Annotated in this window: 427 protein-coding genes, 5 tRNA genes, 1 other RNA gene, 3 pseudogenes and 1 riboswitch (1 of these 437 running past the window's edge); of the genes and pseudogenes, 199 read left to right on the plus strand and 237 right to left on the minus strand. The window is 60.1% G+C overall.

Annotated elements, in window-relative coordinates; all coding sequences use genetic code 11:
* The 5 genes and pseudogenes from JJB09_RS05245 to JJB09_RS05265 form a co-directional block, all read right to left on the minus strand.
* A pseudogene (locus JJB09_RS05245) lies at nucleotides 1-193 on the minus strand (ABC transporter permease); the annotation flags it as partial.
* 200 nt (nucleotides 194-393) lie between these two features.
* On the minus strand, nucleotides 394-1,194 hold the full coding sequence (locus JJB09_RS05250) for a transporter substrate-binding domain-containing protein (protein WP_201654235.1): 801 nt from the start codon (nucleotides 1,192-1,194) through the stop codon (nucleotides 394-396).
* Between the two features lie 30 nt (nucleotides 1,195-1,224).
* The gene (locus JJB09_RS05255; RefSeq protein WP_201654238.1) at nucleotides 1,225-2,028 is read right to left on the minus strand and encodes a dimethylarginine dimethylaminohydrolase family protein; all 804 of its coding nucleotides are present in this window, start codon (nucleotides 2,026-2,028) and stop codon (nucleotides 1,225-1,227) included.
* A 32-nt stretch (nucleotides 2,029-2,060) separates the two neighbouring features.
* A complete protein-coding gene (gene ctlX / locus JJB09_RS05260) occupies nucleotides 2,061-3,032 on the minus strand; it encodes a citrulline utilization hydrolase CtlX (protein ID WP_201654241.1) in 972 nt (323 codons plus the stop codon).
* Between the two features lie 3 nt (nucleotides 3,033-3,035).
* Nucleotides 3,036-4,094, minus strand: coding sequence for an ornithine cyclodeaminase (locus JJB09_RS05265; RefSeq protein ID WP_201654244.1), 1,059 nt, complete (start codon nucleotides 4,092-4,094; stop codon nucleotides 3,036-3,038).
* A 128-nt stretch (nucleotides 4,095-4,222) separates the two neighbouring features.
* Here JJB09_RS05265 and JJB09_RS05270 point away from each other — a divergent pair, with 128 nt between their 5' ends.
* Nucleotides 4,223-4,648, plus strand: coding sequence for an Lrp/AsnC family transcriptional regulator (locus JJB09_RS05270; RefSeq protein WP_201654247.1), 426 nt, complete (start codon nucleotides 4,223-4,225; stop codon nucleotides 4,646-4,648).
* A 40-nt stretch (nucleotides 4,649-4,688) separates the two neighbouring features.
* Here JJB09_RS05270 and JJB09_RS05275 read toward each other — a convergent pair whose 3' ends face one another.
* Nucleotides 4,689-5,543 carry a MurR/RpiR family transcriptional regulator gene (locus JJB09_RS05275; RefSeq protein WP_201654250.1) on the minus strand — a complete coding sequence of 285 codons (855 nt, stop codon included), beginning with the start codon at nucleotides 5,541-5,543 and terminating at the stop codon, nucleotides 4,689-4,691.
* Nucleotides 5,544-5,600: 57 nt separating this feature from the next.
* Nucleotides 5,601-6,692, minus strand: a complete 1,092-nt coding sequence (locus tag JJB09_RS05280; protein WP_246748593.1) for a polyamine ABC transporter substrate-binding protein — start codon at nucleotides 6,690-6,692, stop codon at nucleotides 5,601-5,603.
* Between the two features lie 160 nt (nucleotides 6,693-6,852).
* Between JJB09_RS05280 and JJB09_RS05285 the strand changes: the two genes are divergently transcribed.
* The 4 genes from JJB09_RS05285 to JJB09_RS05300 are packed head-to-tail and all read left to right on the plus strand — an operon-like array spanning nucleotide 6,853 to nucleotide 10,847.
* Nucleotides 6,853-7,959 (plus strand): ABC transporter ATP-binding protein, encoded by a 1,107-nt coding sequence (locus JJB09_RS05285; RefSeq protein WP_201654253.1) that lies wholly within the window; start codon nucleotides 6,853-6,855, stop codon nucleotides 7,957-7,959.
* A complete protein-coding gene (locus tag JJB09_RS05290) occupies nucleotides 7,956-8,852 on the plus strand; it encodes an ABC transporter permease (RefSeq protein ID WP_201654256.1) in 897 nt (298 codons plus the stop codon). The genes JJB09_RS05285 and JJB09_RS05290 overlap by 4 nt, the downstream gene beginning before the upstream one ends.
* A 10-nt stretch (nucleotides 8,853-8,862) precedes the next feature.
* Nucleotides 8,863-9,696 (plus strand): ABC transporter permease, encoded by an 834-nt coding sequence (locus JJB09_RS05295; protein ID WP_201654259.1) that lies wholly within the window; start codon nucleotides 8,863-8,865, stop codon nucleotides 9,694-9,696.
* A 26-nt stretch (nucleotides 9,697-9,722) separates the two neighbouring features.
* Entirely contained in the window at nucleotides 9,723-10,847 is a 1,125-nt protein-coding gene (locus JJB09_RS05300) for a DmpA family aminopeptidase (protein ID WP_201654262.1), read from the plus strand.
* Nucleotides 10,848-10,917: 70 nt separating this feature from the next.
* Here JJB09_RS05300 and JJB09_RS05305 read toward each other — a convergent pair whose 3' ends face one another.
* Nucleotides 10,918-11,790 (minus strand): DMT family transporter, encoded by an 873-nt coding sequence (locus JJB09_RS05305; protein WP_281431818.1) that lies wholly within the window; start codon nucleotides 11,788-11,790, stop codon nucleotides 10,918-10,920.
* 179 nt (nucleotides 11,791-11,969) lie between these two features.
* Here JJB09_RS05305 and JJB09_RS05310 point away from each other — a divergent pair, with 179 nt between their 5' ends.
* Nucleotides 11,970-12,860, plus strand: a complete 891-nt coding sequence (locus tag JJB09_RS05310; protein ID WP_201654268.1) for a LysR substrate-binding domain-containing protein — start codon at nucleotides 11,970-11,972, stop codon at nucleotides 12,858-12,860.
* A gap of 15 nt (nucleotides 12,861-12,875) precedes the next feature.
* On the opposite strand, the gene JJB09_RS05315 is transcribed toward JJB09_RS05310, so the two are convergent.
* Complete coding sequence (locus JJB09_RS05315) at nucleotides 12,876-13,970, minus strand: DUF937 domain-containing protein (protein ID WP_201654271.1); 1,095 nt, start codon at nucleotides 13,968-13,970, stop codon at nucleotides 12,876-12,878.
* A 437-nt stretch (nucleotides 13,971-14,407) separates the two neighbouring features.
* Nucleotides 14,408-15,013: a helix-turn-helix domain-containing protein gene (locus JJB09_RS05320; protein ID WP_201654274.1), complete on the minus strand. Its 606-nt coding sequence runs from the start codon at nucleotides 15,011-15,013 to the stop codon at nucleotides 14,408-14,410.
* Nucleotides 15,014-15,238: 225 nt separating this feature from the next.
* Between JJB09_RS05320 and JJB09_RS05325 the strand changes: the two genes are divergently transcribed.
* The 3 genes from JJB09_RS05325 to JJB09_RS05335 all read left to right on the plus strand — a co-directional run bounded on the left by JJB09_RS05325 (nucleotide 15,239) and on the right by JJB09_RS05335 (nucleotide 18,176).
* Nucleotides 15,239-15,592 (plus strand): cupin domain-containing protein, encoded by a 354-nt coding sequence (locus JJB09_RS05325; protein WP_201654277.1) that lies wholly within the window; start codon nucleotides 15,239-15,241, stop codon nucleotides 15,590-15,592.
* Nucleotides 15,593-15,640: 48 nt separating this feature from the next.
* Complete coding sequence (locus JJB09_RS05330) at nucleotides 15,641-17,599, plus strand: oxidoreductase (protein ID WP_201654279.1); 1,959 nt, start codon at nucleotides 15,641-15,643, stop codon at nucleotides 17,597-17,599.
* Between the two features lie 307 nt (nucleotides 17,600-17,906).
* Nucleotides 17,907-18,176 (plus strand): cyclase, encoded by a 270-nt coding sequence (locus tag JJB09_RS05335; RefSeq protein ID WP_201654282.1) that lies wholly within the window; start codon nucleotides 17,907-17,909, stop codon nucleotides 18,174-18,176.
* Nucleotides 18,177-18,234: 58 nt separating this feature from the next.
* On the opposite strand, the gene JJB09_RS05340 is transcribed toward JJB09_RS05335, so the two are convergent.
* Genes JJB09_RS05340 through JJB09_RS05350 form a run of 3 tightly spaced genes read right to left on the minus strand, consistent with a single transcriptional unit; the run spans nucleotide 18,235 to nucleotide 20,572 of the window.
* Nucleotides 18,235-19,587 (minus strand): ATP-binding protein, encoded by a 1,353-nt coding sequence (locus tag JJB09_RS05340; protein ID WP_201654285.1) that lies wholly within the window; start codon nucleotides 19,585-19,587, stop codon nucleotides 18,235-18,237.
* Nucleotides 19,587-20,252 (minus strand): response regulator transcription factor, encoded by a 666-nt coding sequence (locus JJB09_RS05345; RefSeq protein WP_201654288.1) that lies wholly within the window; start codon nucleotides 20,250-20,252, stop codon nucleotides 19,587-19,589. The genes JJB09_RS05340 and JJB09_RS05345 overlap by 1 nt, the downstream gene beginning before the upstream one ends.
* Nucleotides 20,252-20,572 carry a PepSY domain-containing protein gene (locus JJB09_RS05350; protein ID WP_201654290.1) on the minus strand — a complete coding sequence of 107 codons (321 nt, stop codon included), beginning with the start codon at nucleotides 20,570-20,572 and terminating at the stop codon, nucleotides 20,252-20,254. Before JJB09_RS05350 ends, JJB09_RS05345 begins: the two co-directional genes overlap by 1 nt.
* A gap of 134 nt (nucleotides 20,573-20,706) precedes the next feature.
* On the opposite strand from JJB09_RS05350, the gene JJB09_RS26895 reads away from it, so the two are divergent.
* A complete protein-coding gene (locus JJB09_RS26895) occupies nucleotides 20,707-21,177 on the plus strand; it encodes a calcium-binding protein (RefSeq protein ID WP_201654293.1) in 471 nt (156 codons plus the stop codon).
* 91 nt (nucleotides 21,178-21,268) lie between these two features.
* Here JJB09_RS26895 and JJB09_RS05360 read toward each other — a convergent pair whose 3' ends face one another.
* The gene (locus JJB09_RS05360; protein WP_201654296.1) at nucleotides 21,269-22,252 is read right to left on the minus strand and encodes an aldo/keto reductase; all 984 of its coding nucleotides are present in this window, start codon (nucleotides 22,250-22,252) and stop codon (nucleotides 21,269-21,271) included.
* Nucleotides 22,253-22,262: 10 nt separating this feature from the next.
* On the minus strand, nucleotides 22,263-22,658 hold the full coding sequence (locus tag JJB09_RS05365) for a (R)-mandelonitrile lyase (protein ID WP_201654299.1): 396 nt from the start codon (nucleotides 22,656-22,658) through the stop codon (nucleotides 22,263-22,265).
* A 118-nt stretch (nucleotides 22,659-22,776) separates the two neighbouring features.
* On the opposite strand from JJB09_RS05365, the gene JJB09_RS05370 reads away from it, so the two are divergent.
* Entirely contained in the window at nucleotides 22,777-23,670 is an 894-nt protein-coding gene (locus tag JJB09_RS05370; RefSeq protein ID WP_201654302.1) for a LysR family transcriptional regulator, read from the plus strand.
* Nucleotides 23,671-23,756: 86 nt separating this feature from the next.
* Here JJB09_RS05370 and JJB09_RS05375 read toward each other — a convergent pair whose 3' ends face one another.
* Complete coding sequence (locus JJB09_RS05375; RefSeq protein ID WP_201654305.1) at nucleotides 23,757-25,373, minus strand: AMP-binding protein; 1,617 nt, start codon at nucleotides 25,371-25,373, stop codon at nucleotides 23,757-23,759.
* 207 nt (nucleotides 25,374-25,580) lie between these two features.
* On the opposite strand from JJB09_RS05375, the gene JJB09_RS05380 reads away from it, so the two are divergent.
* The 7 genes from JJB09_RS05380 to JJB09_RS05410 are packed head-to-tail and all read left to right on the plus strand — an operon-like array spanning nucleotide 25,581 to nucleotide 33,726.
* Nucleotides 25,581-26,627: a 2,5-dihydroxypyridine 5,6-dioxygenase NicX family protein gene (locus JJB09_RS05380; RefSeq protein ID WP_201654308.1), complete on the plus strand. Its 1,047-nt coding sequence runs from the start codon at nucleotides 25,581-25,583 to the stop codon at nucleotides 26,625-26,627.
* Nucleotides 26,624-27,988 (plus strand): acyl-CoA dehydrogenase family protein, encoded by a 1,365-nt coding sequence (locus JJB09_RS05385; protein ID WP_246748595.1) that lies wholly within the window; start codon nucleotides 26,624-26,626, stop codon nucleotides 27,986-27,988. The genes JJB09_RS05380 and JJB09_RS05385 overlap by 4 nt, the downstream gene beginning before the upstream one ends.
* Nucleotides 27,989-28,007: 19 nt before the next feature.
* Nucleotides 28,008-29,300 (plus strand): alpha/beta fold hydrolase, encoded by a 1,293-nt coding sequence (locus tag JJB09_RS05390; protein WP_201654311.1) that lies wholly within the window; start codon nucleotides 28,008-28,010, stop codon nucleotides 29,298-29,300.
* Nucleotides 29,293-30,003 (plus strand): TetR/AcrR family transcriptional regulator, encoded by a 711-nt coding sequence (locus JJB09_RS05395; protein ID WP_201654314.1) that lies wholly within the window; start codon nucleotides 29,293-29,295, stop codon nucleotides 30,001-30,003. The genes JJB09_RS05390 and JJB09_RS05395 overlap by 8 nt, the downstream gene beginning before the upstream one ends.
* Entirely contained in the window at nucleotides 29,972-31,324 is a 1,353-nt protein-coding gene (locus JJB09_RS05400) for a glutamine synthetase family protein (RefSeq protein WP_201654317.1), read from the plus strand. The genes JJB09_RS05395 and JJB09_RS05400 overlap by 32 nt, the downstream gene beginning before the upstream one ends.
* Before the next feature lie 17 nt (nucleotides 31,325-31,341).
* Entirely contained in the window at nucleotides 31,342-32,502 is a 1,161-nt protein-coding gene (locus JJB09_RS05405) for a LysR substrate-binding domain-containing protein (protein WP_201654320.1), read from the plus strand.
* 27 nt (nucleotides 32,503-32,529) lie between these two features.
* Nucleotides 32,530-33,726, plus strand: a complete 1,197-nt coding sequence (locus JJB09_RS05410) for an MFS transporter (RefSeq protein ID WP_201654323.1) — start codon at nucleotides 32,530-32,532, stop codon at nucleotides 33,724-33,726.
* A 93-nt stretch (nucleotides 33,727-33,819) separates the two neighbouring features.
* Here JJB09_RS05410 and uxuA read toward each other — a convergent pair whose 3' ends face one another.
* Nucleotides 33,820-35,010 (minus strand): mannonate dehydratase, encoded by a 1,191-nt coding sequence (uxuA, locus tag JJB09_RS05415; RefSeq protein ID WP_201654325.1) that lies wholly within the window; start codon nucleotides 35,008-35,010, stop codon nucleotides 33,820-33,822.
* Nucleotides 35,011-35,148: 138 nt separating this feature from the next.
* Here uxuA and JJB09_RS05420 point away from each other — a divergent pair, with 138 nt between their 5' ends.
* The 6 genes from JJB09_RS05420 to JJB09_RS05445 all read left to right on the plus strand — a co-directional run bounded on the left by JJB09_RS05420 (nucleotide 35,149) and on the right by JJB09_RS05445 (nucleotide 40,216).
* Nucleotides 35,149-35,886, plus strand: a complete 738-nt coding sequence (locus JJB09_RS05420; protein WP_201654328.1) for a FadR/GntR family transcriptional regulator — start codon at nucleotides 35,149-35,151, stop codon at nucleotides 35,884-35,886.
* Complete coding sequence (locus JJB09_RS05425; protein WP_201654331.1) at nucleotides 35,873-36,658, plus strand: SDR family NAD(P)-dependent oxidoreductase; 786 nt, start codon at nucleotides 35,873-35,875, stop codon at nucleotides 36,656-36,658. The genes JJB09_RS05420 and JJB09_RS05425 overlap by 14 nt, the downstream gene beginning before the upstream one ends.
* A gap of 108 nt (nucleotides 36,659-36,766) precedes the next feature.
* Nucleotides 36,767-37,867: a Gfo/Idh/MocA family protein gene (locus tag JJB09_RS05430; RefSeq protein WP_201654334.1), complete on the plus strand. Its 1,101-nt coding sequence runs from the start codon at nucleotides 36,767-36,769 to the stop codon at nucleotides 37,865-37,867.
* A complete protein-coding gene (locus JJB09_RS05435) occupies nucleotides 37,867-38,688 on the plus strand; it encodes a sugar phosphate isomerase/epimerase family protein (protein WP_201654336.1) in 822 nt (273 codons plus the stop codon). Before JJB09_RS05430 ends, JJB09_RS05435 begins: the two co-directional genes overlap by 1 nt.
* Nucleotides 38,685-39,512 (plus strand): alpha/beta fold hydrolase, encoded by an 828-nt coding sequence (locus tag JJB09_RS05440; RefSeq protein WP_201654339.1) that lies wholly within the window; start codon nucleotides 38,685-38,687, stop codon nucleotides 39,510-39,512. The genes JJB09_RS05435 and JJB09_RS05440 overlap by 4 nt, the downstream gene beginning before the upstream one ends.
* Nucleotides 39,509-40,216, plus strand: coding sequence for a ribulose-phosphate 3-epimerase (locus JJB09_RS05445; protein ID WP_201654342.1), 708 nt, complete (start codon nucleotides 39,509-39,511; stop codon nucleotides 40,214-40,216). Before JJB09_RS05440 ends, JJB09_RS05445 begins: the two co-directional genes overlap by 4 nt.
* Before the next feature lie 12 nt (nucleotides 40,217-40,228).
* On the opposite strand, the gene JJB09_RS05450 is transcribed toward JJB09_RS05445, so the two are convergent.
* From JJB09_RS05450 to JJB09_RS05470, 5 genes are all read right to left on the minus strand, one after another.
* Nucleotides 40,229-41,044 (minus strand): DeoR/GlpR family DNA-binding transcription regulator, encoded by an 816-nt coding sequence (locus JJB09_RS05450; RefSeq protein WP_201654345.1) that lies wholly within the window; start codon nucleotides 41,042-41,044, stop codon nucleotides 40,229-40,231.
* An 84-nt stretch (nucleotides 41,045-41,128) separates the two neighbouring features.
* The gene (locus JJB09_RS05455) at nucleotides 41,129-41,875 is read right to left on the minus strand and encodes an ATP-binding cassette domain-containing protein (RefSeq protein ID WP_201654348.1); all 747 of its coding nucleotides are present in this window, start codon (nucleotides 41,873-41,875) and stop codon (nucleotides 41,129-41,131) included.
* On the minus strand, nucleotides 41,868-42,932 hold the full coding sequence (locus JJB09_RS05460; RefSeq protein ID WP_201654351.1) for an ABC transporter permease subunit: 1,065 nt from the start codon (nucleotides 42,930-42,932) through the stop codon (nucleotides 41,868-41,870). Before JJB09_RS05460 ends, JJB09_RS05455 begins: the two co-directional genes overlap by 8 nt.
* A gap of 112 nt (nucleotides 42,933-43,044) precedes the next feature.
* The gene (locus tag JJB09_RS05465) at nucleotides 43,045-44,034 is read right to left on the minus strand and encodes an ABC transporter substrate-binding protein (RefSeq protein ID WP_201654354.1); all 990 of its coding nucleotides are present in this window, start codon (nucleotides 44,032-44,034) and stop codon (nucleotides 43,045-43,047) included.
* Between the two features lie 169 nt (nucleotides 44,035-44,203).
* Complete coding sequence (locus JJB09_RS05470) at nucleotides 44,204-45,115, minus strand: sugar-binding transcriptional regulator (protein WP_201654357.1); 912 nt, start codon at nucleotides 45,113-45,115, stop codon at nucleotides 44,204-44,206.
* A 258-nt stretch (nucleotides 45,116-45,373) separates the two neighbouring features.
* Here JJB09_RS05470 and JJB09_RS05475 point away from each other — a divergent pair, with 258 nt between their 5' ends.
* The 4 genes from JJB09_RS05475 to JJB09_RS05490 are packed head-to-tail and all read left to right on the plus strand — an operon-like array spanning nucleotide 45,374 to nucleotide 50,005.
* Nucleotides 45,374-46,291, plus strand: a complete 918-nt coding sequence (locus JJB09_RS05475; protein ID WP_201654360.1) for a tagatose-bisphosphate aldolase — start codon at nucleotides 45,374-45,376, stop codon at nucleotides 46,289-46,291.
* A 15-nt stretch (nucleotides 46,292-46,306) separates the two neighbouring features.
* Nucleotides 46,307-47,758 carry an ROK family protein gene (locus tag JJB09_RS05480; protein WP_201654363.1) on the plus strand — a complete coding sequence of 484 codons (1,452 nt, stop codon included), beginning with the start codon at nucleotides 46,307-46,309 and terminating at the stop codon, nucleotides 47,756-47,758.
* Complete coding sequence (locus JJB09_RS05485; RefSeq protein WP_201654366.1) at nucleotides 47,755-48,738, plus strand: tagatose kinase; 984 nt, start codon at nucleotides 47,755-47,757, stop codon at nucleotides 48,736-48,738. Before JJB09_RS05480 ends, JJB09_RS05485 begins: the two co-directional genes overlap by 4 nt.
* A gap of 1 nt (nucleotide 48,739) precedes the next feature.
* Complete coding sequence (locus JJB09_RS05490) at nucleotides 48,740-50,005, plus strand: D-tagatose-bisphosphate aldolase, class II, non-catalytic subunit (protein WP_201654369.1); 1,266 nt, start codon at nucleotides 48,740-48,742, stop codon at nucleotides 50,003-50,005.
* 19 nt (nucleotides 50,006-50,024) lie between these two features.
* Here the strand turns inward: JJB09_RS05490 and JJB09_RS05495 are convergent, their stop codons facing one another.
* The 5 genes from JJB09_RS05495 to JJB09_RS05515 form a co-directional block, all read right to left on the minus strand.
* Nucleotides 50,025-50,747, minus strand: coding sequence for a FadR/GntR family transcriptional regulator (locus JJB09_RS05495; RefSeq protein WP_201654372.1), 723 nt, complete (start codon nucleotides 50,745-50,747; stop codon nucleotides 50,025-50,027).
* The gene (locus JJB09_RS05500) at nucleotides 50,744-51,748 is read right to left on the minus strand and encodes a dihydrodipicolinate synthase family protein (protein ID WP_201654375.1); all 1,005 of its coding nucleotides are present in this window, start codon (nucleotides 51,746-51,748) and stop codon (nucleotides 50,744-50,746) included. The genes JJB09_RS05495 and JJB09_RS05500 overlap by 4 nt, the downstream gene beginning before the upstream one ends.
* A gap of 10 nt (nucleotides 51,749-51,758) precedes the next feature.
* Nucleotides 51,759-53,474 carry an IlvD/Edd family dehydratase gene (locus JJB09_RS05505; protein WP_201654379.1) on the minus strand — a complete coding sequence of 572 codons (1,716 nt, stop codon included), beginning with the start codon at nucleotides 53,472-53,474 and terminating at the stop codon, nucleotides 51,759-51,761.
* A 218-nt stretch (nucleotides 53,475-53,692) separates the two neighbouring features.
* Nucleotides 53,693-54,472 (minus strand): SDR family oxidoreductase, encoded by a 780-nt coding sequence (locus tag JJB09_RS05510; protein WP_201654382.1) that lies wholly within the window; start codon nucleotides 54,470-54,472, stop codon nucleotides 53,693-53,695.
* Nucleotides 54,473-54,515: 43 nt separating this feature from the next.
* Nucleotides 54,516-55,280, minus strand: coding sequence for a FadR/GntR family transcriptional regulator (locus tag JJB09_RS05515; protein ID WP_201654384.1), 765 nt, complete (start codon nucleotides 55,278-55,280; stop codon nucleotides 54,516-54,518).
* A gap of 218 nt (nucleotides 55,281-55,498) precedes the next feature.
* Here JJB09_RS05515 and JJB09_RS05520 point away from each other — a divergent pair, with 218 nt between their 5' ends.
* The 3 genes from JJB09_RS05520 (at nucleotide 55,499) to araH (ending at nucleotide 59,015) form a co-directional block, all read left to right on the plus strand.
* Nucleotides 55,499-56,482 (plus strand): arabinose ABC transporter substrate-binding protein, encoded by a 984-nt coding sequence (locus JJB09_RS05520; protein ID WP_201654387.1) that lies wholly within the window; start codon nucleotides 55,499-55,501, stop codon nucleotides 56,480-56,482.
* A gap of 65 nt (nucleotides 56,483-56,547) precedes the next feature.
* Nucleotides 56,548-58,053, plus strand: a complete 1,506-nt coding sequence (gene araG, locus JJB09_RS05525; protein WP_201654392.1) for an L-arabinose ABC transporter ATP-binding protein AraG — start codon at nucleotides 56,548-56,550, stop codon at nucleotides 58,051-58,053.
* Nucleotides 58,054-58,064: 11 nt separating this feature from the next.
* Nucleotides 58,065-59,015: an L-arabinose ABC transporter permease AraH gene (araH, locus tag JJB09_RS05530; RefSeq protein WP_201654395.1), complete on the plus strand. Its 951-nt coding sequence runs from the start codon at nucleotides 58,065-58,067 to the stop codon at nucleotides 59,013-59,015.
* A gap of 341 nt (nucleotides 59,016-59,356) precedes the next feature.
* Here the strand turns inward: araH and JJB09_RS05535 are convergent.
* A tRNA-Thr gene (locus tag JJB09_RS05535) sits at nucleotides 59,357-59,432 on the minus strand.
* Between the two features lie 157 nt (nucleotides 59,433-59,589).
* Nucleotides 59,590-60,549, minus strand: a complete 960-nt coding sequence (locus tag JJB09_RS05540; RefSeq protein WP_201654398.1) for an NAD(P)H-dependent flavin oxidoreductase — start codon at nucleotides 60,547-60,549, stop codon at nucleotides 59,590-59,592.
* A 241-nt stretch (nucleotides 60,550-60,790) separates the two neighbouring features.
* Here JJB09_RS05540 and JJB09_RS05545 point away from each other — a divergent pair, with 241 nt between their 5' ends.
* Nucleotides 60,791-62,071 (plus strand): hypothetical protein, encoded by a 1,281-nt coding sequence (locus tag JJB09_RS05545; protein ID WP_201654401.1) that lies wholly within the window; start codon nucleotides 60,791-60,793, stop codon nucleotides 62,069-62,071.
* 21 nt (nucleotides 62,072-62,092) lie between these two features.
* Here JJB09_RS05545 and phoB read toward each other — a convergent pair whose 3' ends face one another.
* The 7 genes from phoB to phoR form a co-directional block, all read right to left on the minus strand.
* Entirely contained in the window at nucleotides 62,093-62,776 is a 684-nt protein-coding gene (phoB, locus tag JJB09_RS05550; RefSeq protein ID WP_201654404.1) for a phosphate regulon transcriptional regulator PhoB, read from the minus strand.
* A 64-nt stretch (nucleotides 62,777-62,840) separates the two neighbouring features.
* Complete coding sequence (gene phoU, locus JJB09_RS05555; RefSeq protein ID WP_201654407.1) at nucleotides 62,841-63,554, minus strand: phosphate signaling complex protein PhoU; 714 nt, start codon at nucleotides 63,552-63,554, stop codon at nucleotides 62,841-62,843.
* A 39-nt stretch (nucleotides 63,555-63,593) separates the two neighbouring features.
* Complete coding sequence (gene pstB / locus JJB09_RS05560; protein WP_201654410.1) at nucleotides 63,594-64,412, minus strand: phosphate ABC transporter ATP-binding protein PstB; 819 nt, start codon at nucleotides 64,410-64,412, stop codon at nucleotides 63,594-63,596.
* A 12-nt stretch (nucleotides 64,413-64,424) separates the two neighbouring features.
* Entirely contained in the window at nucleotides 64,425-65,741 is a 1,317-nt protein-coding gene (gene pstA, locus JJB09_RS05565) for a phosphate ABC transporter permease PstA (protein WP_201654413.1), read from the minus strand.
* Nucleotides 65,738-67,216, minus strand: a complete 1,479-nt coding sequence (gene pstC, locus JJB09_RS05570; protein WP_201654416.1) for a phosphate ABC transporter permease subunit PstC — start codon at nucleotides 67,214-67,216, stop codon at nucleotides 65,738-65,740. The genes pstA and pstC overlap by 4 nt, the downstream gene beginning before the upstream one ends.
* A gap of 85 nt (nucleotides 67,217-67,301) precedes the next feature.
* Entirely contained in the window at nucleotides 67,302-68,336 is a 1,035-nt protein-coding gene (locus JJB09_RS05575; RefSeq protein ID WP_201654419.1) for a PstS family phosphate ABC transporter substrate-binding protein, read from the minus strand.
* A gap of 192 nt (nucleotides 68,337-68,528) precedes the next feature.
* Nucleotides 68,529-69,755 carry a phosphate regulon sensor histidine kinase PhoR gene (gene phoR / locus JJB09_RS05580; RefSeq protein ID WP_201654423.1) on the minus strand — a complete coding sequence of 409 codons (1,227 nt, stop codon included), beginning with the start codon at nucleotides 69,753-69,755 and terminating at the stop codon, nucleotides 68,529-68,531.
* Between the two features lie 143 nt (nucleotides 69,756-69,898).
* On the opposite strand from phoR, the gene ppk2 reads away from it, so the two are divergent.
* Both ppk2 and ubiA read left to right on the plus strand, forming a co-directional pair.
* The gene (gene ppk2, locus JJB09_RS05585) at nucleotides 69,899-70,777 is read left to right on the plus strand and encodes a polyphosphate kinase 2 (protein ID WP_201654425.1); all 879 of its coding nucleotides are present in this window, start codon (nucleotides 69,899-69,901) and stop codon (nucleotides 70,775-70,777) included.
* A gap of 198 nt (nucleotides 70,778-70,975) precedes the next feature.
* Nucleotides 70,976-71,890 (plus strand): 4-hydroxybenzoate octaprenyltransferase, encoded by a 915-nt coding sequence (gene ubiA, locus JJB09_RS05590; RefSeq protein WP_201654428.1) that lies wholly within the window; start codon nucleotides 70,976-70,978, stop codon nucleotides 71,888-71,890.
* A 191-nt stretch (nucleotides 71,891-72,081) separates the two neighbouring features.
* Here ubiA and JJB09_RS05595 read toward each other — a convergent pair whose 3' ends face one another.
* Nucleotides 72,082-72,621 (minus strand): GcrA family cell cycle regulator, encoded by a 540-nt coding sequence (locus tag JJB09_RS05595; protein WP_201655558.1) that lies wholly within the window; start codon nucleotides 72,619-72,621, stop codon nucleotides 72,082-72,084.
* A 422-nt stretch (nucleotides 72,622-73,043) separates the two neighbouring features.
* On the opposite strand from JJB09_RS05595, the gene JJB09_RS05600 reads away from it, so the two are divergent.
* The 3 genes from JJB09_RS05600 (at nucleotide 73,044) to JJB09_RS05610 (ending at nucleotide 76,304) form a co-directional block, all read left to right on the plus strand.
* Nucleotides 73,044-74,234, plus strand: coding sequence for an aspartate aminotransferase family protein (locus tag JJB09_RS05600; RefSeq protein WP_201654431.1), 1,191 nt, complete (start codon nucleotides 73,044-73,046; stop codon nucleotides 74,232-74,234).
* A gap of 61 nt (nucleotides 74,235-74,295) precedes the next feature.
* Nucleotides 74,296-75,210, plus strand: coding sequence for an ornithine carbamoyltransferase (gene argF / locus JJB09_RS05605; RefSeq protein WP_201654433.1), 915 nt, complete (start codon nucleotides 74,296-74,298; stop codon nucleotides 75,208-75,210).
* 92 nt (nucleotides 75,211-75,302) lie between these two features.
* Nucleotides 75,303-76,304 (plus strand): Hsp33 family molecular chaperone, encoded by a 1,002-nt coding sequence (locus JJB09_RS05610; protein ID WP_201654436.1) that lies wholly within the window; start codon nucleotides 75,303-75,305, stop codon nucleotides 76,302-76,304.
* On the opposite strand, the gene apaG is transcribed toward JJB09_RS05610, so the two are convergent.
* Entirely contained in the window at nucleotides 76,297-76,689 is a 393-nt protein-coding gene (apaG, locus tag JJB09_RS05615) for a Co2+/Mg2+ efflux protein ApaG (protein ID WP_201654439.1), read from the minus strand. The two genes, JJB09_RS05610 and apaG, sit on opposite strands and share 8 nt — an antisense overlap.
* Nucleotides 76,690-76,809: 120 nt before the next feature.
* Nucleotides 76,810-77,508 carry an orotate phosphoribosyltransferase gene (locus JJB09_RS05620; protein WP_201654442.1) on the minus strand — a complete coding sequence of 233 codons (699 nt, stop codon included), beginning with the start codon at nucleotides 77,506-77,508 and terminating at the stop codon, nucleotides 76,810-76,812.
* Nucleotides 77,509-77,675: 167 nt separating this feature from the next.
* Between JJB09_RS05620 and JJB09_RS05625 the strand changes: the two genes are divergently transcribed.
* Nucleotides 77,676-79,040, plus strand: a complete 1,365-nt coding sequence (locus JJB09_RS05625) for a M24 family metallopeptidase (protein ID WP_201654445.1) — start codon at nucleotides 77,676-77,678, stop codon at nucleotides 79,038-79,040.
* Here the strand turns inward: JJB09_RS05625 and JJB09_RS05630 are convergent, their stop codons facing one another.
* The 3 genes from JJB09_RS05630 to JJB09_RS05640 form a co-directional block, all read right to left on the minus strand.
* Nucleotides 79,041-79,601, minus strand: a complete 561-nt coding sequence (locus JJB09_RS05630; RefSeq protein ID WP_201654448.1) for a dihydrofolate reductase family protein — start codon at nucleotides 79,599-79,601, stop codon at nucleotides 79,041-79,043. It lies immediately after the preceding gene.
* 90 nt (nucleotides 79,602-79,691) lie between these two features.
* Nucleotides 79,692-80,582 (minus strand): LysR substrate-binding domain-containing protein, encoded by an 891-nt coding sequence (locus tag JJB09_RS05635; protein ID WP_201654451.1) that lies wholly within the window; start codon nucleotides 80,580-80,582, stop codon nucleotides 79,692-79,694.
* Between the two features lie 264 nt (nucleotides 80,583-80,846).
* A complete protein-coding gene (locus JJB09_RS05640) occupies nucleotides 80,847-81,200 on the minus strand; it encodes a DUF805 domain-containing protein (RefSeq protein WP_201654454.1) in 354 nt (117 codons plus the stop codon).
* A 453-nt stretch (nucleotides 81,201-81,653) separates the two neighbouring features.
* Here JJB09_RS05640 and JJB09_RS05645 point away from each other — a divergent pair, with 453 nt between their 5' ends.
* Nucleotides 81,654-81,959, plus strand: coding sequence for a hypothetical protein (locus JJB09_RS05645; RefSeq protein WP_246748596.1), 306 nt, complete (start codon nucleotides 81,654-81,656; stop codon nucleotides 81,957-81,959).
* Between the two features lie 18 nt (nucleotides 81,960-81,977).
* Here the strand turns inward: JJB09_RS05645 and sthA are convergent, their stop codons facing one another.
* The 5 genes from sthA to JJB09_RS05670 form a co-directional block, all read right to left on the minus strand.
* The gene (sthA, locus tag JJB09_RS05650) at nucleotides 81,978-83,399 is read right to left on the minus strand and encodes a Si-specific NAD(P)(+) transhydrogenase (protein WP_201654460.1); all 1,422 of its coding nucleotides are present in this window, start codon (nucleotides 83,397-83,399) and stop codon (nucleotides 81,978-81,980) included.
* 201 nt (nucleotides 83,400-83,600) lie between these two features.
* The gene (locus JJB09_RS05655) at nucleotides 83,601-84,626 is read right to left on the minus strand and encodes an esterase-like activity of phytase family protein (protein ID WP_343228985.1); all 1,026 of its coding nucleotides are present in this window, start codon (nucleotides 84,624-84,626) and stop codon (nucleotides 83,601-83,603) included.
* A gap of 44 nt (nucleotides 84,627-84,670) precedes the next feature.
* Nucleotides 84,671-86,569: a cobaltochelatase subunit CobT gene (cobT, locus tag JJB09_RS05660; RefSeq protein ID WP_201654463.1), complete on the minus strand. Its 1,899-nt coding sequence runs from the start codon at nucleotides 86,567-86,569 to the stop codon at nucleotides 84,671-84,673.
* A gap of 17 nt (nucleotides 86,570-86,586) precedes the next feature.
* Entirely contained in the window at nucleotides 86,587-87,579 is a 993-nt protein-coding gene (gene cobS / locus JJB09_RS05665) for a cobaltochelatase subunit CobS (protein ID WP_201654466.1), read from the minus strand.
* Nucleotides 87,580-87,645: 66 nt separating this feature from the next.
* The gene (locus JJB09_RS05670; RefSeq protein ID WP_201654469.1) at nucleotides 87,646-88,272 is read right to left on the minus strand and encodes a J domain-containing protein; all 627 of its coding nucleotides are present in this window, start codon (nucleotides 88,270-88,272) and stop codon (nucleotides 87,646-87,648) included.
* An 82-nt stretch (nucleotides 88,273-88,354) separates the two neighbouring features.
* On the opposite strand from JJB09_RS05670, the gene JJB09_RS05675 reads away from it, so the two are divergent.
* Nucleotides 88,355-88,627, plus strand: coding sequence for a BolA family protein (locus tag JJB09_RS05675; protein WP_201654472.1), 273 nt, complete (start codon nucleotides 88,355-88,357; stop codon nucleotides 88,625-88,627).
* A 2-nt stretch (nucleotides 88,628-88,629) separates the two neighbouring features.
* Here the strand turns inward: JJB09_RS05675 and pyrC are convergent, their stop codons facing one another.
* From pyrC to JJB09_RS05695, 4 genes are all read right to left on the minus strand, one after another.
* Nucleotides 88,630-89,667: a dihydroorotase gene (gene pyrC / locus JJB09_RS05680; RefSeq protein WP_201654475.1), complete on the minus strand. Its 1,038-nt coding sequence runs from the start codon at nucleotides 89,665-89,667 to the stop codon at nucleotides 88,630-88,632.
* A 122-nt stretch (nucleotides 89,668-89,789) separates the two neighbouring features.
* On the minus strand, nucleotides 89,790-90,566 hold the full coding sequence (locus JJB09_RS05685) for an ATP-binding cassette domain-containing protein (RefSeq protein WP_201654478.1): 777 nt from the start codon (nucleotides 90,564-90,566) through the stop codon (nucleotides 89,790-89,792).
* Nucleotides 90,566-91,612 carry an ABC transporter permease gene (locus JJB09_RS05690; protein ID WP_201654481.1) on the minus strand — a complete coding sequence of 349 codons (1,047 nt, stop codon included), beginning with the start codon at nucleotides 91,610-91,612 and terminating at the stop codon, nucleotides 90,566-90,568. Before JJB09_RS05690 ends, JJB09_RS05685 begins: the two co-directional genes overlap by 1 nt.
* A gap of 107 nt (nucleotides 91,613-91,719) precedes the next feature.
* Nucleotides 91,720-92,745 carry a sugar ABC transporter substrate-binding protein gene (locus JJB09_RS05695; protein ID WP_201654483.1) on the minus strand — a complete coding sequence of 342 codons (1,026 nt, stop codon included), beginning with the start codon at nucleotides 92,743-92,745 and terminating at the stop codon, nucleotides 91,720-91,722.
* A 231-nt stretch (nucleotides 92,746-92,976) separates the two neighbouring features.
* Here JJB09_RS05695 and JJB09_RS05700 point away from each other — a divergent pair, with 231 nt between their 5' ends.
* The 4 genes from JJB09_RS05700 (at nucleotide 92,977) to JJB09_RS05715 (ending at nucleotide 96,109) form a co-directional block, all read left to right on the plus strand.
* Nucleotides 92,977-94,209: an ROK family transcriptional regulator gene (locus JJB09_RS05700; protein WP_201654486.1), complete on the plus strand. Its 1,233-nt coding sequence runs from the start codon at nucleotides 92,977-92,979 to the stop codon at nucleotides 94,207-94,209.
* Nucleotides 94,209-94,640 carry an RbsD/FucU family protein gene (locus tag JJB09_RS05705; protein WP_201654489.1) on the plus strand — a complete coding sequence of 144 codons (432 nt, stop codon included), beginning with the start codon at nucleotides 94,209-94,211 and terminating at the stop codon, nucleotides 94,638-94,640. Before JJB09_RS05700 ends, JJB09_RS05705 begins: the two co-directional genes overlap by 1 nt.
* Nucleotides 94,641-94,976: 336 nt before the next feature.
* Entirely contained in the window at nucleotides 94,977-95,393 is a 417-nt protein-coding gene (locus tag JJB09_RS05710) for a MarR family winged helix-turn-helix transcriptional regulator (RefSeq protein ID WP_201655564.1), read from the plus strand.
* 158 nt (nucleotides 95,394-95,551) lie between these two features.
* Nucleotides 95,552-96,109 (plus strand): fasciclin domain-containing protein, encoded by a 558-nt coding sequence (locus JJB09_RS05715; RefSeq protein WP_201654492.1) that lies wholly within the window; start codon nucleotides 95,552-95,554, stop codon nucleotides 96,107-96,109.
* A 51-nt stretch (nucleotides 96,110-96,160) separates the two neighbouring features.
* Here the strand turns inward: JJB09_RS05715 and yihA are convergent, their stop codons facing one another.
* From yihA to rpmH, 5 genes are all read right to left on the minus strand, one after another.
* Entirely contained in the window at nucleotides 96,161-96,820 is a 660-nt protein-coding gene (gene yihA / locus JJB09_RS05720; protein ID WP_201654495.1) for a ribosome biogenesis GTP-binding protein YihA/YsxC, read from the minus strand.
* A 56-nt stretch (nucleotides 96,821-96,876) separates the two neighbouring features.
* Nucleotides 96,877-97,848 carry a DMT family transporter gene (locus JJB09_RS05725; RefSeq protein ID WP_343228986.1) on the minus strand — a complete coding sequence of 324 codons (972 nt, stop codon included), beginning with the start codon at nucleotides 97,846-97,848 and terminating at the stop codon, nucleotides 96,877-96,879.
* A gap of 136 nt (nucleotides 97,849-97,984) precedes the next feature.
* Nucleotides 97,985-99,772 (minus strand): membrane protein insertase YidC, encoded by a 1,788-nt coding sequence (gene yidC, locus JJB09_RS05730; protein WP_201654501.1) that lies wholly within the window; start codon nucleotides 99,770-99,772, stop codon nucleotides 97,985-97,987.
* Nucleotides 99,756-100,151, minus strand: a complete 396-nt coding sequence (gene rnpA, locus JJB09_RS05735) for a ribonuclease P protein component (RefSeq protein WP_201654503.1) — start codon at nucleotides 100,149-100,151, stop codon at nucleotides 99,756-99,758. Before rnpA ends, yidC begins: the two co-directional genes overlap by 17 nt.
* A 21-nt stretch (nucleotides 100,152-100,172) precedes the next feature.
* Nucleotides 100,173-100,313, minus strand: coding sequence for a 50S ribosomal protein L34 (gene rpmH, locus JJB09_RS05740; protein WP_201654506.1), 141 nt, complete (start codon nucleotides 100,311-100,313; stop codon nucleotides 100,173-100,175).
* A gap of 251 nt (nucleotides 100,314-100,564) precedes the next feature.
* On the opposite strand from rpmH, the gene JJB09_RS05745 reads away from it, so the two are divergent.
* The 11 genes from JJB09_RS05745 (at nucleotide 100,565) to JJB09_RS05795 (ending at nucleotide 113,747) form a co-directional block, all read left to right on the plus strand.
* Nucleotides 100,565-102,013 carry a sensor histidine kinase gene (locus JJB09_RS05745; protein ID WP_425523686.1) on the plus strand — a complete coding sequence of 483 codons (1,449 nt, stop codon included), beginning with the start codon at nucleotides 100,565-100,567 and terminating at the stop codon, nucleotides 102,011-102,013.
* Nucleotides 102,014-102,167: 154 nt separating this feature from the next.
* A tRNA-Arg gene (locus tag JJB09_RS05750) sits at nucleotides 102,168-102,244 on the plus strand.
* Nucleotides 102,245-102,385: 141 nt separating this feature from the next.
* Entirely contained in the window at nucleotides 102,386-102,673 is a 288-nt protein-coding gene (locus JJB09_RS05755; RefSeq protein WP_343228996.1) for a glycoside hydrolase family 3 protein, read from the plus strand.
* Between the two features lie 442 nt (nucleotides 102,674-103,115).
* Nucleotides 103,116-104,762, plus strand: a complete 1,647-nt coding sequence (locus JJB09_RS05760) for an arylsulfatase (RefSeq protein WP_201654508.1) — start codon at nucleotides 103,116-103,118, stop codon at nucleotides 104,760-104,762.
* 69 nt (nucleotides 104,763-104,831) lie between these two features.
* Nucleotides 104,832-107,381 (plus strand): fused MFS/spermidine synthase, encoded by a 2,550-nt coding sequence (locus JJB09_RS05765; protein WP_246748597.1) that lies wholly within the window; start codon nucleotides 104,832-104,834, stop codon nucleotides 107,379-107,381.
* On the plus strand, nucleotides 107,378-108,355 hold the full coding sequence (locus JJB09_RS05770; RefSeq protein ID WP_201654512.1) for an AAA family ATPase: 978 nt from the start codon (nucleotides 107,378-107,380) through the stop codon (nucleotides 108,353-108,355). The genes JJB09_RS05765 and JJB09_RS05770 overlap by 4 nt, the downstream gene beginning before the upstream one ends.
* Before the next feature lie 10 nt (nucleotides 108,356-108,365).
* Nucleotides 108,366-109,337, plus strand: coding sequence for a DUF58 domain-containing protein (locus JJB09_RS05775; RefSeq protein ID WP_201654514.1), 972 nt, complete (start codon nucleotides 108,366-108,368; stop codon nucleotides 109,335-109,337).
* A 1-nt stretch (nucleotide 109,338) separates the two neighbouring features.
* The gene (locus JJB09_RS05780; RefSeq protein ID WP_201654517.1) at nucleotides 109,339-109,851 is read left to right on the plus strand and encodes a DUF4381 domain-containing protein; all 513 of its coding nucleotides are present in this window, start codon (nucleotides 109,339-109,341) and stop codon (nucleotides 109,849-109,851) included.
* Complete coding sequence (locus tag JJB09_RS05785) at nucleotides 109,838-110,857, plus strand: vWA domain-containing protein (RefSeq protein WP_201654520.1); 1,020 nt, start codon at nucleotides 109,838-109,840, stop codon at nucleotides 110,855-110,857. Before JJB09_RS05780 ends, JJB09_RS05785 begins: the two co-directional genes overlap by 14 nt.
* A complete protein-coding gene (locus tag JJB09_RS05790) occupies nucleotides 110,854-112,419 on the plus strand; it encodes a vWA domain-containing protein (RefSeq protein ID WP_201654523.1) in 1,566 nt (521 codons plus the stop codon). Before JJB09_RS05785 ends, JJB09_RS05790 begins: the two co-directional genes overlap by 4 nt.
* Entirely contained in the window at nucleotides 112,416-113,747 is a 1,332-nt protein-coding gene (locus tag JJB09_RS05795; RefSeq protein WP_201654526.1) for a BatD family protein, read from the plus strand. Before JJB09_RS05790 ends, JJB09_RS05795 begins: the two co-directional genes overlap by 4 nt.
* A 195-nt stretch (nucleotides 113,748-113,942) precedes the next feature.
* Here JJB09_RS05795 and JJB09_RS05800 read toward each other — a convergent pair whose 3' ends face one another.
* Entirely contained in the window at nucleotides 113,943-114,413 is a 471-nt protein-coding gene (locus tag JJB09_RS05800; RefSeq protein WP_201654528.1) for an aminoacyl-tRNA deacylase, read from the minus strand.
* Nucleotides 114,414-114,625: 212 nt separating this feature from the next.
* Between JJB09_RS05800 and JJB09_RS05805 the strand changes: the two genes are divergently transcribed.
* Together JJB09_RS05805 and JJB09_RS05810 are read left to right on the plus strand one after the other, a co-directional pair.
* A complete protein-coding gene (locus JJB09_RS05805) occupies nucleotides 114,626-115,288 on the plus strand; it encodes a peroxiredoxin (protein WP_201654530.1) in 663 nt (220 codons plus the stop codon).
* 210 nt (nucleotides 115,289-115,498) lie between these two features.
* A complete protein-coding gene (locus JJB09_RS05810) occupies nucleotides 115,499-117,454 on the plus strand; it encodes an elongation factor G (RefSeq protein WP_201654531.1) in 1,956 nt (651 codons plus the stop codon).
* 33 nt (nucleotides 117,455-117,487) lie between these two features.
* Here the strand turns inward: JJB09_RS05810 and JJB09_RS05815 are convergent, their stop codons facing one another.
* A complete protein-coding gene (locus JJB09_RS05815; protein WP_201654532.1) occupies nucleotides 117,488-118,315 on the minus strand; it encodes a class I SAM-dependent methyltransferase in 828 nt (275 codons plus the stop codon).
* A gap of 212 nt (nucleotides 118,316-118,527) precedes the next feature.
* Here JJB09_RS05815 and JJB09_RS05820 point away from each other — a divergent pair, with 212 nt between their 5' ends.
* A complete protein-coding gene (locus tag JJB09_RS05820; RefSeq protein ID WP_201654533.1) occupies nucleotides 118,528-118,833 on the plus strand; it encodes a hypothetical protein in 306 nt (101 codons plus the stop codon).
* Between the two features lie 47 nt (nucleotides 118,834-118,880).
* Here the strand turns inward: JJB09_RS05820 and JJB09_RS05825 are convergent, their stop codons facing one another.
* Together JJB09_RS05825 and JJB09_RS05830 are read right to left on the minus strand one after the other, a co-directional pair.
* Nucleotides 118,881-119,903: a GntR family transcriptional regulator gene (locus JJB09_RS05825; RefSeq protein ID WP_246748598.1), complete on the minus strand. Its 1,023-nt coding sequence runs from the start codon at nucleotides 119,901-119,903 to the stop codon at nucleotides 118,881-118,883.
* On the minus strand, nucleotides 119,890-120,870 hold the full coding sequence (locus tag JJB09_RS05830) for an alpha/beta hydrolase (RefSeq protein WP_343228987.1): 981 nt from the start codon (nucleotides 120,868-120,870) through the stop codon (nucleotides 119,890-119,892). The genes JJB09_RS05825 and JJB09_RS05830 overlap by 14 nt, the downstream gene beginning before the upstream one ends.
* A gap of 166 nt (nucleotides 120,871-121,036) precedes the next feature.
* Here JJB09_RS05830 and JJB09_RS05835 point away from each other — a divergent pair, with 166 nt between their 5' ends.
* From JJB09_RS05835 to JJB09_RS05850, 4 genes are all read left to right on the plus strand, one after another.
* A complete protein-coding gene (locus JJB09_RS05835; RefSeq protein ID WP_201654535.1) occupies nucleotides 121,037-122,071 on the plus strand; it encodes a sugar ABC transporter substrate-binding protein in 1,035 nt (344 codons plus the stop codon).
* Nucleotides 122,072-122,176: 105 nt separating this feature from the next.
* On the plus strand, nucleotides 122,177-123,196 hold the full coding sequence (locus JJB09_RS05840; protein WP_201654537.1) for an ABC transporter permease: 1,020 nt from the start codon (nucleotides 122,177-122,179) through the stop codon (nucleotides 123,194-123,196).
* Nucleotides 123,193-124,149, plus strand: a complete 957-nt coding sequence (locus JJB09_RS05845) for an ABC transporter permease (RefSeq protein WP_201654540.1) — start codon at nucleotides 123,193-123,195, stop codon at nucleotides 124,147-124,149. Before JJB09_RS05840 ends, JJB09_RS05845 begins: the two co-directional genes overlap by 4 nt.
* Before the next feature lies 1 nt (nucleotide 124,150).
* On the plus strand, nucleotides 124,151-125,689 hold the full coding sequence (locus JJB09_RS05850) for a sugar ABC transporter ATP-binding protein (RefSeq protein ID WP_201654542.1): 1,539 nt from the start codon (nucleotides 124,151-124,153) through the stop codon (nucleotides 125,687-125,689).
* A 51-nt stretch (nucleotides 125,690-125,740) separates the two neighbouring features.
* Here the strand turns inward: JJB09_RS05850 and rnk are convergent, their stop codons facing one another.
* A complete protein-coding gene (gene rnk / locus JJB09_RS05855; protein ID WP_201654546.1) occupies nucleotides 125,741-126,163 on the minus strand; it encodes a nucleoside diphosphate kinase regulator in 423 nt (140 codons plus the stop codon).
* 409 nt (nucleotides 126,164-126,572) lie between these two features.
* Here rnk and JJB09_RS05860 point away from each other — a divergent pair, with 409 nt between their 5' ends.
* A complete protein-coding gene (locus JJB09_RS05860; protein WP_201654549.1) occupies nucleotides 126,573-128,195 on the plus strand; it encodes an ABC-F family ATP-binding cassette domain-containing protein in 1,623 nt (540 codons plus the stop codon).
* Nucleotides 128,196-128,335: 140 nt separating this feature from the next.
* Here the strand turns inward: JJB09_RS05860 and JJB09_RS05865 are convergent, their stop codons facing one another.
* The 8 genes from JJB09_RS05865 to JJB09_RS05900 are packed head-to-tail and all read right to left on the minus strand — an operon-like array spanning nucleotide 128,336 to nucleotide 135,842.
* Nucleotides 128,336-129,481 (minus strand): fumarylacetoacetate hydrolase family protein, encoded by a 1,146-nt coding sequence (locus JJB09_RS05865; RefSeq protein WP_201654552.1) that lies wholly within the window; start codon nucleotides 129,479-129,481, stop codon nucleotides 128,336-128,338.
* Complete coding sequence (locus tag JJB09_RS05870) at nucleotides 129,466-130,347, minus strand: aldose epimerase family protein (protein ID WP_201654554.1); 882 nt, start codon at nucleotides 130,345-130,347, stop codon at nucleotides 129,466-129,468. The genes JJB09_RS05865 and JJB09_RS05870 overlap by 16 nt, the downstream gene beginning before the upstream one ends.
* Before the next feature lie 3 nt (nucleotides 130,348-130,350).
* Complete coding sequence (locus JJB09_RS05875) at nucleotides 130,351-131,094, minus strand: SDR family oxidoreductase (protein WP_201654557.1); 744 nt, start codon at nucleotides 131,092-131,094, stop codon at nucleotides 130,351-130,353.
* 10 nt (nucleotides 131,095-131,104) lie between these two features.
* Complete coding sequence (locus JJB09_RS05880) at nucleotides 131,105-131,836, minus strand: ATP-binding cassette domain-containing protein (protein ID WP_201654560.1); 732 nt, start codon at nucleotides 131,834-131,836, stop codon at nucleotides 131,105-131,107.
* A gap of 3 nt (nucleotides 131,837-131,839) precedes the next feature.
* Nucleotides 131,840-132,817 (minus strand): ABC transporter permease, encoded by a 978-nt coding sequence (locus JJB09_RS05885; protein WP_201654563.1) that lies wholly within the window; start codon nucleotides 132,815-132,817, stop codon nucleotides 131,840-131,842.
* 60 nt (nucleotides 132,818-132,877) lie between these two features.
* Nucleotides 132,878-133,858, minus strand: coding sequence for a sugar ABC transporter substrate-binding protein (locus JJB09_RS05890; RefSeq protein WP_201654566.1), 981 nt, complete (start codon nucleotides 133,856-133,858; stop codon nucleotides 132,878-132,880).
* A 43-nt stretch (nucleotides 133,859-133,901) separates the two neighbouring features.
* Nucleotides 133,902-135,110: a mandelate racemase/muconate lactonizing enzyme family protein gene (locus JJB09_RS05895; RefSeq protein ID WP_201654569.1), complete on the minus strand. Its 1,209-nt coding sequence runs from the start codon at nucleotides 135,108-135,110 to the stop codon at nucleotides 133,902-133,904.
* A 9-nt stretch (nucleotides 135,111-135,119) separates the two neighbouring features.
* Entirely contained in the window at nucleotides 135,120-135,842 is a 723-nt protein-coding gene (locus JJB09_RS05900) for a FadR/GntR family transcriptional regulator (protein WP_201654572.1), read from the minus strand.
* A gap of 105 nt (nucleotides 135,843-135,947) precedes the next feature.
* Here JJB09_RS05900 and JJB09_RS05905 point away from each other — a divergent pair, with 105 nt between their 5' ends.
* Nucleotides 135,948-136,874 (plus strand): SMP-30/gluconolactonase/LRE family protein, encoded by a 927-nt coding sequence (locus JJB09_RS05905; protein ID WP_201654575.1) that lies wholly within the window; start codon nucleotides 135,948-135,950, stop codon nucleotides 136,872-136,874.
* Between the two features lie 131 nt (nucleotides 136,875-137,005).
* Here JJB09_RS05905 and eno read toward each other — a convergent pair whose 3' ends face one another.
* From eno to JJB09_RS05925, 4 genes are read right to left on the minus strand one after another with little or no spacing between them, the layout of a single operon-like run.
* Nucleotides 137,006-138,301: a phosphopyruvate hydratase gene (eno, locus tag JJB09_RS05910; protein ID WP_201654578.1), complete on the minus strand. Its 1,296-nt coding sequence runs from the start codon at nucleotides 138,299-138,301 to the stop codon at nucleotides 137,006-137,008.
* Complete coding sequence (locus JJB09_RS05915; RefSeq protein ID WP_201654581.1) at nucleotides 138,294-139,316, minus strand: phosphotransferase family protein; 1,023 nt, start codon at nucleotides 139,314-139,316, stop codon at nucleotides 138,294-138,296. The genes eno and JJB09_RS05915 overlap by 8 nt, the downstream gene beginning before the upstream one ends.
* Nucleotides 139,317-139,324: 8 nt before the next feature.
* Nucleotides 139,325-140,176, minus strand: coding sequence for a fumarylacetoacetate hydrolase family protein (locus JJB09_RS05920; protein WP_201654584.1), 852 nt, complete (start codon nucleotides 140,174-140,176; stop codon nucleotides 139,325-139,327).
* Between the two features lie 15 nt (nucleotides 140,177-140,191).
* Entirely contained in the window at nucleotides 140,192-140,938 is a 747-nt protein-coding gene (locus JJB09_RS05925; RefSeq protein WP_201654587.1) for an SDR family oxidoreductase, read from the minus strand.
* Nucleotides 140,939-141,255: 317 nt separating this feature from the next.
* Between JJB09_RS05925 and JJB09_RS05930 the strand changes: the two genes are divergently transcribed.
* The 8 genes from JJB09_RS05930 to JJB09_RS05965 all read left to right on the plus strand — a co-directional run bounded on the left by JJB09_RS05930 (nucleotide 141,256) and on the right by JJB09_RS05965 (nucleotide 149,249).
* Entirely contained in the window at nucleotides 141,256-142,026 is a 771-nt protein-coding gene (locus tag JJB09_RS05930) for an SDR family NAD(P)-dependent oxidoreductase (protein ID WP_246748599.1), read from the plus strand.
* Between the two features lies 1 nt (nucleotide 142,027).
* A complete protein-coding gene (locus tag JJB09_RS05935) occupies nucleotides 142,028-143,272 on the plus strand; it encodes an enolase C-terminal domain-like protein (RefSeq protein WP_201654591.1) in 1,245 nt (414 codons plus the stop codon).
* A gap of 4 nt (nucleotides 143,273-143,276) precedes the next feature.
* The gene (locus JJB09_RS05940) at nucleotides 143,277-144,380 is read left to right on the plus strand and encodes an ABC transporter ATP-binding protein (RefSeq protein WP_201654594.1); all 1,104 of its coding nucleotides are present in this window, start codon (nucleotides 143,277-143,279) and stop codon (nucleotides 144,378-144,380) included.
* Between the two features lie 26 nt (nucleotides 144,381-144,406).
* On the plus strand, nucleotides 144,407-145,645 hold the full coding sequence (locus tag JJB09_RS05945) for an ABC transporter substrate-binding protein (RefSeq protein ID WP_201654597.1): 1,239 nt from the start codon (nucleotides 144,407-144,409) through the stop codon (nucleotides 145,643-145,645).
* A gap of 70 nt (nucleotides 145,646-145,715) precedes the next feature.
* Nucleotides 145,716-146,669 (plus strand): carbohydrate ABC transporter permease, encoded by a 954-nt coding sequence (locus tag JJB09_RS05950; protein WP_201654600.1) that lies wholly within the window; start codon nucleotides 145,716-145,718, stop codon nucleotides 146,667-146,669.
* Nucleotides 146,670-146,677: 8 nt separating this feature from the next.
* A complete protein-coding gene (locus JJB09_RS05955) occupies nucleotides 146,678-147,559 on the plus strand; it encodes a carbohydrate ABC transporter permease (protein WP_201654602.1) in 882 nt (293 codons plus the stop codon).
* Between the two features lie 32 nt (nucleotides 147,560-147,591).
* Nucleotides 147,592-148,335: a GntR family transcriptional regulator gene (locus tag JJB09_RS05960; RefSeq protein ID WP_201654605.1), complete on the plus strand. Its 744-nt coding sequence runs from the start codon at nucleotides 147,592-147,594 to the stop codon at nucleotides 148,333-148,335.
* Entirely contained in the window at nucleotides 148,332-149,249 is a 918-nt protein-coding gene (locus JJB09_RS05965) for an SMP-30/gluconolactonase/LRE family protein (protein ID WP_201654608.1), read from the plus strand. Before JJB09_RS05960 ends, JJB09_RS05965 begins: the two co-directional genes overlap by 4 nt.
* Here JJB09_RS05965 and JJB09_RS05970 read toward each other — a convergent pair.
* A complete protein-coding gene (locus tag JJB09_RS05970) occupies nucleotides 149,246-150,253 on the minus strand; it encodes an aldose epimerase family protein (RefSeq protein ID WP_201654611.1) in 1,008 nt (335 codons plus the stop codon). The two genes, JJB09_RS05965 and JJB09_RS05970, sit on opposite strands and share 4 nt — an antisense overlap.
* A 223-nt stretch (nucleotides 150,254-150,476) precedes the next feature.
* A tRNA-Gln gene (locus JJB09_RS05975) sits at nucleotides 150,477-150,550 on the minus strand.
* A 405-nt stretch (nucleotides 150,551-150,955) separates the two neighbouring features.
* On the opposite strand from JJB09_RS05975, the gene JJB09_RS05980 reads away from it, so the two are divergent.
* The 3 genes from JJB09_RS05980 to JJB09_RS05990 are packed head-to-tail and all read left to right on the plus strand — an operon-like array spanning nucleotide 150,956 to nucleotide 153,566.
* Nucleotides 150,956-152,458, plus strand: a complete 1,503-nt coding sequence (locus tag JJB09_RS05980; RefSeq protein WP_425523687.1) for a Ppx/GppA phosphatase family protein — start codon at nucleotides 150,956-150,958, stop codon at nucleotides 152,456-152,458.
* Nucleotides 152,459-152,460: 2 nt separating this feature from the next.
* The gene (locus JJB09_RS05985; RefSeq protein ID WP_201654617.1) at nucleotides 152,461-153,180 is read left to right on the plus strand and encodes an RlmE family RNA methyltransferase; all 720 of its coding nucleotides are present in this window, start codon (nucleotides 152,461-152,463) and stop codon (nucleotides 153,178-153,180) included.
* Between the two features lie 2 nt (nucleotides 153,181-153,182).
* Nucleotides 153,183-153,566, plus strand: a complete 384-nt coding sequence (locus tag JJB09_RS05990) for a VOC family protein (RefSeq protein WP_201654620.1) — start codon at nucleotides 153,183-153,185, stop codon at nucleotides 153,564-153,566.
* Nucleotides 153,567-153,571: 5 nt separating this feature from the next.
* Here JJB09_RS05990 and JJB09_RS05995 read toward each other — a convergent pair whose 3' ends face one another.
* The 3 genes from JJB09_RS05995 to JJB09_RS06005 all read right to left on the minus strand — a co-directional run bounded on the left by JJB09_RS05995 (nucleotide 153,572) and on the right by JJB09_RS06005 (nucleotide 155,798).
* Nucleotides 153,572-154,972 carry an MDR family MFS transporter gene (locus JJB09_RS05995; protein ID WP_201654623.1) on the minus strand — a complete coding sequence of 467 codons (1,401 nt, stop codon included), beginning with the start codon at nucleotides 154,970-154,972 and terminating at the stop codon, nucleotides 153,572-153,574.
* Between the two features lie 114 nt (nucleotides 154,973-155,086).
* Nucleotides 155,087-155,380 carry a TfoX/Sxy family DNA transformation protein gene (locus JJB09_RS06000; RefSeq protein ID WP_201654626.1) on the minus strand — a complete coding sequence of 98 codons (294 nt, stop codon included), beginning with the start codon at nucleotides 155,378-155,380 and terminating at the stop codon, nucleotides 155,087-155,089.
* A gap of 4 nt (nucleotides 155,381-155,384) precedes the next feature.
* Nucleotides 155,385-155,798 carry a tellurite resistance TerB family protein gene (locus JJB09_RS06005; protein ID WP_201654629.1) on the minus strand — a complete coding sequence of 138 codons (414 nt, stop codon included), beginning with the start codon at nucleotides 155,796-155,798 and terminating at the stop codon, nucleotides 155,385-155,387.
* Between the two features lie 211 nt (nucleotides 155,799-156,009).
* On the opposite strand from JJB09_RS06005, the gene gshB reads away from it, so the two are divergent.
* Nucleotides 156,010-156,957, plus strand: a complete 948-nt coding sequence (gene gshB / locus JJB09_RS06010; protein ID WP_201654632.1) for a glutathione synthase — start codon at nucleotides 156,010-156,012, stop codon at nucleotides 156,955-156,957.
* 204 nt (nucleotides 156,958-157,161) lie between these two features.
* Nucleotides 157,162-158,694, plus strand: coding sequence for a YifB family Mg chelatase-like AAA ATPase (locus JJB09_RS06015; protein ID WP_201654635.1), 1,533 nt, complete (start codon nucleotides 157,162-157,164; stop codon nucleotides 158,692-158,694).
* 37 nt (nucleotides 158,695-158,731) lie between these two features.
* Here the strand turns inward: JJB09_RS06015 and cysK are convergent, their stop codons facing one another.
* From cysK to JJB09_RS06040, 5 genes are all read right to left on the minus strand, one after another.
* Complete coding sequence (gene cysK, locus JJB09_RS06020) at nucleotides 158,732-159,700, minus strand: cysteine synthase A (RefSeq protein WP_201654638.1); 969 nt, start codon at nucleotides 159,698-159,700, stop codon at nucleotides 158,732-158,734.
* A 130-nt stretch (nucleotides 159,701-159,830) separates the two neighbouring features.
* On the minus strand, nucleotides 159,831-160,448 hold the full coding sequence (locus tag JJB09_RS06025) for a LysE family translocator (protein ID WP_201654641.1): 618 nt from the start codon (nucleotides 160,446-160,448) through the stop codon (nucleotides 159,831-159,833).
* Nucleotides 160,449-160,604: 156 nt separating this feature from the next.
* Nucleotides 160,605-161,504 carry a GNAT family N-acetyltransferase gene (locus JJB09_RS06030; RefSeq protein WP_201654644.1) on the minus strand — a complete coding sequence of 300 codons (900 nt, stop codon included), beginning with the start codon at nucleotides 161,502-161,504 and terminating at the stop codon, nucleotides 160,605-160,607.
* 12 nt (nucleotides 161,505-161,516) lie between these two features.
* Nucleotides 161,517-161,822, minus strand: coding sequence for an NIPSNAP family protein (locus JJB09_RS06035; RefSeq protein WP_201654647.1), 306 nt, complete (start codon nucleotides 161,820-161,822; stop codon nucleotides 161,517-161,519).
* Between the two features lie 52 nt (nucleotides 161,823-161,874).
* The gene (locus tag JJB09_RS06040) at nucleotides 161,875-163,428 is read right to left on the minus strand and encodes a VOC family protein (RefSeq protein ID WP_201654650.1); all 1,554 of its coding nucleotides are present in this window, start codon (nucleotides 163,426-163,428) and stop codon (nucleotides 161,875-161,877) included.
* A 70-nt stretch (nucleotides 163,429-163,498) separates the two neighbouring features.
* Between JJB09_RS06040 and JJB09_RS06045 the strand changes: the two genes are divergently transcribed.
* Entirely contained in the window at nucleotides 163,499-164,065 is a 567-nt protein-coding gene (locus JJB09_RS06045) for an NADPH-dependent FMN reductase (protein WP_201654653.1), read from the plus strand.
* A gap of 15 nt (nucleotides 164,066-164,080) precedes the next feature.
* Here the strand turns inward: JJB09_RS06045 and JJB09_RS06050 are convergent, their stop codons facing one another.
* The 7 genes from JJB09_RS06050 to dut form a co-directional block, all read right to left on the minus strand.
* Nucleotides 164,081-164,347 carry a hypothetical protein gene (locus JJB09_RS06050; RefSeq protein WP_201654656.1) on the minus strand — a complete coding sequence of 89 codons (267 nt, stop codon included), beginning with the start codon at nucleotides 164,345-164,347 and terminating at the stop codon, nucleotides 164,081-164,083.
* A gap of 7 nt (nucleotides 164,348-164,354) precedes the next feature.
* A complete protein-coding gene (locus tag JJB09_RS06055) occupies nucleotides 164,355-165,047 on the minus strand; it encodes a hypothetical protein (protein ID WP_201654659.1) in 693 nt (230 codons plus the stop codon).
* Nucleotides 165,048-165,103: 56 nt separating this feature from the next.
* On the minus strand, nucleotides 165,104-166,501 hold the full coding sequence (locus tag JJB09_RS06060) for an APC family permease (protein ID WP_201654662.1): 1,398 nt from the start codon (nucleotides 166,499-166,501) through the stop codon (nucleotides 165,104-165,106).
* A gap of 10 nt (nucleotides 166,502-166,511) precedes the next feature.
* Nucleotides 166,512-166,679: a hypothetical protein gene (locus JJB09_RS06065; protein WP_201654665.1), complete on the minus strand. Its 168-nt coding sequence runs from the start codon at nucleotides 166,677-166,679 to the stop codon at nucleotides 166,512-166,514.
* Nucleotides 166,680-166,689: 10 nt separating this feature from the next.
* Entirely contained in the window at nucleotides 166,690-167,070 is a 381-nt protein-coding gene (locus tag JJB09_RS06070; protein ID WP_201654667.1) for a hypothetical protein, read from the minus strand.
* A 14-nt stretch (nucleotides 167,071-167,084) separates the two neighbouring features.
* The gene (locus JJB09_RS06075; protein ID WP_201654670.1) at nucleotides 167,085-167,396 is read right to left on the minus strand and encodes a hypothetical protein; all 312 of its coding nucleotides are present in this window, start codon (nucleotides 167,394-167,396) and stop codon (nucleotides 167,085-167,087) included.
* 224 nt (nucleotides 167,397-167,620) lie between these two features.
* The gene (gene dut / locus JJB09_RS06080; RefSeq protein ID WP_201654673.1) at nucleotides 167,621-168,082 is read right to left on the minus strand and encodes a dUTP diphosphatase; all 462 of its coding nucleotides are present in this window, start codon (nucleotides 168,080-168,082) and stop codon (nucleotides 167,621-167,623) included.
* Between the two features lie 103 nt (nucleotides 168,083-168,185).
* On the opposite strand from dut, the gene JJB09_RS06085 reads away from it, so the two are divergent.
* The 3 genes from JJB09_RS06085 (at nucleotide 168,186) to JJB09_RS06095 (ending at nucleotide 171,722) form a co-directional block, all read left to right on the plus strand.
* Nucleotides 168,186-169,769, plus strand: a complete 1,584-nt coding sequence (locus JJB09_RS06085; protein ID WP_201654676.1) for a peptide chain release factor 3 — start codon at nucleotides 168,186-168,188, stop codon at nucleotides 169,767-169,769.
* 151 nt (nucleotides 169,770-169,920) lie between these two features.
* Nucleotides 169,921-170,703, plus strand: coding sequence for a 3-hydroxybutyrate dehydrogenase (locus tag JJB09_RS06090; RefSeq protein WP_201654679.1), 783 nt, complete (start codon nucleotides 169,921-169,923; stop codon nucleotides 170,701-170,703).
* Nucleotides 170,704-170,846: 143 nt separating this feature from the next.
* Nucleotides 170,847-171,722: a dienelactone hydrolase family protein gene (locus JJB09_RS06095; protein ID WP_201654680.1), complete on the plus strand. Its 876-nt coding sequence runs from the start codon at nucleotides 170,847-170,849 to the stop codon at nucleotides 171,720-171,722.
* A 39-nt stretch (nucleotides 171,723-171,761) separates the two neighbouring features.
* Here the strand turns inward: JJB09_RS06095 and JJB09_RS06100 are convergent, their stop codons facing one another.
* The 6 genes from JJB09_RS06100 to JJB09_RS06125 form a co-directional block, all read right to left on the minus strand.
* A complete protein-coding gene (locus JJB09_RS06100; protein ID WP_201654682.1) occupies nucleotides 171,762-172,727 on the minus strand; it encodes a VOC family protein in 966 nt (321 codons plus the stop codon).
* A gap of 101 nt (nucleotides 172,728-172,828) precedes the next feature.
* Complete coding sequence (locus JJB09_RS06105; RefSeq protein WP_343228988.1) at nucleotides 172,829-173,068, minus strand: sulfurtransferase TusA family protein; 240 nt, start codon at nucleotides 173,066-173,068, stop codon at nucleotides 172,829-172,831.
* Nucleotides 173,068-174,531, minus strand: a complete 1,464-nt coding sequence (locus JJB09_RS06110; RefSeq protein ID WP_246748600.1) for a L,D-transpeptidase family protein — start codon at nucleotides 174,529-174,531, stop codon at nucleotides 173,068-173,070. The genes JJB09_RS06105 and JJB09_RS06110 overlap by 1 nt, the downstream gene beginning before the upstream one ends.
* A gap of 178 nt (nucleotides 174,532-174,709) precedes the next feature.
* Nucleotides 174,710-175,657, minus strand: a complete 948-nt coding sequence (locus JJB09_RS06115; protein ID WP_201654686.1) for an acetyl-CoA carboxylase carboxyltransferase subunit alpha — start codon at nucleotides 175,655-175,657, stop codon at nucleotides 174,710-174,712.
* Between the two features lie 51 nt (nucleotides 175,658-175,708).
* The gene (locus JJB09_RS06120; RefSeq protein ID WP_201654688.1) at nucleotides 175,709-176,650 is read right to left on the minus strand and encodes a site-specific tyrosine recombinase XerD; all 942 of its coding nucleotides are present in this window, start codon (nucleotides 176,648-176,650) and stop codon (nucleotides 175,709-175,711) included.
* A gap of 10 nt (nucleotides 176,651-176,660) precedes the next feature.
* Entirely contained in the window at nucleotides 176,661-176,813 is a 153-nt protein-coding gene (locus JJB09_RS06125; RefSeq protein WP_201654690.1) for a hypothetical protein, read from the minus strand.
* A gap of 178 nt (nucleotides 176,814-176,991) precedes the next feature.
* On the opposite strand from JJB09_RS06125, the gene JJB09_RS06130 reads away from it, so the two are divergent.
* The 4 genes and pseudogenes from JJB09_RS06130 (at nucleotide 176,992) to pgi (ending at nucleotide 181,222) form a co-directional block, all read left to right on the plus strand.
* Entirely contained in the window at nucleotides 176,992-177,576 is a 585-nt protein-coding gene (locus tag JJB09_RS06130; protein WP_201654692.1) for a shikimate kinase, read from the plus strand.
* Nucleotides 177,573-178,691 carry a 3-dehydroquinate synthase gene (aroB, locus tag JJB09_RS06135; RefSeq protein ID WP_201654694.1) on the plus strand — a complete coding sequence of 373 codons (1,119 nt, stop codon included), beginning with the start codon at nucleotides 177,573-177,575 and terminating at the stop codon, nucleotides 178,689-178,691. Before JJB09_RS06130 ends, aroB begins: the two co-directional genes overlap by 4 nt.
* Nucleotides 178,692-178,857: 166 nt before the next feature.
* A pseudogene (locus JJB09_RS06140) lies at nucleotides 178,858-179,526 on the plus strand (transporter associated domain-containing protein); the annotation flags it as partial.
* A 79-nt stretch (nucleotides 179,527-179,605) separates the two neighbouring features.
* Nucleotides 179,606-181,222 carry a glucose-6-phosphate isomerase gene (pgi, locus tag JJB09_RS06145; protein WP_201654705.1) on the plus strand — a complete coding sequence of 539 codons (1,617 nt, stop codon included), beginning with the start codon at nucleotides 179,606-179,608 and terminating at the stop codon, nucleotides 181,220-181,222.
* 36 nt (nucleotides 181,223-181,258) lie between these two features.
* Here pgi and JJB09_RS06150 read toward each other — a convergent pair whose 3' ends face one another.
* Complete coding sequence (locus JJB09_RS06150; protein WP_201654708.1) at nucleotides 181,259-182,473, minus strand: polyhydroxyalkanoate depolymerase; 1,215 nt, start codon at nucleotides 182,471-182,473, stop codon at nucleotides 181,259-181,261.
* A gap of 112 nt (nucleotides 182,474-182,585) precedes the next feature.
* Here JJB09_RS06150 and JJB09_RS06155 point away from each other — a divergent pair, with 112 nt between their 5' ends.
* Nucleotides 182,586-183,242: a glutathione S-transferase gene (locus tag JJB09_RS06155; protein WP_201654711.1), complete on the plus strand. Its 657-nt coding sequence runs from the start codon at nucleotides 182,586-182,588 to the stop codon at nucleotides 183,240-183,242.
* On the opposite strand, the gene JJB09_RS06160 is transcribed toward JJB09_RS06155, so the two are convergent.
* A complete protein-coding gene (locus tag JJB09_RS06160) occupies nucleotides 183,239-184,165 on the minus strand; it encodes a carbohydrate kinase family protein (protein ID WP_201654714.1) in 927 nt (308 codons plus the stop codon). The two genes, JJB09_RS06155 and JJB09_RS06160, sit on opposite strands and share 4 nt — an antisense overlap.
* A gap of 131 nt (nucleotides 184,166-184,296) precedes the next feature.
* Nucleotides 184,297-184,755, minus strand: a complete 459-nt coding sequence (gene rirA / locus JJB09_RS06165; RefSeq protein WP_201654717.1) for an iron-responsive transcriptional regulator RirA — start codon at nucleotides 184,753-184,755, stop codon at nucleotides 184,297-184,299.
* 220 nt (nucleotides 184,756-184,975) lie between these two features.
* On the opposite strand from rirA, the gene JJB09_RS06170 reads away from it, so the two are divergent.
* Complete coding sequence (locus JJB09_RS06170) at nucleotides 184,976-185,980, plus strand: Fe(3+) ABC transporter substrate-binding protein (RefSeq protein WP_425523692.1); 1,005 nt, start codon at nucleotides 184,976-184,978, stop codon at nucleotides 185,978-185,980.
* 133 nt (nucleotides 185,981-186,113) lie between these two features.
* Here JJB09_RS06170 and JJB09_RS06175 read toward each other — a convergent pair whose 3' ends face one another.
* Entirely contained in the window at nucleotides 186,114-187,610 is a 1,497-nt protein-coding gene (locus JJB09_RS06175) for a CoA-acylating methylmalonate-semialdehyde dehydrogenase (RefSeq protein WP_201654723.1), read from the minus strand.
* Between the two features lie 149 nt (nucleotides 187,611-187,759).
* On the opposite strand from JJB09_RS06175, the gene JJB09_RS06180 reads away from it, so the two are divergent.
* From JJB09_RS06180 to JJB09_RS06200, 5 genes are all read left to right on the plus strand, one after another.
* Complete coding sequence (locus JJB09_RS06180; protein ID WP_201654726.1) at nucleotides 187,760-188,638, plus strand: LysR family transcriptional regulator; 879 nt, start codon at nucleotides 187,760-187,762, stop codon at nucleotides 188,636-188,638.
* Between the two features lie 83 nt (nucleotides 188,639-188,721).
* Entirely contained in the window at nucleotides 188,722-189,171 is a 450-nt protein-coding gene (locus JJB09_RS06185; protein ID WP_201654729.1) for a host attachment protein, read from the plus strand.
* Nucleotides 189,172-189,304: 133 nt separating this feature from the next.
* The gene (locus tag JJB09_RS06190) at nucleotides 189,305-189,853 is read left to right on the plus strand and encodes a glutathione peroxidase (RefSeq protein ID WP_201654732.1); all 549 of its coding nucleotides are present in this window, start codon (nucleotides 189,305-189,307) and stop codon (nucleotides 189,851-189,853) included.
* 51 nt (nucleotides 189,854-189,904) lie between these two features.
* Nucleotides 189,905-190,474, plus strand: a complete 570-nt coding sequence (locus tag JJB09_RS06195) for a helix-turn-helix domain-containing protein (protein ID WP_201654735.1) — start codon at nucleotides 189,905-189,907, stop codon at nucleotides 190,472-190,474.
* Between the two features lie 4 nt (nucleotides 190,475-190,478).
* Nucleotides 190,479-191,024, plus strand: a complete 546-nt coding sequence (locus tag JJB09_RS06200) for a GNAT family N-acetyltransferase (RefSeq protein WP_201654738.1) — start codon at nucleotides 190,479-190,481, stop codon at nucleotides 191,022-191,024.
* Between the two features lie 64 nt (nucleotides 191,025-191,088).
* On the opposite strand, the gene JJB09_RS06205 is transcribed toward JJB09_RS06200, so the two are convergent.
* Nucleotides 191,089-191,862: an ABC transporter substrate-binding protein gene (locus JJB09_RS06205; protein ID WP_201654741.1), complete on the minus strand. Its 774-nt coding sequence runs from the start codon at nucleotides 191,860-191,862 to the stop codon at nucleotides 191,089-191,091.
* Between the two features lie 133 nt (nucleotides 191,863-191,995).
* Between JJB09_RS06205 and JJB09_RS06210 the strand changes: the two genes are divergently transcribed.
* From JJB09_RS06210 to JJB09_RS06240, 7 genes are all read left to right on the plus strand, one after another.
* A complete protein-coding gene (locus JJB09_RS06210) occupies nucleotides 191,996-192,931 on the plus strand; it encodes a LysR family transcriptional regulator (RefSeq protein WP_201654744.1) in 936 nt (311 codons plus the stop codon).
* A gap of 94 nt (nucleotides 192,932-193,025) precedes the next feature.
* Complete coding sequence (locus JJB09_RS06215; protein WP_201654747.1) at nucleotides 193,026-194,141, plus strand: NAD(P)/FAD-dependent oxidoreductase; 1,116 nt, start codon at nucleotides 193,026-193,028, stop codon at nucleotides 194,139-194,141.
* 108 nt (nucleotides 194,142-194,249) lie between these two features.
* A complete protein-coding gene (locus JJB09_RS06220; RefSeq protein ID WP_201654750.1) occupies nucleotides 194,250-195,329 on the plus strand; it encodes an alkene reductase in 1,080 nt (359 codons plus the stop codon).
* Between the two features lie 15 nt (nucleotides 195,330-195,344).
* Nucleotides 195,345-195,809 carry a MarR family winged helix-turn-helix transcriptional regulator gene (locus JJB09_RS06225; RefSeq protein WP_201654753.1) on the plus strand — a complete coding sequence of 155 codons (465 nt, stop codon included), beginning with the start codon at nucleotides 195,345-195,347 and terminating at the stop codon, nucleotides 195,807-195,809.
* Nucleotides 195,810-195,858: 49 nt separating this feature from the next.
* The gene (tam, locus tag JJB09_RS06230; RefSeq protein ID WP_201654756.1) at nucleotides 195,859-196,626 is read left to right on the plus strand and encodes a trans-aconitate 2-methyltransferase; all 768 of its coding nucleotides are present in this window, start codon (nucleotides 195,859-195,861) and stop codon (nucleotides 196,624-196,626) included.
* Nucleotides 196,627-196,817: 191 nt separating this feature from the next.
* Nucleotides 196,818-196,894, plus strand: a tRNA-His gene (locus JJB09_RS06235).
* A 244-nt stretch (nucleotides 196,895-197,138) separates the two neighbouring features.
* Nucleotides 197,139-197,390 (plus strand): helix-turn-helix domain-containing protein, encoded by a 252-nt coding sequence (locus JJB09_RS06240; RefSeq protein ID WP_201654759.1) that lies wholly within the window; start codon nucleotides 197,139-197,141, stop codon nucleotides 197,388-197,390.
* 58 nt (nucleotides 197,391-197,448) lie between these two features.
* Here the strand turns inward: JJB09_RS06240 and JJB09_RS06245 are convergent, their stop codons facing one another.
* The 3 genes from JJB09_RS06245 to JJB09_RS06255 form a co-directional block, all read right to left on the minus strand.
* Nucleotides 197,449-197,682, minus strand: coding sequence for a BrnA antitoxin family protein (locus JJB09_RS06245; RefSeq protein ID WP_201654762.1), 234 nt, complete (start codon nucleotides 197,680-197,682; stop codon nucleotides 197,449-197,451).
* Nucleotides 197,683-197,715: 33 nt separating this feature from the next.
* Nucleotides 197,716-199,497 carry an IlvD/Edd family dehydratase gene (locus JJB09_RS06250; RefSeq protein ID WP_201654765.1) on the minus strand — a complete coding sequence of 594 codons (1,782 nt, stop codon included), beginning with the start codon at nucleotides 199,495-199,497 and terminating at the stop codon, nucleotides 197,716-197,718.
* Nucleotides 199,498-199,575: 78 nt separating this feature from the next.
* Complete coding sequence (locus tag JJB09_RS06255; RefSeq protein ID WP_201654768.1) at nucleotides 199,576-200,760, minus strand: O-succinylhomoserine sulfhydrylase; 1,185 nt, start codon at nucleotides 200,758-200,760, stop codon at nucleotides 199,576-199,578.
* A 46-nt stretch (nucleotides 200,761-200,806) separates the two neighbouring features.
* Nucleotides 200,807-200,886: riboswitch (SAM riboswitch) on the minus strand.
* A gap of 70 nt (nucleotides 200,887-200,956) precedes the next feature.
* Here JJB09_RS06255 and JJB09_RS06260 point away from each other — a divergent pair.
* From JJB09_RS06260 to JJB09_RS06270, 3 genes are all read left to right on the plus strand, one after another.
* Complete coding sequence (locus JJB09_RS06260; protein WP_201654771.1) at nucleotides 200,957-202,048, plus strand: 2'-deoxycytidine 5'-triphosphate deaminase; 1,092 nt, start codon at nucleotides 200,957-200,959, stop codon at nucleotides 202,046-202,048.
* A 93-nt stretch (nucleotides 202,049-202,141) separates the two neighbouring features.
* Nucleotides 202,142-202,215, plus strand: a tRNA-Gly gene (locus JJB09_RS06265).
* 277 nt (nucleotides 202,216-202,492) lie between these two features.
* The gene (locus JJB09_RS06270) at nucleotides 202,493-203,185 is read left to right on the plus strand and encodes an outer membrane protein (RefSeq protein WP_201654774.1); all 693 of its coding nucleotides are present in this window, start codon (nucleotides 202,493-202,495) and stop codon (nucleotides 203,183-203,185) included.
* Nucleotides 203,186-203,278: 93 nt separating this feature from the next.
* Here JJB09_RS06270 and JJB09_RS06275 read toward each other — a convergent pair whose 3' ends face one another.
* The 4 genes from JJB09_RS06275 to rocF all read right to left on the minus strand — a co-directional run bounded on the left by JJB09_RS06275 (nucleotide 203,279) and on the right by rocF (nucleotide 210,226).
* Nucleotides 203,279-206,626: an efflux RND transporter permease subunit gene (locus JJB09_RS06275; protein ID WP_201654777.1), complete on the minus strand. Its 3,348-nt coding sequence runs from the start codon at nucleotides 206,624-206,626 to the stop codon at nucleotides 203,279-203,281.
* A 14-nt stretch (nucleotides 206,627-206,640) separates the two neighbouring features.
* Nucleotides 206,641-207,837, minus strand: coding sequence for an efflux RND transporter periplasmic adaptor subunit (locus tag JJB09_RS06280; RefSeq protein WP_201654779.1), 1,197 nt, complete (start codon nucleotides 207,835-207,837; stop codon nucleotides 206,641-206,643).
* Between the two features lie 404 nt (nucleotides 207,838-208,241).
* The gene (locus JJB09_RS06285; protein ID WP_201654782.1) at nucleotides 208,242-209,306 is read right to left on the minus strand and encodes an ornithine cyclodeaminase; all 1,065 of its coding nucleotides are present in this window, start codon (nucleotides 209,304-209,306) and stop codon (nucleotides 208,242-208,244) included.
* Entirely contained in the window at nucleotides 209,303-210,226 is a 924-nt protein-coding gene (gene rocF, locus JJB09_RS06290) for an arginase (protein WP_201654785.1), read from the minus strand. Before rocF ends, JJB09_RS06285 begins: the two co-directional genes overlap by 4 nt.
* A gap of 126 nt (nucleotides 210,227-210,352) precedes the next feature.
* Between rocF and JJB09_RS06295 the strand changes: the two genes are divergently transcribed.
* The 3 genes from JJB09_RS06295 (at nucleotide 210,353) to JJB09_RS06305 (ending at nucleotide 212,959) form a co-directional block, all read left to right on the plus strand.
* Nucleotides 210,353-210,790, plus strand: coding sequence for an Lrp/AsnC family transcriptional regulator (locus tag JJB09_RS06295; protein WP_201654788.1), 438 nt, complete (start codon nucleotides 210,353-210,355; stop codon nucleotides 210,788-210,790).
* 88 nt (nucleotides 210,791-210,878) lie between these two features.
* On the plus strand, nucleotides 210,879-211,970 hold the full coding sequence (locus JJB09_RS06300) for a CobW family GTP-binding protein (RefSeq protein WP_201654791.1): 1,092 nt from the start codon (nucleotides 210,879-210,881) through the stop codon (nucleotides 211,968-211,970).
* Nucleotides 211,970-212,959, plus strand: a complete 990-nt coding sequence (locus JJB09_RS06305) for a WD40 repeat domain-containing protein (RefSeq protein ID WP_201654794.1) — start codon at nucleotides 211,970-211,972, stop codon at nucleotides 212,957-212,959. The genes JJB09_RS06300 and JJB09_RS06305 overlap by 1 nt, the downstream gene beginning before the upstream one ends.
* A gap of 102 nt (nucleotides 212,960-213,061) precedes the next feature.
* Here JJB09_RS06305 and JJB09_RS06310 read toward each other — a convergent pair whose 3' ends face one another.
* Nucleotides 213,062-213,445 carry a VOC family protein gene (locus JJB09_RS06310; RefSeq protein WP_201654797.1) on the minus strand — a complete coding sequence of 128 codons (384 nt, stop codon included), beginning with the start codon at nucleotides 213,443-213,445 and terminating at the stop codon, nucleotides 213,062-213,064.
* A gap of 171 nt (nucleotides 213,446-213,616) precedes the next feature.
* Between JJB09_RS06310 and JJB09_RS06315 the strand changes: the two genes are divergently transcribed.
* Together JJB09_RS06315 and JJB09_RS06320 are read left to right on the plus strand one after the other, a co-directional pair.
* A complete protein-coding gene (locus tag JJB09_RS06315; protein ID WP_201654800.1) occupies nucleotides 213,617-214,477 on the plus strand; it encodes a hypothetical protein in 861 nt (286 codons plus the stop codon).
* A gap of 173 nt (nucleotides 214,478-214,650) precedes the next feature.
* On the plus strand, nucleotides 214,651-216,678 hold the full coding sequence (locus JJB09_RS06320) for a DEAD/DEAH box helicase (RefSeq protein ID WP_201654802.1): 2,028 nt from the start codon (nucleotides 214,651-214,653) through the stop codon (nucleotides 216,676-216,678).
* A gap of 177 nt (nucleotides 216,679-216,855) precedes the next feature.
* Here JJB09_RS06320 and JJB09_RS06325 read toward each other — a convergent pair whose 3' ends face one another.
* The 9 genes from JJB09_RS06325 to JJB09_RS06365 all read right to left on the minus strand — a co-directional run bounded on the left by JJB09_RS06325 (nucleotide 216,856) and on the right by JJB09_RS06365 (nucleotide 226,046).
* Nucleotides 216,856-217,299 carry a glyoxalase superfamily protein gene (locus JJB09_RS06325; protein ID WP_425523693.1) on the minus strand — a complete coding sequence of 148 codons (444 nt, stop codon included), beginning with the start codon at nucleotides 217,297-217,299 and terminating at the stop codon, nucleotides 216,856-216,858.
* 191 nt (nucleotides 217,300-217,490) lie between these two features.
* Nucleotides 217,491-218,939: an aldehyde dehydrogenase gene (locus JJB09_RS06330; protein WP_201654808.1), complete on the minus strand. Its 1,449-nt coding sequence runs from the start codon at nucleotides 218,937-218,939 to the stop codon at nucleotides 217,491-217,493.
* A gap of 19 nt (nucleotides 218,940-218,958) precedes the next feature.
* Nucleotides 218,959-219,744 carry a coniferyl-alcohol dehydrogenase gene (locus JJB09_RS06335; RefSeq protein WP_201654811.1) on the minus strand — a complete coding sequence of 262 codons (786 nt, stop codon included), beginning with the start codon at nucleotides 219,742-219,744 and terminating at the stop codon, nucleotides 218,959-218,961.
* A gap of 1 nt (nucleotide 219,745) precedes the next feature.
* Entirely contained in the window at nucleotides 219,746-220,783 is a 1,038-nt protein-coding gene (locus JJB09_RS06340) for a branched-chain amino acid ABC transporter permease (protein WP_201654814.1), read from the minus strand.
* Nucleotides 220,780-221,676 (minus strand): branched-chain amino acid ABC transporter permease, encoded by an 897-nt coding sequence (locus tag JJB09_RS06345; RefSeq protein WP_201654816.1) that lies wholly within the window; start codon nucleotides 221,674-221,676, stop codon nucleotides 220,780-220,782. Before JJB09_RS06345 ends, JJB09_RS06340 begins: the two co-directional genes overlap by 4 nt.
* Entirely contained in the window at nucleotides 221,670-222,401 is a 732-nt protein-coding gene (locus tag JJB09_RS06350) for an ABC transporter ATP-binding protein (RefSeq protein ID WP_201654819.1), read from the minus strand. Before JJB09_RS06350 ends, JJB09_RS06345 begins: the two co-directional genes overlap by 7 nt.
* Nucleotides 222,398-223,141: an ABC transporter ATP-binding protein gene (locus tag JJB09_RS06355; protein ID WP_246748601.1), complete on the minus strand. Its 744-nt coding sequence runs from the start codon at nucleotides 223,139-223,141 to the stop codon at nucleotides 222,398-222,400. Before JJB09_RS06355 ends, JJB09_RS06350 begins: the two co-directional genes overlap by 4 nt.
* Before the next feature lie 17 nt (nucleotides 223,142-223,158).
* Complete coding sequence (locus JJB09_RS06360) at nucleotides 223,159-224,460, minus strand: ABC transporter substrate-binding protein (RefSeq protein WP_201654825.1); 1,302 nt, start codon at nucleotides 224,458-224,460, stop codon at nucleotides 223,159-223,161.
* Nucleotides 224,461-224,513: 53 nt separating this feature from the next.
* Nucleotides 224,514-226,046, minus strand: a complete 1,533-nt coding sequence (locus tag JJB09_RS06365; RefSeq protein ID WP_201654828.1) for an aldehyde dehydrogenase — start codon at nucleotides 226,044-226,046, stop codon at nucleotides 224,514-224,516.
* Nucleotides 226,047-226,178: 132 nt separating this feature from the next.
* On the opposite strand from JJB09_RS06365, the gene JJB09_RS06370 reads away from it, so the two are divergent.
* Complete coding sequence (locus JJB09_RS06370; RefSeq protein WP_201654831.1) at nucleotides 226,179-227,069, plus strand: helix-turn-helix domain-containing protein; 891 nt, start codon at nucleotides 226,179-226,181, stop codon at nucleotides 227,067-227,069.
* 15 nt (nucleotides 227,070-227,084) lie between these two features.
* Here JJB09_RS06370 and JJB09_RS06375 read toward each other — a convergent pair whose 3' ends face one another.
* Nucleotides 227,085-228,101 (minus strand): LacI family DNA-binding transcriptional regulator, encoded by a 1,017-nt coding sequence (locus tag JJB09_RS06375; protein ID WP_201654834.1) that lies wholly within the window; start codon nucleotides 228,099-228,101, stop codon nucleotides 227,085-227,087.
* Nucleotides 228,102-228,533: 432 nt separating this feature from the next.
* On the opposite strand from JJB09_RS06375, the gene JJB09_RS06380 reads away from it, so the two are divergent.
* The 5 genes from JJB09_RS06380 to JJB09_RS06400 all read left to right on the plus strand — a co-directional run bounded on the left by JJB09_RS06380 (nucleotide 228,534) and on the right by JJB09_RS06400 (nucleotide 234,924).
* Complete coding sequence (locus JJB09_RS06380; protein WP_201654837.1) at nucleotides 228,534-229,895, plus strand: ABC transporter substrate-binding protein; 1,362 nt, start codon at nucleotides 228,534-228,536, stop codon at nucleotides 229,893-229,895.
* A gap of 123 nt (nucleotides 229,896-230,018) precedes the next feature.
* Nucleotides 230,019-231,029: a carbohydrate ABC transporter permease gene (locus tag JJB09_RS06385; RefSeq protein ID WP_201654840.1), complete on the plus strand. Its 1,011-nt coding sequence runs from the start codon at nucleotides 230,019-230,021 to the stop codon at nucleotides 231,027-231,029.
* Nucleotides 231,029-232,174, plus strand: coding sequence for a carbohydrate ABC transporter permease (locus tag JJB09_RS06390; protein WP_201654843.1), 1,146 nt, complete (start codon nucleotides 231,029-231,031; stop codon nucleotides 232,172-232,174). Before JJB09_RS06385 ends, JJB09_RS06390 begins: the two co-directional genes overlap by 1 nt.
* Before the next feature lie 67 nt (nucleotides 232,175-232,241).
* Nucleotides 232,242-233,888: a beta-galactosidase BglA gene (bglA, locus tag JJB09_RS06395; RefSeq protein ID WP_201654846.1), complete on the plus strand. Its 1,647-nt coding sequence runs from the start codon at nucleotides 232,242-232,244 to the stop codon at nucleotides 233,886-233,888.
* A 25-nt stretch (nucleotides 233,889-233,913) separates the two neighbouring features.
* Nucleotides 233,914-234,924, plus strand: coding sequence for an ABC transporter ATP-binding protein (locus JJB09_RS06400; RefSeq protein WP_201654849.1), 1,011 nt, complete (start codon nucleotides 233,914-233,916; stop codon nucleotides 234,922-234,924).
* A gap of 92 nt (nucleotides 234,925-235,016) precedes the next feature.
* Here the strand turns inward: JJB09_RS06400 and JJB09_RS06405 are convergent, their stop codons facing one another.
* The 5 genes from JJB09_RS06405 to JJB09_RS06425 all read right to left on the minus strand — a co-directional run bounded on the left by JJB09_RS06405 (nucleotide 235,017) and on the right by JJB09_RS06425 (nucleotide 243,842).
* Nucleotides 235,017-236,249, minus strand: coding sequence for an aromatic ring-hydroxylating oxygenase subunit alpha (locus JJB09_RS06405; RefSeq protein WP_201654852.1), 1,233 nt, complete (start codon nucleotides 236,247-236,249; stop codon nucleotides 235,017-235,019).
* A gap of 62 nt (nucleotides 236,250-236,311) precedes the next feature.
* Nucleotides 236,312-237,850 (minus strand): trimethylamine methyltransferase family protein, encoded by a 1,539-nt coding sequence (locus JJB09_RS06410; RefSeq protein WP_201654855.1) that lies wholly within the window; start codon nucleotides 237,848-237,850, stop codon nucleotides 236,312-236,314.
* Nucleotides 237,843-238,685, minus strand: a complete 843-nt coding sequence (locus tag JJB09_RS06415) for an isocitrate lyase/PEP mutase family protein (RefSeq protein WP_201654858.1) — start codon at nucleotides 238,683-238,685, stop codon at nucleotides 237,843-237,845. The genes JJB09_RS06410 and JJB09_RS06415 overlap by 8 nt, the downstream gene beginning before the upstream one ends.
* Nucleotides 238,686-238,941: 256 nt before the next feature.
* Entirely contained in the window at nucleotides 238,942-241,398 is a 2,457-nt protein-coding gene (locus JJB09_RS06420) for a GcvT family protein (protein ID WP_201654861.1), read from the minus strand.
* A complete protein-coding gene (locus JJB09_RS06425) occupies nucleotides 241,395-243,842 on the minus strand; it encodes a GcvT family protein (RefSeq protein WP_201654864.1) in 2,448 nt (815 codons plus the stop codon). The genes JJB09_RS06420 and JJB09_RS06425 overlap by 4 nt, the downstream gene beginning before the upstream one ends.
* A gap of 250 nt (nucleotides 243,843-244,092) precedes the next feature.
* Between JJB09_RS06425 and JJB09_RS06430 the strand changes: the two genes are divergently transcribed.
* The 5 genes from JJB09_RS06430 to JJB09_RS06450 all read left to right on the plus strand — a co-directional run bounded on the left by JJB09_RS06430 (nucleotide 244,093) and on the right by JJB09_RS06450 (nucleotide 250,060).
* Entirely contained in the window at nucleotides 244,093-244,998 is a 906-nt protein-coding gene (locus JJB09_RS06430) for an NAD(P)-dependent oxidoreductase (RefSeq protein WP_201654867.1), read from the plus strand.
* A 5-nt stretch (nucleotides 244,999-245,003) separates the two neighbouring features.
* Nucleotides 245,004-246,623, plus strand: coding sequence for a GMC family oxidoreductase N-terminal domain-containing protein (locus JJB09_RS06435; protein WP_201655585.1), 1,620 nt, complete (start codon nucleotides 245,004-245,006; stop codon nucleotides 246,621-246,623).
* 62 nt (nucleotides 246,624-246,685) lie between these two features.
* Entirely contained in the window at nucleotides 246,686-247,597 is a 912-nt protein-coding gene (locus JJB09_RS06440) for a LysR substrate-binding domain-containing protein (RefSeq protein ID WP_201654870.1), read from the plus strand.
* Nucleotides 247,598-247,779: 182 nt separating this feature from the next.
* Nucleotides 247,780-248,538 (plus strand): hypothetical protein, encoded by a 759-nt coding sequence (locus tag JJB09_RS06445; protein ID WP_201654873.1) that lies wholly within the window; start codon nucleotides 247,780-247,782, stop codon nucleotides 248,536-248,538.
* Between the two features lie 307 nt (nucleotides 248,539-248,845).
* The gene (locus tag JJB09_RS06450; RefSeq protein WP_201654876.1) at nucleotides 248,846-250,060 is read left to right on the plus strand and encodes an aromatic ring-hydroxylating oxygenase subunit alpha; all 1,215 of its coding nucleotides are present in this window, start codon (nucleotides 248,846-248,848) and stop codon (nucleotides 250,058-250,060) included.
* 3 nt (nucleotides 250,061-250,063) lie between these two features.
* On the opposite strand, the gene JJB09_RS06455 is transcribed toward JJB09_RS06450, so the two are convergent.
* The 3 genes from JJB09_RS06455 to JJB09_RS06465 form a co-directional block, all read right to left on the minus strand.
* Nucleotides 250,064-250,294, minus strand: a complete 231-nt coding sequence (locus tag JJB09_RS06455) for a hypothetical protein (RefSeq protein ID WP_201654879.1) — start codon at nucleotides 250,292-250,294, stop codon at nucleotides 250,064-250,066.
* A gap of 126 nt (nucleotides 250,295-250,420) precedes the next feature.
* Nucleotides 250,421-251,068: a TetR family transcriptional regulator C-terminal domain-containing protein gene (locus tag JJB09_RS06460; protein WP_201655588.1), complete on the minus strand. Its 648-nt coding sequence runs from the start codon at nucleotides 251,066-251,068 to the stop codon at nucleotides 250,421-250,423.
* A 49-nt stretch (nucleotides 251,069-251,117) separates the two neighbouring features.
* On the minus strand, nucleotides 251,118-251,903 hold the full coding sequence (locus tag JJB09_RS06465) for a class I SAM-dependent methyltransferase (protein ID WP_201654882.1): 786 nt from the start codon (nucleotides 251,901-251,903) through the stop codon (nucleotides 251,118-251,120).
* Between the two features lie 160 nt (nucleotides 251,904-252,063).
* Here JJB09_RS06465 and JJB09_RS06470 point away from each other — a divergent pair, with 160 nt between their 5' ends.
* From JJB09_RS06470 to JJB09_RS06485, 4 genes are read left to right on the plus strand one after another with little or no spacing between them, the layout of a single operon-like run.
* Nucleotides 252,064-253,683 carry a phytoene desaturase family protein gene (locus tag JJB09_RS06470; RefSeq protein WP_201654885.1) on the plus strand — a complete coding sequence of 540 codons (1,620 nt, stop codon included), beginning with the start codon at nucleotides 252,064-252,066 and terminating at the stop codon, nucleotides 253,681-253,683.
* Nucleotides 253,670-255,193, plus strand: coding sequence for a phytoene desaturase family protein (locus tag JJB09_RS06475; RefSeq protein ID WP_201654888.1), 1,524 nt, complete (start codon nucleotides 253,670-253,672; stop codon nucleotides 255,191-255,193). The genes JJB09_RS06470 and JJB09_RS06475 overlap by 14 nt, the downstream gene beginning before the upstream one ends.
* On the plus strand, nucleotides 255,190-256,422 hold the full coding sequence (locus JJB09_RS06480; RefSeq protein ID WP_201654891.1) for an aminomethyl transferase family protein: 1,233 nt from the start codon (nucleotides 255,190-255,192) through the stop codon (nucleotides 256,420-256,422). Before JJB09_RS06475 ends, JJB09_RS06480 begins: the two co-directional genes overlap by 4 nt.
* A complete protein-coding gene (locus JJB09_RS06485) occupies nucleotides 256,422-256,670 on the plus strand; it encodes a hypothetical protein (protein WP_343228989.1) in 249 nt (82 codons plus the stop codon). The genes JJB09_RS06480 and JJB09_RS06485 overlap by 1 nt, the downstream gene beginning before the upstream one ends.
* Before the next feature lie 178 nt (nucleotides 256,671-256,848).
* On the opposite strand, the gene JJB09_RS06490 is transcribed toward JJB09_RS06485, so the two are convergent.
* The 5 genes from JJB09_RS06490 to bcoG all read right to left on the minus strand — a co-directional run bounded on the left by JJB09_RS06490 (nucleotide 256,849) and on the right by bcoG (nucleotide 263,980).
* Nucleotides 256,849-257,634 (minus strand): carnitinyl-CoA dehydratase, encoded by a 786-nt coding sequence (locus JJB09_RS06490; protein WP_201654897.1) that lies wholly within the window; start codon nucleotides 257,632-257,634, stop codon nucleotides 256,849-256,851.
* A gap of 153 nt (nucleotides 257,635-257,787) precedes the next feature.
* Nucleotides 257,788-259,854, minus strand: a complete 2,067-nt coding sequence (locus tag JJB09_RS06495) for an acetate--CoA ligase family protein (RefSeq protein WP_201654899.1) — start codon at nucleotides 259,852-259,854, stop codon at nucleotides 257,788-257,790.
* Nucleotides 259,855-260,010: 156 nt separating this feature from the next.
* Nucleotides 260,011-261,171, minus strand: a complete 1,161-nt coding sequence (locus JJB09_RS06500; RefSeq protein WP_201654902.1) for an acyl-CoA dehydrogenase family protein — start codon at nucleotides 261,169-261,171, stop codon at nucleotides 260,011-260,013.
* 228 nt (nucleotides 261,172-261,399) lie between these two features.
* Nucleotides 261,400-262,890: a carnitine 3-dehydrogenase gene (locus JJB09_RS06505; protein WP_201654905.1), complete on the minus strand. Its 1,491-nt coding sequence runs from the start codon at nucleotides 262,888-262,890 to the stop codon at nucleotides 261,400-261,402.
* 187 nt (nucleotides 262,891-263,077) lie between these two features.
* Entirely contained in the window at nucleotides 263,078-263,980 is a 903-nt protein-coding gene (gene bcoG / locus JJB09_RS06510; RefSeq protein ID WP_201654908.1) for a 3-dehydrocarnitine:acetyl-CoA trimethylamine transferase BcoG, read from the minus strand.
* A 108-nt stretch (nucleotides 263,981-264,088) separates the two neighbouring features.
* Between bcoG and JJB09_RS06515 the strand changes: the two genes are divergently transcribed.
* The 4 genes from JJB09_RS06515 (at nucleotide 264,089) to JJB09_RS06530 (ending at nucleotide 267,506) form a co-directional block, all read left to right on the plus strand.
* Nucleotides 264,089-265,057 carry a GlxA family transcriptional regulator gene (locus tag JJB09_RS06515; RefSeq protein WP_201654911.1) on the plus strand — a complete coding sequence of 323 codons (969 nt, stop codon included), beginning with the start codon at nucleotides 264,089-264,091 and terminating at the stop codon, nucleotides 265,055-265,057.
* A gap of 175 nt (nucleotides 265,058-265,232) precedes the next feature.
* Entirely contained in the window at nucleotides 265,233-266,645 is a 1,413-nt protein-coding gene (locus JJB09_RS06520) for an aminotransferase (RefSeq protein WP_201654914.1), read from the plus strand.
* A 75-nt stretch (nucleotides 266,646-266,720) separates the two neighbouring features.
* Nucleotides 266,721-267,167 (plus strand): tol-pal system-associated acyl-CoA thioesterase, encoded by a 447-nt coding sequence (gene ybgC / locus JJB09_RS06525; protein WP_201654917.1) that lies wholly within the window; start codon nucleotides 266,721-266,723, stop codon nucleotides 267,165-267,167.
* 111 nt (nucleotides 267,168-267,278) lie between these two features.
* Complete coding sequence (locus tag JJB09_RS06530; RefSeq protein WP_201654920.1) at nucleotides 267,279-267,506, plus strand: hypothetical protein; 228 nt, start codon at nucleotides 267,279-267,281, stop codon at nucleotides 267,504-267,506.
* Between the two features lie 105 nt (nucleotides 267,507-267,611).
* Here the strand turns inward: JJB09_RS06530 and ssrS are convergent.
* The 3 genes from ssrS to JJB09_RS06540 form a co-directional block, all read right to left on the minus strand.
* Nucleotides 267,612-267,766: non-coding RNA, 6S RNA (ssrS, locus tag JJB09_RS27100), on the minus strand.
* Nucleotides 267,767-267,831: 65 nt separating this feature from the next.
* Complete coding sequence (locus tag JJB09_RS06535) at nucleotides 267,832-268,203, minus strand: cell division protein ZapA (protein WP_201654922.1); 372 nt, start codon at nucleotides 268,201-268,203, stop codon at nucleotides 267,832-267,834.
* A gap of 26 nt (nucleotides 268,204-268,229) precedes the next feature.
* Entirely contained in the window at nucleotides 268,230-268,502 is a 273-nt protein-coding gene (locus tag JJB09_RS06540) for a DUF4164 domain-containing protein (protein ID WP_425523689.1), read from the minus strand.
* Between the two features lie 325 nt (nucleotides 268,503-268,827).
* Between JJB09_RS06540 and tkt the strand changes: the two genes are divergently transcribed.
* The 5 genes from tkt to JJB09_RS06565 all read left to right on the plus strand — a co-directional run bounded on the left by tkt (nucleotide 268,828) and on the right by JJB09_RS06565 (nucleotide 275,740).
* Nucleotides 268,828-270,804, plus strand: coding sequence for a transketolase (gene tkt, locus JJB09_RS06545; RefSeq protein ID WP_201654928.1), 1,977 nt, complete (start codon nucleotides 268,828-268,830; stop codon nucleotides 270,802-270,804).
* Nucleotides 270,805-270,880: 76 nt separating this feature from the next.
* Nucleotides 270,881-271,882, plus strand: coding sequence for a type I glyceraldehyde-3-phosphate dehydrogenase (gap, locus tag JJB09_RS06550; protein WP_201654930.1), 1,002 nt, complete (start codon nucleotides 270,881-270,883; stop codon nucleotides 271,880-271,882).
* Between the two features lie 253 nt (nucleotides 271,883-272,135).
* Nucleotides 272,136-273,929, plus strand: coding sequence for a potassium/proton antiporter (locus tag JJB09_RS06555; RefSeq protein ID WP_201654933.1), 1,794 nt, complete (start codon nucleotides 272,136-272,138; stop codon nucleotides 273,927-273,929).
* A gap of 89 nt (nucleotides 273,930-274,018) precedes the next feature.
* A complete protein-coding gene (locus JJB09_RS06560; RefSeq protein WP_201654937.1) occupies nucleotides 274,019-275,218 on the plus strand; it encodes a phosphoglycerate kinase in 1,200 nt (399 codons plus the stop codon).
* A 69-nt stretch (nucleotides 275,219-275,287) separates the two neighbouring features.
* The gene (locus tag JJB09_RS06565) at nucleotides 275,288-275,740 is read left to right on the plus strand and encodes a hypothetical protein (RefSeq protein ID WP_201654940.1); all 453 of its coding nucleotides are present in this window, start codon (nucleotides 275,288-275,290) and stop codon (nucleotides 275,738-275,740) included.
* Between the two features lie 7 nt (nucleotides 275,741-275,747).
* Here JJB09_RS06565 and JJB09_RS06570 read toward each other — a convergent pair whose 3' ends face one another.
* Nucleotides 275,748-276,509 (minus strand): creatininase family protein, encoded by a 762-nt coding sequence (locus tag JJB09_RS06570; protein WP_201654943.1) that lies wholly within the window; start codon nucleotides 276,507-276,509, stop codon nucleotides 275,748-275,750.
* A gap of 80 nt (nucleotides 276,510-276,589) precedes the next feature.
* Between JJB09_RS06570 and JJB09_RS06575 the strand changes: the two genes are divergently transcribed.
* The 4 genes from JJB09_RS06575 to JJB09_RS06590 all read left to right on the plus strand — a co-directional run bounded on the left by JJB09_RS06575 (nucleotide 276,590) and on the right by JJB09_RS06590 (nucleotide 279,738).
* The gene (locus tag JJB09_RS06575; RefSeq protein WP_201654946.1) at nucleotides 276,590-277,096 is read left to right on the plus strand and encodes a MarR family winged helix-turn-helix transcriptional regulator; all 507 of its coding nucleotides are present in this window, start codon (nucleotides 276,590-276,592) and stop codon (nucleotides 277,094-277,096) included.
* 125 nt (nucleotides 277,097-277,221) lie between these two features.
* Nucleotides 277,222-278,244: a LacI family DNA-binding transcriptional regulator gene (locus JJB09_RS06580; RefSeq protein WP_201654949.1), complete on the plus strand. Its 1,023-nt coding sequence runs from the start codon at nucleotides 277,222-277,224 to the stop codon at nucleotides 278,242-278,244.
* Between the two features lie 12 nt (nucleotides 278,245-278,256).
* Nucleotides 278,257-279,204 (plus strand): 2-hydroxyacid dehydrogenase, encoded by a 948-nt coding sequence (locus JJB09_RS06585; protein ID WP_201654952.1) that lies wholly within the window; start codon nucleotides 278,257-278,259, stop codon nucleotides 279,202-279,204.
* 129 nt (nucleotides 279,205-279,333) lie between these two features.
* Nucleotides 279,334-279,738, plus strand: a complete 405-nt coding sequence (locus JJB09_RS06590; RefSeq protein WP_201654955.1) for a hypothetical protein — start codon at nucleotides 279,334-279,336, stop codon at nucleotides 279,736-279,738.
* Between the two features lie 15 nt (nucleotides 279,739-279,753).
* Here the strand turns inward: JJB09_RS06590 and JJB09_RS06595 are convergent, their stop codons facing one another.
* Together JJB09_RS06595 and JJB09_RS06600 are read right to left on the minus strand one after the other, a co-directional pair.
* Complete coding sequence (locus tag JJB09_RS06595; RefSeq protein WP_201654958.1) at nucleotides 279,754-281,373, minus strand: DHA2 family efflux MFS transporter permease subunit; 1,620 nt, start codon at nucleotides 281,371-281,373, stop codon at nucleotides 279,754-279,756.
* A gap of 103 nt (nucleotides 281,374-281,476) precedes the next feature.
* The gene (locus tag JJB09_RS06600) at nucleotides 281,477-282,697 is read right to left on the minus strand and encodes an HlyD family secretion protein (protein ID WP_201654961.1); all 1,221 of its coding nucleotides are present in this window, start codon (nucleotides 282,695-282,697) and stop codon (nucleotides 281,477-281,479) included.
* A 138-nt stretch (nucleotides 282,698-282,835) separates the two neighbouring features.
* On the opposite strand from JJB09_RS06600, the gene JJB09_RS06605 reads away from it, so the two are divergent.
* From JJB09_RS06605 to lysS, 3 genes are all read left to right on the plus strand, one after another.
* The gene (locus tag JJB09_RS06605) at nucleotides 282,836-283,516 is read left to right on the plus strand and encodes a TetR/AcrR family transcriptional regulator (RefSeq protein ID WP_201654964.1); all 681 of its coding nucleotides are present in this window, start codon (nucleotides 282,836-282,838) and stop codon (nucleotides 283,514-283,516) included.
* Nucleotides 283,517-283,721: 205 nt separating this feature from the next.
* On the plus strand, nucleotides 283,722-285,176 hold the full coding sequence (gene gltX / locus JJB09_RS06610; protein ID WP_201654967.1) for a glutamate--tRNA ligase: 1,455 nt from the start codon (nucleotides 283,722-283,724) through the stop codon (nucleotides 285,174-285,176).
* A gap of 16 nt (nucleotides 285,177-285,192) precedes the next feature.
* A complete protein-coding gene (gene lysS, locus JJB09_RS06615; RefSeq protein ID WP_201654970.1) occupies nucleotides 285,193-286,689 on the plus strand; it encodes a lysine--tRNA ligase in 1,497 nt (498 codons plus the stop codon).
* Between the two features lie 54 nt (nucleotides 286,690-286,743).
* Here lysS and JJB09_RS06620 read toward each other — a convergent pair whose 3' ends face one another.
* From JJB09_RS06620 to JJB09_RS06630, 3 genes are all read right to left on the minus strand, one after another.
* Nucleotides 286,744-287,499, minus strand: coding sequence for a L,D-transpeptidase (locus tag JJB09_RS06620; RefSeq protein ID WP_343228990.1), 756 nt, complete (start codon nucleotides 287,497-287,499; stop codon nucleotides 286,744-286,746).
* A gap of 189 nt (nucleotides 287,500-287,688) precedes the next feature.
* Nucleotides 287,689-288,507, minus strand: a complete 819-nt coding sequence (locus JJB09_RS06625; protein WP_201654973.1) for a hypothetical protein — start codon at nucleotides 288,505-288,507, stop codon at nucleotides 287,689-287,691.
* 169 nt (nucleotides 288,508-288,676) lie between these two features.
* Nucleotides 288,677-288,868: a hypothetical protein gene (locus JJB09_RS06630; RefSeq protein WP_201654976.1), complete on the minus strand. Its 192-nt coding sequence runs from the start codon at nucleotides 288,866-288,868 to the stop codon at nucleotides 288,677-288,679.
* 241 nt (nucleotides 288,869-289,109) lie between these two features.
* Between JJB09_RS06630 and amaB the strand changes: the two are divergent.
* A pseudogene (amaB, locus tag JJB09_RS06635) lies at nucleotides 289,110-290,576 on the plus strand (L-piperidine-6-carboxylate dehydrogenase); the annotation flags it as partial.
* Between the two features lie 82 nt (nucleotides 290,577-290,658).
* On the opposite strand, the gene ygiD reads toward amaB, so the two are convergent.
* The 9 genes from ygiD to JJB09_RS06680 form a co-directional block, all read right to left on the minus strand.
* Nucleotides 290,659-291,468 carry a 4,5-DOPA-extradiol-dioxygenase gene (gene ygiD / locus JJB09_RS06640; RefSeq protein ID WP_201654982.1) on the minus strand — a complete coding sequence of 270 codons (810 nt, stop codon included), beginning with the start codon at nucleotides 291,466-291,468 and terminating at the stop codon, nucleotides 290,659-290,661.
* Nucleotides 291,469-291,624: 156 nt separating this feature from the next.
* Entirely contained in the window at nucleotides 291,625-292,878 is a 1,254-nt protein-coding gene (locus JJB09_RS06645; protein WP_201654985.1) for an SfnB family sulfur acquisition oxidoreductase, read from the minus strand.
* Nucleotides 292,879-292,966: 88 nt separating this feature from the next.
* Nucleotides 292,967-293,779, minus strand: coding sequence for a MetQ/NlpA family ABC transporter substrate-binding protein (locus JJB09_RS06650; protein WP_201654988.1), 813 nt, complete (start codon nucleotides 293,777-293,779; stop codon nucleotides 292,967-292,969).
* An 18-nt stretch (nucleotides 293,780-293,797) separates the two neighbouring features.
* Nucleotides 293,798-294,457: a methionine ABC transporter permease gene (locus tag JJB09_RS06655; protein WP_201654991.1), complete on the minus strand. Its 660-nt coding sequence runs from the start codon at nucleotides 294,455-294,457 to the stop codon at nucleotides 293,798-293,800.
* On the minus strand, nucleotides 294,447-295,469 hold the full coding sequence (locus tag JJB09_RS06660; protein WP_343228991.1) for a methionine ABC transporter ATP-binding protein: 1,023 nt from the start codon (nucleotides 295,467-295,469) through the stop codon (nucleotides 294,447-294,449). Before JJB09_RS06660 ends, JJB09_RS06655 begins: the two co-directional genes overlap by 11 nt.
* A gap of 62 nt (nucleotides 295,470-295,531) precedes the next feature.
* Entirely contained in the window at nucleotides 295,532-296,764 is a 1,233-nt protein-coding gene (locus JJB09_RS06665; protein WP_201654997.1) for an acyl-CoA dehydrogenase family protein, read from the minus strand.
* A 51-nt stretch (nucleotides 296,765-296,815) separates the two neighbouring features.
* Nucleotides 296,816-298,240, minus strand: a complete 1,425-nt coding sequence (locus tag JJB09_RS06670; protein WP_201655000.1) for an LLM class flavin-dependent oxidoreductase — start codon at nucleotides 298,238-298,240, stop codon at nucleotides 296,816-296,818.
* 167 nt (nucleotides 298,241-298,407) lie between these two features.
* A complete protein-coding gene (locus JJB09_RS06675) occupies nucleotides 298,408-300,087 on the minus strand; it encodes an ABC transporter permease (RefSeq protein WP_201655593.1) in 1,680 nt (559 codons plus the stop codon).
* Between the two features lie 88 nt (nucleotides 300,088-300,175).
* Nucleotides 300,176-303,769 (minus strand): ATP-binding protein, encoded by a 3,594-nt coding sequence (locus JJB09_RS06680; RefSeq protein WP_201655002.1) that lies wholly within the window; start codon nucleotides 303,767-303,769, stop codon nucleotides 300,176-300,178.
* Nucleotides 303,770-303,991: 222 nt separating this feature from the next.
* On the opposite strand from JJB09_RS06680, the gene JJB09_RS06685 reads away from it, so the two are divergent.
* Nucleotides 303,992-304,444: a phasin family protein gene (locus JJB09_RS06685; protein ID WP_201655006.1), complete on the plus strand. Its 453-nt coding sequence runs from the start codon at nucleotides 303,992-303,994 to the stop codon at nucleotides 304,442-304,444.
* A 97-nt stretch (nucleotides 304,445-304,541) separates the two neighbouring features.
* Here JJB09_RS06685 and JJB09_RS06690 read toward each other — a convergent pair whose 3' ends face one another.
* Nucleotides 304,542-306,032 (minus strand): outer membrane beta-barrel protein, encoded by a 1,491-nt coding sequence (locus tag JJB09_RS06690; protein WP_201655009.1) that lies wholly within the window; start codon nucleotides 306,030-306,032, stop codon nucleotides 304,542-304,544.
* Nucleotides 306,033-306,297: 265 nt separating this feature from the next.
* On the opposite strand from JJB09_RS06690, the gene JJB09_RS06695 reads away from it, so the two are divergent.
* The gene (locus JJB09_RS06695) at nucleotides 306,298-307,293 is read left to right on the plus strand and encodes a KpsF/GutQ family sugar-phosphate isomerase (RefSeq protein WP_201655012.1); all 996 of its coding nucleotides are present in this window, start codon (nucleotides 306,298-306,300) and stop codon (nucleotides 307,291-307,293) included.
* Between the two features lie 51 nt (nucleotides 307,294-307,344).
* On the opposite strand, the gene JJB09_RS06700 is transcribed toward JJB09_RS06695, so the two are convergent.
* The 9 genes from JJB09_RS06700 to JJB09_RS06740 form a co-directional block, all read right to left on the minus strand.
* A complete protein-coding gene (locus JJB09_RS06700; protein WP_201655015.1) occupies nucleotides 307,345-307,803 on the minus strand; it encodes an NfeD family protein in 459 nt (152 codons plus the stop codon).
* Nucleotides 307,800-308,846 (minus strand): SPFH domain-containing protein, encoded by a 1,047-nt coding sequence (locus JJB09_RS06705; RefSeq protein WP_246748602.1) that lies wholly within the window; start codon nucleotides 308,844-308,846, stop codon nucleotides 307,800-307,802. Before JJB09_RS06705 ends, JJB09_RS06700 begins: the two co-directional genes overlap by 4 nt.
* A gap of 156 nt (nucleotides 308,847-309,002) precedes the next feature.
* Complete coding sequence (gene hemH / locus JJB09_RS06710) at nucleotides 309,003-310,037, minus strand: ferrochelatase (RefSeq protein ID WP_201655018.1); 1,035 nt, start codon at nucleotides 310,035-310,037, stop codon at nucleotides 309,003-309,005.
* A 126-nt stretch (nucleotides 310,038-310,163) separates the two neighbouring features.
* Nucleotides 310,164-312,035: a 5'-nucleotidase C-terminal domain-containing protein gene (locus JJB09_RS06715; RefSeq protein ID WP_201655021.1), complete on the minus strand. Its 1,872-nt coding sequence runs from the start codon at nucleotides 312,033-312,035 to the stop codon at nucleotides 310,164-310,166.
* A gap of 145 nt (nucleotides 312,036-312,180) precedes the next feature.
* On the minus strand, nucleotides 312,181-312,558 hold the full coding sequence (gene omp10, locus JJB09_RS06720) for an outer membrane lipoprotein Omp10 (protein ID WP_201655024.1): 378 nt from the start codon (nucleotides 312,556-312,558) through the stop codon (nucleotides 312,181-312,183).
* Between the two features lie 155 nt (nucleotides 312,559-312,713).
* Nucleotides 312,714-313,343, minus strand: a complete 630-nt coding sequence (locus JJB09_RS06725; RefSeq protein WP_201655027.1) for an HAD-IA family hydrolase — start codon at nucleotides 313,341-313,343, stop codon at nucleotides 312,714-312,716.
* Between the two features lie 57 nt (nucleotides 313,344-313,400).
* Nucleotides 313,401-314,846: a homospermidine synthase gene (locus tag JJB09_RS06730; RefSeq protein WP_201655030.1), complete on the minus strand. Its 1,446-nt coding sequence runs from the start codon at nucleotides 314,844-314,846 to the stop codon at nucleotides 313,401-313,403.
* A gap of 130 nt (nucleotides 314,847-314,976) precedes the next feature.
* The gene (locus JJB09_RS06735) at nucleotides 314,977-315,879 is read right to left on the minus strand and encodes a heme-dependent oxidative N-demethylase family protein (RefSeq protein ID WP_201655033.1); all 903 of its coding nucleotides are present in this window, start codon (nucleotides 315,877-315,879) and stop codon (nucleotides 314,977-314,979) included.
* A 9-nt stretch (nucleotides 315,880-315,888) separates the two neighbouring features.
* Nucleotides 315,889-316,173 carry a YciI family protein gene (locus JJB09_RS06740; RefSeq protein WP_201655036.1) on the minus strand — a complete coding sequence of 95 codons (285 nt, stop codon included), beginning with the start codon at nucleotides 316,171-316,173 and terminating at the stop codon, nucleotides 315,889-315,891.
* A gap of 147 nt (nucleotides 316,174-316,320) precedes the next feature.
* Between JJB09_RS06740 and trhO the strand changes: the two genes are divergently transcribed.
* From trhO to JJB09_RS06765, 5 genes are all read left to right on the plus strand, one after another.
* Nucleotides 316,321-317,265, plus strand: a complete 945-nt coding sequence (trhO, locus tag JJB09_RS06745) for an oxygen-dependent tRNA uridine(34) hydroxylase TrhO (protein ID WP_201655598.1) — start codon at nucleotides 316,321-316,323, stop codon at nucleotides 317,263-317,265.
* 27 nt (nucleotides 317,266-317,292) lie between these two features.
* Nucleotides 317,293-318,474, plus strand: coding sequence for an amino acid aminotransferase (locus tag JJB09_RS06750; protein ID WP_201655039.1), 1,182 nt, complete (start codon nucleotides 317,293-317,295; stop codon nucleotides 318,472-318,474).
* Nucleotides 318,475-318,592: 118 nt separating this feature from the next.
* Nucleotides 318,593-319,066 carry a MarR family winged helix-turn-helix transcriptional regulator gene (locus JJB09_RS06755; RefSeq protein WP_201655042.1) on the plus strand — a complete coding sequence of 158 codons (474 nt, stop codon included), beginning with the start codon at nucleotides 318,593-318,595 and terminating at the stop codon, nucleotides 319,064-319,066.
* Complete coding sequence (locus tag JJB09_RS06760) at nucleotides 319,063-319,524, plus strand: hypothetical protein (protein ID WP_201655045.1); 462 nt, start codon at nucleotides 319,063-319,065, stop codon at nucleotides 319,522-319,524. The genes JJB09_RS06755 and JJB09_RS06760 overlap by 4 nt, the downstream gene beginning before the upstream one ends.
* A 166-nt stretch (nucleotides 319,525-319,690) precedes the next feature.
* Nucleotides 319,691-320,650, plus strand: coding sequence for a S1C family serine protease (locus tag JJB09_RS06765; protein ID WP_201655048.1), 960 nt, complete (start codon nucleotides 319,691-319,693; stop codon nucleotides 320,648-320,650).
* Here the strand turns inward: JJB09_RS06765 and JJB09_RS06770 are convergent.
* The 8 genes from JJB09_RS06770 to JJB09_RS06805 form a co-directional block, all read right to left on the minus strand.
* Nucleotides 320,628-321,197, minus strand: a complete 570-nt coding sequence (locus JJB09_RS06770; RefSeq protein WP_343228992.1) for an NADPH-dependent FMN reductase — start codon at nucleotides 321,195-321,197, stop codon at nucleotides 320,628-320,630. The genes JJB09_RS06765 and JJB09_RS06770 overlap by 23 nt on opposite strands.
* Nucleotides 321,194-321,589 carry a GFA family protein gene (locus JJB09_RS06775; RefSeq protein WP_201655053.1) on the minus strand — a complete coding sequence of 132 codons (396 nt, stop codon included), beginning with the start codon at nucleotides 321,587-321,589 and terminating at the stop codon, nucleotides 321,194-321,196. The genes JJB09_RS06770 and JJB09_RS06775 overlap by 4 nt, the downstream gene beginning before the upstream one ends.
* 31 nt (nucleotides 321,590-321,620) lie before the next feature.
* On the minus strand, nucleotides 321,621-323,003 hold the full coding sequence (locus JJB09_RS06780; RefSeq protein ID WP_201655056.1) for a GH1 family beta-glucosidase: 1,383 nt from the start codon (nucleotides 323,001-323,003) through the stop codon (nucleotides 321,621-321,623).
* A gap of 110 nt (nucleotides 323,004-323,113) precedes the next feature.
* Entirely contained in the window at nucleotides 323,114-324,283 is a 1,170-nt protein-coding gene (locus JJB09_RS06785) for a Gfo/Idh/MocA family protein (RefSeq protein ID WP_201655059.1), read from the minus strand.
* A 185-nt stretch (nucleotides 324,284-324,468) separates the two neighbouring features.
* On the minus strand, nucleotides 324,469-325,521 hold the full coding sequence (locus JJB09_RS06790; RefSeq protein ID WP_201655062.1) for a sugar phosphate isomerase/epimerase family protein: 1,053 nt from the start codon (nucleotides 325,519-325,521) through the stop codon (nucleotides 324,469-324,471).
* Between the two features lie 151 nt (nucleotides 325,522-325,672).
* A complete protein-coding gene (locus JJB09_RS06795) occupies nucleotides 325,673-326,617 on the minus strand; it encodes a substrate-binding domain-containing protein (protein ID WP_201655065.1) in 945 nt (314 codons plus the stop codon).
* Nucleotides 326,618-326,682: 65 nt separating this feature from the next.
* Nucleotides 326,683-327,693 carry an ABC transporter permease gene (locus JJB09_RS06800; protein ID WP_201655601.1) on the minus strand — a complete coding sequence of 337 codons (1,011 nt, stop codon included), beginning with the start codon at nucleotides 327,691-327,693 and terminating at the stop codon, nucleotides 326,683-326,685.
* A gap of 82 nt (nucleotides 327,694-327,775) precedes the next feature.
* Nucleotides 327,776-329,302 (minus strand): sugar ABC transporter ATP-binding protein, encoded by a 1,527-nt coding sequence (locus JJB09_RS06805; RefSeq protein WP_201655068.1) that lies wholly within the window; start codon nucleotides 329,300-329,302, stop codon nucleotides 327,776-327,778.
* Nucleotides 329,303-329,468: 166 nt separating this feature from the next.
* Here JJB09_RS06805 and JJB09_RS06810 point away from each other — a divergent pair, with 166 nt between their 5' ends.
* Complete coding sequence (locus JJB09_RS06810) at nucleotides 329,469-330,500, plus strand: substrate-binding domain-containing protein (RefSeq protein WP_201655071.1); 1,032 nt, start codon at nucleotides 329,469-329,471, stop codon at nucleotides 330,498-330,500.
* A gap of 71 nt (nucleotides 330,501-330,571) precedes the next feature.
* Here the strand turns inward: JJB09_RS06810 and JJB09_RS06815 are convergent, their stop codons facing one another.
* The 8 genes from JJB09_RS06815 to JJB09_RS06850 form a co-directional block, all read right to left on the minus strand.
* Entirely contained in the window at nucleotides 330,572-330,856 is a 285-nt protein-coding gene (locus tag JJB09_RS06815) for an acylphosphatase (protein ID WP_201655074.1), read from the minus strand.
* 222 nt (nucleotides 330,857-331,078) lie between these two features.
* Nucleotides 331,079-332,386, minus strand: a complete 1,308-nt coding sequence (gene xylA, locus JJB09_RS06820; protein ID WP_201655077.1) for a xylose isomerase — start codon at nucleotides 332,384-332,386, stop codon at nucleotides 331,079-331,081.
* 32 nt (nucleotides 332,387-332,418) lie between these two features.
* Nucleotides 332,419-333,873 (minus strand): xylulokinase, encoded by a 1,455-nt coding sequence (gene xylB, locus JJB09_RS06825; protein WP_201655080.1) that lies wholly within the window; start codon nucleotides 333,871-333,873, stop codon nucleotides 332,419-332,421.
* Between the two features lie 21 nt (nucleotides 333,874-333,894).
* Nucleotides 333,895-334,923, minus strand: a complete 1,029-nt coding sequence (locus tag JJB09_RS06830) for a LacI family DNA-binding transcriptional regulator (RefSeq protein ID WP_201655083.1) — start codon at nucleotides 334,921-334,923, stop codon at nucleotides 333,895-333,897.
* Between the two features lie 250 nt (nucleotides 334,924-335,173).
* Nucleotides 335,174-335,680 carry a DUF1993 domain-containing protein gene (locus tag JJB09_RS06835; protein WP_201655086.1) on the minus strand — a complete coding sequence of 169 codons (507 nt, stop codon included), beginning with the start codon at nucleotides 335,678-335,680 and terminating at the stop codon, nucleotides 335,174-335,176.
* Between the two features lie 91 nt (nucleotides 335,681-335,771).
* Nucleotides 335,772-336,854: a nickel/cobalt transporter gene (locus tag JJB09_RS06840; RefSeq protein WP_201655089.1), complete on the minus strand. Its 1,083-nt coding sequence runs from the start codon at nucleotides 336,852-336,854 to the stop codon at nucleotides 335,772-335,774.
* Entirely contained in the window at nucleotides 336,854-337,492 is a 639-nt protein-coding gene (locus tag JJB09_RS06845) for a DUF1007 family protein (protein WP_201655092.1), read from the minus strand. The genes JJB09_RS06840 and JJB09_RS06845 overlap by 1 nt, the downstream gene beginning before the upstream one ends.
* Before the next feature lie 92 nt (nucleotides 337,493-337,584).
* Nucleotides 337,585-338,478, minus strand: coding sequence for a LysR family transcriptional regulator (locus JJB09_RS06850; protein ID WP_201655095.1), 894 nt, complete (start codon nucleotides 338,476-338,478; stop codon nucleotides 337,585-337,587).
* A gap of 587 nt (nucleotides 338,479-339,065) precedes the next feature.
* Here JJB09_RS06850 and odc2 point away from each other — a divergent pair.
* Complete coding sequence (gene odc2, locus JJB09_RS06855; protein WP_201655098.1) at nucleotides 339,066-340,199, plus strand: ornithine/lysine decarboxylase; 1,134 nt, start codon at nucleotides 339,066-339,068, stop codon at nucleotides 340,197-340,199.
* Between the two features lie 82 nt (nucleotides 340,200-340,281).
* A complete protein-coding gene (locus JJB09_RS06860; RefSeq protein ID WP_201655101.1) occupies nucleotides 340,282-340,881 on the plus strand; it encodes a GNAT family N-acetyltransferase in 600 nt (199 codons plus the stop codon).
* A 180-nt stretch (nucleotides 340,882-341,061) separates the two neighbouring features.
* On the opposite strand, the gene JJB09_RS06865 is transcribed toward JJB09_RS06860, so the two are convergent.
* Together JJB09_RS06865 and JJB09_RS06870 are read right to left on the minus strand one after the other, a co-directional pair.
* Nucleotides 341,062-342,447, minus strand: a complete 1,386-nt coding sequence (locus JJB09_RS06865) for an SNIPE associated domain-containing protein (protein ID WP_201655104.1) — start codon at nucleotides 342,445-342,447, stop codon at nucleotides 341,062-341,064.
* Nucleotides 342,448-342,647: 200 nt separating this feature from the next.
* Complete coding sequence (locus JJB09_RS06870) at nucleotides 342,648-343,466, minus strand: MerR family transcriptional regulator (protein WP_201655107.1); 819 nt, start codon at nucleotides 343,464-343,466, stop codon at nucleotides 342,648-342,650.
* 176 nt (nucleotides 343,467-343,642) lie between these two features.
* Here JJB09_RS06870 and JJB09_RS06875 point away from each other — a divergent pair, with 176 nt between their 5' ends.
* Together JJB09_RS06875 and JJB09_RS06880 are read left to right on the plus strand one after the other, a co-directional pair.
* Nucleotides 343,643-344,923 carry a 4-aminobutyrate--2-oxoglutarate transaminase gene (locus tag JJB09_RS06875; RefSeq protein ID WP_201655110.1) on the plus strand — a complete coding sequence of 427 codons (1,281 nt, stop codon included), beginning with the start codon at nucleotides 343,643-343,645 and terminating at the stop codon, nucleotides 344,921-344,923.
* 3 nt (nucleotides 344,924-344,926) lie between these two features.
* Nucleotides 344,927-346,405: an NAD-dependent succinate-semialdehyde dehydrogenase gene (locus tag JJB09_RS06880; RefSeq protein WP_201655113.1), complete on the plus strand. Its 1,479-nt coding sequence runs from the start codon at nucleotides 344,927-344,929 to the stop codon at nucleotides 346,403-346,405.
* A 107-nt stretch (nucleotides 346,406-346,512) separates the two neighbouring features.
* Here JJB09_RS06880 and dgoD read toward each other — a convergent pair whose 3' ends face one another.
* The 4 genes from dgoD to JJB09_RS06900 all read right to left on the minus strand — a co-directional run bounded on the left by dgoD (nucleotide 346,513) and on the right by JJB09_RS06900 (nucleotide 349,845).
* The gene (gene dgoD / locus JJB09_RS06885) at nucleotides 346,513-347,661 is read right to left on the minus strand and encodes a galactonate dehydratase (protein ID WP_201655116.1); all 1,149 of its coding nucleotides are present in this window, start codon (nucleotides 347,659-347,661) and stop codon (nucleotides 346,513-346,515) included.
* Nucleotides 347,662-347,708: 47 nt separating this feature from the next.
* Nucleotides 347,709-348,467 carry an FCD domain-containing protein gene (locus tag JJB09_RS06890; RefSeq protein ID WP_201655119.1) on the minus strand — a complete coding sequence of 253 codons (759 nt, stop codon included), beginning with the start codon at nucleotides 348,465-348,467 and terminating at the stop codon, nucleotides 347,709-347,711.
* A gap of 122 nt (nucleotides 348,468-348,589) precedes the next feature.
* Nucleotides 348,590-349,315 (minus strand): anti-sigma factor, encoded by a 726-nt coding sequence (locus JJB09_RS06895; RefSeq protein ID WP_201655122.1) that lies wholly within the window; start codon nucleotides 349,313-349,315, stop codon nucleotides 348,590-348,592.
* Nucleotides 349,312-349,845, minus strand: coding sequence for a sigma-70 family RNA polymerase sigma factor (locus tag JJB09_RS06900; protein ID WP_201655125.1), 534 nt, complete (start codon nucleotides 349,843-349,845; stop codon nucleotides 349,312-349,314). Before JJB09_RS06900 ends, JJB09_RS06895 begins: the two co-directional genes overlap by 4 nt.
* A 159-nt stretch (nucleotides 349,846-350,004) precedes the next feature.
* Between JJB09_RS06900 and argB the strand changes: the two genes are divergently transcribed.
* The gene (argB, locus tag JJB09_RS06905; RefSeq protein WP_201655128.1) at nucleotides 350,005-350,892 is read left to right on the plus strand and encodes an acetylglutamate kinase; all 888 of its coding nucleotides are present in this window, start codon (nucleotides 350,005-350,007) and stop codon (nucleotides 350,890-350,892) included.
* A gap of 55 nt (nucleotides 350,893-350,947) precedes the next feature.
* Nucleotides 350,948-351,679 (plus strand): glycoside hydrolase family 16 protein, encoded by a 732-nt coding sequence (locus JJB09_RS06910; RefSeq protein WP_201655131.1) that lies wholly within the window; start codon nucleotides 350,948-350,950, stop codon nucleotides 351,677-351,679.
* A gap of 9 nt (nucleotides 351,680-351,688) precedes the next feature.
* On the opposite strand, the gene JJB09_RS06915 is transcribed toward JJB09_RS06910, so the two are convergent.
* A complete protein-coding gene (locus tag JJB09_RS06915) occupies nucleotides 351,689-353,182 on the minus strand; it encodes an MFS transporter (RefSeq protein WP_201655134.1) in 1,494 nt (497 codons plus the stop codon).
* Nucleotides 353,183-353,419: 237 nt separating this feature from the next.
* On the opposite strand from JJB09_RS06915, the gene pyrF reads away from it, so the two are divergent.
* The 4 genes from pyrF to JJB09_RS06935 all read left to right on the plus strand — a co-directional run bounded on the left by pyrF (nucleotide 353,420) and on the right by JJB09_RS06935 (nucleotide 355,943).
* Nucleotides 353,420-354,112, plus strand: a complete 693-nt coding sequence (gene pyrF, locus JJB09_RS06920) for an orotidine-5'-phosphate decarboxylase (protein WP_201655136.1) — start codon at nucleotides 353,420-353,422, stop codon at nucleotides 354,110-354,112.
* A 50-nt stretch (nucleotides 354,113-354,162) separates the two neighbouring features.
* Entirely contained in the window at nucleotides 354,163-354,450 is a 288-nt protein-coding gene (locus JJB09_RS06925; RefSeq protein WP_201655139.1) for a DUF1330 domain-containing protein, read from the plus strand.
* A gap of 110 nt (nucleotides 354,451-354,560) precedes the next feature.
* Nucleotides 354,561-355,541, plus strand: a complete 981-nt coding sequence (locus tag JJB09_RS06930; RefSeq protein ID WP_201655142.1) for a complex I NDUFA9 subunit family protein — start codon at nucleotides 354,561-354,563, stop codon at nucleotides 355,539-355,541.
* Between the two features lie 240 nt (nucleotides 355,542-355,781).
* Nucleotides 355,782-355,943: a hypothetical protein gene (locus JJB09_RS06935; RefSeq protein ID WP_201655145.1), complete on the plus strand. Its 162-nt coding sequence runs from the start codon at nucleotides 355,782-355,784 to the stop codon at nucleotides 355,941-355,943.
* Between the two features lie 79 nt (nucleotides 355,944-356,022).
* On the opposite strand, the gene JJB09_RS06940 is transcribed toward JJB09_RS06935, so the two are convergent.
* Nucleotides 356,023-356,826 (minus strand): undecaprenyl-diphosphate phosphatase, encoded by an 804-nt coding sequence (locus JJB09_RS06940; protein ID WP_201655148.1) that lies wholly within the window; start codon nucleotides 356,824-356,826, stop codon nucleotides 356,023-356,025.
* A gap of 251 nt (nucleotides 356,827-357,077) precedes the next feature.
* On the opposite strand from JJB09_RS06940, the gene JJB09_RS06945 reads away from it, so the two are divergent.
* The 10 genes from JJB09_RS06945 (at nucleotide 357,078) to JJB09_RS06990 (ending at nucleotide 367,870) form a co-directional block, all read left to right on the plus strand.
* On the plus strand, nucleotides 357,078-357,770 hold the full coding sequence (locus JJB09_RS06945) for a glutathione S-transferase family protein (RefSeq protein ID WP_201655151.1): 693 nt from the start codon (nucleotides 357,078-357,080) through the stop codon (nucleotides 357,768-357,770).
* 10 nt (nucleotides 357,771-357,780) lie between these two features.
* On the plus strand, nucleotides 357,781-358,926 hold the full coding sequence (gene queG, locus JJB09_RS06950; RefSeq protein WP_425523690.1) for a tRNA epoxyqueuosine(34) reductase QueG: 1,146 nt from the start codon (nucleotides 357,781-357,783) through the stop codon (nucleotides 358,924-358,926).
* Nucleotides 358,923-359,792, plus strand: coding sequence for an SDR family oxidoreductase (locus JJB09_RS06955; RefSeq protein ID WP_201655606.1), 870 nt, complete (start codon nucleotides 358,923-358,925; stop codon nucleotides 359,790-359,792). The genes queG and JJB09_RS06955 overlap by 4 nt, the downstream gene beginning before the upstream one ends.
* A 321-nt stretch (nucleotides 359,793-360,113) precedes the next feature.
* Complete coding sequence (locus tag JJB09_RS06960; RefSeq protein ID WP_201655154.1) at nucleotides 360,114-360,479, plus strand: septal ring lytic transglycosylase RlpA family protein; 366 nt, start codon at nucleotides 360,114-360,116, stop codon at nucleotides 360,477-360,479.
* A gap of 80 nt (nucleotides 360,480-360,559) precedes the next feature.
* Entirely contained in the window at nucleotides 360,560-361,849 is a 1,290-nt protein-coding gene (locus tag JJB09_RS06965; RefSeq protein ID WP_201655157.1) for an RsmB/NOP family class I SAM-dependent RNA methyltransferase, read from the plus strand.
* Between the two features lie 87 nt (nucleotides 361,850-361,936).
* Nucleotides 361,937-363,217, plus strand: coding sequence for an imelysin family protein (locus JJB09_RS06970; RefSeq protein WP_201655160.1), 1,281 nt, complete (start codon nucleotides 361,937-361,939; stop codon nucleotides 363,215-363,217).
* A 43-nt stretch (nucleotides 363,218-363,260) separates the two neighbouring features.
* Nucleotides 363,261-364,784: a di-heme oxidoreductase family protein gene (locus JJB09_RS06975; protein WP_201655163.1), complete on the plus strand. Its 1,524-nt coding sequence runs from the start codon at nucleotides 363,261-363,263 to the stop codon at nucleotides 364,782-364,784.
* The gene (locus JJB09_RS06980; protein ID WP_201655166.1) at nucleotides 364,784-365,866 is read left to right on the plus strand and encodes an imelysin family protein; all 1,083 of its coding nucleotides are present in this window, start codon (nucleotides 364,784-364,786) and stop codon (nucleotides 365,864-365,866) included. Before JJB09_RS06975 ends, JJB09_RS06980 begins: the two co-directional genes overlap by 1 nt.
* A 2-nt stretch (nucleotides 365,867-365,868) precedes the next feature.
* Nucleotides 365,869-366,948, plus strand: coding sequence for a DUF1513 domain-containing protein (locus JJB09_RS06985; RefSeq protein ID WP_201655169.1), 1,080 nt, complete (start codon nucleotides 365,869-365,871; stop codon nucleotides 366,946-366,948).
* A gap of 112 nt (nucleotides 366,949-367,060) precedes the next feature.
* The gene (locus JJB09_RS06990; protein ID WP_201655172.1) at nucleotides 367,061-367,870 is read left to right on the plus strand and encodes a hypothetical protein; all 810 of its coding nucleotides are present in this window, start codon (nucleotides 367,061-367,063) and stop codon (nucleotides 367,868-367,870) included.
* Between the two features lie 6 nt (nucleotides 367,871-367,876).
* Here JJB09_RS06990 and JJB09_RS06995 read toward each other — a convergent pair whose 3' ends face one another.
* The 8 genes from JJB09_RS06995 to pcaD form a co-directional block, all read right to left on the minus strand.
* Complete coding sequence (locus JJB09_RS06995) at nucleotides 367,877-368,929, minus strand: 3-carboxy-cis,cis-muconate cycloisomerase (protein WP_201655174.1); 1,053 nt, start codon at nucleotides 368,927-368,929, stop codon at nucleotides 367,877-367,879.
* A gap of 1 nt (nucleotide 368,930) precedes the next feature.
* A complete protein-coding gene (gene pcaF / locus JJB09_RS07000) occupies nucleotides 368,931-370,133 on the minus strand; it encodes a 3-oxoadipyl-CoA thiolase (RefSeq protein WP_201655177.1) in 1,203 nt (400 codons plus the stop codon).
* On the minus strand, nucleotides 370,126-370,935 hold the full coding sequence (locus JJB09_RS07005; protein WP_201655180.1) for a CoA-transferase subunit beta: 810 nt from the start codon (nucleotides 370,933-370,935) through the stop codon (nucleotides 370,126-370,128). Before JJB09_RS07005 ends, pcaF begins: the two co-directional genes overlap by 8 nt.
* Nucleotides 370,932-371,789, minus strand: a complete 858-nt coding sequence (locus JJB09_RS07010; protein ID WP_201655183.1) for a CoA transferase subunit A — start codon at nucleotides 371,787-371,789, stop codon at nucleotides 370,932-370,934. The genes JJB09_RS07005 and JJB09_RS07010 overlap by 4 nt, the downstream gene beginning before the upstream one ends.
* A 76-nt stretch (nucleotides 371,790-371,865) precedes the next feature.
* Nucleotides 371,866-372,489, minus strand: a complete 624-nt coding sequence (gene pcaG, locus JJB09_RS07015) for a protocatechuate 3,4-dioxygenase subunit alpha (protein ID WP_201655186.1) — start codon at nucleotides 372,487-372,489, stop codon at nucleotides 371,866-371,868.
* Nucleotides 372,490-372,491: 2 nt separating this feature from the next.
* On the minus strand, nucleotides 372,492-373,232 hold the full coding sequence (gene pcaH / locus JJB09_RS07020) for a protocatechuate 3,4-dioxygenase subunit beta (RefSeq protein WP_201655188.1): 741 nt from the start codon (nucleotides 373,230-373,232) through the stop codon (nucleotides 372,492-372,494).
* On the minus strand, nucleotides 373,229-373,639 hold the full coding sequence (gene pcaC / locus JJB09_RS07025) for a 4-carboxymuconolactone decarboxylase (protein WP_201655191.1): 411 nt from the start codon (nucleotides 373,637-373,639) through the stop codon (nucleotides 373,229-373,231). The genes pcaH and pcaC overlap by 4 nt, the downstream gene beginning before the upstream one ends.
* Nucleotide 373,640: 1 nt before the next feature.
* On the minus strand, nucleotides 373,641-374,429 hold the full coding sequence (gene pcaD, locus JJB09_RS07030; protein ID WP_201655194.1) for a 3-oxoadipate enol-lactonase: 789 nt from the start codon (nucleotides 374,427-374,429) through the stop codon (nucleotides 373,641-373,643).
* A gap of 89 nt (nucleotides 374,430-374,518) precedes the next feature.
* Here pcaD and pcaQ point away from each other — a divergent pair, with 89 nt between their 5' ends.
* Nucleotides 374,519-375,445 (plus strand): pca operon transcription factor PcaQ, encoded by a 927-nt coding sequence (gene pcaQ, locus JJB09_RS07035; RefSeq protein ID WP_201655611.1) that lies wholly within the window; start codon nucleotides 374,519-374,521, stop codon nucleotides 375,443-375,445.
* 3 nt (nucleotides 375,446-375,448) lie between these two features.
* On the opposite strand, the gene JJB09_RS07040 is transcribed toward pcaQ, so the two are convergent.
* The 3 genes from JJB09_RS07040 to ubiE all read right to left on the minus strand — a co-directional run bounded on the left by JJB09_RS07040 (nucleotide 375,449) and on the right by ubiE (nucleotide 378,253).
* Nucleotides 375,449-375,829, minus strand: coding sequence for a DoxX family protein (locus tag JJB09_RS07040; RefSeq protein WP_201655197.1), 381 nt, complete (start codon nucleotides 375,827-375,829; stop codon nucleotides 375,449-375,451).
* 68 nt (nucleotides 375,830-375,897) lie between these two features.
* Complete coding sequence (gene ubiB / locus JJB09_RS07045; protein WP_201655200.1) at nucleotides 375,898-377,472, minus strand: 2-polyprenylphenol 6-hydroxylase; 1,575 nt, start codon at nucleotides 377,470-377,472, stop codon at nucleotides 375,898-375,900.
* A gap of 4 nt (nucleotides 377,473-377,476) precedes the next feature.
* On the minus strand, nucleotides 377,477-378,253 hold the full coding sequence (gene ubiE, locus JJB09_RS07050; protein WP_201655203.1) for a bifunctional demethylmenaquinone methyltransferase/2-methoxy-6-polyprenyl-1,4-benzoquinol methylase UbiE: 777 nt from the start codon (nucleotides 378,251-378,253) through the stop codon (nucleotides 377,477-377,479).
* 248 nt (nucleotides 378,254-378,501) lie between these two features.
* Between ubiE and mutM the strand changes: the two genes are divergently transcribed.
* From mutM to JJB09_RS07075, 5 genes are all read left to right on the plus strand, one after another.
* Nucleotides 378,502-379,392 (plus strand): bifunctional DNA-formamidopyrimidine glycosylase/DNA-(apurinic or apyrimidinic site) lyase, encoded by an 891-nt coding sequence (mutM, locus tag JJB09_RS07055; RefSeq protein WP_201655206.1) that lies wholly within the window; start codon nucleotides 378,502-378,504, stop codon nucleotides 379,390-379,392.
* Nucleotides 379,393-379,402: 10 nt separating this feature from the next.
* A complete protein-coding gene (locus JJB09_RS07060; RefSeq protein WP_201655209.1) occupies nucleotides 379,403-380,176 on the plus strand; it encodes an enoyl-CoA hydratase in 774 nt (257 codons plus the stop codon).
* A gap of 203 nt (nucleotides 380,177-380,379) precedes the next feature.
* A complete protein-coding gene (rpsT, locus tag JJB09_RS07065; RefSeq protein WP_201655214.1) occupies nucleotides 380,380-380,646 on the plus strand; it encodes a 30S ribosomal protein S20 in 267 nt (88 codons plus the stop codon).
* 904 nt (nucleotides 380,647-381,550) lie between these two features.
* Entirely contained in the window at nucleotides 381,551-382,990 is a 1,440-nt protein-coding gene (gene dnaA, locus JJB09_RS07070; RefSeq protein ID WP_246748616.1) for a chromosomal replication initiator protein DnaA, read from the plus strand.
* Between the two features lie 23 nt (nucleotides 382,991-383,013).
* Nucleotides 383,014-383,820 (plus strand): phosphate/phosphite/phosphonate ABC transporter substrate-binding protein, encoded by an 807-nt coding sequence (locus JJB09_RS07075; protein ID WP_201655220.1) that lies wholly within the window; start codon nucleotides 383,014-383,016, stop codon nucleotides 383,818-383,820.
* On the opposite strand, the gene JJB09_RS07080 is transcribed toward JJB09_RS07075, so the two are convergent.
* From JJB09_RS07080 to rph, 5 genes are all read right to left on the minus strand, one after another.
* Nucleotides 383,802-384,800, minus strand: coding sequence for a fatty acid desaturase (locus JJB09_RS07080; RefSeq protein WP_201655223.1), 999 nt, complete (start codon nucleotides 384,798-384,800; stop codon nucleotides 383,802-383,804). The genes JJB09_RS07075 and JJB09_RS07080 overlap by 19 nt on opposite strands.
* 163 nt (nucleotides 384,801-384,963) lie before the next feature.
* Nucleotides 384,964-386,142 carry a radical SAM family heme chaperone HemW gene (hemW, locus tag JJB09_RS07085; protein ID WP_201655227.1) on the minus strand — a complete coding sequence of 393 codons (1,179 nt, stop codon included), beginning with the start codon at nucleotides 386,140-386,142 and terminating at the stop codon, nucleotides 384,964-384,966.
* A gap of 3 nt (nucleotides 386,143-386,145) precedes the next feature.
* Complete coding sequence (rdgB, locus tag JJB09_RS07090) at nucleotides 386,146-386,790, minus strand: RdgB/HAM1 family non-canonical purine NTP pyrophosphatase (protein ID WP_201655230.1); 645 nt, start codon at nucleotides 386,788-386,790, stop codon at nucleotides 386,146-386,148.
* A complete protein-coding gene (locus JJB09_RS07095) occupies nucleotides 386,777-387,217 on the minus strand; it encodes a VOC family protein (protein WP_201655233.1) in 441 nt (146 codons plus the stop codon). Before JJB09_RS07095 ends, rdgB begins: the two co-directional genes overlap by 14 nt.
* Nucleotides 387,218-387,229: 12 nt before the next feature.
* Nucleotides 387,230-387,946, minus strand: coding sequence for a ribonuclease PH (gene rph, locus JJB09_RS07100; RefSeq protein WP_201655236.1), 717 nt, complete (start codon nucleotides 387,944-387,946; stop codon nucleotides 387,230-387,232).
* 171 nt (nucleotides 387,947-388,117) lie between these two features.
* Here rph and hrcA point away from each other — a divergent pair, with 171 nt between their 5' ends.
* Together hrcA and grpE are read left to right on the plus strand one after the other, a co-directional pair.
* Nucleotides 388,118-389,170, plus strand: coding sequence for a heat-inducible transcriptional repressor HrcA (hrcA, locus tag JJB09_RS07105; protein ID WP_201655614.1), 1,053 nt, complete (start codon nucleotides 388,118-388,120; stop codon nucleotides 389,168-389,170).
* Between the two features lie 139 nt (nucleotides 389,171-389,309).
* Nucleotides 389,310-389,927: a nucleotide exchange factor GrpE gene (grpE, locus tag JJB09_RS07110; protein ID WP_201655239.1), complete on the plus strand. Its 618-nt coding sequence runs from the start codon at nucleotides 389,310-389,312 to the stop codon at nucleotides 389,925-389,927.
* Nucleotides 389,928-389,939: 12 nt separating this feature from the next.
* On the opposite strand, the gene ybaK is transcribed toward grpE, so the two are convergent.
* Nucleotides 389,940-390,413 (minus strand): Cys-tRNA(Pro) deacylase, encoded by a 474-nt coding sequence (gene ybaK, locus JJB09_RS07115; protein WP_201655242.1) that lies wholly within the window; start codon nucleotides 390,411-390,413, stop codon nucleotides 389,940-389,942.
* 6 nt (nucleotides 390,414-390,419) lie between these two features.
* Nucleotides 390,420-390,770, minus strand: coding sequence for an ArsC family reductase (locus tag JJB09_RS07120; protein WP_201655245.1), 351 nt, complete (start codon nucleotides 390,768-390,770; stop codon nucleotides 390,420-390,422).
* Between the two features lie 183 nt (nucleotides 390,771-390,953).
* On the opposite strand from JJB09_RS07120, the gene JJB09_RS07125 reads away from it, so the two are divergent.
* Nucleotides 390,954-391,529, plus strand: coding sequence for a methylated-DNA--[protein]-cysteine S-methyltransferase (locus tag JJB09_RS07125; protein WP_201655248.1), 576 nt, complete (start codon nucleotides 390,954-390,956; stop codon nucleotides 391,527-391,529).
* A 56-nt stretch (nucleotides 391,530-391,585) separates the two neighbouring features.
* Here the strand turns inward: JJB09_RS07125 and JJB09_RS07130 are convergent, their stop codons facing one another.
* From JJB09_RS07130 to JJB09_RS07170, 9 genes are all read right to left on the minus strand, one after another.
* The gene (locus JJB09_RS07130) at nucleotides 391,586-393,112 is read right to left on the minus strand and encodes a trimethylamine methyltransferase family protein (RefSeq protein WP_201655251.1); all 1,527 of its coding nucleotides are present in this window, start codon (nucleotides 393,110-393,112) and stop codon (nucleotides 391,586-391,588) included.
* 176 nt (nucleotides 393,113-393,288) lie between these two features.
* Complete coding sequence (locus tag JJB09_RS07135; protein WP_201655255.1) at nucleotides 393,289-394,845, minus strand: ABC transporter substrate-binding protein; 1,557 nt, start codon at nucleotides 394,843-394,845, stop codon at nucleotides 393,289-393,291.
* Nucleotides 394,846-394,890: 45 nt separating this feature from the next.
* Nucleotides 394,891-395,904 (minus strand): oligopeptide/dipeptide ABC transporter ATP-binding protein, encoded by a 1,014-nt coding sequence (locus JJB09_RS07140; protein WP_201655258.1) that lies wholly within the window; start codon nucleotides 395,902-395,904, stop codon nucleotides 394,891-394,893.
* Nucleotides 395,901-396,863, minus strand: a complete 963-nt coding sequence (locus JJB09_RS07145; protein ID WP_201655261.1) for an ABC transporter ATP-binding protein — start codon at nucleotides 396,861-396,863, stop codon at nucleotides 395,901-395,903. Before JJB09_RS07145 ends, JJB09_RS07140 begins: the two co-directional genes overlap by 4 nt.
* Complete coding sequence (locus JJB09_RS07150; RefSeq protein WP_246748603.1) at nucleotides 396,860-397,768, minus strand: ABC transporter permease; 909 nt, start codon at nucleotides 397,766-397,768, stop codon at nucleotides 396,860-396,862. Before JJB09_RS07150 ends, JJB09_RS07145 begins: the two co-directional genes overlap by 4 nt.
* A 1-nt stretch (nucleotide 397,769) precedes the next feature.
* On the minus strand, nucleotides 397,770-398,714 hold the full coding sequence (locus JJB09_RS07155) for an ABC transporter permease (RefSeq protein WP_201655264.1): 945 nt from the start codon (nucleotides 398,712-398,714) through the stop codon (nucleotides 397,770-397,772).
* A 229-nt stretch (nucleotides 398,715-398,943) separates the two neighbouring features.
* A complete protein-coding gene (locus JJB09_RS07160; RefSeq protein WP_210341671.1) occupies nucleotides 398,944-400,965 on the minus strand; it encodes a CocE/NonD family hydrolase in 2,022 nt (673 codons plus the stop codon).
* Nucleotides 400,962-402,230 (minus strand): MFS transporter, encoded by a 1,269-nt coding sequence (locus JJB09_RS07165; protein ID WP_201655267.1) that lies wholly within the window; start codon nucleotides 402,228-402,230, stop codon nucleotides 400,962-400,964. Before JJB09_RS07165 ends, JJB09_RS07160 begins: the two co-directional genes overlap by 4 nt.
* Nucleotides 402,231-402,238: 8 nt before the next feature.
* Nucleotides 402,239-404,341: an oxidoreductase gene (locus JJB09_RS07170; protein WP_201655270.1), complete on the minus strand. Its 2,103-nt coding sequence runs from the start codon at nucleotides 404,339-404,341 to the stop codon at nucleotides 402,239-402,241.
* A gap of 247 nt (nucleotides 404,342-404,588) precedes the next feature.
* Between JJB09_RS07170 and JJB09_RS07175 the strand changes: the two genes are divergently transcribed.
* The gene (locus tag JJB09_RS07175; protein ID WP_201655274.1) at nucleotides 404,589-405,227 is read left to right on the plus strand and encodes a TetR/AcrR family transcriptional regulator; all 639 of its coding nucleotides are present in this window, start codon (nucleotides 404,589-404,591) and stop codon (nucleotides 405,225-405,227) included.
* Between the two features lie 43 nt (nucleotides 405,228-405,270).
* On the opposite strand, the gene JJB09_RS07180 is transcribed toward JJB09_RS07175, so the two are convergent.
* The 4 genes from JJB09_RS07180 to JJB09_RS07195 all read right to left on the minus strand — a co-directional run bounded on the left by JJB09_RS07180 (nucleotide 405,271) and on the right by JJB09_RS07195 (nucleotide 409,418).
* Nucleotides 405,271-406,437: a winged helix-turn-helix domain-containing protein gene (locus JJB09_RS07180; protein WP_201655276.1), complete on the minus strand. Its 1,167-nt coding sequence runs from the start codon at nucleotides 406,435-406,437 to the stop codon at nucleotides 405,271-405,273.
* 275 nt (nucleotides 406,438-406,712) lie between these two features.
* On the minus strand, nucleotides 406,713-408,275 hold the full coding sequence (gene guaA, locus JJB09_RS07185; RefSeq protein WP_201655278.1) for a glutamine-hydrolyzing GMP synthase: 1,563 nt from the start codon (nucleotides 408,273-408,275) through the stop codon (nucleotides 406,713-406,715).
* Nucleotides 408,276-408,333: 58 nt separating this feature from the next.
* Nucleotides 408,334-408,972, minus strand: a complete 639-nt coding sequence (locus JJB09_RS07190) for a 5'-methylthioadenosine/S-adenosylhomocysteine nucleosidase (protein ID WP_201655281.1) — start codon at nucleotides 408,970-408,972, stop codon at nucleotides 408,334-408,336.
* Nucleotides 408,969-409,418 (minus strand): PaaI family thioesterase, encoded by a 450-nt coding sequence (locus JJB09_RS07195; protein WP_201655284.1) that lies wholly within the window; start codon nucleotides 409,416-409,418, stop codon nucleotides 408,969-408,971. The genes JJB09_RS07190 and JJB09_RS07195 overlap by 4 nt, the downstream gene beginning before the upstream one ends.
* A gap of 171 nt (nucleotides 409,419-409,589) precedes the next feature.
* Here JJB09_RS07195 and JJB09_RS07200 point away from each other — a divergent pair, with 171 nt between their 5' ends.
* Nucleotides 409,590-410,540, plus strand: a complete 951-nt coding sequence (locus JJB09_RS07200; RefSeq protein WP_201655287.1) for an AEC family transporter — start codon at nucleotides 409,590-409,592, stop codon at nucleotides 410,538-410,540.
* Here the strand turns inward: JJB09_RS07200 and JJB09_RS07205 are convergent.
* The 7 genes from JJB09_RS07205 to JJB09_RS07235 form a co-directional block, all read right to left on the minus strand.
* Nucleotides 410,537-411,220 carry a glutathione S-transferase family protein gene (locus tag JJB09_RS07205; protein ID WP_201655290.1) on the minus strand — a complete coding sequence of 228 codons (684 nt, stop codon included), beginning with the start codon at nucleotides 411,218-411,220 and terminating at the stop codon, nucleotides 410,537-410,539. The genes JJB09_RS07200 and JJB09_RS07205 overlap by 4 nt on opposite strands.
* 28 nt (nucleotides 411,221-411,248) lie before the next feature.
* Nucleotides 411,249-411,713 (minus strand): PTS IIA-like nitrogen regulatory protein PtsN, encoded by a 465-nt coding sequence (ptsN, locus tag JJB09_RS07210; RefSeq protein ID WP_201655293.1) that lies wholly within the window; start codon nucleotides 411,711-411,713, stop codon nucleotides 411,249-411,251.
* A 77-nt stretch (nucleotides 411,714-411,790) separates the two neighbouring features.
* The gene (gene hpf / locus JJB09_RS07215) at nucleotides 411,791-412,363 is read right to left on the minus strand and encodes a ribosome hibernation-promoting factor, HPF/YfiA family (protein ID WP_201655296.1); all 573 of its coding nucleotides are present in this window, start codon (nucleotides 412,361-412,363) and stop codon (nucleotides 411,791-411,793) included.
* Between the two features lie 390 nt (nucleotides 412,364-412,753).
* Entirely contained in the window at nucleotides 412,754-414,346 is a 1,593-nt protein-coding gene (gene rpoN / locus JJB09_RS07220; protein ID WP_201655299.1) for an RNA polymerase factor sigma-54, read from the minus strand.
* Between the two features lie 177 nt (nucleotides 414,347-414,523).
* Nucleotides 414,524-415,303 carry an LPS export ABC transporter ATP-binding protein gene (gene lptB / locus JJB09_RS07225; protein ID WP_343228997.1) on the minus strand — a complete coding sequence of 260 codons (780 nt, stop codon included), beginning with the start codon at nucleotides 415,301-415,303 and terminating at the stop codon, nucleotides 414,524-414,526.
* Nucleotides 415,304-415,343: 40 nt separating this feature from the next.
* Nucleotides 415,344-415,886: an LptA/OstA family protein gene (locus JJB09_RS07230; protein ID WP_201655304.1), complete on the minus strand. Its 543-nt coding sequence runs from the start codon at nucleotides 415,884-415,886 to the stop codon at nucleotides 415,344-415,346.
* Nucleotides 415,883-416,557: an LPS export ABC transporter periplasmic protein LptC gene (locus tag JJB09_RS07235; protein ID WP_201655307.1), complete on the minus strand. Its 675-nt coding sequence runs from the start codon at nucleotides 416,555-416,557 to the stop codon at nucleotides 415,883-415,885. The genes JJB09_RS07230 and JJB09_RS07235 overlap by 4 nt, the downstream gene beginning before the upstream one ends.
* Nucleotides 416,558-416,751: 194 nt before the next feature.
* Between JJB09_RS07235 and sppA the strand changes: the two genes are divergently transcribed.
* From sppA to JJB09_RS07250, 3 genes are all read left to right on the plus strand, one after another.
* Nucleotides 416,752-417,711, plus strand: a complete 960-nt coding sequence (sppA, locus tag JJB09_RS07240) for a signal peptide peptidase SppA (protein WP_201655310.1) — start codon at nucleotides 416,752-416,754, stop codon at nucleotides 417,709-417,711.
* Nucleotides 417,712-417,747: 36 nt separating this feature from the next.
* A complete protein-coding gene (locus tag JJB09_RS07245) occupies nucleotides 417,748-418,056 on the plus strand; it encodes an integration host factor subunit beta (protein ID WP_201655313.1) in 309 nt (102 codons plus the stop codon).
* Between the two features lie 94 nt (nucleotides 418,057-418,150).
* Nucleotides 418,151-418,492, plus strand: a complete 342-nt coding sequence (locus tag JJB09_RS07250) for a DUF1049 domain-containing protein (RefSeq protein ID WP_201655316.1) — start codon at nucleotides 418,151-418,153, stop codon at nucleotides 418,490-418,492.
* Nucleotides 418,493-418,507: 15 nt separating this feature from the next.
* On the opposite strand, the gene JJB09_RS07255 is transcribed toward JJB09_RS07250, so the two are convergent.
* Complete coding sequence (locus JJB09_RS07255; RefSeq protein WP_201655319.1) at nucleotides 418,508-418,969, minus strand: SRPBCC family protein; 462 nt, start codon at nucleotides 418,967-418,969, stop codon at nucleotides 418,508-418,510.
* A 103-nt stretch (nucleotides 418,970-419,072) separates the two neighbouring features.
* Between JJB09_RS07255 and JJB09_RS07260 the strand changes: the two genes are divergently transcribed.
* The 5 genes from JJB09_RS07260 (at nucleotide 419,073) to olsB (ending at nucleotide 424,893) form a co-directional block, all read left to right on the plus strand.
* The gene (locus JJB09_RS07260) at nucleotides 419,073-420,215 is read left to right on the plus strand and encodes a class I SAM-dependent methyltransferase (RefSeq protein ID WP_425523691.1); all 1,143 of its coding nucleotides are present in this window, start codon (nucleotides 419,073-419,075) and stop codon (nucleotides 420,213-420,215) included.
* A complete protein-coding gene (locus tag JJB09_RS07265) occupies nucleotides 420,212-421,075 on the plus strand; it encodes a TrmH family RNA methyltransferase (RefSeq protein ID WP_201655321.1) in 864 nt (287 codons plus the stop codon). The genes JJB09_RS07260 and JJB09_RS07265 overlap by 4 nt, the downstream gene beginning before the upstream one ends.
* Nucleotides 421,068-421,568: a signal peptidase II gene (gene lspA, locus JJB09_RS07270; RefSeq protein WP_201655324.1), complete on the plus strand. Its 501-nt coding sequence runs from the start codon at nucleotides 421,068-421,070 to the stop codon at nucleotides 421,566-421,568. The genes JJB09_RS07265 and lspA overlap by 8 nt, the downstream gene beginning before the upstream one ends.
* A gap of 58 nt (nucleotides 421,569-421,626) precedes the next feature.
* A complete protein-coding gene (locus JJB09_RS07275) occupies nucleotides 421,627-423,942 on the plus strand; it encodes an ATP-binding protein (RefSeq protein ID WP_201655326.1) in 2,316 nt (771 codons plus the stop codon).
* Between the two features lie 117 nt (nucleotides 423,943-424,059).
* Entirely contained in the window at nucleotides 424,060-424,893 is an 834-nt protein-coding gene (gene olsB / locus JJB09_RS07280; protein ID WP_246748618.1) for a l-ornithine N(alpha)-acyltransferase, read from the plus strand.
* Between the two features lie 118 nt (nucleotides 424,894-425,011).
* Here the strand turns inward: olsB and JJB09_RS07285 are convergent, their stop codons facing one another.
* On the minus strand, nucleotides 425,012-425,254 hold the full coding sequence (locus JJB09_RS07285; protein WP_201655332.1) for a hypothetical protein: 243 nt from the start codon (nucleotides 425,252-425,254) through the stop codon (nucleotides 425,012-425,014).
* Between the two features lie 100 nt (nucleotides 425,255-425,354).
* Between JJB09_RS07285 and JJB09_RS07290 the strand changes: the two genes are divergently transcribed.
* The gene (locus JJB09_RS07290) at nucleotides 425,355-426,263 is read left to right on the plus strand and encodes a LysR substrate-binding domain-containing protein (RefSeq protein WP_201655335.1); all 909 of its coding nucleotides are present in this window, start codon (nucleotides 425,355-425,357) and stop codon (nucleotides 426,261-426,263) included.
* Nucleotides 426,264-426,449: 186 nt separating this feature from the next.
* Here the strand turns inward: JJB09_RS07290 and JJB09_RS07295 are convergent, their stop codons facing one another.
* Nucleotides 426,450-428,735, minus strand: coding sequence for an NADP-dependent malic enzyme (locus JJB09_RS07295; protein ID WP_201655338.1), 2,286 nt, complete (start codon nucleotides 428,733-428,735; stop codon nucleotides 426,450-426,452).
* Nucleotides 428,736-428,861: 126 nt separating this feature from the next.
* Between JJB09_RS07295 and mutS the strand changes: the two genes are divergently transcribed.
* Nucleotides 428,862-431,576 (plus strand): DNA mismatch repair protein MutS, encoded by a 2,715-nt coding sequence (mutS, locus tag JJB09_RS07300; RefSeq protein ID WP_201655341.1) that lies wholly within the window; start codon nucleotides 428,862-428,864, stop codon nucleotides 431,574-431,576.
* On the opposite strand, the gene JJB09_RS07305 is transcribed toward mutS, so the two are convergent.
* The 3 genes from JJB09_RS07305 to dnaN all read right to left on the minus strand — a co-directional run bounded on the left by JJB09_RS07305 (nucleotide 431,569) and on the right by dnaN (nucleotide 434,007).
* Nucleotides 431,569-432,183, minus strand: a complete 615-nt coding sequence (locus tag JJB09_RS07305) for a histidine phosphatase family protein (RefSeq protein WP_201655344.1) — start codon at nucleotides 432,181-432,183, stop codon at nucleotides 431,569-431,571. The genes mutS and JJB09_RS07305 overlap by 8 nt on opposite strands.
* A 2-nt stretch (nucleotides 432,184-432,185) precedes the next feature.
* Nucleotides 432,186-432,782, minus strand: a complete 597-nt coding sequence (gene pmtA, locus JJB09_RS07310) for a phospholipid N-methyltransferase PmtA (RefSeq protein ID WP_201655347.1) — start codon at nucleotides 432,780-432,782, stop codon at nucleotides 432,186-432,188.
* Nucleotides 432,783-432,888: 106 nt separating this feature from the next.
* Nucleotides 432,889-434,007: a DNA polymerase III subunit beta gene (gene dnaN / locus JJB09_RS07315; protein ID WP_201655349.1), complete on the minus strand. Its 1,119-nt coding sequence runs from the start codon at nucleotides 434,005-434,007 to the stop codon at nucleotides 432,889-432,891.
* Nucleotides 434,008-434,189: 182 nt separating this feature from the next.
* On the opposite strand from dnaN, the gene rsmI reads away from it, so the two are divergent.
* From rsmI to JJB09_RS07350, 7 genes are all read left to right on the plus strand, one after another.
* A complete protein-coding gene (rsmI, locus tag JJB09_RS07320) occupies nucleotides 434,190-435,098 on the plus strand; it encodes a 16S rRNA (cytidine(1402)-2'-O)-methyltransferase (RefSeq protein WP_246748604.1) in 909 nt (302 codons plus the stop codon).
* 3 nt (nucleotides 435,099-435,101) lie between these two features.
* Nucleotides 435,102-435,467 carry a YraN family protein gene (locus JJB09_RS07325; RefSeq protein ID WP_201655355.1) on the plus strand — a complete coding sequence of 122 codons (366 nt, stop codon included), beginning with the start codon at nucleotides 435,102-435,104 and terminating at the stop codon, nucleotides 435,465-435,467.
* 153 nt (nucleotides 435,468-435,620) lie between these two features.
* On the plus strand, nucleotides 435,621-436,631 hold the full coding sequence (locus tag JJB09_RS07330; protein WP_201655358.1) for a sugar ABC transporter substrate-binding protein: 1,011 nt from the start codon (nucleotides 435,621-435,623) through the stop codon (nucleotides 436,629-436,631).
* A 62-nt stretch (nucleotides 436,632-436,693) separates the two neighbouring features.
* Nucleotides 436,694-438,244, plus strand: a complete 1,551-nt coding sequence (locus tag JJB09_RS07335) for a sugar ABC transporter ATP-binding protein (protein WP_201655361.1) — start codon at nucleotides 436,694-436,696, stop codon at nucleotides 438,242-438,244.
* Nucleotides 438,234-439,268: an ABC transporter permease gene (locus JJB09_RS07340; RefSeq protein ID WP_201655364.1), complete on the plus strand. Its 1,035-nt coding sequence runs from the start codon at nucleotides 438,234-438,236 to the stop codon at nucleotides 439,266-439,268. Before JJB09_RS07335 ends, JJB09_RS07340 begins: the two co-directional genes overlap by 11 nt.
* Nucleotides 439,265-440,251, plus strand: a complete 987-nt coding sequence (locus tag JJB09_RS07345) for an ABC transporter permease (RefSeq protein WP_201655367.1) — start codon at nucleotides 439,265-439,267, stop codon at nucleotides 440,249-440,251. The genes JJB09_RS07340 and JJB09_RS07345 overlap by 4 nt, the downstream gene beginning before the upstream one ends.
* A 28-nt stretch (nucleotides 440,252-440,279) precedes the next feature.
* The gene (locus JJB09_RS07350) at nucleotides 440,280-441,494 is read left to right on the plus strand and encodes an SfnB family sulfur acquisition oxidoreductase (RefSeq protein ID WP_201655370.1); all 1,215 of its coding nucleotides are present in this window, start codon (nucleotides 440,280-440,282) and stop codon (nucleotides 441,492-441,494) included.
* A 73-nt stretch (nucleotides 441,495-441,567) separates the two neighbouring features.
* On the opposite strand, the gene JJB09_RS07355 is transcribed toward JJB09_RS07350, so the two are convergent.
* Nucleotides 441,568-442,779, minus strand: a complete 1,212-nt coding sequence (locus tag JJB09_RS07355; RefSeq protein WP_201655373.1) for an MFS transporter — start codon at nucleotides 442,777-442,779, stop codon at nucleotides 441,568-441,570.
* A gap of 119 nt (nucleotides 442,780-442,898) precedes the next feature.
* Here JJB09_RS07355 and JJB09_RS07360 point away from each other — a divergent pair, with 119 nt between their 5' ends.
* On the plus strand, nucleotides 442,899-443,462 hold the full coding sequence (locus JJB09_RS07360; RefSeq protein WP_201655376.1) for a TetR/AcrR family transcriptional regulator: 564 nt from the start codon (nucleotides 442,899-442,901) through the stop codon (nucleotides 443,460-443,462).
* 25 nt (nucleotides 443,463-443,487) lie between these two features.
* On the opposite strand, the gene rutB is transcribed toward JJB09_RS07360, so the two are convergent.
* From rutB to JJB09_RS07380, 4 genes are all read right to left on the minus strand, one after another.
* Nucleotides 443,488-444,237: a pyrimidine utilization protein B gene (gene rutB, locus JJB09_RS07365; RefSeq protein ID WP_201655379.1), complete on the minus strand. Its 750-nt coding sequence runs from the start codon at nucleotides 444,235-444,237 to the stop codon at nucleotides 443,488-443,490.
* Nucleotides 444,238-444,293: 56 nt separating this feature from the next.
* Nucleotides 444,294-444,959, minus strand: a complete 666-nt coding sequence (locus JJB09_RS07370) for a LexA family transcriptional regulator (protein WP_201655625.1) — start codon at nucleotides 444,957-444,959, stop codon at nucleotides 444,294-444,296.
* A gap of 124 nt (nucleotides 444,960-445,083) precedes the next feature.
* Complete coding sequence (locus tag JJB09_RS07375) at nucleotides 445,084-445,734, minus strand: response regulator transcription factor (protein WP_201655382.1); 651 nt, start codon at nucleotides 445,732-445,734, stop codon at nucleotides 445,084-445,086.
* An 84-nt stretch (nucleotides 445,735-445,818) separates the two neighbouring features.
* Nucleotides 445,819-446,169 (minus strand): hypothetical protein, encoded by a 351-nt coding sequence (locus JJB09_RS07380; protein WP_201655385.1) that lies wholly within the window; start codon nucleotides 446,167-446,169, stop codon nucleotides 445,819-445,821.
* A 96-nt stretch (nucleotides 446,170-446,265) separates the two neighbouring features.
* Between JJB09_RS07380 and JJB09_RS07385 the strand changes: the two genes are divergently transcribed.
* Together JJB09_RS07385 and JJB09_RS07390 are read left to right on the plus strand one after the other, a co-directional pair.
* Nucleotides 446,266-446,613: a DUF952 domain-containing protein gene (locus JJB09_RS07385; protein WP_201655388.1), complete on the plus strand. Its 348-nt coding sequence runs from the start codon at nucleotides 446,266-446,268 to the stop codon at nucleotides 446,611-446,613.
* Complete coding sequence (locus JJB09_RS07390) at nucleotides 446,610-447,695, plus strand: quinone-dependent dihydroorotate dehydrogenase (protein WP_201655391.1); 1,086 nt, start codon at nucleotides 446,610-446,612, stop codon at nucleotides 447,693-447,695. The genes JJB09_RS07385 and JJB09_RS07390 overlap by 4 nt, the downstream gene beginning before the upstream one ends.
* On the opposite strand, the gene JJB09_RS07395 is transcribed toward JJB09_RS07390, so the two are convergent.
* Genes JJB09_RS07395 through JJB09_RS07405 form a run of 3 tightly spaced genes read right to left on the minus strand, consistent with a single transcriptional unit; the run spans nucleotide 447,671 to nucleotide 449,820 of the window.
* Nucleotides 447,671-449,008: an MATE family efflux transporter gene (locus JJB09_RS07395; protein ID WP_201655394.1), complete on the minus strand. Its 1,338-nt coding sequence runs from the start codon at nucleotides 449,006-449,008 to the stop codon at nucleotides 447,671-447,673. The two genes, JJB09_RS07390 and JJB09_RS07395, sit on opposite strands and share 25 nt — an antisense overlap.
* Nucleotides 449,009-449,554, minus strand: coding sequence for a CAP domain-containing protein (locus JJB09_RS07400; RefSeq protein ID WP_201655397.1), 546 nt, complete (start codon nucleotides 449,552-449,554; stop codon nucleotides 449,009-449,011).
* Nucleotides 449,551-449,820 carry a DUF6460 domain-containing protein gene (locus JJB09_RS07405; protein ID WP_201655400.1) on the minus strand — a complete coding sequence of 90 codons (270 nt, stop codon included), beginning with the start codon at nucleotides 449,818-449,820 and terminating at the stop codon, nucleotides 449,551-449,553. The genes JJB09_RS07400 and JJB09_RS07405 overlap by 4 nt, the downstream gene beginning before the upstream one ends.
* A 91-nt stretch (nucleotides 449,821-449,911) precedes the next feature.
* Between JJB09_RS07405 and JJB09_RS07410 the strand changes: the two genes are divergently transcribed.
* Nucleotides 449,912-450,859: a class I SAM-dependent DNA methyltransferase gene (locus tag JJB09_RS07410; RefSeq protein WP_201655403.1), complete on the plus strand. Its 948-nt coding sequence runs from the start codon at nucleotides 449,912-449,914 to the stop codon at nucleotides 450,857-450,859.
* A gap of 109 nt (nucleotides 450,860-450,968) precedes the next feature.
* On the opposite strand, the gene JJB09_RS07415 is transcribed toward JJB09_RS07410, so the two are convergent.
* Nucleotides 450,969-451,775, minus strand: the 3' portion of a protein-coding gene (locus JJB09_RS07415; protein WP_201655406.1) for an SDR family oxidoreductase. Its footprint extends 102 nt past the window's final position; 807 of the gene's 909 nt are visible here — the last part of the coding sequence; its start codon lies beyond the right edge, outside the window — the gene reads right to left on this strand; its stop codon occupies nucleotides 450,969-450,971.

The following is a 451,775-nucleotide window of genomic DNA, read 5'->3' on the forward strand; positions in this document are numbered from 1 at the left end:
CGGTGGTATAGAGATCCGCAAGGATACGGAGATATCGGTTGTTCGACAGTTTGCCGGCAGCACCGAGAAATCCGAAGACCACCGATACGGCGTAGGAAACCAACGAGACCTGCAGGGTCATCAGCAGACCCCAGGCGAATTCATCGCCCCAGCCCTCTCCTCCCCAGGCAAGCAAGTGCCAGTATGCGTCCATGCGTTGTTACCTGATTGATACGGCGTTGCTCACTGCAATCGCCAAGGTGGCGCACGCGCCGCCGATGTCCCGATAATCCATGTCATTCGTGCCGTCGGCATGCACTTGTGCAGCCCCCTCCCGGACAGCGCACGAACATTTCCATCGGCCGGGTTTCGGCGGGCATCGCAATATACGGCGCCCGCCTAACGATGAGTCGATTACTTCTTGGCGAAGATCCACTGGTCGACAAGCTTCTTCAGCGTGCCGTCCTTGTCGAGTTCGGCAAGCGCCGTGTTAAGCTTGCCAAGCGTTTCCGCATCGCCCTTGCGCACTGCGTAGGCCACACCTTCGCCGAGCACTGCACTCTTCGGCGCTTCGAGCTTGACTTCGAAGTCGGCGCCCTCCGGCGTCTTGAGGAAGGCCTTGATGTAGATGTCAGGGATCAGCACATAATCGACGCGACCGGCGACCAGATCGGCAACCGAGTTATCGGCAGTGTCATAGCTCTTTGCTTCGGCACCCGAAAGGTACTTGGCAACATAAGCCGACTGCACGGACGATGTCTGGACGCCGATGATCTTGCCGGCAACAGTTTCCGGGTTGATGATCTTGCCCGAGCCATCGGGCGCATCGACGACATCGATCTTGGTCTCGTCGGCCTTTGCGCCGACGAAGGACGTGCCTTCGGTGTAGTATGGGATGGAGAAATCCACCACCTTGCGGCGATCGTCGGTGATCGAGAACGCACCGATGATGAAATCGACCTTGTTCTCCTTCAGCGACGGGATGAGACCGTCCCAGGCCATCTGCTTGATCTCGCACTTGATCTGCATTTTGGTGCAGACGGCGCGCGAAAGATCAGCTTCGAGGCCTTCCCATTCACCGGCAGTGTTGATCTGCGTAAACGGCATGTAGGGCTCTGGTGTCATGCCGAGACGGATGGTGTCTTCAGCGTGCGCGACGCTGGCCGAAAGGCACAGCATGACGCCGGCGACGATCCTGGATTTCAAAGTGTTCACGTTCCCATACTCCTTTTATGCAATTGCGGATTAGCGAGCGTCGCGGAACCAACGCAGCGACATGCAGGACAGACCCGCGTCGATCTTGCCGATTTCGGTGGTCTTCATCGGGACGACCTTGTAGCCAAGCTTGTCGAGCATCTCGATGGTGCGCGGGAAATCCGAGCCGACCATGACGACGTCGTTTACGCGCAGGGCATTCGCAGCCGGCTCTTCGCCTTCCGGGATGATGATCTGCTTGAAGTTCTTGAAAACGCCGGACTGGGCCAGACGCGCGGTCGACAGAACGTTTTCGTCGTCGAGCAGCGAGCAATCGGTCTTGAAGTGCAGGACGCCCTTTGGCGTGGCAACCACTTCGCCCTTCAGGCCAAGCTTGTCAAGGCAGCCGATGAGTGCTTCGGCGCCGGCCTTGTCGGTGCGAGCCGACAGACCGATCATCACGCTCTTCGGCGTAGTCAGCACGTCGCCACCATCAGCAAAACCGGGGCTCGGCAGGTCGAGCACAGTGTCGAACATCTCGCGCAGCGTCGGCGTGATTTCGGCAGTTTCCTTGACGCGGGTTTCGGCGCCCGGACGCAGCAGGATCGCGCCCGATGTGAAGACGAGCGCCGGATCTTCCACGAAGATCGAGTCCGGAAACTCTTCCAATGCCGGCAGCACCGTCACTTCGACACCGGCAGCGCGCATGGCGTCGATGTAGGCGTCGTGTTCGGCCTTGACGCCTTCATAGGTCGGGTTGCCGCGATCGTCGGCGCGAAGTCCGTTGACGACCGAGCGCGACGGCGTACGCACGATGACGGAATTGAAATTGTAAACTGCTCTCGTTTGCGACATTTCAGGATACCTTTATATTTGCTGGGGCTTCTCTAAACGGCTCGCTCGGCCGCGTAAAGCAATTGTGTGGCAGGAATCTCGCGGCGCGACAGATGAATGCCTGCGAGCATGCAGCGCACCGACCCACCGGCGAGCTCGATGGTCGAGACATCGAAAGGTAGCAGCGTCGCGCTTTGTTCAATCGCTTCGATCTGCTGCCGGTCGAGTGCGGCATGTGCCCTGGCGGAGAGGACGACCACCCGGCCGTCCTTGCCGTCGAGCTCAATGGCATTGCCGGCGAAGTTCTCGATCTGCTCGATAGAAAGATCGATCACCTTGCGCCCGGTCTCTTCAAGGCGGGCGACGATCTCCCGGCGACGCTTTTCGTCCGGGATCATCTGCATACCCAATAGCGCAAACTCGGTGCCTATGCACATCAACACATTGGTGTGGTAGATCGACTTGCCGTGACGATCGACGGCGTCAAACACCATCGGTTCGAAGTTGAAGTGCGTGCAGAACCGCTCCAGGGCCACTTCGTTGGTGCGGTTCGAGCGCACCGCATAGGCAACGCGACCGATATGATCGAGCACCATCGCGCCCGTGCCCTCGAGATAGAAACCGTCCTTCTCCAGGCCGGAATAGTCGATCACGTCCTGAACCCGATAATCGTTCTTGAGCATCTCGATGATATCGGGGCGGCGCTCGCTCTGGCGGCTTGCCGAAAACATCGGATAAATCGCCACGTGGCCGCCGGAATGGGTGGAGAACCAGTTGTTGGGAAACACCGAATCCGGGCGGGTGGCCGTCTCGTCCTCGAAGACATGCACGGTGACGCCGGCTGCGGCCAGCCCCTCGGCCATCTCAGTCACCTCATCGAAGGCGGCGCGGGAAATGGCTTCTGCGGCGCGCTTTTCGTCATTGGACTGGAACGAATTGTCCTTGGCGGTCATCGGATTGGGGGTGAAATGATGCGGACGGATCATCACCACCGACTTCGGCGCCTGTACGGAAAGTCTGGTCATGGCTCAGGCAAAGCTCCCTTCGAGAACGGCAAGCGGGGCGACCGGCGCCGGCTGCCGGAACAGCCCGTAGAGATTGCGGGGATCCTTCGGCTGGGTTGTCAGGTCGAGCTCGGTGAAGAAGCTGGTGCCCTGAACGGCATCGCGGAGGTAACGCAGCGCGGAGAAATCCTCCGTTGCAAATCCAACGGAATCGAAAATGGTGATCTGGGCGTCGGAGCGACGGCCGGCAGCCCCGCCCGTCATCACCTGCCAGAGTTCGGTGACCGGGAAATCCGCTTCCATCTGCTGGATCTCGCCTTCGATGCGGGTCTGCTCGGGAAACTCAACGAACACGTCGGCCCGGCGCAGGATCTCGCCCTGCAATTCGGTCTTGCCGGGGCAATCGCCACCAACGGCGTTGATGTGCACGCCGGCGCCGACCATGTTGTCGGAAAGGATCGTGGCATTGCGCTTGTCAGCGGTGACGGTGGTGATGATATCGGCGCCGGAGACGGCGTCCTCGGCGGTCTCGCCGACAACGATCTCGATATCCGTATCGGCAAGGTTGTCGCGGAACTTGGCGGTTGCCGCCGGATCGATGTCGTAGACGCGCAGCTTCTTGATGCCGAGCAGTGCATGAAAAGCCAGCGCCTGAAACTCAGATTGCGCCCCGAGCCCGATGATCGCCATGGTGCGAGCATCCTTGCGGGCCAGGTATTTTGCCGCGAGCGCCGAGGTTGCCGCCGTGCGAAGTCCCGTCATCAGGGTCATCTCGGACACCAGGCAGGGATAGCCCGTGCTGACGTCGGAAAGCACGCCGAAGGCCGTGACCGTCTGCAGACCGTCATTGGGGTTCTTGGGATGGCCGTTGACGTATTTGAAACCGTAGAGCTCGCCGTCGGAGGTCGGCATCAGCTCGATAACGCCTGACGTCGAGTGGCTGGCAACGCGCGGCGCCTTCTCGAACTGCTCCCAGCGGCGGAAATCCTCTTCAATATAATCCACGAGACCAAGCAGGAATGTCTCGATGCCGGTTGATCTCACCAGCTCGATAACATTGCCCACACCCACATACTGTACCACGTCTGCAGCTCCATCCGGAAATTCGTTGAGATCAGCCTAGGCAGGCGTAACGCCACTTGAAATCTGAAAAATGTTCGAAGCACTGCAATACTTCTGGCAAATTGCTAGGCGGAACTGTACAATTTGCCATGCACATTTTTGACGAGTTGGACCACAAGCTTATCTCCATCCTGCGCGAGGATGGTCGCGCGCCGCTGTCAAAACTGGCGGAGATATTGGGCGTGTCCAGAGGTACCGTTCAGTCGCGGCTGGATCGCCTGCTGCAATCCGGCGCGGCTCTCGGATTTACGATTCGGGTGCGCCAGGATTATGACGAGGGGGCCATCCGCGCGATCATGATGATCGAGGTGCAGGGACGTTCGACAACGAAAGTCATCAAGTTTCTCCGTGGCTTGCCCGAGCTTTATACGCTGCACACCACCAATGGCTCGTGGGATCTGGTGGCGGAAATTCGCGCCGCGAACCTGCACGAATTCGACCGTGTGCTCCGAGAGGTCAGAACGGTCGAGGGCGTACTCAACAGCGAGACGAGCATCCTGCTGAGCAGCGTGTAGGATATTCTCTCCAGTCCGCCATCGCGGGACTGGCAAGCGCTTACGGCTCGAAATCCCCGAACATATCCTGAAGTCGCGTCAGCTGCTGGACACGTTCATCGACCTGGCTGCCCAGCAGCACGATGATGTTGCTGATCAACAGGTCGATCACGATGGTCGAAACCGCAGCTCCATCCCAGAGCGGCCCCTGCGTCGACGGCTCCATCAACGTGATATCAGAGACTTCATGCGCCCAGGTGCAGGAATCGTTGGTGAGCAGCACGACCCGGACGCCGGCGCGTTGCGCCTCTGCCGCCAGCGGGCGTGCTTTCGAGGCAAACCGGCGCACATCGAGCAAGAACAGACAACGCCCTTCCACCGATCCATCCAGCAATTCGGCAAACGTGCCGTTCAGACCATCGACGAACTGCACGCGCGGGCGGGCATAGGAAAGCTGGGCGGCGAAATACTGGGCGATGCCACGAACATTCTGAAAGGCGACGACGTAGATCTCGCTCGCCGCGATCAAGGCATCGATGGTTTCCTGCCACTGCCTGGAGGCAGTCAACTCATAGATATGACTCAGGCTGTCGATATGCTGATGCAGCAGGTTGGCCAGCAGCTTTCCGTCACGAATGTCGGCCTGAAACCGGTCCATCTGCCCCTTGACCTGCCAGGCCGGATTGGACCGGCTGTTGCGCAACTCCGCCTTGAGCTCTTCGAGCCCCTCGAAGCCGAGGCGCCTGAGATAGCGGCTGATGGTCATTGGGCTGACGCCGACGCGTTGGGCAATCGAGCGGGCGGTCTCGAACGGCGTGTCGGCCAGATTGCGCTCGAGATAATTGGCGATCATCTTGTCGGATGCGGAACGCCGCATCTCGTCACTTTTCAGACGCGCGATGATGTGCCTCGACATGGTCCGCCCTCCCGGCAGTTGCGCCCCGGTACAAAAGCTGAACCGGGGCGGGTATGCTTATTCCGCCGTCTTGACCTTTGTCCAGACCCTGTCAACGACACGGATCTTGGCACCGAGGTCTTCGAAGATCTGCAGGCGGGTCATCGTTTCCGCAGGCGGATTGATTTCCTTGCTGTCCCTGATCTTCTCGGGCGTCATCGTCCGTGCCGGAACGTTGGCCGTGCCATTGGTCTGCTGCGACACATTGAGCGCCACAACCTCGGGCTGGGTATAGAACTCGAGGAATTTCTTGGCATTTTCCTTGTTCGGTGCCGATTTCAGCACGCAGACGTCTTCCTGATACATCGTCGCGCCTTCCTCGGGAATGACATAGCCGAGATCGGCCTCATTGCCGAACACGTCGACCATGGCGCCGACGAAGAAATGCGCAGCCGCGACATCGCCGGCCTGCACCATCGGGCGCGAATTGTAGGTGAAGGAGGCCACATAGGGCTTCATCTCGGTCACCGTCGCGGCGGCTTTCTGTAGCTCCTCGGGATCAGTCGAGTTGACCTTGTAGCCGTTGAGGATCAGGCCGACGGCGAGCACTTCGCGCATGTCGTCAAGCAAGGTGATCTTGAGGTTCTTTTCCTTGACTGTGGCGAGGAGGTCCTTCCAGCCGGTCACGTCCTTGCCGAGAACCTTCCTGTTGTAGAAAATGCCGACCGTTCCCCAGGCATAGGGCAGGCAGTATTCGCCATTCGGGTCGCTCTTGGCGCGCAGGAACGAAGGATCGATATTCTTGAAGCCTTCGTACTGGTTGATGTCGGTCTTTTCCAGGAGATCAAGCTTGGCCATGATGTCCTGCATATGCACGGACGGAAACACCACGTCATAGCCGGTGGCGCCGCTCTGGATCTTGGCCAGCATTTCCTCGTTGGATGCATAGGTCGACAGGTTGACCTTGATGCCGGTATCCTTCTCGAATTTCTTCAGCACATCCGGATTGATGTACTCACCCCAGTTGTAGACATTGAGCTCGCCGCCGCCGGCTACGGCCGGTGTCTGAGCCATCAGCGTCATAGACATCCCGGCCAGAAGCCCTGCGGCGAGCAGCCTGGGCAAGGATGTCCTGGCGCGCGCTCTATCCCCGTTCTTGCAGTCATTCATGTCGTTCACTCCTCATTGTTTCGATCATTCTTGTCGGTGATCCGTTGCAGGCTTGGCGCCCTTTTGGTTTTGATTGGCCCGTGTTGACAGCAGCAAAGTTATGATATTCAAATACCAAAAACGCGCAATGGTTATTTGCGTAACAAAAAGAGGCGAACAGATGAACAATGCCATCGTCAGGATGGAGCAGGCCAGCAAGGCCTTCGATTCCCCGGAAGGCGGAAAGGTCCACGCCCTCCGCAGCGTCAATCTCGAGGTCAGGCGCAACGAATTCCTGACGCTGCTCGGGCCATCGGGCTGTGGCAAGACCACGCTTCTGCAGTCGATCAACGGATTTGCCGAACTCGATGGCGGCGCGGTCCATATCGACGGGGAGGACGTGACCAAGGTTCCGCCCTATCGCCGCAAGGTCAACACCGTCTTCCAGAACTACGCGCTCTTTCCGCATATGACGATCGGCCAGAACGTCGGCTACGCGCTGGAAGTCGAGGGGGTCGGCAAGAGCCAGCGGCTCAAGCGTATCGCCGATGTGCTCGCTCTTGTCGGCCTCTCCGGGCTCGAAGACCGCGGGCCACGACAGATTTCCGGCGGCCAGCAGCAGCGCGTCGCTTTGGCGCGCGCCATCATTGCCCGGCCAAAACTGCTGCTGCTCGACGAGCCGCTGTCCGCACTCGACAAGAACCTGCGCCATTCCATGCAGATCGAGCTGAAGACGCTGCAGAGCGAGCTCGGCATCTCCTTCATCTTCGTCACCCACGACCAGCAGGAAGCGCTGACGATGTCGGACCGCATCGCGGTGCTGCAGGGCGGCATCATCCAGCAGCTCGACGCACCGCGGGCGATCTACGACCGGCCCGACACGATCTTCGTTGCCAACTTCATCGGCACCAGCAATCTGTTCGAGGGCAGCATCGACGGCGCCGCTATCAAGCTAGCTGACGGCTCGGCAGTTGCATTCGACGGCGCCTGTTCTCCGCAAGAAAACGGCCGCGCGACCGCGTTGATCCGGCCGGAGAACTTTTCGCTCGTCGGCTCGTCACGATTTTCGGGGGCACTTGATATCATCCGCGAGCAGGTGGTGTTTGCCGGTTCCAGCTTCGAAATCCTTGGCCGAACACCATCGGGCCGCAAGGTCACCGCCACGGTTCCCGGCAGCGAACGCGCCCGCATTCCGGCAATCGAGGAAAACAGCGCGGTCACACTCCATTACGACCCGGCGACCGTACACCTGATCTACGATACGGCCTCCCAGGGAGGCAGGGCATGACCATCGCCTGGCTTCGCCGCCTGCAACTGACGCTGCTGCTCGGACCGGTCACCGGCTTCCTGGCCGTGTTTTTCCTGGTGCCGCTGATCATCATGGTGGCGATCAGCTTCATGGCGCCCGGGCTCTACGGCGGCGTCGAATATTCCTATTACCCCGACAATTACGGACGCATCTTCGGCTTTGCCGACCCGATGTTCGAGGAATACGACCCGGTCTATCTGGCGATCTTCCTCCGCTCGATCCGCATCGCCGTCATCACCGTCGTGCTGTCGCTCGTGGTCTGCTATCCGGCCGCTTTCATGATCGCCCGGATGCCGGAAAAGTGGAAGAATTTCTGCCTGTTCCTGATCACCCTGCCCTTCTTTGCCAGCGTCATCGTGCGGCTTTTCATCTGGGTGCTGATCCTCAGACCCACTGGCTTCATCAACGCGATCCTGCTCGGCATCGGCATCATCGACCGGCCGCTGGAGCTGATCTACACAGATGGTGCGATCATTCTTGGCATGGTCTATGTCTTCATTCCCTTCATGTTCATGCCGCTTTATGCCAGCATCGAAAAGCTTGACTGGACGCTGATCCAGGCTTCGGAAGATCTCGGCGCCGGCCCGATCCGCACCTTCTTCCGGATCATCCTGCCGCTGACCATGCCCGGCATCATCGGCGGCTCGATCATCGTCTTCATCCCGGCACTCGGCAATTTCGTCGTGCCGACCCTGCTGGGAGGGGCCAAGGTGCAGATGCTGGGTAACCTTATCGAGCAGCAGTTCCTGTCTGCCCGCAACTGGCCGTTCGGCTCGGCGCTGGCGATGATGGTCATGGGCACGATGCTGGTTGTGCTGTTCTTCTATGTCAGACTCGACAGCCGCCAGCAGGCTGCGAGCGGCGTACGGTGAGGAGCGCATCATGAACTGGTTCATTCCCATCGCCCGAGGTGGCCTGAAGGTCTATCTCTTCGCCTTCTTCGCCTTCGTCTACGTGCCGCTGGTGCTGATCGTCGTCTATTCCTTCAATTCCAACCCGATCAACATGATGACCTGGTCCGGCTTCACCACGGACTGGTATGCGCAGGTGCTCGGCTTCAAGACGAAAGTGGCGACCGACGCCTTCTACGTCGAATCCACCGACCAGTTGCTGGCGGCGGTACGCAATAGCCTGGTTATCGCCCTGGTCACCACGACCGTCGCCACCGTGCTCGGCTCGGCTGCCGCAATTGCCGTCTACCGGTATTCTTTCTTCGGCCAGCGCTTCTATCGCACCATGCTGTTTTTGCCGATGCTGATGCCGGATATCGTGCTCGGCATCGCGCTGCTGCTGTTCTTCGTCAGTCTCGGCATGAATCCCGGGCTGCTGACGATCATCATCGGCCAGTGCACCTTCCTGATCTCCTATGTGTTCATCGTCGTCTCGGCCCGGCTTGCCGGCATGGACCGGACGCTGGAACAGGCGTCCGCCGATCTCGGCGCGGGCGAATGGATGACCTTTCGGCGGATCCTGCTGCCGCAACTGATGCCCGGCATCATCGGCGGCGCGCTTCTGGCCTTCATCATCTCGATGGACGACCTGGTGATCACCTACTTCGTCGCCGGCGCCGAAGTGACAACGCTGCCGATGTACATCTTCGCGATGCTGCGCCGCGGCCTGAAACCGGAAGTCAACGCCATCGCGGTGATGATGCTGTCCTTCTCCTTCGTACTCGCCTCGACCGGGCTATATCTCCGCTCGCGGCGCAGTCTCTAGCTTTCTGAATTGCGGATGATCCACACATGACCAAGGTTTCAATACCCCTCGCCAAGCGCGCCCGCGACTATGACGTGCCCTTTTCCGGAAACACCGGCCCGCTGAATGCCATCACCGATGTCGAGGGCATCCATGTCGGTTTCTCGACGATTCGCGAGGAGACCCCGCGGCCGGGGCGCAAGAGGCCGGTGCGCACCGGCGTGACGGCCATCGTGCCGCATGCGCAATCGGATGTGCCGGTTCCCGTGTTCGCCGGTGTCCACCGGTTCAACGGCAATGGCGAGATGACCGGATCGCACTGGATCGAAGACGGCGGCTATTTCCTCGGACCGGTTCTGATCACCAACACCCATGGCGTCGGCATGGCCCATCACGGTGCGGTGGAGTGGATGCTGCAGCGCTATGCCAGCACCTATGACAGCGACGATTTCCTCTGGATCATGCCTGTGGTGGCCGAGACCTACGACGGCGTGCTCAACGACATCAACGGCCAGCATGTCACCGTGCAGCATGCGCACGAGGCGTTGAATTCGGCGGCGTCAGGCCCCGTGGCCGAAGGCAATGTCGGCGGCGGCACCGGCATGATAACCTATGGCTTCAAGGGCGGCACAGGCACGGCATCACGGGTGGTCGAGATCAACGGGAAGCGCCATGTGATCGGCGCGCTCGTGCAGGCCAATCACGGGCAGCGCGAATGGCTCACCATCAGCGGCGTCCCGGTTGGGCCCGAGATGATGGACAAGAGCCCAGCCAGCCAGATGCAGGAGCGTGGCTCGATCATCGTCGTCATCGCCACTGATCTGCCCTTGGCACCGCATCAGCTGACACGGCTTGCCCGTCGCGGCGCTATCGGCATCGGCCGCAACGGGACTGTCGGCGGCAACAATTCCGGCGACATCTTCCTGGCCTTCTCGACCGCCAACGCGCTGCCGATGCGGCACAAGGCAGCCCAGGTGCTGTCGATCGACATGGTCAACGACGATATCCTCGATCCGGTCTACCAGGCGGCGATCGAAAGCGTCGAGGAAGCGGTCATCAATGCGATGTTTGCGGCAGAGACCACTGGCGGCACACCCTATGACCGCTTCACCGTAGAGGCGATCGACAAGGAAAGACTGATGGCGATCCTGAAACGATATGGCCGGGTCTGACGTCGGGACCCGGCTTGCCACATGGATTTCAGCCTTGATCAAGGCCGCGACCGGCACCGCTGGTCGCGTCTTACGTGATCGCCTCGGCTATGTCATTGGCCGTTCTTTCCGTCAGGACGATTGCCACTCCTGCGAGGATGATCAGCCCGCCAAGCAATTGCAGCAGCGTTGGTCGCTCGCCCAGCAGCAGAACGCTCCCTAAGATGGAGATTAGCGGGACGAGCAGCAGAAACGGCGCAAGTCTTATGACCGGGACACGGCCGAGAAGTTGATACCAGATCCCAATGCCGAGAGCCGTCATGACGACACCCAGATAGATGACGGCAAGCCAGCTTCCGGTGGACGCCGTGCTGATTACGGCCGCATGGCCCGTCTCGAGCACGAACGAGATCAACAGCAATTGCGGCACGGCAAACAGCGATGCCCAGGCGAGGGTGCTGAAACCTCCGATGCCCGTTAACGTTCGAACCTTGATTTGTCCTAGTGCCCAAACCACGGTACTCGCCAGCGAAAGAACGACCGCCAGGACGTTTCCCTGCCCGAAAACAACACCGATGAGCAAAACAACTCCAACCAGCGCCAGGCCGATGCCGAAAGCCTGCCGCGTCGTTGGCGTTTCACGCAACAGGATTGCCGCAACAAGGATCAACGCTGGCGCTTCCATCTGCGCCAGAAGTACGGATGTCGATACGTCTAGGTCTTTCATCGCGGTGTAGGACAGACTGTAGGGAATGCCAAAGGCGAAAATGGAGATGAATGCCACGTCGCGCCATTTTCCCGTTGGCATCCTCACGAACCAGACGAGCACAAGGGCTGTGACGGCAAAACGAAACGCCGCGAGCAGGACGGGCGGGAAGTGTGACATAGCCCCCTTGGTGAATACCCAACCTAGCCCGAATATTATGGCCATCAAGCATGCGAGTAAGAAGTCACTAAATTTCATTGAACTGATGACCCATGAAGAAAGACAATCTAATCTCCGCAACGGAGCTGAATAAACACTAATTCATAAAATTCACGCTGTTGCTCTATTCATAAACTCACTCGTGCTGATACTCTAACCAGATGATCTTATGTCTTGGGTTAGATTTCATGCCTGGAAAATCAGCTTGGATGCCGTCGTTGAATGCTCTCAGAGCATTTGATGCGGTGGCGCGACACGGCAGCTTTCAAAAGGCTGCAGATGAACTGAACGTCACGTCGCCTGCGATCCAGCAACTCGTGCGCTCTTTAGAAGAAGCAGTCGGCCAGCCGCTGATCACGCGGCAGAACCGTAAGCTTGGCTTGAGCGGGGCAGCGGCTTCAGCTATGCCATTCTTGAGCATGGCTTTTGAAAACTTGGCCGCCGCAGTGGCAGGGATGCGGTCCTATGCACGACCGAAGGGTATTACTGTTTCTGTCGAACCGTCTTTCGCAGCAGCATGGCTGTTGAACCGCCTGCAAGATTTTCAGGAACGCCATCCAGACATCGATGTGTTTATCGACGCATCATTGCGTCTCGTCGATATCGAGCGCGATGCCGACGTTGCAATTCGATATACGCGACCCGAGACCGGCGATTATGCGTCCAGTCAACTTTTCGAAGACGAAACAATTGCCGTCTGTGCGCCAAATCTGGCCGATAAATTAGCTGACGTGCGATCATGCACGTGCGACTGGCCAAGCGATGTCTGCCTGATCCACTATGAAAGCCCGCGTCGTGTTGGCCTGCAGCCGGACTGGCGGACCTGGCTTGCCGCCAGCAATATCTCGTCCGATATGCCTTCGAAGGGACTGCGGTTCTCGGACTACAACATGGTGCTCCAATCAGCGATAGCCGGACACGGCATAGCACTGGCGAGCAAGCCCTTGATCGGGGACGCCATGAGGGTGGGGTTGTTGAAAGATGCATTTTCAAAAAGCATCAAGAACGGGTTCGTATACCGTGTGATGACGACAAAGGCTGCAGCCTCTCGCGTAGAGGTTGCAGCCTTTGTTGACTGGCTGGTCGAAGTCGTCAAAGCGGACACATAGGTTCCGTGCGAACTCTCAAGCTGCCAATGTTGCAAGCTTTGCCCTGATGGCATCGATCGTCGGCTTCAGCACTTCCGAGACACCCGGAATAGCCAGCACCTTGTCGAACAATCCGTTGAGCGTCGGCACCATCGGCTTGACCACGGCAGCGAGCGCGGTTTTCTGCGCAGCCGAGAGCTGGCCGAAGCCCGTGGCGATCTTGTCGATATCGGCCTGGGCCGCTTGCAGTTTCGGCAATGCAGCCTGTGCAGAAGCGGCGTCGGTAATGCCGCCAACTGCCGTTTGCAGGCTGGTCAATGTATCGCCGAGCTGCTTGCCGACATCCATTGCGGCTGGCGCCACTTCCTGAGTGGTGGTCGTTGCCGGTGGCGTCGCGGCTTGCTGTCTCGGTCGTCCGAGATAGTAGTAAAGCGCGGCAGCGACGATCAACAGGGCAATCAGCCATAGCAGCCACCGTGACGACGAAGGCGCAGCCTGCGCGACGGACTGCTGGGCAGTGCTGGCAGCGGAAGAGGCTGCTGCGGTCGTGCGGGCGGCTGTCTGGCTGGCGGTGCGTACGGTCCCACCGAGCGCGCCCAGCAAGCCGGTTCCGGCAAGCATTTCGCCTATGCCGGACGGCAGTGCCGCAGCGATATTGTCCTTCTGGCTTGCCAAAAGGCCGGCAATGTTGCCTGGGCTGAGATCGCCGTCACTCTTGTCGGCCAGACCGTTCAGCACAAGAGGCGCAAGCATCCCCAGCAACGAGGTGCCGGCGTTCTTGTCCAGCCCCGCATGGTTGCTGATGGCATTTGCAAGCATTCCGCTGTCTCCCGTACCGAACAGCGACGAGAGTATCTTTGATCCGTTTTGAATAAGCGGCGCCTGGTTGCCTGCACTGAGCATGTTGGTCAGGTCGCTAAGAGTCGCGCTTTGCTGGCCAACCGCGTCAGCGATTTTTTCGGCGCCCCCGGGCTGCGCCGCGACACCGCCAAGACCAGCGAGCAAAGTCGGCACGGCTGCGGCAATCGCCCCCTGGACCTTGTTTGCATCGAGGCCGAGCGCACCAGCGACGCGGCCAATCATATCCGGTGTGAGAAATTGAAGGATGTAGGAAACGAGGTTGCCTGCCATTGAGTTTTCCTCCGCATTTGCCCGTTGCGAAAAGCGATGGGGAAATCGAGTTCAAAAAGGTCTGGCTACTAGGGCCTTCCGGCTACGTCGAAAGGAGACGTCACACTGATAGTACGCAAACTGCATCGACGCACGAAGACGAAAGACCTCATGCAGCTCTTGGTAATTTAGCAAACACTACCATTCGGCGAAACGCTTGGCTAGGCACAAAGTTGCGCCCGATTGGCGAAGCGCTGCGCATTTGGCACGCTTTGCAATGGTTATCAGGGTCGATTGTCACATCCGTACTATCAATTCGCAACAATTGCGCCAATTTATAGTAGGTGGCACATGCGAAGCGTGCACCATGCCGGTGCAATCCAAGCGCACCGGCACAACCACAGAGATGCAGCCTACCGCTACGCTCAGTACGATCCCTGCGTTCAGATCCTGGACTTCTAGAAGCTCGGCGGGCTGATAGCCCACATGACGATTGCTTCACCCGGGCCCGGATTCCTATACCGGTGAGGCTCGCCAGAGGAATAGGAGCAGCTGTCGCCCTCATGGAGGTGGAAATGGCGTTCTCCGACCCAGATCTCAAGTTCGCCCGAGATGACAAACCCGACGCCGTCACCATCATGCGTATAGCTTTGCGCGCTTTCGGTCCCTGGCGGTAGACGCGTATAGATCATCTCGACCTGCAAGCTCATCTTCGGCGTGACCAGTTCGTCGATGATGCCGTGCTCATATTGAATGCGCAGGCGGTTGCCGCGACGTATGACATATCCGTGCTCATCGGGCGGAACGGGAGATGCGCCGGCAAAAAACCACTGCACCGTCACGCCAAGACTTTTGGCGATGTTCACCAGAGCCGGAATGGACGGGAAAGCAAGGTTGCGCTCGATCTGGCTGATATAGCCGGTGGACAGGTTGCAACTCTCCGCCAACTGCGCAAGCGTCATCTTGCGCCGTTTGCGCAGGCCGCGAATGCGCTCGCCGAGGACGAGGTCCTCGCCCGAAGATTCCTCTTCGATTTCGGGTTCAAGATCGCCCACAGGGGACATGTCCGCTTTCTGTTTCGTTTGGAATAAAGGCGCCGCCTTGCGACCGCATACCCACTTGAGCCAAGGCGATGCCCGCACTTGTTACCGATCGCGCATTCCGGCGCAAGACATTCGCAGAGAAAATCCGAAATCGATCGCAATTTGTTCCCACAGTAAAATTTTGTCTCGCTTTTTTACTTTAGATAAAATATTCAATCCTCAATTCAGGTCGATGGGAGGAGCCAAATGACCGACGTCGTACATTTCAAAAAGTCCGAGCGGGCCTTCGAGGCCTATGGAGACGATCCCCGCCGCGCGACGATTTCCAGGCTTGTCGGCCCGGAGCTGAGCAAGACGATGGGCGCCGGTATTGCGCGCTTCGATGACTGTTCCATCGAATGGACGGTTCTCTATGATGAGCTGATCGTTACACTTGAGGGCAAGTTTCGCCTGCGGGTCGGCGAACAGGTGTTCGACACCGTGCCTGGCGACGTGCTGTGGGTGCCAAAGGGAACCTCGCTCGCCTACGAAGGCGAAGGCGCGACCGTATTTTATGCGCTCGATCCCGTCGACTGGAAGTCACGCCAGATCAAAGCCTGACAACCCGCTATGTTCGGGCGCAATGCAACTGGGAGCTCCGCACTCGCGATGACCACCAATCCGTTTCCAAACCTCTTCGAACCGCTGCAAATTCGCGGCGCACGCCTGAAAAACAGGATCATGTCCACCGGACATGACACGACCCTGCCGACCGACGGCCTGGTCAACGACGCGCTGGTTGCTTATCACGAGGCACGCGCCCGCGGCGGCGCCGGACTGATCGTCAGCCAGGTGGCCGGCGTACACGAGACGGCCCGCTATACGTCCCACATGCTGATGGCGACCGAAGACGAATGCATCAACGGCTATCGCCGGCTCGCCGATACCTGTCATGCGCATGGCTGCATGATTTTTTCCCAGCTCTTCCACCCGGGACGGGAGATCATGGAAGGCGGCGATGGGTTACTGACGGTGGCCTATGCGCCGTCGGTTTCGCCCAATGAGCGTTTCCGTGTCATGCCGAGAGAGCTCGACAGGAAACTGATTGCCCAGATTGTCGAAGGCTATGGTCAGGCGGCGCGCCGCATGCACGAAGCTGGCCTTGACGGCGTCGAATTCGTGGCAAGCCACGGCTACCTCCCCGCCCAGTTCTTCAATCCGCGCGTCAATCGCCGGACGGACGACTATGGTGGATCGCTGGAAAACCGGCTTCGCTTTGCCATCGAGTGTCTAGCAGCCATGCGCGCGGCGACATCCGACGATTTCGTCATCGGCATGCGCATCAGCAGCGGCGAACGCGATGAAACAGGACTCGTGCCTGATGAAGTCATGGATTGCTGTCGGCTGCTCGAACCGCTGCTCGACTATGTAAACATCACGGCGGGAACCTCCGCGTCTCTCGGTGGCGCGGTACATATCGTCCCGCCTATGGCCTATCAGAGCGCCTATCTCGCCAATGACGCCGCAGCATTCCGCAAGGCGCTTGGCATTCCTGTCTTCGTGGCAGGGCGGATCAATCAGCCGCAGGATGCCGAAACCATTCTGGCCAGCGGCTCCGCCGATGTCTGCGGCATGACGCGCGCGCTGATCTGCGATCCCGATATGCCCGAGAAAGCCGAGGATGGGCGTACGGACGACATCCGCGCCTGCATTGCCTGCAATCAGGCCTGCATCGGACACTTCCATCGCGGCGTTCCGATATCCTGCATCCAGCATCCCGAAACCGGGCGCGAGCTGAAATACGGCTCGATGCAAGCCGCGGCTCGCTCGAAAACGGTCATGGTCATCGGCGGTGGACCGGGCGGCATGAAGGCGGCCGTCATCGCGGCAAGTCGCGGCCACAAGGTCACGCTCTACGAGGCCGCCACCCAGCTTGGCGGGCAGGCATTGCTTGCCCAGCAATTGCCGCGCCGCGCCGAATTTGGCGGAATTGTCACCAATCTGTTGCGCGAGCTGGAACTTGCTCAGGTCCGCGTGGTCAAGGGCGTTCGGGTAGACCAGGCGCTGGTCGAAAGCGAAAAGCCGGATGCGGTCATCATTGCAACCGGTGCACGCCCCTATATTCCTGAGATACCGCAGGACGGCCAGATCCAGGTCGTCGATGCCTGGCAAGTGCTGCGCAACGAGGTCAAGGTCGGCCGGCGCGTGGTCGTCGCCGACTGGCGCTGCGACTGGATCGGTCCTGGCATCGCAGAATTGCTCGTCAAGGACGGATGCAATGTCGAGCTTGCCGTCAACGGTACCCACCCCGGCGAGCTTCTGCCTCTTTATGTCCGCGACAATATCGCCGCAGAACTGCACCGCAACGAAGTTCGCGTAACACCCTATGCCCGCCTCTATGGTTGCGATGGCAGCACGGTCTACATGCAGCACAGTGTCAGCGAGCAGCCGATCATGTTCGAGGATGTCGACACGCTGGTGCTCTGTCTCGGGCATGAGCCGGTCGACGATCTCGGCGCCTTGCTCAGCGACCGCGTGCCCGAAATGCACAGGATCGGCGATTGCATGGCCCCCCGGACTGCTGAGGAGGCGGTCTACGAGGGCTTGAAGGCCGCCTGGGCGCTGTAGTCGGGAGCCGTCCGGTCTGCGAGCTTGGTGGCTGTTCTTCAGTCACCAGGCTTACGGCCCGCAAGCCCAAGCCATGCTGCGACCAATGGCATTTGGTGCTATAGTATCGTGTTGACCCGGACGCGTGGAGAGTGTTCTGCGGTCACATCTGATGAAAATCATTCCACCGAACGTCGTCGTGCGTGTTCATGCAACACGCAGCGCGGTGCGCATCCGGCATCGAATGCCGTCTCATTCCACGATCGACCAGGCTTCTGCAACGACGGGGCACCAGAACGGAGATTGCAACCCAAAGAAGGAGCGTGCCATGACCACGTTGTTCGTGAGACATTCGGTCACCGACTACAGGACCTGGCGGAAGACCTACGATGCGTTTTCAGAGATGCAGAAAGCAAACGGGGTCACGGCAGAGGCAGTGTATCAATCCACCGACGACCCGAACGACGTGACCGTGACGCACGAATTCGCGACACTTGAAGCGGCCAAAGCCTTTGCCAAGCTTGATGCGCTGGCCAAGGCGATGCAAACCGGTGGCGTTGTCGGGACACCGACTGTCTGGTTTACCCAGAAAGCATAACCCCCGCGGCAGCGGCGCGAGTTACGCCGTGAGCATAAAGACCGGTCTTGGCGACAGATCAACTGCCTGCCGCCTGCAGGCGGATTGTGACCCTCAGTCCCCGATCGAGATTTTCAAGCCGCAGCGAGCCGCCGACCGCATTCGAAATATCGTTCGATATGGCAAGGCCGAGACCGGCGCCGCCGCTCGTTCGATCAAGCTGGCCGCCGCGTCGCAGAACCTGCGGAATCTTTTCCTCTGGTATCCCCGGTCCGTCATCGATGATTTCCATCACGATATCCGCCCCGGCCCGACGCGCCGAGATTGTGACCTCGCTCGTCGCATAGCGCGCGGCATTGTCGAGGAGATTGCCGAGCATCTCGGTAAGATCGTCCTTGTCGATGCGTGCCTTGAGCTCTGGCGGGACATCCACGGTCCATTCAAGAAATTGTCCGCGTGGCGTCCGCTGCAGGACCGCAACCAGATGTTCGACAGACAGGCGCAGCGCCGCGGTCGCATTCGCCCGTCCAGCCATGCGCGCGCGCGCAAGCTGATGATCGACATGCTGTCGCATGTCGCCGATCAGGCTCTGGATTTCAGCAGCGATCTCGACTTCGCCTCGCTCCTTCAGTCGCCCGACATCCCCGGCAAGTGCTTGTAGCGGTGTCTTCAGCCCATGGGCGAAATCCGCGGCATGTTCACGAGCACGCTTGATCTGCATTTCTCGGTCGGCGAGTAGCTCGTCGACTTCCCGTGTCAGCGGAAGAATTTCGCGGGGAAAGACGTCCCCTATACGCTGCGTTTCGCCTTGGCGCACGCTAGCGACCCGTGATTGCAGGGCCTTGAGCGGGCTGAGCCCCAAACGAATCTGGATCCAGTTGCCGGCAATGAAGAGCAGTGCCAGTAAACCCAGGTAGGGCGCGATGTCGCGCTGGAATGCCGCTGTCGCGGCGTCGATTTCCGTTCGATCCACCGCCACGGCGGCGATGACCGGCCTGCCGCCGAACCTTTTGTTGGCGGCGATCTCCCGCATCACCAGCACGAGCGATGTGCCGGACGGGCCAGCCAGATCCAACCGGACCGGCGCACCGGGATCGAGCGCTGGCAGATCCAGATCTTCGTCCCACAGCGAGCGCGACCGTAGCGCATGACCGCCGCTCTCCACCTGCCAGTAAAGACCGGAAAGCGGCTGCGTGAATCGTGGATCGACTGGCTGTTTTTCGAGATTTAGCTGCCCATCGGGACCGAGTCGCAGACCAGACACTATCTGCTCGAGATGCGTGGTCATCTCCGCGACCACACGCCTTTCGACGTGGCGCTGAAACAGCAATGAGAACCCGAAAAAGGCGACCACCAGAGCAACGACGAGCAAGGCGAGGCCAGCGACTGCCAATCGCAGCCGGATCGATTGCCCGCCAGCGGGACTATCCACTAGGGAGCCTCCGCGCCGATATAGTAACCAAAGCCACGCTTGGTGCCGACGATATCCGGACCAAGTTTTTTCCTGACACGGGTAATCAGGACTTCAAGCGTATTGGCGTCCCTGGAAAAATCGTCGCCATAGAGATGGCTTTGCAATTCCGTCGCCGGGACGACGCGGCCATGGTGGTGACCAAGGTAACTGACCAGGCGATATTCGAGCGGGGTCAACGGTTGCGGCACCCCGTTCAGGCTCACCCGCATGGCACGCGGGTCGATCTTGATGTCACCGATGCTGATGATCGCCGCACCCATGCCCACCGAGCGGCGAATCAGCGCCCTTATGCGGGCAATAAGCTCCTCGAACTGGAATGGCTTCGGCAGATAATCGTCCGCACCCGCATCGATGCCTTCAACCCGTTCGGCCCAGCTTCCCCGCGCCGTCAGCATGATGATCGGCATATGACGATCATTGGCGCGCCAGCGCTTGAGGATCGACAGTCCATCGAGCCCCGGCAGGCCGATATCGAGGATAATCGCATCGTAATCCTCGGTATCCCCGAGGAACCAGGCCTCCTCTCCATTTGCAACGGCTTCGACGTTGTAGCCCGCAGTGGTCAATGCAGCGACAATATCGCTGGCAATGCGGCGATCATCCTCCACCAGCAAAAGCCGCATCAATCGTCCTCTATTTCAACCACGGCCAGCGTCCTGGCATCAATCTTCACCTCGACAAGATGCCCGTCGGGTCGGATGAGTTCAATCTCGTAGACGTATTGGCCGTTGTGCTTTTCAAACTCGACCTCGATAATGTCACCCTTGAAAGTCTTGCGGACCTCCACCAGGATCTCCTCGAGCGGGCGCACAAGCTTCTGCCTGACGGCTTCGCGCGCCTCTTCCTGTTGAAGGTCATCGCTGGAGGAAGGCTCCGCCGAATCCTCCGCAGTGACGGGAGATATGCCACCGAAAAGAACGACAACGATTGCTAAAATTGACAAAGGGGGGGATCTTTTTCTCATCAGCCGACTTTATGCGAGCATACCTTACAAAATGCTGACTTCAGCTGTCAGGCATCTGTCAGCGGGCCTGTGCAATAGGCATGACATAGCAACGGAAAGGAAGGAACCGGCCAATGGCAATCCGACACGGCAACAAGAACGACAACATCCTCAAGGGAACCAACCAGAACGATGAGATCGAAGGCAAGGGCGGCAACGACACGCTCTTCGGCTATGGTGGAAATGATGACCTCGAGGGCGATGCCGGCAATGACAAGCTATATGGCGGCGCCGGCAACGACGACCTGGAAGGCGGATCGGGCAGAGACCTTCTCGATGGCGGCACCGGCCGGGACGATCTTGAAGGCGGCTTGGGCAACGATACTTTCATCTTCCGCAAAGGTCTGACCGAAATCGATGATTTCGGCGTTGGCAACGATCTTATCCGTATTGATGACGCGCTCGGCGTCGATACCTTCGCGGAACTGAAAGCAACAGCTCGAAATGTCGGCGAAGATCTGGTCTTCGACTTCGGCAAGCACGAGCTACGCCTCGACGACACCAGGCTTGCAGACCTGAAGGCTTCGGATTTCGACTTCTTTTAGGACTGGCGATCAGGGCCACCTGTCCTCAACGGGCATGAAGAAGGCGGCCCGCCGGGCCGCCGTCTCGCTCAATCGAGCAATGACCAGGAGCTCAGCGGCCGACCCTTGCCTGCAGGTGAGCCGGGTAACGATCGCCTTCTACCGTGATCCTGGAAACAGCCGCTTCGATGTCAGCAAGTTCGTCGGTTGAAAGCTCCACGGCAGCTGCTCCAAGATTTTCTTGGAGACGGTGGATCTTGGTGGTGCCTGGAATGGGAACGATGAACGGCTTCTGGGCCAGCAGCCAGGCAAGCGCGATCTGGGCGGATGTCCGCTGCTTTTCGGCCGCGATCCGTCCCAGAAGATCGACCAGGGCCTGGTTGGCTTTGCGGGCTTCGGGTGTGAAACGCGGCACGACATTGCGGAAATCCGTGCTGTCAAAGGCCGTGGTGTCACTGATCGCACCCGTGAGGAACCCTTTGCCTAGGGGGCTGAAGGGCACGAAGCCGATGCCAAGCTCCTCGAGCGTCGGCAGGATTTCGGCTTCCGGTTCGCGCCACCACAGCGAATACTCACTCTGCAAGGCGGTGACCGGCTGAACCGCGTGGGCCCGGCGAATGGTCTGCGCGCCCGCCTCGGACAAGCCGAAATGGGTGACCTTGCCCTCTTGGATCAGGTCCTTGACCGCACCAGCGACGTCCTCGATCGGGACATCAGGATCGACGCGATGCTGATAGAACAGGTCGATCACGTCGGTCCGCAGCCGCTTGAGCGAGGCTTCGGCGACCTGCCTGATGTGCTCGGGTCGGCTGTTGAGGCCGTCCTGTACGTTTCCGTTGTCAAACCCGAATTTGGTGGCGATCACGACATGGTCGCGGTACGGCGACAACGCTTCGCCGAGCAGCTCCTCGTTGACGAACGGCCCGTAGGCTTCGGCGGTATCGAAGAAGGTGACGCCGCTGTCGACCGCTGTCCGGATCAGTTTGATTGCCTCACTGGTGTCCGTCGCCGGACCATAGCCATAGCTCAGCCCCATGCATCCAAGCCCGATGGCCGAGACTTCCAGTCCGCTATTGCCGAGTTTGCGCTTTTGCATTGTCTTCTCCCTATGAGCTGTACTGCTCGTCAGTGACTTTTTCCAACCAGTCGACGGCCTTGCCATCGAGAGACTCCTGGATGGCAATGTGGGTCATGGCCGTAGCCGGCGATGCGCCATGCCAGTGCTTTTCACCGGGTTCGAACCATACGACGTCACCCGGATGAATCTCCTCGATCGGACCACCCTCCCCTTGCACACGCCCGCAACCGGATGTGACGATCAATGTCTGGCCGAGCGGGTGGGTATGCCATGCTGTGCGGGCACCCGGCTCGAACGTGACGGCATTGCCGGCGGCGCGCGCCGGACGGACGACCCCAAATAGCGGATCGATCCGCACTGTGCCGGTGAACCATTCTTGCGGCCCCTTGCCGGAGGCCTGCGAGCCCACTCGCCTGATTTCCATGATATCGTCCTTCCGTTTAAGAGGGCGCCGGGAGCCGCCTCTGCTGAAGAACTTAGCAACTGGGATTGGTTCCGATTAGCTGGTAAAAGCCGCATGGACCTATGAGGAAGATTCATGAATGTCGCGCCAATCCTATAACGACCTCGTCGCCTTCCTGGCCGTCGCCCGCGTGCGAAGCTTCACCAAGGCCGCCGCCCAACTCGGTGTCTCACAATCCGCGCTCAGTCATACGATCCGGGGCCTCGAGGCGCGTCTCGGCATTCGGCTGTTAACGCGGAGCACCCGCAGCGTTTCGGCGACGGAGGCAGGCGAACGCTTGCTCGCATCCATCGGCCCCAAGCTCGACGAGATCGAAAGTGAACTCGCCGCGCTGAGCGAATTTCGCGATAAGCCATCGGGCACCATCCGTATCACGGCCGGGGAGCATCCGGCGGGAACGTTGCTCTCGCCTGCGCTGGAGAGGTTCCTGCCTGATTATCCGGATATCCACGTCGAAGTCATTGTCGACTATGGCCTGACCGATATCGTTGCCGAACGTTACGATGCGGGCATCCGCATCGGCGAACAGGTGGCGAAGGACATGATCGCAGTGCGGATCGGGCCGGACATGCGTATGGCGGTGGTCGGGGCGCCGAGCTATTTTTCCACTCGCACCCAACCCCTCACACCGCAGGGTCTGACCGATCACGTCTGCATCAACATACGCCTGCCGACCCATGGCGGAATTTATGCATGGGAATTCGAGAAAGACGGTCGGGAACTGAAAGTCAGAGTCGAAGGCCAACTGGTATTCAACAATATCGCGCTCCGGCTGAATGCCGCCCTGGCAGGGTTGGGCCTGGCCTATCTTCCCGAGGATATCGTGCAGGCACATGTCGAGAGCGGCAAGCTGGTGCGGATCCTCGAAGACTGGTGCGAACCGTTCACGGGATATCACCTGTACTACCCGAGCCGCAGACAGTCGTCGCCCGCATTCGCCCTGTTGGTGAACGCTCTACGTTATCGGGCGTGAACGGCGCATGGCAAACCTGAGAGGGCGACGGCAAGGCGGCGGGTGTCCCCCTGACAGGCAACAGGCCTTTCATTCGACCCCGGCCATCATGTCGCCTTCAGCACGAAGCGCTGGATCTTGCCGGTCTGTGTCTTCGGCAATTCGGCGATGAACTTGATCGAGCGGGGATATTTGTAGGGCGCAATCGTCGCCTTGACGTGATCCTGCAGGATCTTGCGCGTCAGATCGTCGGCCGCTACACCGTCCACCAGCACGACATGTGCCTCGACGATCTGGCCGCGATCCGTATCGGACACGCCAATGACGGCACACTCCTTGACGTGGGCATGCGAAAGCAATGCGCCTTCCACTTCCGGCCCGGCAATATTGTAGCCTGACGATATGATCATGTCGTCCGACCGCGCGGCGAAATGAAAGAAACCCGCCTCATCCTGGATGAAGGAATCGCCCGTCAGATTCCAGCCATCGCGGACATACTTGCCCTGCCTGTCGTCCGCGAGGTAGCGGCAACCGGTCGGGCCACGCACGGCAAGCCGGCCGACTGAACCGCGCGGCAATTCCCTCATCTCCTCATCGACGATCTTCGCCTCATAGCCGGTCACCGGCCGGCCAGTGGTGGCGGGCGCCATGTCCTCCAGCCGGTTCGAGATGAAGATGTGCAGCATCTCGGTCGCGCCGATTCCGTCCAGGATCGGCTTTCCCGTCTTTGTCGTCCAGGCCTCGAACACCGGCGCGGGCAGCGTCTCCCCCGCTGAGACGGCGATGCGCAAGGAGGAAAGATCGGCACCCTCCTCCATTGCCGCCAGCATGGCGCGATAGGCTGTTGGCGCGGTGAAACTGATCGTCGCGCGATATTTCTCGATGATTTCGATCATGTTCGGGGGCGAGGCATTTTCCAGCAAGGTCGCTGTCGCGCCAAAGCGCAGCGGAAACACCGCCAGCCCGCCAAGTCCAAAGGTAAAGGCAAGCGGCGGCGAACCGACGAACACATCGTCCGGCGTCACGCCCAGCACTTCCTTCGCATAGCCATCCGCGATGATGAGGATGTCGCGATGAAAGTGCATCGTTGCCTTGGGCACACCAGTCGTGCCGGATGTAAAGCCGAGTAAGGCCACGTCGTCGCTGCCGGTTGCGATCGCCTCGAACCGCACTGGTTTGTCGAGCGCCACCCTGTCGAGTTCGGCATCGTGATTGGCTGTGCCGTCGAAGCCGACGACCTGCTTGAGAAACCGGCTGTCTTTGGCACAGGCGATCATGTCATCCATCAGCCGCGTATCGCAAAGGGCAAGCGAAACCTCAGCCTTGTCAACAATTTGGGAAAGTTCCCCCGCCCGCAGCATCGGCATAGTATTGACGACGACTGCACCGGCCTTGGTGGCCGCCAGCCAGCAGGCGACCATGGCGGGATTGTTGGCAGAGCGGATCAGCACGCGGTTGCCAGGCTTGACTCCATAGGTCTCGACCAGCGCATGGGCGAGCCGGTTCGTCCAGTCGGAAAGCTCCTTGTAAGTTCGACGCCGACCGTTGCCGATCAACGCCACATGATCGCCGAAACCGCGTTCGACCTGCCGATCGGTCAGTTCGACACCGATATTCAGCCGCTCCGGGTAATCGAAGCCATCGAGAAGGATATCCGGCCACTGGTGCGGCGGCGGAAGGTTGTCGCGCGCAAATGTGTCGGTATGTGCTGACGGTCCGAGCATATCCTGGTTCCTCCCCTGCTGCCCTTCGGCTGCCGCATCGATGCTGGCCGCGACCTGACATTATCGCTACCCGCTCCTCCGGCAAAGCTCCTCACAAGCAAAGGAGTAAACTAAACTGTTTAGTAAAAAAAGTGCTTGAAGAATGAAATTTCCGTGCTAGCGTTTGGGGTGAGGAGCCCGAGACGAACGGGCATGGGAGGAATATCGATGCTGCAGGAGCGGATCGAAGGGAAGTGGTTGGCTTCCTTTCGCAGGGTACTTGCGCTGAACGGAATAGGTCCGGGCACAAGCGCCATCATCATCGCGGAAACGCAATCGCGTCCCGTTCTCGTTCATCTGGCGGAACTTGCCTGCTACGATCTCGGCGCCGACTTCTCCATCATCACCCTGCCGACGCCGAAGCTCGATGCGCCGGTGCCCGTGCGCTCCACCGGTGCCTGCAAGGCGATCCGCGGCATGCGGCACGTCATCGAGGCACTCAAGGCCGTCGAGATCGTTGTCGATGTCACGGTCGAAGGCCTGCTGCATGCCCCCGAATGGCAGGAGATCGAAGACGCGGGCACGCGCCTGTTCGTCATCTGCAATGAACACCCGGAAATTCTCGAGCGGACCGAGCCGACGATCGAACTTGCCGCCAAGGTCGAGCTCGGCATTGCTGCGCTCAAGCAGGCAAAGACGATGCGGGTCACCAGCCGCGCCGGCACCGACCTCACCATCGATGTGTCGGGCGCACCCTGTGGCGGCACGCCGGGTTTCACCACCAGGCCGGGTGGCGTCGCGCACTGGCCGGGGGGGCTGTGCCTCTGCTTTCCCGGCAAGAACACGATCAACGGCCGCATCGTCATGGATGCCGGCGACCAGAACCTGACCTTCAAGACGTTCCTCAGGGATCGCGTCATCCTCGAGGTCCGCAACGATTATGTCACCGAGATCATCGGCGACAATCTCGACGCAGAACTGACCCGCGAATACCTCGCGGCCTGGAACGATCCAGTCGCTTACGGCTTCTCGCATGTCGGCTGGGGCGTCAATACGGGCGCCAAATGGGTCTCCATGGCGCTCTACGACAAGCGCGACATGCAGGCGACCGAGTTTCGTGCCTTTGCCGGCAGCTTCCTGTTTTCCACCGGCGCCAACCAGTATGCCGGCCGCTTCACCGAGGGCCATTTCGATTTCCCGCTCCGAAACTGCACCATTACCCTCGATGACGAGGTCGTGGCCAGGGACGGCATTTTGCAAGGACGTTTCGCATGAACCAGCACGCACATGACGCACAGATGCACCGCGCAGCGATCTCCGAGGCAGGCAACATGAGTTTCTCGAACTATTACGATCTCGAATGTCTTTCGAGCGATCTTCGTACGATGATGGAAAAGGCCAATCTGCTGGGGCGCGAAGGCTTCGCCGCCCGCGCTTTTGCCCATGACCGGGACGCCTCCTTCCCGACCCAGAATTATGATGATCTCCGCGCGCATGGCTTCCTGAAACTGGTCGTACCGAAGGAATTCGGCGGCTACGGATTCACGGTCGGGGAATACGCGACAGTGGCCGCGGAAATCGGCAAGTATTGCGGTGCGACCGCGCTGACTTTCAACATGCATACATCGGCCATGCTGTGGTCGAACTTCATGTTCGACATGCCCGATCTGACCGAAGAGGAACGCACGGCCTTCGCCCGGATGCGCGAACGCCAGTTCCGGCGTGTCGTCGAGGAAGGCGCGATCTATTCCCAACCGATCTCGGAAGGCGGACAGAACTGGACCTCCAAGCCAATCCAGACCAACTGCCGAAAGGTCGACGGCGGCTATCTGATTAACGGCTTCAAGAAGTTCGCGTCGCTGGCCGGAAACTGCGACTACTATTGCATCGTCTGCACAGAGCATTTCGCGGGCATCGAACCCCGCCACGAAGACACGATGATCTTTGCCGTGCCGAAGGATGCGCCCGGCCTCACGGTGGTCGGCGATTGGGATCCGATCGGCATGCGTGGAACCGTATCGCGCGATCTCATTCTCAAGGATATTTTCGTCACCGACGAGGACTTGATGATGCCGCGCGGCGTGTTTTCCAAGACACTGCCGAACTGGCCGCACATGATGGCGCTGCTTTCTCCGACTTACATGGGTGTCTCGCAGGCGGCTTACGATTACACCGTCGCCTATCTGCGCGGTGAAGCCGAAGGCAAGGGCATCGACCGCCGGATATACCCGACCAAGCGGATTGCCGTCGGGCGGATGTACCAGAAACTGATGGAAATGCGCTCGCTCTGGCACCGTGCGATGATGGAAGCCAAGGCTTACCCTTCCAAGGCCGAAGTGATGCGCCTCTACGCCGCGCAATATGCTGTCATGGAAGGCGTACAGGAAATGACCGCGCTGGCGATCCGGACCTGCGGTGGGCAGTCCATGCTCAAGAGCCTGCCGCTGGAGCGGCTTTACCGCGACAGCCGCTGCGGCGCGCTCATGCTGCCCTACACCTCCGAAATCATGGAGGACTACCTGTCGGTGCTGACGCTCTATGACATGGACGAAATCGACAATGTCGGCACCGATACGGAATCCGCCCGCACCTCGCTCTGGCGTGGCGGGCACGGATCCTCCAAGGCCCTGCGCTGACTCTGAGCAAGGCAATCCGATGACCGATACGCCAGCCGAGACAAGCCCCGCAATCCAGGTCCAATGCACCGAATGGATCGATGCGCCAGCGGATCTCGTCTGGACCGTGGTCGGCGACTTCGGTTCGGGTTGGCATCCAGCAATGGAAACATGCCGGCTCGAAATGACCAATGGGGCGGCAGAGCGCGTCTTCACCGTTGCCGGCGTCTCGACGGTGTTTCGGGAGAGAATGCTGTTTCACAGCGACACGGAGCGCATGCTGTCTTACCGCATGATGGCCGGCAGCACCGTTCTTGACCGCTATGACGCAACGGTTCGCGTCGTCGCCGATGGGGATGGCGCCAAAGTCGTCTGGAGCGCAGTACTCGCGGGCCAGGATCCGGACGCCGTCGCCGAAAGTGCGTCCGAGACACGCGAGATATTTGCTGCTGGACTCGGCTTCCTGAAGCATCGCATCGAAATGCGCAGCCTTGTAGCCGAACTGCCCCACCGGATCGGCCAGCTGTCGGCCGGCGAAGGCGAGCTGGTGCTGTTCCTGCACGGCATCGGCGGGCGCAAGGAAAACTGGCGCCAGCAGATCCAGGCGCTCGCACCTCATGCACATGCCGTTGCCTTGGACCTTCGTGGATACGGCGAGAGCGATCTGGCTTTTGGCGAACTGAGGCTCGAAGATCATTTCGCCGACATCCATGCAGTCATGGCCGCTTACGGCGTCGAACGCGCCCATCTCGTCGGCATGTCCTACGGCAGCTGGATGGCCGCAAGTTTTGCCCATGCCTATCCGGATCGAGTGACAAGCCTTCTGCTGAGCGGCGGCTGTACCGGCATGTCCGAGGCCGAACCGGAAACGGTGCGGGCCTTTCGCGAGGCGCGCGAAGCGCCGCTCGACCGGGGGCTGACGCCAGCAGATATCGCGCCGGATGTCGTGCGCATGTTGAAAGGGCCGCAATGCCCGCCGACAGCGGAGGCGGAACTGCTTGCGTCGATGAGCGCCATTCGGCCGGAAGCCTATCGCGCTGCGGTCCGGTGCTTCACGTCGCCGCCCTTCCGGCTCGATTTTGCGCGCTTCGTCATGCCCGTGCTGATGATGACGGGAGAGCACGATCGCCTGGCGCCACCTGCGGAAATTTCCGGCGTGGCAAGGCGCATCGCAGCAGCCCGAGCCATGCACAAGTCTCCAGCGGAAGTACGGTTCGAAGTCTTGCCTGGGGCAGGTCATCTCTGCAATCTGGAGGCGCCCGAAAGCTATAACCGGCTTTTGACGGGATTTCTTTCCTCGCACCTCAGTAAGGCGGAGGCTCACATTGACTAAACAGCCAGGCAAATCGGCCGCCAAACGTGGCCGCATCCTTGATGCTGCCTTCGAAATCTTTGCCGCACGCGGCTTCTCCGGCGCGTCCATGGACGAGATCGCTAAACTGGCGGAGGTCTCCAAACCGACGCTCTACACCTATTTCGGTGACAAGGAAGGCCTGTTCACCGCCCTGCTCGACCTGCAGAAGGCCGATCTGCTCATCCCGTTCGAGCGGACAGAAGGCCACGACATGGTGGAGACCATGCTCGACTTTGGCATGAAATATGCCGTCTTTGCGCTGGATCCAAAGGTCATCGCTTTCGGCCGCATGGTCATTTCCGAAGCCGGGCGTTTTCCCGGCATCGGCCGGCTCTACCTGGAAGCGGGACCCGATCGGGCGCTCAACGGGATCGTCCGGTACATGGATGCGATGCGCGAGCGCGGCCGTCTGGCCTTCGATGACCACGAACTGGCGGCAGACGACTTCTGGTCACTGATCCTGTCGACGCCGCGCGGCAAGGCCCATCTGCGTCCGGAGCTGACATTCGAGGAGCTGCAGCCCGAACGCCACGTCATCAACGGCATCAGGGTGTTCCTGAAGGCCTACTCCACCAATGCCGAAGCCGACCTCGCCCTGCTGGGCCGGCTCAGCGAAGACCAATCAAGAATCAAGTTCATCGGGAGGGAACATGAGCGAACTGGAAAGCCTGCTGGAGGATAAGCACTGCCAATTCGCCACGATCGCGGCATCGGATACGAATGGCTTCCTTCGGGGCCAGCTCGTATCGCGCAAGGCGGTTTTGTCGATCGCGGAAAGCGGCATGGGGATGTCGCCCGTCACACTGGCGCTTGATCCGACGGATGTGGTGCTCCCGATGCCGGGGGTGTCGGATGACAACTCGGATTTCCATGACGCCAAGCTGCGTCTCGATCCGGGCTCCTGGCGTGAAATCCCCTGGCATGGCCAAGGCAAGCGCCTGCTGTTCCTGGCCGATTTCGATGGTGGCGAGGCGGCCATCTGCCCCCGCGCCCTGCTCAAGAAAATCATCGCCGAGGCGCATGCCGAGGGTTTTTCGCCCAAATATGGGTTGGAGCTGGAATACACCCTTTTCAACGAGACGCCGCAGTCGGCCAAGGACAAGGGCTACCGCGACCTGACACCCGCCACCACATTCGCCAGCCACGATCTCGTTCTCTACCAGAGCACGCAGAGCGAGTGGTACGATGCGCTGATCGACATGTGCGCCGATCTCCGGATCGATCTCTACAAGGCGCATGAGGAAATCGGCGCGGGCTTCATGGAAGTCTGCATCGGGGCGGGACGCGATCTCGGCCCGGCCGATCAAGCCGTCGTCCTCAGAACATTCCTCAAGGCTCTGGCAATCCGCAACGGCAAGATGGTGACCTTCATGCCGCGCTGGAGCGAGGCCGCCGACAGCCAGTCGACGCATATCCACCTTTCGCTGGTCGACAAAACCACAGGCAAGCCACTTTTCTGGCGGGAGGGCGACCCACGCAACATGTCGCCACTGTTCCGGCATTTCCTCGGCGGTTTGCAGGCCTATCTCGGCGACCTGATGCTGATCTTCGCGCCGAGCGTCAATGCCTATCGCCGTTTTGCGCCGGGTACGTTTGCGCCGCCGTCGCTGAACTGGGGCTATGAAAACCGCACCGCGAGCTTGCGCGTGGTCGGCGACGATCCAGGCTCCCTGCGTTTTGAAAACCGGCTGCCGGGCTCGGATTCCAACCCCTACCTTTCGACGGCCGCGACGCTTGCCGCTGGCCTTGCCGGCATCCGCGGGAAGATCGAACCGCGCGAGGAGCTTCTCGGAAACGGTTATGCACAGGAGATCGATCCTGCCCTTCTGTTTCCGCGCACCATGCACGAAGCGATCGATCGCTTCCGCAATTCGGCCTTCGCTCGAAAGGCGCTCGGGGACCGCTTTGTCGAGAGCTTCGCGGCGACCCGGCAGGCGCAATTGGACGAGTTTGCCAGAAAGGTGCCCGACGTGGAGCTTGCCCGGTTCTTCGAACTCGGCTGACAACAAGGAGGACGCGCATGATCATGCAACCCATCCAGACCGAACTGCGCCAGCTGTTCGTCGAGGGCATGAGCAGGGTGGCATCGGCCGTCACTGTCGTCACCACGGATGGCGAGGCCGGTCGACACGGGGTCACCGTCAGTTCGATGACCTCGGTTTCGGCCGACACGACCAAGCCGTCGCTGCTGATCAGCGTGCACCACCTGAGCCCGGCCTGCGAAGCGATCCGCAAGAACGGCCGCTTCTGCGCCAATGTGCTGAGCGGCAGCCAGAGTGGACTGTCCGACCTGTTTTCGGGCCGACTCAAGCCGGAAAGCGGCGACAGGTTTGCCGAGACGGCCTGGCATGCCGGGGCAACCGGCGCCCCGGTGATCGAGGGGGCCATCGTTTCCTTCGATTGCGCGCTTCGCACCGCGCTCGTCTGGGGCACGCATTGCATCTTCATCGGCGAAGCTGAGAACATTGAAATGTCCGAGCAGCGCTCGCCGCTCGTCTATGCCAATCGCGGCTACCGGCGGGCGGTACCCATCGCGACCCCAGAGCAGGCGGTTCCAGTCGTTGAAGAAGAACTGCGCGTCGGCTTTTTCATGACGCTAGCACCGCAATTCCTTCCGTCGCTGATCGCCGAGTTCTCCAGTCTACATCCGACCACCGGCATACGGCTGCTCGAAACGGATCACGAGGATCTCGTCGAGCAATTGCGCGCCGGGCGCATCGACGCCGCGATCAGCTACCGGCTGGCCATGCCTGCGGACCTCTCGATCGAGACACTGCGCCGGGCGCAGCCGCATGTCCTGCTGCCAACCGATCATCTCCTGGCCGCAAGCGCCGGGCTCGGCGTTGCGGATCTTGCCGACCTGCCAATGGTTCTGCTCGATTATCCATCGGTGCGAACCGCTATCAACGCCCTGTTCCAGCGGCATGGCCATAAACCCGCGATCCGCTTTCAGTCACCCTCTTTCGAGATGGTGCGGGCACTGGTCGCGCATGGTCTGGGCTATTCGATCGCGCCGCATCTTCCCAGCGATCTGGCCTCTCCGGACGGCAAGCAACTGGTGGCGATCCCGCTGATGGAAACATTTGCCGAGGCCGACATCGTCGTCCTGCTTCGGCCCGGCACCAAGCTGGCGAGCACCATGGACGCCTTCCTATCACAGTGCAGAAAACTCATTGAATAAACAACGAACTTCGGAGGGGAAGTCACAATGACGTTTCAGAAAAGCCAAGAAAATCCAATCGACAAGACATCCGTCTATGTCGCCGCCGGACTGATATCCGCCGCCGGCGCATTGCTTCTCAACGTGTTGCCGGTTCTGTTCGGGACGCTGGCGGAGGCGTTCGGCCTGGGAGAGGCCGAGCTCGGAAATCTGGCCTTCAGCGCCAATATCGGCTTTGCGCTGCTCGGCATCATCTCGCTCGCCTGGGTGCGCAAGACAAGCTGGCGGACCATTTCGATCATCGCGTCGGCCGTGGTCACGCTGGCCATCCTCTACATCTGGACCAAGCCATCCTACGGCGGATTGCTCGCGGCCATGGCAGTTGCCGGTGCTGGCACCGGCGCGCTCTACGCGCTTGCCATGGTGATTTTCGGCGACAGTTCGCAGCCGGAACGCGCCTATGGCTTCAAGCTCGGCATGGAAACGCTGCCGGGCGTGGTGCTGCTGGTGCTGCTGCCGGTCGTCATTGCGCCGGCATGGGGTTTCGGTGGCGTAATGATCACGCTGGCGCTGGCCGCTGTCCTGATGGGCATCGTGCCCTTGCCATGGGTTCCGGCTCGCGGTCTCGACCGTTCGGGTGACGCCTCCCCGACGCACGATCACGTTCCGCACGGCTCTGCTTCAACGACCGTCTGGCTGAGCCTGCTCGCCAGCCTTATCTTCCTGATGGGTATCATCGCGATCTGGGCGTTCCTCGAACTTATCGGCAAGCAGACAGGGCTTTCGTCGGATACGATCGGCATGGTCCTTTCAGCCGGCTTCTTCGTCAACGCCATTGGCGGTTTCATCGCAGCCGGACTGGGCCTCAAGGTCGGCCGTATCACGCCGGTGGTTATTGTCATCGCGGCGGAACTTCTCGGCCTCGTATTGATCGGGCAATTCGCTTCCGTCACCACATTTGCAGTCGGTGTGATGCTGTTTCTGTTCTCGATCAACTTCGTGCTCGCCTACACATTCGGCCTGATGGCGGAATACGACCTTTCGGGCAAGCTCGTGGCGCTGGGTTCCGTATGCCTGTCGCTTGGCGGCGCGCTCGGTCCAATGATTTCCGGTAACATCATCGAATCCTCTGGATATACGGCCGCGCTGGTCTTTTCCGGTGGCTGCTCGTTGGTGGCGCTTGCCATCTACGCCTCACTGGCACGACGGGCTAGCCAGCTGACGCTCGCGCCCTCGCAACCCTAATGTTGCCGAAGCCGGGACGCTGATAGTGAGAGCGCGTCGCGCTCTCACACCTGTTCGACAACGATCGAGAACTGTTCGTCTGCCCGATTTCTGCTATATGCTGCTGTCGAGAAACCGGTGGGCCATGCGCATGGCGCCCCGGAGTTCGGCGAGTCCCTTGAGACGGCCAATCAGTGAATAGCCTGGGTTGATCCGCGACTTGCCGATATCATCGGCGAGCAGATGGCCGTGATCGGGCCGCATCGGGATTTTCCAGTCACTTCGTCCCTCGCGCCGACGGCGGAGTTCTTCCCGGGTCAGAGCGATCACCACCGCTTCCATATCCGTGGAGCCATCGAGATGATCCGCCTCATAGAACGAACCATCCGGCTCCAGCGTCACATTGCGAAGATGGGTAAAATGGATGCGGCTTGCGAACTCCTCTACCATAGCCGGCAGGTCATTGTCCGGTCGCGCGCCAAAGGAACCGGCGCAGAACGTCAATCCGTTTTCCCGAAGATCGACCGCCGCCAGGATTGCCCGTGCGTCTGCCGCCGTAGACACCACCCGCGGCAGGCCAAACAGTGAAAACGGCGGATCGTCGGGATGGATGCACATGTTGACGCCGCATTCCGCGGCGACCGGGATGATCTCGGACAAGAAGTCAAACAGGTTGGATCGCAACGCGTCGGCATCGATGTCGCGATATTCGGCGAGTGCGGATCGGAATGCGGGCCGGTCGTAGACACGCTCGGTTGCCGGCAGCCCGGCAATCAGGTTCCTCTCGATCCGCTCTGCGGTGTCGTTATCCATGGCCTTGAAGCGCATTTCAGCTTCTGCCACACGGCCATTGTTGTAATCGTCGGCCGCATTGTGTCGTTCGAGGATGAAGATGTCATAGGCGGCGAAATCGACCGCATCGAACCGCAACGCATAACCAGTTGATGGCAGCCGGTACATGAGATCCGTGCGCGTCCAGTCGACCACCGGCATGAAATTGTAGCAAACCGTGCGAATTCCGGCTTCCGCCAGTGCGTGGATCGTCTGCTTGTACTGATCGATATAAACGCGCCGCTCGGGCGACCCGATTTTGATCGAATTTTGCACCGGAATGCTTTCGACCACCGACCATGTCAGGCCGGCAGCTTCGATGGTCCTTTGATGTGCGGCAATTTCGGACGCCGGCCACGCCGAGCCGTCATAGATGTGGTGCAAGGCCGTGACGATGCCGGTGGCACCCGCCTGCCTGATGTGATCGAGCGGCACCGGATCCGTTGAACCATACCAGCGAAAACACTCCTGCATCATGCGCCTCCCGTTTTATTTGTTGGACCACAGTGCAAGATACTTTGCAATATCGCAGCGAGATAGGCAGAAGGATTGACAACTTTTGTGATCCAGTCCAACAATTAGCCAGTTTATAGACCCAGCCAACGGGTAAGCATGGAAACCATCGAAACGCCAGAGCCGAAGGATGTCCCGCGCGGCTCTGCCGTCGAGCGGCTGGTTGAAAGCGTGCAGGAAATGATAGCCGAGCGTGGCCTGGCTTTCGGCGACCCACTGCCAACCGAGCGGGAACTCGGGCAATTGTTCGGGGGTAGCCGCAACACCGTGCGCGAAGCGCTGCAATATCTGCGGGCTTACGGCATCATCGACATTAGGCCCAAGACCGGCGCGGTTCTAGCCAATCGGCAGAGCCACGCCGTTGCCCGGCTGATGACGCTTCACCACAAAATCTCGCCGGCCTCCTTCCGGGAGGTTCAAGGGTTTCGCAAGATTGTCGAGTCGGCAGCGGGCGAAGCGATAATCATGCGGGCGAACGAAGGCGATCTGCTGCGGCTGGAGCAAACAAACCGGCAACTGCTCGAATGCAGCGATGTTGAAGGGTCCGCCCACCAGGATTTTGCGTTCCATGACTTGCTGGTCAGCCTTGCCGGCAACAGCGTGCTGCACGCTAGCTATCTATATCAGCACAATGCGATCCTCGACATCATGACGCTCGGCAAGGAAAACCGCCCGATCAACGAGGCGACGTTCGATGCGCACCAGGAAATCATCGATGCACTAAGGGCGCGCGACCGTATCGCCTTTGCCTATCTACTCAATCGCCATCTGGATTTCGGCATGCAGTTCGTAGAGGCGGAAAACCATTCACCGGGAGACATTGATGGCGGAGTTTGAAGGTAAGGTCGCGCTGGTTACCGGAACGTCCGGTATTGGGCGCGCCTCAGCGCTGGAACTGGCAAGATCCGGCGCGCGCGTTCTATGCCTTGGTATAGACGACGGCGCCAATGGCGAGCTCACTGCGATCGGTAAAGCAGAAGGGTTCGATATCGTTGTCCGCAAAGCCGATGTCTCGCGGCCAGACGAAGTGCAGGCGGCAATCGTCACTCTTGAATCAGACTTCGGAGGGCTGGATATTATCGTCAATTCGGCGGCCATCCACCCCTATGGCACGGTCGTGGATACCGATCCCGAAGTGTTTCTGCGTGCCTATGCGGTCAATGTCGGCTCCATCCAGCTTACCGCGCGCTACGGCATTCCGCTGATGAGAAAGCGCGGTGGCGGGGCGATCATCAATATCGCCTCGGTTCAGGGGCATGCGTGCCAGAAGAATGTCGCGGCCTATGTCGCGACCAAAGGCGCGATCCACGCGCTGACCCGTGCCATGGCCATCGATCATGCGAGCGACAAAATCCGGGTGAACTCGGTCAGCCCCGGCTCGGTTCGCACCCCGATTCTGGAATTGGCCGCCCGGACGTTCGATGGCAACAATGCCGACATAGAGGATGTCTTCAAGCGATTTGGCGCCGCCCATCCCATCGGTCGGATCGGCGAGCCGGAAGAGATCGCAGCACTCGTTGCATTTCTTGCTTCCCGCCGCGCCGGCTTCATTACAGGGGCCGACTACAGCATCGATGGTGGTCTACTGGCCGGACTGGGGGTGCAGTAAAGGCAGGGCGGCGAAATCGAAGGCAGCGGCATAGATGCGTTATCTTGCGTTTTTACGCAGCTTTATGCGCTTTCAATATTGACATGCGGCACAAAAGCGCCGACGCTTATGGACGTCATCGCATGGGAGGTTCGCGTGAAGAAACAGGATCGGCAGCTCCGCGTCGGCGTGCTCGGCTGCGGACCGATCGCGCAGTTTGCGCATTTTGAATCGAGCACCAAAGCCCGCAATGCATGCCTCTATGCCATCTGCGATGCAGCCCCCGATCTGGCTGCCCGGATGGGCGCGACTTACGAACCGGACAAGATATATTACGATTATGACGACATGCTTGCGGATCCCGCGCTCGAGGCGGTGATCATCGCCACATCGGATGCGTTTCATGTTCCTGCTGCCATCAAAGCCCTCGAAGCCGGCAAGCACGTGCTTTGCGAAAAACCGGTCGGCACAAACGTCGAGGAGGTCGAGGCGCTTGCCGAAGTGGTGCGCCGGAGCGGCAAGGTTCTGCAGATCGGCCATATGAAGCGCTTCGATCCCGGCATCGAGGCGGCCAAGCAATTCATCGACGAGGAAATGGGCGCGCGCCTGGCGCTCAAGGCTTGGTATTGCGACAGCACCCACCGCTACACAATGACGGATGCCGTACAGCCGCTGCCTGTTCTCAGCAAGGCGGCACTGAAGCCTGCGGGCAATCCCAAGGCCGACCTCAAGCGCTACTACATGCTCGCGCATGGCAGTCATCTCGTCGATATTGCTCGCCATCTGTGCGGCGAGATCGAATGGGTACGGGCCCGCCTGCTCGAACGGTTCGGCGCCTATTGCTGGTTCGTCGAAACAGGATTTGCAGATGGCACTCTTGGCCATCTCGACCTCACCGTCGCCGTGCGGATGGACTGGCATGAAGGCTTCCAGCTCTATGGCGAGAACGGCAGCGTGCTCGCCAAGACCTATAACCCCTGGTACTACCGGTCGAGCGACGTCGAGATCTTCCGCGAGAAGACGGCCGCATACGAACGCGCGCTCGGCGCCGATGGCCACTTCTATCGCCGGCAACTGGAGGGATTCGCAGACACCATCCTGGATGGCTCGCCGATGCGCGGCGCCGACATCGAGGACGGCCTTGCTTCGGTCCGGGCAATGGCCGCCATCGCGCGATCAGTGGAGACGGGAACAAGCGTCGACGTCGCATCGATGACCGGGGCGATCTGATGCAGGTGGGGATCTTTGCCAAGACCTTTGCGGGCGCCGACCCGAAGACGGTGCTGTCTCATTCCGCTGCCGCCGGTTATGGCTGCGTGCAGTATAACTTCGCCTGCTCCGGTCTGGCCTCCATGCCGGATACTGTGCCCGAAGAGGCCATGCACGCCATCGTGTCGGCAATGCAGGCGACCGGCATGGAGATCGCGGCACTTTCCGCCACCTACAACATGATCCATCCCGACAGGTTGGTGCGCGAGGCAGGGATGGCACGGCTCGAGGTCGCGCTCAAGGCTGCGGCCCGGCTGGCGATCCCACTCGTCACCCTGTGTACCGGAACCCGCGATTCCGACGACCAGTGGCGACATCATCCGGACAACGCCAGCGCGGAGGCTTGGCGCGATCTGGTCACGGAGATGGAGAGGGCAGCCGCAAAAGCTGAAGCGCTGGGCATCCATCTGGGCATCGAGCCGGAACAGGCCAATGTCGTGCAGGATGCGCAATGCGCCGTGCGGCTGATGCGCGAGGTGCCGTCGCAATCCCTCCGGATCGTGTTCGATCCCGCCAATCTGTTCGAACATGCGAGCCAGAACGAGGCGCGCAGTATCGTGACGCGATCCATCGATGTGCTGGCAGACCGCATCGCTATGGCCCACGCCAAGGACAGGGATGCGGCGGGACAGTTTGTCACTGCCGGTCAGGGCATAGTCGATTTTCCCGACTTGATTTCGCGGTTGAAGCAGGCCGGCTTCGACGGACCTGTCGTCACCCACGGACTTGAGGAACATGAAGCGCCGGAAGTCGCCCGCTTTCTGGCTGGACTCATCGCATGAGCGAGGCAATGACCCAACTGCCGGACGGAACTTCGCTCAACGTCGTCGATGTCGGCACCGGCTATCCGGTGATCTTCCAGCATGGTCTTGGCGGCGACAGGCATCAGGTCGCCGACAGCTTTCCCGAACCCATCGCTTGCCGGCGCGTAACGGTGGAATGCCGTGGCCACGGCCTTTCCGACAAGGCGGCGGTCGAACGTTACTCAATTGCCGGTTTCGCGGACGACATCATTGCTGCCGCCGACAGCCTGGGCCTTCAACGGTTCATCGTGGGCGGGATATCGATGGGCGCGGCGATTGCGCTGAGGCTCGCGATCACCAGGCCAGAGCGCATCGCCGCCCTTATGCTCGTCCGCCCCGCATGGTTGACCGAACCGGCGCCCGACAACATGCGGCCTTTTGCCGAAGCGGCAACGCTGCTGCATACCCACGGCCGCGAAGGCCGCGAGATCTTTGCCAGTTCACCCACCGGTATTCGCCTCGCTACGGAGGCCCCAGACAATCTTGCATCGCTTCTCGGATTTTTCGAGCGCGACGATCTCCACGCGCTTGGCGATCTGCTCGGGGCAATTGCGCTGGATGGCCCAGGCGTGACCGAGGAACAGGTCCGTGCCTTGAGTATCCCGGCGCTCGTCGTTGGCCACACGCATGACCTTGTCCATCCATGGGCCTATGCCCGCCAGCTTGCAGGAATTATCCCCGGCGCTCGCTGGGCCGAGATCACACCGAAAGCGGTCGACAAAGCCCGCTACGCCGCCGACCTGCGCGCCGTAATGGACGCGTTTCTGAGAAAATTCGCTGCTTCCGAGGAGACCCGCACATGAGCACCGCTTCAAACCCGCCGGCCGGCTGGCTGGATACCCTTCCGCGGAACCGGTTGCTCGGAGAATTCTCCCTCTGGTCCGCCGATCTTGCAAATCTGGAAAATGAGATCCGCCGGGTCGACCAGCATGTCGATCTCTATCATGCCGATGTGGCGGATGGGCGGTTTGCACCCTCCTTCCTGTTCTTTCCCGACCAGCTTGCACGCATTCGCAAGCTGACGAAGAAGCCGATCCACGTGCATCTGATGGTGGAGGGCGACATCGTATTAAGCCAGATCCGCCAGTTTGCCGAAGCCGGTGCCGACCTAATATCCGTTCATCCAGAAAATGGCGCAGTGACCGGCGAAGCGCTGGACCTGATCCACTCGCTTGGTCTCAAAGCTGGCGTCGTGCTGCGGCTGGAGACACCTGTCAAGACGATCGCGCCGCTGGTAGAGCGGCTGTCCTTCGTCACCCTGCTCGGCACGGCAATCGGGGTGAAAGGACAGGGGCTATCAGAGCAGGCTTGCCCGCGGCTTCGCGAAGCCCGCCTCCTTCTCAACGCAGCTGACCGCAGCGACATCATACTGGCGGCGGATGGCGGCATTCGCGACAACACCGTCCCGGCGCTGCGCAGCGCGGGCGCCGAAACCGTCGTGCTCGGCTCGCTGGCTTTCGGCGATCCGGATCTCGCTACGCGCATGGCCTGGCTCAAAGCGCTCTGAGGCGAAAAAGCCTCAGCAGACGATCAGTTGCGTTCCTGCCTTCTTCATCGCCGTGACGATGGCGTCCGGCGGCCAGGCGTCGGTTACCACAAAGGTGATCTGGCTGAATGTCGCGACCCGGGCAAAGGCAGTTGTATTGAACTTGCTTTGATCGAGCAGCGCGATCGTCCGGGAAGCAACCTTGATCATCGCCGTGGTCTCAGACGCCTCCTCGAGACGTCCCATCGACACACCGCCAGCCGCGATGCCGGTGGCACCGATAACCGCAGTGTCGGCACTGATACCGGACACCTCGGGAAACCCGACGGGGCCGATCGTCACCTGCGAAACGGGCCAGTAGGCGCCGCCTAGAATGTGGATCGAGCGCAACGCGCTTTCCGGCGTCACCGGCGGCAGGCGCAGGTTATTGGTGATGATGGTGAGGTTCTGTTTATCGCCGAGGGCTGCGGCGAAGAAACAGGTGCTGGACCCGCCATTGACAATCAGGGTTTCGCCATCCCGGATGAGGGCGGCAGCCGCCTTGCCGATCCGCTGCTTGGCTGACGTGAAGGCGTCCATCCGCGAACCAAGCGTCGTATCGACGCGGACAAGCGTGTCGTTGTAAATTGCGCCGCCATGGGTACGGAGGATAAGCCCGCGACCTTCCAACTGGTCGAGGTCCCGACGGATCGTGTCGCGGGAAACCGAAAGCTGTTCGACCATCTCGTTGACGGTCATCTGGCCGTGCTCGCGCAGAAGTTCGACCAGCCGGTTGTGACGGACGGCGGGCAGCGCGGCACTGCCTGTCATCGGGGTTGGCGATTTGGCGCTTTCCGGCTCGTCTACCATTGGGTCCCATCATTGTCGAAAAAGGGCCAGCTATTTGACCGCCCCTTCTCATAGATGCTCATGCATGGCATGCCAAGGCGTGCCTCACCCACCAATCATCAGCTTGACGACTTCATCGTGGTTGGTATCGGCGATGTTTCTCTCGCCGGCGACGATGCCGCGCCGCAGCACCACGATCCGGTCCGATACCGCGAAAATATCCTGGAGATTGTGGGAAATGAAGATGACCCCGCGGCCCTGCGCCTTGAGCGACTTGATCAGGGAAATCACCTTGCGTTGCTCCGGAACACCTAGAGCCGCGGTCGGTTCGTCCATGATCAGGATCTTGGCGTTCCAGTAGACGGCCCGGCCGATTGCCACCGCCTGCCGCTGGCCGCCCGAGAAGTTGCTGACCGGTGCGTCCAGCCGCTTCACATGGAAATCCAGCAGCGCCATGGTTTCGGCAGCGGCCTTGGACATCGTTTTGCGATCGATCACCGGCAAGAAGCCGAATGCCTTGCGCATCGGTTCGCGGCCAAGGAAGATATTGGCGCCGATCGTCAGGTTGTCAGCGAGCGCCAGGTCCTGATAGATCGTCTCGATGCCGAGTGCTCGCGCCTCCTGCGGCGACGAAAACGTCACGGGCTTTCCCTCAATCAGGATCTCGCCTGAGGTCGGGGGATAGACACCAGAGATCGCCTTGATCATCGTGGTCTTTCCGGCGCCGTTGTCGCCTGCGAGGGCAACGACTTCACCCGGACGGACCACCATCGAGCAGTCATCGAGCGCACGCACGGCGCCAAAATGCCGCGACAGGTTGCGGACTTCCAGAAGCGGGGTCTGACTATTCATCTTGCTTGCCTCCGCTGAACCGGCGTTGCGCCTGATCGATCAGCACGGATATGATAATGACGACGCCGACCGCGATGAACTGCCAGAAGGGCTCGACATCGAGAAACACCAGTCCGTACTGGATGACGGCAATAACGAGGGCTCCCGCGACAGTGCCGATGATCGAGCCTGAACCGCCGAACAGGCTGGCGCCGCCGATCACCACGGCTGCGACGCTATCGAGAAGCAGGGGTTCGCCGGCCTGCGCTGCACCGGCTGTGAAGCGAGCCGCATAAAGCGCGCCGCCGAGGCCGGCGCACATGGCCGAAAGCACATAGAGGCGCAGGATATGGCCCTTGATGTCGATACCCGCACGTCGCGCCGCCTGGACGTTGGCACCGATCGCATAGTTATGCTGACCAAACCGGGTCTGGCTGAGGATGTAGTGCATCACGAGCACGAAAATGGCGGTCACGATTACCAGGTAGGGAACGCCGAAGATGCGTCCATTGCCGAGCATGGCGAAATAGGAATTGGAAACCGGCACCGTGGTGCCGCCCGCAAGCAGGAAAGCCGCACCACGCGCAACACCGAACATCCCGAGAGTGCCGATGAAAGGAGGGACTTTCAGCCGGGAAATCAACAGGCCGTTGACGAGGCCGGGAATACCCGCGGCGAGAATCGCGCAGAGCATGCCGAAGAGCATGGCAAACGGCAGGGGCATGTAAAGCCCGGCGATGTTGGTCAAATGAGCCGCGACCACGGCGGCAAGCCCCATGATGAAGCCGGTCGACAGATCGATGCCACCGGAAATGATCACGAATGTCTGTCCGACGGCGATCAGCAACGGCGCGACCGCGAAGACGGCGACCGATTGCCAGTTATAGGACGAGAACACGAACGTGCCGCCAAAATCCACGCGAGCCCATATTTCGAAGGTCACAATCAGGGCGGCAAGAAACAGCCATGCCCGCAACTGGGCAATGCGCTGTACGATGGACTTTGCGGTTTCGCCATGGTCCGCCTGGGGCGCCACGTGCTTGGTCGCATCATCTAGGGATAGTTGTTGTTCTGACATCACGATTTCCGGACAGCGGGACAGGCCGGTGCAGGCCGGCATGCCTCCGTCTCAAGAGCCAAAAGAGGTGGCATCCGGCCTGTGCCGGATGCCTTGGTCGTCGGGAGGATGCTTAGTCGGAGTAGATGAACTTGGCGACGTTCGGATCGGCAACGTTCGACTTGTCAATGACGGTAAAACCGGTGCCGATCGCGGTCGGAACGGAGTTGCCGGTCAGGTGCGCATAGGCCGCCATGACGCCGAAATAGCCGATTTCAGCCGGATGCTGGGCAATCGCCATATCGACGAGGCCGGTATTGATGTTGTCGACGATGCTGGTCGGCGCATCGAAGGCAACTACCTTAACCTTGCCATGCTGGCCGGCCTGCGACACGCCGTTGGCCGCGCCGAGAGCCGAAAACAGATTGGCGCCGAACACGCCTGCCAGATCGGGATTACGAGCAAACACCGCCTGCAGCTGTGACGCCGCCTTGTTGGCATCGTCCTCGTTGAACTGGGTTTCCAGAACCTCGATGCCCGGATGCTTGGCCATTTCGCGCTTGAAGCCTTCTTCGCGCTGATCGGTGGTGGAGATCCCCGGCTTGACGTTGGAGACGTAGACCTTGCCCTTGTCGCCGATGGCGGTGGCCAGCGCACGCGCGGCAATCTCGCCACCCAGGATGTTGTCGGAAGCGATGTAGGAAAGCGGGAAGTCCGCGTCACCGGCGCCAGTCTGATAGACGCCCGTGCCAATGAAGGTGTCGACCGTGAACACCGGAATGCCGGCATCGGCAGCCTTCTTCAGCGGCTGAACGAGCTGGGTCTTGTCGGTCGGCGCGATCAGGATCGCATCGGGATGCTTGGCGATCACCGCATCCAGAACCGGAACCTGGGTAACCGGGTTGAAATCGGGAGCGCCCTGGAAAACAAGCTCGGCGCCGACGGCCTTCGCAGCCGCTTCAGCACCCTTGCGCATGGTAATATAGAAAGCGTCGGTCGTCAGACCGGGCACAAGTGCGATGGTGAATTTCTTGTCCTGTGCGCTGGCGTGACCTGCGGTCAATGCAGCTGTTGTAGCGACTGTCGCTGCTGCGGCAATCTTGAAAAATGAACGGCGCTCCATAGTCTCCTCCTGATGTGAGCTGGTCCCTCTACCATTACCCGGCAACTCCTCCTGAAACCGGTTGGAACCATATTCACGCCCAGAATGAGCGTTCGTCAAGTGAAATTTCTTCCTGAAACGAATTTCGTGCGTTTTTCTGCACGTTTAACAAATGTCAAAGCTTGGCTGATTAGCTTTCTCGAACGCCGCGAACGATATCCAGAATTGCCTGCGCAGTCGCCGTGTCTGTCACGACAGCGTTGATCATCCCGGAACGCACTGCGCCGACTATGCCTGCCGCCTTCTCCACCGTTGCCGCAACGCCGATCGAAAGCTTCGTACGACGCAATTGTTCAGGCGATGCTGCGATCATCCGCTCCTCGCCTTCCCAGTGAAGGATCGCTCCTTCGATATCGACGTAGTGGCGGATGACGTCGCCGACCGCACTCAACGCTTGTTCATTCACCGTGGCGGCGCTGGCTTCGGGCGGATTGATCGCGTGCGGCAGGCCGATCCCTACGATGCAACAGTCCATCCGATCCCAGAGGCCAGTCGTCTCCTGCACATCGGGATCGCTCAGGAACGCCTCTCGCAATTCCGTCGAGGAAACATAGGGCGCATGCAAAAAATGCGGTGTACCGCCGAGTTGCTCTGCAGCCTGGCGCGCGAATTCGTTGATCTGGAAATGCGCTGCCGCCTGCTGCATGCCTCCATTCATGGGAACGGCCAGCACCCCGGGAATGCGCGGCAAGCCGGCCATCAGCACCTCGCGCACGGCGCGGCCCCATCCGATTCCCAGAACCGACCCGGTGCCAAGCCCCTCCTCCCTGAGAAGGTTGCCCAGGGGTGCTGCAAGTGCACCAAGCACTGCCGTACCCGGCGTATCGATGACAGCCGCCCTTTTCAGTCCCAATGCTTCGATCAGCTCGAGCGTGATCTCCTCGGGAGAGGCGAGATCGAGCACTTCAATCCGCACGATGCCAACGGCGCGCGCCTTTTGCAGCAGACGCGACACTGTGGCGGTCGAAACACCCAGCTTTCGGGCAATATCGACTTGCGCCATGTCTGACTGGTAATGCAGCTTGGCGACCATGTGCAGCATCGCCCGCGACGCGGGAGTTTCCTGGGAGGGTTGCGGAGGCAGCTTGCAATTCCTTTCTGAAACGTGTTACATGAACGCGACTTGGAGGAGTTATCGCTGAAAAGCAGCAAAATCGCAATGCGCTTGAATGCCTAAATTCCCGGCTGCTTCAGACGTGCCTAACATAAGGCGCGCCGCGCTAAGATATTGCCTTTTTTCCGGTCTCCCCGGGCACTTATCAACAGCCGCCACAACCTGGGCGGAGCGGGAGTATACACGATGGCAGCAATGACGACAGCCGAACGGCGCGGATACCAGCAGATCTGTGGCGCAAGCGGGGCAATGATGGTGATCGCCTGCGACCAGCGCGGCGGCATGCGCAGTTTGCTCGCCGCAAGCCCCGAAGATCAAGCAAAGATCAGTAACGACACATTGGGCGACACCAAAGCTGATATCACACTGCATCTCGCCTCGCACGCCGGCTGCGTGCTTGTCGATCCGATGTGCGCGGTGCCAAAACTGGTGGACGACGCCATATTGCCGCGCGACACGGCCCTGCTGATCGGCATCGACGCATCGGGCTGGGATACCTCCTCAGAAGGCTACCGCATTTCCAAGATGGTAGAAGGGGTGGATGCGCGACGCGTTCGCGAACTTGGGGGCACTGGCGGCAAGATCATGGTCTATTTGCGTATGGATGTGCCCGCAGCCAACACCCAGAACCTGGAAACGCTCAAGGCGAGCATCGAGGATTTCTCCCGTGAAGATCTCCTGCTGGTGGTGGAATTCCTGACCTACCGCCTTCAGGGCGAGAGCGCCGAAGAATATGAGGCAAAGATCCCGATGCTGATCCAGGAGGGTTCGCGCGCCTGCCTCGAGCTCGGCTCCAAGGTGCTGAAGATCCCCTATCCCGGTTCCGAGGAATCCTGCGCCGAAATCACTCGCATTGCCGGCGACGTTCCCTGGGCCGTTCTTTCGGCTGGCGTAGATCATCAGACGTTCCTCGGTCAGGTCGAAGCCGCCATGAAGAATGGCGCGTCCGGCGTCATTGCCGGCCGGTCGCTGTGGAAGGATTGCATCTCGCTCGACAGGGACGTTACGAAGGCGAAGCTTTCGACTGTGGCGGTTTCCAGATTGCGGGATATCCAGGCGCTGATTGCACGCTATTATCGGCCCAGTGACAGCAAGGCAGCATGAGGCCCGGCGGCAAACATGGACACGCAACATTGCACCATCGGCGTGGATATCGGCGGCACGAACATTCGCGCCGCGCGGATCTCGCGGTCAGGCGACATTCTGCGCAAGAAGATCGTTGCCGGCAGCCGTGATCGGCAGACGGCAATCGGCCTGATTGCCGATCTGATCCGGGAGATGGATGGCCCGGATGTGGTCGCGATCGGCATCGGCGTGCCGGGCCGGGTCGATGCCGGAACCGGCATGGTCCTGTCGGGCGGTTATCTCGACCTTTCGGGCTGCGACTTCAAGCAATTGATCGAACAGACATTTGGCAAGCCCGTGGTGCTTGCCAATGATTGCAGCATGGCGCTGATCGGTGAAACCGGCGTCGGTGCCGCCCGCGGCGCCGAAAGCGCCGTCATGCTGACCATCGGCACCGGTATCGGCGGGGCGGCCATGGAAAGCGGGCGCATCGTCAACGGCAAGCAGAGTGCCGGGCAATTGGGGCACCTGATAATCAATCATGCCGGGCGGCAATGTGTTTGCGGACAACGCGGCTGCGTCGAGACGGAATCCTCGGGCACATCGTTGCGCCGCCATCTCGACGAGGCCGGTTATTCAGCCGAAACGCGTTTCGAAGATATCCTGCCGCTCGCTCGCGCCGGCGACGAGCTTGCGCTGTCCGTCATGACGCGCTGGGCTGGACCGCTAAGGGCAGCCATCGGAACTCTCTCGGCAACATTCGACCCCGCCGTGCTGCTGCTGGGCGGAGGCATGGGGGCTGCGGCAATGGACGCACTCGGCTTTTTGCCGAAGGTGGAAGGCTGGTACAATACCGACGTACGGCCGGCAGCACTGGGCGACGACGCCGGCGTGATCGGGGCCGGTCTCGCGGCCCGCGACGCTGCAACGGCAGCCAATGCCGGTTCTTCCGCCCCGTTAGGCGGCAAACGCGTGTTGATGGTCAACGGCATCCCGGCGTCGGGTAAAAGCCGCCTGTCACACGCGATATCGGAACGCACGGGCTGGCCTGTCCTGGCGCTGGACACTGTCAAGAACCCGTTTCTCGAACATATCGAAGGCGTCGATCGCCTATTCAACCGCACCCTTGGCAAGGCAAGTTACCAGGCGATTTTCGCCGTCATCGCCGATGCGCCCGACGGCTCCACTTTCATCGTCGATGCCTGGTTCGGCTTCCAGCCTATCGAGTTGCTGCAACAGCACATCGCTTCGTCCGGTGTAACCGGCATCGCCGAGATCTGGTGTCATGCCCCCGGAGAGGTGCTTGCCGAGCGCTATGCCGCCCGGCTCGACCAGCGACTTGCCGGCCATCCCGGAGCAGCCTACATCCCCGAACTTGTGGAACTCGCCAAACATGCCTCGCCCGCGCGATTGGGACCAGTCTATGATGTCGACACAACCTTGCCGCCTGCCGATGATGCGGTCGTGAACTGGGTGAGAAAGACTTTGCAGGGAGAGACCGCATGAGCCAGGCCGAACGACCCGCCATAGCCCCGGAAGCCCTCGGCCCGGCCATCACCATCGGCGAAATCCTGGTCGAGATCATGGCAGATGCACCGGGGCTGGGTTTTCTGGAACCGTTGGCTCTGACAGGTCCCTTTCCATCGGGGGCTCCGGCGATCTTCATCGACCAGCTCGCCCGGATGGGCGCTTCGGCCGGGATCATCGCCGCTGTGGGCGCCGACGATTTCGGCACGGTCAATATCAGGCGGCTCGCGGATGATGGCGTCGATGTTTCCGCCATCGCAATTGCTCCACAGCACCCCACCGGCACGGCCTTCGTTCGCTACAAGCCGGATGGCGGCCGTGATTTTGTGTTCAATATCGCCCTGAGTGCCGCCGGCGAAATCCACCCGACAGAACAGGCTCGTGCTCTGATTGGCCGCGCTGGCCATCTGCATCTGATGGGAACCGCGCTCACTATCCCTCATGCCTGGCCGGTTATCCAATATGCCATGGATACCATCCGCAGCCGCGGTGGCAGCTTCTCCTTCGATCCCAATGTCCGAAAGGAACTGCTTGCCAGCCCTGATTTCCGCGAACGCTTCGCGGCCGTGCTGGCGCGTGCCGATGTATTGCTGCCTTCTGGTGACGAGTTGTTCGCGGCAGCCCCCGCGGCAAACGAGCCCGAGGCTGTAACAAAGCTGCTGGACCTCGGCATCAGCGAAATCGTGTTGAAGCGGGGGGCTTCAGGCGCCACCGTGTTCACGCGTGCGGGTCGGTACGACGCCACTGCCTATGGCGTGGAGGAAATAGACCCCACTGGCGCAGGCGACTGCTTCGGGGGCGCCTATATTGCCTGCAGGCGACTTGGCCTGCCTATCGAGCAGGCGCTTGATTACGCCAATGCCGCCGGCGCGATCGCCGTCACCGCACGCGGCCCGATGGAAGGAGCCTCGACCAGGGACATGCTTGAGGCGTTCATGAACAATGCAGGGAGAATGTAGCATGTACCCCGCACTGAAGCGCCTTGCTGAAAGCCGCCGCAGCGGAAAGCCGCGCGGAATCACATCGGTCTGCTCCGCCCACCCTCTCGTCATCCGTGCTGCGATCCGCCGTGGCGTTGCCACCGGCGAGGCAGTGCTGATCGAGGCGACCTGCAACCAGGTCAATCAGGATGGCGGCTATACCGGCATGACGCCCGCCGATTTTCGCCGGCTGGTGCTGGGGATCGCCAATGAAGAAGGCCTTGCCTCCGATAACCTCATTCTAGGCGGCGACCATCTTGGCCCCAACCCCTGGAAGTCGCTTGCGCCCGACATGGCAATGGAGAAGGCCAGCACCATGATCCGCGCCTATGTCGAGGCTGGATTCGAAAAACTGCACCTCGACACGAGCATGGGTTGCGCGAACGAACCGCCGGCTCTCGAAGATACCCTGGTGGCCGAACGTGCCGCCGCCCTTGCCCGCATCGCCGAAACCCATGCGCCCGACAACAAACGGCTTGCCTATATCATCGGCACCGAGGTGCCGGTGCCGGGTGGCGCCGACCATCTGCTCGACGTGGTGACGCCGACCACTCCCGAGGCCGCCATGGCCACCATCGCCATCCACCGGCAGATTTTTCGAGAGGCAGGCCTCGCGGAGGCGTTTTTGCGCGTCATCGCCGCTGTCGTCCAGCCAGGCGTGGAGTTCGGTCACGAGAACGTCGTCGCCTATCAGCCCGAGCAGGCAAAAAGGCTTTCCGCAGTGCTGGACCAGACCGAGGGGCTGGTCTTCGAAGCACATTCCACCGACTACCAGTCCGTCGATGCGCTGACTTCACTGGTGCGTGATGGCTTCCCAATCCTCAAGGTCGGCCCCGGCCTGACTTTCGCATTGCGAAGGGCACTCTACGGGCTCGATCTGATCGCGAGCGAACTCGATGCCACCTACGGTGCGCGCCCGCTTGCGCGCATGATGGAACACCTCCTCCAAAACGACCCCGGCCATTGGCAAGGGCACTATCGTGGGCCGGAAGCGACGCTGCGCGCACTACGCCATTATTCCTATTCCGATCGCATCCGCTACTACTGGCCGCTTCCCGAGGCACAAGCGGCGATCAAGAGGCTTGCATCGGCGCTTGAGGGCAAAACTATTCCCGACACTCTGTTCAACCAATTCCTGCCGGGGTTGCCCGCAGGTCTGAACGACGCTTCGACGGAAAGAATCCTGATCGCGGCTGTCGACAAGGTGCTGGCAGACTACGCCGTCGCGACCCGGAGCAGCGATTGACACTGGCACGCCTGAGTGACTACTCGGGCGCTGATTGGGAAGTGTGAGTAAAATTTCTTCGATAGGTTGCGCCGATCAGGATCTCTGCGGCTTCAGCCGCGGCCTTTTCGTTGCGAAGTTCGATGGCGTCGATGATTGCTTCGTGCATTTTCAGCGACTGTTGAAGGCCACCGAAAGATTTGAGCGTTTTTGGGATGCTGATCGTCAGCGCAGCGCGGATGACGGATGAAACCGGCAGCAGAAACCTGTTATGTGCGGCCTGGAAGATCTGCAGGTGAAAGCTGATATCCGCCTCGATCGCCGCCGCTGCCGTCTCATGGTCTGCGGCCATACGGGCAAACGCCGCTCTGATCAGCCCGTGCTCCGTGGTCGAGCCGCGACGGGCGGCCAGTTTTGCTGCGAGCGGCTCGACAGCAAGGCGAATCTCGAACAATTCTTCGGCCAGCGCCTCCTGATCATCCGCGTCGCCTTGCCAGGCAAGCACCACCGGATCGAGCGTGTTCCAGAATTCCGGCGATCGAACACGCGTGCCGAGACGCGGCTTGGCCTCGATGAAGCCTTTTGTAGACAGGATCTTCAACGCCTCACGCAATGTGGTGCGGCTGACTTGCAGACCGGAGAGAAGCTCGGTTTCCTTCGGCAGGATCTCACCGACCTTCAACTCTCCGAGCGTGATACGACGCCCGATCTCGCCGGCGATCCGTGCCGGTAATCCGCGGTCTCCAAGTGCGATCGTTTTCATGCGTTATCCGTTCGAGAGTGTCCGGTCGCATGTTCCATAGTGGAATTCGAAGCCGCTTGCACCTGCTGCATGCAATCGCCGCTGCATTCCGACAGTGTCCCGTCGAAGACGCCGAGCTCTGCCGCATAGCGCCTTGTCATCTCCAGCCCTGCCTGGCTCGGACGAAGCGCTGGTGCACGGTCGAATATCGGCATTCCTGCTCGTTCGCCGAACAGGCGCTTTCCGTAGCAAAGAAGGTTCTCGATACCCTGCATGGTGAAGACGACCGCGGGCAACATTTGCCGATAAGCCTCTTCTGCTTCCTCCTTCCAGCCGTCCATGAAGAATTCATAGGCACGCACGGCGTAATCGATGCAATCAGGAGCGAGGATCAGGCCGCGGCAGCCCGCGCGCAGATTGTCGGGTAATTCCAGCCCGGCTCTCCCGTTGAAGACCGGGAGCTTTCCGTCTGTCACCTCGATGAGGGCAGCGATATCGACCACCGGGCCTTCACCCTTGACAAGCCTGATATTGGGATGCTGCTGCACGAGATCGCGAATGTCGACGGCCGTCAATCCACGGCCCATCAGGGCCGGGGCATTCTGGATGGCGACCGGAAGATCGGTCTGATCGGCCACGCGCCCGAAGAATTGCATGTATTCTCGTGCCGCAAACTGCCCGATCATCGGCGGCTGGAGGATCAGCCAGTCGGCCCCGACGTCGGTGGCATGACGGGCCTGGCGCACTTGCTCTTCGACCGAAGATCCAAAAATCGTCAATGCGACCGGCACGCGCCCGTCGGTATCCTGGACGACCCATTCCATGACTGCTATGCGCTCGTTCTCGCCCAGCTTGGAGGCTTCCGTGGCAAGGCCAAGTGCTGCCATTCCATGCACGCCGGCTGCCAGGCAAATGTCCACCTGCCGGCGCATGGCATTGCGGTCGAGCTTTTCGTCCTTGTCGAACAGCGCGTAGAGGATGGCATGGATGCCGTGCAGATCCTCGGCCCGGAAATCGTTCACGCCCGCCTCCTCAATGGCTTTCGCGGGGAACCGCATGGCCGCGGCATCCCACGAGGAAGTCGAGATCGGCGCCCTTGTCCGCCTGCATGACCCGTTCGACATAGAGCCCCTGGTAGCCTCCGGGCATGTCAGGCACTGGAGCGACCCAGCGTGCGTGACGGCGGCTCAATTCAGCATCATCGACATCAAGGTGCAGCTTGCGGTTTTCCACATCGAGTTCGATGAAATCGCCATCCTCGACCAGCGCCAGCACGCCGCCGACGGCCGCCTCGGGCGCCACGTGCAGAACGACCGTGCCAAAGGCTGTGCCGGACATGCGGGCATCGGATATCCGGACCATGTCGCGCACGCCCTTTTTTAGCAGTTTCTGCGGCAGCGCCATGTTGCCGACCTCCGCCATGCCCGGATAGCCTTTCGGCCCGCAGTTCTTCAGGACCATGATGCAGGTTTCGTCGATATCCAGATCGGGATCATCGACACGGCTTTTGTAGTGATCGATGGATTCGAAGACAACGGCGCGGCCACGATGCTTCATCAGGCCGGTTGTTGCCGCGGATGGTTTCACAATCGCGCCCTGCGGGGCAAGGTTGCCCCTGAGCACAGCTATTCCGCCCTGCTGGGTCAGGGCCTTTTCACGGGGCAGGATGACGTCGGCATTGTAATTCTCTGCACTTTCGATATTGGCGCCGATTGTTTTGCCGGTCACCGTCATGCAGTCGAGATCGAGCAAGTCGGAGATCTCCTTCATCACGGCAGGCAGTCCGCCCGCATAACAGAAATCCTCCATGAGATAGGCCCCGGAAGGCATCAGGTTGAGGATTGTGGGCACGTCGCGACCGAAACGATCCCAATCATCCAGCGTCAGTTCCGTGCCAACTCGCCCGGCAATCGCCAGAAGATGCACGACGGCGTTTGTCGAGCCGCCGATCGCGCCGTTGACGCGGATGGCGTTGGCGAAGGCTTCGCGCGTGAGGATATTCGACAGGCGCAAGTCCTCGGCGACCATATCGACAATCCTGCGACCCGTCAGGCGTGCCAGCCGGGCCCGGTGCGCATCGACCGCCGGGTAGGCTGCATTGCCTGGCAGCGCCAGGCCAAGCGCTTCGGCCATCGAGGCCATGGTGGACGCTGTACCCATGGTCATGCAATGGCCGGGCGACCGTGACATCGCGCTTTCGGCCGCCATGAAATCAGCCGGCGACATGACCCCTGCGCGGACATCTTCGGAGAATTTCCACACATCGGTACCAGAGCCTATCGCGCGGCCCTTGAACTGACCGTTCAGCATGGGGCCACCCGATATGACGATCGACGGCAGATCACACGAGGCTGCCCCCATCACCAGCGAGGGCGTGGTCTTGTCACAGCCTGCAACGAGCACGACACCGTCAATAGGATTGCCGCGGATCGCTTCCTCGACGTCCATCGATGCGAGGTTGCGAAACAACATTGCCGTGGGGCGGAGATTGGATTCGCCGCAGGAGAAGACGGGAAACTCCAGCGGCAGTCCACCAGCTTCCAGTACACCCGCCTTGATCTGTTCGACCAGGCCACGGAAATGCGCGTTGCAAGGCGTCAATTCCGAAAAGGTGTTGCAGATGCCGATCACCGGGCGGCCGTCGAATGCATCGTCGGGCAGGCCGTTGTTCTTCATCCAGCTTCTGTGAATGAAGGCATCCTTGTCCAGCCCGCCGAACCAATGCTGCGATCTCAACTTTCTGGACATGGTCCATTCCTCCACTCATAATCCGATTTTATTCTCATATAATCGGAGTTAATCACAGTCAAGCCATCATGAGCAGAGAGGAACCGGCTTCCGAATGACACCGGTCAGGTCAATGGAAAGCGGGCAGCCCTAGCGATGGGGTCGCCGCGAGTGGCGACCCCATCGCTAGCTGGCCTTGAAGGAAGGAGTTTTGGGCAGAAGTTAAATGAACGGCAGCTTCAGACCGGATGATGCAGCACGCTGAGACCGCCATCGACCGTGAGGCACGTCGCGTTCATGAAGGTGCACTCGTCCGAGATCATGAAAAGCGCGGCGCGGGCGATTTCTTCCGCCTCGGCAATACGGCCGCCCGGATGCAACTTCATCGTGGCGGCTCTGGCCGCCTCGGGATCCGAAAAGCTGTTCCAGTATTCAGTGGCTTTCTGCGTCATCACATAGCCCGGCGCGATTGCGTTCACCCTGACGCCATCAGGCGCATATTCAATGCCGAGCGACTTCGTCATGCCAAGCAATGCATGCTTTGCCACCGGATAGGGAAACGTATGCGGAATAATGGTGAAGGCATGCGTCGAGGCAATATTGAGGATTGCGCCACCGCCGGCCGCGATCATTCCGGGCAGCACGGCCCTGCAGCAGTTCCATGCACCCTTGAGGTTGATGTCAAAGCAGCGTTGCCATTCCGCGTCGGATATCTCAAGCGGTTTGCCAAAGACATTTACACCGGCGTTGTTGACGAGCGCATTTGGTTGTCCGATCGTGGACGCGGCGTCAGCGACCGCGCGGCCAATTGCGTCGACATCCGTGATATCGGCTTCGCAAAAAGCAAGGGTTCCACCGCTTGCTTGCAAACGCTTCGCCTCTCTTTCAAGCAACGGCCCGTCCCGATCGATCAGATAAAGGCGCGCGCCCTCCGCCAGAAACACCTCCGCAATGGCAAGGCCAATTCCCTGCGCCGCTCCCGTCACCACAATGCGCTTGCCTGCGAGCCGTTCGCCCATATCGACCTCCAAATCTGTAAATGTATCCGCTTTTCCGTATGTGTTACGGATCGATCGCCGTCGCGCCGCCAAGCGCCTTCTGCGCCACTGTGATGTCGCGGGCGGCCAGATCGAGCATCTTGTTCGAACAGGCCCGGGCTCCCTCCTTGTCGCGCATGCGCAGGGCCTCGACCAGTTCGCCATGCAGTACCACTGCCTCCTCGCGGTTTTCGACGGCGACGTTGGAGGCATGCAGGGTGTATTTCAACGCTGCGTGGATCGCGCTGGAGAGCCGGCGAAAGACCTGGTTGTGGCTCGCAGCGAGCAATACCGAGTGATATTGCACGTCGGCTTCGGTAAACTTCTCCGGATCGTTGGCGGCAGCCTGCATCTGGCGCCATGCGCGGTCGAGGTCAGCCAGTTCCTGTACCGTTGCGCGCTCGGCAGCGTATTCTGCGGCAACCGGCTCCACTGCACGGCGTGCTTCGAGAATGCAGCCGAGCAGGTCGAAGTTGCGAATGTCGGGGCCCATCCACTCGAGGACATCGGCATCAAGGATGTTCCAGTCGTCCTTGTCGCAAACCGTGGTGCCGATCTTCGGCTTGCCACGGATCAATCCCTTGGACTCCAGGACCTTGATCGATTCACGGATAACGGTACGGCTCACCCCATAGAGGTCGCAAAGGTCGCTTTCACGCGGCAGCGGCTGCCCTGCCGGGTAGCGGTCCGCAAAGATCTCCTGCGCAATCGCGGCGGTGACATTTCGCCGAACCCGCGGCCTTCGCTCCACCGTCGCCCTCCCTGTTTCATGGTCTTCGACCGCTTGCAACTTGCACCTCTTTGCATGGCCATCCGGCTTTCGAATCTCGTCCTGTCGAGTTCGATCCACCTTATGACATTCCTCCCAATACGTCGCGTCGACGTTTGAAATACTCTTTTATCGGAAGGATCATACATTGGCAATTGACGTGTATGATGATTTGAAATATTTCATTAGACACTGCCAGGGAGGCAGTTGCTCGTTTAGTGACTTAGGGAGAGAGAGACATGCGCTTGTTCCGCGCCGCCATCCTGGCTGGCACCGTCGCCGTTATGGCCGCCAGTTCCGCATTTGCCGCCGACGTGAAGATCGGCTTCATCGTAAAGCAGCCCGAAGAACCCTGGTTCCAGGACGAATGGAAATTCGCCGAGCAGGCCGGCAAGGAAAAAGGCTTTACCGTCGTCAAGATTGGCGCCGAAGACGGCGAAAAGGTTCAATCGGCGATCGATAATCTGGGCGCCCAGGGCGCGCAGGGCTTCATCATCTGCACCCCCGACGTCAAGCTTGGCCCCGGCATCGTGGCCAAGGCCGAAGCCAATCAGCTGAAGATGATGACTGTTGATGACAGGCTGGTGGGCGCTGATGGCCAGCCGATGGCAGACGTTCCGCACATGGGCATTTCCGCCACCAAGATCGGCGAAACTGTCGGCCAAGCGATTGTCGATGAAATGAAGAAGCGCGGCTGGGACATGAAGAATGTCGGTGCGATCCGCGTCTCCTATGACTCGTTGCCGACCGCCGTGGACCGCGTCGAGGGTGCGATTTCGGTACTCAAGGCGGCCGGGTTCCCGGCCGACAACATCTATGATGCGCCGCAGTCCAAGACGGATACCGAAGCAGCCCTCAACGCCTCGACGACCGTTCTGAACAAGCATGCTGATGTGAAGTACTGGATTGCCTTCGGTCTGAACGATGAAGCGGCGCTCGGTGCTGTTCGCGCATCGGAGTCGGTCGGCATCCCGGCAGAGAACGTCATTGCCGTCGGAATCGGTGGCGCGGAATCGGCAATCAACGAGTTCAAGAAAGCTGACGCGACCGGCTTCTACGGCACCGTGATCATCTCGCCGAAGCGTCATGGCTACGAAACGGCGATGAACATGTATAACTGGATCGCCGAAGGCAAGGAGCCGGAAAAGGTGACCCTGACCTCTGGTTCGCTCGCACTGCGCGGCGATTACGAGAAGGTTCGCAAGGATCTCGGCATCGAGTAACCTTCTGGCCAATGACTATCCCCGGTGGCGGCTGATGTCGCCTCCGGGCTTCGGGCGGGGGGATCATGGCATTTCTTGAATTCAATCACATTTCCAAGGGTTACCCCGGCGTCCAGGCTTTGAAGGACGTTTCCTTCGGGGTCACCAAGGGTGCCGTACACGGCCTCATGGGCGAAAACGGGGCCGGCAAATCAACGCTGATCCGCGTGCTGTCGGGCGACCAGTCCGCCGACGAGGGCGCTATCTTCATCGACGGCGTCGAGCAGAAATATGCATCCGTGCGCGACGCCTTTCACGCTGGCGTGATCGTCATCCACCAGGAATTGCAGCTGGTGCCGGAACTGACGGTCGCAGAGAATCTGTGGCTCGGACGATTTCCGGCCAAGGGCGGGGTCATCAGCGGCCGCTTGCTCCTTGAGACCGTCAAGCAGAGACTTGACGACATCGGCATAGATGTCGATCCGAACGCCAAGGTCGCAACGCTTTCGATTGGCGAGCGGCAGATGGTGGAAATCGCCAAAGCCGTCATGCTGGACGCACGCGTGATCGCGCTCGACGAACCGACCTCATCGCTCTCGTCGCGCGAAAGCGAGATCCTGTTTGCCTTGATCGACAAGCTGAAGGCGAAGGGTACGGTCATTCTCTATGTCTCGCACCGCCTTGACGAGATTTTCCGGCTTTGCGACAGCCTGACGGTTCTGCGCGACGGCAAGCTCGCCGCCCACCATCCAGCCATCGCCGACGTGACCCGCGAGCAGATCATCTCCGAAATGGTCGGCCGCGAAATCAGCGATATCTGGAACTGGCGTGCACGTCCGCTCGGCGACGTCAGGCTCGACGTGAAGAATCTGGCCGGAGCCAGCCTTCCCACGCCAATCAGCTTTTCAGTTCGTCGTGGCGAAATTCTCGGCTTCTTCGGCCTGATCGGGGCCGGGCGCAGCGAGATGGCACGGCTGCTTTATGGTGCCGATCATCGGAGCCAGGGTTCTGTCAGCATCGATGGCGTTGCAATCGCCCCCAGCAGTCCCGGAGCAGCCATCCATGCCGGCATGGTGCTTTGCCCGGAGGACCGCAAGCATGACGGCATCATCCAAGGCCGTTCGATCGAGGAAAATATCGCCATTTCCTCGCGCCGGCATTTTTCGCCGTTCGGAATACTGAGCCTCAGGAAGGAAGCCGCACTTGCGGACCAGTTCATTGCCAAGCTGAGGGTAAGAACGCCCTCGCGCAAGCAGGACATCATCAACCTCTCTGGTGGCAATCAGCAGAAGGTCATTCTCGGCCGCTGGCTGTCCGAACAGGGGATCAAGGTACTGGTGATCGATGAGCCGACACGCGGAATCGATGTCGGTGCCAAGTCGGAAATCTATGAGATCCTCTTTGAACTGGCCGCCGATGGCATGGCGATCGTGATGATTTCCAGCGAGCTTCCGGAGGTCATGGGAATCTCCGACCGTATCATCGTCATGTGTGGCGGCAGCGTCGCCGCGACAGTCGAGCGCAGCAATTTCAACGAGCACAGCATTCTGACCGCGGCGCTGCCCGACAAGAATGCGGCCGGCAACGTCTAGGATCGATAGCAATGAATTCGTTGAAAAAACTCTTTCTCGGCGAGCAGGGGCTGGTGGTGATCTTCGCGGCCGCCTTCGTGATCGTCTCGATCCTCGTGCCGAACTTTCTTACTGAGCGCAATATGCTCGGGCTTCTACAGTCCGTCGTGACGATCGGTATCGTGTCCTGCACGATGATGTTCTGTCTCGCTTCGCGGGATTTCGACCTTTCGGTCGGCTCGACCGTGGCTTTTTCGGGCATGATTGCGGTGATGGCCTCCAACGCCACGGGCTCGATTGTGCTCGGCCTGTTGTCGGCTGTCATCTGCGGCGGCATTGTCGGCCTGCTCAACGGGGTTATCATCGCCCGCTTCCGTATCAACGCCCTGATCACCACGCTTGCCACCATGCAGATCGTGCGCGGCCTGGCGCTGATTGCGTCGGACGGCCGCGCCGTCGGCATCAACGATCCAGCTTTCTATCAGCTGGCGCTGTCGAAGTTCCTGACCGTACCGACGCCGATCTGGGTCATGGCTGTGCTATTCATCTTCTTCGGCTTCGTGCTCAATCGCACCGTCTTCGGCAAGAACACGCTGGCGATCGGCGGCAATCCGGAGGCCTCAAGACTCGCGGGCGTCAATGTCGCCAACATGCGCATCTGGATCTTCGCACTACAAGGCCTGGTCTGCGGAATAGCCGGCATCCTGCTTGCCTCCCGCATCACGTCCGGCCAGCCGAATGCTGCGACGGGGCTCGAGCTGTCGGTGATCTCTGCCTGCGTACTCGGTGGCGTCTCGCTGGCCGGTGGCCGTGCGGCGATGAGCGGCGTGATTGTCGGGGTGCTGATCATGGGCATTGCCGAAAATGTCATGAACCTGCTTAATATCCAGGCATTCTATCAGTACGTCGTGCGCGGGCTGATCCTCCTCGTTGCCGTCCTGCTGGATAACCTCCGCTCCGCTGCGGCCGGAAGACGAAGCTAGTCCCGCATCTGCGCAATGCACAGCTTTCGGTAGGGTGAGCCGCTTCGGCGGCTCACCCCTTGCAGCACGTTGCCGCGGAATACCTTTCCATCAACTGACCCGGAACGAGGGCTCACTGAGCGGCGCCGGTTGTGCGGACGAGCTTCCCGCAGGAGCCGTTCATGCCTGGGCGATGCCGTAATTTCGGGCGCCATCAACTGCCTTGGATTCAGCTCGAAATCAGTAAATCGCTTGAGCTCTCTGGAGGTCTCGAATTTTTTGCGCTTCATACGAGTACTGGAGCGCCGAACGCCAAAACCGGCGATTCAATGCACTCACATACCATTGATTTCACAAAAAAATGGTGCCGCTTGCAGGACTCGAACCTGCGACCCCATCATTACGAATGATGTGCTCTACCACCTGAGCTAAAGCGGCAACCGTGCGCCGGCGATGCCGGGACAGCAGTTATGCGGGCGCTGATACCGAAAATGTTTCGTCTTTGCAAGTCGATATCGGAGAATTCCTCATCACAAATGCAACATTCCCAAATCGCCACCTTTGGGAACGCTCCTTGTGCTGCGCGATCGCCATGTCAGCCGCAAAGCCGGCTCCTGGCTGCCCGGTATTCCGTTTCAAGGCGACCGACCAGAACCTCGACGGGCTCCACGGCCTTGACGGCCGAAATCCCCTGCCCGCAGCCCCATATTTCCTTCCAGGCCTTCGGACCTGATTCGGTCTTGTTGAAATCCATCTTCTTCGGATCCGCTTCCGGCAGCTTCTCCGGGTCCATACCCTGGGCGACAATCGAACCCCTGAGGTAATTGCCATGAATGCCGGTGAAGTAGTTGGAGTAGACGATATCGTCGGCGCGACCCTCGACGATCATCTGCTTGTAGGCATCGGTCGCGCGGGCTTCAGGTGTGGCAATGAAGGGTGAACCGATATAGGCCATGTCAGCGCCCATCGCCTGGGCAGCGAGAATCGCGCCGCCATTGGCAATCGCACCCGACAACAGCAGCGGCCCGTCGAACCATTCGCGGATTTCCTGCACAAGTGCGAATGGCGACAACTTGCCGGCATGTCCCCCTGCCCCGGTCGCCACCGCTATCAGCCCGTCGGCACCCTTGCGAATTGCCGAATTGGCGTGGCGATTGTTGATCACATCGTGCAGCACGATGCCTCCATAGGAGTGGACTGCGTCGTTGACCTCGGGCACCGCCCCCAAAGACGAGATGACGATCGGCACCTTGTATTTGACGCACATTTCCAGATCGTGCTGCAGTCGCGTGTTGGTCGCATGGACAATCTGGTTGACGGCAAATGGCGCCGCCTTGCGATCGGGGTTTGCTCTGTCATGGGCTGCAAGCGTCTCGGTGATCTCCGCAAGCCATTCATCGAGCTGGCTTTCGGGCCGGGCGTTGAGCGCCGGAAACGAGCCGACCACACCTGCCTTGCATTGCGCAATGACGAGTTCAGGATGAGAGATGATGAACATCGGCGACGCGACAACCGGTATGCGCAGATTGTCCGCGAGAATGGAAGGCAAAGTCATGAACACTCCCTATGCAAGCCGAAATGCGGCGATCCTCGCGACGTACTATTGGGCATCGGGCAAGATTGTTCAACCTTGAATTTCCTGTGGCAACTGACCGGGGAGGTTTTTGCCGATCATGGGGATTTTGCCGGGGAGAGGTTCCATCCCGGGGCCGCCAAGCGCTTGCCAAGCAGGAAATGAAAGATTACCGAAGTATGAAATGCGGCCGCCAACAACGGCGTTACCAGGGTAGATTTTATTGAGCGGACTGGAACAGGCTATTCGAAATGCGTTGGAACGGGCCGAGCGGACCGATCCGGATATTCGTGCGCGCATCTACCAGTCCGCGCGCAATGCGCTTGATGCCGGACTGCGCAAGCAGGAAATCGTCGACGCAGACGTGATCGGTCGACAGCGGCAGCGGCTGGAGGCGACGATCCGCGCCATTGAGGTAGAGGAACTCCAACGACCGGGCAGCCTTGCGCGCGTTGACAAGGCGATCTTCGAGCCCCCCTTGGAAGAGCCGGAGGAAGACACCCATCCGGTGTTCACGTCCTCGCCCGATGTCGTTGCGATGGAGCCCGAACCCGAGCGCTCTCATCACGCGCCTGCCGCACCGTCTGTATTTCGTGACGATGCCCCCATTGCCCGGTCCAACGATCCACACGACGACGATGGCTCCCTGGGGGACATGTCCGCCACGCGTGACGGTCGCCCGAGAGGCAAGGCCCTGATAGGCGATCTGGCCGGATTGACGCGCGAGGAACGGCGCTCGTCCCGCAAACAGAAGCGGGCCCGCCATGAGGAAGAAGATCCCGCCTGGGCCGATCCATCGACCCCCGCGGGCAAAAGCGTTCCAGCCGCAAAGCGCTCGCGTCGCCGCCGGCGCGGTTCCTTCCTGGTGTCGCTGTTCGTCTATTCCGTGCTTGTGGGCGTGGTCGCTGTCGGTGTCTGGTGGGTCTATGCGACAGGTATGCTCGATGCAGCGCTCAAGGGAAGCAGCGAATTCGATCTCGTGCCGAAGGAACTGAAGGGTGAAGACTTCGAGCCACAGCGCAAACAGACCCGCCTTGACCCGCTGCGTGGATTTTCGGGCGACTGGGTGGATATCTACAAGCCGAACGGAACGTCCGGGGTCACGCCGCGCTCATCGGCAACCGTGACGGCCGCCAACGACAGCGATGGCGCCGCAGTCAGCATCGCCTCCAATGCACCTGATCAGGATGGCGAGGTTCTGATCGAGGTCCCCGCCAGCATCCTGCAGGAGCTGGCCGGCAAGACATCGACACTCGCCGTCACCCTGCGCGCCGATGGCGACAAGCCCTCGCAAATCTACATCCAGTGCGAGTTCACGACGCTGGGCGATTGCGGCCGCCATCGTTTCACCGTTTCCAACGAACGAGTGGACGAGCTGATCCAGATGAAATTCGACGGCAAGCTTGGCCCGACCGAGCCGGGCCACATCGTCATCAACAGCGACCTGACCGGCCAGGGCCGCGCCATCCGGCTTTATGGCGTCCGCGTACTGCCCGGCTCCTGACGCAGCCGTCGGGACGCACTGTCAGACTTCCATGGCGTAGCCGGCGCCCCGCACCGTGCGGATGACATCCGGCATGGTCGAAAGATTGAGCGCCTTCCTCAGGCGCCCGACATGCACGTCGACGGTCCGTTCATCGACGTAAATGTCGTGCCCCCAGACGCCATCGAGCAACTGCGAGCGCGAGAAAACGCGGCCGGGCGAGGCCATGAAGAATTCCAGTAACTTGAACTCGGTCGGCCCGAGGCGGATCTCGCGCGAGCGGCGGTGGACCCGATAGGTTTCCCGATCGAGTTCGACATCGCCGCATTTGAGCAGCGACGAGATCGCATTCGGCCGCACGCGGCGCAGCATCGCCTTGACCCGCGCCATCAGCTCCGGCGTCGAGAATGGCTTGACCACGTAGTCGTCGGCGCCTGTGGACAGGCCACGCACCCGTTCACTTTCCTCGCCGCGCGCCGTCAGCATGATGACCGGCAACCTCTCGGTCTCGGGACGCATACGCAGGCGACGGCAAAGTTCGATTCCGGAAACACCCGGCAGCATCCAGTCGAGCAACAGAAGATCGGGAACCCGTTCCTGCAAGCGGATGTCCGCCTCGTCGCCGCGTGGGATCACTTCGACTTCATAGCCTTCGGCTTCGAGATTGTAGCTGAGCAGAGTACCCAGCGCTTCTTCATCTTCGACAACCATAATCCTTGGCTGCATTTAATAGTCGCTCCATTTCGATGGACATCCGCGCGCTTGGGAGGACGCGCGGATGTTCGATGGTTTATTCGGCGGGCTGCACCACGGTCGCGGTATTGTCGTCCTTCGGACGTTCGCCCGCGGGCTGCTCGCCGGTCTTCATGTAGTAAATGGTTTCGGCGATGTTCGTGGCATGATCGCCGATGCGCTCGATGTTCTTGGCGCAAAACAGCAGATGCGTGCAGGGCGTGATGTTGCGCGGATCTTCCATCATATATGTCAGCATCTCGCGAAACAGCGAGGTGTACATCGCGTCGATCTCTTCGTCCCGGCGGCGGATCGCCTCGGCCTTTTCCGCCGAGCGCGTGGAATAGACGTCCAGCACATCCTTGAGCTGGGAAAGAGCGAGTTCCGCAAGATGCTCGATGCCGCGGGCCAGCGGCCGGGGAATGCCAGAGCTCTGCACCGCGATGACGCGCTTGGCATTCGACTTGCCGAGGTCGCCAACGCGCTCGAGGTCGGCGGCGATACGAAGCGAGCCGATGATTTCGCGCAGGTCCGACGCAACAGGCTGGCGCTTGGCGATCATCAAGATTGCGCTGTCGCCGATGTCACGCTCGGTTTTATCGACCAGGACGTCCTGGGAGATCACCCGCTGCGCCAAAGCCGCATCGGAGGTGACGAGTGCGCGGATCGAGTCCGAGACCATCTGCTCGGCCATGCCGCCCATTTCGGCGATGCCGCGGGCAAGGTGTTTCAGCTCGTCGTCGAATACGGAATAGATATGTGATGTAACCATGACAGGAACTCCAGGCCCGCAAGAGCAGGCGAAATATGATCAACCAAAACGGCCCATGATGTAATCCTGGGTGCGCTGGTCATCCGGATTGGTGAAAATCTTGTCGGTATCGTTTTCCTCGACGAGATAGCCGAGGTGGAACATGGCGGTGCGCTGGGAAACGCGCGCCGCCTGCTGCATCGAGTGGGTGACGATCACAATCGTGAAGTTCTCGCGAAGTTCATGGATTAGTTCCTCGACCTTCGCGGTTGCGATGGGATCGAGTGCCGAGCAGGGTTCGTCCATCAGGATGACTTCTGGGCTGACAGCAACCGCGCGGGCGATGCACAGGCGCTGCTGCTGGCCGCCGGACAAACCGGTGCCCGGCTCATGCAAGCGATCCTTTACCTCATTCCACAAGCCGGCGCGCTGCAGGCTCGATTCGACGATCTGGTCGAGCTGGGCCTTGTTGCGGGCAAGACCGTGGATGCGGGGACCATAAGATACGTTCTCATAGATCGACTTCGGGAAGGGATTGGGCTTCTGGAACACCATGCCGACGCGGGCGCGCAGTTCCACCACGTCGAGGTTGGGCAGGTAGATATCCTGGCCGTCAAGTGTGATCTTGCCGGTAACCCGGCAACCGTCGATCGTGTCGTTCATGCGGTTGAGGCTACGCAGGAATGTCGACTTGCCGCAACCGGACGGACCGATGAGCGCGGTCACGGTGTTCTTGCGGACATTGAGATTGACATCGTAGAGCGCACGCTTCTCGCCGTAATAGACGGATACGTCCTTGCCGACCATTTTCAATTCGGGTTGGGTGCTCATGGTTTTCTGCAGTGCCTTTTCGACTTCGATATCTGTAACCATATTCATTGGAACATCTCCTTACCAGCGGCGCTCGAAGCGCCGGCGCAACAGAATGGCGCCAAGGTTCATGATGATGAGAAACGCGAGCAGGATGATGATGGCACCCGAGGTCCGCTCGACGAATGCGCGCTCAGCCTCGTTGGCCCACATGTAGATCTGCACCGGAAGCGCGGTGGCGGGATCAAACGGGGTGGCGGGATAGTTGACCACGAAGGCTACCATGCCGATCAACAGCAGCGGCGCAGTCTCGCCGAGCGCATTTGCGAGACCGATGATGGTGCCCGTCAGGATGCCCGGCATGGCGAGCGGCAGCACGTGGTGGGTCACCGTCTGCATCTTCGACGCGCCAAGCCCGAGCGCTGCCGCGCGGATCGACGGCGGAACCGCCTTCAGAGCGGCACGCGTCGCGATGATGATCGTCGGCAAGGTCATCAGCGCCAGGACAAAGCCGCCGACGATGGAGGCCGAGCGCGGCATGCCGATGAAATTGATGAAAATCGACAGTCCCAGCAGACCGTAAACAATCGACGGAACGGCGGCGAGGTTGTTGATGTTGACCTCGATCAGATCGGTCCAGCGGTTCTTCGGGGCGAATTCCTCGAGGTAGATCGAGGCGGCAACTCCGATCGGCAAGGCAAGCGCCAGCACGATCAGCATCGTATAGATCGAGCCGATGATGGCCACGCCGAGACCTGCCGCTTCCGGTCGGCTGGACGCGCCTGCGGTGAAGAATGCCGGATTGAAGTGGGTCTTGAGTGCGCCCGCCTCGACAAGCTTGTTCATGACCGCGACCTGGGCATCGTTGACCTTGCGGTCGGCCTGGGGAACGGTCAGGTCGATCTGTCCCTTGTGCGCAGAGTCGATGTTGGCCGAAGCCAGGAACGTGACCGGCACCGTCTTGCCGATCAGCTCTGGATTGGCGATGACCATGTCGCGCAACTGGGCACGCACGCCGTCGGAGACGAAGCCCTTGAGCTTGGCGAGCGCCGGCTTGTCGGAGAGATCGATGCCGGCAGCCTTCGCTACCGCATCACGCGCCAGGACCGGATAATTGGCGGTGACCAGCAGTTTTGGATTTTCTGCCCGTTTTCCGGTCGGGTCGATGACCTTTTCGGAGAACTCCACGGGGACTGTGATCATCGTCTGAAAAAACGCGGTGTAGCCCTTGGAGACGATAGATGTCAGCAGGACCACCAGAAAGAACAGGCCCAGCGTGATGGCGACGACGCCATAGGCGCGGAAGCGTTTCTCCGCTGCGCGCCGACGCTTGATGCCGATGTCGCGCTTGTCCTGGCCGGCCACAATGCCGGCCGGATTGAAGATAGCGTCGGTCATTCGTACTGCTCCCGGTACTTGCGGACGATGTAGAGGGCGTAGATGTTGAGTGCCAGCGTGATCACAAAGAGCGTGATGCCCAACGCGAAGGCCACCAGCGTCTGCGGAGAGTTGAATTCCAGATCGCCTGTCAGCTGATTGACGATCTTGACGGTAATCGTGGTCATTGGCTGGAAGGGCGAGAACTGCAGGTTTGCAGCGACACCCGCCGCAAGCACGACGATCATGGTTTCGCCGATAGCGCGGGATGCGGTCAGCAGGAGCGCTCCCATGATGCCAGGCAGTGCTGCCGGCAGGATGACGCGCTTCATGGTTTCGGAGCGCGTCGCGCCGAGACCGAGCGAACCGTCACGCATCGCCCTCGGAACCGCCGTGATGATATCGTCGGACAATGACGAGACGAACGGAATCAGACGGATGCTCATGACAAAACCCGCCACCAGGACGCTCTGCGCCTCGATGAAATTGGTGTGGTTGCCGGTGAGCGCGCCCCAGAGGCTGGCGGAGAAGTCGCGGAACAACGGGCCGATGGTGATAAGGGCAAAGAAGCCGTAGACGATCGTCGGAATGCCGGCGAGGATCTCCAGCAACGGCTTTACAATGGAGCGCACCCTCCGAGAGGCATACTCCGCCATATAGATGGCTGCAAACAGACCGATCGGCACCGCGATCAGCATGGCGACAAGCGCGATATAGAGCGTGCCGAGCAGCAGCGGAATGAGGCCAAACTGGCCGACCGAGTTGCCGTCGGTCGAGAAACGCGGATCCCAAACCGTTCCGAAGAAGAAATTGAGCGGCGAGACGACACTGAAGAAGTGGTATGTTTCCGTGACCAGCGAACCGATGATGCCGAACGTGGTCAGGATGGCGATGGTCGACGAGATGACCAGTGCGGACAGCATGATCGTCTCGACCCGGTTGCGGGCCCGATAGGTCTGCGAGACACGCGACAGGGCGAAATAGGCGCCGGCCAAAGCAACCGAGATCGAAACCAGCCCGACGATCAGGCTGGTCGTGCCAGCCATGTTCATGAGATGCTGGGCAGCATCGACCATGTAAGGCTGCGGTTGCTGCGCGAGCGGGACGCCCTTGCTGCCGAGCACTGCCTTGAGTTGGGTAATGTCTGAACTCACGGTGGCCGTTTCGGCCGGTGTCATCCTGGCCAGGCCGTCGGCGATCGCCGATACCATCTGGTAGGCGACGTTCTGCTCGCTCTGCGGCTTGGCAAGTACCTCTGCCGGCAGCGAAGAACGGATGGAGTTCTCGACGACGCCAGCGCCGATCACCAGACCGGCGATCAGGACCAGCGACGCTGGAAGAATGGAAAGTATGGCGGCATAGGAGCCGAAATAAACGGGCCGGGAATGAAGCTTGCGAATATCGCCATCGACGACAGCCGCGGCCCTGGCACGCGCCAGAAAATACGCTGCCAAGCCAATGACCAGTATAGTGAGGAAAGTAAGGGCGCTACCCATTTGTAGATCCTGACCTCGGGCGTCATGCCCATGAAATTCATAAAGGAAAGCCGGCGGACATCAGCCCGCCGGCTCCGTGGAACAGTTACATGTTCTTCCAGGACGTGACGGCGGCGCGGATTTCTTCGCGTTCGGCATCCGGAGCCGGGATCAGGCCGTATTCGGCAAGCGGAGAATCCGGGCCGATCATCTGGTCGGAGGTGAAGAACTCGACGTATTCCTTGAGGCCGGGAACGGCTTCAAGATGTGCCTTCTTCACGTAGAAGAACAGCGGACGCGAAACCGGGTACTCGCCCTTGGCGACGGTTTCGACGCTCGGGGTCACGCCGCCGACGGTGGCGACCTTCAGCTTGTCGGCGTTGTTTTCATAGAAAGACAGGCCAAATACGCCGACAGCCTTCTTGTTGGCGTCGATGCGAGCAAGGGTCTCGGAATAATCGCCATCGATATCGACTGCCTTGCCGTCCTTGCGGACTGCCTTGCACTTCTTTTCGGCGTCCTTCTCGTTGATCCCCGACTTGGTCATCAACTCAAGTGCGCCAACCTTCTTGCAGCCGGCGATGAGGAGCTTTTCCTCGAAAACTTCGCGGGTGCCATGCTTTTCGCCAGGGATGAAGGCCTGGATGTCGAGATCCGCGAACTTGGCGTTGACGGTCTTCCAGTTGACGTTCGGGTTGGCAGCCATCTTGCCATCGACAGGAACTTCAGCAGCAAGCGCGAGGTAGACATCGGCCGGGTCCAACGCGAAGTCCGGAGCGGACTTGTCGAGCGCGAAGACGATGCCGTCGTAGCCGATCTTGACTTCGGTGATGTCGGTCACGCCATTGGACTTGCAGGTTTCGATCTCGGAATCCTTGATCTTGCGCGACGCGTTGGCGATGTCGATGGTTTCCGGCCCAACGCCCTTGCAGAATTCCTTCAGGCCAGCACCGGTACCACCGGATTCAACGACCGGCGCCTTGAAGTCCGGATAGGTCTCGGCGAAAGTTTCGGAGACGATCTTGGCATAGGGAAGCACGGTCGAGGAACCGGCAACGTGGATCTGCTCGGCAGCATAGGATGCGCCGGCGAAAGCGGCAGAGGCGATCAGCGCCGCCAGCGTGGATTTTACGAGTTTCATAATCTTCTCCCGTTCGGGCTGGATTTGCAGCGCCAACTGCGGCGCTTCTGGCCTTTTTTTGTCCGGCCGCACTCTCATTAGACCGCCGACACCCACGCTTTTATGTCATTTCAACGAAAGATTTGTGACAGCTTATGCATTTGAATTTATACATGTTTTCCAAATTCACCCGAAATCCGGGCTGCATTTGTGTCAAAAACGAACCGTAAAAGTACTCCCTTTGCCCATTTCCGAGCGAATATTGAGCCTTGCCCGATGACGCGTGAGGATGTGCTTGACGATCGCGAGGCCCAGCCCGGTTCCCTTCTTCGATACGCTGCTTTCGACATTGACGCGGTAGAATCGTTCCGTCAGACGCGGCACGTGATCCTCGGGAATGCCTGGCCCATGATCCGTGACACTGACCTGAACGGTTCCGTCCTCTTCCTTTGTCAGCGCCACCTCGACGAGATGACCTTCCTGTCCATATTTGCAGCCATTTTCGATCAGGTTTTCAAACACCTGGGTCAGTTCGTCCCGGTCGCCACCGACGATGATCGGCTGCGCCGGAAGCTCCCTTCGGATCTCGACGCCGAGTTTGTCGGCGAGTGGCGCCAGTGCGTCACAGACCGAACCGATAAGCGGCACAAGGTCGACTGCATCGCCCGGAGCGAGGCTGGCCTTGAGCTCCAGCCGCGACAGCGACATCAGATCGTCAACCAGGCGGCTCATCCGTGTGACCTGATCGAGCATGATGCCAAGAAACTTCACATGCGCATCGGGATCGTTGCGCGCCGGCCCCTGCAGCGTCTCGATAAATCCTCTCAGGGATGCAAGCGGCGTCCTGAGCTCATGCGAGGCATTGGCAACGAAATCAGTCCGCATTCGGTCAATGCGCCGCGCCTCTGAGATGTCACGAAAAATGAGCACGTAAAAGTCAGCCACGCCCGAAGCGCCATCGGCCTTGATGCAGCGCACCTGATAGACGCTCTCGGTGGGCAGCGTGGTGGAATATTCGACCAAGCCGTTGCGTTGGTTCGCCATAACATCCCGGATCATCTCGGTCACCACGGGTGATCGAATGCGGGCAGACAGATGCTGACCGGGATCGATCACGCCGAAGACGTGCTGCGCAGCCGGGTTCTGGTAGAGGACATTGCCCTCGATATCCAGCAGCAGTGCCGGACTGTCGAACCCCGCAAACGCCGATTTCACTTCGGCCAGCTGCACTTTTTCAGCACTATGCGGCGTGTCGGCAAAGCTCGTCTCAGCCTTCTGCGGCCTGCTTCTGACCAATACGGATGGCAAGATCGCGGCAAGCATGACGAGTGCCGCGATCCACGAATTGGTCCCGGCGGCGATCAGCGCCGCAAACCCGGCGACAGCGGCGGCTAGATTGAATTTGTATTTGGAAAGCCAGCCGAAAAATGCCTGCAGCATACCTGTCCCCAGAACTCCCACTCAGATGTAACTGTCTGTTCTAGCGCCAAATTGTAACAGCTTTTTCACGCAATGCTTGAATTCACAAGCTGGTTGTGCCCTCCTCTGGACAAAAGCAGAAACGCAAACTGGAGGATACAGCGGTGGATGAAACTGAAATTGCGCCGGTGGAAATCGCAATCAACGGCACAAAGCGCATTTTCGACATCGACGATCCCGTACTTCCCGAATGGATCGACAAGAAGGCGCTGGAGTCCGGCAATTACCCGTACAAGAAAAAGCTCGAGCAAGCGGCGTATGAGAACACACTCGAGCGTCTGCAGGAAGAACTGGTCAAACTACAGTCCTGGCAACAGCAAACCGGCGAGCGGGTGATTTGCCTGTTCGAAGGACGCGATGCGGCTGGCAAAGGCGGCGCCATCCACGCCATCATGTCCTATATGAATCCACGCACGGCCCGCACCGTGGCGCTGACCAAACCCACCGAGACCGAGCAGGGCCAATGGTACTATCAGCGCTATATCTCGCAATTTCCAGCCAGAGGCGAGTTCGTCAATTTCGACCGCTCCTGGTACAACCGGGCGGGCGTCGAACCCGTCATGGGCTTCTGCAAGCCCGAACAGTATGAGAAATTCCTGAAGAGCACGCCACGTTTCGAGAAACTGATCGTCGACGAAGGCGTTCGGTTCTTCAAGTTCTACATCGACATCGGCCGCGAGATGCAACTGAAGCGGTTCCACGACCGTCGCCACAGCAAACTCAAGTCGTGGAAACTCTCGCCGATGGATATAGCCGCCCTCGGCAAGTGGGACGAATATTCTGGCATGCGCGACCGGATGCTGAAGGAAACACATACGGATGACGCACCCTGGACCGTGGTGCTCGGCAACGACAAGCGGCGAGCCCGCCACAACATCATCCGCCATATCCTCGACAAAATCGACTACGAAGGCAAGGACAACAAGGTGATCGGAGAGGTCGATGGAATGATCATCGGCAAGGGTGCCGGCATTTTGAAATGAAGCGAATGGACGAACAACAGGCCGGGAACGACCCCATCCGTTAACTGAAATGTGGAGTTAAGGCAGGTAACGAGTTGAACCGCTTGCCACACGGAAGTCGTGGCGGTTTTCCCTGCCGGAGATATCTTCGTGAAGCATTCTGCACACTCAACTGTCGCAGAATGCCCATTTTCACGACAACGAGCTTGAGATTATATCATGACGACCTTAAATCGCCCGGACCTGAGCGACATCCACCGGGGCGACTGGGTGGACCGCCGCTTGCCGATTGCATGGCGACCATACACCCGACTTGCACGGCTGGATCGCCCGGTGGGAATTTGGCTGACACTTTTACCCTGCTGGGCTGCGCTTGTCCAAGCATCGCACGGTCTTCCGGACATTCGACAGCTGGTCATCTTCTCCATCGGAGCTTTACTGATGAGAAGCGCCGGCTCAACGGTAAACGACATCGCAGATCGGAAATTTGACGGCCACGTAGAGCGGACCCGCTTTCGGCCCCTGGCAAGTGGACAGATCGGCACCCAACAAGCCTTTGCTTTTCTGGCGCTTCAGCTTGCGCTCGCGGCTTCGCTGCTGTTCTTCCTTACGCCCTACACGCGCTTGGTCGCGATATGCGTTCTGCCGCTGGTATTCATCTACCCACTCTGCAAACGTTTCACCTATTGGCCCCAAGCAGTCCTGGGCGCAGCGTTCAATTGGGGGATGCTCATGGCCTGGGCGGAGGTTGCCGGACACATTCCGGTAGGCGCGTTGCTTATGTGGGCCGGGGCCATCGCATGGCAGATCGGCTACGATACCGTTTATGCCTATGTTGACGCGAAAGATGATACTCGCCTCGGCCTGAAATCGACGGCAATCCTGTTCGGCCAGCATGGCAGGACCTGCATCGGCCTGTTTTACGCCCTGACGGTCGGGGCGTGGTCGCTAGGGGGCTGGTTGTTGGGCATGTCGTTGCCCTACGCCGTTGGAATGCTGGTGATCGCCGCGCACCTTGCGTGGCAGACAGGGCGGGTTGATCTAGCTCGTCCGGAGGTGAATTTTCGCCTGTTCCTGGCCAATGTTTTGACTGGCGCGCTATTGGCCTGCACGGCAGTCATTGGAACATGGTGAGAGGTTCAAGCTAGCCGCAAATGCCCAGAGTCTTGCGGCTAAACCGCTCTTCTTGAACCTTATGGGAAATAATGCCGCACGCGATCAGTCGCATAGCTTCGAATTTGCGGCCTATTTCTGCGTCGGCAGGTCTTCCACATTTTATCAAAGGCCGGGAAAATGACCCGGCCTCCGAGTGGAACTGTGACTGGTTACCGTACGCGGCGGCGCTCTGCCGTCGGCTGATAAGCCATCTTCTGATGGAAATTGCAGTAGGGAGATGTGTCCGGAGAATCATTGCCACAGAAGCAGAAATCTTCCTTGAGCGGGTCCCCGATCGGCCACTTGCAGGTCCGCTCGGTAAGCCTGATCAGCGGAACCCGACGGAAGATCGGCACGACGACGTTGTCGCTCGAGGTCGTCTCCATCACTTCCATGATGTCGACTTCCATTTCCTCTTTCAGCATCGTGGCGCCGGCGGCGCGGGTGACCGTACGGGTCACCATCGTGCGCGGAGCGAAGCTCGCGGTACGCGTCTGCGTGACACTGCTGGTGGCGACGGTGGCGCGCTTCTGCGAACGAGGCGCGGTGGTTCCGCCTGCTTTCGCCCGACCCGGAAGGCTGAGACGATGGACCTTGCCGATCACCGCGTTGCGGCTGACGCCGCCCAGTTGGGCCGCGATCTGACTTGCGCTCAACCCTTCGGACCAAAGCTTCTTAAGCCTCTCGACGCGATCATCGGTCCAATTCACGGTATTATCCATAGAAATGTTCCTTCTTGCGGAATCCCTCACCGAACTCCGACATGTACCGAAGTGTAGCTCGCCAGTAATTTCGGTGACTAGTTCCGCCGCATGCAGTCTAGTATTTGCGATTAACCTAAAGAGCCAGCGACTCCGTGACAAGAGAGGAGGGAATCTGCGGGAATCGATTTTGGAGTTATCCCCAAGATTGATTTGTCAACCATCAAACAGGAATGAAATCCCGCGGCGCCACTCACTCTCACATAGGCGCCGTCGGTAGCCACCAATTGCGGGTTTTTGTTGACGGCTGAGCGAGAAATGACGATAGTGTCGCTGCCGCCCGTTGGGGCGGCTTTTTGATTTATGCACGCCTGCCGGAAATGGCCCCAAGCGGTAATGCTCCAGCAGCAGGAATACCAGGGAAGACCGAAATGACGGATGCCACCCCCCTTTACGAGACTTATGCACGCGCACCGATGCGGTTCGAGCGCGGCGAAGGTGTGTGGCTGATTACCGAAGGCGGCGAACGCTACCTGGACTTCGCAGCTGGCGTCGCCGTCAATTCGCTTGGCCACGGCCATCCGCATCTCGTCGAGGCGCTGAAAGCTCAGGCCGAAAAGCTCTGGCACACCTCCAATCTCTATCAGTCACCGGGCCAGGAAAAGCTCGGTGCCCGGCTGATCGACAACACGTTTGCCGACAAGGTGTTCTTCACCAATTCCGGCGCTGAAGCACTGGAATGCGCGATCAAGACCGCACGGCGCTACCATTATGCCAAGGGCCATCCGGAGAAATTCCACATCGTCACTTTCGAAGGCGCCTTCCATGGCCGCACGATTGCCACGATCGCGGCCGGCGGCCAGCAGAAGTACATTGACGGTTTCGGCCCCAAGGCTCCGGGCTTCGACCAGGTGCCATTCGAGGACATGGACGCGCTGAAAGCCGCAATCACCGATACGACCGCGGCAATCCTGCTGGAACCGGTTCAGGGCGAAGGCGGCCTCCGAGCCTTCTCGGTCGACTTCCTCAGGGCAGTGCGGGCACTCTGCGACGAGAACGGCCTGCTGCTGATCCTTGACGAAGTGCAGTGCGGCGTGGGTCGGACAGGCACATTGTTCGCGTATCAGCATACAGGCGTCACCCCGGACATCATGGCCGTTGCCAAAGGCATCGGCGGCGGCTTCCCGATGGGCGCCTGCCTGGCAACCGCCGAGGCGGCCGCGGGCATGGTCGCCGGCACCCACGGCTCGACCTATGGCGGCAATCCGCTGGCTATGGCAGTAGGAAATGCGGTGCTGGACGTCATGCTGTCGGAAGGTTTCCTGCAGCACGTCAATGACGTCGCACTGGTTTTCCGCCAGGGACTGGCATCGATCAAGGACCGCTTTCCCGGGATTATCGAGGACATTCGCGGCGAAGGCCTTATGATCGGCATCAAGGCGAAAGTCCCTGCGGCCGACCTGCTACAGGCCATGCGTGACGAAAAGCTGCTGAGCGTCATGGCCGGTGACAATGTCATCCGGCTGTTGCCGCCTCTTATCACCACCGCCGAAGAGGCCCGTCAGGGACTCGCACTCCTCGAAACGGCCGTCGAGAAACTTGAAGCCAGCCGTCTGCGATGAAGCTCGCACAGACACCGGAACAGGCATCGATTTCTCATTTGGTTTGACAAGGAATACAGGCATGGAACCCAGGCACTTTCTCGATCTTTCGGCAGTTTCCGCAGACGCATTGCGCCACATCATGGATGACGCGAAGACCCGCAAGACCGCGACCAAGGACGGCACGGCAGGAAAGCCTCTCGCCGGCAAGATGCTCGCGATGATCTTCGAAAAGCCCTCGACGCGCACGCGCGTGTCTTTCGATGTCGGCATGCGCCAGCTCGGCGGCGAGACGCTATTTCTTTCTGGCACGGAAATGCAGCTGGGCCGGGCTGAAACGATCGGCGACACCGCCAAGGTTCTATCCCGTTATGTCGATGCGATCATGATCCGCACCACCGATCACAATCGCCTGCTGGAACTGGCCGAGCATGCCACCGTTCCCGTGATCAACGGATTGACGGATTCCACCCATCCTTGCCAGATCATGGCCGACATCATGACGTACGAGGAACATAGAGGCGCCATCAAGGGCAAGACCGTCACATGGACCGGCGACGGCAACAACGTGCTGCATTCGTTGATCGAGGGTTCGGCCCGGTTCGGCTACCGCATGAACATGGCGGTGCCGCTCGGCAGCGAGCCTGATGACAAATACCTCAATTGGGCGCGCAACAATGGCGGCCAGGTAATGTTGTGCCATGACGCCGAAAAGGCGGTCGACGGCGCAGATTGCGTCGTCACAGACACCTGGGTTTCCATGAACCAGGAGCACAAGGCGCGCGGCCACAATGTCTTCATGCCGTTCCAGGTCAACAGCGCGTTGATGAAACGGGCAAATCCGGATGCATTGTTCATGCACTGCCTGCCAGCGCACCGTGGCGAAGAAGTGACCGATGACGTGATTGACGGGCCGCAGTCCGTGGTTTTCGACGAGGCCGAAAACCGCCTGCATGCCCAGAAATCGGTGCTCGCCTGGTGCTTCGGCGCGATCTAGGGTCGCCTGACAGCCTTGAATCTGGTACGTAACCCCTTATCTGTGTCGCTTGTAGAGGCATGGATTGCATGCCCGTATTTCCGAGAAAAGATATGACGCCCGATACTCTTCATGCCGGGGAGCCCGGCTTTGCTGGTGATGACCACGTTGTGCCCTTCCAGGTCGAAGGGCTCGACATTCGCGGTCGCGCCGTGACGCTGGGACCCCTCACCGACGCCATACTCAGCCGGCACCAGTATCCCGGACCGGTCGCCCGTCTGCTTTCCGAGACCATTGCGCTGACCGTTCTGTTAGGAACCTCGCTGAAATTCGAGGGCAAGCTGACCGTGCAGACCCAGAGCGATGGCCCGGTCAACTTTCTGGTCGCCGATTTTGCCGCGCCCGATGGCGTTCGGGCGTACGCGCGATATGACGACGAGGCGCTTGAGCAGGCCGTCAAGGCAGGCAAGGCAGAGCCGCACGAACTGCTCGGCAAAGGCATACTCGCGTTCACCATCGACCAAGGCCCCAATACCCACCGTTATCAGGGGATCGTGCAACTCGACGGCGAAACCCTGGAGGAAGCAGCGGCAGCCTATTTCCGTCAGTCCGAGCAGATCCCGACACGGGTGAGGCTTGCTTCCGCAGAGCTTTTCGACCGTGACGAGAACGGCAAGCTTCGCCACACCTACCGTGCCGGCGGACTGGTCGTGCAGTTCCTGCCGGAAGCGCCGGACCGGATGCGCCACCGCGACCTGCATGGCGGCGATGGCGACGACGGCTCACACAGCTTCGAGGAAGACGACACCTGGGCAGAAGCGCAGATGCTCGCTTCAACAGCGGAAGCGGAAGAACTGACCGACCCGAACCTCGGCGTCGAGAGGTTGCTTTTCCGGCTGTTTCATGAGCGTGGCGTGCGCGTCTACGACGCCCAGCCGGTGCATGACCGATGCTCATGTTCCGAGGACCGGATTCGCGGCGTGATATCGGGCTTCTCCGCCGACGAAATCGTTTCCACGATCGAGGATGGAGAAATCAGAGTGACTTGCGAATTCTGCTCGACGCAGTATCGCTTCGCACCGTCAGAGTTCATCGTGCCGACAGAACCTAATTGAGGGTGCGCTGCAGGCCGGGAGAATCCAGGGAAAAGGCCGGGATGGTGACGTCGAACGTGTCGCCCGTCTCGGTCTGCATCTGGTAATGCCCGTACATCATGCCTGAGGGTGTATCGAGCGGGCAGCCGGAATTGTATTCGAACGTATCGCCGGGACCAAGCACGGGCTGTTCGCCGACGACGCCCGGCCCCGTCACCTCATCGACCTGCCCGTTTTCATCCGTGATGTTCCAGTAACGGTGCAAGAGTTTCACCGTCTGATCGGAGTGATTGGCAATGACTATGCGATATCCCCAGACATAACGGCTGTCGGCGGGTTCTGACTGCTCCGCGAGATAATAGGGCTCGACCGAAACCTCGATATCCCGTGTGGTGGCTTGGTACATGCCGTTCCTTCCCAGTCGGCGGGCATTTTCCCGAGTCCCTATCCCTTAAGACGGGGCATGGTCAAGAATAGTCTCTAAATCCTGAACAACAGGTGAGCGAAACGTCCGATCTTGAGACATTCATGCGGTGGGCAGTTCGGAAACGCCACCATGCGCTGCCGACCAGGCCAGCGGACTGTCCAGAAACGCTTCGACCGAATTCAAGGTCGCATCATCGAACAGGGCCTGATCGCGTGCGACCTTGAGCACTTCGCGCCAGGTGGCGATATGGTGCAACGCGACCTTGCCGCTGGAAAAGCGCGCTTCTGCCTCGGCAAAGATGCCGTAGTAGAAGAGAGCCATGCCATGATCGACGATGCCGCCAGCAGCGCGGATGGCATCGATGAACTTGAACATCGATCCACCCGCCGTGGTCAGGTCTTCGATCACCAGCACGCGTGCGCCTTCCTTCATCTCACCCTCGATCTGGGCGTTGCGGCCGTGGCCCTTCGGCGCCTTGCGCACATAGATCATCGGCAATGAGAGACGCTCGGACAGGAACGCGGCAAAGGGAATGCCGGCCGTTTCTCCGCCGGCGATGCAATCGAACTGTTCGAAGCCGGCTTCCGACATGATGGTGGCGGCGGCAAAATCCATCACTGCCGAACGGATGCGCGGATACGAAATCAGCTTGCGGCAATCGATATAGACCGGGCTCATCATTCCGGACGCAAGCTTGTAGGGTTGGTCGGCACGAAAATGAACGGCCTTGATCTCCCAGAGCATCTTCGCCATCAGCGCGGCCATGGTGGATTTGTCGGTGAAGGCATTCGAGAACATGGGCAGACTCCGGGCTAGCGTTTCAGAGCGCTTAGCAAGAAGTGACCCATGAGAAAAGGACTCTTCGGGCTTTTCCGCTCAAGTTCAGCCTCTGCGCATGCGCGGGAGGCTACTTGGCGGCGCGGCCATTCCCGCTATAGTCGCTGTGCATCGCTTGAGGAGGAAACATGTCGATCGATCTTCGTCCCGTTCGTATTCCCGATTTCGGAGTCCCGCAAGTCCGCCCGGCTATCCCACCGGCGATCTACGAGACGCGAGCAACCGAAGCCTACCGGCGCGCTGGCGCAGACTGGCTTGTTGTTTATGCCGATCGGGAACATCTGGCGAATATCGCTTTCCTCACCGGCTTCGAGCCGCGTTTTGAGGAAGCCTTGTTCATCATGGGCAAGGACGGCAGGCGATATTTGGTGACGGGTAACGAAAGTGTCAGCTACGCACCGATCGCGGGCTTGGCCGACATCGAGGTGTTGCTGTGCCAGACCATGAGCCTGATGGGCCAGACACGCGCGAGCAAACCCAATCTTGCGGAAGTTCTTCGCGGCATTGGCCTGACGAAGGGCTGCACCATCGCGCTCGTCGGTTGGAAGTATCTCGCTGCCGATGAGTGGACCGGGGCGCTGCCGACTTTCCAGGTTCCCGCTTTCATTGTCGATACGCTGAAGATGGTGGCAGGCGACCCCGCCGCGATAAAAGATGCGACGGCCGTTCTCATGCATCCGCAGGACGGGCTGCGCTCGGTCGTCGATGTCCATCAGATCGCAGCCATCGAGTGGGGTGCTGCGCGTGCTTCCGCCGCTGTGCGGAGGATCTTCGAGGGCGTGCGCGAGGGCGACGATGAATTCCTAGCCGCCAGCCGCATGGGCTATGCCGGTGAGGAACTGAGTTGCCACGTCATGCTCGCGACAGCATCCCGGGGCAACCCGGTGATCGGACTCCGCAGTCCCAATGGGCGGAAAATCACTCGCGGCGACGGCATCACCACCGCCGTCGGCTACTGGGGTGGATTATCATCGCGTGCCGGCTTGTTCGCCGATCACGACGACGTGTTTCTGGAAACTGCCAAATCGTATTTCCGCGGGCTTGTCGAATGGTATGAGACCGTCGACATCGGTGTGGCAGGTGGAGAGATCTTCGCAAGGACCGTCGCCAAGCTCCGTGAAGGGGGGCTCGATTCCGCGCTCAATCCCGGCCACCTGATAGGCCACGACGAGTGGAGCCATACGCCGATCCGGCCCGGCTCGACAGAAACCATTCGCTCCGGCATGCCAATTCAGGTCGACGTCATCCCTGTGCCGATGCCCGACAACTGGGCGCTCAACAACGAGGACTCCGTCGTCATCGCCGACGAGACCTTGCGTGCGGATATCGCCCGGCTCTACCCGGATGTCCATGCCCGAATGATGGCGCGGCGCACGTTCATGAGGGACGAGATCGGCGTCGACCTCAATTCCTCGATCCTGCCAACGTCGAACATTCCGCTCTGCCTGCCACCCTTCTGGCTGGACTCCGGCAAGATGCTGACACTTGGCTAGTCAGCGGACGGCGTAGCTGAGGAATACCTTGCCGCTGCTGAAGATCCGGGAATTGCAGAGCTTCATGTCGGCGCGGGCCCGCAGTCCTTCAAACGGCGTGCGACCATCGCCCAACACCACAGGATTGATCACTAACTGATATTCATCGATCAGCTGCGCCTCGGCGAGTTGCTTGATGATGCTGCCGGAACCGAGGATGGCGATGTCGTCGCCCTCCTCCTGCTTGAGCGCTGCGATTTCCGCGACGAGCTCGCCTCTGAGGATGCGGGTATTTTGCCATTCCGGCTGTTCAATCGAGCGGGAGGCAACGAGTTTGGGCATGGCATTCATGCGTTCCGCGACCACCGGGTCGTTCTGGGCCGCAAACGGCGTTGGCCAATAGCTTGCCATCAGGTCGTACGTGACACGGCCCATCAGCAATGCGCCCCCGCTCCGGGCATTGTCGGCCACGAAATTGTTGAACTCCTCGTCCTCGCCGTCATGGGCCCAACTGAAGTCACCATCGGGGCCGGAGAAATAGCCATCGAGCGTTATGTTGGTAAAGGATGTCAATCTGCGCATCGCTTTGCTCCCTGTTGCCTCAGGCAAGGACGCATGTCGGCCCTGCTGCTACTACACACATTGCAAACTTTTCTCTCCCGCGATCAGCCGTCACCGCCCCTCGAATTGCGTCTGGATCCAGTCCGCAAAGATCCTCGCACCCGGCGACAATTTCGAAAAATCCCGCGCGACGAGATAATAGGCCCCATGAGGCAGTGCGAGATCGAAGGGAGCAACGAGGCTCCCAGCCGCAATCTCTTCGGCGGCGAATTGCCGATCGCACAACCCCACCCCATGCCCCCGCAACACGGCCTGCATTACCAGCGCGCCATCGGCAAAGACCGGACCGCGGTCCGGATCGCGGCTGTCGGTCGCGGAAAGGGCAAACCAACGCCCCCAGACCCGCCGGCTTTCCTCGTGCAGCAAGCTATAGGCAAGCAGATCGGGTGGTTCTTCTATCGCCGGCCCCGTCGCCATCAGGGACGGCGCGATCATCGGGGTCATCTCGACACCGGCCAGCCGTACCGATTGCGTCCGTGGCCAGCGGTTCACAACATCGCTGTGGCGGATGGCAAGTTCTGCTTCGCTGGTGCGGAATTCCACAAGCCTTGGATCGGATTCGACCGTGACATCGACATCCGGATGGAGGCCCCGGAATGCAGCAAGCTGTGGGACCAGCCAGAGAGCGGCAAAGGTCGGTTCGCTGCTGATTGTGAGAGATGAGGACGAAACCAGGCGACCAATACGGGTAAGCGCTGCATCGAAGCTGTCAAAACCGGCTGTCAGTACCGCCAACAGCCTTTCGCCCTCATCCGTTAGGGCGACGGCGCGATGCAGCCGATCAAACAGTGGCTGGCCGATCAGGGCTTCCAATTCCCGCACCTGCCGGCTGATGGCGGCCTGCGAGACGAAAAGCTCTTCGGCAGCCGCCGTGAAACTCTGCAAACGCCCGGCAGCTTCAAAGCTCCGCAATGCCGTCAGGGGTAATCGTCCGCGCTTCATGCATAACCTCAGGTCATGTGAAGCCGGCACTATACTCGTTTGAGCAATCAGCACAATCGGCGTCCAATGCCCCCAACAGAAAGGATAGAGCCATGATTGCCGCTATTCTCCAGATCTATCTCAACGTTGCAATGATCGTCACCATGCAACATGTGCCGGCTCGCAGCGAGGGCCAGCAATGCAGGGATTTTTGACATCGTAACAGCCAATGGAAGGCCCGGCAGCGGGATGCGCGACCGGGCCTTCGAATTCAGGATTGACAGATCAGGCGACCGGTTCGTTGCCGAACTGGTTATCGCCAGGCGTTCCTTCTGTCGCATACCAGTAGATCAGCAGGATTCCGCCGATAAGCGGCACCAGGCAGATCAGGATCCACCAACCAGACTTATCCTTGTCATGCAGGCGGCGGATGCTGACAGCCAGACCCGGTATCAGGGTCGCCAGCGAGAACAGCAGGCCCACAAGCGGTATGCCGATAAGGTTATCGACAATGCCGAGAACGACCGAGGCGATGATCACGAAAAGCACATACCACCAGAATTCCGAACGGCTCGCCCGACCTCCGAAATCGGCATATTTGAGCGTGAGAACCGTTTTAACTGCATCAGTAAAATTCATTGAAGCCCTCGAATGGATCAAAATGTTTGTCATGCGTCCGGCCCTGCAGGCTGGACCGCTGCCCTGAATACGGGCTGGCCGCCGACTTTATTCATTGACGGATCGATCAGTTGAGACGCGACACAGCCCATCTACAGTGCAAAAGTATGAAGAACCGATCGACTTGCAAGTACTTTTCTCACTGCAGGGAATAAATGACCCGCCAAAACCGTCTGACTGAAGCTGGAATGAGCAGATAAAGCACCATCCGGCCGCGTATGCCTGCAGCGCCTTATTGACACATAGGCGGATCTGCGCAGTTTCAGAGTGTTACAGCCGCCGTCGGATAGATTCCTATATGCGATGGCCGCAGCATCACTTTTTCATGAACGAATGGAGCAAGTAATGATTTCACAATGGTTTCTTCGTTTCGGCGTGTTATTCGCGCTGATCGGAATGTGTCTTGGGATCTACATGGCAGCAACCCACGATCACACGCTTTCGCCTGTGCATGCCCATATCAATCTGGTCGGATGGGTGACGATGTTTCTTTCCGGCTTATTTTACGCGACATATCCCGGCAGCCAGGGCCGGCTGGCCGGTTTCCATCTCGTGCTGTCCGTCCTGGGGCTCCTGATCATGGCGCCCGGCATCGCAGGCGTTCTGCTCGGGTACCCCTGGGGTGAACCACTCGCCGGCGTCGGATCGCTGATGACCCTGATAGCAATCGTCATCTTTGCGCTGATCGTGTTTTCGGCACCGGGTCGCCAGCGCGCCTGATGCAGAGACGAAGCGGCCCTATTGGGCCGCTTCGGCGGTCCTTTCGTCGATCTCGCCCATCCGGTTCCAGGCATCGAGGCCGGCAATCTTGTAGGCTTCCGCGAGCGTCGGGTAGTTGAACGTGTTTTCGACGAAATAGTCGACCGTGCCCTTGAGATTGAGAACGGCCTGGCCGATGTGGATCAGCTCCGTCGCCCCTTCGCCGATGATGTGCACCCCAAGCAGCCGGCGTGTTTTCAGAGAGAAGATCATCTTCAGCATGCCGTTGTCGAGGCCCATGATATGGCCGCGCGAGGTTTCACGCAAACGGGCTATACCGCACTCGTATGGAATATGGCGGGTCTTGACCTCTTCCTCGGTCAGGCCGCAGGTCGAGATTTCAGGCACCGAATAGATACCGTAGGGGAAATATTGCGGCGGCTCAGATGTCGGCGCCCCGACAGCGTGGCGGGCCGCAATCCGGCCTTGCTCCATCGCAGTCGACGCAAGGCTCGGAAAGCCGACGACATCGCCGGCGGCATAGATGTTGGGAACGTCGGTCTGGAAAGTATCCGGATTGACCTTGATCCGGCCGCGTGCATCCGCTGCCAGCCCACAGGCTTCCAGATTGAGCGAGGCGGTCGCTCCCATGCGCCCGGCAGCATAGAGCACCATATCAGCGACGACCGCGCGACCGTTCGACAAGGTCACCCGGCATTTGCCGTTCGGCTCGCGCTCGATCTTGTCGGCAGACTGGCCGAACAGCAATTTCATGTTTCGGTCACGAAGCTGGTAGGCGAAATCCTCGACAATTTCCCGGTCGATGAAGTCCAGCATTGTGGCGCGCGGCTCGACCACGGTCACCGAAGTGTCGAGCGCGCTGTAGATCGTCGCATACTCGATACCGATGACACCCGCGCCGATGACGATCATCGAACGGGGGATTTCCTTGATCTCCAGCAACTCGTCACTGTCGATGATCTTTTCGCGGTCGAATGGAACGTTGTCGGGACGAAATGGCTTGGTACCGATCGCCAGCAGGATCGACGTCCCGGTCACCCGCATGACCTCACCATCGTTCTTTTCGATCTCGAGCGTGTTCTTGTCGACGAAATGCGCCTTGCCCTTGATATGGTGCACGCGGTTGCGGGAGAACTGGTGCTCAAGCACATCGACCTCATGGTCGAGGGTGATCAGCAGGCGACGACGCAGATCCTCCGACGAGATCTCCTGCTTGACGCGATAGGATCTGCCGTAGAAGCCGCGTTCGCGCCAGCCGGTCAGGTTGAGCGCGGTTTCCCTGAGCGTCTTCGATGGGATCGTACCAGTATGAACCGAAACCCCACCGACGCGGGAGCCTTTCTCGACCACGAGCACGCGCTTGCCAAGCTTGGCGGCCTGGATAGCGCCCCGCCTTCCGGCCGGCCCGCTGCCGATCACGATGAGATCATATTGTGTCATGATGCTGTCCCGATATTCGAATTTTATGCTGCGCCGCATTCACCCGCAGCTATGGCACTTTACCAACGCGATGTTACTGATTCATAGCAGCAGAATGCCTGGCCGAGCTTGCGCCGCGACGTTTGTCCGGCACAAATGAATGCCAGATGTAACGTGTTTTCGCGGTGCAGTATATCCGCATTGCGGCCACACCGGCAACGGCTACGGCAGCAGCTTGAATTCCAGCATCAGATTGCGCTCCAGAAGCGAATGATTGTCGTCGGAAATGACGATCAGCCGCGTCGAGCCATCTGCTGCCTTGTAAGCATCGATGCCTTCCATGTTGTCGATCTGGTGGGAGAAATCGGCTTCCATCAGGGTTTCACCCTTGATGGTCGCGCCGGGCGCAATATCGGCCTGCGAAAACCTGCGGATGCGCATGCCGATACCGTCGCGAAGGCCGAACTTCCGCTCTAGCAGAAGAAAGGAGCCGTCATCGAGAAAAACCCCGTCCGTCACGTCGTAAGGCGCAAGCCTTTCGACATAAAACGTGCCTTTCCTAGGGCCTGACTGCACGCCGGCAATGAAGTTACCCTTGCTGTCGTAGCTCCGCTCGGCAACAAACACTAGCGCGCCGGCAAGTGGCCCGTCGTCCGGCGCCTTCAGCAGCGCCTCGATGCCGCCATTGGGCCGCAGCGCTTCGCCCCTGGCCAGAATGGGTTCCTGCACGTCCAAAGGCATCGAAGACTCGAAGCCCGGATAGGGATAAGCGGCGATACGGTGAATGCGTTCGAAGCTGACATAAACCCTGTCCTTGGCGAGCACCATGCCCTCGGCATCCGTATTTTCCTTGTGGTCGCCAACATTGCCTCCGGGATCGCGCATGTCGAAGATGCGGTAATCCTTGACGCCCGCAAGCTTGCCGTCCTTGTCGCGCTCGATGCTGCCGGTGGCCCAGTGGCCGGTGTCCATCACGGAAATGAAGTTCGTCCCGCCATCCGTCAGGCGGATGGAGGAAACAGCCCCCATCTCGCCGCCCTTGGTGGCGAGAACCAGACCACTCAAAAACCCAAGCTTACCGAAAATAGGCCCAGCGCCGCGCTTGAACTCGCCAAGCTTCAAGGCATTGACGACAAACGTCTCCCCACTGGCCATTGGTGCCTGCCCGCCGAAGGCGACGGGATAGGCTATGCCGAATGCGAGGAAGGGCAGAAAGGCAAGAAATGCCCATCCCTTTTTCGATGCCACGCCCTCATCCTTTTCTAAAATACGTGAGAGGTCGGCAGCCCCGGTTATCCCCGACGGCGCTTCCGGCCGGAGGATTGTTCCGCTTCGTCGGCAAACAGGCTGGCAAGCTGCTCCGTCATCGCGCCTGCCAATTCGTCCGCATCGATGATGGTGACCGCCTTGCGATAATAACGCGTCACGTCGTGGCCGATACCGATCGCCAGCAATTCTACCGGAGACTTGGTCTCGATCTCCTCGATGACCGCCCGCAGGTGCCGCTCCAGATAGTTGCCCGGATTGACCGACAGCGTGGAATCATCGACCGGAGCGCCATCCGAGATCATCATCAGGATGCGGCGCTGTTCGGGCCTGCCGAGCAGGCGGTTGTGCGCCCAGATCAGCGCCTCGCCGTCAATGTTTTCCTTGAGCAGGCCTTCGCGCATCATCAAACCGAGATTGCGCTTGGCGCGCCGCCAGGGCGCGTCGGCGGACTTGTAGACGATGTGGCGCAGGTCGTTCAATCGGCCCGGTGTCGGTGGCTTGCCGCCCGCCAGCCACTTCTCGCGCGACTGGCCGCCCTTCCACGCCTTGGTGGTGAAGCCGAGGATCTCGACCTTGACGCCGCAGCGCTCAAGCGTACGCGCCAGGATGTCGGCGCACGTCGCTGCAACCGTGATCGGCCGGCCGCGCATGGAGCCGGAATTGTCGATCACCAGCGAGACGACCGTGTCGCGGAACTTGGTGTCACGCTCCATCTTGAACGACAGCGGCTGCATCGGATCGATGACCATGCGGGTGAGCCGCGCGCTGTCGAGATAACCTTCCTCTAGATCGAAATCCCAGGACCGGTTCTGCTGCGCCATCAGGCGGCGTTGCAGCTTGTTGGCAAGACGGCCGACGGCGCCCTGCAAATGGGCGAGCTGCTTGTCGAGAAAGGTGCGCAACCGGTCGAGTTCGGCTTCATCGCAAAGCTCGTCGGCGGAAATCACCTCGTCGAATTCCTGGGTGAAGATCGAGTAGTCAACCTTGAGATCGAGATCCGAAAGAGGGTTGTTCGGGCGTTTGACCTCGCCGGGCGTCTCGGAATCCTCATCGGATTCATCGACCAAATCGTCGTCGGAAATCTCCGCGCCGTCGGTCTCGCCCTCTTCCATCTGCTCGTCGGCCGCTTCGTTTTCCTCAGCGGGCGCTTCTTCGGTGCCCTCTTCGTCGTCAGAAGCGTCGTCGTTTTCTTCCTGGCTGCGTGGCTGATCTTCCTCGGTCGAGGTATCCTGATCCTCGTTGTCCTGGGAATTCTCGCTGATATCTTCGGCCAGATGCATGGAGGCGAGCATGTTGCGCACCAAACGCGCAAACGTTTCCTGATCGCCCATCGCGCCTTTCAGCGAACCGATTTCCTTGTTGGCGGTTTGGTTGAAGAATTCGCGCCAGAGATCCAGCACGCTGCCGGCGCTTTCCGGCGGCTTTTCGCCTGTCAGTGCCTCGCGCACCAGCAGAGACATCGCCTCCTCGATGGGCGCATCTTCCCGGTTTTCGACGCCGCGGAAATTGGCCTTGGAATATTTATCCGCCAGCATGGATTTCAGGTTGCCGGCCATGCCGGCCATGCGGCTGGCACCGATTGCCTCGACGCGAGCCTGCTCGACGGCATCGTAGATGGCGCGCGCATCCTGCCCCTGAGGGGCGAATGCTGTATGGAGGCGCTCGTCATGGCAGGCCTTGCGCAACGCCATGGAATCGCCAAGCCCGCGCAGCACCGAAAGTTCGGCGGCACTTGGCTTCTTGGAAAGTTCCGGCAGCCGCATGCGATCGCCGGCGAAGCCGGGGCGGTCGTTGGCAAAGGTCACTTCCACGTCGGGGCTTGCGGCCACCGAGCGAATACAGCCGGTCAGCGCCCGGCGGAAGGGCTCGAGGTCGACTCCCAGCCCTGCCTTAGCCCTTGAATTGTCGCCCGGTCCCGCCATTTCATGTTCTCCGGATATCAAACGCCGAGAACGAGATTGGCGGCACTTTCCTTGAGTTCGACGCCAAAGACGCGCTGATACTGCTCGGCCACCAGGGCACGCTCGAGATCGTCGCACTTGTTGAGGAACGTCACCCGGAACGCAAATGACACGTCACCGAAGATCGAGGCGTTTTCCGCCCAGGTGATGACCGTACGCGGGCTCATGACGGTGGACAGATCGCCGTTGATGAAGGCGGCGCGTGTCAACTCGGCCACGCGCACCATCTTGGCGATCGTGTCGCGACCCTTTTCGGTTGCCGAGATCGCCTTGACCTTGGCGGACACAATACCGACTTCGTGATCGTAGGGCAGGTAGTTGAGCGTGGTGACGATCGACCAGCGGTCCATCTGCGCCTGGTTGATCTGCTGCGTGCCGTGGTAGAGGCCGGTCGTGTCGCCGAGGCCGACCGTGTTGGCGGTCGCAAACAGCCGGAACGCCGGATGAGGACGAATGACGCGGCTCTGGTCAAGCAATGTCAGGCGGCCCGAAGATTCGAGGACACGCTGGATGACAAACATCACATCCGGACGGCCGGCGTCATACTCGTCGAACACGAGTGCGATGTTGTGCTGATAGGCCCAAGGCAGGATGCCGTCCTTGAACTCGGTGATCTGCTTGCCGTCCTTGAGGACGATGGCATCCTTGCCGACGAGATCGATACGGCTGACATGGCTGTCGAGATTGACGCGGACACACGGCCAGTTGAGGCGGGCGGCAACCTGCTCGATATGCGTCGATTTGCCGGTACCGTGATAGCCGGAAACCATCACGCGACGGTTGTGCGCAAAGCCGGCGAGGATGGCCAGCGTCGTGTCGCGGTCGAAGAGATAGTCCGGATCGAGGTCCGGCACATGTGCATCGGCTTCCTTGTATGCGGGCACGCGAATATCGGAATCGATGCCGAAGACCTCCCGAACAGAAACGCTGGTGTCGGGAAGCTTGGCAATATCAACGTCTATCTTGCTCATAATATCTCCAGCGCGGCTTGATGGGTCGAGCCGCAGAATTTTCCGGCAATGTCCTATAACTTGTTCTCAGCAAAAGCCAGCCTGTTTCAGCAATTGATAGGCCTGAATTACAGCGCGAAATCGCTCTTCCGAGCCACGGTCTCCACCGTTTGCGTCAGGGTGGTGAATTTTGACCAATTCCTTGTAGCGCGACTTGATATCGGCCGATGTCGCGTTGGCGGCGAGGCCCAAAGTCTCGAAGGCTTTTCCCTCCAGTGGCTTCAGTCGCCGTTGGCGCACCTCTTCCTTCGGATTGTTCATGCGCCAGCCAGCGAAACCGAAGGGATCGCGCATCTTCGAAGCGCCGGCTCGTGCCTGGTTCATCGCCGGCGACCACTTGGCGTTCTTGTTGACGCCCATGCTCCAAGTTGGCCGGTTTCCAGTCACCGCCTCCTTCTGGTAGCGCGCGACCTCGGTGTCGGAAAGGCCGGAGAAGAAGTTGTAGCCCTTGTTGTATTCCTTGACGTGTTCAAAGCAGAACATGAAATACTGGTCTTCAGCATTGCGGCCGACAGGCGCGCGATGCACCCCCGCCTTGTCGCAGCCGTCCCACTGGCAGCTCGGCTTGGCTGGCTTCTCCTCCGCACGCACCGATTTGGTGCGCTTGCTGCGGATGGAATCAAAATATTTGGAATCGAGCTTCATGTCTCCCATTATGGGTCCCGCATTCATTTGCTTCAAGAATTGACAAAGCGAAAAGTTCTTGTCTTTGTGAGAGTTTTTGCGGCGGAGCAGCATGACACTCGAAAACAAGATCCAATCCGCGCTTATTGATGCGTTCGCGCCGGATACGCTCGACGTCATCAACGAGAGCCGGCTGCATGCCGGCCACAACCGGGAGGCGGCGGCCACCGGCCAGACGCATTTCCGGATCAGGATCTCATCCCCGAAGTTTACCGGCGTCAGCCGTGTCAATTGTCATCGGGCGATCAACGAGGCGTTGAAATTCGCTTTTGACGAAGGGCTGCATGCGTTGGCGATCGAGATCATCGCGCCGCCGCAGTCCTGAGATCAGGCCACCGCCCAGTGGAGCGGATACATCGGATCGAACACCGTCACCGGCCCCGCCCCGGTGTCGATCCTTGTGGGATAGTCGACCGGCTTATCCATCTTTGTCAATGTAATCGTCTCCTCGTTCGGCGCCAGGCCATACCAGGCCGGACCGTTCAGCGATGCAAACGCTTCAAGTTTGCCCAGTGCCTCGTCCTGCTCGAAGACATGCGCCAGGCACGATAGCGTGTTGATCGACGTGAAGCAGCCCGCGCACCCGCAGGCGCATTCCTTGAGCGGATCGACATGCGGCGCGGAATCCGTCCCAAGGAAAAACCTCGGATTGCCCGACGTCGCGGCCGTACGCAATGCCTGACGGTGGCTTTCGCGCTTGGCGACCGGCAGGCAATAATAGTGTGGACGAATACCGCCCGCAAGGATCGCATTGCGGTTGATGATCAGATGGTGCGTGGTGATCGTTCCCGCAAGGTTTGCCTTGGATTGCTTAATGTAGTCGACGCCATCGCTGGTGGTCACATGTTCCATGGTGATCCTGAGTTCAGGCAGCCGCCGCCGGATCGGATCGAGCACGGCCTCAATGAAGGCCGCCTCACGGTCGAAAATATCGACCTCCGGGCTCGTCACCTCGCCATGCACACAGAGCGGTAATCCGATTTTCGCCATCCGCTCGAGAACCGGCATGGCATTGTCGAAATTGCGCACGCCGGACTGCGAGTTGGTGGTCGCGCCAGCCGGATAGAGCTTTACGGCCGTGATCAATCCGGATTTTGCGCCATCCTCCACATCATCAGGCGACGTGCCCTCGGTGAGGTAGAGGGTCATCAGCGGCCGGAACGCATGCCCGGCCGGCAGCGCCGCCATGATGCGCTCGCGATATGCTCTGGCGTCGGCCGTTGTGACCACCGGCGGCACCAGATTGGGCATGATGATGGCGCGGGCGAAATGCGCCGAGGTATACGGCAGGACGCCCTCAAGCATCGCACCGTCCCGGAGATGCAGATGCCAGTCATCGGGGCGACGGATCGTAAGGGAGGTCATCGGCTTCATTCCTTGCACTGGTTCCCAGAGCCCATACCCCCGGACAAGCTCATGTTTCAACCAAAAAAGCCGGCGGACGAGGTGTCCGCCGGCATTTGCCAGGCTATTTTCTTGGAGGAAACTCAGGCCGCAATGGATTCCGCCGGCGGCGCCTTCGCACCGGTCATGAAGGCGACCGCATCCGACATCGTGTAGTCCTTCGGGTTGATCACGCAAAGCCGCTTGCCGAGGCGATGGATGTGGATCCGGTCGGCGACTTCGAAGACATGCGGCATGTTGTGCGAGATCAGTACGATCGGCATGCCACGCGATTTCACGTCGAGAATCAATTCGAGCACCTTGCGTGATTCCTTGACGCCGAGTGCGGCCGTCGGCTCGTCGAGGATGATGACCTTTGATCCGAATGCTGCGGCACGTGCGACCGCCACGCCCTGTCGCTGACCACCTGACAGTGTTTCGACAGCCTGATTGATGTTCTGGATAGTCATCAGGCCAAGTTCACTGAGCTTGCCGCGAGCAATCTTCGCCATTTTCGGCCGGTCGAGCATGCGGAAGACTGAGCCAAGCAGCCCCTCGCGGCGAATTTCTCGGCCCAGGAACATATTGTCGGCGATGGACAACGCCGGCGACAGTGCGAGATTCTGATACACAGTCTCGATGCCAGCTGCCCTGGCCTCCATGGGATTGGAGAAATGGACAACCTTGCCGTCGAGACGGATCTCGCCTTCATCGGGCCTGACGGCTCCAGAAATCGCCTTGATCAGTGATGACTTGCCGGCGCCGTTGTCGCCGATCACGGCGAGGATTTCGCCGGGATAGAGATCGAAGTCGGAATTGTCGAGTGCGGTGACGCGGCCATAGCGCTTGACGATGCCGCGTGCGGTGAGAAGAGGTTCCATCAGCCTGCCACCTTTCTGATCCACTGGTCGATCGCGACCGCCGAGATGATGAGGACGCCGGTCAAGCCCACCTTCCATTGCGGGTCCGCACCCAGCATGTTGAGACCCATGGAAACCACTCCGACGATCAACGCGCCGAACAGGGTGCCGAGGATCGAGCCGCGACCGCCGAAAAGCGAGATGCCGCCTATCACCGCTGCAGTGATCGATTGAAGATTGTAGTCCGTCACCGCCCATGACGGCGAGATCGAGCCGTTGCGGCCAATCGAGACCCAGGCTGCGAGGGCCGCGATGAGACCGGCCAGCGCATAGGTGCCGAGCAAAACCCGGTCGGTGCGTATACCCGACAGCTTGGCCGCTTCCGGATCGTCGCCGACCGCATAGAGGTGCCGGCCCCAAGCCGTGTGGTTCAGTGCGTACCAGAGCACGATGACCAGAACCACCATCATGATCACACCGAGCGTCAATCCGGAAAGGCTGTAGCCGAACAGGCTCAGGAACGGCGCGTTCGCCGCGATGTCGGCGGCCCTTATGGTTTCGTTGGCGGAGTAGATATAGTTCACCGCCGCGAAGATACTCCAGGTACCGAGCGTGACGATGAAAGGCGGAAGCTTCACTCGCGCCACGAGGAAGCCATTGATCGCGCCACAGATACCGGCAACGACGAAGCCAATCGCGACCGCAATCGGTGCAGGCAGACCGTAGGTCACGGCGCAATTGCCCATGATGACCGCCGAAAGCACCATGATGACGCCGATCGAAAGATCGATACCGGCTGTCAGGATAACGAGTGTTTGACCAGCGCCGAGGATACCCACCACGGCAATCTGCTGGAGGACCAGCGACAGGGTGCCGGGGGTGAAGAAGCGCTCTCCCTTGAGCACTCCAAATACGAGGATGGATAGCACCAGCACGATCGCCGGCACCGCAGCTGGCGTGGAGTGCAGAAAATGCTGGACTCGCCTTAAGAGAGACTGGTCTTCAAATGAAGCAACCGATTTGTCGCTCTGGTCGAGTGTTTTCTCGAACTCTTGCATGCTTGCCATGGCAATGCCTCCCTCCCCGAAGGTTCCGGCCTTTTTTGTGTCGGGTTTTGAAAAGGGCGGCCGGAACCGCCCTTTACGAATGATTGTGTACTCAAAGACCTAGGCGATCAACCCCAGCACTTGTCGGTGCCGGTCTTGACGTCGATCGACTCGACGCCCGCAGCCGGCTTGTCGGTCACCAACGCCACACCGGTATCGAAGAAGGACTTGCCCGGGGTCGGCTTCGGCTTGGTGCCATCCTTGGCATACTGGGCAATTGCCTCGATCCCGAGCGAGGCCATCAGCAGCGGATATTGTTGCGACGTCGCACCGATGACGCCTTCAGCAACGGATTTCACGCCAGGGCAACCACCGTCGACGGAGACGATGAGCACGCCCTTTTCCTTGCCGACAGCTTTCAGGGCTTCATACGCCCCGACGGCAGCCGGTTCGTTGATGGTATGGATGACGTTGATGTCTGGATCCTTCTGGAGAAGGTTTTCCATGGCTGTACGTCCGCCTTCTTCATTGCCGTTGGTCACGTCATGACCGACAATGCGCGCGTCGTCCTCGTCGCCGATCTTGTTCGGATCCTTCGGGTCGATACCAAAGCCGATCATGAAGCCTTGATCCCGGAGCACGTCAACGGTCGGCTGTGACGGAGTGAGGTCGAGGAAACCGATCTTGGCATCCTTGGCCTTGTCGCCGAGTGTCGCAGCGGCCCATTGGCCGATCAGCTTGCCGGCGAGCAGATTGTCGGTTGCGAATGTTGCGTCGGCCGCTTCCGGCGGATCGAGTGGCGTGTCGAGTGCGATCACCAGCAGACCGGCATCCTGCGCTTTCTTCACCTGGTCAACGATGGCCTTGGTGTCGGATGCTGCGATCAGAATACCCTTGGCGCCATCGGCTATGCAGGCCTCGACGGCAGCTACCTGGCTGTCATGGTCGCCATCGACCTTGCCGGCGTAAGCCTTGAGTTCGACGCCAAGTTCTTTGGCCTTGGCGGTCGCGCCTTCCTTCATCTTGACGAAGAAGGCATTGGTGTCGGTCTTGGTGATCAGGCAAGCGGAAACGCCTTCGGCACGCGCAGCACCTGTAAAGGCGACTCCAAGCGCAAGTACGCCCATCGTCGCGGCAATAAGAGATGTCTTCATGATTTCCTCCCAAGGATCTGAATCTGGCAACGGGCAACCGTGGCCGGCACAAGCGTTTCGCACTCGCTGCGAGTATCATCACAAAGCTCTCCTCCAGCCCTGTGCGATCTGCCTGGGTCAAACAAACCATCAATCAAAATTCCTGTCAATAAATAAATCGAATTGATTTATTAATCGGATGTGGCATCCTTCCAGCCAATCGAGATATGAATGCCCGGGAGGAGATTGGGCATGGCTGATAATGACTTGGTCACGGACCAAGATGGCATGACTGCGGTCGTCGACCCGATGGGCGGCGCTAACCAGACGAGGGTGCGCGCATACAACGAGCGGCTCGTGCTTTCGCTTGTGCGGCGGCATGGAAGCCTCTCGAAAGCGGAAATCGCCCGGCGCGCGGGCCTGTCGGCGCAAACCGTCTCTGTGATCATGCGCGCACTGGAAAAAGACGGCCTGCTCGCCCGGGGCATGCCGCAGCGCGGCCGGGTCGGCCAGCCGTCCATTCCCATGAGCCTCAATCCCGACGGGGTTTTCTCGCTTGGTCTCAAGATCGGTCGTCGTAGCGCCGACCTCGTCCTGATGGACTTTACCGGCCATGTGCGCATGCAACTGCACGAGGCCTACCGCTACCCGACTCCCGAAGGCGTGCTCGGCTTTGCCAGCCGATCCGTCGAGGCGATCACGGCCTCCATGCAACCCTTGGACCGAGAGCGGATATCGGGCCTGGGCGTCGCCCTTCCCTTCGAACTCTGGAACTGGGTCGAGGAGATGGGTGCGCCGATGGAAGACATGGATGCCTGGCGGCACGCCGACATCGCTGCCCTGCTCGGGACGCGCCTGCAAATGCCGATCTTCCTGCAGAACGATGCAACGGCGGCGTGTGCTGCCGAACTCGCTTTTGGCCATGGCTCCCGATATGCCGACTTCGCCTATTTCTTCATTGGCTCATTTATCGGTGGCGGCGTGGTGTTGAACCACTCGCTTTTTTCCGGCCGGACAGGAAACGCGGGTGCTTTCGGGTCGATGCCGTTTTCCTGCGACGCTGGCAACACGGGCCAACTGATCGATCATGCCTCCGTCTTCCTGCTTGAGAAGATGCTGATCGACGCGGGCCGCGACCCTTCGTCCATCTGGCTGACGCCGGAGCACTGGGATGATTTCGACACCATACAGACCACTTGGATCGCCAAGACCGCCAAGGCGCTGGCGATTGCATCTGCAACCGTCTGCTCGGTCATCGATTTCGAATCCGTCGTGATCGACGGCGGCTTTTCGAGCGCCATCCGCCGTCAGATCGTCGAAGCCACGCGGGAGGAAGTGCTGAAACTCGACCTGCAGGGCATTGCTGCTCCGGTGATCGAGGAAGGACTGGCGGGATCCTCGGCGCGCGCCATCGGTGCCGCCAGCCTGCCATTGTTTTCGCGCTACCACATCGACCAAAGCGTCCTGTTCAAGGAGAGGCCATAATGCTGAGAGGGATCGACCCCGTGCTGGGGCCGGAGTTGCTCGCGACGTTGCGGACCATGGGACATGGCGACGAGATCGCACTGGTGGATGGCAACTATCCCGGAGCCGAACACGCGAGGCGGCTGATACGCGCAGATGGACATGATGTCATCCGCGTGCTGGACGCGATCCTGTCCGTCATGCCTATCGACGATTTCGTCGAAAACGGCATCTTCCGGGCGAGCGTTCGCGGAGACCTTTACAATCCTGATCCTGTTCACAAGGAAATGGTAGCCACCTGCCAACGCTGGGAGCCAGCCCGCACCGTAATCGCCCTCGAGCCGGATTCGTTCTATGCTCGGGTGCGATCTGCACATGCCATCGTACAGACATCGGAGCCCCGTCTTTACGGCAACATCATCCTGCGGAAGGGTGTTGTCCACTCCGGTTGAGGCGCCCGCGCAGGCATCATTTACACATTACGAAAATGTAATCGAACTTCCCTTGAATTGCCGCAATTGAGCACTCACATGATAGATATCGGCGGTCGCAACGATCGCCCTTAGCCTGGCTCAATGGCCCGTCCCCCGCCTTGCCAGGTCCAGACGGACAAAGGCCCTCCCCCCTCTCCGGGCCTTTGTCCGCCCTTGCGTAGGATGCCGTTCCCGCTACCCCACGGGAACGGCCCTTTTTTGGGAACAATCGGCAACCATCCCAATTGCATCGCATACGATTCTTGTTGAGGCGCGATGCTTTCCAGCCTATTGAAGAGCATGTCCTATAATCTGATGGATTCGGCGGCATATCTATCGAGCCTTCTGGCGAAAGGCTTTTCGCGTTCCCTGCTGGCACGGGGCGCCGAACTCGGTTTTTCCCCCGGACAGTTTCCCGTTTTGATAGAGCTTTGGAATGTCGACGGGCTGACCCAGCGAGAGATCCTCGACCGGCTGGACATAGAACAGGCGACGCTGGCAAACACCCTCGCCCGGATGGAGCGTGACGGCTTGATCAGGCGCACGCCTCATCCCACCGACAAACGCGCCGTTCGCAATTTCCTGACGGACAAGGGCAAGGCAATCGAAGCCGACGCGATCGTAGCTGCGAATGAAGCCGACGAAGCACTGTTCGAGGGTTTCCGGCGTTTCGAGAAGGAACTGATGCTCGAATATATGCGCCTGGTGATCGAAAACGCCCGCAAGCCCTGAGGTCCCGTCGCCAAACAACTGATCGTCGCGACGAAGCAAGCTGTAGTTACCCTGAAACTAATTTTCCTGACGGCTCGTAAGCATTTCGTCCCTCGCAAAGCGGGAGGACGCCTGGCTTCGATGGTCGACTAGGCGAGTTCAACAGGAAGGGTAATCAGATGTTCAGAACCGCAATCCGTGCGACCGCCATCGTATCGATCGTTCTCGCTTCGGCACTTGCCGTACAAGCCAAGAACCCCATGGTCGGCGGCGCACCGATGTACAAGAACAAGAATATCATCGAGAATGCCGTCAACTCGAAGGATCACACGACGCTGGTCGCCGCCGTCAAGGCCGCCGGCCTTGTAGGCACCCTCGAAGGCAAGGGCCCATTCACCGTGTTCGCCCCCACCAACGAAGCGTTCGCCGCCCTTCCCGCCGGAACGGTTGAAGCGCTGCTGAAGCCCGAAAACAAGGCCCAGTTGGTGAAGGTGCTCACCTGCCACGTGGTGGCAGCCGATGCGATGTCGGCCATGATCGACAAGATGATCAAGGACGATGGCGGCATGCACAAGGTCAACACAGTGGGCGGCTGCGTGCTGACTGCTTCCGAAAAGGGCAGCAAGATCATGCTGACCGACGAGACAGGCGGCACAGCCAAGGTAACGATTGCCGACGTCAAGCAATCAAACGGCGTCATCCATGTCATCGACAAGGTACTCCTGCCGAAGATGTAGCCGCCTGCGTACGAGATAAATCGCCCCGGTCCTGCAACCGGGGCGATTTGTTCAGGTGTTGACTGCCTTTGAAATTGCTTCGCGCATCGTATCGATGCCTTCGGATTTCTCCGACGAGGTGGCGAGCAATTCCGGATAAGCGGCGGGGTGCTTGGCAATTTTCGCCAGCGTTTCGACCTTGAGTTTTTCAAGCGCAGGCGGCTTGATCTTGTCGGCCTTGGTCAAAACGATCTGATAGGAGACTGCAGCCTTGTCGAGCAGCTTCAGTACGTCCTCATCGTTCTTCTTGATACCATGGCGACTATCGATCAGCACGTAGACGCGCTTGAGCGTCGAGCGGCCGCGCAGATAGTCGAACACAAGGGCGGTCCACGCATCCACCTGCGCCTTCGGCGCTTCGGCATAGCCGTAACCGGGCATGTCGACGAGCGCGCAAGGCGGCAGGTCGTCGGCCGCCCCCGAATACCCATCAGGCACGAAGTAGTTGAGTTCCTGGGTGCGCCCAGGCGTGTTGGAGGTTCTTGCGAGGCCGTTCTGACCAACCAAGGCGTTGATCAGCGATGACTTGCCGACATTGGAGCGGCCCGCGAAAGCGATTTCCGGCGGGCCTTCCGGCGGCAGGAATTTCATGGCGGGCACGCCGCGAATGAAAATCCACGGCCGGTGGAAAATCTTCGCGCTGATCGCGCCTGTGCTGGGTGTTTCGCTCATGTCTTTGATCCGGTCCTACTATGTAGGGACCGGCTTTCAGGTTTTCCGGCCGAAAGTCAAGGCTGCGACTGCCGTCTTTGCGCCGCGAGCAGGTAGCCGATCAGTGCGACGAGCACAATCATGCCGCCGACGACGGTTTCGATGCCCGGTATTTCACCGTGGATAATGGCGACCCAGACCGGGCTGAGCATGGTCTCGGCTGTTCCCAACAGGGCGGCAAAAGCGGAGGGGATCAACCGCGCGCCCGTCACCCACAAAGCCATGCCGAAGCCAAGATTGAGCATCCCGAACACAACGAGGATTCCCATCTCGGAGCCAGTAACCTGCAAGGACGACGCCTGGCTAGCGGCAAAGGCGGCCGCAGCAAAGCAGCCGACGCTGGCCCCAGGGGTCTGCCGCACATTGGCATAGCGCCGGGTGACAACCGTGGTCATGGCAAAGACAGTGGCGATCAGGATCGCCAACGCGTTGCCGATCCATGCCTTGCCGCCATTGTCGACGATGGCCGTCGAGCCAAGGCCATTGTCGATGAAGCCGAGACCCAATGCGTTGTCGAGTGCATCGAGCAACGGCCCGCCCATGACCATGATCGCAACGCCGGCAATGACAGCAAAAATTGCCACCCAGGTGGAGAACGCTATCTTCTCGCGATAAACGATCCAGGCCATCAAGGCCGCCATCAGTGGCACGCCCGCCTGGATCAGGACGACATTGGCAACCGTCGTGTAGCTGATCGCGATGACGAAACAGGTCGACGCTGTACCGAAGCCGAAGGCAACCGCCAGCCCCGGAATACCCATGTTCCGATAGAGTTTTATAGTTTGGCGCGGGCCGTCGCGCCAAAGCAGGAACCCAGCAAGAAAAAGGCCGGCAAACAGGCTGCGCCAAAAGATGACGGTCCAGGCGTCGTCGATCTCCAGGAAGCGGGCGATCGCACCGCCGAAACTCCAGGCGACGGCAGAGAAGAACACCAGTGTTGCGCCGAGCTTTTCATGCGCGGCAGGATTCTGCGCCAGGGCGTTGTTCACTGTGGCTCCTCCAAAAAGAAAAGGGTTCCCCGACCAACACAGGAAACCCTTCATAGTGCGATACTATCGTCGATACATGAATGGCGGCTGATTTGAATACGACATCCGCCATTCATCACATAATTTCAAAACCCATTCACGCCGATGATGGTTTTCGCCGGAACAGTCCCTTGAGGTTGTCGAAGAGCTCGATCTTGGCGCCGTTGCGCTTCATGATGATGCCCTGCTGGATAACTGACAGCGTGTTGTTCCATGCCCAGTAGATCACCAGACCGGCCGGGAAGGCTGCCAGCATGAAGGTGAAGACCAGCGGCATCCAGGTGAAGATCATGGCCTGGGTCGGATCCGGCGGCGTCGGGTTCATGCGCATCTGCACGAACATGGTGATGCCCATGATGATCGGCCAGACGCCCAGCATCAACGCATGCGGCGGCGTCCAGGGGATCAGGCCGAACAGATTGAAGATGGTTGTCGGATCGGGTGCCGAGAGGTCCTGAATCCAGCCATAGAATGGCGCATGGCGCATTTCGATGGTGATGTAGATGACCTTGTACAGCGCGAAGAACACCGGAATCTGCAGGAGGACCGGCCAGCAACCGGCAAGCGGATTGACCTTCTCCTCCTTGTAGAGCTGCATCATCGCCGTCTGCAGGCCCATCTTGTCGTCGCCGAACTTGGTCTTCAGCTCCTCCATCTTCGGCTGCAGCGTCTTCATCTTGGCCATCGAGGCATATTGCCGGTTGGCGATCGGGAAGAACAGCAGCTTGACGATGACGGTCGTGCCGAGGATGGCGAGGCCGAAATTGCCGAAATACTTGTAGAGCCAGTCCATCAGCTTGAACATCGGGCGGGTGATCACCTTGAACCAGCCCCAGTCGATCAGCTTGTAGAAATCGGTGATCTGGTATTCGTCCTGATAGCGATCGACGACGGGCACTTCCTTGGCACCGGCGAAGACATGGGTGGTGTAGGACTTGGTCTCCCCAGCCTTCAGGCCACCGGTGAGTTCGCGGTAGTCGGCCTGGAACAGCGGCTGTCCCTTGGTGAGGTGGCTGAAATCCGTATCGAAAGTCACGCCCTTGGACGGTACGATCGCCGCGGCCCAGTACTTGTCTGTGATGCCGAACCAGCCGTCCTTGATGCCGGGATGCTTGACCGGCTCGCTATCCTTGGCAAACGTGGTTTCCTGGAGAACGCCGTCGAGCACGCCGACATAGCCTTCATGCAGCACATAGCCTGCGGCAACAGCCGGGATGGTGTAGCGCACGATACGTCCGTAGGGCGTCAGCGGCAGATCGGCTGCGGTGCCATTCTTCACCGTATCGGTGACCGTGAACATGTAGTCCTGGTCGACCTTGATCTCGCGAGTGAATGTCACGCCGGAAGGATCGGTGTGCGTCAGCGTCACCGGCGTTTCCGGCGTCAGCTTGTTGTTGCCGTCAACAGTCCATTTCGTCGCCATCCCGGGAACAGCGACATCCTGGTTGCCGCCGGTGAAACCAAGCTCGACGAAGTACCCGTCCTTGGTGTTGCCGGGGTTGAGCAGAGTGATGATCGGGCTGTCCTTATCGATGGTCTCGCGATACTTCTTCAGCTGGAGATCGTCGAAACGGGCGCCCGTAAGATTGATGGAGCCGGACAGCGCGGGCGTGTCGATCACAACCCGGTCGGCCTGCTGCAGTGCCTGCTGACGGTCGATAACCGCAATATTGGTGCCTTCGGCGCCGGGAACGGGCTGACCGCTCGCATCGACAACAACCGGCTTGTCCTTGTTGGCTTTCTGCTGCTTGGCGAGCTCCGCCTGCTGGGCTTGCTCGATCTTCTGCTGGGCATCCATTTTCGGGCCCATATAGAAGAACTGCCAGACGAAGACGATCAGGACTGACAGAACGATCGCAAGATAATAATTACGGTTTTTTTCCATCACTCTTTCCCGATGTCCGGACCTTTGAATTCGGCCGGCTGGCAATGCGCGTTACAAGCGCGTTTGTCAATTCGTCAAATGGTGCGGCGAGTATCTCGCGGTGCCCGACGATCACATAGTCGTGACCTGGCTGCATGGCAAACTGGGCAGTCAAACGCACCGCTTCCTTGAGCCTGCGGCGCATGCGGTTGCGCTCCACGGCATTGCCCTGCTTCTTGGTGACCGTGAAGCCGGCACGCGGCGTATTTTCCGGAGCATTGCGATCCAGCACCTCCAGCATGAAGTACCGGCCCTTGCGCCGCTCTCCCTCGCGCACACGCAAAAACTCCGGCCGGCTTTTCAGCCGACCGGCAGTATGTTCATATTTTCGGGTCGTCATCGGCCCTCTGGTCCCGACCGCTTAAGCGGACAGAACCTTGCGGCCGCGGCTGCGGCGAGCAGACAGGACCTTGCGGCCACCCTTGGTGGCCAGACGTGCGCGAAAGCCGTGGCGACGCTTGCGAACAAGCTTCGAAGGCTGGTAGGTACGCTTTGTAGACATTTATTTAATTACCGCGGAGTGCGGCCCTTCTTGGATGAGCGTGTTTTGATTTTCGATCGAAACGCCTGCCTGCCATTCGCCAGATCGGCTTATCCGAACGTGGCCGGCCTTATACGGAGAGAGGCCTGCAAAGTCAACATTGCCCCTGAATATCCGCATTTTGGTTGCAAACGGCGATTCGAAACGCCAATCCCGTGCTATGAGGATTTTCTGTCCGTAGCATAGCGGCATGGCATCGAGGAGAGTTGGGTGTGGTGACGAATGGCGGACCCGAACCGGGGATATTTGCCCCTGAAAGTGGCAAGCCACCTTTTGCCAAGCGCCTGACGACGCGCATACTTGGACTGACCATCGTCTTCGTGATGCTGGCCGAAGTGCTGATCTTCATTCCGTCTGTAACCAATATGCGGCTTTCCTGGCTGCGCGACCGGCTCAACACCGCAGCGGCGGCGGCCATTGTCATCGATGGCCTGCCGAAGGTGGAGTTGCCGAGGCCGCTGCAGGACTCGACGCTGATGGCAACGGGAACCAAAGCCATCGCGCTGCATAAGGAAGACATCACCCGGATGATCGTCGTTTCGCAAATGCCGCCGATGGTCAACGCCCAGTACGATCTCGCCCATTCGGGCTTCCTGCCCAATGCCCGCGACGCACTGGCAACCCTGTTCTGGGGAGGAGACCAGGTCTTCAGCGTGCGCGGCCAGATCGGATCAAGCAATATGGAAATCGAACTGGTGATGGAGGATGCCGAGCTCCGCAAGGCGATGCTGACCTATTGCCGGGAGATCCTGCTTTTCACCATCATCATATCGCTGATAACCGCATCGCTGATCTTCTTCGTCATCAACCGCATGCTCATCAGCCCGATCGCGCGCATGACGGCGAGCATGCAGAGCTTTGCCGCCGATCCGTCCAATCCCGCCTCGGTGCTGCAGCCTCCGGCCGGCTCCGACGAGCTGGCGCTGGCCGCCCGGCACCTCGCAACAATGCAAGGCGAGCTGCAGAAAACGATCAGGCAGCAAAAGAATCTTGCCGATCTCGGGCTTGCCGTCTCCAAGATCAACCATGACATGCGCAACATCCTGTCATCGGCACAACTGATGTCGGACCGGCTTGCCGATGTGGGCGACCCAGTGATCAGGGGCCTCTCCTCAAAGCTCGTCCGCACACTCGGCAGGGCGATCGGCTATTCCTCGGAAGTGCTGGCCTATGGACGCTCCAACGAAACGGCTCCCCGGCGCTCGCAGATCAAGCTCCGGCCCCTTGTCGATGACGTCGGCGAGATCCTGGGGCTGAACAATGGCGGCGACGTCGCATTTGCCGTCGACATGCCGCGGGAACTCGAGGTGGACGCCGATCCCGAGCAGCTTTTCAGGGTGATCTACAATCTTTGCCGCAATGCCGTGCAGGCGCTCGAAGCCGATGATGGCTCCGAGGCCAAGCGAATCGTCGTTTCAGCAAGCAGAGCTGGCAGAACCGTCTCCATCTCCATCGATGACAACGGTCCGGGCATGCCGGCCAAGGCGCGGGAGAATCTATTCTCCGCCTTTCGCGGCTCGACTCGCGCTGGCGGCACCGGACTCGGCCTTGCCATCGCCCGTGAGCTGATCGAAGCCCATCGCGGCACCATCTGTCTCGAGGACAAGGAAGGACGCGGCACACGTTTCCACATCGAACTTCCCGATCGTCAAAATAACTGAACACCCCGCAACACACTGCAAATGCTGGGGCTTTCCTTCATCCTTCACTGGACCGGAAAGATTTTTCTCAAAAAAAATTCACAAAGGCGCTTGCTTTCCCCGCAGCGACTTAGTAGGAGAGCGCCACGTCAGCAGGCAACACGCCGACCGACACGCACCCGTAGCTCAGCTGGATAGAGCACCAGACTACGAATCTGGGGGTCAGGAGTTCGAATCTCTTCGGGTGCGCCATTTCCTTTCTCCGATTATCTAGATAGTTGAATGCTATCAGGCGCTTGAGAGTTTCCCCGGTCATGTACAGGGGACATGTCCATGGTGTTATTGATGGCCAATCCGACCAAGATGAAGACCGGGGTCTAGCAGGACGCGATCATCGAGGCCGTAGCCAACGCCAATCCAAATACCATCGCCGTGCTCGAAACCGGCAATCCGGTTTCGATGCCGTGGCGCGACAAGGTCAAGGCCGTGGTGCAGGCGTGGTTTCCCGGCCAGGCAGGAGCAAAGGCGATCGCCGAGGTTCTGACTGGAAAGGTCAATCCGTCCGGGTGCAGGTGGTCACCTTTCCCCCCAAAGCTGGCTATCGCTGTGAAATTACATAGCACCTACAACAACATAGAAGTGCCCAGTTTCATCCTCACGGGTGCCATTTCTTTCTCTTAAAGTTCTGAATTTTTTACGCTTTTTTGTTTTTTACATCCCCCACAAGTCTCGCCAATGGCGCTCGGAAGTCGGCGTTTCTTGTCTTACGATGCTGGATGAAAGCGGACCAGAAGACCACCAGATTGTAGCTTTCGTGGAAGATCGCGCACTAATATAGCGGTTTGCGAGTGCGTTACCGTAACATTACGCTGAAAGCGGCTGTAGTGAAGGCACCGTCGCACTACGGTAAGATGGTTCATCCTTTCGAGTACCGGCCGGGTACCGGATACACGCGTTGTTACGCTAATGTAACCGTAACGTACTTTTCTTTTCATTTGTTCATCAGGCAGGATCGCATGTCGCACCGTTCCCGCGAGGGAGTGATCGGCGTGGAATACGCATTATTTCTACGAAACGTGCAAACGACCCAAGCTTAACGGCGAAGACAACGGGAGTTATTTGTATGCCAGAAAGACCAGGTGTTTTCCGAACTGCCGTCGAGCAGTCAATTTCATCACTCAAGAGCAAGACCCGATCCCTGCTATTTGCCGGAGTGGCGACGGCCGGCACGATTGCGCTCTCCGCTGTCGCCGGAACGGCTCCGGCCTATGCACAGGAGGCTGCCAAGCCGAACATCCTCGTCATCTTCGGCGACGACATCGGCCAGACCAATATCTCCGCCTATTCGATGGGCGTCATGGGCTATAAGACGCCCAACATCGACCGCATCGCCAAGGAAGGTATGATGTTCACGGATTACTATGCCGAGAACAGCTGCACGGCGGGCCGCTCGACGTTTATTACCGGACAGGTTTGCTTGCGGACTGGCCTTTGCAAGGTCGGCATTCCTGGCGCTACGGTCGGCCTGCAAGCACGCGATGTCACGATCGCCCAGGCACTGAAATCACTCGGTTATGCCACCGGCCAGTTCGGCAAGAACCATCTCGGTGATCGCGACGAATTCCTGCCGACCAACCATGGCTTCGACGAATTCTTCGGCAATCTCTACCACCTGAATGCTGAGGAAGAGCCGGAACGGCCTTACTACCCCAAGAATGACAAGGCTTTCGTCGAGAGCAGTTCCCCCCGCGGCGTCCTGCACAGCTTCGCCGACGGCAAGATCGAAGATACCGGCCCGCTGAACCGCAAGCGCATGGAAACAGTGGACGACGAGACGACCGAAGCGGCAATCGAGTTCATGCAGAAGCAGGCAAAGGCAGGAAAACCCTTCTTTACCTGGATGAACACGACGCGCATGCATGCTTTCACACACGTACGGCAGAGCATGCAGGGCCAGAGCGGCATGCCCGGCAACGAATATGCCGATGGCATGGTCGAACATGACGGCGATGTCGGCAAGTTGCTCAAGACTCTCGACGATCTCAAGATCGCCGACAACACGATCGTCGTCTACACCACAGACAATGGCCCCAATCAGTGGTCTTGGCCGGATGCGGCAACCACGCCATTCCGTGCAGAAAAAGACACGAACTGGGAAGGTGCCTTCCGTGTTCCCGCCATCATCCGTTGGCCGGGGCACGTCAAAGCCGGAGAGGTATCGAACCAGATGGTCTCGGGCCTCGATTGGTTTCCGACACTGGTGGCCGCTGCCGGCAATGCCGATATCAAAGATCAGTTGCACAAGGGAACGGATCTCAGTGGCAAACAGGCGAAGGTTCACCTCGACGGCTACAACCAGCTTCCCTACCTAACAGGGAAGGATCAGAAGTCCGCGCGCAACGAATTCTACTACTTCGATGACGATGGCAATTTGGTTTCCTTTCGCTACGGTGATTGGAAGGTCGTCTTTTGCGAGCAGAGGAAGCCCGGCGGCTTCGAAGTCTGGTCCAATCCGTTCACCTGCCTGCGCGCACCCAAGGTCTTCAACTTGCGCATGGACCCATATGAACGCGCCGACGTCGTCTCTGACCAATACTACGACTGGTTGGGAAAGAACGCCTATCTCATCCAGTATGGCGTCTTTAAGGTTGCTCCCTTCCTTCAGACCTTCAAGGAGTATCCGCCAAGCCAGCGCCCGGCGAGCTTCAGCGTCGACCAGATGGTTGAAGCGCTGATGAAGTCTCTCGACCAGGCGCCCGGCACCAAATAGCGGCCGCTGCTAACGAACCGGTTGGCGCCTCACGCGCCAGCCGGACCCGCATAGCCCGGAGACGACTGAATGACGATCGAGATGGACGCGACGAATGGCCAATTCCGCGGACCGGGTGCCGACAGTTCGCCCCTTTTCCGACAGACGCTGATGGCAAGCGCGATTGCCGCGCTACTGCTCCTGGGCTCCGGCTTCTCCGCCTTGGTTTTCCAGGTCGTCTGGATCAAGCAACTCTCCACCGTCGTCGGCGTTGATATCCATGCCATGTCCGCCGGCGTTTCCACCTTCATGGCAGGCCTGGCGCTCGGCGCGCTCGTTTTCGGTCCGGTCGCCGACCGGCTGCCGCGGCCCGCATTGCTTTATGCCATCCTCGAAGGTGTCGTCGCGCTCACCGGTATTGTCACCACATATCTACTGCCTCGCCTGGCCGAGCCCTTCGCACGTGTCGAAGACAAGAGCGGCCTTCTTGCCTGGATCATGGTGCTCGCCGTGATCCTGATCCCGGCCATTGCCATGGGCGGAACGCTGCCGGCCGCCGTACGCGCGGTTTCAACGAAGCGAGAATTGGTCGCATCAAAGAGCGGAACGCTCTATGCCGCCAATACGGCAGGCGCCATCGCCGGAACCCTGCTGGCGTCCTTCCTGTTCATCCCGGCCTACGGCTTGACCGGAACCGCAATCGCCGCCGGTCTCGTCAGCCTGCTGGCCGCATGCGGTGCGGTCGTCCTGGCCTATCGCATGCCCCGGCTCACATCTGCTGAAAAGCCAGACGTGGCCCGCCCGGTGGCTGCCGATGCACGGTTGGCGCTTGCGCTCTATGCCACCGCCGGCGGCGTGGCGCTCGGCTACGAAGTCATGTGGATGCAATCGATCGTGCAGTTCATGAGTACGCGCGCCTTCGCCTTTTCCGTGGTGCTCGCCACCTATCTGGCCGGCATCGCGATTGGCTCTGCCGTCGCAGCGCGCTTCATCGATCGGGTGCGTAAACCTTGGACCCTGTTCGGCGCGCTGATCGCGCTCGCCGGCCTTGTTGCGCTTGCCGAGATCGCGCTTCTCGGTCCCTGGATTGTCCGGACGCAGACATTTGCGGAATATTGGGTCGTCGCCTGGACGAGCAGCCAACTCGCCGGCATGTGCGCCCGTTTCGCGACGGCAGCGCTGGTCGTGGTTTTCGTTCCGACCCTGCTGCTCGGTGCCGCCTATCCAGCGGTGGTGAAGATTGTGGTCAGCGACGCGCAGACGGGGCGTGGCATCGGCGCGGTCAGCGCCTGGAACACGTTTGGCGGCATCGTCGGTACGCTGCTGACCGGCTTCGTACTGATCCCCACGCTGGGCTTCGTGCATACGCTCGGCCTGCTGGCCATCGTCGCGACATTGATCGGTCTTGCCGCCATCTGGCACGATGATTTCGGCCGGGGATCGGCACGGATCGCAGCCCTTGCCATGGTGATCGTTGCCGGCAGCCTCGCTTTTGCGATCCCCACGCAACGTTTCGCCGAGTTGTTGCCGGGCGCGCAGAAAGGCCGGCTCATCCATTACGAGGAGGGTCTGGGCGCTACGGTCGCCGTGGTGGAACAGGGCGGCGGAAAGCCGTTCCACCGCCTCTACATCCAGGGTGTCTCGAATACCGGTGACTCGCTTCCCTCGCTGCGCTACATGCGGCTGCAGGCATTGCTGCCGCTGATCATCAACAGCAATGAGCCGAAATCGGCACTGGTCGTCGGCCTCGGTACAGGCATAACCGCCGGCTCGCTCCTCGCTTATGACGGGCTGGAAAGGCGGGTTGCGGCGGAACTCCTGCCGGGCGTGGTGAAGGCGTCAACACAGTTCAGCGGCAATTTCGATGCCGGCGCCGACAAGCGGCTGGATATCCGGCTGCACGACGGGCGCCGCGAATTGCTGGCAAGCTCCGAGACCTACGACCTGATCACGCTGGAGCCGCCGCCGCCCTCGGCCTCGGGCGTCGCCAATCTCTACTCCACCGATTTCTACGGGCTGGCCGCGGCGAGGCTTACGCCCGGCGGCATGGTCGCCCAATGGCTGCCGCTGCCGACGCAGAATTCTGACGATACGCGCGCACTGGTGCGTAGCTTCATCGACACATTCCCACATGCGAGCCTCTGGACCACCGAGTTGCATGAAATGCTGCTGGTCGGATCGATGACACCGATGCGGCTCGACCGCGCGACGATGGAGAAACGCTTCGACCAGCCAGCGGTGAAGAAGGCGCTGACCGAGGTCGGCATAGTCTCGCTGCCTGCGCTTCTGTCGACCTGGGTGACGGATCGCGCAGGCCTCGAAAGCTATGCCGGACCCGTCGCGCCCGTGACCGACGACCGGCCGAGCATCGAATACGCGGCCTGGGTCAAGCCCAATGTCTTCACCGAGACGCTGCCGGAGCTGATGCGGCATGGACTGGAGCCGACAATCGCGGGCGTCGATGCTGCGTTCATCGAGTCCATGCAGCGTGAGCGCGCCACGCTCTATGCCTTCTACCAATCCAGCCTGAGCGCCTATCGTGGAGACCAAGACGGCTGGGAGCGCTACGGACGCACCGTCGTTCAGCAGGCGCCCGGCAATGCCTATTACAACTGGTTCTACGGCGAGGCCATGCAATGACCACACGTGACGACATCCTTGCGCTCGGCAAACGCATGGGCCAATCGATCATCGGCCAGGAGGCGATGATCGAGCGCCTTCTGCTCGGCCTGCTTGCCAACGGCCATATCCTCGTCGAGGGCCTGCCAGGTCTTGCCAAGACCCGCGCCATCAAGGCGCTGGCAAAGAACCTCGCCGCGGAACTCTCGCGTATCCAGTTCACGCCGGACCTGCTGCCGGCTGATATTACCGGCTCGGACATTTATTTCAGTGAAGGCGGCAAGGGCGAGTTCAAGTTCCAACAAGGCCCGGTCTTCGCCAATCTTATCCTCGCAGACGAGGTCAACCGCGCGCCGGCCAAGGTGCAGGCAGCATTGCTCGAGGCGATGGAAGAGCGGCAGGTGACGGTAGGCGGCAAGAGCTATCTCCTGCCCGATCTGTTCATGGTGATGGCAACGCAGAATCCGATCGAGCAGGAGGGTACCTACCCGCTTCCCGAAGCCCAACTCGACCGGTTCCTGATGCATATAGAAGTCGGCTATCCCGACGAAGCGTCGGAAGCGGCCATCATGCGGCTCGTCCGCAGCGAGGAAGAGGTTCCGGCCGAAACAGCCAAGCACAATGCTCCGATGAAACTGGACCCGGCGGCGATCTTCGACGCCCGCAAGCAAATCTCGGCAATCACGGTTTCGGAGCCGGTCGAAAAGTACATCGTGGCGCTGGTCTTCGCGACCCGCTATCCGGAAAAACTCGACAAGGATCTGGCAAAGCTGCTGCAGGTGGGCGTAAGCCCGCGCGGCGTCATCGGCACCGACAAGGTGTCGCGGGCCTATGCTTGGCTAAAAGGCCGCGACTATGTTACGCCCGACGACGTCAAGGCCGTCGTCAACGACGTCTTCCGCCACCGGCTGATCCTGTCCTACGAAGCACATGCCTCCAATACCACGCCCGACCAGGTAATCGACCGCATCGTCAGCCTCGTCGCCGTGTCGTGAGGGCGCGGCAATGGCAACTTCCCCGACAGAGCAAGGCAGACCGGACGCAGCCGAGGGCGCCTATGTATCGACCCAGCATCTCGTTTCCCTAGAACATTCCGCGCGCGACATGAGCTTCGTGGCCAAGAAGCCGGTGCAGCAGTTGCTGGCCGGGAGGTTGGCCTCGCGAATTCGTGGTCGCGGCCTGACCTTCGAGGAAGTGCGCGAGTATATGCCGGGTGACGATATCCGCTCCATCGACTGGCGGGTAACCGCGCGCACCGGCAAGGCTGCCGTTCGCGTCTATGACGAGGAAAAAGAACGGCCGGCACTGATCTTGGTCGACCAGCGCGCCAACATGTTTTTTGGGAGCAAGCTGCTGATGAAGTCGGTGTCGGCCGCCGAGGCCGCCGCACTTTGCGCCTGGCGTATCCTCGGTTCCGGCGATCGCGTCGGCGGCGTCGTCTTCAATGATACCGGCATGGAGGAGGTGCGCCCGCACCGCAGCCGGGCGGCGGTCATCGGCCTTTGTGACCGGATCGCGGGTATGAATCAGGCCCTCAACGTCAACCTGCCTGAGGAACGCGGGTTGGGCCAGCTCGACCGGGCGCTGACGCTGGTCGCCAATCTAGCGCATCACGACCATCTGATCGTCGTGATCAGCGATTTCGATGGCCATGGGCCAGCCACGCGCGACCTGATGCTGCGGCTTGCCGTTGCCAATGATGTCGTTTCGATCCTCGTCTATGACCCGTTCCTGCTGAACCTGCCGACTTCGGGCCAGATGGTGATCAGTGGCGGACGCAGTCAGGCCGAGCTGTCGTTTCGAGACAGCGGCATGCAGACCTCGATCCGCGATTTCGCTCGCAACCGGGGGCGCGAACTGATGGCCTGGCAGCGCGAACTCGGCATGCCGATGCTGCCGCTGACGGCGGCGGAGGATACTGCCCCCCAACTCCGACGCCTTCTGCAACAAGCCGCCTGGCAGCAGCGGAGACGGTGAGATGGCAACGGATGGCCTGGTCGACAGCACCACAGACGCAGCTTTGAAGTCGCTGAACGATATCGTCTTGCCGCTACCCGTCTCCTACATGCCGCAGACATGGAGCTGGGCCGCACTCGGGGCCGTGCTCGTCGCACTTGTTGCCCTCGCCAGCTGGCGATGGCTGCGTCGCTGGCGGGCGAACCGTTACCGGCGCGAGGCGCTTGCGGCGCTGGAGGCGCTCGGCCGACAAAGCATGGCGCAGACAGCCACTGACCGCTTTGGCCAGCAATTGGCCGAACTCCTGAAGCGCACGGCACTCGCGGCATGGCCGAGGGAAGAGGTGGCCAAGCTCAGCGGGGACGATTGGGCCGCGTTTCTGGCGCAGCACGCAACTTCGCCACATGACGAGGTGCTCGGCCCGCTGGTCGACGATCGTGAATACCGGCCTGCGAGCCAGCCATCGGGAGAGGAACGCGCGCGTCTGATCGACGCGGCCAGGAAGTGGATCGAGAGTCATCATGTACCAGCTTGATCTGCCCTGGCTGCTTGTTCTTCTGCCGTTGCCGCTGCTCGTCTGGTGGCTCGTCCCGCCGTACAAGGAGGAGACGGCCTCGGTGCGGCTTCCCTTCTTCCGCGAGGTCATCGAAGCCTCCGGCATCGAACCCGGCAGCGGCTCGCTGGTGCGACGACGCTCGTGGCTCCAGACGATCGTCGTCACTATCGGATGGTGTTTGCTGGTGCTGGCGCTGGCGCGGCCACAATATATCGAGCCGCCGCTCGTAAAGACCGAGCCGCAGCGCGACCTGATGCTGGCGATGGACCTATCGCAATCCATGGATACGCGGGATTTTCCCGGTCCGGATGGGCAAACAGACACACGCATTGCCGCGGTGCGCAAGGTGGTGGCCGATTTCGTCGCCAAGCGCTCTGGCGACCGCATCGGCCTGATCGCCTTCGGGGATGCTCCCTATCCGTTGGTGCCTTTCACGATGGACCATCGCACCGTCCAATCGATGATATCAGACACGGTTCCGGGTATGGCCGGCCCGCGTACCGCACTCGGGGACGCCATCGGGCTTTCAATCAAGATGTTCGAAAAATCCGCCGCGCCGGAAAAAGTACTGATCCTGCTGACCGACGGCAACGATACGGCGAGCAGGATGCCGCCGACCAAGGCCGCCGACATCGCCAAGCAGCAGGGCATCACCATCCATACCGTCGGCATCGGCGACGAGAAAGCCACAGGCGAGAACCGGCTCGATATCGGGACGCTGAAGGCCATGGCCGACAAAACCGGCGGACGCTTCTTCCTCGGCAGCGACCAGAAAGGCCTCGCAGAAATTTATGCGACGCTCGACACGATCACCCCCGCCAATCAGAAGACCCTTTCCTGGCGCCCCCGGATCGAGCTTTATCACTATCCACTCGGCGCCGCGCTCGCGCTGGCGATGCTCTTCGTCGCAGTCAGCCAGTTCGCGGCGAACATGATGGCGCGGCGGCCGACGCCGGGTCCGGCGACGATGGAGCCGGCGGCATGATCTGGGACTTTCATTTCCTCAGACCGTGGTGGCTGCTCGGTCTTGCCTTTGCCGCTTTGCTGTTGATCGCGGCATCGCGGCGCAACGACTTGCGCTCCCGTTGGAGCGACATGATCGCGCCCCGGCTGCTCGATCACCTTCTGATTTCCGGAACCCAGAACGGCCGCTTCCAGCCCTATCACCTGGCGGCACTGGTGATCGCCCTTGGCTCGCTGGCAGTTGCAGGACCTACATGGCAACGCGAACGTCCCCCTTTTGTCGCCGACAATGCGGCGCTCGTGATCGCTGTCGATCTCTCGCCCACCATGAATGCGATCGACATCACCCCGTCGCGCCTTGAGCGCGCCAAGCTCAAGATCCATGATGTCGTCGCCTTGAGAAAGGGCGCGCGCACCGCTCTCGTCGCCTATTCCGGTTCGGCCCATCTGGTGCTGCCATTGACCGAAGATGCGGCGCTCATCGATACCTATGTCGATGCGCTGCAAACCCGCATCATGCCGGACGAGGGGCGGTCGATGGCGAAAGCGCTGGCGCTCGCCGACAAAGTGCTTGCCGACGGCGCAGAACGCGGCACCGTGCTAGTTCTCACGGATGCTATCGATGACAGCGCGTTTTCGGCCGGGAGCTCAGGCGGGAAAAACGGCCTCATCGTGCTCGGCATAGCGACGCCCGAGGGCGGGCCGGTGAAGGGCCCAGATGGTGGTTTCCTCAGCGACGCCGCCGGGGCGCGTCTGTTTCCCAAGCTGGATATCGCGGCCTTCAACCGACTGAAAAGCGAAACCAATGCCGATGTTGCTACCGTCAGCACCGACGACCGCGATGTTACCTGGATCAACGACCGCATCCGTACGCATTTCGAACAGCAGATCGCCGAAGGAACCAGCCGCTGGAAAGATATGGGCTGGTGGCTCGTCGTCGTACTGGTGCCAGTCGCCGCGCTCTTCTTCCGCAAGGGTTGGGTGATCAGGTGGACCGGCGTGGTTCTCGCTGCGCATCTGGCCTTTGCCGCAGATCAGGCAAGGGCGGACGACTGGAGGCCGATCGACGCCTTCCTGACCCCGGACCAGCAGGGCCGGCGTGCTTTCGAGCAAGGTGATTTCATAGGCGCTACGTCGCTTTTCCACGATCCGATGTGGCGCGGCACCGCGTTTTACCGTGCGGGCAAATATGCCGAAGCCGTCGACGCATTCGCCCAGGCGCAGATCCCGGAAAGCGACTTCAACCAGGGCAATGCCCTGATCTTCCTCAAGAAGTACGATGAAGCGGTGGCGGCCTACACGCGCGCGTTGGCTAAGCGCAAGAACTGGCCAGCAGCGAAGGCAAACCTGGCAATCGCCGAGGCATTGGCGAAGAAGCAAAAGCAGGACGACGAGGAGCAGGCGCAGGACCCCAATGAGAAGCCCGATCAGTTCCAGTTCGACGATAAGGGCAAGAAGGGCAAGGCCGGCACGATGGAGATCGGCGAGCAGACATCCGACCTCTGGATGAAGAACATCGTCGTCAGCCCGACCGACCTTCTGGCGCGCAAGTTCGCGATCGAAGCACGGGGAGCGGCAAAATGACGATGCTGCGTCTCGCCGCTTTGCTCCTGCTGGTCTGTTTTCCGCACGTGCTTCGTGCGGCAGAACCCTTCGCGCGAGCGGAAGTGCTGACCAAGGGCAGAATCGTCGCCGGCCAACAGATCGAGATCGCAATCGACGTCTTCGCACCCAATTTCTTCAAGTCGGCGCCGGAATTCCCGCTCTTCGAACTCAAGGATGCGATCGTCACGCTTCCCGACCAGCGCGCGTTGAACATGGTCGATACTGTCGATGGGGTGGAGTATTCCGGCATACGCAAGAGCTATATGGTGATGGCCGAGCGGCCGGGTAGCTTTGCCCTGCCGGTAATCAAGATCCCGGTGGCCTACGCGACCGACGCGGGAGGCGCAGCCAACGGCACCGCGATGGTTCCTTCCGTCGCATTCGCGGCCGATGGGGTGCCCGGCGACTGGGGTGGACAGGCGCCGCTGGTCGCGACCAAAGTTTTAATCAGCCAGGAACTAGACCGCGATCCGGCGACCCTGAAAGTCGGCGACGCGCTGGTGCGCCGGGTCAGCGTGCTGGCCGATGACACCCAGCCGATGATGATCCCTGTGCCGAATTTTGCCGCGCCCGCCGGCACCAAGGTCTACCGCACCGATCCGGAACTCGGCCAGCGGGGCTCCGCGGGTGACGATCCCGATGCCGCGCGACGGACCGAAACCGTCACCTATGTCGCGGAGAAAGCCGGTACGATCACGTTGCCGCCCGTCGAGATCAGGTGGTTCGACTCCGTGTCCGGCAGAATCGAAACCGCCAGTGCGCCCGACATCAAGATCACGGTGAAGGAGAACCCGGCCCCGGCGCAGGTCATCCCCGCAGGCTCGGCGCCGCAGGCCGATCTTGAAGTCACCCGACGCGGCGTCAACCATCTGCTCTTCCAAACGTTGCTGCTGGGACTTGCCGCGCTGATCCTGTTTGCCTTGGCCTATCTCCTACTGGGCAAGCTGTCCGAGCGGTGGGAGGAAATGAAACGCCGCAAGGCCGAGTCCGAACCGGCCTATTTCCATAAGGTCAATGCTGCGCTTTCCGGCAACGAACCGCTTGCCGCCTGGCGTGCACTCGATGCCTGGGCGAAAAGGCTCGGCTTCCGGTCGATTTCGGATTGGGCAATGAGCCTGGGACAGGGTGAACTCGACCGGGCACTAAACCACTTCCAGCGAACTCTTTACGGGGCCGATGAACGTGATGAACAGCAAAACGCCATGGCGGAACTGAACCGCTGCCTTCTCGATGCGCGTCGCATCTCACTTTCTGGGAAGTCGCGTGCTGCGCCAGCCAGGCACACCTTACCGCCGCTCAATCCATGAGCGCCAAAGGGGCGTAACGGGCAATGTTACCGTTACGTACTTGTTTTTACGGCTACGAAAATATCCGCAACACAAGGAGAACCACGGTGATGTTTCTTGGTAGCCGTTCCACTCGAAAGGCAAAACTTGACGGACTTCGGGCGCTCCATTCCCTTTGCTAAAACATCAGGAAACTCAACTGGCGCATAAAACCCGTTATGACGGGTGGCTGATGCGGGCGACTTGGGCATCCTTCATCAGGTTGCGAAAGTTGGAGCCGGTGACGTGCACCAGCGTCTTGTGATCGCCGCCTTCGAAATAGACCTCGCTGGCGCCGTTGAGGCTTTCGTCGAGGATGACAGGCACGTCATAGGCCGGTCCGAGCGGGGGCACGGCGCCGATATCGCAATCTGCAAAAAGCGTACTGACTTCCTCCTCTGATGCAAGCCCAAGCCGCTTCTTGACCACATCCTGCAATGTCGAGAGCTCTATACGATGTGTGCTTGGAACGACGGCAAGCACGTAGCCCATTTCATGGTGCACGACCACGGATTTCGCCAGACGGTTTCCCGGCACGCGCGCCGCCTGCGCAGACTGGCTGCTGTTGGACGTACGGTGGTGAGCGACGGTGTCATACGCAACGCCCGCGCCCTCTATATAGTCCCGGAGTTTCTTTGCGATCGTCATCTCAGGCACCTCATTTCTCGAGTGGCGGCATGTGACGAGATCATTTTCCTCCGATCGCCAGCGAAGTCAACGCAGAATGGATCACGGACGGATCGCAGCTCATCAGCCAGGTAACCAGCCGCGCATTGTCATTTGCCTTAAATTGCAAAGACGACGATAATCACACTGCAAAAAGCTTCAACCCACGACACTATCAGTGCGGAGGAAATGCGATGGCACTTGCACTCAACGACATAGCCCCGGATTTCGAAGCGGAAACAACCGAAGGGAAAATCAGGTTTCACGAATGGGTCGGCGATTCCTGGGCAGTTCTTTTCTCGCATCCCAAGGATTTTACGCCGGTATGCACCACCGAACTGGGCTACATGGCCAGGATCAAGCCCGAATTCGACAAGCGTGGCGTCAAGATCATCGGCCTGTCGGTCGACCCGCTCGACCGCCATTCCGGCTGGGCCGGCGACATTGAGGAAACCCAGGGCTTTGCACCGAATTTCCCCATGATTGCTGACGGCGACTTCAACGTCTCAAAACTGTATGGGATGTTGCCGGCGGCGGTCTCTGGCGATCCAACCCAGCGCACCCCGGCCGACAACCAGACCGTTCGCAACGTCTTCGTCGTCGGCCCCGACAAAAAGGTCAAGCTGATCCTCATCTATCCCATGACCACCGGCCGCAATTTCGATGAGGTGCTGCGGGTGATCGATTCTCTACAGCTGACCGCCAAGCACAGGGTTGCGACTCCAGTAAATTGGAAGCACGGCGATGACGTCATCATCGCAGGTTCGGTGAGCGACGAGGAAGCAAAGAAGCTCTACCCGCAAGGATGGAGCGCGCCAAAACCCTATATCAGGATCGTTCCACAGCCATCGAATTAGTGGCGCATACACCAATCGCATTCAACGCCCGACAATACTGCTGGCAAGCCAGTATCATTTGGCGGTGGCTTTGCATGTACGCGTGCACGGCGTGACGACGCGCGAACATCCGCATCCTCTAAAAAAGCCATTGCATCTTGCGCACTATCGCGCTCTGATTACGGCGAGGACGTTGAGACTTGCGATCGTGGCAGTTGGAGGAATTAGCCGATGCGCTGCTTTGCCGTACTTGGACCGTCACAGACGGGAAAGACTACGCTTGTCGAAAAATTGGGATCGCTGGAGGGCGTCCCGCGAAAATCCGCCTCTCCCTACAAGCTGAACCTTCTCGAATTCGAATTTCTTGCCGAAACCTGGTGCGCACTGGATGCTCCCGGTTCAATCGAAGCGCTGGTCCACGCACAGCATGCACTTCTCGCCAGCGACATCTGCGTATTGTGCGTTTCTGCGGCCCCCGACGAAGCAGTGCTCGCCGCGCCCTATCTGCGGGTGATCGAGGCGTCTGGAACGCCCTGCATCATTTTCATCAACCGGATCGACGAGCCAAGGGGCAAGCTGCGGGAAGTCATCGCGGCGCTGCAGGACTATTCCAGCCACGCGCTGGTGCTTCGACAGGTCCCCATCCGTGAAGGTGAACAGATCGTCGGTAGCGTCGACCTCATTTCGGAGCGCGCCTGGCGATACCGCGAGGGCCAGACTTCGTCGCTGATCGCCATACCCGACAACGTGCTCGAGCGCGAACACGAGGCCCGAACCGAACTTCTCGATCATCTTTCCGAATACGACGACTGGCTGTTGGAGGAACTGGTCGAAGATCGCGAGCCCGACAGTGCGGCGCTCTATGCCGTGTCATCGAGAATACTCAAGCAAAACAGGATAACGCCGGTCTTCATCGGCGCCGCCAGCCACAACAACGGCGTCAACAGGCTGATGAAGGCGATCCGACACGAAGCCCCGCCCGCCGATGCGCTGCGTAATCGTCTTGCGACCGCCTGTGGTGCCGCCGAAGCATCGATAATCGCCGTCACTTTTCATGCCTACCACCGACCGAATGTCGGCAAGGCCATCTATGCGCGCGCGCTCGGCAACGGCATCAAACAGGGTTCGACCCTGGGTGATGCCGGCCTGGGCGCCCTGCAGGATGCGATCACCGGCAAACCGCTGGCCAATGGCGGACCGTCGCTTGGGGCAATCTTTGCCACGGTCAAGTCCGACCGCCTTGCCGTCCCGGCCATCCTGTCGCAAACCGCAGCCCTCGATCCGCCGGACTGGACATCCCCGCCAACACCGATGCTCCAGAGAATACTGGTGCCAACCAGCGAGCGCGACGAGAACAAGCTTTCAGCCACGCTGGCCAAGCTCGCCGAGACGGATCGCGGCGTGACGATCAGGCAGGAGGAGAGCACCGGGGCGCATCTCGTCAGCGTCCAAGGCCCCTTGCACCTCAGGGAACTCAGCCGGGCCCTTTCGGAAGTCTTCCACGTTGAGGTAACCGATCAACCCCCGCACCCGGTTTATCGGGAAACGGCATCGAAACCCGCGGAGGTCCATTACCGGCATCGCAAGCAGACGGGCGGCGCAGGCCAGTTCGCCGATGTGAAACTCAACCTCCACCCCAATGAACGGGGCGGCGGCTTCAGCTTCGCCGAGATCGTCAAGGGTGGCGCCGTACCGCGAAATTTCATACCCGCTGTCGAAGCCGGCGCGCGCGAAGCGATGGAGAAAGGTCCTCTGGGATTTGGCGTGATCGATGTCGGGGTGGTGCTGACCGATGGCCAGCACCATTCGGTCGACAGTTCAGAATTCGCCTTTCGGGCGGCCGGCAAGATGGGCGTCAAGCAGGCGCTCTCCCAGGCCGCACCGGTGCTGATGCAGCCCATCGCGCGCGTCGACATCCAGATACCCTCGATCTACACGGGCGGCCTGGTGCAGATTGTCTCGGCGCTCAAGGGCCAGGTGCTCGGTTTCGATCGCGATGAAACGACGAAGGGATGGGACACATTCCGGGCATTGCTCCCCGGAAGCGCACTCGAAGAACTCGCCCGGGCGCTGCGCTCGGCGACACAAGGGATCGGCCACTTTTCCAGTGTATTCGATCACTACGAGGAAATGTACGGCAAGGAGGCCGATGCCATCATCACCACGCACGGTGCGCATGCGGGCTGACGCAGCCCTGCGGGGTCCTTTGCGTGAGCGTGTTCAGACCGCGCGGCAGATCATCTCGATCGGTGCGATCACACCCGTCTGCAACGCGGTCGTGACGTTACGAAGCCGCTCGCCAGCCGTCGGTCCCATGATGACCTGGGGGCCGAGCGGCGGGGCGCCATCACGTTCGGCGTTTTCGCGCATCTCTTTGCCCAGCCGGATTGCCAGCTCGCTCAGGTCGCGTTCCGTTTCAATGGACAGATGTGCATCGGCAAGCTGCCTGCGATAGACCTCCGGCCGCTCGACAAAACTGGTCAGCCGCGACGACGCCCAGGGCACTGGAAAGGTAATCTCGCCATTGCCGACATGCATGATGTCGTAGACGCCGAACCGAGCTCCGGGTTTCAGAACCCGGCGGACTTCCGCAAACACGCCGGCCTTGTCTGATATGTTCATGCCGACATGAATCATCATTGCCCCATCGAAGGTAGCATCCGGAAATGGCAGCGCGTGGGCGCTCGCCTGCCGGAAGGTAGCGCGATTGGCAAGTCCACAGCGGTGCGTCAGCGCGTTGGCAACTTCGACGAATTCATCCGTCAGATCGATGCCGGTAACCCGGCAGCCGCGTTCCGTCACCAGATATCGGGCAGGCCCGCCGAGCCCGGATCCGACATCGAGGACATGGGCATCGTGGGCAAATGAAAGATCGCCTGCGAGCTCGATGGTGGCCCCACGCCAACCCAGGTGAAACTCGTCGCCGCCGGCCAGATCGGATGGCGTCAGGTGATCGACATCCTTGCCACTGCCGCGCAGCGCGTCAAGTATGGCATTCTCCAGCGATCCATGTGTGTAATGGTGGGCGACGGCTTCTTCGACGGACATGGCAACCTCCCTGGTAGCAGCAAGCGGATCTGCTGCATTAGGCCCGCGCGCAATGTTTTCGGAGCCTGAAGCAATAATGTGCTCGCCGCACTTCATACAGTCAAGGCACGCAGCGACGCCATAACGCGCCGGCCAGAATTATGAGCGACGGCTTTGACAGCCGTGGCCGGAATGCTATTGAAGCGCTTCAAACAACGTAAGGAAATACGACCATGATCGAACCAATCGGCATTCTGTTGCTCGACGTCGGCAATGACGAGGATGTCGGCATCCTGCTCGGCGACGAGCACGACGATGTCGAATTCCGCTTCATCATGCTGGTTGGCAGCCAGACCGGGGAAACGCTTCGCTTTCAGCCGAGCGACAACATGACGGTCGAGGAATTCTTCGAAGCACTCGACGAGCCGGGCAATGCCAGCGAGCCGGAAATTCTCAAGTTCCTCAAGGTCCAGCGCAGCGCTGCCGTGCTCGTCGCGTTCGATGGCGAACCACGCACCTTCGACCTCGACGACCTCTGATCATTCCTTGTGATCCATATCTGTCCGCCACCGCGATCCCTTTGCAGTCAGCTGGAAGGGGATCTTACCTGAGCAAGGAACGGCGGACAGAGATTTTCCGGTAGAGGCCCCAGCCGTTCGAGCAGATTGAGATTGGGTTGCAACGACCGCCGCAAATGCCGCTCGAGCGTTGCCGCAGCGCCGCCGGGATCGCCGGACAGCAATGCTTGATAGATTCGTCGGTGCTCGGACACCATCAATTCGATCTCGCCGCTGCGCTGATAGCCTTCGAAAGTCGAGTGGGTAGCGATCAGGATGCGCTGACTTCGGCGCACGACATTCAGCAGTAATATGTTCGGACAAGGGGCCAGGGTATGCAGGTGGAGGTCCGCCTCCAGCTCTTCACGCGCCAACGGATCGGGCGCATTGCTGGCGGCCCGGTCGACACGGTCGGCGCGGATGCGGATGTCATCCATGTTTAGCATCGGATAGGCCTGCAACAGCGCCTGCGGCTCCAGCAGCCAACGCATCTCATAGTGGTTGTGCAGATCGGACGCTGTCAGCGGACCGGCATACCAACGGTTGTTGCTGTCCTGCTCGATGACCCCTGCCCTTTCAAGCTGAGTCAGCACTTCATGCGCAATGGTGCGGCTGACATCGTAGTGATTGGCGAGCGCCGTCTCGTTGAGCATGAACCGTCCATAAGCCAGGCAGGCAGCGACCGCGTGCTCGACTTCCGGATAAATCTGCTCACGCCGGTTGGCGCTGGGTGCTGCGACCTCGGCGGGGATTCGCAAGCCGGCTTCACGCAGTTCGCCTCGATGGGGTGGCGCACCCGGCACGATGTAGCCGCGCCCCTTGAACGCATGCAGCAGCCCCTCGTCTACAAGCCTCGACAGCGCAACGCCCGCCGGTACCCGACTGACATTGAAGGCGCGCGCGACATTAGCCTGTCCCAGCACCAGCCCGGGTCGCAGTTTCGCGTTGTCCAGATGATCGCGCAGGACGGCGTAAATCGTCGCATAGATCGGCTCGTCCCGACCGATCCCCGGTCCCGCCACATCATCCATATTGCGGTCAGCAACTGCCATTGTCCGACCCCTCCCAAAGCCTCCGACACCAGCCCCCGACCTGTTCTATCAGCTTTCGCGAAGCGCGGGTCGTCCGGTCCATGATCATGAAACCGTGCACTGTTCCTCGCCATTCCTCGTAGGCGACGTTGTTGCCTGCCGCAATCAACCGCCCGGCGTAGGCACGACCCTCGTCACGCAGCGGGTCATGGTCGGCTGTCACCAGCAGTGCAGCCGGAAGATTGGCGAGGTCGTCTGCGCGCAGCGGCGAAACACCCGGATCCGCTGGATCGGTGCCGCCGGACAGATAGTGCGCGACGTACCAGTCCATCGTCGGCATGCTGAGGAAATAGCCCTGGGCGAACGCCGTACGGCTTGGCGTCATTGCGGTCAGATCGGTCGCCGGATAGACCAGTACCTGACCAAGCAATGGCGTGCCGCGATCACGGGCAAGAACAGCAAGCGAGGCCGCGATACTGGCGCCGGCGCTGTCGCCCGCGACGATGATCCGTTCAGCATCAAGACCTGCAGCTTGCGCATTGGCGAGCAGCCAGTCGAGCGCTGAAAGCGCGTCGTCAAGGCAAGCCGGGAACGGGTGTTCGGGCGCCTTGGCGTATTCGACCGCGACGATGTTGGCGCCTGCGGCATGCACCAGCGCACGCAGCGCTCCATCATGGGTGTCGAGGCTTCCGACGACCCAGCCGCCTCCGTGAAAATAGAGGATCGTTCTTGCCGTACCCGTCTTGCGATAGAGCCTAAGCCTTATAGTCTCGCCGCGGCTGGGAATGGCGAATGTTTCGACGGCATCGACATCGTCCTTGGCACCCCAATGACCGGCGAGGCGGATTTCGGATGCGGCACGCGCCTCGATCGCAGACATGCTTTCCGGCGGCGACAATCCAAGTGCATCGGCAATCTCAAGCATGCGGCGCAATTCCGGCAGCAGGCGTGAACGATCAACACCGACGTGCTGCAAATCTTCCGTCACGCTTTCCTCCCTGCATGTACGCACACGTAACCTTGTGCTTTCATCCCTTAGATCCATCTCCGCGAAAAATCAATGATCGAACATTGCACGCGATATACGTTTATGTTAGCCATAGCGGCAAGGCTCGTCGCGAGGAGGAAAGCGACCGCCCCAACGGGAGGAAAACATGAAGCTTCATTTTGCCCGCGGCATCGCCGCAGCCAGCCTTGCCTGCTCGGTGGCGCTCGCGCCGATGAGCGCGCTCGCGTCAGACAACAAGATCGCCCTCATTCCGGGTGGACCGCACCCCTACTTTGCGCCCTGGGAGCAGGCGGCCAAGGACGCCGCCAAGGATTTCGGCATCGCATCCGTGGAATACAAGGTTCCCGCCGAATGGAAGCTGGAACAGCAGACCGAAATGCTCGAAAGCCTTGCGGCGCAGGGCGTCAACGCCTTCGGTCTGTTTCCGGGCGATGCAGTCGGCGTCAACTCGACGGTCGGCGAACTCAAGAGCAACGGGATCACGACAGTGGCGATCGGCGGCTGCGCGCAGGATCCGACCGATGCCGCGTTTTGCATGGCAACCGACGTCTACCAGTCTGCTTATCTCGGCATGAAGTCGCTGATCGAGGCAATGGGTGGCAAGGGCGCCGTCGTGCATCTGGCCGGTTTGCTCGTCGACCCCAACACCACGCTGCGCGTCCAGGCTGTCGAAAAGGCCGTGGCTGAGACGAACGGTGCCGTCACCCTGCTGCAAACTGTCGGCGATACCGACAGCCAGGAAGGCGGGGACCAGAAGATCAATGCTCTCCTCGCTGCCCAGAAGGACAATATCGGCGGCATGATCGCCACCGGTTACATCTCGTCCGTGGTTGCGGCCACGGCGCTCAAAAATCTCGGCGACAAGCGCATCAAGTTCATCGGCATCGATGACGACAAGATCGTGCTCGACGGCATCCGCGAAGGCTTCGTCTCTGGCACGATGGCGCAGAACCCTTATGGACAGGGCTATATCGGCGCCTACGCGCTCGACCAGCTGGCCAGCGGCTGCACCGCCAAGGCTGACGCTCCGTGGGTAAAAACCCCGCAGACCGCTCACTTCATCGATTCCGGCACCTTGCTGATTTCGGCGAAGAACATCGACAGCTACAAGGACGACCTCAAGGCGCTCACCGGCAAGATCCAGAGCACCTTCAAGGACACCTATCTAACCTGCAGTTAAATGCATGACGGGATGGCACGCCAACTGCTTGCCGTCCCGCTCGTTCTCCGACAGGATGTCTTGCTGAGCGGCAAAGCTCGGGACGTCGACAGACCGGATGCCATCATGACAGCCTTGGACCAAAGCAGCCCGCAGCGCCGGACGATAGCAGGTGTGCTCACTTCTCTTTTCACGCGTGGCTCGACGCAGTTCGGACTGCTGGTGATCCTGATCGCAATGTGGATCGTTTTCTCAAATCTTGCGCCGGGTTTCCTGTCTCGCTTCAACCTCAATTCACTCGGGCGTTCGGTTGCCATCGACGTCGTGATCGGCTTTTCGCAAATGGTCGTGCTCGCGACCGGCGGCATGAACCTGGCCGTCGGCGCCATAGGAGTCTGTGCCGTCATGACGGTCGGCTATCTCTTGCAGGTGATCGGCCTGCCGATCCCTGTCGCGATCGTCGCGACGCTCGCCTTCGGCGGGATGCTCGGCTGGCTCAACGGCTTTGCCATCACCCGCACAGGGGTCAACAGCTTCGTCGTGACGCTGGCCAGCGCCAGCCTGTTTCTGGGCGGCATGCTCATTCTCAGCAAGGGGGTGCCGCTCAGCGCGCTGCCACCTGGACTGGGCGCCTTCGGCAAGGCCAGTCTTGCCGGCGTTCCCGCGCTTGCCTATGTCGCGCTCGCTATCGGCATGCTTCTCTATATCCTTTTCAGGCACACGGTCCTCGGCCGTCAAATTCTCGCCGTCGGCGCCAGTCCTCGCGCTGCCGAAATGTCGGGCATACCGGTCAACCGCATCATCGTATTCGTTCACTGCCTCTCGGGAGTGCTGGCTGCGGCTGCGGCTGTCATGCTGACCGCACGGCTTTCTGCGGCAATGCCCGGCGTGGCAGGAGACGACTGGCTGTTACCCTCGTTCCTCGCCCCGGTCATCGGTGGAACCGCGCTCTCCGGCGGCATCGTCTCTGTGATCGGCACCATTCTCGGCGCATTGCTGGTATCCACAATTCGCAGCGGCCTGCTGGTGCTGCAGATCGGGAACTTCTGGCTGCAGTTGTTTCTCGGCATATTCCTACTGGGTGCGATCCTGCTGGAGCGCTATCGCGCTGCACTGGCCACCCGTGAACAGACGAGGCGCGCATGAACAACATTACAGGCGCGATCTTCCGGACCCAGTGGTCTGGTATTCTCGCAGGGGTCATCGCCGGCGCCATAGCGCTGAGCTTTGCCACGCCATCCTTCCTCACCGAATTCAACTGGTTCGTTATGCTCCGCAGCATCTGCGTGTCGCTGCTCGTTGCCTTCAGCCAGATGGTAATGCTCGGCGTCGGCCAGATGAACCTTTCCGTCGGCGCGCTTGGCGGCCTGGTAGCGGTCATCGTCGGCGGGCTGATGGATGCCTGGGGCGTACCGGTCTTGCCGGCGATTTTCACTGCCATGGTCGCGGGTGGACTTGCGGGTTACCTGAACGGCTGGCTGACGGTGCGGACCGGCATCAACGGTTTCATCGTCACGCTGGCCACCGCCTCTGGCTTTGCCGGTATCAATCTCGGCCTGACCAAGGCCATTCCCTTCTATAATCTGCCGGAAGCGTTCGTCGCCTTCGGCAACGGGCGGCTGGGCCTGTTTCCCTACCTGCTGATTATTCCGCTGATCGTCACAGTGGCGCTGGTGGTCTTCTTTTCCCGCATCAAGCAGGGACGCTATCTGCTCGCGGTCGGCGGCAACAGCCACGCCGCGCAACTGTCGGGCATCTCGGTCCCGCGGGCGATCATCACCGCGCACGTGATCTCGGGCCTGCTGGCCGCAGCCGCCGGCATTCTCGCCGTGGCCCAGCTTGGCTCGGCCCAGCCGACAATCGGTTCGGACTGGCTGGTAATCTCCTTTGCAGCCCCGATCATTGGCGGCGCAAGCCTCGCCGGCGGGTCGGTTTCGATCATCGGCACGGTGATTGCTGTTGCGCTGATCGGCCTCATCCAGAATGCCATGGTGCTGCTCGCAGTAGATCCGTACTGGGTAACCTTCCTGCTCGGCGCACTCATTCTGGCTGCCGTGTGGATCAACCGTTACCGCGCAATCCGGGTGGGAGAAGACTGAGATGGTTCTGGTCCTCGACACGATCAGCAAATCCTTCCCTGGCGTGCGGGCGTTGTCCAATGCATCGCTGACGCTGGCAAAGGGTGAAATCCACGCGCTGATGGGCGAGAACGGCGCGGGCAAATCCACGCTGATCAAGATCATCACCGGCGTGCACAAGCCCGATAGCGGCCACTTCTCGCTCGATGGTAAGGACATCTCGTTGTCCTCGCCGCGCGATGCGATTGCACTCGGCATTACGGCCGTGCATCAGGAACGCAACCTGATCCCGCGCTTTTCGGTCGCCGAAAACATCATGCTGGAACGCCTGCCGACGAAGAACGGCCTGGTCGATTTCGTCAGCGCCAACGCCCAGGCGCGCCAGCACCTGCAGATGATCGGGCTGGATATCGACCCGTCCACCGAAATCCGTCGCCTGAGCGTGGCGCAGATGCAGATGGTGGAGATTGCCAAGGCGCTCAGCCACGAGGCGAAGGTGCTGCTGCTTGACGAACCGACCGCCTCGATTACGGCAGCAGAGACCGAGATCCTCTTCCGGCTGGTGCGGCAATTGCGCGACAGGGGCACGGCGATCCTGTTCGTCAGCCACAAGCTCGAAGAGGTTCTGGCGCTTTGCGACAGGGTCACCGTATTGCGCGATGGCGAGACGACATTGCGCGGAGCGCCCATGGCAGGAATGACCCGGCATAGTCTGATCGAAGCGATGATCGGCAGGGCCGAGCGGCCGGCCATCGCCCGCACCGGCGCACCCGATAGCGGCCAGCCGAAAATGGAACTGCGCGGGTTTTCGACCGGTGCCGGGCATAGAAACATCGATTTCAAGCTTCGCAAGGGGGAAATCCTCGGCCTCTATGGCCTGGTCGGCGCCGGTCGCACCGAGCTTGCCCGCGCCCTGATCGGGATGGACAAAGTGAAGGCAGGCGAGCTTCTGATCGACGGCAAGCCAGCGAAAATCCGTTCCGTCGAGGATGCGATCAAGCGTTTCAGGATCGGCTATGTCAGCGAGGATCGCAAGCACGAGGGTGTTATCCTCGCCCATCCGATCCGCTCCAACATCGCCATTACCGTGTGGAACCGGATCGCCGGCACGCTGGGCCTGCTGACGGCAGCATCCGAGAGGGCCGTCGCCGAGCCGCTGTCAAAACGGCTCGAGATCCGGACCCCAAGCCTCGAGCAACTGGTCGGCAACCTATCGGGCGGCAACCAGCAGAAGGTCTCCTTGGCCAAGTGGCTGGCCGTCAATGTCGACGTGCTGATCATCGATGAGCCAACGGTCGGCATCGACATCAAGGCCAAGGCCTACTTCCACGAATTGATCAACGATCTCGCCGACAAGGGCATGTCGATCCTGCTGATTTCAAGCGACATGCCGGAGATGGTGGCGCTCGCCGATCGCATCCTTGTCATGCATGAATTCGAAATCCTGCACGAGCACGTCAACGACCGCAAGTATGACAATGCCAGCCGTGCCATCATGGGTGCAATCCACAAACATCAGCAGAGCGGGCACGGTTCCGCAATGGCGACCGCAAGCCACTGAACATGCGTGCTGCAGGCGTGCGGCGCTTTCGCACCGCACTTGCATCATGCATCAGGCTTCGGCGGCGGCGCTGCTGACCGCAAGCACGGTCAGCTTGTGGCGGCGATCGTCGCGTGCGGTCCATTCGATGGCCTGACCTTCGGCCAGGCCGATCAATGCCGTGCCGATCGGTGTCAGGATCGAAATCTTGCCGGCGGCAATATCGGCATCGCCGGGATAGACGAGCGTCACCTGACGCCGCTGACCGTCGTCTGCGCTGTATTCGACGGTGGAGCCCATCTTGACCACATTGGCCGGAACGGATTTTGGCTTTACGACCTTGGCCCGCTCAAGTTCCGTAAGCAGTTCATCGGCGATCTCGGGCTGGCGGTCGGCGACCGCGTTGGCAAGGTCGGTCAATCTTTCCTGATCCGTTTCGCTGATAACGATTCTTGGCTTGAGCCGTTTTGAACTTGCGGCTTTCTGAGTTGTCATTTTCGGTGGTCCTGATGGTTGTCGGCAGATGCCCGACCTCCCGCACGCGCTTTTCGCAAACGGGAAACTACGTGAAGACAGATTTTCAAAAAATTTCCCCCGCGCTCAGGGTAACAGTGCTGAGCCGGGGGCTACAGGCCTGCGATCGGGGCAACCCGATGGATCATGCTCAGCAGATTATGCACGCGCGTTTCAATCATGGCCCTAGCTTGGAGATATTCTGCGATTTGTCAAGGCGACCGCGCTCTTGCCGAATTCCAGGCGCCGGAAAGCCGAGCCACATTTGTCGAACTTCCGGAAAAACCAATGCCGTAGCCGCCCGCACACTACGATTCTCATGTCGAAAACTTGCGGCAGCACGCGGACACTGACATAAGGGCGCAAAACTTTCCCGGATCCCCGTGCACACATGATACGTATCGAGAATATCAGCAAGCAGAACAGCCATCGGCTTCTCTTCATCGAAGCTTCGGCAGCCCTCAACAAAGGCGAAAAAGTCGGCCTCGTCGGCCCCAACGGCGCAGGCAAGACCACGCTTTTCCGGATGATCACCGGAGAAGAGGTGCCCGATGAAGGACAGGTGTCGGTGGAAAAAGGCGTGACCATCGGCTACTTCAACCAGGATGTCGGCGAGATGGCGGGCCGTAGCGCGGTTTCCGAGGTGATGGATGGCGCCGGCCCGGTGAGCATCGTTGCCGCCGAGCTGCGCGAGCTCGAAGCTGCGATGGCCGACCCCGACCAGGCCGACAACATGGATGAAATCATCGAGCGTTACGGCGAGGTGCAGGCACGCTACGAGGAACTCGACGGCTATGCGCTCGACGGGCGCGCGCGTGAAGTTTTGGCGGGACTGAGCTTCAGCCAGGAAATGATGGACGGTGACGTGGGCGCGCTGTCGGGCGGCTGGAAGATGCGCGTGGCGCTGGCCCGCATCCTGCTCATGCGCCCCGACGTCATGCTTCTCGACGAGCCAAGCAACCATCTGGATCTCGAAAGCCTTATCTGGCTCGAGGAATTCCTCAAGGGCTATGAGGGCGCACTGCTGATGACCTCGCATGACCGCGAGTTCATGAACCGTATCGTCAACAAGCTGGTCGAGATCGACGGCGGCAACCTGACCAGCTATTCCGGCGACTATGCGTTCTACGAGCAGCAGCGGGCGCAGAACGAGAAGCAGCAACTGGCGCAGTTCGAGCGCCAGCAGGCGATGCTGGCCAAGGAAATCAAGTTCATCGAGCGCTTCAAGGCGCGTGCATCACATGCCGCGCAGGTGCAGAGCCGCGTCAAGAAGCTAGAGAAGATCGACCGGGTGGAGCCGCCCAAGCGCCGCCAGACGGTGTCGTTCGAGTTCCAGCCGGCGCCACGCTCCGGCGAGGACGTGGTGAACCTGAAGAACGTGCATAAGAAATATGGCAGCCGGACCATTTACGAAGGGCTGGATTTCATGGTGCGGCGCCGGGAACGCTGGTGCGTCATGGGCATCAATGGTGCGGGAAAGTCGACGCTGCTGAAGCTGGTCACAGGCGCCTCGCAGCCGGACGAAGGCAGCGTCGCGCTTGGCGCCAGCGTCAAGATGGGCTATTTCGCCCAGCATGCCATGGACCTGCTGGATGGCGACCGCACGGTCTTCCAGACGCTGGAAGATTCGTTTCCCCAGGCCGGACAGGGCTCGCTGCGGGCCCTGGCAGGCTGCTTCGGCTTTTCCGGTGACGATGTCGAGAAGCGATGCCGGGTGTTGTCCGGCGGCGAAAAGGCGCGGCTGGTGATGGCCAAGATGCTGTTCGATCCGCCGAATCTTCTGGTGCTGGACGAGCCTACCAACCACCTGGATCTCGATACCAAGGAAATGCTCATCAAGGCACTGTCCGAGTACGAGGGCACGATGCTGTTTGTCTCGCACGACCGCCACTTCCTGGCCGCTCTCTCCAACCGGGTGCTGGAACTGACCCCGGACGGCATCCACCAGTATGGCGGCGGCTACACCGAATATGTGGAGCGTACCGGCCAGGAAGCTCCCGGCCTGCATAGCTGAGAAAGCAACACTTCGCCGGCAAAGTAATGAGCCAACTTCATTTGACCCGGCAACCAGGTTCGGATGAAGGGTCGTGACCCAATCCCTGAATGAGAGAAGACGGTACGTCGCCTGGGAAGGGGCGACGAACCAAAGCCAACCTACAGCAGGCCCCGCACTGCGAGATTGGTCATGAGTGCGCGTGTGCCAAAGGTCCATGGCTCGCATTCGGTGGAAAGGCGGACAATGTTGGACAGGCAGCCCAATTCCTTGTTCGAAATAGTCACCACGTCACCAAGGTGATGGGTGAACCCCTGCCCCGCGCCGTCACGATCCTGTACCGGGGCAAACAAGGTTCCCAGGAACAACATCAAACCATCGGGATATTGGTGATGCCGGCCTATTGTCTGGTCGACGAGATCGAGCGGATCACGGCTGATTTCCTTCATCGAGCTGCGACCTTTCATGATAAATCCGTCTTCGCCGGTCGTGAGGAGGTCCAATTCGGCATTGCGAACGTCCTCGATCGAATAGGTCTGGTCGAAAAGGCGGATGAAAGGCCCGATCGCGCAGGAGGCATTGTTGTCCTTGGCCTTGCCGAGGAGAAGTGCGGAACGCCCCTCGACATCGCGCAGATTGACGTCATTGCCGAGCGTCGCTCCCATCACCTCGCCACGGCTGTTGACCGCAAGCACCACCTCCGGCTCCGGATTGTTCCAACTGGAAACCGGGTGCAAGCCCACGTCTGCGCCATGTCCTACCGATGACAGAACCGGTGCCTTCGTGAAAACTTCGGCATCCGGCCCGATACCCACTTCCAGATATTGTGACCAGACGCCCTCCTCTATCAGCGCGGCCTTGACCTTGGCCGCCTGATCGGAGCCGGCCTTGAGGTTGCGGAGGCTGTCGCCAATGATGGCAGAGATTCGTTCCCGGATCTTGGCTGCGAGTGCCGGGTTGCCTGCCGCCTTTTCCTCGATGACGCGCTCGATCATCGAGCGGGCAAAGGTTACGCCGCAGGCCTTTACGGATTGCAGATCGCAGGGCGCGAGCAAGCGGATTCCGGCGACGTTCCCGTCCAGAACGTCGTCGATCGATCCGACAACGTCACCTTGCCGCGTCTTCAGCCAGCCAACGGGATTGTCCATTTCCAGGAGATCGCGGATCGTCGGCGCGTCGCGTGATGTCACGTCGAGCACGACACCCTCCCGGACAAGTACGACCGAGGGCCCGGAGACAACCTCCCGCCAGACGCGACCGACAAAGGTTCCTCTTGAGAATGGGTTCATTTCTATGTTCGCTGCCATTCGATTTTCATCCAGCACTCCATGGATTGACCGGGATCAAGAGCCACGAGACCGGGATGACCTTTCATGTTGAATGCGTCGACCGGATGGGAGACAGGTTCGACGCAGACGAAATCAGCTTCTGACGAAGGCGAAAAGACAATCGCCGTGGAAAGATTGTCGGACGCGGTGACCCGCACCGTGATTTCACGTTGCTCGATGATTGCTTCGCCCGTCCAACCAGCAAAGGCGTTGTTGATCCAGCCCTGCGGCATTGGCCTACTCTCGGCAAAACTCCAATCGCTTGCGCTCTCCAGTCTTATCAAGCCAGCCGGCAGATGGTTCTCATCTTCAAGCCAGACCGCTTCGGCCGGAAGCCGCAGTCTCGTGGCATTGTCGCGGGGAAACCATGGATGGAAGCCGGCCCCGAAGGGAAGCGTATCGTCGCCAATGTTCTTCAGGGCCAGATCGATCAAGAGTGCATCGTCGGCAAGCGAAAAGGTTTGGGCAGCGTGGTAGCGGAAAGGGCCGATAGCACCCTCGAGGCATTCCAGCCGTGCCTGCGTATCGTGCACCTCTGTCAGGTGCCACCGACGCTGAAACCCATCGCCGTGAATAGGAAACGCTTCACCCGCCAGATTGGGCCGGACGTCGTGAAAATGTTCCCCGTAGGCAAACCCGCCGCCCGAAATTCGATTGGAGAACGGCACCAAAATGTTTGACGCCAGGGCGAACGGACCATCGTCGGCATTGCCGGACCAAGGCCGCAGAACCGGGATAACGCCACCGTCGACCGCCAGGCAATCCAGTCTGGCAATTCCGCCCCCCATTGCCGGTACAAGCTGCAGGCTTGCGTACTTCGTAGCGATCTGAACGGTGCCTGACACGCCTCACCAACCCCCATCGACGTTGATATTCTGGCCGGAAATCATGTCAGCCGCCGGCGACGCGAGGAAGAATACCAGGTTGGCGACATCCTCTGGCTGGACCCTGCGCTTGATGCATTGCTGCTTGAGAACCCAGTCATTGTATTCCTGCAAACGATCGGCAAACACCCGGTCTTCCGCCTCGGAAACGACGGCCCCAGGTGAAACCGCATTCACATTGATGCCGTGCGGACCGAGTTCACGGGCAAGCGACTTGGTCAGACCCAAAAGCGCGCCCTTGGATGCAACGTAAGGCACGTAGCCGTCCCATTGCCCATTCAGCGTGACGGAGGTGAAATTGATGATCTTGCCCTTGGCCTTTGCCTTCATCGCCGGCGAACAGGCGCGGGTCAAAGCAAAAGCTGCCGACGAATTAACCCGGATCTGGTCTTCGTACTCCTCCAGGGAAAAATCTTCAAAGGGCTTGTTTATGATAAGAGCCGCATTGTTGATCAGGACGTCAAAACCGCCAAGCTCGTCCGCAAGCAGAGCGACGTCATGCTCTGCCTGTTGCAAACGATTGAGGTCACATCCGAAATACCTGACCCCCTGCCCCAGTGCCGACGCCAGTTCGCCGCCTTCGGCGATTTCGGGTCGATCCAGCACAATGACTCTGGCGCCTTCGGTGGCGAATTTTCTCGCCTGGGCCCGACCGAGCGTGCCGAGCCCTCCCGTCAGCAATACGTTCTTGCCTTGCATCGATGTCATGCCAACCTCCTCAAAGAACGTCCTGGACCTCGTCGATCGACGTATCGCCGACCAGCTTGTCGAGCACAACTTGCCCACGCGCCATCGCCACGATCCGGTCGCAGCATTCAAAAACGTGATGCATGTTGTGACTGATGAAGATGCCGGTCACATTCTGGTCTTTCAACGACCGCACGAATCCGATCACCTTGTTGGTCTCTTTAACCGACAGGTGGTTGGTGGGCTCGTCCAGGATCATGACCTTGGACTTGAAATGCATGGCGCGGGCGATGGCGACCCCCTGACGCTGGCCACCGGACAATTCGCCAACCAGCGCGTCGGGTGAGCGCAGATGCAGATCGACATCGGCAATTGCCTTGACGCTTTCGTCGCGCATCTTCTTGAGGTCGATGATGCCGAAGCCACCAACGGCGAATTTCAGCGGCTCCCGCCCTATGAACAGGTTGCGGGCTATGGTCATGGTGGGAACCATGGAATTGTATTGGTAGATGGTCTCGATACCCAGTCTCATGGAGTCACGAGGCCCGGAGATTTCCGCCGCCTTGCCTTCCATGTAAATCTCGCCCTGATCCTGTTTCTGGAGGCCGGAAAGGATGTTGATCAAGGTGGACTTGCCTGCGCCGTTATCGCCGATCAGGCCGACAGTCTGATTGCGGGCAAGATCGAGCGAGACCCCGCGAAGCGCGTGCACGCCTGAATACCATTTGTGAAGATTGCGAACGGAAATGATCGGATCGGTCATGGTTCAGATCTCCACCTTGATGGATCGGGCACGTTTGCGCAGCCACGCATTGGCGACGACGGCGAATATCGTCAGGAAACCAATGGCAAACTTGAACCAGTTGGCATCGACCTGGCTCAGAACCAGTCCATTGTCGATTACCCGGATAAGGATAGCGCCGATAATGCCGCCAAGAACCGCCCCGATTCCGCCATTGAGCGATGCGCCACCGATCACGGCAGCAGCGACCGCCTGCAGTTCCATGCCGTCACCGAGGGATGGCAATGGCGAACCAAGCCGGAAAACCTGGATCATACCCGCGAAGCCCGCCAGCATGGAGCACAGGATGAAGCTGACAATCTTCACGCGCGCAGTGGGGATGCCCATGGCGGCGGCGGCTGGAAAAAATCCGCCCGTGGCACGAACCCAATTGCCGAAATTGGTGCGGGTCAAAAGCATTGAAACGATAACGGCGATGCCGACGAACCAGAGAAATGACATACGGATAACATTGCCTGGACCGACGAAATCGGTGAAGAGCCAAGTCGGCAGATCTGCCGGAAGAAGCGGCGGGAACCCACCCGAAATCACCACTGTCAACGACCGGGCGATGAACATCATGCCAAGGGTCGTGATAAAACTTGGTATTGCAAACCGTATCGTCAGATAACCGTTCAAGAATCCGATGACGACGCAAACCAGGAACCCCACGGCCATCGCGGGCAGGAATGGCGTGCCATGAGCCATAAGCACAGCCATGCTCATCGGCATCAAAGCAAAGACGGCACCGACCGAAAGGTCGAATTCGCCGCATATCATCAAAAGCGTGACGCCGATGGCAACCAGTGCCATCTCCGGCAGAATGCCGAGAATGCCGCGGAGATTGTCAATGCTGAGAAAGATGCCATCCGAGCGGCCTTGAAAAATGGCGACCAGAATGACCAGTAGGAGGAGCGCGGCGAGTTCCGGCTTCTCCATGTATACTTTCAGAAAACGTTTCATTTCAGGATGAACTCCTCAGTTGGGAAGGCCCGGCGTGACGCCGAACCTTCCCGGAAATGCTTAGCGCAGACCCTGCTTGGACAATTCCATGATGGCATCCGCTTGGTCAGGGCGAACGATGCCCTGTCCGGTGTCGATGTTGGCCGGAGAAAGACCCGCCTTCTTGGCAAGATAGACCTGCAGGACGGGCATGAAGCCCTGCATGTAGGGCTGCTGATCGACCTGCACCTGGACATAGCCTGTCTGCATCTGCTGGACGACTTCAGGCACGAGGTCGAAGCCGCCGAGCAGCACCTTGCCGGGCTCGATACCACGGTCCTTGAGGACCCGGGCAACGGCCGCATGCCAGAAACCGGTGTCGAAATAGGCGGTCGTATCCGGATGGGCATTCAGATAAGCGCCGACGCGATCGGCGGTAACAGCAAGGTCCGTGCCGCTGTCAATCCGCTCATAGGTGATGTCGCGACCCGGATTGGCTTTCTTGAAATCCTCCAGGAAGTCCATCACGCCGCCGCCGCGAAGCTCCGACCAGCTCTGGCCCGGCGCGGAAATGCCAACCAGCACCTTGATCGGTCCGTCCTTGGGGAATTTCTCCGACATCGCCTTGCCGAGCGAATAGCCGGCCGGCCGGAAGCCCTGGCCGACAAACGCCTGGCGTGCGCTTCCTTCGGCGCCCTGGCTGTCGTCGACGTTGACCCCAATGACGATCACGCCATCCTTGACAGCCTTGTCCAGAACCCCGTCAAACGCCTTGTCATCGACAATCGATGTCAGGAGCGCATCCGGTTTGCGGGCAAGCGCTGCCTCCATGTTGGCAAGCTGTTGCTCGACCGAGCCTTCGGTCTGGGTGAACACCATCTGGCAATTCGCCTGCACCTTCTCGCAAGCGTCATCGAAACCTTTCTTGACGGCTTGCCAGAAAGTGTTGGACGCCGATGAATGGTGAGTAAAGACAATATTGAGCCCTTCGGCACGCGCACCCAGCGCGGTCGAAGCAAGCAGGCCAGCCCCGAGAACCAGGCCCTTCATGAGCATTTTCATATTCATACCTCCCATTAGATTACAAATGATAGAAGTCTAAGCCTCAGATGCTGGCAGCATCGGAAGTACGGCGCGTCGCGGTGAAGACCCGATCCAGATCCGGATTAAGCTCCATGCCCAATCCGGGGCCGGGTGGCACAGTGATCATGCCATTCTTCACTTCGGGCAATTGGGTAACGATGTCGCGATACCAGGTGCGGTAGAAGGCTCTCACGCTTTCCTGGAAGAGCGCGTTCGGGGCATTGAGCGACAGATGCGTGGATGCGCACAGGACCACGGGACCGGTGCAATCATGCGGGGCAACCGGCAAGTGCCAGGCCTCGGCCATGGACGCGATCTTGCGCGCCTCCGAAATCCCGCCACACCAGCTGATGTCGAGCATCATGATGCCGGCCGAACCAGTTTCCAGCAGATCGCGAAATCCAAAGCGTGAACCCAGCGTCTCGGAAGCCGACAACGGTGCCGGCGAAGCCTCGACGTAGCGTTTCAGGCTGGACAGGCTGTCCATCTTGATCGGATCTTCATGCCAGAAGGTCTGATAGGGAGCCAGCGCCTTGGCGATCTGAATGGCCGGCAACAGTTGCCACATGGAGTGGAACTCGACCATGATGTCCATCTTGTCGCCGACGGCACTGCGGATCTTCTCGAACGGAACAAGAGCTTGCTTGAGGTCCGGCAAGGAAATGTACTGCCCGCGAGAGCGCTCCGCAGCGATGTCAAAGGGCCAGATTTTCATGGCTGTGATGCCATCTTCCAGCAAGGACAGGGCCAGTTCATCGGCATTGTGCAGAAAGCCGTTCAGATCGTCATACGTCTTTGACCCAGTCGTTTGAAGGTCATAGTTCGCGGTGGTCTGGCCTGTGGCCTTCTTGATATATTCGGTGCCTGCACAGGTGTTGTAAGTGCGGATCTTGTCGCGCGTGAAACCGCCGAGCAGCTGGGCGATCGGCTGCCCCGTCACCTTTCCGAAGATATCCCACAGCGCGATATCGAAAGCCGAATTGCCGCGCACCTCCGCACCGGATGACCTGAAGCCGACATAACCAACGAGGTCTGCCGCAAGAAGATCGATCTGAAGCGGATTCTTCCCTATTACCCGCGGCGCAATGTACTCATGCACATAGGCTTCCACTGTGGCTGCACCGAAGAAGGTCTCACCAAGACCGGTGATGCCTTCATCCGTGTGTACCAATAGCCAAAGAAGGTTCGGTCGCTCCGCGATGCGGACCGTTTCAAGTTTACTGATTTTCATTTCACGTCCTTAGGAAACGCCGGCTGCGAGAAGAGCCTTGATGCTGTCGTCGAAATGCTTTGCCATCAATTGGCTTGCAGTTTGCGGGTCGCCGGCGGCAATCGCCTCGGCGAGATCCAAATGCGTCTTGTTATGATCGTGCCGCTCCGCATCGGACGGCCGGCTTTTCCAGCCCACGGGCCAGGTGTGCCTGATGACGTCCTGGAACGCCCCGACAATCAGCCAGAAGATCGGATTGCGCGATGCCTTGGCAATTTCCAGATGGAATGCCAGATCATGCTCCATCACCGCTTCCGAGTTGTTGAACTCGGCCTTCATCGCCTTCGCATGCGAAAGTATCAGCTTTGCCTCGGCATCGGTCCGGCGCAGAGCTGCGAGCGTCGCCGTCCGCATTTCTATGGTTCGGCGCACATCGTAGATTTGCTGAACATTGATCTGCTCGGTGTGGACTCCGTGCTCGATGAGCAGCGACATCGCTCCGTGGTCGAGATGGCAGACAGTAGCGCGCTTGCCAGCCGCCAGTTCGATCAAGCGCATTGCAGCCAGGGACTGGAATGCTTCGCGGATCACCGTGCGCGAAACGTTCAATTCTTTTGAAAGCGTCGCTTCGCTTGGCAATTTGTCACCGGGCGCAAGCTCATTTTCCCGGATATGGCGGGTAATCGCACCGATCGCAGCGCTGACCAGACTTGCACCATCCATCGGCTTTCCCCGTTCGATCGCAGCAGTCATGTCTTGTCACCTCCCTATCCCCAAACCTGTATGATATGTTTGCGTTGATATGCCAATATCTTTTGAGTATGCTGTCTGTCAAGATCAATTTGACGAGGTCAATTCATGATAGCCGACCAGAACATCGAATTTGCTTTTGCCGCCGAAGACATCGTGGGAGAAAGCATCGTTTGGGACGACAGGCGGGATGCCCTTCTATGGGTCGACATTATCGGTCGTCGGATCCATTCCCTGACGCCGGCCACCGGCGACCACCGGACATGGCAGATGCCTGACATCGTTACCTCCATCGGCCTCAGGCAGGACGGCGGGGCCATTGTGGGGCTGCGGACGTTTGTTGCCCTTTGGGATTTCGATGAACACTTCGAACCGCTGGCGACGATCGAACCCGACCGACCGGACAATCGCCTCAATGAAGGGGTCGTCGGCCCGGATGGGGCCTTCTGGATCGGCACCATGGAAAACAACATCCAGGCCGATGATTCGCCAAAGGCGATAGAAGGCGCCAAGGGTTATCTCTATCGATGTGACGTTTCAGGGAAAGTCGACCGGATATGCGACGACACCTTCGGCATCACAAACACACTGGTGTGGACTGACGACGGCCGACTGATCACTGCAGATACCCTGAAAAACGAGATTTACAGCTACGGCATCGAATCAACCACAAACCGGCTTTTCGATCGACGGACCATTCTTGCTGGTTTTCCGCGCGGGCTCCCCGACGGATCCTGCAGGGACAGGGAAGGTTATGTCTGGAACTGTCGTGTTGCCGGCGGCGGCGCCGTGGTCCGCCTTGATCCGGCAGGACGAATCGACCGCATCATCGACCTTCCCTGTTCCTGGCCAACGAGCTGCACCTTTGGCGGCCCGGATATGTCGACGCTCTATGTAACGTCTGCGCGCTTCACGATGAGTGAAGAGCACTTGGCGAACAATCCGCAGGAAGGCGGATTGTTCGCCGTCAAGACCGGGACAACTGGAGTTCAATCGTCTCGCTTTGGATCGGCAGCCAAGACGATGCCCATTTGAAAATCCCGACAATGGCTGCCCGCACGCACGCCATGCCGGCGAGCAGCCATCCGTTCCTCGGCCTGCGTTAGCATCGGGCGTTTGCCCGGACCCAACGCGCTGGCAGCTCGCGACCCCCCATGGCTTGATCCTCAGGACGTCGGGCGTTTGACCGGCAGCGCCGACCACCCGGCAAAGACGGCATCACGGCCCAGCTGCTCCTCGATCCGAAGGCATTCATTCCACTTGGCCATGCGCTCCGATCGCGAAAACGAACCCACCTTGAGCTGTCCGGCATTCCAGCCGACGGCGAGATGCGAGATGGTGACATCCTCGCTCTCGCCAGAGCGCGCCGACACGATCGTGCCAAACCCCGCAGCACGTCCGGCGTTTGCAGCCGCCAGCGTCTCGGTCATGGTGCCTGCCTGGTTTGGCTTGATCAGCACGGCATTGACGGCCTTGTCGGATATCGACTGCCTGACACGGGCTTCATCGGTAACCAGATAATCATCGCCGATGATCTGGATGTCCGCGCCATGGCGGGCGGTAAAGGCGATGAAGCCCTCACGGTCGTCCTCGGCAACCGGATCCTCAATGGAGAGGATCGGATAGGCTTTGATCCAGCTTGTCAGAAGATCCAGCATTTCCCCTGTATCGAGTTTGCGTTTGTCCAGCGCGAGTTCATAACTGCCGCCGCGACCAAATTCGCTGGCAGCAATATCCAGCGAAATGCCAACCTCGCTTGCCGGTTTCAAACCTGCCTTCTCGATGGCGCGAACGAGGAAGTCGAGCGCCTCCTCGTTGGCTGCGAAAGCCGGCCAGTATCCGCCCTCGTCAGCGACACCCTGAAGCTTGCCGGCCTCCTTGAGCATGACGCCGGCTGCACGATAGATTTCCGCCGTCCAGTCCAGCGCCTCGGCAAAAGACCCGGCCGCAGGACACATGACCATGAAGTCCTGCACGTCGACGCGGCGAGAGGCATGCGCCCCGCCGCCAAAAATCTGGATTTCCGGCAAGGGGAGCCGGACGTCCCGACCGGCGGCGAGAGAGGCCCAGAGCGGTTGCCCCTCGCTCGCCGCCCGGGCATGCAACAGCGCCATCGAGGTGGCCACCAGCGCATTGCCGCCAAGTCGGGATTTGTTGGCGGTGCCATCAAGGCCTATAAGCAGTGTATCCAGCATGGCCTGGTCGGCGATGGGCTTGCCGGCAAGTGCTGTTGCGATTTCGCCATTGACGGCATCAACAGCGTGAACGACGTCCATGCCACCAAAGGCTGCTCCACCATCGCGTCGGTCAAGGGCTTCGCCAGACCCCGTCGAGGCGCCTGCCGGCGCGATGGCGCGCCCGGCCTTCCCGCTTGCCAGCGTGATTTCGGCCTCTACGGTCGGTCGCCCGCGCGAATCCCAGACACGGCGGCCGCGAACGGAACGGATGTTGTCTTCAGTCAAGGCAATTCTCCTTCGCCCAGGCTTGGCGGATGGAAGCAAGTCGGGCAACTGGTTTGAGGATCAACGGAGGAGCGAAGCGGCGGATCACACCCTTGCCGGCTTCATCGAGATATTCGGCGGGGGACTTGCCGTCGACGCGGGCAAGCAGAAGCGCCGGCAGCAGACGGGCAGCACGGACTTCGAGGGCATCCGGCTCTTCCCAGGTTACGCCGTCCAGGTAGCTTGCAGCCAATCGGTCGAAGCAAGCCAGAAAGGCTTGGGCCGCAGATGGATTCCACAGGCATTTGAGCAGCAGATGGTTGAGGCAGAAGGCCAGATCGAAGGCCGGGTCGCCATGCCATGCGCATTCGGCATCCAGGATCACCGGGCCGTCCGGCCCGCAGAGAATGTTTTTCGGGCTGATATCGCCGTGAACCAGCGCGCTTTTGATGGCCGCTGTCTGCGCCGACAAGGCAAATAGCGCCGCCCTCAGTTCGGGATGGCCATCGGCTGTCGCCTCGAGATATGGCTCCAACCGCAGAGCATGGAACAGTTCTCCGGTGTCAAAAGTCGCAGCGATATCCGCGCGACCATGCGTGCCGGCATGGATTCGGGACATGATCGTCCCCAGCCGCGCTGCAAAGGCCAGATCGACGCGCCCGTCGCGCAACTCAGCTTTCCAGACTGGATGGTGGTCCGGAGCCAGAAATTCCATGGCATACCCGCCAAAGTCAGGATCGTCGGCAAGGATTTCAGGTACGGCGCCAGGCACAATCCTTGCCGCTTCCCGCATGTAGCCCACCTCGCTGGCATTGCGCGAGACAGGCGCTGTCCATTCGCGGGCGACCTTCAACCGGGCGAGCGCTCTCTTTACAACGAAGACGCGTTCCTCGCAGTGCACCAGCACTATATCGGATGACACGCCGCCGGTCAGCGGCTCGATCATGCAAACCGCCGTTTCGCGGCAAAGCCCGGCCGCAGCGAGAAATGCGCGCAAGGCGGCAACGTCCTGATTCTGTCTTTCTGCATCGCTCATCATTGGCCTCACGGGGTAAATGGGGACGATCTGGTGACCTGGCGCTGCGTTCCAAGCCCCTCAATGCCAAGCGAGATGACTTGGCCTGCCTTCAGATAGACAGGCGGCTTCTGGCCCAGGCCGACGCCGGGCGGCGTGCCGGTGGAAATGATGTCGCCTGGCTGTAGGGACATGAACTGGCTGATGTAGCTGACGAGATATGGAACGGAAAAGATCATCGTCTTCGTGCTGCCGTTCTGATAGCGTTTGCCATCGACTTCCAACCACATGGAAAGATCATGTGGATTGTCGATGTCTTCGGGGGTCACCAGCCAGGGGCCGATCGGGCCGAAACTATCATAGCCCTTGCCCTTGTCCCATTGCCCGCCGCGTTCGGTCTGGTAGGCGCGCTCGGAGACGTCGTTGACGAGACAAAAGCCCGCGACATGGGCCATGGCGTCGGCTTGCGGGACATGTCGGGCCGTTTTGCCAATGACGACACCCAGTTCCACTTCCCAGTCTGTCTTGACGGATCCGGGAGGGATCAGGACATCATCATTCGGGCCGCAAATCGCGCTCGTCGCCTTCATGAACAGGATCGGCTCGACCGGAATCGGCTGGTTGGTCTCGGCTGCATGGTCGGCATAGTTGAGCCCGACACAGACGAATTTTCCACTTCCGCCCACACATGGCCCAATACGCACATTGTCGTCGACCAGCGGCAGGTTCTCGACGTTGATGCGGGCAAGGCGCGCGCCAAGTTCGGGCAGCGCAGCCGGATTGATATCGTCCATGACAGCAGACAGATCGCGGATCCGGCCATCGCTGTCGAGCATTGCCGGACGCTCCCGGCCAGCTTCACCATAACGCAAGAGTTTCATGATGCTTCCTTCCAACTAGTTGACGGAACCGCCGTCGATGATCACCGATGAACCGGTCATGTAGGCGCTTTCGTCGGCGGCCAGATAAGCCGCGAGTGCAGCAATTTCCCCAGGCGTTCCAAGCCGGCCCATTGGCTGGCGGGCAATGAAAGCGGCACGGGCAGCAACCGGATCGGCAAACTGATTGATCCTCTCCTGCAGCGACGGGCTTTCGACCGTACCCGGGCAGATGGCGTTGCAGCGGATGCCTTGCGCCACATGATCGGCCGCAATCGCCTTGGTGAGCCCGACGAGCGCTGCCTTCGTCGCCCCATATGCCGCCCGGTTGGGGAAGCCTTTCACCGACGAGGCTGCCGATGCGATATTGATGATCGAGCCCTTCCCTGCCTCAAGCATGGACGGCAGCGCCGCGCGGATGGCGAAGAAAGCGGTGTCTACATTGAGGAGGAAGGATCGGCGCCAGGCATCGAGACCAGTATCCAGGATCGCGCCGTGAAACACCCAGCCCACGGCATTGACGAGGATGTCGGACGGGCCGATCTCGCCAAAGACACGATCAACTGCGACCTCATCGGAACAATCGAGCTTATGGGTCTTGATGCCCGAAGTGACAAGGCTCGAAAGATGCACCTCATCGACATCGCAGGCGTGAACAATGGCACCTTCCTCCGCGAAGCGTTCGGCAATTGCGCGGCCGATTCCCTGCGCTGCGGCCGTTACAATCGCGGTCTTCCCTTCTAGGCGTCTGGCATTGGCACTCATGACATCTCATTCCTCTTGCGGCTGGCTGGCCCGGCCAGCGTATCGCCGGCGGACCAAAAGATTGCTGGATGGCCGGAGCGCCGACCAAGGTGATCATCTTGCCCTCTCATCACCGCCCCTCACAAAAAACTACCGATACCGGCGACATGTGCCGATGCCCGCTGGGGCCGAGAGAGATAACATTTGTTGATCGAATACAATTGATTAGACCATCAGAGCCTGGCTGGAGCGTCGATCAACGAGACCATCATCTAGCATGATTGACGACAAAAGCATACTAGTATACAAGTAAAAAATAGCAACGGGGAGGACTGACGTTGAGCGTAATCGTAACCGGCGCAGCCATGGGCATTGGCAAGGCTGTGGCCCTGCAGTTGGCGCGTGAAAAGGCCGATCTCATACTGGTCGACCTGGCGCGGCCGGAACTGGAAGCCACGCAGGCGGAAGCGCGCTCCTTTGGCGTTCGCGCAGAAATCCTCTGCGGTTCAGTTGCAGAACTCGACACAGCCGAAAGAGCCGTGGCGATCGCCATTTCCTCATTCGGCCGTCTCAAGGGCCTCTCCCACAATGCAGGAATCCAGCGCTACGGCTCAGCCGTGACGACAACGCTCGCGGGCTGGGACGAGGTGATGAATGTCAACTTGAAAAGCGCCTATCTGCTCGCCCATGCCGCGCTCCCGGAACTCATGAAGACACGTGGCAGCGTTGTCATGATGGCCTCTGTCCAGGGTCTGGCGACGCAGCGCAATGTCGCTGCCTATACCACCGCCAAGCATGGCCTGATCGGACTGACCAAATCCATCGCCGTCGACTTTGCTGCCCACGGCGTTCGCGCCAATGCGATCGCACCGGGCTCGGTCGATACCCCCATGCTGCGCAACGCCGTCGCCCTGGCCGAGGATCCGGCCGCTGTCTGGCGTGAAATCAACCACATGCATCCACTGGGCCGCTCCGCCCGCCCCGAAGAGGTGGCGGAACTTGTCTGCTTTCTTCTCTCCGAACGCGCCTCCTTCATTACTGGCGAGGTGCACCGGATCGATGGCGGACTGCTGAGCGCGATTGGCGGATCTCCGAAGGACGAGGATTGAAATGAGAATTGCAGATATCAGGGCCACCACGATCGCAGTGCCGCTGGAAGCCCCGCTTCGCCACGGAGCCGGCGCCCATTGGGGTCGTTTTATCCGGACCATCGTTGAGGTGGTCGACGAGGAAGGCCTATCAGGTTTTGGCGAACTGGGGGGCGGTGGAGAGTCGGCGGAGAATTCCGTCCGCGCCATGCTGCCCTATCTCAAAGGCCATGACCCGAAGGAGCTGGAGCAACTGCGGTGGAAGATCATGAATCCCACCGCCAGCCTCTACAACAACCGTGGCCAGATCCACGCCGCCATCGAGATGGCCTGCATGGATCTCGTCGGCAAGCGACTCGGCATCCGTGCCTGTGACCTGCTCGGCGGCGCCATCCGCAAGGAAGTACCCTTCGCCTCCTATCTCTTCTATCGCTACGAGAACGAAGGGCGCGGTGGAGAGACAACACCCGAGGACATCGTTGCCCACGCGAGGGCCCTGAAGGCCGAGCATGGCTTCAATGTCCACAAGCTCAAGGGCGGTCATTTCCATCCCGACCATGACATTGCCGTCATGGAAGCGCTGGCTGAGGCTTTCCCCGAGGATCGCCTGCGCCTTGATCCCAATGCGGTCTGGTCGGTAGAAGAATCCATTCGCGTGGGCCGCGCGATCGAGCACCTCAACAACGATTATTTCGAGGACCCGACCTGGGGCCTGGAGGGCATGCGCCGCGTTCGCGACGCCGTTCGCATTCCGACCGCGACCAACACTGTCGTCGTCAACTTCGAACAGCTCGCCCAATGCATCCGCCATACACTGGTCGATGTCATTCTGCTCGATACCACCTTCTGGGGAGGACTGCGCCAGGCCTATAAGGCGGGCACGGTGCTCGAGACCTTCCAGTTCTCGGCAGCCGTCCACTCCTCCGGCGAACTGGGCATCCAGCTTGCATCCATGCTGCATCTGGGAGCAGCGCTCCCCAATCTGAACTTCGCAGCCGATGCGCATTACCATCACCTGACCGACGACATCATCAAAGGCGGGAAACTGAAATATCAGAACGGCGCCATCGCCCTGCCGGAAGGCCCCGGTCTCGGCATCGAGGTCGACCCCGAAAAGGTTCGCCAGTACGCGGAGTACTACCGCGAGACGGGCGGCTACACCTATGACCGCGACCCCGGCCGGCCGGACTGGCATTCGATCATTCCCGAGACGCGCTACGCCGACCCGGCGGTCAAGTCCGCCCCCTTCTCCTCTGGCAGGAAATAGACCAATGTCGGCGGTGACGCTCAAGGATATCGTCAAGGTTTATGGCCGGCACGTCGCTGTCCGGGGGATCGATCTCGAGATCCCCGACAAGGCATTCGTCGTCTTCGTCGGTCCGTCCGGCTGCGGCAAGTCGACGACGCTGCGGATGGTCGCGGGGCTTGAAACCATTTCCCATGGCGAGTTACTGATCAACGGCAAGGTCGTCAACGACGTGCCCTCGCGCGACCGCGGCGTGGCGATGGTCTTCCAGACCTATGCGCTTTATCCGCACATGACGGTGCGCGACAATCTCGCATTCTCACTGAAGCTCGCAAAGATTCCCAAGGACGAGGCGGACCGGCGGATCGAACGCGCCGTTTCGGTGCTTGAGCTTGGCCCCTATCTCGACCGCAAGCCGTCGCAATTGTCGGGTGGCCAGCGCCAGCGCGTCGCCATGGGCCGGGCCATCGTGCGCGAACCGGACGTCTTCCTGTTCGACGAACCGCTTTCCAATCTCGATGCCAAATTGCGCAACCAGATGCGCATCGAGATCAAGCGCCTGCAGCGTCGGCTGCAGGTCACCACCATCTATGTGACCCATGACCAGATCGAAGCCATGACGCTCGCCGACCTGATCGTCGTCATGAAGGATGGCTACATTGCCCAGGCAGGTTCGCCTATCGAGGTTTTCGAAAGGCCGGCCAACAGGTTCGTCGCCGGCTTCATCGGCTCGCCGCAGATGAACTTTTTCGAGGGCCGCCTTTCCTGCAAGGGCGACCAATGGTCCTTCATGAGCAAGGAACTCCACATTCCGATCCAGGCCGAACGCTACGGCAACAACATTTCGGACGGCCAGGCCGTCTGGCTGGGCCTTCGGGCCGAGGACATCGTGCCCGTGGGCTTTGGCGTCGTGCCTCGCAACCTAATCGGGGCGAAGGGCACTATCAGCCTGACCGAAATGCTGGGCAACGAGACATTGCTGTTTGGCGCCATCGGCGGGGCGGAATTTGTCAGCCGCATGCAGCAACCGAGACTGGTCGATCAGGACGAGGAGATGGACTTCCACATCAATGTGGATCGTCTGCACCTGTTCGATTTTGAAAATGAGGAAAACCTCCTCGAAATCTGAAACGCTTGTCAATGGGAGAGAGTGACATGAGGAATTTGGTGAAATGGATGGCAGGGGCCGCTCTAGCCGTCATGGCCACGGCTCCGGTCGTTGCGTCGGCCGCAGAGGTCAAGCTTTATCACGACAAGGGCTTCTGGTCGGCCCAGCTCGAACAGGTCGGCAAAAAGGCCGAGGAAGTCTCGGGCATCAAGATTGTTGAATCGCCCTATTCCTCGCCCGAGCAATACAAAGCATTCGTGCAGTCGTCGATCGCCGGCGGCAATGCGCCTGATATGTTCACCTGGTGGACCGGTCAGACCTTCAACGAACTGGTTGCAACCGGCCAGATCGCGCCGCTCAACGATGTCTGGGACGAACTCGTGAAGAGCGGCCAGTTTGATGCCGGCTCTGCCGATCTCTTCAAGGTGGGCAACGACATCTATGGCGTGCCGTTGCTGCTCGCCCGTTGGGTCGTCCTCTACAACAAGGACATTTTCAAGGAAGTCGGCCTTTCCGAACCCAAGACATGGGACGAGATGATGCAGGCCGCCGAAAAGCTCAAGGCCGCCGGCCATACGCCGTTCGAAGCCACGGTCCAGGAAGGCTGGCGCGGCTTCATCTGGTTTCAGGAGCTGATGCTGCGGACCGACCCCAAAGCCTATATCGGCATCAACGACGGCTCGGTCGCCTATGACAGCGACCAGGTCCGCAATGTCTTCAAGATCTGGTCCGACATGTATGCCAAGGGCTATTTTAGCGATCCGCGCTCCAATGAGGAAGCCAAGGACTTCGCATCCCGCAAAGCCGCGATGTATCTGATGGGCGAATGGGCCACGGGTATCGTCGACACAGCAGGTCTTTCCAAGGACAAGATCGGCGCCTTCGTGATGCCGAACATCACCGCCGGCCTGCCGTCCGCCGTTATCGTCGAGGGTGCGCCCATCGTTGTCTCAAAGGCGGGCAAGGAAAAGCCGGATGTCATGAAAGCCTTGAATTTCTGGGTCTCCGCCGAAGGCGCCGATGCCTGGGCGGCAGCTGCCGGCAACTACATCGGCAACGTCAAGGCCAAGTCGCCGAACGAAGTGATTTCCAAGATCAATAGCGACATGAACGCGGCCAAGACCGCATCCTACCTGCGCTGGTGGGAAGCCGTTCCGGCCGAACTCCAGGGAGAGCTGGTCGCGGAGTTGAACCGCTTCATGCTGGATCCGACGATGGCAACGGCCGAGGACGTGATGGCCAAAATGCAGGCGCTCAACGCCGAATACTGGGACAGCAAGAAGTAATCGTCCCCGAACCACAGACAGGCGCGGCATGCCGCGCCTGTCTCGATTGTGAAAACGAGGTGAAAAGCGGATGAGAAAGCCCCGGGAAACAGACCAGGCGTTGCTGGCGCGCATTGATTTCGCCCGGGTCGCAGCACGTGAGCGTGCGGGCCAGCGTCGGAATTTCCGCACGGCCTTTCTGTTTATGGCGCCCGCCATCATCCTGGTGTGCGGCATCCTCCTGGCACCGGTTGCCTATAATCTCTGGCTCAGCACCACCAACTGGAAGAAGTTCAAGGGCTTAGACGAGTTCATAGGGCTCGCCAACTATGGCAAAATGGCCACCAATCCTTACTTCACTGAAGCATTGATCAATACTGGCATCTGGGTGCTGGCCTCCATCCTGTTTCCGATCACCATCGGCCTTGCGCTCGCCATGTTCTTCCGCGGCATCCGGCTCGAAGGTGCCTTCAAAACCATCATCTTCATTCCGCGCATCCTGGCGCCGACTGCGGTCGGGGTGCTGTGGCTCCTCGTCTATTCGCCGAACGGTATGTTCAACACCATCCTGTCCTTCCTGGCAGGCTACAAGATCGATGTCGGCTGGTTGTATGAACAGGCGACGGTGACGCCGGCCACAGTCGTGACCTTTGTCTGGCAGACAGTCGGCCTTGTGATGGTGCTCATGCTGCTCGGTCTCAATGCCATCCCAAAGGATCCGCTGGAAGCCGCGCACATTGATGGTGCCTCCAAGCTGCAGGTCTTCACCCATATTGTCCTGCCGATGCTGCTGCCGACCCTGTTGATGGTCACCATCCTGTCCGTGTTGGCCGGCTTCACGGTCTTTGACCTTCTCTGGGTCATGGGGGTGAGTTATCCCGGGCAAAGGTCGCTGTCGCTCGCGGTCTTCATGTATTTCGAAGCCTTTCAGAAAGGCAACTGGGCTTTCGGCTCAGCCATTGCAGTGGTCATCGGCCTGGTCGTTCTCTGCGTCACCTGGTTCCAGGCCTGGCTTCAGCACCGCGTCGACCGGATGATGAAATAGAGGCAACCATGGTCAACCACGCCACGAAAATCGACTGCGATACCATCGAGAAGCGCGAGCGCGAACGGACGCGCGGCAAGTGGCTGACGCTGGTCGTCGCCATCTTCATCAGCCTCATCTGGATATTGCCCTTCTATTATCTGGCCGTCACCATCTTCAAGTCGGCAGAAGAATACACAAATGGAAGCCCGCTGAGCCTGCCGCAGGGATTTGCTCCCTTCCTCGGCAATGCAATGACCGCCTGGACCGATGCCAAGATGGCCTATGGCATGCTTAACTCGGGCCTTTACGGGCTGGTCGGCGGCGGACTTGCCGTCTTCATCGCCGCCATGGCCGCTTTTGGCCTGACGCGGCTTGACTATCGCGGCAAGAATTTCTGGTTCATGACCATCTTTGCCGGGACGGTCTTTCCCTTCCAGATGTATCTGATCCCACTGTTCTTCTTCTACCAGAAGCTCAACATTCTCAACACACAGGCCGGCATGCTGTTGTTCTACACGGCAATCTGCATCCCCTTCCCCACACTGGTGCTGAAGAACTTCATGAACGGCATGTCACGGGAAATGGACGAGGCGGCGCGCATGGATGGAGCAGGTGAATTCACGGTCTTTTCCCGGATCGTATTGCCCAATGTCGTAGGCCCGATGACAGCAGTCTTCCTTCTGCAATTCACCTGGATCTGGAACGATTTGCTGTTCTCCACTGTGCTCGGCAACCTCACAGAAGTCCGGTCGATCATGAATTCGCTGCAGGTTTTTCAGGGCAGCTACGCCTCTGCGGGTCCCAACATCGTGCTGACGGCCGCCTTGATTGCCAGCGTCCCGTCCGTGCTGCTATTCCTCCTGCTGAGGAAGCACTTTATGGAAGGCATGCGGGTATCAACTTTGTGACGGCCGCGGAAGGAAGCAATGTGAACAAGTTGATGGCGACAGTAACCAGGCAGCGCAGGGAAGTCGGGAGCGCCGCGCTGTCCCGCCGGCTGCACGACATTTTGCGCGACCGCATCATCTCGTTTGAGCTCAAGCCCTTCGAGCAGGTCTCCGAGCACAACATCGCCGCCGAATTCAATGTTAGCCGCACACCGGTGCGAGAGGCACTGATGCGGTTGTCCGAGCTTGGACTGGTGGATATCTACCCCCAACGCGGCACGGTGATTGCGCCTTTGCGGATCCCGGATCTCGAAAAATCCCAATTCATGCGCGAGGCGCTCGAGATCGCACTTCTCAAGCGGGCGATGGAGGGGCCGAACTGCAAGGAACTGGCCGAGCAACTGCGCGGGGAGATCGCGCTTCAAAAGGCGTTGGTCGAGATCAACGACATGAAGCGGTTCTATGCAGCCGACGAAGTCTTCCATGGGCTGATCGCTGCTTATGCAGGCCTACCGACCATCGTCAACGAGATCGAGCGCGCCAAGATCCACATGGACCGCTTTCGCCACCTGATGTTGTCGGGCATCGAGAATATCGCAACCATCCTCAAACAGCATGCAGCCATCGTCGATTCCATTTCGGAGCGTGACGTCGGTGCAGCCCAAGCTGCCATGCAATTGCATCTCAGGCGAATTCTCGAATTTGTCGACAAAGCCATCGAGCGGCACCCGGAATATTTCAGCGATGCCGGGAGCGACCCACTGTCCGTCCGCCGCAAGGGGCCTGCCGATAGATGACCGACATCAATGTGATTGCCGGTGTCTTCGATCTCGTGGGAGAAAGCCCATTCTGGGACCGGCCGGCGGGGACGTTGCATTGGGTCGATATCGTCGGCAAAAAGATCCGTAGTCTGAATATCAAGACCGGCTCGCTGACGTCGCACGATACTGAGGATTTCCCAACCGCGCTTGCGTTGTCATCGCGCAGTACCGCCATCGTCGCCTTCGGCCAAGGCGTCTTTTTCATGGATCTGGCAAACGGCTTGCTGTCGCCCGTGGTTCGTCCCGAAGGCGGCAACCCTGTGATGCGGCTCAACGAAGGCAAGTGCGACCCCCGCGGGCGCTTCTGGGTCGCCAGCATGGAAAGCAACCTCAACACCGACGGTTCTGGCCGGGAAATGGAAGCCTGGTGCGGATCGCTTTACCGGATCGATGGCATCGAGAAAGCCACCCGCTTCGGGGCAAGCACCTACTCCATTCCCAATACAATGGCCTGGTCGCCTGACCGGACCCTGTTCTATGTCGGCGATACGTTGCGCAATCAGATTCACGTCTGGGACTATGACGATGAAAGCGGCGCCATCGAAAACCGAAGGCTATTTGTCGAAGGCGGACCGGGCCTGCCGGACGGCGCCTGCATGGACAGCGAGGGCTTTCTCTGGAGCGCCCGATTCGGCGGCGGGAGGGTTTTGCGTTTCGACCCTAAAGGCAAGATCGAGCGCGAAGTGATCCTGCCGGCCAGCAATCCCACGGCCTGCACATTTGGCGGCGAGGATCTGAAAACCCTGTTTATCACCAGCGCCCGGTTCGGCCTGCAGGAACAGCAGGTTGCGAGAAACCCACTTGAAGGGGCGATCTTCGCGGTCACGACAGATATCGTGGGCCAAGGCGAAAACTATTGCGCCCTGCGCATGCCCAACCAAGGCGATTAGGCGCCCTCGACTTCGATTCGATAGGACGTCCTGAAAGTCTCCCCTGCCTTGAAGGACAGGGCTGTTTCGATTCCGCTCGCGGCAATCGGGTTATCGGCGGTCGAAATCGCCGTTCCAAGGTCAAAGGCCGAAGCGATCGGCTCTACACCGAGTGCAAGATGGTTGCCGTTCCACGGATAGGCCGTTCTGCCGCGGTTGCTGAACCACAGGAGCAGACTCGGAAAATGATCATTCCGCCAGCCGAGCCTGACCCGATACTTCTCCTCGAGATTATGCAGCGCAAAATTTCCATCGATTCCGGCGATCTGGAGGAGGTCCTCTGCTTTCCTATCCAACGGCAGGCGTGAGGCATCGAGGGTTCCGCCTGCGATGAGCGGCGCCTCGCGCAGGTGATCGAACACCCTGTTTTCGGCAAAGATCGAAGCGCCCGGCTCGACCGTGCCGGGATACGTGTGGATCGTCCGGTAGGCGCCGGGTTCCAGACGCAGCATCCCGGGCATCGATGGCAGGCGGAAGACCGGGTGAAGGCCGATTGGCAGGCGGCAGTCGATCCGCGTTTCGATCTCCAGTTCGAAGTCAATGGCCGGGGCTGCCGGATCGGGAATGATCCGCCGCAGAAGCGACTTGACCGGATGGTCGTCCGGATAGGTGACCTGCAGCGCAAGAGTATCGGGCGAAGAATCGACCCAGCTCCATTTCTCATTGGAGCAGAAGCCGTGCGGAGTTCCGGATCCCGCAGTGCTTTGCCCACGCGCGGCCCAGCCTCGTGAAAGTTCGCGTTCGGCATCGGCCCCGAAGGGAACGCAGGGCCATTCCCCGCGCAGTTGTTGCAGAATTCCCGGCAGGCTGCTGCGCTCGTGATCATTGCCCCAGGGAGCAACCTGCAGTGGGCTGATCTGCCGACCGTCTCCGAGAATGAAGGTCACCGGACCGAGCATGCCGCCGAGACGCTGGGCCGCCAGAATACCATGATCCCAGACGATGGCGCGTTGCTGGTCCTGCATGTCTTTACTCCCTTGCTTTGACGCGGCTAACATGTCGGATTCGCATCACATCCAGCGCCAACGATTACAAGATCTCAACGACTTGCGCCATGCGGGACGAGGCGAGTGACGAAGTAGTGCGACACCACAGGAGCACAGAGCTCACCGTTTGAGGGCATGAAGCGGCCCGCGTGAGGTACGCACCCTCGGACAAGCTATTTGTAACTTTTGAGATAAAAACAGATGGCTGGGGAACCTGGATTCGAACCAGGACTAACGGAGTCAGAGTCCGTGGGTCTACCGTTAACCTATTCCCCAATGACTGAATGAAATCAGCGTTTTGGCCTGACCCGGAGCGTTGCCTTCTGGCTTGTTCTGTCCACGGCAGGACCGAACTCGTTTCCGTTTCGTGCGGCCTTCTAACATATTCGCGCGTTCGATCAAGGGGGAATTGCATCACCAGGTGAAGAAATATTTGGAATAGTGAAGCGGCATGGCGTGGGCGATGTCGTCCGATTATTTCACCGGGCCTCGGGCGCGGTGCCCACACGAGATGGATTAGTCTCTGATAATGAGCGCATTTTGCAACGCAGCAATGAAAGGCCGCGAAACCGAAAAAGAATTTGGCGAATTGATGACAAGCTGTTACATTCGCGCCAACATTGACATCGAATGAGCGCCTGCTGCGGCCAACGGGCTTGCGCGGCGCGATGGATCAGAAACGTGAGTGACCCCGAATACGGCGCAAAGCCGTCGAAGAGCGGGGCGACTGAAGCAGAACCGACGTCCGGGCCGCATCGTTCCAGACGCGGAAAACGTAAGCGCAAGCGGGGTGGTCCGCCGGCGTTGACGTCTGCATCGTCCGTCCCGGAAAAAGCTTCCGGCGGATCAGCGCCCCTAGAAGCCGTTCAGGCGAAGAGCCAGGATCGGAAAAAGAAGCGTCGGCGGCGGTCGCGCGGCAACGCGGATGTGCGCGTGCCTGAAGCCGCAGGCGCCAATAGACCGGTTCAATCCCCGCAGGAACAATCGCCCAGCAAGGACAAGCACAGGAAATCCCGCAACCGCAGACGGCTGCAGGGCCGGCCCTTGCCGCCACAGGATGCGCCGAAGGCCGACGAGCGACAAGCTGTCCGATCGTCGAGCCCGCAGACTGCAAAGAGCGAGTCGCGACCGGAGCAGCCGCGCAGCCGTACCCATTTCACCGATACTCAACAGGATAGTCTCTACGCAGCACTCGACCTCGGCACCAACAATTGCCGGCTTCTGGTCGCCCAGCCGACCAGGCCGGGCCAATTCCGCGTCGTCGACGCTTTTTCGCGTATCGTGCGGCTCGGCGAAGGCCTTGGCGCGAGCGGAATGCTCTCCGGCGACGCCATGGACAGAGCCGTCGAAGCGCTGAAGGTCTGCGCTGCAAAACTGAGCACCAAGCAGGTCAGGCGCATGCGGCTGATCGCCACCGAAGCCTGCCGGGCGGCCGGCAATGGCGAGGATTTTCTTGCTCGCGTTACCACCGAGACGGGGCTTGATCTCGAGATCATCAACCGGGAAACAGAAGCGCGACTGGCTGTATCCGGCTGCGCATCGCTCATTGGCCGCGAGGCCCGCTCTGCCGTCCTGTTCGATATTGGCGGCGGCTCCTCCGAGATTGCGGTGCTGCAGATCAACGGCGCGCGGTCGCCACGGCTTGCCAATCACATCACACACTGGACATCGCTGCCGGTCGGCGTGGTTACGCTATCGGAACGCTATGGCGGCAAGCATGTCACTCCGGAAATCTTCGAAGCCATGGTGGTCGAGGTCGAGAACATGCTGTCGCAGTTCGAGTCGCCACATGCCTCGGAGCTGAACGGCGAGGACAGTGGTTTCCACATGATCGGCACATCGGGAACCGTGACGACGCTGGCCGGCGTGTATCTCAATCTGCCGCGCTATGATCGGCGCCAGGTCGACGGCCTCTGGATGAGCGCCGACCAGGTGACGGCCATGCAGGACAAGCTGGTGATGCTGGACTTCGATGCCCGTGCTGCCAATCCCTGCATCGGGCCGGACCGGGCTGATCTCGTTCTGGCGGGATGTGCAATCCTGGAGGCAATCCGCCGACGTTTTCCTGCCAGCCGCATGCGTGTCGCCGACCGGGGGTTGCGCGAGGGCCTGCTTACCGAAATGATGGCCGATGACGGCATTTGGCGGCGGCAGAAACCGCGTTCGCCTTATCAAAGGAACTGACGATGGCAATACCCCCCCCAACTGGAGGCAAAGGCAAGGGCCGGAAACTGACTCAGCGGGTCAAGAACACCAAGCTGAAGGAATCCTCGCGCCGCTGGCTTGAGCGCCACATCAACGACCCTTACGTACAGCGCTCGCATCTTGAGGGATACCGCTCGCGTGCCGTCTACAAGCTGCTTGAGATCGATGAGAAGCACAACATCCTGAAGGGCGCACGCCGGATCATCGATCTGGGCGCCGCACCGGGCGGCTGGTCGCAGATCGCCGCGCGCGTCACCGAATCCGACAACGACAATATTCGCGTCGCAGCGATCGACTTCCTCGAGATGGATGCTATCCCCGGCGTCAATTTCATCCAGATGGATTTTCTCGATGATGAAGCGCCGGCCAAGCTGCTCGAGGCAATCGGCGGCGCGCCAGACCTGGTGCTCTCCGACATGGCCGCACCAACGACCGGGCACCAGCGCACCGACCATCTGCGCACGATGCATCTATGCGAGGTGGCCGCACACTTTGCCATTGAAGTTTTGCGCGAAGGCGGGCACTTTCTAGCCAAGACTTTCCAGGGCGGGGCCGAGCGCGAATTGCTGAATTTGCTCAAGCACAATTTCACCAAGGTCGTGCATGTCAAGCCGGGGGCCTCACGGCAGGAATCAGTCGAGATGTTCCTGCTGGCCAAAGGCTTCAAGGGTCGCAAGGCGGTTAAAACCGAAGAGGAGTAGGCATGCTGCTTTATGTAACCGTCGGCACCAACAACCTCGAACGCGCGCTTGAATTTTACGATCCCGTCCTTGCTACACTCGGCTATGTCAGGCGTGTCCTGAAGGAGGAGGAGATCGGCTACGCCGCGCCAGAAGACGAGCGCTGCCGGTTCTGGATTCTTTATCCCTACGACAAGCAGGAAGCCTCGTCCGGCAACGGCTCCATGACGACCTTCGTCGCGCCGGATCGCTCGGCGGTACGCGCTTTTCATGCCGCAGCGCTGCTGTATGGCGGCGAAGACGAAGGCAAGCCGGGATTGCGCCCCTATCACGCCAATTTTTATGGCGCCTATATCAGGGATCCCGACGGCAACAAGCTGTCGGCGGTCTGCGAAAACGCCGAATAAGGCCTTTACGGCAGCTCTTCCTCGATTTTGTCGATGCGATGTCCCGATACAGCGCTGCCAGCACCGGCTGGCAGGCGCGATATCGGAAACGCGGCGGCGATATTGAGTACCGCGACACACAAGAACGCAATGTGGAAGCTGGCAATTCCCAGCGACTGGCCGGTTGCGACGGCGTGAATTTCCAGAATGATGCCCGCGAAAGCCACACCGAGCGCGCCTGATATCTGCTGGATCACTGCATTCAGGGCCGTTGCCTGGCTCGTCTGGTTCCTCTCGATATCGGCAAAGCCGAGAATATTGATGCCGGTGAAAAAGAACGAACGGACAAAGCCCGTCAGGAAAAGTATGCCAATCAGCACGATATAGGGTGTGTCGGGGAAGAAGAAGGCATTGGCCGCGGTGCCGACAGCCGAGGCCGTGGCGGCTGCAAGCAGGGTCCGTCGGAAACCGAAGCGCAGGAAAACCCTGCGCGCCACGAACTTGGTGAACAGCGCCCCGCCCGCCGCCACGAACGTAATGAGGCCGGAATGAAAGGCCGAGAAGCCGAAACCCAGTTGCAGCATCAACGGCAGCAGGAAGGGCACCGCCCCCATGGCAATCCTGAAGATGGTGCCTGATGTGACGCAGACGCGGAACGTCTCGATGCGAAAGAGGCCGAGATCGAGCACAGGATGGGGATGCCGGCGGGCATGGCCGATAAAGAGGAGCGTCGACAGCGCGCCGATTGCGGTTGCCGCAACACCAATCGCCGGCGGCAGCGCGGGGAGGCTGACTACCGACAGGCCGAACACGATTCCGGCCGCGCCAATCCCGCTGAGCACGAACCCGACCAGATCGGCCGGCGGCGGCGGCGGACTGTCAATCCTGGGCAGGTAGATGACCGACAGCGCGATGCCGATAAAGCCGATCGGCACGTTGATCAGGAAGATCCATTCCCAATTGAAGTAAGTGGTGATGAACCCGCCGATCGGCGGTCCGACCAACGGGCCGATGACACCGGGTATCGTAAACATCGCCATGGCCGAGACCAGCTCGGACTTCTTGGTCGAGCGAAGCAGGATGGCGCGGCCGACCGGCGTCATCATCGAGCCGCCCATGCCTTGCAGGAAGCGCGCCATCACGAAGGAGATCAAGCTGCCGGACACGGCGCAGAGGACGGAACCCGCCATGAAAACGCCGATGGCGATGAGAAACACGCGTTTGGCGCCAAAGCGGTCTGCCGCCCAGCCGGAAAGCGGGATGAACACCCCAAGCGCCACAAGATAGGACGTCATCGCCAGCTTCAGGGTGATCGGGCCGACTGCCAGATCGGCGGCAATGGCCGGAAGCGACGTCGCGATCACGGTCGAATCCATCTGCTCCATGAACAGCGCGACAGCAAGAATGAGAGGAGCGAAACGGTGCAATGCGGCAATCCGGTGGTGGTGCGACTCGTAGGGACAAGCCCATCCGACGGAGAAACCAGAGACAGCAAATCGGGTCGCTGGCAAGGCCAACCGGTGCGAAATCCGGCCTTCAGACTAATCCTGAACTGCCGGCCCGCTCTCGAAACGTCTCAGCCGGGCCTCGACCATTCTCTCCAGCTCGGCCTTGTGTTCCAGCGTTAATTGCCGCCAATCCCTATCGGCAAGCGCGCCGGCGATCGCGTGAAGCATGTTGCGACTGATGGCCTTGCCGAAGCGGAAGCAAAGCATGGCATACGCCTCAACGGCGCCCAACGCGCGGAGGTCATCGACCGAGTTCACCCCGATCTCAGCAAGCAGCGCTTCAGATTTCGGACCAAGATTGCGCAGCGCCGAAATCGGCTCCGGCATGACTTCACACCCTGCGGAAACGCGCTATCGCACTGCGTTCGATGGCTGCTGCAGTCAGCTTGTCGATTTCTAGCCGCGCCCGCAACAACTGCAGAAACCGGACTTCGGTCTGGTCAAGCCAGAGATCGGCGGTCGCGACTTCCACCGCCAGCGCATAGGCCGTGTCATAAAGCCGGGGCGGCAATGCATCCTTGATGGTTTCAAGCGCGATCTCGAGGCCCTCCGACCCGGCAAGAATCGCCTGGACTTCGCGGGTTGCAGGAATGATTTTTTCTTCGTCGAACCCTTGAAATACCGGCAGGAACTTGGCCAGCCGCCCGATGCGCTGCAGCTCAGCATCCGGCATATGGCCATCGGCGGCCGAGACCATCACCATCACATAGATCAATGCTGCGGGAATCGTCACTGTATTTGCCATTCGAAAGTCCTTGCCTGCCGGTCATCCGCCTGAGTTAGAGCGGTGAAGCCGAGAAATCAAGGCAAATCCGGTGCTTTGCAGCATCATCGCGCCCGACGGAAGCCTGTCTTCGCATCAACGGATAGCGCACGGTTCCCGGGCCGCGACCCTTGCCACGACCGGGCTTCCATCCTACATGATGCGGACCTCAACCCCCTGCGGAGTCTCAAGAATGGCAAGGATCAAGAACGTCGCCGTACAGATGGATCACGTCTCCACCATCAACATCGCTGGCGACTCCACTTTTGCCATGAGCATCGAAGCGCAGGCGCGCGGATACAAACTCTTCCATTATACGCCCGAACGGCTGTCCATGCGCGACGGCAAGATCCATGCAACAGTCGAGCCGATGACGTTGCGCGACATCAAGGGCGATCACTATGAACTCGGCGAGCCCGAACGCGTCGATCTCGCTACCATGGACGTTATCCTGCTCAGGCAGGATCCGCCCTTCGACATGGCCTATATCACTTCCACGCATCTGCTGGAGCGGCTGCATCCCAACACGCTGGTGGTCAATGATCCGGCCTGGGTGCGCAACTCGCCGGAAAAGATCTTCGTCACCGAGTTTGCCGACCTGATGCCGAAGACGCTGATTACCCGCGATGTCTCGGAGATCGCCAGATTCCGCGCCGAAATGGGCGACATCATCCTCAAGCCGCTCTACGGCAATGGCGGGGCGGGCGTATTTCACTCCACGCGCGACGACCGCAACTTCTCCTCCCTGCTGGAAATGTTCGGCCAGATGTTCCGCGAACCCTTCATCGCTCAGCAATATCTGCCTGATGTCCGCAAGGGCGACAAACGCATCATCCTGATCGACGGCGAGCCTGTCGGCGCGATCAACCGCGTTCCGTCCGAAACCGATTCCCGCTCCAACATGCATGTCGGCGGCCGGGCCGAGCATTCCGAACTGACAGCGCGCGAAAAGGAAATCTGCGCCCGCATCGGGCCGTCCCTGCGCGAACGCGGCTTCATTCTCGTCGGCATCGACGTGATCGGCGACTACATGACCGAGATCAACGTGACCTCGCCCACAGGCATCCGCGAAGTGCGCAAATTCGGCGGAGCCGATATCGCCTCGCTGTTCTGGGACGCGGTCGAGAAGAAGCGCGGCTAAGGTTCCCACACGCAGACGAAGTGACTGGTTGCCACAATATGTTCCACCAGCCACAACCCGACGCAACCTGATTTCAGCCGCTGCGTGAAATCCGTTCGATCAATGTTCTTGTTTTATTCCCTGCTCCATGCTTTATTACAACCGATAGCCGCCGAGGGATAGTTTTTCCCGTCGTTGTGCGGCATACGTGGGGGCGCAAGCATCATGGTTGCGAGGGTAAGCACGGTTGCATTCCAGGGTATAGACGGCTTGCCCGTCGACGTGCAGGTAATGGTGGCACCCGGCAAGGTCGGCATGCAAATCGTCGGATTACCGGACAAGGCCGTCGCCGAGAGCCGGGAACGCGTCCAGGCTGCGTTGCATGCCTCTGGCCTGGCCCTGCCGCCAAAGCGGGTTACCGTCAATCTCGCGCCTGCCGATCTGCCCAAGGAAGGCAGCCATTTCGACCTGCCCATCGCGCTGGCGCTGATGGCGGCGCTCGGTGCCATACCGGGCGATGCATTGCAGGATTACCTCGTGATCGGCGAGCTCAATCTCGACGGTACGGTTGCTGCGGTCGCGGGTGCGTTACCGGCGGCGATCGCGGCAAACGCTCTGTCCAAGGGGCTCATCTGCCCTTTTGACAGCGGCCCGGAAGCGGCATGGGCGGGATCAGATATCGATATCCTGGCACCCCGCAGCCTGATTGCGCTTGCCAACCATTTCCGCGGCACGCAGGTTTTGTCGCGGCCGGAACCGGCAATTCGCCAGAACCCGGCCAATTTTTCCGATCTCGGCGAGATAAAGGGACAGGAAAGTGCGAAGCGCGCGCTGGAAGTCGCAGCCGCTGGCGGGCACAATCTTTTATTTGTAGGCCCACCCGGTTCGGGCAAATCGATGCTCGCCCAACGGCTTCCGTCGATCCTGCCACCGCTCGCAGCCTCCGAGTTGCTGGAGGTCTCGATGATTCACTCCATCGCCGGCCAGCTTTCCGGCGGCAAACTCTCGGACCGGCGCCCCTATCGGGCGCCGCACCATTCCGCCACCATGGCCGCGTTGATTGGCGGAGGATTGCGAGCCAAGCCGGGCGAAGCATCACTGGCTCACAACGGCATCCTGTTTCTCGACGAGTTGCCCGAGTTCAATCCACAAACGCTCGACGCTTTGCGCCAACCGCTGGAGACCGGCGAATGCGTCATTGCCCGTGCCAACCATCACGTCAGTTATCCCGCCAGTTTTCAGCTGATCGCCGCCATGAACCCCTGCCGCTGCGGCATGGCCGGCGAACCCGGGCACAGTTGCGCGCGTGGCCCTAGATGTGCCAGCGACTATCAGGGCAGGATTTCCGGCCCGCTGCTGGACCGGATCGATATCCGTATCGACGTGCCGGCGGTCTCCGCCACCGATCTCATCCGGCCTATGACCGCCGAGCGAAGCGAAGTCGTGGCACGGCGAGTGGCCTCCGCCCGCGAACTGCAACGCGACCGCTTCCTTGCGGCCGGAATGCCGGCGCTGTCATCCAATGCACGATGCTCGACATCGCTGATCGAGAAGATTGCCGAGCCCGATGCCGGCGGACTGCAATTGCTCAGGGATGCCGCCGAAAAGATGAAATTTTCCGCCCGTGGCTATCACCGCATCCTGAAAGTAGCCCGCACCCTGGCCGATCTAGACCAATCGCAGCATGTCGGCCGAATCCATCTGGCGGAAGCGAATTCCTACCGCATTGCCGGCGACCGCTTGCAGAGCGCGGCGTGATTGGAAAAGGGCCGGATGATTACCCGGCCCCTAAGATTCAGCCGCCGAGCCCTTCGAACAGCGCCGTCGACAAATAGCGCTCGGCAAAGGACGGAATGATCACGACGATGTTCTTGCCGGCATTCTCTTCGCGTTGGCCGAGTTTGATTGCCGCTGCCAGCGCAGCGCCCGAGGATATGCCGACCGGCACACCTTCTAGCCGGGCGACAAGACGTGCATAGGCAAACGCATCGTCATTGGTGACGGTGATGACTTCGTCATAGACCGACTTGTCGAGGATAGCCGGGGCAAAGCCCGCGCCGATGCCCTGGATCTTGTGCGGTCCGGGATTTCCGCCGGACAGGATCGGGGAGTCGGCCGGTTCGACGGCGATGACCTTGATTGACGGCTTCTTTGCCTTCAGTACCTGGCCGGCCCCGGTGATCGTACCACCGGTGCCAATGCCGGAAACAAGGAAATCTACGGTGCCATCGGTATCGTTCCAGATCTCCTCGGCAGTGGTCTTGCGGTGGATTTCCGGATTGGCGGGATTTTCGAACTGCTGCGGGATAATGGCGTCGGGCAGCGTCGCGGCAAGCTCTTCGGCCTTGGCGATGGCACCCTTCATGCCCTTCGGACCCTCCGTCAGCACCAGTTCGGCACCCAGCAACGCCAGCATCTTGCGACGCTCGATCGACATGGTCTCCGGCATGGTCAGAATGAGCTTGTAGCCCTTGGAGGCGGCGGCGAAAGCCAGCGCGATACCGGTATTGCCGGATGTCGGTTCGACAAGCGTCGTGCGGCCCGGCGCGATCTTGCCTTGCGCTTCAAGCGATTCGATCATCGCAACGCCGATGCGATCTTTCACCGATGCAATCGGATTGAAGAACTCGAGCTTTGCCAATAGATTGGCCTTGACGCCCTTCTCCTTCGCCAGCTTGTCGAGGCGAACGATCGGCGTATCGCCAATCGTCTCGGTAATAGAATTGTAGACCCGGCCGCGACCCGGCTTGCGTGTATCCGACATGGCATCACTCCCTGTTGTGTGACGCGAAGGTAGGCTGTCAGCTTCCATCTTTCCAGACAGATTCACGCTCGGCATCGGTATTTTCAGAAAAATTCGACCAGAAGACCGAGCAAGCTGGAAATATTTTCTACTAATTTGCCCGAATTGCTATGTAACCTGCCGTCCCGGCCAGAAAGCTGGCGGCCAGACGGTTAAGATATTTCAATGCCTTGGGCTGCCGCAAGAGCTCGCGCGCACGGGCTGCGAGCGCGATATACGGCACCGTCACAACAAGCAGAATGGTGAATGTCGCGGCCAACAGCGTGAAGTAGTCCGTCAGAGTCAGCGTCTCGATATTGACCAGCGTCGGAACGAGAGCGACATAAAACAGCATTGGCTTCGGATTGCCGAGCGTCACGAACAGGCCCGAAGCAAAAGAATGCAAAACCGAGCGCTTCGGACCGGCCTCAATATCCGTCCTCATGATGCCCGCCGTCCAGATCTTGTAGGCCATCCACGCAAGATAGAGAACGCCGGCATATTTGATCACCATGAAAGCCGTCCCGAATGTCTGCGCGACAACCGACAGGCCAAGCACGACAGCCGTCAGGAACACCGCATCGCCGATCATCAGGCCGACGGCCATGGCAAAACTCTCAACGAAACCGGCGCCAAGTGCGCGCGCAACGAGCGCAGCGATACCCGGTCCGGGTATCAACGCCGCGACGAAAAGAGCAAACGAATAAGCAAGCAGTGTGGTTATCGTCATCGCACGTCACTCCAAGGTTGTTCTCAACTAACCCCGAGGGAGCCTCGCGTCAACCAACGGCGCTGATATTTCGTACTTTTGGCATTTTTTCGCTACATTTTTTGGACACTTAATTAAATTGCCGAAATTCAGACGGATTTCTGCCCTCTACTTCAATCAAAATTCAGCCATTGGTGAAAGAGCAACGAACCCGGCAGGAAGCGCTGTGAACGCAGGCGCCCGCAGCATCAGATCGCACGGCCAGCCCGCCGGCCCCACTGCATATCCACTCCAGCCGAGCCTGTCGGGCGGAAAATGAACGACGATGCAATCGGCGACAATACCGAGCCCACCAACAATTTCGTCCAGGCTCGGCATCTCGTCGGCCACGATATCAAGAAGATGCAGCACACCCGCTTCATCCACCCTCCATGCCGCGATCGCATCGAGATCCGGCAAATAGGAAAGATTGATCGAGGGATCGAAACAGGCGTTCAGCAAAAACGTTTTAGCCTCGCTGGCGACTGCGAAGACGGAAGAAACCGGCGTCCGGCTCGCCAGCTTCGCCTGGAGCAAGGAGATCTGCTCGACCTCGTCCATGGAAAGGCGCACTGGCGGCGCTCCGGCCCCGCCCGGCTTCGGCGCGGCGCCGGTAAAAATCGACTGATCGACCGCCTGGAACCCGTAGGACTGATAGAGCTTGGGCTTGTCCGTCAATAGCAGGCCAAGTTCGAAGCCCTGCTCATCCGACCATGCAAAAGCGCGGCGCATGAGGTCGCGATAAAGCCCCTGCCCGCGATATTCCGGCCGGACCGCGCCAGATTGATAGCCGACGGCATCAACCAACCTCCCCTCCACCATGAGCGGCATCGAGAAGGCGCTGAAATTGGCAACACAGCGGCCTTGAGCATCGAAGTAGCCGAAGGGCATCGCTGTCAGATTAGGGCCGCCAAATCGATCCAGCGCCAAAATGTCGATATCGAAGACATCCTGCAGTAGGTCCGCAAGAGCAGTGAATGCCACTCTGTCGGAAAAGTAGCCCTGCCGAAACTGAAGCTCATTCTTCAATGCGGTCATTGTCCTGTTCCGTCAGCCAAGCAACGGCTTCATGAAGCTGCGCTCGTAGCTGAGAATGCAGCGCGTCTGCTCGGCATAGGCAAAGGCCGCCTGGCATTCGGCATCCACTGCCATTTCAGTGCGGTAGACTTCATAGGCGGCCAGTGACGGGAAACTAAACAGGGCCAATGCAATATTGTTTGCCCCTTCATGCGGCAGAAAATAGCCGTGGTGGGTTCCGCCCAGACGATTGACCAGCGGGATCCACAGCTTCGAATAGTGCTCGAATTCCGCCAGCTTGTAAGGGTCGATGACATAACGCAGATAGCAAGTAATCAATTAACGTCTCCTGATGTCGGCCAACTGCCGTAGATGGATGGGAAGCAGCCCGTCAAGACTGTTCGGCCAGCCAGACCGCAGCGAACTTCTCATCGTCCGGCAGTAGTTCGTGTTGGCCGGGAATGTGCTGGTGCCTCACGTCGGCACCCGCAGAGCTCAAGGCCTCCGCCAGCGGTACGGCAAGCGGCGCGTACGGGTCCTCTTTACCCGACAGTATAAGCACGCGGCTACCGGCAAGTTCGGCAGGCGGGTGCGCTTCCAGAACCATCATGGCCCGCAACAGGATTGCGCTCTTTATAAGCCCTGGCTGGAGCAACATAGCAGCACCGAGCAGATTGGCACCGTTCGAATAACCCAGAAATGTCACCGCTTGCGGGTCGATGTCATAGGCTTGCGTCGCGCCTTCGATGAAGGATGCAAGAGCAGCGGCCTCGTTCTGCACGTCGCCTTGATCGAAGGTCGTGGCATCGAACCGTCTGAAGAACCGCGCCACGCCCTCCTCGTACGAACGGCCACGCAGGCCAATCAGCGTTGCATTGGGCGCCAGCCGCCGCCCGAGCGGCAACAGGCTCGTTTCATTGCCGGCCGTGCCATGCAGGAGAAACAGCGCCGATCCATCCGGCTGCTCCGGCACATGCAGACGATGGACGAATGGCAGTTCACGGTAGACCGTGCGTGGTTCACCCGGCATGCCGAATTGCGGCAAGATCACCTTGATGTCCTGTTCCCGGCGTTGAAAGTGCGGCGGGATGAAAAGACCGCTCCCCAGAGCCGCCAGAGGCTCGTCCGCGGTAAATCCCGGACCATCGGTCGCAATTTCTAGCAGCGTGCCGCTTGGTTCGCGGACGTAGAGCGAATAGAAATACTTCCTGTCATGAACGTTGACGGGACCATGCGCCTCGTCATTGAGATTGTTCGAAGCCGCCTCCACCTCGGCCCTGTCGGAAGCCCGTACCGCAATATGGTCGATCGTTCCTGTGCCGGGCGCGGCCGTCCAGAAACCGCCTGCGTCCCTGACATCGATGACGCTGCCCGCCTCCGATCCAAGACGAATATGCGCATTCTCTCGGCTGCTTTCGGCAAAGCCGGCGTAGCGGGAAACGAACGCCGCAGTTTTCTCCGGCTGTTCGGACAGAATGGTGGCACCCCGCAACCCCACTATCGCCTCGTCGGACGAAATGTCCGGCGAAATCCAGGGATGCAACCTGGAGAGATCGTTGACGCCGACAAGCTTGACAATGATACCGTCGGGATCGGACAGCCGCAGCACAGGCTCGCCGAACTCGACAGCCGGTCCGCTGGATTTGACTCCAAATTTCAAGGCGCGCGTCAGCCAGAAGCCGATCGCCTCGGGGCGAATCGCAAGCGAAATCTCGCTTGGTGCACCGTGGCCGACGCGACCCGGCGAACCATTCTCCCAGACGAGAAAGGTAACGAGCGAACCGGGGCTTGCCACGGCATCCCCATAGAAAAGGTGCAACTGGGTCGCGTCTTCGAAACCGGCCGTGCGCTTGACCAGCCGGAGCCCTAGAAAGCCGGCATAGAAATCCACATTGGCCTGAACATTGCCGGTAATGAGCGTGATATGGTGCAGTCCACTGGTCATTGCGCTATTGCCTTGTTTTTCTTAGTGTCCGGTGGCTCACAATACACGAAACCGGCGATGGGAATACGGAATGGCAAAGCTTGTAGGAATTTCGGGCAGCCTGCGAAAGGGCTCGTTCAACAGCGCGTTGTTGCGCGCGGCAGTTGCCGGGGCAGGTGCTGATGTCACGCTGGAGCCGGGTTCGATCGAGGGTATTCCACTCTACAACGGCGACGTCGAAGCCGCCGAAGGCATTCCACAAGCGGTCCGGGTCCTGAAGGAGCAGATCCAGTCCGCCGACGGCGTCATCCTTTTCACACCAGAGTACAACAACTCGATTCCCGGCGTCTTCAAGAACGCCATAGACTGGCTATCACGCCCCTCACCAGACATCATCAAGGTGTTCGGAGGCCGGCCGTTTGCAATTGCCGGCGCATCTCCCGGCAATTTCGGCACGCAGCTCTCGCAGAATGCCTGGCTCAGCGTACTGCATACGCTAGGCGCGCACATCTGGTCGGGTAAACGCCTGATGGTTCCACGCGCCGGTTCCGTCTTCGATTCCGATGGCCGTATCATCGATGATGCAATTGCCAAGCGCCTCGACGCGTTTGTCGCGGCGTTCGCGGACTATGCAGGCTCGCTTAAGCAGGAACGTTGAAACACTTCGGTGCGGTCAACGGGAAAGGCCGGCTCCGGCTGCACGCAATCGTGCACGGCGATAGGCATCGGGGATCGAGAGCGCCCAGATGAACAGGCCACCTGCATGGCGGCCGAGGAAGGAATGTTCCGGGGTTGTCGTAGCATAGGTGAGGGCAGCAAACAGCACCACGAACAGGGCAAAGGTCAAGCCACGCTTGGCCTCGCCCACCGCGACATGACCGGCACCCGGCAGCAGGACAGCGAGCGCAAGGACCAGGCGCGGGTTCAGATTCTTAGTCATCGCGACCTCATGCAGCACGATTGGTTTCGGAAAGTGGCGGCACGGCCAGCGCCGCCGCGAGCGATATAACCGCATCGATCGCGTGGCGTATCGTATCCGCCGGCACGATGGTCAGCGGGAAGCGAGACTGGCGCAGAACGAGATGAGCCGCCCGGTCACCCTGTGCAGCCTGCCGCATGATCCGCGCACCCAGCGGAGTAATGACCGCCTCCTTGACGAGGGGATCGGCAAACAATTGCTGGAAATATAGGGAAATCTCCGCCGCCTGAGCCGACGTCCCGGTCCCATCGCCGCGCATGAGTAGGGATGCACCCGTCTGCGGCGGCGTGATCCATTCCGGCATATCATGGACCATCGAGTAGTATTCGGCACCGGTCGGGCGCGCCAGTGCCCCGATTTTCGGACGTGCCTGCGCTTCACGCTCGACAAGCGTCACCCGCAACCACAGTTGCGGCAGGCGCCGGACAACCATGGTGTCGGCGACAAGTTCGATCCGCACCCGCCGGCCATCCTCGATACGTCCGCAGACGACTGGAAACTGGTCGGGCGCAAGGCTGGTTGCCGGCTCGGCAATAAGACCCGGAGCCTCGTCCAGCAAACGATGGCGCATCCGCATCGCCTGGCGGTGATCGTCCATTGCCCTGACGACAATCCACGCGCAGGCAGCGATGGCAAAAATCAGAACTGCGTAACTCGTCATCGTACCCACCCCAAAAAGAAAACGGCGGCCGGAATGTCCGGCCGCCGGCAAGGATGTCAGTAACCCCTGGGCTTCGGCCAGGGCATCGTGAACTGGTCGCCGCGGCGCACATAACGATAACGCCGGAAGTGGAACCAGAGCGAGGCCACGATGTAGAAGCCGACCATGGCGATGAGCTGCGTGCCGTAACCGAGGAACACCGCAAAGTAGGCCGTCGCGCAGAGGATCAGCAGCACGATGGTGGGAAGCGGATGCATCGGATGCACATAGCCGCGCTTGATGGTATCGAGCGGCCACTTGTTGCGGAACATCACCATGTTGAAGGTCATGAAGGTGTAGCCCAAGAGACCCGACAGGATCGAGAAGGTCACGACCTGGTCGAGCGGCGCGCCCAGAGCGAAGATCAGCGCGATCGGCACGAGGAAGACGATCGACCGGTAGGGCGTGCGATAGACCGGATGAACCGCACCGAACCAGCTTGGCAGGTAGCGGTCGCGTCCCATCGAGAACCAGGCGCGGGATGCATCGTTGATGCAGCCGTTGGCCGAGGCGAGCGTCGCCAGGATCGTGCCGATGAAGAGCAGCACCATCAGGCCCGAATTGCCGGTAACGCGTGCCGCATCGAAGAGCGGCGTGCCGGCCTGACCGAGATATTCCCACGGGATGAGGCCCGAGCAGACATACCAGGTCATGGTGGCGGCAATCAGCAGGGTCATGATGCCGGCCATCGTGCCGTATGGCAGCGAGCGGGCGGGCGAGCGAACCTCTTCCGCAGCCTGGCAGGTCCCTTCGATGCCGAGATAATACCAAAGTCCGAAATGCAGCGATGCGATGATGCCCACCCATCCATACGGCAACGGGTCGGTCGTGACCGCCGAAAAATCGAGCGGTACGCTGGAGACGCCGAACTGAACCGAGAGGAACAGGGTGATGATGGCCAGGAAGGCGATCGCGGTGATGACCAGATTGAAGGTCAAGGTCGCCAGCACGCCGCGATAATTCAGCCAAGCGAGGAACATCACGGCCAGGATGATGAAGGGCTGCTGGTTGAGGCCCGAATGCCCCTGCATGCCCGCCACCGTATCGAGAAGAAAGCCGATGGTGATCGCATTGGCCGCTTCCAGCATCGTATAGGCCATGACCAGGAACAGGCCGACATTGAAGGCCATCAGCGGGCCGACGATGTGCTTGGCCTGGGCATATTGACCGCCAGCCGCAGCAACCGTCGAGGTCACCTCGGAATCGATCATTGCCACGCAGGTATAGAGAAGACCGGCCACCCAGCAGGCAACCAGGCCGGCAATCATGCCGCCTTTGCCGACCGAAAAGTTCCAGCCCATATATTCGCCGACAAGAACGATGCCGACGCCCAGTGCCCAGATATGGGCCGGGCCGAGCACGCGCAGCAGTTGGAGCCGCGGCGGCTCGCTTGCAGTAGATTTAACGTCTGCCATTGCCGCCCCCTCAGATCGTGTGACGTTCGGCGGCTGCCTCGATCTCGCCTTCGCGAGAGGAGGTCAGCAACTCGTTGTCATAAGTCGTGTCGATGCGGACGAGGTCATAGAGCATCAGAACGCCGAAGATGGCGGAGAGCGCCCAGGCCACATATTCCAAGATTGTCCAGGTATCCATTGCAGCCCCCCTATTTCTTCGAACCGAAGCGCTCTTCGATAACCTCGCGGTATTCCTTGTCGGAAAGCCGGACCACGAGCACGAAGTAGCCGATCACCAGCACCGCCATGACCGCGACAGCCATCCAGCTGAACGAATAGTCAAACCGTGCGGTGATGATATCGTTGGCGGCAGCGGGATCGGTGATGCCGAGTGCGGCCCATTGCTGCTGTTCGGTGACGTTCTGGCCGAGCGCTTCCCAGGTCGGGTTGGCGATCGGTTGCGGGATCTTGGCCGCACCTGCGAGGCCGAGATAAAGCGGCACGTAAAGCGCGCCGACGGTCAGCACCAGCAGTGTGACGACGTCGAAAATCTGCGCCGCAAGACTTTGTTTGGGCGGTTCATAAGCCATCGATTTCCCTCTCCTCAGCGCCGACGTTCACGCATCTCGTCGAGATGCTTGAGATCAAGGCCGTAAATGAAATGCTTGTCTTCGTGGTAGTGGCGCAGCATGGCGACAATCGCCGCCGTGTTGAAAACCAGGACCAAGGTGCAGGCTATAGACAGGATGACGCGGATGGCCGGAATGGAAATGTAAGGCCAGACGGTGAACAGTGCGAACAGCAGCGTGCACCACAAAACAAGTATGAAAAGAATAAGTCCCAATCGGTCACGAGAATGCATCTGGTCAATGCGCCCTTGCAGGTGCGCGCCGACCGCTTCGTCAGGCGTGGTCATTGTCGTTCCTCCCATTGTACCGTTTATCGGCATCTATGTTGCCTAGTAGGCAATTTATTTTCTCAACAGGAATAAGCAGGGATATTGAGTCTGTCAACAAGCTCTGCGTCCAAATGTCGCGCTGCACGCAGTCTTCGGACAGCTGAAATCGCTCGCCGGAATCGAGAGATTCCGGCGTTCAGGGCTTGCTATTTAATGAAGGGCCGAGCCTTTGCGCGCAGGCTTTACTGGAGGCCTGTCGAGCCGAAGCCGCCATCGCCGCGATCGGTCGCCGTCGCCAGTGACCGCTCCTCGACCTTGGCCTGCACCACAGGGGCAACAACCATCTGGGCGATGCGCATTCCGCGCTCGATGACGAACTTCTCGTCGCCGAGATTGACGAGCAGCACCTGCACCTCGCCGCGGTAATCGCTGTCGATGGTGCCGGGCGTATTGAGGCAGGTGATGCCGTTCTTGAAAGCCAGGCCAGATCGCGGGCGGATCTGCACCTCAAACCCGTGCGGGATCTCCATGATGAGGCCCGTCGGCACCAGTTTGCGGGCACCGGGCTTCAGCACCAGCCGTTCGCCATCGGCAATTGCCGCCCTGAGGTCCATGCCGGCGGCACCCGCCGTGGCGTATGAGGGAAGCTCCAGATCCGCGTTGTGCGGCAGGCGAACGAAACCAAGCGTAGGGACCATCGACATTTTTCCTCTGAGTGCCGCTTTCTTGCGCGCTGCGGGGTGCGGGTCAATTGCATTTACCCACCCGACTGGCTAGAAAGCGGCCACTCAACAGGATTTTTCACGGATGACCGACGAACTGGCCGAGGCGATTTCGCGCCGCCGCACCTTTGCAATTATCGCGCACCCGGACGCGGGCAAGACGACGCTGACCGAAAAGCTGCTGCTGTTCGGTGGCGCCATCCAGCTCGCCGGCGAAGTCAAGGCCAAGAAGGACCGCATCCAGACCCGTTCGGACTGGATGAAGATCGAGCGCGAGCGCGGCATCTCGGTGGTCACCTCGGTGATGACCTTCGAATATCAGGGCAACGTCTTCAACATCCTCGATACGCCAGGTCACGAAGACTTCGCCGACGACACCTATCGCACGCTGACTGCGGTGGATGCGGCCGTCATGGTCATCGACGCCGCAAAAGGCATCGAGCCGCGCACGCTGAAGCTTTTCGAAGTCTGCCGCCTACGCAACATTCCGATCATCACCTTCATCAACAAAATGGACCGCGAAAGCCGCGACCCATTCGAAATCCTGGACGAGGTGGAGGAAAAGCTGGCGCTGGACACAGCCCCCATCACCTGGCCGATCGGCCGATCGAAGACCTTCTGCGGCAGCTACCATCTGGCGGCCAACGAGGTACGTGGATCGGACACAGAAGAACACACCAAGAAGGTCAGTGGTCCGGAGGCCGTGGCCAGCCGACTTCCGCAGAACGAGCAGGAGGCTTTTATCGACGAGCTTCTTCTCGCGCGCGAGGCCTGCAAGCCCTACGACCAGGATATGTTCCTGGAGGGGCATCTGACCCCCGTCTTCTGGGGCTCGGCACTACGCAATTTCGGTGTCCGCGACCTGATCAACGCGCTCGGCGCCTTCGCTCCGCCGCCGCGTGACCAGGTGGCGGACGTCCGGACCGTTCATGCGACCGAAAACAAGATGACCGCCTTCGTCTTCAAGATCCAGGCCAACATGGACCCCAACCACCGCGACCGCATTGCCTTTGCCCGTATCTGCTCGGGCAGGCTCGAGCGCGGCATGAAGGCGCGGCTCGCCCGCACTGGCAAGCAGATCGGCCTCACCGCGCCGCAATTCTTCTTTGCCTCGCAGCGACAGCTCGCTGACACCGCCTATGCCGGCGATGTCGTGGGCATTCCCAACCACGGCACGCTGCGCATCGGCGACACGCTCACCGAAGGCGAACAACTGGTCTTCCAAGGCGTGCCCAACTTCGCGCCGGAAATCCTGCGCCGCGTGCGTCTTGAAGACGCCATGAAGGCCAAGAAGCTGCGGGAAGCACTGCAACAGATGGCCGAGGAAGGCGTCGTGCAGCTGTTTCTGCCGGAAGACGGCTCACCTGCCATCGTCGGCGTGGTCGGCGCGCTGCAGCTGGACGTGCTCAAGGAACGACTGTCAGCCGAATACACCCTGCCGGTCAGTTTCGAAATGTCGCGCTTCTCGGTCTGCCGATGGGTTTCGGCCGACAACCCGCTGGACCTCGACAAATTCATCACTGCACGGCGCGGCGATATCGCCCGCGACCTCGACGGCGATCCGGTGTTCCTTGCCCAGGACTCGTTTTCGCTGCGCTACGAGGCCGAACGTTACCCGGCGATCAAGATGGTGGCCATCAAGGAGTATCAGGTGTTCAAGGCGGCGTGAAAGCACACGCCTCCGCCTGAACTGGGTCACGATCCCGACGCTGGTGCCAGACCGGTCACATTTTCGCCTGTTCAGGCGGGAAAAACCGTGCCATCCCTCATGGCGGCGTTGACGCCATCGACCACTGAAATACGCGGAGCCAGGGCGCATCATGAAACTCAAGGATAAGGTCTGTATCGTCACGGGCGCCGCTGGCGGCATAGGCTTTGGCATTGCCAAGCGCTACGTCCAGGAGGGCGCCAGGGTCGCCATCGCGGATCTCAAGGCCGACGCTGCAAACGCTGCCGCTTCTGAATTGACGTCAATGGGTCCCGGCATGGCAATCGGCATTGCCATGGACGTCACCAGCGAGACCGAGGTGAACAGGGGTATCGCCGATATTGCGGCGAAATGGGGCCGGGTCGATGTGCTGGTCTCCAATGCCGGGGTACAGATCGTCCACAAGATCGAGGATTTTCCGTTCGAGGACTGGAAGAAGATGCTGGCGATACATCTCGACGGCGCGTTCCTGACCACCAAGGCCTGCATTCCGCTGATGAAGAAACAAGGCGGCGGGGCGATCATCTATATGGGCTCGGTCCACTCCAAGGAGGCATCACCGCTAAAATCTGCCTACGTGACCGCCAAGCACGGGCTTCTGGGTCTCGCCCGCACCGTGGCCAAGGAAGGCGGCACATATGGTGTGCGCACCAATGTCATCTGCCCCGGCTTCGTGCGCACGCCGCTGGTCGAAAAACAGATCCCCGAACAGGCAAGGACACTTGGGATCTCTGAAGAAGAGGTCGTCAAGAAGGTCATGCTTGGCCAAACAGTGGACGGAGAATTCACCACCATCGAAGATGTGGCCGAAACTGCCCTGTTCTTCGCTTCCTTCGAAAGCAACGCGCTCACCGGCCAATCGGTTATCGTCAGTCACGGTTGGCACATCGAATAAGACAAGAAGCAACAACGCGCCTGCCGGCCAGAAGTTCCATCACTTTTTTTTGAACGTCGAGGTCATATTTTCCAGATCGATCTCATGGTTTTCTTGCGGCCACACGGGGATGAACCCTGATCGGAACCAAAGGGAGAACGGTTATGGACCAGCCGAGCATCACGCAGGCGATGATCGATGCCTATGACGAGTATACCCATCTGACGCTCGACCGCCGTGCCTTCATGAGCAAACTGCAGATGCTGGCGGGTTCCGGCGCCGCTGCGGCTGCGATTGCCCCTTTGCTTGCCGCCAATAACGCCAGGGCTGCTATCGTCCCAGCGGATGATAGCAGGCTGGAAACAGGCGACGTCACTTATCGCGGCGCCCCCGGCGACATAAAGGCTTATATGGTAATGCCGAAGGAGGCGGCCGGAAAGCTGCCTGCGGTGATCGTCATCCATGAAAATCGCGGCCTCAACGACCATATCCGGGACGTGACGCGACGGGTGGCGCTCGAAGGATATGTAGCCTTGGCGCCCGACTTGCTGTCGCCATCCGGCGGCACGCCCAAGGACGAGGACAAGGCGCGACAGGCCATATCCGAACTGAGCGACGACATCACCCGCACAAATCTCCTTGCCGCACACGAATTTCTCAAGACATACCCCAAGTCCAATGGAAAAGTCGGCGCGGTAGGCTTCTGCTGGGGCGGCGGCTGGGTGAACAAATTGGCGGTGGCGGATCCCGACCTCAGGGCTGGCGTCGCCTATTATGGAATGCAGGTTCCGGCAGCGGATGTGCCGAAAATCAAGGCTTCGCTCGTGCTGCACTATGCCGGGCTCGACGAGCGGATCAACAAGGGCATCGCCGCCTATAAAGCCGCACTCGAGGCCAACAAGAAAGATTTCGAGGTCTTCATCTACGAGGGCGTGAACCACGCCTTCAACAACGACACATCGGCCGCACGCTACGACAAGAAAGCGGCCGACCTCGCGTGGAAGCGGACCATCGACTTCTTCAAGCATGCGCTCTCGTAGGCACGGCACCGGCTGACGCCATTCCGCCGCCAGAAACCTTCAGACGGGCACGAAGCGAACCTTCGTGCCCCACGGATCCAGCGCCTCGACGACGTCGCCCAGTTCACGGAAATCAGCGCCGCTGGCTTTCAGCCGGCCGCGCAAGCCATCCATCAGCGGCAAAGCAGTCGAAAACGAAACGCTCTCCAGCCCCGCCATGGTTTCTTTGCGTTTGCCCGCACCCCGGCTCTGCCAGATGTTGGCGCCGATGTGATGATGATAATGACCGTTGGCTAGGAAGGTGGCGCTGTTGGAGAGCCGCTGCGTGCGCTCCAACCCCGCAGTGCCGATATAGAATGCCTCGGCCTTGTCGACGTCACCGACCCGCAGATGCATATGGCCGATGCGGAAGCCGGATGGCGCGACATAGGGCAGGCTGTCCTCCATCGGAAGCCCCTCAACGAGATTGTCCAGATCCAGCTGTTCGGTGCCCATGGTGACCAGGTTGTCGGTCCATTTCCAGCCGAGCGGCGAGCGGTCGGCATAAACCTCGATGCCGTTGCCTTCGGGGTCATCGAGATAAAGCGCCTCGGAGACGAAATGATCCGCGAACCCGGTAAACGGGATCTTGTTCCGGACGGCAAAGATCAGCCACTGGCCCAGGTCCTTGCGTGTCGGCATGAGGAACGCTGTATGGAAAAGGCCTGCCGAACGCTTGTCGTCCGGTTCATCGGTCGATTTGGCAAGCAGGGTCAGCAACGTGGCTCCGTCCTTGCCCAGCACTGTCTCCAAATGGCTCTGGGACAGAATGTCGAGGCCCATATAGCGGTTGTAGAAATCCGTCATGGTGGCGAGATCACGAACGCGCAGCATGGCCGAGTGGATGTGAATGGGCGTCGTGACTGCGAAAGACGGCGATGCGGCAGCTTCAGCAGAGGACGTGAAAGGGCCTGTCGCCATGAGCAGCGTTCCTGTGGTGATAAAGTGCAGCGCCGCGCGGCGGCTGATGTCATTCGCAAAGATCATGGGCGTTCCGTCAGGTGATGTCCATGGCGCGATAGCAAAAATACGGGCTGCGGAAAATCCGGAGCGGGATCACGATCCGGTGAGTTGAGGTGACGCTTTGTTCAGCGCTTGCGGATCACGAAACGATGCCCGACATCGGTTTTTTCCTGCAAAACGAGCGCATGGCCGTCCTCGCTGCAGAAATGCGGAATATCGATCGATGCCATTGGATCGGTGGTTTCGACTTCGATGACGCTGCCGGAGACAAGTCCCGCGAGTTTCTGGCGCGACTTCAAGACCGGCAGCGGGCATTTCAGCCCACGCAGGTCCAGCTTTATAACGCTGTCGGCCAATGTGGCCACTACCATACCTTCCAGAATGGCTTGGTGTCGACCTTGCCCTGGTCGACCGGACGCACCGGTTCAGCCGATGTCACGGTCTGCGTTTCCGGCTTGCCTGTCTCGACGCCAACGGTACCGGCGGTCGGAACCTTTTTCTCCGTCGTATCCGGCTGGCCTTCGGTCGCCATCGCCTGAGCCGGTTGCGCTGCCGGCTCATCACGCTTCCATAGGTGCCAGAAGGGCTTGGTATCGACTTCGCCCTGATCCACGACTTTCACGTCGTTCGTGGCGATCGCCGGCTTCAGCGGGTTGGTCTCAGGGACGGGAATGTTGGCTTTCGCCAGTTGCTTGGCGAGCTTTTCGGCTTCCAGGCGCTTTTCTTCTTCGATCTTCTTGCGCGCCTCGACCTCGGCCACCGAGAGATATTCGACCGGCCTGTAGGTGCCGTTCTTGATCGCCTCGACCTTGGCATAGGCGGCCGAATAGCTGGTTACCGTGTCCGACGTCGGCGTGATCTTGGCGTTGGGATCAACCAGCACATAGTCCGCGTCGTTGGGAACCTTTTTCTGCTTGCCCATACGCCGTGCGAGACGTTCGGCAGCCTTGCGCTCGAATTCCGGCGTATCTTTCCACGAGTCCGATCCAAATTTCGTGGAAGCGGTGGCAAACGCCATCTCATACGATTTGGAATAGGATGCGTAAGCGGAGGCAAGCGCAGGCGGGGTTCTGTTCGAGCAAGCGCCACCGACCTGGTTGAATGCGTATTGCTTGTTGCAAACGTCGACTTCCGGCGGCCTGTGGGTAATCTCGAAGTAATCGTAGCCGGTCTTGATGTTCTTCCAGAATTCGTAGTGTTCCGAAGAACGGTGCTTGGCCATGTTCTCGGCCGTCATGCGGAACGGATAGGCCTGCACCTGGAAGTTCTTCTGGCCACCGCGGAAAGCCTCGCGGGCGAAAGCATAGATCTGCAGCACGGCGGCATCCGACATCGAGTAGCAGCCGGCCGACGAGCAGGCGCCATGCACCATGAGATTGCTGCCGGTACGTCCGTAGGCCCGGTCGTATTTGTTGGGATAGCCGATGTCGAACGACAGATAGTAGCTCGAATTCGGATTCATCTGGTGCTGGTTGATGGTGTAGAAGCCCTCGGGCGCCTGACGGTCGCCCTCTTTCTTCTTCGGCCCAAGCATTCCGGACCAGGCACAGATCGGATAGGTCGCCACGAGCTGGTAGCGATCGGAGGCATTCGCCTTCCAGATCTCCAGCACTTCCTCTTCCTTGAAGATGCGCATCATGATCGGCGAGGACATCGCCAGATTCATCTTGCGAAGCTTGTCACGCATCTTGGCGGGAAGCGGATGCTCAATACGATTGGAGACACTCTCGATCTGCAGCGTTTCCTGCGTGCAACCCGCAAGAACACCGAGCGCCAGAGCGAAGGCAAATCCAGTATAAGCGACACGCATGCCAGACAATTCCGCCATCCATAAAATCCGCCAATATATGTGGCGAAGAATCACTTCATCAGGCTTATAAGCCAAAAACAGTTACCGGAATATTCACATCCGGTTAACGCAATCACTTGATATGCACTCAAATACCTTACCCGGCGTCCATTGCCAAATGCAATGAACCGGCTGGGTCGCCGAAATTCTTGCCGTATTACAGATTTCTGCCCATTTCCAGAAACTTCTTGCGCCGGTCGCCCCTCAGGTCGTTTCGCTGCGAAAGATCTGCCAGCGCGCTTGCAATCACGTCTCCTGTGGCCGCAATCACCTTTTGAGGGTCGCGGTGAGCGCCCCCGACGGGCTCGGAGATAATTCCGTCGATAACACCCAGAGACTTGAGGTCTTCGGCGGTGATCTTCATGTTGGAGGCCGCTTCCTTGGCGCGAGTCGAATCGCGCCACAGGATGGAGGCAGCGCCCTCAGGCGAAATGACCGAATAGATCGCATGCTCCAGCATGTAGACACGGTTGCCGGTCGCAATCGCGATTGCGCCACCCGAGCCACCTTCACCGATGATAACGGAAACCACCGGAACGCGCATATTCAGGCACATTTCCGTCGAACGGGCGATGGCTTCAGCCTGTCCGCGCTCTTCAGCGCCGACGCCGGGATAAGCACCCGCGGTATCGACCAGCGTCACAACCGGCATGTTGAAGCGATCGGCGAGCTCCATGATGCGGATAGCCTTGCGATAACCTTCAGGACGCGCCGAGCCGAAATTGTGGCGGATGCGGGATTTGGTGTCGCTGCCCTTTTCCTGACCGATCAGCGCGACCGCCTGGCCGCGAAACCGCGCGAAGCCTGCCTGAATCGCATCGTCATTGGCGAATTTCCGATCGCCTGCAAGCTCGGTGAAATCTGTGAAAAGACTGGTCTGGTAGTCGATGAAATGCGGACGCTGCGGGTGGCGGGCGACCTGCGTCTTCTGCCAGGGTGTCAGCTTTGCATAGATGTCGACCATCGCATCGCGGGCCCGCGATTCGAGGCGCGCAATCTCCTCGGAAGTATCAACGCTTTGGTCCTCGGCTGCGAGATTTTTCAATTCCAGGATCTTGGCTTCAAGATCGGAGATGGGTTTTTCGAAATCGAGGTAATTGTGCATATTGATCCGTTCCGGCTGTTCAGTTTCTTTCGTCGCCGATCGTTTGGGCTCCTATTCCCTGTTTTTTGTGGCTTTTGCAAGAGGGTGATGTGTTTGGACCAGATCTCTGAGCTTTTCATCCAGCACATGTGTGTAGATTTGGGTCGTCGAAATATCGGAATGTCCCAGCAATTCCTGCACTGCGCGCAGGTCTGCACCATTGGCGAGCAGGTGGCTTGCGAAGGCGTGACGGATCACGTGTGGAGACAGTGAAGCTGCCCGGATGCCCGCGCGCGCGCCCAGCGATTTGAGATCGCGCGCGAAAATCTGCCGGGGCAGATAGCCGGTCGCGCTGTTGGCCGGGAAGAGAAAGGCAAATTCCTTGTCTCCGTGAATTTTTCGTAACTCTTCGCCATAGGCTGCGACGGCCTCGATTGCGGCGCGCGTCAACGGCACGAGCCTTTCCTTGGCTCCTTTGCCCCTGATGATCAGAAAACGGCCGTTTTCACCCAAAACCCGTGCGGGAAGGGAAACCAGTTCACTGACCCGCATGCCCGTCGCATAACAAAGCTCCAGCAACGCGAGCATGCGCAGCTTGTCGAGCCTGTTGTCGCCTGGCACCCGGGCTTCCTCGGCCGCCAGTGTGATCAGCCTGGAAGTTTCCGCCTCGGACAGGGTTTTGGGCAAGGTCCGCGATTTCTTCGGCGCATCGAGGATGCCAGAAGGATCATCTGTACGGATGTTGTCCGCATAGAGAAACTTGTAGAATTGCCGGATGGCCGATAGCCGCCGCGCCTGCGACGACGCTTTGTAACCCTCTTTCGCCATATGGCCGAGAAACGCCTGCAAGTCGGCCGAGGATGCCGCGGTCATCGAAACCTGCCGTGTCATCAGGAACGAACGGAGTTCCTCGAGGTCCTTTTCGTAGGAGACAAGCGTGTTCTTCGCCGCGCCGCGTTCGGCGCTCATCATTTCCAGAAAGGCCTCGGCGTGGGCGGCGGACAGATCCCTCATCGGTGCTCCATCATTGTGCTGGGGGGTTGGTGCGCTCGGAGGGAATTTCGATGACGGCGGGGCGCTCGCGCGGCTCAACAAGATAGGCAAGCGAAAACAACACCGCATAGACGAGGCCCGCCAGCAATCCGCACCAATAAAGAAACTTGAAAAGTGTGGGCATCTGTCCGTTCTGGGGTCGGTCCGGTTCACTGGACCACATCATTCCTGATTCTTGACGGTCCGGCAAATCCACATCCGCAAGCCCGCCAAACGCTCGCTCGACTTGACGCCAACGGTTCTTTTACCCATAGGAACGTTGGAACAGCAGCACGCCGCCAGTCGGCCCGGGAAAGGGATTCATGGAGGAGATCAGCCAAGTGTCCGGCTCCGCCGCGGAGTTGGCCCGTAAGGCGCTCGGCAAGCGCAATCTCGTGCTGGTGGGCTTGATGGGTGCGGGCAAGTCCGCAATCGGCAAGCTTGTCGCCCAGGCACTGGGAATCCCATTCATCGATTCAGATCATGAGATAGAGCGGGTTTCGAGGATGACCATCCCGGAACTGTTTCAGGCCTATGGCGAGCCGGAATTCCGCAAACTCGAACAACGGGTGATCCGGCGGCTTCTGAGAACCGGTCCGCGCGTGCTGTCGACAGGCGGCGGCGCCTTCATCAACGAAGATACGCGTGCAGCCATTAGGGACAACGGCCTGTCGCTGTGGCTCGACGCCGATCTCGATGTGCTCTGGGAACGGGTTCTCAAGCGCGACAACCGACCGCTGCTGAAGACGGAAAACCCGAAGAAGACGCTCGAGGACCTGATGATCGCACGCTACCCGATCTATGCGACTGCGCATCTCAGGGTAAAATCGCGCGACGTCAAGAAGGATGAAATGGTCGGCGAAGTCATCGCTGCCTTGGCCGCAACGCTGGAACAATCAGACCCATGACCGCAGAAAACCAGAAGACAGTTCACGTCGATCTCGGCGATCGCTCCTACGATATCCTGATTGGACCGGGACTTATCGCCAAGGCGGGGCGTGAAATCGTATCGCGGCTCAAGGGGCGCAAGGTTGCCGTCATCACCGACGAGCACGTCGCGCCCCATTATTTGCAGCCCCTGGCACAAAGTCTGGAAGAGCAAGGCATCGCCATCCATCCGCTGACGCTGCCCGCAGGCGAAAAAACCAAGAGTTTCGGCCATCTCATCAGCGTGACGGACCATATCCTTGCATCCAAGATCGAGCGCAACGATGCGGTCATCGCGCTGGGCGGCGGTGTGATCGGCGACCTGACCGGATTTGCTGCCGGCATCGCACGGCGCGGAACGCGTTTCATCCAGATCCCGACTTCTCTGCTGGCGCAGGTAGATTCGTCGGTTGGCGGCAAGACCGGCATCAACTCGCCGCATGGCAAGAACCTGATTGGCGTCTTCCACCAGCCTGATCTCGTTCTGGCCGATACCGATGTCCTCAACACGCTTTCGGAGCGCGAATTCCGCGCGGGTTATGCCGAAGTTGCCAAATACGGACTGATCGACAAGCCGGATTTCTTCGAATGGCTCGAACGGAACTGGCGGGACGTGTTTTCCGGCGGTCCCTCGCGCATCGAGGCGATTGCCATCTCCTGTCAGGCCAAGGCCGACGTCGTCGCCAAGGACGAGCGGGAAAACGGCCTGCGGGCGTTGCTCAATCTTGGCCATACATTCGGCCATGCGCTTGAGGCCGCGACGCAATACGATTCCAGCCGCCTCGTACATGGCGAAGGCGTTGCGATCGGCATGGCGCTGGCCCACCAGTTTTCTGCCAGGATGAATCTCGCCAGCCCGGATCTTGCGCGGCGCGTCGAAAAACATCTCATCGATGTCGGCCTGCCAATTTCCATGGGCCAGATACCGGGCGAGCTTCCTCCCGCCGAGGTGCTGATGGAAGCCATCACCCAGGACAAGAAAGTCAAGGGCGGCAAGCTCACCTTCATCCTGACGCGCGGACTCGGCCAATCCTTCGTCGCAGATGATGTCCCCGCGTCCGAAGTGCTGAGCTTCCTCCGCGACAAACGCGGCTAGCGAGGGCCAGATGGGCGGGCGGGCGTTTTGCGGGTGGCTCGTGAGCCTCTTCACCAGGAACAGCGAAAAGGCTGCGCCCGAAGGCAATGGCAACGAGCGCATGTCTTCCGCTCCCCGGGACGGCTCTGCGCGCGGCAATCGCGAACGCCCGGCCGGATGGGCCGAACTCGATGAGCGCGAAATCGCCGACATCCTGATCCACCGCACCCAGATGCGGGGCATCAATGCGGAAGACCCACCGGAAGTGTCCGTGCGCACGATTCTCGGCAGCCCGTTCACCAGGATGCCGGTGTGGAAGGACTCCATCGACAACATCATCGGCGTGCTGCATGCCAAGGACATGTTGCGGGCGCTCGCCGAACCCGGCGCGACACCGGAAAAGCTCGATATCGTCAAGATCGCCGAGAAGCCCTGGTTCGTGCCGGATACGACGAGCCTACGCGAACAGCTCAATGCCTTCCTGAAACGCAACACGCCATTTGCCGTCGTCGTCGATGAGTATGGCGAGGTTCAGGGCATTGTCACGATCCAGGACATTCTCGAGGACGTGCTTGGCGACATTGCCGACGAGCGGGATGTCGGAGTGACCGGCGTGCGCAAGGAGGCGGACGGCTCGATCGTCGTCGACGGCGATGTCACTGTTCGCGACCTCAACCGCGCGCTCGGCTGGTCGTTGCCCGACAGCGAGGCCACGACGATTGCGGGCCTTGTGATCCATGAATCGCGATCCATTCCCGAAGAACGGCAGGCCTTCACCTTCCATGGCAAGCGATTTACCGTCATGAAACGGATCAAGAACCGCATTACACGTTTGCGCATCCGCCCTGTGGCGTAGAATGACAACGGGCACTGTCGCCCTTGCTTCAATCGATTGAAATCGTTAGTTTGCCGCAACTGTTTCAGAGGATTTATCCATGCAAGACCTCGTCGCCAAGCTGAAAGAAGCCGCTCTATCCACCAGCGCCGTGCAAATCCGCGAGGCCTTTGCCGCCGATCCTGCGCGATTCGAGAGATACCATGCCTGGTTCGCAGACCTGCTGATGGACTACTCGAAGACGGCGGTGAACGACACGGTGCTCGGGCTGCTCAGCGAGCTCGCCGACAAGGCCGGCGTCGCGATCAAACGCGAAGCGATGTTCAAGGGCGAGCTCATCAATTTCACCGAAAACCGCGCGGTGCTGCACACCGCTCTGCGCAACCGGTCCAACAGCTCCGTGCTGGTCGACGGCAAGGATGTCATGCCTGAGGTCAACGCCGTGCTCAAGGCGATGGGCGAGTTCGCCGAGGGGGTACGCTCCGGCCGGATCACCGGCGCCACTGGCAAGAGGATCACCGACGTCGTCAATATCGGCATCGGCGGCTCCGATCTCGGCCCCGTCATGACGACGCTGGCGCTGGCGCCCTATCATGACGGCCCGCGCCTGCACTATGTCTCCAACATCGACGCCGCCCACATCGCCGATACGATCAGGCTGCTCGATCCGGAAACCTCTCTGTTCATCATTGCCTCGAAGACGTTCACCACGATCGAGACGATGACCAATGCGGCAACCGCGCGCGCATTCATCGCCAAGGCGCTCGGCGAAGGCGCGGTGCAACACCATTTTGCCGCCGTCTCCACCGCGCTCGACAAGGTCGCGGCCTTCGGCATCGACTCGACACGCGTCTTCGGCTTCTGGGACTGGGTCGGCGGGCGCTACTCCATCTGGTCGGCAATCGGCCTGCCATTGATGATCGCCATCGGCTCGGAGGATTTCGGCAAATTCCTCGATGGCGCACATGCGATGGACAACCATTTCCGCTCCGCGCCGCTTAACAAGAACATTCCGATACTGCTCGGCCTGATCGGCTACTACCAGCGCAATGTGCTGGGTTGCACCTCGCGGGCAGTGATCCCCTATGACCAGCGTCTCAGCCGTTTTCCGGCCTATCTGCAGCAGCTCGACATGGAATCGAATGGCAAGGGCGTGACCATGGACGGCTCGCCCGTTGCAGGCGCTTCCGGTCCAGTCGTCTGGGGCGAACCGGGAACCAACGGCCAGCACGCCTTCTTCCAGCTGCTGCATCAGGGCACGGACATCATCCCCGTCGAGTTCGTGATCGCCAAGCAGGGTTTCGAACCCGAACTGCGATACCAGCACGAGCTGCTGATGGCCAACTGTGTGGCGCAATCGCAGGCCCTGCTCAAGGGCCGTACCCTGGATGAAGCCAAGGCACAGCTGACCGCACAGGGCTGGGCCAGCGCCAAGGCGGACAAGATTGCCCCGCATCGCGTTTTCACCGGCAACAGGCCATCGATCACCTTCGTCCATGACATGCTGACGCCGTTTGCCCTCGGCCGATTGATTGCACTTTATGAGCACCGCGTGTTCGTCGAAGGCGTGCTCTATGGCATCAATTCCTTCGACCAATGGGGCGTCGAGCTCGGCAAGGAACTGGCGACGGGCCTGCTGCCAGTGGTTCAAGGCACGAAGGGCACCGAGGGTTTGGACAGCTCGACGGCGGGATTGGTGGCAGCGCTGAGGGGGTAATCAATCCGCTGGCGAGGGTGATCGACAGCGATCGCCCTATTCCATCGATAGAATATGGTTCCTGACCACTGGGTAGATCTCGTTCTCCCAGCGTTTGCCGTTAAAGACGCCGTAGTGGCCGACATTGGCCTGCAGGTGATGGCGCTTGAGATGCGGCCGAAGCGACGCACAGAGATCGTGCGCCGCCGCCGTCTGGCCAAGCGCGCATATGTCGTCGCGACCGCCCTCGACGGTCAGCAGTGCCGTGCGACGGATGCGGCTCGGATCGATCTTGACACCGCGATAGCTAAAATCGCCGGTCGCCAACTCGGCTTTCTGGAAAATCCTGTCGATCGTTTCGATGTAGAATTCTTCGGTAAGATCCAGGACGGCGAAATACTCGTCGTAGAATGTCTTGATCTTTTCGGCTGCGGCGACATCGCCGGCAGCGAGGTGATCGTAAAGTTTCTGATGGGCTGAGCGGTGACGGTCCATGTTCATCGCCATGAAGGCGACCAGCTGCAGGAAACCCGGATAGACCTTGCGACCGCCACCCTTGTAGCGCCATGGAACTGTGGAGATCAACGATTTCTCGAACCAGGCAAGCGATTTGGAGACCGCAAATTCGTTGACTTCGGTCGGGCTCTGGCGCGGATCGATCGGTCCGGCCATCAATGTCATCGTACGCGGCGTGGCAGGGTGGTTTTCGGCGGACATCACCGCAACCGCGGCAAGTCCTTGAACGCAAGGCTGGCAAACCGCCAGGATGTGTGCGCCGGGACCGATCTCCTCTAAAAAGCGAATGATATAGGCGATGTAGTCCTCGACACCGAACGAGCCCGCCTCAACCGGCACGTCGCGGGCATTGGCCCAGTCGGTGATATAGACGTCATGATCGGAAAGTAGCGTCTGGACGGTGCCGCGCAAGAGGGTCGGGAAATGGCCGGAAAGCGGTGCGATCACCAGCACGCGCGGCTGGGCGACATCGACATCCTTGGTAAAATGCAGCAGGTCGCCAAATGGCAGGCTAAGTTCGACTTTCTCGGTGACCGCGACCTCGGCACTGCCGGACATTACACGTTCAATGCCGAAATCGGGACGCGTGTGCGTCAACTCGAAACGTGATATCATTTCAAGCGCGGCAAGGTACGGCCGCTCCAACGATCCTCCGACCTCGCATAGGCCCGACGAGAACATGCCGCGCCAACTGCGCGCGAGGCTACGGAAGGGCGCGATGAGGTCGTCCTGGAACTGATAAGCCTGATAGAGCATATGCAAAACCTCGCTGCATTTCTCATTGTGCAATGCACAAAACTAGTGCAATTTTGCCAACGAGGCCAGAAAATAGTGTGATTTAAGCTTAAAGAATCGGGTGGAGCGAGCGATGGCGCAGACAACATTGACAATTTCCTCAAAGAACTACTCGTCATGGTCGCTGCGCGGCTGGTTGCTGTGCAAAATGGCCGGGCTGGAGTTCATCGAACGACCCGTCGATATCGATGACGCCAATGCCCGCCGCGAGCTTCTGTTGCTGTCGCCTTCCGTCCTGGTGCCGCGCCTCACCCACGGGAAAGTCACGGTCTGGGACACGCTGGCGATAGCGGAATATCTCAACGAGATCGCCCCGAGGGCGGGCCTTCTGCCGGAGGATATCGCCGCGAGGGCGCATTGCCGGGCAGTGTCCGGCGAGATGCATTCGGGATTTTACAATCTCCGTTCGGCACTGCCGATGAACATCAAGGCACAGCACGAGAGCTTCAAGGTGTTTTCGGGCGCCAAGCCCGACATCGAACGTATCAGGGCGATCTGGAGCGAGTGCCTCGATGCTTATGGCGGGCCCTATCTATTCGGCAAGGCGCCGACGGTCGCCGACGCCATGTACGCCCCCGTCTGCTCGCGCTTCAGGACCTATGCGGTGGAGCTTGAGCCGGAGCTCGCCGCCTATCGCGATCTCATTCTGGATTGGCCACTCGTGCAGGAATGGACGCGCGGGGCGCTCGTCGAAGCCGATGAAATCATCGAGCTCGAGGTGGAATTCTAGAGTCCGACTTCCCGTGCCCAAGGCGGATTGGCACCCGCCCGCGACACCGTGACCGCCGCCACCTTGGCAGCCAGCGACAAGGCGTTGCGCACCGCCACTTCATCAAGCCCGGCCACGGCGGATTTGGTCAGCAGACCATCCCGCTTGAGCGATGCGAGAACGCCCGCGTCAAATGTATCGCCAGCGCCAATCGTGTCGACAACGGTCACCCGCTCGCTGGGAACCTCCACCTTGCGGGCCTTGGTGTAACCCACTGCGCCATCAGCGCCCTTGGTGATGACAACCAGTTTCGGTCCGATGTCGAGCCACTTGGCCGCCAGCGCATCATGATCGCCGCTCATGCCGAACCATTCCAGATCCTCGTCGGAGAACTTGATGATATCGGCCTGCTTTGCCATCCGCATGATGCGCGCATGATGGGCGGACTTATCCTTGATGAAACCGGGACGGATATTCGGATCGAGCGAGATGACCCGGCCTTTGTGTTCGCGCGCCATCAGTGCCTCGTAGGTGGCACCACAGGGATCGGGGATCAGGCTGATCGCGCCGAAATGCAACGCTTCGCAATCCGGTCCAAGTGCAGGCAGATCGGCTGCCGTGATCATCCGCCCAGCTGTGCCCTCGTCATAGAAGGCATAGGTGGCCGAGCCATTGACCAGCTTGACGAAGGCGACGGTGGTCGGGCGGGAGGAAATGGCACATGGGCTGTAATCGACATTGGAGGACGCAAGGGTTTCACGCAGCACATCGCCGAGCATGTCGTCTGAAAGACCGGTGAAGAATGCGGTATCGATACCGAGTCTGCCAAGCGCAATGGCGGTGTTGAAGATCGCGCCGCCGGCATAGGGCGCATAGGCGCTTTCGCCGAGCGTGGATTGACGTGGCAGCATGTCAATCAATGCTTCGCCGCAGCACAGGATCATTTCCGCCTCCCAGTCAGTTTCAATCGATTTAATACACCATCACGCAAAAAGCCAGCGGTCCGGAAAACTTTTCGGATCACTGGCTCTCATGCCATGCAAGCGATTTTGGAATATTGCCGCGACAGAAAAAATCAGGCAGCGGCAGGCTGTGTGGGAACTTCCAGCCCGAGCAGAAAATGGATCTGCGGGCGGGCCTTGACCAGATCGTCGATCGTGTATTCGCTCAGCACATCAAAGAAGGCGTTCAGCGCTCGACGCAATGCGGAATTCAGGCCGCAGCTGTCGATCAACGGGCAATCGACAGCACCTTCGTCGAAACATTCGGCCATGGAGAAGCTTTCCTCGCTGACACGCACGACATCCAGCAGGGTGATCTTGTCGGCCGGACGGCCGAGCTTCACACCGCCATTGCGGCCGCGCAGCGTTTCCACGAGACCGGCCTTATGCAGCGGCTGCAGAATCTTGAACAGAAAAAGCTCCGAGACGTTGTAGGCCTTGGCAATTTCCGGGATGCGGCTGAGTTTTCCGTCATTGGCGGCGCAATACATCATGATGCGCACTGCGTAGTTCGTTTGCTTTGTCAGCCGCATGCCTTGCTCCTTGGCGCTTCATCTGCCTGTTGCCCTATATAGAACGAGATGCAGTTTGGAACAATTCCAAAATATTGAAAATCACATTCATGTTATGCACAACGACCGATCTTGACAGCAAGAAGCTGAAAATCATAGGAAATTAAAGTCGACAAAAATATTCCAGTTCAGGGAAGGACACACGATGAAAGCGACGAAGATCCCCTATGCGCTCGGCTTGATGGCCACGATTGCGCTCCCGGCCCTTCCAGCCCTCGCGGACGGCGAGGTGAATGTCTATTCCTACCGGCAGCCGGAACTCATTCAGCCGCTTCTCGATGAGTTCACCAAGGAAACCGGCATAGCGACCAATGTGCTGTTCCTCGACAAGGGACTCGTGGAGCGCATACAGGCGGAAGGAGAGAACTCTCCCGCCGATGTCATCCTGACCGTGGACATTGGCCGGTTGACCGAAGCCAAGGAAGGCGGCGTTACCCAGTCGCTGGTCGATGAGACCATCAACAAGGATATTCCGGCCAAGTATCGCGATCCAGAGGGCAACTGGTTCGGACTGACGACGCGCGGCCGCGTCATCTACGCATCCAATGACCGGGTCAAGGAAACCGATCTGACCTACGAGGATCTCGCCGACCCGAAATGGAAGGGCAAGATCTGCACCCGCGATGGCCAGCATTCCTACAATATCGGCCTGTTTGCCTCGATGGTCGCCCATCACGGCGAAGAGTATACCGAAAAGTGGCTGACCGCCGTGAAGAACAACCTGGCTCGCAAGCCCAATGGCAGCGACCGCAGCCAGGCCAAGTCGATCAAGGCCGGCGAATGCGATCTGGCGCTCGGCAACACCTACTATGTCGGCCTGATGATCACCAACGACAAGGAGCCCGAGCAGAAGGAATGGGCAAAATCGCTGCATGTGATTTTCCCGAACGCCAAGGATCGCGGCACCAGCGTCAACATTTCCGGCATGGCACTGGCCAAATACGCGCCGAACAAGGACAACGCGGTCAAGTTGATGGAATTCCTGACCACGCCGAAGGCGCAGGAAATCTATGCAGACCAGGTGTTCGAATATCCGGTACTACCGGGCGCCCAGCCGTCTGAGGTGGTCAAGTCCTTCGGCGAAATCCACGCCGATGCACTGCCAATCAGCGATCTTGCCAAGTTCCGCAAGAAGGCCTCCGAACTGGTCGACAAGGTCGGCTTCAACGACGGCCCGGCCGAGTAAAGCACACCTGATCGATTTATCGACGCCCCGCGCCATCCTTGGCGCGGGGCGTTTTCTTTCGGGATGCATCCAGCGTCCCCAAATAAAAACGGGCCCTTTCGAGGCCCGTTTCAAGATTTGGATTGCGTGATGCTTACTTCATCGTCGGGATGACGAATTCGGCGCCGTCCTTGATGCCGGACGGCCAGCGTGACGTAACCGTCTTGGTGCGTGTCCAGAACTTGATCGAGTCGGTGCCGTGCTGGTTGAGGTCGCCGAAAGACGAGGACTTCCAGCCGCCGAAGGAGTGGTAGGCCAGCGGCACGGGGATCGGCACGTTGACGCCGACCATGCCGATGTTGACGCGCGATGCAAAATCGCGGGCCGCATCGCCGTCGCGGGTGTAGATCGCGACACCATTGCCGTATTCGTGCTTCATCGGCAGCGACAGGGCTTCCTCGTAGTTCTTGGCGCGGACGACCGACAGGACTGGTCCGAAGATTTCGGTCTTGTAGATGTCCATGTCCGGCGTGACGTGATCGAACAGGCAGCCGCCGACGAAATAGCCGTTCTCGTAACCCTGCAGCTTGAAATCGCGGCCGTCGACGACCAGCTTGGCGCCCTCTTCAACACCGTGGTTGATCAGGCCCATGATGCGCGCCTGGGCTTCCTTGGTGACGACGGGGCCGAGATCGGCCTTCTCATCGGTGTAGGGGCCGATGCGCAGCGATTCCACCATCGGCGTCAGCTTTGCAATCAGCTTGTTGGCGGTTTCCTCTCCGACCGGAACGGCAACCGAGATCGCCATGCAGCGCTCGCCGGCAGAACCGTAGCCGGCGCCGATCAGGGCGTTTGCGGCCTGATCGAGATCGGCATCCGGCATGATGATCATGTGGTTCTTGGCGCCGCCGAAGCACTGGGCGCGCTTGCCGTTCATAGCAGCGGTGCCATAGACGTAGCGGGCGATCGGGGTCGAGCCGACGAAGGAAACTGCGGAAATATCCGGATGGGTCAGGATCGCATCGACCGCGCCCTTATCACCGTTGACGACGTTGAGAATGCCAGCCGGCAGACCGGCCTCGATCATCAGTTCGGCGAGACGGATCGGCAGGGACGGATCGCGCTCGGAAGGCTTGAGGATGAAGGCATTGCCGCAGGCGATGGCCGGCGCAAACATCCACATCGGGATCATGCCCGGGAAGTTGAACGGCGTGATGCCGGCGCCGATGCCGACAGCCTGGCGGATCGAATACATGTCGATGTTGGGGCCCGCGCCTTCCGTGAACTCGCTCTTGGCGAGATGGGGAATGCCGATGACGAATTCGCAGACTTCGAGGCCGCGAATGACATCGCCCTTGGCGTCTTCGATCGTCTTGCCATGCTCCTTGGAGAGCATTTCGGCGAGCTCGTCCATGTTTTCGTTCAGGAGGGCGACGAACTTCATGAATACGCGGGCGCGGCGCTGCGGGTTGGTCGCGGCCCAGGCCGGCTGCACAGTCTTGGCGTTCTGTACGGCGGCATCGAGCTCGGCATCGCTCGCGAGGGCTACTTCAGCCTGCACTTCGCCGGTCGCCGGATTGTAGACATTGGCCTTGCGACCCGATGTGCCGGCAACATGCTTGCCGCCAATGAAATGACCGATCTGACGCATGGATGTTCCTCCTGATGCTTTTGTGATAGCGCGAATTATGCGCTTTAATTTGCACAAAGCAATGAACTGAGATAAGCATCCGTTGTGCATAAATTGAAGTCAAAAGATTGCATCGTGGCGATTCCCCTCAGACACGGAGGCCGCAGCCCATGAACTGGGACGACGTCCGAATCTTCCTCGCAGTCGCCCGCACCGGGCAAATTCTTGCCGCGTCCAAACGACTGGGCGTCAACCACGCCACCCTGTCGCGGCGACTGACGGCGCTTGAGGAAGCGCTGAAAACCCGGCTTTTCATACGTCGCACCAACGGTTGCGAACTGACGGCCGAGGGCGAGGTGTTTCTTGCCTCGGCCGAGCGGATGGAAACCGAAATGCTTGCGGCACAGGCCAATCTCGGCCGGACCGATACGGCGATTGCCGGCACGGTCAGGATCGGCGCGCCTGATGGCTTCGGGGTTTCCTTTCTGGCGCCGCGGATCGGACGGCTGATCGAGCGGCACCCCGAACTGAAAATACAGCTGGTGCCGGTGCCGCGGTCCTTTTCGCTCTCCCAGCGCGAGGCAGATATTGCCGTGACCCTCGAACGCCCCGAACAGGGCCGGCTGGTCTCAGCAAAACTCACTGATTATACGCTCGGTCTTTATGCCTCGCGCGGCTATGTCGAGGCACATGGACTTCCAGAGAATGCCGACGCGCTGAAGCCGCATCGCCGTATCGGTTATGTCGAAGACCTGATTTTCTCGCAGTCACTGAATTTCACCGGCGAGATCATGCGCAACTGGAATGCGGGCTTCGAAATTTCCTCTGCGATCGGCCAAACGGAGGCCGTGCGGTCGGGCGCAGGCATCTGCATCCTGCACAATTACGTGGCGCGCCAATTTTCCGATCTGGTTCGAATCATGCCCGATATCGCCATACAACGCACTTACTGGACGATCTTTCATGAAAGTGCTCGAGAATTGGCTCGCGTGCGTATCGTCGCAGATTTCCTGCATGAAATCGTCCGCGAGGCGCGTGGCATCTGGTAGTGCAAGTCTGCTTGACATCGGCCAAATCCCGGTCGCACTATCGGTTTGCAAAATCCCTGGAACAAGCCGATGGGAGCAAGAGCATGAAACCGGTATCAAGCTGGATCATCGTTGCTGACGGAAGCCGCGCGCGCATTCTTCGCGATGTCGCCCTCAGCCGTCCGAATGGAAAAATCCCCGAGGAAATGGATTTCGTATCCCCGCAGCAGCCATTGCGGAAAATCATGTCCGACAAGGCTGGCCGCGCCTTCGAGTCGAGCGGCACGCGGGGTTCTGCCATGGAGCCTCACTCCGACCCGATCGAACGCGCTGAATATGCGTTTGCGGAAAGCCTGGCAGAAACGCTTGAAGCGCACCTTCGCGACAAGGCGTTTTCCAAGCTGGCTGTCATTGCCGCACCGAAAATGCTGAGTCATCTGCGCAACAGCTTTTCCGATAGCGTAAAGAAAACCGTCTTCGCCGAAGTTGCAAAAGATCTGACCAAGCTCCCGTCGAAGGAGCTGCAGGAAGCGGTGAGAACCCTGCTGGCATAGGGCCGCGATCGAGGTTGATGATCGCCACGGCACTCCATAAAATGGCCAGCTTCCAGCCAACGAATTGCGGGCCGGCCTCGACGTCAGCCGGTTGGCGAACCTATATCGGGAGGGTCACAATTCCGGAGACCCCATGACACAGCCTGACATCCATTCCATTCCCCTCGCCCGTATCGACGGCACAGCAGCATCGCTTGCCAACTACGCTGGCAAAGTGCTGCTGATTGTCAACACCGCCTCCAAATGCGGACTGACCAAGCAGTATGAAGGTCTCGAAGCGCTCTATCGCGACAAAAAGGACGAGGGCCTCGAAGTGCTCGGCTTCCCCGCCAATAATTTCAAGGAGCAGGAACCGGGCAGCGACGAAGAAATCGCCGCCTTCTGCTCGCTGACCTATGACGTCACTTTTCCGATGTTCGGCAAAGTGAGCGTGAAAGGCGCGGATGCCCACCCTCTCTATACCGCACTGACATCGGCAAAGCCCGACACGATCGGCACCGACGCCTTCCGCCAGCGGCTCGTGGATGCCGGCATTGCTGCCAGCGAGCCGCCGGATGTGCTCTGGAACTTTGAGAAGTTCCTGATCTCGCGCGACGGCAAGGTCATCGGCCGATATTCGCCGAGCATGACCGTGGACGATCCTGTCATCGCCGCCGACATTGAAAAAGCGCTGGCGGGCTGACACAGCGCTCTGGCGCTTGACTTTTCCCGTATTTGAAACATATTCCCATTTATGGAAAATGTCTCAAATGATTCCGATATCGATCACCAGATAGCGCAGCGTCTTAAAGCGCTGCGCAACGAGCAAGGCTGGTCACTCGACGAACTCGCAAAGCGCAGCCAGGTCAGCCGCGCCACTCTCTCACGCCTCGAAAACACGGAGGTCAGCGCCACAGCTTCGGTGCTGGGTCGGCTTTGCGCCGCCTATGGCATACCGATGTCGCGCCTGATGCGGATGGTCGAGGAACAGTTCGAGCCGGTGATCCGTCACGATGCACAACCCCTATGGGTGGATGCAGAAACAGGCTTTCGCCGTCGCTCAATCTCGCCGCCATCCCAGACCCTGGCCGGCGAAGTGCTTGAGTGCGAATTGCCGGCCGGAACCCGCCTTGCCTATGACCAGCCCTCGCGAAAGGGAATGGAGCATCATCTGCTGATGATCGCCGGCACGCTCGACTTCACCATCGACGGTCGCGAACTTCGACTCGGTCCGGGTGATTGCCTCCGCTATCAGCTGTTCGGTGCCACCACCTTCGAGGCTGGACCCGATGCATCCGCCCGCTACTTCCTCTTCATGGTGTAATGACATGGCCAACACGCAATCCTTGACGATCGAACGCTTCCCCGCTCGGGACATAGAAACTCACCTGACTGAGCTGGCTGGGCTGCTGCAGGCCTGTGTGGAAGATGGCGCCAGCGTCAATTTCGTCCTGCCCTACACACTGGAGGAGGCAAAAGCGTTCTGGCGCAGCAAGGTGCTGCCTCGCCTGCCGGACGGCGGCCTCGTCGTTCTCGTCGCTCGTTCTGAGGGCCGAATTGCCGGTTCGGTGCAACTCGATCACGACACCCCTCCCAACCAGCCCCATCGCGCCGACATCAAGAAACTACTTGTTCACCCCGATTTTCAACGTCGCGGCATCGGCCGGAAACTGATGGGGGAGATCGAACGTGTCGCGGTTGAAATGGGTCGAACGCTTCTGACCCTAGACACAAGGACTGGCGACAAAGGCGAACCGCTCTACAAATCCTGCGGGTTTGAAGTCGCTGGCATTATCCCCGGCTATAGCCGGGATGCCCGCTCCGATCACTACGATCCGGCGACCTTCATGTACAAGGCGCTGCGGGCAGGCTGAACGCGCATCACGCCAACAGAGAACGGCGGCCGGATTGCACCGGCCGCAGTCGCGCTTTTCCGCCTCAGTTCATCGCATAGATATCGATGGGGAAGTACTTGGCGTTGATCGTCTGGTAGGTGCCGTTGGCGCGGATCGCGTCGATGGCCGCATTCAGCTTCGCCAGCAACTCCTTGTCCTCAAGCCGCACGGCAATGCCGGCGCCCTGGCCGATAAATTTCGGATCGGCAATCGGCTTGCCGATCAGTTCGCAGCATTTGCCATCGTCGGCGTTCAACCAGGCCATCATCGGCAGCATATCGCCGACTTCGAGATCGAGCCGGCCATTGACCATATCGATATTGACCTCGTCCTGGGTGGGATAGAGCTTGATGGTGGCATCCGGATACATTGCGGTGGCATATTCCGCCTGCGTGGTGCCGGCCTGCGCGCCGATCGTCTTGCCCTTCAGGGCTTCGTTGGTGAACTCGGTGATGTTGGCGCCCTTGGGCGCGATATGGGTCATCGGCGCCTTGTAGTAGGACTTGGTGAAGGCGACCTTCTCCGCACGCTCGGGGGTAATGAACATCGAGGCGATCATGAAGTCGAACTTCTTGGCCTGCAAGGCCGGAATGATCCCGTCCCAATCCTGCGTAACGACAGTGCATTCAACCTTCATTTCGGCGCACAGCGCCATGCCGATGTCGACATCGAAGCCGCCAACCTTGCCGGCGGCGTCAACGAAGTTGAACGGCGGGTAGGCACCTTCGGTGCCGATCACCAGTTTGTCTGCGGCCTGTGCCGAGATGGCGGTTGCGGCGGCGAGTGCCGCAGCGAGCAAGAGCTTCTTCATCATCATTCCCCTGTTGCTGGCATCTTCCTGACGCCTTGGACAACAGTCTAGGCACGCTTTGAGGCATAAGCGAAATAGATAGTTGCAATAGTCGATATCAATGTGAATTATCTGGCTAGGGATCGATGGGGTTCTGGATATGACCGGCCACAGGCTCGAACGCTTCGCACACAACCTCGACTGGAATCTGCTGCGCACCTTCGTGGTCGTGGTGGAGGAAGGCTCGATCACTGCCGCCGCCAACAGGCTGCTGCTGCAGCAGCCGGCCGTTTCGATGGCACTGAAGCGCCTGGAGCAAACCACGGGCCATCGATTGATTGACCGGCGACCCGGACGCTTCGAAGTCACGGAAGCTGGCGAAAGGCTGCACAGGCAGGCGCGCGAGATTTTTGCAGCGGTTGTCAGGCTGCCGGATGCGCTGGAAAGCGCCGGCGCGGATATGTCAGGCCATGTCAGCATCCATGCGGTCAGCCACGTTCACCATCCTGGCTGGGACGCGCGCGTCGGCACCTTCTTCGAAGCTTATCCGAAAGTTACGATGAGCGTGACGATCGAAACCACGGCCGATGTCATCAGCTCGGTGGAGCGTGGGCTTGCCAGCATCGGGCTTTGCGACGGCATCATTCCGCCCGCCTTAACCAAAACGCTCTACAAAAGGGAGCGCTATGCGCTCTACTGCGGCAAGGGGCACCGGCTGTTCGGAAAGAGCGGCACGGCGCTCAACGAACTGCGGGGCGACTACTATGTCGCCTTCACAGCCGACGTGCTCGGCGGGCAGCATATGAACGCCGTGACCGCCGTGCGGGCGGTCGGATCCTTCGGGCAGGAGGTCCGTGCCGTGTCCTCGCATGTCGAGGAGGTCATGCGACTGATATCGGCCAATGTCGGCGTCGGAATGCTGCCGACCCATCTCGCCGAACCGCTGGTCGCGGAGGGCAGACTGTGGCAGTTGCCGCCCTACGAGACCTTGCCGGAAACCGATGTCTTCATCATCACCAACCCGGCGGCCATGCTCAATCCCGCAGAGCGAGCCTTCCTGGCCCACATGGATGGACTGGAACCATTTTTTCAATGACGACACATCAACAGATTTTATGTTGATCTTTGGCAGTATAAATTTGAACGCAGGTTGATGCCCCTATAGGAATTACCCGTCAAGGAGACCAACCATGCAGACTTACGACATCGCGATTATCGGCGGCGGCATTGCCGGCCTGTCTCTTGCCTATTTCCTTTCAGGCAGGCGCTCGGTGGTCGTTCTGGAGCGCGAGCAAGCGCTTGGCTATCACTCGACCGGGCGTTCAGCGGCGGAATTCGTGCTGCGCTACAACAGCCCCGAAGTCTGCAAGCTGGCATCGATTTCCCGCCCCTTTCTCGAGAACCCGCCCGAAGGCTTCTGCGAGCAGCCGCTGCTGAAGCAGCGCGGCGGCGTGATGATCGCCGATGCGGAGAAAGCCGAGCGACTGAAGGAGCACTATGAACGCGAGGTCCAACACGCGCCGCTCAACATGCTGACGATGGAAGAAACCCTGGAAAAACTACCCTTCCTGGACCCTGCGCATGTGACTGCGGCATACTACGATCCAGAATTCTGGGACATCGAAGTCGAAAGCCTGTTTCAAGGCTATATCAGGGGTGCCCGCCATGCGGGCGTTGAAATACGCACAGACGCCGGTGCCCTGTCCATCCGAGACGATGGCAGCCTGTGGCACATCGAAACCGCAAGCGAGACGATCGCTGCAGGGATCATTGTCAATGCGGCAGGCGGATGGGCAGACGCAACAGCGGAGATGTCAGGGGTTGCTCCCAGGGGAATCGTGCCGCATCGACGCACGGCGATCCTGCTCGACCTGGCTGATATCGATCCAAGCGCCATGCCCGAGGTCAGCGAACTCGACGATACCTACTATTTCAAGCCCGACGCCGGGCGGATGCTGGTCTCGCCGGCCGACGAAACGCCCTGCGAGCCGGGCGACGTGCAACCGGAGGAAATCGATATCGCCTGGGCTGCGCACTATTTCGAGGAAGCCACCACGCTCTCGGTGCAACGGGTCGCCAAGAGCTGGGCAGGCATGCGCAGTTTCGCGGCCGACCGCCTGCCGGTGATCGGCTTTGCGCCGGATCATGATCGGTTTTTCTGGCTCGCCGGTCAGGGCGGCTACGGCATATTGAGTTCGCCGGCGCTTGGCTCGCTTGCGGCGGCAATGCTGACCGACACCCCCACTCCCGCAGCGTTTTCTAGAGAAGCCCTTGATCCCGCACTATTTTCTCCCTCCAGATTTTAGGACCTCAATGTTAGCGGTGGCCGCCTGAAACTTTTTTTGCGCAAATACGTTGCCAACCACATACTTCATTCCTAGATTTATGTGGTCAACCACATAAAGGACGCTGCCATGACTTCTCTTTGGACCCCCACAACTGTTGGAAACGTGCGTCTGCCGCACCGGCTGGCGCTTGCCCCGATGACCCGCAGCCGCGCCAACGCAGATGGCACCCCCAGCGACCTCGTGCCCACATACTATGCTCAGCGTGCATCGCTCGGCCTGCTGATCACTGAAGGGGTGCAACCCTCCGAAGACGGACAGGGCTACATGATGACCCCCGGCATCCATTCTTCCGCACAGGTCGAGGGCTGGAAGAAAGTGACAGCGGCGGTTCACGCCAAGGGTGGACACATGTTCATGCAGCTGATGCATGCGGGACGGATGTCTCACCCGGACAATACCCCACATCATCGCCAGCCGGTCGCGCCGTCCGCCCTCAGCGCCGGCCAGCAGATGTTCACCCCGGCCGGCATGCAAGACACGCCGGTGCCACGCGCACTGACGACCGAAGAAGTCGGCCAGACTGTCGAGGACTTCCGCAAGGCGGCCCGAAACGCCATCGATGCGGGAATGGACGGGGTCGAAATACACGGTGCCAATGGCTATCTGATCAACCAGTTCCTCGCGCCGAACGCCAATATCCGCACCGACCGTTATGGCGGCTCGATCGAGAAGCGCGCTCGCCTTGCGATCGAAATCGCCACCGCGATTGCCGAGGAAATCGGCCCCGAACGTACAGCCATCCGCCTATCCCCCGGCCTCGACATCGGCGGCCTCGTGGAAGGCCCTGACGGTCCGGAACTCTACCGGTATCTGATCGGCGAACTCGACCGGCTGAACCTCGCCTACCTGCACGTCTTCCATTTCGGCAGCGAACAGCTGCTCAAGGACATCCGCGCACTGTGGTCGCAGAAGCTGCTCGTGTTACGGCCGGGCCGGACGCTCGATACGCTCGCTACAGATATCGAAACTGGACTTGCCGACGTCGTGCCCGTAGGGCGCTGGGGGCTCGCCAATCCCGACTTTGCCGAACGGCTCAGACAGGGCGCACCGCTCAACGAACCCGACGCCAACACCTTTTACAGCAGCGGCGCGGCAGGCTATACAGATTATCCGACACTGCAACCAAGCCAAAGCGCGGTTGCCTGACCGCGATGGACAAAGATGAAAGACACCGAACAGTCACAGCCGCATGAACAGTGCCCTTGCCTGTCCCAGGACTATCCGGTGAGCTTTGCCATATTCGCTCTTGCCCGGTCGCACCGGGCGAGAGCCGCGCAGCTTCTCGCTGAAATCGGGCTGTTTCCCGGCCAGGAAATCCTGCTGATGCAGCTTGGCGAGAAGGACGGGCAGCCGCAGAAATCGCTGTGCGAGACAATCGGCCTCGACCACTCCACCGTCGCAAAATCGCTGACCCGGCTTGAGCGCTGCGGCCTGATCGAGCGCCGGAAGTGCGCGGAAGACGGCCGCGTAAGCCAGGTCTACCTTACCGACAAGGGCCGCGAGGCTCGCAACGCCATCTGTGGCGTGTGGGCGAACCTCGAACAGATGACCGTCCAGCACCTCACTCCCGCCGAGCAGGCACAGTTGATTTCGCTTGCCGAAAGGATCAAGCCCTGCGTGGGCTGAAGGGCTTGGACCGCCAGGATGTAAACTCATAGAAGGAGCCCACCCTGCCATGCCCTGGTCTCCCAGCCAATATGTGAAATTCGAAGATGAGCGCACGCGACCGGCGCGCGACTTGCTGGCGCAGGTGCCGCTCGAACGCGTCACGCACGGCATCGATCTCGGCTGCGGGCCGGGAAACTCCACCGAGCTGCTGATCGAGCGCTATGGGGCCAAGGCCATATCCGGGCTCGATGGCGATGAAAACATGGTGGAGGCGGCGCGCAAGCGGCTGCCCGACACCCAAATCATGCTGGCCGACCTTTTGACATGGCGACCTTCCGAACCACAGGACCTGATGTTTGCCAATGCCGTCTTTCAATGGCTGCCCAACCATCTTGACATCTTCGACCGGCTGATGGATCGGCTTGCGCCCGGTGGCGTGCTGGCCGTGCAGATGCCCGACAATCTCGATGAGCCGAGCCATCTGCTGATGGAGGAGTCGGCCCAGGCGGGACCGTGGCGTAACGCCTTTGCAAAGCCGGCGCGCCGCGCCGCCTTGCCGAAGCCCTCTGCCTACTACGACAGGCTGATTGGAAAGTCGGTGCGCGTGGACATCTGGCACACGATCTACAACCACCCGATGGATGGCGCCCCGGCAATTGTCGAATGGGTGAAAAGCACCGGCCTGCGCACCTACCTCGATCGAATCGCGGCCGAACGGCAGGCGGAATTCCTCGAGGATTACACCGCCCGGATCGCCAAAGCCTATCCCAGGCTTGGCAACGGCAAGGTGCTGTTCCGTTTTCCACGGCTTTTTTTCGTGGCTGTGAAGCGGTGAAAAGCGCATTCAACCGGTCTTTCGCCTGCCTTGTGGACAGAAGTGAAACGACAATTGCCGCGCGCCCGCTCTACGACTGATTTTGCAGCCAATTCACCGCAAACTTCAAATTAACGGCAGAAAGGGCTTGAAAAAAAATCTCAGCCCCGCTATGTCGCGCATCACGAATGCCACACATTCGAAATGGTTATGCGGTTGTAGCTCAGTTGGTTAGAGCGCAGGATTGTGGCTCCTGAGGTCGGAGGTTCGAGACCCCCCAACCGTACCATTCCCTTCCTGAAAGAGATTCAAGGACTATAGGGATTTGGCTTGGCGAAGGCCAACGCCGACAAGCGCGCCGATTGCTTTGGCCGTTTGACGGCACTTATGCGGCACATCAGCGAACGAACAAGTACTACCTATCCGTTCTTGTCCTCTTCGCACACGCAGCATAAAAGGTTAGCGTCCGCTGGACCAACAATGCAAATGGAGATCTGTCAGTTTCGTCAGACTAATATACGAAGGGACCTTATATGGCCATTTCAGTCAATCGTTTGGATCAGTACGATCAGGGTGTAAACGACGTATCGTTCGTCGGCAGCAAAATTAGGGCAATCCGGGAATCTATCGGCTATTCTGTCGAAGACCTCGCTGTTACCTGCGGCCTCGCCAATACAGAGATCGCCGGCATAGAAGCGGGCGAAGTAGCCGAACCGGGTCAGTTAGAGCGTATCGCCATTGCCATGCAGATTCCTGTCGAGAGTTTGTTCGACAAGTTGCACTAGACGATTCGGGCAGTCGGCTCATGGGGGGCCGGCTGCCCATGCTACATTGCTGGAAATATCAGATGCCGGCCGCGATTGCCCTTGCCAACATATCGTTGAGCCTATCCTGCCAGCCAGGTCCACCCTCCTGAAAATGTTCCAGCACAGCCGAGTCGAGCTTGAGCGAAACAAGCTCCTTGGCCTTGGGCAGCGCCCTTTTCTCCACCACCGCCTCGACCGGCCGCTTGGCAGGCTTGAACAGGGCTTCGGCGGCATCCATCGGGTTGACCGGCCTGCGTGGGGGATTTGCCATGGGTTAGGTCCTTTATGCTTATTGCCCGCAACCTCAGTGATTGTGGCGCGGCGGATTTCTGGCGATCTGGCGGAAATCGGCGGCACCTTCGAGCACCGCACCATCCGAAAGCTGGTTGACTGACCGGCGATAGATGCGCTGCCACGGCGTCGCATCCGGCGGAACCGCCGGTATGCCGTCACCCTTGCGGCGTTCGATCTCGGCGTCCTCCACCAGCATGTCGCAGCGGCCAAGGTTGAAATCGATGCGGACGATATCGCCGCTGCGGATCCAGGCGAGCCCGCCGCCGGCGGCACTTTCCGGTGAAGCATTGAGGATCGAGGGGCTGTCTGACGTACCCGATTGGCGTCCGTCGCCGATGGTCGGCAGGCTTTTGATGCCGCGCTTGAGGATGTGATCCGGCGGCTGCATGTTGACGACCTCGGCCGATCCCGGCCAGCCGATCGGGCCTGCACCGCGGATGACGAGAATGGTGTTCTCGTCGATGTCCAGCGACGGATCGTTGATGCGCTTGTGGTAATCCTCGGAGCCATCGAACACGACGGCCTTGCCTTCGAACACACCTTCGCGGCCCGGCTCCTGCAGGTAGCGGGCGCGAAAATCCTCGGACACCACGCTCATCTTCATGATGGCGAAATCGAACAGGTTGCCCTTCAGCACCAGGAACCCGGCGCGCTCCTTGAGCGGCTCGGCAAATGGACGGATGACCTCACGATCCTTCGCCTCACGACCCTTGAGGTTCTCGCCCATCGTCTTGCCGGTGACGGTGGGACAATCTCCATTGAGCTTGCCGTTCTCCAGCAGCTCCCACATGATCGCCGGCGTGCCGCCAGCCCTATGATAGCGTTCGCCGAGATAGGCACCCGCCGGCTGGACATTGGCCAGCAGCGGAATATCGAAACCATGTACCTGCCAATCTTCGGGATACAGCTCGACGCCGGCGTGCTTGGCCATCGCCGCCAGATGTGGCTGGGCGTTGGTGGAACCGCCGATGGCAGAATTGGTCCGAATGGCGTTGAGAAATGCCTCGCGGGTCAGAATATCGGAAGGCTTCAGGTCTTCCAAAACGATCTCGACCGCGCGCTTGCCCGTACGATAGGCCATCTGACCACGCTCGCGATAGGCGGCAGGAATGGCGCCGCAGCCGGTGAGCGAAAGCCCGAGCGCCTCGGCCAACGCATTCATCGTCGAGGCCGTGCCCATCGTGTTGCAGTGGCCGACAGACGGGGCGGAATCGAGTGCTGTCTGCAGAAACTCTTCCTCGTCGATCTCGCCGGCCGCGAGCTTGCGGCGCGACTGCCAGATCGCCATGCCCGAACCCGCAAGCTTGCCCTCGTGCCAGCCATCGAGCATCGGTCCGCCGGACAGCACGATCGCAGGAATATCGACGGTCGAAGCCGCCATGATCGCCGAGGGCGTGGTCTTGTCGCACCCGGTGGTCAGCACCACGCCATCGAGCGGGTAGCCATAAAGGATCTCCACCAGACCGAGATAGGCCAGGTTACGGTCCAGCGCCGCCGTCGGGCGCTTGCAGTTTTCGAACATCGGATGGGTGGGGAATTCAATGGGAATACCGCCCGCATCACGGATGCCATCACGCACGCGCTTGACGAGCTCGACATGCACGCGGTTGCAAGGGGTGAGATCGCTGCCCGACTGGGCGATGCCGATGATCGGCTTACCGGAGCGCAATTCCTCCGGCGTGATACCGTAATTCATGAAACGCTCGAGATAGAGCGCGGTCATATCGATATGATCGGGATTGTCGAACCAGTCCTGCGAGCGGAGACGACGGGCTACAGGCTTATCGGACATGATCGAACAATCCTCCCAGAAACAATCATATAAATAAAATGAAGACGGCCCCGGCAAGGCGGGGCCGTAGAAATCAGATCAGCTGGCGACAGCCGAAAGCGCGCGATCGAAATCCTCGATCAGATCGTCGCCATCCTCGATACCGGCCGAGAGCCGGAGCAAACCGGCGGAAATGCCGAGCTCGTCCCGGGCCTCATCGCTCAGGTTCTTGTGGGTGGTGGTCGCCGGATGGGTGATCAGGCTTTTGGCATCGCCGAGATTATTGGAGATCTTGACGACCTCCAGTGCGTTCTGCAGCGCGAAGGCTGCACTCTTGCCGCCCTTCAATTCGAGCGCCACCAACGTCGATCCACCCGTCATCTGCCTGGCTATGATATCGGCCTGCGGATGGTCCTTGCGGCCGGGATAGATAACTTTGGCGACAGCTTTGTGATCAGCAAGGAAGTCTGCCAGCCGAGCGGCATTCTCCGTCTGCTGCTTGATGCGCAGCGCCATGGTTTCCAGCCCCTTGAGCAGCACCCAGGCATTGAACGGCGACATGGCCGGACCGGAATGGCGGAAATAGTCGTGGAGATTTTCGTCGATCCATTGCTTGTCGGACAGCACGACGCCGCCGAGGCAACGGCCCTGGCCATCGATATGCTTGGTAGCCGAATAGACGACCACATGCGCACCGAGTTCGAGCGGCTTCTGGAACAGCGGCGTTGCAAACACGTTATCGACCACCACCTTGGCACCGACCTGGTTTGCGAGTCTGGCAACGCCGATCAGGTCGACCACTTCCAGCGTCGGATTGGTGGGGCTTTCCAGAAAGAACACCTTGGTGCTCGGGCGGATGGCCTTTTCCCAGTTCTCCAGGTTCTTGCCGTCGATCAGCGTGCATTCAATGCCGTATTTCGGCGCCAACGTCTCGACCACCCAGCGGCAGGAGCCGAACAGTGCACGGGCGGCAACGATGTGGTCACCGGCCTTGAGCTGGCACATAATGGCGGCCGTGACAGCAGCCATGCCCGATGCCGTGGCGCGCGCATCCTCGGCGCCTTCCAGCATGCACATGCGCTTTTCGAACATGTCGTTTGTGGGGCTGCCGTAGCGCGCGTAGATGAAACCATCCGTCTCGCCCTTGAAACGGGCTTCGGCCGACTCGGCGGTTTCATAGACGAAACCTTGCGTCAGGAAGATCGCTTCCGAGGTCTCGCCGAATTGCGAGCGCAGTGTGCCACCGTGTACGAGCTTGGTTGCCGGGCGCCAGTTCTTGGTCATGCCAGTCGTTCCTCAAACATAAAAACCGGCCGCGCAAGCTGACCGGTTTCCAACGAACGCGGCCATATTTAGCTACTTGTTTTACGTGGCTGCAAGCCGGCCGGCCAAATCACCACGGGATAAAGCGGGCTTATCCGATCTCCTTGCTTGCGTCAATGTATTAGGGTTTCTATTGTCCCGCGAAAGTGAGGACGACATGGCTGGAATATTGGCAGATCGCGCCATCAGGGCGCTTTTCGACGAGGGTCGCCTCAAGGCGGAAAAGGCCTTGGACGGCGACCAGATCCAGCCCGCCAGCCTCGATCTCCGCCTTGGCTCCAAGGCATTTCGCGTCCGCGCCTCGTTCCTGCCGGGACCGTCGAAGCGCGTTGCTGACAAGCTCGGCCACCTGAGCCTGCATGTCATTGACCTGACGGAAGGCGCCGTGCTGGAGACGGGTTGCGTGTACATAGTGCCCCTGATCGAGAGTGTAGATCTGCCACAGGCGCTATCGGCCTCGGCCAACCCGAAGAGTTCGACAGGGCGCCTCGACATCTTCACGCGCGTCATTACCGACTACGCGCAGGAATTCGACAAAATACCGGCGGGCTACAGCGGCCCTCTTTACCTCGAAATCTCGCCGAAGACGTTTCCCGTTGTCGTTCGCCGGGGTTCAAGGCTGTCGCAGATCCGGTTCCGTGAAGGCCAGGCGCTGCTGCGCGAGGACGAGATGCTGCAGGTGCACCTTTCCGAAACACTGGTGGCCAGCGAAAAACCCGTCATCGCAGGCTCATCGATCGCGCTGTCAATCGATCTCAAGGGCACCGGCCCGGACGGCCTGATCGGCTATCGCGGAAAGCGGCATTCCGCCGTCATCGACGTCGACGTGAAAGCCGCCCACGATATCTACGATTTCTGGGAACCGCTCTACAGCCGCGGCACCAACGAACTGATCCTCGATCCGGACGAGTTCTATATCCTGGTTTCGCGCGAGGCGGTGCATGTGCCACCGCTCTACGCAGCGGAAATGGTGCCGTTCGACCCGCTGGTCGGCGAATTCCGCGTCCATTATGCCGGCTTCTTCGATCCTGGCTTCGGCCATGCCAACGCTGGTGGCTCCGGCTCACGCGCCGTCCTGGAAGTCCGCAGCCATGACGTGCCGTTCATTCTCGACCACGGGCAGATCATCGGTCGATTGGTCTATGAGCATATGCGCGAACTGCCTCAAGCGCTCTATGGAACCGGGCTAGGGTCGAACTACCAGGCGCAGGGCCTGAAGCTTTCGAAGCATTTCAAAAGCCACACGTGAGCGGGCGGACATAGCCGCAGGCCTCCTGCAACTCCGCGCAAGTGGTTTACGCTTGACAGCATGCCGGCAGTCATGAAATTGCTGCGTTCGCAAGCGGGTGTAGCTCAATGGTAGAGCAGCAGCTTCCCAAGCTGAATACGAGGGTTCGATTCCCTTCACCCGCTCCATAAACTTCAATACCTTAGTTAAATGTCGTGTCACTCGCTTCACCGGCGTGTCACTTCCAGTTCTTGTTTCGCGCCCTCGCTATTTTGCGCAGCGTGTCAATCGGTGCAGGATGTTGCCCTAGTTAGGCGGCCCAGCTGGGCGTCTGACCCACACCTGATCCGTCACAAAAGTAGCTCAGAGGCTATACAACCCAGTGAACTGACATCGATCCAACTTTGATGATGCCTCACAACCCTTGATAGCCTATACCCGTGAATATGGGTAAAGGGGATGTGAATGAAGATTATTGCTATTTCTACTTTGTTAGTAAATTTGATCGCGACAAATGCCCTAGCGGATGAGTTGAAATCGGATGCACCATTTAACTGGACTGGCTCCTATCTCGGGGCGCAAGGTGGATACGCCTGGGGCAATTCCACAGGTGGGGGCGTCTTTTTGCTGGCACCGGGAAGTGATGTGTTCGGTGATATCGATCCAAAGGGTGCTTTAGGCGGGATATACGCTGGATACAATTTTCAGCTCGACAACCGTCTTGTGATCGGAATCGAGGGCGATATCAATTATTCGAGGGTAAAGGGCGCCAGCGTCTTGTCCTTGAATGGCACCCCCTTGCCACCCAACAAGATGTCAGCAGAGATGGACTGGAATGCTTCCATTCGCGGTCGAGCTGGCTATGCAATCGATCGCTTCTTGCCCTATGCGACGGCTGGCGTTGCCTTTGGGAAATACGCAATAACACCTAATTACGCACTGACAGATCCGTTGTCAGATTCAACGGTGCAGTCTGGTCTCACTATTGGCGCGGGCCTGGAATATGCGATCACAGATCGCCTTATCACCCGCTTCGAGTACAGGTATACCGATTTCGGAGATGCCAGTTACAAGATCCCCGGGTTCAAAGGCCTCTTCGAGAGCAAGGTAGACCTCAAAACTCAGGATATCAAAGTCGGCTTGAGCTACAAGTTCTAACGCGGTTAGGCCGTATACCACCGAGCAGATGCAAAAAGGGCCGGCAAAAACCGACCCTTTTTTCGTTTCTGATGACGGCGCTTGAGCTCGATGTCATTCCGCCGCAAGCGGCTTGCCTTGCAGATCGTTGGCCGCACTCGCCCTGTTGCGACCCGCAGACTTTGCCTCGCCGGGAGCCTTCTCCGTTTCCAGCGTCTGCAACCGCTCTTCCAGTGAAGAAATCGTCCGGCTGTTTTCGTTGAGGATGCGCGTCAGTTCTTCGTTCTGCAGCACTTCCTGCTCCTCGTCCTTCTTGCCGATCATTCGACCGAATATCCAGCCGAGCAGCTTGGACAGGTCATCCATGATCAGGAAGAACGCGGGCACGACGACGAGTGACAGCACGGTCGAGACGATGATGCCGCCCATGACTGCGATGGCCATCGGCGCACGGAACGCACCGCCCTCGCCGACGCCCAGAGCAGACGGCAGCATGCCGGCGGACATGGCGATCGAAGTCATGATGATCGGACGCGCCCGCTTGCGGCCGGCCTCCACCATTGCCTCGCTGCGCTTCATGCCACGCGCCATCATCTCGATGGCGAAATCCACGAGCAAGATGGCGTTCTTCGCGACAATACCCATCAACATCAGGATACCGATCAAGACGGGCATCGAGAGCGCGTTGTTCGTCACGATCAGCGCGATCGCCACACCGCCCGTCGCGAGCAGTAGCGAGAAGACGATCGTCACCGGCTGCAGCACGTTGCGGAACAGCAGGATCAGCACGCCGAAGACCAGCATGATGCCCAGCACCATGGCCTTGACGAAGCCCTGCACCATCTCGCCCTGGATCTTGGTGTCGCCGCTTTCCAGTTTCTGGACGGTCGCGGGCAGCTTGGCCTGTTCCACGGCCTTGCTGAACGCGGCCATCGCCGTGTCCAGCGCCACACCCGGCGGCAGGCTGGCGCCCAGCGTCACGACGCGGTTGCGGTCGTAACGCTTGATCATGCTCGGGCCTTCGGAATAGCTGACATCGGCCACAGACGACAGCGGCACGGTCGCCCCGGTATTCGTCGGCACCTTGAGCGCCCTGAGAGCGGCCATGTCGCGCCGGACCGACAGATCGAGCTGAACCCGCACAGGGATCATCCGATCATCGAGGGAGACCTTCGAGAGGGCCGTATCAACATCGCCGATGGTTGCGACACGCACCAGCTCGGAGACCTGAGCAGTAGTGATGCCGAGCCGCGCCATGCGGATCGGATCGGGCCGGATCTGGATTTCGGAGCGAGGCAACGCGCCTTCGGCGCCGACATTCAGCAGCGTCGGTTCCTGGCGCAACTCCGCTTCGAGCAGGGCGGTTGCGTTATCCAGATCCTCGGCATTGGCGGATGTGAAGTTATAGGCGATGTCGCGTTCGCCGCGATCGTTGAGCTTGAGGATGCGCGCATCGGGAATATCGGCAACACGCTTGAAGATCTCGGTCTCGATATCCCATTGCGGGACCGTTCTGCCATGCACTTCCATTCTCGGAACATAGGCGCCGACGATTGGCAACTTGCCCAGTACGTCATTGACGATCTTCTTGACCAGCGAATGTTCGATTCGCGTCAGGTTGACGTAGATCGAAGCGCGGCGAAGCTCGAGGTCACCCTTGGGCGAGGATCCACCGAGCACATAGATGCTGTCGATGCCGTCGATATCCTTGATCCGGCTGGATATCTCCGCAGATACCACGTCGCTGTCCTCCAATGTCGCGCTCGGCGGCAATTCGACCGACAGGATCACGCGCCCAGAATCTTCCGGTGGCATGAAGCTTCCGGGCACCTGGGACAACAGCACGAAGGAGCCAAAGACCAATGCGAGCGCGACGACGAATGTGCCGTACCGACCGTACCAGCGATGGGTCACTGCCCCGATCACGCTGGTGTAGCCACGCATCAGCCAGCCCTCTTGGTCATGTCCGTCATGGCCGACATTCGCATCCGATGCCCGCATCAGATAGGCGGCCATCAGCGGCGTGATCAATCGCGCCACCGCAAGCGAGAAGAACACCGAGATCGCCACCGTCAGGCCGAACTGGATGAAATACTGGCCCGGAATCCCGCCCATGAACGACACAGGCACAAAGACAGCTATGATCGTGAACGTCGTGGCGATCACGGCGAGGCCGATTTCATCGGCCGCTTCGATTGCGGCGCGATAGGGCGACTTGCCCATCTTGATATGCCGGGCAATGTTTTCAATTTCGACGATCGCGTCATCGACGAGAATACCGGTCGCCAGCGTCAGGGCCAGGAAGCTCACAAGATTGAGCGAGAAGCCCAGCATGTCCATGATCCAGAAGGTCGGTATCGCAGATAGCGGCAGGGCGACCGCCGAGATCAATGTTGCGCGCCAGTTTCTCAAAAACAGGAACACCACGATGACCGCCAGGACAGCGCCTTCGATCAACGTGTCGATGGCGGATTCGTAATTGCCATAGGTGAAGTACACCGCGTCATCGACCAGCTCGATCTTGACGTCCGGATGTTTCGCCCTGATATCCTTGAGGCCTGCATCGACGGTTTCCGCAACCGTGACTTCCGAGGCGCCCTTGGAGCGGAAGATGGCAAACGACACTACCGGATTGCCGTCGAAGCGCGAAAACGACGTCGGCTCCTTGTAGGTGTCCTTGATCGTGCCGAGATCCGAGAGTTTTACGAACCGATTGGCAGATACGAAGATCGTCGTGTTGGCGAGCGCCTTGACATCGCGCTGGTCGCCCAATGTGCGGATGGCCTGTTCGGCGCCACCGACTTGACCGCGACCCGAGCCCATGTCGGCATTGGTGTTGCGGAGCTGACGGTTCACGTCGGCGGCGGTGATGCCGTAGGAATTGAGCTTTGCCGGATCGAGCTCGATATGGACTTCCCGGTCGGCGCCGCCGAAACGGTCGATCCGGCCGATGCCGGGCTTGCCCTGCAACTCCCGCTTGACCGTATCGTCGACAAACCATGACAACTCCTCAAGCGTCATGTTCGGCGAGGAAATGGCAAAGGTCTGGATCGCGTTGCTTTCCACGTCGATCTTGGTGACGATAGGCGTTTCTGCCGTGGCTGGCAGATCCGACTGGATGCGATCGATGGCGTCCTTGACGTCCTGCAGCGCCTTGTCCGAGGGCACCTCGATCTTGAACATGATGGCGGTGGTAGACACCCCGTCATTGACGGTGGACTGAATGAAATCGACGCCGTTGATGCCGGCGACGGCATCTTCGACTTCCTTCGTGACCTGCGTTTCAAGCTCAGCCGGAGCGGCACCCGCCTGCGCGACGCTGATCGAAACGATCGGCACGTCGATGTTCGGGAACCGGGTAATCGGCAGGGAATTGAACGAGCTGATCCCGAGCACCAGCAACAGGAAAAATCCCAGCAGCGGCGCAATCGGGTTTCGGATGGACCAGGCGGAAAAGTTCATAACCCTCGGCTCCGTCAGTTCGACGCGGTTTTATCTAGGAAAACCGGAGTGATGCGATCACCATCCCGGACATAGGCGCCAGCCTTTTCGACCACGACGTCCTTGGCACCGAGACCGCTGACGATCTCGACGAAGTCACCATCCTGCACGCCCGTGACAACTTTTGTCAGCTTGACGCGTTGATCGACGATTTTACGTACATAGCTGCCGTTTTTCTCAGCCGTGATTGCGGTCAATGGAACCGACAGCACCTTCCGGTCAGAAACGATAACTTCGGCGCTTGCATACATGCCGATACGCGCCTGGGCCGGATCATTAACCGCGACCTTGACCGAACCCAGGCGGGTAGTCGAGTCGATGACCGGGTCGATCGAGCGCACCGTTCCAGTCACCTTGGCCGACGTACCGGCCACAGCCATGTGAACGGGCTGCCCCGGTTTCAGCTTGAGAAGGTCTCCCTCCGCGACATCCCCCTTCAACTCGATGGCGTTATCACGGATGATGGTGAAGAGCGGATTGCCGATGCTGGCGGCTATGGCGCCAATCCTGGCGTGACGCGCTGAAACAATGCCGCCGACCGGTGCAGTGACCGCCGTACGAGCCAGTTTCAAATCGATATCGGCGATCTGCGCATCGACAACCTTCACATCCGCCTTGTTGGCAAGAATGGCCTGGTTGGCCGAGTTTACCCGCGCAGATGCGGCTGTTGCAGATGCCCGAAGCTGTTCGGCCTGCGATGTGGAGACCGCATCGATCTTCTCCAGCTTTTCTGCGCGCACGGCCTGACGGATCGCCTCGGCTTCGTTTGCCTTGGCTTCCACCAGCTGCGCGACCAGTTGTGCACCCACGGCTTCGGCCTTGGCGCGATTGGCCTGTAGCTGGCTCTTCTGAAGGATCAGCGCATCTTCGCTGAGCGTCGCCAGCGTATCGCCGGCCTTAACCATGTCGCCAACGTCCACGTTCAGCTTCTCGATCCGGAGAGCTTCCACTTGCGGCTGGACATAGACTTCCTCGACGGCCTGGAATGTGCCGGTGACCATGATCCGATCGACAAGTTCTCGTTCGGCCGTCTCGACGACGCGAATGGCCGGGAAGTTCTGTTCCTGCGCTGCAGCAGGCGCCGCGACTTGTTCAGCGGCAACGGCGGAAACAGAAGGGGCTGCCAATAACAACGCAGCAGCCAGAAGGGAGGCTTTCTTACAAGTATGCATAGACGGTCTTCCTCTGCCGGCATGCGGTGATCGGGCAGCCCTGCTCTTAGCCACATGCCCCGCGCCCGTTACGGCGCTTGCCTGAACCGTCTTTCGCGGCCCCAAAGGCGGGCGGGCGATCGAACCCGTTCCCATATTATCGCTGTTTGCCCCATCCCGGCTAGCTGGGGTCATGCAGCTTTCTTATCGGTCCCTATTTGGACATTCATTTGCTGCGCGCAAGAGTAAGTCGCATTTTATAGCGCCAGAAGTGTGATTATTCGCGCGAAAGAAGAAAATCAATTTCAAAACTGTTACGCAAAGGTAACAGTTTTGAATGAATATTAAGAAACAATACGTTTTGTTAACAGAACAGGCATGTGCAGCCAGCCATGGCAACACATGCTCGTCACATGCCCTTCGACTCAGGCCGCGTCGGTATTCGGCTTTACCGATCTCAACAGCATGCCGAACAGATCGCGCGGCTCGTCCGGATCGGCGAGAAGATCCAGTTCTTCGTAAAGGCCGCTGCCCTGCAGGCGGTCGCGCAGGTAGCGCAGAGCCGAAAAATCCTCGATGGCAAAACCCACCGAATCGAAGAGCGTGATCTGGCGATCGTTCGACCGGCCTGTTTCGTTGCCCGCTATGACCTTCCAGAGTTCATGGATCGGGTGCGTTTGCGGCAACTGCTGTATTTCACCTTCAATCCAGGTCTGTGGCGGATATTCGACGAAAATCTCCGACCGCAGGACGATGTCGCGATGCAGTTCGGTCTTGCCCGGGCAGTCGCCACCCACCGCGTTGATATGAATGCCCTCGCCGACCATGTTGTCGGTGAGGATGGTGGCGTTCTTCTTGTCGGCAGTCACTGTGGTGACGATCTGGGCGCCAGTCACTGCTTCTTCCGGGGTTTTCGCCTGGACGATGTCAAACCCATAGGCGGCAAGATTGTGAGCACACTTGTGTGTCGCCTTCGGATCGATGTCATAGAGCCGAAGCTTGTCGATGCCCAGCACCGCCTTGAACGCCAGGGCCTGAAACTCCGATTGGGCGCCGTTGCCGATTATGGCCATGGTGCGAGCGCCCTTGGGCGCCAGATACTTCGCTGCCATCGCCGAGGTCGCAGCGGTCCTGAGCGCAGTCAGGATCGTCATTTCGGTGATCAGCATGGGATAGCCGCTGGCGGTGTCGGCCAGCACACCGAATGCGGTGACCGTCTGGCGACCGGTGTGCGCATTATAAGGGTGGCCGTTTACATACTTGAAGCCGTAAAGCGTACCGTCGCTGGTGGGCATCAGTTCAATAACGCCATTCGGCGAGTGCGAGGCGACGCGGGGCGTCTTGTCGAACATCTCCCAGCGGCGGAAGTCTTCCTCGATATAGGCTTCGAGTTCGGTCAGGAAGCGCTCGATCCCGATGCGCATGACCAGCTTCATCATATTGTCGACGCTGACGAAGGGAACGATATTGAGATTTGGGATCGGCGTCATGCGTAGCTCCTTGTTGGGCGGTCCATCACCCGCTTGCCCATCAGGCTCGCGGCAAGATCGGCCATCAGGATCGCTGTGCGGCCGCGTTCATCGAGAAAGGGATTGAGTTCGACCAGGTCGAGGCTGCAGACGAGCCCGCTGTCATGCAGGATTTCCATCACCAGATGCGCCTCGCGATAAGTCGCGCCGCCGGGTACGGTCGTGCCCACTGCAGGCGCGATCGAAGGATCGAGGAAATCGACGTCAAGGCTGACATGCAGCAGGCCGTTGGCGGCGGCGACCTTGTTCAGGAAGCGCTTCAACGGTACCGCGATGCCTTCCTCGTCGATCATGCGCATGTCGCAGACCTGAATGCCCGCATTGTTGATCGCCTGACGCTCCGCCGGATCGACGCTGCGAATACCAATCATCGACACATTGGCGGGATCGACCGGGGTCGTAAGCGGCGGGAAATAACCTTCGAAACCCGGCCGGCCGGTAAAATATGCCACCGGCGTGCCATGCAGGTTGCCGCTTTCGGTCGTGACCAGCGAATGAAAATCGGTATGCGCATCGAGCCAGAGCACGAAAAGCGGACGTCCCTTCTCCTTGGCCCGCCGGGCGATACCGGCAACTGTACCGGCCGAAAGGCTGTGATCGCCGCCGAGAAAAACCGGCATGCCGTCGGCGCTGGCGGCATAGGCCGCCTCGGTGAGCGCTTCGACCCACGCAACTGTCTCGTCGAGCTTTTTCACCGCCGGATTGGTGTGCGTATGGCTTTTCAGCGTTGCTGGCCTGACGTCGCCGAGATCGGTCACGTCATGACCGAGCTCGGCAAGCGATTCTGCCAACCCAGCTGCGCGATATGCCGCCGGCCCCATATCGCATCCGCGGCGACCAGCGCCTTCCTGAACGGGCGCACCCAACAATTTCACATGCATGTTCTGCCACTCCTTGTCTTGAAGGCAATTGGACCATTCAATGCTGGCAAAGTGAACAGAGTTATTTGGCAAATATCACGTAGTGGTTTATCATTATGGTCAATAGCGATACCGAAATGGATAATTATGGACGATCTCGACCAACGACTGATAACGCTATTGCGGCACAATGGCCGCCGCAGCGTCTCCGACATCACCATCGAGCTGGGGGCCGCCCGCGCGACGATCCGCGCACGCATGGAACGGCTTGAACAGTCCGGCGACATCATCGGCTATACAGTAATCCTCAAATCCGACGCGGTCGGATTGCCGGTGCGCGGCATCATGATGATCGAAGTCGAGGGGCATTCCGCCGACAAGGTCATCCGCTCGCTCGGCGGCTTTGCCGAGGTCAGCGCCGTTCACACCACCAACGGCCGCTGGGACCTGATCGCCGAACTGGGCGCCGCGACGCTGACGGATTTCGACGCCATTCTCAGGCGCATCCGGCTGATCCCCGGCATCATCGGCAGTGAAACGAGCCTGATGCTCGCCACGCCGAGGAGCACCACGGCCCGGCTTTGAACCGAAGCGGCATCAAATTTCCAGCAGGATATTGCCGCAACCGGCAATCAGATCCTATATGAGGGAAAATTCGTAAGGGAAATCCGCCATGACTGAAGCTGCTGCTGCAAAGCCCATTCCCGTTACCGTCCTCACCGGCTATCTCGGCGCCGGCAAGACGACGCTGCTCAACCGCATTCTCACCGAAAGCCACGGCAAGCGCTACGCCGTGATCGTCAACGAGTTCGGCGAAATCGGCATCGACAACGACCTGATCGTGGAATCCGACGAGGAAATCTACGAAATGAACAATGGCTGCATCTGCTGCACGGTACGCGGTGACCTGATCCGCGTCGTCGAAGGCCTGATGCGCCGACCGGGCCGCTTCGATGCGATCATTGTCGAGACGACCGGCCTCGCAGACCCCGTCCCCGTCGCCCAGACATTCTTCATGGATGACGACGTGCGTGCCAAGACCCAGCTCGATGCCGTCGTGGCGCTGGTCGATGCCAAACATCTGCCATTGCGCTTGAAGGATTCCCGGGAAGCAGAAGACCAGCTCGCCTTCGCCGACGTCGTGCTGCTCAACAAGACTGATCTGGTCACGCCGGAGGAAGTCAACCGCATCGAGCAGGTGATCAAGGTCATCAACCCCTCGGCGCGCATCTATCACACCGAGCGCTCGAATGTGGAGCTCTCCAAGATCCTCGACCTCGGCGCCTTCGATCTGGAGCGCGCGCTCGACAACGATCCGCAGTTCCTCGAGCACGGTCACGAGGACCATGCCTGTGGACCGGATTGCGACCACAATCACGATCACGACCATCATCACCATGATCATGATCACGATCATCACGGCCATGACCACCATGACCACGATCATGGCCCTTCGCCCATCCATGACGTGACGGTGCAGTCGATCTCGCTGCGCGGCGGCGAAATGAACCCGAAGAAGTTCTTCCCGTGGATCGAGAAGATCACCCAGATGCAAGGCCCGAACATCCTTCGCCTCAAGGGCATCATCGCCTTTGACCAGGACGACGAGCGTTACGTCGTCCAGGGCGTGCACATGATCATCGAAGGCAACCACCAGCGCGCCTGGAAAGAGGGCGAGAAGCGGGAAAGCCGACTGGTGTTCATCGGTCGCGAACTCGATCGCGAAAAGATCGAGCAGAGCTTCAAGGCCTGCGAGGCCGCCTGATGCCGACAGTCGCACCGCTTGACCTTGAGGGCCATGTCCTCGGGGCCTATTTTGTCGGAGACGTACCGTTTTTCGCGGCGTCCTCAGGTGAAATCCATCGGCTCGACATGGGCCACAAGACCGTTTCTGTCCACGAGGGTCTGCTGAGTGCGGTCGTCGATCCCGCCACCAATTCGCTGATCACCGGCGGCGAAGATGGCAAGGTCAACCGAATCCTCGCCGACGGCACCGTCAAGCAGATCGCCGAAGCGCCGCGCAAATGGATCACCGCCGTTGCCGCCGGACCGTCCGGCGCGATCGCCTATGTGCATGGCAAAACGGCGGCCGTGGTCACAGCCGACGGCAAATCCCGTGAGTTCACCGAGGCGCGCTCGATCGAGGGAGTGGCCTTCGCACCGAAGGGCATGCGCATCGGCGCCTCCCGCTACAACGGCGTCACCCTGCACTGGGCCGGCACCAACGGCGCGCCGGTCGATCTGGAATGGAAGGGCGCGCACACGCTCGTCACCTTCTCCCCAGACGGCCGCTTCGTCGTCACCGCCATGCAGGAAAACGCATTGCATGGCTGGAAACTGGACGGCAAGCCGGGCGAAGAGGCCCGCCACATGCGCATGAGTGGCTATCCCGCCAAGATCAAGTCGCTATCCTGGTCGCCCAAGGGCAAATGGCTTGCTTCGTCTGGTGCGCCGGCGGCTATCGTCTGGCCGTTTTCGTCCAAGGACGGCCCTATGGGCAAGGCGCCACTGGAACTCGGCACGCGTGCCAACATCCTGGTCACATCGGTCGCTTTCCATCCGGCCGAGGAAGTGCTGGCCATCGGGTTCATCGACGGGATGATCCTCGGTGTCCGGCTTGCCGACCAGAAGGAAGTGTTGCTTCGCCGCCCGGGCAAGGGCGCGATCTCGGCCATGAGCTGGTCCTCATCCGGCAAGCAACTCGCTTTCGGCTCCGAAGCCGGCGACTGCGGCGTAGTCGACATTTCCGCCTGAAACTTCTCAACTGCACTCCCACTGGGCTGAACATGCCGAGCGGGAGTGCAGTTTTCTCATGCTCACTCAGATAGGCACTCGCTCGCGTCGACGCGTGGTAGGTTACTGCATCGGCTTCGGTTCAAGCAGCCCGATTGCCGTCTTGGCAGAATCCATCACGATGGCGATCCACCCTGTGCCCTCGATCTCGAAGGGCGCACGCATGACGGAACCACCCGCGCCGGTGACAGCGGACACGGCCGCATTGATGTTGGCGACATTGATATAGGCAAACCAATCATTGCTGCCGGGCTGATCTGCCGGCCAATGCATCAGGCCAGCGACGGGCACGGGATTGCCCTCGACGAAAGCCAGCGTATAGCTTTCCTCGCCGCCCATCGGCATCTCCTGATAGGTCCAGCCTGCCACTTTCGCATAGAAGGCTTTCGACGCCTCGAGATCCGAGGTCATCAGTTCGTTCCAGCCGAATGTTCCGTGCGTAGTCATCTTTGTCTCCCTTGAGAAAAGTTCCGGGCAGTGGGTGATTGCGGACATAAGAACATAAAGTGAACGAATTGGCAAGTGACCGGCTTGACGTTGCAGGCCCCAGGCCGGATTTTCCAGTTGATGTTGAAATCGCTTCGACTATCATCGCTCCGGTGGTGTCTGGAGCAATGAATGCGGTTGTTTTCGAGACGAATACTTATCCTGACGTCGGTGCTCCTGGCGATGCTTACCGGCACGGCCTCTGCCGCGGACGTATATAATCCGTCGCCGGATACTGCAGTGAGCGAGTACGGCGTTACCACCTATCTCGATCTCGCCCGACATTTCGTTCCGGATATCAAGGCCACAGACAACGGCTATGTCGGTTCAAAACGCGTTGCCCTCCGGCACATCGGAGGGAAGGGCTATGAAGGCGCGGACGAAAGCGCATACGGATTCTACGATCTTGCCGCCGTCCGCATGAAGGCGGAAGGCAAAGAGCGCCTGCTGGTGCTGTTTGATTTCGCCCAGGCGGCGAAGGCAGCGCAGGGCTTGGCCGTGCTTGCGCTCTACGAACTCGACAACGAGCCCAGGCTGCTGGACGCCGCCGATATCGGCTTCGACCAGGGCACCTACTTTTTCGACCAGACGCTGATGCCAATCGCCGAAGGCTCCGACGCGATACTGACGATGAGTTCGCATTTCAACTCGAACCAGACCTACACGACGCAAGCGCTGGCCATGGTCAAAGCCGACCGTCTCGAACTGATCGGCACCGCATTGCTTTTCGACGAGCGGACCTGCGGGCTGGAGCGGCGGCAAACCATCCGTTATGCCGCAGATCCGGCGCGCGGCAAGCCATACGCCCCGATTTCCGTGACCGTGACAGAGAGTGCCATGCCGACGGACGAGACCTGCGAAGGCACGCAGGCAATATCAGCGAGCGAACGCGAAATCCGCATCACCTACACATGGAACGCGGCCGACAACAAATATCGCGCCGACTCCGATAACCTGACCAAACTTGCCATAGAAAACGAACGGCGATTCTGAGTGGCAGCTTTTTCGCCGCTCCAGGTGCGCGAGCTATGATATCAGCGCACTCGACATTTGGCGTTTTGCACTCTATGTAGGCACCACATTCAACAAAGCGACGTATTGTTGCTGGTATTGTGTTCATATCGGCCCTCCCAGCCGCCGAACGCATAAAATCCGAAAGATATGGAATGACACAATTTCAAGGTATTGAGCCGGCGCTTGCCGTCGCGCTCGAAAAACGCGGCTATTCCGAACTCACGCCGGTCCAGAAGGCCGTTCTGGATAGCGAACTCAGTGGCGCAGACGCTCTTGTATCGGCCCAGACAGGCTCGGGCAAGACGGTTGCCTTCGGGCTTGCGCTTGCGCCCACCCTGCTAGACGGCCGCAAGCGCTTCGAGCGCGCCAGTGCGCCATTGGCGCTGGCAATCGCACCGACGCGCGAGCTGGCGCTGCAGGTCGCACGCGAACTCGAATGGCTCTATGAGGAAACCGGCGCGATCGTGGCAACCTGCGTCGGCGGCATGGATGTGCGGACCGAACGTCGCGCGCTTGAGCGGGGCGCTCATATCATCGTCGGCACCCCCGGACGCCTGCGCGACCATATTACACGCAACGCGCTCAACCTTTCTGCGATCCGCGCCGTCGTGCTCGATGAAGCCGACGAAATGCTGGACCTCGGCTTCCGCGAAGACCTGGAATTCATTCTGGAAGCATCGCCCGATGACCGCCGGACGCTGATGTTCTCGGCAACCGTGCCGAAGTCGATCGCCACTCTGGCCAAGAGCTACCAGCGCGATGCCGTGCGTATCGCCACCACGTCCGAACAAAAGCAGCATGTCGATATCGAATATCGCGCGCTCGCTGTTGCGGCCAGCGACCGCGACAACGCAGTCGTCAACGTGCTGCGCTACTACGAAGCCAAGAACGCCATCGTTTTCTGCAACACGCGCGCCGCCGTCAACCACCTGACGGCCCGGCTGCACAATCGCGGCTTTACCGTCGTGGCGCTTTCGGGCGAACTCAGCCAGAACGAACGCACCCATGCGCTGCAATCGATGCGCGACGGCCGTGCACGCGTCTGCATCGCCACCGATGTGGCCGCACGCGGCATCGACCTTCCCAACCTCGAGCTGGTCATCCATGCCGACCTGCCGACCAACCCGGAAACGCTCCTGCACCGCTCTGGCCGCACCGGCCGCGCGGGTCGCAAGGGCGTCAGCGCGCTGATCGTGCCGGGCAACAATCGCCGCAAGGCGGAACGGCTGCTGCAGGCCGCCAGCATCAAGGCCTATTGGGCCTCGGCGCCGTCGGCCGACGAAATCACCGAGCGCGACGATGAACGCCTGATGGCCGACGAACTTTTCCTCACACCGGTTCAGGATGAGGAAGAACTGTTCGTGCGCCGGCTTATCGACACCCATGGCCCGGAAAAGGTCGCTGCCGCCTTCCTGCGCCTTTACAAGCAGGGCCGTTCGGCTCCTGAAGACCTGATCGACGTCGGCCCGGTCACCGAAAGTGCGCCGCGTCGCGTCCGCGAACACGACGATGCCCGCGGACCGCGACCTGAATCCACGCCGCGCAGACGCGAGGACTTCGGACCGTCCGTCTGGGTGTCTCTGTCGGTCGGCCGCAAGCAGAACGCCGAGCCGCGCTGGCTGATCCCGCTGCTTTGCCGTTCCGGCAATATCACCAAGGACGATATCGGCGCGATCAAGTTGCAGCAGGACGAAACCTTCGTGCAGATCGCATCCGACAGCCTGGACAACTTCCTGTTCAACATCGGCCCCAACAAGACGCTCGAACGCGGCATGCGGCTGGCCGTTGTCGAAGGCGAGCCGGATCTCGGCCGACCATCGCGGGCGCCAAAGAAATTCGAAGGCGAGCGCAAGTCGTTCGGCGACAAGAAGCCTTTTGGTGACAAGAAGCCGTTTGGCGATCGCAAGCCTGCCTGGGACAAGCCGGCCCGCGACGCTGCCCCCGCCCGTGAACGCCCGGCGAGGGAAGCCTACGCACCGGCCAAGCGGTCCGATCCGGTTGCCGAGGAGTTCGGCGCGACCAACACCAAGAAGAAATTCGGTCGCAAGCCGGAATTTGCCGGTGGTGAACGCAGCTTCTCCGACAAGCCGGGCAAGGATTGGGCAAAACCGGGCAAGCCGGCGTTTTCGAAGCCGGGCGATGCCCCGCCGAAGCGCAGGAAGCCGAAGAGCAACGGCTGATTTGCTCTTGGTGTTGCCCGTCACCCTCTGACGGCGGCACGGCATTGTGCGTCATGCTCGGGCTTGACCCGAGCATCCACATGACAGCAACTCTAAATCATGGATCCTCGGGCCAAGCCCGAGGATGACTCAAAAAGGGCGCACTGCCTTGGCGCAAACAAGCGCCGTCGCCCTTCCCTACCCCAAAACCATGTGCGGCTCGCCATTCGACGTCTTCTCGACGGTTCGCCCATCCGCATCCAGCGTGCAGGTCACGCGTTTGCGATAGGCAGAAAAACTGTCGAACGTCACGACATCGACCGGCTCATCGAAATCGAACGTGACACGTGTCATGCCATGGGCACTGGTCAGTGTCTGAACCGCGACAACCTGCCCCTTGAAATCCTGGCCGAGATAGCGGCCGTTGACGCGATCGCCCAATGTAAGCGTGCGCTTCGGTGGACTGTTGCCAAGGCTGGCATGCAGCGTGTTCCAGTCGCGAAAGCCATATTGGCTAGCAACAAGTTCAAGAGCCTTTGAGTGGTTGACAGTCGTGCCCTGCCGCGCCAACGCGTCGCGCAGGCGTTTGGCCTGGTCTTTCAGGTCATCCAGCGAAGGGAGACGGGAAGTGTCGCCCATGATAGTCCTCTTTCCTGGCATTCATGCGGCTTATACTTGGGTGCCCGCATTGCCAAAGGCCGGAATGCCTTCAAGGGATATCAGACTGGGTCCAAAATCGGGGAGCTTCACCGTGTCGGAAGACTGCGGGCGGCAGGGGTCCCTAACCCTGCCGCAGATGTAGTGGCGAATATCAGAAAAGTCAAACCAGCCGGTCAGAACGGATAATGCTGGTTCGGATCCTCAATGGTTATCCAGCGCAGATCGGTGAACTCGCTGATCGCTGCCTTTCCGCCGAAGCGACCATAACCGGAACCCTTGACGCCGCCGAACGGCATCTGCGCCTCGTCATGCACCGTAGGTCCATTGATATGGCAAATGCCGGATTCGATGCGCGCGGCCACTGCCATCGCCCGCTGGATATCCCGGCTGTAAACTGACGAGGACAATCCGTATTCGGTGTCGTTGGCGATACGGATCGCCTCTTCCTCGTCCTTTACCCGGATGATCGGCTTGACCGGCCCGAAGGATTCTTCCTCAAAGCTGCGCATACCAGGTTTGACGTGATCGAGCAGTGTCGCCTCGACCACCGAGCCATTGCGTTTGCCGCCGGTCACCAGCTTGGCGCCCTTGCCGATGCCATCGGCGATGAACTCCTCCATCTTGGCGGCGGCTTGCGGCGACACCAGCGAACCGAGCACGACATGGCCGCGTGGATCGCCAGCCGGCAATTTCGCCGCGCGCGCTGCGAGCTTGGCCACGAACTCGTCGGCAATCTTCTCATCGACGATGATGCGTTCGGTCGACATGCAGATCTGGCCCATATTGGCAAACGAACCAAAGATCGCGCCATTGACCGCCGCATCGATATCGGCGTCATCGAGAACGATCATCGGTGCCTTGCCGCCGAGTTCGAGCAGAGCAGGCTTGAGGTGACGGCCGCAAAGTTCGCCGATGATCCGGCCGACCTTGGTCGAGCCGGTAAAATTGACACGCTTGACCTCGGGAGAGGAGATAAGCGCCTCGACGATAGCGGCCGCATCTTCCGGCGCATTCGAAATCACGTTGATGACACCATCCGGCAGGCCGGCTTCCACCAGCGCCTGGCCGATCAGCATGTGCAGGCCGGGGCATTGCTCGGAAGCCTTGAGGATGACGGTGTTGCCGCAGGCAATCGCCATGGCGATGGCGCGCGTGCCGAGGATTATCGGCGCGTTCCAGGGGGCGATGCCGAGGCAGACGCCGGCGGCCTGCCGCACCGCCATCGAAAGCGTACCCGGCTTGTCGGACGGGATGATCTCGCCCTGAATCTGGGTGACCATGGCGGCGGCTTCGCGCAGGATGCCTGCGGCCAGCATGGTGTTGAAACCGGCCCACGGCGCGGTGCCGCCGGTCTCGTCGACCATGATCTTGGCGAACTCGCCTGCCTTGGAGGCAAGCGTGTCGGCGGCCTTGAGAAGCAGCGCGCGCCGCTCAGCCGGACCGGTCCTCGACCAGGCGGGGAAGGCTGCGGATGCGGCTGCCACGGCAGCCTTGACGTCATCGAGCCCGGACGCTGGCGCGCGCGTCGCTACCTTGCCGGTGAAGGGATCGATCCGGTCGAAGGTCTTTCCCGATTTGGCGGCGACGAACTTGCCGCCGATGATCTGTTGAATTTCCAGCATTATCTTGGTCCTTCGTGAACTAGAAGCCGAGCACGTCGGCATTGATGGAGGCTTCGAGGCCGCCGTCATTGGCGATATTGGCGCCGTTGATCCAGCGCGCACCATCGGAAGCGAGGAAGAGGATGACCGGCGCGATATCCGACGCCGTGGCGGCACGACCGACGCGAGATATGTCGGAATCGACCTTCTCGTCGCCGAGCACCGAGCGAAACTCCTTGAGGATCTGGGTTTCAACCGGGCCGGGGCTGACAGCGTTGACGCGGACGCCATGCTCTTTGAACAACGGCTCATGCGCCGCCTTCTGCGTCCAGAGCAACAGCAGCTCTTTGGACAACGGATAACCCTCCTCATTGCTAACCCCGTTCTTGGCCATCACTGCCTTGATATCGGGAAAGCCCTTCTCGGCCACCATGGCCTTGGCGCGTTCGAGATTGGCGCGCCAGCCATAACCGGCGATCGACGCGACGTTGACCACGGCCCCGCCTTCGCGAATACGCGGGGCCACAGCTTCCGTAAATGCACGCAAGCCGTAGAAGTTGATCGCCAGCGTCGCCTCGGTACCGACCTTGCCGGAAATGCCGGCGATGTTGAGGAGCGCATCAAAACGCTTGGGCAACTGGCGCACCACCGCCTCGATACCGGCGGGATTGGAAAGGTCGCCCTTGATGAAGTTGCTGCTGGCGATGGCAGGCTCCTTCATGTCGATACCGATGACATCAGCACCGAGACTGACGGCAAGTTCGGCCGTGCGCGCGCCGATACCGGACGAAACGCCTGTGACCACGAGAGTTTTTCCAAAGATCATGTCATTCTCCTTGTCTGGAAATGTTGGGAGGGATCGAGAGGCGATAGCCGACCGGCATCAGTGAAATACCGAAGCGGCTTTCGATCGCACCCCAAAGCCCGCGTGGAAGGAAAAGTGCGAAGATCAGCGCGACGAGACCGAGCCCGATCAGATACCAAACACCCAATCCGCCGAACCAGGTCTCGATCACGAAGAAGATCAGCGCGCCGAGGATGGCGCCCTCGAACGTGCCCAACCCGCCGACCAGCACCATGAAAATCATATAGGCCGTCCACTGCACCGAAAAATATGTCTTCGGCTGGAAGCTGACGGCGCTTGCGAGCCACAGCGCACCGGCAAGGCCGATACCGAAGGCGGCGAGCACGAACAGTATCCGCTTGGTGCCCATGACCTTGACACCGAGTGCGCGCGCAGCATCCTCATTGTCGCGGATCGCCTGGATGGCGGTGCCGGTGCGGCTTCTGAGCAGCAAGAACAGCGCTGTGAGCACGCCGGCCATTGCCGCCAGCGCCATCCAGTAGATGATCGCGCGGCGGGAGCCCGCATCATAGGCATTGAGCGAAATCAGCGACGTACCGGTCTCACCCTGGATCAACCCGTCGAGGTTGACCAACAGATGGGTCAGCGCCGAGACCACCCACATGCCGATGGCAAATTCGCCTCCCTGCAGCCGCAGCATGGGAAACGACAGCAGGTAGGAAAACGCAGCCACGACCAGCCCCGAAACCACGATCGCGACGAACGGATCGATACCCTTGTCGGCGAGCTTGACGGTGAAATAGGCTCCCAGCCCGAAAAACACCTGCTGGCCGACCGACACCAGTCCGCCGTAACCGGCAAGCGCATTCCACATCGCCGCCAGCAGCACATAGACGAAGAGTGCCGTCATGCGGTCGACCGAGCCGGCGCCGAAAATTCCGGGCACCAGCGCCAGTGCGACCAAGAGGAGGACCGCGATCCAGACCGCGATGCGCGAGAGCCGCGTCCAACGTTCGACACGCATACCACCGGACAGGGTATTTGATGAAACGACAGTCATGCGGCACCTCCGCCACGCAGCAACTTGGCCGGCAGAAGCGTCAGATCCGGCAGGAACAGGCGGGCAATCAAAACGATGAGAAACACGGCGTGGCCCGCAATCAGGAAGCCGAGCGGATGCACCGAGGCCCCCATGGTCTGGGCAACGCCAAGGACGATACCGCCAATCAGCGTGCCCCACAGCGAGCCTGCCCCACCGATCACCGCCGCTTCGAAGGCAAACAGCAATTGCGGCGCGCCGGAATAGGGCTCGAAGGTGGCGCGCATGCCCAGAAACATGCCGGCTATGGTGACCGTGACCATGGCAATGGCCGCGGCCGCGGCATTGACCTTGCCGGCATCGATGCCCATCAATCCGGCCGTATCCGGATCCTCGGCGGTGGCGCGGATGGCGCGGCCGAGTTTCGTGTGGCTCAGCATCAGTTGCAGCCCGGCAAGCAGGACGACGGCAGTGGCAAAGATCAGCACCGGCAGCTTGCCGACAAAGATGCCGCCCGGCAGCTCCCATGATGCCCAGGAGAGATCCCCAATGGCATTGGCGAGCGAACGGGTGTCCGCACCGAAATGCTCAAACAGCGAATTGTCGATGACCATGGAAAGGCCGAAGGTCGACAGGATCGGCAGCAACTGCCCCGCCCGCGCGCTCCGGTCGAGGATCAGCCGCTGGATCAGCCAGCCGACCGCGGCCATGACGACGACGGCAATGATGAAACAGGCGAATAATGGCAGTCTGGCCTTCTCGCTCAAGACGAAGATCAGGTAGGCACTGGCTACCGCCAGCGAACCATGGGCCAGATTGATGATCCGCATGACCGAGAACATGAAGGACAGTCCGCAGGCGATCAGTGCATAGTAGCCGCCGAGCAGGATGCCCTGGATAATCTGGTTCAACATGCCGCACCGCCTTTCTTCTGTGCATGGCGCAGCCCAAAATAGGCCTCCGTCACCTGTTCGCGGGTGAGATCCTTAGCCCTGCCCTCGAGCACGACACGACCTTCCAGCATACAGATCACCCGATCGGCGACGCTCATGGCGCGCGCCAGATCCTGTTCGACCAGAACGACCGTCGTGCCGGACGTGATCAGCCCGCCGAGCGACGCATAGACACGATCGACGATCAACGGCGACAGGCCGAGAGAAACTTCGTCGAGCAGCAGGATGTCGGGATTGCTCATCAGCGCCCGGCCGATGGCCGTGGCCTGCTGCTCACCGCCCGAAAGATGGCCGGTCTTGGAATTGATGCGTTTCTTGAGATTGGGGAAGATCTCGAGGATTTTCTCGATCGACCAGTCGCCCTTGCGACCAGCCATCGTCCCGAGTTTCAGGTTTTCGGCCACCGTCATCGAGGCGAACATGCGACGGCCCTCCGGCACCAGCGCGATACCCCGGCTGACACGCTTGTGGGACGGCAATGCCGTGACATCGTCGCTGTTCAGCCGAATGTGACCACCGGCCACGGGATGGGCTCCGGCAAGCGTCCGCAGCAACGTCGACTTGCCAGCGCCATTGGCACCGACCAGCGCCAGCGTCTCGCCCTTGGCAAGCGCAAAACTCACTCCGCGCACCGCTTCGAGCAACCCGTGCCTCGCCTGCAGGTTTTCCGTTTCGAGGATATTCATTTCGGCCCTCCGCCGAGATAGGCCTTGACCACTTGGGGATCCGACATCACCGCATCCGGGGCGCCATCGGCAATGATCCGGCCCGCGTCCATGCAGATCAACCGGTCAACGACCTGCAACAGCACGTGGACGATATGCTCGATCCAGACAATGCCGATGCCGCGATGCTTGAGTTCGCGAATGGTCAGCACCAGTTCCTGCGCTTCGGAATCGGTCAGGCCGCCACCGATCTCATCGAGCAGGATCACCCTGGGGCTCGTCGCCAGCGCGCGCGCCAATTCCAGCCGCTTGCGGTCGAGCAGGCCAAGCGTCTCGGCCTTGCGATTGGCGACCTCAAGCATGCCGCAAAGCGTCAGTGAATCGATCACTCGTTCATAGGCCTCGTCGCGGCTCTTCACATCGGAATGGGAGGCCGCCACATAGACATTTTCAAATGTCGTCATGCCGGAAAACGGCTTTGGCACCTGGTGCGTGCGCACCAGTCCCGCCCGGCAGCGATCGGCTGCCGATTGCCGCGTCACATCCCTGCCGTCGAAGGAAACATTGCCGGCGCTCGGCGGATAGGCGCCGGAAAGCGTCGCGAGCAAGGTTGTCTTGCCCGCGCCGTTCGGCCCGACGATGCCCACGGCTTCGCTCAGACCCATCGAGAAATCGACATCCTCAAGCACAAGGAGTGAACCGAAGCGCTTGTGAATGCCGTTTCCCGAGAACCGGCCTGGGCCGGTTCCGTTTTGTTGCATATTGAGCATCTCGACCCTTAGCTGTTGTAAGGCAGGAGCTTTGCCGCGACCGGCACGTTCGGATCGGTGGCATTTTCGGTAACGACGTAGTCGAGCGGGAATTTCGAGCCTTCCGGCGCCTTGACCCACTGTGTGCCGATGATCGGGCCGGGCGAGATATTGGGGAACGGACCCGAAGTAAAATCGACCTTGCCGATCATCGTCGTGGTGTTGAGCGTCGAAAGCGACTTCGCCACAGCATCCCTGCTCTTCGGATCTGATGCCTTCTTCAGCGCATCAAAGCCCGCATCGAGCAGCGACATCGTCGCGCCCAGTTGCTGCGTCCACTGCTTGCCGGATGCGGCCTCGTAGCCATCAGCAAGTTCGGTGCCGCTGACGCCCGAGACCGTCGACTTGTAGGGGAACGCCTTGTGCCAGTAGGCAGCGCTCGCCAGATTGACGCCGAGTTCGCCAAGCGCTTCGACACCCGATGGAAAGAGTCCCGTCTTGGCGACCTGGACGATCTTGACCTGCTTGTGCAGGCCCTGCTGGGCAGCCTGGCGCCAGAAGGTGGCGAAATCCGGGGGGATCGGGAAGGTGTTGATGATCTCGACGCCTTCCTGCTTGAACAACGCGATCTGGCTGGAGAAGTCAGTCGTGCCGGTCTCATAGGCACCGGGATCGACGATGGTGAAACCATCCTTCTGCAGCAGCGGCGCAAGATTGGCGCGGATGGCATTGCCATCGGCGTCGTTCGGATACATCACCCCAACCTTCTTGTTGGTCTCGATCAGGTTCCATTGCGACACATAGGTCTTGTGGAACTCGCCGACGCCGAAGCCGAAATGGTAGGTCCACTTGAAAGGCGACGGCTGGTCGGGCTTGGCGCCACGGCCAAAATACCAGGCTTCCCACGGCATGACGGTGGAGAGGCAAGGCACGCCTGCCGCCTCGCAGGCGTCAGACACCGGGTTGATGGTTTCCGGCGTCGAAATCGCCAACATCATGTCGATGCCCTGGTTGTTGATCAGGTCCTTGGCGAGCTGGCCGGCACGCGACGGATCGGACTGCGTGTCCTGGTCGAGAATTTCGACCGCATAGGTCTTGCCGCCGATCTCGATGCCATTGGCCAGCGCCTTGCGGGCCACTTCGAGCACATAGCCGTCGGTTTCGCCAAAGCCGGCCAGCGGGCCGGTGCGCGGGCTGATGAAGCCGATCTTCAGCGTATCAGCAGCGAAAGCCGGCTTGATGCCGAGCGCCATCGCAGCGGTGGCAACCCCCGTTGCCGCCATCAGTTCGCGGCGGGTCAATCCGCCCCTTCTCGTCGTATCCTGTGTCATGCGTTCCTCCCTTGTGTTTTGCGTCATTCCCAGATCATCCGATCCTGGTCCGTTCAGATCGGGTAGTTGCCCGGCTGCGACGACAGCGTGATCCAGCGCAGCTCGGTGAATTCGTCCAGGGCGGCCAGACCGCCGAACTTGCCGTAGCCACTCGCCTTCACGCCACCGAACGGTATTTGCGGCTCGTCGTTTACGGTGGCCGAGTTGATATGGCAGATGCCGGATTCAATGCGGCGTGCAACGTCCATCGCCCTACCGATGTCGCGGCCGAACACCGCGCCCGAAAGTCCGTAGTCGCAATCATTGGCCACCGTGATTGCTTCTTCGGCATCGGCGACCCGGATGATCGAGGCCACCGGCCCGAAGCTTTCTTCACGATAGAGACGCATCGGCCGGCTGACATGATCGACGATCGCCGCATCCATCAGGGCGTCGTGGTTTTCGCCGCCGGTCAGCAACACCGCTCCCTTGGCCACTGCATCCTCGATCAGCAGCCGCACCCGGCGTGCGGATTCGGCGGTGATCAGCGCGCCGAGCGGCAGATGCCTCCGGACGGGATCGCCGGCCTGCAGCGTCTTTACCTTTTCCAGAAACCTTTCCACGAACCTGTCCGCTACCGCATCGACGACGATGATCCGCTCGGTCGACATGCAGATCTGGCCCTGGTTGAAGAAGGCGCCGAACGCTGCAGCTTTGACCGCTTCGTCAAGATCGGCATCGTCGAGCACGATGAATGCCGCCTTGCCGCCGAGTTCGAGCAGGCAGCGCTTGAGATGCTTGGCCGCAATCTGCGCGATGACCCGGCCTACCCGCGTCGAGCCGGTGAAGTTGACCCGACGCACGACGGGATGGGAGATCAGCGCTTCGACGATCACCGAAGCATCTGCAGGCGCATTGGAGATGACATTCATGACGCCAGCCGGCAGTCCCGCCTCCATCAGAATGTCCCCCAGCATGTAATGCGTTGCCGGGCAGAGTTCGGATGATTTGAAGACCACCGTGTTGCCGCAAGCGAGCGCCATCGCGATGGAGCGAACGCCAAGGATTATAGGCGCATTCCAGGGTGCGATCGCCAAGCATACTCCCGCCGGCTGGCGAACGGCAAACGATGTGACGCCGGGCCGTTCGGTGGGAATAATCGTGCCGGTCACTTGCGTAGTCATCGCCGCGGCATCAAGGAACATCTGGCCGCCCAGTTTCACATTGAACGCGCACCATGGTGCAGTCGCCCCGGTCTCGGACATCATCAGTGTCGTGATTTCCGCCTCGCGACGGGCGAGTATTTCGGCGGCCTTCTCAAGGACCGAGCGCCGTATGCCGGGTGCGGACTGGCCCCAGTCGGGAAATGCGGCCGCAGCAGCATTGGCGGCGCGTGTGGCATCCTCCAGCGTCGCGGCAGCCGCAACCGAGGCAATGGATCCAGAAACTGGATTGATACGCTCAAAGCTCAAGCCACTGGAAGAGGTGGCTTCCCGTCCCCCGATCAGCAGATCAACCGACGGCGCAGCGCTGACGCTGCCTGCTGGCGAAGAGGCGCTTGATTGGTGAAAGCTGCTCGCTGAATCGAGGCGTCCTGTCGCTGCCATTCTGGCCTCCTCCCAAAGGCATGGCAGGAAGAGTAGACTAGCCCCCAACGATATGAATGTCGTTTTCTGGTGTATTCTTATTATTTTCTGGGTAAACACCTTTTGGCTTTACCACCAATTCGGCTGATCAACATGCACAACGATACCGCAATCCACCATGACGCACGTGCCGAAGCGATCGAGCCTGCTATTTCGCGCCGGGTGATCCGCATCGGGAGGCCGCCGCAACGCTGGTTTCATCATGCATTGCTGCTTCTGGGCGGTGTCGCGACGGTATCCACCAACACCGACGACGAGCCGCTTAGCGGTCCGGCGCTCGCTCTCTTCCCACCTTCGGAAGGCGAGAGCCTGACGATTGCGGCGGGCGCTCATGGATATCTGATTGGCGTATCGCCCGAGATCATCGGCGAGGCGATCGGTGACCATGCTGAATCGCTGTCCCTGAGGCTCTACTCCGGCTCCCATTCGCTCGCCGACCATCTTGAGGCCGAGAGCATTCGCGAGCTTTCGCCGCTGTTTACCGGGCTGATAGCGGAACTGCATCAGGAAGGGCGCGCAGCGCGCATGGTCGTGGCCGCCTATACCAGGCTGATCCTGATGGCGGCATGGCGACTGCAGGGTGCGGATGAGCGCTCTACTGCTCGACCCAGCAGCACCGGGGCGATCCTGCAGCGCTTCCGGCAATCGGTGGAGATGAACTATCGCCAGCGGCGAACGATCAGCGAATACGCCGATGAACTCGGCATCAGCACCGATCGGCTGCACGCGATCTGCCAGAGAACGTTGGCGCGTTCGCCGCTTGAACTCGTACACGACCGATTGCTGCAGGAAGCGAAATTGCGACTTGAGCGCGCCGCCCATGACGTCCAGGACATATCAGACAGCCTGGGCTTCCGGGATCCGGCCAATTTCAGCCAGTTCTTCAAGCGCAAGACGGGTGTTTCGCCGACGAAATATCGCAGTCTGGCGGCAAGCGCCAGCGCAACGATTCCGCTTTCGTCCGGTTATGCCGACTGGCCGTGACGGCTGCCTCACGCGCTACTTGCGTGGTGGCCGGGTAGATTCCCTGAGCACCAGTTCAACCGGCCAGATCTCGCGATGACCGGACATGTCGCGGCCCGCCAGCATCTGCAGCAGGATGTCACCAATGCGCACGCCGGCATCCCGCATCGACGACCTGGTGGTGGAGACGGTAGGCACCATGTTGTCGGCATTGATATAGTTGAAAACGTCGTCGTGGGCGATCAGCGAGACGTCGGCTCCCAACTGCAAGCCTGCCGATCGCACCGCGCGCATCACCCCGAGCGCCGTCATCATCGAACCGGCAAGAACCGCCGTCGGCGGCTCCGAAAGGCTGAGGAAATCCTGCATCGAGCGATAGCCGACATCATCGATGAAAGCGCCGCTGGTCAGCAAGTCACTCCTGAAGACTATGCCACGCTCCTTCAGCGCGTTGCGGTATCCCTGTTCGCGATGCTCGGCAAACACATCGCCGCGCGAACCGTTGATCATGCCGATATGTCGATGGCCGATATCAAGCAGATATGACGTAGCGCGATAGATCGCACCGTAATTGTCGATGTCGAGCCATGGATAATCACCGCCATCGGCACCCCGGCCATGAACGATGAAGGGTATCTTCAGTTTCTTCAGGACGTCCATCCGCTCGTCGTCGACGGTCGGCGTATGCAGGATTATTGCGTCGACGCGCTTGGAGCCGGCAAGCCGTTGATAGGCCGCCAGTTCCTGCTGCCTGTCCTCGACCACCGATATCAGGATGTCGATCTGCCGGGTCTCCAGCCGATTGGCCAGACCTGCCATGAATTCGGTGGTGTTCGGATCGAAACCACGCCCCTCTCGAAGCACGATGCCGACCGCACCGGCGCGACCCGTCGCAAGCCCTGCCGCCGACCGGTTCGGGTGATAGCCAAGCTCCTGCGCCAGCTTCAGAATCTTCTGGCGGGTCTCCTGCTTGACTTCAGGGTAGCCCGACAGCGCACGGCTCACCGTGGTCTGGCTCATCCCGATCGCTTTGGCGAATTCCTTCAGATTCATGTGCGCTGTGACAGCTCCTCCCGGAATGCCTGCGGAAAGCAGCATCCCGCCGGTTCTCATTCCCCATTTTGATTGATTGTACAACATAAGGTTCTCGTTTGAAAGCGCCATCAATTTCAACGTGGCAAACCTTTCCTGAACGCACATAGACTGCCCGTATCAAAGATGCATACCGCTAGGGCGAATGCTCGCCATCTCAATGTAAAGAAACAGAAATCAGGGCATTTTGCGCCATCTCACCTGCGAACGCCGTAGTTGAAGCGGATTTTCACTTGACTTTTTACGGTGGAGGACGTCTATTCATTTAAAGCGCTTTCAAATCGGGAGGACGGTTCGCGAAAGTACTGATCCCGAATGACGCTTTACAGATGGCCGCCGCCTGCTACGCTCGAACGGCCGTGCCTTATTCCAGATCCATGGGAGGATTAGCGGATGAAAAAATCATTTTTGATGGGCGTTGCAGCCCTGGCGCTTTTTGCCGGCGCGGCCAATGCGGCCGACCTTAAGTTCAAGCCAGGCGAAGAAGCCCGGTTTAACTGGGCAAGCTATGACGAGTACAAGAAGAGCCATGCCGACCTGAAAGGTCAGACGCTGACGATTTTCGGGCCGTGGCGCGGCGACGACGAGACGCTCGTCCTGTCGATGCTGGCCTATTTCCAGGATGCGACCGGCATCAACGTAAAATACTCGTCGTCGGAGAACTACGAGCAGCAGATCGTCATCGATACGCAGGCCGGAAGCCCGCCGGACATCGCCGTCCTGCCGCAGCCGGGGCTGCTCGCCGATCTCGCCTCCAAGGGTTTTCTGGTGGATCTCGGCGACAAGCCGGCGTCCTGGATGAAGGAAAACTATGCAGCCGGCGATTCCTGGGTGAAGCTCGGAACCTACAAGGGCAAGGACGGCGGCGAACACTTCTACGCCTTCCCCTACAAGGCCGACCTGAAATCGCTGGTCTGGTACTCCCCCGAGAACTTCGAGGATGCGGGCTATGAAGTGCCCAAGACCATGGAAGAACTGAAGGCGCTGACCGAGAAGATCGCGGCCGACGGCGGCAAGCCCTGGTGCATCGGGCTCGGCTCCGGCGGCGCGACCGGCTGGCCGGCGACCGACTGGGTCGAAGACATGATGCTGCGGACGCAAAAGCCGGAAGTTTATGACCAGTGGGTCACGGACGCGATCCCGTTCAACGATCCGGCCGTCATTGGCGCGGTCGAGGAATTCGGCTGGTTTGCCAAGAACGACAAGTTCGTCGATGGCGGTGCAGCAGCGGTTGCCTCAACCGACTTCCGCGACAGCCCGAAGGGCATGTTTGCTTCGCCGCCCAAGTGCTACATGCATCGCCAGGCGTCGTTCATCCCGTCCTTCTTCCCGGAAGGCACGAAACTCGGCCAGGACGCGGATTTCTTCTATCTGCCGCCCTACGCCTCCAAGCCCGAACTCGGTAATCCGGTGCTTGGCGCAGGTACGCTTGTGGCGATCACCAAGGACAGCCCTGCTGCCCGCGCCTTCATCGATTGGCTCGAAACCCCGATCGCCCACGAAGTATGGATGGCGCAGTCAGGCTTCCTGACCCCGTTCAAGAAGGTCAATCCGGATGCGTATTCGAACGAACCTTCCAAGAAGATGGGTGAAATCCTGACCAACGCGACGACCTTCCGTTTCGATGGTTCGGACCTGATGCCGGGCAAAATCGGCGCAGGTGCCTTCTGGACTGGCATGGTCGACTATGTCGGTGGCAAGTCCGCAGCCGACGTGACGGCCGACATTCAGAAAGCCTGGGAAGCGCTGAAGTAAGATCCATCGGCGGGGGCGCAAACGCCCCCGCCGCCGCCTGGCCTTGCCAACCACTATCGCGGCCAGCACCTCGGATCGCCTGATTTCCTATTAGCTCATTGTCTTAACCGGGGAGGGAAAGCCATGCAGCAACTGATCTATGCCATTGCGACAATGATCGCCGGGGTCCTCGGCTGTGCGGCCTATTTCTTCGGTAGCAATTTCATCCTCGATACGATCTATCCCGCCAAAGGCAAGGATGCCGCGCGCGCCGCACGGAACATGCGTCGGGCAGCCGTGATCCGCCCCTGGCTTTTTCTCGGACCGGCACTGATCGCACTGACGCTCTACCTCGTCTATCCGGTGTTCGAATCCTTGCGGCTTTCGTTCCTGGATAAGGGCGGCCAGAACTTCGTCGGCCTGTTCAATTACAAATGGATGATCGCGGACCAGCAGTTCCGGGAATCCATCCTCAACAATTTCATGTGGTTGCTGGTGGTTCCGGCCGCAGCGACCTTCTTCGGCCTGGTGATCGCGGTGCTGACCGACCGTATCTGGTGGGGAAATATCGCCAAATCGCTGATCTTCATGCCGATGGCAATCTCCTTTGTCGGCGCAGCCGTCATCTGGAAGTTTGTCTATGACTATCGCGACGCTGCAACCGCACAGATCGGCATCCTCAACGCCATCGTCGTCTGGTTCGGCGGCGAGCCGCAGGCCTGGATCACCCTGCCCTTCTGGAACAACTTCTTCCTGATGGCGATCCTGATCTGGATCCAGACCGGCTTTGCCATGGTCATCCTGTCGGCAGCTCTGCGCGGCATCCCCGACGAAACGATTGAAGCCGCCGTGATCGATGGCGCCAATGGCTTTCAGATCTTCTTCAAGATCATGATCCCGCAGATTTGGGGGACCATCGCCGTTGTTTGGACCACCATCACCATCCTGGTCCTCAAGGTTTTCGACATCGTGCTGGCCATGACCAACGGGCAGTGGAACAGCCAGGTTCTCGCCAATCTCATGTTCGACTGGATGTTCCGCGGCGGCGGTGATTTCGGACGGGGTGCCGCGATCGCTATTGTCATCATGGTGCTGGTGATCCCGATCATGATCTGGAACATCCGCAATGCGCGCAAAGAGATGGAGGGACGCTGATGTCTTCGAGCAAGAAATCTCCGCTTCTCTGGGTCGTCCATCTCTCCGTCCTGCTGATCGTCGTGCTCTGGACGCTGCCGACTGCCGGCCTGCTGATCTCGTCATTCCGCGACAAGAACCAACTCGCCACATCAGGCTGGTGGACAGCGTTGACGACATCGACCCAGAATGTCGTCTACCGCGCGCCCGACGCGTCGGCACAAGTCGAAAAGGACGGCAAGTTCGTCATATCGGGAAATGTCCTCGAAAATCGCGGCGGCGTTGTCAGCGCCTGGGGCACAAGCCCGATGAAGCCAGCTGAGTTCGCGCCGGGCGGGTCAGCTACTCTGCGCGACGGATCGACATTGACGGTACAGGCCGATGGCTCCTTTGCGCTCGTTTCAGACAAAACGATCGAGCCCGGTCGCGGCCAGCGCATCGCCTTCACCGCCGAAATTCCGCCGCGCTTCACAACCGAGAACTACAAGGAAGTGCTGACGGCGGAAGGCATTGGCTCTTCCTTCATCAACTCGCTGACAGTGGCCATACCGTCGACGGTCATCCCTATCCTTGTGGCCGCCTTCGCCGCTTATGCGCTTGCGTGGATGAAGTTTCCGGGCCGGGCCCTGCTGATTGCACTGGTGGTCGGGCTGCTGGTCGTACCGCTGCAGATGTCGCTCATTCCGCTGCTCAAGTTCTATAACGGCGTGGGCGGCTACTTCGGCGTACCGTCAAAAACCTATCTCGGCATCTGGCTTGCGCATACCGGCTTCGGGCTGCCGTTGGCCATCTACCTGCTGCGCAACTATATGGCCGGCTTGCCACGCGAGATCATGGAATCGGCCCGCGTCGACGGTGCCAGCGACTTCGAGATCTTCATCAAGATCATCCTGCCGTTGTCCTTCCCGGCACTCGCCTCGTTCGCGATCTTCCAGTTCCTCTGGACGTGGAACGATCTTCTGGTCGCCATGGTCTTCCTCGGCACCGGCAATGAAGAACTGGTTCTCACCGGCCGCCTCGTCAACCTGTTGGGTTCACGCGGCGGCAACTGGGAAATCCTGACGGCCTCGGCCTTCATCACCATCATCGTGCCGCTGCTGGTGTTCTTCACGCTGCAGCGCTTCCTGGTGCGCGGCCTGCTGGCCGGTTCCGTCAAGGGCGGATGACGCACACACCGTATTAACGGGGCGCCGTGGCCGGCGCTCCATCAGAGACAATGAAGAGACTGTGACAATGACGAATGGCAATCCGAAATCCATCGACATGGACTGGTGGCGAGGGGCGGTGATCTACCAGATCTATCCGCGCTCGTTTCAGGATTCCAACGGTGACGGTATCGGCGATCTCAAGGGCATCACCTCACGGCTCCAGCATGTGGCAACGCTAGGCGCCGATGCGATCTGGATATCACCCTTCTTCACCTCGCCGATGAAGGATTTCGGCTACGACGTTTCCGACTACTGCGACATCGATCCGATCTTCGGCGCGCTCGCCGATTTCGATGCGCTGGTCGAAGAGGCCCATCGGCTCGGCATCAAGGTCATGATCGACCTCGTTCTGTCGCACACCTCGGACCTGCACCCCTGGTTCGTCGAAAGCCGTTCGTCGCGCTCCAACCCCAAAGCCGACTGGTATGTCTGGGCGGATCCCAAGCCGGATGGGACCGCCCCCAACAACTGGCTGTCGATCTTCGGCGGTTCCGCCTGGCAATGGGATTCCCGTCGCCTACAATATTTCCTGCACAATTTCCTGACCTCACAGCCGGACCTCAACTTTCATTGCCCGGAAGTCCAGGACGCGCTGCTCGATGTGACGCGCTTCTGGCTGAAGCGCGGCGTCGACGGCTTCCGCCTCGACACGATCAATTTCTACGTCCACGACAGGCAATTGCGCGACAATCCGGCGCTTGCACCCGAACACCGCAACGCGACGACGGCTCCAACGGTCAACCCCTATAACCACCAGCTGCATCTCTACGACAAGAGCCAACCGGAAAACCTGGAATTCCTCAAGCGGTTCCGGGACGTCCTCGATGAATACCCGGCGATCACGGCAGTCGGCGAAGTCGGCGACTCCCAGCGAGGCCTGGAAATCGCCGGCGAATACACGTCCGGCGGTGACAAGGTGCATATGTGCTATGCCTTCGAGTTCCTGGCGCCCGACCCGATCACGCCGGCAATCGTCAGGGAGGTGCAGGAAAAATTCCTGCGCGTCGCTCCGGAAGGCTGGGCATGCTGGGCTTTCTCCAACCATGACGTGGTCCGCCATATCAGCCGCTGGGGCGCGGATGTGCGCGACAAAATCGCGCATGCCAAGTTGCTCGCGGCCCTGCTGATGAGCCTCAGGGGCTCGGTCTGCATTTATCAGGGTGAGGAGCTCGGCCTTGTAGAGGCCGATCTGGCGTTCGAAGACCTGCAAGACCCCTATGGCATCCAGTTCTGGCCGGAGTTCAAGGGCCGTGACGGCTGCCGCACGCCGATGGTGTGGCAGAGCAAGGCTGCCAACGGCGGCTTTTCCTCGGGCAAGCCGTGGCTCCCCGTCGCGGCTGCGCATCTGCCGCGCGCCGTCGATGTCGAAACGAGGGATCCATCCTCGTTGCTCAACCATTACCGTTCGTTCCTGGCCTTCCGGAAAAGACATCTGGCGCTCGCCAAAGGCGAAATCGAGTTCTTCACTGCAGACGACCAAGTGCTCGCCTTCACCCGCCACTACGGTAACGAGACCATGCTCTGCATTTTCAACATGTCGGGTCAGGAAGCTAACGCCAGCTTGCCGGAAGGCACGTGGGAACAGCTGGACGAGCACGGCTTCGAAACGAAGGTTCAAGATAGAAATGTGAAACTGCCGGCCTGGGGCGCATATTTCGCCCGCAGGGCATAATCCATCATCGGCGAGGGAGGGAAGCATGTCCGGAGTGGTACTGAAAGATATCCGCAAGTCCTATGGCGCGGTCCATGTCATCCATGGCGTCGATCTCGAAATCAGCAAGGGTGAGTTCATCGTCTTCGTCGGCCCTTCCGGCTGCGGAAAATCGACCCTGCTGCGCATGATCGCCGGCCTTGAGGATATTACGTCGGGCGAGATGTATATCGACGGCGACAAGGTCAACGACATGCCACCGTCGCGCCGCGGCATCGCCATGGTCTTCCAGTCCTATGCGCTTTATCCGCACATGACCGTCTATGACAACATGGCCTTCGGCATGCGGATCGCCAAGCAGCCACAGGCAGAGATCGACAGGCGCGTTCGCGCCGCAGCCGATATCCTACAGCTCGGGCCATATCTCGAACGCTTGCCCAAGGCGCTCTCCGGCGGCCAGCGCCAGCGCGTCGCCATCGGTCGCGCCATCGTGCGCAATCCAAAGGTCTTCCTGTTCGATGAGCCTCTGTCGAACCTGGATGCTGCGCTTCGGGTCGCAACCCGCATCGAAATCGCCAAGCTGCATGAATCGATCGCCGATGCGATCATGATCTACGTGACCCACGACCAGGTCGAGGCGATGACGCTTGCCGACCGGATCGTCGTGCTGTCAGCCGGGCGCATCGAGCAGGTGGGCTCACCGCTCGAACTCTACGAGAACCCGCAGTCGCTGTTCGTAGCCGGCTTCATCGGCTCGCCCAAGATGAACCTGCTCAACGGCAACCACGCCACAAAGTTCGGCTGCACCACGGTCGGGATCCGGCCGGAGCATCTCGAGATCGCCGCCACCGGCGACGGCCAATGGACCGGTACCGTCATACACACCGAAAAGCTGGGTGCGGACTCGTTCATCTACATGGACATTGGCGCAGACGAGCCGATGACCGTGCGCGAGAATGGCACGACCCGGTACAATACCGGCGATCAGGTGTCGGTAAAGGCCATGGAAGGAAAAATGCACCGCTTCGGCCAGGACGGCAAGCCGGTGAAGCAGTAACCGTCTTTGGCCCGAACCGATCCACGATCCGACCTCCTCCCGGTTGTACGGGCCGCCCTCCCCGAATGGGGAGGGATTTTTTTGTCCACGGACTACGCCCTCGATATCTCGTCGAGATACCAGTTGATATAGCGCAGCTCATTATATTCCATCGGCGCAATCGGGCCGGGTACGAAGAAGTTGGATCTCACGCCGCGCGACGTGTGCTCGATGATCGCCTTGTCCTCGTCGGTCGTGACTTTCCAGAGCCAGGTGAGCTTTTCGAGATCGTAGTCTTTGCCTTCCTCCGCCTCGCCTTTGACCAGCCAGATCAGTTCCATCTCGCAGGTGTCGGCGGTCTTCGGCACGAAGCGGTAGATCATGCCGTGATCGGGGTAGCAGACGAGGAAAGTCGTGCCGCCAAGGTGAATGGACGTGACGCCGCCGTCGTAGTCGGTGAAGCGACCCATGAGTGGTGCGAGCGCCTTGCCATCCTCGCTGCCGGTCTGCACGCCTTCATAGAGCGCATAGCGGAAGGCGTGGATGGCTTCCTTGCCGTTTTCGGAATTGGTCCAGTGATTGCCCGAGCCGACCTCGATACCGAGCGCGCTGGTACGCGCTTCCATCTCGGCGTTCATTTCCTCGATCATATGCGCCGGTTTTTCCAGCGCATGCGTCTGGGAATATTCGGGATGGGCCGGACCGCAATGATAGCACTCGACGTAATTCTCGACCGCAAGTTTCCAATTGGAATCCACCGGATAGGACTGGCGATAGGCGACCTTGGCGCTGCCCCAGCCATACTGGCCGGCTGTAGCGTGCAAAAGACGCTCGACTTCGGAGAAGTCCAGCGGCGTTTCCGCAAAGGAGATGAACACCAGACCCTCGACGACGCGGACATGCAGCTTGCGGAGATTGTGTTCCTCGCGCTTGAAGTCCTTGGGCATCAGCCGGGCCGCGCGCAAGGATCCGTCGAGGCTATAGGTCCAGGCATGATAGGGACAGACAAAGCCCCGGGTGTTGCCCTTCGGCTTGGTGCAGACCTCGGCGCCGCGATGGCGGCAGACATTCAGCATCGCATGCACCGAACCATCCGCGGCGCGGCTGAGGATCACCGCCTCATTGGCCATCTTGAACAGCTCGAAATCGCCCGCATTGGGAATCACGCTTTCATGGGCGATGCAATGCCAATGGCGGAAGAACACCCGCTCCAGATCGCGGGCGTAGACATCCTGATCATGATAGAAAGGGCGGGCAAGGCCATAGCCTGGCTTGTGGGCGGCAACGAGCTCATCGATCCGGTCCGGACGCGCCGGATCGGTTAGGGCAACATTGGTATTCTGCATGTCCTCAATTTTCCTGCACTTGGAGCCAGATCAACCGATTGGGAAGTGATTGATCTCGCGAACTAACAATAAATCCTGAATTTCTCGCGGATCGCACGGTCCGCTGCGGGGTCGATGAGCGTGGGAGCGGCATCCCGGAGGATACGGTTCTTCCGTTCGATGGCCTTCTGCACGAGATCAGGACGGCCGATTTCGGCCCATTCCTTCGGGCTCGTCCGATCCGCAACCGCGGGATAGATATATTCCGTCTGCATCAGTTCCAGCGTCTGGCTGTGGCCGAGATAATGGCCCGGGCCATCCAGGCACACCGAACGCATCGTCTCGATCGATACGCTGTCCTCCGTGACGTCGATGCCGCGTACGCAGCGCTGGACCTGGCCGAGAAGATCGTCGCCGAGCACCAGCGATTCCAGGCAGAAACCGAGCAGCGAGGCATGCATGCCGACGGATTCATAGATCATGTTGAGGCCAGAAAGCCCGGCCATCACGTTGAGGATGCCCTGCTCCCAGCCGGCCTGCATGTCGGGCAGCTTGGAATCCGACATGCCGCCGGCAGCACCGCCCGGCAGGCCGTAGAAATGGTGCATCTGGGCGCAACCTGCGGTCAGCAGACCCTGCTCGCCCGAACCGCCCGACATCGCACCAGTGCGTAGATCGGACACGAAAGGCCAGGTGCCGAAAATGGCCGGATGGCCGGGCGACATCGCATTGACATAGACCACACCAGCCAGGCACTCGGCAACAGCCTGAACTATGGCTGTGGCCAGCGAAGCCGGCGCGGTCGCGCCTGCCTGCCCGGCGGACAACAGGAGGATCGGCATGCCCTTGCGGATGCAGTCCTCCATCGTCTGGCAGCTTTCGGTGGCAAATTTCATCGGCGGCACGACGAAGCAATTGGAGTTCGACACGAAAGGTCGCGCCCGCCACTGGTCTTCGCCGCCCGCGATCATGTGCAGCATGTCGAAACCGCCGGCCACATGGGCCGGATCGGAAAAGCTGGTGCCGACATGCTTCGTCGTGCCCGCGCAGCAGGCATAGAGCGTATTCATGTCCATGTCGAAATTGTCGGGCACGTCGCGGCAGACCATCGCTCGCTGGAAGAAATGGATATTGTCGAGGTGATGGACGAGCTTGGAGGCAGCGAGCAGATCTGCCGAGGTAGATTCACGATATTCGCGCTTTTCGACATCGACGATGTGAACAGCAGCGCCCGCCGTGCCAAAGTACGTGCGTGTGCCGCTGAGCTCCATGTCGTATTTCGGGTCGCGGCCGAAAAGCGTGATGTCGCGCGCCGCCACCGCCAGCATGTCTTCTACGAGTGCACGGGGAAACCTCAGACGGCCGTCTTCGCCGAGAATGGCGCCGGCCTTGGTCATGATGTCGACGCCCGACTGCGGCGCCTGCGAAAGCCCGATCACCTCAAGCGCTTCGAGTGCCGCCTCGTGAATCCGCTTTACCCCGGCATCGGTGAGCGGTTTGTACTGCCCACCGGGCAAGCCGGGGCGGACGGGGCGAAGGTTCTCTGCCAGCGGCGCCGATCGGGCCGCAACGCGTGCGGCCCGGCCGCCCGCGCGACGCGACATGACTGCGGAATCACTCATTCTTGTTCTCCCTGTCAGTGCCTGCGGAGAGCATCGCATTGATCTTGCTGCCCGAAGCCGCGGCTGAAAATCCCTTGAAACTACCTTCGCCGATGATCGCTTCCATCTGGTTGGCGATGGCGGCATGCGTCACCCGCGCAATCATCGAGCCGACCGAGATGCGGCGCACGCCCATGTCAGCGAAATCCTTCACGGACAGCTGGATCAGCGGCCCTGCGGCCAGCGCATTCACCGGCTTTTTGACCGAGGCAACGACGCGGCGTTGCTCGTCCGGACCCGGCGGCACTGGAACATAGAGCAGATGGGCACCGGCTTTCTCGAATGCCTGGATGCGGCGAATGCCCTCTTCAAGGTCGTAGACCCCATTCATCACGCCATCGGCGCGGGCGCACAGAATGAAGGGATGCTTGAGCGACCGCGCCGCATCGGCTGCGGCCTTGATACGGTCCACCGCCAGATCGAAATCATATGCCGGATTGCCGTCGACCATTTGCGTGTCTTCGATGGAGCAGCCCGACAGCCCGACTTCAGCAGCAAGCCTTATCGTTTCGGCCACGGCCTCCGGCGCGTCGGCAAAGCCGTTCTCGAAATCGCCGGACACCGGCAGAGGCGTTGCGCGGACGATGTCCTCGGCGTGTTTCAAAGCCTCTTCGCGGCTGACATGACCCATATCCGGTCGCCCTAGCGTGAAGGCAAAGCCAGAACTCGTGGTCGCCAGCGCCTTGGCGCCCGCCGCCGCCATCATCCTTGCCGAGCCGATATCCCAGGGGTTCGGGATGACGAAGCATCCCGACTGGTGAAGCGCATGAAAGGCGTTATGGCGTTCAGCGAGCATGATTTCCTCCTATGTCTCGACAGGAGAGATGTAGCCGAAATGCGGGCAGTTTGCGTCAGGATAGTAGGCGGCGGATGTCGGCGATTGCGCTTGGGGCTGCCCCCTCATCCGGCCCTTCGGGCCCCCTTCTCCCCGCTGGGGAGAAGGGGAAGAAAAGCTGCGGCGCTGCGTGGCTCCTCTCCCCCACGGGGAGAGGTCCGCCAAGCGAAGCGGAGGCGGGGTGAGGGGGGCGACCTTTTTGCAATTGCCTTGCATCCTAGGCCCTCACCCTTTCCGACTTCGGATCATACATCGGCGCCAGCGATGCCGTTGCCGCGACACGCTGGCCGGCGATCTCGATCTCGTAGGTCGAAGCAAGCACATCGGCCTCGCTCTCGCCTTCACAGGGCACGTAGCCCAGGCCGACGGCGCCACCGAGATGGTGCCCGTAATTGCCCGAGGTGACAATCGAGACGATCTTGCCATCGCGGACAACGGCTTCGTTGTGGAACAACAACGGCTCGGGATCCTTCAGCAGGAACTGCAGCATGCGGCGGTTGAGGCCTTTTTCCTGCTTTTTCAGCACTGCGTCACGGCCGATGAATTCGCCCTTCTTGGTGCGCACGGCAAAGCCGAGACCGGCTTCGAGCACATGATCCTCGTCGGTGATGTCATGACCGAAATGGCGGAAACCCTTTTCAATGCGGCAGCTATCGAGTGTGTGCAAGCCGCAAAGCTTCAGGCCGACATCGGCACCGGCTTCTTCCAGCGCTTCGAAGACATGGGCGGCCTGATCGGACGAGACATAGAGCTCCCAGCCGAGTTCGCCGACATAGGTGACGCGGTGGGCGCGGGTGAGGCCCATGCCGACTTCGATTTCGCGCGCCGAGGCGAACGGATGATGCTCGTTGGAGAAATCGTTCGGGCTGACCTTCTGCATCAGGTCGCGGGCTTTCGGACCCATCACGCACAGCACTGCTTCGCCTGCCGTCACATCGGTGATGACTACGAATTCGTCCGAGGTCAGGTTCTTGCGCAGCCAGGCGAGGTCGCGCTGAAGGGTTGCGCCCGGCACCACCAGGAAGAAGGCGGTTTCGGACAGGCGGGTCACCGTCAGGTCGCTTTCGATGCCGCCGCGCTGGTTGAGCATCTGGGTATAGACGATCCTCCCGGCAGGCACATCCATCTGGTTGGCGCACATGCGCTGCAGGAAGGCAAGCGCATCGCGACCTTCGACGCGGATCTTGCCGAAGGATGACATGTCGAAGAAGCCGACACCATTGCGGACGGCCAGATGCTCTTCCTTCTGGTTTTCGAACCAGTTCTGCCGGTTCCAGCTGTATCTGTACTCGCGCTCCTGGCCCTCCCTGGCAAACCAGTTGGCGCGCTCGTTGCCGGCGACCTCGCCGAACACCGCGCCACGCGCCTTGAGATGTTCGTGCAACGGCGAGCGGCGAACGCCACGTGCAGTTGCCATCTGGCGGTAGGGGAAGTGGTCGGCATAGAGCAAGCCGAGCGTTTCCGACACGCGGTCCTTGAGATAGGCGCGGTTCTTCTGGAAGGGTTGCGCGCGGCGAATGTCGACTTCCCAGAGATCGAATGGCGGTTCGCCATCGTTCATCCACTGTGCGAGAGCCATGCCGGCGCCGCCCGAAGAGACGATACCGATGGAATTATAGCCGGCCGCGACCCAGTAACCCTTCAGTTCGGGCGCTTCGCCGAGATAGTAGCGGTCATCGGGGGTGAAGCTTTCCGGGCCGTTGAAGAAGGTATGGATGCCGGCCGTTTCCAGCATTGGCATGCGATTAACAGCCATTTCGAGGATCGGCGAGAAGTGGTCGAAATCCTCCGGCAACTGGTCGAAGCAGAAATCTTCGCGGATACCGTCCATGCCCCAGGGCTTGGCCTTCAGCTCGAAAGCGCCAACCAGCATCTTGCCGGCGTCTTCCTTGTAATAGGTGCATTCGTCGGGAACGCGGAGGACCGGCAGCTGCTTGAGACCGCCGATCGGCTCGGTGACGATGTAGAAATGCTCGCAGGCATGCAGCGGCACGGTGACGCCAGACATGTTGGCGAGGGTACGGCCCCACATGCCGGCAGCGTTGACGACATGATCGGTCTCGATCGTATAAGTCTCGCCATCCTGCTCGCAGGTGACGCTGACAACACGGCCTTCCTTCTGGTTGACCGCAGTGACCTTGACGCCTTCGATGATCTGGGCGCCATTCTGGCGCGCGCCCTTGGCGAGCGCCATGGCGATGTTGGCCGGATCACACTGGCCATCAAGCGGCAGATGCACCGCCGCCTTGACGTCGCCGATGTTCAGATGCGGGTACATCTGCTTGGCTTCTTCAGGGCTGATCTCGCGCACGTCGACATTGAAGGCACGGGCGAGCGAGGCCTGGCGGTAGATCTCCTGCTTGCGCTCTTCGGTCAGCGCCACGGTCATCGAACCATTCTGCTTCATGCCGGTGCCGATGCCGGTTTCGGCTTCGAGCTTGACATAGAGATCGGCGGAATATTTCGCCAGCCGCGTCATGTTCTGCGACGCTCGCAGCTGGCCGATCAGGCCCGCCGCATGCCACGTGGTGCCTGAGGTCAGCTGCTTGCGTTCCAGAAGCACGACATCGGTCCAGCCGAGCTTGGCGAGATGATAGGCCACGGAGCAGCCCGATACGCCGCCGCCGATGATGACGGCGCGCGCCTTGGCCGGAATTTGCTTCTTGGCGTTCATGCGCGCAGCCTTTCATTCATCGGATCGAACAGTGGCTTGTCTTCCTGCACCACCGCCTTGCGTTTTTCGCCGAAGATTTCCACCTCGATTTCCGTTCCGGGCTCTGTCAGATCGGCGCGCAGCATGCCGAGCGCCACCGACTTGCCGATGCGGTAACCCCAGTTGCCGGAGGTGGTTTCTCCGACGACCTTGCCGTCATGCCAGAGCGTGGACATGTAAGGCGCATCGCACTCGCCGGCATCGACGATAAGCGTCACGAAACGCTTGGTGACGCCCTGCTGCTTTTCACGCTCCATCGCCGCCTTGCCCTTGAAAACTGGCTTGGCCCAATCGACGAAACGTTCCATGCCGCCCTGCAGGATGGTGTAGTCCGTCGACAGGTCGCCCTTCCAGGCGCGATAACCCTTTTCGATGCGCAGGCTGTCGAGCGCTTCCATGCCGAAGGGCTTGAGGCCATGCTTCTGACCGGCTTCCCAGACGGCATCGAACACAGCCGCCGTGTCCTCCACCTTGGTGTGCAGTTCCCAGCCGAGTTCGCCGGCGAAGGAAACGCGCACGAGCTGCAGCCAGCGGCCGGCGATCTGGCAGGACTGATGCGTCAGCCAGCCCTTGGCGAGATCGGCGTCGGAGACCTCGGCGAGGATCGCCCGCGAGTTCGGGCCGGTGAGGATCTGACAGGTGAAATTATCGGTAACATCGTCGATCGTGAAAGCGGCATCCTTCGGAAGGTGCTTCTTCAGCCATTCGAGATCGTGAAGCTGCGCCGTTGCCGCCGTGATCAGGAAGAAGAAATCCTCGTCCAGCATCATCACCGAATTTTCGGTGACGATCCGGCCCTGATCGTCGGAGAAATAAGCCAACCCGATGCGACCCGGCTTCGGCACCTTGCCGGTGATCAGACCCCTCAGCCATTCGGTGGCGCCCGGCCCCTTGACGCGGTAGCGGGAAAAGCCCGGCAGGTCGAGAATGCCGGCTGCATCGCGAACGGCGAGGCATTCCTCTTCAATACGCGGCGCCCAGGGGCCGTTGCGGTTCCACGTCTGGGTCGCAGCTTCAGACGTATCATCGCCGGGCTTGGCATACCACATGGCGCGCTCCCAGCCGTTATACGGCTTGAACTGCGCGCCGAGCGCGACAATCCTGTCATGGATCGGCGAATGCTTGCGGTCGCGGCCAGCCGGCCAGTAGTGCTTGGGGAAATGCATGGCATATTCATGGCCATAGATTTCCATACCCTTGTCGATACAATATTGCGGGTCGGTATAGCTGGTATAGCGGCGCGGGTCGCAGGACCACATGTCCCATTCGGTCTCGCCGTTCATCACCCATTCCGCCAATACCTTGCCGGCGCCGCCGGCCTGGCAGATGCCAAAGGTGAAGACGCAGGCTTCGAACGCATTCGGCACGCCGGGCATCGGCCCGATCAGCGGATTGCCATCCGGCGCATAGGGAATCGGGCCGTTGATCATCTTCGACAGGCCGGCCGTACCGAGGATTGGCACGCGCTCGATGGCGTCGTTGAGATACCATTCGAGCCGCTCGAGATCGTCGGGGAACAGCTGGAAGGAGAAGTCCTCCGGCATCGGGTCGTCCTTGGTGATCCAATGCGCCTTGCAGTTCTTTTCATACGGGCCGAGATTCATCCCGTACTTCTCTTGGCGGAGATAGTAGGAACTGTCGACGTCGCGCATCAGCGGCAGCTTGTGGCCGGCTTCCTTCGACCATGCCTCGAGCTCGGGGATCGTGTCGAACAGCATGTACTGATGGCTCATGACCATCATCGGCACATCGCGACCGAACATCTTGCCGACCTCGCGGGCATAATAGCCGGCGGCATTGACGACATATTCGCAGCGCACTTCGCCCTTCGGCGTGGTGATCACCCATTCGTCGTTTTCCCGGCGGACCGCCGTGACCGGGCAGAAACGGACGATCTTGGCGCCAAGATCGCGTGCGCCCTTGGCGAGCGCCTGGGTCAGCTGCGCGGGATCGATGTCGCCATCGTTGGGATCGTAGAGCGCACCGGTCAGACCGTGCGTTTCGGCAAACGGATAGCGGCTCTTGATTTCATCCGGCGACAGGATATCGAGTTCCATGCCCTGATAGCGGCCCATGCCGACGACGCGCTTGAACTCCTGCAGCCGCTCCTTGGAATGGCCAAGACGGATCGAGCCCGTCACGTGATAGTTCATCGGATAATCGACCTGCTCGCCGAGGGTCCGGTAGAGCTCGGCCGAATAGCGCTGCATGTTCATCAGCGACCACGAGGACGAGAAGGTCGGCACATTGCCGGCCGCATGCCAGGTGGAACCGGCCGTCAGTTCATTTTTCTCAAGCAGCAGACAGTCGGTCCATCCCGCCTTGGCGAGATGGTACAGGCTCGATGCGCCCACTGCGCCCCCGCCGATGATGACGACGCGCGCCGTTGATGGCAATTCAGACATTCAGGACCCCATATGTGGAAGTTTTGGGAGAACTTCCGCGATAATTCCACGATCGTTCAATTCGCTCCACTCTACACCGTGCGGAAGGCCAATCTGCAAACAAAGGATAAGGCGCCAATGTCGCCGTTTTTTTTGCGCGACAATCGCAGCGGGGTGCATTTCCTGTGATTGCCACAAAATATTGCGACCCTTACAAAGGAATTCCCGGTCGCGAACATACTGCCATCCCGGGGAATTTGAGGAAGACATAATGCACTATGGATTTATCGGACTGGGTCATCTCGGGCGCAACCTTGCGGGCTCGCTTCTCAGAAGCGGATTTCAACTCACCATCAACGATCTTGACCGCAACAATGCCGAAGATCTGATTGCACAGGGCGCCCGTTGGGCCGCTGACCCTCAGGGCGTTGCCGAGGCTGTCGATGCGGTCATCACCTGTCTTCCCTCGCCGAAGGTCTCCGAGGCCGTATTGACCGGTCCGCGCGGCATTCTTGCCGGCCTGAAGCCCGGCGGCGTGTGGATCGAAATGAGCACGCTGAGCTCGGAGGATGTCGAGCGTCTGGCCGCGATCGCAGCGGCAAAAGGCGTGCGGATGATGGAAGCGCCGGTGACCGGCGGCGTGCACAAGGCGGCAAGCGGCGAAATCACCGTGATCGCCGGCGGCGACAAGGATCTGTTCGAGATCCACAAGCCGGCGCTTCAGGCGATGGGCGGCGAGATTTTTCATGCCGGACCGCTGGGCAAGGCTGCGGTGATCAAGGTCATCACCAACATGCTGGCTTTCATCCACCTGATTGCCACAGGCGAGGCGCTGATGCTCGCCAAGCAGGGTGGTATCGACCTGACCGACGCCTTCAACATCATCAAGGCGTCGTCCGGCAACTCTTTCGTGCACGAGACCGAGGGTCAGGTGATCCTCAACGGCAGCTACAACATCAATTTCACCATGGATCTGGCCGTCAAGGATCTTGGTTTCGCGCTCGGCTTCGGCAAGGAATTCGGCGTGCCGCTCGATCTCGCTGGCCATGCGATGCAGACCTTCATCCGTGCCAAGGCGCAATATGGCGGCGGCGCATGGTCCTCGCAGGTGGTGAAACTTCTGGAAGATGCTGTTGGCACCGACCTTCGCGCACCGGGCTTTCCGGCTGAGCTCTGATGGACATCGAGGAATACGACTATGTGATTGTCGGCGCTGGATCGGCAGGCTCGGTGCTCGCCGAAGCACTGAGCCGCGACGGCAAGAGTACAGTGGCGATCATCGAAGCGGGCGGTTCCGATCGCCGCTTCTTCGTGCAGATGCCGCTCGGTTATGGCAAGACGTTCTTCGACAAGACGATCAACTGGAACTATCAGGCCGAACCCGACCCCGGCCTGAATGGCCAATCGGACTTCTGGCCGCGCGGCAAGATCGTCGGCGGCTCGGGCTCGATCAATGCGATGGTCTGGATCCGCGGCGATAGCAGGGATTACGACGACTGGGCGGCAGAGGGAAATCCGGGCTGGTCCCATGCCGACGTACTGCCGTATTTCAAAGGCCTGGAAGACAACCAGGCTGGCGCAGACGAATGGCGCGGACAGGGCGGACCAGTGCATATCACGGATGCCAGCCGCCACGCCCACCCGCTTGCCCAGCGCTTCGTCAAGGCGGCAACCGAGGCCGGCTTTGCGTTCAATCCGGACTTCAACGGTGCGACGCAGGAGGGCGTCGGCATCTATCAGATCAACTCGAAAAATGGCTGGCGGATGTCCGCCGCCAAGGCCTTCCTGCGTCCTGCGCTGAGGCGGAAGAATGTGCGTCTCTACTTACATAGCCATGCACTGAAGGTAACCTTCGATGGTAACCGCGCCAGCGGCATGGAGATGCTGCGCGCCGGCCAGCGCCAGATGATCCGGGCCCGTCGCGAGGTCATTCTTGCCGGTGGGGCGGTCAACTCGCCGCAATTGCTGCAGCTCTCCGGCATAGGCCCTGCCGAACATCTGAAATCTCTGGGCATCGAAGTGTTGGCCGACAACCCGGCGGTGGGCCATCACATGCAGGACCATCTCGGCATCAATTATGTCTTCAAGGCGAGCATCCCGACGCTCAATCAGGTGCTCAGGCCATGGTGGGGCAAGTTGCGAGCCGGCTTGGAGTTTCTCTTGGCCGGAGGCGGTCCGCTCAGCCTCAGCATGAATCAAGGCGGCGGATTTGTGAAATCGCACCCAGATCTAGAACGGCCCGACACGCAGTTGTATTTCCAGGCGATCAGCACGTTTTCGGCCAAGAAAGGCACGCGGCCGCTGCTGGTTCCGGACCCCTTCCCCGGCTTTGCAATCGGCATCTCCAACACAAGGCCGACGGCGCGCGGCACATGCCTGATCCGCTCGGCCGATCCGTTTGTGGCTCCAGCTATCGTCGCCAACGCCTATGGCACAGCCAACGACGTTCAAGACATGCTGGCGAGTGTCAAGGTAATCAGGCGGATCGCCGCGCAGCCGGCACTTCGCGACATCATCGTCGAGGAGCTGCAGCCCGGTGCATCCGTCACAACGGATGAGGCGCTGATCGACGATTTCCGCAATCGCTCCGGCACGGTCTACCACCCGTGCGGGACGGCACGGATGGGAAGCAATGCCGGAAACTCGGCGGTCGACGGACGATTGAGGGTGCGTGGGGTGGCGGGTCTACGCGTGGCGGACGCATCGGTCTTTCCATCGGTCATCTCGGGCAATACCAATGCGCCCGCGATGATGGTGGCGGCGAAGGCAGCAGCGATGATCCTCGAAGATCGGGAAACCTGACTTTCCAAATGCGAAACATGGGGTTAGAGTCGCAGCCAATTAACCGAGACCAAACCCGCCTGATGAATGACCAGAACCCCCTTGCCGGCTACCAGCTGCCGCCACTTGCCTGGCTGCGCGCCTTTGAAGCCGCCGCGCGCCATCAGAGCTTCACGCTGGCGGCTTCAGAGCTGAGCCTGACGCAGGCGGCTGTCAGCCATCAGGTACGATCCCTCGAAAAGCATCTTGGGGTCACGCTGTTCGAAAGACTGCCACGAAGCCTGCGCCTGACCGAGAAGGGTGCAGCCTATCTGCCGCCGCTGCGCAACAGCTTTGACGAGCTTGCCGCCGCAACTGCGGGCCTGTTCGGGCCAGTTGGTAAACGAACGCTTTCCATTCGGGGGCCGGTGTCGTTCATCGCGCTCTGGCTTGCCCCGAGGCTTTCGGATTTTCGTGCCAGGTGGCCCGACATTTCGCTTCGGGTCTCGACCATCGTCTGGGCACCGACGCTGCAGGACGAAACCGCCGATATCGATATTCGCTTCGGCGACGGCAACTGGCCCGGCTACCGATCGTCGCTGATCCTGTCGCACAAGGTGATCCCGCTCTGTATTCCGGGGATGGCGGAGGGCGACAACGATGCGGCCCGCTTGCAATGGGTGATGAACCACAGCCTGCTGATCCATGATACCGGCTACGAGAACCTCTGGCAAAAACTCGCCCGTCAGGCCGGGCTGGCCTTTGCGCCTTCGGCCGGCATGAACATCGACACGACGATTTCGGCCCTGGAAATGGCATCGGCCGGCATCGGCCCGGCGATCGTCATCGAAAGCCTGGCCGAATCCTACATCAAATCCGGACGGCTGGTGCAATTCGTGGACATGGCGCTGCCGATCGAGGAAGCACACTACATTGTCCAGCCCGAGGGCCAGAAGCGGCTGAAACCGGAGGCGACCCTGTTCCGCGACTGGCTGCTGCAGAAGGCAGCGCTTTAAGCAGCCTTTCCACGCGCAGTGCTTCAGTCCCAGCTCAGCAAATTCCATTGTGCGGGTGGCTGTTTTCATTATGCTGAGTTGTTAGGGTACGGATGGCTGACAGCTCGCGGCAGCGACAGCAGAGCCGATTGCGCAAGCGGGTAGTGCGGGAGCCTGCCGCCACGGAAAGCATCGAGGTTAGGATGGGACGACGCTTGATACCCACACTCGTTTGCTTGTTGCTGCTCAGCGAGGAAGCCGCAGCGGGTTGGTATCACGTGGAAAACTACGTTGGTTTCCTTGGGCCGGATCCCATCCACTTTTCCATACAGACATACGACAGCTTTGGAAGCGGGATAACCGCCGAGGGCAGCTACTTCTACGATGCGAAGCGAAGCCCTGTCGTACTCTACGGTAAGGCCAGCGGCACCAAGCTCGAACTCTGCGAGATTTCCGACGACAGCGCCTTCAATCGGACCATCATCATCGGATCGAAGGCGCCCATCGATACTACCCAATGCCCGCTGTCGCTCGACCTTGATGATAGCGGCGCGACCGGAACCTGGAGCAAGGGAGACAAAAAATATCCCGTCACGCTCAGGAAAGTTGCGATGCTGGACGATACTGGCGACGGGCAGATCGACGGAACTGTTGAGATCCCCTTCTGGGCACAGACGGCCACTCACATGTTTTCCGGAATTTATGCGAACACCCCCGCCGGCATTTGCATGGAGAGGATGCAGATCATCAATAAGAGCAGCACGAAGATCGATCAGCAGATCGACTTCGACAGCAATGATTGCAACGCGGGCATGCTCATGACGCCGATATACCTGAATGTCGAGAAGCAGGCGAATGGCGATGGCGACATCGTTTTCGTGAATTTCAGGGATAACCGGGCCGGATATACGATGGACTATGTCTTCGATTCCGCGACCAGGAAATTTGTTCTAAAGAATTAATTTTTGCAATGCTGGGCCAACCTGCCGTAGGGCCATTATCAGATGCGCTTGGGCACGCTGGGCGCACTCCTCGCTGCCCGTCGTCGCCTCGCTCCTGCGGGCTCGTTGCCAAAGCCCTCAAGCGTCTCGCTGCGAATATTTTTTCGATTCTCGAGTATCCTTTCAACTCCTTGACGCGACAACGAATTTTGAAATCCTCCTGCATCAGGACGCTGAATCGAAATATTCATTTTCATCTCAACCTATTCCAATTACATGACAATCATGATTATATTGAATGAACATTCAGCAAATATCGGAGCGAGACATGAACGAGCTGGTGCGTGACCTGAGCATCCCGAACGACTGGGACCGTCGCGGCCTGCCCGGCTGGACCTATCATAGCGACGCGCTGTTCGAACTCGAAAAGCAGCATATATTCCGCGAACACTGGCAGATTGCCTGCCATATTTCCGACCTTCCCAATCCGGGCAACTACCTGACGCTCGATCTCGTCGGCGAGCGGGCGCTGATCCTGCGCGGCCAGGACGGAGAAATCCGCGCATTCCACAATATCTGCAAGCATCGCGGCTCGCGGCTGGTGGCCGACGACAAAGGCGCCTGCCGTAATGCGCTGGTCTGTCCCTTCCACGGCTGGGTCTACAATCTCGACGGCACCTTGCGTGGCCCCTCCCGCCCCAACACCTTCCCGCCGATGGACAAAGTGGAATTCGGCCTGACACGGCTCGAAACTGAAATCTGGATGGGGTTCGTGTTCATTCGCTTCGAAAAGGGCCCGCAGGGCTCGGTCGCCGAGTTGCTCAAGCCGTTCTCGGACGAACTCGGCCACTACCAGCCGGAGAGTGTCGTGCCGGCAAATGACGCTATCTGGAGCCAGATTTCCGAAGTCAACTGGAAGTCCGTGCGCGATGTCGACAATGAGGGCTACCACGTCGCCATGGCCCATCCGGCGCTGCAGGATCTCTATGGCTCTACCTATTACGACGAGCCCTTCGTCAATGGCATCTGCCGGTCGTTTGCGACGTTCAACCCGCATGCCGGCCGCCGCTGGAGCGTGAGAAACTACGTCAAGATCACCGAGGAGCCACAGCGTTTGCCCGAACCGCTCAAGAAGGCCTGGATTTATTACGGGATGTTTCCCAACGCCGTGATCGCGGTGACGCCGGAGACGGTGCAGTTCTATCAGGAATTTCCGCTCTCGAAGGGCCGGACTCTGCTGCGCGGCGCCGTCTATCGATATCCAGAGGAAACGCGCCGCCAACGTATCGCCCGTTATCTCGCCATGCGTATCGATCGCGACACGCAGGCGGAAGACGTCCAGCTCACAATCTGGTCTAACGAGGCGATGGCTTCGAAAAACTTCTCGAGCTTCTACCTCTCCGACCTCGAATACGGCGTCCGCACGCACCATGACCATTTGCGCGCCGTGTTACCGGTCATGACGCTCGACAAGGCCCCACATGAAAGCGAGATCACCGAGGTCAACCGCGCGATGCGCAAGGCAAACGGGCTTGCGGGCTGAGGATCAACCGAGCGCGGCATCCAGCAGCTGAAGAGCGCTGATTACCGCAATCAGCAGAATCGTTGCCAACGCAACGGCCAGCAACAGTGAAAAGGGCGGCGGCCTGCGGATCTCGGCATGCCGGTCTCCCCCATGGCGCGGAAACTTCCGCTGGCCAAGGAATTTGCTGAATTTCGTCCGGAGGTGCGCCAGCCGCATCCCGGCCGGCTGAAATTGGATGACAGTCATGGTCATGTATCGCTTCGTCTGTTGACGACGATCGGACACTAGACCCCTTGGCCATAATATTTCGATGGGAATGGCATCGGTCGGGCATAAGGAAATCATAAGGGGCCGGCAAGCGGGCCTCGATGCTCCGAGTTACAGCAGCCCGTTCGTGGAGAGATGCCGGGGGAATACCGCTGCGACATATTCGATGGCCGCCACCAGCGCTTTTTCGCGCGTCAGCCCGTCATTCATCATCAGCCGGAACCAGAGCCCTTCCAGCATTGAGCAGATGCCGAGCGCCATCGGCTCGGGCGCATAGTCATAGCCGCCTTCGGCTTTCAGCTCTGCGCAGAGGTCGACGAACGCATTCTGATAGTTAAGGTCCGTCGCCCCGCACAGCGCCTGGTATGTCGGGCGCGATTTTGCCTCGCCCCAGAAGGCGCACCATGCGGCAAGCTTACGCTTGGTGCAGATCTTGCGGTCGAAATCGGCATTGACCAGCGCCCACATCCGGCCCGCGGCAGATGGCTGGGCCTTCGCGAGCGCTGCATTCCAGTGACTGGCATATTCATCTGCCATATATTGCAACGTGGCGACGAGCAGCTTTTCCTTGCTTTCGAAATGGAAATTGACGATGCCGCGCGACAGCTTGGCGCCATCGGCGACGTTGGCAAGCGTCGTATCGGAATAGCCGCGCTTGGCCAGCGAATCGATCGTCGCCTCAATCAACTGCTGCTGACGGGTTTCCTTCGACGCCTTGCGGCTCTTCTTGTCAGGTTCGACTGCCAGGGCAACATTCATGCCGATCGCCATTCCCATATCGGTCGGGCTGATCGGTTTGTAGGCCATGTCAGACACCGGGTTTGATTGCTCTCAAGTGCGTAGGGCAATGCTCTCCGCTGTCAAGCACCTTTTGCATGGCAAGCCATGTACGGATGTTCTTGTCAACAAACGCCTTGCCGGTCAGCGCCACTGCCTGGTCATATAGCTCGAATTGCAACCGTTTCAACTCGCGGGCCGCTTCCTCGCGATACCAAGGATTGCGGCTCTGCGCCCTGACGTCGACGAACCCGGCGCGCTCCATGGCGTTGATATAACGATCGGGCGAGGCCATGCCGAAACTAAGCCCCTCGGCAGCAAGGTAGTCCTTCATGTCTGCACTCGGCTCGTCGTCATGAGCAATCAGCCAGTCGGATGCGGCAAACGTCCCACCCGGCTTGAGCACGCGGAAAATGTCGGCAAACACGGCGTCCTTGTCGGGAATATGCACCATCGCATCCTTGGAAAAGACGACATCAAAACTTTCGTCTGCAAATGGCATCTGTCCCGGCGGCCCCTGGGTGAACTCCACCTGGCCTGCAAGCCCCGCCTTGGTGGCGCGCCGGCGCGCCTGTTCTATGACAGGCAACTCGACATCGAAGCCGACGATCTGGCTGGGCTTAAGCGTTCTGGCAATGAACAGCGCGATGCCGCCGGAGCCGCATCCGAGATCAAGCACGCGCCTGCCCCTGAGGTTTATGCCCGCCAGCACCCGCTCCACCTCGGCCGGGCCGCCGGGCGACAGGTAGCCGTCCCCCCAAAGCAGCTCAAGAAACCGCATATGGGTATCGTCATATTCCGGCTCGGCTTCCGTCATGTCGATCGCCTCTGATTGGCACTTCGCCTACGCATTCGCGACATAGAAATATTAGCGTGATTTCAGATAATTGCAACATATTGACTGAATGTTCATTCAAAATAACTGGACAAGGTCCGACTTCCTATGCCAATTTTTAATCCAGAAAACGGGGAAGAGCATGAAAAAGTACGACATCGTCATGATCGGAGGCGGCCATAACGGGTTGGTTGCGGCCTGCTACCTGCAACGGGCTGGCCTGGATGTGGCCGTCGTGGAGAAGAACGCCTGGGTCGGCGGCGCGGCGACCAGTCGCACATTGTCATCAGGCGTCTATTACTCCAATTGCTCTTATGTCTGCTCGCTCTTTCGGCCGGAGATCATGCGCGATCTCGAATTGCCGAAGCATGGACTGCAGATCGTTGCCTATGAAGGCGGCGCCGTCTTGACCCGCGAGGGTGGCTATCTCGCTTCCTATCGGGATCACAATCAGCATCGCCGCGAGTTCGCCCGCTACTCAGCACGCGATGCGGAAGCGTACGAGCGCTATGCCCGTGACGTGACGCGTCAGTGCCGCTTCATCCAGCCGCTGTTGATGCGCACCGCGCCCGATCCGTTCTCGTTCAAGCCGCGCGACATCAGCGAATTGATGTTCCTCGCCAAAAAGATGGGCGAGTTCAGCCCGGAGCAGATGGCACAGACGCTGCGCTTCTGGACCATGTCGATCTCGGATTTCCTCGACGAATATTTCGAGACCGAAGTGATCAAGGCCTATCTGGCGATCTCCGGCATCATCGGCACGGCACTCGGCCCTATGTCTCCAGGCACGGCCTATGTCCTGCTGCATCACTACATGGGCGAAGTCGATGGCTCGGTCGGCGCGTGGGGCTATGCGCGCGGCGGCATGGGCGCGGTGACGCAAGCGCTCGCCTCGTCGTTTCAGGCATCTGGCGGTACGATCCTCACCGACAGCGAGGTCAGCCAGGTCATCATCCGAAACGGCAAGGCCGAAGGCGTGGCGCTCGCCAATGGCGACGAGGTGCGCGGCAACATTGTCGTCTCCAATGCCGATGTGAAGCGCACGTTCCTCAAGCTTGTCGATGAGAAGGAACTGCCGGAAAAATTCGTTCACCGGGTAAAACACTTCAAGATGCGGGGATCGTCGGGCAAGGTGAACATCGCGCTCGACGGCCTGCCCGAATTCCCGAACTTGCCCCACGGATCCACCTGCATCAAGGGCGACCTGCATTTCACCGATACCGTCGAGCGCATCGAGCGCGGATACGACGACTGGAAGGCCGGGCGCTGGTCTGCCGACCCGTTCCTCGATGCGATGATCCCGACGACGCTCGACCCGACCATGGCCGAGCCGGGCAAGCACTTCATGAGCTGTTTCGTGCAATATTGTCCGCCGAAGGTCGAGGGCCGGGACTGGACGGATGCCGACCGCGACGCCTTCGCTGAAACCGTTGTCAGCCAGATCGCCGACTACTCGCCGGGGTTCCGCGACCGGATTCTCCACATGGAAGTGCGCACGCCGCGCGAGCTCGAAGCGGAAGTAGGCCTGACCGAAGGCAACATTTTTCAGGGCGAACTGACCTTCGACCAGCTGTTGTTCAACCGGCCGGTGCCCGGTTATGCGCAATATCGCAGCCCCGTCGAGGGCCTGTGGATGTGCGGCTCGTCAACCCATCCCGGCGGCGGAGTGATGGGTGCCCCGGGCCGCAACGCGGCAGCGGAAATCCTTCGCGATCTCAAGAAACCCAACAAGCACATGAGCCCCGCCCATGACATCCTTTGACGCAATCATCATCGGCGCCGGGCACAACGGGCTGGTCGCTGCCGGTTTCCTCGCCAAGGCGGGAAAAAAGATCCTCGTCCTGGAAGCTTCGGACAGGATCGGCGGCGCGATCAACCTTGCCCATATCGTCAACCGCCTGTCGCCCGCAGTGGTGTCTGGCCTCGCTATCGACCCAAACTCTTTAGCCGGCGAACTTTTACCAACCATCGTTCTTGACCCCGACAAGGGGCCTGTCATTCTGCGCGGCGGCTACGGCGAAATCTTGGAAGGCGTCACCGCCGCCGAGGCGCAGGGATGGGCCGGCATGCGCAAGAAGTTGCTGATGCAAGCCGCCGTGCTGAAACGATTCCTCGCAAAGCGCCCGCCGCGACCGGGGGACATCGCGTTCAGCGATATGGTCGATCTCGGCCTCACGGGCCTCGGGCTTATCCGCAACGGCCGTGACGAGGCGCGCGATTTCGCCCGCATGGCGCTAATGAATGTCGCCGACATTGCCGACGAATACCTGACGGACGACCGGCTAAAAGGCCTGATCGCCTTCGATGCGACGCTCGGCATCCATCTAGGCCCACGCTCGCCGACCTCACTGCTAGGGCTTTACTATCGCCTGACTGGCGAAGCCAATGGCAGCCCCGGCGGACAATTTCTTCCAAAGGGTGGCATGGCGGCAATTGCTTCCGCACTCGAAAAAGCCGCAGTGAAATATGGTGCGCAAATCCGCCTCGATGCGCCGGTAGCAAGAATCCTCTCCGAACGCGGCAGGACGACCGGTGTGGTGCTCAATTCGGGCGAGGAGATATTGGCTCCTGTCATCGTTTCGGCGATCCACCCGGTCACGACGCTCAGGAAGCTCGCTGCGCCGGGCGAGATCGACACGCATCTGTCGACGAGCCTCAAGCATGTAAGAACCAAGGGCGACGCTGCCAAACTGACCCTCACACTGGACAAGATCCCGGCTTTTACGGGGGTCAGTGCTGCTGATCTCAAGGGGCGACTGGTCATTGCACGCTCGATCGCCCATGTGGAGTCTGCCTTCAATCCGGCGAAATATGGCGCGTTCTCGCCGGATCCGGTGATGGAAATCACGCTGCCCAGCCTGCTCGATCCGTCGCTTGCACCCTCGGGTGGCGCAACACTCTCGGCCATCGTCCAATATGCCCCCTATGATCTCAGGGAGGGCTGGGCAACCGGCAAGCCAAAATTCCTGGCCGCGATCATGGATGTGCTGGAGCGTTACGCGCCGGGCATCTCCGCCTCGGTCACGTCAAGCGAATTGCTTGTGCCGCCGGATATCGAAGCGCGGTACAATATGCCGGGTGGGCACTGGCACCATGGCGAATTGCAGGTCGACCAGATGCTGCTCAACCGTCCGACCTTTGCCGTTTCGGGCTACGACACACCGCTCGCCGGCCTCTATCTCGCCAGCGCCGGCAGCCACCCCGGCGGCGGCATATCAGGCCTGCCGGGCATGAACGCGGCCAAGCACGTTCTTTCGAGGAGACCAGCATGAACCAGATCCCTGCCCTCTCCCGCAATGCCCGTGCAATCGCCGCCGGCCATGTGCTGACGCCGCTTCTCGGCACGCCCTTCTTCACCCGGCTCGAAGCGCTCAATACCAACAATGACTGGTATGCCTGGTCAGGTTACAAGGCGCCGCACACGCTCTCGGACGAAGAGTTGGAGTATTTCGCTATCCGTTCGACAGCGGCTTTGTTCGACATCTCGCCGATGACAAAGTACCGCATATCGGGTCCGGACGCGGTGGCGTTCTGCAATCGTCTGACTGTCCGCGACGTCCGCAAGCTGGGCGTCAACCGGGTTCACTACACCGCTTGGTGCGACGACCATGGACACGTGCTGGACGATGGCACGTTGTTCCGGCTTGGTCAGGACGAGTTTCGCCTTTGCTCGCAGGAACGTCACCTGCCGTGGCTGCTCGACAGCGCCGACGGCTTTGACGTGTCGATCGCTGACGAGAGCGCCGAAATTGCCGGTCTCGCTCTGCAGGGACCGGTCTCCTATGCCGTGCTGCGCGATGCCGGTTTCCAAGGCGTCGAAAACCTCAAACCGTTCCAGCTTGGGAGCTTCCCACATGAGGGAGGCAGCGTCACTATATCTCGTACCGGATTCACCGGCGATCTCGGCTACGAACTGTTCTGCCCGCGCGAACTGGCGCTGAGCCTCTGGGACCGGCTCTGGGCCGTCGCCGAGAAGAACCGTATGCGGGCCATCGGCTATGCCGCTCTCAATCATGCCCGTATCGAAGCCGGTTTCATCGTCGCCAATGCCGATTTCGTCACCTCCGAGACGGCGCTGCGTGAAGACCGCTTGCGCCTGCCCGACGAGATCGGCTTGGACTGGCTGGTCGATCTGGAGAAGCCGAACTTCAATGGCCGCACAGCCATTGTCAAAGCGCGCGAGAAGAAAACGCTGAAGCACATCCTTGTGGGGCTGGAAATCGAGGGCAATGTAGCGGGCCCGCTGTCGCTGATCTACCACAAGAAGAAACGTGAGGTGGGCATTATCACCGCCTCCGCCTGGTCACCGATCCTGAAGAAGAACATTGCCATCGCCAGCCTCGAAAGGCCGTTTGGCGAGAAGATCCTGAATGATCTCTGGGTAGAAATCTATGCGCTCCGCGAGCTCAACTACCAAAAGCTGATGAAGCCGGTAAAGATCGCGCCGAGGCCGTTCCTCAAGCTCGACCGGCGCGGCGCAACTCCGCCGGGATTAACATGATGGATGAGGAGGCGCGCCAGAACTGGCAGTTGATCCTCACGCCGACGGGCGTGGAATGGTCAGGCCGGACGCGCTATGCGGCAGCGATGTATTTCTACAAGGCGGGCGAAATGAGCGCCGAGGTGCTGGAGATTTACCGCATCTGTTCGCGCCTCGATAACGAGGACGCGATGGATGCGCTCAAGGCCTATCACATGGGGCGGGAGTGGATCGAAAAGGTGGAGAGGATGAGGACGGATTTAAGTTAGCGACCCTTTGAACCGCTCACAAATGGACAAGCCGAGGTTCGCAGCCCCCCTCATCCGGCCCTACGGGCCACCTTCTCCCCGCTGGGGAGAAGAGAGAGAGTTTGCCGCACCGTCTCGTTCCTCCTCTCCCTTGGGGAGAGGTCCGCCGAGCAAAGCGGAGGCGGGGTGAGGGAGCTTGCTACCGCCCCTTCCACACCGGATCGCGCTTTTCCGCGAATGCGCGCGCACCCTCGAGATTGTCGTCGCTGCCATAGAGAACGTCGACGGTCTTGAGCTGGCGGCGGGTGATCTTGTTCATCGTGTCCTGGAATTTGTTGCCTTCGGCTTCGCGCACCACTTCCTTGATTGCGGCATAGACGAGCGGCGGCCCACTTTCGAGCAGGCGGGCGAGTTCCCAGGCGCGTTCCATCAGCTTGTCGGCGGGGAGGATCTCGTTGACGAAGCCCCAGCGATGAGCTTCCGACGCGTCGAGCCAGCGGCCGGTCAGCAGCATGTCCATGGCGATGTGGTAGGGAATGCGCTTCGGCAATTTGATCGAGGCGGCATCGGCCACCGTGCCTGAACGAATTTCGGGCAGTGCGAAAGTCGCGTGCTCGGCGGCAAGGATCATGTCGGTCGACAGCGCGATTTCCAGTCCGCCGCCGCAGCAGATGCCGTTGATCGCCGCAATGACCGGCTTGTTGAGATCGCGTAGCTCCTGCATGCCGCCAAAACCGCCGACACCGTAATCGCCGTCGACCGCATCGCCGGCAGCAGCGGCCTTCAGGTCCCAGCCGGGGCAGAAGAATTTCGGCCCTGAACCGGTGATGATCGCCACGCGCAGGCTGTCGTCATCGCGGAAATCCTGGAAGATCTTGCCCATGATCCGGCTGGTGACCAGATCGATCGCATTGGCCTTCGGCCGATCGATGGTCACTTCGAGAATGCCGCCCTCGCGGCGGGTCTTGATCGGTTCGTCGGTCATATCGTTTCTCTCGGTTCGGTTGCTTAGGATTGCCCCTCATCCGGCCTGTCGGCCACCTTCTCCCCGTTGACACGGGGAGAAGGCATTCGCGGCAAACTCGGAGCAGTTTCCCTCTCCCCGCCCTTACGGGGAGAGGGTTAGGGTGAGGGGCGATTACATTCTCATCCGCACCAGCGCATCTGCCGCCACGACGCCTTGCCCTTCGGGCAGCACCATCAGCGGATTGATGTCAAGTTCCTCGATATCAGCAGCATTGGCGATGACGAAATCGGCGGCAGCCGAGACCGCATCGATGAGTGCGGCCATGTCGCCCTTCGCCTGACCGCGATAGCCGGTCAGAAGCTTGGTGATCTTCAATCCGTCGATCGCTTTGCAAATATCGTCTCTGGTCGTCGGCAGCGTGATGACAGCGGAATCGTCCATCAGCTCGACGAGGATACCGCCGGCTCCGATGGTCAGAACGGGCCCCGCAACCGGATCGCGAAGCGCGCCGACGATCAGTTCGGCGACCGGCCTGGCCGCCATTTTCTCGACCAGGAAGCCACGAGCGACACCCGCCATTGCTTTGGCCGCAGCGATGACGTCAGCCTCGGATGCTAGGTTGAGCTTGACCGCACCGGCCTCGGTCTTGTGAGCGACGCCCGAACCCTTGAGGGCCACGGGAAAGCCGATCTCGGCAGCAGCCTTTGCCGCCTCCTCCGGCGTGGCGACCAGCATACCCTTGGGAACCGGCAGACCGAAAGGTTTCACCACTTGCTTGGATTCAGACTCGCTGAGTGTGACTGCCTCGCCTTCGGAGGCTTCACCTTTCAGCAGCGGCAGCGGCACGGGTGCTGCCCACGCCTGGTGGATGGCATGCGCGATCTCGACGGCGACAAGCGCTTCGTCGATCCCCATGAATGGTATCACCCCGTTTTCCATCAGCATCTGCGCCACCGCCTCAGGCATGTTCTCGCCCATCGAGGCGACGACCCCGGCATTGGCGCCGGTTGCCTTGTGGGCCGCGATCATCGCGTTGACCGTGGTCATCCAGTCGGCCGGGTCGCAGCGGTCGATGCGGGGAAAGTCGAGTACGACAAGGTTCAGCGCATAGTCGCCCTGCATCATCGTCGAGAAGGCAGCCGTCAGCTTTTCACCATTGCCCCAGACAAAGGTGTGATAGTCGAGCGGGTTGGAGATCGTCACCATCTGGCCGAGCGTTTCGCGCAGCGGCTGGTATTGTTCCGGCTTCAGGTCACGAAAGCTGACCTTGCGGCCGACGCCGGCATCGGCAATCAGCGAAGCCTCGCCACCCGAGCAGCTCATCGAGGAGACCTCGTTGCTGACAAGCGTGCCAGCGACGTGCAGCAGCTTCAGCGTTTCCAGCATCTCGGGCAATGTGTCCACCTGGCCGATTCCCAGTCGCGCGAGCACGGCTGACGAGACCTTGTGATTGCCGGCAAGCGAGGCGGTGTGTGAAACAGTGGCCTTCTGCGCCGCTTCGGATTTTCCGACTTTCAGGGCGATTACAGGCTTCTTCAGCTCTCGTGCCCGCTGGCCGAGAAGTTCCAGCGTTTCGAGATCGTCAAAACCTTCGATATGCAGGCCGACGGCGGTGACACGCGGGTCTTCCAGCGCTGCAACGGCAAGCGCCGACAGACCTGTCTGCGCCTGGTTGCCCGCTGTCATGAGATAGGCAAGCGGCAGGCCGCGTGCCTGCATGGAAACGTTGCAGGCGATATTGGAGGATTGGGTCAGCACTGCCACGCCGCGTTCGGTGCGGATCATGCCATGCTGGTCCGGCCACAACAGGGCGCCATCGAGCATGTTGATGAAGCCGTAACAATTCGGGCCAACCACCGCCATGTCGCCTGCAGCCTCGACCAAGGCGGCCTGCAACTCATCACCGTCGGGCAGCTCCTTGATGGCCTCGGAGAAGCCCGAAGCGTAGCAGATCGCACCGCCCGCGCCGCGCTCGGAGAGTTCGCGCATGATGTCGATCGTCAGCGTTCGGTTGACGCCGACAAAAGCCGCATCGGGCGCGGCCGGAAGATCGGCGACCGAACGATAGCATTTGTAGCCGTGAACCTCGTCCTTGGTCGGATGGACCGGCCAAATCTCACCGGTATAGCCCATCTTGCGGCACTGCTCGACGACCCGGCCGGCTTCCTTGCCGCCGAAGACTGCAATGGATTTCGGACGGATAAGCCGGCCAAGGGAACTAGGGGAAAGTTTTTTCATGAAAGGTTCGATCTCATCTTTGTTTGCCCCTCATCTGGCCTGTCGGCCACCTTCGCCCCGTCATGACGGGGAGAAGGGACACGCAGCACGTTCGGAGCGGATTCCCTCTCCCCGTTCTTACGGGGAGAGGGCTCGGGTGAGCGGCATTCTAAAGTCTCACGCCCCCAACGGGCGCAACAGATCGCGGCTGATGATGTGGCGCTGGATTTCGCTCGTGCCGTCCCAGATCCGCTCGACGCGAGCATCGCGCCAGAAACGGGCGAGCGGCAGGTCGTCCATCAGGCCCATGCCGCCATAGATCTGGATCGCCTCGTCGGTGACCCGCGCAAGCATTTCCGACGCGTAGAGCTTGGCGGAGGCGATTTCACGGTTGGCAGGGAGCTTCTGGTCGAGCCGCCATGCGCCCGCCAGCGTGAGCCAGTCGGCAGCATCGATCTCGGTGATCATGTCGGCAAGCTTGAAGGAAACGCCCTGGTTGGCGCCGATCGGCTTGCCGAACTGCTTGCGCTCTGCGGCGTAAGGCAGGGCCATCTCGAACACGCGGCGGGCGCGGCCGACGCAGTTGGCGGCCACGGTCAGACGGGTGCCGTAGAGCCAGTCGTTGGCCAGATCAAAACCCTTGTGCACTTCGCCGAGGATCTGCGCCGACGACAGCCGGCAATCATCGAAATTCAGGATGCAGTTCTTGTAGCCGCGATGCGAGACGGAATCATAGCCGTCGCGGATTTCAAAACCCGGCGTGCCGCGATCGACGAGGAAGCAGGTGATCAGCTTCTTCGGGCCCTTCGGCGTCTGCTCTTCGCCGGTGGCGATAAAGACGATGACGAAATCGGCGATGTTGGCATGCGAAATGAAGTGCTTGGTGCCGTTGACGATCCAGTCCGAGCCATCCGGCTTGGCAAAGCACTTCATGCCGCGCACGTCGGAGCCGGCGCCCGGCTCGGTCATGGCCAGCGCATCGAACTTTTCGCCCTTGGTGGCCGGGATCAGGTAGCGTTCGCGCTGTTCGGCGTTGCAGCCCATCAGGATGCCGGACGGACGGCCGAAGAACACTGTCAGCGCCATCGAGCCCCGGCCGAGTTCGCGCTCGACCAGCGTGAAAGTCAGGTGGTCGAGGCCGGCGCCGCCGACATCTTCGGGCATGTTGCATCCGAAGAAGCCGAGCTCCTTGACCTTGCGGGCGATTTCCTGGCCCATCTCGGGCGGCACGAAGCCCTGCTTTTCGACTTCGTCCTCGAGCGGATGAATTTCGGTTTCCACGAAACTCCGCACGGTGTTGACGATCATGTCCTGTTCTTCGGTCAATCCGAAATTCATGGAGTGGTTCCTCCCTAGATCCAAGTTTCAGGGCGACGCGAAGGCCCCCTCATCCGGCGCTTTGCGCCACCTTCTCCCCGAGGGGGAGAAGAGGGTGATTGTTGCACCCTCTCAATTCATTCATGGCCTGGAATTTCAGGCAAGGCAGATAGAGCGAACTCCCTCTTCTCCCCACCGGGGCGAAGGTGGCGCGAATGCGCCGGATGAGGGGGCGACGCTTGCGCTAACTCAGCCCTTCTTCTGCCCCACATGCCGCCCAGCGCCTTCCGGCAGCGCCAATCCCGCATGTGCATCGATCAGCGGCTGCAGCTTGGCCAGAACGGCGGCGAGCGGCGGTACCGACTTGCCCTCTTTCGAGGACACATGCAGCATCAGGTGTTCGCCGGTGGCGAGCAACATGTCGTCAGAGGCGCGGTAAAGCCACATGAAAGTGTGCAGCTTCTTGCCATCGCCTGGCAGGATCTGCGCCTTGACGTAAAGCGCCTCGCCCAGCTTGGCCTCATCGAGCATCCGCACATGGTTTTCGACAGTGTAGTAGCTATGACCCTCTGCGACATAATCCATGTCCACGCCGATCAGGCGCAGCAGCGCGTCGGCGGAATCGGCGAAGCACTGGCTGTAGCGGTGTTCCGTCATATGGCCGTTGTAATCGACCCAGGACGGGTGGACTTTGGCATCGAGCAGCTTGATCGGCTCATTGCTGGCCTTGGCTTCCGGCTTCGGCGCATTCTTCCAGAGATGCTCCTCGAATTCGGAGAGCAGCTTGCCCGCACCCCAGCCCTGACCGCCATTACTGCCCTTGAGAGTCTGCATGATGCCGACGAGATTTTCGTCGCGAATGCGCTCGAGTTCGCGAAAGCCATAGGCGCCAGACTGGGCGTCGGACTGGCTGGCAATCTTGTCGACCAGTTCGTCTGTAAGATCCACCACATCCATCAGCTTGGTCCACGGCCAGGAGAGGCACGGACCGAACTGTGCGATGAAGTGGCGCATGCCGGCTTCGCCGCCAGCGATGCGATAGGTTTCGAACATGCCCATCTGCGCCCAGCGCATGCCGAAGGAATAGCGGATCACGTCGTCGAGCGTCTCGGTGTCGCAGATGTCGTCCTTGATCAGCCACAGGCCTTCGCGCCAGACGGCTTCGAGCAGACGGTCGCCGACGAAGGCTTCGATTTCCTTCTTGAGGATGACGCCCTTCATGCCGATCGGCGCGAGCTTTGCCTTGGCTTCCTCCAGCGTCGCCTTGCTGGTCTTTTCACCGCCGACAAGTTCGGCAAGCGGCAGCAGATAGACGGGATTGTAGGGATGTGCGACGAACATCCGCTCGGGGTGCTTCATGTCGCGCTGCAACTCGGTCGGCATGATGCCCGATGTGGACGAGCCGATCAGCGCCTTGGGGTCAGCCGCCGCGTCGATCTGGGTGATGACATTGCGCTTGAGCTCGATCCGTTCCGGAACGCTTTCCTGGATCCAGTCGGCGCCATCAACGGCTTCCTCAATCGTCTTGCAGAAGGTCAGTTTCCCCTTCGGCGGCAAGGGCGCCATGGTCAGCATCGCGTAAGCGCGCTCGGCATTGGCCATCACTTCGCCGATGATGCGCTGCGCTTCCGGATGCGGATCGAACATGTTGGTGTCGATGCCGGCGAGCACGAAACGCGCTGCCCAGGCGCCACCGATGACGCCTCCGCCGATACAGGCTGCCTTGTTGATTTTGGTCATGGTTGTTCTACCTAGGTTTAAGACCCCGCCCCAAACCCCTCCCCACAAGGGGGAGGGGCTTAACTTGCCGCCCCATATCAATTTAAATCGACATTTCAGCTTGCAGTGCGCTCAGTTTTTGGCGCGGGCAGTTGATGCAGATTAAGCCCTCCCCCTTGTGGGGAGGGTTTGGGCGGAGTGTTTCTTATTACCGCTTGGTCAGCTTCAGCTTCTTGCGGACTTCTTCCGGGCCGATGATCTTGGCGCCCATGCCTTCGATCACGCCGACGGCCTTTTCGACCAGCTGTGCGTTGGTGGCCAGCACGCCCTTGGAGAGATAGAGATTGTCCTCGAGACCGACGCGGACATTGCCGCCGGCGAGGATCGACGCCGCCGGATAAGCGAGCGCATTGCGACCGATGGAGAAAGCCGAGAAGGTCCAATTGGACGGGACGTTGTTGACCATTGCCATGAACGTGTTGAGGTCATCGGGCGCACCCCAAGGAATGCCCATGCAGAGCTGGATCAGCACCGGATCCTCGATCAGGCCCTCTTCCACCAGCTGCTTGGCAAACCACAGATGGCCGGTGTCGAAGGCTTCGATTTCCGGGCGGACGCCGAGATCGGTCATCATCTTGGCCATGGCGCGCAGCATCGACGGCGTGTTGGTCATGACGTAATCGCCGAGCGAGAAGTTCATCGTGCCGCAATCGAGCGTGCAGATTTCCGGCAGGCATTCGGCGACATGGGAAACACGCTCGGTGGCGCCGGCCATGTCGGTGCCTTGCTCCTTGAGCGGCAGCGGACGTTCGACATCGCCGAAAATCATATCGCCGCCCATGCCGGCGGTGAGGTTGAGCACCACGTCGACATCGGCGGAACGGATACGGTCTGTGACTTCCTTGTAGAGGTCGTTGCGGCGGCTGGCGGCGCCGGTTTCCGGATCGCGCACATGGCAATGGACCACGGCAGCACCCGCCTTGGCAGCGTCGATGGCCGATGCGGCAATCTCCTTTGGCGAACGCGGCACGTGCGGGGATTTGCCGGCGGTATCGCCCGAGCCGGTTACGGCGGCGGTGATGAAGACTTCGCGGTTCATGTTCAGTGGCATTGGAAAATCATCCTCCTCGGATCTACTGGCGCAATTAAGTTGCAGACTCGATTGCTTTGCTTTTCATTTTCGGCAATATTCTATACATAATCGGAGCCATGCTCTCTCATGTTTGACGCACCGCAGCATTCCATCGAGTTCGATATTCTGGCTTTTCCCGAGACGACGGTGATCCTGCTGGCCTCGGTGATCGAACCCCTGCGCGCCGCAAACCGCATCGCCGGCGAGACTTTGTACCAATGGCGCCTGCTCAGCCCGGATGGCAAGCCGGTGGAAACCACCGCCCAGATCGATATTCCGGTCGACGGTGCTTTTCACCCGGACAAGGACGCACGGCCGCTTTTCGTGGTCTCCAGCTACAATTGGAAAAAATACAGCACGCCGGCGATGAAGATGGCGCTGTCGCAAACCGCGCGGCACCGTTCGATGATCGCCGGCATCGAATCCGGCACATGGCTGCTGGCCGAGGCAAGCCTGCTGGACAACCACCGCGTGACGCTTCACTGGGAGGATCACGACGACTTCTCGGCGCGCTTCCCGCAGATCGAAGTGATCAAGGAACGCTTTGTCATCGACCGCAAGCGGATGACCAGCGGCGGCTCCATTCCGACACTCGACCTGATGCTCGAGATCATCCGTCGACGGCAAGGCTATTCGCTGGCGCTCGAAGTATCGCGATCCTTTCTCTATGAGCGCGATGGCGGTGGGCTTGACCTCCTGCCCTCACCCTCAGGCACGCTCGGCCATCTGGACAAGCGCCTCAATGCCGCCGTGCGCCTGATGGAGGAAAGCGTCGACCAGCCGCTTTCGCTGGAAAAGCTTGCCCGGCGTTCGGGCCTGAGCGCCCGGCACCTGCAGAGCCTGTTCAACGAGGCCTTCGGCGTCGGTCCGCACGTGCACTATCTCGCACTCCGGCTGAACGCCGCCCGACGCCGGGTGATCGAAACCCGCACTTCGTTTGCCGACATCGCCGCCGCCACCGGCTTCAACTCGGCCTCGGCCTTCTCGCGATCTTACAGGGCGCAATTCCGGGAAAGCCCTTCCGAGACCCGCAAGCGCCTGCTCCGCAGCGGCTGAAGGCCACCCTGCAAATTTGGGTGTTAGCCACGATGGCCGCGACGAATCCGCATTGCCAATTTCCGGCCATTCTGCGATATTGACTGAACGCACAATCAATATAAATTCGATAAATCAATATAAAACATGATGTTGTGCGAAAACGCCAAAATGCAGAAACTGACAGGAGGGCATCATGGCTGCAAAACGGGAAGAGATGGAATTCGCCGGCAACACCCCAAACGCTGTCGAAGCGATTGCTGAAAAACATCTCGTGCAGCCTTGGCCAGTGTCCGAAACGATCGGCGCCGAAGCGCGCGGCTTCATCGAAAGCGGCGACGGCATCTACGTCACCGATGCCGAGGGCCGCCGCTTGATCGATGGCCCCGCGGGCATGTGGTGCGTCAATGTCGGCCATCGCAACAAGGAACTGTCGCAGGTCATGTACGACCAGGCGATGGCGCTGTCCTACAATTCGCCGTGGTACACGACCAACGAGCCTTCGGCGCTGCTTGCAGAACGGCTGGCCGGCCATGCGCCGGAGGGCGTGGGACACGTGTTCTACACAACCGGCGGCTCTTCTGCAGTCGAGACGGCGTTGCGCTTCATGCAGTTCTACAACAATGTGCGTGGACGCCCGGAAAAGAAGCTGATCGTTTCGCGCGAAGGCGCTTACCACGGCTCGACCTATCTTGCCGCCTCGATGAACGGCCGGCCGCGCGATCATGACTGGATGGACAGCGCCAAAGAGCAAGTGATCAAGCTCTCCTGCCCCAATCCCTTCCGCCGCCCCAAGGGCATGACGCTGGAGGCCTACACCGATTTCCTCATCGAGGAATTCCGCGCGACGATCGAAAAGGTCGGCGCCGACCGGATCGGTGCCTTCATCGGTGAGCCGGTCATGGCCTCGGGTGGCGTCATCGTGCCGCCGCCGGGCTATCTGCCGCGCATGCGCGCACTTTGCGCCGAGCACGAAATCCTGTTCATCGCCGACGAGGTGGTGACCGCGTTCGGCCGGCTTGGCCACGTCTTCGCCTCCAAGGAGGTGTTCGGCATCGAGCCCGACATGATCACCTTTGCCAAGGGCGTAACCTCGGGTTACTTCCCACTCGGCGGGGTGATGATCCGTTCGAAACTATTCGAGGATCTGCGTCAGTCCAACCACAACGACGCGATGTTTGCCCACGGCCTGACCTATTCCAGCCATCCGATCGGCTGCGCGGTCGCGCTCAAGAACCTCGACATCCTCGAAGACGGGCTGCTGGCGGAGACCCGCGCCATCTCGGATCATTTCCAGTCGCGACTGAAGGCGCTGGAAGAGCTGCCACTGGTGGGCGAAGTGCGCGGACTTGGGCTTATGGCGGGCATCGAATGCGTTGCCGACCATGTCAGCAACAATCCGCTGACGCTCGATCTCGAAGTGGGCAAACGCATTGACAGGCATTGCCAGGCGCTCGGCCTGCTGGTGCGGCCACTGATCAACATGTGCGTGATGAGCCCGCCGCTGACCATCAACCGCGATCAGATCGATACGATGGCGGAAATCCTGCACAAGAGCATCGCGTTGACGCAGGATGAGTTGGTGCGTGAAGGGTTGTGGAAGGGTTGATGACAAGGCCGGGGCTTGGCCCGGCCATTGGAAAGTCGTAAGCGGTTCGTCGGCGAAGCATTTAGAGAAGCGCGTATGAACCAGCAGAGCGTTCCCCTTTCCGGTACCCTCACGTCCGAAGGCCATGTCCTGACCCAGCGGGTCTATTACGAAGACACGGACTTTTCCGGCGTTGTCTATCACGCCCGCTACCTGCATTTCCTCGAGCGCGGCCGCACAGACTTCCTGCGTTGCCTTGGCATCGAACAGGGCAAGATGGCTGTCGCCGAGGGCAATCTCGTCTTCGTCGTCCATCGTATGGAGATCGACTTCAAGAGCCCAGCGCGGATGGACGACGTGCTGACGATCCGCACCGTGACCGAAAAGGCCGCTGGCGCCAAGCTGATCCTCGACCAGGAGATCCGCCGGAATGACATGCTTCTGATCGCCGCGCGAGTGATCGTTGCCGTCATCAACGCCAATGGGCGACCGCAGCGCCTGCCCTCGGCCCTGGTCGAAAAGTTCACGCATCCGGCGGAATAGAGCCGTCATACGGCTGTTACGGCTGTAACAGCATTATCGGCCCCTTCATGCGACAACGGTTTCAACAAGCGGCGAGCCGCCAGAAAAAACCAGGGATGAAGGAGGGTTCCGATGCGTATTGTCACCATGGCCGCGATTGCCACATCGATCGTTGCGGGCGCAGCATTCGCGCCGGCCGTCGCCAGTTCGTACGGCCCTGCCAACGACCAGCTTCCGGCGGTGGTTCGTATCGCCGATGAATGGAACACATCCAGCACGCCGACCTGCCGACTCAAGAGAAGCTGGGGCCAGGACTACAGCGGCAAGCCATATCTCAGGAAAGTCCGCGTCTGCGCTTAACCCCCCGTTCACCGAGGCGCAGCCGCCCAGAAGCCCGGTCCTCCGCCCTGCTGGACCGGGCTTCGCCCGTTTCCGGCAAAGCCGTGGCATTGGAGAATGGGGAAAGTGCGATCCACACAACCGGTGGGTGGTTCGATCCCTGGTGCCTACAAAGTAGGTGGGTTCCGTGTGCGCCAGCCCACAGGCCGGAACAGGGACAGCTCCCTTTAGATCGAGTATGGCCCGGGAAAATGTTACCCTGTCGAGAGGCGCAGACCGCAACTCCTATATAGACTGCCGAAGACCAAAGCGGAAGGCCATGACTGCATTTTTCGCAACGCGAAGTTCAGGACGTTTCCGGGGTATCATTCAACTTGGCGGAAATTGCCCGAACCTGAGACGCAAGCTCCGTCAGAACGCTTGCGACAGCCTCGTCATTCCTTTCGGCGGTCGTCGCCAAACCCTCGCGATGACGGCGATGCCCTTCGAGTTCGGCTTCAAGCGCCGCCTTGGCCCGATGTGCCTCCGAAAGCTCATCCATGATCATGATCGCCGCCATGACCGTCACCCTGAGATCGCCGATTTCGCCGAACTGGGACTTGAGGTGGCCGACATATTGATCGAAATTCTGCGCGAGACCGGTCAGATGCTCTTCCTGGCCCTCTTCGCAGGCCATTCGATAGGCCTTTCCGTCGATCGTCACCGTAACTTGAGCCATACTTTACTCGTTCACCAGAGCCTTGATCAGCGGTCGAGAACCGCGCGAATGGTTTCCATGGCCGTCACCAGCCGCCGCGACACCTCGCGGTTGACTTCCTCGAGCCGGTTGGCCCGAAACTCCGACTGGTCGAGTTCCTGAGCGAGCCGCGAGCGGTCGGCGTGGGTGCGGCGAACCTCGCCCTCCAGCTCGGCTGAATCGCGCTCGCGCTCAAACCTCATGTCGATGGCATGGTCCAGCTCGCCAAGCGCCTGGCGGAGCTGATCGATTGCTGCTGTGACTGCGACTCCTGCTGACATTGTCCCCGTCATCCCGAAGCAGGCGAATCGCAGCCGCCCCGCTTGTGCTGTCTAAAGCAATAGTATGGGAAGGCTGCCACTTCAGTCAATCAACCAAAGCGCCGCAAAATCAGGCTATTCTGTGGAAGAGTTGGAGTCTTGCATTGAATTTGCGAAAACCCGGCCGTTGAAACCGGCTGCGTGCACCGCATGAAATTTGTCGGCGGCACGCCCAAAGCCTCAGTGATTTTATTGACTCAGCGCCGCCAACTGCTATGTGTCGCCTGCTTTGACGGCAGTCGCAATCAGGCTGCCGACCTGAAACTACGGAGCCGGCGACAAAGATATGATATCACGCGACACACACGACCGGATGGCGAATGCTATCCGATTTCTGGCCATGGATGCGGTGGAAAAGGCAAATTCCGGCCACCCCGGTCTGCCTATGGGCGCAGCCGACGTGGCGACCGTGCTGTTCACCCGCTACCTGAAGTTTGATCCGAAGGCACCACACTGGGCCGACCGTGATCGCTTCATCCTGTCTGCCGGCCATGGCTCGATGCTGCTCTATGCACTCCTCTATCTGACAGGATATGAGGACATGACCATCGAGGACATCAAGGGTTTCCGCCAGCTGCACTCGAAGACAGCCGGCCATCCGGAATACGGCTATGCCGATGGCATCGAGACGACCACAGGCCCGCTCGGCCAGGGCATTGCCAACTCGGTGGGCTTTGCCTTCGCCGAACGCAAGCTGCGCGAGGAGTTCGGCGCCGATCTGCAGGATCACTACACCTATGTGATCGCCGGCGACGGCTGCCTGATGGAGGGCATCAGCCAGGAAGCTATTTCGCTGGCCGGCCACCTCAAGCTGAACAAGCTGATCGTCTTCTGGGACGATAACAACATCACCATCGATGGCACTGTCGGCATGTCCGACTCCACCGACCAGCATGCACGTTTCCGTGCCAGCCACTGGAATACGATTGCCGTCGACGGCCACGATCCGGAAGCCATCGCAGCCGCGATCGAAGAAGCCCACAAGTCCGACAAGCCAACCCTGATCGCCTGCAAGACGACGATCGGCTTTGGCTCACCGAACAAGGCCGGCACTCACAAGGTGCACGGCTCTCCCCTCGGTGCAGACGAAATCGCCGCGACGCGCGTTGCGCTCAACTGGCCGTCGCCTGCCTTCGAGATCCCGCAGGATATCCTCGACATGTGGCGCCAGGCTGGCAGCCGCGGCGCTTCGGTGCACAAGGAATGGGCGAACCGCCACGCCGTTGCCAGCAAGAAGGTCGAATTCGACCGCCGTTTCGCGGGTGATCTGCCGGCGGCACTGGCTCCGGCTATTTCCGCCTACAAGCAGAAGCTTGCCGAGACCAAGCCAACCGTTGCGACCCGCAAGGCATCGGAAGATGCGCTGGAAGTCATCAACGGCGTGGTGCCGGAAACGATCGGCGGCTCTGCCGACCTGACCGGTTCCAACAACACCAAGACCAGCCAGACAGCATCGATCACACCGACAGACTTCTCCGGCCGCTATGTCCACTACGGCATTCGCGAGCACGGCATGGCTGCTGCGATGAACGGCATGGCGCTGCATGGCGGTCTGATCCCCTATTCGGGCGGCTTCCTGATCTTCTCGGACTATTGCCGTCCGTCGATCCGGCTTGCGGCGCTGATGGGCATCCGCGTCATCCATGTCCTGACCCACGATTCCATCGGTCTTGGCGAAGATGGCCCGACCCACCAGCCGGTCGAACAGATGGCCGCACTGCGCGCCATCCCGAACCTAGTGATGTTCCGCCCGGCCGATGCAACCGAAACGGCGGAATGCTGGCAGGTGGCACTGGAATCCAAGGGACATCCATCGGGCATCGCGCTGACCCGCCAGAATCTGGCGCCAGCACGCACGACCTACTCGGAAGAAAACCTCTCCGCCAAGGGCGCCTACGTCCTGCATGAGGACGCCAGTGCCCAGGTGACGATCTTCGCTTCCGGCTCGGAAGTCGAAATCGCCGTCAAGGCAAGGGAGCTCCTCGCCGCCAAGAACATCGCCGCTCGCGTCGTCTCTGTCCCGGCCTTCGAACTGTTCGATGCCCAGACACCAGAATACCAGGCATCCGTGATCGGCAACGCCAAGGTGAAGGTCGGCATCGAAGCCGCCATTCGCCAGGGTTGGGATCGCTTCATCGGCACCGACGGCATCTTTGTCGGCATGAAGAGCTTTGGTGAATCGGCTCCGTACAAGGAACTCTACAAGTTCTTCGGCATCACCCCGGAAGCGGTGGTCGATGCCGTCAGCGCCAAGCTCGCCTGATCATGCGCAGGGCCGGCGCCATGCCGGTCCTCGCCCCCAGTGAATGTTACGCAGCTTTTAAGCGGGAGAATACAGAATGGCTATCAAGGTTGGCATCAATGGCTTTGGCCGCATCGGCCGCAACGTGCTTCGGGCAATCGTCGAATCCGGTCGCACCGACATCGAAGTCGTCGCCATCAACGATCTGGGTCCGGTGGAAACCAACGCCCATCTTCTGCGCTACGATTCGGTGCATGGCAAATTCCCGCACACAGTGACCGTCGCCGGTGACACGATCGACGCCGGCCGGGGCCCGATCAAGGTCACCGCCGTGCGTGATCCAAAGGAACTGCCCTGGGCCAACGTCGATATCGCGCTGGAATGCACGGGTATCTTCACGACCAAGGAAAAGGCGTCGGCACACCTCGCCAACGGCTCCAAGCGCGTGCTGGTTTCGGCGCCTTGCGACAACGCCGACAAGACGATCGTCTTCGGCGTCAACCACAACGCCCTGACCAAGGACGACATCGTGGTTTCCAACGCCTCGTGCACGACGAACTGCCTGGCACCGGTCGCATACGTGCTGAACAAGGCATTCGGCATCGAGAAGGGTTACATGACCACGATCCATGCCTATACCGGCGATCAGCCGACGCTGGATACGATGCACAAGGATCTTTATCGCGCTCGCGCGGCCGCGTTGTCGATGATCCCGACCTCGACCGGTGCCGCCAAGGCCGTCGGCCTCGTGCTGCCGGAACTGAAGGGCAAGCTCGACGGCTCGTCGATCCGCGTACCGACCCCGAACGTCTCGGTCGTCGACCTCAAGTTCATCTCCAAGAAGAGCACCACGGCTGAGGAAGTCAACGCCGCCATCAAGGCCGCGGCTGAAGGCGAACTGAAGGGCATCTTGGCTTATTCGAACGAGCCGCTGGTCTCGATCGACTTCAACCATGACAGCCATTCGTCAAGCTTCGCTTCGGAGCAGACGAAGGTTATCGATGGCAATCTCGTGCGTATCCTCACCTGGTACGACAACGAATGGGGTTTCTCCAACCGCATGTCGGATACGGCCGTCGCGCTTGGAAAACTGCTTTAATTCTTCCTCCGGGACCAGTCATCGAGGGGCGGACCAAAAGTCCGCTCCTTTTTTGTTTTCTGCTGTTGCCAGCCTTATTCTTGTCCATATAATTCATCATTGATTTGCGGCCGGCATTCGTTTTCCGGTCTTCTTATATTGCCGCACGCAGCCGGAAATACCGGCGGCGTTACGGAATCAACAATCAATAAATTTGTTCAAGGCGACCGGATATACTGCTCGCCATGATCGGCGCGTGGGGAAAGGGCGAGTTTTGGATTCGTTTTATCTTATCTTACTTGTTTTCAGCTCGCTGATTTTGCTTGCCGCATTTTCATCTCTTCTTGCATTCCGCTTCGGCGCCCCTCTTCTTCTTCTTTTTCTTTCCGTTGGGCTGATCGCAGGCATCGATGGCCTCGGAATCGATTTCGACGACAACAATGCCGCCTACAAGCTGGGCTCTGTGGCACTGGCCGTAATTCTGTTCGATTCAGGTTTCGGCACGCATATAAAGGCGTTCAAGGTGGCTGCGTTGCCCGCCATGACGCTCGCCACGATCGGCGTACTCATCACGGCAAGCCTGTTTGCCTTTGCTGCCACCTGGCTACTTGATTTTTCCTTGCTCGAAGGGCTGCTGCTCGGCTCGATCGTCGCATCCACCGATGCCGCTGCCGTGTTCTTCCTGCTCCGGATTTCCGGAATCAACATCCGCGACCAGCTTACTTCGACGCTCGAAGTCGAATCCGGCACCAACGATCCGATGGCGATCTTCCTGACGGTGACACTCGTCGGATTGGTGACCGCCGGAAAAGGCCTGAGCGGCTTTGATGGCGGGGTCCTGTTCTCCTTTGTCAAGGAAATGGGCATCGGCCTCGTGTTCGGCCTGATCGGCGGCTGGCTGATCGTCGCGGCCGCCAACCGCTTTGACCAGGACCGTGGGCTGACTCCGATTCTGGTTCTGGCGCTCGCGCTGCTGGTGTTCGCGATTACAGGCACCGTCCACGGCAGCGGCTTTCTGGCCGTGTATGTCGCGGGACTGGTTGCCGGTAACCGTGAGCTCCAGCAGAAGCTTGCGATCAAACGTTTCCAGGACGGAATGACGTGGCTCGCCCAGATCGTCATGTTCGTCATGCTGGGCCTGCTGGCCACGCCCTCGCAGTTCGACGTCATCATCATTCCTGCCATCGCACTTGGCCTGTTTCTCATTTTCATCGCCAGGCCGCTGGCGATCTGGCTGTGCCTGCTGCCGTTCGACTTCGCCCAGAACGAGATCAAGTTCATCGCCTGGGTGGGCTTGCGCGGCGCGGTCTCCATCCTGCTGTCCATCCTGCCCATTCTGAGCGGCATACCGACAGGCCAGACCTATTTCAACATCACCTTCATCATCGTACTCGTGTCACTGCTGTTACAGGGCTGGACGATCAAGCCGGTGGCCAAACGGCTGGGCCTGCTGATACCCAAGCAGACCGGCGAAGTGGACCGGCTGGAAATCGACCTGCCGCGCGCGGCCAACCACGAGCTTGTGTCTTATCGCGTCATACCTGACAGTCCGGTGGTCAAGGGCGCGCGAATTCCACGCTGGGCGACTCCCTCGCTGGTTATCCGCGACGGCCGCTCGCTGCGGTATCAGTATGCCGGCCGCCTGCGCGAGAACGACCTGGTTTATGTGTTCGTCACGCCCACCTTCATCCATCTGCTGGACCGGCTGTTTGCCAACCGCGCCGAGCTGGACGCGGAGGACGAAGAATTCTTCGGCACCTTCGCGATCTCGCCGGCGCGTCCGGCGAGGGAACTCGATGCGGCCTATGGCCCGGGGCTGCTGCTGGAGACGGAAAAAGGCATGAGCGTCGGCGACATGATGCTCGCGCGGCTTGGTGGCAAGGCCGACTATGCGGACCGGGTCAGGTTCGGATCGCTGATCCTGATCGTGCGCGACATCGATGACAACAACCACATTTCTTCGGTCGGCGTCTCGATGGAGGCCGTCGAGCCTCCCAAAACGCTACCGGTGTTCCTCAACATCAGGGAAATTTCCGAGCGTATCCGCAATCGTTTCACCCGCGCCTGAGAACGGACAAAGGCAAGGCTTGCGTCGACGGCGCACCGTCGTATATTCGCGCCGGAATCTCCCATCCCTCTCAGATACGGATACAAGTCATGCCGTCCTTCAAGACCCTCGACGACCTCAACGACATCACCGGAAAACGTGTTCTGGTCCGCGTCGATCTCAACGTGCCCGTCAAGGACGGCAAGGTGACGGACACGACCCGCATCGAGCGCGTGGCACCGACGATTACCGAACTGGCCGACAAGGGCGCAAAAGTGATCCTGTTGGCGCATTTCGGTCGCCCCAAGGGTGGACCAGAAGCAGAATTCTCGCTGTCGATCGTTGCCCCTTCGGTTGAAGCGGTGCTGGACCGCCGCGTTCATTTCGCCAGCGACTGCATCGGCGACGCTGCCGCCAAGGCCGTCGCTGGGCTCGAAAACGGCGAGGTGCTGCTGCTCGAGAACACGCGCTTCCACAAGGGCGAGGAAAAGAACGATCCGGACTTCGTGCGAGCACTCGCTGCCAACGGCGACATCTATGTCAATGATGCGTTTTCGGCTGCGCACCGCGCCCACGCCTCGACCGAAGGCCTTGCGCATCTTCTGCCCGCCTATGCCGGGCGCACGATGCAGGCAGAACTAGAAGCACTGGAGAAAGGCCTCGGCCAACCGAAGCGCCCCGTCGTGGCAATCGTCGGCGGCGCCAAGGTCTCCAGCAAGATCGACCTGCTCAAGAACCTCGTCAAGAAGGTCGATGGGCTGGTGATCGGGGGCGGCATGGCCAATACGTTCCTGGCCGCCAAGGGCATCAATGTCGGCAAATCGCTCTGCGAACACGATCTGGCGGACACAGCACGCGAGATCATGGCGGAAGCAGCAAAGGCCGGTTGCGAGATCGTACTGCCGGTTGACGGTGTCGTGGCCCGTGAGTTCAAGGCAGGCGCCGCCAACGAAGTTGTCGCCATCGACAAGATCCCAGCCGATGCCATGGTCCTCGATGTCGGCCCGGCATCGATCAAGGCCGTCAACGCCTGGATCGGCAAGGCCGAGACGCTTGTCTGGAACGGCCCGCTTGGCGCTTTCGAAATCGAACCGTTCGATACCGCCACGGTTTCGGCCGCCAATCATGCCGCAGAGGAAACGAAGGCCGGCAAGCTGGTGTCCGTTGCCGGCGGCGGCGATACCGTTTCCGCACTCAATCATGCCGGAGTGGCCGATGACTTCTCATACGTCTCCACAGCTGGCGGTGCATTCCTCGAATGGATGGAAGGCAAGCCTCTTCCGGGCGTTGACGTCCTTTCGGCCAAGTAACGGCAGCAAGGCTTGAGAAGGGGCGGGTAAACCCGCCCTTTATCGGTGCAACAACACGGAAAGAGCGGCATGAACAACGGTTCGGGCGTATCGTTATGGCTGATCGTCCTGCTGGTCATCGTTGTCTGGCCGCTCTTCGTGTTTCTCCTCTGGTCAGCCATCTTGTGGTTGATGTCAAAATTCGGCGGTTGGGACCGGCTGGCGAAGCTCTATGCGGCCCCAAGCAGTCCTGTGGACGGCAAGCGCCTCTCCTCGGTATCGGGCATGATCGGACTTGCCCGATACAACAGGATACTGACGGTCACACCGACGAGCGAGGGATTCCATCTCGAAGTCCGGCGCGTTTTCCGTTATCGCCATCCACCGCTCTTCATCCCGTGGCCGGATGTCCACAATGCGCGCAAAGCCTCATTCCTGAACTGGGGCTATGTCGCCTTCGAAATCGGCGCGCCGCCTGTCGCGCGAATGAAGTTGCAGGAAATTGCCTTCGATGGTGCGCCGGTGACAATCTCCCCGCGATAAGCCCAGGTCACCTGAGAATCGACATGTCGAACTTCGCGACATCGTCGATCAGCTCCACAAGCCCCGTGACGGCGTGGGCAATCAGCTTCTCGCCTTTCTCGGCCGTCGCCGCCGACGCCTTGCCCGCCGCTCCATCCTCATTCAAGTCGCGCATCTTCCAGCCGAAAGCGTGCGGACCGTAAGCCCTGAGATGGATGTAGTCTCGGGCGAAATCGCTTTGCCGCGACGGGAAATCCTTGAGCTCGGAAAGCAGCACCTTGTCGGGATGCAGCGCCAGCATGACCGACGTCTCGATATCACCGCCATGGATATCCATCGCCTTGTCTTCGGCGGAGATTACCCCTGGCGGAACGCCGAAACGCGTCCAGCTGGTCGCTACGCACAGCATGTTGAAACGAATGCGCGCCTCGGTTGCCACAATGGTCAGCAAGGGCGAGTTGCCGCCATGGGCATTGAGCAGAACCAGCTTGCGGATGCCGCTCGACGCGAGGTTTTCAGCGATGTCGATCCAGCCCTCGATGGCCTTATCCCATGACAGCGACCGCGTTCCTTCCCGGTCCGCATGTTCAACCGAATACCCGATCGGATCCGCATCAAGAAAAACCGCATCGATATCCGCCGGCAGAGCAGCTTTCAATCGCTCGGCAATCCCTTCGACAATCAGCGTATCGGTTTCCAGCGGCAGGTGCGGGCCATGATATTCATGCGCGCCCAGCGGCAGGATAGCGATCGTTTTTGTGTTATCGCCCTCTGGCGTCTGGCCATTCATTGCTAACAACTTCCCCTTGCCAATCCGATGGGTATAACGTCATACAGTCAAAGCAACTTGGAGCAAGGCCCGGAGCGCAAATGGTCAAGAAGGACAAGCCGAGCAAGAAGGTCAAGACCGAGAAACCCAAGGAACGCTTCGCGCACGGTGTTTTGCAGTCGGAAATGACCCGGGCGGCACGCTCGATGCGGACTTTCCTGACCCACTCGCTGTCTGCCAGCGGCATCTATGCCGGCCAGGATGGCGTGATCTTGGCGCTTGCGCAAGCGGAGTCATTGACAGCCGGGGCAATCGCCGGACAACTGGGTGTCAAGCCACCGACGATGACGCGAACACTTGCGCGCATGGAGGCCCAGGGATTCGTGGCCCGCTTGCCGGGCGACATCGACGGTCGCCAGATGCGAGCGACGCTGACAGAGGCCGGACGGCAGCACGTCGGCGCCATCGCATACGCCGTCAAGGCAACAGAGGCTTTTGCGCTTGCCGGGCTGACCGAAAAGGAAATCCGGCAATTCGGCAAGGTACTGAGAAAGATCAATCAGAATTTCCAGGCAGACGGCGAAGAAGCGGAGGTAATTGGTGAATAAAGAACGCCCCGGGTGCGCCTACATGTTGCAGAGCGGCTATTATATGATACCTCAATCGATTTAGAAATTGCGAACGGTCCCGCGACCAGCGGCGCGGGAGATCGGTATTCGCGGCGGGAGGCTGCATGGCCCAGAAGATTAAACTATCGACGATCGCCGAAACGCTCGGCGTATCGACGGCCACCGTTTCGTTGGCGCTGCGGGACAGCCCGCTGGTCGCCATCACCACTCGCGACAAGATCAAGGAGCAGGCCCGCGCGCTCGGATACATCTACAACAGACGCGCCGCGAGCCTTCGGACATCCCGCTCGGGCATTATCGGCGTCATCGTCCATGACATCATGAATCCGTTCTACGCGGAAATCCTCAAAGCGATCGAAAGTGAACTCGACCGCAGCCAGCATACGTTCATTCTTGCCAACCATTACGATTCCGTCGAAAAGCAGCGCAACTTCATCGAAACCATGCTGCAGCTTGGCGGCGACGGCATCATCATGTCACCGGCGATTGGCACGCCCAGCGAAGATCTGGAGCTTGCAGAGGAAAATGGTATGCCGGCCATTCTGGTGGCGCGTACCATCGACAACGTCAACCTTCCCGCATTCCGCGGCGACGACACCTACGGCATCTCGCTGGCCACAAACCATCTGATATCCCTGGGCCACAAGGTGATTGCCATGGTCGGCGGAACCGACCAGACCTCTACGGGTCGCGACCGCTATCAGGGCTATGTGAACGCATTGAGAAAGGCCGACATCGAAGTCCTGCCCGAACTCAGGATCTCCGGCCCCCGGACACGCCAGGGCGGGTTTGAGGCAGCGGTCAACTTCCTGTCCTTGCCGCTGCGTCCAACCGCTGCGGTTTGCTGGAACGACCTGGTTGCTATCGGCCTGATGAACGGCATCGCGCGGGCGGGCCTGCTGCCCGGCGTCGATATTTCCGTGACGGGATATGACGATCTCGAGGAAGCCTCGATCGCCACGCCCGCGCTGACCACGGTCTGGAATGGCCAGTCGGAAGTCGGTCGCCTCGCCGCCCGCGCGCTCCTCGACCGCCTTGCCGGCAGCCATGAGCCGGACGGCCTGCACCTGATCAAGCCGGAGATGCGCATCCGCCAATCCTCCGGCCCCATGAAACCCAGGAAATAACGGTATTTTCCAATGACGACAGTTCTTCTGGTTGGCAAAGCCCATCCACGTTTTCGCGAGCGCCTCGCGCCCCATTTCGATCTCATCGAACTGCCAACCGCCGATCCTGCCGACATCACCCCCGAAATGGCTGGGAGGACCCAAGGCGTCACGACTTTCAACCAGATGACGCCGGCGCTGATCGATGCGCTGCCGAATCTGAAGATCGTCGCCAATTTCGGCGTCGGCTATGACGGCGTCGACGCAACCTATGCAGCGTCCAAAAATGTTCTGGTCACCAATACGCCGGAGGTGCTCGACGAGGAAGTCGCCGACACGACGATCGGCCTGTTGCTCAACACCGTCCGTCTGCTGCCCCAGGCGGAAAACTACCTCCGCGCCGGAAAATGGGTCAAGGAAGGCGCTTTCCGGCTGTCTCCGCTATCGCTGCGTGGCCGCCATATCGGTATGTACGGCATGGGCCGTATCGGCCAGCAGATCGCACGGCGACTGGAAGCCTTCAACGTCAAGATCAGTTACCATACTCGCTCGCCCAGGAAGGACGTGCAGTACGACTACCACGCCTCGCTCAAGGCGCTTGCCGAAGCGGTCGACACGCTTGTCTGCATCGTGCCGAAAACGCCCGACACCCGCCAGACGATCAACACCGAAATCCTCGGGGCACTCGGCAAGAACGGCGTGCTGATCAATGTCGGCCGTGGCTGGACGGTGAGCGAGGACGATCTTGCCAAGGCGCTGGAAAACGGCGTGATCGCAGGTGCGGGCCTCGATGTGTTCGAGGATGAACCGAACGTTCCGGAAGCCTTGATGAAGTTCGACAATGTGTCTCTGCTGCCGCACGTGGCGTCAGCATCGGTCGTCACCCGAAACGCCATGGCCGACTTGGTTTGTGACAACCTGATCGCATATTTCGAAGCAGGCAAGCCGATCACACCCGTGCCGGAAACGCCGGTGAAATAGGCGCACCTAAATTACCGACGAAGAATTAACCATATTCGCATATGCGTTAACCTTCCGGCAAGTTTTGCGCCGCATGATTCCATCACGGTGGCAGGTCATCCGATCTGCCGATGTGGTATGGAGCCTGCAATGAAATTTCGAGCGCTTGGCCTTGCGGCAATCGCCGCAGGCTTCGGATATCTGATCTTGATGCCGGACGACAAAGCGGCAACCGACCCCGTGGTCTCCTCCTCCGTCAACAGGTCCAGCGAAATCGAGTATACCGTGTCCAACATGGAGAGCGGAACCGCCTGCCTGATCGATCAGGGCAGGAGCGTTTCGGCGCGCTCGCATGAAATCAAGCCGGGCAAGGACTGCGAAGCTGTGTGGCCAGGTTTGGCAGCGGCACGCAACTGGACGCAGAACGACGACGGCACGGTCGTCCTGACCAACGCCAACGGCGAGGCGATCCTGACACTCGGACTTGGGGACGGCGTGGATTTCGAACCACTGGAACCCGCCAACGCCGTACTCGCCATCAACGTCGTTGGCTGATCCGTATTCCTGATATCAGTGACCGCCGCCTGCTGCCGCGCCGACCGGCTTGGGCTTCGACAGAAGCATGGCCATGAATACCAGGCCCGCAAACAGGATTGTCAGCAGCGTGAAAACGTCGATGAACGACTGCAAATAGGCCTGCTGCTGGACCATTCCCATCATTTTCTTGATGGCAATCTGGGCACCGTCCATGCCGCTGGCATTGTATTTCGCGGTCAGGTTGGCAATCATGTCCATCGCCTCCGGATTGGCGAAGTTCACATGCTCGGCCAGACGTGAGGCATGCACGGCCGTTTGCTGGGTCAGCAATGTATTGATCAGGGCCAGCCCAACCGCGCCACCGAGATTACGCGTAAGATTGAACACACCCGAGGCTCCGCGGATGCGATCGACGGGCAGTGTGCCCAATGCAACGTTGTTGATCGGCACCATCGCCAGCATCATCGAGCCGCCACGCAGGATCTGCGGAACAAGCAGTTCCCAGAAATCCCAGTCGGCAGTCATATGGCTCATCTGCCAAGTGCCCAGGGCAAAGCCCCCGAAGCCGATCATCATCATAAACCTAGGATCGAGCTTGTTCGACAGCATGCCGGCGACCGGCGCCATGAAAAACATCGTCAGGCCCGAGACGAACATGGTTTCGCCGATCATCAGCGAATCATAGCCCCGTATGCGGCCGAGAAACAGCGGATAGAGATAGGTCAGCCCGTAAAGGCCGATACCCATGACGAACGAGAACAATGACCCGAAGGCGAAGTTCCGGTTGGTGAAGGCACGGAGATCGACGATAGGAAAGTCCAGCGTCAAGGCACGATAGAAAAAGACGACACCGCCAATCGTCGCCGCAACCGCGCAATAGACGATGATTTCATCATCGAACCAGCCCTTGATGTTGCCTTCTTCCAGGAAATACTCGAGCGCGCCGAGGAAAACCGCCAGTGCAAGCAGGCCCCACCAGTCGAATTTCTTCATCAGGCTGTATTCCGGCTTGTCGAAATCGATCAGCGTCCAGGTGGTGATCGCGACGATGATACCCGGAATGACGTTGATGAGAAAAAGCCAGTGCCACGAAAACAGGTTGGTCAGATAACCGCCAGCCGTAGGGCCGATGGTCGGTGCCAGCGTTGCGACGAGACCAATGATCGGCGAGACGATGTTGCGCTTCGAAGGCGGAAAGATCGTGAAGGCCGCGGCAAACACCGAGGGGATCATGCCGCCGCCGATAAAGCCCTGGATGGCGCGGTAAATGATCATCTGGTCGATGTTGGTCGCGGTGGCAGCGAGGATGCTCGCCGCCGTAAATCCAGCCGCCGATACCGAAAACAGCACGCGGGTGGAGACAATTCGCGCCAGCGTTCCCGAAAGCGGGATCATGATGACTTCTGCGATCAGGTAGGAGGTCTGGACCCAGGCGATTTCATCATTGCTGGCGCTCAGCCCCGCCTGGATTTCGGCCAGTGAGGCAGAGACAATCTGGATGTCGAGAATCGACATGAACATGCCGAACACCATCGCGAAGAAAGCGATGACGCGCCGCGTGGTCAGTTCAGGTGCGGCATGCGCCGCCTGTGAGACGGCCGACCTTGCCGGGGGGACCTTTACCGAGGTCACGGATGCTGTTGTGGCCGCCATGGCGGAGCTCCCTGCCGTCGCATTCGGGCGGCCAAAACAAATTCTGGTTTCGAATGGCGTCGCTTCCGCCGCGGCGGCGAACGGAGATGACGCAAAATCTGCCTTACTGGGCGGCCGCGACCTTAGCGCCTGCCGAATGGCCGGTGCGGCTGTCGATATCGACGATAACAGACAGCCCGGCGCGCAGATGACCGTCCTCAAACGCGCTCTTGGGGAGCGCGATCCGGACCGGCAGGCGCTGGATCACCTTGGTGAAGTTGCCTGTCGCATTCTCCGGCGGCAGCAGCGAGAAGACCGAACCCGACGCCGGTGCTATCGATTCGACCCTGCCCTTGATGACGTGGTCTTCGATGGCATCGACATGGATCGAGACTTCAGCGCCCGGCTTGATCCAGGCAACCTGCGTTTCCTTGAAGTTCGCCTCGATGTAGAGCTGATCGACAGGAACAAGTGCCGCAAGCCGCTGGCCAGGAGAGACGAGGTCGCCGGTCTGAACCGCAAGATTGCCAATCACGCCGTCGAACGGAGCCTTGAGCACGGTAAAGGAAAGGTCACGCTCTGCCTTAGCCTTGGTCAGTTCGAGCGAGCGGATCTCGCTCTCGGCTTCGGCGCGCTGCGCGGAGACGACGGCGATATTGGCGTTTGCCGATGCGATCGCGGAGTCCGCACCGATCAAGTTTGCCTTTGCCTGGTCGAGTGCGACCTCGGCGTTGTCGCGGTCGGCAATGGTGCCTGCGGATTTGGCTGCCAATTCGGTAGTCCGCGCGGCGGTGATCTGGGCGCCACGAAGCGTGGCTTCAAGCGCAGTCTTCTGTGCGCGGGACTGGGCAAGCGCTGCTTTCGACGCCTCGATTTGCGCGTCGAAACGGACCAGCGCCAGCTTCTGGGTGGCAATCGATGCCTCGGCCTGCTCGGCTGCAATGCTGTAGTCGCCATTGTCGAGCGTTACCAGCACATCGCCAGCCTTGACATGCTGGTTGGCAACGACGTTGACCTTAGAAACATAGCCCGTCACCTTCGGCGCGATGTTGGCGATGTCGCCTTCGACATAGGCGTCGTCCGTGGAAACCATGAAGCGGCCATCTGTCCACCAGGCTTGACCGTACCACGCACCGCCGGCGAGTGCCGCCAGAACGATTGTCGGCAGGACAATCCGACGGGCAAACCCCTTCTTCCTGGGTTTGTTGGCAGCAGGGGCTTCCGCGACTTGGGGGCGCGCCGCCGGAGCTTCCATGGTGATCGGCGCTTCGCTTTCGGCGGAAGCTTCCGTGTTCTCATCGTCGACTGCGCGCATCTTGACGCTGCTGCTTGTTGACCTTGCCATCTCAGAGGCTCTCCGCATTACGGCACAAAAACCAATCGAACCGAACGGTTCAGTTCGAGTTGACATATGCCCTTTTCTGGCCCATATCAAGAGGCATTCGAACCAATCGGTTCGAATCATAGAGTTTAGGAAAATGATATGACTGAATTCGGTGACAGCGCCGATTCAACCAGTGTCGCGAAACCGGAATGTCAGCCTTTCGGCAGACCCGCCGCGGGAGAAGATCCCATCAAGCGGGAACAAATTCTGGACGGCGCCCAATGCATCTTCATGCGGATGGGTTTCGATGCAGCAAGTATGAACGACATCACCCGCGAGGCCGGCGTCTCGAAGGGCACGCTTTACGTTTATTTCAAGAACAAGGAAGATCTCTTCGCAGCGATCATCACCCGACAGAAACTGGCAATCTATGCGTTGCTCGAGGACCTGCTGGCGAAGAAACTGTCCCTCGAGGAGACGCTATACCAGTTCGGCGTGATCCTCGCCACGCATCTGCTTTCCGAAAAAGCCATCCGCGGTCAACGCATCGTGATCGGCGTCATCGACCGGATGCCGGAGCTTGCCAACACCTTTTTTGCGCACGGCCCCAACAGCGGCCCCAACATGTTCGCCAATTATCTGCATAAGCAGGTCGAACTCGGCAAGCTCAAGCCGATGGACGATGCGGTTCTGATTTCGCGGCAGTTCGGCGACCTCTGCCTGGCAGGTCTTTTCCGACCCCGACTATTTGGGGAGATGAAGGAGCCACCGCCAGCGGAACGGATCGAGAAGAATGTCGAGACTGCGGTTCGGCTCTTCATGAACGCCTATGGACGATGAGACCGGCAGGCCAACTCGACAGCTTTTCCTTGACGCGCCAGCCTGAATATGGCCTAAGGCAGCCCTGACGGAATTGGCTCCAGACAGCGCGGTTTCCAGCCGCTTAGGACCGATCTCCCGGTAAAGCACACGCATTCCTTACCCCGATTGCCGCTGACAAAACGTCTGGCCCGGCAATCGCTGCATCATCCTTGGGTCTCAAAAAATGACTTCTTCCGGCGTTCGCGTCCGTATCGCACCTTCCCCCACCGGCGAGCCGCATGTCGGCACAGCTTATATCGCACTGTTCAACTATCTGTTCGCCAAGAAGATGGGCGGCGAGTTCATTCTTCGCATCGAGGATACCGATGCGACGCGCTCGACCGCCGAATTCGAACAGAAAGTGCTCGATGCGCTGAAATGGACCGGGTTGAAATGGACCGAAGGCCCCGATGTCGGCGGCCCCTACGGCCCTTATCGCCAGTCCGAACGCAAGGACATCTACGCGCCCTACGTCGAAAAGATCGTTGCGGCCGGCCACGGTTTCCGCTGCTTCTGCACGCCCGAGCGGCTGACAGAAATGCGCGAGGCGCAGCGCGCCGCCGGCAAGCCGCCGAAATACGACGGCCATTGCCTTAACCTCACCGCCGAGGAAGTGACGTCCCGCATGGCTTCGGGCGAGCCCTCCGTCGTGCGGATGAAGATCCCGACCGAAGGCGCCTGCAAGTTCGTCGATGGCGTCTATGGCGATGTGGAAATTCCGTGGGATGCCGTCGACATGCAGGTTCTGCTCAAGGCGGACGGCATGCCGACCTACCACATGGCCAATGTTGTCGACGACCACCTGATGAAGATCACCCACGTCGCACGTGGCGAAGAGTGGCTGGCTTCGGTGCCCAAGCACATCCTGATCTATCAGTATCTCGGGCTCGAGCCACCGGTGTTCATGCATCTCAGCCTGATGCGCAATGCCGACAAGTCAAAACTCTCCAAGCGCAAGAACCCGACGTCGATCTCCTATTATTCGGCACTCGGCTACCTGCCGGAAGCGCTGATGAATTTCCTCGGCCTGTTCTTCATCCAGATTGCCGAGGGCGAAGAACTGCTCGACATGGACGAGCTGACCGCCAAGTTCGACCCGGAAAACCTCTCCAAGGCTGGTGCGATCTTCGACGTACAGAAGCTCGACTGGCTGAACGGCCGCTGGCTGCGCGAAAAGCTGACGCAGGAACAGTTCCTCGCCCGCATATTCGACTGGGCATCGGAAAACTCCCGCCTGACCGAAGGCCTGAAGCTTGCGCAGTCGCGCATCTCCAAGCTGGGCGAATTGCCGCAATTAGCAGGGTTCATGCTGGCCTCCGATGTCGGCTTGACGCCTGCTTCGTTTGCCGGGCTCAAGACCCAGCCGGCCGAAACCCTCGAGATCCTGCAAACCGTTTCGGCCGATCTCGAAAAGATGATCGAGTGGAACGTCGAGTCGATCGAAGCGGAACTGCGCGCTATTTCCGACCGGATGGGCAAGAAGTTGCGCGTGGTCACCCCGCCGCTCTTCGTCGCCGTCTCCGGCAGCCAGCGTTCGCTGCCGCTGTTTGATTCGATGGCGCTGCTCGGTCGCTCCGTGGTGCGCCAGCGCCTCAAGGTCGCGGCGTCAGTGGTTGCATCGATGGTCGGCTCCGCCTGATAGCGAAAGAATAGATATGTCTGAACAGAAGAACGAAACCGCCCTTTCCTCCGATGCTGCCGAAGTGCGTGCACAAAAGCTGAAGCTACTGCGCGAAAAGATCGGCGACGTCTATCCGGCGCATTTCCACCGTACCATCACCAACGCCGAGCTTTCCGCGAAATATGAGGACCTGGCGCCCGACACCGAGACGCAGGATATCGTCACCGTTGCCGGCCGTGTCTATTCCTCGCGCAACTCCGGCATGTTCATGGACCTGCACGACGCTTCGGGCAAGATCCAGATCTTCAGCCACAAGGACATCACCCCGGAAGCCTCGCGTGAGCTGCTTTCGCTGATCGACCTTGGCGACATCATCGGCGTGACCGGCGCGGTTCGCCGCACCAAGCGCGGCGAGCTGTCGATCAATGCGCGTGAAATCACCATGCTCACCAAGACGCTGCTGCCGATGCCGGAAAAATATCACGGCCTGGCCGATATCGAACTGCGCTACCGCAAGCGCCATCTCGACATCCTGACCAACGAAGAATCCAAGCTGCGCTTCCAGCAGCGCAGCAAGATCCTGTCCGGTATCCGCCGGTTCATGGAAAACGACGGCTTCATGGAAGTCGAAACGCCGATGCTGCATTCGGTCTATGGCGGGGCGACTGCCGAACCGTTCAAGACCCATCACAACACGCTGAAGCTCGACATGTATCTGCGGATCGCGCCGGAGCTCTATCTCAAGCGCACGCTGGTCTCGGGACTGACCGACAAGGTGTTCGAGATCAACCGCAACTTCCGCAATGAGGGCGTGTCGACGCGGCACAATCCCGAATTCACGATGATGGAATGCTATTGGGCCTATGCCGACTACGAGGACATCATGGACCTCGTCGAGCGGCTTTTTGCCGAGCTGGCCATGTCGATCCACGGCACCACCGAGTTTGCCTTCGGAGACAAGCAGATTTCTTTTGCGGGTCCGTTCAAGCGCGTACCGATGCCCGATGCCGTCAAGGACGCGACCGGCATTGATTTTCTCGCGATCAAGACCGACGAGGAAGCCCGCGCCGCCGCCAAGGCTGCCGGTTTCGAAGTCGAGAAGGACGCGACCTGGGGCGAATGCCTCGCCTTCATCTTTGAGGAAAAGGTCGAGAGCACGCTGATCCAGCCATCGCACGTCACGCATTTCCCCAAGGACATCTCGCCCTTCGCCAAGGAAGTGCCGGGCGAGCCGCGGCTCGTCGAACGCTTCGAAACCTATTGCAACGCCTGGGAAATCGGCAATGCGTTTTCCGAACTCAACGATCCGGAAGAACAGCGCGCCCGCATGATTGACCAACTTCAGCAGGCTCACGCCCGTGGCGAGAAGGAAAAGCAGCTCGACGACGAGTTCCTGGATGCCATCGATCAGGGCATGCCGCCCGCCGGCGGCCTTGGCATTGGCGTCGATCGACTGATCATGCTGCTCACCAATGCGCCGTCGATTCGCGATGTCATCCTGTTTCCGGCGCGCCGCCACAAGAACGACTGACCTGGCGACACGGTCATCCGATGCAAAACGGGGCCTTTCGGCCCCGTTTTCATATCAGTAGGCTGGCCCTTCCAGCGTCACCCCATCGTCCATGGGCGTACTCGCCATCATGCCACCTGCCGAGAGGTCCGTTACCACGACCGGCGTCTTGCCCCGCACACGTTCGTAAAGATCGACGATGTCCTGGTTCATCAGGCGAACACAGCCCGAGGAAACGGACTTGCCGATCGTCCACCATTCCGGCGAACCGTGGATGCGATAAAGCGTGTCCTCGTTGTTCTGGAAAATGTAGAGCGCGCGGGCGCCGAGCGGGTTCTTGATCCCCGCATCCATACCACCATTGGCGATACTATACCGCTGCAATGCCGGCTGGCGGGCAACCATCTCGTCAGGCGGCGTCCAGCGCGGCCATTTCCGCTTGTACTGGATAACGCCCCTGCCCGCCCATTCGAAGCCAGCGCGACCGAGCCCGACGCCGTAACGCATCGCCTTGCCGTTCGGGTAGGTGTAATAGAGAAAGTGATTGCCGGTATCGACAACCAGCGTACCCGGTGCCTGGCCGGTTGGATCATCGACCATCTGACGATAGAATTGCGGCTTGATCTTCTGATACGGGATGGCTGGCAGAGGAAACTGCTCGTCGAGCTTCTCGCCATACATCATTGCATAATCTGCAGCAGGTTCGGGCAGCATCTCCTCCGCCTGCGGGCTGACCACGGCCGGCTTGGACGCGGTGGTCGCACATCCGGTCAGGGCAGACAGGGCCGCGAGGCCAGTTGTCTGCAGAAATAATCTGCGCTTGAGGTCCACTTCATTACCTTTCAACTCAATAATACGAATCTGGTGAAGGTAATCGCGCCTCTGCTTCCGGCTGTCGAATAACGAATGTGTGAGCCTGACATATTGCCTGCATGTGTGGCTCAGCGGCAACCTCACGCAGGGCAGATATGCATTTAAGTAACCTCTTATATTCAGGGCGTTTCGTCAATCCCTGCCGGGCTAATGGGCGGCAGGCTTGGCGATATCGGACACTTCCTGCGCGGCTGCGGCACTCGCATCGCCGCTCGTGGCAGCCTCGCCTACGGCTTCTGGCTTTGGCGCTGTACCGAGGCCGACAAAGCCCAGAACGCTATCCAGGAAGGATGGCTGCTCTGCAGTTTTTTCGCCATGGTCGGCGGTTTTGGCAACATCGACAGGCGCTTCCTGGCCTTCCGGCGAAGCTGCTGCGGAATGCTCGCCGGCGACGCTGACAATCTGATCGCCCCCCTTCAGCGTGCCCTGCCCATTGGCAAAATCCGGGCGCTCGGGTTCGATGCAGCCTTCCTTGTCTGGACTATCCTTCATCGCGGTCATCAGATCCTTGATGTCCCCGAGCGCGAGATCTACCCTTTCGCCATAGAAACGACCATCCGTGGTCGGCAGTCCATCGTAGTAGCGCGCCGTAAGGGGCGTCGACATCTCGGGAAGATATTTCGGCTGCAGGGCGATGATGACCTCTGCGCCGATGGTCCGTCCGCGCATGTCGGCACGCTTCTGTGGGCCATGAGCATCGAGAACATTGACCTGGATGAGATCAACCGGATTGGATTTGGCCAGCACGCCGGCCACACGCAGTGCGGTGCGGATACGGGTCGCGCCGTCGGCGTTGTCCATCTTGACATACTTACGCAACCACAGCCGCTTGGAGGGTGTCTTCAGCACAACGGTCTGGATCGTGGTGCACTCGGCACCCGTCGCCTTGGCTTTTCGCGGGCCGATAAGGGCGTCGCCGCCGACATAAAGGGCTGCCGCACCACTGCCGCCCAGCAGCGCCAGCATGCCCAAGGATGCAATGAGGACTTTTCTTGAAAATCTAATCTTGGGAACACCGAACTTCACACGCAATACTCCGCCGCCCGCAAGGGCATTCCTTGAATGGATCAGGCGGACTATAATCGGCTCGGCGTTTCGGAAGATTTAACGATGCCATATGGCTTAATGGTGCGCCTCACCCGCAGACGCGGATCTTCTGGACGACGAGCTTGCCGTCAGCGCCGACAACGGTCACCTTGCGCATGACGCAATTTTCGCCCTCCTTCTTTACGTACCAACCGCGCTTTTTCCATGCGGCATCGCTATCTCCGATACCCATCGACAGCGCTGCGGAGACAAGAAGCATGATTACGCCAATTCTTTTCATGTTTTCCCCGTCGTTTGTTTAGGCGACTGTTCTGGTCTTTTTCTAGGGTTTCCTGACACAAACGGCTGTTCCCGGGGGCACAAGCGCGATTTCCCTTGCGATTTGACCCCACCTCGGCCAGAAAAGCTGCCGAAACTGACCCGCATCGAAATCTGAGGAAAATTCCATGGGTGGCATGATCGAAAGCCTTAAATCCGAAACTCTCGCACTCCTGAAGACACTTGGCGTGCCGGAAAGCGCGGTAACCGGCGGAACCCTGGCCGCCCGCTCGGCCATCACAGGAGAAGTTCTCACCCAGCTCCGGTCCGATGATCGGGCCGCTGCCGATGGCGCCGTAAAGAAGGCGCAGGCCGCCTTCCTCGAATGGCGCGGCGTGCCCGCGCCCAAGCGCGGCGAACTGATCCGCCTGCTCGGCGAGGAACTGCGCGCCAACAAGGATGCGCTCGGCCGCCTCGTCTCGATCGAAGTCGGCAAGATCGTCTCGGAAGGCCTCGGCGAAGTGCAGGAGATGATCGACATCTGCGATTTCGCCGTCGGCCTGTCCCGCCAGCTGACCGGCCTGACCATCGCCACCGAGCGTACCGACCACCGGATGATGGAAACCTGGCATCCGCTGGGTGTGACCCTGATCATTTCCGCCTTCAACTTCCCGGTTGCCGTCTGGTCGTGGAATGCCGCACTGGCGCTGGTTGCCGGCAATTCGATCATCTGGAAGCCGTCTGAAAAGTCCTCGCTGACCGCGCTCGCCACCCAGGCGCTGTTTGAAAAGGCGCTTGGCCGCTACCGTGCTGCCGGCGGCATCGCCCCTGAAAACCTCTCACAGCTGCTGATCGGCGAGCGCGATCTCGGCGAAGCCCTGGTCGACAATCCGGCCGTGGCGCTAGTCTCTGCCACCGGTTCGACTGCCATGGGCCGCCAGGTCGGTCCACGCGTCGCTGCCCGCTTCGGCCGCTCGATCCTCGAACTCGGCGGCAACAATGCCGCCATCGTCGGCCCGTCCGCCGATCTGGACCTGACGCTGCGTGGCGTGGCGTTCTCGGCCATGGGCACAGCTGGCCAGCGCTGCACGTCGCTGCGTCGCCTGTTCGTGCATGAGAGCGTCTATGACGCGCTGGTGCCGCGTCTCATCAAGGCCTACGGCTCGGTAAAGGTCGGCAATCCGCTGGAAACCGGCACGCTGGTCGGGCCGCTGATCGACAAGGGTGCATACGACCGGATGCAGTCGGCGCTCACGGCTGCCAAGGCCGAAGGCGGCAAGGTGCATGGCGGCGACAAGGTCGAGATCGCATCGGCTGGCGACAGCACCTACGTGCGCCCGGCGATCGTCGAAATGCCAAAACAATCCGGACCGATGGTGGACGAAACCTTCGCACCGATCCTCTATGTGACGAAGTATTCGGATTTCGATGCGGTGCTGGCGCTGCATAACGACGTGCCGCAGGGCTTGTCGTCGTCGATCTTCACCAACGACATGCGCGAAGCCGAAACCTTCATCTCCGCACGCGGCTCGGATTGTGGCATCGCCAACGTCAATATCGGCCCGTCGGGCGCTGAAATCGGCGGCGCTTTCGGTGGTGAAAAGGAAACCGGCGGCGGCCGCGAATCCGGCTCGGACGCCTGGAAGGGCTATATGCGCCGCGCCACCAACACGCTGAACTACGGCCGCACGCTGCCGCTGGCGCAGGGCGTCAAGTTCGACGTGGAGTGATCTTCTCGCTTCACAGCAAGGAACAACAAAAGGGCCATGTCCTGCCGGACATGGCCCTTCTGGCATATTAAAAGTCGTTGTCTCAGGACAGGATGAAAGAACGCATCGAAATCGAGCCCATGTCGAAGGACTCGTTGAAGAAGCTGACCTTCTCATCCTCAGCCATCACGGCGAGCGGATAGAGGATAGGCAGAAAATGCTCGATGGTCGGATGTGACAGCGCAGCAACGCGGCCAAGCTTGCCAATGTCCAGCACCTTGCCGGTATCGCGGGTGGCGATCGCATCGGCCATATACTGGTCAAATTCCACAGCCCAATCGAATTTCTGGCCATTCATGCTGAGCGCACGCAGATTGTGCACGACATTGCCGGAGCCGATGATCAGCACGCCCTTTTCACGCAGCGCCTTCAATTCCTCTGCGAGCCGGAAATGCTCGTCCAGGTCCTTCGATAGGTCGAGCGATAATTGGTAGACCGGAATATCCGCCTTGGGGAACATCTGGATCAGCACCGACCAGGCGCCATGGTCGAGACCCCAGCGTTCGTCTGAATGGGCGTGGCTTTCCTCCAGCAGGTCGATCGTCGCCTGAGCAAAATCCGGCGCACCCGGCGCATTGTATTGTTGGGCGAAAAGCTCCGGCGGAAAGCCACCGAAATCGTGGATGGTCTTGGGGTTCGTGCCGATATGCACCAGCGTTGCACCGCGTGTCATCCAATGCGCCGAAACCACGAGGATCGCCTTCGGCACTGGCAAGCCCTCGCCGATGTGACGCCACTCGCGACTATACTCATTGTCGAGAATGGCGTTCATCGGACTGCCATGGCCGACGAACAGCGCCGGCATGCGCGGTGTGGACTGAAGATTTGCAAATGCGTTGCTGAGCGAAGCCATGATTACCTCCGACGGCCCGAATGTCCGTCTACTTGGAGACAGATATAGCGTACGCCAGTTGTTCACGATAGAAGTGCTTCAGTCGACATATCGTTCCTGAATTGCAAACAATCCAGCGCCGCCAGCGATACCGTGACTGGCGGCATATGGTTGTTGTCAGATCCACGAGTGCAATGGTGGCTCTATGCCGTTGAGGTAATATTGCCCCACTGCGTGGTATTTCCAACGAACCGGATCGTGCAGCGTATGGGTGCGCGCATCACGCCAGAACCGGTCGAAATTGTGCTCGCCGAGCGTCGAGCGCGTTCCCGCGAGCTCGAACAATTTTGATCCGGCAAGCAGCGCGATATCGGTCGTCAGCACCTTGGCTTCTGCGACCGCGATCTTCGCCAATCCGATGGATTGCGTATTGGTTTCGGCAATCGTTGCATCGAGCTGACGTCCGGCCCTCTCGAGCAACGCTTCCGCAGCATGCAGGCGGATGACGATGTCACCGACATTGGCAATCGTAAAGGGATCGTCGGACGCACGATCCTGGCCGCTATCGATCCACGGACGGGCGTGATTCTTCACCAGTTCAATGGTCGCTTCCAGCGCTCCGCGCGCAATGCCGGCATCGATGGCAGCATGGATAAGCTGGCTTTGCGGGCCGACCGCGCTCTGGTTCTCGTAGACGATATGGGCCGGCAGCAGCCTCGACGGGTCAATCCGCACCCGGTCGAGCTTGACCGTGCCGCTCGCGGTGGTCCGCTGGCCGAAAGCCGACCAGTCGTTGATCACGGTCAACCCGCCCGCATCGCGATCGGCAACCGCAACCACGACATGGCCGTCCTCATCCAGCGCCACGATCGGCACGAGATGGGCAAACAGGGCGCCCGTTGAATAGAACTTCTCGCCTGTCACCAGAAAGCCATCGCCATCCCTGATGATGCGTGTCTCGAACACCTCGACATTCTTGCCTTTGAATTCCGAAAAGGCATTGCCGAGCCGGTAGCCCGCCAGCACTTTGCCGAACAGATCCCGCCTCTGTGCCTCGCTGCCGGTCAGTCGGATGACGTCGATGATCTCGAAACTGTTCTGCGAAATCTGGGTCAGCGACGGATCGCCGGATGCGAGCGTCGCAAACACCTTTGCCAGCGTCACCTGGGAGACACCGGCACCGCCATACGCCTTTGGTATGGTGATGCCCCAGAGCCCGCTCTGAGAGAAGATGTCGACCTCACCGAAAGGCAGAAGCCGCGCGCGATCGCGTTCCCGCGCGCCGGCGGCAAAGATTGGCTTCAACCGCTCGGCGACCGAGAGTGCTTCCGCATCATCGGCGATCACATGTGCTGGTCTCGATGGCTTCTGCGGGCTCCATCCCGGTTCTCCGGCGAGAGGAATTGGCTGCGTTGCCGCTCTGACTGTCATGCTGGTTTTCCTGAAATCGGGGCTGAAATGGCGGCGGGAGTGTGTGTGGGTGCCCCGCCGCCGGATGTGCAGTAAGAATTGCCAAGGATCAGAACGCAGCGATAATCTGGCCCTTGTAGTGTTGCTTGATGAAATTGCGGGTTTCGTCGCTGTTCAGCGCCTTGGCGAGAATGGCGATGCGCGGGTCGTCCCTGGTTTCCGGACGGGTGACGAGATACTCGCTCCAGACGTTGTAGCCATCCTGGCCGCGGTCGGCGAGCAGCGCCTTTGAGATGTCGAGCTTGGCTTCGAAGACGTAGTTGCCGTTCAGGGCACCGAGATCGACTTCGCTCAGCGCCCTCGGCAGCATCGCGGATTCAAGCTCGACGATCTTGAGGTTCTTCGGGTTCTCGACCACATCCTTGATCGTCGGCAGCACGTCGTCCGGCGAGGTCAGTTCGGCCTTGCCCTTGACCTTGATCAGGCCGAGCTTCTGCAACAACAGCAGGCCGCGGCCGCCATTGACAGGATCGTTGGGGATCGCAACGGTCGCCCCCTCGGCAAGCTGGTCGATGGCGGTGATCTTGGTCGAATAGGCGACGAAAGGCTCGATATGCACCGGCACGATCGGCACGAGATTGGTGCCCCGCTGCTTGTTGTAGTCGTTCAGGAATGGCCGGTACTGATAGTAGTTGGCGTCGAGCTCGCCCGAGACCAGCTGTGCATTGGGCTGGATGTAGTCGGTAAAGACGCGGATATCGAGCTCGAGGCCTTGCTTGGCGACGATCGGCTTGACGAACTCGAGGATTTCGGCGTGCGGGATGGCGGTGGCGCCGACCACCAGCTTTTCGGCGGCAGACGCATTCTGGGCGAGGCCGATGGCCAGCGTGGCGGCAACGGCGAAAGTCTTGAAGAGGTTCATCGGGTGTTTCTCCTTGGGCTATTTTCGTGAAAAGCGGGTGACGAGGTGATTGCCGCTCGCCTGGATGAGCTGGACGAGCACGACGAGGATCGAAACGCAGACGAGCATGATTTCGGTCTGGAAGCGCTGGTAGCCGTAACGGATGGCAAGATCGCCGAGACCGCCGCCGCCGATGGCACCTGACATGGCTGTGTAATCGACAAGCACGATCGCGGTGACGGTTATGGCGGCCACAAGGCTGGGCAGGGCCTCGGGAAGGACCGCGCGGATGATCGTCTGGAGCATGGTCGCGCCCATCGCTTCACTCGCCTCGATGACGCCGCGATCGACGTCGCGCAGCGCGGTTTCCACCAAGCGTGCGAAGAACGGGGCCGTGCCGACGACGAGCGGGAAGATGACGCCGCGGATGCCGAGCGAGGTACCTGTGACTAGAACCGTGACCGGCATCAGCACGATCAGCAGAATGATGAAAGGCACGGAACGGATAACGCCGATCACCACCGACAGCGCACCATAGGCGACCGGCTGGTCCAGCATCTGCTTGCGGCCGGTGAGGAACAGCAGGATGCCGAGCGGCAGGCCAAGCAACACGGTGAGCACGAGAGCCCCGCTGACCATGGCGAGCGTTTGCAGCACTGCGGCCGATATGTCGCCCCAATAGATATTCTCAAACGACATGGGCAAGCTCCGGCTGAGAAAGGGGATGGCCCGGGTTTGTCGCTCCGGTACGAGGTGACGCCAGAATCTCGACGTCAACGCCGCGAGCCTTGAGCGCGGCAAGCGCGCCGACCGGATCGGCGCCGGAAAGGCTGATGGTAAACTGGGCATAGGGCGTCTGCCTGATATGCCCCACGCGGCCCGAAAGGATCGCGTAGTCGACGCCAAACTCGCGCGACATGCGGGCCAGCACCGGCTGGCGGGCGGCTTCATCGACCAGCGTGATGCGTGCGACGTGCCCGGTCGCGCCGGTGGTGGGCGACGGACTCCGATGTGCCTGGTCGGGCTCGGCCTCGCGCAACAGTCCGAGTGTCGCGGCATGTTTCGGATGCAGGAAGACATCCCTGACGGTGCCGGTTTCCACGATGCGCCCATGATCGATGACCGCGACCTTGTCGCAGGCATGGCGAATGACGTCCATTTCATGGGTAATGATGACGATCGTGACGCCGAGGTCACGATTGATTTCCTGCAGAAGATCGAGAACTGAGAGCGTGGTCTGCGGATCGAGCGCGCTGGTTGCCTCGTCGCAGAGCAGCACCGACGGTTCGCAGGCGAGCGCGCGGGCAATGCCGACGCGCTGCTTCTGGCCACCGGAAAGCTGGCGGGGATATTTGGCGGCATGGTCCGTCAGGCCCACCCGATCAAGGAGCCTTGCGACACGGGCGGCGATCTCAGCCTTGTCGTAGATACCGGCGAGTTCCAGCGGATAGGCCACGTTGGCCGCGACCGTACGCGCGCTCAACAGGTTGAAATGTTGGAAGACCATACCGATCTTGCGCCGGAGCGCACGCAGTTGCGCGCCTTGAACACCCGTGACGCGCTCGCCATCGACGAACACGTCCCCGCCTGTCGGCCGCTCAAGCAGGTTGATCAATCGCACGAGCGTCGATTTTCCGGCGCCCGACGAGCCGATGATACCGAAGATCTCGCCGCGGTCAATCGTCAGGTCGATACCGGAAAGCGCACTCACGGACCCTCCGACAGTGGCAAAACTCTTCGTTATGTTGGTGAGTCTGATCATCGTCATACCGATCAGGTTGGGCTCTGGCCGATGCGCCACTGGTAGGGTGGAGGTGTGCCATTGACGGCGAAATCACCGATGATCCGATCCTTGTAGATGCGTGGATTGTGCGAAGAGAGCGTGCGGGCATTGCGCCAATGGCGGTCGAGACCGGCCGGTTTCTTGGTCGCCGAGGCGCCGAGGGCGTCAAACAGAAGCGTCGAGGATTGCAGCACGAGGTCGGAAACCACCGTTTGCGCCTGTGCCGTCTCGAGCTCGGCGATGGCGTTGGCCTTCTCTTCGCTATCCGGGTCGTTGACGAAGCGGGTATCGAAGGCGCGCTGCAAGGCATTGGCCGCCTGCAGCACGATCGCCCCGGCCGAATAGGCTGCCCCGCGGATGCGCCCGACCACCTGCAGCACCTGCGGGTCTTGGCTAGAACGGGTCGCGGCGGCATGCGAATAGGAGCGGCGGCGTTCGGCTACGGCCTTGGCGACGTCGTTGGTGATCGCGCGGCCAATGCCGGCAAGCGTGGCGAGATGATAGAGTTGGTAGAAGGCGGAGGAATACCTGAAGCGCTCTTCGTCGATGACGATGTCGTCATCGGTGACGGCGACATTGGTGAAGGTCGTCGTGCCGCTGGCAGTCAGCACCTGACCGAAACCGTCCCAATCGTCGACGATATCGACCCCGTCCGCATGCCGCCGCACCGCGACCGACACGCCTTCGCCTTGCACATTGGAGGCGCCGACATCGATCCAGTCGGCATAGAGAGAGCCGGTCGTGTAATACTTGGCGCCGTTGAGCACCTGATGGCCGTTGCTTCCCGAGACATGCGTGGCGAAGCGGTCAAGCCCCGCGCCGGGACCGACCTCCGACCATGCGCTGCCGACGATTTCGCCGCGCCCGATGCGGGCGGTCCAGACCCTACGTCGCACGGGGTCATGGCTGTTGAGGATATCTTCGGCAAACCCGAAATGCGCCCTGAGCGCCTGGGTGACGTTCGAATCCGCCTCCGACAGTTCGACAAGCAGGTTGAAGAATTGCGGCAGGGTGACGCCGAGCCCGCCCTCGTCCTTGGGCAGGCGCAATGCGCCAAAGCCCGCTTCCTTCAACAGCCGGATCTGCTCGAAGGGCAGGGTGCGGTTCAGTTCCCGTTCGTTGGCATCTCTGGCGATCTCGGCAAAGATAGGCCGGAAGCGGTCTGCGATGGTCTCATAGTCGTCACCAGGACCTGCGCCCCAGCCGAGTTCGATCTGTGTCATTGTCATTCCGATATTTCGTGTTGGCCAGTCATGGTGTCGGATTATGCAAGCTCAGCTGCCGACCTTGCGAAGAGGGGCGACTGACGTGTCTGTTTCGGAGGCGCGCTTCTTGAACGCCTCGATGTCGCGGTATTGGTTGGCCGGGTGGTTGGTGCCGAGATAGGGGCCGTCGCCGAACAGTTTTTCGCGCAGCGTGCCGGGTCTGTAGGCGGTGGGATAGACGCCGCGCTTCTGCAGCTCCGGCACAAGCAGGTCGACTGCCGCCTCGAAGCTTTCAGGCGTCACCGCATAGGCGAGATTGAATCCGTCGACATCAGTTTCCTCTGCCCATTCCTGCAGGATGTCGGCGACGGTGGACGGCGAACCGACGAAGACCGGACCGACTCCACCGATACCGCCCCACTTGGCCAGTTCCTCGACCGTCCAGGTTTTATCCTTGCCGGAGAAATGCTCGATCATGGAAACGATGGCATTGGTCTCGACTTTCTTGATGTCATCGGTCGGCGCATACTGGCCGAAATCGATGCCGCTCCAGCCGGACATGAACACCAGCGAGCCGTCATAGGACGTATAGCCCTGATACTCCTCGAAGCGCTTCTGGGCCTTTTCGTCCGTCTCGTCGACGATCAGCGTGACCAGATTGTAGATCAGCACTTTCCTGGGATCGCGTCCGGCGGCAGCAGCCTTCTGGCGTATTTCATCGACATAGGCTTTGAGCAGCGATTTGGTCGGCGCCCCGACGAACACGCATTCGGCGTGGGCGCCGGCGAAGGCCTTGCCCGGTCCGGAGGCGCCTGCCTGGTAGAGCACCGGCGTGCGTTGCGGCGAAGGCTCGGACAGATGATAGCCGGGCACGTCGAAGAACTTGCCGCGATGGCCGATCTCGTGGACCTTGGTCGGGTCCGTAAAGATGCCGCGGATCGGATCGCGTTGCACGGCGCCTTCTTCCCAGCTGCCCTCGAACAGCTTGTAGAGCACTTCGACATACTCTTCCGCGACTTCATAACGGTTGTCGTGGCCGCGAAGGCCGCCCTGACCGATATTCTTGGCGCCGCTTTCGAGGTAGGAGGTGACGATGTTCCAGCCGACGCGCCCCTTGGTGTGATGGTCGGCCGTCGAAAGCCGGCGAGCGAATGTATAGGGATGCTCGAAGGACGTGGACGCGGTGATGCCGATGCCCAGATGCTCGGTGGCCAGTGCGATTGGGGCTGCGAGCTGCAGTGGATCGTTGACCGGGATCTGCGCCGCCTGTTCGATGGCGTGGTAATTGGAGCCCTTGTAGACATCGTAGTAGCCGATCACATCGGCGATGAAGATGCCATCGAAAATCCCTCGCTCCAAGGTACGGGCCAAATCCTGCCAATAGTCCAGGTCTTTGTATTTCCACGATTTGTCACGCGGGTGCTTCCAGAGACCGGGCGACTGGTGACCGACACAATTCATGTCGAAAGCGTTGAACCGGATTGTGCGAGCCATGGAATTCTCCTGCGTTGTCGGGCCGCCGAGCGGCACTTTCAACACGGAAAATAGCGAAAATCCGGAGAAACAAAAGTTAGTATATATTTTTTATAGATTTTATTTTGAAATATTTTTCTATGCGGCTATGCGAAATCAAGCCCGGGGACACCGCAAAACCCAAATTGTCAGGATGAACGCATCGCGCTGCCTTCAAGCGAGCGCGACACCATAATCACCGGTATGAGCCCTGCCAGGATGATGATGATTGCCGGGATCGAAGCGTCTTCCACCTTGGAGCGCGATGCGTCCTCGTAGACCAGCGTCGCCAGCGTGCTGAAGTTGAAAGGCCGCAGCAGGATCGTCGCCGAAAGCTCCTTGATGGTCTCGATGAACACCAGCAGGCCCGCGGTCAACACGGCAGGTCGCATCGCCGGCACCAGGATGGTCCGCAAGGTCTGCCCCGCGGTGCGCCCAAGCATGCGCGAGGCATGGTCCAGACTCGTCGGCAACTTGTGAAACCCGGATTCCACCGTGCCCTCGGCCATGGTCAGGAACCGCGACGTCAGAGCATAGATGATGGCGATCATGGTTCCGGAAAGGAGCAACCCGGTCCGGACCCCGAAAATATTTTTTACGACGGCAGAAATCTGATTGTCGAGCGCGGCAAGCGGTATTAGCACGCCGATGGCAAGCACAGTGCCGGGCACCGCGTAGCCGAAGGTGGCAGACCGCGCGGCGATCGCGGTAATCCTGTTGCGGCCGGCCCGTGCGGAATAAGCCAGCACGAATGCCAGGCATACCGTAATAACCGCAGTGAACGTGCCGAGCATGATGGTATTGGTCAGCCCCTTCAACAGCTTGGCCGAGTAGAACAGGTCAAGGCGCTTGATAGCGTAGCTGCCGAGCACCACTACCGGCACGATGAAGCCGCCGAGCACCGGAGCGAAACAGGCGAGGAATGCCAGCCAACCACGCACGCCCGTCAGTTTCGTACGCACGGAATCGTGCACGCTGGAGGTCGTCTTGCTGCCCGAAAACCGCTGACTGCGGCGGGCATGTCGCTCGACCAGGATCAGCACCGCTACGAAAACCAGCATCACGGCAGCGATCTGCGCCGCTCCTGCCAGGCTGCCGCGATTGAGCCACGTATCGTAGATCGCGAAGGTCAGCGTATTGACACCCAGATACTCCACCGCGCCGATATCATTGAGTGTCTCCATCATCACCAGCGTCAGCCCGGCGGCAATCGCCGGCCGCGCCATCGGCAGTTGCACGGTGAAGAACACCTTGAGCGGCGAGGCACCAAGCGTGCGCGCCACATCGGCTGCGGACCGGCCCTGCAACAGAAACATCGAGCGGCTGGAGAGATAGACATAGGGATAGAGAACTGCACCCATCACGAGCACGGCGCCGGATAGCGAGCGGATGTCGGGGAACCAGTATTGCTGCGGAGTGGCAAACCCGAAGATAGCGCGGACCGCCTCCTGCAAAGGGCCTGTATAGTCGAAGAACTCACCTGCGGCATAAGCAGCGAGATATGTGGGCATGGCCAATGGCAACACCAGCGCCACCGCCAGCATCCTGCGAAAGGGAAACTCAAATGTCACCGTCAGCCAGGCGGTGAGAATGCCGGTTACAGCCGTCGAGGCGCCAACCAGCAGCAGCAGTGCCAGCGTGCGCCAGAGCGCGCGTGGCAGAATGGTTTCGGCGACATGGGCAAGATCCGAGGTGCCGGTGGAAAGTGCGAGCCAGACGATGGCGAACAGCGGCAGCATGACCACCAGCGAGATAGCCATGGTGCCAAGCGCGAGGAGTCGGTGATGTTGCCGCAACCGCGGCTTGCCCGGATGCACGGGGCTTATCATGGTTTGATCGGACAATTCATCCATTCCTGACGACCGACGCCTTCGGAGCGTCTCGCGGCCCACAGACGGACTTCTATTCGCGCAATGGCTAATCCGCAAGCACGCGCTGCGGCGGGAAGGTAATTTCCACCAGCGTGCCTTCGCCGTGCGAAGACTGGATCGCGAATGTCGCGCGATTGGCTTCCGTCATCGCCTTGGTCAGCGGCAACCCGAGCCCCGTACCGTCGCCGCGCTTGCGTGCGCCGGGCTGCACCTGGCCGAATGGCTTCATGGCCTGTTCGAGTTCGGCTTTGGACATGCCCACGCCGGTGTCGCGAATGCGCAGCGTCACCGAACCGGACGTTTCATAGGCGGTCGATACGACGATCTGGCCGCCCGAGGGCGTGAAGCGGATGGCATTGGCGAGAATGTTGATGGCGATCTGCTTGATCGAGCGGAGATCGGCAACGACATCGGGAACCGATTGCGACAGCGAGGTACGGATGATCACGCGCTGGGCGTTCGCCTGTTGCTGGACGAGCGACACCGCCTCGGAAACACAGTCGTTGAGCGTGACGGCGGCAAACTCGACATCCATCTCGCCGGCTTCGATCTTCGATATGTCGAGAAGATCGTTGACGATATCGAGTACATGACGGCCCGAGCGGCCGATATCGTTGGCATATTCGACATAACGGGGATGGCCGGCCGGACCGAAATGCTCGCTGGCGATCATATCGGAGAAGCCGATGATGGCATTGAGCGGCGTGCGGATCTCGTGGCTGACGCGAGCGAGGAAATCGCTCTTGTGCTGGTTGGCGGTCTCGGCGGCGCGCTTGGCGGTCTTCAGTTCCTCCTCGGAGCGCTTCCACTGGGTGATGTCGCGGATCACGGCGCAATAGCTGTTGGAGCCCGGCATGCGCCCCATCGTCATGAACAGCGGAATGAAGCCGCCGGAAGCCTCGCGGCCAATGACCTCGCGGCCATCATTGAGCACGCTCGCTACGCCATGGCCGGCAAGTCCGGCAAGATAGTCCTGTACAGCTTTCTGGCTTTCATGGGCAAACAGCATCGCAAACGGCTTGCCACGGGTCTCGCCGTCATCAAAATTGAAGAGCGCGCTGGCCGAACGATTCAGCGAACGGATGCGCCCGTCCGTGTCGAGAATCACGACGCCGTCAGTGGCAGTTTCCAGTATGGACCTGAGCTCCTCAGCCTCGATCTTGAGGGTTGCCAACTTGTGCGCCATCTCCGGGTCTTCCTCGAACGAGACGGGCGGAGCTTCCATTGCAACCTCGGGAGCCAGCGTCAGCATCAGCGCCGTGGCACCCTCGTATTTCACCGATTGAAGCCTTGCTGTCACGGGCACTTCCACCCGATCGGCGCGCACCAGATGCACGATGCCCGCAGCACCTTCGTGCCGGGCAATCAAACTTTCGAGGCCGCCGGCGGCTTCAAGCGCTTCGATTGTGTTGTAGCCGGTCAGCCGCCGGAACTCTGTGTTAGCGTGGATCAACCGGTCGCCGGCATGAATGAGGATTGCAAGCGGCACCTGGTCAGCGGCCGAAGCCGTCATGCCGGGGCCCTGGGACGCCTCCGCCAGATCGTCGAATTCGTCCTCGTCTATCTCATCGACCTTTTTGGCAACATCTTCCTGTTCGCGCTTGGAAGCGCTGTCTTCAGCACCAAGGGCCTCAACCGCTGTGGTGCCGGCTTTCATCGTCTGTGCATCGTTCTGCACATCCGCGTCGGCGACGACGTCGTCATTGGCATCCGGCGTGTCTTCCATCGGCTGGCCGGTGACCAACTCGTTCGGGCGCTTGCCGAAAGGTTCGAGTTGCCGGGCGATCTCGCGAAACGCGGCCTGCTCGTTCTGGCTCAGCCCCTCGCGCGCCTTGGCACGGCGCTCTTCCAGCTGGACTATTTTGCGGGAGAACGTTTCCAGCGGATTGGAGGCAATCTCCAGCGCGGGAACTTCACCACGGAATTCGTCCAGTGACTCGACGCCGCTATCGTCTGTCGTTTCGTCCTGTGCGGCACCTTCCGCGTGGCTTTCGTCGAAAACTTCGTTTTCGTCGCCTGCATCAGCGTCGACAACGGGGGCGGCTGCATCAGGTCGACCGAGTGTCAGGCCAAGGGCGGCGGGATCTTCCTCCGCATCACCCACCCGCACGATTCCGAAACCCCGGAAGCCATCGAATTCGCGATTGCGCGAATAGGTCGGCAATGCCGCCAGATCGACCGGCACGACAAGGTTTGTTCCCTCGACCGGCCAGCGGATCATTCGTCCAGACCAGGTGTCGCGCCGCTCCAGCAGGCGACCGATTTCACCATCCTGATCGAGGTTGAATTGTTCGGCCAGCTCCTTGAAGCCGAGACCATTGATGTTGCCGGCATTCGGGCCGACCGTCCGCATGAACTCGTCGGAGACTTCGGCAAAACGGCCTTCCGGGTCAAGCTTCCACACAAATCGCACCGGCCGCCCGCCACCCCGAAACACGAACGTGCCATGCTCCTCCGTGGGCTCATCGGCAACAGAGGCGACCGACGCCTCCGGCTGCTGGTCCTCGGAGGCGACAACTATCGGCTGGTGCTGCAAATCCTGCTCCGGCGCGCTGATAGGCTGCGGCTCGTCTACGGGGCCCTCAATTGCGGCAGCCCCATCAATCGCCGCCAGATCCGCCAGATCATCGCTGGTCTCGACATCAGCCAACTCGGCGTCCGTCATTTCGGCGGCGTCCTCGCCATCATGCGAAAGGTCCGAAGCTTCATCCGCCTCTATGGATTCAGCCGGGAGCAGGCTGCGAGCGGCCTCGGGCTGAACGATGACGGCACCGCCGACTTCTTCAACCTCAGCGTCGATGGGTTGCACCGGCTCCGCTTCGGTTGCCGGATCGGCCTCTACGTCGGCGTCGTCGAAAGCCGTATCTGGCGTTTTCTCGGCAGCCGGCGTTGCGGGCTGTGTCGCGGCAGCGACCGTCGCGACTGATACGGCGACAACGCGCGGGAGGTGTTGCTCCGGCGGGGGATCCATCCGGCCGAGCATCGTCTCGACGCAGAACAGCAGGTGCAATGGCGGATCTTGCGAAACCGTACCGATGGCCGCAGGCAGGTAGCCGGCAGCGGAAGCAATCGGGCGCTTGATAAGACCATCGGTATGCGCCAGCGCGGCGATCAGACCACGCGTGGTTTCGGGTGCAATTCCGATGGCCGAGAACCCGGCGGATGCATCAAGCACCGTGCCCTCACCATCAAGCACCGCCATATGCGTGTCCGGATCATCAAACCCCCTGAGCATGGCGGCAATGCGCGCAGCGGGGTCTTGCGCATTGGCAGCGACGGGCGCGGTGAATATCACCACAATCTCATCCTTGCGAATCTCGACGAGGCTGGCAGTTGCACTGACGGCCGCACTTTGGAAGCCGCTGGAGGTCCGGATCGTCAACCCGCGCGTATCGCCAACCTCGCGAAGCTGGGAGGCCGCGGCGGTGAGCTGACGAAAGGCAACGCTTCCGCGGTTCGGGCCATCGTCCATAAGGCCATAGATGTCGCCGAATCCAAAGAACGCGGCGCCTTCGCCATTGGCCCACAGAACCTGATCCATAGACCGCGAAAACAGCACGATTGCGTCTCCGGCGGCCAAGCGCGCGCGCACCGATGGATGTACGGCTATGTCGATGAATGGATACTGGACTTGCGGCATGACGGACCTTGGAGACGCAGGGAATTACCGGGGCATGTCTTAATAAATTCTTAATACTCCGTCGGCTCCCGACGGTCCACAACCTTGCCCCGGAATCCGTGCAAAGGGTTAATCTGTTGCATCGCACTATTTTGTTGCGCTGCACAATATTGCGTGTTATAGACCCTTCATAAACATATGGCACGGCTGAAGCCGTCCAGGAAACGAACAAGGAGCATGCGCATGGCCACGAAGAAAACGGATGATGTCTTCTCCATTTCCTCTTTCGATCCGTCGAAGTTCAATGAGAGCTTTCGCGATTTCGCCGAGAAGAGCTCCGTAAAGTCCAAGGAAGCCCTTTCCAAGGTGAAGGAAGCGACCGAAGAAGCCGGCAAGACCGTTGAAGCAACGCTGCAGAATGCCCAGGCCGGCACGGTCGAGCTCGGCATGAAGGCAATCGAGATGCTGCGCACCAACACCGAGAATTCCTTCTCGCACCTGGAATCGCTGCTGAGCATCAAGTCTGTTTCCGAGTTTTTCGAACTTCAGACGGCGTTTTTCCGCAAGCAGGCTGAACTGGCTGTCGAACAGGCCAAGTCGCTTCAGGAAACTTCCAAGAAGGTTGCCGAGCACGTCTCCAAGCCGGGCAAGGAAGCCACTGAAAAGGCAATGTCCTCTTTCAAGCTCAGCGCCTGATACTCTTGTAGCAGTGTGTAAGCGTAAAGAAGCGTAGTGCGAGGGTCGGGATTGTTCCCGGCCCTTTTCATATTGATATCTTGATCGGCCCCAAGCTCTAGCGCTTCAAGGCGATACCTATACCCGCGGTAAAGACATCCGAGGTCGGCACATTGCTTTGGCGCGTTCTTTCCCATGTCGCGTCTGCATTGAGATCGATCGATTGCGAAAGCCCCCAGGTCAGGCCAGCACCGACATTGTACACGGTCTGGCTTGACACTGATGCCTGCGAATAATCGCGCCAGGTGATCGAAGTCGCTAACCGCCCTGTCAATTCGTCGATGATCGCCTGCGTCAACTCCGCGGTGGTGGTGTAGGCAATTGAACCGCTGGCGCCTGCCGTCGTAGACGGCTCAAGCGCGGTCCTCAGGCCAAATGTCGCATCAGTGCCGCGACGCGGCGACCAGGTCGCATTGCCATCGAAAGTAATAGCCGACAACGCGTCCAGCCGTGGATCCTCAAATTCGGCGACGGTATAGCCAGTCGACAGCTCACCACGAAGCTTTTCGCCAAAATCCGCCTCGATCCCAGTTTTGACGGCATAGATCGTCGCATCCCTGACGTAGCCCTGGTCGTCCCGGTGCTGATCATAGATCGATTGTCCGTAGGATGCTTCCAGGAACGGGATCAACGCCGGCGAAAGCTCGTAACCGATGCGTCCTCGCAGGATCGCCGTGTTTTCGTTGCGGTCCTCCTGCGAGACAAATGTGCCGTTGGCGAGTTGCGCGTCTCCATAGGTCTGGCGCTCGAAATCCACACCGACCGTGCCGCGGATGAGCCCCATATCGTGAACAACCTCGGCGCCCGCAATGTAAGTCGACACAAGCGCCTGGTTCGTGGCACCCGATATCGCATTGGCATCGCCGACATCTTCGCGCTGCAGCGAGTAACCGGCCTTGAGGTTCGCCAGCGTCGCATGCGAAATATCCAGTCGGAAAGCGGCATCTATCCTGCCTTCAGGATCGTCCTCGACAATACCGCTCAGCGTCTTTTGCCAAGTACCCTCGGCATCGATCCTCAATTCATGCTGCGACCAGTCCGAAACCAACGATCCCTTCAGACCGGTTTCGAGATAACTGCGCGTCCACTCGTTCTTGCCGGTGCGCGTGCGCTCCATGCCGAGCCTCTCGCTGATCGTCGGACGCAATGTAAATGCACCGAGTGCAACGCCCGGTGCCAGATCACCGTCTGGAGGAAGCGTCGACCTTAGCCCGTCAATGGATTCTTCGCGTGGATTTTGCTGGCGAAGCTCCCCGAGAGTGGCAGCATCGAGAGATTGCTCGGCACTTTCCTCCGTTGCGGAAACGTCAGGCGTATCGGTTTGTGCATCAGCCTGTTCGGCATCTTCGCCCGTCGTCGCGCCGTCGGCATTATCTGTAGTGGCGTTGGAAGGACGCGATAGCCTGAGCTGCGTGTTGCTCGACGATGGATCCAGTGCCGATTGCGCCCATGATTGCTCTGGGGCCGACAGCATGCCGATCTGGACAGCCAGCACAATAGCCGGCAGGCCTTTCCGGACGAGGTCGGACGAGGAGCGGGAACACTTCATTGGATAGACAGCCGGGCATTCTTCGGTTCAGCAGACATTACCTAGGGGTAAACGAGCAAGGTTAATCAATCGTTTCCACCTACACGCGAGATACTCCTGTCGCCCACATGCAGATCATGAAAGCGGCTGATTTTGCAGGTCTAAGCCAACGAGATCTCCAACGGGGGCAAGCCGATGCTGCAATAGCCGTGAATTGGACTTGCTTTAAAACGATTGAGAAATATTCCGGTCTGGACAGGACCGAAAGAAGGAGTAAATCAACCGCATGACAGAAAACATTCTCAAGCTTCCCGACAGTGATGCGGCGCGTTCCGCAATCCGCACCATCAAAGCTGAAAAGACCGGCCTTGCCGATCTTGAACGTGCCCTCGGCAACGGACTTGCACAGCCTTTTGAGGACACCGTGCAGCGTCTGGTTTCGCTGACAGGCCGTGTTGTCGTTTCCGGCATCGGCAAGAGCGGCCATGTCGGCGCCAAGATCGCGGCGACATTCGCCTCCACCGGCACGCCCTCATTCTTCGTGCACCCGGTGGAAGCCAATCATGGCGACCTCGGCATGATTACCGCGCAGGATGCAATCCTTGCGCTATCATGGAGCGGCGAGACGTCGGAGCTCAAAGGAATCGTTGCCTACTCCAGGCGCTTTTCCATTCCGCTGATCGCCCTGACCTCCGGTGAGAATTCGACGCTCGCGCGCGAAGCCGATATCGTGCTCTGCCTTCCCAAGTCGCAGGAAGCCTGCCCGCACGGCCTTGCTCCAACCACGTCGGCTGTGATGCAACTGGCCATCGGCGATGCACTTGCGGTGGCTTTGCTGGAGGCCCGTGGTTTCACCGCAGTGGATTTCAAGACTTTCCATCCCGGCGGCAAGCTGGGTGCGACGCTCGCCCATGTCGGTGATGTCATGCATCACGGCGACAGCCTGCCGCTGGTATCGCTCGGCACCCCAGTGCCTGAAGCAGTCATGGCGCTTTCGCTCAAGCGCTTCGGCTGCGTGGGCGTTATCGGCGAGGACGGCGTTCTGGCCGGCATCGTCACCGACGGCGACATCGCCCGCCGCCTAGACAAGAATCTCGTCGAGATGAAGGTCGAGGAGATCATGACGAAAAACCCCAAGACCGTACGCAGGAATACCCTGGCGACCAGCGCCATGGGCCTTCTCAATCTCTACAATATCTCGGCGCTGATGGTTACCGACGATGACAACCGCCCGATCGGCATCGTGCATTTCCACGATCTGCTCAGGATCGGCGTGGCTTGACGCAAGCCGCTTGGGAGCCCCCTTCCAGTTCGCGGCAAGGGGGTTCGGAGTTCAGAGGGCTTCTACCTTCAGGCCGCTTCCCTCGCTGCCGACGATTTTCACTTTCGTCCCCGCCGGCAACTCCGGCCCGCTGACTGTCCAGAACGCGTCGCCTATCCGAACCCGGCCCCGGCCATTGACAATCGGGTCCGCCAAGCTCGTCGTGCGTCCGACCAGGCTCGCACCGCGATCGTTCAATGTCGGCTCTTCCGATCTGGCCCCGGAACGTTTCAGCCAGTTTCGTCCGATGAACAGGCAGACGCCTGATAGCACCGCGAAGACCAGCCACTGCACCTGCCAGCCCCACCAGCTTGTTTCCCAGAAAAGATTGGAAAGGGCGCCGGTGAGCACGCCGGCGACGCCCACCCAGATCAGAAAGTTGCCCGGCAACGCCACTTCGGCCACCAGCAGAACAATGCCGAATATCCACCAGGCCCAGGGGCCGGCGCTATGGACAAAGTTGCTGATCATGTCTGCCCACCCTGCTGTTCATTGGACCTCATGACAAAGGGATTGGTCGTGCCAGCGGTAACGGACGGCGTGGTCCTCGTTGCCTGGCGCGGCGCCGTCGGCGTCGTGCCGCCGTCACCACCGAAGACTTCCCTGGCTATGGCCCCAATGCCTCCGAGGGAGCCCACGAGCGCAGACGCTTCCATCGGCATCAGCACGATCTTCGAGTTTCCGGCGGTACCGATCGAAGCCAGAGCTTCGGTGTATTTCTGCGCTACGAAGTAGTTGATCGCCTGCACGTTGCCGGCCGCGATGGCCTCGGACACCATTTTCGTCGCCTTGGCTTCGGCCTCGGCCAGTCGTTCGCGCGCTTCGGCCTCACGATAAGCAGCTTCGCGCTCTCCCTCCGCCTTGAGAATGGTTGCCTGCTTGGCGCCCTCGGCCTTGAGGATCTGGGCGTTCTTCGTACCTTCGGCTTCGAGCACAAGCGCGCGCTTCTCGCGCTCGGCCTTCATCTGCCGGGCCATCGAATCGACAAGGTTCTGCGGCGGCGTAATATCCTTGATTTCGACGCGGGTGATCTTGATGCCCCAGGGACTGGCGGCCTCGTCCACCGTGCGCAGCAGCCGCTCGTTGATCGTTTCACGGTTGGAGAGCAACTCGTCGAGATCCATCGACCCCATCACCGAACGGATATTGGTCATGGTGAGGTTGAGCAGCGCCTGATTGAGATTGGAGATCTGGTAGGCCGCCTGAGCGGCGTTCAACACCTGGTAGAATGCCACGGCATCGGCCTTGACGCTGGCGTTGTCCTTGGTGATCACTTCCTGCGTGGGAACATCAAGAACCTGTTCCATCACATTCAGCTTGGCACCGATCGTGTCGATATAGGGAACGATCAGGTTGAGGCCCGGATGCAGCGTTCGCGTATAGCGTCTGAAGCGCTCCACAGTGTAGTTATAGCCTTGCGGTACGGTCTTGATACCGGCAATCAATGTCCAGATGATCAGCACGACGATTGCGATGACGGCGTAGTCCATGCCGGTAAAGGTATCAAGATTCATTATTCCCTCCGAAGGCACGGATTGTTGCGGCCCGTGCCTGTTGTCTACCATAAGACGTTGGTATCCGGCGGTTTATTTGCAAGAGGGCGCAGCCGAATGTGCCGGGAATGGCGGCTTTGCCGCCATGCCCGGACCTGCCGGACACAAATGACTGGTTTATATCCAGCCCATCAACTCGCGCCTCACCTGCGCCTCCAGCACATCCATGCCACCGTCGCTGTCATTGAGGCAGGGAATGTGAGCGAATTTCTCGCCGCCATTGTGATGGAAGCTTTCGGCTGCCTCACCGGCGATTTCTTCCAGCGTTTCCAGACAATCCGAAACGAAACCCGGATTGAGCACGGCGATCCGCTTGACGCCATCCTGCGCCAGCTTCTCGACTGTCTTGTCAGTGTAGGGCTTGAGCCACTCCTCCGGGCCGAACCGCGACTGGAACGTCACCATCAGCTTGCTGTCATCCCAGCCGAGCTTGTCACGCAGCAGCCGCGCCGTCTTCTGGCACTGGCAATAATAAGGGTCGCCCTTGTCGAAATAGGATTGAGGGATGCCGTGGAAGGAAGTGATCACCACTTCCGGCTCCCAGTCGAGTGTGGCCAGATGCGACGTGATCGAATTTGCCAGCGCGTCGACATAGGCCGGCTGGTCGTGATACGGCGGCACGGTGCGCAGTGCCGGTTGCCAGCGCATTGCCTTCAGCGCGTCGAATGCCTTGTCGTTGACAGTCGCCGTGGTCGCCGCCGCATATTGCGGATAGAGCGGAAACAGCAGGATGCGCTCGCACCCCTTGTCCTTCAATGCGTTCAAACGCTCGGCGATGGAAGGATTGCCGTAGCGCATGCCCCAGTCGACGACGACATCGGGATGGTCGCGCAGCCGTTCTGCCAACTTCTCGGTCTGAGAGCGGGTGTAGGTCCTGAGATAGCTCTCATCGAGTTCCTTGTTCCAGATTGTCTCATAGGCCTTGCCGACTTTCTGCGGGCGCTTGTTGAGAACGATGCCGAAGAGGATGGGATACCAGTAGAAAGGCGACCATTCGATCACCCGCCGGTCCATCAGGAACTCCTTGAGATAGCGGCGCATCGATTTGTAGTCGGTGCCATCGGGTGTGCCGAGATTGACGAGCAGCACCCCGATCCTGCCCCGCTTGACCGGGGGATGACTGGCGGGGAAAAGCGGCTCGGCGTCGGTCATGTCTCATCCTTTGTTTTTCTTGTCATACGCCTGGCATCCGCGACCGGATGACGAGCCGGACCGGATATAGGAAATATGAACGGCCCGGGAAAGCCCGGGCCGCGTGGTCAGATTGACGCTCCCGCTCTACTTGGCAGGAATGTTGATTTCCGTGCCGATATGCAGCCGGCGGGCGCGCAAGTCGTTGTTTGCATCGGCAATCTTCTTCCAGAGCCGCCCCTCGCCATAGAACTTTCTGGCGAGATGCCAGAATGTATCGCCCTTGACGATGACGTGTTTGGTCGCGCCACCGGCGGCAAAGGCATCGCTCGCCATTGTCCCGGCTTCGGGCGCCTTGTTGGCAATGTCGGAGGCATCAGCGGGAAGCGCCGGTGCCTTGACTTCCGCCGCGGTGGCTACAACAGCAATACGACCGTCGAGATACGGCTTGTATGGCGATTGCTTGGCAATGAAAGCCGCCGTCGTGTCTTCGAGGCTCGGTCCGAAGTCATAGGCATTCACGGCCTTGTCCCTGAAAACGGCATAACCATCGCCACCGGCCCGGGTGTAATTGTTGGCGACCACGCCGTAGGTCTTGGCATTGTCGAGCGCCACGAATTTGCCACCCTCATTGACCTCGACCGAAACAACCCGACTGCCGGCCGGCTTGGCAGGATCAAAGGTGTATTTCATCCCCGCGACTTGCGGGAAGCGGCCCTTGCCCTCCTCGATCTGGCTCAGGCCACTTTCGAGCGCAGCAAGCACATCGGCGCCCTTGAGTTGGAAGGTAGCAAGCGAATTCTGGAATGGCAGTACCGTCAGCACCTCGCCCATTGTCACCTCGCCGGTATCGATGGACGCACGCAGACCGCCCCCATTGGCAAACGCGATCTGCATACCCTGGTCCTTGACCCGGTCGAGCATCGCGTCGGCGACAAGATTGCCCATCTCGCATTCCTTGGCGCGGCAGGTTTCACGCGAGCCGTCGATCGGCGCCGAAGTCGAACCGATCACCTTCTGCTTCAGCGCTTCGATGGGCGCGCCGAGTTCCTTGATCCGGGCGGTGACTACCTCATCCGGCTTGAAGGATGAATCGATCAGGATCGGATCGCCCTTGGCGGATTTGACGACGCCACTGTCATCGAAGACCACGTCGAGATCGCCGAGATATTTGGAATAGGAACCGGCTTGGACGACCGGAACCTTGTAGCCACCAGGATTGTCCACCATCGTCGGATAGGGACCGGAGGCACCCTTGTCGGTATTCGACAGCAGGCTATGGGAATGGCCGCCCACGACGATATCGACATCCGGGATCTTGGCGATGACAGCGAGGTCGCGGGGATAGCCGACATGGGTCAGCGCGATGATCTTGTTGACCCCTTGCGCCTTGAGCTTCTGCACCTCGTCGCCGATTGCCTTGTCGTCGATGCCGATCATGATGTTGGGACCCGGCGACGCAAGCGTGTCGGTGTCGTTGGCAACCGCACCAACGATACCGATCTTCTGGCCGCCGACATCAAGCACCAGCGAGGGAACGATCCTGTCCTTGATCTTGGATTCGTAACCCGCCACGACATTGGCAGTGACGACGGGGAATTGCACCTTGTCGAGGAAGATCTTCAATCCATCCTCGCTGTCGTCGAACTCATGATTGCCGACGGTCATGGCATCGAACTTCATCGCATTGAGGAACTCGGCTTCTGCCGCACCTTTATAGGTCGTGTAGAACAACGATCCCTGGAAATTGTCACCTGCATTCAGCAGCAGCACATTCTTGCCCGCGAGCGCCGCGCGCGTCTGGTCAATGGCAGTCTTGAGGCGCGCCGCCCCACCGAAGCATTCGTTCTTACCCTCTTCCTCGGCCGAGCAAGTTGAATCGAATTTGTTGATTGCCTCGATGCGCGAATGGAAGTCGTTGATATGCAGGATATTCAGTTCATAGTCCGCCAGTGCGGCACCTGCCGACAGAGCAAGGCCCGAGGCGCTGAGCAGGGCAAAACGAACAATACGGCTCATCATTCTTCTCCTCTTCAATCAGAAATGCCAGCCAGGACGGTTAATCGTCCTGCGCGTCAACTTTTTCATCGAGGTCGGCAATCGCTCCGAACGGGAGATCCGGAGGATGAAATGGAGCAAAAGCGGCCCTTGCGGGCCGGTAACATTATTGCGTGGCGACGTTACCGCGGCGCATGAGCGTAAATTGCGCTCCGGAATCCGCCGTGCAGTTAAGCTGGCCCGGCGAAATCATCGCACAATTGACCTTGGACTGCTTGTTCTGCACGTGTGAGGTCATGCTGATCTCGTACAGATTGTTGCCCGGGAGCTTGACGTAGGTCCCCGAAGCCAGAAGCTGGTTGGTATCGGTCGTACGCGTATTGAAACTGCCGGCCTGGAAGGTCGAAATCAGGCCATTGGGGTCGGTCCAGGCACCGTCGATGCCGACCGCTGCGGGCTGTGTGGGGAGAGGACGTTCACGTTCCGTCGTACAGGAGGCAAGGACAGCAGTCACGATGAGTGCCGGCACGGCGAATTTCTTCATATTTGTATCCCCTTGAGGCCAAAGGGCAAACCCACCCTTCCGGCATGTCAGTCGATAGGTATTTTGGCGCTATTCCAGAATGAAAGCAAGGCATTGGCACACATCATTCGAAGGCCGGGACAAGTTTGCAACATACATCGCTGCCGAGCAGCGTGTCAGCGTCGTGCGAACGACCCATCATCATCGAAGCGCTCCAATATTGACGCCAGCGAGCAATCCCCGGACCAGTGCACCGCTCGCCATCCGGCTGTTTCAGCGGCTGCGACGTTCGCAGCCGTATCATCGATCAACAGCAACTCAGCCGGAGCATGGCGCGATGATCTCGCTATGTGCTGGAAAAAAGCTGGATCCGGTTTGCGACTGCCAATGGCTGCGGAATAGAAGACATCATCAAAATGCGGACCCAAGCCGAGCGTATCGAGCAGGTAGCGGGCGCGCAGATGCTCTTGGTTGGTCGCGAGATACACTCTCATGCCCGCACGTCGCTTGCGTTCGAGTTCGTCCAGCAAAGCAACATTGATTCGCGCATCGTTCTCGAACCAGTATTTGATGAACTCATCGGGATGCAGATGCGGTGCTATTTTCCGCAGCGCCACCGCGAGCCGGACTTCCATGCCGACGCGACCGAGCACGACCTCAGTCCAGTGAGGCAGGAAGAATTCGCTGTGAAGCTGCGCCGGATCGATGCCAAGGTCCGCTTTCAGGTCTGCTGCCCAAGGAAGTCCGTCGCGCGGCCTGCCGCAGACGAGCACACCGTCGACATCGACCATCAGCGCCCTGATCATGCCGCCCCCGGTGCTTAGCCCGGAGCTCGCCTTTGCGAGCTCCGGAACAGGTTGTTGTTAGCGGACCAGAACGTTCCTGAACTGCCAGGGATCCGATGTATCGAGATCCTCGGGGAACAGGCCCGGGCGGCCGTCAAGCGGCGTCCAGTCCGTGTAGTGCCCTTCGACCGGTCCGAGATAGGGCGTCTGCACTTCCAGGCAACGCTTGTAGTCCATCTCGTCGGCTTCAACGATGCCGGCCTTCGGATTTTCGAGTGCCCAGACCATGCCGGCCAGCACTGCTGATGTCACCTGCAGGCCGGTGGCGTTCTGGTAGGGCGCAAGCTTGCGGGCCTGATCGAGCGACAGGCGCGAACCGAACCAATACGCGTTCTTCTCATGGCCGTAGAGCAGGACGCCGAGTTCGTCGATGCCATCGACCAGTTCATCCTCGTCGAGCACATGCTGAACGGGCTGCGCATTGCCGCCGTTGCCGAACATCTCATGCAGCGACAGTATCGCGTCGTTGGACGGATGATAGGCATAGTGGCAGGTCGGCCGGTACGTCACCGCGTCGTCCTTGTCCCGGACAGTGAAATATTCGGCGATCGAGATCGATTCATTGTGGGTGACAAGGAAGCCATATTGGGGGCCGGGCGTCGGGCACCACGTGCGGACACGGGTATTGCCGCCGGGCTGCTCGAGATAGATTGCCGACTTATGGCCCTTCTTGAACTTCTTGCCGTTCTTGGGCATCCACTTCTCGTGCGTGCCCCAGCCGAGTTCGGCTGGCTGCAGGCCTTCCGAAATGAAGCCCTCCACCGACCAGGTGTTCCAAAAGACGTTCAGCGGCTTGGGATGCTTGGTGCGCTGTGTATCGCGTTCGGCGATGTGGACGCCCTTGACGCCCGCCTTCTTCATCAGCTTGGCCCAGCCTTCACGGTCGTCCTGCGAAGGCTCATCGAACTTCAGGCCGATTTCATTGGAAAGGTTGACCAGCGCCTGCTTGACCAACCAGGAAACCATGCCCGGATTGGCGCCGCAGGTGGAAACGGCTGTCGTGCCACCCGGATTTCTGGCCTTTTCCTTGCGCATCGTGTCGCGCAACGCGTAGTTCGTGCGCTCGGAATTATCCATGCCCTTGTCGAAATAGAAACCGAGCCAGGGTTCGACGACGGTATCGACATAGAGCACGTCGTGCTTGCGGCACAACTTCATGAGGTCGACCGAGGAAATGTCGACCGAGAGGTTGACGCAGAAGCCCTGCCCTTCGCCTTCCGTCAGGAGCGGCTTGAGCAACGTCTTGTAGTTGTCCTTGGTGACATGCGCCTGGATGTGCCTGATCCCATGCTTCTTGAGAAGCTCCGCTTCATCGTTTCGCGGTTCAATGACCACCATCCGGCTCTTGTCGAACTTAAAGTGACGCTCGATGAGGGGTAAAGTACCACGTCCGATCGAGCCAAAACCGATCATCACGATCGGACCAGTGATTTCGCCATATACCGGATAGTTTTGTTCATTCATTTAGGGAAGCACTCCTTTAAAGTTTCAAGCCCGCTCACTAACCACGTTTCCGTGTCACAAAAAAGCGGAATTTGTGGGGTTCCAGCCCGATACCTGGAGTGTTTCGGCGGCTTTTCAGGACTTTTGCAGTTCAGACCCCGGCAAAACTGACAGCATGCCTGAGGTGATCGACCAGCGCATCGCGCTTGCTGAGCATGCCCTTGTATGCCAGTTGCTCGGGGGTGAATTCCATCAACTTGGCCGCGAGTGCATTGGCCATCCTGCCATCATCGTCGAGCGACGTGACAAGCGAAATCGGGTCGTTGTAGATGCGGATGGTAAAGACGATGCCGCCCGTCACGGGAAGCCTGCGCAGCGTCTGTCTCTCGATGCGGATGAAATTGGTCGCCGGGGTAAATTTGGCTTTGTTAGCGTGTGCGCTGCGCTCGGGTGGCCAAAAAAGTTCGCCGGCAGGATAGATCGACCAGTTGAACCGGACAGCCGGCAGATCCGGCTGGAGGTTGTCGAAAATGCGGTTGAGCATTGTGGCATTGCGTGTACCGCCTTCGAATCCTGGCACGTGGGCATGCACGCCTTCCATCGGCAATCCAGCCTTTTCACGAAGCGTCCAGCCCGAGGGAAAGGCGAGATGGGCTGCGACGAGATGCCACCCCGCCTCTCGTTTTTCGAGAATGACGAGGTCATCCTGCACCAGCGCTGCAGCCTTCTGGATCGGCACAGTGCCGGGATCGGCAAGATCGACCTCTCGATCGAGGAACGCCATCCGGTCTCCCGATCTCACATAGCGGTCTGCATGCTTCGATGTGAGATGGTCCACAATCAGGTCGAGACATTCCTGCTGGGCAGGCAGGGACTGCTCCTCGGAATAGAAGATCTCGTCGAAATGGGTCGCAGCAAGCCGGTCCTTTTCAGCAAGGAACGCTTCGAGATCGTCATCCGGCTCGATCCATCCATCCGGATCGAGCGCGGAGAGGCCGATGCTGAACGGCTTCAGATTGGTGTCATAAGGCGTGTGTTTCGGGGCGCTTGTCATATGTCGGGATCAGGCCTGCAAGTTTTCGAAGCCTTCGGCCGTCGAGGTGAACGCACACTCGAAAAATTCGTATTGCCCAATACTATTCACGACGAAGGGATCGCTTTCGCAGAATTCCTCGATTTCGATCCGGTCGCCGCGCGCGAGAATGATGCCGCCCGTGCGCGGTACTTTTCGACCCGATGCGACAAACCAGCCCTCGTCGTAGCCTCGTTTAACCCATGTCATGTGCGCTTCCATGAAAGCATCGGCCTTTTCGATTTCGGTCGTATAGGTCAGGGACAGGATGAGCATTGGATAACCATGGATGAAGGAAAAGAGGCTGGAACCGTACCATCTTACCGTGGCAAAGCAAGATTGGGCCGCAATGTCGCAGGCAGCCACCATCCGGAATGGCGTACGGCGATTGCGCTTGGCGCCCAAAAGCGCTATTTCCCCGCCATGACCGAGAGCACGATCCAACCCCGTCCCGAACTGTCCGGCCCCTACCTGGTGGCCGCGCTTTACCATTTTGTCCCCTTCCCGCGTTTTCGCGATTTTCGTGAACCGCTGCAGACCTTCTGCCTGGAAAACGACGTGGTGGGGTCGCTGCTGATTGCCCACGAAGGCATCAACGGCACGATTGCCGGGCCGGACGAAGGCCTTCGCAACGTGCTGGCCTATCTTCGCGCCCAGCCGGAATTTTCGGCGCTGGAGCACAAGGAAAGCCGGGCTTCGAAGAAGCCGTTCCTGCGGATGAAGGTCAAGCTCAAGAAAGAGATCGTCACCATGGGCGTCGAGGATATCGACCCGCTCAAGGTCGTCGGCACCTATGTCGCGCCAAAGGATTGGAACGCGCTCATCACCGATCCGGATACGATCGTGATCGACACGCGTAACGACTACGAGACGGCTCTCGGCGTTTTCTCCGGCGCGGTCGATCCCAATATCAAGACCTTCCGCGAGTTCCCGGACTGGGTGAAGGACAATGCGGGCCTGCATAACAAACCGAAGATCGCCATGTACTGCACCGGTGGAATCCGCTGCGAAAAAGCAACCGCCTACATGAAGGATCAAGGCTTCGATGAGGTTTATCACCTCAAGGGCGGCATCCTCAAATATCTGGAGGAAGTGCCTTCCGAGGAAAGCCTTTGGGAAGGCGCCTGCTTCGTTTTCGACGAGCGCGTTTCCGTCGTCCAGGATCTTCAGGAGGGTGGCCACAAGCTTTGCCGCGCCTGCCGCCATCCACTGTCGGCGGAAGATCTGCAGCATCGCCACTACGAGGCAGGCGTTTCCTGTCCGCAATGCTATGAAGTCCGCAGCGAGGACGATCGCAACCGGTTCCGCGAGCGCGAACGCCAGACCAAACTGGCCAAGCAGCGCGGCCAACAGCATTTCGGCTCGTAATTCCGTTCAAACAGACAGGATAGTCCCATGTTCGAGACATTGACCGCCGCTCCGCCCGACAAGATCCTCAGCCTTTCGGTCCTCTACCGGAACGATCCAAGGCCGACGAAAATCGATCTCGGCGTCGGCGTCTACAAGGATTCGGCCGGCGCAACCGTGATCATGGGCGCGGTGCGCGAAGCCGAAAAGCGACTCTACGACAGCCAGAAGACCAAAACCTATGTCGGCATGGCCGGCGACGAAGGCTTCAACAAGGGCATGTTGAAACTGGTGTTCGGCGAAGGCGCCGATCTCAGCCGGATGTTTGCCTGCCAGACGGCGGGTGGCTCCGGTGCGCTGCGGACGCTTGCCGAACTTCTGGCGAAGGCCCGGCCGGATGCGACGGTCTGGCTTTCGGACCCGACCTGGGCAAACCATGCACCGATCCTCAAGGCAGCGGGCCTGAAGACGGCTGTCTATCCGTATTTCGATGCGGCGACCGGCCTGGTGAAGGCCGAAGCGATGCTTGATGGGCTGAAGAAGGCCGCAAAGGGTGACATCGTCCTGCTGCACGGCTGCTGCCACAATCCGACCGGAGCAAATCTGTCGATCGAACAATGGGGCCCGGTCGCGGACCTGCTGGTCGAACGCGAGCTGTTTCCGTTTGTCGATCTGGCCTATCAGGGTTTTGGCGACGGCCTCGAGGATGACGCCGCTCCGGTTCGCCTGCTGGCATCGAAGGTTCCGGAGATGGTGGTCGCCACCTCCTGCTCCAAGAACTTTTCCGTCTATCGCGACCGCGTCGGCGCGGCTATCCTGATGGGCAAGGACGCCGACAGCGTCAAGATCGCCGGCAGCCAGGCGCTTGCCACCACCCGCGTCCTCTATTCGATGCCGCCCGACCATGCCGCCGCCGCCGTGCGGATCATCATGGAAGACGCCGGGCTCTATGCCGACTGGAAAACAGAGCTCGAGTCCATGCGGCTCAGAATGCTCAACCTGCGCACAGGCTTTGCGGAAGCGCTCCGTCGCCAGTCGAATTCCGCGCGCTTCGACTTCATTGCCGATCATCGCGGCATGTTCTCGCGGCTCGGCATCACCGAAGCCCAGGTCGACCGGCTGCGGGACGAATACGGGATCTACATGGTCGGCGACTCCCGCTTCAATGTTGCGGGCCTGAAGGAAGATCAGCTCGAAGACCTCGCCAAGGCCGTGGTTTCGGTGCTCTGATACCTCCAGCAGTACAGGAATCCAAAGAACGGGTCGGAAGGCCCGTTTTATTTTGTTTGCTTTCATTTTGACAACCGGCTGTCATTATGGTAACTAGTTGTCGTTATGGAGGTAACGAATGGATCCGAGAACCATACAGGCGCAAGCCCTGACGGACATCATGCTGGCAATATTCCGTATCAACGGAAAGCTGCTCGCCCAAGGCGACACGGTGTCGGCACCGCTGGGGCTTACAAGCGCCCGTTGGCAGGTACTGGGCGCCATTGCGTTGTCCGACCGACCGCAAAGCGTGCCACAGATCGCCGAGACGATGGGCATAACCCGGCAGGGCGCGCAGAAACAGGTCAACCTGCTCGAAGCGGATGGCTTGGCCTTGGCCATGCCGAATCCGCGCCACAAGCGCTCGCCACTCTACCATCTGACCGAAGCCGGGATCGGCACATTTGCCAACATCAACAACCGTCACACCATGTGGGCCAACAGGCTCTCCGATGGGATGGCGACGTCCGATCTCCAGCGCACGCTCGAAGTCATGGGCAGTCTCGAAGCGAGGCTTGAGATAGTCGACCCGCTGAAAGCGAGCGAACCATGAAAACGATTCTGCATGCCGCTGCTGGTGCACTTTCCCTCTTGCTCGTTACGAGTTTTCTCGCTTCGACAATTGTCGCCGAGCTGTTCCTGACCTATTCGGCGGTTGCGTCCGTCAAGGCGGTGATCGCCGCTACGATCGCCTTGCTGGTGCTCTCGATGGTGGCGACGGGTGCGAGCGGCGCGTTTCTGGCGCGCGGTCGCATCAGCCCGATTATCGCTGCAAAGATGCGACGCATGAAGCTGATCGCGGCCAACGGATTGATCGTGATGCTACCCTCGGCAATCTTCCTTTATCTCCGCTCCGCCGATAATCATTTCGATGCGATTTTCCTGACGGTCCAGGCAATCGAAATTGCAGGCGGCATCGTACAGCTCGGCCTTCTCGGCGCGAACTTCCGCGACGGGCTGAGGATGACACGAACGAGGCGGTCAGCCGCCCGCCGATCGACATCCCCGTAGCTCCGGGCGTTTTCGCCTCCACAATCGCATCGCCTTGAAACTGTGGCGCGGCATTCATACTTTTGTTCCAACTGGTTTCACTCAAATGCAGGTGCGCTCGAGGGGAGGCGTGCGGATTGATATCCGCCGTGCTCGCGATGTGCTTTCCCTGCCCGAGGATAATTTGATGGGCTACATTGATCGGGAAATGCATTCCGGCGCCGACAGCGAATTGCTCGACGCCTATTCGCAAACCGTTTCACGCGCCGTAGACCTCATCGGCCCGTCCGTTGCGCAGATTACCGTGGGTACCAAGGGTCGCGGCGGCCAAGGCTCCGGCTTCGTCATCTCACCGGACGGATTGATCGTCACCAACAACCATGTCGTTTCGGAAGCTCGAAGCGTGCGGGTGAAGATGCCCGATGGCATTGCCAGCGAGGCCCGCGTTCTCGGTCGAGACCCCGATACCGATATCGCGCTGATCCGCACCGATGCCAGCCTCAGCGTGTCGGCACCGCTCGGCAATTCCAAAAACCTGAAGCGTGGTCAGATCGCTATTGCCATCGGCAATCCTCTTGGATTCGAATGGACAGTGACATCTGGCGTCGTGTCCGCGTTGGGTCGCTCGATGCGTGCCCAGAACGGCCGATTGATCGATGACGTCATCCAGACCGACGCCTCTCTGAATCCCGGCAACTCCGGCGGGCCGCTGGTATCGTCGGCAGGCGAGGTGATCGGCGTCAACACCGCGGTTATCGTGGGGGCGCAGGGCATTGCCTTTGCCGTCGCGTCGAACACCGCAAATTTCGTCATTTCGGAAATCCTGCGCTTCGGGCATGTCCGGCGCGCCTTCATCGGTGTCGCGGCCGATACGGTAGCGCTACCGCGCCATATCGCCGTTCGAGCCGGACTTACGGGCGAGACATCGGTGCGGATCCGGAGAATCGAGACGGACAGCCCGGCGGCAAAAGCCGGCCTGCTCGAGGGCGATCTGGTGCTGGCGATAGAGGGCCAGCCTGTGCTCGGCGTCGATGACCTGATCAGGTTACTCAATGGTGACCGCATAGGTCAGCCGACCGAGTTCACCATCCTGCCGATCGGCAACACCATCGAAAAGAGGACGGTCATTCCCGCGCCCCGGTCCTGAGGCGACAGGCTTTGATCCAGTCCGTGAACTCGACAAGCCCCCGGCGCATGCAGGCCTTGGTGTCGGGGGCATCCAGAATGCCCGCGATTTCCGGCGACGGCTTGCCGAGAAGATGGATGCTGATTGTCGTTTTCGGCGTCAGCGCTACCGACATCGTATTCAGAACCTCCCGAAGGGCCGTATGCGCATAATCGCTTCGGTTCGATGCGCGCGCGAGCATGACCGGTTTGTGGGGGATCTCGTCTCGCGAGACCAGCCAGTCGAGCGCATTCTTCAGCCCGCCCGGAATTCCATGGGCGTATTCCGGGCAGGCGATGATCAAGGCGTCTGCGGCCCGCACCTTATTTGCGAAATGCGCCACGCTTGCGGGCGTCAAATCGCCTTCCAAATCGGGATTGAAGATCGGCAGATCGCCAATGCAATCGCAGATCTCGATAGCCATGCACTCCGGGGAGACCTCGGCCAGGGCCCGCAACAGAGCGCTGTTTGTCGAGCGTTGCCGCAAACTTCCGGAAATCGCATAGATCCGTGCGGTCGCTATCGTCACGACATCTTCTCGAATTCGGGAATATCGAGTGGTGCGTGATCCCACCATGGACGGACATATGTGTTGACCCGGTTTTGCGGGGCAAATTCCGATGGATCGTCCAGAGTTCCAGCATAAATCGACCAGCGCGGATCGCTATCAGGCCCGGAGCCGAAAATCTGGCTGCCACAGGTCTCGCAGAAATAGCGGATCGTCTCCTCGCCGCTGCCACCGATCATGGAGTATGCCCGGATTTTGCCGGTATAGGCGACCTCAGATCTGTCGAAGATCATGTAGCAGCAATGACCGGTGCCGGTGGCGCGCTGGCAATCGCGACAATGGCAGAAGCCGCTGAAACGCGGCTCAGATTTTGTGGTGTAACGGACGGCGCCGCAAAGACATCCCCCCTTCACATGCGCCTCCGTTGCGAGTTGTCAAAGCAAGCTATGCTGCCGACGTCTTGATGAAGTTGCCCTTTGGAAATTGCTCGGCCAATTCACTATACCACTTGCCGCTCTTCTTGACCGTCCGGACCTGGGTATCATAATCGACATGGACGAGGCCGAAGCGCATGCTGTAACCTTCCGCCCATTCGAAATTGTCCATCAGCGACCAAGCAAAATATCCTCGGAAGGGATAGCCTTCCTTGATCAGGTCTGCCGTCACAGAGAGATGATCGACATAGTAGTTGAGACGCGGCTGATCGTCGACCGTTCCGTCTGCGCCGACGCCCATATTGTAGGCCGCCCCATTCTCGGTGATGTAGCATTCAGGCAGATCGTAGGTCGCATAGAGTTCGCGAACGACGTGGCTCAAGCCTAAGGAATCGATCTCCCAGCCGATGTCGGTTTTCTCCGGATGGACGGGAGCTGCCTGTATGTGGGCGGGATAGGCCGCTTTGGGATCGGGGTCGGCCGCAACACGCATCGGCGTATAGTAATTGAGCCCCCACCAGTCGATCTTCTGCGAGATAACCTTGAGATCATTCTCCTCGATCTTCGGCATGATCGGCTCGTAGGCTTCCAGCAACGCCTTTGGATACTCACCCTTGAACACCGGACCGAAGAACATGCCGTTGTGGAAGTCGTTGGCGCGCACGGCGGCTGCCTTGTCGGCTTCGCTGTCGGATGCGGGGATCACCGACATGGCGTTGAAGACGATTCCAACCGGCAGCTTGGGGGCTTCGGAACGGATAGCCTCGACACCCAGACCATGGGCGAGATTGGTATAGTGGGCGGCGTGGAGCGTCGCTTGCATGTTGCGCTCGCCCGGGGCATGCACGCCCATCAGGTGTGACAGGATGACGGAACACCAGGGTTCGTTGAAGGTCGCCACTGCATCGAGACGGTCACCGAGCCGGCGGATCACTGTCTGCGTGTAGCGCTGGAAGGCATGTGCCGTCGAGCGTGCGGTCCAGCCACCATCGCCCATCAGCGTCAGCGGCAGGTCCCAGTGATAGAGCGTCGCAAATGTCTTGATGCCGCGCGCCTTGCAGCCATCGACGAGGCGGTCATAGAAGTCCAGACCGGTCTCGTTGAGCGGTCCGATGCCATCGGGATAGATGCGCGGCCAGGCGATCGAGAAACGGTAGGCTTCGACGCCGAGTTCCTTGATCAGATCCAGGTCTTCATCGAGGCGATTGTAGTGGTCGCAGGCGACATCGCCATTGTCACGATTGTGCACACGGCCGGGCATGTTGGAGAAGGCATCCCAGATGGACGGTTTGCGGCCATCGGCTTTTGAGGCGCCTTCGATCTGGAAAGCGGCCGTGGCAACGCCAAACACAAAGTCTCCCGGGAAGCGGGCGGCGAGAATTTTCGGATCCATGGTGAGGGCCTTTTAAAAGTTCGTATCCGCCTTTAAAAGATTTTAATCGATTAAAAACAGGCGGCAAGGCCGTTTTTAACCCTGCCGTCGTCTATTGGCAAGCAGATATGTCAGACTTTTATCCAGGCCCCGTTGCGCTTTGACGAGGCGATGCAGGCCTCCACGAAGGCCACGCCCTTCACGCCATCCTGCACGGTCGGGTAAAGCACGGCAGGATCGACCTTTTCGCCCTTGCGCTTGGCGATGATCGCCCTTGCCGCTTCGGTGTAGATGGTCGCGAAGCCTTCGAGGTAGCCTTCGGGATGACCGGAAGGAATGCGCGAGACACGCGCCGCGTCCGCACCAGAGCCCGCGCCGTTGCGGGTGATCAGCTGTCTCGGCTTGCCGAGCGGCGTGAACCAGAGGTAGTTCGGGTCGGCCTGCACCCATTCGATGCCGCCCTTGGTGCCGTAGACGCGGACCTTGAGGCCATTTTCATGACCGGTAGCGACCTGGCTGCACCACAGCAGGCCCTTGGCGCCGCCGGCAAAGCGCATCATCACATGCGCATTGTCATCAAGCTGACGGCCGGCCACGAAGGTGTGCACGTCGGCGGCCAGTTCCTCGAGTTCCAGCCCGGAGATAAAGCAGCCGAGATTGTAGGCATGGGTGCCGATGTCGCCGGTCGAGCCGCCGACGCCCGACTGCTTCGGATCGGTGCGCCATGCTGCTTGTTTCTGGCCAGTCTGCTCAATGGGTTCGGCAAGCCAATCCTGCGGGTATTCCATCTGCACGATGCGGATCTCGCCCAATTCGCCATTGCGCACCATCTCGCGCGCCTGCCGGACCATCGGATAGCCCGTGTAGTTGTGCGTCAGCACGAACAGCGCATCGGATTCCTCGGCGACCTTGAGCAGCTTCTTGGCGTCGGCCAGATTGGAGGTCAGTGGCTTGTCGCAAATCACGTGGATGCCGCGACGCAGGAATTCCTTGGCAGCGGGATAGTGCATGTGATTGGGCGTGACGATCGACACGGCCTCGATGCCGTCCTTGAGCTTGGCCTCGCGGATCGCCATTGCCTTGAAATCATCATAGATGCGCGATGGATGCAGGCCGAGTTCGGCGCCAGACTGGCGCGACTTCTCCGGCGTCGACGACAGTGCCCCCGCCACGAGTTCATACTGGTCGTCGATGCGCGACGCGATACGGTGAACCGCGCCGATGAAAGCGCCCGAACCGCCGCCCACCATTCCAAGCTTGATGCGCGGCTCGCGCTTTTCGGTTGTACCCTCGATTGCCATTCGTTCCTCCTGGGAATTGGATATTTGGTCGAACAAGCCGCGAGTCTCTTCTCCCCAGCGGGGAGAAGGTGGCGGCAGCACGGCGCAACATGTTGCGCCGGGGATGAGGGGGCCATGCGGCGTTTGTCGTTCCCCCTCATCTGTCCTTCGGACATCTTCTCCCCGCTGGGGAGAAGAGGGAATTGCTACAGCCCTAGCATCCGGCGGTTGGCCGCCTCGTCCGTTCCGCCATCGGCGAAATCGTCGAAGGCCTTCTCGGTCACGCGGATGATGTGGTTCTTGACGAATTCCGCGCCCTCGCGCGCGCCGTCTTCGGGATGCTTGAGGCAGCATTCCCATTCGACCACGGCCCAGCCGCTGAAATCGTAGGCGGTCAGCTTCGAGAAGATTGCGCCGAAATCGACCTGGCCATCACCTGGCGAACGGAACCGGCCTGCCCGGTTGACCCAGGACTGGAAGCCGCCATAGACGCCCTGGCGTCCGGTGGGATTGAACTCCGCGTCCTTGACGTGGAACATCTTGATCCGGTCATGATAGATGTCGATGTGGTCGATATAGTCCAGGCACTGCAGAACATAGTGCGAGGGATCATAGAGCATGTTGGCGCGGGCGTGATTGCCGACGCGCTCCAGAAACATCTCGAACGTGACGCCATCATGCAGGTCCTCGCCCGGATGGATCTCGTAGCAAATGTCGACGCCGTTGGCGTCGGCGTGATCCAGTAGCGGTTTCCAACGGCGGGCAAGCTCGTCGAAGGCCGTCTCGACCAGTCCTGCCGGACGTTGCGGCCAGGGATAGAAATACGGCCAGGCGAGCGCGCCGGAGAAGCTGGCCATTTCGGTCAAGCCCAGATTCCTGGACGCCGTGAGCGCAAGCTTCACCTGCTCGACGGCCCATTCCTGGCGCGCCTTGGGATTGTTGCGAACCTCGGGCGCGGCGAAACCGTCGAAACCCTCGTTGTAGGCCGGATGAACGGCCACCAGCTGGCCCTGCAGGTGGGTGGAAAGCTCGGTGATCTCGACGCCGTTTTCGCGCGCCACACCGACGAATTCGTCACAATAGTCCTTGGACGACGCAGCCTTGCGGAGATCGATCAGGCGGCCGTCCCAGCTTGGAACCTGAACGCCCTTGTAACCGCAATCGGCGGCCCACTTGGTGATCGACTTCCACGAATTGAACGGCGCGGCATCGCCTGCGAATTGCGCCAGAAACAGCGCCGGTCCCTTGATAGTCTTCATTTACCCCTCCCAAAGACGCATCTGCAACGTTACCGTGAACGTTAAATGATTTTCTGCCGCCGGCACAATTCGGTTTGCCGCTTTCAGCATGAAAATCTGCCCGGGTAGTTGCCGGGCAGATCAGGAATCGTGATTTCGGACGCTCCGCGCCTCAGAACGGGGAATCGGGGAAGTAGTAGTTCTTCGCGTTTTCCTTGGTGATCAGGGTCGCATCGAGCGTGTAGGTGCCATGGACCGGGACCTGGTTGAAGACAGCGGCTGCGGTCAGTTCCATTGCGGTGCCGACCATTGCCGGCGGATAGAGAACGTCGACCGGGATCATCTTGTCGCCGTCCATGACCTTCTTGATCATGTCCTTCGAGCCGGCACCAGCCACGACGTACTGGATGTCGGTGCGCTTTGCCTGGTCGATCGCCTGCAGCACGCCGACGGCCATGTCGTCGTCCTGGCACCAGACCACATCGATCTTCGGGTATTTGGTCAGATAGTCCTGCATCACCTTGAAGGCATCGTCGCGGTTCCAGTTGCCGAACTGGCGGTCGAGAACCTTGACGTTCGAGCCGGCAATGCCCTTGTCGAAGCCGTCCTGGCGCTGCTGGTCGATCGGGATCGGCATGCCACGGATCACGACGACTTCGGCATCCGGCGTATTGGCCTTGATGTACTCACCGGCAGTCTGGCCAAGTGCCGGATTGTTGCCGGCGACATAGAGGTCGCGCACTGTCGCATCGTTGACGCTCGGCGCGCGGTCGACGATCGTGACAAACGTGCCGGCGGCCTTGACTTCCTTGATGGCGTTGACGAGCTGATCCGGATCGGTCGGCAGGATCACGAGGGCATCGAGACCCTGAACGGCAAGGTCCTGAACCGCGTTGGCCTGGCTTGCCGGGTCGGGCGAGGTCTTGACGATGACCTTGGCATCCGGATGTTCCTTGCGGATCTGTTCGGCGACGCGCTCGGCGTGATAGACCACGCCAGCGGTCCAGCCATGGTCGGCGGCCGGGATCGACACGCCGATGGTCTTGGCATCTTGGGCCATGGCCGTGCTGGCCAGAGCTGCGGCCATGAATGCCACTCCCAATACCTTCTTAAACATTTCTCACTCCCTTGGCTTGTGGGTCCTTTGTCCTCCGGACCGGGCGACCCGTTGACCCGATCCCCTCACGACTTGCGTACCAGCGAGCGCTGGACGAGCATCGCAATGATGATGATCGCGCCCTGGATGGCCCCGATCAGGTATTCGCTGATAAAATTGGAGAGCAGCATGATGTTGCCGACGAGTTCCAGAATGAAGGCGCCGCAGATCGTGCCCCAGACGCGGCCGGCGCCGCCCTTGAGCGCCGTGCCGCCGACGACGACAGCAGTGATTGCCTGCAGTTCCCACAGAATGCCGGTCGTGGCCGAGGTCGAGCCCAGGCGCGGAACGTAGAGCAACACAGCGATCGCCACGCAGAGGCCCTGGATTGCAAAAGCAATCGTGCGCACGCGGTCGACATGGATGCCGGAATAGCGAGCGACGTCGCGGTTAGAGCCCACGGCGACGACATGCCGGCCATAGCGGGTACGATAGAGGATGAAGGCTGCAATGGCGGTGACGACGAGGATCACGACGATCGGGAACGGCAAGCCGAATATATTGCCGAAATAAGCGGGCCGGTACATGGACTGCAGCTCCGGCGACTTGAGCGTGATCGCACCGCCCTGCGACAGCCAGGTCGTCAGACCGCGATAGATGCCCATCGTGCCGAGCGTGGCGATGAAGGGTTCGATCTTGCCGACCGTGGTGATCAGGCCGTTGGCCAGTCCGCAGGCGATACCGATGGCGACCGCGAGCGCCATGGCGGCCGTCAGCATCAGCGCCGGGTCCGCGATTACCCCGGAATTCATGAACAGGATCATCAGGCTGGCCACGAACGCGACCATGGAACCGACAGAGAGATCGAGATCGCCGGACGAAATCACGAAAGTGGCGCCAACCGCGATGATGGCGATGAACGCGCTGCGGGTGGCGACATTTGCGAGGTTGGTGATGCCGATGAAATTCGGGTTGACCATCGCCCCGACGATAAGCAGCAGCGCGAGCGCCGCGAACGGTGCCACGGCCCTCAGGTCGACATCCCGCCAGGATCGACGCCTGATTCCGCGTTCGCCGGTTTCCTCGTTGACACTCATATCCAAAACCAACCTCCCGTCCCATTGATGCTGGGAATTATTTGGCGCGCGAAAAGATCCGCCGTAGCGCCGCCGCACACCCTCAGGCCGCAGCTTTCCTCTTCAATCCAGCGGCGTAGCGCATGATCTCCTGCTCGGAAATTTCTTCGCCCTCGAGCACGCCGACGATGCGTCCCTCGCGCATCACCGCCACCCGTGTGCAGAGCCCGATGATCTCCGGCATCTCCGACGACACGACGATGATCGAACGTCCATCACGCGCGAGCGCCGAAATGAAGTGATAGATCTGCTGCTTTGTGCCGACATCGATACCGCGCGTCGGCTCATCGATGATGATAATATCAGGCTCGGTTTCCATGACCTTCGCGAGCAGTAGCTTCTGCTGGTTGCCGCCTGACATGCGCCCTGCGACCACATTGCCGTCTCGCACCCGGATGTCGAACCGACGCGTGGCTTTAGCCAGTGCGGCCGCTTCGCTTTTCGGATCGAGGTAGCCGAGCCGTGTATGCTGATCGAGCGACTGAAGCGTCAGATTGGCCATCATGCCGGAATTGAGCAACAGCCCCTTGGACTTGCGATCCTTGGTCATATAGCCGAGCCCGTGCAGGTTCGCGGCGTGCGCATCACCGGATGGGACCACTTCGCCCCTGACCGTCACCTCGCCGGAAGCCCGGGAACGAAGTCCCATGATCGCTTCCATCAACTCCGTGCGACCTGATCCGATCATTCCGGAAAAGCCGATAATCTCGCCCTTGCGGACTTCAAAGCTCGCATCCTTGACATAGCCTGTGGAGACGGAATTGACGCGGAGTACAACCTCTTCATCGACATCCGGCTCGGTTTTGGCGGGATAAAGGCTTGAGAGCTCACGCCCGACCATCAGCTGCGCAATCGACTCTCCATCGAGGATCGCTGTCGGCGACGTCTTCACCCATTGGCCGTCACGCAGCACCGTGACCCGATCGGTCAGCTCCATCACCTCATCCAGCTTGTGGGAGACAAAGACGAAACTGGTTCCTTGGTCGCGCAGTTTGCGCACTTGCCTGAACAGAAAATTGGTTTCCTCGCGCGACAGGACCGCGGTCGGCTCATCCATGAACACGACGCGCGCATCACGGCTGATCGCCTTGGCGATCTCGACCATCTGTTTGTCGGCGATGGAAAGCGTGCTGATGAGAGCATTCTCGTCGACATGCGAGCCGAGCAAATCGAGCACCCTTCGGGTTTCGGCCCGCATACGCTTGCGATCGAGCACGCCGAAACGGGTCATCTCCCGACCGAGAAACAGGCTCTCTGTGACGGTCAAATGTTCGGCGAGATTGAATTCCTGGTGGATGATGACGATGCCCAGCGCCTCGGCGTCACCATTGGCCGGAAGCTTCACAGGCTTGCCGTCAAGAACGATCTCGCCGGAACTTGGCTGCTCGAAACCGGACATGACCTTGACGAGGGTGGACTTGCCCGCGCCATTCTCGCCCATCAGCGCATGGATTTCGCCGGCCCGGAGATCGAAATTGACGCTGAAAAGCACCTGCACGCCATTGAATGACTTGCAGATTCGCCTTGCGGACAGCACCACGGCGCCACCGTCGACGGTCTCCGATTCCATCAGTTCCTCCCTGCGGCTCCCATCCGCTTAATGGTCTATGTAAACCTTTACATCACCAATGTAAAGGTTTACATTTTTGGATAACACGGATTTTCCGGGGCCAGCCTTTGACCTCCCGACAACTCTGTGTAGTGTCGCGGCGAACACAGACCCAAGGCAGAATGCAGTGTCGAATTCCACGCCCGCAACTATAGAAGACGTCGCCCGGATCGCCGAGGTTTCGATCGCGACGGTCTCCCGGGCAATCCACAATCCGGAAAAGGTGGCGAACTCGACCAGGCTGAAGGTCAACCAGGCGATCGCGGTCACCGGCTATACGACCAACGCCATGGCGCGCAGCCTGAGGCTCGGCCGGTCGAACATGATCCTGGTCGTCGCACCCGATATCGGCGACCCCAATTTCTCCAGCATTCTGGTCGGCCTGGAAAACGAGGCGCGCGCCCACGGCTATGGCATTCTCATCGGCCATACGCAGAACGATGCCCAGCGCGGCCTCGAATACCTGAAGTTCCTCAACTCGAATCAGGCGGCCGGGCTCATCCTGTTCACCGGCATCCTGCCTTTCGGCCATCAGACGATGACGGCCCGCCTGCCCCCCAGCGTCGGCGTGTTCGAGCCGGTTTTCAACGGCGGCATTCCCTATGTCGGCGTCGATGACGTCGAGGGCGCCCGCAAGGCGGTCGATTTGCTGCTGGCAGAAGGCCATCGCAAAATCGCCTTCATCGGTGATGCGCGTACCCGGCTTGCCTACAACCGGCGTCGCGCCGGCTATGAGGCCGGACTGGATGCAGCCGGCGTCAGCGCCGATCTGCGGATCGTCATGGAAGGTGACGGCACCATCGAGAGCGGACGGCTCGCCGTCGAACAACTTTTCATGCGCGACACGCTGCCCACCGCCTTCATGTGCGTCAACGACCAGACCGCGATTGGGGTGATGATCGGGCTGAAGGCGCGCGGTTACGATATCCCGCGGGACTTTTCGGTTACGGGTTTCGACGACGTGCCACAGGCCAGCTTCATGACGCCGTCGCTGACCACGATCCGCCAGCCGCGAACCCTGATCGGCAAGCATGCGATGGCGCTGCTGCTGGAACTGCTCTCCGATGGTCAGCCCACCGAGACTGAAATCCTGCTCAGGCCGGATCTCGTCGTGCGCAATTCGGTCGGACCGCCATCGTCCCGCTGGTCGAAGCGCTGAGGCAAGCGCCTGTGGCAGGAGTCGCGCCGCAGGCATTCCGGCACTTGCAGCGCGCTTTCTTGGGCACATCGCTAGCCGCTGATGTGGAACTTGGCCGGAATCTCCGAAATCGCCACTGATTCGGTACGTACATCGGAAACCATTGCGCCAGGAGGGCCATCCCAGAAGCGCTTGATCATGCTTGCGATCGCCTCGTTGGGACCTGCGATCATCGCCAGCACGCTGCCATCTGCTTCGTTGCGCACCCAGCCCGTCAACCCGAGCCGCCTGGCTTCATCCGCCGTCCACACACGGTAACTGACGCCCTGCACCCTGCCGCGTATGCGAACCAGTACGGCTTCAATATCAGTGGCCATGACCGTCTCTCCGATCAATCGACGAAGATCAGAATGGAAATGTTTGCCAGCAAATGCAAGCAATCTTGATTGTTGGCCCGCGGCTGCAGGCGAAAGCAACGTTGTTCAGGCCGCGCGCTCGACGAGAACAATTCCGTTGCTCTGGTCAGCGCTCGGGGCTGAAACAGAAAAGAGCCGAAAAGCATCTGCTTCCCGGCCCCTTTTCAGCAAAACAGCGCCAAATTACACGTAGCGATTGACGATGTTTTCCAACAGCTCCTGCTTGCCGGATTTCGGCTGCGGATTGATGTCCTTGGCCTCGACCATCGCTGCGATGCTCTCGAGCGACGAGGACTTGTCCAACATCTTCTTCGCTTCCGCACCGTTCCAGCCGGCATAGCGTTCATCGAGCGGTGCTGAAAGCGCCTTGTCCTCGATCATCGCAGCGGCAGCCTTCAGGCCACGGGCGCAGCAATCCATGCCGCCGATATGGCCGATCAGCAGATCTTCCGGATCAATCGACTGACGGCGCAGCTTGGCGTCGAAATTGGTGCCGCCGGTCTTGAAGCCGCCGCCCGCCAGGACCTGGTAGTAGGCGAGCGCCATTTCCGGGACGTTGTTGGGGAACTGGTCGGTGTCCCAGCCTGACTGGTAGTCGTTGCGGTTCATGTCGATCGAGCCGAAGATGCCCAACGCATTGGCGAGTGCCAGTTCGTGCTCGAAGGTGTGGCCGGCGAGGATCGCATGGCCCTGCTCGATATTGACCTTCACCTCGTTTTCGAGGCCATACTTCTTCAGGAAGCCGTAGACGGTTGCGACGTCGTAGTCGTACTGGTGCTTGGACGGCTCCTGCGGCTTCGGCTCGATCAGGATCGCGCCTTTGAAGCCGATCTTGTGCTTGTATTCGACAACCATCTGCAGGAAACGGCCCATATGGTCCAGTTCCTTCTTAAGATCGGTATTGAGCAATGTCTCGTAGCCTTCTCGGCCGCCCCAGAGCACGTAGTTCTCGCCACCGAGTTTCTGGGTGGCGTCCATGCAGGTCTTTACCGTCGCTGCGGCAAAGGCGAATACATCCGGATCCGGATTGGTCGCCGCACCCGACATGTAGCGCCGGTTGGAGAACATGTTGGCCGTGCCCCACAGCAGCTTGACGCCCGTCGCCGCCTGCTTCTCCGCGAAGTAGTCGACGATTTCGTTTAGGTTCCTGGTGTTCTCCGCAAAATTCTTGCCTTCCGGGCGCACGTCGGCATCGTGGAAGCAATAATAGGGCGTGCCGAGGAGCGAGAAGAATTCGAAGGCGACGTCGGCCTTCAGCTTGGCCGCTTCCATCGAATCCTTGAACCACGGACGCTCGAAGGTGTTGCCGCCGAACGGATCGGTGCCCGGCCAGACGAAGGTGTGCCAGTAGGCGATGGCAAAGCGCAAATGATCTTCCATGCGCTTGCCCATGACGATCTCGTCGGGATTGTAGTGGTGATAGGCCAGCGGACTGGTGCTTGTCGGATCGTATTTTATCTTCTCGATATTGCCGAAAAAGCCGGTACTCATGAGATCTCCTCCTTGAAAGGGTGTTTGTCGGGTCAGGCAACCAGGGCTGCGATGGCGGGATAGAGGCTGCGGTAGCGCTGATAGGCGGCTTCGTATTCCGCGGTCAGCGCCAAGTCGGGTTCGATGGTTCGGGATGTTTCCGGCGGCGTGCAGACGGCAACCGGATCGGCCCCGCTTTCCGCAATCAGGCCCAGACGCGCCGCACCGAAGGCCGCACCGAAATCGCCGTCCGCCGGGATATCGACCGGCACACCGAGGGCCGTGGCGATCGATTTCAGCCAGTAAAGCGAACGCGAACCGCCGCCGATCGCCGTGACGCGGGAAATGCTCGTGCCGGCACTCTTCAGCGCCTCGAAATTGTCGCGGAAAGCGAAAGACACGCCTTCGAGCACTGCCTGGGTCAGCACGGCGCGTTCGCTTTCGTGACCCAGCCCGGCAAAGACCCCGCGAATGGCAGCATCATTGTGCGGCGTGCGCTCGCCCGAAAGATAGGGAAGGAAACTCACCGGACCAGGCGCCCTCAGGCCATCCCCCAATTCTTGCGTCAGGTCGGCGGCGTATTTGCCGGTGATGCCGGAATACCAGTTGAGCGCATCGGTGGCGCTGAGGATCACACCCATCTGATGCCAGGTGTTGGGGAGCGCGTGGCAGAAGGCATGCACCGCGCTTTCAGGATTGGGCAAGTAGCTGGAATTGGCGGCAAACAGCACGCCCGAAGTGCCAAGCGAAACAAACGCCGCCCCCTCGCTGACGGTGCCCATGCCGCAGGCCGAGGCGGCGTTGTCGCCTGCCCCGCCGGCGATGACCACACCCCGCCCCATACCCCATTTTGCTGCAAGTTCGTGGCTGAGCGTGCCGGCGCTGTCGGTGCCTTCCACGAGATCAGGCATCTGCTTTTCTTCAAGGTCAGTTGCAGCCAACAGCCCCGAAGACCATTTGCGCGTGCCGGTGTCGAGCCAGCTCGTTCCAGCTGAATCCGACATTTCGGACATGTGCTCGCCGGACAGCCATAGCCTCAGGTAATCCTTGGGCAACAGCACCCAGCGGATCTGCTTGAAGATCTCCGGCTCGTTGTTTCTCACCCAGGAGAGTTTCGGTGCCGTAAAGCCGGGAAAGACGATATTGCCGGTGATTGCCCGGAAGCGGGGGTCGGCATCAAGCGCCGCCGCCTCGCGATGGGAGCGAGTGTCATTCCAGAGAATGCAGGGACGCAACACCTGATCGTGCTTGTCGAGCAAGGTCGCGCCATGCATCTGTCCCGAAAGGCCGATGCCCTTGACGGCGGCGAGTTCGGATGGATGGGCCGCCTGCAGCCCGGCAATGGCCTCCTCGGTGGCACGGATCCAGTCGGCCGGAACCTGCTCGGACCAACCGGAATGTGGACGCGAGACATCGAGCGCGCCATGTGCCGCGCCGATGATCTTCTGGTTGCCATCCATCAGCATGGCTTTCACGCCCGAAGTGCCGAGATCAAGTCCGAGATACATAGCTATCCTCCCCCTGCCCTTTCACGGCAGATTGTCCTTCAAGAATATGTCGATACGGATGCGCTCCTGCGCAGCGACCACCGGCTGCCCATCGATCCTCGCCTTGAGTACGCGGATCGCGCTGCGGACCTCATGGCCGGCATCCTGGTTGAGCACGGCATCGATCAGTCCGGTTTGCAGCGCCTCGCGCGTAAAAGGTGTCAGCTCGTGGACGATGGTGACCGGCACGCCGGCAGCGTGTCGCCGCGCCTCCAGCGCTTTTACCAGGCCGCGATTGCCTGCACCGAGATTGTATATCCCGGCGAGATTGGGGTGGTCCGAGAGCGTATCGGCAACAAGTGCGTGCGCCGCATTCGGGTCGTCGTGACTTTCCATAACGGGCAAGATTTGCAGGGACGGCGCAATGTCGTGCAGGCGCTCGCGAAACCCCTCAAGGCGGTCCCGATGATCGCCCACCAGCATCGAACCGGCGATCACGGCAACCTTACCTTGCCGCCCGGCCAGGAACCGGCCCATGAGCCTGCCAGCCGTGCGGCCCGCCGCAACGTTGTCGACGCCGGCAAAATGATCGCGCAAGGCCGCGGGCAGGTCTGAGACCAGGGTAACGACGATTGTGCCGGTCTCCCGCAGCCTTTCGATGGCTGCGTGGACTTCAGGCGCATCGACGGCAACGACCGCAACCCCCGCCGGCGGAATTTCCAATAGGCTTTCAAGGCATTTCACCAGTGCTGCTGCATCGAAAGCCGGGACATCTATGAGCCGGATAGCGATCCGTTCCTGCATCGAGCGGCCTGCCGCCGCTTCGACCTCGGATCGGAGACCGGCCATGAAGGAGTTTTCGCCCTGTGGAACGATGAAGACGAGGGGATAGATGCGGCTCTTGGCGAGGTTTGCCGCGGCCATATCCCTGATGAAGCCGATACGGGCGATCGCGTCCTCGACCTTGGCGCGCGTCTGCGTCCTCACCCCCGGTCGGCGGTTTAGCACCCGGTCGACCGTGGCAAGGCTGACGCCCGCCGCCTCAGCGATATCGTGAACCGTTGGCCGCATTTCTCCTCCTGGCGGGGTGTCTTACAGGAGATTTTGAGGTACGTAAATCAGAAATAGTTTGCTAAGGGACTCAATTTGCCCGCAGCATCGATGGAGGATGTTTGCCCTTCACCCTGACCCTCTCCCCGCAGGCGGGGAGAGGGGACGATGGGGTCACTGACAGTGCTACAAATCCCTTCGTCCCGTCATTACGGGGAGAAGGTGGCGGCAGCCGGATGAGGGGGCAAAGATCAGAAGGCTGTTGTGAGTTTTATTCCCGGCCCATGAACATGCTCTTGCCGAGCGGCATGCCGTTATGACGCAGGATGGCGTAGGCTGTCGTCACGTGGAAATAGAAGTTCGGCAAGGCAAAACCGATGAGATAGCCCTCGCCGGTGAAGTTCATCTCCCCCCGCGGGAATTTCAGCACGATATCGGCGTTCTCGCGGCCTTCCATCTGCGCGGCCGAAACGTCACCGATAAGATCGACGGTCTTGTCGATCCGGGCATGCAGGTCGGCAAAGCTCTGCTCCGTATCTGCGAGCGATGGCAGCGGCAGGCCAGCGGTGCGATAGAACGCACCCTTTGCATGATCGGAGGAGAGCTGTACCTGGCTGATCAGGCTGCGCATGTCGGGCGCCAGCCGTGCGTTGAGCAGCACGGACGGATCTATTTTCTTCTCGGTACAGAAAGCTTCTGCCTGGTTGAGGGCAGCTTTGAGGCCTTTGAAGCGCGGAAGGATGGAAAGCGTCGCGACGGAATGCAGGGAAATCGACATGGCTGATCCTGACAAATGTTGAGGGACCATTCAGATGTGATGTGCACCCCTGCCCATTACCAGCGCCCGGCGTCAAATTTTTGACGGCGCTTCAGCCCTGCAGCGAGGCCATCAGGAACGTCAGGCCGAAGAGGATCACGGCAATGGCGCCCGCGATCTCGATCGCATTGCCGATCCACAGCGCCCGCGATCCGGAACCCGCGTAGCGGATCGCCGCATCCTTGGCCGTCACCGCGATGGTTGCGAGGATCGAGACCGTGATCGCAGTGCCGACCGACATGGCAAACACCGAGAGCACGCCGCCGAGGTAAAGCCCGTTGAGAAAGGCGAAGGTGAGTACGAAGATCGCACCGGAACAGGGGCGGAGGCCCACCGCCATGATCGCCCCCCAGGCATCGGCAAGCGAAAACCTATCGCCGGAGACCATTTCGGGCGATGGCGCATGCGCATGACCACATACCGCGCAGACTTCACCGGCTGCATGCGCATGGTTCAAGCCGGGCCCATGCGAATGGGCATGATCGTGGCCTTCGCGGAAATTCATGCCCATGGCGACCGCCAGCTCGGGGGCCGGCGTGGCAAAACTCATGGCCGGGCGCACGAGCATGCTCTTCAGCTTGCGTGACAGAAGATAGAGCCCGAACACCATGATCAGGCCAAACGAGGCGATCTCCAGCCAGCGCGAGGCGTCGGTCATGGTGATGGTGCTGCCGCGCAGGATAAGGAAGCCGGCACTGGTCACCAGAATTGCCACAGCGCCCTGAACGAAGGCCGACAGGAACGATATCAGCACGCCGCGCTTCAACTCGGTTTCGTTGGCGATCATGTAAGACGAAATCACCGCCTTGCCGTGACCCGGTCCTGCCGCATGAAAGATGCCGTAGAGAAAGGAAATGCCGACCAGCCACCACAGTTGCCAGGCGTCGGTGCGCATGGCTTTCAGCGACGTCGTCAGCGCCCGGTAGAATTCCTGTTGCCTGGCATTGATGAACAGCAGCACGGGCTCGAGCCACGGCATGTAGGTCATGACGAAGCCGGAGGGCGCACCGGCCCCCGGCTCAACATTGCCGAGTCCGAGGGAGGACGCATGGGCAAGCGTTGCGGTGGCGGCAAATGCGCACAGCGTCGCAATGACGGACCTGAATTGCCCGGATCGATGCGGGAAAGATCTCATCAGCACGTCACCTCCGCACGGGTGGCGAATAGTTTTGACATATCGGTGCCGGTCGGATCGTTGAAGAAGGCATCAGTCAGCGACGACTTGTTTTCGGCGATCACCTCATCGGGATCGGGCCGAACGATGGCGCTCTTGCAGGCGCCGAACGCCCCCATCAGCACCACATCCTTGTCGCTGGGAAAGTCGATGGAGGCGTAAAGCGTCGGATCGTAGATGCCGAAGGTCAGCTTGCCCTTGAGATTCATCGGCTGGGCGGGCTTGATGGCAAAAAACATCAACAACTGCCCATCCTTGTAGTCGACATTGATCCTGTCGGGCTTGGCGACTTTCACCGGCTTTCCATTGTCGGTCAGCGTCGTGTAGTAGCCGAACTCTTCCAAGGAGGTCAGGACGGTCTTGCCGATTTCCTCAAGCTCCGGCGGATCGAGCTTCAGGTTGGCGTTCTTGTCGAAATCCATCAGCACGCTGGAGGAAAACACTTCATCGAAGCGCCAGATGTTGTGCAACTCGGTGATCTGAGCGTCGTCGTTCGCCACGATCTCCAGCCGCGCATCGGCAAAGACATGCGGATGGGCCGCTGCCACGACAGGCGCAAAAACGAGCGAAGCCAGGAGCGGCAGAAGTGTCTTGTTCATTTTGGAAATCGCATCCTCAATCTTGCCGGGCAGAAAGCGCAAGAATGAGTCGAAATTCCGGCCCGGCCGTAAATTCAAGCGCGTCGCGCTGCTCAAACGTTCTTGCGGAACCATGCATGCAGGAAATCGACGAACCGGCGTACCTTGGCTGGAAGATAGCGCCGGTGCGGATAGATCGCATAGATGCCACCGCCATTGGGCATGAACTCCTCGAGGATCACCACCAGTTCGCCACACTCAGTCCTCGGCTTGGCGACGAAATCCGGAATCAGCGCCACCCCAAGTCCGGCGATGGCCGCACGGGTAGAAGCAATCGGGGAGTTGACTTCAATCGGCCCGCGGACAGAGACCGACTGGAAGCCTCCACCCGGCGCTTCGAAACGCCAATTGTTGTAGTAACGGCTGTTGGTATCGACGATGCAGGGAATGAGCGCCAGATCCTGCGGGCTCGTTATAGGGCCGTACTTCTCCAGTAGCGCCGGCGAAACGAAGCAATGCGTGCCGAAATCGCAGAGCTTTCGGGCGATCATGCCGGAATCCTCGAGCCGGGTGATGCGGATCGCGACATCGAAGCCTTCTTCGATCAGGTCGACGAAGCGGTCCTCGGCAATGATCTCCAGCGTGATCTCCGGATGCTCGATGGAAAAATCGATCAGCGAGCGGCCGATATCGGCATCGACGAAACTCCGGGGAACGCTGATCTTGATGCGGCCCTTGAGATCCTGGGCGCCTTCACGCACCAAATCGGCGAGGTTGTCGATTTCCTTCAGGATCTCCGACGCGGTCCGGTAATAGGTATGGCCGGCCTCGGTGAGCGAAAACTGCCGCGTGGTGCGATTGAGCAGCAGCGCACCGAGCTCATCCTCGAGTTCCTTGACGTATTTGGAGAGCAGCGCCTTGGAGCGTCCGAGCTTGCGCGCGGCGGCGGAATAACCCTCCGCATCCACCACATCGATGAAGGCTCGCATACGCGTCAGAGTGTCCATGAATCCCCGTTTTGTTTTTGGCCAAAAAATGGCGTTGGGTCAGTGTTTTACCATGCGAAAAAAATTTCGATAGAGGGCAAGAAAATTCTTGATTATGACGGCGAATATCCCTATCTCCGCTCTTGCCCAAAGTCGCACGTGCCTGTGGGTGTCCGCCGACCCTCTAATTGGTGAGGAATTCGGTACGGTACCTGGACCTAACCGCTCCAGTCGCTACCCCGGCCTTCCGGGAAATGCGAGGACATCTTGAAGCAACGACGGTGCGGGCCTTTCTGGTGTCTGCCGGCTTTCCAACAGCCGGGGTTACTGAAGAGGCACACCTTCATTGCCGGAAGTGCGGTTGGGACATCCCTCCAATCCAAGGCAGACAATCTGAACATATGCCGTTTCGCGGCGTTTGTTCTACAGCCATGTGGCATTTCGTAATGAACCGGGGTCTCCACCGCCTGGTTTCTGAGCGCAATTCGTCACTCGTTTTTGTCCTCCGGAATTTCCGGAGCAATGCCATCTGTCGATGCGGTCGTTCCGGTTGAGTCCGGTTTCCGCAAACGCAGGATCTATCTCTGGATTTGGAAGGACGATCTGTCATGACAACCGCACGCATTCGCGATTTTCTTGCCACCCGACGACCGGAAGGCCCATGCCTCATCGTCGATCTCGACGTCGTCAAGGACAATTACAAGGCATTCCGTCACGCCCTGCCGGAAAGCCAGATCTATTATGCCGTCAAGGCAAACCCGGCTCCGGAGATCCTGAAGCTGCTCGCCGTCATGGGTTCCAACTTCGATTGCGCCTCCGTGGCTGAAATCGAAATGGCGCTTGCCGCCGGCGCGACCGCATCCCGCATCTCCTATGGCAACACCATCAAGAAAGAGCGCGACGTGGCACGCGCCCATGCGCTCGGCATCAACCTGTTTGCGGTGGATTGCCACGAGGAAGTGGAAAAGATCGCCCGCTCGGCTCCCGGTGCGCGCGTGTTCTGCCGCGTCCTGACCGATGGCGAAGGCGCCGAATGGCCGCTGTCGCGCAAGTTCGGCTGCGTACCGCAGATGGCCGTCGACGTGCTGGTCTATGCCCATCAGCTGGGCCTCGATTCCTACGGCGTCTCGTTCCATGTCGGCTCGCAGATGACCAAGCTCGACGCCTGGGATTCGGCACTTGGCGATGCCAAGCGCGTCTTTACCCAGCTTGCCAAGCAGGGCATCGAGCTTAAGATGGTCAATATGGGCGGCGGCTTCCCGACCAAGTACCTCAAGGACATTCCGTCCTCCGAGGCCTATGGCCGCGCGATCTTCGCGGCGCTCAAGAAGCACTTCGGCAACCACATTCCGGAAACCATCATCGAGCCGGGTCGCGGCATGGTGGGCAATGCCGGCGCAATCAAGGCCGAAGTCGTGCTCGTGTCGAAGAAGTCGGACAACGATGCCCATCGCTGGGTGTTCCTCGACATCGGCAAGTTCGGCGGCCTGGCCGAAACCATGGACGAGGCGATCCGTTATCCGATCCGCACCACCCGTGACGCGGATGCGATGGAGCCCTGCGTACTGGCCGGTCCGACCTGCGATTCCGCCGATGTGCTCTACGAGAAGAACATGTATCCGCTGCCGGTCTCGCTGACGATCGGCGACGAGGTTCTGATCGAAGGCACCGGCGCCTACACCACGACCTACTCGGCCGTCGCCTTCAACGGCTTCGAGCCGCTCAAGGCTTACGTGATCTGACGGATTTTCCGGCGCAAGCCGGAGAACCAACTCACAATTCCCAATGGGTCCGCTTGAACGGATTTAGGTACGGGAGGCCGACATGGCCGCTCTCCTTGACTCTGTGCGCGCATTCTTTGCGCCAAAAAATGACGATGCCTTTCTGATCGACCGGGAGAACCCTTCCGACGTCGTCGCACGCGAGTGCCTGCTCGACCGCGCGATGGGCGTGGGCCGCAGAAAAAAGTCTTCGGAAGCGCTTCGCCGCAATCGTGTACCAGCCGAAGGGCTGGCCCTGGTCGCCCGCGACACATCCGGCCACGTGATCGGCACGGTGCGTCTCTGGCATATTGACGCCGGCATCACGCCTGAAGGCAATGCCGTGCCGGCACTGCTGCTCGGCCCGCTTGCAGTCGACGCCGACCATGCCGGCAAAGGCATCGGCGGCGCCCTGATGCGCGCGGCAATCCTCGAGGCTCGCAAGCACGGCCATGGCGCCATCCTGCTGGTCGGCGATGCACCCTACTACGAGCGCTTCGGCTTCACGACCGAGAAGACCGCCACCCTGGTCATGCCCGGCCCCTCCGCACGCGAACGTTTCCTGGCGCTGGAGCTCAGGGATGGCTGGCTTGAAGGTGCTGCCGGCGTGCTCACAGCGTCCGGCGCGAAGATGTTGGAAGCGCCGCTGAAGAAGGCGGCGTAAGGGCGCCTATGGGATCCATTGCGTAAATGCCGTTGGCATTATGTGGAATTTAGTCAGGGTCAGCTCTGCCCATCAGCGGACTTCGTGTCTGATGGTGTGCTACTGCACTGGTCAGCGACAAAGCGCTATTCAGCCAGCGCTCTAGACTGGACCTGTAGCGATAACGGTTTTTTCTAGCTATCAGATTGAAGCCGGCAGGACATCGATCGCTGGCACATCGATCGCCGCCAACATGGCGTTCCGCCGGGCCAGCGTTTCGCGATATTCTTGGGCCTCGATATCCTTGAAGAATGGGGCGCCAGGCGCAAGGCGCTTGACGGCGGCCTCGACGTCATCAATCGATGCGCGGAAGAACTCCTTCCGATAGTTCTGAGCGTTGATGCGGGTCTTTTCAAATTCGTTGTGCAACGATCGCTCAAGCGTCGGCGCGTCATCACTGTAGATGATAGTGTGAGTATCGAATATGAACGGCACGCTGGCGTCTCCGAGCTCCCGAACACGATCAGCAGGATCGAGGCGCCGCGTCAGACCGATCTTGACCACCTCCTCACCGAAAGAGCCCACGTTCGAAATGATGTAGACGTAACCGGACCGAGTTTTTTCAGCCATCGCCTGGGCGCGCTCAACCTTTGCATGGGCATCGGCAAGGTCTCGCTCCAGCATCCGGATCTTCTCGTTGTAAGCCTCCATCTGAGTGCCTGCCGCACGGCTGGCCTCGGTCTTGGCCTTTTCCAGCAACCGTTTATACTTGTCTTCTTCCTCCTCAGCGCGCTCCATGTCCCGAATGAACTTTTGCTCCTCCCTCGCAGCGCGCGCCATTTCTGCCCGCTCCTCGCGCTCGGCTTTGAGCTTCTCCCGGTATTCGTGGGTGAGGAAGAGCTCTTGGAGCTTCAACTTCAGATAGTTGTCGGTGATGATAACTTCATTTGTTGCGTTGAGATTGTCGATCTGTTGCCGAGCGGTGACTATACGCTTTTCCATCGCGTTAGCATTGTTCCATCGCACGTTCGCTACCGCCGCGTCACACTCGTTGTTGAAAGCGCGCAAAGTGAGCTTTACATTGCGATTGGTGAAAGTCTGCCCCTTGGCTTTACTACCACTGACAGTCCATTCCGTTTTGCAGACCGCGGCTGTTTTGTTGGTAATCAAGCGCTTTTGAGCATCTCGAACGCTCGCGATGGCGTTTTTGTACTGCTCACTGTCGGAGTAGTCGAAATGCGGTTCGTACAAACCCATTTCCGCGAAGGCGATCTTCTCATCAAAGACAGCAACCTCTTTTGCCAAGCGATTGTAGACCGTCATCTTCTCAGCATATGATGCCCGCAGCTTCTCGATCTCAGTTTCTTTGGTGCTAACAACCTCCTGCAGCCGTTTGACCTCCGCCTCTTGGTCGGTAATCGGCTTAAAGCGTTCTTCCAGGGCATTGGCCCTTGCAGATTGGTCTTGGAGTTGGACTTCGCCTAGCCTGCGTGCAGACCGCTGATGGAAAGCAAGCGCCGTGGCTACGATAGCCCACAACGGCACGCCCAAAACCAAGATGAACGCAACAACCTGACCCGTGGTCATAGATTTCCCTCGATAGATCCCCAAAGTCGAGAGTATCGTATATGGTGTCTTTTGCAAGTATGCGACCGATGGGAGAAACGGCTATAAAGATCAAAGCAAGATGTCAGCTAGAGCCAAAAGCCGACGCTAGGTACCTGCTCCAGAATCCCGGAGATCCCCTCTCGCTCGTGGACAACGGCCGAAAGTCGATCTTTACGAAATCAGAACGTCGGTGGCGTGTTGATCCAGATCAGCACCGTCTCGCCGGCAAAGCTGTTGCGCCAGGAATGTGGCCGCTTGCTCTCGAAGTAGAATGAATCCCCCACACCAAGCTCGAAGAACTGATCGCCATCGAGGATAATCTCGATGGCGCCCGCCAAAACATGGAGGAACTCCTCGCCTTCATGCTGGTAGGCGCCTTCGCTCGATGCACCCGGCGCCAGCACGAAGCGGTGGCACTCCATCTGGTTCTTGCCCTCGGAGAGAATTTGCACGGCCACACCCGAGGAGGTCGCCGGCCAATTGGACCATGCGCCGTTGCGGATCAGCGACTCGCCTGCATGCCGATCCTCCTGACCGCTGAGCACGGCGAGCGTCGTGCCGAAAGAGGCGACGAGTTCGTGCAGCGCCTTGAACGACAAGCCTTGCGAGGTGCGCTCAAAAGTCGAGAGCATCGAGACGGGAATGCCGGTCTCAAGCGAAACCTTCTCCAGCGTCTTGCCGGCCTCACGACGCAGGTAGCGAAGCTTGCGACCAATATCGGAATTGGGCTGCGATTTTGCGCGTGGCTTCGTCTGCGCACGGCGCGGCTGTTCCCGGCCAAGGCCCTCGCGAATGGCCGCTGGGTTCAACCCCTTGCCATTCCGCAACCAGCTGATTTCCTTGAGCTGTTCGATATGACTCTGTTCGTAGAGTCGCTGGCCGGACTCCGTCCGGACCGGCTCGATCAGACCCTGGCTTTCCCACAGCCGGAGCGTCGAGGCCGACACGCCGGCCATCCGGGCTGCCTCTGCGATCTTGAATCTGATCGGACCTTTCATCTCAGCGTCATGGCCGGAATGCATGCTTCACCAAAGTCTCGATAATTTTGCGGTTGGCCCATATTGCAACTCTACAGAAAAAATGCAAAAAATATTTTCAACGACCGATCCGTACCGCTCAGATCGAGTGGGGCGGGGAGGTCTCACGTTGCCAAACAAACACGATGGGGAGTTCCATGCAGAATACTGAGCTAGCGACCAGACGCACCGACGCAATTTCGCGCGGCGTTGGCGTCACCACCCAGGTCTATGCCGACAAGGCACTGAATGCCGAAATCTGGGATGTCGAGGGCCGTCGCTATATCGATTTTGCCGCCGGCATCGCCGTCGTCAACACCGGTCATCGCCACCCCAAGGTCATCGCGGCCGTCAAGGACCAGCTGGACCACTTCACGCACACCTGCCATCAGGTGGTGCCCTATGAAAACTATGTCCGTCTTGCCGAACGCCTGAACAACGCCGTTCCGGGCAACTTCAAGAAGAAGACGATCTTCGTGACGACCGGTGCCGAAGCCGTCGAGAACGCCGTCAAGATCGCGCGTGCCGCCACCAACCGTTCCGCGATCATCGCCTTTACCGGCGCTTTCCACGGCCGTACCTTCATGGGCATGACGCTGACCGGCAAGGTCGTTCCCTACAAGACCGGCTTCGGCGCGATGATGCCCGACGTCTTCCACGTGCCGTTCCCGGTTGAATTGCATGGCCAGACCATGGAAGATTCGCTCGCCGTGCTCGACAAGCTGTTCAAGGCCGATGTCGACCCGAACCGCGTCGCCGCGTTCATCGTCGAGCCGGTGCAGGGCGAAGGCGGCTTCTACGAAGTGCCGCGCGCCTTCATGGCCAAGCTGCGCGAGATCGCCGACAAGCATGGCATCCTGCTGATTGCCGACGAAGTGCAGACCGGCTTTTCGCGTACCGGCAAGCTGTTTGCCATGGAACACTACGGTGTCGTTGCCGACATCACTACCATGGCCAAGGGCCTCGGCGGTGGCTTCCCGATTGCAGCCGTCACCGGCCGCGCTGAAATCATGGACGCACCAGGCCCTGGTGGCCTCGGCGGCACCTATGGCGGCAATCCGATCGGCGTTGCTGCCGGCAACGCCGTTCTCGACGTGATCGAGGAAGAAGGCCTCAATGAGCGCGCGACTGCCCTCGGCAATCGCCTGAAGCAGCGCCTGCAGTCACTGATCGAAGCCGTGCCGCAGATCGCCGATATCCGCGGCCTGGGCTTCATGAACGCCGTCGAATTCAACATCCCGGGCTCCAAGACCCCGAATGCCGATTTCACCAACAAAATTCGTGAAAAGGCGCTCGCCAAGGGCCTGATCCTGCTGACCTGCGGCGTCTATGGCAACGTTATCCGGTTCCTCGCCCCGATCACCATCGAAGACAAGGTGTTCGGCGAGGCGATGGACATTCTCGAGGAAACGCTGCGCGAATGCGCTGCGGAGGCTTGATTCATGACGATTTCTGAAAAACTCCTCTCCAAGCTCAAAGACCCGTCGCTTGCCGTCGACAAGGCGCTGGTCGCCGGCGAATGGCTGGCGGCAAGCGACAGCGGCAAGACCTTCGACGTCACCAACCCGTCCAACGGCGAAGTCATCGCCACATTGCCAGACATGAACCGGGCGGAAGCCGCCCGCGCCATCGATGCCGCTTACGCGGCGCAGAAGGCTTGGGCCAAGAAGACGGGCAAGGAGCGCGCAGCCGTGCTGCGCAAGCTCTTTGACCTGATGGTCGCCAATGCCGACGATCTGGCAGCAATCCTGACCATGGAAATGGGTAAGCCGCTGGCCGAGGCCCGGGGCGAAGTCCTCTATGGCGCCTCCTATGTCGAATGGTTCGGCGAGGAAGCCAAGCGCGTCTATGGCGACACGATCCCGGGTCATCAGGGCGACAAGCGCATCATCGTCATCAAGCAGCCGGTCGGCGTTGTCGCGGCAATCACGCCGTGGAACTTCCCCAACGCCATGCTGGCCCGCAAGATGGCCCCGGCCATCGCTGCCGGTTGCGCGATGATCTCCAAGCCTGCCGCCGAAACTCCGCTTTCGGCGCTGTCGCTGGCATTGCTGGCCGAGCGTGCCGGCGTGCCGGCCGGTATCTTCAGCGTCGTGACGTCGAAGGATTCGCCGTCCATCGGCAAGGAGTTCACCGAAAACGAAAAGGTCCGCAAGCTGACTTTCACCGGATCCACCGAAGTCGGCCGGATCCTGATGCGTCAGGGTGCGGACCAGATCATGAAGCTCGGCCTCGAGCTTGGCGGCAACGCGCCGTTCATCGTGTTCGACGATGCCGATCTCGATGCGGCCGTCGAAGGCGCGATGATCTCCAAGTATCGCAACAACGGCCAGACCTGCGTCTGCGCCAACCGCCTTTACGTGCAGGCCGGCGTTTATGACGCCTTTGCCAAGAAGCTCGCAGAGAAGGTCGGGGCGATGAAGGTAGGCGACGGCTTCGAAGCCGGCGTCAATGCCGGACCGCTGATCGACAAGAAGGCACTCGCCAAGGTGCAGGAGCACATCAGCGATGCAGTCTCCAAGGGTGCTACCGTCGCGCTTGGTGGCAACGTCTCAAACATGGGCGGCTTGTTCTTCCAGCCGACCGTATTGACCGGCGTCACCACCGAAATGAAGGTCGCCCGTGAGGAAACCTTCGGGCCGGTTGCGCCGCTGTTCAAGTTCGAGACCGAGGAAGAAGTCATCGAACTGGCCAACAACACCGAGTTCGGCCTTGCCTCCTATTTCTTCTCCAAGGACGTTTCCAAGATCTTCCGCGTCGCGGAAGCACTGGAATACGGAATGGTCGGCATCAATACCGGCCTGATCTCGACGGAAGTGGCACCGTTCGGCGGTATCAAGCAGTCGGGCCAGGGCCGTGAAGGTTCGAAATACGGCCTCGATGACTATACCGAGATGAAGTATCTCTGCCTGAGCATCTGAGCTGACTGGACAAATCAATGAAAAAGGCCGCGGAGCGATCCGCGGCCTTTTCTATCCATGAAGGGTCGAACTTTACTGCGCCCGTGAGGCATCGCTTTCCGTCAAGCCTACCATTCGGCGACGGAACCATCTTCATGCCGCCAGACCGGGTTGCGCCAGCGGTGACCTTCCTTGGCGCGCTCAATCACGTAGGCTTCGTCCACCTCGACGCCGAGGCCAGGGCCCTGCGGAATGCTGACGAAGCCGTCGGCGTAGTGGAACACCTCCTTGTTGGAGATGTAATCGAGGATATCGTTGCCCTTGTTGTAATGAATGCCGAGGCTCTGCTCCTGGATGAAGGCGTTGTAGCTGACGGCATCGACCTGCAGGCAGGCGGCAAGCGCAATTGGCCCCAGCGGGCAATGCGGCGCCAGCGCCACATCATAGGCCTCGGCCATCGCCGCGATCTTGCGGCATTCGGTGATGCCGCCGGCATGGGAAAGGTCTGGCTGGATGATGTCGACATAACCATCCGACAACACCGACTTGAAATCCCAGCGCGAGAACAGCCGTTCGCCCAGCGCAATCGGCGTCGAGCAATGATTGGCGATTTCCTTGAGCGCCTCGCGATTTTCCGACAGCACCGGCTCCTCGATGAATAGCAGGTTGAACTGCTGCAATTCCCTGGCCAGAACCTTGGCCATCGGACGATGGACGCGGCCGTGAAAATCCACCCCGATGCCGATGTGCGGACCGATGGCCTCACGGATCGTGGCGATGGTCTCGACCGCCTTTTCCACCTTGTCCCAGGTGTCGACGATCTGCATTTCCTCGCAGCCGTTGAGCTTGATGGCCTTGAAGCCGCGCGCCACCACATCACGAGCATTGGCGGCAACGTCGGATGGCCGGTCGCCGCCGATCCAGGAATAGACCTTGATCTTGTCGCGGCACTGGCCGCCGAGCAGCGCGTGAACCGGCTGGCCATAGGCCTTGCCCTTGATGTCCCAGAGCGCCTGGTCGATGCCGGCAATCGCACTCATATGCACGGCGCCACCGCGATAGAAGCCGGCGCGGTACATAACGTTCCAGTGATCCTCGATCAGCATCGGATCCTTGCCGATCAGATAATCCGAGAGTTCATGGACCGCAGCTTCCACTGTCAACGCACGCCCCTCGACCACTGGCTCGCCCCAGCCGACAATGCCCTCGTCAGTCTCGATCTTCAGAAAACACCAGCGCGGCGGTACGATGTAGGTTGTAAGCTTGGTAATCTTCATGGGTGTTTCCAGCCGGTTGAAAAAAGGATTTTGCTTGTTGGTTGCGCTCAATCCGCCATCATCGCGCGCCTCTTGGCAATGGTGATGTCCCGCAAGGCGAGGTCGAGCATGCGGTTAGAGCAGTCGCGTGCGGCAATCCCGTTGCGCATCCGGAGCGCCTCGATCAATTCCCGGTGGACTGCCAGCGCTTCGTCATGGTGCGCCGTCGCTTCATTGGACGTTTGCAGCGCGTATCTCAACGCGGCATGAATGATGGAGGAAAGCTGACGGAACACCCTGTTGTGGCTCGCATTGAGCAACAGTTGATGGAATAGCGTATCGGCATTGGTGAACGCCTCGCTATTGCCTTCGGAGACGCGCATGCTGTTCCAGGCTCTTTCGAGCCCGGCAATGTCCTCGGCGGTCGCCCGCTGGGCGGCCAATTCGGCTGCTGCCGGCTCCACTGTGCGGCGGGCTTCCAGGATGGCGTCAAGCAGATCTGATCGGAGGATGCGGGGCCCAATCCATTCCAGGATCTGCGAATCCAGCAGGTTCCATTCCTCCGTCTCGCAGATGATGGTGCCGACGCGCGGGCGGCTGCGAACCAGGCCCTTGGTCTCGAGGATCTTGAAGGATTCGCGAATGACGGTGCGGCTTACGCCATACGTTACGCAGAGATCGCTCTCACGCGGCAGCGTCGAACCGGCAGGATAGCGTTCGCTGCAAATATCGGCACCGATCGCCGCTGTCACGTTCTTCTGCACGCGGGGACGCTTGCCGCCATTGACTGCGTCACTCCTGTCCCTGCCATCGACCTTAGCTTCCACCCGACACCTCACACTGGACCCGACAAACGGGAATGTGCGTTTCCTCGCTAGAGGTGTAGCGCTATCATCATACCAAATCAATTCATTTGTATGATTATTTATGCGATCAAGCGGAGGAACAGTTACAAAAGCTTTGTCTTGCCGAATGCGATCATCGGGCCCGTTGGTTTGCCGCTCGGCGATCCGCCAAGCGGTTCAACCGTGATGGCGATGGTCTTGCCGGTGGTGAACGCGTCGCGAAAGCTTGCCTCAATCACGATGTCGCCACGACCACTGTCCGGAAGCACGCCCAACGACGCTGGCGGCTTTCCGTCCTCGATCAGCCAGACCTCGAGCGATTTCGGCTGGTCCTGCCTGAGCGCGGCAGGCGTCACGCTCAACCTGCCGGATGCGAAATCGTAGGTCGCAAGCAGGCTCATCGGCGAATCCATGCCCGTCAGTTCCGCAACAAGCGGCTTTTCGGGCTGCGATGTGCCGAGAAAATCCGAGCGCCCCGCGACACCAATACCGACGGCGGCCACAAGGGCCGCAGCAGCCAATCCGCGCCAGAAGAAAACCGAACCCCATAGCGCCTGCAGCACTCTTGCGGGCCGGGCGTCATTGGCATCGCCGAACAGGTGCTGCTCGATCTTGGCATGAACCAGCGGCGACGGCTTGACCTCCTGATAGTCGTCATTGAAGTCGGCAAGGTTCTCTTGCCAGCGGCGCACCTGCATAGCAAATTTGGGATCAGTGGCGATTCTCGCCTCGACACGACGGCGATCTGTTTCGGATAAAACACCCAGCACATATTCGCCGGAGATGATTTCATCCCTGCTCCGGTCCCAATCCTGTGGCTTTTCGCTCATTGCCCGAGACACTCTCTCAGCTTCAGAAGGCTGCGGCGCAGCCAGGTTCTCATCGTGTTGATCGGAATATTATAGAATTCCGCGAGTTCCTGATAGCTCAAACCTTCCACATAGGCCCGTTTTACCGCTTCAGCTTTATCAGATTCGAGCGCTTTCATACATCTCTCAATCCGTCCGCCTTCACTTTGGTTGACGGCCGCCTCCTCCGGCCCGGGATTCGGGCTTGCCAGATCATAGGCCTCGTCGATGGCCGACGATGTCGGCTTGCGGGCGCGCATCAGATCGATCGCCTGATTGCGCGCGATCGCCGCCAGCCATACGCCGCCACGACCCTCATTGGGCCGGAAACGGTCCGCACGTTGCCAGATCTTGACGAACACCTCCTGCAGCGCATCCTCGGCTTCCGGCCGATTTCTCAATATGCGCAACAGGATCGAATAGAGTTTCGGCGACGTCTGCTGGTAGAGCCGGGAGAATGCCTCGCGGTCCCCCAGCGACACCTGTCCGAGCAAGCTGCTGATTTCATCCATGGTTTCTCTTCCGGACGGTTGCCTGCCGATAAATCGATCGGCGGAAATCGAAGTGCTTTCAAACACGGATTTTACGCGAGAAACGTGACAGCAGATCATTCCATGTGACGGGAACATAGGCTATGGAAGCGTCGACTTCTTTCTTCCGCGAGGCCCACCATGTCCCAGTCCGAGAGCGAGATCCAGGCCCGATTGCTGGCCCAGGCACTGCCCTTCATGCAACGCTATGAAAACAAGACGATCGTCGTCAAATATGGCGGCCATGCCATGGGCAATCCAGAGCTCGGCAAGGCCTTTGCCAGTGACATCGCACTGCTCAAGCAATCCGGCGTCAACCCTGTCGTCGTCCACGGCGGCGGACCGCAGATCGGCGCCATGCTTGCCAAGATGGGCATCGAATCGCGCTTCGAGAACGGCCTTCGGGTAACCGATCAGAAGACGGTCGAAATCGTCGAGATGGTGCTCGCCGGCTCGATCAACAAGGAGATCGTCGCCCTGATCAACCAAACCGGCGAGTGGGCAATCGGGCTGTGCGGCAAGGACGGCAACATGGTCTTCGCCGAAAAGGCCCGCAAGACCGTGATCGATCCCGATTCCAACATCGAACGCGTGCTCGATCTCGGCTTCGTCGGCGAAGTGGTCGAAGTCGACCGCCGGCTGATTGACCTGCTTGCTCGTTCGGAAATGATCCCGGTGATTGCACCGGTGGCTCCAGGGCGCGACGGCCATACCTACAATATCAATGCAGATACGTTTGCCGGCGCGATTGCGGGGGCGCTCAATGCGGTGCGTCTGCTGTTTCTCACCGACGTACCGGGCGTGCTGGATAGCAAGGGCGAACTGATCAAGGAATTGTCGGTGGCGCAGGCGCGCGCACTGATCAAGGACGGCACCATCTCCGGCGGCATGATCCCCAAGGTCGAAACCTGCATCGAGGCCATCGAAGGTGGCGTCGAAGGCGTGGTCATTCTCAATGGCAAGACGGCGCATTCGGTTCTTCTCGAACTGTTCACCGAAATGGGCGCCGGCACGCTGCTGGTTCCCTGATCAGCCTCGTTTCAGCCAGCGGGACTAGACAGTGTCGGTCCCGCTGGAGAAACCAATGCTGATCCGCCACGTCGCCATCGTATTCCTGTCCCTGCTGCTCGTGCCAGGAATGGCCGACGCCAAGCGGCTGCGTTTTGCGGGCTACGATTTCAAAATCAAGGAAGGCCGAGGGCTGGGGCCCGGGCCCAATGACTGGGCCAGATCGCAGGCCTTCGTCGACAAGCGCGGCCGGCTGCACCTGAAATTCTCCGAGAAGAACGGGCGCTGGTATGCCGGAGAGATCCAGAGCATCAGCAAACTCGGCTTTGGCACCTACGAAATGGAATTCGAGGGCGATATCGGCGGGCAGGACAAGAATGTCGTCTTCGGCTTCTTTAACTATCCATCCTCCGATGTGGGACCGGACGCCACCAACGAGATCGATATCGAGTTCGCTCGATGGGGAAACAACAGCTACCAGCCGCTGAACTACACCGTCTGGCCAGCGGTCGCCGGCCTCAGTAATGCCCACAAGACATTCGAGTTCCGCCGGGGTGTCCGCAGGAGCCTCCATCGTTTCACCTGGTCGCGCGAACAGGTCGTCTATTCGTCGGTCGAACTCAAGGCAAACGGCTCGCCCGGCAGCGAATCTTACTGGGCTTTCAAACCTGCAGATTTCCAGGACCGGATAGCCTCCAGCCCGATGTCGATCTATTTCAATCTCTGGGGTTTTCGCGGCCAGAAGCCGAGCGACGGCAAGCCCGTGGAAGTGATCGTCAATTCTTTCAAGTTCACGCCGGCGCCTTGAACCCGCGCTTCATTCGGCAACGACCGGCGCGGCGGGCTGCTTGGCTTGCGTGGGCGGAGCTCTGAGCACCAACGCAAAGAGAGCGACAATCACATAGCATGCAATATTGTAAAATACGGCCGTAGCAAAAGATGCCCTGAAAGCATCGTGGGCTGTCATCCCGCCGGCCATCCGGCCGGCAAGCATCGAAAAGAAGATCTCGGAGATGATCGCCACGCCGAACGCGCCGCCCATCTGCTGGATCGATTGCAGCGCTCCCGATCCCGAACCGGCATTGTGGGGTGGCACGCCCGCAAGCGCGGTCTGGAACAGCGGTGAAATTGTGATCCCCGTGCCCAACCCGCCGAGAAAGAGCGGCAGGATGAAATCGGAGCGAACGATCGCCTCGCCTACCCCCGAGACGATGTCGCGCAAAATCAGCATCGCCACGACCAGCATCGCCGAGCCGAAAACGATGCGCAGCCGCGGGCTCCGACCACCCAGCCGCCCGGTGATCACCGACGCGATCAGCACGCCAATTGGAAACGGGATCGTCGTCAGGCCAGATTCCAGCGGATTGAGCTGATATCCGGACTGCAGAAAGATCGCGAGGATCAGGAAAAAGCCCGGCATGGCCGAAAAGAAGACCATGGAGGCCAGAGCGGCATAGATGAAATTGTGGTTCTTCATCAGGCTGAGCGGCACCAACTCGGCCGCGCCGCGGGCGTTCTGGCGGCGCTCCCACCAGACGAACAACGCGGCAAAAGGCACGAAGATCGCCATCAGCGCAAAGCACCATGCCGGCCAGCCGAAGCCGCGCCCCTCGATCAGCGGGAATATCAGGCAGAAAATCGCTGCAGCTGCGATGACGATGCCGATCCAGTCGTTCTTCAACGCCGGATTGCCTTTGATGTCGGGTATGAGTCTCCGCCCCGCAATGACACAGGCGATGCCAATCGGCACGTTAATGAGAAATATCGGCCGCCAGTCCAGCCCAATGATGTTGGCATGGATCAAGGTGCCACCGGTCACCGGGCCTGCCACAGATGCAAGCCCAGCCGCCAGCCCGAAAAGCGAAAACGCCACCGCCCGCTCCCGAGGTGGAAACATGATCTGGGCGATCGCCAGAACCTGCGGTGTCATGACGGCGCCGGCGATGCCCTGGATGACCCGCGCGCCAATCAGCATCTCGACGTTGGCGGCCAACCCACATAAGGCAGAGGCCATGGTGAACGCGGTCACCCCGATCAGAAAGATCTTCTTCTTGCCGACGATATCGCCATAGCGCCCGAAGGGCAGCAATCCGAGCGCGAATGCGAGGATGTATCCGGCGACCACCCATTCGATACCGCTTTCGGAGACCCCGAGGTTCTTTTGCATGGACGGCAAGGCGACATTGACGATGGTGACGTCAATCATGTTCATGAAACTCGCCATCAGCAGCACGAACATTGCGATCCAGCGGCGCTCGAAAGCGTGGGCCTCTCCCTGAAGTGGCTCAACGAGCTTTGCATCCTGAGACATCGACATCATCCATAACAAGTGTTGCAGCACTGGCCGAAAGACAGGCGTGTTCGGGCAATACGCCCGAACCGGAGCCAGCGCTCCGACCAACTTATAGGTCCAGGTTTCCAAATTGGCGAGATGGCCGTCTGTTGAGCGGGGCTCGCGACGAGATGGCAAAACTGCGAATTTTTGGCTTGCGATCGACTGTTCTAAGTGCGACTGGTCTGCCGATCAAACAACGGAGGGATCGTCGTGATGAGCGCAAAAGATCGGCTGATTGTCGGACTGGACGTACCCAACGTGGCTGAAGCCGAGCAAATCGTCAAAAAGCTTGGAGACACCGTCGACTACTACAAGATCGGCTATCAGCTTGCCTTTGCCGGCGGGCTGGAATTCGCCCGCGACCTGGCTCGCGACGGCAAGAAGATCTTCCTCGACATGAAACTGCTCGACATCGACAATACGATTGCGAGCGGCGTCGAGAATATTGTCAAGATGGGAATGACCATGCTGACACTGCATGCCTATCCCAAGGCGATGCGCGCTGCTGTCGAAGCAGCGAAAGGCTCCAGCCTCTGCCTGCTGGGTGTGACCGTGCTGACATCGATGGATGAGCAGGATCTGATCGAGGCCGGTTATGAATACGACCCACACACGCTGGTGCTCAGGCGCGCCGAACAGGCCCGACGCGCAGGGATGGGTGGCATCGTCTGCTCGGCCGAAGAAGCCACCAGCGTCCGTAAGGTCGTCGGCCCGGATCTCGCCGTTGTCACGCCGGGCATCCGTCCGGCCGGCGCCGACAAGGGCGACCAGAAGCGCGTCATGACCCCGGCCGAGGGTATTCGCGCCGGCGCCAGCCATCTCGTCATTGCACGTCCCATCGTCAAGGCCGCCGATCCGCTCGAAGCGGCCCGTTCAATCCTTGCGGAAATGCAAGCCGCGATCTAGGATTGCAGCTTTCGATCACGAAAATGAGCCGGATATCGGCGGAGGAAATTATGGCCAAGGGATACTGGATTGCCCGCGTCGATGTGCGCGACACCGAGCGTTACAAGGACTATGTCGCGGCAGCCAAACCGGCGTTTGAAAAGTATGGCGCGATCTTCCTTGCGCGCGGCGGTGAATACGAACGGCTCGAAGGCCAGGTGCGTGCGCGCAATGTCGTCATCGAGTTTCCGTCGCTGAAGGCCGCCCATGATTGCTACCATTCGCCGGAGTATCAAATTGCCGCTTCGATCCGTCAGGAAGTCGCCGACGCGGAGATGGTGATCGTCGAGGGCGCCTGACCGCTGGCAGGATCGCAGATGCTCGTGTTCGCAGGCGCGAATAGAGCTTCACCTTGCCGGGAAATTCAGCTAATGAGCGACCCAAAGCAGGGTTATCAGGAGAGAATGAAATGACGCTGTCCAACGTGCCGAAACTTGTCACCGTTTTTGGCGGATCAGGTTTTCTGGGGCGCCATATCGTCAGGACCCTCGCCAAGCGTGGCTATCGCATACGCGTTGCCGTTCGCCGTCCCGATCTTGCATTTCATCTCCAGCCACTCGGCAATGTCGGCCAGATTTCCCTGGTGCAGGCCAACCTGCGTTATCGCAATTCCGTCGACGCCGCAGTCAGGGGCTCCGACTACGTGATCAACTGTGTGGGTCTGCTGCACGAAAGCGGCCGCAACACGTTCGATGGCGTGCAGGAATTCGGCGCCCGTGCCGTTGCCGAAGCCGCCCGTGCAGCGGGCGTCGGCCTGACCCATATTTCGGCGATTGGTGCCGACATCAGTTCCCGCTCTGCCTATGCCCGCACCAAGGGCCGGGCAGAGAAGGCGATCCTGGAAATTCTGCCGGACGCGGTCATCCTGCGTCCTTCGGTCGTGTTCGGTCCGGAAGACGATTTCTACAACAAGTTTGCCGATATGGCCCGCAAGGCCCCCGCCCTGCCGCTGGTCGGTGGGGGTAAGACGCGCTTCCAGCCGGTGTACGTCGACGACGTCGCCGAGGCGGTCGCGCGTGCTGCAGACGGACTGGTCAAGGGCGGCAAGATTTACGAACTCGGTGGCGCCGAAATCAAGAGCTTCAAGGAAATCCTCGATGACATCCTGGAGATCACCTGTCGCGAGCAGCGGTTCGTGCCGCTGCCGTTCTTCGTCGCCTCGCTGATCGGAAAGGTCAGTTCGCTGATTCCGTTCGTCAAGCCGCCGATCACCGCCGACCAGGTCATTCTGCTGAAATCGGACAATGTCGTCTCCAAGGCGGCCATCGCCGAGGGCCGGACGCTGGAAGGCCTGGGCATCAAGCCGACGCTTGCAGCGGCCATTCTACCAACCTACCTGCAGCGCTTCCGCCCCGAAGGCCAGTTCACCCAGTCCGGCTCCGCCGCCTGAGATGGCGCTTTCCGCCTATCAGCGATTTCAGCCGGCATCGTCAGGTGCCGGCCATGAATTGCTGTATCTGCGGATCCCGAAGTTGCACAAAAGCATCACCTTAAATTATACTCTGTTAACCCCATATTCAGGGCATTTGCTTTATTGATATTCGGCCGTCGACTGCATAGAACGCGGCCACACTCATTCAGCCGAAGCGCGGATGGGCGCGCGTTTCATCCGGTCTTTCAGAGGAAAATCATGGGCAAATCGATCGCACTGTTTTTTGCGTCTGCGGCGCTTGTCATCTTGGCGGGTTCCTTTGTAGCTCCGCGCACGGTTGCGGCCGACAAGAACAGCTGCTCGCCGGCCTACGGTATCGACCCCTGCACGATCACGGCGACGATCCCAACGCATCGTTGAGGATATCTCAACAGCATATGCAATGAATTCGGGCCGCTTTCGCGGCCCTTGTCATATCTGCATCAGAAAGATTGCCGGCTCAGCCCCAGCCATAAAGGCCGGCAAGCCCTGCCAGACCAACGACGATCCGCCACCAGGCGAAAGGCGCATAGCCGCGCCGCGACACGAAGGCCAGCAGCGAGCGAACGACGATCAGCCCCGATACGAAGGCCGCTAGAAAGCCCACGAAGATGACCGTCGCGTCATCAAAGCTCAGATCGTTGCGCGCCTTGAAAAGCTTGAGCGCAAAGGCGCCCACCATCGTCGGCATGGCGAGGAAGAAGGAGAACTCCGCCGCCGAGCGCTTGTCAGCGCCCATCAGCAACGCGCCGACGATCGTTGCGCCAGAACGTGAGGTGCCGGGTATCATGGCAAGGCACTGGCACAGGCCGATCTTGAAGGCCAGCGCCGGCGGATAGGCCATCGCGTCGAAATATTTCGGCTGAAACTTGATCCGGTCGACGACCAGCAGAATGATGCCGCCGATGATCAGCGTGTAACACATCAGCATAGGGGTCTCGAGCATCTGGCTGATATACTTCTCGGCAAAGCCGCCGATGACAGCAGCCGGCAGAAAGGCGATGAGCACCGAATACACGAACCACCGCGAACGCTCGCTACTATGCAGCGTGAGCGCGACATTCAGCAGCCGCTTGAAATAGACGAGCAGGATGGCCAGGATTGCGCCCAGCTGCACGAGAATGGTGAACGCATTGCCAGGCGTCTTGAAGCCGAGAAAATGGCTTGCCAGTTGCACATGCGCAGTCGAAGATACTGGAATAAATTCCGTCAACCCTTCGAGAAGGCCGAGGATGACGGCGGTGAAAAGGGATGGATTGTCCATGAATGCCTCTTGTTTGATACCGGCTCGGATCACGAGACTGCGCTGTGGCGGGGCGACAAGTTAACGCACACGGCAGCTGGCGCAGGCGAATTCGTATTTCATTTACCGCAAGTGGCCCGGCAACCAGCAGAATACTGTCGAATCGCTTGTGCCTGCCTTGCCAACTTCCTATACCGTCTTGATATGTGTCATAACCAGACACCATTGAGTCCTTGAGACCTTTCTTTATTAGCCACTATCACGGTTCACCCATGCCTGTGCTCTATCATCATCCGATGTCCACCGCGTCACGCTTCGTGCGTCTGATATTCTCCGAATACAACGTTCACGCGGAACTGCTGGAGGAGCAGATCTGGGAAAAGCGGAAGGATTTCTTCTCGCTGAACCCGGCCGGCACCCTGCCGGTCTATGTCGATGACAACATGCGCGCTCTGTGTGGGGCAACGATCATCTCCGAATTCCTCGACGAGACCAGCGGCGTGCTCAAACGCGACCGCAGGCTGCTTGCCGAAGACCCCTTCCAGCGGGCGGAAATCCGCAGACTGACGGAATGGTTCCTGATCAAGATGGAGCAGGACGTGACCAAGCCGTTGGTACGCGAGCGGGTCTACAAGCTGCAGATGGCTCCCGACCAGGGAGGCGGGGCGCCCGACTCGAAGGTGCTGCGCACCTCGCGGAGCAATATACGCCAGCATATGCGCTATCTCGGCTGGTTGGCGGGCTCGCGCACCTGGCTGGCAGGCGAACGGCTCTCCTATGCCGATCTTGCCGCGGCGGCTGCCCTGTCCGTGCTCGACTATCTCGGCGAGATCGACTGGAACGAGTCGGCGGCGGTGAAGGAATGGTATCAGCGGCTGAAGTCACGTCCCGGCTTCCGACCCCTGCTCAACGATCGGATCCGTGGGGTAACGCCGGTTTCCCACTACGCCGATCTCGATTTCTAGGCACATTCAGGTGGCCGCCGCCCCTGACCCGATCAGGCAGCAGACGGCGCTTACCGCCTATGTGAAGTCGCTTGCCCGGGAGGCCGGCTTCGACGTTTGCCGCATCACCACACCTCAAGCCATTCCGCATGCCGCGTCGAACCTGGAGGGTTTTGTCGAGGCAGGCTATCACGGCACGATGGGCTGGCTGGATGAAACGAAGGCGCGGCGCGGCGATCCCGCGGTCCTCTGGCCGGGCGTACGCTCGATCGTCATGCTGGGCATGAACTACGGACCCGAGACGGACCCGAGACTGGGGCTCAAAGACAAAGACACCGGCAATATCTCGGTCTATGCGCGCAATCGCGACTACCACGATGTCATCAAGGGCAAGCTGAAGGAAATCGGCACTCGCTTTGCGGCTCGCAGCAAGGAAGAAATCAAGGTTTTCGTCGATACGGCGCCGGTGATGGAGAAGCCGCTGGCCGAAGCCGCAGGTCTTGGCTGGCAGGGTAAGCACACCAATCTGGTCAGCCGGGAGTTCGGCTCGTGGCTGTTTCTCGGCAGCATCTTCACCGCCACACCGCTGACGCCGGATGACCCCGAAACCGACCATTGCGGCTCCTGCCGGGCCTGCCTTGACGCCTGCCCCACCGGCGCGTTCCCATCGCCCTACCGGATCGATGCGCGCCGTTGCATCTCTTATCTGACGATCGAGCACAAGGAGGCTATCCCGCTCGAACTTCGACCGCTGATCGGCAACCGGATCTATGGCTGCGACGACTGCCTGGCAGCATGCCCATGGAACAAGTTTGCCCAAGCCGGGCGTGAAATGAAGCTCAGGGCTCGCGACGACCTGCATGCACCGAGCCTGAGCACCTTGCTGGCTCTTGATGACGCCGCGTTCCGAAGCTGGTTTTCCGGCTCCCCTGTCAAGCGTATCGGCCGTAATCGTTTCATCAGAAATTGTCTGATTGCCGCTGGCAATTCCGGCGACGGTGAACTGGCTCAGCACTGTCGACGACTGCTGCAGGACGCCGCGCCGGAAGTCCGGGCAATGGCGGTCTGGGCGCTCAACAGCCTCGGTGAACTTGCTGACAGCGACACACTATATATGGAGCGGGAAACCGCCGATGAGGTTTTAATCGAATGGAACAGAACGAGGTATTGCCGATGAAGCTGATGATTTTGGGCGCGGGTTTTTCGGGCAAGGCAATCGGAAGGATTTGCGGCAGCACATTCGACAGCGTCGGTGGCACGACGCGCAAGCAAGCCAATTTCACCACGCTCGAAGCGGCCGGCATCCAACCCTCCATTTTCGACGGCACCCAGATCTCCGGCGCGCTGAGTGAAGCGCTGCGCGATGTTACCCATCTCGTTCAGTCCATTTCGCCTGGGGAGGATGGTGACGGCTTCCTGAAGCTCGTACCGAACCTCAAGACGTTCATGCCCAAGCTTGTATGGGCGGGCTATCTCTCGACGATTGGCGTCTATGGCGACCACAAAGGCGCTTGGGTGGACGAAGAAGCACCGACCACGCCTCTATCGGCTCGCGCAAAGGAACGCGTCGTTGCCGAAAGCCAGTGGCTGGATGCCGGCGCACGTGAAAACATCGCCGTCGCAGTGCTTCGACTATCCGGCATCTACGGACCGGGACGCAACGCTTTCGTCAATTTGTCCGACGGCACCGCGCGTCGACTGGTCAAGAAGGATCAAGTTTTCAACCGTATCCGGTGCGAGGATATCGGCCGCGTCACGGCATTCCTGATCGAGCGGAAGCTCGGCGGCATCTATAATGTAACGGATGCCGAACCGGCGCCGGCACAAGACGTGGTCGAGTATGCGGCTCGCCTGATGGGCATCGATGTGCCGCCGGATACGCCTTTTGAACAAGCGGAACTCAGCCCGATGGCGCGCTCGTTCTATGCCGAAAACAAGCGCGTTTCCAATGCCCGCCTGCGCGGAATCGGCTTCGAATTTCTCTACCCGAACTATCGTGTTTCACTCGAAAACATGTGGGCCGAGCAGAGTTGGAAGGGCTGAAATTGCTAAATCCGACGGTGAAATCCCCTTCACCGCCGGATAGATTGCAAAAAATTCTGGTAAAGAACTGGTTAAGCGCAAAAAATTACTCAAAATTTGTGAGAATCTGGCGAATAGATTGCCGGCCTGAAGCGTCATGGCTTAATATTTTGATTCAAAGGCAGAAATAACTTTAGGTTGCGCACAGACTCCTCCGGAATCTGGACGCGATCCTCCATTAATATTTCAGCCGTTAATATTGCGTGATCAATATGGGCACGTTTTTGCCATTTTTCGCCACAAAACGCTCTCTCCCAGGAATAAACGACTTGGGAATGCCATATGTTCGAAAAAAAATATCGCAGCGCCGTTGCAGCTGCATCCATCGCCCTCACATCGCTCACCGTAGCATCAGTCGCTGAAGCAAAAGACGGTTGCGGAGGCGCCTCCTGGTATGCACTGCATTCGAAAACTGCGTCCGGCGAACGTATGAACCCGTCAAAGCTGACGGCGGCACATCGTTCTCTCCGGTTCGGCACCAAGGTCAAGGTCACCAATCGCAACAATGGCAAGGCAGTCGTCGTCCGCATCAATGATCGTGGTCCGTTCATTCGCGGCCGGGTTCTCGATCTTTCCAAGGCTGCAGCCAGCGAAATCGGCATGGTCAGCTCCGGCACCGCCAAGGTCTGTTACCAGATCATCGGCTGATTTTTCCGCCTTGTCCGCCCGAACGCTTGCTCTTCGCGTCAATCGCGGCTACCACGCCCGTAGGAAATTGGAGAGAATGAATGCGATTGGGCGGGCGCGTATCCGGGGCTATTGAAGTTCTCGACGATATTGAGACACGACGTCGCCCCGTCGCCGATGCTCTCAAGGACTGGGGCTTGTCCCATCGGTTCGCCGGATCCGGCGATCGCGCCGCCGTCGGCAATATCGTTTACGACGCCTTGCGCATGAAGCTCTCGCACGCATGGCTGATGGACAGTTCCAGCGCTTCGGCGCTTGCGCATGCTGTGATGTTTCGCCAGTGGGGTTTTACATCAGAGACCCTGAACGCGCAGTTCGAAGGCGACAAGTTCGCGCCCGCACCTCTCGACCCTGCCTGTGTTGCCGCCTTTGCGACGCGATCGCTCGCCGATGCAGAGCCGCACATCCGGGGCGATATTCCCGAATGGATCGTTGCGAGCTTCAGTGAAAATTTTGGCGACCGGTGGCTGATTGAAGCGCAGGCTCTTGCAGCCCGCCCCTCGCTTGACCTGCGCGCCAATACGCTGCGTGCAGATCGGGAAAAGGTGGTGCGCGCGCTTGCTGACGCTCATGCGAGGCCATCCGCGATTGCCCGGCAGGGAATCCGCATACCATCCGGCGAAGGCCCGTCACGGCTTCCCAATGTCACGGCCGAACTCTCCTTCGCCAAGGGTTGGTTCGAGGTCCAGGATGAAGGCTCGCAGATCGTAGCAGATCTGGTGATGGCCGCCGAAGGCGAGCAGATCCTTGACTACTGCGCCGGCGGTGGCGGCAAGACACTCGCCCTTTCGGCAACGATGAACAACAAGGGCCAGGTCCACGCCTACGATACCGACCGCAAGCGGCTCGCACCAATCATCGAGCGCCTGCGCCGCGCAGGCACCCGCAATGTCCAGGTGCATGAAAACGCAAAATCGATGACCGCGCTTACTGGGAAATTCGACCGCGTGCTTGTCGATGCGCCTTGCACCGGCACCGGCACCTGGCGGCGTCGACCGGATACCAAGTGGCGGCTGACGCAGAAGAACCTCGACGAAAGGGTCGGCCAGCAAAAGGAAGCGCTGGCGGACGCGGCTCATTATGTGCGCCCAGGCGGCTATCTCTGTTACGTCACCTGTTCGGTGCTACCGGAAGAGAACCAGCATCAGGTGGCGGATTTCGTTGCCAGCGGGCTCGGCTTCGAGCAGGTTTCCGCACTTGATGGCTGGAACACACTCTTCGGCGACAAGCCGGTACAGCCCCACAGCGCCGACGGCAAGTCGCTGACGCTGTCGCCCGCAACCACCGATACAGACGGCTTCTATTTCGCCATGCTGCGCCGCGGCCAGTGATCGCCACCGCCTATTCTGGATCGTTTGACACAAGTTTGAATCTGATGCATGAAGCCGGCCAGCACATTTGCTGAAAGGGGAGTCATCATGCCCAGCAAACATCTCGCCCGGCTTACGCTTGTTCTGGCGTCCGCCACCGCGATCTTCACCTCCACAACAGCCTTCGCCGCAACCGAGGCTTCGGCTGTCGTCAAGAACTTCGTGGAACTCGGCCATGCGAAATTCGAAGACTCCCTGATCACAGCCAAGGCGCTCGACAAAGCCATTGACACGCTGATCGCAGCGCCCTCGGACGAGACCCTGAAGGCAGCCAGGGAGGCCTGGATAAAGGCGCGCGTGCCCTACCAGCAGACCGAAGCCTATCGCTTCGGTAGCGCCATCGTCGACGACTGGGAAGGCAAGGTCAATTCCTGGCCTCTGGATGAAGGCCTGATCGACTATGTCGACAAGTCCTACGGCACCGAAAGCGACGAGAACGAGCAATATACGCTCAACGTAATTGCCAACCCGAAATTCACCATCGGCGGCAAGGAAATCGATGCGACCAAGATCACGCCGGAACTGCTGTCAGGCACCCTGCAGAAAGCCGGCGAAACCGAATCCAACGTCGCCACCGGCTACCATGCCATCGAGTTCCTGCTCTGGGGCCAGGATCTGAACGGCACCGGTCCCGGTGCGGGCGCGCGTCCTGCCACCGACTACGACACCAAGAATTGCTCGAACGGCAATTGCGATCGCCGCGCCCAGTACCTGAAGGCTGCTTCGAGCCTGCTGGTCAGCGATCTCGACTATATGGTCAAGCAATGGGCGCCCGAAGGGGAAGCGGCAAAGAGCGTTCTTGCCGATCCGCAGAAGGGCATCTCTGCCATGCTGACCGGCATGGGATCGCTCTCCTACGGCGAACTCGCGGGCGAGCGCATGAAGCTCGGCGTCCTGCTGCACGATCCCGAGGAGGAGCACGATTGCTTCTCGGACAACACTTTCAACTCGCATCTGAACGATGCGATCGGTATCGACGGCGTCTATACCGGCAAGTACACACGCATCGACGGCAGCAAGCTGGAAGGCCCCTCGCTTTCGGCGCTGGTCGCGGAGAAGGACGCCGCGCTTGACAAGGAAATGACCTCCAAGCTCAACAAGACGCTCGATGCCATGCATGCCATGGCCAAGCGTGGCGAGACGATCGAGGCCTATGACCAGATGATCGGCGACAACAACAAGGATGGCAATGCGGTCGTGCAGGCCGCCATCGACGGCCTGGTCGACCAGACCAAGACCATCGAGCGCGTCATTTCGGCGCTGGACCTCGGCAAGATTGCGCTTGAAGGTTCCGACAGCCTCGATAATCCTAACGCCGTGTTCCAATAAGCAAGGCGAAGGGGCGTGAACAACTTGCCCCTTGTGAACGACGATGAGAAGAACAGCTACGGTTGTTGGCCTCCTGCTGGCGCTTGCGCTGGCAGGAGGTGCTTTGCCCGGTGCCAGCAACGCCGGCGATAGCCACCGCACCGACCTGTCGGCTGCTGAAAAGATTCGCGTCGAAACCGTCACCAGGGCCGCCGGCGCCTTCGCCGATGCCGAACGCTATGAAGCGATGCAGGCGGGGGCGACGACGTCCATCGAGACGCCTGACCGTTTGGCATTTTCGCATTTTTCCGCAAATCTGCCCAAGCAGGACGAGATGCGTTTCCGACTGGGCAATGCACTTTTCCGCAAGCTCTGGGTCGCATCTCCCTCATCGACGCAAGCCTCCGACGGGTTGGGGCCGCTCTACAACGCCCGTTCGTGCGAATCCTGCCACAAGGAGGATGGCCGCGGCCACCCACCGGAAGGATCGGCCGATGCCACCTCGATGTTCCTGCGATTGGCGCACGGGCCGAAATCGGATGCCGAAAGAGAGGCGCTTGCCAAGCATCTGGCGCTCAATTTCCCCGATCCGATCTATGGGCGACAGCTGCAGGACAAGGCTGTTCCCGGAGTCTCCGCCGAAGGCGCGATGACGATCGATTATACAGAAATACCGTTTGCCTATCCTGACCGGAGCATCGTCCATCTGCGCAAGCCGACATACGGCGTTTCGGGCCTCAACTATGGCCCGCTGGCCCGCGATACGACGCTTTCGCCACGCATGGCGCCCGCGATGATCGGTCTCGGACTGATCGAGGCGATCGCCGATAGCGATATCGCATCTGGGGCTGATCCCGGCGACCTCAACGGCGATGGTGTTTCGGGCCGTCAACAGCCGGTCCACGATTCCAACGGCGCGCTGCGGATCGGCCGATTCGGCTGGAAAGCCGAAAACGCCACGATCCGGGACCAGTCAGCACACGCTTTCCTGGGCGATATCGGTATCTCGACACCCGACCTGCCCTCCCCTTCCGGTGACTGCACCGAGTTAGAGCAACAATGCATATCGATGCCGAACGGCGAACAAACACGCCTCGGCAAAGGGGAAGCACCGGAAAATGTGCTGTCGATGGTGACCTTCTACTCCCGCCATCTCGCGGTTCCCGCACGTCGGAAGGCGAGCTTTCCGGAAACGCTGGCCGGCAAGGCGTTGTTTTACCAGTCGGGCTGCATTGCCTGCCACCGCCCGAAATACGTGACCCGCAAGGACTGGCCCGATGCCGCACTGCGCTTTCAGTTGATCTGGCCCTACTCGGATTTCCTGCTGCACGACATGGGCGACGGTCTCGCGGACGGTCAGCAGGTCGGCGAGGCAAGTGGAAATGAGTGGCGGACGCCCGCGCTCTGGGGTATTGGGCTGACAAAGACCGTCAGTGGTCACTCCTTTTTCCTGCATGACGGGCGGGCACGTTCGTTGGAAGAAGCTATCCTCTGGCACGGTGGAGAAGCGATCAAAGCCCGCGACAGCTACGCAAAACTCGCGCGTGAAGACCGGCAAAAGCTGATTTCCTTCCTGGAGTCTCTCTGATGAAACATATGAACTGGTTTTCGGCCTTGCTGGTGATCGGCCTGTCGGGCTCGCCGGCCCTTGCGCTCGACGACGCTGCTGCCAAGGCAGTCATGGCCAAGGCGGTCGATCTCTACATCCGGCCAGCCTACACAGATTTTCATCAAAAGAGCGAAGCACTGGCCGTCGAGACCGGCAAGCTTTGCCAAAAGCCCTCCGGCACTCAGCTTTCAGAGGTGAGCGATCGCTTTGCAGAGGTCATTTCGAGCTGGGCGAAAATCGAGTTCCTTCGCGACGGGCCTGTCATGCAGGAAAACCGTTTCGAGCGGATCGTTTTTTATCCGGACCGCAAGTCCACTGGCTTGAAACAGGTTCAGGCGCTGTTGGCCGAGCCCGACGAGACTGCCACGGATCCCCTGCAGCTTCGCAACCGCTCCGTCGCGATACAGGGGTTGGGCGCATTCGAATTCGCCTTCTTCGGGCTCTATCCGGAAGGGCTGACCGGGGAGGCGCAAAGCTTCCGCTGCCGCTACGGCCTCGCCATCGCCAGAAACGTAGAGGCGATTGCAGGCGAACTCGAGGCTGCATGGGATGACCCCAACGGCATCCAGAAGGCATGGAAGGCGCCTTCTGCTGACAATCCGGTCTTCCGCAACGAGGCTGAGGCCGTTCAAGCGTTGATCGGCCTGCATGTCCATGGGGCAGAAATGGTCCGGGACCAACGGATCAAGGCATTCTACAAGGGCAAGGCCGGAAAGCTCGCGCCAAAATCAGCAATCTTCTGGCGGTCGGCAAACACCACGCATTCGATCGCGGGCAATATCGAAGGGCTGGCTGAACTCTGGAAAAAGTCCGACATGTCGTCGCTTCTCAGCGAGGATGTTCGCTCGCTGGCCGATTCAGTCGAGTTCGACTATGTCAGCGCGCTGGGTGCGGCCCGCAAACTGGACCAACCCACCGCCGAGCGACTGGCAGACCCCAAATACATCGCGAGGCTGGATTTCATCGAGCTCAATCTCAAGGACGCCATTACCCGCATCAACAATGATGTCGGTGGCGCGGTCGGCCTCGGGGCCGGTTTCTCGTTTGCCGACGGAGACTGACGATGCTCAACCTGAAAATCTCCAAGCGTAGCTTTCTCAAGGCCGCCGGCGCGGGGTTCGCCGCAAGCCTGCTGCCGCGTGGCGCCGAGGCGCTCGACAGGACAGAGGCGGTGTTCGCCAGCGCCTTCATGGGCGAGAACGAAAGCTATGGGGTGGCGCTGGTCAGCGAAGCGGGTCGAGAAATTGCGCGCTTAGCCCTGCCCGATCGCGGCCACGACGTCACCCGCGATCCTCAATCCACCCGCGCGGTCGTATTTGCGCGGCGACCGGGGACTTTTGCGCTCGTGTTCGACACAGCGACTGGCCAACCGGTCAAATTGATCGAAGCGGTGGAAGACCGGCATTTCTTTGGCCATGGCGCCTTTTCCGCCAATGGTCAAATTCTCTATGTCGCGGAGAACGATTTCGACAATTACCAGGGCATGATCGGCGTCTACGACGTCGGCATGGACTACGCCAAGGTCGGCGAGTTTCCGGCGCACGGCATGGACACGCACGATATCCAGATGATCGAGGGTGGACGCTACCTCGCTATCGCCAACGGCGGCATCAAGCAGCACCCGGATTTGGGGCGTGCCAAGCTCAATCTCGACCACATGGAACCGTCGCTCGTCATCATCGACCTAGAACACGGCCAGCTCGTGGAAAAGCATGACTTGCCGATGGATCTGCGGCAGCTCTCCACCCGCCATATGGATATCGATGGCAAGGGGCGTGTCTGGTTCGGCTGCCAGTTCGAGGGCGAACGTAACCGGCGCCCCCAGTTGCTCGGCCATTTCCGCCGCGGCGAAGATATGCGCTTCATCGAAATGCCCGAACCCATCCTCGACGGGTTCGACAACTATATCGGTTCGGTGACTGTCAACAGGCAGGCTGGACTGGTTGCCGTTTCCTCTCCAAGGGGCGGGCAATGGGCGGCTTTCGATGTCGAGACCGGCAAGCTGGCCTATGAGGAGAAGATCCCGGGAGTCTGCGGCCTGGCCACGGAGAAATCGTTGTTCGTGCGGTCGACGGAAAACGGCTGGTTCGATAAAGAGAAGTCAGCCGTCAGTTGGGACAATCACGTGACAAGGCTCGGCTGAGGCACGTTGTTCGGCCCAAAGCCCACCAGTTCCAAATTTGGGCAGAAGATCTATTTGATTGTATCAATGCAATGCCACGTGTCATGATTGTCTCTTGCAAAGGGAGGCGCTCATGGCAAAGAAAGTTGTATTCCTTACCATTCATGGCATGGGCGATACCGAGCCGGGCTATGCAAACGACATTGTCGAAGCCATGCGCGAAAAGCTGACCGACGATTGGGATGCCGTGGAGCATCGATCGATCTACTACCAGACCTTCCTGCAGCCGAACGAATACCAGTATTACAATGCCACTAAGAGCAGGGTTTCGTGGGGGCAGTTGCGCAAGCTGATGATCAACGGTTTTGCCGATGCCGGAAGTCTCGAATATTCCCGTGGCACGCCCGGTGGCCCCTACTACCTGACACAGGACCACATCTTCACCACGCTGGGCCAGATCTATGACGATCTCGGCGGCACCTCGCTGCCGGTTGTCGTCATTGCCCATTCGCTGGGCTGCGAGGTGATCTCGAACTACATCTGGGACGCCAACAAGGAAGACAAGACATACGGCTACTGGAAGGACGCGGAGAAGAACGCGGCGAATGATGGGCGCCTCAAATTCCAGAAGCTGCAGAACCTCAGGCTGCTCTTCACCACCGGCTGCAACATACCGGTCTTCATCACGGGATTGAAGGAAGAGGAGCGCATCCCCATCAACAAGCCGCACAAGGATTTCATCTGGGAGAACTACTACGACAAGGACGACGTGCTCGGCTATCCGCTCACCGAGCTAAGCCCCGCCTACGGCGCTCTCGTCAAGGACGTAAAGGTCAGTGTCGGCAATCTCTTTACCGGCTGGAACCCCTTCAGCCACAACGAATACTGGGACAATAGCGGCATTCAGCGTGAGCTCAGCAAGCACCTGAAAGCGTTTGTGTAAACCCGCCTACTTTCCCATTCGCCGGATCGAGCCGAGCAACGCATCGGCATGAACAAGCGCGATGCCCGTCGCATTCAGCATCTGCGGCAGAACCAGCCACTCCAGTGTCCAGGCGGCTCCCGAGCGCTCCTGCTCGTGCACCAGCGCCTGATGAAGCCCCGAAACCTGAACCGCATTGAAGCGAGCCAGCGCAACCAGCACCTCGGCGCGCACCGGGTTCTGCTTGTGGGCCATGGCCGAGGAAGTGCCGCCGCCCTCGAGCGCCATCTCGCCGAGTTCGTTCTGCGCCATCAGCGCGATATCCTGGCCGATCTTGCCGAGCGCGCCCGTCACCTGGCTCAGCCAATTGCCCAATGCGGCGATGCGATCGCGGGCCGCGTGCGGAACATAATCCGGCACCCCCAGCTTTAGACAGCCGGCTAATGAATGCCTGATATCATTGATTTTGCTTCCAAACCTCTCGGACGTACCAGCAGGCCCGGCCAGCGACACGACCAGCATATGCGCGCGGACGGGACCAAGTGCGACATGGCCGCGTTCAACAAGGCCACGCCATACGGCGAGGCGATCGCCGACCGTGATCGGGATCGCCGCCTGCATTCGTGTCCGCCCCATAAGCTCGGTTGCGCCGAACTCGGTGGCCAGTCGATCCAGCGCGCCCAACAAAGCCACGAGGCGCTGGTCGAACAGATCGAGCACGCCGCGCAGCTTCATTGCCAGCACCGTGTCGGTAACGTCCTGGCTGGTGGCACCGAAATGCACCCAATCGGCGCAGGGAGGCCCGACATGCACCTTGAGCTGCTTGACAAAGTCGGTAACCACGACGCCATCCCTCAGCGTCGCAACTGACAGACGGACCAGATCGGGTGCAAAGCTCCTTGCTGACTTGACGATATGGGCTGCGGCTTCCTTGCTTATAATCCCCCACTCGGCTTCTGCCTCGGCGAGCGCCACCTCGTAGCTCAGCATCGCCTGAAGTTCGACCTTCGTGCCGATCAGGTCCGCGACGACCGGATCGGTGAGAAGGGGATCAAGGAAATCGGCCAGCAGCCCGCTCATGTCAGACCCGCTCTAGCGCTATGGCGATGCCCTGACCGACGCCGATGCACATGGTGGCGACGGCATATTTCCCGCCCACTTCGCCGAGTTCCAGCGCCGCAGTGCCGGCGATGCGCGCACCGGACATGCCAAGGGGATGACCGAGCGCAATGGCACCACCATTGCGGTTGACGCGCGCGTCGTCGTCGGCAATGCCGAGTTGACGCAGCGTCGCAAGACCCTGGCTGGCGAAGGCTTCGTTGAGTTCGATAACGTCGAGCTGCTCCTGCGTGAGTCCGAGACGAGCCAGCAGGTTCTGTGTGGCCGGCGCAGGTCCGATGCCCATGATGCGCGGGGCAACGCCAGCGGTTGCACCACCGAGGATGCGGGCGATTGGCGTCAGGCCGTGCTTTTTTGCAGCCGCTTCGGAAGCGATGATCAGGGCTGCGGCGCCATCGTTGACACCTGACGCATTGCCCGCGGTAACTGTACCATCGGCGCGAACGATCGGCCTGAGCTTGGCGAGCGCTTCCATGTTGGTTGCGCGGGGATGTTCGTCGCGGTCGACAACGACCGGATCGCCCTTGCGCTGCGGAATGGTGACCGGCGTGATTTCCTTGGCAAGGCGGCCATTGGCCTGCGCGGCCGATGCCTTGGCCTGCGAGCGAACGGCGAACTGATCCTGGTCCTCGCGGTTGACCCCATAGTCGTCGGCGACGTTTTCGGCCGTTTCCGGCATCGAATCGACGCCGTACTGCTTTTTCATCAGCGGATTGATGAAGCGCCAGCCGATGGTGGTGTCATGGATTTCCATCGAGCGCGAGAATGCGCTCTCGGCTTTCGGCAGAACGAACGGGGCGCGGCTCATGCTTTCGACGCCGCCGGCGATCATCAGCTCGGCTTCACCCGCCTTGATGGCGCGGGCCGCTGCAATCACCGCATCCATGCCCGAACCGCAGAGGCGGTTCATCGTCGTACCCGGCACCGAAACCGGTAGGCCGGCCAACAGGCTCGACATACGGGCAACGTTGCGATTGTCCTCGCCGGCCTGATTTGCACAGCCGAATATGACTTCTTCCACCGCGTCGAAATCGACCGAGCTGTGCGCCGCCATCAACGCCTTCAGCGGGATCGCGCCGAGATCGTCGGTGCGAACTGCGGAAAGCGAGCCGCCGAAGCGGCCGATCGGGGTCCTGATATAGGCGCAGATATAGGCGTCAGCCATCTTTCGATCCTCTCTTGGCCCCGGCCTGCTCAGTGCCTTTATGGGCCGCATCGGTGCGGGCCTTGAGGTCCCGCAATGTTGTCAGTTCGAGCGCGTCCGGTGCGGGCGTCACCTCGACCGTCTCGGCGAACTTCACCTTCCAGCCGCAGGTTTCCTGCACCTTCTCCCGGGTCACGCCAGGATGCAGCGCGACGACGGTGAATTCCTTCGTTACCGGATCGGGCTTCCAGATGGCAAGGTCGGTGATCAGCAAAGTCGGCCCCTTGGTGGTGATACCGAGCCGGGCTCTGTGGTCGCCGCCCTCCCCATGACCAAAAGATGTGACGAAATCGATCTTCTCGACCATGCTGCGGGTCGACTGCGCCAGCGTGATGTAGATCTCGCCGCAGGACGAGGCGATCTCCGGCGCGCCGCCACCACCTGGCAGCCGCGTCTTCGGCTTGTCGTAGTCGCCGATGACGGTGGTGTTGATATTGCCGAACTTGTCGAGCTGGGCAGCGCCAAGAAAGCCAATGGTGACGCGGCCGCCCTGCAGCCAGTAGCGGAACATTTCCGGCACGGAAACCGTCGTCACGGACGTTTCGCAAAGCTCGCCATCGCCGATGGACAGGGGAAGCACGGTGGGCGCGGTGCCGATGGTGCCGGATTCGTAGATCAGCGTGATATCAGGAGCGTGCGTCAAGCGCGCGACGTTGCAGGCGGCGGACGGCGCACCTATGCCGACGAAGCAGACATCGGAGTTCGAAAGCGCGCGTGCAGCGGCGATTGTCATGATTTCGTTGGGGGTGAAACTCTGGCTCATTTGGATGCCCTCAGATGCTCGACGCGCTTGGCAAAGTCTTCCGGTGTGGCATCCAAGACGTGTTCCTGCATCCACGTGCGGAAGACCTCGCGGTCGGCTGCAATAACGTCCCATTCGAGATAGGAGGCATTGTCCCTGGCATAATAGCCCTGGGCATAGGACGGATGGGCGCCACCTGGCACGACCGCAATGTTGGTGATCGTCCAGGAGGGAATGATGCAGGCATTGACGCTGACATCGTCGAAATCGTCGACGATTTCTTCGACTGTCACGACGGACCGCTTCGCCGCCAGCACGGCCTCCTTCTGAATACCAATGATGCCTTCCACCAGCACGTCGCCCTTCTTGTTGGCTTTTTGCGCATGGATGAACGTCACATCCGGGCGGACCGAAGGCACAGCCGCCAGCTTCTCGCCGGTAAACGGGCATGTCACAGAGCGGATGTTCGGATTGACGCGCGCAAGTTCGGCACCGAGATAGCCCCGAAAGATGGCACAAGGCAGCCCGGCGGCGCCCGCCTCATAGGCATTGGCCATGGCCGCGTGGCTGTGCTCTTCGATCTCGAGCTTATGCGGATAGTGATTTTCGACTGCATCGCGGAAGCGACGGAGAAGTCCCACGCCCGGATTTCCGGCATAGGAGAAGATCACCTTCCGGACCATGCCAAGCCCGATCATCTGGTCGTAGATGCCGTCCGGCGTCATGCGGATCAGGGTCAGATCCTTGAATCCCTGACGGATTGCCTCATGGGCGGCAGCATGTGGTATCAGGTGGGTAAAGCCTTCGAAGGCGGCGGTATCGCCATCGTGGAGATTGTTCGCCACGGCCTCCTTCAGCGTCACTATCTTGGCCATGTCGGGACCTCGTGTTTTCCGTTGTGATTGCGCGGAGTGGATGGCCGCCCCGCGCTGACTGCAGTTTCTGGTTCCTTCAGATATCGAAGAAGATGGTTTCGTCAGGCCCCTGAAGATGGATGTCGAAGCGGTATGTGTCGCCTTGGCGCTTGCCGATCAGCGTGGGCACACGAACCTGATGCTCGATGCGCGACAGAATCGGGTCCTCGGCATTGGCTGTTTCTTCATCGGAAAAATACATCCGCGTCTGCAGGCCGATGTTGATGCCGCGCGCCACGATCCAGAACAGGATATGCGGCGCCATCGGGCGCGGATCGCTGTCGCGGAACGGCACCCGGCCCGGCTTGATCGTATCGAAGCAAAACTCGCCCGTGGCCATATCGCCGGGCTGACGCCCCCAGCCGAAGAAATTGGGGTCGGCCTTGCCACGCGTCTCCGACGGGCTGTTGTAGAAGCCATCGGCATCCGCCTGCCAGATCTCGACCATGGCGTCCTTCAGCGCAGTGCCGGTGCCGTCATAGACGAAGCCTCGCACCTTGATGCGTTCTCCCTTCGTCTTGTCGTTATAGAGGGGACCTGACCCGAGATCGGTTGGGAAAACCCCTTCGATGCCGCAGAAATTCGGGGTGCAGCCGATATGCACATAAGGGCCGGCCGTCTGCGATGCGGTTTCCTTAAGGTAACCGAGAGACTGAACCATGGTCAGTTCCCCTCCTTGCGATTCTCGAAAAAGGTCGAGCGGCGGCCGCGCAGCACGATGTCGAACTTGTAGGCGCGCATATCCATGGGAATGGTCGCATTCATGTCCAGCGGCGCGATCAACTGCCGGATTGCGGCCTCGTCCGGAATGGTCTTGACGATCGGACACTTCCAGATCAGCGGGTCGCCCTCGAAATACATCTGGGTGATCAGCCGTTGGGCAAAGCCGTGGCCGAAGACCGAAAAATGGATATGGGCCGGACGCCAGTCATTGACCCAGTTCATCCAGGGATACGGACCGGGCTTGATGGTCTTGAACCAATAATAGCCGTCCTCGTCGGTAATCGTGCGACCCACCCCGCCAAAATTCGGATCGACAGCCGCCAGATACATTTCCTTCTTGTGACGGTAGCGGCCACCGGCATTGGCCTGCCAGAACTCCACCAGAGCACCGCCGACACCCTTGCCGCGCTCATCGAGCACGCGGCCGTGCACGAGAATGCGCTGGCCAATCGGCATTTCGCCGGGGCGCGCATAGTTTCGGATCAGATCGTTGTCGAGTTCGCCGAGAATATTGTGGCCGAAGACCGGTCCGGTGATCTCGGTCTTGGTGCCATCCAGCGACAGCATGGCGCGTTGCGGCGAACGTGTCACCGAGGTCTTGTACAGCGGCGTCAGCGCCGGCGGCTGCCAGGCGCGGTCGCGCGCGTAAAATGCGCCCGTCTCGGGCAAGGTGTTCTTCATTGCGCGTCCTCCACGGCACCGGCGGCTTCCATTTCAGCAAGCGTCTGCTTGACGATCTTGATCGCATGATTGGCGGTCGGCACGCCGGCATAGATGGCCACGTGCAGCATCGCTTCCCGCAGATCCTCCGGCGTCGCACCGGTGTTGGCGGTCGCCCGCACGTGCATCGCCACCTCCTCGTCGTGTCCGAGGGCGGCAAGCAGCGCGATGGTGACAATAGAGCGTTCCCGCAGCGACCAATCCGGCCGGGACCAAACATGGCCCCAGGCCGCTTCGGTGATCAATGCCTGGAAGGGCTCGTCAAATGCCGACTTGCTGGCTTGCGCCCTGTCGACATGAGCGTCCCCCAGCACCTTGCGGCGGGTCTGCATGCCCTGCTGGAAGCGGCTGGAGGAAGCGTCGCTCATGTCAGTCCTCGTTGATGAAGTCGGCCAGCAATTCAGCCAACGCGGCAGGTTGCTCGACACAGGGAATGTGACCGGCATTTTCGATGATCTCGAAATCCGCACCGGATATCAGATCCGCCGTCGCCCGCACCACGTCCGGAGGTGTCGACCCGTCCTGATCGCCAACGATGCAAAGGGTCGGGACCTTGATTTTCCTCGCCGCCTCGGTGAAATCGGCGTCGCGGATTGCAGCGCAGGTACCGGCATAGCCTTCCACCGACTGGCGTGTCAGCATGTTGCGATAGCCGGAAAGGTCGGCCTTGCGCTGATCGCGGAAATCCTTGGTGAACCAGCGTTCGAGAATGGCATCCGCCATCGAGCCAATGCCTGCGGTTCTCGCAGTCTCGATACGGCCATTCCACATGTCGGCCGTCCCGATCTTGTGGGCGGTGTCGCAAAGTACGATCTTTTGGACCAGCCCGGGCTTTTTGGCATAGACGCTCTGGACGATCAGGCCGCCGACAGACAGGCCGACGAAGATCGCCTTCTTGATACCGAGATGGGCTGTCAGTCCAATGAGATCGTCCGCGTGGTCCTCGATCGTGTAGGGGGCCGTGCCGACATCCGAAAGGCCGTGGCCGCGCTTGTCGTAGACGAGGATCGACCAGTTGTCCGTGAGCTCGTCGATCAGCGGCAGCCAGATCCGGAAATCCGTTCCCAGCGAATTGGAAAACACCACGACCGGCTCGTCCTCGTATTCGGTGAGATATTCATAGTGCAGCGTAATGCCGTTGATGTCAGCGAATGCCATTGGGTGTCTCCTGGTGCATGACAGATACTAGATGATTTTCGTTGGTTATAATGATACTTTCGTCGTATTACATACCAGAACGGATATGAATTTTGGACGGTCGGATCAAGTTTCGCCACCTGCAGACCTTTATCGAAGTTGCCCGACAAAAGAGCGTCGGGCGGGCAGCGGAGGCGCTGGCGCTGACGCAGCCCGCTGTCACGCGGACCATCCGCGAACTGGAAGACTATCTTGGCGTCGATCTGTTCGAAAAGGAAGGGCGCGGCATCCGTATCAGTCGTTTCGGCGAAGTATTCCTGCGCCATGCCGGCGAGAGCATCGGCGCGGTCAAGCGCGGGGTCGATTCCATCGCCCAGGCACGCAACTCGATGGGCCCGCCGCTGCGCATCGGCGCGCTGCCGACTGCATCGGCGACCTTCCTGCCTGACGTCATGGTCGACTTCCTCAAGGCGGGTACGGGCAGCCTTGTGACCATCGTCACCGGCGAAAACCGCTGGCTGCTGGACGCGCTCAGGCTTGGCGACCTCGATCTGGTGGTGGGGCGGCTCGCCGCGCCCGAGCGGATGACGGGGCTGCAGTTCGAACCGCTCTATTCCGAGGAAATCGGCTTTGCGGTGCGTGCCGGCCACCCTCTCCTCTCACGACGAAATTTCTCGCTGAGCGAACTTGCCCACTATATCGTATTGATGCCCACCCAGGGTTCCGTGATCCGGCCATTCGTCGACCGGTTCCTGCTCACAAACGGCATCGCCGACCTCTCCAACACGATCGAGACGGTTTCGGACAGTTTTGGTCGCGCGTTCGTCGAGCGCCATGACGCTGTCTGGATCATCTCGCGCGGCGTGGTCTTCCCCGAAATCCAGTCGGGGCGCATCGCTCTTCTCGATATCGACAGTTCGGAAACGCGTGGTGCCGTCGGCCTGACGATGCGCGCGGATGCGGCTCCCACCCTATCGCTATCCATCATGGTCAACACCATCCGGGAGCACCTGAAGGTTGCGGGGCGCGTGCTTTGACACCTATTTCCGCATCTCATCGAGCGACAGAATTCCGGCGCCGTTAGCCGCAACGTAGAGCAGGCCGCCGGCAATCGCCACGTCCTTCATGAATGCCTGGAAATGCATGATGTCAGTCCAGTCGGAATGCCCGATAGACGCTGCGGCGACCGCAAATACGGCGAGCAGCAACGCCGCGATCCGGATGCAGTAGCCGGCGAGGATCGCGATCCCGCCAAAAATCTCCAATGCAGCGACCAACCAGATCGTCACCGACGGCCAAAGCACGCCAACGGATGCGAAGTAGTCGACCGTGCCTGAAAAATTCATCAACTCGGATATTCCGGCCTGGATGAAAATTGCCGATAGCAGGCATCGGCCAAGCAGCATCGCAATATCGGACATGTTCCCGTCTCCACCAAAGGCAGCTGGGAGTATCATGCCGCAACCGTCGAAAACATCCAGCCGAATCGTCAGATGCTCGACAGCTTCCAGCCAATATAGACGAGGGCCGCGGCAATGACCCAGAGCGCCAGACGCCCCGACCGGGAATGGCGTGCCTCGGATCGGCCGATCGCTTCGGCCGTTTCCGCATCGAAACGCAAGCCCTTCTCGCCCATATTCATGACTTCCTGGGCAAATCGCTCGGTCTTCAGAGCGATCTCCGGAATCGCTTCGGCAAGACGGAACGCAGCCTTCAGGCCATCGCGCATATCGGAAGCGATCCGCTTGGGGCCGAGGTTGTCACGAATCCAGGCACCGACGACCGGCTCGGAGGCTTTCCACATATTGAAATGCGGATTGAGCGAACGTGCCACGCCTTCGACGACGACCATGGTCTTCTGCAGCATGATCAGTTCGGGACGCGTTTCCATGTCGAACAGTTCGGTGACTTCGAACAGCAGCGTCAACAGCTTGGCCATCGAAATCGTATCGGCCGGCTGGCCATGGATCGGCTCTCCGATCGCCCGGATCGCCTGGGCGAAGGAGGCGTGATCGTGATGGCCCGGCACATAACCCGCCTCGAAATGCACGTCCGCCACCCGCTGGTAATCGCGGGTGATGAAGCCGAACAGGATCTCGGCCAGGAAACGACGCTCCTTCTTGCCGAGACGGCCGACGATGCCCATGTCGACCGCAACGACCATGCCCTGCGGGTCGACGAACAGATTGCCCTGATGCATGTCGGCGTGGAAGAAGCCATCGCGCAGGGTATGCTTGAGGAAAGCCTGCATCAGACGTTCGGCGAGCGTGTTGAGATCGTGGCCGGCAGCCTTGAGCCCGTCGATGTCGGACATCTTGACGCCGTCGATCCACTCCATGGTCACGACGTCGCGGCCGGTGCGCTCCCAATCTACCGTTGGAACGCGGAAGCCCACGTCACCCGACGTATTTTCACCGAGTTCCGAAAGGGCTGCGGCCTCCAACCGGAGATCCATCTCCACCTTGGTGGTCTGCTCTAGCGTCTTGGTCACTTCGATCGGCTTCAGGCGTCGCGCAGGAGGATAGAACCGCTCCTGAAGATGGGCCAGAACGTAGTTGGTCTCAAGATCCTTGGCAAAACGCTCTCGGACGCCGGGCCGGATGACCTTGACGGCAACCTTCACAGGCTTGCCATCTCGCGTTACGATAGCCGGATGGACCTGCGCGATGGAGGCGGCGGCGACCGGATCGCCGAATTCTGTGTAGAGCGCATCGATCTTCCGGCCGAGTGAGGCCTCGATCTGGGCTGTTGCCACTGCCTTCGGAAAGGTCGGCATCTGGTCCTGAAGCAGTGACAGGTCGGCGGCAAAATCCACCCCCACCACATCGGGGCGGGTGGCGAGGAACTGACCGATCTTCACATAGGACGGGCCAAGCCGCTCGACTGCACGAGCGAGATTGTCGGATTGGGCGCTGTTGCGATTGCGGGCAAACAGACCCGCAACGGAATGACCGAAACGCAGCAACGGCGGCAGATCGTTCGCAGGCAGGGCGGAAACAACCCCCTCACGCACGAGAACCCAGCCGAGTTTGACCAGGCGCAGATAGGCGGCAGCTGTACTCATGGGATCAGAGCTTCCAGCCGGAATGCAGCGCGGCGATACCACCGGTGAAGTTGGTATAGGAAGCTCGCGAGAAGCCGGCCTTGCTGATCATGTCGGCAAAATCGCGCTGATTGGGGAACTTGCGGATCGATTCGACCAGATACTGATATGGTTCGGCCTCGCCAGTGATAGCCCTGCCGATCTTCGGTATCGCATTGAACGACCAGGCTTCGTAAAAGCGATCGAGCAGCGGCATCTCGACCTCGGAGAATTCCAGCACCAGCAACCGGCCGCCGCGCTTGAGCACGCGGTATGCTTCTGAAAGCGCCACATCGATGCGTGGCACATTGCGGATGCCGAAAGAAATGGTGTAGGCATCGAAAGTTCCATCGGGAAATGGCAGCTCTTCAGCGCTGGCTTCCACGAAGGTCAGGTTCGGCGTCAGGCCCTTCTTGGCAGCACGCTCGGCGCCGACGCCCAGCATCGAACCGTTGATATCGAGCACGGTCGCATGCGCCAAGCGGCCAGAGGCTTCCACGATCCGGAAAGCGATATCGCCCGTGCCGCCCGCGACGTCGAGCACCTTGTAGTCGGCGCTCTTTCTCGGATTGAGCGCCGAGATCATAGCATCCTTCCAAGCGCGGTGCATGCCGGCCGACATCAGGTCGTTCATGATGTCGTAGCGCTTGGCCACCTTGTGAAACACGTCATTGACCAGCGTCTGCTTCTCGCCCGCGCCGACATCTCGAAACCCGTAGGATGTTTCCATCCCGCCTTCGGCATTGGTGCGTGCTGTGGTCATGACCGTTACTCCACTCTTCTTATATGCGGCGCGACAATAACGGATCGCTTGTCAGGATTCCATAGAGCGGGCAAGCAAAAAGATGCGGCGTTTTGCTCCGTGAATAGCGATTTCAGCGGCGTTTGCGGGTCGCCTATCAGAAAGCACGCCAAGGTGAGGCGCTTGCCGGCAACGGCCCGGTTGCCATGGACATGCAGGCAAGCCTATAACGCTGCCGTCGCGGATCAATTGACGGAAGCCTTTGCACCATGCCCGAACTGCCCGAGGTGGAAACTGTTCGTCGCGGCCTTGCTCCCTATATGGAAGGCGCACGAATTGGCAGGCTGGTGTTGAACCGTCCCGACCTGCGCTTTGCCTTTCCCGACGGGTTCGTCGAGCAGGTGGAGGGACGCACCGTCGAAGCCCTTTCCCGCCGGGCCAAATACCTGCTGATCAACCTCGAAGGCGATTTGACGATTATCTCCCACCTCGGCATGTCCGGCTCCTTCCGGATCCAAGCCGAGAGCAACGAGGGGACACCGGGCGCCTTCCATCAACAGAGATCGAAAGACCAGGCGCACGATCACGTCGTCTTCGAACTGACCCGGGCCGAAGCTCCAGCCCGCATCATCTACAACGACCCGCGCCGCTTCGGCTTCATGCATCTGGCGCCCACGTCCGGCCTTGACGCCTATCCCGCCTTTGCGGGACTGGGACCCGAGCCAACCGGCAACTTCCTGTCGGCCGATTACCTCGCCCAGCGTTTTGCATCGCGCAAACAGCCGTTGAAAAGCGCGCTTCTCGACCAGAAGATCATCGCCGGCCTCGGCAACATCTATGTTTGCGAGGCGCTGCATCGCGCCCATCTTTCTCCGGAGAGGGCGGCAGGCTCACTGGTCCGGGCAAATGGCAAGCCGCAGAAATCACTCGAACAGCTGACCGAAGACATTCGTATGGTAATCGCCGAAGCCATCGAAGCCGGTGGCTCCTCCCTGCGCGACCATATCCAGACCGACGGCTCGCTCGGCTACTTCCAGCACCGGTTCCGGGTCTATGATCGCCAGGAAGAGCCTTGCGTCACGCCGGGCTGCCCAGGAACCATTCATCGCATCACACAGTCGGGGCGCTCGACCTTCTTCTGCCCCGCCTGCCAGAAATAGAGGAACCAGGATGGCCTACGAAACACTGATCATCGAAAAACGCGGCGCCGTCGGGCTCATCACATTGAACCGCCCGCATGCGCTCAACGCACTCAACAGCATCCTCATGCATGAGATGGAAGAGGCGCTGGCCCGTTTCCATGAAGATGATGCGATCGGCGCCATTGTGCTTACCGGGTCCGAAAAGGCCTTCGCGGCAGGCGCCGACATCAAGGAGATGAAGGACCTGTCCTTCACCGACGCCTATCTCGGCGACCTGATGGCCGGCTGGGACAGAATCGCTGCATCGCGCAAGCCGATGATCGCGGCCGTTTCCGGTTTCGCGCTCGGCGGCGGCTGCGAGCTGGCAATGATGTGCGACTTCATCATCGCAGCGGACAATGCAAAATTCGGACAGCCCGAGATCACGCTCGGCATCATGCCGGGCATGGGCGGCTCGCAGCGGCTCACACGCGCCGTCGGCAAATCCAAGGCGATGGACATGGCGCTAACCGGACGCATGATGGACGCTGTCGAGGCCGAACGGGCCGGACTGGTCTCTCGCATCGTCCCGGTCGACAAACTGCTGGAGGAAGCGCTGGCTGCGGCAGCCAAGATCGCAGGCTTTTCGAGGCCGGCCGTATTGATGACCAAGGAGAGCGTCAACCGCGCGCTCGAGACGACACTGGCAGAGGGCGTACGTTTCGAACGGCGACTGTTTCATGCGCTATTTGCCACGGAGGACCAGAAGGAAGGCATGGCGGCCTTCGTCGAAAAGCGTAAGCCCGCCTTTCGGAACCTTTAGGCATCCGAACAGCGCAACCTCAGATTCTTTTGCGGGACTGATTGACGTCCCACGGGTTTGGGGATATACGCCGCCTTCAGATTAAGAGAAGCCGTAGCAACGGACTTTTCTGATTGCCCCCTCATTGCCCGGCATTGAGGCCGCCCGCCGGAAGGGCAGCGGCTTGAGGGCATGTTGGACAGGATCGATAGAGAGAGGCATACATGGCCAATACGAATTCGGCGAAAAAAGCGACCCGTAAGATCGCCGCCCGCACCGAGGTAAACAAGGCACGTCGCTCGCGCATGCGCAGCTTCATCCGCAAGGTTGAAGAAGCCATTGCTTCCGGCGACAAGTCAGCAGCAGAAGCAGCCCTGAAGGCAGCGCAGCCTGAATTGCAGCGCGCAGCAACCAAGGGTGTTCTTCATCGCAATACTGCGTCCCGCAAGGTATCGCGACTCGCTAATCGAGTGAATTCGATCGGCGCCTAAAACAAATTACAGTATTTTTTGAAAAAGCCTGGCTTTCGAGCCGGGCTTTTTTGCGTTTTATTCAATAACATGTTGATCCCCTCAAGTTTTTTAGATTTGACTAAAATTGTGTGACAAATAATATCGTTAATATTCAGTCATTTACGGAAGGTCTCCATTTGATCACCGGGGTAACCTTACGGAAGTTCGGCTCAAATATGAGTCAAGTAAATTTTTTATTTTTCTGCTGGAACGGCTGCCAGAAACGGCAAAAAATCGAATCCCGTTGATTTCCAAGCGATTCTTTTTTGGAAGGGCTCGCGGATTAAATCACGTCTGGATTGTCAATGCCTTTCTCTTAAGATTGCGTAAAAAAGCCCATTGATCTTGCCCCGCAATCTTGCCTAAATGATTTCCACAGGGAAGGGGCGGACGCCACCCGAGTCTAGCCAAAAGACTAGAACGGGGTGTGATTCAAACCACTGTAATCGAAACAAAATCTTCGATTTCTTTCATCCCGATTGCGAGAGATGCACATGGACGCCTCAAGCGCCCAAGCGGAGCTTTTGTCTCCTGTTGCAGGTCTTGGCGGGAAGCATGACGGGGCTAGGGGAAATGAACGGATCGTCAGGGGACAATTGACGCATCCGCAAAAATAAACGTAGGCAAGCGTTAAACCGGACGATGGGACGACGAGGCCCTTTTCAGATACGTGCGTTGATGCGTGCGTGGAGAGGACGTTCCAAATTCCGGATCGGTAGAGCGTGAATGGGTTCGGCGAATGATATCGTCGGGCTAAAGAAAAAGATGTGCTAAAGGCGGCGACATGCATATGACAACAGCAGATAAAGACGCGTTTCCGGGCAAGGACAATGCGCAGTTCGCGGCAACAAGCGAAAACGCGATGGATATGAGAGACACCGGTATGAAGCACGATGCCTTGTTCGAGCGCTTCAGCGCCCGCCTCAAGGCGAAAGTGGGGCCGGAAGTCTTCGCCAGCTGGTTTGGCCGGCTGAAGATGCATTCGAACTCCAAGAGCGTGGTCCGGCTTTCGGTGCCGACCACATTCCTCAAGTCCTGGATCAACAACCGCTATCTCGACATGATGACCGGCCTTCTGCAGGAAGAAGACGCCAACATTCTCAAGGTCGAAATCCTGGTGCGCAGCGCAACGCGGCCGACCCGCCCTGGCGCCATGGAAGATGCACCCGTCGCCGATAGCCACGTTACGAGCCAGCCGAAGAAGTCAGCGGCATCGCTGTTTGCACCCGCAACGCAGCCCGCTCAGCAGCCTCAGCAGAGAGCCTCGGCACCATCGACCCTTTTTGGCTCGCCTCTGGACAGCCGCTACACGTTTGCCAGCTTCGTCGAAGGCCCGTCGAACCGCGTGGCGCTCGCCGCCGCCCGGACGATCGCCGAATCCGGCGCAGGCGCAGTCCGCTTCAACCCGCTGTTCATCCATTCGAGCGTTGGCCTGGGCAAGACGCACCTTCTGCAGGCGATTGCCGCAGCAGCACTGTCAAACCCGCGCAACCCGCGTGTCGTCTATCTGACGGCTGAGTACTTCATGTGGCGCTTCGCCACAGCGATCCGCGACAACGACGCGCTGACGCTGAAGGAATCGCTGCGCAACATCGACATCCTCGTCATTGACGACATGCAGTTCCTTCAGGGCAAGCTGATCCAGAACGAATTCTGCCATCTCCTGAACATGCTTCTCGACAGCGCCAAGCAGGTTGTCGTCGCAGCCGACCGTGCACCCTGGGAGCTGGAATCACTCGATCCGCGCGTCCGCTCGCGCCTTCAGGGCGGCGTCGCCATCGAAATGGACGCCCCTGATTTCGACATGCGCCTTGAAATGCTCAAGCTCAGGCTCGCCCAGGCACGTCATGAAGACACCTCGCTGGAAATTCCCGATGTGATTCTCGAGCATGTGGCGACCAACATCACCGCATCGGGCCGCGAGCTCGAGGGTGCGTTCAACCAGCTGATGTTCCGGAAGTCCTTCGAACCCGATCTTTCCATTGAGCGGGTTGATGAGCTTCTCGCCCATCTGGTCGGCGCTGGTGAACCCAAGCGCGTGCGAATCGAGGACATTCAGCGCGTCGTAGCCCGCCACTACAATGTGTCGCGGCAGGAACTGGTCTCCAACCGCCGTACCCGCGTAATCGTCAAGCCACGCCAGATCGCTATGTATCTGTCCAAGACGATGACGCCGCGGTCGTTTCCAGAGATCGGCCGCCGTTTTGGTGGACGCGATCACACCACGGTGCTGCATGCAGTGCGCAAGATCGAGGAGTTGATTTCGGGTGACCAGAAGCTGTCGCACGAGATCGAGCTTCTTCGCAGACTGATCAACGAGTAAGCGATTTTTCGGATAAGCCGCCGATGTCCCGAGCCAGCCTTGCAATGTACGATATGCTGGAGCCCGTCAGGGCCGCCAACGATCAATTGTGGGTGGGCGTTCGGGAGCGGCTGCGCGCAGCCGGCGTCGATGCGCCGGATGCGCTCGACCGGCAGATAAGCCATGACGGGATCTGGTTGCAGCCGGATCTCGTGCTGGCACAGACATGCGGCTATCCCTATATCAAGATGCTGACTGGAAAAGTCAGGCTGGTGGCAACGCCCGTCTATGACTTTGCCGGTGGCGCAGGTACCGAACGGACGAGTTTCCTGATCGCCAGCGAGACAAATACCGGCAAGAATCTCGAATCCTTCAGAGGGTCGGTGGCTGCGGTCAACGACCACATGTCCAATTCCGGCTCCAATCTCTTCCGCGCGGCACTGGCGCCGCTTGCCGGCGGCAAGCCGTTCTTTTCAAGCGTGAAGATCACTGGCGGCCATCTGCCATCGATCGCGGCTGTTGCCGCGGGCGAGGCCGACATTGCCTCCATCGACACAGTCTCCTGGGGCATGCTCGACCGGCATGCGCCCGACATGCTGAAGGGCGTTAGAATCATAGGGGAAACGCCGAGCGGACCCGGCTTACCCTTCATCACCCGGCTTTCGGCCAGCGATGCCGAGGTCGACGCGCTACGCAATGCGCTGAAGGACGCCATCGCCGATCCCGCCCTGGCCGATGCAACCAAAGCCCTGGGTCTCAGAGGGGTGGAAGTCCTCAGTGAGGACGATTACCGGCGGCTGGACCGCCTCGGCATCGAGGCGGCCGCACTCAATTATCCGATCATCGCCTGATCGCCCCGCAATTCGGGAACATCCGTTCCCGTCGCGGTTTCCGGATGATGCGGGTGGATCGGTTCGTGGTGCTTGCGGAAGCCGAAGCGCCGGGCCACTTCAAGATATCCATTGTAGACAAGTCCACCATTCAACTCGATGAAAGCCGGCCGGTTATCGCGGTAGAGCTTGGGAATCTTGTACCACGGCACCTGCGGCCGTGAGTGGTGGACGATATGCAGGTTGTTGTGCAGGAAGAGAAGGCCGAATGCCGGCGTGTTCTCGACAATCGCCGTCCGCTCCTCCTTGGCTCCGGCATATTGGTGCTCGGCGAAGGAGCGCAGCCGCGAGAATGCGATACCGGCATATACGAAGGCCGTGAGGTAGATCCAAAGCGGCATGGCGCTGATCCACAGCACCCAGGTCAACACGATTGCCGAGCCGGTAATATGGGCCAGCCAGATCCTGAGATTGCGGAAATCGCCACGCACCATATGCATGACTTCATGCCCAAGGAATGTCGCCAGCGACACGAACGGCCCGATGATCAGGCGGCCGGCCAGCGTGCTGTCGACGCTGACGATGAGCCGCCCGAGCGCGCCGGTGCGCGCCCAGGCGTCGCCGGTCAGATAATAGGACTCGGGATCTTCAATCGGATCGGTCAGCCATTCGTCGTTGTGATGCTTCAGATGCGCCCGCTTATAGAGCGCATAGGGCAGCCACAGCGCAATCGGCGGCCAGCCGACCGCGTCGTTGATGCGCCGAAAGCGGGTCGGATGCCCGTGTAGAACTTCATGCTGCAGCGAACCATGCCAGGCAATGGTCCAGCCCCCGGCAATGAAGAGCACGACGTAGGGGATTGATGCCCAGAAGTAGGTGAGCAGCAACCAAGTGGAATAAATGAAGACAGCAAGCGCAATAGTGGGCCATTCGACTGCGAATCGAGATCTTTTAGATCGGTCTGCAGTGGAACGCCGGTCATCGAAATGAATCGTGGCCATGGTATTCCGGATATTTCAAAAATCAGGTTCTGAACGCGGAGAGCAAATCATCCTGGCGCTACCTTATGTATAGATTTATGAGCCGCATTCGCGTTGTCGTCAAGAGCACTGATTCCAAACGGAATATGACGCTCACAATTAACCAGCACAGCGGCCGGAGCGGTCATGAAGCGAGGTCGGCAACTACCGCATCCAGAATCAGCATTCCCTGCGGTGTGCAGCGGATTCGCGAATTACCGAGACGCTCGAGAAAGCCGTGGCCAATCAGAAATTCTTCCTTCTCGATATCAAGTTGCCGGCCCGAAAGCGCGTTCCAGCGAACCAGGTCAATGCCCTCGCGGAGCCGAAGCCCCATCAGCAGCATTTCGTCGGCCTGTTCCTCGCGCTCGAGGCTCTCATTGTCGATCATGCCGTGGCCTTGCGCCTGCACGGCCGCGAGCCAGGCCTCGGGATTGCGTTCGGTAGCCGTCGCGTATTTACGGCCGCCCGAAGTCAATCTCCCATGCGCGCCGGGACCAATCCCGGCATAATCGCCATAGCGCCAGTAAGTCAGATTGTGACGGCTCTCCGCACCGGGAACCGCGTGGTTCGACACTTCATAGGCCGGCATTCCGGCGGCTGATGTCGCATCCTGGGTGATTTCGTAGAGGCGCGCCGATTCTTCCTGACTTGGCAGCACGATCTTGCCATTGCGATGCAGGCCGTAGAAGGGCGTGCCCTCCTCGATCGTCAGCTGGTAGAGCGACAGGTGATCCACTGCATAGGAAATGGCTTGATTAAGCTCGCGGACCCACTCGTCTTCCTGCTGGCCAGGGCGGGCATAGATCAGGTCAAAGGACATGCGCGGGAAAATGTCGCGCGCCAGCCGGACGGCCTTCAATGCATCCTCGACATTGTGCAGCCGGCCGAGGAACCGCAGGTCCCTGTCGTTGAGTGCCTGCACGCCAAGCGAGACGCGATTGACGCCGGCGGCACGATAGCCACGAAAACGCTCGGCCTCGACACTCGAAGGATTGGCCTCCATGGTGATCTCGATGCCGTTGGGTACGTGCCAATGACGGGCAATGCCGGATAGAATCGCGTCGACCGTTTGCGGCTTCATCAGCGACGGAGTCCCGCCACCCATGAAGATCGACGTGACCGTGCGGGCGCCGCTGATTGCCCGCATGGCCGTCATTTCCTTGAGAAAGCCCTCGACGAAGGCCTCCTGATCGACCGCCACGTGCCGGACATGGCTGTTGAAATCGCAGTACGGACACTTGGCCGCGCAGAACGGCCAATGGATATAGACACCGAAGCCAGGTTCACCCGTATCCGGCAAGAGGGGAGCCTGGACGTCCATCGTTTAAAGTACCAATCCCTGCTCGACGAGCAGCTTGAAGGCGCGCGCCCGGTGCGAGAGTGCCTCGGCATCGCCGGGCTTCCAGCCGTGCTTCTGATCCGCGCTCATTTCGCCGAAGGTCACATCGTGACCGAGCGGCTGGAAGACCGGATCGTAACCAAAGCCGAGATTGCCGCGCGGCGGCCAGACGATGTGACCTTCCACTTCGCCCCGGAAGATTTCCGTGTGGCCGTCGGGCCATGCCAGGCAGAGCACACTGACGAAACGGCCGGTGCGGCGGGCAGCGTCGACCGCGCCCTTCTCGTCAAGCGCCTTTTCGACCTTTTCCATCGCCATGTTGAAATCGCGGCTGCCATCCTCGCGTTCCGCCCAATTGGCCGTGTAGACGCCCGGAGCGCCATCCAGCGCATCGATGGCGAGGCCGGAATCATCCGACAGCGCCGGAAGACCGGAAGCCTTTGCCGACGCCAGCGCCTTGATGCGGGCGTTTTCCTCATAGGTCGTGCCGGTTTCGTCCGGTTCGACGAAGTTGAGGTCCGCGGCGGATTTCGCCTCGAAGCCGAGCGGACCGATGAGATCGCGGATTTCGCGGATCTTGCCGGCATTGTGGCTGGCGACAATTATCGTTTTTGTGTCAAGCTTGCGCATGTTCGTCCTGTTCGATGCCCCAGATGCGGGCTTCCGCAAATTCCAGCGAATTGCCTGCGGGATCCCGGAAATAAATGGACCGCCCTCCCCCCGGCCAGTCAGCGATGGCTTCGATGGCGACGCCCGCAGCCTCAAGCCGCTGGCGCCAGACGTCGATTTCCACCGATGAGGCCCTGAAGCAGAGGTGGCCCGAACCACGCGTGCCATGCGGTGGCACCTGCAGAGGATGGCCCGGAGCAGGCGGCACGATTGTTTCGGCCGGGTTGAAGATCAGCAGCACGCCGGGTCCGCAGCGATAAAACACATGGCGGTTGCCGGCGCGGCTGATCTTTTCAAGTCCTAGAACACCGCCATAGAAGGCCTCGGCTGCGTCGAGATCATCCGCATAAAGCGCTGACTCGAGGATTTGCGTCGGTGCCTTTGCCATGGGCTTGGTTCCTTAGGCGATTGCCTGCTTCTGCAGGGCCACGAGTTCGGCGATACCGTTCTTGGCCAGACCCATCAGCGTCAGAAGCTCTTCTTCGCTGAAGGGCTCGCCCTCGGCGGTTCCCTGGATCTCGACGATGCCGCCCTTGCCGGTCATGACGAAGTTCGCGTCGGTCTCGGCGGACGAATCCTCGAGGTAATCGAGATCGATCACCGGTTGGCTCGCGAAAATGCCGCAAGAGATTGCCGCGACGTGATCCTTCAGGACCTTCTCGACCTTCAACATATTACGGCTTTCCATCCACTTCAGGCAGTCGTGAAGCGCGATCCAGCCGCCGGTAATAGCGGCCGTGCGCGTGCCACCGTCGGCCTGGAGCACGTCGCAGTCGACCGTGATCTGGCGTTCGCCAAGCGCTTCGAGGCTGACCACGGCGCGCAGCGAACGGCCGATCAGCCGCTGGATTTCCTGCGTACGGCCGCCCTGCTTGCCGGACGTGGCTTCGCGGCGCATGCGCTCGCCAGTGGAGCGCGGCAGCATGCCGTATTCAGCCGTGACCCAGCCCTTGCCGCTGTTGCGCAACCATGCCGGCGGCTTTTCCTCGACGCTGGCCGTGCACAGGACATGCGTGTCACCGAACTTTACGAGGCACGAGCCTTCGGCGTGCTTGGAAAAGCCGCGCTCGAAACTCACCTTGCGCATTTGGTCTAACTTCCGCCCGGATGGCCGCATGGTCTCAATCTCCTTGATCTATCTGGCAGCGTCATAAGCGGCGGGACCGCATATTGCAAAGGAAAAGGCGCGATTTTCCTTTTGCGTCGTGCTGACAAATCCCTATATTTCAGCAAGGTCGCGCCGCCGTGGACGATCCATGTGGCGTTGCGTATCGACAGGGAATATCCGATGAAGGGTCTCGACGAGCGATCTGGCGAAATCTTTCGGCGCATCGTTGAAAGCTATCTCGGCACCGGCGAGCCATTGGGCTCGCGCTCGCTTTCGCGCCTGCTGCCGATGTCGTTGTCGCCAGCCTCCGTGCGCAACGTGATGAGCGACCTCGAAGACCTCGGGCTCATCTACTCTCCCCATGTATCGGCCGGCCGCTTGCCGACCCAGCAGGGCCTGCGGTTTTTCGTCGATGCCTTCATGCAGGTCGGTGCGCTTTCGGATGACGAGCGGCGCGAGATCGACCGGCAGGTCAATCCTGGCAATCGCGACGCGCCAGTCGAAAACGCGATCAATGGCGCGAGCCAGATGCTTTCTTCCGCATCTCGCGGCGCGGGCCTCGTCATAACCACCAAGAGCGATACGCTGCTCAAGCACGTCGAATTCGTCAGACTGTCGCCGGAAAAAGCACTGGTTGTTCTGGTTGGCGACCACGACGAAGTAGAAAACCGGATCATCTCGCTGCCAGCCGGCACGACATCGTCGCAACTGGTGGCGGCGGCCAACTTCCTCAACGCCCACATGTCCGGCCTGACGCTGAGCGAAGCCAGCGAACGGGTCGAACGGCTGAAAGAGACCATACGCCAGGAACTCGACCAGCTTTCCAGCGATCTTGTCGAACGTGGGCTCGCCACATGGTCCGGCTCCGAGGAGGGACGGCCGGCGCGACTGATCGTCCGCGGCCGTTCCAATCTTCTGGAGGGCGTCGACGATATCGGCAATCTGGACCGGCTCAGGATGCTGTTCGACGATCTCGAGAAAAAGGAATCCTTGTCCGACATCCTCAACCTCGCCGAAGGCGGACAAGGCGTCAGAATATTCATCGGATCCGAGAACACGCTGTTTTCGCTTTCTGGCTCGTCCCTGATCGTCGCGCCCTACAAGGACAGCGACGAACGTATCATCGGTGCGGTCGGCGTCATCGGCCCGACGCGCCTTAACTACTCCCGCATCGTGCCGATGGTTGACTACACTGCACAATTGATGTCGAAAATCGCCGGCAAGAACCGGTAAAGTTGCACGCACGAAGGAGGTGGGCGGCGACCGATCCGCGCGGCCGAGACATGATTCTTTGCGCCAAGCCTTGATTTTTTTGCTGCAAACCTCGATATCCCCTGCAAATCACGAGAATATGAGACTTGCGGAGACCGCCATGACGGACGACAACAAAAACGCTTATCAGACGGACGCCGAGGAAAATGCCGCCGCCAACGAAGCCGCGGCCGCCGAAGGCGGTGCAGAGGCGACGGCGGACATCGATCCGATCGAACTCTTGAAGGCCGAGAACGCCGACCTGAAGGACAAGTTCCTTCGCCTTGCCGCCGAAATGGACAATCTGCGCCGACGCACCGAGCGTGAGATCAAGGACGCCAAGACCTATTCGACCGCCGGGTTTGCGCGGGACATGCTGTCGGTGTCCGACAATCTGCGCCGCGCAATCGAAGCCATTCCGGAAGAGGTTCGCGCTGCTGGCGAAGCCGGTTTCATGGCGCTTGTCGAAGGCGTGGAAATGACAGAACGCGCCATGCTCGGAGCGCTCGAACGCCACGGCGTCAAGAAGCTTGATCCGGCCGGCCAGAAGTTCGATCCGCACTTCCACCAGGCTATGTTCGAGGTGCCGAATGCCGAGATCCCAGCCGGCACCGTTATCCAGGTCGTGCAGGACGGTTACATCATCGGCGACCGCGTGCTCAGGCCGGCGATGGTCGGCGTCTCCAAGGGCGGCCCGAAGGTTGACGTGCAGAACGGCACGACTGAAACGACGACCTGACCAGTCCGGCTGTCAGGCAATGACGGAGGCGGCGAACGCATCGGCCGCCTTCCTCGCATCTTCAGGCGAAAGCCGCACCTGCAGCCCGCGCTGACCACCATTCATGAAGACAGCATCGTGGGCCATGGCCTCGATCTCGAAAACGGTCGGCACCTTTTTCTTCTGGCCGAAAGGCGAAATGCCGCCGACGACGAAGCCCGTGACCTTTTCGGCTGCCGGAGGTTTCATCATGTTGGCCGACTTGCCCTTGAAGGCAGTCGCAAGCTTCTTCATGCTCACTTCCCGATCCGACGGCACCACCACACAGACCGCCTTTCCATCTACCTCGGCCATCAATGTCTTGAGCACGATCGACGGCGAGACACCGATCGCCTCGGCCGCCTGGATGCCGATCCGATCGGCATCCGGATTGTAATCGTAGATCAGAACTTCAAAGTCGACCTTGGCGGCGGAAAGCGCAAGCGTGGCGCGCGTGGACTTGGACATAGTGGTTCAGACCTGAAAAATTCCAGAATAGAGGTCGGGCTTGAAGCCGGCCGTTGTAGTCTTGTCGGTCACCAGCATCGGCCGCTTGATCATCGTCGGGTTGGCGACCATCAGCCGTGCAGCCTTGTCTTCATCCAGATCGGCCTTGTCATCAGCCGGCAGATCCTTGAACGTGGTGCTCGCCTTGTTGAGCACCTTTTCCCAGCCGAGAGCCTTGATCCAGGCCTTGACCGACGGCTCATCGATGCCTTCGACGCGGTAGTCATGAAAGCGGTACGTCACGCCGCGGTCATTGAGCCAGGTGAATGCTTTCTTCATCGTATCGCAGTTCTTGATGCCATAAATGGTGACGGACAAGGGATCGGCCTCTTTTTCGGGTAATCTCAGCGACCGCCGATGTAGCACAATCTGCGCAAGGCTCAACAAAATTGGCCTTCTAAAGCGGGCTGATAGTTGGCGCAAACATGTCAGCAGTCTCCTTTTTCACGCAAGAAACGGGTTGAATTCCACGCGTGAAGGGACGATTTTCATGGAAAGGCCATGAAGAGGCAGGTGACAGCCATGTTGCATCACTATTTTATCTTCGAGACACCGGGCGGCTTCTGCGGCATTGCCTGGAGCCCCGCAGGCATTGTGCGTTTCCAGCTACCGACCAGCACCGCCGAAGCCACCGAGCGCCTGCTGTTGCGCCGGCTTCCGACAGCCAAGCCGGGCACGCCGCCAACCGACGTAGCGGAAACCATCCAAGCCGTAAGACGCTATTTCGCCGGCGAGAAGGTCGATTTCTCGACCGTAAGACTGGATCTCGACGGACAGGATGCGTTCTTCAGGGATATCTATGCCGCCACGCGGCGCGTCGGTTGGGGCAAGACGACCACTTACGGCTCGCTCGCCAAGGAACTTGGTGCCGGGCCTGAGGCCGCGCGCGATGTCGGCCAGGCCATGGCCAGGAACCCTGTGGCGCTGATCATCCCCTGCCATCGTGTGCTGGCGGCCGGCGGCAAGATCGGCGGGTTTTCGGCCCCGGGAGGCTCGAACGCCAAGCAGCATATGCTGGAGCTGGAGGGCATGCGTGCCGTACCGGAAAAACCGGTGCAACAATCACTCGGTTTTTGAGGCGAGCCAAGCAACCCCGACCTGCGCTTATGCGAGCCCCCGGATCGTTCCCGGACTTAGACCCTGCCTATTTCTTCCTTCCGCCTTGCAACGAACGCTTCAAGTTCCTCGTCGATCGCAGGATCCAGCGGTGGTTGTTCGTAGGTGCGGAGTAGCTCCTTCCAGATTCCGTTCGCGCGTTCTGTGCCGGTCCGGGCCCCGCTTTCCGACCAGTTTTCAAAATTCCGCCAGTCCGACAACATCGGCTCGTAGAAAGCATTCTCGAAACGCGCCAGCGTATGGCTCGTGCCGAAGAAATGCCCCCCGGGGCCAACCTCACCGATCGTGTCTATGGCCATGCTGGCATCATCGACCGCGATCGGATCGAGGAAACTGCGCATCATCTGCAGCATTTCGGCATCGAGGATAAGTTTCTCGAACGAAGCCGTCAGGCCGCCTTCCAGCCAGCCAGCGGCATGCTCGATCAAATGAACGCCGCCCATGATCGTGCCCCAGAGCGACATGCCGCTTTCATAGGCCGCCTGCACGTCGACGGCATTGGACGCCGTGACATTGGACGAGCGGAAGGGCACACCATAGCGACGCGCAAGCTGGCCCGAAGCGATCTGCGCCTTGGCATATTCCGGCGTGCCGAAGGCGGGCGAGCCGGTGCGCATATCGACATTGGAGGTGAAGCCGCCATAAAGCACCGGTGTGCCCGGATTGACGATCTGGGCAAGCGCGATCAGTGCCAAGGCCTCGGCATTCTGCTGGGTGAGCGCGCCGGCGATCGTCACCGGGCTCATGGCGCCCGACAGCGTAAAGGGGGTCAGCGCAATCGGCTGGCCGGCGCGCGACATGGCGCAGAGACCTTCGCCCATGGGGATGTCGAGCCTGAGCGGCGAGTTGGAGTTTATGATCGTCAGGGTCGCGGGGTTCTTCTTCAGTTGCTCGCGGGATTGCCCGAGGGTGATCGACAGCATGTCGATCGCGTCCTCGACGCGGTAGCCGCCAAGCGCCCAGCATTGCCAGTTCTTGTCGGTCAGGCGGATCGCAGCGTGATAGAAATCGAGGTGGCGGCTGTCGGGCGGCAAGTCGGTCGGCTCGCACGGACAGCCGCCTTCCTGATGAATGACGTTCAGGCTCTGGACGACGCGGAGGTAATCGCACATATCGGCGTAGTTGCCCGCGCGCCTTCCCCGGTCGAGGTCGCTGACAAAGGCCGGACCGCCGGTCGCCGCGAAAATCAGGCTGCCGTCGCCGACAACAAGGTTTCTCGCCGGATTTCGGGCCTGCAGCGTGAAGCTCGACGGTGCGGTCCTGATCTTCTCCTCAATAAAGGCGGGGTCAAAACGCACCCGCTGTGAGGCCTCATCGACATCGGCGCCGGCCTCCTTGAGGTGCTTGCGGCTTTCGTCGTGCATGATTTCCATGCCGGTGTCGCGCAGCAATTTCATCGAGGCATGATGGATGGCTTCGATCTCGTCGGCACTGACCACCTGGATCGGCGGATAGCGGTTGACCACCTTACCGAAGCGCATCTGACGGACGCTGCCGCCTTCCGCAAGCCGCCGTTCGCGCCTATTCGTCGAACTCCGAGCCATGATCGAATTCCTTATTTTGATTGTGTCGGGAAAATTCCCCTTCCAAACCCTGGCTTAAACTGCAGCATCCTCGAACCCTTCGATACCGTTTCAACGAGGTTGAAAGTGATGATTGAAGAGAGAGTTCAACGGGTTAAGCCCTCCCCCTTGTGGGGAGGGTTTGGGAGGGGTTTTCTTTAAGCCTTCGCGAACCGCGTCATGTCGAGATAGCCGTCCGCCATGATGCAGGGCCGCAACCCGTCGCGGACAACGGCGGCAAAGGTCTCGTGGGTGAGGAAGACGAAGCCGCCGGATTCCTCCATAAGGTCCTGCATCTTGCGATAGATGACGCCGCGCTTTTCCTGGTCGGTCTCGGCCATGCCGTTCTGGTAGAGCTTTTCGAATTCCGGGCTGTCGAACTGGGCCCAGTTGTAGACGCCGATCTGCGACGGCCGAAACCAGGTGAGGTTTTCGGAGGGATCGACGCCGCCGGCGAAATTCATCAGCACCAGTTCGAGCGTCTTCCAGGTCTCGCCGGAGCCCTTGTCGCCCAGCGTCCAGTAGACGCCGTCATCGTAGTTTTTGATCTCGACCGTGATGCCGACGGCGCCGAGAAGCGCCTGAATGATCTGACAGGTCAGCTGGCTGGTCTTGTCGTTCTGGGCTGCGAGTTCGACGGTGAGGCCGGAGACGCCGGCTTCCTCCAACAGCGCCTGGGCCTTGGCAGCGTCGGCGGGGTAGAGGATCTTGTCGCGGTGGCCGATGAGCGCCGGCGGCACGACACCGGTCGCCGCCGCCGCGAGACCGGAATAGGAGCCTTCCATGATCTGGCTCACATCCATGGCATACTGGATTGCTCGGCGGACCTTTTCGTCGGCGAATTTCGGATTTTTGACGTTGATCGCCAACCAGGCAAGGCGTGTGCCGTCCATCTGGATCAGCGTGCTCTTTTCCGGCAGCTTTTCCTTGTAGGTGGCAAGTGTGTTGAGACTGATCTTGGCGTAGTCGACCGCCTTGGATTCGTAAGCGAGCGCTGCAGAATCGTCGTCGGTGACGATCTGGAACTGCACCTTGGCGAAGGCTGGAACCTCGCCCTTCCAGGCCGGGTTGAGCTTGAGCGTCAGGCTTTGCTTCGGCACCCATTTCTCGATGAGATAGGGCCCGGCGCTGGCCGGCACTTCGGTGGTGAACTTGCCGCCGACCGCCTCAACGGCTTTCTTGCATACGATGTGCCCCATGTAATACGGCAGCGTGGTGACCCAGAATGGTGCCGAGGGCGCCTTGAGGTGAATAATGCCCGTCCGTTCGCCGGTGACCTCGACCTCCTTCAATGCATCAAAGGCATACGCCCAGGCCGAGGCGTTCTTGGGATCGGCGACACGCTCGAAGGAGTATTTCACATCCTCGGCGGTCACTGGCCCGAAATCGCCAGTCCAGGTCAGCCAGTCCTGCAACTTGAATTCGATCTCGGTCGGCGACTTCAGTTTCAGGTCGCTGGCAGCATAGGGCTTCCAGGCAACGCCCTCACGCACGTCGTCGAGACGATTGAGCGAGACGAACAGGCAACGGCCGATTTCCTCCTCGAGCAGGCCGTTCTGGAAGGCGGGATCGAGCACTTCGATATCAGAGGCACCACGCACGATCAGCGTGTCGCCCTCGACGGCGTAGGAAAGGCCGGGGCGCATGGAAAGCGCTGCAGCACCTGCGGCCGCACCGAGCATGAAATTTCTTCTGTTAAGCGAGATGGCCTGCATGATGATTTTCCCTCTGGTTTTTTGGTTTAATCGTCTTTGGTCATGCTACTTCGATACGAGACGGAGACTGCGGGCTGCGGACGGCTGAGGCTCGGCCAATGGAAAATGGCAGGCGACCTGCCGCTCGTCCGCCGTGTCGGTCAGAACCGGCGCGTCGCTCTGGCAGCGCGGCTGGGCGAACCGACAGCGGGTGTGGAATTCGCAGCCGCTCGGGCGTGCCGCAATACCGGGCACTTCGCCGAGCACAGGCGGTTCGCCGCGACGTTTTGCCGGATCCGGAACGGGTTCGGAGTCCAGAAGCGCCATGGTGTAGGGATGGCGTGGCGCGCGAAAAATTTCCGCCGCCGGCCCACTTTCCACGACGCGGCCGAGATAGAGAATGACGACGCGGTCGGCGATGTGACGGGCGACCGAGAGATTGTGCGTGATCAGCAGGAAGGCCGTGCGCTGCTGCTGCCTGATATCAAGGAAGAGATTGAGCACGCCGCCCTGCACCGAAACATCCAGACCGGCAGTCGGCTCGTCGGCGACGATCAGCTTCGGCACGACTGACAGCGCCCGTGCCACGGCGGCGCGGCGCGCCTGTCCGCCGCTGAGTGCATGCGGGAAACGCGAAAGCAGCTGCGCCGAGAGGCCAGCCGTGCCGGCAAGGGCCGCAATATCCTCCATCCGGGTCGAGCCGGCTCCGGCGATCCGGCGCGGTTCGGCGATCATCGCGCCGATGCGCTGGCGCGGATTGAAAGAGGTGACCGGATCCTGAAACAGCAGCGACGCCTGCCGCCTTACCGGATGAAAGCTGCGACTTGAGAAATCCGGGAGGGTGTTGCCTTCGAGCGTGATGCTGCCGGAAGAAGGTTTGACCAGCCCCAACAGCGCCCGGCCAAAGGTCGTCTTGCCAGAGCCGCTTTCGCCAACCATGCAGACGATTTCGCCGGGCCGGATTGCTACCGAGACATCGACCAGGATGGAAAGCGGCTTGACACTCGAGAACGGCAGCCTTGTCGCCGGCACGGCCACCGAAAGCCTGTTTGTTTCGATCAATGCCGGCGTGGTGCTCATGACGCGCTCCTGAGGCAACGGGAATGGTGCAGCGGATCGGCCTGCGCGGGTGCCCATGGCGGCGATAGCGTGAGGCATCTGTCTTCGGCAAAGCCGCAGCGGCCGGCGAAATCGCAGCCGATGCCGCCCGGTCTTGGCACCTCGCCTGGAATCACCGGCATGCGGGTGACACCCGGCGGGATCAGCGCCGGCTCGCAGGCAAACAGCGCCTGCGTGTAGGGATGACGCGGGTTGCGGAAGATGGCCTCCACCGACCCTTCCTCGACCACGCGGCCCGCATACATGACCGCGACGCGATCGCAGATTTCGGCGATGACACCGAGATGATGCGAGATGATCAGGATCGCCACGCCGGCATTTTCGCGCAGCGTCCGCATCAGGTGCAAGATCTGCGCTTCCATCGTCATGTCGAGCGCAGTGGTCGGCTCGTCGGCGATCAACAGCGACGGCTTCATCAGCAGGGCAGCAGCGATCGCCACACGCTGCAGCATGCCGCCCGAGAACTGGAAGGGATAGGCATCGAGCTTGCCAATCGGGTCGGGGATGCCGACATCGCGGAGGGCTGCAACGATGCGCTCGCGCTTGCGGGCGACGGTCTGGTCGCGGTCGCGCCAGAGAAGGTCGGTGAGCTGCCGGCCAAGCGTGTGGATCGGGCTGAAGGCGGTCATCGGGTTCTGGAAAATCATTGCTCCGGCCGGGCCGCGCAGTGCTGCGAGCCCCTCGCGGTCGGCGGCGAGCATGTCTTTGCCGGCAAGCGTGAACCGCTCGCCGCTGACCTTGGCTGCCTTCGGCAGAAGACCGAGGATCGAATGCGCCAGCGTCGACTTGCCCGACCCGCTCTCGCCGATGATGCCGACGATCTCGCCCGGCTCGACCTTGAGATCGACGCTCGCGACAGCGGGAATAATGCCGCCATAGGTCACCGAGATCTTGCGCATCTCCAGCACCGGCTCGCTCATGACTTGCGCTCCGGATTGAGTTTCGGATCGAGCGCATCGCGCAAGGCCTCGCCGAAGAAGGTGAAGCCGATCGTTGCCAGAATGAGTGGCGCGCCCCCCGCGATGACTGGCAGCGCGCTGTTGCGTATAACCGCAAACCCGTCACTCAGGATATTGCCCCAGCTCGGGATCTGTGGCTTGACACCCAGTCCCAGGAAGGAGAGCCCGGCCTCCAGAGTGATAACCGTGGAGATATCGAGGCAGGCGAGAATGAGCAGCGGGCCGACGACATTGGGCAGCAGGTGACGGAAAAGTATGCGCGGCGTGCCGGCATTCATCACCTGCTCGGCCTTGATGAAGTCGCGCGTCTTGAGGCTGAGCGTCTGGGTGCGGACGAGGCGCGCATAGGACGGCACCGAGTAGAGTACGATCACAAGGATGACGGTGGAAACGCCGGGTCCGAGCAGCACCACGATGGCCAGGCCCAGCATGATCATCGGCAGCGAACTGATGCTATCGAAGACGAGGATGAGCAGCGCATCGAGCCAGCGCGGCCCGTAGCCGGCGATCAGGCCGAGCGGCAACGCGATGGCTAGCGCAGTCGCCAGCGCGCTAAGCGCCACTGTCATGGCCGTGCGCGTACCGACAATGATCCGCGACAGAAGATCGCGGCCGAGCTGGTCGGTGCCGAGGAGATGGCTGAACGACGGATCCGCCAGCCGTTCCTTGACGTTGATCGCGGTCGGATTGTAGGGCGCGAGATAGGGCGCGAAGAGCGCCGTCAGGATGATGAGCGTGACCAGCAGGAAGCCGATGGCGCCGAGCGGCGTCGACAGGATGTGTGCGACGGTCTGACCTGCGCGTCGGAGCGCGCCCGGTTCGCGGTTTGCGGCTTGGCCTAGTGTTGTGGAAGAAATCATCGCCATGTCAGAGGGTACTCCTGACGCGAGGGTCGAGCCATGCGGTGATCGCGTCGGCGAGGATCATGCAGGTGACGTAAAGGCCCGAAGTCACCAGGACCGTGCCCATGACCAACGGATAGTTGCGCGACATCACCGCATCGTAGGTCATCTTTCCGAGGCCCGGCCGGGTAAAGACGATCTCCGCAAACACCGAACCGGTCAGCAGGCCGCCGAAGCCGATGGCGATGACGGCCAGGATGGCGAGCAGCGCCTGCTTCAACGCGTAACGATAGATGATCCGGCTTTCGCTAACCCCATAGGAACGAAGTGTGCGGATATAGTCCTCGCCCATCGCCTCGATCATCGCAGCACGCACGAGGCGCGAGACATAACCGACCCAACCGAGGCCAACGGCAAACGAGGGCAGGATCAGCGACCGAAACTGCGCGGCGAAATCGCCGGGCTCTCCGGCGCCGATCGCCGGCAGCCAGTTCAGCCAGACAGCGAAGATCAGCAGCGAATAGAGCGCGACGACGAAGGAAGGCACCGCGACGAAGGCGATCGATATGAGGCCGATCAGCCAGTCACCCCATTTTCCGTGATGGACGACCGCGACGCAGCCGAGCAGGATGCCCAGCGCCACCGCCCAGATGAAGCTCGCCAGCGCCAGCGTCACGGTATAGGGCAACACTTCGAGGATCATGGTGAAGACCGGCCTGCGGCTCCAGACGTCGAGGCCGAGATCGCCATGCGCAAGCCGCGTCAGGAACATGGCGAGTTGCTCGAGGATCGGCTTGTCCAGACCCATCATTTGCCGAAACGCATCCCGCATCTCGGGCGTCGACCGCGGCCCGAGCGCCACCACGGTCGGATCGCCGGGGATCATATGCATCATCGAAAACAGCAGGATTGCGACGATCAGCAGGATGACGGCGGCCAGCGCCGTGCGGCGCACGAGGAAAGCGATCATCGGAGGTAGCCTCCGATTTGGAGGTGGCGACGAGGACGCCCCCCTCTGCCCTGCCGGGCATCTCCCCCACAAGGGGGGAGAGCGACACGGAGTCCGCTCACCAGTTTCAGACGAATGTCGAACGACAGGCTTGTCACTGGGGCAATCTCGAACGACGAAGGTGCCACATCCACTCTCCCCCCTTGTGGGGGAGATGCCCGGCAGGGCAGAGGGGGGTAGCCGCGGGAGACTATAGATGATCGCGATCGATCCATTCGTCTCCCTCCCGTTCAAAGATAAGTCGGTCGCGTTCGCGCACTTCGAGACGCCATTGCAGATGGAACTGTGTTTCGGTCGATGACACAACGACGCGGGACCTGGTCTCGGCGTCTGCGTCTGCACTCCTGAAGCCCAGCAGCCAGCCGGTATCGATCCGCGCCGAAAGCGGATCGTCCTCAACTATCGACATCTGGTCGACAACGGATGCCCAGGTCTCGTTGGCGCGATCCGTCAGAAGCTGCCGGCCGTGATTGCTGGACATGGTCAAGGTTTCCAAACGCTTGCCGGCATCGACGGTCAGGATGCGCGAATGGACCTCTTCATCGAGCACCTGCATCGGCACGGGCGGCGAGATCTCGGCTTCTTCGAACGGGTCAAAACCATCGCCCGGCTGCGGCGCACGCACCGGCAGGACAAACCGGCAGATGCCGGGCTCAAACTCGAAGACCGGCATGCCGGGCAACGGCCAGAGCACCGGCCAATGCTGGTTGGAGAGCACGAGCCGCAAACGATTGCCCTTGCCGAGGCGGCGGCCGCAATGGCTGAGCTGCAGCCGTGCAGTGACCGGCTCGCCCGCCACGATCGGCTCGGGATGCTCCCGGCTCTGGCGCTGGGCTAGGTTGAGCGAACCCCAGGTGACCAGAGTCGAGCTGCCATCCGGCAGCACTTCGCAAAGACGCACGGTCAGCGCACCAAGCGGCAGGTCGGAGCGGAGCGTAAATTCCAGAGCTGGCGCGCCGAGCAGATCGATGTCCTCTGTCAGCGGCGCGGTGTCAAAGCAAAGCCCCAACCCGTCCTCGCGGCGCTGGTCGCCGGCCATGTCGGGCACCTCGCCGCCGTAGCCGCCATAGCGACCACAATCGCGTCCGGCCGTGACCGGTGAGCACAGCCGCAGCGGCTCGCCGCCCTGTCGCGCCATTTCGTCAAGCGTGCCTGCATTCAGGTAGAGATGTTTCTGGCTGACATTTGGCGATGGCCAGGACGGATCCTGCACCCAGCGACCCGGATGATCGGGGTAGGAATGTGCGGGCCGATGCGGGTCCTTGATCAGCGTCGTGTAGGCCGGCTCGTCCATGATGCCGGTGTCGACACCTTCCAGCCAGTGCCACCACCAGCGGATCGCTTCCTTGAGATAGTGAATGGCCGGGCCGGGCGAGCCGAGAAACGGATAAGCGTGTGTCCAAGGGCCGATCAGCCCTTTGCGGGGCCCGCTGAGCCCTTCCATCAGCCGGGGCACGGCGTTGAAATAGGTGTCGTCCCAGCCGCTGATCGCATAAACGGGGATCTCGATCCTGGAAAAATCCTCCGAGACCGATCCGCGCTTCCAGTAGGCATCGCGACGCTGGTGACGCATCCAGATGGATGACCAGCATGACGTCGCGTCCAGCCGCTCTTGCCACATCGCCCGCCAGCGGTCGCCAACAATCTGCGGATCGGGCGGCAGCGCGCCAAGGCCGAGAATGAAGGACGACCACATGGCGTCCTCGGTCAGCAGGCTGCCGCCATAGTAATGCACGTCGTCGGCATAGCGGTCGTCGGAACAACAGAGCGCGATGATCGCCTTCAAGGCCGGCGGCTGGCGTGCAGCGACCTGCAGCGCGTTGAAGCCGCCCCAGGAAATACCAGTCATGCCGACCGATCCGTTCGACCAGCTCTGGCTTGCCAGCCAGGCGATAATCTCGCAGGCATCATCCTGTTCCTGCTCGGTATATTCGTCGGTCAGCAACCCCTCGGAATCGCCGGACCCCCTGATATCCACCCGACAGCAGGCAAAGCCGTGCCCGGCGATATAGGGATGCATCTTCATATCGCGAAACACGGTGCCATCGCGGCGGCGATAGGGGATCAGCTCCAGTATCGCCGGAACCGGCTTCTCGTCCGCATCTTCAGGCAGCCAGATGGTCGCGGCCAGCCTGACACCGCCCTTCATGGTGATGAAGACCGGATCGAGCGTGCGCACCTTGCGCGGAAAGGTTTCGACGATCTTGGTCATTGGCTGGCCTTTCCGGCATCGCCACCATCGGCTTCGTCATGCGGCGTCCATTCGTAGACGGCAGGCGAGGTCTGGGGATAGGCGACGAACTGTTCACGAGATTTGGCGGCGGGCTGGTGATAGCCGCGCCACAGCGCATAGGCGGCAAACAGCGTGGAGAGACCGATCGCATACCAGAAGAAGATCGCCGATCCGAACGGCGCCATGCCCGATGTCACGATCGCCGGGCCGATCGTGCCGCCGAAAGCCCAGATCAGCAGCAGGTTCGAGGAAACCGTGACGAATTCGTCGGGGTCTGCCCGGTCATTGGCATGCGCCACACCGAGCGGATAGAAGATTTCCGAGATGCCGCCGAAGATCGAAAACAGGATCAGGAACAGCCAGAACGGCGTGGTCGGCGTAAGAAACAGAAAAACGGCGCACAATACGGCAAGCGTGGCCGACAGCCAGAGCATCATCATCCGTCGGTCGAGCCTGTCAGATAGATAGCCGAGCGGGAACTGCAGGAAAAGCGCGCCAAGTTGCGTCGCCGCCATCAGCAGCACGATCGTCTGCTGCGGGAATTTCATTTCCAGTCCATAGAGCGGGCCGATCGAGGCGAAGGTCGAGGAGATCAGGCCGGTCATCAGGCAGGCGAGCGCACCGATCGGCGAAATGCGGAAGGTGCGGAACAGTTTGATGCCGACAGGCACATGCAGCGCCGGCTCACCGACCCAGATGGCAGTCACCGGGATCAGCGCGATGACATAGAAGGCGGCCGCGATCATCAGCATCGCGTCGCCCGCCGGATCGATATCGGTCGCAAGCAACTGGCCGAGGCCATAGAACAGACCGAGCAGCAGCACATAGAGCGTCAGGATTCGGCCGCGGTTCTTGTTGGAGACCATGGCGTTCATCCAGCTCTCGATCACCACCGCCTGTCCTGCATTGGCAAAGCCGACAATGGCCTGAATGATCATGAAGACAGCGAGATGCGGCTGAATGCCGAGCGAGAGAATGAGGACCGCCGACGTGGCCGAGAGCGCCGCATAGGCACGGACTTCACCAACCGAACGGATCAGCCTGACTGAGCCGATGCAGCCGGCGAGAAAGCCTGCGCCCTCCGCCCCGACCACGAGACCAACCGCATCCGGTCCATAGCCCTCGGCCACCAGCCGAAGCGGCAACAGAGTGTGAAACAGCCCGGAACCCACGGCATGCAGCGCACCGCCCGCCAGAGGCGAGGCGATAGAAAAGCGCGACATGCCTGCCGGGGTTTGGCTCATTCCCGCACCTATTCCGCGGCTTCGGCGTGTTCGAAGCCGGGCTCGCAATCGGTGATCGGCGTGTCTCTGAGATAGAGTTTGCGGCTCTGACCCAGCCCCAGTTCACGGGCAGCCTTGTGTCCGCTATGAACAGCATGGGTGATCGCACCGGGCGCCAGCCCATCGCCAATGGTGGTGATGCTCTTGATGCCTGCGGCTTCCAGATCGGCCCGTCTTGCCTCAAGCGCATCCCGCAATTCCGTACGCGGCAACCTCAACCCGACGATCAGCACCGACCGGCAACTGACTTGGGTCTGCTCGCCGTTGAAGAGATGCGTCAATGTCGCCGTCTCGCCATCGAAGTCTGTCAGCATCTGCAGCGTCGTCACCGATACGTTGCGACGGGCGAGTGCCTTGTGGACCAGCGGCAGTTCGTTGGTCATGATAGTCCAGGCCGAGGCCTGGCCCGCCGGGGTCACGTAGGAGACCGGGATTCCCTGAACTGCCAGATGCTCCGTCAGCACGCCCCCATAGTAGTAATTGTCGAAATCGAAAACCAGCGTCGGGCCTTGCGGCAGGCGGCCTGCGGCGATGTCATCGGGCGTATAGACCTCGGGATGATCGAGTTGACCGACCGGAATTTCCATCGAGGAATAGAGCATCCGTGTCCAGCGGGCACCAGTGGCGAGCACCACGTGATCGGGCGCGAGATCGATGATCTCGTCGACGCCCAGCGCGCTTTCCAGATACATCGAGACATTGGTCATGTCGTTGAGCCGGCCGAGGCGGTAATCGACGACGCGGTTCCAGGCGGCTAGGCCGGGAAGCGTCTTTTCGAAGGTCAGTCTTCCGCCCCATGCCTTGCCGGCATCGGCAAGCGTCACCTCGTGGCCGGCGCGTGCTGATGTCAGTGCGCATTCCAGGCCAGCAGGTCCACCGCCGACAACCAGTACCTTTTCCCGCTTCTTCGCCGGCTCCACACGTTCGGGATGCCAGCCGCGCCGCCACTCCTCGCCCGCTGTCGGGTTCTGGGTGCAGCGGACGGGCACGCTGTCGTGCCAGCTGGAAATACAGATGTTGCAGCCGATGCATTCGCGGATTTCCTCCAGGCGGCCTTCCCTGACCTTGTTGGGCAGGAACGGGTCGGCAATCGAGGGACGTGCACCGCCGATGAAATCGAGCACACCACGGCGGATCTGGCTGACCATCGTATCGGGCGAGGTGAAGCGGCCCACGCCCACCACCGGCTTATCCGTCATCTTCTTGACGAAATCGATCACCGGCTCGTGGCTGCCTTCGCCGGTGAAACGGGAGGCGGAACAGTCCGTCGGGCTCGAATCCATCTTCACATCGAAGAGGTCGGCATGGTCGGAGAGCAGCTCGATCAATTCATGGGCTTCGGAGGCTTGATGGGTGCCTGCCCGGCCGCGCAACTCCTCGAGGCTGACACGAAGTGCCACGCCGCAGTCCTTGCCGACCGCATCGCGGGTAACGTCCAGCATCTCCTTGACGAAACGGATGCGGTTTTCGATGCCGCCACCGTATTCGTCGGTGCGCTTGTTATATTCCGGCAGCAGGAATTCGTAGCCGAGATAGCCCATGCCGGCATAGACGTAGACGATATCGAAGCCGGCGGTCCGGGCTTTCCTCGCCCCTTCCGCCTGCCAGCGCAACACGTCCCTGATATCGGATTTGTCCATGCTCTTCGGACGCAGATTGCCCATGAAACCGATATGGGTGGCCATCCAGGGAATACCCGAGGGCGAAAGCGGCGGCAGGCGGCTCGCCCGGTTCATCACCGAAGCGCCGCCGTGCCAGAGCTCGACGCCGGCCAGCGACCCGTGGCGATGCACCGCATCGGTCATCAGGGCGTGCGCGCGGATGTCGTTCTTGTCCCACATCGTCGCCATCGGCAGCGGCGCATCGTCCGAGGTCGGATCGATCGAACAGGCTCCCGTGCAGATGACGCCCCAGCCGCCCTCGGCCTTGGCCCCGCGAAAGCCCGCACGCACCCGCGGTAGCGCATTGGTCATGCCGCTTGCATGCGGCACCTGGTAGAAGCGGTTCGGAGCCGTGACCGGACCGATACGCACAGGTTCAAACAGCACATCGTAACGGGAATCCCGCATCATGCCACACCCTCGTTCCCCGCCCGCCATGTTTTATGCGGGTCATTGAGGGCAAGGATAGGCACGGAATATTTTTTGCGCAAGAGAAATTATAAGATCGTATAACAAGTCTTGAATTCTATTTTATTTCATGTATTTAATCTTCTTGTCGGTATGATTATTCACCGAATTGCTGCCCATTCTATGGGTGCCGCCTTATAAAAACGAACGCGAATGCGCATGATTGAAACGATGAAACAGGCTCGCTGATTTGGCCAAATCCGAAGCAATGAAAAGCCGGGCGCGCTTCCGGCGTGAAACCCCGGAAGACCGGCGCCGACAACTCGGCGAGGCAGCGCTTCGGTGTATCGTCAAACATGGAAATGCAGGTGTTTCCGTGCGCCAGATCGCGGCCGAAGCAGGTGTTACCCAGGGGCTGATCACCCATCATTTCGGAGAGATCAACGAATTGGTTGCCTATGCCTTCGACATCATGTCCGACGGACTGCTGCAAGCCATTCTCAAGGCGGTCGCTGAAGCGGCTCCGACCCCGCAGGCGCGGCTCGAAGCTTTCATCGACACCTCTTTCTCACCTATCCTGTTCGATCGAGACGTGTTGGGTGTCTGGGTGGTGTTCTGGGGGCTGATCCTGCATTCGCCACGCATGAGCACATCGCAGCAGGGTGAATATTCAGACTATGTCAACACGGTCGAAAGCCTGATCCGCGATCTGGCTGCCGAGGAGAAATTTTCGGTCGGCGATGTCAGGCTGACGGCAATCGCGTTCACTGCGCTGCTCGACGGCCTCTGGCTGGCCTGGTGCTTGAATCCCGCCGCTTTCAAGCCCGAGGAGGGCGTGCAACTGTGCCGCAACTGGGTGGAAGGACTGCGCCGCGGCGCCTACGCCTGACCGCACTCGACAGAGACATAGCGAGCGCTTCGACCTGCCGTCCCTATGCCAGCTGAAATGCCTCGAAGGCCTGCAGCGCCTCGTCCACGGCCTGGCGCTGGTCGGCGCTTTCATCGCCGAATTTCGTCCATTTGTTGATCACCATTCGCCTGCCCTGCCTGTCCGTCTTCATGTCGATCGCCGCGACGATGCGTCCGTCATAAAGCACCGGCAAGGCAAAGTAGCCCAGCACCCGCTTTTCCGCCGGCACATAGGCCTCAAAGCGGTGGGCATAGCCGAAGAAGAGTTCCAGCCGTTTTCGTTGGATGACCAGGGGATCGAATGGCGACAGGATTTTTGCCTTCGGGGCGGCGCGGGAAATCGGTTTTTCAAGCGCCTCCGGCGCCGCCCAATGCTCCGTTCTGTCGCCCTTGAGCAGCACCGGGACAAGTCGGCCCGCAGCCACCCGCTCTTCCAGCAATGCCCGGATCTCAGGCTTGCGCCGTGCTTCAAGATAGCAGACAGAATCCAGACTGACGATTCCCTGCGAACGAAGGGCGCGATCAAGCAGATAGGCATTCACCTCTTCTTCCGCCGCCGGTTCTGGCCCCTGCTCCCAGCCGAAATGCCGCCCGGTCAGGTCGTAGGTCTTCAACATTCCCGAACGCGACGAGATCGTCAGCGTACCATTATAAAAGGCCTTCGACAGCACCCGCCGGCTCGGCTTGCGGCTGCCCCAGGCATGGTCCTTCTCGACGAGCACGTCGTCGTCGATATCGCGGATCGAAATCGGCCCCTCGTCTGCGATGCGCCTGAGCAGGCGCTCGGTCTCATCAGCGGTTACCTTGGAAGAGCTCCCGTCCACAGAAGCACTTCTCTGGGCCATTGCCGGCATGAAGTAGCGATAATCCTCGGTCGCGACATAGGCGAGCGCATGCGTCCAATACTCGAAGACGCTCTTCTTGGCTGATTGGGCCTTGCCGAGATCGCTGCGCTGGTAGGACGGCAGGCGGGTATGGAGAATGTGGTGGTGGCAGCGCTCGATGACATGGATAGTGTCGATCTGAACATATCCGAGATGGCGGACCACATTGGCAACGGCTTCTGCTCCGCTGCCGCTCGCGATGCGACTTGTCAGCCCCTGGGCGGCAAGCCAGATCTGCCGGGCCCTATGGCGGGTGATGGACCGGTTATCGGTGCTGCTCGTGACTGCCCTGCTTGCCGTTTTCATGGGTGACCTTCTGGAGGGGTCTGCGGATCGGATGGTTGTGCAATTGGTAACCCATTGCCCACTGACCGCGAAACCCGAAAATAGTCGGGGCAACCGTTGCCTGCACCCGACATAGCGCAGCCTTCGTCAAACAAGTGGCAGCATGTATCGAAAAGGACCGCGCAAGAAAAAGCCCGGTGCGATGTTGAACTGACACCCGAAGTTGATGTCCAACTTTCGGGGTCAGTTCAATGTCGCACCGGGCCTTGATTATGCAAGGGGCGGAAGGATTGACCCTATTCCCACTCGATCGTGCCGGGAGGCTTCGACGTGACGTCGTAGACCACGCGGTTGATGCCACGGACTTCGTTGATGATGCGGGTCGCCGCACGGCCGAGGAAGTTCATGTCGTAGTGATAGAAATCCGCCGTCATGCCATCGACCGAGGTGACGGCGCGCAGCGCGCAGACGAACTCGTAGGTGCGGCCATCGCCCATGACGCCGACGGTCTGCACCGGCAGCAACACGGCGAATGCCTGCCAGATCTTGTCGTAGAGGCCGGCCTTGCGGATCTCGTCGAGATAGACCGCATCGGCATCGCGCAGGATGTCGAGCTTTTCGCGGGTAATGCCACCGGGGCAGCGGATCGCAAGACCCGGCCCCGGGAACGGGTGGCGTCCGATGAAACTGTCGGGCAGGCCGAGTTCCTTGCCGAGAACGCGGACTTCGTCCTTGAACAGCTCGCGCAGCGGCTCGACGAGCTGCATATTCATACGCTCGGGCAGGCCGCCGACATTGTGGTGGGACTTGATGGTGACCGAGGGGCCGCCGGTAAAGGACACGCTTTCGATCACGTCGGGATAGAGCGTGCCCTGGGCGAGGAATTCAGCGCCACCAAGCTTCTTGGCTTCTTCCTCGAAGACCTCGATGAACAGGCGTCCGATAATCTTGCGCTTGGTTTCGGGATCGCTCACGCCTTCCAGCTCGCCGACGAAGCGATCGACGGCATCGACGTGGATCAGATGCAAATTGTAATGCTGCTGGAACATGGCGACCACATCGGCCGCCTCGTTCTTGCGCATCAGGCCGTGGTCGACGAGAATGCAGGTGAGCTGGTCGCCAACGGCCTCATGAATGAGCAGCGCTGCGACAGAGGAATCGACGCCGCCGGAGAGCGCGCAGATGACGCGCTTGTCACCGACCTGCTGGCGGATCGCATCGACGGCGCGAGCGCGATAAGCCGACATCGACCAGTCGCTCTGGATACCGGCAATCTTGTGAACGAAATTGGACAGCAGCTTGGCGCCATCCGGCGTGTGCACCACTTCCGGATGGAACATCGTCGTGTAGTAGCGACGGCTCTCGTTGACGGCGATGGCGAACGGTGCGTTTTCGGACGTGCCGATCACTTCGAAGCCTTCAGGTGCAACGGTGACGCGGTCGCCGTGGCTCATCCACACCGGGTACTTCTTGCCGACGTCCCAAAAGCCTTCGAAAAGCGGACTGGGCTTGAGGATCTCGACATCGGCGCGACCGAATTCACGAGCATGCCCGCCCTCCACCTTGCCACCGAGCTGGGTGGCCATCGTTTGCTGGCCATAACAGATCGCCAGGATCGGCAAGCCTGAATCAAACACTGCCTGTGGTGCGCGGGGGCTACCCTGGTCCAGCACCGATGCCGGGCCGCCGGAGAAGATGATCGCCTTCGGTCGCAAGCGGTTGAAAGCTTCTTCTGCGGACTGGAAGGGGACGATCTCGCAGTAGACGCCCGCTTCGCGGACGCGCCGGCCGATGAGCTGCGTCACCTGGCTGCCGAAATCGATGATGAGGACGGTGTCGGAGTGTGCTGTCTGGGTCATGGCGAGCCTTTAAATAAAATGGGCCGCCCGCGCAAGATCGTTTGAACCTGGCAAAGCGCTAAAATTCAATGCTTCCGTCCGATAAAGCCGTTTCAAGCCGTTCGATCGCATCGGCAAGCTTTGAATCGATGACATGCAGATACTCGGTCCAGTCGCTCACATGCTTGAGCTCGGCCTTGCCGTCGGAGATACCGCGAAGCCCGATCAGCGGAATGCCGAACGCCATGCAGGCGCGCAAAACCGAAAATGTCTCCATGTCCACCATGTCGGCGGCGATGCCATCATAGCCAGAGCCAGAGACAATATTGGCGCCCGTCGAAATGCTGGCTTCAGGGATTCCCGGAATTCTCAGCTTGAGCGGCACCGTGACCGGCAGGTCCAGAAACGGGGTCGCACCTTTCTGAAAACCCAAGGGCGAAGCATCCATGTCGCGATATTCAACTGAGCTCGCCTGATAGAGCCCGGCCTGCTCCAGGCGCGCCGAACCGGCGGATCCGAGCGAGACGACAAGGTCGGGCATTTGGCCGTCACGCTCAAGCACCGTCAGAAACCGCGTCAGTTGGACGGCCGCCTCGACCGGTCCGACGCCGGTCATCAGCGGGTTGATGACCGCTTGCAGCCTCGGCCCGTACTCGGCCTCGGCGGCCATGACGAACAGTACGGCCTTGCCGCCGATCATCTTCAATCGGTCGCTCATCCGGAAATCCCTTCGCGGCCGCGAATGGCCATCTTGGTCCCCGTCATCGAGGCGATCAACTTGGCCGGCCCGTCGCCGATCGCATAGGCGCGGCCGTCGGCGACGATGATGTTCGAACCCGGCTTAGTGATCTCGCCACGGAAAAGAAACCGGTCGCCTTTGCCCGGCGACATCAGGTTGACCTTGAATTCGATGGTCAGGATAGAAACATCGGCATCGATCATCGTATAGGCGGCATAAGTGCAAGCGGAATCCAGCGCCGCGGCTATCACGCCGGCATGCAGGAAGCCGTGCTGCTGGGTCAGCGCCACGTTGTAAGGCAGCTCGATTTCGACAATGCCTTGCTGGATACGGGTAAGCTCGGCTCCGATTAGCGTCATCGCGCCCTGATGGGCGAAGGATGCTTCGATTCGCTCGCGGAAATTGCCGGTTGGATGGTCTTGCATGAGTATTCCTTTCGCACCTGCGAAACTGCCATCACTGCCCGCCCTGCACAAGCATCATTGCAGGCATGCGACAAGATAATTTACGGAGAACCGTATCGCCGGCATCCGGGCTTGCCATATGCAGCGAGAGGCGTATGAGCGCCGTTCGTATCTTTGATTGCGGAAAAACCGATGCTAGCCACCGCCCAGAATGTCCTGCCGGTTTTTCTGATGATATTCGCCGGCTGGCTGATCGTCGCATCCGGTTACCTGCGACCGCAGGCAGGTGACGCGCTTTCGGATTTCGTCTTCAAGGTGGCTGTGCCCGTGCTACTGTTCAAGACGCTTGCCGAGGCTGATTTTCACGGGGCATTTCCCGTGCGCCTGTGGATCGCCTACTTCTCGGGCGTGGCGATCACCTGGGCGGTTGCCTACCTGCTGGCGAACCGGATCTTCAGGACGGACCATCGGACCGCCACGGTCACCGGTGTTTCGTCGGCTTTCGCAAACACGGTTTTCATCGGCCTGCCGTTGGTCGAGCGTACTGTTGGGCCCAACGGACTGGTGGCGCTTTCCGTTCTCATCGCCGTCCATTTGCCTGTGATGATGATCGCGAGCACGCTGATGATCGAGCGGGCGGAAAGCCGCGACACCGGCAAGGCGCCTGGCAACCACTTGGCCCTTCTCAGGTCGCTCGGTCGCAATCTCAGGCGCAACCCGTTGGTATTCGGCATTGTCGGCGGTGGCCTCTGGCATCTGACAGGTTGGCCGTTGGCCGGCGTGCCCGGGATACTGGCGCAGCAATTGTCGCAAATCGCCGGGCCAGCAGCCTTGTTGTCGCTGGGGATGGCGATGCGGCGCTATGGCTTTTCAGGCAACGTCGCGATCGCCCTGACCGCATCCGCGCTCAAACTGCTGCTTTTGCCGGCGGCCGTACTGGTGTTTGCGACTGTGCTGGGGCTCAGCCCCGATTGGCGTGCCGCGCTCGTGCTGATCGCGGCCGTGCCGACCGGGGTCAATGCCTGGCTGATCGCTGTCCAGTTCAAGAGCGCCGAGGCGCTGGCGGCATCGGCCATCACGCTGACCACCGGCCTGGGCGTGGTCAGCGTAACCTTCTGGGCATGGATCGTCAGCAGGCTCTAACCCTGGGGAAGGTAGAAGCGCTCCGAAAGCGTTTCCCGATAGGGATAATATTGGAAATAGGGGCCGGCTTCGTCAATCGTCCGCGCCACAGATGCGCGCTCAAGGAGGCGTTCAAAGTAGGACGCGAGATTGCGGTGGGATCGGCCGTACGGCTCAAGCGTGACGGCGAAGAACAGCGCCGGCAGCGCCGCGCAATCAGCCATGCTGAACGCCTCGCCCGCCGCCCATTGGCGCCCTGCGAGCTGATGTTCGGCCATGTCGTAGGCAGTCCTCAGCGTTTCCCGCGCTTCCTTGACACCAAATGGGTCGCTCTTTCCTTCCGGTCGCAAGCGATCCAAAACGATCTTCTGCATCGGTACGCTGACATAGAGATCGAAAAAGCGGTCCCAGAGCCGCACTTCAAGGACGGCATCCGCATCTTTTGGGATCAGCGGCGAAGGCCCGGGATACATCTGGTGCAGGTATTCGATAATGATGCTGGTTTCCGCCACCACGCGACCATTGGCCGTGTCTTCCAGCACAGGAATCTTGCCGACTGGCCACCTCTCGAATAGGCCGGCGCTTGCCTCCGGATCGGCCAGATTCACGACACGCCCCTCAAAAGGCGTGTCATTTTCATAAAGTGCGATCAGCACCTTATGACAGAACGAAGCGAGCGGATGGAGATAAAGGATAAGCATCGCAAATTCCCCCCGCCCTGTTTTTTCCCTACGCGGCGTTCGATGCCTGCTCCTGATTGAGGCACGCATCAATTGCGGAGACCGATTCAGACGATCGTAGCCGCGCTACGAGATCCTGGTCGCGCAGCACGCGGGCGATGCGTGACAGCGCCTTGAGATGGTCCGCACCCGCCCCTTCCGGAGCGAGCAGCATGAAAACAATATCAACTGGCTGGTCGTCCAGCGCCTCAAAGTCCACGGGAGTCTCAAGGCGCGCAAAAACACCGGTAATCCGGTCGAGCGTCTTCAGCTTTCCATGCGGAATTGCGATACCGCCGCCTACACCGGTGGAACCGAGCTTTTCGCGCTGGAGCACGACCTCGAAAATATCACGTTCGGGAATGCCGGTGATCTTGGACGCACATGTCGCAAGCTCCATCAGAAGCTGCTTCTTGGACTGCACGCGGAGTGCCGGAAGAATTCCTTCCGGATGCAAAATATCCGCCAAAGCCATTCATATTGTCCTTTTTAGGCTTGGTATCGTCGAGCTGGCGCTTTCGCCAGCCCGTTTTCGTTGTGGCAGAGTATCCATCAGGCCTTCATGTTGGCCGAATCGATCCATCCGATATTGCCGTCATTCCTGCGATAGACGATGTTGAGCTCCGAAGAGCCTGGCTTACGAAACATCAGGACCGGTTCGTCTGTCATATCGAGCGCCATCACAGCCGTGGCAACCGACATGGTCCCCAGTTTCTTGGTGGTTTCCGCAACAATGACCGGCGCGAAATCCGCTTCGATCTCATGATCCTCATCGACCGCAGCATCAAACACCGAGTAAGCAATTTCGGATCCCGAACGGCTCTCGCCATGATGGTGATCGCGAAGCTTGCGCTTGTAGCGGCGCAAACGCTTTTCAATTCTTTCGAGGGCGGAATCGAATGCCAGCTGAGGGTCATTCGCGCGGCCTTCGGCATGCAGATTGGCACCGGAATCAAGATGGATCTTGCAATCGGCGTTGAATCGAGCCCCCTCCTTCTCCACGAGAACCTGGCTTGAAAAACCACCGTCGAAATATTTAGCTATGGCGTCGTTGATGTTGCCCGTAATACGGGTTCTGAACGAGTCGCCGATATCCATTTGCTTGCCGGTCACACGAACACTCATGGTGTTATCCTTCCTGCATTCAACGTTTTAAAAGCCCGCACTGAAACTGACTTCTCCGGACGGGCTTCTGCTACCGGAAAAGTCTCCGCGACCGCGCAAGCAAGACAGACTTTTCCGGAACTGGGTACCGTAAATTGGCGGCCGACCCCGGTTGTTCCCCGACGCAATCGCAAACTATCGAAATGCAGCTTATTCCAACCCGGTCATTCATCCAAGCGTTTCTGTTTGCAGTCCCCATCTCATGAAGGCCCACGACCTCACCGACCAGAAACAGCGCATATGGCGGCGGGCTTCTAGCTCTGGCTCCCGGCAGAGTCAAGGGCCCTACGGAAACCGTGGTCTAGAACCGCTCGCAATACAAACTCCGATTGTCCCGGAAATACCGGAAAATCAGGCTTCGCAGAAACCCGATACCTTTGACAGAGCACGTTTTTCGCGTCTTCGTTGCACTGAGGAAGGGATGTTCATCGCCTCGCGATATTTAGCGACGGTACGGCGGGCAATTTCTACACCGCCGCGCTTGAGGCTTTCGACGATGTCGTCGTCCGACAGCACGGCATCCGCAGTTTCACTGGCGATCATCGCCCGGATCCTGTGCCGAACCGATTCCGCTGAATGTGCATCACCGCCCTCAGCCGAGGCGATCGACACCGTAAAGAAGTACTTGAGCTCGAACAGGCCGCGCGGCGTCAGCATGTATTTGTTCGACGTCACCCTGCTGACGGTCGATTCATGCATCTTGATCGCCTCGGCCACCGTTTTCAGGTTGAGAGGGCGCAAATGCTCAATACCCTGCGCGAAGAAGGCATCCTGCTGACGAACGATTTCACTCGCAACTTTCATGATCGTGCGTGCGCGCTGGTCGAGGCTCCGCGTCAGCCAACTGGCGCTCTGCATGCAATCGCTCAGGAAGGCCTGGTCTTCGGAGCCCTTGCCAAGGCTGCGGGAGATTTTCTCGTAGTACTGTTGATTGACCAGCACCCTCGGCAAGGTTTGAGGATTGAGCTCGACAGTCCAGCCGCCATCTGCGGCAGCCGAGACAAGGACGTCCGGAACGATGGATTCAGAAGGCGACGTATCGTACGCACTGCCGGGCTTGGGATCGAGCGCGCGGATTTCACCCAGCATTTCGATGAGATCTTCTTCATCGACGCCGCAAATGCGTTTTAGTGCAGCAAAATCACGCTTGGCGAGCAGATCGAGATTGGCAAGCAGCGCCTGCATCGCGGGGTCCAGCCTGTCTTTGAGCCGCAACTGGATCGCCAGGCATTCGCTGAGCGAGCGAGCAAACACGCCGGGCGGATCCAACTGCTGCAATTTCGCAAGAACGGCGGCCACGGCCTGCTCACTGACGCCAAGACGCACTGCGAGGTCGTCCAGCTCGTGCTGAATGTAACCGGCTTCATCCAACTGATCGGTGAGATGACGCGCGATCAGGCGTTCGACATCGCTCGGCAACACAAAGGGAATCTGCTGCGCAAGATGTTCCTTCAAGGTCACCTGGCCGGCGACGAAATCATCCAGGTCGTAGGCATCGCCGCTCTCGCCCAGACTTCCCGGCATAGACTTCCATTGCTGAAGAAGCTCGGGCGCATCGGCGCGGCGCGGGCCGCCATCGTCCTGAAAGACGTTATCGAAGCCGGTGTCCAGCACATCCGATAGTCGTTCCGCATGCGTATCGGAGTAGGCAGCGAAATCCCCGCCTTCGAAACCTTCGCTAGCCACATGCTGAGACGGGGTTTCATCGCCGCCGGCGTGATGATCGCCCTCGCGCGGGCTGCCATCCTGCGGTTGGGAGAAATCGCCTGCACCATCGTCCTGGCCGGATGCCAATTCGAGCAAGGGATTCTTTTCAACTTCCTGCGCAATAAACTGATTGAGCTCGAGAAATGTCATCTGCAACAGCTGAATCGACTGCATCAGCTGCGGGGTCATCACTAGCGACTGGGATTGCCGGAGAAAAAGGCTTGCAGACAAGGCCATGGCGAACGCAACACTCCCTAACCCAGCAAGAATTCCGGGCCCGGTGACGTTCCGGAAAGCGAAAATCTAAAACTGGCCCGAAAATTGCTTAGATTCACGACCGGGTCAAGCCTTGTTTGAAAGGGAGTGTTGAAACGGCGAAAATAGCCCGCCCCCGGAACCGGCAATCTTGCGGCCTCAGAGACTAAAATCCTCGCCTAGGTAGAGACGACGCACATCCGGGTTGCTGACGATATCGGCGGCCCGACCATGCGTCAGCACCTCGCCTGCGTGAATGATGTAAGCGCGATCGATCAAGCCCAAGGTCTCGCGCACATTATGGTCGGTGATCAATACGCCGATGCCGCGGCGCGTCAGGTGACGAACGAGATTCTGGATATCGGCGACCGAGATCGGGTCGACGCCGGCAAAAGGTTCGTCCAGCAGCATGAAGGCCGGATCGCTCGCCAGCGCCCGGGCAATTTCCAGCCGCCGGCGCTCGCCACCCGAAAGAGCCACCGCCGGCGACGTTTTCAGGTGGGTGATGGCAAATTCTTCAAGCAGCGACTCGAGCTTTTCCTCAAGGGCCCTCTTTTCTTTGGTGCGGACTTCGAGCACGGCGCGAAGGTTCTGCTCGACTGTCAGTCCGCGAAAGATCGAGGCTTCCTGGGGAAGGTATCCCACGCCCAACCGCGCCCGCTGGTACATCGGCATCCAGGTGACGTCGTTGCCGTCGATCTCGATGTGCCCCTGATCGACCGGAATGAGACCGGTGATCATATAAAAGCAGGTGGTCTTGCCAGCGCCATTCGGGCCGAGCAAGCCGACGGCCTCGCCGCGCCGCACGACAAGCGAGACGCCATTGACCACGCGCCGCCCGCTGTAGGTCTTGGTGATCCCGCGCGCGATCAGCGTGCCCTCGTAGCGCGCCTTGTTGGCGGCATCCTGTTCGGACAGCGCTTTGGCGTCCTTCTCGATGACTTTTGTAATGAAGGGAATTTTCAAGGTCTTGCCGGGATCAGTTGGTCTTGCGGGACTTCGGATCGATCAGGATCTTTACGCGCGCACCGCAACTGTCGAGTTTTGCCTGCCCGTTTTTCATCTGAACCGTGAGCTTGCAGCCGGTGAAGACATTGTTTCCGTCCGCCAGCACAACCTGCTTGCCCTCGAGCATAAGGATCTCGGTGCGCATATCGAACGAACCCTTGTCGCCACGGGCACTCTGGTCTGCTGAAACCAGGGATACCTTGCCGTCGACCTCGATGCGGTCGATATCGGAGCCACCCTCGGCTATCTTGCCGGCATTGCCCTTGTAATAGACGATCATATGCTCGGACATCAGCGTCATGGTGCCTTGCACAACCTTGACATTGCCGTTGAACAGCGCCCGCTTTTCCTGTTCGCGAATTTCGAGGCTGTCGCTTTCGATCTGGATCGGCTTGTCGTTGGACAGCGCCAACCCCTTCATCTGGCTGGACTGTTCCTGTGCCTGGAGCGGGGAGATCGTCGTTGCGAACATGCCGGCCGCGGCCAGGCAAAAAGTAAATGGAATTAGCCTCATGGCGTCGCTTGCCCCTGGTTTTCTTTCGTGCGGTAGGCGGCGGGATTGATCGTCACCAAGACATCGCCTTCGAAGAGGATTACCCTGCCCTTATCGGTTATCTTGAGACTCTTCGCAACAAGTGTTGAATCTTTTGCCTTCACTGCAACCGGCTGGAGTGTTTCCAACCGCCCCGCGTGCACATCGAGCCGTGCCGACTGGAAATCTACCACCACGCCGGAAGACAACGTCACCACGAAGGGCTTGGTCAGATGCAGCTTGTCGGTAGAGCGGTCGAAATCCGCCGCCTGTGCCTTGACGCGCGCGACAAGATCGCCTCGGATCGGCACCGCAGCCTCGATATCCTCCAGCGTGATCGCATTGGGATTGATGATATCCTGAAGGGCGCGGCGGGCATTCATGAAGTAGCTGATGCCGTCTTCGTTGCGACCTGAAATGGCCGGCTTCTCCATCACCACCTTGCCATTCTCGATCTTGGCGCCGCCGATCGAAAGGTTGTCGGGAAAAATGGTACGGACCCAGGAAACCGCCACGAAGCACAATGAGATGACGAGCGCGGCGATCGGCAACAGGATCTTCAGCCGGCGCACGCGCGCGGAATGCGACAGCGCCCTGCTATAAGCGGTCGCCGCTCCCGTAGCCGGTATGATCGTGCTGGCGCGGATATCCATGTCATGTCCTGATGGTCGGCAAATTGCCTCGCAGACACATAGGCAAAACATGGCGGAAATACAATGTGCTGTGGCTGACTTTGCCGGATGCGTCCAGTTTTTGGCCAGAGCGCGGCCGATTCACGCGAGCAGTGTTTCATTCTGCACCGGACCGCGCTATTTGTGATCGCAATCAACAACGTGAGTTCCCTTCCATGAGTGTCAATGACATAGCCGAGCGCAGGCGCATCCGGCGCAAGCTGACCTTCTGGCGCATTTTCTCCTTCCTGTTCATCGCTGCCGCGATCGTGCTTTTGTGGATGCTGGCAAACGGGGGGTCTCTTTCCGACCCGACCGATCGTGACCACATTGCCCGCGTGACCATTTCCGGCACGATCCAGGACAACGGAGAGCTTATCGAACGGCTCGACAAGATCGCCCGCAAGGACACCGTGAAGGCACTGATCGTTTCGATCTCATCACCCGGCGGCACAACCTATGGAGGCGAACAGCTCTACAAGGCGATTCGCAAGGTGTCGGCAAAGAAGCCCGTCGTTTCGGACGTGCGCACCCTGGCGGCTTCCGCCGGCTACATGGTCGCCATCGCCGGCGACCAGATTGTCGCCGGCGATACGTCGATCACAGGCTCGATCGGCGTCATATTCCAGTATCCCCAGATTCAGAGCTTGCTCGACAAGATCGGCGTGTCACTTGAGGAGATCAAGTCGACCCCACTGAAGGCAGAGCCATCGCCCTTCCATAACGCGAGCGAGGAAGCCAAATCGGTCATGCGCGCAACCGTGATGGACACTTACGACTGGTTCGTCGATCTCGTGGCCGAGCGGCGTGGCCTGTCGAAAACCGAAGCGCTGAAGGTGGCTGACGGCCGCGTCTTCACCGGCAGGCAGGCCGTGAAGGAAAAGCTGGTCGACAAGATCGGTGGCATGGATGAGATCCGGGCCTTCCTGACAACGCGAAAGATCGACTCCAATCTTCCGATCGTCGATTGGGCGCCGCCAAAGGCAGGATCCTCCTATCTTTTGGGCGGGTTGGCGCATCAGATCCTGCAATGGACCGGTTTTACGTGGCTAGATGGCGCTAACACACTGGGAAAGCTGGGCGAAGACAAGATGCTGCTTGACGGTCTGGTTTCGGTTTGGCAGTTTGAAAGATAATGATAAAGAGCTGAAAAACATCAAAGGGGGGCGCTCGTGATCAAGTCTGAACTGGTACAAATTGTCGCAGCTAAAAATCCGCATCTGTACCATCGAGACGTCGAGAACATCGTCAACGCGGTTCTGGATGAAATCACCGATGCGCTTGCCGGCGGAAATCGTGTCGAACTGCGTGGTTTCGGCGCATTCTCGGTGAAGAACCGACCGTCTCGCTCGGGTCGCAATCCGCGCACGGGCGATTCTGTTTTCGTCGAAGAGAAATGGGTACCGTTCTTCAAGACCGGCAAGGAGTTGCGCGAGCGTCTCAATCCCGATCTGGCCGACGAGGACGACGACGAGGATTGATATCAGCCGACAGCAGTCGCATCTTGATTTGAGAAGCGGGACAGTTCAGAACCCAGTCAATTGCTCTGGGTTTCAATGAAGGGAGTTCGGCTCGATGATCACGCGCCTGATAAAAATCCTGATCCTCGTTCCGGTCGCGATCGTGCTGATCGTGCTTTCGGTCGCCAACCGTCATCTGGTAACGCTCGCACTCAACCCTTTCCGGCCCGAGGATACGGTGTTGTCCGTATCGCTGCCGTTCTTCGTCTTTCTGTTTCTGGCCTTGATGAGCGGCGTGCTGATCGGCTCGGCCGTGACCTGGCTCGCGCAGGGCAAGTATCGCAAGAAAGCCCGCGAGGAAGCTCAGGAAGCGCGCAAATGGCGGGAAGAAGCCGGCAAGCAGCGCAGCCGGCTCGAAGAGATCAATACGGAAAAGTTGATCTCCGCATCCAGGTGAATGCGGAGATCGTGATTACGCCTCGGAAGGCTCGGCTCGCTTGGCGATGGCCTTGTTGAGCTTTTCGAAGAACTGGGCTGCGAGCTTCTTCGATGACGAATCGATCAGCCGAGAACCAAGCATCGCAAGCTTTCCACCGATCTGCGCCTTGACGGTATAGTTCAAAATGGTGGCGTCGCCATCCTCGGTCAGCCGCACTTCGGAGCTGCCCTTGGCAAAGCCTGCAATGCCGCCCGAGCCTTCACCGGTTATCGTATAGCTTTCCGGCGGATTGAGATCGGTAAGCGTTACGTCCCCCTTGAAGGATGCCGACACTGGCCCGACCTTGATCTTCACCGTGGCGGTCATCTCGGTCGGCGATTTCTTTTCCATGGTCTGACATCCAGGAATGCATTTGCGCAGCACATTGGGGTTGTTGAGTGCTGCCCAAACGACGTCCCGGCTTGCGGGAATACGCTCTTCGCCCGTCATATCCATCGTAATTCTCCCTAGTCTGCCAATCGATTGATCCCTTAATGCCGATGTCAAAGCGCTTTGCCAAGAGGCACAAGGGTGCTATTTCAACGCCGATGTCGCATAATTGAGAAGAAGAGACAGCGTGAAAAGCAAAAACCATCCGCGCGGACCCAAGACGCCCGGCGCGCGGCAGGACTCGCGCCCGAAGGTGCGGCCTCCGCGTCAGGACAGTTCATCAGCCGCGGCACCTGCCCGGAAGCGGGAAGAACGCGTGCCATCGGCAGCCCCCGTAAAACGCGAGCGCCAGGCGGCGGCGGCAACCACTCCCATTTTCATGCCGATGCGCAAGGGCCCACGCCCCGCAGAGAAGGCACCCGTCATTCTGGAAACGTCAGGCGATACCGGCTACCGCCTGCTGGACAGCGGCAATGGTGAGAAGCTCGAACAGTACGGCACCATCAAGGTCATCCGCCCCGAGGCGCAGGCCCTGTGGCCAAAGGCGCTTGCGGCGACCGAATGGAACAAGGCCGATGCAGTCTTTACCGGCGACACTGACGAAGAAGGCATGGGCCGCTGGCGCTTTCCCAACCAACCCCTTGGCGAGACGTGGCCAATGCGGCTGCTGGGCGTCGATTTCTTCGGGCGGTTCACCTCGTTCCGCCACACCGGCGTTTTCCCCGAACAGCTCGTTCACTGGTCGTGGATGCGCGGGCAGGTTCGCGCCCATGGCCGCAAGCCCAAGGTGCTCAACCTGTTCGGTTATACGGGTGTCGCCTCGCTGATCGCAGCGGAAGCCGGTGCCGAAGTGACCCATGTCGATGCCTCCAAGAAGGCGATAGGCTGGGGCAAGGAGAACCAGAACCTTGCACAGCTGACCGACAAGCCGATCCGCTGGATCCTCGACGATGCGATGAAATTCATCGAGCGCGAGCAGCGGCGCGGCAACCGGTACGATATCATCCTGACCGATCCACCGAAGTTCGGCCGCGGACCGGATGGGGAAGTGTGGCAGCTGTTCGACCATTTGCCCTCGATGCTCGATATTTGCCGCGACCTGCTGGCCCCGGATGCAATCGGTTTGGTGCTGACAGCCTATTCGATCCGCGCCAGTTTCTATTCGATGCATGAGCTGATGATGGAAACAATGCGCGGCATGGGCGGGCTGGTCGAATCCGGCGAGCTCATCATTCGTGAAACACCCTCGACTCCGGATCAGGCGGCACGCGCCCTTTCCACCTCCCTCTTTAGCCGATGGACAAAAGCATGAGCGATCACCGCCACGAGGACGGTCCAAGACGCCCCGGACAGGTCAAGGAGATCACCTCGCTTGCCAATCCGATCATCAAGGACATCAAGGCACTGAGCGTCAAGAAGAACCGCGAAGCCAGCGGAACCTTCATGGCCGAAGGCCTCAAACTGGTGCTCGATGCACTGGAAACCGGCTGGAAGATCGAAACTTTGATCTATTCCAAGGCTGGCCAGGGCAAGCCACTGGTCGAGAGGGCAGCGGCACGGACGATTGCGGCGGGGGGACTGGTGCTGGAGGTGAGCGAGAAAGTGCTCTCCTCGGTTACCCATCGCGACAATCCGCAAATGGTCGTCGGCATCTTCAAATCACGTTGGCAGAGCCTTTTCGACATCAGGCCCAAACCACATGAAACCTTTGTGGCACTGGACCGCGTACGCGATCCCGGCAATCTGGGCACCATCATCCGCACCGCCGATGCAGCCGGCGCATCCGGCGTCATCCTGGTCGGCGAGACAACGGATCCCTTCGCACTCGAAACCGTACGCGCCACAATGGGTTCGATCTTTTCGCTGCCGGTGACGCGCGCAACGCCGCACGAATTCCTGAAATGGCAGAAATCATCAGGAACGAATGTCATCGCGACCCATCTCAAGGGCGCAATCGACTACCGCAAGGCCGATTACAAATCGCGCCCGGTGGTGCTGCTGATGGGCAACGAACAGGCCGGCCTGCCTGACGATCTGGCGGAGGCGGCCAATGTCAAGGTGCGCATTCCCCAACAAGGCCGCGCCGACTCGCTCAATCTCGCTGTGGCGACCGGCGTCGTGCTGTTCGAAGCGCGCCGACACCTCCTGACCCTGGCAGATATCGATGGCTGAAAAAACCGCATTGTTTTCACGACCGCCCGTGGCGGCGCTGTTCATCGTCATTGCCGTCATCCTCGATCAGCTGATCAAGTATCTGGTGGAGGCCTATCTGCCATTCCAGCAGCTGGTAGAGGTCATTCCGCATCTCGGTCTATATCGCACATGGAACGAGGGCGTTGCCTTCTCCTTCCTGTCCGGCATGAGCGGCTGGATGATCGTCGCGATGCGGGTACTGATCGTCATTTTTGTCTTCTGGTGGTGGAAGGGCGCAAACCGGCAAGCGGGTCTGATCCACCTGGGCTTCTGCATGATCATCGCCGGTGCAATCGGCAACATTGTCGACCGTTTCATTTATGGACACGTGGTCGATTACGTCCTGTTCTACACGGAAACGTGGTCTTTCGCGGTGTTCAACCTAGCGGATAGCCTGATAACATTGGGCGCGACCGCTGTCGGGATCCACGAAATCTTTTTCAATCGAAAGGCCGAAGAAACGGCGCGCTAGAAATCGTTAACGTAGCTCCGCAAGGCTTTTGTAAGTCCCCTCATGCTAAACCTAAGGCATGAGCGAACCGCAAAAACTTCAACGCCGCGTTGCGATGGCTTTCGACGAGCCAGATTACTTGCGCGCGGACGCCGGGAGCGGTTTCGTCAGCCCACTCAACAGCGCGGACATAGCGAGCGATGCGACTTTCGCCGGCGACGCCAAATCACCGGCCACATCCGGCCTGCTTGCATATTGGCTGCTGGGCGGCGGCGCTGTTTCGCTGACACTCGCATTTTCCATCGGCTCACGCTTTGGCGTCCTGACCGGCATATTGTGCTTTGCCACTGCGGCATTCGCAGGAGGGTTAATCTGGCTCTGGTTCAGAAACCGGCAATCTGCGCGCATCGCCGAATCCCGCAGGAATGAACAGGCCAATCAGGAGAAGCGGCTCGCCGACACCGACGACCCGGTCCTGGGCGGCATGACGATTGGTTCCATCCACGATGCGATGGGCGACATCACTTTGAGGCGCAGCCTCGATGGAGTTATCCTGTCGGCAAACAATACCTTTCGCCGCATCAGCGGCTGGGAGCGTCCCGAAGGCAAAACCTGCGACGAACTCGGCATCCGGTTTCGGCCGGGGTCCGGGCTTCATGCCTACGATGTCATGTTTTCAACCTCCCGCGGCAACAGGACGTTCCTGTGGCACGATGTCGTGACCCGCGACCCTGTAATCGACAATCTGGTTATCCAGAGCATTGCGCGCGACGTGACCAACGAGCGCGCCGATGCCTTTCAGCACGAGCAGGCACGGCTGCGCGCAGAAGAAGAGAGCGATCTCAAGTCGCGCCTGATCGCCACCGTGAGCCACGAAATCCGCACGCCGCTGAGCGGTCTGCTCGGGATGGGCCACCTGCTGGCGGGCACCAAGCTTACCCCGGAACAAGCGAATTACCTCGAAGGCGTCAGGCAATCGGGAACTGCACTTGCGAACCTGGTGGAGGACCTGCTCGATTTTTCGTCACTGACGGCCGGCCGCTTCCAGATCCGCACAAAACGCGATGCCATCCGGCCGCTGATCGAGAGCACCGTCGAAATGCTTTCCAGTCGGGCCCATGCCAAGGGCATCGAGATCGGCGCGCATATCGATTCGCGCCTACCGGAAATGCTGACATTCGATGCGGCACGCTTTCGCCAGGTTCTCTACAACGTCATCGGCAATGCGGTGAAATTCACCGAAACTGGTGGCGTGCTGGTGAGCATGACGCTTGAAGAACAGTCGCTGGTCGTCCGCATCACCGATAGCGGTCCGGGCATGAACGAGGCCGAAACGCAGCGCATCTTCGGAGAGTTCGAGCAGGGAGACCTCAGCCGCGCACGAGAAGGCGGGGTTGGGCTGGGACTGGCAATCTCCGCGCGGATCATGGCCGAGACAGGTGGTGAGCTTGCCGTGGAAAGCCGTATCGAAGAAGGCAGCACATTTACGATCCGACTGCCGCTTGCGTCCGGCAGAGACGAGCCGCTGCGCAGCGGGCGTGAACTCGCCGGCTCCCGCGTATTGGTCTTTGCACCCGCCGGCCCCGCCGCAGCCGCACTTGCCGAAACGCTCGCAGGGCTGGGCGCAGACACGGTTTCGGCATCTCGGCTCGAGGAAGTCGGGGCAATTCTCGACAGGCATGTGCCCTTCAACAGCATTATCGTCGATCATCGGCTGGACGGCGATTTCGTCGCATCGCTGCGTCGTGACCCGCGGCTCAAGCAGGCGCAAAGAATTTTTCTCGTCAATCCGGAATCGCGTCCGGCGCAAATGTCCGGCACCAGCTACCATAGCTGGCTCATCCGACCGTTGCGCGAACAATCGCTGATCGATGTCCTGACCGGCAAGCTCAAGGGCCTCGAAAGCCGTCTGGCGCGCGATGAGGACTTTCCAACGCTCTCAGCCGAGCCGAGCGATGGCGACACGTCGGCCGAATCGCACGAAAAAATCAAACCACCGACAGCAACGGCCCTGTCGATCGTGCTCGGTGAAGACGACCCCGTCAATGCGATGCTGTGCCGGGCAATCCTGGAAGGCGCCGGTCACAGCGTTCGGCTGGCGGAAAACTTCGCCACCCTCGAGGTGATACTGGCCGAGGGCGCAGACCTGCTGCTCACCGACGATTCGATGCCCGATGGCAAGAGTGACGCCTTTATCACCCGCCTGCGTGAAAACCAGCGGCATCAAGGCTCTCACGCCCCTGCCGTCATCGTTCTGACCGCCGATGCAACATCCGAAACCAACGAGAGGTTGATGGCCAGCGGTGCAGATCTGGTCCTCATCAAGCCTGTCGCACCCGCCGATCTCAAAAGCGCGATCGACTCCGTGGTTATGCGGCGGCTGTCAAAGCCCTAGGCCGACACCTGTCATCGTCCTGTCTCATAGCTGTGGTTATAGACACGCAGCGCTTGCAGAAGGATGCCCGTCATGACACTGGAGATTTTCGAACCAAGAACGGAAATCACGCCTCGCATGGACAGCAGGATCTCTATCCAGGGCCGCGGGGAACCCGTACTGGGCCGTATCGGCACCCTCGAGACCCGCCTGGCAGCGAACACGCGGGAAATTGAGGCGGCACAGGCTATCCGCTATCGCGTCTTCGTCGAGGAGATGGGTGCCGAGCTTCCCGCCTCCGCCATGCGTGCGCGCCTGGATATCGATGCCTTCGACGACATCTGCGATCATCTAATCGTGATCGACCGGGCGATCGAAGGCGACACAGCCGACCAGATCGTCGCCACATACCGCCTATTGCGGCAGGAGGTTGCCGATCGTCATTCCGGCTTTTACTCCGCCTCGGAATTCGACGTAGCGCCGTTGATTGCGCGCCATCCCGGCAAGAAGTTCCTAGAACTTGGCCGCTCCTGTGTACTGCCGCCCTATCGCACGAAACGCACGGTGGAACTTCTCTGGCAGGGAAACTGGGCTTATGCGCTCAAGCACGGCCTCGACGTGATGTTCGGCTGCGCTTCGTTTCCAGGCATCTTCCCGGAGGCCCACGCGCTCGCACTGTCGTTCCTGCACCACAATTCGCTCGCGACCGGCAGCTGGGCCGTTGGCGCGGCGGGCGGGCATGGCCGCAATATGGATCTGATGCCGCCGGAAGCCGTGAACGCCAGGAAAGCGCTCGTCTCCATGCCTCCGCTCATCAAGGGTTACCTGAGACTGGGCGCGATGGTGGGCGAAGGTGCTGTGGTCGACCGTGCTTTCGGCACGACGGATGTGCTGGTCGTGTTGCCGATCGAAAGCATCTCCAGCCGTTACGTCAATTATTACGGGGCCGATGCCCAGCGTTTTGCCTGCTGAACATCCCGGAGCCTTTGCAGGCTACTGGAAAGACTCCACACCCTTCCTTCGGCAGGTCCGGAGCAGCCCCATCGGCCGCTCCGGTTTTTTCTTTTTGTCGGCCACCGTCGAGCCGTGCCTATTTGCCGTATTTGCCGTAACCCGCCGAGAGGGGCAGGTCTGCAAGCTCGCGCGACGACATCCGCTGGATTTCCGGATGCATCAGCGGATCGCGCCATGCAGACATCGTCGCATCGTCTTCCGTTTCACCGAGTTGACGAATGGCTTTTCTAAAGGCCGAGATCATTGTTGACAGCCCGCTCGCATGCTGAGGGCGAACCGATATCGGTACATTGTTGTTAGCTGAACAGGTCGTTTCCATAGCGACTCACCTCTTTCCAGTGGTCCTGATGGGCTCTATATCGCGCCCGCGACAGCTCGCTTCAATTGAGAATGTTTTCGATCCGGTATAGAAAAGCTAAATGAAAAACCTGAACACCGTGCATCTTAATGGACTTCGGGCGCTCGAAGCGGTCGGCAGGCTCGGCTCGCTGCAGGCGGCGGCCGACGAGCTCGGGGTGTCGGCCGGCGCGGTCAGCCAGCAGATCAACAAGGCGGAGGCGCAACTCGGACATCTGATCTTCGAGCGCAGGCCGAAAGGGCTGGTGGCCACCGATATCGGTCGACCGGTTCTGGGCCGCCTCACAGAAGGGTTCGGCAAGCTGTCGGAAGGCGTCGGGCTGGCCCAGCGGCGCGACACCAACTGCTTGACGATCTCGGTGGCGCCGGTGTTTGCGGCGCGCTGGCTGGTACGGCGGCTCGAAAGTTTTGCCCGCCAGTTTCCGGATATTGTCCTCAGGATCGATGCCACCACGCGGCTCATCGATCCCGCGATATCGGATATCGACCTGGGCATCCGGGTCGGCATGGGCGAGTGGCCAGACGTCGTCTCAGAGCCGATTTTGACGCAGCAGGTATTTCCTGTCGTTGCCCCCTCACTGGCAACGGAGTTGAAGACGCCGCGCGATATTCTCAGCATGCCGGCAGTCATCGACAGCAAGGCGATGTTCGACTGGAGCGTCTGGCTGGACGTCGCCGGACTGGCTGGCGAAAAGATGAATGCCCGGCACGTCCTTAACGAAGCGTCGTTGTGCCTAGACGCCGTCATCGCCGGCCAGGGCGTCATGCTCGCCTGGCAGACGCTGACTGTGGACGCAATTCTGGAAGGCCGACTGGCGGTACCCTTCAAAATTCGCGCCAAAACCGGCTACGGTCACTATTTCGCCACCGCACGGGATCAACGCGAAAGCCGGAAGATAAAAGTCTTCAAGGCGTGGATGCGCGCCGAAATGGCTTCCAGCATGGATGCACTGGAAACCAGTTTCCAATAGCCGCGCGTGCGCTGCACGATTCCCCTCCTAAATCCTCCCCACAAGGGGGAGGACTTAACATACCGATCACTCACCACAAAGTAACGCAGGCTGCCGATGAAAGGCTGCTTTTAGCAGTATCCGTTCGCTCCAGGTTAAGCCCTCCCCCTTGTGGGGAGGGTTTGGGAGGGGCTTTCGCGGATAGCGTCATGTCCCGGCATTGTAGGCCGCAATCGCCGCCATGTTGACGATATCGGAATCCTTGGCCCCCATCGAGGCTATCTGCACCGGCTTGTCAAAACCAACCAGCAGCGGCCCGATGACGGTACATCCGCCCAGTTCCTGCAGCATCTTGGTGGAAATGGACGCCGAGTGGAATGCCGGCATGACCAGAACGTTAGCGGTGCCCGACAGGCGACAGAACGGATATTGCTCCATGATCCGAGGGTTGAGCGCCACTTCGGCGGACATTTCGCCGTCATACTCGAAATCGACCCGCCGCTTGTCAAGAATCTTGACGGCCTCCCGGACGCGCTCGGAGCGCTCGCCCTCGGGATGGCCGAAGGTGGAATAGGCCAGCATGGCCACGCGCGGCTCGTAGCCCAGCTTGCGCGCCAGGCTCGCGGCCTCTTCTGCAATGTCGGCTAGCTCCTCCGACGACGGCATGTCGTGAACAGCCGTATCTGCGACCAACACGTTGCGGCCCCGACACAGCGCGAGCGACACGCCGATGACCCGGTGACCCGGCTTGGCATCGATGCAGCGCCTGATGTCGGAAAGCGCCGTGGAATAATTCCGCGTGGTGCCGGTCACCATCGCATCGGCATCACCCAAAGCCACCATGCAGGCGGCAAAATGGTTGCGGTCGGTATTGATCAGCCGCTGGACGTCACGCTGCAGGAAACCCTTCCGCTGCAGACGCGCATAGAGATAATCGACATAGGCCTCGCGCCGCTTGGATGTCCGGGCGTTAATGAATTCGATGCCAGGGCGGTTGAGATCGATGCCCGCCTTCTCAGCCGTGGCCGCAATGACGTCATCGCGACCGAGCAGGATTGCGGTTCCGAGTTGCTGGTTGACGTAGGAAATCGCCGCCCGCATCACCTGCTCTTCCTCGGCCTCGGCGAACACGACGCGCTTTGGATGCCTGCGGACACGGTCGTAGATGCGCTGCAGCGTGGAGGCAATCGGATCTCGCCGGCCACGCAGCTCGCGCGCATAGGCTTCCAGATCAGCGATTGGCTTGCGCGCCACGCCCGAATCCATCGCCGCCTTGGCGACCGCCACGGGAATGGAAGAGATCAGCCGGGGGTCGAAGGGTACCGGGATGATGTAGTTCGGACCAAAACGCGGACGATTGCCCTGATAGGCAGCAGCGACATCATCAGGCACGTCTTCCTTGGCAAGATTGGCGAGCGCCATGACAGCGGCAATCTTCATTTCGTCGTTGATGGTCGAGGCCCGGACATCGAGCGCGCCGCGGAAAATATAGGGAAATCCGAGCACATTGTTGACCTGGTTCGGATAGTCGGACCGGCCGGTCGCCATGATCGCGTCGTCGCGGATACGGGCGACTTCCTCGGGCGTGATTTCAGGATCCGGATTGGCCATGGCGAAGATGATCGGGTTCGGCGCCATCGAGCGGATCATATCCTCGGACAGGGTGCCTTTGGCCGACAGTCCCAGCACCACATCGGCGCCGTCCATGGCTTCGGCCAGCGTGCGCTTGTCCGAGTTGACGGCGTGCGCCGATTTCCACTGGTTCATGCCTTCGGTGCGGCCCTGGAAGACCACACCCTTAGTGTCGCAGAGGATGATGTTTTCCGGGTTGAACCCGATCGCCTTGATCAATTCGATGCAGGCGATGGCAGCGGCACCCGCGCCATTGCAGACGAGTTTGGTGGTCTTGTAATCACGCCCGGTAAGATCAAGCGCATTGATCAGCCCGGCGGCAGCGATGATGGCAGTGCCGTGCTGGTCGTCATGGAACACCGGAATGTCCATGATTTCGCGCAACCGGCTTTCGATCACGAAACAGTCCGGTGCCTTGATATCCTCGAGATTGATTCCGCCGAAGGAAGGGCCGAGAAAGCGCACGCAGTTGACGAATTCGTCGACATTTTCGGTGTCGATCTCGAGGTCGATCGAATCGACATCGGCAAAGCGTTTGAAGAGAACCGATTTGCCTTCCATGACAGGCTTGGAAGCAAGCGCGCCGAGATTGCCGAGCCCCAGGATTGCGGTGCCGTTGGAGATCACCGCAACCATGTTGCCGCGAGTGGTATAGTCGTAGGCGGTGGAAGGATCTTCGGCGATTGCCTTGACTGGCTCGGCCACCCCAGGCGAATAGGCAAGCGAAAGATCGCGCTGCGTCGCCATCGGCTTGGTTGGTGTAATTTCGAGTTTGCCGGGCCTGCCCTGCGCATGGAAATCCAACGCCTCCTGGCGGGTGACGGTGGGCATATTCCGGTTGCGGTTCTCTTTTTTGGGCATCGTTCCTCCCAGCCTTCCTGTGGGCTCAGGTCGTTTTGGCCGAGCCTCTTATTGTCTTTGCGGGCAATATCGATAGTGTTCCGCCTACCTTTATTGAACACCCATTCCCCTTTGTCAAAGAGCCGTATGACCATTTCCGACGCCCTGACCGTTGCCCAGCTCGCCACCGAGGAGAGCCGCCTCTCAGCCACGCCGATGATGGAGCAGTTTATCGAAATCAAGGCCAACAATGCCGATAGCCTGCTGTTCTATCGCATGGGCGATTTCTACGAGCTGTTCTTCGAGGATGCACTGGAAGCATCGCGCGCACTCGGCATCACCCTGACGAGGAGAGGCCAGCACCTTGGCCAGGATATCCCGATGTGCGGGGTGCCCGTGCATGCCGCCGACGACTATCTGCAGAAGCTCATCGGCTTCGGCTACCGGGTTGCGGTGTGCGAACAGATGGAAGATCCGGCCGAGGCCAAGAAGCGCGGCAGCAAATCGGTCGTCAAGCGCGATGTCGTTCGGCTGGTCACCCCCGGCACGATCACCGAGGAGAAGCTGCTCAATCCCGGCGACAGCAACTATCTGATGACGCTTGCGCGCATCAAGGGCGGCGACAAGCCGCAATATGCGCTGGCGTGGATCGACATTTCCACCGGCATCTTCCGGTTGGCGGAAACCGATCTCTATCGCCTGCTATCGGATATCATGCGGATCGACCCCAAGGAGCTGATCGTTGCCGACAGCCTCTTCCATGATGCCGAGCTGCGACCGACATTCGACATGCTCGGACGCATCGTCAGCCCGCAACCGGCGGTGCTATTCGATTCGGCGACGGCCGAAAGCCGCATCGCGCGCTATTTCCAGACAGTCACACTGGACGGTTTCGGCGCCTTCAGCCGGTCCGAGCTATCGGCAGGCGCCGCCGCTATCGCCTATGTCGAGAAGACGCAGATCGCCGAACGGCCGGCGCTGGGCCGGCCGGAACGGGAAAATGCCGCCTCGACGCTGCTGATCGACCCCGCCACCCGCGCCAATCTCGAGCTCGTGCGCACGCTTTCTGGCGAGCGCGGCGGCGCGCTGGTCACGGCAATCGACCGGACCGTCACCGGCGGCGGCGCGCGCCTGCTGGCCGAACGGCTGATGAGCCCGCTGACCGATGCCGATGCGATCAATGCGCGACTGGATTCCGTTGCTTTCTTTCTTGATGAGCAACGCTTGACTGATGATATCAGGCGCGAACTCAGGCACACGCCGGACATGCCGCGAGCGCTGTCGCGACTGGCCCTCGAACGGGGCGGCCCGCGTGATCTCGCCGCAATCCTCAAGGGGCTGGAAGCAGCCCGGTCGCTTGGCGCCATGCTGGCCGGCAAGCGCCTGCCAACAGAACTTTCCGATGCCTTTGCCGGGCTTGGCTCCGTGCCGTTCGAACTGACCGACCAATTGGCCTCGCTCTTGGCCGAAGAGCTGCCGCTGCAGAAACGCGACGGCGGCTTCGTGCGCGATGGGGCGATCCCCGAGCTCGACGAACTCAGGCAGTTGCGTGACCAGTCGCGGCGGGTGATCGTCGGCCTGCAGACATCGTATTCGGAAGAAACCGGCGTCAAATCGCTGAAGATCAAGCACAACAACGTGCTGGGATACTTCATCGAGCTGACGGCCGGAACCGCCGGCGCGCTGACGGAAACGCCAGAACGCCGAGCCCGCTTCATCCATCGACAGACGATCGCCAATGCCATGCGGTTCACCACCGTCGAGCTTTCAGACCTCGAAAGCCGCATCGCCAATGCAGCCGAAAAAGCGCTCGCGATCGAACTCGAAGTCTTTAGCCGGTTATCCGAAGCCGTGGTGGACGCAGCCGACGCCGTCAAGGCTGCTGCGCAGGCGATCGCTGCCGTGGATGTCTCGGCAGCACTCGCGGCACTCGCCGACGAGCAGGCCTATTGCCGGCCAGCTGTCGATGCGAGCCAGGATTTCCGCATCGAGGGCGGTCGCCATCCAGTGGTCGAGCAGGCCCTGCGCAAGGCCGCGCAGAATCCGTTCGTCGCCAACAATTGCGATCTGTCGCCGCTGGAAGACCAGAGCAACGGTGCTATCTGGCTGATTACCGGCCCCAATATGGGTGGTAAATCGACCTTCCTGCGCCAGAACGCGCTGATCGCGATCATGGCCCAGATGGGCTCCTTCGTGCCGGCCGCGGAGGCCGCCATCGGCGTCGTCGACCGACTGTTTTCGCGCGTCGGCGCCTCGGACGATCTGGCGCGTGGACGCTCGACCTTCATGGTCGAAATGGTCGAGACGGCCGCAATCCTCAATCAGGCGACGCCGCGCTCGCTGGTCATCCTCGACGAAATCGGCCGTGGCACTGCGACCTTCGACGGCCTGTCGATTGCCTGGGCCGCCGTCGAGCACCTGCACGAAGTCAACAAATGCCGCTCGCTGTTTGCCACCCATTTCCACGAATTGACCGTGCTGTCGGAAAAGCTGCCGCGACTGGCAAACGCCACGATGCGGGTGAAGGAATGGGACAACGACGTCATTTTCCTGCACGAGGTCGGCCCGGGTGCGGCCGATCGCTCCTACGGTATCCAGGTGGCGCGCCTTGCAGGGCTTCCGGCTTCCGTGGTTTCGCGGGCCCGCGAGGTGCTCACGCTGCTCGAGGACGCCGATCGCAAGAACCCGGCAGCAAAGCTGATCGATGACTTGCCGCTGTTTCAGGCCGCAGTGCGCCGGGACGAGCCAAAGTCTTCGAAGGCCTCGAAGGTGGAAGAAAGCTTGAAGGCACTCAATCCCGATGAGATGACGCCGCGCGAAGCACTCGATGCGCTCTACGCGCTGAAAAAGGCACTTAGCTGAGGCAGGACGGGCCTCTGTCTGCGGGGCCTGACCAGAGATCGATCGGCGCCCAGTCCGTCAGCAGCGACCTGTCCGTCAGGCGGAAGGCATAGAGAAAGCCGCCACTTCCGGGCGGCTGATCGTGGACGCGGGCGATCGGCAATCCGGCCAAATGGCATTTCAGCAACGTGCCGACGCCGCCATGGCCGACAAAGGCGATCGGCAGCGCCGGATCATGATCCGCCAGCACATGCGATACCGCCGCAACGATACGGGTCTGCGCGTCGATGGCTCGTTCCCAACCGTGAAAGCTCTCTTGCGGGTTGGCGAAGAACCAGTTCGCCGCCTTTTCGAATTCGTCCGGCACGAGAAATCCGGTTGCGGAGCGGTCATTCTCGCCCATATCGTCGACGGTCTCGACCTCGATACCTGCCGCATGGGCGAGAATTTCGGCTGTCTCGATCGCCTTGGTCTCGTCGCTGGAGATAATTCTCGCCAGCCTCCTGACCCACGGCTGGGTTGAAGCCTTCTCGGCACGCGCACGCCCGAGCACAGACAACCCCCATTTCGGCACCGGCACGGCGGGGTCTATCAGGACTTGCGGATGGGTGATGTAAAGGCCGAACACGATCAGCTATGCAGAGACTTGTAGTGCCAGATCTGCGCCGGTGGGATGTTGCGGACAACGAAATCGAAATGCTGGATCTTGTAGCTGTCCGGCCGGGCGATGACGGGGGAAACCGGACCGTAGGAAAACTGAACGACCGGCCGACCCGGCGGCATCAGCTTCAAGAGGTCCTCGATCAGCTTGACGCGTCGATGCATCGGGAAATTCAGCAGCGGAATGCCTGATATGACGCAATCGAACTGCTGGCCTTGGAATTCCCTCAATGTCTCGTCGAGATTGAAAGCATCGCCATTGATGAAGTTGACCCCCGGATACTTCGTGGCCAGGTGCTGGACGAATTGGGCCGAGTACTCGACCGAGACCAGGTTTTCCGGCTTCACGCCACGATCGAGGATCGCCTTGGTGATGACCCCGGTACCGGGGCCAAGTTCGAGAACCGGCAGGCCGGATCCCAGATCGATAATGCTGGCCATCCTGGCGGCGGTGCGCGCAGAGGTCGGCATGATCGCGCCGACTGTCTTGGGCTGCGACATAACGCCCTTTATGAACCGGATTTCGTCGTCGAATTTCGCTGCAAGCCGGCTCTTGATCTGTCGCATCCGCTTCCCCAGTTTTCTTAGCCTCGCAATATAGAGAAGGCTAAACAAGGTAAAAGCAAGACGTGGCGCTCAATACCTATGAATTTTTCTTTAATGGAACCAGGGATTAAACACGCATTGGCATCAGCACGTAGAGTGCGTCGCCATGGGCCGAATCCAGGATGATCGTCGGCGAACCGGGATCGGCGAGCTTGAAGACGGCGTCATCGCCGGTCAACTGGCTGGTGATATCAAGCAAATACTTGGCGTTGAAGCCAATTTCCAGCGGATCGCCCTCGAAGGAGACGGCGAGTTCTTCCGTTGCACTGCCGGAGTCGGGGTTGTTGACCGTCAATGTCATCTGGCCATCAGCCAGCGCGATCTTGACCGCACGACCGCGCTCAGAGGAAATTGTCGAGACGCGATCGACAGCGCTCGCGAAGGTCGCGCAATCGACCCGCATTTCCTTGTCATTGCCCGAAGGAATGACACGCTGGTAATCGGGGAACGTGCCGTCGATCAGCTTCGAGGTCAGGACGATCTCGCCGAAGGAAAGGCGGATCTTGGCGTCCGATACTTCGAAGCGGATTTCCGCATCCGGATTTTCAACGAGCTTCTGGATTTCACCCACGGTCTTGCGGGGGATGATGATGCCAGGCATGCCTTCCGAACCCGACGGCGCCTCGATTTCGGCGCGTGCAAGGCGGTGACCGTCGGTTGCCACTGCGCGGAGCTTCAGCGCACCGTCAGCTTCCATCGTATGTAGGAAGATGCCGTTCAGGTAATAGCGGGTTTCTTCGGTCGAGATCGCAAACTGCGTACGCTCGATCAGCATCTTGAGATCAGATGCCTTGATCTTGAATGTATGGCTGAACGTGCCGGCTGTCAGATCGGGGAAATCGGATTCCGGCAGGCATTGCAGCGAGAATTTCGAGCGGCCGGAGGCGACGCTCATGGTCGAGCCTTCGGCATTGGTCGACAGCGCAACTTCCGAACCGTCCGGCAACTTGCGAACGATTTCATACAGAAGATGCGCCGGCACGGTGGTCGAACCAGCCTGCTCGGTCATCGCCGGCGCACTTTCGGTGATCTCGAGATCGAGGTCGGTGGCCTTCATCATCAGGGCCGAACCTTCGGCTCTGAGCGCCACGTTGGACAGGATCGGGATGGTATTGCGGCGCTCCACGACGCGATGAACATGGCCCAAGGACTTCAGAAGATTGGAACGCTCGATTGTGATACGCATGATCTCTAACCGTTTTCATTTTTCGTGCCGGCAAGGTGCCGGAAAGGCCCGCCGCTGGCGGACCGGCAAAATGGCAGAAATAGCCTTGGCATTGCAAGTGATTTCCATTGCAAAGTGCGGTCTTGCACATGTCGAAGCGGTTGCCCATAAAGGCGAATGATGCATTGACCCCGGAGCAGGCCTTGGCTGACGACGATATCAAAGACGAAAGCCAGTCCGGCAGCTTCCGGATCCGGACCCTGACCGTGCCGGCGCGGCCACTCGAAACAGCGCTCTATCTCGTCGCCACGCCTATCGGCAACCTTGGCGACATTACCTTGAGGGCACTCGAGACGCTTGCCGGCGCCGACATGCTCGCCGCCGAAGATACACGCGTCACGCGGGTGCTGCTCGACCGCTACGGCATCAACAAGCGCCCCTATGCCTACCACGAATACAATGCCTCGGAAGTCGGGCCGAAACTGATCGCCGCCATCGAAAGCGGCAAGTCGGTGGCGCTGGTGTCCGATGCAGGCACGCCGCTGGTTTCCGATCCCGGATTTCGACTGGTGAAAGAGGCGCTCGCTGCGGGCCTCAAGGTCGTGCCGGTGCCCGGCGCCTCTTCGGTGATTACGGCACTTTCGGCAGCCGGGCTGCCCAACGAAGCATTTTTCTTTGCCGGATTTCTGCCGCAGAAGGAAAAAGCCCGCCGCGACCGTCTTGCCGAAATTGCCGTCATACCGGGAACGCTGCTCTATTTCGAATCTCCGCATCGGCTGGGGGCGAGTCTTCGGGACGCCGCCGACATGCTCGGCGGCAGCCGTGCCGCGACCGTGTGCCGCGAGCTCACCAAGACATTCGAGGAGTTCCGGCGCGGCACGCTCGCGGAACTGGCGGACTATTATGCCATCAACGACAACGTCAAAGGCGAGATCGTGGTTGCGGTCGCGCCGCCCGAAGCGGTAGCCGCGCCAGAGGGACAGGCGCTCGACGATATCCTGAAAGCTCTGGCCGTGCATCTGCCGACCGCCAAAGCAGCAACGGAGGCTGCCCGCCAGACCGGCCTGCCGCGCAAGGACCTCTATCAGCGGCTCCTCGAACTGAAGGAATAGGCGATGGCGAAACGAAACCTTGGAGATCGCCGAAAAGCGCATCAGAGAGGTTACGTTTCCGAGTATTTCGCTGCTTTCTGGCTGCTCGCGAAGGGCTACCGGATCGTGGCCATGCGCTATAGGGCAAAGTCGGGCGAGATCGACATCATTGCCCGCAAAGGTCAGTTGATCGCCTTCGTCGAGGTCAAGGCGAGGCGCACGACCGAGGATGCGGTGTTCGCGGTCAGTCACGACGCCCAGAGGCGAATCACCAATGCCAGCCTCGCCTGGCTTGCCCGGCAGCCGGACGCTGCATTGCTTTCGCTGCGCTATGACATCATCGCCGTCCGCCCGTGGAAATTACCGGTGCATTTCGCCAACGCTTTCTGACGTCGGGAATTTTCGTCTCCCCGCGTACATATCCTGAGATTTCCATTTCGTTTGAAGGGTGCGTTTTGAACACCCTTTTCTGTTGGCCATAACAAATACACTTATTCTATAGACTATATGTTATCATATGGCTTATTCGAAAAGGGGTATCAAATGACTGAACGAAACTTCACAGGTGGCCTTGGTCGCCGCGACATCCTCAAGCTTTCGGCGTTGGCCGGCGTCGTCGCTGCCGGAGCAGGCCTGATCGGCAGCCAGCAAGCGCGCGCCGACGAAAGCCTGTCGCTCAAGGGCAAGCGGATCGGCATCAGCGCCACCGGAACCGATCACTTTTTCGACCTGCAGGCCTACAATGCCCAGATCGAGGAAGTGAAGCGGCTCGGTGGCGAGCCGATCGCCGTGGATGCCGGCCGAAACGACGGCAAGCTGGTTTCGCAACTGCAGACGCTGATCGCCCAGAAGCCGGACGCGATCGTGCAACTGCTTGGCACGCTTTCGGTCATCGACCCGTGGCTCAAGAAAGCCCGCGATGCCGGCATTCCGGTGCTGACGATCGACGTCGGCTCCAACAATTCGCTGAACAATGCAACCTCCGACAATTGGGGTATCGGCAAGGATCTGGCGCTGCAGCTGGTGGCCGACATCGGAGGCGAAGGCAATATCGTGATCTTCAACGGCTTCTACGGCGTCACTCCATGCGCCATCCGCTACGACCAGCTGGTCAACGTCACCAAGTACTTTCCCAAGATCAAGATCATCCAGCCGGAACTGCGCGATGTGATTCCAAACACCGTACAGGACGCCTTTACCCAGATCACCGCGATCCTCAACAAGTATCCGGACAAAGGATCGATCAAGGCCGTCTGGTCGGCGTGGGACATCCCGCAGCTTGGCGCGACCCAGGCTATCGCCGCCGCTGGCCGTAGCGAAATCAAGACCTACGGCGTCGACGGCAGCCCGGAAGTCCTGCAGCTGGTCGCCGATCCGAAGTCGCCAGCGGCCGCCGATGTCGCCCAGCAGCCGGCCGAACTGGGCCGCACCGCCATCCGCAACGTGGCGCGCCTGCTCGCAGGTGAAACGCTGCCGCGAGAAACCTATGTGCCGGCGCTACTCGCCAACAAGCAGAATGTCGGTGAAGTCAGCAAGAAACTCGGCATCAGCTGACAAGCAAACCAGGTGCCGGCGCTCACGCCGGCATCTCAGTTGCGCATCCGAAAAGGCCCGCCATGTCCTTCACTCCCTCATCCAAAGCACCGGAAGCGTCCGATGCGATTATCCGGCTCAGCAACATCGTCAAGCATTTCGGTGGCGCCCGCGCGCTCGATGGCGCATCGCTGACAGTCATGCGCGGCACGGTGCATGGCCTTGTCGGCCAGAACGGCGCCGGCAAATCGACCCTTATCAAGCTGCTTGCGGGACTTCACCAGCCGGACGGCGGGCGCATCGAAATCGATGGCGTCTCCCATGCGCAGCTCACGCCGCATCTGGTCGAAGAGCTCGGCATCCATTTCATCCATCAGGATAGGCTGCTGGTGCCGACATTCACGATTGGAGAGGCACTGTTTGTCGGCCGCGAGCCACGCATGTCAGGAACCCCGTTCGTTGACCGCAGAAGAATGAACAGGGAAGCAGAAGCGCTGCTGCACCGGTTTTTCGGGATAAAGCTTGAGGCATCCGCCCTGATATCGGACCTGACCACGGCCGAAAGACAGATCATCCAGATCACCCGCGCGTTGATCAACAAGCCCAAGGTGCTGGTGTTCGACGAGCCGACGGCTGCCCTGGTGCGGCGCGAGGCCGATATCCTTTTCCGGCTGATCCGCAAGCTTCGCGACGATGGCATCAGCGTTATCTACATCTCGCACTATTTGCGCGAGATCGAGGCGCTTTGCGACACCGTGACTGTGCTCCGCAACGGCCTGGACGTCGCCACGCTACCGCTCGCCGAAACCTCGGCGGCGGCAATCGGCACACTGATGGTGGCGCGCGACATCAGGGAACTCTACCCCAAACGACCCATTGAATTCGGCGAAACGGTGTTGAAGCTCGACAGGCTTTCATCGACAGGTAAATACGATGCCGTTTCGTTTACGCTCCGAAAAGGTGAAATCCTCGGCTTGACTGGCCTGCTCGGTTCAGGTGCCAAGGATCTCTTGCGCACATTGTTCGGGCTGGAGCAGCCGACGTCGGGATCGGTCGAGTTGAACGGCAAAACTGCATGGCCCGCCGACCCCTCCGAGGCTTCGCGCAGGCGGCTGGCTCTCATTCCCGAGGACCGCCGCCGCCATGGCGTGGCGCTTGACCTGAATGTGCGAGAGAATACGACTCTCGCGAGCCTTGGGCGCTTCACCCGCTTTGGCCTGATCAACCGGCACGCCGAGAATTCCGAAACGGAAGCGCTGGTCAAACGCCTGCAGATCAAGACGACAGGTCGGGAGGCATTGGTGCGCTCGCTTTCCGGCGGCAACCAGCAGAAAGTCGCGATCGCCAAATGGCTCAGCCATCATTCGGAAATCTATCTCCTCGATGAGCCGACCGTAGGTGTCGATATTGCCGCCAAGGTCGAAATCTACTCGCTGATTGGCGAGCTTGCCGCTCGTGGAGCCGGCATCATCGTGCTGTCATCTGACCTCGATGAACTGGTCGGCATCGCCGACAGTGTGCTCGTCATGTTCCGCGGCCGGGTCGTCCGGGAAATTTCAACATCCCGAACCACGCCGGATGAAATCCTTGCCGAAGCGACCGGCTCCAAGGAGGCCCTGCGCCATGTTGGTTGATACCCACTACCCATCATCGCTGACTGAAAACGAGACCGTGTCCACATCCAGGCCGACAGGGTCGGGAAAACAGCTCGCAACGGCGACGCTGCGCTACGGCTCGCTGCTGGCGTTCCTGATGATCCTCGTGATCTTTTCGCTGACGGCACCCTATTTCCTGACCATCGGCAATATCGGCAACGTCCTCGGACAGTCCGCCATTGCCGGGGTTCTGGCGATCGGACTCACCATCGTCATCATCGCCGGCGGCTCGAACGTCGTCACCGGCGGCATCGACCTGTCGCTCGCCGCCAATATGGGGCTGAGCGCCGCAGTTTATGCCAGTCTTACCCAAGCTGGGTTTGGCGACGCAACTGCCGTTGTTGCCGCCCTTGCGACTGGCCTCGTCATCGGCACCGTCAATGCGATCGCCGTGGTTGCGGCAGGCATCGTACCACTCCTGGCAACACTCGCGGTCATGAATGTCGTGGCTGGGCTTGAACTCGTTCTAACCCAGAATACGGTCATCCCTGCCTCGACCGCGTTTCTGGATTTTCTGTCAGCCAGCCCCTTCGGCTTTCCAATGCTCGCTTATGTGCTGATCGGATTTACGGCGATCATCGCGGCGATCATCCAATACACGCCGTTCGGATTGAGGCTGTATGCGGTCGGCGAATTTCCGGAAGCTGCGCGCGCTGCCGGCCTACCGGTCAAGCGCTATGTTGCAACTTCGTTTCTCGCCAGCGGATTGTGCGGTGGCATCGCCGGAATTCTCTCCGTCTCCTATCTCAGTGGCAGCACGACCGGCTCGGGCGAGATGTTGCTGCCGGTGGTGGTGACGGCGCTGCTCGGAAGCGTATTCTCACGCCGCCTGGTGCCGACCATCCCCGGCACCCTGCTTTCGGCGCTGTTCGTCGGCCTGCTGCTCAACGGCTTCCAGCTTCTCAACATCTCCTCGACACTCGTCAGCGGCGTACAAGGCGTGCTGATCCTGCTCGTGGTCTCTGCCACCACGCTGCTTCGCAACCAGGAAAACCAGCCATGAGCGCCCCTCATACACGTGATCCAAGAGCCCCCTTTCGGCATATCACCCGTCATGCTCTGACAATTGCACTGTTTGTCGTCGTCGTGACTTTCTCGCTGGTGTCGCCCAGTTTTCTGACCACGGCAAACGTCACCAGCATCCTCGTCAATAACTTCGCGCTGCTGGCCATCGTGTCCATCGCGATGACGCTTGCGGTCGCTGCCGGCGGCATCGATCTTTCAGTCGGCACGGCGATCGACTTTGCGAGCTTCGCTTTCGTCTCACTCGTTCTTGCAGGCCAGCCGATCGGCATTGCCCTACTGGGCGGGATTGCGGCCGGCGTGGCCGTCGGAATTTTCAATGCAGTGCTGATCGCCGGTGTCGGCGTGTCACCATTCCTGGCCACGCTCGGCAGCCAGTTCGTCGGCCGAAGCGTCCAACAGATCCTCACCAATGGCGGCAACCCGGTTTATCTACCTCCGGCAGGCGTTCCGGAAAGCTTCACCTTCCTCGGCCGCGGCACCGTGCTTGGCCTGCCCGTGCCACTGATCATCGCCGCCGCCGTGATCATCGCAGCCACGATCGTCCTTGGCCGCACGCGCTTCGGCCGCGTGACTATATCGGCCGGCATCCAGGCTCCAGTCGTGCGCTATTCAGGCATCCGGCTCCGCGCCTATGTCGCGGCCTGCTACATTCTTGTTGCCGCCACCGCCGCCATCGCCGGACTCATCCTCACCTCGACGGTGACCGTCTATATCCCGAATTCTGGCAATGCCTTCCTGCTCAATGCCATTGGCGCAACCTTCATCGGCACCACCCTCAATGCCAACGGACGGCCGAACATTGCCGGCACCGCGCTCGGCGTATTGCTGCTCAGCGTCGTGTCCAACGGCCTGCTGCTCAGCGGCCTGAACTTCTACTGGCAACAGGTCGGAACCGGGCTGCTGATCTTTGCCGTACTCGCGCTCAGCTTCACCAACAACAAGGCGGCGCGCCACGCCTGAGTGGCCCGGCCGACAGAAAGATATCATCATGACACAACAAACCGCACTTTCCGAAAAACTCCCGGTTGCCCGCCGGATCTCAACCGAGGCCGAAGCGCTATCGGTCGCGCGCCAACTGGCCGCCGATTTTGCCAGCGGTGCAAGCCGCCGCGATCTCGAACGCGCCCTCCCACATGCAGAACTCGACCGTCTTTCCGACTCCGGTCTCCTCGCCATCACGGTGCCCGAAGCGTTCGGCGGCATCGATGTCTCCAACTCGACGCTGGCGGAGGTCATTGCAATCCTGTCGGAAGCTGACAGCTCGATCGGTCAGATTCCTCAGAACCATTTCTACATCCTTGAGGCGCTGCGCCACGACGGCACGGATGAGCAGAAAGCTTTCTATTTCGAACGTGCGCTTGCAGGCGACAAGTTCGGCAACGCGCTTTCGGAAACAGGGACCAAGACCGTCGGCCACTACAACACCAGGATCACTGCTGATGGGGCCGGCTTCCGCATCAACGGCCGCAAATTCTACTCGACGGGCGTGCTGTTTGCCGACTGGATCGTGATCTTCGCCAACGATGCCGACGACAAGCTGACAATGTCGTTTGTACCGCGCGGCACCAAGGGTATCGAGATCATCGATGACTGGGACGGCTTTGGCCAACGTACCACCGGCAGCGGCACCACTGTGCTGAACGACGTGTACGTGCCGGCCGATGCCGTCGTCCGGCACCATCTGGGCTTTGAACGCCCACAGACGATTGGCTCGGTCGGACAGATCATACAGGCCGCCGTCGATCTCGGCATTGCCCGCGCCGCGCTCAGGGAAACGGTCGATTTCGTCCAGCACCGCGCGCGCCCCTGGATGGATGCCGGCGTCGAACGCGCCTCCGAGGATCCCTTGACCATCGCCAAGGTCGGCAGAATTGCCATACAGATCGATGCCGCAACGGCACTGACCGACTCGGCCGGGCGAAAGGTCGACCTTGCGCAGATCGATCCTTCAGACGAAAACACCGTCTCGGCCACCCTTGCCGTTGCGGCGGCCAAAGTGCTCACGACAGAAATCGCGCTCGAGGCGACCAACACGCTGTTCGAACTCGCGGGAACCTCCTCGACCCGGCGCAGCCACAATCTGGACCGCCACTGGCGCAATGCCCGCACCCACACGCTGCATGATCCGGTGCGGTGGAAATTCCATGCTGTCGGCAACTACCTGCTGAACGGCATCATCCCGCCACGCAACGGGGCACTTTGAATACGCTGTCAACGACGAATTTCGTCGGGTCGGCCAGGACGTGTCCGACCCCTTCGTCATGCGTTGAACCACATCAGGCCGCCGAGGGCTCCCGGCGCGGGGCCCGCGTCGCGGCAAGCGAGATGGCGGCGAGCAGGATGACAATGCCGCCATAAAGATAGGCAGCATTGGAAAGCCCGATGCTCGGCGCGATCAGGCCGACAGCAATCGTCGGCAGGGAGAAGGCCAGGTAGCTCTGGATGAAGAAGGTCGAGAGCAGTCCGGCGCGCTCATCGGGATGGGCGAGCGGCAGCACGATGCGGAGCGCGCCCGAGTAGCACGAACCAAAGCCGACGCCGGTGACAACCGCGCCCAGCAGCATCAGCGGCACCAGATGCAGATAGACACCGGCAAGCGTGACCGCGACCCCTGAAATCAGCGACAGCGTGCCGATCGTCAGCACCTGCGTCCCTGGCCGGCTCTTGAGTACGAGCGCCGTGAATGTGGCGGTCAGCGTCAGAATTGCAACGATGACGCCACCGAACACCGGGGCGGTAATCCCCGTTGCAACCCGGATCAAAGACGGCATCAGCGAGAAATAGAAGCCACCCAGCGCCCAACCGGCAATGTTGACGGGCGTGATCCTGAGCAACGCCTTGCGTGTCTGGGCTGGCACCGCAATGTGCGGCTTGAGCGAGGCCCAGGCGCCCTTCTTGCCCTCGGTCGATTCCGGCAGCCAGCGGAGCAGCACGATCAGTAGAAGTGTTGCGGCAAGCAACACCACGTAGACGAGCTGGGTCGGCAACGGCGCATAGGTGACGAGAACACCTGACACCAATGAGCCTGCCGTCAGCCCGATGAATGCCGTGAGGCTGTTGATCACGGGACCGCGCGCCCGGTCGAAATCGAGGATCGCTGCCCCCATCGTGGTCATGGCCGCACCCGCCGCAAGCCCCTGAATGGCCCGCGCCAGTACCAGCATCCCCGCCGACGCTGCTTCGGCAAACAATGCCATCGCGATGAGATTGAGACCAAGAGCGCCAAAGATCACCGGCTTGCGACCCACATAATCCGACAACGAACCAATGGTCAGCAGCGCTGCAAGCAGAGTGAAGGCATAGACGGAAAAGATCGTCATCAGCATCACGGGCGTCAGCCCGAGCGTCTCCTGGTAGAGGTGGTAGACCGGCGTCGGCGCGCTGCTGCTGGCGGAAAACAGCGCCGCGGCGACAACGCCATAGGCAATCGATATCCGGCGTGAAAACTGCCCGGGATGAGCAAAATGCGAAGGACTTGTATCGGACATGGATGTGACCTATCCTAAAAGCTAAATCATAGCGTTAAGGTCATGTACGACGAAAACAGCCTTAACGCAATTATTTTGCGTTAAGAAGACGGAGAAAAGTCTCCTCGCGGGTATTGGCAATGGCGATGAAGGAAAGGGTCAGGGTCGGCGGGCGCAGTGCACGCATCCAGGCCGAAGTGCACAAGGCGGTCAAGGAGCTACAGCAGGAAGCCGATCGCGCCGAGCTGACCGTGCCGATGATCGCGGCCCGTTCAGGCGTCACGCCCTCGACCATCTACCGTCGCTGGGGCGATCTTGCCGAACTCTTGGCCGACGTTGCGGCGGAACGCCTGCGGCCGGTGTCCGACCCGGACGACACCGGCGCACAGATCAGCGACCTCAAGGCCTATGTCGAGCAATATGCCGAGGAGTTTTCCTCGCCCACCGGCCGGGCCATGCTGCGGGATATATTTTCCAGCGCCACCGACGCGACCTACACGGGCCAGTGCTGCGGCTACACATTCGACCATCTGAACGTCATTGCTGGCCGTGCCAAGGCGCGCGGCGAACACCCGATCGTGGTGCAGGACATGGTCGACCACGTGATTGCACCGATCATGTACCGCATCCTGTTCGGCGGCGGCGAATTGACCGAAGCCTATTGGCAGGCGCTGCTCGACCGCGCCATGCCGGCAACGGCCTGACACCGGCCGATGCAGCCGGCCGCTGTCATTCACCGGCCGCATCGGCCGGCGCTGCCTGCGAGATCGCGCCGCAGAAATCATTAACGGTCGAGACCCAGCCGAAGAATTTCTCGACATTGAAGATTGTCGCCTGCTGAATAAATTCGGGACCGAGATGGTTGGTCGCGTCTTCGAGCATCACGCCGAAATATTCGAGATGGAAGGCATCGCGCAGCGAGCTTTCGACGCAGACATTGGTGGCGATGCCGACAAAGACGAGATTGCGGATGCCGCGCGCCCTGAGAATGCTGTCCACGCCGGTGTTGAAGAACCCGCTGTAACGCGTCTTCGGCACGACGATATCGCCCGGCTGGGGCGCGAGCTCGTCGATGATCGCATAGTCCCAGCCGCCCTTAGAAAGCAGCTGGCCCTGCAGTTCCGGCCGCGCCCGCATGGTCTTCAGCGCATTGGACTTGTGCCAGTTGGGCGATCCGGGACCACCTGCCTCGACATAGTCCTTGTCCCAGCCGTTCTGGAAATAGACGATCTGCACGCCGTTTTGGCGCGCCGCATCGAGCGTCTTCTTGATATTGGCGATCGTGCCCTTGGCGCCGGAAATATCGAAGCCGGCGATATCGACATAGCCTCCCTCCGTCGCGTAGGCGTTCTGCATGTCGACCACGATGACAGCGGTTTCCGACGGCTTCAGGGTCAGCGGTTCAGGTCGCGCCGGCAGCGTTACGCTTTGCGTAGGCGCCTTCGGTGCGTGATAGCCAGTGATCCCAACATCAGTCATCTTGTCCTCCCCAATGCCGCAGGCGCTGGTTGGAACCGACGGCCTGCAATTTCCCCTTATTGGCTAGCCCAGATGATCCGCGCGATCCAGTCCACGTCGGCAACTTCGATCGTCCGTCCGGGATGTTCGGGGTTGAGCGACATCAGCTCGATGGCCTTGGGCGTCTGGCGGATCAGCACTTTCGCCATCACCTCGCCCTCCTTGGTGCGCACGACGATGCGGTCGTTGCGGCGGACCTGCGCACCGGGCTCAACGATCAACACGTCGCCGTCGCGATAGAGCGGCATCATGCTCTCGCCTTGGACCTCCAGCGCATAGACACCGGATTTCTGTGCGGGTGAAACCGGAAACTCCACCACATCCCAGCCCTGGCCAGCGGGAAAGCCGCCATCATCGAAGAATCCGCCGGCCCCCGCTTGGGCGAAGCCCAGCAGCGGGATGGTCGAGGTTTGTGGCGGAAACGCCCCGTCCGGCAGGCCCGAAAGCTTGAGCGGCCCCTGCAACACAGCCATGAAGTCCTCAATGGTCGAGCTGGTCGCCTCGAGAATTTTGTAGATCGATTCCGTCGACGGCCAGCGCTGCCGTCCGTCCGCGCTTTGCCGCTTCGACTTGTTGAAGGATGTCGGATCAAGACCCGCCTTGCGGGCAAGTCCCGACGGCGTCAGCTCGTGGCGTGCCGCCAGCTGGTCGATCGCCTCCCAAATCTTGTTATGCGAGAACATGGCCGGCCGGTGCTTTCGGATGGGCGTGAGCATCTTGTTGAGGTTCTGCCGTATAATAGCCACAGTGGCGGCATGAGTAAAGCGATACAGGAATAAAATCCTGCCATGGGAAAATTTTTCCAGATCAGGCAGAAATCGCCGTGCCGATCTTAGCCATCTGGATCACGGCCTGGGTACGGCTATCGACGTCGAGCTTGAGCAGGATCGCCGACACATGCGCCTTGATCGTCGCTTCGGAAACGCCGAGTTCATAGGCGATCTGCTTGTTGAGCAGGCCCTCGCCGATCATGCCGAGCACCCGCGTTTGCTGGGGAGTCAGCGTCTTGAGCCGGCCGATCAGCGTCTCGATCTCCGGATCATGCTCGCGACCGGCATCAAAACCCGGCGGAAACCACAGTCCGCCTTCCAGAACCGTACTTATGGCAGTGCGGATCTCCTCGATGCCACTGGATTTCGGAATGAAGGCGGACGCGCCGAGTTCGATCGCCCGGCGAATGGTCGCTTGATCGTCGCTGGCGGTGATCACCGCTACCGGGATGTTCTGAAATTCCGCCCGGATCATCATCAGTCCGGTGAGACCGCTGCCCCCCGGCATGGTCAGGTCAAGCAGCATCAGATCTGCTTCGCCATGCATGCGGGCCGCTTTGCGAGCCTCCTCGAAATCACCCGCCTCGACAATCTCCGTGCCGCCTGCCGACTGTGTCAGAGCCTGCTTCAAGGCGCCGCGGAACAACGGGTGATCGTCGGCAATGATAATGGTCGCGGCCTGGCTCATTTCTCCCCCGCGGGCATGGTTTTTATCGCCCGTTTACTGTCGTTGGGGAAGGCTACAACACGACGGGTCCAACCGAAAGCACTTTTACAACGTGCAGTCCTTGGTCTTCTCGCCAGCGATTGACATAAAGCTTTTCATCGCCCTCTCGATGGCCGAAAGAGCCCTGTCGAAATCCTCTGCGGAAGACGTGCGATCCTGCTGCAGCGCCTGCTTGCCGGGTTCGCTGCCGGCCAAGCCACCGGCATCGACCGCGCGGCAGGCAAAATCGTCAACTTCGTCCCGGCAGAAAGTCAGCGCGCCCGATACGGTATCGAGCCGGACAAAACCACCTGATACCGGGACGATCTGGTAACGGGAGGCAGCCGGCTCGGCTGCAAATGACATTGCAGGCAGCACCGCAAGAGCGATCGCGAGCGGCAAAAAACGTGGGAGCATGGTTTTTCCTCCAGTTTAAGCAGGGTGTACGCCGGCACGCCTTTTCCACAGCGGCAAAAGGCGCTAGGGAGCGAAGAAATACGAGGATACGAAGCAATGTCAGGCATAATCTACAAGATCGTTCCAGCAGATTTGTGGCAGCAGGCCGAAGCCAGCGGCACCTTTACCGGAGCGCCGATCGACATTCAGGACGGCTACATCCACTTTTCTACCAGCGCCCAGGCGCGCCGAACGGCCGAACTTTACTTTCACGGCCAAACCGACCTGCTGCTCGTCGCGGTCGATGATGCAGAACTGGGCGACAAGCTGGTCTATGAACCATCGCGCGGCGGCGACCTCTTTCCGCATCTTTACGGGACATTGCCGGTCTCCGCTATCCTTTGGGCCAAACCGCTGCCGCTCGAAGCCGATGGAAACCATCGCTTTCCGGAGGACATGCAATGACGGACGCGCTTTGGCCGCTGATCCGCGCCGGTCTGTTCAGGATCGATCCCGAGACGGCGCACGGCCTGTCGATCACCGGCCTGAAAACCGGCCTGATGCCGGCCCCGGCGGCGGAAGACGACCCCCGCCTGCATGTCGATCTCGCCGGATTGAAATTTCCCAATCCCCTTGGCCTTGCCGCCGGCTACGACAAGAATGCCGAGGTGCCCGCAGCGATGCTGAAGCTGGGCTTCGGCTTCACCGAAATCGGCACGGTGACGCCAAAGCCGCAGAGCGGCAATCCCCGGCCCCGGCTGTTCCGTCTGGTGGCGGATCAGGGAGTCATCAACCGCTTCGGGTTCAACAATGAAGGCCATGCCGCAGCGCTGGAACGGTTGCGCGGCCGGCCCGCAGGGATCGTCGGCGTCAATATCGGCGCCAACAAGGATACGACAGACCGGGTCGGGGACTATGTCGCGGGGATCGGGAACTTCTATCCGGTCGCACGCTATTTCACCGCCAACATCTCCTCGCCCAACACGCCCGGCCTGCGCGACCTGCAGGCGCGCGACAGCCTGCGTGAACTGCTCGTTGCCGTGCTTGCCGCCCGCGACGAGGAAGCGAAGAAGTCCGGTCGGATCGTACCGGTATTTCTCAAGATCGCACCGGATCTGACCGAGGAAGGCCTCGACGACATATCAGCCGAAGTGCTGGCCAGCCGCCTCGACGGCATCATCGTCTCGAATACGACGCTGTCGCGCGACGGCCTTGCCGACCGGGTGACGGCAGCCGAGGCAGGTGGGCTTTCCGGCAAGCCGCTGTTCGAGAAATCGACCGCCGTGTTGGCCCGCATGCGCAAGCGCCTTGGCAAGGATTTTCCGATCATCGGGGTAGGCGGCATCCATTCGCCGGAAACGGCTGCGGAGAAAATCCGGGCAGGCGCCGATCTCATCCAGCTCTATTCCGCGATGGTCTATGAAGGGCCGGGCCTGCCGGCACGGATCGTGCGCGGCCTGTCGACACTGTGCAATCGCGAAAAGCTGGCCAGCATCCGGGATATCCGGGACAGCCGCACGGACTACTGGGCCGGCCTGAAGATCTGATCGCGCAGCGCCGGCACCCGCACAGCCAGAAGGATGCCGCGCAAAATCAGAAATACGTTGAGCGATATCCACAGTCCGGTGTTGCCGGCGAGTGGGACAAGAACCGCGAGCGCCACGCAGTAACCGGCAAAGGCCAGAATCATGCGGTTGCGCATGGCATGCGACCAGGTGGCGCCGATAAAGACGCCATCCATCAGGAAGGCCAGACAGCCCGAGACGGCAGTGATCGCCGCCCAGCCGAGGTGATCATAGGCCACCACGCGCACCGATTCGACCGTCGTCAGGAAATCGATTGCTGGCCGGCCGATCGCCAGCAGGCCGAGCGTGGTGAAGATCGCCAGAACCAGCGACCAGTAGCCGGTGAGCTTCAGGCCACGATCGAAGGCCGGCCGCCAGTGGGCGCCGATCGACCGGCCGATGATCGTTTCGGCAGCGTTGGCCAATCCGTCGAGCCAGAAGCCGGCAATCATGAAGAAGTTCATCAGCACCGCATTGGCCGCGAGCGTCACCGGGCCGAACCCCGTGCCGATCCGCGTCATCAGGAAAAACGCCGCGAGGAGCACGAAGGAGCGGATCATGATGTCAGTGTTGAGCGAGAAAAGCTGCATCAGCCTCTGGCGATCAAGCAACCCGGCAACCGCAAGCGGGTTGCGATGGCGAAACCTGGCCAGGATGATCGCCAGCCCGGCGAGAGCACCGATGGTCTCGCCGGTGATGGTAGCAAATGCAATACCGGAAATACCCCATTGCAGCGTCAGGCCGAGGAAGATCGACAAGACGATATTGATGCCGTTGATCAGCGCCTGGAGTAACAGGCCGATGCGCGCCTGGCCCCGGCCGAGCAGAAAGCCGAGGATTGCATAGTTGGCGAGCCCGGCCGGCGCCGACAGCACCCGGATCGTGAACCAGTGGCTCGTCGCATCGGCAGCACTCTCTTCCGGCGCCATCAGCAACAGGCCCGCCTTGAGCAGGAACGGCGACAGTGCCGCGACGCCAAGTCCGAGCGCCAGCGACAACAGCAGCGCCCGCCAGAAGACGGCTTCCTGCTCTTCTCGGTCGCCGCGTCCCCAGGCCTGGGCGACGAGTGCCGTGGTGGAGGCGCGCAGGAAATTGAATGTCGCGAAAATCAGGTCGAACAGTACCGAACCGATCGCAAGTCCGGCCAGGATCGCCGGATCGCCGAGCCGGCCGGCGACCCCCGTGTCGGTGATGCCGAGCAACGGAATGGTGAGAAAGCCGAAGGTCATCGGCAACGCAAGTCCGAGCACCATGCGGTGCGTGACTTCAAATGCACCCGACGACCTGGCGTCCATTTATGCGCCCCGAATACCCAGGAAAGACGGATCCGGATTGGACAGCACCATCGCCCAGTACGGCCTGCTGCCGGTGCCGGAGTTTCGGGCGACCGCAACGCCCAGGCCGCGATAGGAACCGAGCATGTTTTCCAGATGCTTCTTCGAATGGATCCACGCCGCGACCGCTTCGTCAACCGTGTCCTGACCAGTAGCAATATTTTCCGCGGCTGGCAGTCGGACGTCCATGCGTTTCATGCGGGCAAGGAAGCTCTTGTCGGACCCGAGATGATGATCCATGCGACCGTAGCGCGACATGATGATCGCCTGATCCTTGGCGGCGCTGGCGGCGACCGGATCGGAGGACAACCCCGACAGGCCCTTCTTGCGGCGCACGGAATTGACCATGGGCAGTGAAGCCTCGGTCGCATCGACCACAGCACCCGATTCGATCGGCGCGAGCGCTGTCGTAGTCGAGCACGACGACAGGACAAGCAAGCCCGTGGTGGAGACGAACCCGCCAAGGAGGAGGCGGCGGGTTGGATTGATCAGCGTCGGAGAGGTCAAGATTTTCGCCAGTTCAGAATACGAAGAAGGATGAAGATCGGGATTACGATGGCGGCACCCAGGATGAGATAGTCGCCAACCCGCCCGAGAGCCGCAAATCCCGAGCGCCAAAGCTCGACAAACGAGCGCCGGAACCAGTTGACGATGTCCAGCGGGTAGAGCCCGAAAGTGCTCATGATGAAGCCGACCACGACGCAGATGACAACGAGCTTGACGATGGTGCGGCCGGGTGTGCCACCCAGCAATCTGTTCAGCCCATCCGCCATACATTTCTCCCGCATTGAATCTCAAAGAATCGCTTGACCGCGCGACAAGGCGGAAATTAGACAATTGCACCTCTAAATCAAAGAAAATCACATGAAACCTGCGACTAGCCGCAATATGACCTCCGGCGACCTCGTCGCCGACCGCCGCGCCGACTACGCTGTCATGCTGGCCGACAGCGGCGACCCGGCCGCGGCCGCCGAGCTGATGGAGCAGGCGATGGAGCTTGCGCCCGGCTGGGCGGCAGGGTGGTTTCGGCTTGGCAGCTATGCCGAGAAGGCCGGCGATAACCAGAAAGCGATCGCTGCTTTTCGCCAGGTTCTGGTGCTCGAGCCCGGTGACATTTTCGGCGCACGGCTGAAACTGGCGGTACTTGGCGATGCCAGCCAGCCCGACCTGCCCCCGAGTTCCTACGTCGAAGGATTGTTCGACGATTATGCCGATCGGTTCGACGCGGCACTGGTCAAAAAGTTGCAATATACGGTGCCGGAGAAACTCGCGGCACTGATTGCAGCCAATACCAGTAGCCGGATCTTCCGCTGCACAGTCGATCTCGGCTGCGGCACCGGGCTGTTTGCCGCTGCCTTTCGCGAACTTGCCGGCATCATCGAAGGCTATGACCTTTCAGGGCGGATGCTGGCCAAGGCGGCAGCCAAGGGTCTCTATGCCCAGCTCGGCAAGGCCGACCTGTCGCTGCCGCCGGATCGATCAGGCCTGTTTGGCGCGGCCGCCAGCCATCGCGCGGATCTCGTCGCAGCGGCCGACGTGATGATGTATCTCGGCGATCTCGAGGCTGCATTCACCAATGCGGCCACGCTCCTGTCGCCCGATGGGGTCTTCGCCTTTTCGGTGGAATTGTCAGAAGCCACCACCGGTTTCGAACTGAGGCCATCGCTGCGCTATGCGCATTCAGCCGCCCACGTGGAACGAATGCTCATCAAGAATGGAATGGCATCCTTTGCAAGGGAAGAAACCGTGATCCGCTGGGACGCAGGTGCGCCGATATTGGGGCTCCTGCTGCTGGCAAAACCGGCCAGCTAATTACGGTCCCGGGGCCGAGAACGGCCACAAGGGCGTGCTTTCACAAGTCACCCCCTGGCCGAAACCGAGTTCGTTCCGGAGACCGACCAGTTCGAGCTTTAGGCTGTCGTTATCTGTAACCGGTGGCGTCGGCGGGTCTGCCGGCGTCCTGCACCTCGGTTACGTAACGCCACGCATCCGGCCGCGACCCATCCAGATCGGTGAAGCCGAAAATTTGAGCGAGCCCGCCGCTCGACAGCGATTGGCCATTGAAGCGGGCGCGATCCGGATCGGAGGCCAGCGCCACAACGGCGCGGCCGACGAACCGCGGCGTTTCCGAAATGACGAAATGCGGCACATGCGTCGTGGCGTCCCGCCAATTCGCCTCGGTCACACCGAAGGCCTCCAGCATCATCTCCGAGCGTAGCCAGCCTGGCGTCAACGAAACGGACGTCGCACCAAATCTGGCGAGATCCTGCGCATGCGACCAGCCCAATCGGTTTACCGCGGTCTTGGCTAGATCGTAGAAGGGAGATAGACGGTAATGCTCGGCGTTGTATTCGGCGGTCCCATCGGTCACCTCCACGAGCAAGCTGCCGGGGCGCTCGATCATCAGCGGCAACGCATAGTGGGCGGTGATCAGGTGCGTGTCGATGCCGAGCCGTAGAAGCTTCAGGCCATTTTCAAGGTTGTGCTCCCAGACCGGCTTGTTCCATTCGAACAGCTTTTCGCCGCCCCAGATGTCGTTGACGAGGATATCGAGCCGGCCGGCTTCGGTGCGGATGCGCCCGACCAACGCCTGGACCTGCTCCGGTATAAGGTGATCGACCTGGACTGCGATGCCATTTCCGCCCGCCGCAGTGACAATTTCAGCCGTCTCCTCGATGGTTTCAGGGCGGGCATAATCGGATTGCTGGTGGCGCGTCGTGCGACCGGT

The sequence above is a fragment of the Phytoamicus setariae genome (assembly GCF_016722925.1).
Lineage (GTDB): Bacteria > Pseudomonadota > Alphaproteobacteria > Rhizobiales > Rhizobiaceae > Rhizobium_E > Rhizobium_E setariae.

Excerpts from the sequence above, each read along its gene's own strand:
- JJB09_RS05255 (WP_201654238.1), bottom strand. The coding sequence starts at position 2,028 with ATGTCGCAAACGAGAGCAGTTTACAATTTCAATTCCGTCATCGTGCGT.
- ctlX (WP_201654241.1), bottom strand. The coding sequence starts at position 3,032 with ATGACCAGACTTTCCGTACAGGCGCCGAAGTCGGTGGTGATGATCCGT.
- JJB09_RS05270 (WP_201654247.1), top strand. The coding sequence starts at position 4,223 with ATGCACATTTTTGACGAGTTGGACCACAAGCTTATCTCCATCCTGCGC.
- JJB09_RS05275 (WP_201654250.1), bottom strand. The coding sequence starts at position 5,543 with ATGTCGAGGCACATCATCGCGCGTCTGAAAAGTGACGAGATGCGGCGT.
- JJB09_RS05280 (WP_246748593.1), bottom strand. The coding sequence starts at position 6,692 with ATGAATGACTGCAAGAACGGGGATAGAGCGCGCGCCAGGACATCCTTG.
- JJB09_RS05285 (WP_201654253.1), top strand. The coding sequence starts at position 6,853 with ATGAACAATGCCATCGTCAGGATGGAGCAGGCCAGCAAGGCCTTCGAT.
- JJB09_RS05290 (WP_201654256.1), top strand. The coding sequence starts at position 7,956 with ATGACCATCGCCTGGCTTCGCCGCCTGCAACTGACGCTGCTGCTCGGA.
- JJB09_RS05295 (WP_201654259.1), top strand. The coding sequence starts at position 8,863 with ATGAACTGGTTCATTCCCATCGCCCGAGGTGGCCTGAAGGTCTATCTC.
- JJB09_RS05300 (WP_201654262.1), top strand. The coding sequence starts at position 9,723 with ATGACCAAGGTTTCAATACCCCTCGCCAAGCGCGCCCGCGACTATGAC.
- JJB09_RS05305 (WP_281431818.1), bottom strand. The coding sequence starts at position 11,790 with ATGAAATTTAGTGACTTCTTACTCGCATGCTTGATGGCCATAATATTC.
- JJB09_RS05315 (WP_201654271.1), bottom strand. The coding sequence starts at position 13,970 with ATGGCAGGCAACCTCGTTTCCTACATCCTTCAATTTCTCACACCGGAT.
- JJB09_RS05320 (WP_201654274.1), bottom strand. The coding sequence starts at position 15,013 with ATGTCCCCTGTGGGCGATCTTGAACCCGAAATCGAAGAGGAATCTTCG.
- JJB09_RS05325 (WP_201654277.1), top strand. The coding sequence starts at position 15,239 with ATGACCGACGTCGTACATTTCAAAAAGTCCGAGCGGGCCTTCGAGGCC.
- JJB09_RS05330 (WP_201654279.1), top strand. The coding sequence starts at position 15,641 with ATGACCACCAATCCGTTTCCAAACCTCTTCGAACCGCTGCAAATTCGC.
- JJB09_RS05335 (WP_201654282.1), top strand. The coding sequence starts at position 17,907 with ATGACCACGTTGTTCGTGAGACATTCGGTCACCGACTACAGGACCTGG.
- JJB09_RS05345 (WP_201654288.1), bottom strand. The coding sequence starts at position 20,252 with ATGCGGCTTTTGCTGGTGGAGGATGATCGCCGCATTGCCAGCGATATT.
- JJB09_RS26895 (WP_201654293.1), top strand. The coding sequence starts at position 20,707 with ATGGCAATCCGACACGGCAACAAGAACGACAACATCCTCAAGGGAACC.
- JJB09_RS05360 (WP_201654296.1), bottom strand. The coding sequence starts at position 22,252 with ATGCAAAAGCGCAAACTCGGCAATAGCGGACTGGAAGTCTCGGCCATC.
- JJB09_RS05365 (WP_201654299.1), bottom strand. The coding sequence starts at position 22,658 with ATGGAAATCAGGCGAGTGGGCTCGCAGGCCTCCGGCAAGGGGCCGCAA.
- JJB09_RS05370 (WP_201654302.1), top strand. The coding sequence starts at position 22,777 with ATGTCGCGCCAATCCTATAACGACCTCGTCGCCTTCCTGGCCGTCGCC.
- JJB09_RS05375 (WP_201654305.1), bottom strand. The coding sequence starts at position 25,373 with ATGCTCGGACCGTCAGCACATACCGACACATTTGCGCGCGACAACCTT.
- JJB09_RS05380 (WP_201654308.1), top strand. The coding sequence starts at position 25,581 with ATGCTGCAGGAGCGGATCGAAGGGAAGTGGTTGGCTTCCTTTCGCAGG.
- JJB09_RS05385 (WP_246748595.1), top strand. The coding sequence starts at position 26,624 with ATGAACCAGCACGCACATGACGCACAGATGCACCGCGCAGCGATCTCC.
- JJB09_RS05390 (WP_201654311.1), top strand. The coding sequence starts at position 28,008 with ATGACCGATACGCCAGCCGAGACAAGCCCCGCAATCCAGGTCCAATGC.
- JJB09_RS05400 (WP_201654317.1), top strand. The coding sequence starts at position 29,972 with ATGAGCGAACTGGAAAGCCTGCTGGAGGATAAGCACTGCCAATTCGCC.
- JJB09_RS05405 (WP_201654320.1), top strand. The coding sequence starts at position 31,342 with ATGATCATGCAACCCATCCAGACCGAACTGCGCCAGCTGTTCGTCGAG.
- JJB09_RS05410 (WP_201654323.1), top strand. The coding sequence starts at position 32,530 with ATGACGTTTCAGAAAAGCCAAGAAAATCCAATCGACAAGACATCCGTC.
- uxuA (WP_201654325.1), bottom strand. The coding sequence starts at position 35,010 with ATGCAGGAGTGTTTTCGCTGGTATGGTTCAACGGATCCGGTGCCGCTC.
- JJB09_RS05420 (WP_201654328.1), top strand. The coding sequence starts at position 35,149 with ATGGAAACCATCGAAACGCCAGAGCCGAAGGATGTCCCGCGCGGCTCT.
- JJB09_RS05425 (WP_201654331.1), top strand. The coding sequence starts at position 35,873 with ATGGCGGAGTTTGAAGGTAAGGTCGCGCTGGTTACCGGAACGTCCGGT.
- JJB09_RS05430 (WP_201654334.1), top strand. The coding sequence starts at position 36,767 with ATGGACGTCATCGCATGGGAGGTTCGCGTGAAGAAACAGGATCGGCAG.
- JJB09_RS05435 (WP_201654336.1), top strand. The coding sequence starts at position 37,867 with ATGCAGGTGGGGATCTTTGCCAAGACCTTTGCGGGCGCCGACCCGAAG.
- JJB09_RS05440 (WP_201654339.1), top strand. The coding sequence starts at position 38,685 with ATGAGCGAGGCAATGACCCAACTGCCGGACGGAACTTCGCTCAACGTC.
- JJB09_RS05445 (WP_201654342.1), top strand. The coding sequence starts at position 39,509 with ATGAGCACCGCTTCAAACCCGCCGGCCGGCTGGCTGGATACCCTTCCG.
- JJB09_RS05450 (WP_201654345.1), bottom strand. The coding sequence starts at position 41,044 with ATGGTAGACGAGCCGGAAAGCGCCAAATCGCCAACCCCGATGACAGGC.
- JJB09_RS05455 (WP_201654348.1), bottom strand. The coding sequence starts at position 41,875 with ATGAATAGTCAGACCCCGCTTCTGGAAGTCCGCAACCTGTCGCGGCAT.
- JJB09_RS05460 (WP_201654351.1), bottom strand. The coding sequence starts at position 42,932 with ATGTCAGAACAACAACTATCCCTAGATGATGCGACCAAGCACGTGGCG.
- JJB09_RS05465 (WP_201654354.1), bottom strand. The coding sequence starts at position 44,034 with ATGGAGCGCCGTTCATTTTTCAAGATTGCCGCAGCAGCGACAGTCGCT.
- JJB09_RS05470 (WP_201654357.1), bottom strand. The coding sequence starts at position 45,115 with ATGCTGCACATGGTCGCCAAGCTGCATTACCAGTCAGACATGGCGCAA.
- JJB09_RS05475 (WP_201654360.1), top strand. The coding sequence starts at position 45,374 with ATGGCAGCAATGACGACAGCCGAACGGCGCGGATACCAGCAGATCTGT.
- JJB09_RS05480 (WP_201654363.1), top strand. The coding sequence starts at position 46,307 with ATGGACACGCAACATTGCACCATCGGCGTGGATATCGGCGGCACGAAC.
- JJB09_RS05485 (WP_201654366.1), top strand. The coding sequence starts at position 47,755 with ATGAGCCAGGCCGAACGACCCGCCATAGCCCCGGAAGCCCTCGGCCCG.
- JJB09_RS05490 (WP_201654369.1), top strand. The coding sequence starts at position 48,740 with ATGTACCCCGCACTGAAGCGCCTTGCTGAAAGCCGCCGCAGCGGAAAG.
- JJB09_RS05495 (WP_201654372.1), bottom strand. The coding sequence starts at position 50,747 with ATGAAAACGATCGCACTTGGAGACCGCGGATTACCGGCACGGATCGCC.
- JJB09_RS05505 (WP_201654379.1), bottom strand. The coding sequence starts at position 53,474 with ATGTCCAGAAAGTTGAGATCGCAGCATTGGTTCGGCGGGCTGGACAAG.
- JJB09_RS05510 (WP_201654382.1), bottom strand. The coding sequence starts at position 54,472 with ATGGGCGAACGGCTCGCAGGCAAGCGCATTGTGGTGACGGGAGCGGCG.
- JJB09_RS05520 (WP_201654387.1), top strand. The coding sequence starts at position 55,499 with ATGCGCTTGTTCCGCGCCGCCATCCTGGCTGGCACCGTCGCCGTTATG.
- araG (WP_201654392.1), top strand. The coding sequence starts at position 56,548 with ATGGCATTTCTTGAATTCAATCACATTTCCAAGGGTTACCCCGGCGTC.
- araH (WP_201654395.1), top strand. The coding sequence starts at position 58,065 with ATGAATTCGTTGAAAAAACTCTTTCTCGGCGAGCAGGGGCTGGTGGTG.
- JJB09_RS05540 (WP_201654398.1), bottom strand. The coding sequence starts at position 60,549 with ATGACTTTGCCTTCCATTCTCGCGGACAATCTGCGCATACCGGTTGTC.
- phoB (WP_201654404.1), bottom strand. The coding sequence starts at position 62,776 with ATGCAGCCAAGGATTATGGTTGTCGAAGATGAAGAAGCGCTGGGTACT.
- phoU (WP_201654407.1), bottom strand. The coding sequence starts at position 63,554 with ATGGTTACATCACATATCTATTCCGTATTCGACGACGAGCTGAAACAC.
- pstB (WP_201654410.1), bottom strand. The coding sequence starts at position 64,412 with ATGAATATGGTTACAGATATCGAAGTCGAAAAGGCACTGCAGAAAACC.
- pstA (WP_201654413.1), bottom strand. The coding sequence starts at position 65,741 with ATGACCGACGCTATCTTCAATCCGGCCGGCATTGTGGCCGGCCAGGAC.
- pstC (WP_201654416.1), bottom strand. The coding sequence starts at position 67,216 with ATGGGTAGCGCCCTTACTTTCCTCACTATACTGGTCATTGGCTTGGCA.
- JJB09_RS05575 (WP_201654419.1), bottom strand. The coding sequence starts at position 68,336 with ATGAAACTCGTAAAATCCACGCTGGCGGCGCTGATCGCCTCTGCCGCT.
- phoR (WP_201654423.1), bottom strand. The coding sequence starts at position 69,755 with ATGCTGCAGGCATTTTTCGGCTGGCTTTCCAAATACAAATTCAATCTA.
- ubiA (WP_201654428.1), top strand. The coding sequence starts at position 70,976 with ATGACGACCTTAAATCGCCCGGACCTGAGCGACATCCACCGGGGCGAC.
- JJB09_RS05600 (WP_201654431.1), top strand. The coding sequence starts at position 73,044 with ATGACGGATGCCACCCCCCTTTACGAGACTTATGCACGCGCACCGATG.
- argF (WP_201654433.1), top strand. The coding sequence starts at position 74,296 with ATGGAACCCAGGCACTTTCTCGATCTTTCGGCAGTTTCCGCAGACGCA.
- JJB09_RS05610 (WP_201654436.1), top strand. The coding sequence starts at position 75,303 with ATGACGCCCGATACTCTTCATGCCGGGGAGCCCGGCTTTGCTGGTGAT.
- apaG (WP_201654439.1), bottom strand. The coding sequence starts at position 76,689 with ATGTACCAAGCCACCACACGGGATATCGAGGTTTCGGTCGAGCCCTAT.
- JJB09_RS05620 (WP_201654442.1), bottom strand. The coding sequence starts at position 77,508 with ATGTTCTCGAATGCCTTCACCGACAAATCCACCATGGCCGCGCTGATG.
- JJB09_RS05625 (WP_201654445.1), top strand. The coding sequence starts at position 77,676 with ATGTCGATCGATCTTCGTCCCGTTCGTATTCCCGATTTCGGAGTCCCG.
- JJB09_RS05630 (WP_201654448.1), bottom strand. The coding sequence starts at position 79,601 with ATGCGCAGATTGACATCCTTTACCAACATAACGCTCGATGGCTATTTC.
- JJB09_RS05635 (WP_201654451.1), bottom strand. The coding sequence starts at position 80,582 with ATGAAGCGCGGACGATTACCCCTGACGGCATTGCGGAGCTTTGAAGCT.
- JJB09_RS05640 (WP_201654454.1), bottom strand. The coding sequence starts at position 81,200 with ATGAATTTTACTGATGCAGTTAAAACGGTTCTCACGCTCAAATATGCC.
- JJB09_RS05645 (WP_246748596.1), top strand. The coding sequence starts at position 81,654 with ATGGCAGCAACCCACGATCACACGCTTTCGCCTGTGCATGCCCATATC.
- sthA (WP_201654460.1), bottom strand. The coding sequence starts at position 83,399 with ATGACACAATATGATCTCATCGTGATCGGCAGCGGGCCGGCCGGAAGG.
- cobT (WP_201654463.1), bottom strand. The coding sequence starts at position 86,569 with ATGGCGGGACCGGGCGACAATTCAAGGGCTAAGGCAGGGCTGGGAGTC.
- cobS (WP_201654466.1), bottom strand. The coding sequence starts at position 87,579 with ATGAGCAAGATAGACGTTGATATTGCCAAGCTTCCCGACACCAGCGTT.
- JJB09_RS05670 (WP_201654469.1), bottom strand. The coding sequence starts at position 88,272 with ATGGGAGACATGAAGCTCGATTCCAAATATTTTGATTCCATCCGCAGC.
- JJB09_RS05675 (WP_201654472.1), top strand. The coding sequence starts at position 88,355 with ATGACACTCGAAAACAAGATCCAATCCGCGCTTATTGATGCGTTCGCG.
- pyrC (WP_201654475.1), bottom strand. The coding sequence starts at position 89,667 with ATGACCTCCCTTACGATCCGTCGCCCCGATGACTGGCATCTGCATCTC.
- JJB09_RS05685 (WP_201654478.1), bottom strand. The coding sequence starts at position 90,566 with ATGGAACCTCTTCTCACCGCACGCGGCATCGTCAAGCGCTATGGCCGC.
- JJB09_RS05690 (WP_201654481.1), bottom strand. The coding sequence starts at position 91,612 with ATGGCAAGCATGCAAGAGTTCGAGAAAACACTCGACCAGAGCGACAAA.
- JJB09_RS05695 (WP_201654483.1), bottom strand. The coding sequence starts at position 92,745 with ATGAAGACATCTCTTATTGCCGCGACGATGGGCGTACTTGCGCTTGGA.
- JJB09_RS05700 (WP_201654486.1), top strand. The coding sequence starts at position 92,977 with ATGGCTGATAATGACTTGGTCACGGACCAAGATGGCATGACTGCGGTC.
- JJB09_RS05705 (WP_201654489.1), top strand. The coding sequence starts at position 94,209 with ATGCTGAGAGGGATCGACCCCGTGCTGGGGCCGGAGTTGCTCGCGACG.
- JJB09_RS05710 (WP_201655564.1), top strand. The coding sequence starts at position 94,977 with ATGGATTCGGCGGCATATCTATCGAGCCTTCTGGCGAAAGGCTTTTCG.
- JJB09_RS05715 (WP_201654492.1), top strand. The coding sequence starts at position 95,552 with ATGTTCAGAACCGCAATCCGTGCGACCGCCATCGTATCGATCGTTCTC.
- yihA (WP_201654495.1), bottom strand. The coding sequence starts at position 96,820 with ATGAGCGAAACACCCAGCACAGGCGCGATCAGCGCGAAGATTTTCCAC.
- yidC (WP_201654501.1), bottom strand. The coding sequence starts at position 99,772 with ATGGAAAAAAACCGTAATTATTATCTTGCGATCGTTCTGTCAGTCCTG.
- rnpA (WP_201654503.1), bottom strand. The coding sequence starts at position 100,151 with ATGACGACCCGAAAATATGAACATACTGCCGGTCGGCTGAAAAGCCGG.
- rpmH (WP_201654506.1), bottom strand. The coding sequence starts at position 100,313 with ATGTCTACAAAGCGTACCTACCAGCCTTCGAAGCTTGTTCGCAAGCGT.
- JJB09_RS05760 (WP_201654508.1), top strand. The coding sequence starts at position 103,116 with ATGCCAGAAAGACCAGGTGTTTTCCGAACTGCCGTCGAGCAGTCAATT.
- JJB09_RS05765 (WP_246748597.1), top strand. The coding sequence starts at position 104,832 with ATGACGATCGAGATGGACGCGACGAATGGCCAATTCCGCGGACCGGGT.
- JJB09_RS05770 (WP_201654512.1), top strand. The coding sequence starts at position 107,378 with ATGACCACACGTGACGACATCCTTGCGCTCGGCAAACGCATGGGCCAA.
- JJB09_RS05775 (WP_201654514.1), top strand. The coding sequence starts at position 108,366 with ATGGCAACTTCCCCGACAGAGCAAGGCAGACCGGACGCAGCCGAGGGC.
- JJB09_RS05780 (WP_201654517.1), top strand. The coding sequence starts at position 109,339 with ATGGCAACGGATGGCCTGGTCGACAGCACCACAGACGCAGCTTTGAAG.
- JJB09_RS05785 (WP_201654520.1), top strand. The coding sequence starts at position 109,838 with ATGTACCAGCTTGATCTGCCCTGGCTGCTTGTTCTTCTGCCGTTGCCG.
- JJB09_RS05790 (WP_201654523.1), top strand. The coding sequence starts at position 110,854 with ATGATCTGGGACTTTCATTTCCTCAGACCGTGGTGGCTGCTCGGTCTT.
- JJB09_RS05795 (WP_201654526.1), top strand. The coding sequence starts at position 112,416 with ATGACGATGCTGCGTCTCGCCGCTTTGCTCCTGCTGGTCTGTTTTCCG.
- JJB09_RS05800 (WP_201654528.1), bottom strand. The coding sequence starts at position 114,413 with ATGACGATCGCAAAGAAACTCCGGGACTATATAGAGGGCGCGGGCGTT.
- JJB09_RS05805 (WP_201654530.1), top strand. The coding sequence starts at position 114,626 with ATGGCACTTGCACTCAACGACATAGCCCCGGATTTCGAAGCGGAAACA.
- JJB09_RS05810 (WP_201654531.1), top strand. The coding sequence starts at position 115,499 with ATGCGCTGCTTTGCCGTACTTGGACCGTCACAGACGGGAAAGACTACG.
- JJB09_RS05815 (WP_201654532.1), bottom strand. The coding sequence starts at position 118,315 with ATGTCCGTCGAAGAAGCCGTCGCCCACCATTACACACATGGATCGCTG.
- JJB09_RS05820 (WP_201654533.1), top strand. The coding sequence starts at position 118,528 with ATGATCGAACCAATCGGCATTCTGTTGCTCGACGTCGGCAATGACGAG.
- JJB09_RS05825 (WP_246748598.1), bottom strand. The coding sequence starts at position 119,903 with ATGGCAGTTGCTGACCGCAATATGGATGATGTGGCGGGACCGGGGATC.
- JJB09_RS05835 (WP_201654535.1), top strand. The coding sequence starts at position 121,037 with ATGAAGCTTCATTTTGCCCGCGGCATCGCCGCAGCCAGCCTTGCCTGC.
- JJB09_RS05840 (WP_201654537.1), top strand. The coding sequence starts at position 122,177 with ATGACAGCCTTGGACCAAAGCAGCCCGCAGCGCCGGACGATAGCAGGT.
- JJB09_RS05845 (WP_201654540.1), top strand. The coding sequence starts at position 123,193 with ATGAACAACATTACAGGCGCGATCTTCCGGACCCAGTGGTCTGGTATT.
- JJB09_RS05850 (WP_201654542.1), top strand. The coding sequence starts at position 124,151 with ATGGTTCTGGTCCTCGACACGATCAGCAAATCCTTCCCTGGCGTGCGG.
- rnk (WP_201654546.1), bottom strand. The coding sequence starts at position 126,163 with ATGACAACTCAGAAAGCCGCAAGTTCAAAACGGCTCAAGCCAAGAATC.
- JJB09_RS05860 (WP_201654549.1), top strand. The coding sequence starts at position 126,573 with ATGATACGTATCGAGAATATCAGCAAGCAGAACAGCCATCGGCTTCTC.
- JJB09_RS05865 (WP_201654552.1), bottom strand. The coding sequence starts at position 129,481 with ATGGCAGCGAACATAGAAATGAACCCATTCTCAAGAGGAACCTTTGTC.
- JJB09_RS05875 (WP_201654557.1), bottom strand. The coding sequence starts at position 131,094 with ATGACATCGATGCAAGGCAAGAACGTATTGCTGACGGGAGGGCTCGGC.
- JJB09_RS05880 (WP_201654560.1), bottom strand. The coding sequence starts at position 131,836 with ATGACCGATCCGATCATTTCCGTTCGCAATCTTCACAAATGGTATTCA.
- JJB09_RS05885 (WP_201654563.1), bottom strand. The coding sequence starts at position 132,817 with ATGAAACGTTTTCTGAAAGTATACATGGAGAAGCCGGAACTCGCCGCG.
- JJB09_RS05890 (WP_201654566.1), bottom strand. The coding sequence starts at position 133,858 with ATGAAAATGCTCATGAAGGGCCTGGTTCTCGGGGCTGGCCTGCTTGCT.
- JJB09_RS05895 (WP_201654569.1), bottom strand. The coding sequence starts at position 135,110 with ATGAAAATCAGTAAACTTGAAACGGTCCGCATCGCGGAGCGACCGAAC.
- JJB09_RS05900 (WP_201654572.1), bottom strand. The coding sequence starts at position 135,842 with ATGACTGCTGCGATCGAACGGGGAAAGCCGATGGATGGTGCAAGTCTG.
- JJB09_RS05905 (WP_201654575.1), top strand. The coding sequence starts at position 135,948 with ATGATAGCCGACCAGAACATCGAATTTGCTTTTGCCGCCGAAGACATC.
- JJB09_RS05915 (WP_201654581.1), bottom strand. The coding sequence starts at position 139,316 with ATGAGCGATGCAGAAAGACAGAATCAGGACGTTGCCGCCTTGCGCGCA.
- JJB09_RS05920 (WP_201654584.1), bottom strand. The coding sequence starts at position 140,176 with ATGAAACTCTTGCGTTATGGTGAAGCTGGCCGGGAGCGTCCGGCAATG.
- JJB09_RS05925 (WP_201654587.1), bottom strand. The coding sequence starts at position 140,938 with ATGAGTGCCAATGCCAGACGCCTAGAAGGGAAGACCGCGATTGTAACG.
- JJB09_RS05935 (WP_201654591.1), top strand. The coding sequence starts at position 142,028 with ATGAGAATTGCAGATATCAGGGCCACCACGATCGCAGTGCCGCTGGAA.
- JJB09_RS05940 (WP_201654594.1), top strand. The coding sequence starts at position 143,277 with ATGTCGGCGGTGACGCTCAAGGATATCGTCAAGGTTTATGGCCGGCAC.
- JJB09_RS05945 (WP_201654597.1), top strand. The coding sequence starts at position 144,407 with ATGAGGAATTTGGTGAAATGGATGGCAGGGGCCGCTCTAGCCGTCATG.
- JJB09_RS05950 (WP_201654600.1), top strand. The coding sequence starts at position 145,716 with ATGAGAAAGCCCCGGGAAACAGACCAGGCGTTGCTGGCGCGCATTGAT.
- JJB09_RS05955 (WP_201654602.1), top strand. The coding sequence starts at position 146,678 with ATGGTCAACCACGCCACGAAAATCGACTGCGATACCATCGAGAAGCGC.
- JJB09_RS05960 (WP_201654605.1), top strand. The coding sequence starts at position 147,592 with ATGGCGACAGTAACCAGGCAGCGCAGGGAAGTCGGGAGCGCCGCGCTG.
- JJB09_RS05965 (WP_201654608.1), top strand. The coding sequence starts at position 148,332 with ATGACCGACATCAATGTGATTGCCGGTGTCTTCGATCTCGTGGGAGAA.
- JJB09_RS05970 (WP_201654611.1), bottom strand. The coding sequence starts at position 150,253 with ATGCAGGACCAGCAACGCGCCATCGTCTGGGATCATGGTATTCTGGCG.
- JJB09_RS05985 (WP_201654617.1), top strand. The coding sequence starts at position 152,461 with ATGGCAATACCCCCCCCAACTGGAGGCAAAGGCAAGGGCCGGAAACTG.
- JJB09_RS05990 (WP_201654620.1), top strand. The coding sequence starts at position 153,183 with ATGCTGCTTTATGTAACCGTCGGCACCAACAACCTCGAACGCGCGCTT.
- JJB09_RS06000 (WP_201654626.1), bottom strand. The coding sequence starts at position 155,380 with ATGCCGGAGCCGATTTCGGCGCTGCGCAATCTTGGTCCGAAATCTGAA.
- JJB09_RS06005 (WP_201654629.1), bottom strand. The coding sequence starts at position 155,798 with ATGGCAAATACAGTGACGATTCCCGCAGCATTGATCTATGTGATGGTG.
- gshB (WP_201654632.1), top strand. The coding sequence starts at position 156,010 with ATGGCAAGGATCAAGAACGTCGCCGTACAGATGGATCACGTCTCCACC.
- JJB09_RS06015 (WP_201654635.1), top strand. The coding sequence starts at position 157,162 with ATGGTTGCGAGGGTAAGCACGGTTGCATTCCAGGGTATAGACGGCTTG.
- cysK (WP_201654638.1), bottom strand. The coding sequence starts at position 159,700 with ATGTCGGATACACGCAAGCCGGGTCGCGGCCGGGTCTACAATTCTATT.
- JJB09_RS06025 (WP_201654641.1), bottom strand. The coding sequence starts at position 160,448 with ATGACGATAACCACACTGCTTGCTTATTCGTTTGCTCTTTTCGTCGCG.
- JJB09_RS06030 (WP_201654644.1), bottom strand. The coding sequence starts at position 161,504 with ATGACCGCATTGAAGAATGAGCTTCAGTTTCGGCAGGGCTACTTTTCC.
- JJB09_RS06040 (WP_201654650.1), bottom strand. The coding sequence starts at position 163,428 with ATGACCAGTGGACTGCACCATATCACGCTCATTACCGGCAATGTTCAG.
- JJB09_RS06045 (WP_201654653.1), top strand. The coding sequence starts at position 163,499 with ATGGCAAAGCTTGTAGGAATTTCGGGCAGCCTGCGAAAGGGCTCGTTC.
- JJB09_RS06050 (WP_201654656.1), bottom strand. The coding sequence starts at position 164,347 with ATGACTAAGAATCTGAACCCGCGCCTGGTCCTTGCGCTCGCTGTCCTG.
- JJB09_RS06055 (WP_201654659.1), bottom strand. The coding sequence starts at position 165,047 with ATGACGAGTTACGCAGTTCTGATTTTTGCCATCGCTGCCTGCGCGTGG.
- JJB09_RS06060 (WP_201654662.1), bottom strand. The coding sequence starts at position 166,501 with ATGGCAGACGTTAAATCTACTGCAAGCGAGCCGCCGCGGCTCCAACTG.
- JJB09_RS06065 (WP_201654665.1), bottom strand. The coding sequence starts at position 166,679 with ATGGATACCTGGACAATCTTGGAATATGTGGCCTGGGCGCTCTCCGCC.
- JJB09_RS06070 (WP_201654667.1), bottom strand. The coding sequence starts at position 167,070 with ATGGCTTATGAACCGCCCAAACAAAGTCTTGCGGCGCAGATTTTCGAC.
- JJB09_RS06075 (WP_201654670.1), bottom strand. The coding sequence starts at position 167,396 with ATGACCACGCCTGACGAAGCGGTCGGCGCGCACCTGCAAGGGCGCATT.
- dut (WP_201654673.1), bottom strand. The coding sequence starts at position 168,082 with ATGTCGATGGTCCCTACGCTTGGTTTCGTTCGCCTGCCGCACAACGCG.
- JJB09_RS06085 (WP_201654676.1), top strand. The coding sequence starts at position 168,186 with ATGACCGACGAACTGGCCGAGGCGATTTCGCGCCGCCGCACCTTTGCA.
- JJB09_RS06090 (WP_201654679.1), top strand. The coding sequence starts at position 169,921 with ATGAAACTCAAGGATAAGGTCTGTATCGTCACGGGCGCCGCTGGCGGC.
- JJB09_RS06095 (WP_201654680.1), top strand. The coding sequence starts at position 170,847 with ATGGACCAGCCGAGCATCACGCAGGCGATGATCGATGCCTATGACGAG.
- JJB09_RS06100 (WP_201654682.1), bottom strand. The coding sequence starts at position 172,727 with ATGATCTTTGCGAATGACATCAGCCGCCGCGCGGCGCTGCACTTTATC.
- JJB09_RS06110 (WP_246748600.1), bottom strand. The coding sequence starts at position 174,531 with ATGGCGGAATTGTCTGGCATGCGTGTCGCTTATACTGGATTTGCCTTC.
- JJB09_RS06115 (WP_201654686.1), bottom strand. The coding sequence starts at position 175,657 with ATGCACAATTACCTCGATTTCGAAAAACCCATCTCCGATCTTGAAGCC.
- JJB09_RS06120 (WP_201654688.1), bottom strand. The coding sequence starts at position 176,650 with ATGAGGGATCTGTCCGCCGCCCACGCCGAGGCCTTTCTGGAAATGATG.
- JJB09_RS06125 (WP_201654690.1), bottom strand. The coding sequence starts at position 176,813 with ATGCCCACACTTTTCAAGTTTCTTTATTGGTGCGGATTGCTGGCGGGC.
- JJB09_RS06130 (WP_201654692.1), top strand. The coding sequence starts at position 176,992 with ATGGAGGAGATCAGCCAAGTGTCCGGCTCCGCCGCGGAGTTGGCCCGT.
- aroB (WP_201654694.1), top strand. The coding sequence starts at position 177,573 with ATGACCGCAGAAAACCAGAAGACAGTTCACGTCGATCTCGGCGATCGC.
- pgi (WP_201654705.1), top strand. The coding sequence starts at position 179,606 with ATGCAAGACCTCGTCGCCAAGCTGAAAGAAGCCGCTCTATCCACCAGC.
- JJB09_RS06150 (WP_201654708.1), bottom strand. The coding sequence starts at position 182,473 with ATGCTCTATCAGGCTTATCAGTTCCAGGACGACCTCATCGCGCCCTTC.
- JJB09_RS06155 (WP_201654711.1), top strand. The coding sequence starts at position 182,586 with ATGGCGCAGACAACATTGACAATTTCCTCAAAGAACTACTCGTCATGG.
- JJB09_RS06160 (WP_201654714.1), bottom strand. The coding sequence starts at position 184,165 with ATGATCCTGTGCTGCGGCGAAGCATTGATTGACATGCTGCCACGTCAA.
- rirA (WP_201654717.1), bottom strand. The coding sequence starts at position 184,755 with ATGCGGCTGACAAAGCAAACGAACTACGCAGTGCGCATCATGATGTAT.
- JJB09_RS06170 (WP_425523692.1), top strand. The coding sequence starts at position 184,976 with ATGGCCACGATTGCGCTCCCGGCCCTTCCAGCCCTCGCGGACGGCGAG.
- JJB09_RS06175 (WP_201654723.1), bottom strand. The coding sequence starts at position 187,610 with ATGCGTCAGATCGGTCATTTCATTGGCGGCAAGCATGTTGCCGGCACA.
- JJB09_RS06180 (WP_201654726.1), top strand. The coding sequence starts at position 187,760 with ATGAACTGGGACGACGTCCGAATCTTCCTCGCAGTCGCCCGCACCGGG.
- JJB09_RS06185 (WP_201654729.1), top strand. The coding sequence starts at position 188,722 with ATGAAACCGGTATCAAGCTGGATCATCGTTGCTGACGGAAGCCGCGCG.
- JJB09_RS06190 (WP_201654732.1), top strand. The coding sequence starts at position 189,305 with ATGACACAGCCTGACATCCATTCCATTCCCCTCGCCCGTATCGACGGC.
- JJB09_RS06195 (WP_201654735.1), top strand. The coding sequence starts at position 189,905 with ATGGAAAATGTCTCAAATGATTCCGATATCGATCACCAGATAGCGCAG.
- JJB09_RS06200 (WP_201654738.1), top strand. The coding sequence starts at position 190,479 with ATGGCCAACACGCAATCCTTGACGATCGAACGCTTCCCCGCTCGGGAC.
- JJB09_RS06205 (WP_201654741.1), bottom strand. The coding sequence starts at position 191,862 with ATGATGATGAAGAAGCTCTTGCTCGCTGCGGCACTCGCCGCCGCAACC.
- JJB09_RS06210 (WP_201654744.1), top strand. The coding sequence starts at position 191,996 with ATGACCGGCCACAGGCTCGAACGCTTCGCACACAACCTCGACTGGAAT.
- JJB09_RS06215 (WP_201654747.1), top strand. The coding sequence starts at position 193,026 with ATGCAGACTTACGACATCGCGATTATCGGCGGCGGCATTGCCGGCCTG.
- JJB09_RS06220 (WP_201654750.1), top strand. The coding sequence starts at position 194,250 with ATGACTTCTCTTTGGACCCCCACAACTGTTGGAAACGTGCGTCTGCCG.
- JJB09_RS06225 (WP_201654753.1), top strand. The coding sequence starts at position 195,345 with ATGAAAGACACCGAACAGTCACAGCCGCATGAACAGTGCCCTTGCCTG.
- tam (WP_201654756.1), top strand. The coding sequence starts at position 195,859 with ATGCCCTGGTCTCCCAGCCAATATGTGAAATTCGAAGATGAGCGCACG.
- JJB09_RS06240 (WP_201654759.1), top strand. The coding sequence starts at position 197,139 with ATGGCCATTTCAGTCAATCGTTTGGATCAGTACGATCAGGGTGTAAAC.
- JJB09_RS06245 (WP_201654762.1), bottom strand. The coding sequence starts at position 197,682 with ATGGCAAATCCCCCACGCAGGCCGGTCAACCCGATGGATGCCGCCGAA.
- JJB09_RS06250 (WP_201654765.1), bottom strand. The coding sequence starts at position 199,497 with ATGTCCGATAAGCCTGTAGCCCGTCGTCTCCGCTCGCAGGACTGGTTC.
- JJB09_RS06255 (WP_201654768.1), bottom strand. The coding sequence starts at position 200,760 with ATGACCAAGAACTGGCGCCCGGCAACCAAGCTCGTACACGGTGGCACA.
- JJB09_RS06260 (WP_201654771.1), top strand. The coding sequence starts at position 200,957 with ATGGCTGGAATATTGGCAGATCGCGCCATCAGGGCGCTTTTCGACGAG.
- JJB09_RS06270 (WP_201654774.1), top strand. The coding sequence starts at position 202,493 with ATGAAGATTATTGCTATTTCTACTTTGTTAGTAAATTTGATCGCGACA.
- JJB09_RS06275 (WP_201654777.1), bottom strand. The coding sequence starts at position 206,626 with ATGAACTTTTCCGCCTGGTCCATCCGAAACCCGATTGCGCCGCTGCTG.
- JJB09_RS06280 (WP_201654779.1), bottom strand. The coding sequence starts at position 207,837 with ATGCATACTTGTAAGAAAGCCTCCCTTCTGGCTGCTGCGTTGTTATTG.
- JJB09_RS06285 (WP_201654782.1), bottom strand. The coding sequence starts at position 209,306 with ATGACGCCGATCCCAAATCTCAATATCGTTCCCTTCGTCAGCGTCGAC.
- rocF (WP_201654785.1), bottom strand. The coding sequence starts at position 210,226 with ATGCATGTGAAATTGTTGGGTGCGCCCGTTCAGGAAGGCGCTGGTCGC.
- JJB09_RS06295 (WP_201654788.1), top strand. The coding sequence starts at position 210,353 with ATGGACGATCTCGACCAACGACTGATAACGCTATTGCGGCACAATGGC.
- JJB09_RS06300 (WP_201654791.1), top strand. The coding sequence starts at position 210,879 with ATGACTGAAGCTGCTGCTGCAAAGCCCATTCCCGTTACCGTCCTCACC.
- JJB09_RS06305 (WP_201654794.1), top strand. The coding sequence starts at position 211,970 with ATGCCGACAGTCGCACCGCTTGACCTTGAGGGCCATGTCCTCGGGGCC.
- JJB09_RS06310 (WP_201654797.1), bottom strand. The coding sequence starts at position 213,445 with ATGACTACGCACGGAACATTCGGCTGGAACGAACTGATGACCTCGGAT.
- JJB09_RS06315 (WP_201654800.1), top strand. The coding sequence starts at position 213,617 with ATGCGGTTGTTTTCGAGACGAATACTTATCCTGACGTCGGTGCTCCTG.
- JJB09_RS06320 (WP_201654802.1), top strand. The coding sequence starts at position 214,651 with ATGACACAATTTCAAGGTATTGAGCCGGCGCTTGCCGTCGCGCTCGAA.
- JJB09_RS06330 (WP_201654808.1), bottom strand. The coding sequence starts at position 218,939 with ATGCTGGAAATTCAACAGATCATCGGCGGCAAGTTCGTCGCCGCCAAA.
- JJB09_RS06335 (WP_201654811.1), bottom strand. The coding sequence starts at position 219,744 with ATGATCTTTGGAAAAACTCTCGTGGTCACAGGCGTTTCGTCCGGTATC.
- JJB09_RS06340 (WP_201654814.1), bottom strand. The coding sequence starts at position 220,783 with ATGACTGTCGTTTCATCAAATACCCTGTCCGGTGGTATGCGTGTCGAA.
- JJB09_RS06345 (WP_201654816.1), bottom strand. The coding sequence starts at position 221,676 with ATGTTGAACCAGATTATCCAGGGCATCCTGCTCGGCGGCTACTATGCA.
- JJB09_RS06350 (WP_201654819.1), bottom strand. The coding sequence starts at position 222,401 with ATGAATATCCTCGAAACGGAAAACCTGCAGGCGAGGCACGGGTTGCTC.
- JJB09_RS06355 (WP_246748601.1), bottom strand. The coding sequence starts at position 223,141 with ATGCAACAAAACGGAACCGGCCCAGGCCGGTTCTCGGGAAACGGCATT.
- JJB09_RS06360 (WP_201654825.1), bottom strand. The coding sequence starts at position 224,460 with ATGACACAGGATACGACGAGAAGGGGCGGATTGACCCGCCGCGAACTG.
- JJB09_RS06365 (WP_201654828.1), bottom strand. The coding sequence starts at position 226,046 with ATGGCAGCGACAGGACGCCTCGATTCAGCGAGCAGCTTTCACCAATCA.
- JJB09_RS06370 (WP_201654831.1), top strand. The coding sequence starts at position 226,179 with ATGCACAACGATACCGCAATCCACCATGACGCACGTGCCGAAGCGATC.
- JJB09_RS06375 (WP_201654834.1), bottom strand. The coding sequence starts at position 228,101 with ATGAATCTGAAGGAATTCGCCAAAGCGATCGGGATGAGCCAGACCACG.
- JJB09_RS06380 (WP_201654837.1), top strand. The coding sequence starts at position 228,534 with ATGAAAAAATCATTTTTGATGGGCGTTGCAGCCCTGGCGCTTTTTGCC.
- JJB09_RS06385 (WP_201654840.1), top strand. The coding sequence starts at position 230,019 with ATGCAGCAACTGATCTATGCCATTGCGACAATGATCGCCGGGGTCCTC.
- JJB09_RS06390 (WP_201654843.1), top strand. The coding sequence starts at position 231,029 with ATGTCTTCGAGCAAGAAATCTCCGCTTCTCTGGGTCGTCCATCTCTCC.
- bglA (WP_201654846.1), top strand. The coding sequence starts at position 232,242 with ATGACGAATGGCAATCCGAAATCCATCGACATGGACTGGTGGCGAGGG.
- JJB09_RS06400 (WP_201654849.1), top strand. The coding sequence starts at position 233,914 with ATGTCCGGAGTGGTACTGAAAGATATCCGCAAGTCCTATGGCGCGGTC.
- JJB09_RS06405 (WP_201654852.1), bottom strand. The coding sequence starts at position 236,249 with ATGCAGAATACCAATGTTGCCCTAACCGATCCGGCGCGTCCGGACCGG.
- JJB09_RS06410 (WP_201654855.1), bottom strand. The coding sequence starts at position 237,850 with ATGAGTGATTCCGCAGTCATGTCGCGTCGCGCGGGCGGCCGGGCCGCA.
- JJB09_RS06415 (WP_201654858.1), bottom strand. The coding sequence starts at position 238,685 with ATGCTCGCTGAACGCCATAACGCCTTTCATGCGCTTCACCAGTCGGGA.
- JJB09_RS06420 (WP_201654861.1), bottom strand. The coding sequence starts at position 241,398 with ATGAACGCCAAGAAGCAAATTCCGGCCAAGGCGCGCGCCGTCATCATC.
- JJB09_RS06425 (WP_201654864.1), bottom strand. The coding sequence starts at position 243,842 with ATGTCTGAATTGCCATCAACGGCGCGCGTCGTCATCATCGGCGGGGGC.
- JJB09_RS06430 (WP_201654867.1), top strand. The coding sequence starts at position 244,093 with ATGCACTATGGATTTATCGGACTGGGTCATCTCGGGCGCAACCTTGCG.
- JJB09_RS06440 (WP_201654870.1), top strand. The coding sequence starts at position 246,686 with ATGAATGACCAGAACCCCCTTGCCGGCTACCAGCTGCCGCCACTTGCC.
- JJB09_RS06445 (WP_201654873.1), top strand. The coding sequence starts at position 247,780 with ATGGGACGACGCTTGATACCCACACTCGTTTGCTTGTTGCTGCTCAGC.
- JJB09_RS06450 (WP_201654876.1), top strand. The coding sequence starts at position 248,846 with ATGAACGAGCTGGTGCGTGACCTGAGCATCCCGAACGACTGGGACCGT.
- JJB09_RS06455 (WP_201654879.1), bottom strand. The coding sequence starts at position 250,294 with ATGACCATGACTGTCATCCAATTTCAGCCGGCCGGGATGCGGCTGGCG.
- JJB09_RS06460 (WP_201655588.1), bottom strand. The coding sequence starts at position 251,068 with ATGAATGTTGCCCTGGCAGTCGAACCTGACAAGAAGAGCCGCAAGGCG.
- JJB09_RS06465 (WP_201654882.1), bottom strand. The coding sequence starts at position 251,903 with ATGACGGAAGCCGAGCCGGAATATGACGATACCCATATGCGGTTTCTT.
- JJB09_RS06470 (WP_201654885.1), top strand. The coding sequence starts at position 252,064 with ATGAAAAAGTACGACATCGTCATGATCGGAGGCGGCCATAACGGGTTG.
- JJB09_RS06475 (WP_201654888.1), top strand. The coding sequence starts at position 253,670 with ATGACATCCTTTGACGCAATCATCATCGGCGCCGGGCACAACGGGCTG.
- JJB09_RS06480 (WP_201654891.1), top strand. The coding sequence starts at position 255,190 with ATGAACCAGATCCCTGCCCTCTCCCGCAATGCCCGTGCAATCGCCGCC.
- JJB09_RS06485 (WP_343228989.1), top strand. The coding sequence starts at position 256,422 with ATGGATGAGGAGGCGCGCCAGAACTGGCAGTTGATCCTCACGCCGACG.
- JJB09_RS06490 (WP_201654897.1), bottom strand. The coding sequence starts at position 257,634 with ATGACCGACGAACCGATCAAGACCCGCCGCGAGGGCGGCATTCTCGAA.
- JJB09_RS06495 (WP_201654899.1), bottom strand. The coding sequence starts at position 259,854 with ATGAAAAAACTTTCCCCTAGTTCCCTTGGCCGGCTTATCCGTCCGAAA.
- JJB09_RS06500 (WP_201654902.1), bottom strand. The coding sequence starts at position 261,171 with ATGAATTTCGGATTGACCGAAGAACAGGACATGATCGTCAACACCGTG.
- JJB09_RS06505 (WP_201654905.1), bottom strand. The coding sequence starts at position 262,890 with ATGACCAAAATCAACAAGGCAGCCTGTATCGGCGGAGGCGTCATCGGT.
- bcoG (WP_201654908.1), bottom strand. The coding sequence starts at position 263,980 with ATGCCACTGAACATGAACCGCGAAGTCTTCATCACCGCCGCCGTAACC.
- JJB09_RS06515 (WP_201654911.1), top strand. The coding sequence starts at position 264,089 with ATGTTTGACGCACCGCAGCATTCCATCGAGTTCGATATTCTGGCTTTT.
- JJB09_RS06520 (WP_201654914.1), top strand. The coding sequence starts at position 265,233 with ATGGCTGCAAAACGGGAAGAGATGGAATTCGCCGGCAACACCCCAAAC.
- ybgC (WP_201654917.1), top strand. The coding sequence starts at position 266,721 with ATGAACCAGCAGAGCGTTCCCCTTTCCGGTACCCTCACGTCCGAAGGC.
- JJB09_RS06530 (WP_201654920.1), top strand. The coding sequence starts at position 267,279 with ATGCGTATTGTCACCATGGCCGCGATTGCCACATCGATCGTTGCGGGC.
- JJB09_RS06535 (WP_201654922.1), bottom strand. The coding sequence starts at position 268,203 with ATGGCTCAAGTTACGGTGACGATCGACGGAAAGGCCTATCGAATGGCC.
- JJB09_RS06540 (WP_425523689.1), bottom strand. The coding sequence starts at position 268,502 with ATGTCAGCAGGAGTCGCAGTCACAGCAGCAATCGATCAGCTCCGCCAG.
- tkt (WP_201654928.1), top strand. The coding sequence starts at position 268,828 with ATGATATCACGCGACACACACGACCGGATGGCGAATGCTATCCGATTT.
- gap (WP_201654930.1), top strand. The coding sequence starts at position 270,881 with ATGGCTATCAAGGTTGGCATCAATGGCTTTGGCCGCATCGGCCGCAAC.
- JJB09_RS06560 (WP_201654937.1), top strand. The coding sequence starts at position 274,019 with ATGCCGTCCTTCAAGACCCTCGACGACCTCAACGACATCACCGGAAAA.
- JJB09_RS06565 (WP_201654940.1), top strand. The coding sequence starts at position 275,288 with ATGAACAACGGTTCGGGCGTATCGTTATGGCTGATCGTCCTGCTGGTC.
- JJB09_RS06570 (WP_201654943.1), bottom strand. The coding sequence starts at position 276,509 with ATGAATGGCCAGACGCCAGAGGGCGATAACACAAAAACGATCGCTATC.
- JJB09_RS06575 (WP_201654946.1), top strand. The coding sequence starts at position 276,590 with ATGGTCAAGAAGGACAAGCCGAGCAAGAAGGTCAAGACCGAGAAACCC.
- JJB09_RS06580 (WP_201654949.1), top strand. The coding sequence starts at position 277,222 with ATGGCCCAGAAGATTAAACTATCGACGATCGCCGAAACGCTCGGCGTA.
- JJB09_RS06585 (WP_201654952.1), top strand. The coding sequence starts at position 278,257 with ATGACGACAGTTCTTCTGGTTGGCAAAGCCCATCCACGTTTTCGCGAG.
- JJB09_RS06590 (WP_201654955.1), top strand. The coding sequence starts at position 279,334 with ATGAAATTTCGAGCGCTTGGCCTTGCGGCAATCGCCGCAGGCTTCGGA.
- JJB09_RS06595 (WP_201654958.1), bottom strand. The coding sequence starts at position 281,373 with ATGGCGGCCACAACAGCATCCGTGACCTCGGTAAAGGTCCCCCCGGCA.
- JJB09_RS06600 (WP_201654961.1), bottom strand. The coding sequence starts at position 282,697 with ATGGCAAGGTCAACAAGCAGCAGCGTCAAGATGCGCGCAGTCGACGAT.
- JJB09_RS06605 (WP_201654964.1), top strand. The coding sequence starts at position 282,836 with ATGACTGAATTCGGTGACAGCGCCGATTCAACCAGTGTCGCGAAACCG.
- gltX (WP_201654967.1), top strand. The coding sequence starts at position 283,722 with ATGACTTCTTCCGGCGTTCGCGTCCGTATCGCACCTTCCCCCACCGGC.
- lysS (WP_201654970.1), top strand. The coding sequence starts at position 285,193 with ATGTCTGAACAGAAGAACGAAACCGCCCTTTCCTCCGATGCTGCCGAA.
- JJB09_RS06625 (WP_201654973.1), bottom strand. The coding sequence starts at position 288,507 with ATGCTGGCGCTGCTGGGCGGCAGTGGTGCGGCAGCCCTTTATGTCGGC.
- JJB09_RS06630 (WP_201654976.1), bottom strand. The coding sequence starts at position 288,868 with ATGAAAAGAATTGGCGTAATCATGCTTCTTGTCTCCGCAGCGCTGTCG.
- ygiD (WP_201654982.1), bottom strand. The coding sequence starts at position 291,468 with ATGGCTTCGCTCAGCAACGCATTTGCAAATCTTCAGTCCACACCGCGC.
- JJB09_RS06645 (WP_201654985.1), bottom strand. The coding sequence starts at position 292,878 with ATGACAGTCAGAGCGGCAACGCAGCCAATTCCTCTCGCCGGAGAACCG.
- JJB09_RS06650 (WP_201654988.1), bottom strand. The coding sequence starts at position 293,779 with ATGAACCTCTTCAAGACTTTCGCCGTTGCCGCCACGCTGGCCATCGGC.
- JJB09_RS06655 (WP_201654991.1), bottom strand. The coding sequence starts at position 294,457 with ATGTCGTTTGAGAATATCTATTGGGGCGACATATCGGCCGCAGTGCTG.
- JJB09_RS06665 (WP_201654997.1), bottom strand. The coding sequence starts at position 296,764 with ATGACACAGATCGAACTCGGCTGGGGCGCAGGTCCTGGTGACGACTAT.
- JJB09_RS06670 (WP_201655000.1), bottom strand. The coding sequence starts at position 298,240 with ATGGCTCGCACAATCCGGTTCAACGCTTTCGACATGAATTGTGTCGGT.
- JJB09_RS06675 (WP_201655593.1), bottom strand. The coding sequence starts at position 300,087 with ATGATAAGCCCCGTGCATCCGGGCAAGCCGCGGTTGCGGCAACATCAC.
- JJB09_RS06680 (WP_201655002.1), bottom strand. The coding sequence starts at position 303,769 with ATGCCGCAAGTCCAGTATCCATTCATCGACATAGCCGTACATCCATCG.
- JJB09_RS06685 (WP_201655006.1), top strand. The coding sequence starts at position 303,992 with ATGGCCACGAAGAAAACGGATGATGTCTTCTCCATTTCCTCTTTCGAT.
- JJB09_RS06690 (WP_201655009.1), bottom strand. The coding sequence starts at position 306,032 with ATGAAGTGTTCCCGCTCCTCGTCCGACCTCGTCCGGAAAGGCCTGCCG.
- JJB09_RS06695 (WP_201655012.1), top strand. The coding sequence starts at position 306,298 with ATGACAGAAAACATTCTCAAGCTTCCCGACAGTGATGCGGCGCGTTCC.
- JJB09_RS06700 (WP_201655015.1), bottom strand. The coding sequence starts at position 307,803 with ATGATCAGCAACTTTGTCCATAGCGCCGGCCCCTGGGCCTGGTGGATA.
- JJB09_RS06705 (WP_246748602.1), bottom strand. The coding sequence starts at position 308,846 with ATGAATCTTGATACCTTTACCGGCATGGACTACGCCGTCATCGCAATC.
- hemH (WP_201655018.1), bottom strand. The coding sequence starts at position 310,037 with ATGACCGACGCCGAGCCGCTTTTCCCCGCCAGTCATCCCCCGGTCAAG.
- JJB09_RS06715 (WP_201655021.1), bottom strand. The coding sequence starts at position 312,035 with ATGAGCCGTATTGTTCGTTTTGCCCTGCTCAGCGCCTCGGGCCTTGCT.
- omp10 (WP_201655024.1), bottom strand. The coding sequence starts at position 312,558 with ATGAAGAAATTCGCCGTGCCGGCACTCATCGTGACTGCTGTCCTTGCC.
- JJB09_RS06725 (WP_201655027.1), bottom strand. The coding sequence starts at position 313,343 with ATGATCAGGGCGCTGATGGTCGATGTCGACGGTGTGCTCGTCTGCGGC.
- JJB09_RS06730 (WP_201655030.1), bottom strand. The coding sequence starts at position 314,846 with ATGAATGAACAAAACTATCCGGTATATGGCGAAATCACTGGTCCGATC.
- JJB09_RS06735 (WP_201655033.1), bottom strand. The coding sequence starts at position 315,879 with ATGACAAGCGCCCCGAAACACACGCCTTATGACACCAATCTGAAGCCG.
- JJB09_RS06740 (WP_201655036.1), bottom strand. The coding sequence starts at position 316,173 with ATGCTCATCCTGTCCCTGACCTATACGACCGAAATCGAAAAGGCCGAT.
- trhO (WP_201655598.1), top strand. The coding sequence starts at position 316,321 with ATGACCGAGAGCACGATCCAACCCCGTCCCGAACTGTCCGGCCCCTAC.
- JJB09_RS06750 (WP_201655039.1), top strand. The coding sequence starts at position 317,293 with ATGTTCGAGACATTGACCGCCGCTCCGCCCGACAAGATCCTCAGCCTT.
- JJB09_RS06755 (WP_201655042.1), top strand. The coding sequence starts at position 318,593 with ATGGATCCGAGAACCATACAGGCGCAAGCCCTGACGGACATCATGCTG.
- JJB09_RS06760 (WP_201655045.1), top strand. The coding sequence starts at position 319,063 with ATGAAAACGATTCTGCATGCCGCTGCTGGTGCACTTTCCCTCTTGCTC.
- JJB09_RS06765 (WP_201655048.1), top strand. The coding sequence starts at position 319,691 with ATGGGCTACATTGATCGGGAAATGCATTCCGGCGCCGACAGCGAATTG.
- JJB09_RS06780 (WP_201655056.1), bottom strand. The coding sequence starts at position 323,003 with ATGGATCCGAAAATTCTCGCCGCCCGCTTCCCGGGAGACTTTGTGTTT.
- JJB09_RS06785 (WP_201655059.1), bottom strand. The coding sequence starts at position 324,283 with ATGGCAATCGAGGGTACAACCGAAAAGCGCGAGCCGCGCATCAAGCTT.
- JJB09_RS06790 (WP_201655062.1), bottom strand. The coding sequence starts at position 325,521 with ATGAAGACTATCAAGGGACCGGCGCTGTTTCTGGCGCAATTCGCAGGC.
- JJB09_RS06795 (WP_201655065.1), bottom strand. The coding sequence starts at position 326,617 with ATGTTTAAGAAGGTATTGGGAGTGGCATTCATGGCCGCAGCTCTGGCC.
- JJB09_RS06800 (WP_201655601.1), bottom strand. The coding sequence starts at position 327,693 with ATGAGTGTCAACGAGGAAACCGGCGAACGCGGAATCAGGCGTCGATCC.
- JJB09_RS06805 (WP_201655068.1), bottom strand. The coding sequence starts at position 329,302 with ATGGAATCGGAGACCGTCGACGGTGGCGCCGTGGTGCTGTCCGCAAGG.
- JJB09_RS06815 (WP_201655074.1), bottom strand. The coding sequence starts at position 330,856 with ATGGCCACTGATATTGAAGCCGTACTGGTTCGCATACGCGGCAGGGTG.
- xylA (WP_201655077.1), bottom strand. The coding sequence starts at position 332,386 with ATGAGTACCGGCTTTTTCGGCAATATCGAGAAGATAAAATACGATCCG.
- xylB (WP_201655080.1), bottom strand. The coding sequence starts at position 333,873 with ATGTATCTCGGACTTGATCTCGGCACTTCGGGCGTGAAAGCCATGCTG.
- JJB09_RS06830 (WP_201655083.1), bottom strand. The coding sequence starts at position 334,923 with ATGCGGCCAACGGTTCACGATATCGCTGAGGCGGCGGGCGTCAGCCTT.
- JJB09_RS06835 (WP_201655086.1), bottom strand. The coding sequence starts at position 335,680 with ATGTCGATTTCCCTGCATTCCGTCGCGACGCTTTCCATCCTTCCGCGC.
- JJB09_RS06840 (WP_201655089.1), bottom strand. The coding sequence starts at position 336,854 with ATGAGATCTTTCCCGCATCGATCCGGGCAATTCAGGTCCGTCATTGCG.
- JJB09_RS06845 (WP_201655092.1), bottom strand. The coding sequence starts at position 337,492 with ATGAACAAGACACTTCTGCCGCTCCTGGCTTCGCTCGTTTTTGCGCCT.
- JJB09_RS06850 (WP_201655095.1), bottom strand. The coding sequence starts at position 338,478 with ATGGACACTCTGACGCGTATGCGAGCCTTCATCGATGTGGTGGATGCG.
- odc2 (WP_201655098.1), top strand. The coding sequence starts at position 339,066 with ATGACAACCGCACGCATTCGCGATTTTCTTGCCACCCGACGACCGGAA.
- JJB09_RS06860 (WP_201655101.1), top strand. The coding sequence starts at position 340,282 with ATGGCCGCTCTCCTTGACTCTGTGCGCGCATTCTTTGCGCCAAAAAAT.
- JJB09_RS06865 (WP_201655104.1), bottom strand. The coding sequence starts at position 342,447 with ATGACCACGGGTCAGGTTGTTGCGTTCATCTTGGTTTTGGGCGTGCCG.
- JJB09_RS06870 (WP_201655107.1), bottom strand. The coding sequence starts at position 343,466 with ATGAAAGGTCCGATCAGATTCAAGATCGCAGAGGCAGCCCGGATGGCC.
- JJB09_RS06875 (WP_201655110.1), top strand. The coding sequence starts at position 343,643 with ATGCAGAATACTGAGCTAGCGACCAGACGCACCGACGCAATTTCGCGC.
- JJB09_RS06880 (WP_201655113.1), top strand. The coding sequence starts at position 344,927 with ATGACGATTTCTGAAAAACTCCTCTCCAAGCTCAAAGACCCGTCGCTT.
- dgoD (WP_201655116.1), bottom strand. The coding sequence starts at position 347,661 with ATGAAGATTACCAAGCTTACAACCTACATCGTACCGCCGCGCTGGTGT.
- JJB09_RS06895 (WP_201655122.1), bottom strand. The coding sequence starts at position 349,315 with ATGAGCGAAAAGCCACAGGATTGGGACCGGAGCAGGGATGAAATCATC.
- JJB09_RS06900 (WP_201655125.1), bottom strand. The coding sequence starts at position 349,845 with ATGGATGAAATCAGCAGCTTGCTCGGACAGGTGTCGCTGGGGGACCGC.
- argB (WP_201655128.1), top strand. The coding sequence starts at position 350,005 with ATGTCCCAGTCCGAGAGCGAGATCCAGGCCCGATTGCTGGCCCAGGCA.
- JJB09_RS06910 (WP_201655131.1), top strand. The coding sequence starts at position 350,948 with ATGCTGATCCGCCACGTCGCCATCGTATTCCTGTCCCTGCTGCTCGTG.
- JJB09_RS06915 (WP_201655134.1), bottom strand. The coding sequence starts at position 353,182 with ATGTCTCAGGATGCAAAGCTCGTTGAGCCACTTCAGGGAGAGGCCCAC.
- pyrF (WP_201655136.1), top strand. The coding sequence starts at position 353,420 with ATGAGCGCAAAAGATCGGCTGATTGTCGGACTGGACGTACCCAACGTG.
- JJB09_RS06925 (WP_201655139.1), top strand. The coding sequence starts at position 354,163 with ATGGCCAAGGGATACTGGATTGCCCGCGTCGATGTGCGCGACACCGAG.
- JJB09_RS06930 (WP_201655142.1), top strand. The coding sequence starts at position 354,561 with ATGACGCTGTCCAACGTGCCGAAACTTGTCACCGTTTTTGGCGGATCA.
- JJB09_RS06935 (WP_201655145.1), top strand. The coding sequence starts at position 355,782 with ATGGGCAAATCGATCGCACTGTTTTTTGCGTCTGCGGCGCTTGTCATC.
- JJB09_RS06940 (WP_201655148.1), bottom strand. The coding sequence starts at position 356,826 with ATGGACAATCCATCCCTTTTCACCGCCGTCATCCTCGGCCTTCTCGAA.
- JJB09_RS06945 (WP_201655151.1), top strand. The coding sequence starts at position 357,078 with ATGCCTGTGCTCTATCATCATCCGATGTCCACCGCGTCACGCTTCGTG.
- JJB09_RS06955 (WP_201655606.1), top strand. The coding sequence starts at position 358,923 with ATGAAGCTGATGATTTTGGGCGCGGGTTTTTCGGGCAAGGCAATCGGA.
- JJB09_RS06960 (WP_201655154.1), top strand. The coding sequence starts at position 360,114 with ATGTTCGAAAAAAAATATCGCAGCGCCGTTGCAGCTGCATCCATCGCC.
- JJB09_RS06965 (WP_201655157.1), top strand. The coding sequence starts at position 360,560 with ATGCGATTGGGCGGGCGCGTATCCGGGGCTATTGAAGTTCTCGACGAT.
- JJB09_RS06970 (WP_201655160.1), top strand. The coding sequence starts at position 361,937 with ATGCCCAGCAAACATCTCGCCCGGCTTACGCTTGTTCTGGCGTCCGCC.
- JJB09_RS06975 (WP_201655163.1), top strand. The coding sequence starts at position 363,261 with ATGAGAAGAACAGCTACGGTTGTTGGCCTCCTGCTGGCGCTTGCGCTG.
- JJB09_RS06980 (WP_201655166.1), top strand. The coding sequence starts at position 364,784 with ATGAAACATATGAACTGGTTTTCGGCCTTGCTGGTGATCGGCCTGTCG.
- JJB09_RS06985 (WP_201655169.1), top strand. The coding sequence starts at position 365,869 with ATGCTCAACCTGAAAATCTCCAAGCGTAGCTTTCTCAAGGCCGCCGGC.
- JJB09_RS06990 (WP_201655172.1), top strand. The coding sequence starts at position 367,061 with ATGGCAAAGAAAGTTGTATTCCTTACCATTCATGGCATGGGCGATACC.
- JJB09_RS06995 (WP_201655174.1), bottom strand. The coding sequence starts at position 368,929 with ATGAGCGGGCTGCTGGCCGATTTCCTTGATCCCCTTCTCACCGATCCG.
- pcaF (WP_201655177.1), bottom strand. The coding sequence starts at position 370,133 with ATGGCTGACGCCTATATCTGCGCCTATATCAGGACCCCGATCGGCCGC.
- JJB09_RS07005 (WP_201655180.1), bottom strand. The coding sequence starts at position 370,935 with ATGAGCCAGAGTTTCACCCCCAACGAAATCATGACAATCGCCGCTGCA.
- JJB09_RS07010 (WP_201655183.1), bottom strand. The coding sequence starts at position 371,789 with ATGGCCAAGATAGTGACGCTGAAGGAGGCCGTGGCGAACAATCTCCAC.
- pcaG (WP_201655186.1), bottom strand. The coding sequence starts at position 372,489 with ATGGTTCAGTCTCTCGGTTACCTTAAGGAAACCGCATCGCAGACGGCC.
- pcaH (WP_201655188.1), bottom strand. The coding sequence starts at position 373,232 with ATGAAGAACACCTTGCCCGAGACGGGCGCATTTTACGCGCGCGACCGC.
- pcaC (WP_201655191.1), bottom strand. The coding sequence starts at position 373,639 with ATGAGCGACGCTTCCTCCAGCCGCTTCCAGCAGGGCATGCAGACCCGC.
- pcaD (WP_201655194.1), bottom strand. The coding sequence starts at position 374,429 with ATGGCATTCGCTGACATCAACGGCATTACGCTGCACTATGAATATCTC.
- JJB09_RS07040 (WP_201655197.1), bottom strand. The coding sequence starts at position 375,829 with ATGTCCGATATTGCGATGCTGCTTGGCCGATGCCTGCTATCGGCAATT.
- ubiB (WP_201655200.1), bottom strand. The coding sequence starts at position 377,472 with ATGAGTACAGCTGCCGCCTATCTGCGCCTGGTCAAACTCGGCTGGGTT.
- ubiE (WP_201655203.1), bottom strand. The coding sequence starts at position 378,253 with ATGACCACAGCACGCACCAATGCCGAAGGCGGGATGGAAACATCCTAC.
- mutM (WP_201655206.1), top strand. The coding sequence starts at position 378,502 with ATGCCCGAACTGCCCGAGGTGGAAACTGTTCGTCGCGGCCTTGCTCCC.
- JJB09_RS07060 (WP_201655209.1), top strand. The coding sequence starts at position 379,403 with ATGGCCTACGAAACACTGATCATCGAAAAACGCGGCGCCGTCGGGCTC.
- rpsT (WP_201655214.1), top strand. The coding sequence starts at position 380,380 with ATGGCCAATACGAATTCGGCGAAAAAAGCGACCCGTAAGATCGCCGCC.
- dnaA (WP_246748616.1), top strand. The coding sequence starts at position 381,551 with ATGAAGCACGATGCCTTGTTCGAGCGCTTCAGCGCCCGCCTCAAGGCG.
- JJB09_RS07075 (WP_201655220.1), top strand. The coding sequence starts at position 383,014 with ATGTCCCGAGCCAGCCTTGCAATGTACGATATGCTGGAGCCCGTCAGG.
- JJB09_RS07080 (WP_201655223.1), bottom strand. The coding sequence starts at position 384,800 with ATGGCCACGATTCATTTCGATGACCGGCGTTCCACTGCAGACCGATCT.
- hemW (WP_201655227.1), bottom strand. The coding sequence starts at position 386,142 with ATGGACGTCCAGGCTCCCCTCTTGCCGGATACGGGTGAACCTGGCTTC.
- rdgB (WP_201655230.1), bottom strand. The coding sequence starts at position 386,790 with ATGCGCAAGCTTGACACAAAAACGATAATTGTCGCCAGCCACAATGCC.
- JJB09_RS07095 (WP_201655233.1), bottom strand. The coding sequence starts at position 387,217 with ATGGCAAAGGCACCGACGCAAATCCTCGAGTCAGCGCTTTATGCGGAT.
- rph (WP_201655236.1), bottom strand. The coding sequence starts at position 387,946 with ATGCGGCCATCCGGGCGGAAGTTAGACCAAATGCGCAAGGTGAGTTTC.
- hrcA (WP_201655614.1), top strand. The coding sequence starts at position 388,118 with ATGAAGGGTCTCGACGAGCGATCTGGCGAAATCTTTCGGCGCATCGTT.
- grpE (WP_201655239.1), top strand. The coding sequence starts at position 389,310 with ATGACGGACGACAACAAAAACGCTTATCAGACGGACGCCGAGGAAAAT.
- ybaK (WP_201655242.1), bottom strand. The coding sequence starts at position 390,413 with ATGTCCAAGTCCACGCGCGCCACGCTTGCGCTTTCCGCCGCCAAGGTC.
- JJB09_RS07125 (WP_201655248.1), top strand. The coding sequence starts at position 390,954 with ATGAAGAGGCAGGTGACAGCCATGTTGCATCACTATTTTATCTTCGAG.
- JJB09_RS07130 (WP_201655251.1), bottom strand. The coding sequence starts at position 393,112 with ATGGCTCGGAGTTCGACGAATAGGCGCGAACGGCGGCTTGCGGAAGGC.
- JJB09_RS07135 (WP_201655255.1), bottom strand. The coding sequence starts at position 394,845 with ATGCAGGCCATCTCGCTTAACAGAAGAAATTTCATGCTCGGTGCGGCC.
- JJB09_RS07140 (WP_201655258.1), bottom strand. The coding sequence starts at position 395,904 with ATGAGCACCACGCCGGCATTGATCGAAACAAACAGGCTTTCGGTGGCC.
- JJB09_RS07145 (WP_201655261.1), bottom strand. The coding sequence starts at position 396,863 with ATGAGCGAGCCGGTGCTGGAGATGCGCAAGATCTCGGTGACCTATGGC.
- JJB09_RS07150 (WP_246748603.1), bottom strand. The coding sequence starts at position 397,768 with ATGGCGATGATTTCTTCCACAACACTAGGCCAAGCCGCAAACCGCGAA.
- JJB09_RS07155 (WP_201655264.1), bottom strand. The coding sequence starts at position 398,714 with ATGATCGCTTTCCTCGTGCGCCGCACGGCGCTGGCCGCCGTCATCCTG.
- JJB09_RS07160 (WP_210341671.1), bottom strand. The coding sequence starts at position 400,965 with ATGACCAAGATCGTCGAAACCTTTCCGCGCAAGGTGCGCACGCTCGAT.
- JJB09_RS07165 (WP_201655267.1), bottom strand. The coding sequence starts at position 402,230 with ATGAGCCAAACCCCGGCAGGCATGTCGCGCTTTTCTATCGCCTCGCCT.
- JJB09_RS07170 (WP_201655270.1), bottom strand. The coding sequence starts at position 404,341 with ATGATGCGGGATTCCCGTTACGATGTGCTGTTTGAACCTGTGCGTATC.
- JJB09_RS07180 (WP_201655276.1), bottom strand. The coding sequence starts at position 406,437 with ATGAAAACGGCAAGCAGGGCAGTCACGAGCAGCACCGATAACCGGTCC.
- guaA (WP_201655278.1), bottom strand. The coding sequence starts at position 408,275 with ATGACCCAGACAGCACACTCCGACACCGTCCTCATCATCGATTTCGGC.
- JJB09_RS07190 (WP_201655281.1), bottom strand. The coding sequence starts at position 408,972 with ATGAGCGACCGATTGAAGATGATCGGCGGCAAGGCCGTACTGTTCGTC.
- JJB09_RS07195 (WP_201655284.1), bottom strand. The coding sequence starts at position 409,418 with ATGCAAGACCATCCAACCGGCAATTTCCGCGAGCGAATCGAAGCATCC.
- JJB09_RS07200 (WP_201655287.1), top strand. The coding sequence starts at position 409,590 with ATGCTAGCCACCGCCCAGAATGTCCTGCCGGTTTTTCTGATGATATTC.
- JJB09_RS07205 (WP_201655290.1), bottom strand. The coding sequence starts at position 411,220 with ATGCTTATCCTTTATCTCCATCCGCTCGCTTCGTTCTGTCATAAGGTG.
- ptsN (WP_201655293.1), bottom strand. The coding sequence starts at position 411,713 with ATGGCTTTGGCGGATATTTTGCATCCGGAAGGAATTCTTCCGGCACTC.
- hpf (WP_201655296.1), bottom strand. The coding sequence starts at position 412,363 with ATGAGTGTTCGTGTGACCGGCAAGCAAATGGATATCGGCGACTCGTTC.
- rpoN (WP_201655299.1), bottom strand. The coding sequence starts at position 414,346 with ATGGCCTTGTCTGCAAGCCTTTTTCTCCGGCAATCCCAGTCGCTAGTG.
- JJB09_RS07230 (WP_201655304.1), bottom strand. The coding sequence starts at position 415,886 with ATGAGGCTAATTCCATTTACTTTTTGCCTGGCCGCGGCCGGCATGTTC.
- JJB09_RS07235 (WP_201655307.1), bottom strand. The coding sequence starts at position 416,557 with ATGGATATCCGCGCCAGCACGATCATACCGGCTACGGGAGCGGCGACC.
- sppA (WP_201655310.1), top strand. The coding sequence starts at position 416,752 with ATGAGTGTCAATGACATAGCCGAGCGCAGGCGCATCCGGCGCAAGCTG.
- JJB09_RS07250 (WP_201655316.1), top strand. The coding sequence starts at position 418,151 with ATGATCACGCGCCTGATAAAAATCCTGATCCTCGTTCCGGTCGCGATC.
- JJB09_RS07255 (WP_201655319.1), bottom strand. The coding sequence starts at position 418,969 with ATGGATATGACGGGCGAAGAGCGTATTCCCGCAAGCCGGGACGTCGTT.
- JJB09_RS07265 (WP_201655321.1), top strand. The coding sequence starts at position 420,212 with ATGAGCGATCACCGCCACGAGGACGGTCCAAGACGCCCCGGACAGGTC.
- lspA (WP_201655324.1), top strand. The coding sequence starts at position 421,068 with ATGGCTGAAAAAACCGCATTGTTTTCACGACCGCCCGTGGCGGCGCTG.
- JJB09_RS07275 (WP_201655326.1), top strand. The coding sequence starts at position 421,627 with ATGAGCGAACCGCAAAAACTTCAACGCCGCGTTGCGATGGCTTTCGAC.
- olsB (WP_246748618.1), top strand. The coding sequence starts at position 424,060 with ATGGACAGCAGGATCTCTATCCAGGGCCGCGGGGAACCCGTACTGGGC.
- JJB09_RS07285 (WP_201655332.1), bottom strand. The coding sequence starts at position 425,254 with ATGGAAACGACCTGTTCAGCTAACAACAATGTACCGATATCGGTTCGC.
- JJB09_RS07290 (WP_201655335.1), top strand. The coding sequence starts at position 425,355 with ATGAAAAACCTGAACACCGTGCATCTTAATGGACTTCGGGCGCTCGAA.
- JJB09_RS07295 (WP_201655338.1), bottom strand. The coding sequence starts at position 428,735 with ATGCCCAAAAAAGAGAACCGCAACCGGAATATGCCCACCGTCACCCGC.
- mutS (WP_201655341.1), top strand. The coding sequence starts at position 428,862 with ATGACCATTTCCGACGCCCTGACCGTTGCCCAGCTCGCCACCGAGGAG.
- pmtA (WP_201655347.1), bottom strand. The coding sequence starts at position 432,782 with ATGCGACAGATCAAGAGCCGGCTTGCAGCGAAATTCGACGACGAAATC.
- dnaN (WP_201655349.1), bottom strand. The coding sequence starts at position 434,007 with ATGCGTATCACAATCGAGCGTTCCAATCTTCTGAAGTCCTTGGGCCAT.
- JJB09_RS07325 (WP_201655355.1), top strand. The coding sequence starts at position 435,102 with ATGGCGAAACGAAACCTTGGAGATCGCCGAAAAGCGCATCAGAGAGGT.
- JJB09_RS07330 (WP_201655358.1), top strand. The coding sequence starts at position 435,621 with ATGACTGAACGAAACTTCACAGGTGGCCTTGGTCGCCGCGACATCCTC.
- JJB09_RS07335 (WP_201655361.1), top strand. The coding sequence starts at position 436,694 with ATGTCCTTCACTCCCTCATCCAAAGCACCGGAAGCGTCCGATGCGATT.
- JJB09_RS07340 (WP_201655364.1), top strand. The coding sequence starts at position 438,234 with ATGTTGGTTGATACCCACTACCCATCATCGCTGACTGAAAACGAGACC.
- JJB09_RS07345 (WP_201655367.1), top strand. The coding sequence starts at position 439,265 with ATGAGCGCCCCTCATACACGTGATCCAAGAGCCCCCTTTCGGCATATC.
- JJB09_RS07350 (WP_201655370.1), top strand. The coding sequence starts at position 440,280 with ATGACACAACAAACCGCACTTTCCGAAAAACTCCCGGTTGCCCGCCGG.
- JJB09_RS07355 (WP_201655373.1), bottom strand. The coding sequence starts at position 442,779 with ATGTCCGATACAAGTCCTTCGCATTTTGCTCATCCCGGGCAGTTTTCA.
- JJB09_RS07360 (WP_201655376.1), top strand. The coding sequence starts at position 442,899 with ATGGCGATGAAGGAAAGGGTCAGGGTCGGCGGGCGCAGTGCACGCATC.
- rutB (WP_201655379.1), bottom strand. The coding sequence starts at position 444,237 with ATGACTGATGTTGGGATCACTGGCTATCACGCACCGAAGGCGCCTACG.
- JJB09_RS07370 (WP_201655625.1), bottom strand. The coding sequence starts at position 444,959 with ATGTTCTCGCATAACAAGATTTGGGAGGCGATCGACCAGCTGGCGGCA.
- JJB09_RS07375 (WP_201655382.1), bottom strand. The coding sequence starts at position 445,734 with ATGAGCCAGGCCGCGACCATTATCATTGCCGACGATCACCCGTTGTTC.
- JJB09_RS07380 (WP_201655385.1), bottom strand. The coding sequence starts at position 446,169 with ATGCTCCCACGTTTTTTGCCGCTCGCGATCGCTCTTGCGGTGCTGCCT.
- JJB09_RS07385 (WP_201655388.1), top strand. The coding sequence starts at position 446,266 with ATGTCAGGCATAATCTACAAGATCGTTCCAGCAGATTTGTGGCAGCAG.
- JJB09_RS07390 (WP_201655391.1), top strand. The coding sequence starts at position 446,610 with ATGACGGACGCGCTTTGGCCGCTGATCCGCGCCGGTCTGTTCAGGATC.
- JJB09_RS07395 (WP_201655394.1), bottom strand. The coding sequence starts at position 449,008 with ATGGACGCCAGGTCGTCGGGTGCATTTGAAGTCACGCACCGCATGGTG.
- JJB09_RS07405 (WP_201655400.1), bottom strand. The coding sequence starts at position 449,820 with ATGGCGGATGGGCTGAACAGATTGCTGGGTGGCACACCCGGCCGCACC.
- JJB09_RS07410 (WP_201655403.1), top strand. The coding sequence starts at position 449,912 with ATGAAACCTGCGACTAGCCGCAATATGACCTCCGGCGACCTCGTCGCC.